Genomic DNA, 397,609 nt, shown 5'->3' on the forward strand with positions numbered 1-397,609 from the left:
ATGGTCAGCAGCAGCTTGTAGCCGCGCGCCGCGGCGACGAAGGCGAGGCCGATGCCGGTGTTGCCCGAGGTCGGCTCGACGATGGTCATCCCCGGCTTGAGCTTTCCGCTGGCCTCGGCATCCCAGATCATGCTGGCGCCGATCCGGCATTTCACCGAGTAACCGGGGTTGCGCCCTTCGATCTTGGCCAGGATGGTGACGCCGCGCGGGGCGATGCGGTTGATCTGGACCAGCGGCGTATTGCCGATGGATTGCGCGTTGTCTGCGTAGATGCGGCTCATGGTGGGGGTCCTTGTCGCCGAGGGTGAGAAGAGTAAACACCCAGCCTATTCCCAGGCCGGGCACTCGTCCAGTCGCAGAAAAGCCCTCTGCCACGCTCTGCGGCACTGTTTTCGGGGCATTGGGTAGCCCCCATGATCAGTCGAACCCTGGCTGTGCATTCAGTGACTGAATATCCGGCCTGCGTTCACAGCCGGCCGGCTGGCGCGTTATAGTCGCAGTTCCCCCAGAATTTTCCCTGCCCGGGCGCGTACCCGGCCGACACCGTTCGAGGATTTCCCGATGAAGTTCGAAGGTACCCAGTCCTACGTCGCCACCGACGACCTCAAACTGGCGGTCAACGCCGCCATCACCCTGCAGCGCCCGCTGCTGGTGAAAGGCGAGCCGGGCACCGGCAAGACCATGCTGGCCGAGCAACTGGCCGAATCCTTCGGCGCCAGGCTGATCACCTGGCACATCAAGTCGACCACCAAGGCGCACCAGGGTCTCTACGAATACGATGCGGTGAGCCGCCTGCGCGACTCGCAGCTGGGCGTGGACAAGGTCCACGACGTGCGCAACTACATCAAGAAGGGCAAGCTCTGGGAGGCCTTCGAGGCCGACGAGCGCGTGATCCTGCTGATCGACGAGATCGACAAGGCCGACATCGAGTTCCCCAACGACCTGTTGCAGGAACTCGACAAGATGGAGTTCTTCGTTTACGAGACCAACGAGACCATCAAGGCCAGGCAGCGCCCGATCATCATCATCACCTCGAACAACGAGAAGGAACTGCCGGACGCCTTCCTGCGCCGCTGCTTCTTCCACTACATCGCCTTCCCGGACCGCGAGACCCTGCAGCAGATCGTCGATGTGCACTATCCGAAGATCAGCGCGTCGCTGGTCAGCGAGGCGCTGGACATCTTCTTCGACGTGCGCAAGGTACCGGGCCTGAAGAAGAAGCCGTCGACCTCCGAGCTGGTCGACTGGCTGAAGCTGCTGATGGCCGACGAGATCGGCGAAGCCGTGCTGCGCGAACGCGACCCGACCAAGGCCATCCCGCCGCTGGCCGGCGCGCTGGTGAAGAACGAGCAGGACGTGCAGTTGCTTGAACGCCTGGCCTTCATGAGCCGCCGCGCTTCGCGCTGATTCCAGGGTATCCCCTGTAGGAGCGGGCCATGCCCGCGAACCTTGCGAACTCACACAGAGCTTCGCGGGCATGGCCCGCTCCTACGGGGACATGTGCTTCATGAGAGGACGCAGCCATGCTGCTCAACCTGTTCAACGAAATGCGCGCGGCCAAGGTACCGGTGTCGGTGCGCGAGCTGCTCGATCTGATGGACGCGCTGAAGCACCGCGTGGTGTTCGCCGACATGGACGAGTTCTATTACCTCGCCCGCACCATCATGGTGAAGGACGAGCGCCACTTCGATAAGTTCGACCGTGCCTTCGCCGCCTACTTCAAGGGTCTGGAGAAGCTCGACGACCATCTCAAGGCCCTGATCCCCGAGGAATGGCTGCGCAAGGAGTTCGAGCGCATGCTGACCGACGAGGAAAAGGCGCAGATCAAGTCCCTCGGCGGCCTGGACAAGCTGATCGAGGCGTTCAAGAAGCGCCTCGAAGAGCAGAAGGAGCGCCACGCCGGCGGCAGCAAGTGGATCGGTACCGGCGGCACCAGCCCGTTCGGCTCCGGTGGCTTCAACCCGGAAGGCATCCGCGTCGGTGATGCCGGCAAGCGCCAGGGCCGGGCGGTGAAGGTCTGGGACCAGCGCGAGTACAAGAACCTCGACGACCAGGTCGAACTGGGCACGCGCAATATCAAGATCGCCCTGCGCCGCCTGCGCAAGTTCGCCCGCGAAGGCGCGGCGGAAGAGCTGGATATCGACGGCACCATCGACCACACCGCCAAGGACGCCGGCCTGCTCAACATCCAGATGCGCCCGGAACGGCGCAACACCGTGAAGCTCCTGCTGCTGCTGGATATCGGCGGCTCCATGGACGCCCACGTGAAGGTCTGCGAGGAACTGTTCTCGGCGTGCAAGACCGAGTTCAAACATATCGAGTACTACTACTTCCACAACTTCATCTACGAATCGGTGTGGAAGAACAACCTGCGCCGCACCAGCGAACGCACCGCCACCTTCGACCTGCTGCACAAGTACGGGCCGGACTGGAAGATCGTCTTCGTCGGCGACGCGACCATGGCGCCCTACGAGATCACCCAGGCCGGCGGCAGCGTCGAGCACTGGAACGAGGAAGCCGGCTACGTCTGGATGCAGCGCTTCATGGAGAAGTACAAGAAGCTCATCTGGATCAACCCGTATCCGAAAGATTCGTGGAACTACACGACATCTACCGGGATCGTGCGGGAACTGATCAAGGATCAGATGTATCCGCTGACGCTGTCCGGGCTGGAAGAGGGCATGCGCTTCCTCTCCCGCGGCTGAAGCCGGCTGGTTCCGATCGACGCCCCCGAGGGTATTCCCCGGGGGCGTTTTCGTTTCTGGCCGTACCCGGGGCACGGGTCTAGGCTCAAGCATTCCAACTGGGGGTGTTTTCCTGCAGGAGGACTACCATGCGCAAGTCGACTCTCACCCTCGCCGTACCTGCGGCCCTGCTGGCGCTGACCTGCAGTTTCGCCAGCCAGGCCGACATGACCTTCTTCATCACCAGCCATGGCCCGGGCAAGGGCGCCGATCTTGGCGGCCTGGCCGGCGCCGACAAGTTCTGCCAGGAACTAGGCGCTTCCGGCGGCGCGGGCAAGCACACCTGGCGCGCCTATCTCAGTGCCAGCGCTGCCGACGGAGCCGCCGCGGTGAACGCCCGTGACCGCATCGGCAATGGGCCATGGCAGAACGCCAAGGGCGTGGTCATCGCCAAGGATCTCGCGCAGTTGCACGGCGAGAACAACCTGAACAAGCAGACCGCGCTGGATGAGCACGGGCAGGAGATCAAGGGCCGCGGCGATACGCCGAACATGCATGACATGCTCACCGGCTCGCAGCCCGACGGCACGGCGTTCACCGATGACGCCGACCATACCTGCGGCAACTGGACCAACAGCGGCGAAGGCGTCGCCCAGGTCGGCCACCACGACCGCATTGGCCTGCGCGACGATGCGCCGGCCAAGTCGTGGAACTCCTCGCACCCCTCGCGCGGCTGCAGCAGCGAGGCGCTCGCCGCCACCGGCGGGGCGGGGCTGTTCTACTGCTTCGCGACGGACTGACCGACGAACCGGGCAGGCTGGTTCCGGCCGGCCTGCCTGAGGTCAATGGTTCCCGGATCGGCGTCGATTAGCCTTGCAGGTGCTACTGGACCACTACAGGGCACCGATCATGGCCAAGAAGTTTCCCCTGCAACCGAAGCATCCCGAGCGTATCTGCTGGGGTTGCGACCGATACTGCCCGGCGAACTCTCTGGCCTGCGGCAACGGCGCCGACCGCACCATGCACCCGAGCGAAACCCTCGGCGAGGACTGGTACGAGATGGGCGACTGGGGGCTGGAACCGGTGGAGCTGCCGGGAGCGGAGAACCCGCCCCGCTGACTACAGCTTGTAGCCGATCTGCCGCAGCAGGCCCTTGCGCCAGTTGATGTCGTCGTCGCCCTCGATCCCCTTCGGACTGAATCCATCCACCACGCCGAGGATGCCGCGCCCCTGGTCCGTCTCCGCGACCAGCACTTCGGTGGGGTTGGCGGTGGCGCAATAGATGCGGCACACCTCGGGCACCATCTTCAGGGTGTTGAGGACGTTCAGCGGGTAGAAGCCGTCGCCGAGGAAGACGATGAAGGAATGGCCCGCGCCGATGGCCTGGGCATTCTTCTGCGCCAGTTCGATCATCGCGCTGTCGGTCCCGGACCAGCGCACCAGGCATTTCCCCGACGCTTCGCAGAAGGCCAGGCCGAACCTGATGCCGGGCACGGCACCGACCAGGGCTTCGTGGATGTCCTCGACCGTCTTGATGAAGTGCGTCTGGCCGAGGATGAAGTTGGTGTCTTCCGGCTTATTGATCTTGATCGTGGTGAGTAGCATCGCCTTTCCTCCATCCGCCGCCTGAAAAGCATAGCCACTGCTTTTAGGCAGCCGCCTGGATTGCCGGTCACGGGGCTGTCGATGTCGGAATTCCGTTGGCACCGATGGGCGCCGGGCGGGGATAATCACCGGCATTCATTTTGCGGGCGCGTCTGGCGCTCGCCTTCACTGCCGAGTCTTGCCATGGAAGCGACAATCCATTCCCTGCCAGCGATACCGTCGAGGTGCCCATGAGCGCGCCACGCAAGGGGGCCGACGGCTTCGTCCTGCAACTGATGCTGGTGCTCTGCGTGATCTGGGGGCTGCAGCAGGTGGCGATCAAGATGGCGGCGGCGGACATCGTGCCGATCATGCAGGCGGTCGGTCGCTCGGCCATCGCCGCTGTGCTGGTCGGCCTGCTGATGTGCTGGCGCGGCGGCTGGGAAGGGCTGCGGCAGGGCACGCTGCCGGCCGGACTGGCCGCGGGCGTGCTGTTCGCCCTGGAGTTCCTGTTCATCGCCTGGGGGCTGGAATACACCACGGCCTCGCACATGGCGGTGTTCCTCTATACCGCACCGATCTTCTCCGCCCTCGGCCTGCATTTTCTGCTGCCCAGTGAGCGCCTGCGTCCGCTGCAGTGGCTGGGTATCGGCGTCTGCTTCGCCGGCATCGTCGTGGCCTTCGGCGGCGCCATGGACTTCGCCGGCATGGACCGTCACATGCTGCTCGGCGATGCCCTCGGTGTGCTCGGCGGCATGGCCTGGGGCTTCACCACCGTCGTCGTGCGCACTACCCGGCTGTCGGAAGCGCCGCCGACGCTGACGCTGTTCTACCAGCTGTTCGTCGCTGCGATCCTGCTGTTGCTGGTGGCGCTGGCAACGGGGGAGGTCGAAAAGGTGAACCTGACGCCAAGGGGCGTCTCCAGCGTGCTGTTCCAGGGCGTGATGGTGTCGTTCATCAGCTACTTCGCCTGGTTCTGGCTGTTGCGCCGCTACCTGGCGTCCAACCTGGCGGTGTTCTCCTTCATGACCCCATTGTTCGGCGTTACCTTCGGCGTCTTGTTACTCGACGAGCCGCTGAGCCTGAACTTCATCGCCGGAGCAGTGCTGGTTCTGCTGGGGATAACCCTGGTCAGCAGCGAGCAATGGGTACTCCGTCTGATTCGCGGCAAGGTGGGGCGGGCTTGATTCAGGTCAGCCGGCCGGGGCTGGGGAGCACGTAAGCTTTGTTGCAAGGAATGAGTGGCACGGGCGGAGAGTGGGACGCCGGGCTATTCTTTCCGAGGGTGGCCCCTTTCTTAAGAAAGGGGCCACCCACTTCCTCTCCTCCAAAGGGGGTCAACCATGAAACTCTGGCTGCAAGTTCTGGCGTGGAAAATCGGAGTCACGCTCGGTCTGATCGAGCCTCCGCGGTTGCAACCCATCCCAATCCCCACCGAAGAGCAGCGCCGCCGCTGCTGATATCTAGCTGTACCAACGTCGACTTCCTGCCTGCTATATGCGGGCAGGTTGCGTTTTGGGCAGCTGATTTTTCGCGGGCATGGTGTGGTCTCTACGGGCTGCAATGCCCACCGTAGGTTGGCGCTGAGCAACGCGAAGCCCAACATCGCCATCGTTGGGCTCTGGCACAGCCGCGTAGTTATGCAGCACCGTAGGATGGGTTGAGCGAAGCGATACCCATGCAGCCATGGCGCGTAAAGGTTCAGCCGTGCGCCTTCAACCACTCGTCGATCATTTCCCGCAACCGCTCCCCTGAGAAACTCGGAAAGTGCCCGCCATGCACGGTGCGCACCGGCAGCTCGCGCAGGCGTTCCAGGCTCTTCGCGTAATCGTCCAGATTCGAGTGATAGGCATCTTCCACCAGCGGGCCGTCGTAGACGATGTCGCCGGAGAATAGCGTCTGCGTCGCCGCTTCCCACAGGCTGATGCCGCCCGGCGAGTGACCGGGGGTGTGCAGCACCTGCAGCACGCGGTCGCCGAGGTCGAGCACGTCACCTTCGTCGATGGTACGGGTCGCCGGGGCGGCCTTCACGGCGTATTCCGCGTAGCACAGCGGACAATCCGGATGGGCATCGAACATGTCGTCGCCGATGCACAGGTCGGCCAGGGTGCTCCGGTTGTCGGGAGCGGCGAGGATTTCCGCTTCGGCGGGATGCACCAGGCGCTCGGAAAATTCGTGGTGGCCGGCGATATGGTCGAAATGGGTATGGCTGGCGACCGCCAGCAGCGGGCGCTCGGTGAGCCAGGGCAGTTGCTCGCGCAGGCTGACCAGGCCGGAGCCGCTGTCGATCAGCATGTCACGGTCACGGCCCTGGATATGCCACATGTTGCAGCGGTAGAAGGGGCGGATGTACGGCTCGTGGATCAGGCTGACGCCGTCGTAGCAGTGGCGGATCTCGAACCAGCGGTCGCGGGTGACGATTTTCATTGACCCCTCCTCATGCCCGTAGGTTGGCGCTGAACGCAGTGAAGCCCAACATCTGCCGAGCTGTGGCACCGTTGGGCTTCGCAAGCTCAGCGCCAACCTACGTTTGGATCATGGCGCGAACGGCGCCGTTTCCATCACTTCGACGATCAGCGGCCGGTCGCTTGGCGCGTTGCGCAGCAGCTCCTGCAGGTGCGTGTAGTCGCGGGCGCGCTCGGCGGCGCAGCCGAAACCGCGGGCGATGGCGAGGAAGTCCGGGGTGTAGATATCCACACCCAGCGGGGTGATGTCGCGGCGCTGCATGTAGCGCTTGATCTCACCATAGCCGTGGTTGTTCCACAGCAGCACGACGATGCCGACCTTCGCCTCCACCGCGCTGGCCAGTTCGGTCATGGTGAACTGCAGGCCGCCGTCGCCCATCAGGCTGATCACCGGGCGCGACGGATCGCCGAGCCTGGCGCCGATGGCTGCCGGCAGGCCGTAGCCGAGGGTGCCGTAGCCGGTGGAAGCGTTGAACCAGCGGCGCGCGCCGTCCAGTTCGACCAGATGGTTGCCGCTGTACACGGTCTGCGTGGAGTCGCCGACGAAGCGGGCATCCGGCAGTGCTTCGAGGATGCAGTCGAACAGCGCGCGGTAGTGCGCCCAGCCGCTGAAATCCTCCGCCAGTTGCGCGCGCACCTTGGCCGCGCGCTGTGCGCCGGGACTGTCCACACGGGCTTCGGCGGCCGGCAGTTCGGCCAGCAGCACGCGCATGGCGAGGCGGGCGTCGCTGTGGATGGCGATGCTCGGTACGAAGTTGCGTACCAGTTGCTGCGGATCGATGTCGATTCGGATCAGTTCGCCGCCGATGCGGAAGTTGCCGTCGAATACCACGTCGTAATCGGTCTCGCCCAGTTCGGTGCCGATGGCCAGCACCACGTCGGCTTCCTCGGCCAGTTCACGCACCGGCACCAGCGACTGGTTGCTGCCGATCAGCAGCGGATGCTCCGGCTGCAGCAGGCCCTTGGCGTTGATGGTCAGCGCGGTCGGTGCGTCCAGCGCGGCGGCCAGGGCACGGGCTTCGGCCTGGGCTTCGACGCAGCCACCGCCGAGCAGCAGCAGCGGTTTTTTCGCGGCACGCAGCCTGGTCGCCGCTTCGCGCAGTTGCGCCAGTGCAGGGGCCGGACGTGGCAGGTGCACGCGCGGCTGGATCTTCAGGTGGTCGGCCGGCGCGGTGATGATGTCCAGCGGCAGTTCGATGTGCACCGGGCGCGGGCGTTCGCTGTCGAACACGGCGAAGGCGCGGGCCAGCACGGCCGGCAACTGTTCCACGCTCATCAGCGTGTGGCTGAAGGCGGTGACTCCGGCGGTCATCGCGCGCTGGTTGGGCAGTTCGTGCAGGTAGCCATTGCCGTGGCCGAGGCGCGAGCGCTCGTTGACGCTGGAGATCACCAGCATCGGGATCGAGTCGGCGTAGGCCTGGCCCATGGCGGTGAGGATGTTGGTCATCCCCGGGCCGGTGATGATGAAGCACACGCCCGGCTTGCCGGTGACGCGCGCATAGCCGTCGGCCATGAAGCCGGCGCCCTGTTCGTGGCGCGGGGTGATGTGGCGGATGCCGCTGTGCGGCAGGCCGCGATAGAGCTCGACGGTGTGCACGCCGGGGATGCCGAACACGGTGTCGACGCCCCAGGCTTCGAGTTGCTTGACGAGGAATTCGCCGCAGGTGGTCATGGCAGTTCCTTGAAATTCGCTATGAATGAAAAGGGCGCGAAGAACCTGTCTCCGCGCCCCCTTTTACCGATGCAGCGATCAGACTGCGCTGGCGACCGCCACCGGGCGGCGCGACAGCAGGCTGACCACGACGAAGCTGACTAGGCCGACGGCCAGGCTGTAGTAGATCGGCGTGTTGGCGTCGAAACCGTCCTTGAGCATGAACACCAGCGCGGTGATGAAGCCCAGAGTCATGCTGGTGATGGCGCCGGCGGTGGTGGCGCGTTTCCAGTAGATGGCGCCGATCAGCGGAATCAGCATGCCGCCTACCAGCAGGTTGTAGGCCAGAGTCAGGGCGCTGATCACGTCGTTCACCACCAGGGCGATGGCCAGTACCAGCACACCGGTGAGGGCGGTGAACAGGCGGCTGGTGCCCAGGCTGGATTCCCTGCCGCCACGCAGGCGCGGCAGAAGGTCTTCGGTGATTGTGGTGGACGCGGCGAGCAGGCCGGCGCTGGCGGTGGACATCATCGCGGCCAGGGCGGCGGCGATCACCAGGCCGCGGATGCCGTCCGGCAGCGAAGCCTGGACGATGGCGGCGAAGGCGTTGTTGACGTTGTCCAGTTCCGGCAGCAGCACCTTGGCGCACATGCCGATCAGCGCGCCGACCAGCCCGTAGATCACGCAGTAGATGCCGGCGACGGTGCCGGCGTACTTGGCCACGCCCTCGCTGCGGGCGGTGAACACGCGCTGCCAGATGTCCTGGCCGATCAGGATGCCGAAGAAGTAGATCAGGAAGTAGGTGATGATGGTGTCGTAGCCGATGGTGCTGAACTTGAACGCGGCTTCCGGCAGCTTGGCGACCAGTTCGTCCCAGCCGCCGACGCGGTACAGGCAGATCGGCAGCAGCAGGAACATCAGGCCGACGGTCTTGATGATGAACTGCACGATATCGGTCAGGGTCAGCGACCACATGCCGCCAATGGTCGAGTAGATCACCACGACGCCGCCGCCGAGCAGCACGGCAGCCCAGAACGGCATGCCGAACAGCACCTGCATGACGGTGCCGATGGCGAGGGTGGAAACCACGCCGATCATCAGCGCGTAGGCGAACATGATCACCGCGCTGGCCTGGCGGGCCATCGGGTTGTAGCGACGCTCCAGCACCTGGGTGACGGTGAAGATGCGCAGCTTCAGCAGCGGCTTGGCAAGGAACAGGTTGAGCACGACGATGCCCGCGCCCAGCGCGGCGCACAGCCAGAAGCCGGAGATGCCGTGGACGTAGCCGAGGCGCACGGTACCCACGGTGGAGGCGCCGCCGAGCACGGTGGCGGCCATGGTGCCCATGTAGAACGACGGGCCGAGGTTGCGGCCGGCTACCAGGAATTCCTCATGGCTCTTGGCGCGGCGCATGCCGTACCAGCCCAGCAGAAGCATGCCGGCGGCATAAATCAGAACGACGAATATATCCAAGGCCATGATCGGCTCCTCACACGCTGATTGTAATTGTTGCCGCCCCGGGACCGCGGGCGGTGGGCCATCGGACCGGCGGCGGCCGCTCCGATGAAGGTGCTACGGGTATTCGGATTGCCGGCGCGCATCGATGGATGCGCGCCTGGACGGCTCAGCGGCGCTGAACGCCGGGCAGCACGCAGAGCATTTCGTAGAGCAGGTTGGCGCCGAGCAGCGAGGTGTTGCCGGTGGTGTCGTAGGGCGGGGAGACTTCGACGAGGTCGCAGCCGATCAGGTCGAGGCCCTGGCAGCCGCGGATGATTTCCATCGCCTGGATGGTGGTCAGGCCGCCGATTTCCGGGGTGCCGGTGCCGGGCGCCCAGGCCGGGTCGATGCCGTCGATGTCGAAGGACAGGTAGACCGGGCCGCCGCCGACCTTCTCGCGGACTTCGGCCATCAGCGGTTCCAGCGACTTGTGCCAGCACTCTTCGGCCTGCACCACGCGGAAGCCCTGCTTGCGGCTCCAGTTGAAGTCCTCGGCGGTGTAGCCCTGGGCGCGCAGGCCGATCTGCACCACACGGTCGCAGTCCAGCAGACCTTCTTCCACTGCGCGGCGGAAGGTGGTGCCGTGGGCGATCTTCTCGCCGAACATGTGGTCGTTGACGTCCGCATGGGCGTCGATGTGGACCAGGCCGACCTTGCCGTGCTTCTTGTGGATGGCGCGCAGGATCGGCAGGGTGATGGTGTGGTCGCCGCCGAGGGTGATCGGGACGATGCCGTGATCGAGGATCTTGTCGTAGGCCTCCTCGATGATGCGCACGGCTTCCAGCAGGTTGAAGGTGTTGATCGCCACGTCGCCGATGTCGGCCACGTTCAGCGAGTCGAACGGCGCGGCGCCGGTGGCCATGTTGTACGGACGGATCATCACCGATTCGGCGCGGATTTCACGCGGGCCGAAGCGGGTGCCGGAACGCAGGGAGGTGCCGATGTCGAGCGGCACGCCGACGAAGGCGGCATCCAGCTCGTTGAGTTCTTCGGGGGACTGGATGTGCGGCAGGCGCATCATGGTGGCGATGCCGCCGAATCGCGGCATTTCGTTTCCGCCCAGGGGTTGATGGAGCTTCTTGTCCATGGGGAGGCCTCACGCAGGTAATCTTTTTATCGGGATAGCGTTTCGCTACTGAGGCCGGATTTTCTTCAGGGTGGGTAGCGGGAAGAATCGCTGGCTACAAATAATCAGTTCAGAGTTTTCTAAACTAATCGCCATGGCTACACTGCGCGCCCCGTCCAGGGTGTAGGTTGGGCAGGGGCGTAGGTTGGCGCTGAGCGCAGCGAAGCCCAACGTGCCAGCGCCGTTGGGCTTCGCAGGCTCAGCACCAACCTACATGTTCAATTCACCGGGAGACTTCATGAGCGCCAGCGCACTGCCCGATCTGAAACTCCTGCGCATCTTCGCCTGTATCGTGCGCAACCAGGGTTTCGCCGCCGCGCAGCAGGAGCTCAACCTGTCCACCTCGGCGATCAGCACCTACATGAGCCAGCTGGAAAGCCAGCTCGGCATCGTCCTTTGCCATCGTGGGCGCGGCGGTTTCAGCCTGACCAGCAAGGGCGAGCTGTTCCACCAGGAAACCCTGCGCATCCTCGAAGAGCTGGAAGGCTTCGAGCGCTATGCCGCGACGCTCAAGGGCGAACTGCGCGGCACGCTCAACCTCGGCGTACTCGATTCCACGGTGAGCGATCCGGCGCTGCCGCTGGCCGACGTAATCGGAGTCTTCAGCAGCCTGCACCCGGCGGTGCACCTGCACCTGCAGGTCCAGAGCCCCTACGAACTGCAGCTGGCGGTGCTGGACAACCGCCTGGACCTGGCCATCGGTTCGTTCTTCAATCGCATGAACGGCCTGGTCTACCAGCCGCTGTACCGCGAGCAGCACTGGCTGTACTGCAGCGACCGCCATCCGCTGTTCGAAGGGCGCAGGACTCCCGCCGAAGTGATCACCCAGCAGCGCATGGTCGGGCGCGGCTACTGGAGCCAGGCGGAGCTGGCGCGTCACGGCTTCAAGCACAGCGCGGCGACGGTGGAAAGCATGGAGGCGCAGCTGATCCTGATCCTTTCCGGCGGCTACATCGGCTATCTGCCGGAGCACTACGCGCATCCGTGGGTCGATCAGGGCCGTCTGCGTGCGTTGTTGCCGGCGACCTTCGGCTACCAGGCGCCGTTCTCGCTGATCCTCCGCCGCGGCCGCTCGCGGGAGCCGCTGATCCAGAACTTCCGCGACCTGCTGCGCACGCAGCCGGAGAAGGCATGAGCGCCCGGCCACGCTGTCCGCGTTGCGAGCGACCCGTCGCGCATTGCCTGTGCGCGCTGATCCCGAGCCTGGACAGCCGCACGCGGGTGCTGATCCTGCAGCACCCGAGCGAGGTCGGCCATGCGCTGAATACCGCGCGGTTGGCGGTGCTGGGGCTGGAGAATGCCGAGCTGCTGGTCGGCGAACGCTTCGAGTCGCAGGACTGGCAACGCCCGGGTTGCCGACCGTGTTTGCTGTTCCCTGGCGAACGGGCACAGAGCCTGGCCGAACTGGCGGAACGCAGCGTCGCCGAGCCATGCCTGCTGATCGTCCCCGACGGCACCTGGCGCAAGGCGCGCAAGCTGCTGCATGTGAATCCCGAACTGGCGGCGCTGCCACGGGTGGTGCTGCCGGAAGGCCTTGGTTCGCGCTACCGCCTGCGCAAGGCACCGGCCGAGGGTGCGCTATCGACCATCGAGGCGGTGGTGCATGCGCTGAATGCGCTGGAGGCGCCGGCGAATTTCGATGCGCTGCTACGGCCGTTCGAGGCGCTGATCGACGGGCAGATCGCGGCGATGGGGGAAGAGACCTATCGGCGCAATCATGGCGATGGCCCGTAGGAGCAACTGTCTTGCATCCTACCTACGTGGCTGGGCCAGAACTCGCGTAGGTTGGTGCTGAACGCAGTGAAGCCCAACGATGGCGATGTTGGGCTTCGCGTTGCTCAGCGCCAACCTACGGGGAGACCATGGTCGCGTGGTGGCAGCTTCAATGCAGCGACTGGCGAACGACGGTGATCTCCGCCAGGCGCTGGCTCAGGCGCAGTTGTTCGGCGTTGTCGTCGCTGAGCAGCAGGGCGCGTTCGAGGTCGTAGCGTTCGGCCTGCGGGCAGTCGAGCAGGTGGTAGAGTTCGGCGCGGGCAATGTGGTCGCTGGCCGTCGCTTCGCCGAGTTCGAGCACGCGCTGGGCATCCTTCAGGCCGGCCAGCGGCTCGCCGGCGGCGAGGTGCAGCTGGCGCAGGTTGCGCGACAGGCGCTGGAGCATTTCCCTCGGAGTGGCGGTGCGCAGATGACTGGCCTGCAGTTCGACCTGCGGTCCGGCGTGGCGCAGCAGCAGGTCGCGGCAGTCGCGTGCGTAAAGGCGGCGGCCGGTGACCGGGTCGAGCTGGTGGTCGGCGCCGGGAACGCGCAGCAGGAAATGTCCGGGGAAGTTCACCCCGGCCAGGGAAATATCCAGCTGTCGTGCCAGTTCGAGGGCGATCAGGGCCAGCGACAGCGGTTGCCCGCGGTGGCGCAGCAATACCTGTGGCAGCAGGGCGATGCGCGGTTGCGGCGGGTAGTCGTCCTCGGCGAAGCCCAGCCCGCTCATGCGGCGCAGCAGCCATTGCGCACGTTCCACGTCGCTGTTGCCTTCCGGCAGGTCGATCCGCACCTGTCGCAGCAGGCTGTCGAGGGCCGGCCGAACCTGCGCGGGCGGCATCTGCGGCTCGTGTTCGGCGGCTATCCACAACGCGGCCTCGAACAGGGCGGGCGGCTCCTGGGCGAGGCAGGCAAGGCAGGCTTGGCGCGGATCCATGGCGTTCTCCGGCTGACACTCCGGTTTTAACCATAGCGCCGGTGTTCGTCCAGCATCTTGCAGCGTCGGCCCGACTGGTCGTCGGCGCCGATAGCGCTGGAGGACTGTCTGCCTATACTGAGGGAGCCGGCCAATCGGCTCCGCAGCACCACGGGAGCGCCGCCATGTTCGACATGATGGAAGCCAGCCGTCTCGAGTCATTGCACGTCGCCCAGGACCCGGCAACCGGGCTCAAGGCCATCATCGCCATTCACAGTTCCCGCCTCGGCCCAGCGCTGGGCGGGTGCCGCTACCTGCCTTATCCGAACGAGGAAGCTGCCCTGCAGGACGCCATCCGCCTCGCCCAGGGCATGAGCTACAAGGCCGCGCTGGCGGGGCTGCGCCAGGGCGGCGGCAAGTCGGTGATCATCCGCTCGCCGCATGTGGATAACCGCGGCGCCCTGTTCGAGGCGTTCGGCCGCGTCATCGAGTCGCTGAAGGGGGCCTATGTCACCGCGGTGGACAGCGGCACGTCGAGCGCCGACATGGACTGCATCGCCCAGTACACCCAGCACGTCACCAGCACCACCAGCGGCGGCGATCCGTCGCCGCACACGGCTCTCGGTGTGTTCTCCGGAATCCGCGCGACCGCCCTGGCGCGGCTCGGCGGCGACGACCTGGAGGGACTGCGCGTGGCGATCCAGGGGCTCGGGCACGTCGGCTACGCGCTGGCCGAACATCTGGCGGCGGCGGGAGCGGAACTGCTGGTCAGCGACCTGGACGAAGGCAAGGTACAACTCGCGGTGGAGCAACTGGGGGCGCATCCGGTGGCCAACGAGGCGCTGCTCACCACGCCGTGCGACATCCTCGCGCCCTGCGGGCTCGGCGGCGTGCTGACTTCGGAAGTGGTCAGCCACCTGCGCTGTTCGGCGGTGGCCGGGGCGGCGAACAACCAGTTGGCGCGACCGGAAGTGGCCGACGAGCTGGAAGCGCGCGGCATCCTCTATGCACCGGACTACGTGATCAACTCCGGCGGGCTGATCTATGTCGCCCTGCAACACCAGGGCGAGAGCTTGCCGACCATCACCGGCCACCTGTCGCAGATCGCCACCCGGCTGACGGAGGTCTATGCCCACGCCCAGGCCGAGCACAGTTCGCCGGCACGCGTCGCCGACATGATCGCCGAGCGCATCCTCTATAGTTAAAGCAAGAAGAGCCCGGCATTCCGGGCCCTCGCAAGGATCACCACGGCACGCGCCCGAACCGGCGCCCGCCGCGGCACCGGCAGCGGGCAACCCCCGCACGCCGGAGCCCCGCCGCCACAAGCGGAGGGAGTGCAACCAGCGTGTCTATCCGGCGCGCGGAGGAGGGATGTCATGCCGCACAGCAAGCTCGACCTGCCATTCACCCGCTACCTCGATCCCGACGGCAGCCTGATCGGCGAACTGCCCGCCTGGGCCGACGACTCCAACCTGCTGACCCGCCTGTACCGGCAAATGGTGCTGACCCGCCTGTTCGACCAGAAGGCAGTGGCCATGCAACGCACCGGCCGCATCGGCACCTATCCATCGACTCTCGGCCAGGAAGCCATCGGCATCGCCGTCGGCAGCCTGATGCGCGCCGAGGACGTGCTGGTGCCCTATTACCGGGACATCGGCGCACAGTTCCTGCGTGGCGTGCGCATGGAGGAAATCCTCCTCTACTGGGGCGGCGACGAGCGCGGCAGCGCCTTCGTCGATCCGGGCTGCGCCGAGGACCTGCCGATCTGCGTGCCGATCGCCACCCAGGCCCTGCATGCCTGCGGCGTCGCCACGGCGTTCAGGATTCGCGGCGAGCATCGCGTCGCGGTGACCACCTGCGGCGACGGCGCCACCAGCAAGGGCGACTTCCTCGAAGCGCTGAATGTCGCCGGCGCCTGGCAGTTGCCGGTGGTCTTCGTGGTCAACAACAACCAGTGGGCGATCTCGGTGCCGCGGCGCATCCAGTGCGGCGCGCCGACCCTGGCGCAGAAGGCGGTCGGCGCCGGCCTCCACGGCGAGCAGGTGGACGGCAACGACGTGCTGGCGGTGTACGACCGCATGCAGTGGGCGCTGGAGCGGGCGCGGCAGGGCAAGGGGCCGGTGCTGCTGGAGTGCATCACCTACCGCCTGTGCGACCACACCACGGCGGACGACGCCAGCCGCTACCGTTCGGCGGAAGAGGTCAGCCAGGCCTGGCGTGAGGAGCCGGTCAAGCGCCTGCAAGCCTTCCTCGCCGCCCACGGCGTGTGGAACGAGCAGCACGAGCAGGCGCTGATCGCCGAATGCCAGCAGCGCGTGCAGCAGGCGGTGGACAACTTCGAGGCGCTGGAGGCGCAGGCGCCGGACGCGCTGTTCGAGCATGTCTACGCGAAGTGGCCGGCGGCGCTGGATGACCAGCGCGAGATGATCGCCGAGCGGATCGCCCGGCGCCAGGCCGCCAGCGCCGCGCCTGCGGCGAAGCCGGAAGAACCGCGGCTGCGCCTGGTCAGCGGGCAGAAGGGAGGACTGCACCATGCCTGAGAACAACGGCAAGGCCAGCCTGCTGGAAGCGGTCAATCTGGCGCTGCACCGGGCGATGAGCGAAGACGAGAACGTGGTGGTGCTCGGCGAGGACGTCGGCGTCAACGGCGGCGTGTTCCGCGCCACCCTCGGCCTGCGCGACCGCTTCGGCTTCAAGCGGGTGCTCGACACGCCGCTGGCGGAAAACATGATAGCCGGCCTGAGCATCGGCATGGCCGCCCAGGGCCTGAAGCCGGTGATGGAAATCCAGTTCATGGGCTTCATCTACGCGGCCATGGAGCAACTGGTGTCCCACGCCAGCCGCATGCGCAACCGCACACGCGGCCGCCTGGGCTGCCCGTTGGTGCTGCGCACGCCGATGGGCGCCGGCATCCGCGCGCCGGAGCACCACAGCGAGGCCACCGAGGCGATGCTGGCGCATATCCCCGGCGTGCGGGTGATCGCCGCGTCGTCCCCGGCGCGGGCCTATGGCCTGCTGCTGGCGGCCATCGACGATCCGGACCCGGTGATCTTCCTCGAACCGACCCGCCTGTACCGGGTCAATCCGCAGCCGCTGGTCGACGACGGCAAGCGCCTGCCGCTGGATACCTGCTTCACCCTGCGCGAAGGCTCCGACATCACGCTGATCAGTTGGGGCGCCAGCGTGCACGAGACGCTGCAGGCGGCCAGCGCCCTGGCCGAGCGCGGCATCGGCGCCGAGGTGATCGACGTCGCCAGCCTCAAGCCGCTGGACCTCGACACCCTGGAAGCCTCGGTACGCAAGACCGGCCGCTGCGTGATCGTCCACGAAGCGCCGAAGAGCTGCGCGCTGGGCGCGGAGATCGCCGCGAGCCTCTACGAGCGCGCGCTGCTCGACCTGCAGGCGCCGATCCAGCGGGTCAGCGCGCCGGACATCCCGCCGCCGCTGTACCGCCTGGAACTGCTGTACATGCCGGGCGTGGAGGACATCCTGGCCGCCTGCGAGGTGGCGTTGAGCTATGCGTGAGGGGAATCCTCATGTAGGAGCGAGCTCTGCTCGCGAACGCCGGCAACTCAAAAGCTTCGCGAGCAGAGCTCGCTCCTACAGACATCGCAATCAGCCGGTAACGGAGATCGACGATGAAATATTTCAAGCTGCCCGACCTTGGCGAGGGCTTGCAGGAAGCAGAAATCAGCCAGTGGCACGTCAAGGCCGGCGAGCGGGTCAAGGCCGACCAGTTGCTGGTTTCGGTGGAGACCGCCAAGGCGCTGGTGGATATCCCGGCGCCCTATGACGGCGTGCTGGTGAAGCTGTTCGGCGCGGAGGGCGACATCCTGCATGTCGGCGAACCGCTGGTGGCCTACGAAGGCGAGGCGAGCGATGCCGGTACTGTGGTGGGGCGGCTGGAGGGCGGCGGCGAGAGCGTGCAGGCCGACCAGTTCTTCATCGGCGCGGCGCCTTCCACCCGCGAGCACCTGGCGCCACGGGCGACCCCGGCGGTGCGCCAGTTGGCCCGGCAATTGGGCGTAGAGCTGGCCGGGCTGAGCGGCAGCGGTGCGGCCGGCCTGATCACTCGCGCTGATGTCGAGGCCGCCGCGCAGAGCGCTCGCGACAGTTTCGGCGGCGAGCGCCTGCGCGGGGTACGGCGCAGCATGGCGATCAACATGGCGCGCTCGCATGCCGAGGTGGTGCCGGTGACCATCCACGGCGACGCCGACCTGCATCGCTGGGGTTCCGCGCGCGATCCGCTGATCCGCCTGGCCCAGGCCATCGCCGTCGCCTGCGAGGTGGAGCCGCTGCTCAACAGCTGGTTCGACGGCGCCTCGCTGTCGATCCGCCAGCATGCACAGCTCGACCTCGGTATCGCCGTGGATACCCCTGACGGCCTGTTCGTGCCGGTCCTGCGCAATGTCGGCGGGCGCAGCGCGGAAGACCTGAAGGGCGGCATGGCGCGGCTGCGTGCCGATGTGCAGTCGCGCTCCATCCCGCCGCAGGAAATGCTCGGTGCGACCCTCACGCTATCGAACTTCGGCACCCTGTTCGGCCGCTACGCCAGCCCCATCGTGGTGCCGCCGCAGGTGGCGATCATCGGCGCCGGCGGCATCCGCGAGGAGCCGGTGGCGTGGGAAGGGCAGGTGGCGATCCATCCGATCCTGCCCCTGTCGCTGAGCTTCGATCACCGCGCGGTGACCGGCGGCGAGGCGGCGCGTTTCCTCAGGGCGCTGGTGCAGGCACTGGAGGCGCCGGAGGCGTAGGCCGGCATCACTCGCTTTCGGGTTTCTCGTCGTTGTCGGTGGGCGGCGTTTCGTCCCAGAGCCTGAAACGACACACCGTACCGCCGCGCAGCATGCATTCGCGGTGTTCGACGTTGCGCCCGGCGAGACTGCCGATCAGCGCCAGGTCCAGTTCGCAGATTTCCGGATGGGCGCTGGCCAGGTGATGGAAGATGCAGTTGTACGCGACGATTTCCGTTTCGCCGGAGGAGTGCGCAATGATCTGCGCTTCGTAGCCGGCCTGCTGCATGTGGCTGGCGATGCGTTGTTCGTCCACCTTCTGCTGTTCCATGCTGGCGGCCAGTTTGCGCCCGAGGTCGCGCATGATCTTCACCAGCCGTTCATGGCCGATCAGCTCGGCGACCTCGCCGATCAACAGGTCGGCGAGCAACTGATACTGCTTGGGAAACAGCTCGCGACCGAGTGCCGAGAGCTGGTGCAGCTGCTGCGGACGCCGGCCGGTGGGACGGGTGGCGGCGCGCTCGACCAGACCGTCGCGCTCCAGTGCTGCAAGATGCTGGCGCACGGCGGTACGGGTCACGCCCAGATGCTCGGCGAGTTCGTCGATGCTCATGCCATCCGGGCGATACAGCAATGCGGAGAGCAAATCCTGCTGGGTACGTCCTAGCCCGAGAAACATCGTTTACCTCGCTGCGGTGGATTTCGGTTGCGCTGACCGTAGGTGCAACTGTCTTGCACCCTACGTAACTATATGGCTGGGTGGCTGGGCCAGAAGCCGCGTAGGTTGGTGCTGAACGCAGTGAAGCCCAACGATGGCGATGTTGGGCTTCGCGTTGCTCAGCGCCAACCTACGGTGGGCGTTGCAACCCGTAGGAGCGGGCCATGCCCGCGATAGACCTTGTCGCGCGCATGGCGCGCTCCTACAGGACAACGGTATCGCATCTCCGGCAGATACTGAGCGAAGGCTCAGAACTTGTCCGGAAACTGCTTGACTAGCGCTCCGGCCAGCGCGTCGGCGATCATCAGGATGTGTTCGCGCATGGCATGCCAGGTTTTCGCTTCGCCAGCGTAGTCCTTGGCCGCAAGCTGGTCGATCTGGCTCACGTGGTGCCCGCCGTGGGCGGTGAGCAGGTTCACCAGGGTGTCGTTCGGCAGGTAGGGATTGGCGCCCGAGAGGAAGCTGGCGATTTCCTTGGCGTTGCTCACCAGGTCATTGGTCGCGGCTTTCTTCTTCGCATCGTTCTTCGCTACCGCGGCGTCGCTGTAGGCCTTGATCGCTCCCCAGTGACCGGCGAGCAGCTTGAGCAACTGGTCGGCCGCCGGCTGGCCATATAGCGGGGCCAGGCTGTTGGCGATGCTGGTGGCGTTGGCGACCACTTCCCTGGCGGCAGTATCGGCCTGCGCCTTGTCTCCCAACTGGTTGGCCACGGCGTAGTTGCGTACCCAGAAGATGTGCTCCACCCACAGGTCGCGCAGGGCGAGGCGGGTGGTCAGTGCGGCGCCTTGCGCCTCGGGGGTGGCGGCGTATGCCGTCTGGCTGACGGCGGGTTGAGCGCAGAGTGCTATCAGCAGCAGGGCCAGAGTGCGGATGATCATGTTGGAACCCTCTCGTAGTGGTTGCCCCCAGGATTTCCCCCTGAAAAGCAATTTAAGCATAAAAAAATGCCTAAATTGCCGTTAGAGAAAATCCCGGATGAGCGGTACAGAGGGGAGGGCGGGCGAACGTTTCGCGATTTTTTGTAGGCAGTTTCCAGATACCGCGTAGGGCGTTTCTCTTTTGTGCTCAGGGTGCTTCGAGGCTCTTCAGGCCTTGTCGAGTGGGCCGACAGGTGGGGACTCAAGTCCTGAATAGGAGTCACGCCATGTTCAACCATTCGCTGAAACTGAAGATCGTCTTCGCCACGTCGCTCCTGCTGTTGCTCATCCTGGTCAACGCCTTGTGCGGCACCCTGGGGATGCATTCCTTGAACGAAAGCCTCAATGGCGCGGTCAGGGGAGCTGCGCGGGAAGCGCTACAGGTCAAGACGACGCTGGGGAACATTTCGCATCTGATCATCCTGGAAAAGACGCTGATGCTGGCTAACAGCGAAGAGGTGCTACATGGCCGAACCGCTGCGCTGCTCAAGGCGCAAGATGTGGCCCGGGCGGATCTGATCGCATTGTTGAAGATGCTTGACGGGCAATCCGTGATGACGGAGGTCGATCGGCAGTTCAAGCAGCTACTCGATGGCCAGAGCCAGATCATCCAATTGGTGCAGCAGGGTTCGCTGGACCACGCTCGACCGATTTCCAATACCGCCAATCGTGAGGCATACGAGCAGTTGCAGGCACTGTTGGGCAAGGTTGCCGACCAGGTCCAGGCGCAGATTGAGAATGTGGCCGACGAGACCGACAAGGACTATGAGTTCTGGCGCAACACCCTCTTTGCCATGGTTAGCATCAGCGTCTTGCTGGGCGGGACGTTGACGCTGCTGCTGGCGCTGGACTTCAGCCGTTCCACCTCGCGAATTACCGCTGCCGCGCGACGCATCGCGGGGGGCGATCTGACCGTGCGGCTGGACCTGCGGCGCAAGGACGAAATGGGCACCATCGGCAATGCGCTGGATGAAATAGCCGGGCGAATGTCGGATACCGTTCGCACCATCGCCAGTGCCAGCGATCAGTTGGCAGCCGCGGCGGAAGAGACCACACACGTGGTGGACGAAACGGCGCGGAATGTCCGGCTGCAGTGCGAGTCGACGGAGCAGGCGGCCGTGGCGGTCACGGAAATGGCCAGCACCTCGGAGAGTGTCGCGATGAACGCCAACCAGGCGTCCCAGGCCGCCGCGCTTGCGGCCGAGAGCAGCCAGCAAGGTCGAACGAAGGTGGCCGAGACGTCGGATTCGCTGGAGCAGCTCAATCGGGAAATCGAGGGTGCTGCCGGCGCGGTGGATAGTCTCGCGAAAGGCTCGCTGCAGATCATCGCGGTGCTCGATGTCATTCGCGACATCGCCGGCCAGACCAACCTCCTGGCGCTCAATGCCGCCATCGAGGCCGCTCGGGCCGGGGAGCAGGGCAGGGGATTCGCTGTGGTTGCCGACGAGGTGCGCGCGCTCGCCCATCGTACCGGGCAGTCCACCGAGGAAATCCAGCGCATGGTCGGGGAGATCCAGAGCTATTCCGAACAGGCGATCGAGGTCATGAACCGCAGTGCCATGTTCTCGCGCGAATCGCTTGTCCGCGTCGGCGAGGCCAGGGCCTGCATCGAACAGATCGAAGCCAATATCGGCGAGATCAACGACATGAATGCCATGATTGCCACCGCTACCGAACAGCAGACCGCCACGGCTCAGGAGATCGATAGCAATCTGTCATCCATCAGCTGCATTTCCTCCCAGACTTCGGCAGCGTCTGGGCAGACGTCCATCGCCAGCGGCGAGGTAGCCCGCCTAGCCGTCGAGCTGAACAACCAGATGAGCTACTTCAAGGTGTCCTGACGGAGTTGATGACTTGTGTCCTGTTGTGGCGGCGATTTCGTTCGCGAGTGAAGTCGCCCCCACAGCGCCTCGCCGCTTGCCGGTGAAACCGAACGGATGTGGCACCGTTTCCTTGAGGATTCCTGTCCCGGATGTCGGTCAGGATGCCGGCGAGGCGGCAAGACAGACGGCGCAGCGTCGGGCGCTGGCCGTCATGGGGGAGAGGTCATTCAACTGGCTTCGGACAGGATTCGCGCAGCTTCCAGTCGATCCAGGAAGGTCTGGGCTTCTGCCTCGGGTAGTACTTTCGAATTGATCCCCAGATTGATCAGCTCTTCGGTAATGCTGCAGTGCAGTTCAAGGGCATGAGGGGATCTGGATATGGAATCGATCTTCAGGTTCAGGGTGGCTACCAGTCGTTCTTTGATCGCGCCGGCCAGAGCGTCGATCCGCTGCTGAAGTGCATCGGTCTGCATCTCAAACTCCTAAAGTAGGGGGAGTCCGCAGCTTATGAAGAAACCTGATGAAATAGTGTGGGAATGCTCCCTGTGTTTCGTGGGAAGTTTCTTTTTCGTAATTAGGTAAAGGTCGGGCTGGGCGAAGAAGTACCCGATGTCACCGCGTTGCAAACGGCGATGTCGGGTCTGACGCGCAGAGATGCAGGGGATACGCCAGGGTTGGCCGGTTGCCTGCCAGGAGTGCCCTGCCGAATGTGATGGCTACGGCAGGGCTTTTTACAGTTCCTGGCCTGGGCGACTTCATTGGTCGGTCGACGAGACTTCTCCCGAATCGGGGTCGCCTACGGGTTTGGTCAAGAGTCTGCAGGCTCTTTTGCAAGTTCGGATAGAACTGCCGGGTTGTTCTTGAATGCCGCTGCAAATATGGAGCGATTCTTCGCCATGAATATGCTGGCATCTTCCGCAACCTTCTCGGACAGCTCCGGTACATTCTTCAAGAGCGTGTCTGTCAGTGCCTCAGCAAGCTCAAGCATCTGGTCATGAGCATCAGCGAGTTTGCGGTCCACAAAAATTGTCTCCAAGTCCCGAGTACTGCGATACAAGATTTCGATAGCCATCGTTTTTCTCGTTATAGAAATGATGTTGGATGATGCGCCTGCCGCACTCGCCGCCATGAAGGTCAACCCAGGGCCCAAGGGCGATGGAAGTGCAATTGCCTGGCCGGGCACCCTGAGTTCCCTGGCAACCAGGTATCCCACGGTTTTCCAGCATCTCCGGAGATGCCTTGCTCGTTCGGAACTCCTTGGCTTTATAGGCAAGAGATTGAGCGGCAGAGATTTTTGCGAGCTCAAGTTGGCACTACCTCGTATGCCTTCTCATCAGGTTGAGTAGGAGGACACTGTTTGTTTATACAGTAAAAGCATACGGGATCGGAGACGAACTGAAAAGCCCCGTGCCAGCATGCTGGCCATCATGGCGTTCGCTCCGCTTCGGGGCAGGCTGCTGCACGACGGTGCGCGGGAACCGCCCGGCCACGGCCCCGGGGGCTGTCGAAAGAGGAGGGAAGGTCAGGAGGCCTTGCGCAGGCCGGTGCGGCCACGGGTCATGTCGGCCAGCAGTTTCGGGGCGCTGTCGTCCTGTTCGATGGCGATGCCGAAGCGGATGCTCTGGATGAAGCGCTGCAGTTGTTCCGGGTCCTGCAGCTGGCCGTTGCGGATCAGGCGCTTGGCGGCGACGCCGGCATCGGTGGAAAGGGTCAGGACGATGCTGCCATCCAGCCGTTCGAGGCTGAAGTTGACTCGATACTGAGGCTGGAACGCCTTGGTGAGGACCTGGAACGGACTTTCCATTTTCATACCTGCCTGATTGATGGCTGCCTCTTCATGGACCCGAGGCCGGCAAAAAAATTCGGGGCATATTGCCGCAGCCGCTGGAAGTCGTTACTGCCTGAAATCAATGGCGTGTAACTTGCTCGCTTCGTGCCAACTATCGTGCAACACAAGGAGAACCGACGAATGAAACTGAATTGGGCCGAACGCCTGCGCCAGCAGATGCATGGATGCGCGGAGTCGCTGGGCAACCTGCTGGTGGAGGGCTTCCACTACCTGGCCCTGTTCGCCATCGGCGCGACGGTGTTCTGGTCGGCGGTGGCCGCGTTCGTCGGCATGATTTCCCAGGGGCACGCGAAGATCGACGACATCCTGCTGCTGTTCATCTACCTCGAACTGGGCGCGATGGTCGGCATCTACTTCAAGACCAACCACATGCCGGTGCGCTTCCTGATCTATGTGGCGATGACCGCGCTGACTCGCCTGATGATCGCCGACATCCAGCACAACCACGTGCCGGACGACGGCATCATCCTGGTCTCGGTGGCGCTGCTGCTGCTCGCCGTGGCGATCCTGGTGGTGCGCTACGCCTCGTCGCGCTTCCCATCGCCGACCGGTGCGAAGGCCGGTTCCGGCGAGCGCGACCTGATCGGCGAGGACGAACGCTGATCGCCATGGCCTGAGGCAGAGGCCGCGTCGACCGCCCCTGCCCGGGCCCACTGCCGTACCGGCCGTGCTATGGCCGGTATGCGCGCAGGAACAACGTCACCACTTCCCGCACATGCTGCTCGCTTTCCTCCGCGCTGGGCCGCTCGACGCAGCCGATCAGCAGGCGGAAATGCACGCAACCCTGCACCAGCATGAGGAAATGCTCGGCGGCATGGCGGGCATTGTCGAATTGCAGGGTGCCGTTGCGCTGCGCCTGGATGAACAGTCGTTCCATCTGGTCCAGCACCCGTTGCGGGCCGGCATCGAAGAACAGTTTCGACAGCTGTGGATTCTGCCCACCCTGGGCGACCATCAGCCGGCTCAGGGCGATGGCTTCCGGACTGTTGATCAGCCGGTTGAAGCCGCGCGCCAGGTTGAGCAGCAGGCTTTCCAGCGGCGCGTCCGCCGGCTGTTCGGCGAACAGCTCGGGCATCTGCTCGGCGCACTTGGCCTGTACGGCCTCGCGGAACAGCGTTTCCTTGTCGGTGAAATGGCTATAGACCGTGAGCTTAGACACTCCAGCCTCGGCGGCGATGGCTTCCATGCTGCTGCCGTCGTAGCCCTTGCTGACGAACAGCACCTTGGCCGCCTCGAGGATGGCCTGGCGCTTGGCCGGGTCCTTGGGGCGGCCCGGGCCGTTCGAACTGATCGGTTGGGACATAATTTTTACAATTCAAATACTGGACTGGTGAGTACTGTATTTTTACTATACCGAGGAGTATAAAAATTCCAACTCGCTTTTGCGAAAGGTCATCATCATGTTCCGCCATGTCCTGCCGGTCGCTCTCCCTCTTGCCTTCATCCTATCCCTGACAGCCTGCGGCAACGGCGAGCAGGCCAAGCCGACCGCTCGTCCGGCCATGGTCGTGCAGCCCGTTCCTGCGGGGGATATCACCGAGGCCTATCCTGGCGAGGTGCGTGCCCGCCATGAACCGGAACTGGCTTTCCGCATCGGCGGCAAGGTCAGCAAGCGCCTGGTCGAGATGGGCGAACGGGTGAAGAAGGACCAGCCGCTGGCCGAGCTCGACCCGCAGGATGTGCGCCTGCAACTGGAAGCCATCCGCGCCCAGGTCGCTGCGGCCGAGGCCAACCTGCAGACCGTGCGCTCCGAATACACCCGCTACCGCACCCTGCTGGATCGCGGGCTGGTCAGCCGCTCGCAGTTCGACAATGTCGAGAACATCTACCGTGCCGGCGAGGCGCGGATGAAGCAGGTTCGCGCCGAATATGACGTGGCGCGCAACCAGACCGGCTATGCCGTGCTGCGCGCACCACAGGACGGGGTGATTTCCGCCCGCCGCGTCGAAGTGGGGCAGGTGGTCGCCGCCGGACAGACGGTATTCACCATCGCCGCCGATGGCGATCGCGAGGTTTCCATCAGCTTCCCCGAACATGCCATCGAGCGCTTCCGCATTGGCGAGAAGGTCAGCGTCGAACTCTGGTCGCAGCAGGGCAGGCGCTTCAGCGGGCATATCCGCGAACTGGCGCCGGCGGCCGACCCGCAGTCGCGCACCTTCGCCGCGCGGGTCGCCTTCGACGACGCCAAGGTGCCGGCCGAACTGGGCCAGAGCGCCCGCGTGTATATCCAGGCCAACGGCGTGGTGCCGCTGTCCGTGCCGCTCAGTGCGCTCACCGCCGAGGGCGGCAAGGCGTACGTCTGGGTGGTCGATCCGGCCACCTCCACCCTGAAGCGCCGCCCGGTGCGCGTCGGGCCGTACGCCGAGGATCGCGTGCCGGTACTGGAAGGTCTGGCCGCGGACGAGTGGGTGGTGGCGGCAGGCGTGCAGGTGCTGCGTGAAGGTCAGGAGGTACGGCCGGTCGACCGGGAAAACCGGTCGGTGAAGCTGGTGGCGAAGGAGTGACGCCCGATGCAATTCAACCTTTCCGCCTGGGCACTGAAGAACCGTCAGATCGTCCTCTACTTCATGCTCCTGCTGGGCATCGTCGGCACGCTTTCCTATAGCAAGCTGGGGCAGAGCGAAGACCCGCCGTTCACCTTCAAGGCCATGGTGATCCGCACCATCTGGCCGGGCGCCACCGCCGAGGAAGTCTCCCGCCAGGTCACCGAGCGCATCGAGAAGAAGCTGATGGAGACCGGCGACTTCGACCGCATCCAGTCCTTCTCGCGGCCGGGCGAGTCGCAGGTGATCTTCGTCGCCCGCGAAGACTTGCGTTCAAAGGACGTTCCCGAGCTCTGGTACCAGATCCGCAAGAAGATCGGCGATATCCGCTTCACCCTGCCGCAGGGCGTGGTAGGGCCGTTCTTCAACGACGAGTTCGGCACCACCTTCGGCAACATCTATGCGCTGACCGGCAAGGGTTTCGACTACGCGGTGCTGAAGGACTACGCCGACCGCCTGCAACTGCAGTTGCAGCGCATCAAGGACGTCGGCAAGGTCGAGCTGCTCGGCCTGCAGGACGAGAAGATCTGGATCGACCTGTCCAATACCAAGCTGGCCACCCTCGGCGTGCCGCTGGCCGCGGTGCAGCAGGCGCTGGAGGAGCAGAATGCGGTCACCGCCACCGGCTTCTTCGAGACCGACAGCGACCGTGTGCAGCTGCGGGTTTCCGGTCGATTCGACACCGTCGACGACATCCGCCGGTTCCCCATCCGCGTCGGCGACCGCACCTTCCGCATCGGCGACGTGGCCGACGTGCACCGTGGCTTCAACGACCCGCCGGCGCCGCGCATGCGTTTCATGAGCGAGGACGCCATCGGTATCGCCGTGGCGATGAAGTCGGGCGGCGACATTCTCGTTCTCGGCGAGGCGCTGGACAGCGAGTTCCGGCGCCTGCAGGAGACCCTGCCGGCCGGCATGGAGCTGCGCAAGGTGTCCGACCAGCCTGCCGCCGTGCGTGAAAGCGTGGGCGATTTCGTCCGGGTGCTGGCCGAGGCGCTGATCATCGTGCTGCTGGTCAGCTTCTTCTCCCTCGGCCTGCGCACCGGCCTGGTGGTGGCGCTGTCGATCCCGCTGGTGCTGGCGATGACCTTCACCTGCATGTACTACTTCGGCATCGGCCTGCACAAGATTTCCCTTGGCGCCCTGGTGCTGGCGCTGGGCCTGCTGGTGGACGACGCGATCATCGCGGTGGAGATGATGGCGGTGAAGATGGAGCAGGGCTACGACCGCCTCAAGGCCGCCAGTTTCGCCTGGACCAGCACGGCGTTCCCCATGCTCACCGGCACGCTGGTGACGGCCGCCGGCTTCCTGCCGATCGCCACCGCGCAGTCCGGAACCGGCGAATACACCCGCTCGCTGTTCCAGGTGGTGACCATCGCCCTGGTGGTGTCGTGGATCGCCGCCGTGGTCTTCGTGCCCTATCTCGGCGACAAGCTGCTGCCGGACCTGGCCAAGCGCCATGCGGAGAAGCACGGCGGCAGCGACAAGGGCCACGATCCCTATTCGACGCCGTTCTACCAGCGCTTCCGGCGTCTGGTGGAGTGGTGCGTGCGCTACCGCAAGACGGTGATCACCCTGACCCTGCTGGCGTTCGTCGGCTCGGTGCTGCTGTTCCGCATGGTGCCGCAGCAGTTCTTCCCGCCGTCGGCGCGCCTGGAACTGCTGGTCGACCTCAAGCTGGCCGAGGGCGATTCGCTGAAGGCCACCACCGAGCAGGCCCAGCGCCTGGAGAAGCTGCTTGCCGGGCATCCGGGCATCGACAACTACGTGGCCTACGTCGGCACCGGTTCGCCGCGCTTCTACCTGCCGCTGGATCAGCAACTGCCGGCCGCCAGCTTCGCCCAGTTCGTGGTGCTGGCGAAGGACCTGAAGACCCGCGAGGAAGTGCGCAAGTGGCTGATCGAACGCCTGGCCGAGGACTTCCCGGCCGTGCGCACCCGTGTCACCCGCCTGGAGAACGGCCCGCCGGTGGGCTATCCGGTGCAGTTCCGCGTCTCCGGTGAGCACATCATGGAAGTCCGCGCCCTGGCGCGCCGGGTCGCCGAGAAGATGCGCGAGAACCCCCACGTGGTGAACGTGCATCTCGACTGGGAGGAACCGAGCAAGGCGATCTTCCTCGACATCGACCAGGACCGCGCCCGCGCGCTCGGCGTCAGCACCGCGGATATCGCGCAGTTCCTCCGTGGCAGCCTGACCGGCGCCACCGTCAGCTACTACCGCGAGGACAACGAGCTGATCGAAATCCTCCTGCGCGCCAGCGCGAGCGAGCGGCATGACCTGTCGCAACTGCCGACCCTGGCAGTGCCGACCAAGAACGGCCGCAGCGTGGCGCTGTCGCAGGTGGCGACGCTGGAATACGGCTTCGAGGAAGGCATCATCTGGCGGCGCAACCGCCTGCCGACGGTGATCGTGCGCGCGGATATCTACGACGAGACCCTGCCGGCCACCGTGGTCAAGCAGATCTCCCCGACCCTCGACCCGATCCGCAGCGAACTGCCCTCCGGCTATCTGCTGCAGATAGGCGGCACGGTGGAAGACTCGGCCAAGGGACAGAACTCGGTGAACGCCGGCATCCCGTTGTTCATCGTGGTCGTGCTGACCCTGCTGATGCTGCAACTGCGCAGCTTCTCGCGGGTGGCGATGGTGTTCCTCACCGCGCCGCTGGGGCTGATCGGCGTGACGCTGTTCCTGCTGATCTTCCAGAAACCCTTCGGCTTCGTCGCCATGCTCGGCACCATCGCCCTGGCCGGGATGATCATGCGCAACTCGGTGATCCTGGTGGACCAGATCGAGCAGGACATCGCCCACGGCCTGGACCGCTGGCACGCCATCATCGAGGCCACCGTACGGCGCTTCCGCCCCATCGTGCTGACCGCGCTGGCCGCGGTGCTGGCGATGATCCCGCTATCGCGCAGCGTGTTCTTCGGACCGATGGCGGTGGCGATCATGGGCGGCCTGATCGTCGCCACGGTGCTCACGCTGATGTTCCTGCCGGCGCTGTATGCGGCATGGTTCAGGGTGAAGAAAGAGGCCTGAGGTGGCATGGATGTAGGTTGGGCTGAGCTTGCGAAGCCCAACATTCGGCAGACCGGATAGCCGCCGGTCTGCGCGTCCCTACCCAACTTATGGGGGCGCCTGCCGAGCGTAGCTGACTGTCAGGATTTCCCAGATGTGCCCATCCGGCTCGTTCCAATAAACGATTCGTCCGCCATGCTGGGTATTGATCTGCATGTCCATCGGCCCGTGCGGGGCGCTTCGATAAGGGATGCCGTGGGCCTGGAGGCGCTGCAGGATACCGTCGAACTCATCTTCGCTGACCCGGAAGCAATAGTGCATGACAGGGAAGGGGCCGTCGGCCTGATCGAAATCGATGGTCAGGCTGTCGCTGACATAGACGGGGCTGAAAGGGCCTATGCCGGACTCGGCCCAAGGGACGCCGAGGATCGAGGCCAGCCGTTCGGCCGCCACCTTGCGGTCGTGGGACGGGATGATCAGGTGGTCGAGGTGGATGGTCATGGCTATGCTCCGCAAATGGCAGCATATCCAGTTTGGCACTGCATAGAGAGATGGGTTTCCCGGCGTATGCCAAGTAATTGAAAAGATAGTCAAACTCGCGTGGCGTTCCTGCAACGGAAGCTCTATCTGGCTCGCTGTGTCGCCTCTTGGAAGGTTATTTCTTTTGACAATCTTCGTTGATTCTTTGGCCCAGTTTTTCTCGCCATTTCTTTTTTAGTTTTTGTTGTGGAAGAATTTGGATCACCTGATTTGCACTGGTATCCAGTGCTACTCCCATAATTTCGCCCATATTTCTACAGGAAGAGTGTGGTGGGGACTCTATTATGAGTAGAACCACACGATCATCGGCTGACCATCCGATTGCCGCATAATTCGCCAGTTCAGGAGGATCGCATTTCTGGAATGAATTCAGATAAGGTTGGATCACATCGTTGATGGATAAATTTATTAGTTTTCCTTTCGCGTATTTTACATAGATTTCTGTGCTCCACGTGCCGACCAGACCTCCCTCACTGGAGTTTATTGCGAAGCCATTGCCTGCATTGTTCCATATCGTTTGGGCTAAAGGTGGACTGTATGTAATTGGAGTTGTGCTGCTATCTCCATTGCTTTGTGATATGGCTATACCGTTCTGGCTAGGCTCTATTGAAATGCTATTGTCTTTGCTATGTATAGTTCTGCTTGTTCCATCTTGGCGGTATAACGCGGTTTCTGTTGAACTCCATACTCCTTTGCAATGCAATTCTTCTGCGGTTGTCTGCGTTGCAATGAGTGTCAGAATTATCAAAAGTCTGATTCGGATCTTGAGCATTACCGATAGTCCTTTTTCTCGTGTTCCTAGCCATCCGACGTGTCGGATGGCTAGCGGAACCTTCCGTGGCGAGTAATGGGAAATTAAAAATATAGGTCAAACAGATTTCGAAGCATGCTTTTCTCGCCTCGGTAAAATTCCGTATAGCCACAACGGGCGCAGGCTATAAAAGAAAATTTCTCTGTTTCAATTTCGAAGACACTGGACATGAGTCCACCGGCGTTGCGTGTTTCACCTACCTGGTATTTGTCATGATTGCATTTCTGGCACCGGTATTCCTTTCCTTGTACGGTAAGCATCTTGTGGCGATGCGCTTCTACTTCTACCGCGCTCGCATTGCTCGGGCATCCACATTTGATGCAGGAGCTGGAGTCGGCATCATTTGGTTCATCACAGGCTAGACAGGTCCATCTGTACGCGGTCATGTATTCATCTACCTGAAATTTTTGTTGCTGTCTGTGGATATATGACTTTCACTGACAATCCGTCCTTGTATGAAAAGTACTCTGTGCAAATTTTATCCTCCTCGCTTATGGTTCGTTTTTCGATATCGCTGGCCGCTAGAAAGTCGGCGAAAGATGTGTGGCCATCCTGCTGACAGTCCATTTCTTTCCATGTGTACCCTTTGTTCCAGCTATCTATGGATCGGGTTGCTAGATAGAGTACAACTGGAAGCGTAACTGAGAGGGCCAAACAAGCTATTGCTCGCACATCATGCCCTCTTCTATGGCCTGCAGTAACTCATCTCGCGAAGTGCGAATTTCGTTTTCGGAGTGGCATACTTTGTTAACGCTCACGTCTGATACATACAAAAGCTCTCGCTTTCTCAGTTCAGTAAAAGAGTCTCGGCAACGAATAATCGAATTCTCCACATCCATTTTCTTCAAGTCTTGAATGATGGTTTTTCCTCGAGCCAACAGTTGACAATCCCGATCTTCTGCACCGCCAGCATCTAGGTGCAGTGATAATAAATCAATTAGCGCACTGGTCGCGGCGTCACTTCTATTTACACCCAGGGAGTCGATTGAGATTTCAAGTGCTGACTGCCCTCCTCTACAACCAAATAAACACTTCTCGCGCTCCTGTCGAACCCTCAGGCTTAGGCTATGTACAAATTCGATCATAATAACTTGTGTCACAAAGTATGCTTGTTGCGCTTCGACTGTAGATGTTGTGGATTTTGCTGCCTCAGACGAAAGACAAATTCCTATAAGAAGATATATGCCAAAAAGAGATTTTATTTTCATGGTTTAACTATTAGGGTGTTTCCCTGCTTGGCTTCGATTGTTTAATTTTTGAATGTCAATAGCTGTACCGGAAAAAGAGAAAGATTTATTTTTGCTGACCTAGTTTCGGTCGACCCTAACCCCTTCTCTAGATTCGAACTCCTGTAACTCGTTCAATCTCATCCAAGGAGCCCATTACTTGTCAATTGGCTGCACTGAACCGCCTCACGAGAACTAGCTCTTCAGGAGGGATCGCATGTTTCACGAACTCGACGTAACCACAGCGGCGCATTTCTTATGTAGAACTCAGCGCTTCGAAACTCGGGTCGGGGCAAGCCAGTTTTCCCCAGAAGATGTACCAACTCGCATTGCGTAACTCGACCATGGATAGTCCGTGTTTGAAAATCGCCTTGTTCGGCGAACACAACCTAATAGTGGGATCACGCTGCGCGATATGATGCGAATAGATCCTGGGCATGAGAATTTCCTCCTTGAAGCCAGCACCTGAGTATCCTTGCTAAAAATTTAAAGTGTAGAAAATAAAACTATCCCCTTTTTCTCCATGTCCCCTTTCCCCAAAAGCTACATGATTGTTTCAGACCATCCTTAGAGTGCATTCGCGCCCTTTCTCACGTTTCAAAACTAAATAAATCGTTTGTTTCACTAGCGTTTCGGTTGTTCTTGGCTAGTGAGCTTTCTCATTAGATCGGCTGACTCCAAAAAATAGAAAAATATAGCGGGTCTTCCATCTTCATTGATTACTTCAAACTTCTCGTAGCCGGAGCCATGTTCAAATTCTGTCTTGTAGATAAGGGTGGTTTTGCTTGGCGAGTCCATGGAGTGAGAGAGTATTGTTTTCTCTTTTCTGCTATTTATTACTTTTCCCAAATTTGTCCTTATGGATTTTAATAAATTCTCTACATCGGTTCTTTTTGTGTTTGTCCTTGTTGCTTTTGCTGAACTTTCATAGATGGCTATAAATTCCTCTGAGTTTAAGCGGGTGTGGAACTCTATTATTGCAGCCTCTGCTTCTACAGTATTCGGGATTCGCGAACAGCTTGAAATGAGCAGGAGGAGTACAAGTGCTGGTTTATATGAGTTTCTGCTTAATTTCATTGTTCATCATTTCAGGACTTTGGCTGGTTTTTTGTTCTGGAGTCGTATGTGTGTTGCTTTTTAAGTATGAGCTTGCGGGTGTAATTGTGCTTGCTGTGTTTCAATTGCAGTCGGTGCTATCTTTGCGGCCTCGGATGGCAAGCAAATACCTAAGAGGAAATAAAGTCCAAGTAAGAATTTGGCTTTCACAGTTGTGCTATTAAATACGACAGGCTTCGGGATCGATTAGACGATGCTGTATGAAGTCTGCATGTTTCTCTTGGATTATTAAGCATTGCCTTATCTCCCATAGTATCTGAGGTATGCTACGGTCGACTTGAACTTTGCAGGGATAATCTTGGAAAATAGAGTTATTATCTTGTTGCTATAGATGCATATGACTATTGCGGATAGAAAGTTTAAAATTGACACCGATAAGAAAATTTCCCACTTACCTATAGGGAATGAGATTTGGTGGTTGAAGTGGTATGTCTTTATGAAGTTATGTCCATAGAATAGTGCTGCAAGCACCATTGATGCAATTTTTGATGCTTTTGTTACGGTGACTAACCCTTTCTCGCTTAGTATTCGTGTAAATATTGTTAATATTCCTAATAAAATAGTTAATTCAATTGTTCTCCTGAGGATGTATGAGTCATTTATTTTGAGTGCGGCTATTAATAATGAGAACGGGATTGCGATCAGATGCGACGCTAAGAAGGTCATTCCAACTGTAATGGTGCTTGTTATCAGGAATCTTGAGATGAAATGCATTTTACGGTCTCAGTTGGGTTTCATAACATTCGCAATTATCTGGGAGGTCATAAGGTCCGGCAGATTCAACAAGAGAACATTTTTCTTGAATCATATCCCCCATTTTATCGGTGTTTTTCCCCCAATTAGTGCATTGAATAGCCCAGTTGTCGTGCGGTCCAAAATTGATTTCGTAATGAGGCGCACCCGGAGCGCCGCAAACCATTCTTGAACAGTAGGTTAAGTCTGGTTGAAATGAGTTAAGAATATTGTCAATCAGCGTCCTGGTGTCTTCGAGTATCGTATTCTTCTTTAGAAAGGTCTGGGGTTTCGGGTTTATTTCTTTTCCTGGCTTGATTTTTGGAGTCCATCCAGGTCTGAGGCCTAAATGATCAATATTTTCTAGAAGCGAACTATTTACATAGGCATAGGTATTGGTTCCACCGCTTATCTTTATGGGGTTCTGACTGATATATCGTCCAAACTCCGGAAAGTAATAACGATGCTGGTTGTAACAAAGCCCACTTTTCTCATCGTGATACTGCCCCTGGAAGCGCAGGGGCTGGTCGGTTGTGCCTTGTTCATTGCACACGGCGGCCCAATCGTCGGGTTCGGCGCTCCAGAGGGTGTGGCCATTGCTATCGGTGAGGCGCAATGGGGTGCCTAGGTGGTCGGTGTGGAAGATGGCGAGCGTCGCTTCGCCACTCTTCAACGTTTCCGGCAGGGCGAGGCCCTGGCCGAGCAACAGGCGTTTGACTGCCAGCAGCTCCGGCGCTTCGTCGCTATTGGTGGCCTGCTCCAGGCGGAGTAGCGGGACGAAGGTGCCGGGTAGGTAGACCAGGGTACGTTTGCGTTGGTCATCGTCCTTCAGGGGCAGGCGGTCGCCATCCCAGCCGTAGCGATGGTGCTGTTCGCTGCCGTCGACATGGTGGATCGTCTTGCCAATACGGCGGGAGAGGGCGTCATAGCTGTAGCTCGCCTCCAGGAGCGGCTGGCCGTTCCGGCTGCGCTGCAGCAGCACCAGGCGTTGTGCGGCGTCGTAATGCAGGTCGAGTTGGGTGCCGTCCGGGCGGTTGAGCTGGATGAGGTTGCCGATAGCGTCGTAGCGGTAGCGATGGCCGTCGTGGTGATCGAAGCGGTAGCAACTGTCGAGGGCTTCCTCGCCCTGGAAGCCGAGCACCTGCAGCGCACTCGCGGTGCCATCGATCAGCAGGTGGAACTGTGCCTGGTTAGCCGGTTGGAACATGCCTGTCGCCCTGAAACATCCGTTGTAGAGCGGCGGACTTTAGGGGGAAGGGCGAGGTTGCGCAGTGGTAGGCGTGCACCTTGGGAGGTTTCTACGGATTACGCGGATTTTTCGTAGGAACGTTCTTGCTAACCCCTTTGCGCGGCGGCTATCAGCTTCGGACGCTGGGGCAAGCCTTTCGGGAGCCTGCAGGGGGAATAGATGTGGATCGGGTAGGCAATGTTGGGCTTCGCAAGCTCAGCCCAACCTACGAAAAGCATTCCGCAGTAAAAACAAAGCCCCGCTGATTCGGCGGGGCTTTCCATCTCGTGCGCTGCAACGCCTACAGGTCGAAATCGTAGTCGCTCAGCTGCTTCTGCAGGCGGCGCTCTTCGAGGTAGTTGTCGATGATGCGACGCTTGGTCAGGTTGGTCCTGGCGACTTCCGCAGCGTCTTCGGCGTCATCGTCGGCATCGTCCTCCACCACGGTTACTTCGTCTTCCAGCTCAAGGTCTTCTTTAGCGGTTGCCATAGCAGTCACTCCAACTTATGGGGTGTTCTTGGCGCCCTTATATCGACAAAGTGCGGGGTGGTAAAAAAGATTTTTTCAATGGATGAGGACAATTCCTACGGTAGGAATCAATCGTCCGAAGTCTTGTGCTTGTACTCGCACAGGTCCTCGATCCGGCAACTGCCGCATTGCGGTTTGCGCGCCTTGCACACGTAGCGGCCATGCAGGATCAGCCAGTGGTGGGCGTCCAGCAGGTATTCACGGGGCACGAACTTCACCAGCTTCTTCTCCACTTCCAGCACGTTCTTGCCGGGAGCGATGCCGGTGCGGTTGGAGACGCGGAAGATGTGCGTGTCCACCGCCATGGTCGGCTGGCGGAAGGCGGTGTTCAGGACCACGTTGGCGGTCTTGCGGCCGACGCCGGGCAGGGCTTCGAGATCCTCGCGGTTGTCCGGGACTTCGCCGCCGTGCTTCTCGACCAGGATGCGGCAGGTCTCGATGACGTTCTTCGCCTTGCTGTTGTACAGGCCGATGGTCTTGATGTACTCGGACAGCCCTTCCACCCCCAGCGCATGGATGGCGGCGGGGGTATTGGCCACCGGGAACAGTTTCGCCGTGGCCTTGTTCACGCCGACGTCGGTGGCCTGGGCGGAGAGGATCACCGCGATCAGCAACTCGAACGGCGAGGCGTATTCCAGCTCGGTGGTGGGGTTGGGATCATCCTCGTGCAGGCGACGGAAAATCTCCGCGCGCTTGGCGGCATTCATTCAATCACTCCAGTGACGCGGACGCGCTGGCGCTGGGTGGCGGGTTCGCTGCCCGCCTGCGCCCTGGCGCGTTCCGCCAGGCTTTCATCGATACGGTTCTTCAGGGCGATCAGCAGGCCCAGCACGAGGAACGCGCCGGGCGGCAGGATGGCCAGCAGGAAGCCCTGGTAATCCGCGAACAACTGGACCTTCCAGCCCGCTGCGGCGGGGCCGAACAGCAACTGCATGTCGGCCAGCAGGGTGCCGTGGCCGAGCACTTCGCGCAGGGTGCCGAGGGCCAGCAGCACCAGTGCGAATCCCAGTCCCATCATAAGCCCGTCGAACGCCGAGCGGGCCACGCTGTGCTTGGCGGCGAAGGCTTCGGCGCGGCCGAGGATCACGCAGTTGGTGGTGATCAGCGGGATGAAGATGCCGAGGATCTGGTACAGCTCGTAGGTCCAGGCCTGCATCAGCAGTTCGATGCAGGTGGTCAGCGCGGCGATGATCATGACGAACGCCGGCAGCCGCACGGCCTCGGTCACCGAGCCGCGGATCAGCGCCACGGCGGCGTTCGAGCAGGCCAGCACGAGCATGGTGGCGAGGCCCAGGCCGAGGGCGTTGACCATCGAGTTGCTGGTGCCGAGCAGCGGGCACAGGCCGAGCAGCTGGACCAGTCCGGGATTGTTCTTCCACAGCCCCTGCAGGGCGATCTCGCGGTATTCACTCATGCTCGGTCACCTCGGCCGGCGGAGCCAGCAGCTCGGCCTTGTGCTGATCGAAGTACTGCAGCGCCTTGTGCGTCGCCCTGACCACCGCGCGCGGGGTGATGGTGGCGCCGGCGAACTGGTCGAACTGGCCGCCGTCCTTCTTCACCTGCCAGCCGGATTCGCCGGGATTGGCCAGCGAGCGCTGGTCGAAACCATGCAGCCAGTCGCTCTTGCCCAGCTCGATCTTGTCGCCGAGGCCCGGGGTTTCCTTGTGCGCGACCACCCGCACGCCGAGCAGGCGGCCCTCGGCGCTGACCCCGACCAGCAGCTGGATCGCGCCGCTGTAGCCGTCCGGCGCGGTGGCCTGGAGGACCACCGCGGTCGGCTTGCCCTGCAGGGTGGCGACGAAGGCCGGGGCGGGCCGGTCCTTGCCGAGCAGCTTGGGGTCGAACTGGCTGACCTGGGTGTCCAGCGGATGATTGTCGTAGCTGCCGGCCGGCAACAGCTGCAGTATCGCGCGGCCACGGGCTTCGCGCTGGGAGGCCTTGATGCGTTCCTTGGTGAACTGGTGGACCGTCGCCACCAGCCCGACGGTGACCACGGCGAACAGGCCGAGCACCAGGGCGTTCTTCAGGATCGAGCGCTGCATCGGCATCGATCATTCCCCCAGCTTGAAGCCGCGTTGCGGCTTCTTGTGCCCGTAGGTGCGCGGGCGGGTGTAGTAGTCGATGGTCGGCGCGGCGAGATTCATCAGCAGCACGGCAAAGGCAAGGCCATCCGGATAGCCGCCCCAGGCACGGATGATGTAGGTGATCACGCCGACGCCGATGCCGAAGACCAGCCGTCCGCGATTGCTGGTGGCGCCGGAAACCGGGTCGGTGACGATGAAGAAGGCGCCGAGCATGGTCGCCCCGGAGAACAGGTGCAGCAGCGGCGAGCCGTGGGAGTCCGAGCCGGAGCCGCCCCAGAACAGCAGGTTCATGACGAACAGCGCGCCGAGCATGCCGACCGGCGCATGCCAGGTGAACAGCTTGCGCCAGAGGAGGAACAGGCCGCCGACGAGGAACGCCAGGTTGACCAGTTCCACGCCGCGCCCGCCGACCGAGCCGAAGGCCGCGCTCTGCGCCATCAGTTCGTCCATGGTCAGGCTCTTGTTGGTGCGGATGGTGTCGAGCACCGTGGCGCCGACCCAGGCATCCGGCTGCTGCGAGGCGAAGCCGAAGATCTGGCCGAGCCCCTCGACGATGCCGAGGCTGGCGTCCGGGCTGGGCCAGCGGGTCATCTCCAGCGGGAAGGACACCAGCACCACCACATAGCCGAGCATCGCCGGGTTGAACGGGTTCTGCCCGAGCCCGCCATAGAGGTGCTTGCCGAACACCAGGGCGAAGCCGGTGGCGATCAGCGTCAGCCACCAGGGGGCGTAGGGCGGCAGGGCGAGGGCGAGCAGCACGGCGGTGACCAGCGCGCTGCCATCCTTGAGGAAGAAGCCCAGCGGGCGGCCGCGCAGCTTCAGCATCGCCGCTTCGCAACCGAGGGCGATGGCGCTGCACCAGAGCAGGTTGAACAGCGTGCCGACGCCGTACAGGGCCGTCAGCACCAAGACGCCGGGTGCGCAGGCGGCCAGCACCTGCAGCATGACCCTCTGCGTGCGATTGCCGGCAGTGACGTGGGGCGAGGTGATGCGGGGCAGTTTCATCGCTTACTCCGCCGGGGGATTCGCCAGCGCACGCTCGGCGGCTTCGAGCCGGGCGCGGGCGCTGTCCAGTTGTTCCTGCGGTGCGCCTTCGCGCTCCAGTTTCTTCAGGTCGGCGCGGGCGTAGGCCAGTTCGGTCTTCGCCGCGCGGGTGGCCGCATCCACCGGACGCTTCTCGATGCGCACCAGATCCGGCGCCGGCTTGCCGCTGGTGTCCTCGGCCGCGTGCAGGGTTTGTTCGGCGTCCGCCAGTTCCTGACGCAGATGGGCGAGGGTGGCCTCATCGGCGCCGGCCTGTTGGGCTTTCTTCAACTCCGCACGCTTGCCGGCGAGGGCGATCTTCGCGGCCTTCAGCGCCTTTTCACCGTCGCTCGGGGCAGGCGCGGCGGGTGGCGGAGCCTGCAATTCGGCCTGCAGGCGATCGAGGCGGTCCACTTCGGCGCGCAATTGCTGCAGGGTGGCCTGCTGTTCTTCGGTTGGATTTTCGCCGAAGGCCTTCTCGGATTTCTTCAACTGCGCGCGGGCCATGGCGCCATCGATCTTCGCCTTCTTCAGCGCGGCATCGTTGGCGACCGGAACTGCCGCAGGGGCGGGAGCTGGCGCGCTGGTCGCTTCGGCTGCTGCAAGGGCTGCCTTGGCCGCTTCGGCAGCGGCACGCAGGTCGGCGACCTGGGCCTGCAATTCCGGGGTGTCGTGGGTGGCGAGCTGCTTTTCGGCCTTCTTCAGCGCGACCTGGGCCATGCTTGCTTCGATCTTCAGGCGCTTCAGGTCGTCCGGTGCATTGCCCACCGCCTTCTCGGCCTTGACTCGCTCGATGATCGATTGCGCTGGTTCGACTGCTGTGTCCTGGGTTTCGCGGGCACGTGCGGCCTTTTCCTGGCGTGCCAGGCGCTCGGCAGCCTTGCGCTCTTCCTCGCGGCGCAGGCGATCCTGGCGTTGTTCGAAGCGCAGGCGCGAGTGCTCGGCCTTCTGCTGCTTGAGCTGCAGCTCGCGGATATCCGCCTTGGCCGCGCGGTAGTACTGCACCAGCGGAATGCTCGACGGGCAGACATAGGCGCAGGCGCCGCATTCGATGCAGTCGAACAGGTTGTGCGCGTGCAGTTGCTCGTGGTCGTTGCCCAGGGCGAAGAAGTGCAACTGCTGCGGAAGCAGGCTGGCCGGGCAGACCAGCGCGCAGTCGCCGCAACGGATGCATGGCATGGCTGGCGGCGGCGCCGGCAGTTCGTCGCGGGTCGGGGCGAGCAGGCAGTTGCCGGTCTTGATCAGCGGTACGTCGAGGGACGGCAGGGCGATGCCCATCAGCGAGCCGCCGAAGATCAGGCGATCCAGCTTGCCCCGATCCAGCCCGGCGAAGTCCAGCAGTTCGCCGACCGGCGTGCCGATCAGCGCTTCGACGTTCATCGGCCGGGCCAGGGCGGCGCCGGTCAGGGTGGTGATCCGCGAGATCAGCGGCCGGCCGCGCAGCACGGCATCGGCCACGGCTACCGCGGTGCCGACGTTCACGCAGAGGGTGCCGATATCCGCCGGCAGGCCGCCGCTTGGCACTTCGCGGCCGGTGAGGATCTGGATCAACTGGCGCTCGCCGCCGGAGGGATATTTGGTCGGCACCGCGCGCAACTGGAACGGCCGCTCGCCGATGGCCGCCTGCAGCGCGGCGATGGCTTCCGGCTTGTCGTCCTCGACGCAGATCAGCACCTGTTCCGGCTGCAGGATGTGCACGAGGATTTCGATACCCTGCACCAGCTCCGCCGCGCGTTCGCGCATCAGCATGTCGTCGGCGCTGATGTAGGGCTCGCATTCGACGCCGTTGACGATCAGCGTGTGGATATCGTCCTGGGCGCGCGCGGCCAGCTTGGCGGCGGTGGGGAAGCCGGCGCCACCGAGCCCGGCGATGCCCGCCTGGCGGATGCGTTCGAGCAGCGCCGGTGCGTTTTCGTTGCGGAAGTCTTCGCAGGGTTGCAACGGCGCCCATTCCTCGCGGCCGTCGCTGTCGATGACGATGGCTGGCGCAGGCAATCCGGATGCGTGGGGAAAGGGCTGCTCGCCAATGGCCACCACCGTACCGGAGGTCGGCGCATGCAGCGCCGTGCTGATGGCGCTGCCGGGCGTGGCGATCATCTGGCCCTTGAGCACGTGCTCGCCGACTTCCACGCAGGCGATGGCCGGGCTGCCGGCATGCTGGGCCAGCGGCAGGATCAGGCGTTTCGGCAGCGGCGCAGCGGCAATCGGGCTGCCGGTGGACTGGCGCTTGTTGGTCGGCGGATGGATGCCGCCGGGAAAGTCCCAGACCTGCGCGTTCATGCGGCGCGCTCCTGGTCGGTGGCGATCAGCCGTGCGGCCGGCAGCGGCCATTTCCACTCGCGCACGCCGGGCAGCAGGTCGCGCATCTCGATGCAGTCCACCGGGCAGGGCTCGACGCACAGGTCGCAACCGGTGCACTCGGCGGCGATCACCGTGTGCATCTGCCGCGCCGCGCCGACGATGGCGTCCACCGGGCAGGCCTGGATGCACTTGGTGCAGCCGATGCACTCGGCTTCGCGGATGTAGGCCACCCGCGGCGGCGTTTCGGCGGCGGCGTCCAGCGGTTCCACCGGCAGGTCGAGCAGGTCGGCGATGGCCTGGATGGTCGCCGCGCCGCCGGGCGGGCACTTGTTGATCTTGTCGCCGCTGGCGATGGCCTCGGCGTAGGGCTTGCAGCCGGGGTAGCCGCACTGGCCGCACTGGGTCTGTGGCAGCAGGGTGTTGACCTGTTCGGCGATGGGGTCGCCTTCCACATGGAAGCGTATCGCGGCGTAGCCGAGCAGGGCGCCGCAGGCAATGCAGAGCGCCAGCAGCACGCCGACCGCGATCAGCACCGTGGTCATAACTTGATCAGCCCGGTGAAGCCCATGAACGCCAGCGACATCAGTCCTGCGGTGATCATGCCGATGGCCGCGCCCTGGAACGGCTTGGGCACGTCGGCGATGGCGATGCGTTCGCGCATGGCGGCGAACAGCACCAGCACCAGCGAGAAGCCCAGCCCGGCGCCGAAGCCCTGGGCGGTGGACTGGATGAAGCCGTATTCGGCCTTGTTGGCGTTGATCAGCGCCACGCCGAGGACGATGCAGTTGGTGGTGATCAGCGGCAGGAAGATGCCCAGCACGCGGTAGAGCAGCGGGCTGCTCTTCTTCACCAGCATCTCGGTGAACTGCACCACCACGGCGATCACCAGGATGAAACCGATGGTGCGCAGGAACTCCAGGTCCAGCGGCTTCAGCACATAGCGCTGCAGCAGGTAGCTGCACATCGCCGCCAGCGTCAGGACGAAGGTGGTGGCCAGCGACAGGCCGATGGCGGTCTCGATCTTCCGCGAAACGCCCATGAACGGGCACAGGCCGAGGAACTGCACCAGCACGAAGTTGTTGACCAGGATGGCGCTGACCAGGATGAGGGCGAGTTCGGTCATCTGACGAGGGCCATGGAAAAGGGGCGCATATTATCGGGAAGGCTATTAAGTGGCTCAAGCCAAGGGTAGCCCTGAAACGACGACGCCGGCATGGAAGCCGGCGTCGTGGCAGCGCGGGGCGCGGATCAGCTGACGCGCTGACCCGGCTTGGCGCCGCTGTCCGGGCTCAGCAGGTAGATTTCCGAACCGCCCGGGCCGGCGGCCAGGACCATGCCTTCGGACAGGCCGAACTTCATCTTGCGCGGCGCCAGGTTGGCGACGTAGAGGGTCAGGCGGCCTTCCAGCTTGCTCGGGTCCGGGTAGGCGCTCTTGATGCCGGAGAACACATTGCGCTTCGCGTCGCCGATATCCAGCGTCAGGCGCAGCAGCTTGTCGGCGCCCTCGACGAACTCGGCCTTCTCGATCAGCGCGATGCGCAGGTCGACGGCGGCGAAGGCGTCGAAGTTGATTTCGGCGGCGATGGGGTTCTTCACCAGCTCGCCGTTGCCGGTCGGCTGGGCCGCGCTGGCGGCGAGGTCTTCTTTCGAGGCTTCGATCATGGCTTCGATTTTCGCGGGTTCGATACGGGTCATCAGGGGGGTGAACGGGTTCAACTGGTGGTTGGCCAGCAGTTGCTCGTGGTCGCTCCACTTCAGCGGGGCGACGTTGAGGAAGACTTCGGCGGCCTCGGCCAGCTTCGGCAGCACCGGCTTGAGGAAAATCACCAACTGGCGGAACAGGTTCACGCCCAGGGCGCAGATGGCCTGAACCTCGTCCTGCTTGCCTTCCTGCTTGTTCAGCGCCCACGGCGCCTTGTCGGCGATCCAGGCGTTGGCTTGGTCGGCCAGGGCCATGATTTCGCGCATGGCGCGGCCGAAGTCGCGGGCTTCATAGGCGGCGGCGATGCTTGGCGCGGCGGCCTTGAAGGCTTCCACCAGCTCCGGTGCCGGGTTGGCCTCGACCAGCACGCCGGCGTTGCCCTTGTGGATGAAGCCGGCGCAACGGCTGGCGATGTTGACCACCTTGCCGACCAGATCGGAGTTGACCTTCTGCACGAAGTCCTCGAGGTTCAGGTCGAGGTCGTCGACGCCGCGGCCGAGCTTGGAGGCGTAGTAGTAGCGCAGGTATTCCGGGTCCAGGTGGTCCAGGTAGGTGCGCGCCTTGACGAAGGTGCCGCGGGACTTGGACATCTTCTGGCCGTTGACGGTCAGGTAGCCGTGCACGTTCAGCGCGGTCGGCTTGCGGTAGCCGGCGCCTTCGAGCATGGCCGGCCAGAACAGCGCGTGGAAATTGACGATGTCCTTGCCGATGAAGTGGTACAGCTCGGCGTCGGAATCCTTGTTCCAGTAGGCGTCGAAGTCCAGCTCAGGACGGCGCGCGCAGAGGTTTCGGAAGCTCGCCATGTAGCCGATCGGCGCGTCCAGCCAGACGTAGAAGTACTTGCCGGGGGCGTCCGGGATTTCGAAGCCGAAGTAGGGCGCATCGCGGGAGATGTCCCACTCCTGCAAGCCGGAATCCAGCCATTCGGCGATCTTGTTCGCCACCGACTCCTGCAGGGCGCCGCTGCGGGTCCACTGCTTGAGCATGGCGTCGAAGTCGGGGAGCTTGAAGAAGTAGTGCAGCGATTCCTTCAGTACCGGCGTGGCGCCGGAGATCGCCGATTTCGGGTTCTTCAGCTCGGTGGGCGAGTAGGTCGCGCCGCAGGCTTCGCAGTTGTCGCCGTACTGGTCGTCGGTGCCGCATTTCGGGCAGGTGCCCTTGATGAAGCGGTCGGCGAGGAACATCTGCTTGTCCGGGTCGAAATACTGGGTCACCGGGCGGGTGGCGATGTGGCCGGCCTCGCGCAGTTTCACGTAGATCGAGCTGGACAGCTCGCGGTTCTCTTCCGAGTGGGTCGAGTAGTAGTTGTCGAAGTCCACCAGGAAGTCGGCGAAGTCGGCCATGTGCTCGGCGCGCACGGCGTCGATCAGCTGTTCCGAGGTGATGCCTTCGCGCTCGGCGCGCAGCATGATGGCCGAGCCGTGGGCGTCGTCCGCGCAGACGTAGGTCGCCTGGTTGCCACGCATCTTCTGGAAACGCACCCAGATGTCGGTCTGGACGTACTCCAGCATGTGACCGAGGTGGATCGAACCGTTGGCGTAGGGCAGGGCGCTGGTGACGAGAATCTTGCGGGCTTCGGACATGGTGATCAGGCCGTACGGGAAAATCGAGGGAAGTCGGCAACTATATAGGAAGCGGCAAGGTTCAAGCCACAAGCACCAGGCAAAAGCCTGACCAAACGTTGGTTGGTGCTGAGGAGGTAGGGCGGGTGAAACCCGCCAGAAATGCCGTCGTTGATCTGGCGGGTTTCACCCGCCCTACCGCATACGCTGCTGTTACTATATCCGTCTGTTTTGCTCAGCCTTTTCCTGGGAGACCCCATGAGCGTCATTACCCGTGCTTCGGTGGAAGCCGTTCTTCGCCAGATCATCGATCCCCACACCGGCCAGGACCTGCAAAGCGCCGGTTACCTGCGCGACCTGGACATCCAGGGTGGCCGGGTCAGCCTGAGTCTCGAACTCGGCTACGCTGCCGGGCTGTTCAAGGGCGGACTGGCGCAGACCGTGCAGATGGCCCTGGAAGCACTGGACGGCGTGGATTCGGCGCAGGTGCGCATCGACACCCACATCGCGCCGCACAAGGCGCAGGCCCAGGTGCCGGGCATGAGCAACGTCAAGAACATCATCGCCGTGGCTTCCGGCAAGGGCGGCGTGGGCAAGTCCACCACCGCCGCCAACCTGGCGCTGGCGCTGGCCCGCGAAGGTGCACGCGTCGGTATTCTCGATGCGGATATCTACGGCCCGAGCCAGGGCATCATGTTCGGCCTGCCGGAAGGCACGCGGCCGAAGGTGAAGGACCAGAAGTGGTTCGTGCCGATCGAGGCGCACGGCGTGCAGGTCATGTCGATGGCCTTCCTCACCGACGACAACACCCCGGTGGTATGGCGCGGGCCGATGGTCTCCGGCGCGCTGATCCAGCTGATCACCCAGACTGCCTGGGACGACCTCGACTACCTGGTGATCGACATGCCGCCGGGCACCGGCGACATCCAGCTGACCCTGGCGCAGAAGGTCCCGGTGGCCGGCGCGGTGATCGTCACCACCCCGCAGGACCTGGCACTGCTCGACGCCAGGAAGGGCGTGGAGATGTTCCGCAAGGTCAACATCCCGGTGCTCGGCGTGGTGGAGAACATGGCCGTGCACATCTGCTCCAACTGTGGCCATGCCGAGCACCTGTTCGGCGAAGGCGGCGGCGAGAAGCTGGCGGCGCAATACGGTGTCGAACTGCTCGCCTCGCTGCCGCTGTCCATGGCCATCCGCATGCAGGCCGATGGCGGCAAGCCGACCGTGATCGCCGACCCGGAAAGCCAACTGGCGATGATTTACCAGCAGATGGCCCGCTGCGTCGGCGCCCGTATCCCCCTCAGCGAACAGGCCGCGCCGGCGATGCCGAGCATTTCCATCAGCGACGACTGATGCGCTGAGGCAAAGTGCCGCCCGGCGCGGCACTTTGCCCTCGACCGACTCCCCCGGTAAGATTCGCCCTTCTTTTTTCACGAGCAACGGGACGCCCGCCATGACCATCAAATCGGACAAGTGGATTCGCCGCATGGCCTTGGAGCACGGCATGATCGAGCCGTTCGTCGAGCGCCAGGTGCGTGGTGCGGACGACAGCCGGGTGATCTCCTATGGCGTCTCCAGCTATGGCTACGACGTGCGTTGCGCCGCCGAATTCAAGGTCTTCACCAACATCCATTCGGCGGTGGTCGATCCGAAGAACTTCGATGAGAAGAGCTTCGTCGACATCCACAGCGACGTCTGCATCATCCCGCCGAACTCCTTCGCCCTGGCGCGCACCGTCGAGTACTTCCGCATCCCGCGCGACGTGCTGACCATCTGCCTGGGCAAGAGCACCTATGCGCGCTGCGGCATCATCGTCAACGTCACACCGCTGGAGCCGGAGTGGGAAGGCCACGTGACCCTGGAGTTCTCCAACACCACCAACCTGCCGGCGAAGATCTACGCCCACGAAGGCGTGGCGCAGATGCTGTTCCTGCAGTCCGACGAGGCTTGCGAGGTGTCGTACAAGGATCGCGGCGGCAAGTACCAGGGGCAGACCGGCGTGACGCTGCCGAAAGCCTGATACGTTGCTGACTCCAAAGAGAACCGGGCCGATGCCCGGTTTTCTTTTTCAGGTAGGTTGGTGCTGAGCGCAGCGAAGCCCAACAATGCGTGACCCCACCAGTTGTTGGGCTTCGCTGCGCTCAGCCCAACCTACGGGACGTTGGCGGGGCGTCTTCTATACTCAAGACCCCACCACTACCGCGGGAGACCAGTCATGCGTCGCCTCAGTCTGCTATTCGCCAGCCTGTTGCTCAGCACCCCGTTGTGGGCCATGCATTGTCCGGCGGACATGGCCAAGATCGACGAGATCCTCAAGACCAATCCACCCAGCGATCCCGCTGTCCTTTCCAAGGTGCAGGAACTGCGCGCCGAGGGCGAGCAGTTGCACAAGCAGGGGGATCACAGCGGATCGGTGAAGGCGCTGGGCGAAGCGCTGAATCTGCTCGGGGCCAAGTAGCTCCTGTCTTCCTGGCGTTCCCACGCTCGCGCGGGAACGCCTCGTCCCTTCAGCGAATCACTTCTGCGGTACCAGCGTCAGCCGCTTGCTGCCGTAGACCCGGTCGATGTTCTGCGACTGGAACGGGAAGCTGACGTAATTGCCCTTCAACCAGGCATCGATGCCGTCCGCGTAGTGCGGGCTGGCCGGGTTGCCGGACTGGCCGCTGCTGTTCAGGCCGATCATCGGTTCCGCCTGGCCGAAGTCGACGACGATGCGCATGGCCGGGATCAGCCAGGTATCGAAGTCCTGCCCCCAGTGGTAGGCCGACACGTTCAGCGTGCTGTGGTCGCCGCCGGCCGGGTAGGGGCCGCGATCCAGGTAGCCCTTGATCGCGTTCACCCCGGCGCGCTGGCTGGCGCCCAGGTACGGCGCCATCTTGCTGCTGTCGCTGGTCCACGCGTAGGTGTGCAGTTTGCCCCACTGCCAGGAACGGCGGTCGCTGCCGAGTTTCTGCTCGCAGAAGCTCAGCGCGGCGGCCAGGCTGCGGGCGAGGATGGCCGGCTTGTCCTCCTTCTGCGGGGTGCGGATGTCGTCCCAGAACGGGCTGTCTTCGCGGCCGAGCAGATGGTCGGCCTGCGCCGAGTAGGAAAGCTTGGCGGCGTCGACGAAGGCCTTCCAGCTCGCGCTGTCCTCCGGGCCGAGTTCGTCGAGGAAGGTCTGCCGGGTGCTCTCCTGCAGGAAGGCTTCGTAGAGCGCGGCGTCGGCCGAGGTGGCGGCCAGCTTGCCGTCGAATGCCATCAGCCGGTCGAGGGCCTCGCGGGCGCGGCCGCGCTGGTCGGCGGGCAGGGCGTCGATTGCCTGCTTCAGCGGCTGCGCCATGCCGGGCGCCTCGAACATCGCCTGCAGCTTGCCGGCGAACGGCGTGGTCTGGTCGTACTGCATGGCGATCATGCTGCGGTTGTCGTGGCTGCGGCTGGCATTGGCCAGCTGCGCGATGCGCTCGGCGCGCTCCGGGTAGTACCACGAGCTGGACAGCTGGGCGCCGTAGCCCGGCTGCACCGTGCGGTGGTTGGCGGTGCCGAGCCAGCCTTGCGCCGGGTCCTGGTCGGCCGGATGCAGGATCGGATCGGCATAGCCGTCCCAGTCGTAGCGGCTGTCCCAGCCGGGCGAGGGCAGCAGGCCGCGACCTTCCCGGCGGTTGGGGAAGCGTCCGGTGACCTGCCAGCCGATGTGCTTCTCGTCGGCGAACACGATGTTCAACGCCATGGCGCGTATCTCGCGGGTGGCGTCGAAGGCCTGCTCGACGCTCTTCGCCCGCGACAGGTCGAACAGCGCGTCGAGGGATTTGTCGGATTCCGCCTGGATGCTGCGGTAGGCCAGTCCGTAGCCGCTGGAGAGCGGTAGCGGCTGGAGATCGTGCTGGCGCTCGCCGAGGGCGCTGTTCAGCAGCGGGCCGTGGCGGGTTTCGTAGATGGTCTCGCGGACCGGGCTGCGGCCCTTGATGAAGAAGGTCTCGTTGCGCTCGATGGCCGGCTGCCACTTGCCGTCGGCGAGATAGTAGAGGCGGTTGCCCTGGCGCCGGACCTGTTCGAGGAAGAGGTCCTGGGTGTCGCCCATGACCATGGTCATGCCCCACGCCAGCTTGCCGTTGAAGCCGGCCACCACGCCGGGCACGCCGGCGATGGAAACGCCCGCGGCGGTGTATTTCGGCGAGCGGATGTGCACGTAGTTCCACACCGAGGGCATGGAAATCGGCAGGTGGGTGTCGTTGGCCAGCAGGCTCTTGCCGCTGCGGCTGCGCTGCGGCGCGATGGCCCAGTTGTTGGAGGCGGCGACGCCGAGCATCTGCAGCGTGGCGACCTGCTGCGCAGCTCCGTCGACGGCGGCCAGTCCGGGAATCTGCCCGCGGAGCTTCAGGCCCTTGAGCTTGTCGGCCTCGTCGAACGGCAGCGCCTCGTCGGGGTAGATCGGCAGCAGCCACGCAAGCTTGTCGGTGCCGACCTTCTGCGCCATCGCCAGCGCCGAGATTTCTTCCTGCAGGTTGACCGCCAGGCCGAAGTTGAGCAGCGCGAAGATCAGCGCCGAGTCCTCCGGCTTCCAGTATTCGGGGCGGTAGCCGGACTGGGCGAGGTCCATCGGCAGGTTGTCGCGGTTGCGATAGATGTACGCGTTGACCCCGCGCGCGTAGGTCTCGAAGAAGCGCTTCAGGCGTGGCGACGATCCGGCGTAGAGCACATTGGCGCTCTGTTTCAGGTTCACCGTACGCATGAAACGGTCGACCTCCAGCACGCCTGGGCCGAGCATTTCCGCCAGCCGCCCCTGGGCCATCAGGCGCAGGCCGACCATCTGGCTGAGACGGTCGCTGGCGTGCACGTAGCCTTCGGCGAACAGCGCGTCGTGGAAGGTGCTGGTCTCGATCAGCGGCATGCCCAGCGCGTTGCGGCGGATCGACACGTTGTCCGCCAGGCCCTTGATCGGCTGCACGCCCGTGGTCGGCGGCAGGCTGCCGGCGTAGCGGTCGCTCAGCCAGGTCTGGCAGCCGGTCAGGCTGACCGCGGCGCTCAAGGTGGCGGCGATGCCGAATCGGGAAAGCGGGCGGAAGGCGCGCGGGGCCATGGAACGATGCTCCTGCTCTGGGCTGGCGTGAAAAGGCGTTACGGTAGTGACGCGGCGATTGCCACGCAAGCCACGGATGCAGGGATTCCGAGGGGAGCGGGGCGCCCGGCGGCACCCCGGGATGAATCAGGGCTTCGGCGGGTTGATCGCATTCGCCAGATCGTAGGCGCGCACGGTGGCCGGGCGGGCCTTGATGCTCTCGAACCAGCGCTTGACGTTGAGGAAGTCGTCGAGGTCCTGGGATTGCCACTGGTAGGGCACGATCCACGGGTAGATCGCCATGTCGGCGATGCTGTAGTCGTCGCCGGCGACGAAGGCGCGGCCGGCCAGGCGCTTGTCGAGCACGCCATAGAGCCGCGCGGTTTCCTTGACGTAGCGGTCGATGGCGTAGGGAATCTTCTCCGGGGCGAAGCGGTTGAAGTGGTGGTTCTGCCCGGCCATCGGGCCAAGTCCGCCCATCTGCCAGAACAGCCACTGCAGCGTTTCCTCGCGGCCGCGCAGGTCCTTGGCGATGAACGTGCCGGTCTTCTCGGCGAGGTAGAGCAGGATGGCGCCGGACTCGAACAGCGCCATCGGCTCGCCGCCGTCCGCCGGGGCATTGTCGACGATGGCGGGAATCTTGTTGTTCGGCGAGATCTTCAGGTAGTCGGGGGCGAACTGCTCGTCCTTGCCAATGTTGATCGGGTGGACGCGGTAGGGCAGGCCGGCTTCTTCGAGGAAGAGGGTGATCTTGTGGCCGTTGGGGGTGGTCCAGTAGTAGAGGTCGATCATCGGATTGCTCCACGGGAAAGTGGGAAATCGACTCTAGCAGAAAGCAAAAGGCCTGCTGCTGCAGGCCTTTCGGGGAGAAGGGCGGGCGATCAGGCGCCGTGGCACTTCTTGAACTTGTTGCCGCTGCCGCAGGGGCAGGGATCGTTGCGACCCACGTCCTTCAGCGGATTGCGTACCGGCTCGTGGCTGTGGTTGCAGTTCGGGCCATGGACATGGCCGTGGTGGTGATCGTGGTCATGGTCGTGGTTGCAGTCGGGACCATGTACATGGGGTTCCTGGCTCATTGGAAACTCACTCGGGGATGTAATCGCCGGGGATTATCTCGCCATTGCGCGCAATGTGCACGCTGCGACCGAACAGCAGGCCGGTCATCACTTCGCCTTCCAGACGGTAGCGGATCGGCTTTTCCGGGGTTTCCAGCAGCTTGACGATGTACTTCATGTGCCGCCAGAGGTTGGTGGTGACCGGCACGTTGAAGGTTTCGTGGCCGTTGGCGGGTACGGTGAACCACGTACTGGACTCACCCTCGGCGAGCTGCACGTCGTTGAGTTTCACCTTGTAGCGCAGGCCGCGGACCGGGAGGCTGAAATCGTTGGGGTTGTCGATGCGGAAGCTGAGCAGGAATTGCTGTTCAAGGAGTTTGGCCTTCACCACGTCCACCTTGACCAGCTTGACGTCCGGGCTCTGGAAGTCGCCGAGCATCCAGCTGCAGCCGGAAAGCAGCCCGAAAATCCACACTAGGCTGATAATTCTTATGATTTGCGCCTGACTGTTCATGTCCATCCCCCAAGACGCCCAGTGTATCAACCACTTGCTCCACCGCAAGCGGTTGTTAGGTTACAGGAAGCTGCACCATACTGGCCCAATCTGTTCGGACGGTATGCATGAGGGATCACGATGAGCCGATTCGAAGTCGCGTTTTCCGGTCAGACGGTTCCGGGCATTCCGCTCGATACGGTCAAAAGTAACCTTGCCCGGTTGTTCCAGGCCGACGAGCAGCGCATCGCCCTGCTGTTCTCCGGGCGGCGGGTGGTGATCAAGAACAACCTGGACGCGGCGGGCGCGGAAAAGTACCGCACCGTCATGGAGCGCGCCGGGGCGCTGGTCGAGGTGGTCGACCTGGATGCTGCGATCGAGGAGATCGAACTCGCTCCGCCGCCGGCCGATCCGCAAGCGCCGCAGCCATTGAAGGTCGCCCCGCGCGACGAGTACATGGCGGCTTTCAGCGATGTCGAAGCGCCGGACTTTGGCCTGGCGCCGGTCGGTGCGGATCTGCAGGATGCGAAGGCGGAAGCGCAGGGGCCGCAGCTCGACCTCAGCGAATTCAGCGTCGCGCCGGTCGGCAGCGACATGGGCCAGGCCAAGGCTGCGCCTGCGGCACCGGTGCCGGATACCAGCCACCTGAAGCTGATGGAGTGACGTCACTCACTCTGCTGCGGGTCGTCCTTGTAGACGAACTTGGGCATTTCCCAGTGGAAACGGATTGCCAGCAGGCGGAACAGGAAGCCGGCGAACAGGGTGATCAGCAGCGACTGTTCGTTGGGCAGTTGCAGATGGATGCATAGCAGGTAGCACCAGGCGCTGGCGAACGACACGCTGGCGTACAGCTCGCGGCGGAAGATCAGCGGCACGTCGTTGCAGAAGATATCCCGCAGGATGCCGCCGAAGACTCCGGTGATCACCCCGCTGACCGCGGCGATCAGCAGGCTGTGCCCCATTTCCAGGCTGACCTGGCAGCCGATCAGGGTGAAGGCCACCAGGCCGACGGCGTCGAGCACCAGGAACAGCGAGCGCAGGTGACGCATCAGCGGGGCGATGAATACCGTGACGAGTGCCGCCACTGCGGTCAGGGCGAGGTATTCGGGATGGCGCACCCAGGTCAGCGGATAGTGGCCGAGCAGCATGTCGCGCATCGAGCCTCCGCCCAGGGCGGTCACGCAGGCCACCAGCACCACACCGAACAGATCCATGCTGCGCCGCCCGGCCGACAGGGCCCCGGTCATGGCTTCGGCAGTGATGGCGACGATATAGAGGACAGTGAGCAGCATGGTGGGGCTCCGCAGACGGGCGCCGAGGGATGCTTGTGGCGTCCGCGGCCCCGGGAAAAAGCGCGGATTCTAGCCGAGCCGGCCGTTGCACCCAAGTGGTGCGGATTCGACTGTCAGCCGATCCAGGGCCCGCAGCACTTCTTCAGCTTGCCACCGGCGCCGCATGGACATGGATCGTTGCGGCCGAGCTTCAGCGCCACGGTGGGATCGAGGAAGTACCAGCGGCCATCACGCTGGACGAAGCCGGAGCATTCACGATGCACATGCTCGCCCTGGCTGTCATGCCAGCGCGCGGTGAAGGTGACTCGCGCGTGCTCGGGCTGGCCGCCCAGCACCTCGTGGCCTTCCACTTCCAGGCCGAGCCAGGTGCTGTCCTGGCTCCAGCTGCGGATGGCGTCGAGGTCCAGCCCGGCCCGCTGCGCCGGCAGGGTGGTGTCGCGCAGGTAGTCGATCAGGCCGAGGACATAGGCGCTGTAGCGGGAGCGCATCAGCGCCTCGGCGGTCGGCGCCGGCTGGCCGGCATGCAGGCGGCCGCAACACTCGGGTAGCGGATTGCCGCTGCCGCAGGGGCAGGTTGGTTCGGTCATGGGATCACCACCAGTACTTTCCAAAATTCTCCGGGTTGGCCCAGAACTTGGCGTTCAGCCAGTCCGGGACCTGCTTGTATTCGTGCAGATCGTAGGTGAACAGCGTGAGGGTCTGCTGGTCGCGCTGGAAGCGTTCGCTCGCCTGCATGGCGAGGGCGAAGAAATCGGTTTCGCTGGTGCCGGCGGCGTTCAGGTCGACCAGCACGGCGACGCGGCTGCTGTTCAGGTTGCGGATGCCGCCCACCAGTTGCAGCGCGTCGCGGCGCGGCATGTGTTCCAGGCAATCGGCGAACAGCGCGAGGTCGTAGCGCTGTGCTGCCAGGTCCGCCGGCAGCGGGCCGGCCGGGGCCTCGGCCAGCAGGCAATCCGGGTGTGCCGCGCGGAAGGCCTCGACGGCGGGAATCCCGCTGGCGCCCACCAGCAGCAGGCGTTTCGGGGCGTAGCGGTCGAGCAGGGCGGCCAGGGCTTGTTGCGGTGTGCGGGTTGAAATCATGTCGTTCTTCGAAATACGTCATCGGATGCGCAGAGACTAGCGTGTGGCGTGCCCATGGCCTAGTGCTGGCGCATTTTCCAACGGCCGTCTTTACTCGGTAATGGTCGGTTCAGACCCGTTCAGAGGAGAAACTTTTATATGAGCATCACAAGGACCGCTTTACCCCTGTTGCTGGTAAGCAGTTTGCTCACCGGGTGCGCAGGGTTGCAGAAGTCCGACTGGCCGACCTGCGCGCTGGTCGGGGGTGTAGGCGGTGCCGGCCTCGGCGCCATTGAGAACAGCACCTGGGCTGGTTGGGGTGCGTTGATCGGTGGCGTTCTGGGCGCCTCGTACTGCTGGGTGCATGGTGCGGAAGAGCAAGTTGCGGCGGTCGAGCCGGCACCAGTGCCTGAACCAGCGCCTGTTCCGCCGAAAGAAGAGACTATCGTGGTGCGTGACCTGCACTTCGCCTTCGACTCGTCGAAGATCGACGCGCGGGACAAGGATCAGCTCGACACCATCGCCAATCGCCTGAAGGGCGAGGCCGCGAGTACCGAGCTGAACATCTCCGGGCATACCGACAGCGTGGGCAGCGATGCCTACAACCAGAAACTGTCCGAGCGGCGTGCCAACGCCGTCGCCAGCTACCTGGTCGATTCCGGTATTTCCGCCAGCAGCATCAAGTCGGTCACCGGATACGGCGAAACCCAGCCGGTCGCCGACAACTCGACCTCGGATGGCCGTGCGCAGAACCGTCGCGTGGAAATCCAGATCAAGCGTGAGTGATGCTGGACCTGTAGGGCACAACGGGGGCTTCGGCCCCCGTTGTCATTCCGCCACTAGCCTTGCCGGTCGGCTCCAGAGTATGTTCCGGTAAAAGAATAATTCGGGACTCTTCATGAAAGCACTGGTAGGTCTGGGCAAACTGGTTGCCCTGTTGTTCTGGCTGGCGGTGCTGGCCAATCTGGTTCATCCATTCGCACATCCTTTCGATACCCTGCTGAAGATCACTGGCGGCGTGGTGCTGGTAATCCACATCATCGAACTGCTGGCGTTCGGCAAGCGTCTGCAGGGTCGCCCGCATCCCTTGCTCGATCGCCTGCAGGTCCTGCTGTTTGGCGTGTTCCACATGCTGTCGCTGAAGGATGCAAAGGGAGGTTCGAATGCGTAAGGCGCTGGCCGGACTGGCCCTGCTGATGCCGCTGGCCTGCCTGGCCGCGGAGTCCATTCAGGTGGAAGCGAACACGGTGCTGCGTTTGCCGGCGAAGAGCGAGTCGCTGAGCCTCGACCGGGTCACCGTCGCGGAGCAGGGCGCATTGCTGATTCCGGCGCGGGTCAAGGTATTGCGCATCGAACACCTGCAGCTGGGCAAGAACGCCCGGCTTGGTGTGTTCCCCAATCAGGAACCGCTGCGCATCGAAGTGCTCGACGGCCAGCTCGCCGACGGCAGCGTGATCGCTGCCCAGGGCGCATCCGGCAGCTTCCAGAAACCGGCCAGTGCCGGGCGCAACCTGGTGCTGCATCTGCAGAACGTCGACGTGACCAATCTGCTGGTGGATGTGCGGGGCGGTGTCGGTGCGCCGGGTTTCGACGGCCTGGACGGTGCCGATGCGCGGGCTGGCGGCTGTTTGTGGGGCAGTTCGCAGGCCGCGGGCGACGGGCAGAACGGCGGCGATGGCCAGCCGGGAGCTGCCGGTGGCGTCGTGCGCCTGGAAGTGCCGCAGGGCTTCCCGGTGGAGCTGGTCAAGGTGCGGCTGGAAGGCGGTGTCGGCGGAGCGCCAGGCAAGCCGGGCAAGGGCGGGGCCAGAAGCGGGGAGCGCGGTTGCCTGATCTACAGTCAGTCCGGAGGCGTTGGTGGCCAACCCGGACAGCCCGGCGCCGCAGGTGCGGCGGGCACGGCTGGCAGGCTGGAAGTGCAGAACTTCTGACCTGCCAGCGCGGCAGGCTCACCAGTTCAGGCGAGCCGCACCGATCGCCACCACTGCCAAACCGATCAGCAGGTTGCCGCCGACGGTCTTGCGGATGCGGCCGAGCACCTCGCCGCCGGCAGGCCAGTCCTGGCCTTCCACGGCGCGGCGCAGTTCCGGCAGTTGCAACAGCTGTATGCGCAGGAACAGCGCCACCATCGCCACATAAAGGCCCATCATCACCTGCACGTGGCGCGGAGCTCCTGCAAAGCCGTTGAAGCTCAGGTGCAGCATGCCGACACCGGTGACCGGCAGCAGCACCACCGCGCCCCACACCCAGACGAAGAAGCGGCGGAACACCTCCAGCCACAGCTTCAGGCGCGCCGGCGGTTCCAGCGTGGCGACTGCGGCGGGACGCAGGATCATCCACGCGAAGAACATGCCGCCGACCCAGACCAGGGCGGCCAGCACGTGCAGGGCGTAAACGAAGGCGAAGGGTGTCATTGAGCGTTCTCCAGTGGCGGTTGGGGCGAAGCGCGATATGATAGCGACCCCTGATGAACTACTGAAAATTTATCCAGCTTCCGGATGTGTCCGCAGGACCGCTCCGGGGCCCGGGAACCCCATGCTCAGCAACGAACTCAAGGCCCAGATCCAGGGCGCCTATTCCCGCTTTCTAGAGGCCAAGGAGCTCAAGCCGCGTTACGGCCAGCGCCTGATGATCGCCGAAGTGGCGAAGGTCCTCGGCGTCATCCGCAGCGACGACGAAGGCCATCGCGAAGGCGAGCCCGCCGTGGTGGCGGTGGAGGCGGGGACCGGCACCGGCAAGACCGTGGCCTACAGCCTGGCCGCCATCGCCTGCGCCAAGTCCGCCGGCAAGCGGCTGGTGGTCGCCACCGCCACCGTCGCCCTGCAGGAGCAGATCGTCCACAAGGACCTGCCCGACCTGCTGCGCAACAGCGGGCTGTCCTTCAGCTTCGCTCTCGCCAAGGGTCGTGGCCGCTACCTGTGCCTGTCCAAGCTCGACCACCTGCTGCAGGAAGGCCAGGCGCAGAACGCCACCGCCCAGCTGTTCGAGGAAGAAGGCTTCCGCATCGACGTGGATGAGGCCTCCGGCAAGCTGTTCAACCAGATGATCGAACGCCTCGCCGGCAACCGCTGGGACGGCGACCGCGACAGCTGGCCGGAAGCCATCGACGACGCACACTGGGCGCAGCTGACCACCGACCACACCCAGTGCACCAACCGGCATTGCCCGAACTTCCAGCAGTGCGCCTTCTACAAGGCACGCGAAGGCATGACCAAGGTCGACGTGATCGTTACCAACCACGATCTGGTGCTGGCCGACCTCGCTCTCGGCGGCGGCGCCATCCTGCCCGACCCGCGCGACACCATCTATGTGTTCGACGAAGGCCACCACCTGCCGGACAAGGCCATCGGCCACTTCGCCCACTACACCCGGCTGCGCGCCACCGCCGACTGGCTGGAGCAAGTCGCCAAGAATCTCACCAAGCTGCTGGCGCAGAATCCGCTGCCTGGCGACCTCGGCCGCCTGATCGAACAGGTGCCGGAGCTCGCCCGCGAGATACGCACCCAGCAGCAGTTCATGTACACCGCCTGCGAGGAGATCGGCGATTTCCGCGCCGGCGAGGACATGGAAGGCCGCGACCGGCCCCGTCACCGCTTCCCCGGCGGGGTGATCCCGGAGCACATCCGCGAGATGGGCATCGAGCTGAAGAAGGGCTTCTCCCGCCTCACCGACCTGTTCACCCGCCTCACCGAGATCCTCAAGGACGCGATGGATGGCGAGGGCAGTGCCGGCGTCACCAGCTACCAGGCGGAGGAGTGGTATCCGCTGTTCGGCAGCCTGCAGGCACGGGCGCAGGGCAACTGGGAACTGTGGACCGCCTTCACCTGCGAGGACCCGCAGGACAGCCCGCCGATGGCGCGCTGGCTGACCCTGGCCGAGAGCGGCAGCTTCCACGACATCGAGGCCAACGCCAGCCCGATCCTGGCGGCGGAAACCCTGCGCCGCAACCTGTGGAACGTCGCCTACGGCGCCCTCGTGACCTCGGCCACGCTGACCGCGCTGGGCACCTTCGACCGCTACCGCATGCGCGCCGGCCTGCCGAAGAGCTCGGTGACCGCCGTCGTGCCGAGCCCGTTCCACCACGCCGAAGCCGGGTTGCTGCAGGTGCCCGACCTCAAGGCCGACCCGCGCGATGCGGCCGCGCATACCGCGGCGATCGTCCGCGATCTGCCGGCCCTGGTCGAAGGCGCCCGTGGTGCGCTGGTGCTGTTCGCCTCGCGGCGGCAGATGCAGGACGTGTTCGACGGTGTGGACCGCGACTGGCGCAAGCGCGTGCTGATCCAGGGCAACCTGTCCAAACAGGAGACGCTGAACAAGCACAAGTCGCGGGTCGATGACGGCGAGCCGAGCGTGCTGTTCGGCCTGGCCAGCTTCGCCGAGGGTGTGGACCTGCCGGGGGCCTACTGCGAGCACGTGGTGATCGCCAAGATTCCCTTCGCCGTGCCGGACGATCCGGTGGAAGCCGCGCTGGCGGAATGGATCGAGGCGCGCGGCGGCAATCCGTTCATGGAAATCGCCGTGCCGGATGCTTCACTGCGTCTGGTGCAGGCCTGCGGCCGATTGCTGCGTACCGAACAGGACCGCGGCACCATTACACTCCTTGACCGGCGCGTGGTGACCCAGCGCTACGGCAAGGCGATCCTCAACGCGCTGCCGCCGTTCCGCCGCGAGATCGCCTGATCGCGCAAGGAAACTTCGGGCGGACGCGCCGGTCGCACAATGCTCTCAGAGCCTGTTTACGATCTCGCGAGCTAGAGAAAAACAAGGCGAAAACAAGCGAAGATGCGGAGTTTACGATTGTAAATGAGCAGTCTGAGCTTGCTTTCAACGCAGTTTTTCCGACGCGCAGCAGATCGTAGACAGGTTCTCAACGAACGCCGGCCAGATGGGCCGGCAAGGTTCAAGGACCCGTTCGAATGATTTCTCCACGTTGGCATCTGTCGCTGCTGCTCAGCCTGACGCTGGCCAGCGCTCCCGGCTGGGCGGCCGGCGGCAACGAAACGCTGTTCAACTTCGTCAAGCCCATGGCCGTGGTCACGGTCGACACTGCCGGCGCCGACCTGCCCAGCACCACGGCCGAAGCCACTCCGGAAGGCGAGATCCTCCGTCGCGTGAATTTCAGCCCGGTGAAGCAGCCGACCCTGCGCCTGGCGCCGGCCAGCGGCAGCTGGGACTGGTCGCAGGCCGACAGCATGAGCCTGCGCATCCAGAACGCGATGGACTGGGCGCTGACCCTGGAGATCGATATCGAAGGCGTCGACGGCGCGCCCGGCCTGCATGCCACCGTGGCGCTGCCGGCCGGCCCGGCGCAGACCCTGCTGGTGCCGCTGCGACCGACCGCGCCGGAAATGTTCGGCATGCGCGCCGGCGTACCGATGCCGTTCAACCTCGGCGGCCAGCGCCTGCTGCTGGCGACGCGGGTCAGCGGCGAGCTGGAGCGGAGCAAGGTGGGCGCGGTGAAGATCTACCTGAGCGAGCCGAAGGCGGCCCAGGACATCCTCGTCGGCCGCTTCGGCACCCGTGCCGGCGGTGGCGAGCTGCAGAAGGCCTACAGCGGGATCATCGACGGCTTCGGCCAGGCCAGCCGTGGCGACTGGCCGGAAAAGGTCAAGAGCGCCGAACAGCTGGCCGCCGCCTGGAAGGCCGAGGGCGAGCAACTGCAGAAATGGCAGCGCGACCCGGCCCGCTACGACCGCTTCGGCGGCCTGCTCGGCGGCCCGGCTTTCGAGGCCAGCGGCTTCTTCCGCACCGAGAAGCGCAATGGCCGCTGGTGGCTGATTACCCCGGAAGGGCATCCGTTCTGGTCGCTCGGGGTCAACACGGTGAACGCCGAGACCAGCCAGACCTACGTCGAAGGCCGCGAGTACATGTTCGCCAGCCTGCCCAGGGACGGCGAGCCGCTGGCCGCCTTCTACGGCCAGAGCGACGACCGCAGGGGCGTCGGCGCGCAACAGGGGCGCCGCTTCGACCATGGCCGCTGGTACGACTTCTATGCGGCCAACCGCTTCCGCGCCAACGGCGGCCTGGACAGCGACGTGGCGGTCGAAGCCTGGCGCGAGCGCACCCTGCAGCGCCTGACCGGCTGGGGCTTCAACTCCCTCGGCAACTGGAGCGACCCGGCGTTCGCCACCGCCCAGCGCATGCCCTACAGCGTGCCGCTGTCGATCAGCGGCGACTATGCCACCGTCAGCACCGGCTACGACTGGTGGGGCGCGATGCCCGATCCGTTCGACCCGCGCTTCGCCATGGCCGCCGAGCGCGCCATCGCCATCGCCGCCCGCGATCATCGCGAGGACCCCTGGCTGCTCGGCTACTACGCCGACAACGAACTGGCCTGGGCCGGGCACGGCGACAGCCCGCAGGCGCGTTTCGCCCTGGCCTTCGGCGCGCTGAAACTGTCCACCGACAGCCCCGCCAAGCGCGCCTTCATCAAGCAACTGAAGGACAAGTACAAGGAGCACGAGGCGCTGACCCAGGCCTGGGGCGTTCCGCTCGCCGCCTGGGAAGACCTTGATGCTGCCGGTTACGAGGCACCGCAGCCGAACGAGGCGCACCCGGCAATCGCCGAGGACTACAGCGCCTTCCTGCGCCTGTACGCCGACCAGTACTTCAAGACACTGCGCGACTCGCTGAACTGGAACGCGCCGAACCACCTGCTGCTCGGCGCGCGCTTCGCCGTCAGCACGCCTGAGGCCCTGGCGTCCTGCGCGCAGTACTGCGACGTGCTGAGCTTCAACCTCTACGTGCCGAAGCCGCAGCTGGGCTACGACACCGACTACGTGCGCAGCCTGGACAAGCCGGTGCTGATCAGCGAATTCCACTTCGGCTCGCGCGATCGCGGTCCGTTCTGGGGCGGCGTCGCCGAGGTGTATAACGAGCAGCAGCGCGGCGAGAGCTACCAGCGCTTCCTCGCCGATGCCCTGAAGGACCCGCAGATCATCGGTGCGCACTGGTTCCAGTACCTCGACCAGCCGGCCAGCGGACGCCTGCTCGACGGCGAGAATGGCCATATCGGGCTGGTCGGCATCACCGACCTGCCGTTCGGCCGCTTCGTCGATGCGGTGCGCAAGGCCAACCTGCAGGTCGAGAAGGTTGTGCTGGAGGAGGCGAAGGCCGCGGCCGATGTCGCTCCCGAGGCTCCAACGAAAGACGCCGACAACCAGGACAATCAGCAAGACGATGCAAACGCGGCTGCCGTGCAATAGCGTCGCGTTCGACAGGAGTATCCAATGACCCCGCAAGGCCATTGCCACGAAGCCTTCACACCGGTTGCCGACGCCTTCGCACGGCTCTTCGACAATAACCAGGAGCGTGGCGCGGCGTTGTGCATCCAGGTCGGCGGCGAAGTGGTCGTCGATCTCTGGGCGGGCCGCGCAGGGCGGGAGGCGAGTCAGGAGTGGCAGGCCGACACCATTCTCAACCTGTTCTCCTGCACCAAGGCGTTCGCCAGCGTCGCGCTGCTGCAACTGGTCGGCGAGGGCAGGCTGGAGCTGGATGCACCGGTGGCGCGCTACTGGCCGGAGTTCGCCGCCGCCGGCAAACAGGGCATCACGGTGCGCCAGTTGCTCAGCCATCGCGCCGGGCTGCCGGCGTTGCACGGGATGCTCGCGCCCGAGGCGCTCTACGACTGGCAGACGATGACCGATGCATTGGCGGTGGAAGAGCCCTGGTGGGCCCCGGATAGCGCGCATGGCTATGCGCCGATCACCTTCGGCTGGCTGGTCGGTGAGCTGATTCGCCGGGTCGATGGCCGTGCTCCGGGTGACGCCATCGTGGCGCGGGTCGCCGAGCCGCTGGGACTGGATTTCCATATCGGCCTGGCCGACGAGGAGTTCCACCGTGTCGCGCATATCGCCCGTGGCAAGGGCATGCTGGGCGACGCCGCCGCCCAGCGCCTGTTCAGGGCGACCATCGGCGATGCCGCCGGCCTGCAGTCGCGTGCCTTCGGCAATCCGCCGTCGATCCTCACCAGTTCCAACAAGCCGGAATGGCGGCGCATGCAGCAGCCGGCGGCGAACGGCCACGGCAATGCGCGCTCGCTGGCCGGTTTCTACGCAGGTTTGTTGCAGGGCCGTCTGCTGGACGATGCCCTGCTGGCCGAGCTGACCCGCGAACACAGCATTGGCGAGGACCGCACGCTGCTGACCAGCACGCGCTTCGGCCTGGGCTGCATGCTCGACCAGCCCGACGTCGCCAACGCCACCTACGGCCTTGGCCCGCGCGCGTTCGGCCATCCGGGAGCGGGCGGCTCCATCGGCTTCGCCGATCCCGAGCGGCAGCTGGCCTTCGGCTTCGTCACCGCCACCCTCGGCCCCTACGTGCTGATGGACCCGCGAGCGCAGAAGCTCGCACGCATCGCCGGAGCGTGCATGTAGGTTGGTGCTGAGCGCAGCGAAGCCCAACATTGCCGGTCGTTGGGCTTCGCAAGCTCAGCGCCAACCTACGAAAGCGCCCCCGAGAAGCTCGCTGGAACTTTCCGTCGTCCTCCTTCCTCGAAGCTGTCCGCACCCGGAAAACGCGCCGTCCCGTCCGATGCCCGCTGTCCGCTCGTCAGTTCGCCAGTGAGTGGCGGCCAGCCGATACCACGCTTATCGAGTCATGCCCCTGCAGGAAGGTTTCGCTGGAGCATCGTGGAGGGCTGGTCCCGGCCATTCCCTGATCTATCCGTTCGATGGAGACCTTTCATGAACCTGCTCAAGATCGCGACCCTGTTCCTTTGCCTGGGCGTTGCCGGCTGCGGCTCCCTGCAGACTTCGGACGGCAGGCAGCCCGGCGACAAGGCGCAGAGTTCCAGCGCAAAGCGCTGGTGGCCGTTCGCCGAAAAGACGGAAGGACAGTCGTCGGTGACCGACTCGCAGAGCGGCATGGCCTGGCTCGACCAGCACGAAAAGCCGCTGCGTGAGGCGGTCGCCGGCAGCGATATCACCGTGGAGCGGCGCGACAACGCGCTGGTGCTGATCGTGCCGGTGGATTCCTCCTTCAATCCCAAGCGTCCCGAGATGCTGCTGCCGGCAGTGATCAACCCGATCGGTCGCGCGGCGAAGCTGGCGCAGGGCGATCCCCAGGGCGGCGTGCTGGTGGTCGGGCATACCGACAGCAGCGGCAGCAAGGCGGTGAACGACAAGCTCAGCATCGATCGCGCCCGCGCCGTGGCGTCGATCTTCCGTCTCAGCGGTATGGACGGGAATCGTCTGCGGCTGAAGGGCGTCGGTGCGGACCTGCCGCGGGCGGACAATTCCACCACCGCGGGCCGCGCCCTGAATCGCCGGGTCGAGGTGCTCTGGGCGTTGCGCGGCGTTCTGCCGACCCTGGCGCAGAGCGACGTTGTTCCATGACAAGCAGACGGGTGTGACACTGGTTAAGCTTAGAGCCTGTTTACGATCTGCTGCGCGTCGGCATAACTGCGTTGAAAACGGGCTCGGAAGCTACTTGTAGCTAACGCACTTTAGTGCGGCCCCGAAGGGGCGAGCGAAGCGAGTCATGCTCATTTACTGCGTGTAAACTCCGCTCCCTTGCCCGTTTTCGCCTTGTTCTGCTCTAGCTCGCGAGATCGTAAACAGGCTCTTAGGCACTTGTTCCGAAGGAGATGCCCGATGGCTCAGACCCTGGCCGATATGCGCCGCGAATACACCCGTGATGGACTCTGCGAATCCACTGCGCCAGCCGAACCGTTCAGCCTGTTCCACCAGTGGTTCGAGGATGCGGTGAAGACCGAGCAACTGCCGGTCGAACCGAACGCCATGACCCTGGCAACGGTGGACGAGCAGGGCCAGCCGCACTGCCGCATCCTGTTGCTCAAGGGGCTGGACGAGCGCGGTTTCACGTTCTTCAGCAATTACGACAGCGCCAAGGGGCAGCAACTGGCGGCCCGCCCGCTGGCGGCGATGACCTTCTTCTGGCCGGCGCTGGAGCGTCAGGTGCGGATCGAAGGGCGGGTAGAGAAAGTCTCGCCAGAGGAATCCGCCGCCTACTACCGCGTGCGCCCGCTGGGCAGCCGCCTGGGTGCCTGGGCATCGCCGCAGAGCCGGGTCATCGACGGACGCCAGGAACTGGAACGTCTGCTGGCGGAAACCGAAAAGCGCTTCGCCGATACGCCTCCCACCTGTCCCGACCACTGGGGCGGTTACCGCCTGCTGCCGAATCGCATCGAATTCTGGCAGGGGCGTCCCAGCCGCCTGCACGACCGCCTGAACTATCGACTGGAGAACGGGGTTTGGCTGCGCGAGCGGCTGGCGCCCTGAGTCATCCTCTGCTGCATGCGGCGGGCAGGAAATGCCCGCCGCTGCGTTTTTTCCCCGCCGGAATCGGCTGGCTTGCCAGCGAGCAGCCCGCGCCAATGGAGCTTTTCCGTGGCGTATGCTGGAAGTATCCACAGGGCCCGACTTGCACCCCGCGTGAGGTCGTCGAATGAAGATCGTCATCGCCCCCGATTCCTTCAAGGAAAGCCTTTCCGCACCGGAGGCCGCCACTGCCATTGCCAAAGGCTGGCGTCGTGCGATGCCGGCTGCCGAGATCGTCCTGCGGCCGCTGGCCGACGGTGGCGAGGGCACGGTGGATGCCGTGCTGGCGGCCAGGCCGGGCGATCGCCGCGAATGCCGGGTGCGCGGCCCGCTGGTGGGCCATCCGGTGACGGCGCACTGGGGACTGCTGGACGACGGCACGGCGGTGATCGAGATGGCCGCGGCCAGCGGCCTGCACTGGGTTTCCGAACGCAAGCGCGACGCCACCCGGACCACCAGCTACGGCACCGGCGAGCTGATCCGTGCGGCGCTGGAGGCCGGCGCACGCAAGATCATCCTCGGTCTCGGCGGCAGCGCCACCAACGACGCCGGGATGGGGATGCTGCAGGCGCTCGGGGTGCGCTTTCTCGATGTGGCCGGCAACGAACTGGGCGACGGCGGCGCGGTGCTGGCCGACCTCGCGGAAATCGACCTGAGCGGCATGGAGCCGCGGCTATTGCCGGTGGAGATCGAGGTCGCCGCGGACGTCGACAACCCGCTCTGCGGGCCGCGTGGCGCGTCGGCGGTATTCGGCCCGCAGAAGGGCGCCAGCGCTGCCCAGGTCGAACAGCTGGATGTCGCGCTGCAGCGCTTCGCCAAGGTGGCGGCGGCGACCCTCGGCGAGGATCACAGCCAGTTCCCCGGCGCAGGTGCGGCGGGAGGCCTGGGTTTCGCGGCGCGGGCGTTCCTCAAGGCGCGCTTCCGCCCGGGTATCGAGCTGGTTGCCGAGCTGTCGGGGCTGGACGAGGCGCTGCGGGGCGCCGATCTGGTGATCACCGGCGAAGGCCGGCTGGATGCGCAGAGCCTGCATGGCAAGACGCCGGTTGGCGTGGCGCGGATGGCGACGGCGGCCGGCGTGCCGGTGATCGCCCTGGCGGGCAGCCTGGGCGAGGGTTATGCACAGCTGCGTGACGCCGGCATCGCCGCGGCGTTCAGCCTGGCGCCCGGTCCGCTGAGCATCGCCCAGGCGTTTGCCCGGGCAGCCCAGGAGCTGGAGGCGCGGGCTGAGGAGCTGGCGCGCTTCTGGCTGGTCGCTCAGGCCGCGCGGTAATCCTTTGCCGCCTGCTCCAGCCAGACGGGCAGGTCGCGGCGGCGGACGCGTGCCTGCTTCGCTTCCTCCAGCCGCCGCAGCAGATACTCGCGCTTGGCCGGGTCATCGCCGGCCAGCGACAGCGCCAGGTCGCGGTCCATCCAGCGGCGGATGCGCCAGTAGATCCACCAGTGGAAATACAGGCCGGCGGCGGTGGTGACGATGATGATGAAGTAGTCCATGGTTTTTTCCTCAGGCGCAGGGGCACGCTAACCGATTCGCGACTCGCATTAAGCTGCCCTGGCGCAGGCATTTTCCTTTTCCATGAGCGAAAATGTTCAAAGCGAAGCTTGTGCGATGCCCGGCGTGACAGTCGGGCGTGCGGCGGAGTCTAATAGTGGAAGTATTTTCTGGAGGTTCCTCGTATGCGTAAACCCGCCCTGTTCGCCGTGACCTTCGTTGCACTGGCCATGACCCTTGGCGGTTGCCAGTCCAGCCTGACCGGCGACACCTACACCCGTGAGGAAGCACGGACCGTACAGAACGTCCGCATGGGCACCATCCAGGCGCTGCGTCCCGTGAAGATCGAAGGCACCAAGACCCCGATCGGCTCGGTTGCCGGCGCGGCCGTTGGCGGCATCGGCGGCAGCAGCATCGGTGGGGGCAAGGGCAGCTACGTTGCGGCGATCATCGGCGCCGTCGCCGGCGGCCTGATCGGTTCGGCCACCGAAGAGGGCCTGACCCGTACCCAGGGCGTCGAGATCACCGTTCGCGAAGACGACGGCAGCACCCGTGCCTATGTTCAGGAGGTCGACGAAGGTGCGGTGTTCCGTGTCGGCGAACGCGTACGCATCCTGACCGTCAATGGCACCAGTCGCGTATCGCACTGACCCCATCCCGCAGGCCGTCCTCCTTGGGCGGCCTCTTTCTTAGCGCGCGGCGGCCGGACACGGCTCCGCGCGCTATTGTTTCCGGATGTTTTATACCGGCGGCATACCCGGCGGGCATGATGCTTCCCCGGTGTGGTTCTTAGTAATAATTCATTCAATGACGATCATCCGATAGATAAGGATAATCGACGCCCCGATTTTCCGGGGGCGGTCCTGCCTGGCAGTGGCAGGTTACGGCCGAGGGATGAAAAAGGAGTAGGTCATGATTCTGGCGCTGATCGTTGCGCTGCCATTTCTGGGGATCCTTCTGCCGGTCCTGGCCGAGCGCCTGGGGCGCACCGCCTGTGCGGTCGCGGCGGCGCTGGTGCCGCTGGGCGGCCTGCTGCTGCTCTTCAGCCAGCGCGGGGTGCTGGCGGGGGAGACGCTGTTCGCCCGCCATGCCTGGCTGCCGGAACTTGGCTTCAACCTCAGCCTGCGCCTCGACGGCCTCGGCTTTCTCTTCGCCCTGCTGATCCTCGGCATCGGCCTGCTGATCATCCTCTACGCCCGCTACTACCTCTCCGATAAGGAGCCGATGGGGCGTTTCTTCGCCTTCCTGCTGCTGTTCATGGGCTCCATGCTCGGGGTGGTGCTGACGGAGAACCTGCTGCTGATGCTGGTGTTCTGGGAGCTGACCAGCCTGTCGTCGTTCCTCCTGATCGGTTTCTGGAACCATCGCTCGGACGCGCGCAAGGGCGCCCGCATGTCGCTGGCGGTCACCGGTGGCGGCGGCCTGGCGCTGTTCGCCGGCATCCTGCTGATCGGCCAGACCGTGGGCAGCTTCGAGCTGACCGATGTGCTCGCCGCACGCGATCTGCTGCAGGGCAGCGCGCTGTTCCCGGTGGCGCTGTGCCTGGTGCTGCTCGGCGTGTTCACCAAGTCCGCACAGTTCCCGTTCCACTTCTGGCTGCCCCACGCGATGGCGGCGCCGACGCCGGTTTCCGCGTACCTGCACTCGGCGACCATGGTCAAGGCCGGCGTGTTCCTGCTGGCGCGCCTGTATCCGCTGCTCTCCGGCAACGACCTGTGGTTCTACCTGGTCAGCCTGACCGGCCTCGCCACGCTGCTGATGGGCGCCTTCATGGCGCTGTTCCAGAACGACCTGAAGGGCCTGCTGGCCTACTCGACCATCAGCCACCTCGGCCTGATCACCCTGCTGTTCGGCCTCGACTCGCCGATGGCCAACGTCGCCGCGGTGTTCCACATCATCAACCACGCGACCTTCAAGGCTTCGCTGTTCATGGCCGCCGGGATCATCGACCACGAGACCGGCAGCCGCGACATTCGCCGCATCAACGGTCTGTGGAAATACATGCCACATACCGCCGTGCTGGCCATGGTGGCATCCGCGTCGATGGCCGGGGTGCCGCTGCTCAATGGTTTCCTCAGCAAGGAAATGTTCTTCGGCGAGACCCTGGCGCAGAACATGATGGGCAGCTTCAACTGGCTGATCCCGACGCTGGCGACCGTCGCCGCGCTGTTCTCGGTGAGCTATTCGGTGCGTTTCATCCACGACGTGTTCTTCAACGGCGAACCGGTCAACCTGCCCAGACAGCCTCACGAGCCGCCGCGCTACATGAAGGTGCCGGTGGAAATCCTGGTGTTCCTCTGCCTGCTGGTGGGCATGGTGCCGGGTCTCACCGTGGCGCCGCTGCTGTCCGCGGCCGCTTCCGCCAGCCTGAATGGCGAACTGCCGTCCTACAGCCTGGCGATCTGGCACGGCTTCAACCTGCCGTTGCTGATGAGCCTGGTCGCTCTGGTGGGTGGGGTGCTGCTGTATGTGCTGCGCAAGCCGCTGTTCGACTGGTATGCCGGCCTGCCGGCGATGGACGCCAAGCTGGTCTTCGAACAGCAGGTACAGCGCGTGGTGCGTGCGGCGCAATGGCTGACCCTGCGTCTGGAGAACGGCTCGCTGCAACGCTACGTGATGCTCCTGCTGCTGGCTTCGGCGGTGGTGGTGTTCGCCGGCATCGCGCCCTTGCCCCGGCTGTATGGCGAACGCCCGCTGAGCGAGCTGGACGGCATCACCGCGCTCGGTCTCGTCCTGCTGGCGCTGAGCGGGCCGCTGACCGCCTGGTTCCATCGCCAGCGCCTGGTCGCGCTGGTCATCCTCAGCGTCGCCGGCCTGCTGGTGGCGCTGGCCTTCGCCCGTTTCGCCGCGCCGGACCTGGCGCTGACCCAACTGGCGGTGGAAGTGGTGACCATGGTCCTGCTGATGCTGGCGCTGTTCTACCTGCCGACCCGCACGCCGAAGGAAACCAGCAGCCTGCGCAAGCTGCGCGACGTCGTCGTGGCGCTGTTCTGCGGGGTGATGGTGGCGCTGCTGGCCTACGCCGTGCTGACCCGCCCGTACGACACCATCGCCGGCTACTACCTGGACAACAGCATCGGCGGCGGGGGCGGGCACAACGTGGTGAACGTGATCCTGGTGGACTTCCGCGGCTTCGATACCCTCGGCGAGATCAGCGTGCTGGCCATCGCCGCGGTGGGCATCTTCGCCATGCTCGCCGGCCTGCGCCTGCCGCGCGCCGGGCAGGACAGCGAAGGGCGCGCCTGGAGCGCGGACCGCTTCCCGCCGATCCTCGCCGTGCTGTCGCGGCTGATGCTGCCGCTGGCGCTGCTGGTGGCGGTGTTCATCTTCCTGCGCGGGCACAACCTGCCGGGCGGCGGCTTCATCGCCGGCCTGATCACTGCGGTGGCGCTGATCATCCAGTACATCGCCTGCGGCAGCCGCTGGATGCGCACCCGCCTGCCACTGAACTACGGACGCATGGCTGGCATCGGCGTGATCGTCGCCGGGCTGGCCGGGCTGGGCAGCTGGGCCTTCGGCTATCCGTTCCTGACTTCGTCGTTCGGCCATTTCCACCTGCCGCTGGTGGGTGAGATCGAGCTGGCCACGGCGATGCTCTTCGACCTGGGCGTGTACCTGACGGTGGTCGGCGCGACCCTGCTGATCCTCTCCGGGCTCGGCGAACTGACGGCGCCGCCGGATGATGCGGCGCTGGCCAAGGAGGTGAATTGATGGAGGCACTGTTCGCCATCGCCCTCGGCATGCTCACCGCCAGCGGTGTGTACCTGCTGCTGCGGGCGCGCACCTTCCCGGTGGTGCTGGGGCTTACCCTGATTTCCTACGCGGTGAACCTGTTCCTCTTCGCCATGGGCCGCCTCGCCGGCGAACCGGCGGTGGTCGGCCAGGTCGCCAAGGCTGGTGATCCGATCCCGCAGGCGCTGGTGCTGACTGCCATCGTCATCGGCTTCGCCATGACCGCCTTCGTCATCGTCCTCGCCCTGCGCGGACTGGCCGAGACCGGCGACGACCACGTCGACGGCGACCGCGCCGACGCGGAGGGCGAGGAATGAATCACCTGCTGATCCTGCCGATCCTGCTGCCGCTGTTCAGCGGCTGCCTGCTGCTTGCCGCCTTCGGCGAGCGCCTGCAGCGCGGCGTCTCGTTGCTCGCCACCCTGGCCCTGCTGCCAGTGAGCGTGGCCCTGCTGCAGCAGGCAGCCGGCGGGCAGATCCAGTTCTACGCGCTGGGCAACTGGCAGCCGCCGTTCGGCATCATCCTCGTGCTCGACCGCCTGAGCGCGCTGATGCTGCTGGCCAATGGGCTGCTCGCGGCGTTCGCGCTGATCTACGCGGTGCGTGGCGACGATCGCCGCGGCAGGCATTTCCACGCGTTGTTCCAGTTCCAGTTGGCCGGCCTGAACGGCGCCTTCCTCACCGGCGACCTGTTCAACCTGTTCGTCTTCTTCGAGATCCTGCTGATCGCCTCCTACGGCCTGCTGCTGCACGGTGGCGGGGCAGGGCGGGTGCGCGCCGGGGTGCACTACGTGGTGCTCAACCTGGTCGGTTCGGCGTTCTTCCTGATCGCGGTGGGCGTGCTGTACGGCGTCACCGGCACGCTGAACATGGTCGACATGGCCCGCCACGTTGCCGCGCTGGGCGCCGAGCAGGCGCCGCTGGTGCGCGCCGCCGCGTTGCTGCTGCTGGTGGTGTTCGGCCTCAAGGCGGCGCTGCTGCCGCTGTACTTCTGGCTGCCGCGTTCCTACGCCGAGGCCAGCGCGCCGGTGGCGGCGCTGTTCGCGATCATGACCAAGGTCGGCATCTATTCGATCCTGCGCGTCTACACCCTGATATTCGGCGCCGAGGCCGGCGAGCTGGCCAATTTGGCGAGCGCCTGGCTGTGGCCGCTGGCCCTGCTCGGCATCGCCGTCGGCAGCCTGGGCGCCCTGGCGGCGACCACCCTGCAGGGGCTGCTGGCCTATCTGGTGGTGGTTTCCGCCGGCACCCTGCTGGCGGCGCTGGCGATGGGCAGCCAGGTGGCGCTGAGCGCAGCGCTGTACTACCTGCTGCACAGCACCTGGGTGGCGGGTGGACTGTTCCTCCTCGCCGATCTGCTTGCTCGCCAGCGCGGGGAGAAGGGCGGGCAACTGGTCCAGGGGCCGGCGCTGCTGCAGCCGCATGTGCTCGGAGGGCTGTTCTTCTTCGGCGCCATCGCGGTGGTCGGTCTGCCGCCGCTGTCCGGTTTCATGGGCAAGCTGCTGTTGCTGCGCGCCGCCAGCACGCCGGGGCAGACCTTGGCGCTGTGGAGCGTGCTGCTGGTCAGCGGGCTGGTCACCATCGTGGCGCTCAGCCGTGCGGGCAGCACGCTGTTCTGGCGCACCGGCCGCAGCATGCTGGATAGCGCCGAACGTGACGTGGTACGGCTGCTGGCGACCGTCGGGCTGCTGCTCACGGCGCTGCTGCTGATTCTTTTCGCCAGGCCGATGCTGGACTACGCCCAGGCGACCGCCACGCAATTGCTGGATGTCGAACTGTACCGGCAGGCGATTCTCGGAGGTGGCGCATGATCCGTCGCCTGCTGCCGCATTCGTTGCTCAGCGCCTGCCTGCTGCTGACCTGGCTGCTGCTGGTGAATGACTTCTCCCTCGGCCACTGGTTGCTCGGCGGGCTGCTCGGCCTGCTGCTGCCCTGGCTGTGCCGCGACCTGCTGCTGACGGCGCCGCGCATTCGCCGTCCGCTGCGCCTGCTGCGCTTCATCGGCCTGGTGCTGTACGACATCGTGGTCGCCAACCTGCAGGTCGCCCGGCTGGTGGTCGGGCCGACGCGGACGCTGCGTCCGGCCTTCGTGGAAATCCCGCTGGAGCTGACCGACGACCTGCCCATCACCATCCTTGCCAGCGTCATCACCCTGACGCCCGGCACGGTGTCCGCCGATCTCGCCGCCGACCGCCGCACGCTGCTGGTGCATGGCCTCGACGTGCCCGATCCGGCCGGCCTGGTCGCCGACATCAAGGCGCGCTACGAGGCGCCGCTGAAGGAGATTTTCCAATGATGCTCGGCTACGTGATTCCCACCTGCCTGGCGATGCTCGGGCTGGCGGTCGTGCTCACCGTCGCCCGGCTGATCCGCGGACCGGGCCTGCCGGACCGCATCCTGGCGCTGGACACGCTATCGGTGGAGGCCATCGCGCTGATCGTGCTGTTCGGAATCTGGAGCGGCTCGGGGCTGTACTTCGAGGCGGCGCTGCTGATCGCGGTGATGGGCTTCGTCAGCACGGTGGCGCTGTCCAAGTACCTGCTGCGGGGAGACATCATCGAATGAACGTGCAGTTCTGGATCGAGGCGCTGGTCAGCCTGCTGCTGCTGGCCGGCAGCCTGTTCACCCTGCTGGGCGCCATCGGCCTGTACCGACTGCCGGACTTCTACACCCGCCTGCACGCGCCGACCAAGGCGGCCACCCTGGGCGTCGGCGGGGTGCTGATCGCTTCGCTGGTGTACTTCAGCAGCCGTGGCGACAGCATCAGCCTGCATGAAGTGCTGATCACCGTGTTCCTCTTCATCACCGCGCCGGTGAGCGCGCACCTGCTGGCCAAGGCGGGGATGCAGCAGAAGCTGCCGCTGAAGAACGAAACCAGCGGCGAACCGTGGGAGTGACGGCGGGCGCTTTTCTGTAGGAGCGAGCTCTGCTCGCGAAGCTTTTGTGTTGCCGGTGTTCGCGAGCAGAGCTCGCTCCTACAAGACCAGGTCCGCGTTTCAGTCGGTGTAGAAGCGGGCGCAACAGTTTTTGCTGGTCGCTGTGTCTGTCGGCCGGTTCGGGCGGGCACCTATACTGCGTTGATTCCCGTCTTCTGGAGCGTTCCGTGCAGCATTCCCGGCCGTTCGCCCTCGCGTGCCTGGTGCTGGCCATGGCGCTGTGGGGCAGTTCCTTCGTCGCCCTGAAACTCGCCTTTCAGGAGTTCCCGCCCATGTGGGTGATCTTCGCCCGCATGGCCATCGGCAGCCTGATCTTCCTCGCCGCCTGGCGCTGGCGCGGGCGCATCGAATATCTCCCCGGCGACTGGAAATACCTGCTCGGCCTGGCGGTGTGCGAGCCGTGCCTGTACTTCATCTGCGAGTCGCTGGCGCTGCAGTACACCAGCGCGTCCCAGGCGGGCATGATCACCGCGCTGCTGCCGTTGCTGGTGGCGGTGGGGGCGTTCTTCCTGCTCAAGGAACGGATCGGCCGCAACACCTGGCTGGGCTTCCTGCTGGCGGTCATCGGCGCCCTGTGGCTGACCTTCGCCAGCGAGGCCGACATCCATGCGCCGCAGCCGCTGCTCGGCAACTTCCTGGAGTTCCTCGCGATGGTCTGCGCGACGGGCTATACCCTGTTGCTCAAGCACCTTTCCACGCGCTACTCGGCCTTCATCCTGACCGCCATGCAAGCCTTCATCGGCTCGATCTTCTTCCTGCCGCTGGCGGCGATCACCGCCGGCACGCCGCCTGTGCCCAGCGGGCAAGGGCTGTTCGCGCTGATCTATCTCGGCAGCGTGGTCACCGTCGGCGCCTATGGCCTGTACAACTTCGGCGTCAGCCGGCTGCCGGCCAGCCAGGCGTCGGGCTTCACCAACCTGATCCCGGTGTTCACCCTGATCTTCGCCGCGGCGTTCCTCGGCGAGCTGTTCAGCGGCCAGCAGGCCCTGGCCGCCGGCGTGGTGTTCGCCGGCGTGGCGCTCAGCCAGTGGCGCACCGCACCGACCACGCCGCCGGCCGGCGTGCTGGACTGATCGAATCCATTCCCTGCGAGGTATCGCCATGCTTAACGACGAACGCGTCTGGACTCGCGAGGCGATCCGCATCATCGACGCGGATTTCCAGCGCAGCGCCGACACCCACCTGATTCCCCTCGACCTACCCGGAATGCCGGGCGTCGACCTGTACTTCAAGGACGAGTCCAGCCACCCGACCGGCAGCCTCAAGCATCGCCTGGCGCGGTCGCTGTTCCTCTATGCGCTGTGCAACGGCTGGCTGAAACCGGGGGCGCCGGTGATCGAGGCTTCCAGCGGTTCGACGGCGATCTCCGAGGCGTACTTCGCCCGTCTGCTCGGGCTGCCGTTCATTGCGGTGATGCCGGCCAGCACTTCCAAGGAGAAGATCGCGCAGATCGCCTTCTATGGCGGCCAGAGCCACCTGGTCGACGATCCGACGCAGATCTACGCCGAGTCCGAGCGCCTGGCCCGCGAGAGCGGCGGCCACTTCATGGACCAGTTCACCTTCGCCGAGCGCGCCACCGACTGGCGGGCGAACAACAACATCGCCGAATCGATCTTCCAGCAGATGCGCCACGAGCGCTTCCCCGAGCCGTCCTGGCTGGTATCCAGCCCCGGCACCGGCGGCACCCTGGCCACGCTCGGCCGCTTCGCCCGTTATCGCCGCCATGAAACCCGCGTGCTGTGCGCCGACGCCGAGCGTTCGGTGTTCTTCGATGCCTACCGGACCGGCGACCGCAGCCTGACCCTGAGCTGCGGCTCGCGCATCGAGGGCATCGGCCGGCCGCGGGTGGAGGCTTCCTTCCTGCCGTCGGTGATCGACGCCATGGCCAAGGTGCCGGACGCCCTGTCGCTGGCGGCCATGCACTACCTCGCGAGAAGACTCGGCAGGCGTGTCGGCGGCTCCAGCGGCACCAACCTGATCGGCGCGCTGGTCGCCGGCCGGCAGATGGTGGCCAACGGCGAATCCGGCTCGGTGGTCGCGATCCTCTGCGACGGCGGCGAGCGCTATGCCGAGACCTACTACGACCGTTTCTGGCTGGTGCAGCAGGGGTTCGAGCTGGAGCCGCTGATCGAAGCGGTGCGCCAGTGTGCGGAAGAGGGCGCCGAGCTGCCCGGCATCGAACTGGCGGGCCTGCAGGGCGCCTGAGTTGCGGCTCAGTCGCCGCTGGCCGCACCCGGATAGGCACAGCCGCGCATGACCTGGCCTTGCAGGTGCAGCGTGGCGGAGAGATTGCTGAGGGTGCCGCTCATGTCGTTCACGCAATGCGCCGGGGCGACCCAGAGTTCCAGCTTCTCACCGTCGGCTTCGCTGGAGTAGCTGCTGCTGCCGTCGGGCAGACTCTCGACCACGTAGGGCAGCGCCAGTTGCGGTTGGCCCGGGCGCTGCACCAGCAGGCCCTGGCTGTTGACCATCACGCTCCAGCCCGGCTCGTTGCCGCCGGCGCGGACGATCAGGCGCTTGAAGTTCGGATCGTCGCAGCCGAAGCCCTCGCGCTGCAGGCGAAACAGCTTGTCGACTCCCAGCTTGCCATCGGTGCCGCTGGCGCTGCTGCCGCTGAAGGTGCCGCGCATATCGGCGAAGAGGACCTTGCCGCCGTCGCGGAACAGGTTGGCCGCTTCGCGGGCGATGCCGGTATTGCCGCTATCCTCGATACTGAACCGGCGCTGTTCGTTGCAGGGAGTGAACAGCAGCGTGTTGCCCTGGCGGGTGATCTCGCCCTGCTGGCGGGTGGCGCTCTGCAGGTCGGCGGACTTGGGCGTCCACACCTGGCAGGCGGCGAACAGCGGCAGGAGGCTGTAGAGGACGAAACGGCTTGGACGCATGGACGATCTCCCTGAAAGGGAGCCAAAGTTACCGAGCGGGCCGGCCTATCACAAGTGCCGGCACGGGAGAGTGGAATGATCAGATGCAAACGGGTTTACGCGCCGATGGAGGCGGACGACGGTCGCCGCGTGCTGGTCGACCGGCTGTGGCCACGGGGAGTCCGCAAGGAGGACCTGGCGGCGGAGTGGCTGAAGGATGTCGCGCCGTCCAACGAACTGCGCCAGCGCTTCCACCACGAGGCCGGTCTCTTCGGCGAGTTCCGCGAGGCCTATCGCAAGGAGCTGGCAGCGCATCCCGAACACTGGTGGGGGCTGCTGGACGTGGCGCGCAAGGGCAATCTCACGCTGCTCTACGGCGCGAAGGATGAGAAACACAACAACGCCCAGGTGCTTGCCGAGTTTCTCGAGGACGAACTGGAGCGCCTGCACCCCGGTAGTTCGCCGACGTGCTATGCGGGGGAGCTGGAGTAGGCGGGCGCCGATCGGCCGGAACCCGCCCCGGGCCTAGTGTTCCAGCCAGGCTTCGGCTTCGGCCTCGTGGTCCCGCTCGAACGACTTGATCTGCAGGCCGGGAATCAGCGCACCTTCGACCTCGCTGAGCTTCCTCACCCACTGCTTGTCGGCGACCACCGCCATGCGGTCGAAGCGCCGGACGAACCGGTACAGCTGCGGGATGCGCGACAGTTCGACGCCCATTGCGCCCAGCGTGGGAAGCTGGAAGTCACCGATCCGATAGAGCATCCGGCCATGTTCGATGCCTTCGGACTGCTTGCCCAGTTCATCGAGCGCGACTCGCATTTCGCTGCTGTCGAGTTTTCCTGCGAAGTTCACGTCTATGCGATTCTCGCCATTACGCATTACCTGGAACATAACGCCTCCTCCAACGGGGAGTGATTCCCGGCATATGCCGCCTCCTGCGACGGACGCTGCACATCCGCTGTGCGTCAACAACTAACTATAGAACCCTCGCCGCGACCGGGAAACACGCCGGAGTCCACGTAGGTTGGCGCTGAGCGCAGCGAAGCCCAACATCTGCCGGCCGCACCGTTGGGCTTCGCAAGCTCAGCGCCAACCTACGGGCAGCGCCAACGTTTTTTTACCAGATTCGGTAGACCTGCCCGGTCTGCGCGCCTTCGACGCTGCGTGCGTATCCGAGTGCGGCATCGGCCGCCGGCACCGGCTTGAAGCCGCGGAAATACGGTGCGTAGTCCGGCGACTCGACCAGCACGTTCGGGCTGACCGCGTTGATCCGCATGCCGCGTGGCAGCTCCAGCGCGGCGCTGCGGACGAAGCCTTCGAGGCCGGCGTTGACCATGCTTGCCGAGGCGCCGTAGCGGATCGGGTCTTCGCTGAGGATGCCGGTGGTCAGGGTGAAGGACGCGCCATCGTTGGCGAACTCGCGGCCGATCAGCACCAGGTTGACCTGGCCCATCAGCTTGTCCCGCAGGCCGACGGCGAATTCCTTCTCGCCCATCTCCGCCAGCGCGCCGAAATGCACACCGCCGGCCGCGCTGACCAGCGCATCGAAGCTGCCGACCTTCTCGAACAGTGCGCGAATCGAGGCGCTGTCGGTGATGTCCGCATGCAGGTCGCCGCTGTTGCGGCCGACGCGGACGATGTCGTGGCGCTGGCCCAGTTCGTTGGCCACTGCCTTGCCGAGGGTGCCGCTGGCGCCGATCAGGATGATTTTCATGGAAGCTCCGGGTGTCTGCGGGAGAGGTGGAACCAGTGTAGGAAGGTCGTGAGTTGTGATAATCCTTCCAATTGCCAACCTGTCGTTTTCATAGGGAAACAATCATGGGCGATCTGGAAGACCTCTCCGCCTTCGCCGTACTGCTGGACAGCGGCAGCTTCACCCGCGCCGCCGAGCGCCTGGGCTGCAGCAAGGGGCAGTTGTCCAAGCGCATTTCCTCGCTGGAGCAGGAACTGGGCGTGACCCTGCTGCACCGCACCACCCGGCGCCTGTCGCTGACCGCCGCGGGAGCGGCGCTGCTGCCCGAGGCGCAGGCGCTCAACGCCCAGGCCGCGCGGGCGCGCCAGGCGGTGGCGCGGCTGCAGGAGGAGGAGAGCGGCACGGTGCGGCTGAGCGTGCCGGTGTCGCTGGGCGAGACTTTCTTCGACGCCTGGCTGATGGAGTTTTCCCGCCAGCATCCGGCCATCCGCCTGGAGCTGGACCTGTCCAACGAACGCCGCGACCTGGTCGCCGAGGGTTTCGATCTGGCGATCCGCTCGGGCATCGGCGAGGACGAACGGCTGGTGGCGCGGCCGCTGTTCGCCTTGCAGGAAATCACCTGCGCCACCCCGGCCTATCTGGCGCAGCACGGAACGCCCACGGCGCCGGCGGATCTGGCCGCGCATTGCTGCCTGCAGAACACCCATTACCCGGCGCCGGATGTCTGGCTCTACCAGAAGCAGCACGAACTGTTCCGCGTACCGGTGAGCGGCGTGCTGGCGAGCAACCACTACACGCTGCTGAAAAAGGCCGCGCTGGCCGACGCGGGGATCGTCCGGCTGCCGTCGTACATGCTCCAGAGCGAACTGGCCGAGGGACGGTTGATATGGCTGCTACGCGAGTACCAGACGCGCAGCACGCCGGTTTTCCTCGTCCACCCCTACCAGGGCGGCCTGCCACGGCGTACGCAGTTGCTCGCCGATTACCTGCTCGGCTGGTTCGAACGCAGTCGCAAGCAACTGGTGGAGCTTGGCGGCTAGTCCAGCGCCGGCCGAGTTGAGCTTCGCTGCGTAGGTTGGCGCTGAACGCAGTGAAGCCCAACATCTGGTGGGCGCGGGATCGTTGGGCTTCGCAAGCTCAGCCGCAACCTACGGATCGGTGGCTCAACGACGATGGTGATTCCGTTACCGCATGGGTATCGCTGCGCTCAACCCATCCTACGAGGTGCTTACACTTGCGCGTCGGCCAGCGCGCTGTCCAGGCTTTCCAGCAGCAGATCGGCATGCTCCTGCTCGAATACCAGTAGCGGCCGGATCTTCAGGATGTTCTCCAATGGCCCGGCCGCGCTGATCAGCACCCCGCGCTCGCGCATGCCGTTGACTACCCGTCGGGTCTGCGAGGCGGCGGGTGACTTGCTCTGGCGGTCGGTAACCAGCTCGACGCCCAGGAACATGCCCGCGCCGCGCACGTCGCCGATCAGTTCATGGCGTTCGGCGAGTCGGCGGAAGCCGTCCCGCAGGTAGCTGCCCAGCTGTTCGGAGCGTTGCTGCAGCCTCTCCTGCTGGATGATGTCGAGCACTGCCTTGCCGGCCGCGCAGGACACCGGATTACCGCCGAAGGTATTGAAGTAGCGCACGCTGCGACCGAACTGTTCGATGACTTCGGCCCGAGCGACCACTCCCGCGATCGGCTGGCCGTTGCCCATGGGCTTGCCCAGAGTGACGATGTCCGGCTGCACGCCGTGGCGCTCGAATCCCCACATCCGTTCCCCGCAACGGGCGAAACCGCTCTGCACTTCGTCGGCGATGTACAGCAGCCCCTCCGCGCGGGCCACCGCCACGGCCTCGGCGAGGAAGCCGGCCGGGTCGGGGAGTACGCCATCGCTGGCGAATATGCCGTCCAGCAGCAGTGCGGCGGGCTTGATGCCGTTGGCGCGCAGGTCGGCGATGGCGGCGCGCACGTCCTCGGCGAGGATGGCAGCGACATTATCGGCACCCAGTCGATAGGCATCCGGCGCGCGCACGGTGCGCGCATGGGCGGGCAGGGTGATGCCGGCGCCGAGCGAGGGCGAGAGTTCGGAAATGTCGCCGGTGACGCCGTGGTAGGCGAAGCGGGTGATGATCACGCCTTCGCCCCCGGTGTAGTGGCGGGCGATGCGCAACGCCAGGTCGTTCGCCTCGCTGCCGGTGCAGGTGAACATGACGCGGTCCAGTTCAGCCGGGAAGGTAGCCAGCAACTGCTCGGCGTAGTCGAGGATGCCTTCCTGCAGATAGCGCGTATGGGTGTTCAGGCGACCCGCCTGGGCGCAGATGGCCTCGACCACCTGTGGATGGCAATGACCGACCGAGGCGACGTTGTTGTAGGCGTCCAGGTAGCGCCGTCCGGTTTCGTCGTATAGCCAGACGCCTTCGCCGCGCACCGTGTGCAGCGGGCGCTCGTAGAACAGCCGATAGGCAGGGCCGAGCAGGCGCTCGCGGCGCTCGATGAGCTGGCGTTCCTGTTCGCCCAGGCGTTGGGCATCGGCGTCGCTGAATCCGTTGATCATGCTCATGCGTCGGGTTCCTCCTGGCAGGCCCGGGCGATCTGCTCCCGGGCCTGGCTGCGGGGCATGCTGGCGAGCCCTTGCAGGCTCTGCCAGGCGTGATGGGTGTTGCGCAGAATGTAGTCGCGGTTTTCCGGATGCAGGCTGACGCGCCATGCGGTGATGCTCACGGTCATCACCAGGCGGGTGGCGATCAGGTCGGCGAGGATTTCCAGCTCGGCGTCCTGCAGGGGGTTGCGGCGATGGTACGCCGCGATGAACTCGCAGGCGCTGCCCAGGGGATCGCTCAGGCCGCCCATCTGGTAGGCCGCCGCCACCGCCAGGTCGTTGACCAGCGGCGCGCGCACCATGTCGCCGAAATCGAGGATGTTGAGCAGGAGTTCCGGATGCTGCGGATCGACGATGACATTGTGCGGGTTCAGGTCGTTGTGGATCACCTGCGCGCGCAGCGAAGGCAGGCGCGGCAGCGCGTGGCGTTCGAAGTTGTCGAGGAAGCGCGTAGCCAGGGCGCGCTGATCCGGCTGCTCGATATGGACCAGCAGACGGCGCAGGCGCGAGGCGTGTTTCATGTCCCATAGCAGCTCATGGCCGGAGGCGGGGTGCTCGAGGTCGGCCAGGGCGAGGTCCAGGCGAGCCAGCGCGTCGCCCAGGTTCTGCCGCAACGCGCGGCTGCGCTGGGGGACGCGGTGCAGCGGCAGCCCGTCGACGAAGGAAAACAGCCGCGCCAGCATGTGTTGTCCGTCCACCTCGACGTCGACCTGGTAGTTGCCGTCCTGTGCGGGATAGACACGCTGCACCGGCAGATCCGGGTCATTGCGCTGTATCTGCAGCAGTGCCTGGTTCTGGAAGTCCACGACCTGCGGGTCTTCCAGCGGATGCGAGAGTTTCAGCAGGCGGGTGGTGCCGTCGGCCTGGGTGATCTGGAAATTCAGGTCGCGCTCGCCGGCCAGTTTCTGCGCCGCGCCGTCGAAGGCGAAGCAGCGTGAGGCGATGGCGACGGCCTGCTCGATGCTGACCTGGGCCGGGGCGGCTTCGAGCAGGTGATCGTGGGCGGATACGGTGTTCAGGGACAAGGGTGATACTCCATCAGTTCATGCATGAAGCGGCCCGGCAGGCTTCGATGAGCCTCGTTCGGCGCGACGCCGGACGAGGCTCGCCGGATTACTTGCTCGCCCAGGCGTTGAAGCGCGTTTCCAGTTCTTCACCGTGGTCGATCCAGAACTCCGTGTCCATTGCCCGCGCGTTCTCCAGGTTCTTCGGCGCGGTGGGCAGGATCGGCTGGATCGCCGGGTCGATCAGATCGATTGTGTGCGTGTTGGTCGGACCGTAGGGAATCGCCTCGGCGAAGACCTTCTGGTGCTGCGGGTCGTTGGCCTTGGCGATGAACTGCTCGGCCAGCGCCTTGTTCTTGCTGCCCTTGACGATGGCCCAGTGGTCCAGGTCGTACAGGCTGCCGTCCCACTGCATGACGAACGGACGGCCTTCCTTCTGCGCGGTGGCCACGCGTCCGTTGTAGGCCGAGGTCATCACTACGTCACCGGCGGCGAGCCATTGCAGCGGCTGCGCACCGGCCTCCCACCACTGGATGTTCGGCTTGATTTGGTCGAGCTTGCGGAACGCGCGGTCTACGCCTTCCTTGGTGCCGAGGACCTTGTACAGGTCTTCCTGTTTTACACCGTCGGCGAGCAGCGCGAACTCCAGGGTGAACTTGGCGCCACGGCGCAGGCCGCGCTTGCCGGGGAAGCGCTGCACATCCCAGAAGTCGGCCCAGCCGGTGGGTGCGGCGGCCAGCTTGCTGGAGTCGTAGGCGAGCACAGTGGACCAGATGAAGATGCCGGCGCCGCATTCGGTTACGGCGGCGTCGAGGAAGTCCTCGCGCTTGCCGAGCTTCGACCAGTCCAGCGGCTCGAACAGGCCCTCGCTGCAACCGCGGATCAGCTCCGGCGACTCGACCTCGACCACGTCCCAACTGGTCTGCCCGGTATCGGCCATGACCTTGATCTTGGCCATCTCGCCGTTGTACTCGGCGGCCTGGACGGTCGCACCGGTCTGCTTGGCGAAGGGCTGGTAGAACGCTTTTTCCTGGGCGGTCTTGTTGTCGCCGCCAAACGAAACCACGGTGAGTTTTTCGGCGGCGTGAAGCTGGGCGGCGCTGCCGGCCAGCAGAATCAGTGCTGCGACTTTCTTGAACATGCGAGTGCTCCTGGGTGGGGCCATCCGGCCCGCGAAATAGGGGGCAGCTTCAAGAGAGGGGCGATATCGGCGCATTCACGGGGGCCGATTCGCTCCCGGTACGTTACGGCGACGAGCTCCAGGCCCTGGAATCCCGTCGCGAAAGCGCGTGTCGTTGCATGGTGTGGTCCTCCGTTTTCTTGTTGTTGTCACGGGTGGGACTTCATTAAAGCATCAATAAAAATATGATGCATCATGTTTTGTTTGAAAGGAATTTGAGCCATTATCCGCTCACTACGACTCAGCCGCTGCACGGGACGGAATCGACAATGAAGGGGCAGAAGACGTTATTGCTCACCGGCGCCAGCCGGGGTATCGGCCACGCGACAGTGAAGTATTTCAATGCCGCCGGTTGGCGGGTGTTCACCGCGTCGCGGCAGGACTGGGCCGCGGAATGTCCCTGGGCCGATGGCCTGGTGAACCATATCCATCTCGATCTGGAGGACATTGAGAGTGTCGAAAGCAGCCTGCCGCTGATCCGCGAGAAGCTTGGCGACGGGCGCCTGGACGCGCTGGTCAACAACGCCGGGATTTCGCCGAAGGGCGCGGAAGGGCAGCGCATGGGTGTGCTGGAAAGCGACTATGCGACCTGGCTCAAGGTGTTCAACGTCAACCTGTTCTCCACCGCACTGCTCGCCCGCGGCCTGTTCGACGAGCTGAAGGCGGCGCAGGGGACCATCATCAACGTCACCTCCATCGCCGGCTCACGTGTGCATCCGTTCGCCGGAGTGGCCTATGCCTCCTCGAAGGCTGCGCTGGCGGCGCTGACCCGGGAAATGGCCTATGACTTCGGCCGCCACGGTGTACGCGTCAACGCCATCGCGCCGGGGGAGATCGACACGGCGATCCTGTCCTCGGGCACCGAGCTGATCGTCGAGCGCGACATTCCCATGCACCGCCTGGGCAAGCCGGAAGAGGTCGCCGCGCTGATCCATTTCCTCTGTACCAGCAGCGCGTCGTATGTGAACGGGGCGGAAATCCATGTGAACGGCGGGCAGCACGTCTGACCCGCTGGAATTCGTGTCCGCCAGCGACGATCATTTGTCCCTGAACTGTCCTACAGCGCCAGTCGCTTCGCCCGAACCATCACGAGACGCGCATGAACTACCCGATCGAAGGCCTCAACCATTCCTACCTGGGCAGCAGCGTCTATGCCTTGCTGCGCGAGGCGCTGATCACCGGTCGTTTCAAGCCGGACGACAGGTTGCGTATCCGTGACCTGGCGCAGCAACTGGGCACCAGCGTAACGCCGGTGCGCGATGCGATCCTGCAGTTGGCCAAGGAGCAGGCGCTGGAGCTGCGCACGCCGCGCGACATACGCGTGCCGCTGCTGACCAGCGAGCAGTACCTGGAAATTCGCAGTATCCGCGTTGCCCTCGAAGGTCTCGCCGCCGAGACTGCCGCGGCGAAGGTCAGCGCCGAGCAGCTGGCGATGCTGGAAACGAACATCCGCGACAATCTCGCAGCGATCCATGCCGAGGACCTGGTTTCCGCGCTCAAGCTGAACCAGGCCTTCCACTTCGCCCTTGCCGACATCGCCGGGATGCCGCTGCTACGAGCCTTCCTCGACAGCCTGTGGATGCGCACCGGGCCGCTGATCGCCCAGGCCTACGGCGATTTCAACGAGCGCATGGCCGTCGAGCACCACTGGGAAGTCCTGCGCGCGCTACAGAAGGGGGATGGCGCCGCGGCGCGCGAGGCGATCCACATCGATCTGCTGGATGGCAGCGAGAAGATGCTGGAGTTCATCGCCCAGAATGAAAGCGACGCCCAACTGGCCGGCTGATCGCCGGCTGTAGGAGGGGGCCAGGCCCCCGAACCGTCTTCGCGCCATGGCTGGTCGCGGGCCTGGCCCCTACGAGTTGCAATGCTCACCGTAGGTTGGCGCTGAGCAACGCGAAACCCAACATCGCCATCGTTGGGCTTCACTGCGTTCAGCACCAACCTACGCGGGTTCTGGCCCAGACACCCAGCCATATAGTTACGCAGGATGCAAGACAGTTGCTCCTACGGTTCGCTCGTGCAGAACGTAGGGTGGAAAACGGCGAAGCCTTTTCCACCATCAAGCGCAGTGCGACGGGGCGGTGGACAAGCTTCGCGTTGTCCACCCTACAAAAAGCACCCTCGGTCGCAAGACAGTTGCTCCTACAGGGTATGCCGCAACCCGCGGCGTGCGTATTCATTCCGCGCATGAAAAACGGCCCCGAAGGGCCGTTTTTCGTAGCGTCGAAGGATCAACCGCCGAGGTAGGCGTCGCGCACCTTCGGGTTCACCAGCAGGTTGGCGCCGCTGTCCTGCATGACGATCCGGCCGTTCTCCAGCACATAGCCACGGTCAGCGAGCTTCAGTGCCTGGTTGGCGTTCTGCTCGACCAGGAAGATGGTCACGCCTTCCTGGCGCAGCTGCTCGATGATGTCGAAGATCTGCTGGATGATGATCGGCGCCAGGCCCAGCGATGGCTCGTCGAGCAGCAGCAACTTGGGCTTGCTCATCAGGGCGCGGCCGATGGCGAGCATCTGCTGCTCGCCGCCGGACATGGTGCCGCCGCGCTGGCTGAAGCGCTCCTTCAGGCGCGGGAACAGGTCCAGGACCTTGTCCATCTGCGCCTGATAGTCGCCCTTGCTGGTGAAGAAACCGCCCATCGCCAGGTTCTCTTCCACAGTCAGGCGAGCGAACACGCGGCGGCCTTCCGGCACGACGGCGATGCTCTTGCGCATGATGTCGGAAGATTCCTGGCCGACCAGTTCCTCGCCCAGGTACTTGATGCTGCCGGAGGCCGCGCGCGGCGAGCCGCACAGGGTCATCAGCAGGGTCGACTTGCCGGCGCCGTTGGCGCCGATCAGGGTGACGATCTCGCCTTTTTCCACTTCCAGGCTGACGTCGTGCAGCGCCTGGATCTTGCCGTAGAAGGTGGAGACCTTTTCGAACTTCAGCATGCCTCAGGCCTCCCCCAGATAGGCTTTGATCACGTCCGGGTTGCCGCGGATTTCTTCCGGGGTGCCGTCGGCCAGGGGAGTGCCCTGGTTGATCACGTAGATGTGGTCGGAAATGCTCATCACCAGCTTCATGTCGTGCTCGATCAGCAGCACGGTGACGCCGTGTTCGGCGCGCAGCATGGCGATCAGCGCCTTGAGGTCCTCGGTCTCGCGCGGGTTGAGGCCGGCGGCCGGTTCGTCGAGCATGAGGATCTGCGGGCGGGTCATCATGCAGCGGGCGATTTCCAGGCGGCGCTGCTGGCCGTAGGCGAGGGTGCCGGCCGGGCGGTTGGCGACTTCCTTGAGGTTCACCACTTCCAGCCAGTGCGCCGCGTAGTCCAGCGCTTCGGCCTCGGCGCGGCGGAACGCCGGGGTCTTCAGCAGGCCGGCGAAGAAGTTGGTGTTGATGTGCCGGTGCTGGGCTACCAGCAGGTTCTCCACCGCGGTCATTTCCTTGAACAGGCGGACGTTCTGGAAGGTCCGCACCACACCCTTGTGGGCGATCTTGTGCCCGGGCAGGCCATGCACCGCTTCGCCGCGCAGGAGGATCTGGCCGCCGGTGGGCTGGTAGAAACCGGTCAGGCAGTTGAACACGGTGGTCTTGCCGGCGCCGTTCGGGCCGATCATCGAGACCACCTGCTTTTCCTGGACCTTGAGGTTCACCCCGTTGACGGCCAGCAGGCCGCCGAAGCGCATGGTCAGGCCGCTTACATCGAGAATGGTCTGGCTCATTTGCGCAACTCCAGATGCGGGCGCTGCATGGGCAGCAGGCCCTGCGGACGCCAGATCATCATCAGCACCATGAGGGCGCCGAACATCAACATGCGGTATTCGCTGAATTCACGCATCAGCTCGGGCAGCAGGATCATCACCACGGCGGCGAGGATCACCCCGAGCTGCGAGCCCATGCCACCCAGCACGACGATGGCGAGGATGATCGCCGACTCGATGAAGGTGAACGACTCCGGCGTCACCAGGCCCTGGCGCGCGGCGAAGAAGCTGCCGGCGAAACCGGCGAAGCAGGCGCCGAGGGTGAAGGCGGAGAGCTTGATGATCGTCGGATTCAGGCCGAGCGCGCGGCAGGCGATCTCGTCCTCGCGCAGGGCTTCCCAGGCGCGGCCGATCGGCATGCGCAGCAGGCGGTTGATCACGAACAGCGCCAGCAGGGCGAGGAGCAGGGCGACCAGGTAGAGGAAGATCACCTTGTAGTTCGAGTTGTAGGCGATGCCGAGGAACTCGTGGAAGGTCTGCATCCCTTCCGGCGCGCGACGCTCGAAGGTCAGGCCGAACAGGGTCGGCTTGTCGATGTTGCTGATGCCGTTGGGGCCGCCGGTCAGCCAGGTCATGTTGCGCAGCAGGATGCGGATGATCTCGCCGAAGCCGAGGGTGACGATCGCCAGGTAGTCGCCGCGCAGACGCAACACCGGGAAGCCGAGGATGAAGCCGAAGAACGCCGCCATCAGGCCGGCGATCGGCAGGCACACCCAGAAGCCCAGCCCGTAGTAGTGCGAGAGCAGCGCATAGCTGTACGCACCGACGGCGTAGAAGCCCACGTAACCCAGGTCGAGCAGGCCCGCCAGGCCGACCACGATGTTCAGGCCGAGGCCGAGCAGTACGTAGATCAGGATCAGCGTGGCGATGTCCACCGCACCGCGCGAACCGAAGAACGGCCAGGCCAGGGCGACCAGGATCAGCACGAAGATGATGCGGCGCTGCACCGAGGAGTGGGTCAGGCGTTCGGCCAGCTTGCTGTGCGGCCTCGACAGCGCCTGCTTGACGCTGGAACCGAAGGCGAAGTGATGGCGCACCAGTTGCCAGACGAACATGCCCACGGCGCACGCGGCGATGATCCACAGGGTCATCGGTTTGGCGCCATGCACCTGCAGGCCGATGCCTACGACGCTGAGCTTCAGGCCCAGCACGGGATACGCCACGGCCAGCACCAGGAGGGCGCTGAAGAAGGCGGTCTTGATTTGCTTGCTCATACCTTTTCCACCTCCGGACGGCCGAGGAGACCGGTGGGCCGGAACAGCAGGACCAGGACAAGCAGGCTGAACGCCACCACGTCCTTGTATTGGTCACCGAACACGTCGGCGCCGAAGGCTTCGGCGACGCCGAGCACCAGGCCGCCGAGCATGGCGCCGGGGATGCTGCCGATACCGCCGAGCACCGCTGCGGTGAATGCCTTGATGCCGGCGAGGAAGCCGATATGCGGGTTGATCACGCCGTACTGCATGCCCAGCAGCACCGCGGCCACGGCGGCCAGGGTGGCGCCGATGACGAAGGTCAGGGCGATGATGTTGTTGGTGTTGATGCCCAGCAGGTTGGCCATCTTCAGGTCTTCCGCGCAGGCACGGCAGGCGCGGCCCAGGCGGGAGCGGGAGATGAACATGCTGAGGCCGTACATGGTCAGCAGGGTGACGATGAAGATCAGCACCTGCATGTACGAGATGGTCACGCCGGTCATTGCATCGGGACCGATGATGAGGTTGCCCGGCAGCGGGTTGGGGATGGCCTTGTCCTTGGAGTCCTGGGCCAATAGCACTTCGTTCTGCAGGAAGATCGACATGCCGATCGCCGAGATCAGCGGGATCAGCCGGTTGCTTCCGCGCAGCGGTCGGTAGGCTATCCGTTCGATGCTGTAGCCGTACGCACTGGTGACGATGATGCTCGCGGCGAAGGCGCAGACGATGACGATCGGCAGACTGACGATCCCCATCATGGCCAGGCCGGTGATCACGATGAAGGCTACGTACGAGCCAATCATGTATACCTCGCCATGGGCGAAGTTGATCATGCCGATGATGCCGTAGACCATGGTGTAGCCGATGGCGATCAGGGCATAGGTGCTGCCAACGGTGAGCCCGTTAACCAGCTGTTGCAGGTAGTGGTAGAGATCAGGCATTACCTAACTCCTCGGGCGTCGCGTGAAGCGGCGCTTGTGGCGCGACGGACCCCCGGAAAACTCGGATAAACAAAGCCCACTGCATGCTGGCAGTGGGCTTTGGGTGTCGACGACGCGGCTTACTTGGCTTCGGTCTTGGTGCCGTCCTTGTGCCACTGGTAGACCACGAAGTTGAAGTTCTTCAGGTCGCCCTTCTCATCGAAGGCCAGGTCACCGGTCGGAGTCGAGAAGGTATTGCTGCGCAGCGCTTCGGCGACTTTCTCGGTGTCGTCGCTGCCGGCTTTCTTGATGCCATCGGCGATGACCTGCACGGCGGCGTAGGCCGGGAACACGAACGGACCGCTCGGGTCTTCGTTCTTCGCCTTGAAGGCGTCGACCAGCGGCTGGTTCTTCGGATCCTGGTCGAAGGACTTCGGCAGGGTCACGTAGAGACCTTCGGAGGCCCCGCCGGCGATGGCGGAGAGTTCCTTGTTGCCGACGCCTTCCGGACCCATGAAGCCGACCTTCAGGCCTTTCTCGGCAGCCTGACGCAGGATCAGGCCCAGTTCCGGGTGGTAGCCGCCGTAGTAGACGAAGTCCACGCCGGACTGCTTCAGCTTGGCGATCATCGCGGAGAAGTCCTTGTCGCCGGCGTTGATGCCTTCGAACAGCGGGACCTTGATGCCGGAGTCTTCCAGGGTCTTCTTCACAGCGGTGGCGATGCCTTCGCCGTACTGCTGCTTGTCATGGATGACGGCGACGGACTTCGGCTTGACGTGCTCGGCGATGAACTTGCCGGCGGTCGGGCCCTGCAGGCTGTCCAGGCCGATGGTGCGGAATATCAGCTTGTAGCCGCGGGAGGTGATGTCCGGGCTGGTGGAAGCCGCGGTGATCATCAGGATGCCTTCGTCCTCGTAGATGTCGGACGCCGGCTGGGTGGAGCTGGAGCAGAGGTGGCCAACGACGAATTTGACGCCATCGTTGACGATCTTGTTGGCAACGGCCACGGCCTGCTTCGGATCGCAGGCGTCGTCGTAGACCACGCCTTCAAGCTGCTTGCCGTCTACGCCGCCAGCCTTGTTGATCTGCTCGATGGCCATTTTCGCGCCAATGAATTGCATCTCCCCGTACTGGGCGACCGCGCCGGTCACCGGGCCGGCAAGTGCGATCTTGATGGTGTCTGCAGCCATCGAGTAGCTGGCAACGCCGGCGAGAGCCATGGCGGTGAGCAGCTGGGAAAGACGCTGAGTACCCTTCTTCATAATGCTCCACTCTTCTTGTGATTCGTTTTTGTAGTCCTTAGTGCACGGAGGCTGTAGGACTGAGTCAAGTTCTCAGAAAAGCCCACCGGCAACTGTACCGGTACAGTGTAGAGTGCCGCTTTGCCGCTTGAAAAGCGGGTGGCGGCGGGCTTGCCGAGGGCATGTCGCATGATTGCAATAAACGTATAGAAAAACGGCGCTGCCCTTTCCAGCACCATCGGATCGTTGTGGGCGACAACGTCGCCTGAGCCTTGCCCAAAGCACGAGCGGCGTTATGATTGCGCCGCTCTATAGCCTGGTGAGACCCATGACTGAACAAACTAGCACCCTATATGCCAAGTTGCTCGGCGAAACCGCGATGATTAGCTGGCAGGAACTGCAACCATTCTTTGCTCGCGGTGCACTGCTGCGCGTGGCGATGGAGCTGGATCTGGTGGAAGTGGCGGAGGCCGTGGCCGAGGACAACGGCGCGAAGGTCGCGCAATGGCTGGCCGGGGGTGGCCTGGCGAAAGTCGACGAGAAGCAGGCGGAAGATTATCTGGCCCGTGACCCGCAGCTCTGGGCGGTGGTGGTGGCGCCCTGGGTGCTGGTGCAGGAGCGCGCGGAAAAGCCGGCGCTGCACTGATCCGGCAGCCCCTCCGTTTTGCCAAACGCGGTCTAGACTGTGGAGATTCACCACTGGGAGATAGACCACATGTTTGAACCTGGACACATGCATTTGCAATCCATTCCCGGTCTGGGGCAGGGGGAAGCGGATGTGCATCTGCGCTATGAGGTGCGCCACGATCCTGAGAAGGGCACTGCCTTCATGCACTTCACCATGGAAGGCGAGATTGGCGGCAACCAGTTCAAGGAGGAATGGGACATGGCGCGCGATACCGCCTTCAACTTCGCCAGCGATGCCACCCACATCGCCCAGAAGCATGGCCTGAACCCGCGCTTCGGTCCGATCATGCGCAACCACAAGGACTACGACGCGATGTTCGAGGACATCCAGGCGAAGCTGAACATCAAGCCTGGCGAGCCGGTCGACCTGGACAAGGTGATTCGCGGCGAGTGAATCCTGCAATGAAAGAGCCCGGGCCAGCGCCCGGGCTCTTTCATTTCCGCCAACCTACGCAACACCCGCCGGATTGGGCACCGTTGGGCTTCGCAAGCTCAGCACCAACCTACGCCACGCCCACCCGTAGGTTGGCGCTGAACGTAGTGAAGCCCAACATCCACCGTCGGGCGGCTCAACTGGTCACCCACCGCTGTCTTGCCCAGGCACTCAGGCTATCCACCGCCAGCACCAGCACCAGCATCGCCAGGATCACCGTCGACGCCTGGGCCTGCTGGAACAGGCTGAGGCTGAAATACAGCATCTGCCCGAGCCCCCCGGCGCCGACGAAGCCGAGCACGCTGGCCATGCGGATATTGTTCTCCCAGCGATACAGCGTGTAGGCCACCAGTTGCGGCCAGACCCCTGGCAGGGTCCCGTAGGCGAAGGCCGCGACCCGGCCGCCGCCGGCCAGGCGCACCGCCTCGGCGGGCTCGGTGGGGGTGTTTTCCAGCGCTTCGGCGAACAGCCGGCCGAGCACGCCGCCAGTGTGCAGCGCCAGGGCCAGGGTGCCGGCATTCGGCCCGAGCCCGGCGGCCAGCACCATCAGCGCACCCCACACCAGCTCCGGCACCGCGCGCAGGGCATTCAGCAGGAAGCGCGCCGCACCCTGCGCAAGACGGCCGAAGCGGCCGGCAGCGGGCAGGGCGAAGAGGATGCCGATCAGCGCCGCCAGCAGCGTGCCCAGCGCCGACATCGCCAGGGTTTCCAGCGCGCCGTGGCCGATGGCCCGCAGGTGTGTGGCGGAAAGGTCCGGCGGGAAGAAGTCGCGGGCATACTGCAGCATCTGGGCGAGGCCGGTCGCGCTGAACAACCCGCCGGTATCCACCTCCAGATACGCGAAGGAAATCCCGACCGCGAGCAGGATCGCCAGCAGCCAGCCGAGGCTGTGCAGCACACCTTTCATTCCAGCCTCCCGCGCAGGAAGCGGCTGAGCATGTCGGCGACCAGCACCAGCAGGAGGAAGGTCAGCAGGATGCTGGAAACCTCGCCGCCGGCGAACATGCGCAGCGACAGGTCGATCTGCTGGCCGAGCCCGCCGGCGCCGACGAAGCCCATCACCACCGAGGCGCGAATCGCGCATTCCCAGCGGTAGACGGTGTAGGAGATCAGTTCCGCCGCCGCCGATGGCAGCACGCCGTAGGCGAACGCCTGCAGCCGCGAACTGCCGGAGAGCAGCAGCGCGCGGGTCGGGCGTGGATCGACCGATTCGAATATTTCCGCGTAGACCTTGCCGAGCATGCCGCTGTAGGTGATGGCGATGGCCATCACCCCCGCGGTCGGGCCGAGGCCGACGGCGCGCACGAAAAGCAGCGCCCAGACGATCTCCGGAATGCTGCGCAGGATGATCAGCACCCCACGCACCGGCCAGCGCAGGGCGCGCGCCCACCATGCCGGCAGGCCGCCGCGGGGCAGGGCGGAGATGGACAGGGCGCGGGTCGCCAGCAGGGCGGCGGGGAAGGCCAGCAGCCAGGCCAGCGCCATGCCGGCGGTGGCGATGGCCAGGGTTTCCAGGGTGGCGCGGCCGAGCAGGGCGAGGAACTCGCTGTCATGGGCCAGCGGCCAGAAGCCGGAGAGGAAATTGGCCATGGTCGTGGCGTTGTCGCCGCTGAACAGGCCGGGGATGTCCAGTTCGCTCAGGCGTATGCCGGGCCACAGCAGGACCAGCGCCAGCAGCGTGAGCAGCAGGCGCGGCAGCGCGGCGGGGTCGTGGGCGCGTTCGTTCAGCATCGCGGAATCTGCACGACGACGGGACCGGTCGGCGCGACGGAAGCATCGTCCATGCCCAACTGATCGTTGGCGTAGAGCGCGTCGAGGTCTGCGCGGCTGACCTTGTGCGTCGGCAGGTCGAACACCACCCGGCCGTCGCGCACGCCGACGATGCGCGGGAAGTGCGCCAGCGCGAGTTCCACCGCATGCAGGCTGGCCAGCAGGGTGACGCCCCGGCTTTCCGCTTCGCGGGTGAGCACGTCGAGCGTGTGTCCGGCGAGCACCGGGTCCATGGCCGACACCGGTTCGTCGGCGAGCAGGATTTCCGGCTGCTGGTACAGGGCGCGGGCGATGCCGACGCGCTGCAACTGGCCGCCGGAAAGCTGGTCGCAGCGTTCGAACAGCTTGTCGGCGAGGTCCAGGCGTTTCAGCGCGGTGCGGGCGCCGGCGATATCGACCGGATAGACCAGGCTGGCCAGGCTCTTCCACAGCGGCCACTGGCCGAGACGCCCGGCCAGCACGGCGGTCACCACCCGCTGCCGGGGCGGCAGGGGCGGTGCCTGGTGGATCAGGCCGATGCGCGCGCGCAGGCGCTGGCGGGCGCCGCTGCCAAGCGACCACGGCTGGCTGCCGAGCAGCTCATAGGTGCCGGCGGTGGGCATCAGGTTGGTGGCGAGGATGCGCAGCAGGGTGGTCTTGCCGGCACCGGACGGGCCGATGATGGCGACGTGCTCGCCGGTTTCGACGCGCAGGTCGATCCCGGCGAGCGAGCGCTGGCCGTTGGCGTGGACATGCTCCACGCCGGTCAGACGCAGGGTCACTTCAACAGGCCGGCGGCACGCGCGGACTCTTCGATGCCCTTGTAGTTCTCCGGCGTGGTCTCGATGAAGCGGCTGGCCGCCTGCAGGTCGAGGATTTCCTTGTCACGCGGGTTGGCCGGATCGAGGGCGAGGAAGGCCTGTTTGATCTTCTCCGCCACGGCCGGATCGAGGTTGCCGCGCACGGTCCAGTTGTAGTCGTAGTAGGTCGGCGTGGTGGCGAACACCTTGACCTTGTCCAGGTCGACCTTGCCGCTGTCCACCAGCTTCTGCCAGACCGAGGCGTTCAGCACCCCGGCATCGACCTTGCCGGCCTGCACCCAGGCCACCGTGGCGTCGTGGGCGCCGGAATAGGCCACGCGGGAGAAGTACTGCTCGGGCACGATGCCGTCCTTCTGCATGAAGTAGCGCGGCATCAGGCTGCCGGAGGTGGAGGACACGGAACCGAAGGCGAAGGTCTTGCCCTTGAGGTCCTGCAGCGATTTCACGTTCGGGTCGGCGGTGATGAATTTGCTGGTGAACTGCTGGTCCTGCTCGCGCTGCACCAGGGGAATGGCGTTGCCGGTCTTCAGGCGCGCCTGGACGAAGGTGAAGCCGCCCAGCCAGGCCATGTCCAGGCGGTCAGCCGCCAGGGCTTCGACCACCCCGGCATAGTCCGCCACCGGAACGAATTTCACCGGGATGCCGAGTTTCTCCTGGAGATACGCGCCCAGGGGCTTGAACTTGCGCAGCAGTTCGGTCGGGGCTTCATCGGGGATGGCCGAGACCTTGAGTTCCTTCAGTTCTTCGGCGTGGGTGAGTACTGCGGACAAAGACAGTGCAAAGCCGGCGGCGAGCGCCAGGGTACGTTTCAGCATGAGAGTTCTCCGGGTCAAAAGCGGAAAAAACCAATCCGAGTATAGGCAGCTCGCCAGCATTGGCTGGCAGATGGCTTCCGAGGCGGAGCGGGTCGGCGTCCGCCGCTGGGACGGCTAAGATGGCGTTTTTCAGCCGGTCATTTTCTCGGAGTGTGCTTCATGTCGTCTACCTTGCCTTCGATTTCGTTTGCCGGCCTCGGCCTGATGGGCGTACCGATGAGCCGGCGTCTGCTGGCGGCCGGCTATCCCCTGCGGGTCTGGAACCGTTCTGCGGCGAAGTGCGAATTGCTTGCCGCGAAGGGCGCACAAGCCGTCGAACGTCCCGCTGAACTCTGCGACGGGGTAGAGGTAGTGATGCTTTGCCTGGCCGATACCGCCGCGGTACGCGAAGTGGTGTTCGGTCCCGGTGGGATCGTCGAGGGCGCGCGTGCCGGCCAGTTGCTGGTGGACTTCTCCAGCCTGGAGCCGTCGGCTACCCGCGAGATGGCGGCGGAGCTGGAAGCGCGCACGGGGATGCGCTGGATCGATGCGCCGGTATCCGGCGGCACGCCGGGCGCGGAAGCGGGCAGCCTGGCGATCATGGCCGGCGGCCGGGCAGAGGACATCGAGCGGGTGCGGCCGATCCTCGCCCATCTCGGCCAGCGCCTGACGCGCATGGGCGATGTCGGCGCCGGCCAGGTGACCAAGGTGTGCAACCAGATGATCGTCGCCTGCAACGCCCTGGTGATCGCCGAGGTGGTGGCCCTGGCGGAGAAGGCCGGGGTCGATGCCAGCCTGATCGCGCCGGCGCTGGCCGGCGGTTTCGCCGATTCCAAACCGTTGCAGATCCTCGCTCCGCAGATGGCCGAAAGCCGTTTCGAGCCGGTGAAGTGGCATGTGCGCACGCTGCTGAAGGATCTGGATACCGCCGTGAAGCTGTCACGCGAGGAGGGTTCCTCGACGCCCATGAGCGGCCTCGCCGCGCAACTGATGCGCCTGCATGGCAGCCAGGGCAATCTCGAATGCGACCCGGCCACCCTGGTCGAACAGTATCGTGAGGTGAAGCCATGAAGATCTGCGCCAACCTGTCCCTGCTGTTCACCGATCTGCCGCTGCTGGAGCGCATCCGGGCCGCGGCGGACGCCGGTTTCGAAGGTGTCGAGATCCAGTTCCCCTACGAGGTGGCGGCGCAGGATTTTCGTGCGGCGTTGCAGTCCGCCGGCATGCCGCTGGTGCTGATCAACCTGCCGGCGGGCGACTTCATGACGGGTGGCGCCGGACTTGCCGCAGTGCCGTCGCGTGCCGCGGAGTTCGACTCCGCGCTGCGCCAGGCGCTGGACTACGCGCAGGTGGTGCAGCCACAGCGGGTGAATGTGCTGGCCGGCCGACTGGCCGAGGGCGTCAGCCGCGAGCAGGCGCTGGACACGCTGGTCGAGCGGCTGCAGAAAACGACCAGCGCATTCGCCGGGCTGGGCATCGGTGTGCTGCTGGAGGCGATCAACCTGCACGACATGCCGGGCTTCCTGCTGAATACACCGGGGCATCTGCTGCAGATACTGGAACGCGTCGGGCAGCGGAACCTGGAGGCGCAACTCGACCTCTATCACATGGCGCGCATGGGCCTCGATCCGGCGGAGTGCGTGCGGCAACTGGCGGGGCGGATCGGCCACGTGCAGTTCGCCGACGTTCCCGGGCGCGGCGAGCCGGGTTCCGGCGAACTGGATTTCCAGCCGGCGCTGCGGGCGTTGGCGGATACCGGCTACGACGGCTGGCTGGGGGCGGAATACCGGCCCACCGGGCGCACCGAAAACAGCCTTGGCTGGCTGGCCGGGTGGAAGCAGTGAGGCGGCTGCTGCGTGTGCGCGTGGATTTCACGCTTTCTTGACCGCCGGGTCGCTAGAGTCGCGCCGCCTGCCATGGCGGCAGGCTTCGTTCGTGTAGTACCGAGGAGTGCCATCGATGGTTGAGGGCAGGAAACGCCGCTTACCGCAAATCAGCTCGACACGCCTGGTGCTGGGGTTCTCCCTGGCGCTGGTGCTGTTCTACAACCTGGCCACCTGGAAGGCGCTCGACGGGCTGGTGCCCTTGCAGGGGCTGTACGGCACGGCGTTCTTCGCCTCCTTCGGCCTGTTCCTCTGGGCCGCGTTCAGCCTGCTGCTGACCCTGGTTTCCTTCCGTCTCACGCTGAAGCCGGCGCTCAGCGTGGTCGCCCTGTGCTCGGCGGCGGCAGCCTACTTCATGAACACCTACGGCATCGCCATCGATACGGTGATGGTGCAGAACGTCTTCGAGACCAATCCCGGCGAGGCGACCGCGCTGTTCAGCGGCAGGCTGCTGGTCTACCTGCTGCTGCTCGGCGTGCTGCCGGCGGCGCTGGTCTGGTTCCTGCCGGTGGTCTACCGGCCGTTCTTCCGCGGCCTGCTGGAAAAGGTGCTGGTGATCCTCGGCTGCCTGCTGGTGGTGGCGGTGTCGGCGGGCTGCTTCTATTCGACCTATGCGCCGATCTTCCGCGAGGAAGACAAGCTGACCCACTTCATCAACCCGACCAACTACATCTATGCCATCGGCAAGTTCGCCAAGCAGAGCATGGGCATCCGGGAAAACCTGGTGGTGCAGCCTATCGGTCAGGATGCGGTGATGAACCTCAAGGCTCAGCAGCGCAACCGCAAGTCGCTGATGATCCTGGTGGTGGGGGAGACGGCGCGGGCCGATCACTTCTCCCTCAACGGCTATCCGCGCGAGACCAATCCGCAGCTGAAGCAGCTCGATATCCTCAACTTCGCCCGCGTGCACTCATGCGGCACGTCCACGGCGGTGTCGGTGCCGTGCATGTTCTCCATGTTCCCGCGCGAGGACTACAGCGACCGCAAGGGCAAGACCTACGAGGGCCTGCTCGATGTGCTGCAGCGCGCCGGTGTGCAGGTGCTCTGGCTGGACAACAACAGCGACTGCAAGGGCACCTGCCTGCGCGTGCCCAATCGCGATATCCCGAAGACCCAGCCCGGTCCCTTCTGCGACGGCCGGCGCTGCCTGGACGAGGCGCTGCTGCAGGATCTGCAGGCCTACATCGATGGTCTGGACGGCCATGCCCTGATCGTCCTGCATGCCGACGGCAGCCACGGGCCGGAATACTACGAGCGCTATCCCAAGGCAATGGAGCGCTTCACGCCGGTATGCCGCACCAACCAGCTGGGCAGCTGCAGTCGCGAGGAACTGGTGAACGTCTACGACAACACCATCCTCTACACCGACCATTTCCTCGCCCGGGTGATCGAGCTGCTGCAACGCAACCAGGATCGGCTCGATACCTCGATGCTGTACGTGTCCGACCACGGCGAGTCGCTCGGCGAAAACGGCCTGTTCCTGCACGCCGCGCCTTACTCCATCGCTCCGGAGGCGCAGACCCATGTGCCGATGGTGATGTGGTTCGGCACGCGCACCCTGGCGGACCAGGGGATCGACCGCGGCTGCCTGCAAGGCCAGGCGGAAGCGGCCGAGCTCAGCCACGACAACCTGTTCCACTCGCTGCTCGGGCTGTTCCAGGTGCGCACCGGCGTGTATCAGCCGGGGCTGGATATCTTCCACTCCTGCCGCCCGCAGATGTCTGCAGGACAGTAGGTTGGCGCTGAGCGCAGCGAAGCCCAACGGTGCCAATGCCGGACCGATGTTGGGCTTCGCTGCGCTCAGCGCCAACCTACAAAAAAGGCCATGCGGGGGAGCCCGCATGGCCTTTTGGCTTGCCGAGAGAGTTGCTACTGGTCGCCGCGCACCAGCAGGACCGGACGGTTGCTCACGCGGATCAGGCCTTCCGCCACGCTGCCCAGCATCAGCCGGCGCACACCGCGGCGGCCGTGGGTGCCCATGACGATCACATCGCACTTGGACTCATCGGCCTCGATCTCGATGCGCTCGGCGATCTCTTCGCTGGCGCGTTCCTGGCAGACGCGCTCGAACTTGACCTGGATATTGTGCCCGGCGACCTTTTCCCGTGCCTTGGCCAGCGTATCGTCGGCCGCCTTCAGCGCCGCTTCGCGCAGCGGCTCGGGGTTGTAGTAGACGGCATAGTCGGGCAGATGCCGCAGCGGGCTGTCGACGATGGTGATGACGCGTAACTCACCGCCGCTCAGCTCGGCGAGCTTCACGGCCTCTGCCAATGCGCGGTCGGATACCGGGCTGCCATCCACTGCTACCAGAATGCGCTCATACATGATCTTGTCCCCTCGGTATGTAATTTGTGTAGGAAAACTCTAGCTCGCTCTGTGCGAAAGACATTGCGCAAAATCAACGGCGGGGGATTGCGGGTGTGGAAATGCAAGAAGCCGCGGCGGTTGCCCGTCGCGGCTTCTTGCATGTCGGCAGTGCGGATCGGACTCAGCCGGCGACCAGCACGCGAATCGCTTCCAGGCGCAGCGAAGCCTTGTCCAGCAGGGCCAGGCTGTCGTCGCGCTGCTTGCGCAGGGCCTCCAGCTCGCTGTCGCGCACGCTCGGGTTGACCTCCTTGAGCGCGGTCAGGCGGGCCAGTTCCTCGTCGAGGGTGGCGAGCAACTGGTGGCGGGCCTTTTCCACGCGCTCGGCATGGCGTGGCGCAACCTTGCTTTCGGCGATGGCGAACTGCTTGGCCAGCACGTCGCGCTGGGCCTGCACGAACTTGTTGGCGCTGGCGCGCGGCACGCTTTCCAACTGGTCGTTGAGGGTTTCGAAGGAAACCTTCGCGCCCAGGTCATTGCCGTTGGCATCGAGCAGGCAGCGCAGCGCCACCGGCGGCAGGAAGCGGCCCAGCTGCAGCGAACGCGGGGCCACCGCCTCGCTGACGAAGAGCATTTCCAGCAGCACGGTGCCGGGCTTGAGCGCGCGGTTCTTGATCAGCGCCACCGAGGTGTTGCCCAGCGAGCCGGACAGCACCAGGTCCATGCCGCCCTGCACCATGGGGTGCTCCCAGGTGAGGAACTGCATGTCCTCGCGGGCCAGGGCCTGGTTGCGGTCGTAGGTGATGGTCACGCCTTCGTCGCTGCCCAGCGGGAAGCTGGCGTCGAGCATCTTCTCGCTCGGCTTGAGGATCAGCGCGTTCTCCGAGTGATCCTCGCTGTCGATGCCGTAGGTGTTGAACAGCTTCTCCATGTACAGCGGCAGGGCGAACTGGTCGTCCTGCTCCTCGATCGCCTCGACCAGCGCCTCGCCCTCGCCGGCGCCGCCGGAATTCAGCTCCAGCAGGCGGTCGCGGCCGCTGTGCATCTCGGCTTCGAGCGCCTCGCGGGCCGCGCGACCTTCGTCGAGCAGCGCCTGCCATTCCTTGTCGTCGCCACCTTCCAGCATATCCAGCAGGCGCGAGCCGAACCGGTGCTGCATGGCGTTGCCGGTCGGGCAGGTGTTGAGGAAGGAGTTGAGCGCATGGTGATACCACTGGAACAGACGTTCCTGCGGACTGGTTTCCAGGTGCGGCACGTGGATCTGGATGGTGTGGCGCTGGCCGATCCGGTCGAGACGGCCAATGCGCTGTTCGAGCTGGTCCGGGTGAGCAGGCAGGTCGAACAGCACCAGATGGTGGGCGAACTGGAAGTTGCGACCTTCGCTGCCGATTTCCGAGCAGATCAGCACCTGGGCGCCGAATTCCTCGTCGGCGAAATACGCGGCGGCGCGGTCGCGTTCGAGAATGCTCATGCCCTCGTGGAACACCGTGGCCGGGATGCCGGAGCGCAGGCGCAGGGCGTCTTCCAGGTCCAGCGCGGTTTCCGCGTGGGCGCAGATCACCAGCACCTTGTACTGCTTGAGCATCTTCAGGGTGTCGATCAGCCATTCCACGCGCGGGTCGAAGCGCCACCAGCGGGTGTTCTCGTCAGCGTCATCGAGCTGGGCCTGGAAGCTGACTTCCGGGTACAGGTCGGGGTGCTCGCCGATCGGCAGCTCCATGTATTCCACCGGGTTCGGCAGCGGATAGCTGTGCAGCTGGCGCTCCGGGAAACCCTGCACGGCAGCGCGGGTGTTGCGGAACAGCACGCGGCCGGTGCCGTGGCGGTCGAGCAGTTCGCGGATCAGGCGCGCCCGCGCCTCTTCGTCGCCACCCTCGACGGCGCTCAGCAGATCGTCGCCCTCGGCGCCGAGGAAGCCGTGGATCGCCGAGCGTGCGGCAGCCGACAGCCGGCCGTGGTCGATCAGCTCCTGCACCGCCTCGGCGACCGGACGATACTGGCTGCTCTCGTTGCGGAAGGCTTCCAGATCGTGGAAACGATCCGGGTCCAGCAGGCGCAGGCGGGCGAAGTGGCTGTCCAGACCGAGCTGCTCCGGCGTCGCGGTGAGCAGCAGGACGCCCGGGATCACCTGGGACAGTTGCTCGACCAGTTGGTACTCGCGGCTGGCCTGTTCCGGATGCCAGACCAGATGGTGCGCCTCGTCCACCACCAGCAGGTCCCAGCCGGCGGCGAACGCCGCATCCTGGGCACGCTCGTCTTCCCTCAGCCATTCCAGTGCGACCAGGGCCAGTTGGCTGTCTTCGAAGGGGTTGCTGGCGTCGCTTTCGACGAAGCGCTCGCGGTCGAACAGGGCGACCTCGAGATTGAAGCGGCGGCGCATTTCCACCAGCCACTGGTGCTGGAGGTTTTCCGGAACCAGGATCAGCACCCGGCTGGCGCGTCCGGAGAGCAACTGGCGATGGATCACCAGACCGGCCTCGATGGTCTTGCCCAGGCCTACTTCGTCGGCGAGCAGGACGCGCGGCGCGATGCGGTCGGCCACTTCGCGGGCGATATGCAACTGGTGGGCGATCGGCTGGGCGCGGGCGCCGGCCAGGCCCCAGAGCGACGACTGGAGCAGGCGGGTACGGTGTTCCAGGGTGTTGTAGCGCAGGCGGAACCACGACATCGGGTCGATCTGGCCGGCGAACAGACGGTCGCTCGCCAGACGGAACTGGATGAAGTTGGACAGTTGGGTTTCCGGCAGCACACGCGGTTCGTTCTGCGCAGTGATGCCGCTGTAGACCAGCAGGCCGTCGACTTCCTCGACTTCCCGCACGGTCATCTTCCAGCCTTCGAAGTGCGTCACCTCGTCGCCCGGAGCGAAGCGTACGCGGGTCAGCGGCGCGTTGCGCTCGGCGTACTGGCGAGTATCTCCGGTCGCCGGATAGAGCACCGTGAGCAGCCGGCCATCGAGCGCCAGGATGGTACCCAGCCCCAGTTCCGCTTCACTGTCGCTGATCCAGCGTTGACCCGGTTGATACTGCGCCATGGACACCTCCCAAAAAAAGCGGGCTATGGTAACGGAACACGCGGGATTCAGCGATGGCCGTCCGGTGGGAGAAGCATCCGAATATCGACATGGACCTGTCGACGGCCAACATGACGGAGAGTTGCGCCCGCACTTTCCGGACGAGCCGGGAAACTCGTCGAAAATGTAGAGAAGTGTAGCGAGCCGGATTCAAGTCGCGGACCTGGCTGCCGACAGCCTGACCAGAGGACGAACAGGACTACTCATGTTGCCGCCCATCCCCCATGGCCTGCCAGCGCAGCAGGAGTCGCCCAAGCCGCGCCCGGAGGTCGCTCCGGTCACCGCGGCGCAGCCTGACGCCGGCGTGGGGCTGAAACGTCGTCCCCAGGAGCGGACGGCGGAGGAGGGCTATCAGGGACGCCGGCATCCCCCGGCGCCGCCTGGAGCAGCGGAGGAAGAGTCCGCCGATGGCCAATCGGATGTTCCCGAGCTGGAAGCGGCGCCACGCAAGGGCGTATGGGTGGATATCGAGATCTGATGCCCGTGGCCGGACGACGCTGCATACTGGCCAGGACTGCCCCATGAGCGTGCTGCCATGTTGTTCGACGATGCCCCCATCGTTCTGCCCGATGCCGAACTCCGCCTGATCCCGTGCTGGTGCCCGCCTGCCACGGCGGCGGAGTGGTTCGAGCGGCTGGTGGCGGAAACGCCCTGGGAGCAACCCAGCGTCCACCTGCATGGGCGCGACTATCCCGTACCGCGGCTGGTTGCCTGGTACGGCGACCCGCAGGCCACCTATCGCTATTCCGGGCTGGTGCACGAGCCATTGCCGTGGACCCGGCTGTTGAGCGAAATTCGGCAGCGGGTGGTGGAAACGGTCGGCCGGCCGCTCAACGGCGTGCTGCTCAACTATTACCGGGACGGCCAGGACTCCATGGGCTGGCACAGCGACGACGAGCCCGAACTGGGGCGCAACCCGCTGGTGGCTTCGCTCAACCTGGGTGGTACCCGGCGCTTCGACCTGCGCCGCAAGGGGCACTCGGCAATCGACTACTCGGTGGAACTGGAAGCGGGCTCCCTGCTAGTCATGTCGGGCACAACGCAGCATTATTGGCAACATCAGGTAGCGAAGACCCGCCGCGAGGTCGCGCCCCGTTTGAATCTGACTTTCCGTCTGGTGCATTCCCCCTCATGAGCAACGACGACAATCTGATCGACCTGAACGCCGAACGCGACAAGCGTGTCCACGACGTGCATGAAAAGCGCCTGCAGGAAGTGCGCAAGGCCTTCGAAAAGGTTCTGCCGCTGGGCAAGCCGGGCAAGAAAGGCAAAGGCAAGCCCAAGAAGCGCTGATTCCGGCTGGTTCCATTCTCTCCAACGCTGCGGAAAGCCTGATTCCGCGGCGTCTCGCCGCATCTCACCATTCGCATTCTTGACCTGCGTCAGTGCTCTGCCGGGCTCTGACCCGGGCACTGGCGTAAGTTGATGCAGATCAATAGTGCTCGGCCAGCCGCCGGTAATCTGAGCCCATCTCCCAAGCAGCAGATAACAGAGAGGGCCAACACCATGTTCATCGACGAAGTGGTACTCGCAGGTGTTATCACAGTTGGCCTGATGATCGTTTTCTGCGGAGGGGTCGGATATTTCATCTGGAAGGATTCCCACCGCCATTGATCGGTGATTCTTCCGGATACACAGGGCACGCAAGGCACTTAGGGCGACTTTAGGTCGCCCGTTTTTTTGTGCGCGAAAAAAATCTGGATGACAAATAGTTAGGTGGCTAATAATGCGGGCAGATACGGCGCTGCTCGGCCATTCTTGAATCTTCCGGATTTCTTCGAGACGTTGCGTGCGACAATCGCTCAAGGCATTCCTCGCGCCGGACCCGCTGGCGCTCAAGTTCGCGATCAAGACGCTGCTGGCCGGTGGCCTGGCGCTGTGGTGCGCGCTTCGTTTCGATCTCGAACAGCCGCAATGGGCCTTGATGACGGTGTTCATCGTTTCCCAGCCGCTGTCCGGCATGGTGATCGCCAAGGGCATCTTCCGTCTGCTCGGCACCCTGGTCGGGACCGCGATGTCGGTGGTGATGATCGCCTTGTTCGCGCAGACGCCCTGGCTGTTCCTGCTGGTCATTTCGCTGTGGCTGGGACTTTGTACCGCGGCCTCCACCACCCTGCGCAACCATGTTTCCTACGCCTTCGTGCTGGCCGGTTATACCGCGGCGATCATCGGCCTGCCGTCGATCTTCCAGCCGCTCACCGTGTTCGACCAGGCGGTGGCCCGCTGCACGGAAATCTGCCTGGGTATCCTTTGCGCCTCGGTAATCAGCGCGACGCTCTGGCCACGCCGGGTCGAGGCGAATCTCGACAAGCAGGCGCGCGCTACCTGGCTGGCCGGAATGCAGGCGGCGCGCGGCGAGGTCGCCGAAGAGGCGCGCCAGCCGAAGAGCCTGCTGGCCGCGCTGGGCAAGATCGTCGAAGTGGATGTGCAGCGCGATCACGCCTGGTTCGAGGGTTTTCGCGGGAGACAGCGGGCGCGGGCGCTGCGCGTGCTGTCGCGGGATCTGCTCAGCCTGCTGCGTACCGCCAGGGGCGTTGCTCGCCAGCGCAACCTGCTGGACAGCGAGGATCGGCAGCGCCTGCAGCCATGGATTGATGAGCTTCTCGCCTGCTTCGACGGCGAGCCCGATGCGGCGGCCATGGAGGCTGTGCGTGAGCGGCTTGGCGAGGTGGCTCGCGATCCCGATCTGTCGAATGACCTGCGCTACAGCCTGGCACGCTGCAGCGTGCTGCTGCGCAAGGCGGTCGATGCCGAGCGAAGCATGCGTTCGGTGGCCAGCGGAGAGCTGGATGCCAGTGCCCCGGGGAACCTGTCCTGGCATCGCGACTGGCTGATGGCGTTGTTCAGCGGGGCGCGCAGCGCCCTGGCGTTTCTCTGCATGGCGGCATTCTGGATGGCCACCGCCTGGCCTGGTGCGATCAGCGGGATGCTGCTGGCCGCAGTAATCTGCAGCCTGTTCGCCGGCCGCGACAATCCCTCCGCCATCGGTCTTTCCTTCCTGCGCGGCATCCTTTATGCGATCCCTGCCGCAGTGGTTGTCACCCAGTGGCTACTGCCGCAATGGAGCGGTTTCCCGCTGCTTTGCCTGGCCCTCGGCGTGCCGTTGTTCTTCGCCGCGCTGGGAATGGCGACGCCCATTCTGGCCGGGACCACGACGTCCTTCGCGATCCACTTCATCACCCTGGTCGCGCCGCGCAACCAGATGCACTACGACCTCGCCGTGCTGCTCAACTCGGCGCAGGGCGTGCTGATTGGCGTCGGCAGCGCCGTGGTGCTGTTCCGCCTGCTGACATTGTCGCCGAACTGGCTGAACCGTCGGCTGATCGCGGCGACCTGCGTCGATCTCGGCCGGCTGACCCGGCGGCCGCTGGCGCAGGCGGAGAACTGGTTCGGCGGGCGCATGGCCGACCGCCTGATCCGCCTGGCGCGGCACTACACCTTGCTGCCGGAGCAGGGACAGCAGCGCTGGCAGGACGGCCTGCTGGCGCTCGACCTGGGCAATGAGCTGATCCATCTGCGCGCCTGCCTGGGCAACGCGCGTGGCACCCTGCGCAAGGCGCGCGAACGTTTCCTGGGCGAACTCGGCGATATTCTCGAAGCGGGGCCGGGCGCGGGGCGCGAAGGGCGCCTGGAAACACTCTGCCTGTCGCTGGAGGATACGTTGGGCAAGGACAAGTCCGGAGAAAGCGAAGCCAATCGACTGGCCCGGGCGGCGCTGGTGCAATTGCGGCATACCTGGCGCCAGTGGTGCCGGCCGGAGGAAAAGCATGGAGTTGCATGAATGGAGCTGGGGTGGCGTCTACCTGAGCCCGCTGTTCGTCTACGCGCTCATGGCGCTTGGTTTGACGGCGGCGGTGCGCATGCTGATGCAGGTGACCCCGCTGGGACGCTGGATCTGGAACGAGGCGCTGTTCGATTGCGCGCTGTTCCTGCTGATTCTTTGTGCAATCACCTGGAGCCTCGCTGGAGGCGGTTGATAAAGGAGAGTTCTGCATGCGCGGATTCCTTCGCGTAACCCTCACGCTGGTCGTGGTCGCCGCTGCCGTACTGGCCGGGTTCTGGCTGTGGCATTACTACATGCTTTCGCCGTGGACCCGCGACGCCCGGGTGCGTGCCGACGTGGTGGTGATTGCCCCCGACGTGTCCGGCTGGGTTACCGACCTGCGCGTGCAGGACAACCAGCAGATCAAGGCCGGCGACCTGCTGATGAGCATCGACCGCGAGCGCTACCAGGCCAATCTGGAACAGGCCAAGGCTCTGGCCGATACCCGTTATCAGCAGCTCCGCCTGCGCCAGAGCGAGGCTTCGCGGCGCAGCCGCCTGGATACGGCGGCGATCAGCGCCGAAGACAAGGAAGGCGCGCAGCTCAGGGCAGGGATCGCCAACGGCGAATACCAGGAGGCGCTGGCCCAGGTGAAGCTGGCCGAACTCAACCTGCGCCGCAGCGAACTCCGTGCGCCGCGTGACGGCCAGGTGACCAACCTGCGTCTGGCCCAAGGCAACTATGTGCAGACCGGCCAGCCGGTGATGGCCCTGGTCGACCAGAAGTCCTTCTACGTGACCGCCTATTTCGAGGAGACCAAGCTGCCGGGCATCCGCGTCGGCCAGTCGGCGAAGGTGCTGCTGATGAGCGGGGAGACCGAAATCGACGGCAAGGTGGAAAGCATCAGCAGCGGCATCACCGACCGCAATGCGGTGCCGGACAGCCAGTTGCTGGCGAATGTCGAGCCGACGTTCAACTGGGTGCGTCTGGCGCAGCGGATTCCGGTGCGGATCAAGCTGGAGAAGGTGCCCGAAGGCGTGCACCTGAGCGCCGGGATGACGGCCAGCGTCGTCGTGCGGGAGAAGTGAAGGGCGTTGCCCCTCTTCCGTTGCGGAAGAGGGGCAGGAGGCCGGTCAGCCGACGGTGATCGGCGGCAGGGCCGGCAGTTCGATATCCAGTTTCTGCTTCGGCGCCAGTACTTCGGCTTCGCCGTTCACCACTTGCTCGCCGTTCTGGTTGAGCACGCGGGTGGCTACCTTGACGCGGTTCTTCGGCAGTTTTTCCAGCACTTCCAGTTCCACGGTCAGGCTGTCGCCGAGTTTCACCGGGCGGGTGAAGCTCAGGCTCTGGCCGAGGTAGATGGTGCCCGGGCCGGGCAGGGTGGTGGCGATTGCCGCGCTGATCAGTGCGCCGCTGAGCATGCCGTGGGCGATGCGTTCCTTGAACAGGGTGCCGGCGGCGTATTCGGCGTCCAGGTGCACCGGGTTGCGGTCGCCGGAGACTTCGGCGAACAGCTGGATGTCGCGCTCGGTGACATCGCGCTGGAAGGTGGCCTTCTGGCCGACTTCGAGTTCTTCGTAAGTGACGTTCTGAACCTGGGTCATGGGATTTCCTCGTTCGTGTGTCGATGACTGACCTTGTCCAGCCAGCCGATCAGGTTGCGGGTGACCTCGTCGCGATTGGTCTCGTTGAACAGTTCGTGACGGGCGTCGGGATAAATCTGCAGTTGGACGTCGCGTACGCCGGCCCGGGTCAGCGCGTCGGCCAGCTTTCTCAGGCGCTTGCCCTGGCTGACCGGATCGCGTTCGCCGCCGATTATCAGCATTGGCAGGCTGCTTTCGATACGCGCCAGACGACTGACCGGCGTCAGCTCGGCCAGACCGCCGAGCAGGTCCAGCCATAGCTGGTTGCTGCAGCGGAAACCGCAGAGCGGGTCGGCGACGTACTTGTCGACCTCCTGCGGATCGCGGCTCAGCCAGTCGAAGGCCGTGCGGTTGGGGCGGAATGTCTTGTTGAACGAGCCGAAGGACAGAAGCTCTATCAGCGCGCTGCGCCCCAGCGGCCCCTGCCGCCAGCGCTCGAAGCGGGCGATCGGCAGAACGCTGCGGTACAGGGCGACCGGCTGGTAGTTCGACCCGGAGAGTACCGCCCCCTGCACGCTGGCGCTGTGTTCGGCCAGGTAGGCGGTGCCGATGTAGCTGCCCATGCTGTGGCCGAGCAGGACGATGGGCAGGCGCGGATGCTGCTGGCGAATGTGCCGGTTGAGGGTGGCCAGGTCGCCGACCACCTTACCCCAGCCGCCGCTGTCGGCGTAGTGGCCGAGTTCGCCGTTCTCCGCCGTGCGTCCGTGGCCGCGCTGGTCGATGGCGTACAGGTGGTAGCCGGCGGCGTTCAGGGCCTGGCCCAGCCGCTCGTAGCGGCCACCGTGCTCGGCCATGCCATGGGAGAGCATCACCGCGCCTCTGGCGGGCTGTTCCGTGGCCCAGTGGCGGGTGTACAGCGGTGTCTCGTCACTGGCGGGCAGCCAGTAGGCGGCGTGTGGCATCTGCGCAGTCCTTGTGCCGGCAGGGCGAAGGTCGCGGCATTCTAGCAGCGCGTTCCCGTGGCCAGTATCCCGGGTGAATGCGTTGCTGCTGATGCGTAATTCACCACATCTATGACCGGGAGATGGAATTTGCGCCTCGCGGGGGAGCTGCTAAGTTCCCTCGGATGGCCGCGTGCGCGGATCAGACATACTCAGGTAAGAGGATAAGAATAAATGCAGCCTGACTTCTGGAATGACAAACGTCCCGCCGGTGTTCCCAACGAGATCGACCTGAAGACCTACAAGTCGGTGGTCGAGGTCTTCGAGCGCTCCTGCAAGAAATTCGCCGACCGCCCGGCCTTCAGCAATCTGGGCGTGACGCTCAGCTATGCCGAGCTGGATCGTCTTTCCGCCGCCTTCGCCGCCTATCTGCAGCGCAACACCGATCTCAAGCCGGGCGATCGCATCGCCGTGCAGATGCCGAACATCCTGCAATACCCGATCGCCGTGTTCGGCGCGTTGCGGGCCGGGCTGGTGGTGGTCAATACCAACCCGCTGTACACCGCGCGCGAGATGCGCCACCAGTTCAAGGACTCGGGCGCGCGGGCGCTGGTCTACGTCAACCTGTTCGGCAAGCTGGTGCAGGAGGTGCTGCCCGACACCGGCATCGAGTACCTGATCGAGGCGCGCATGGGCGACCTGCTGCCGCCGCTCAAGGGGCTGCTGGTCAACGCCGTGGTCAAGCATGTGAAGAAGATGGTGCCGGACTACAGCCTGCCCGCCGCCGTGCGATTCACCGAAGCCCTGCGCCTGGGGCGGGGCCACGCGCTGCAGCCGGTCAAGGTCGGGCTGGGCGATCTCGCCGTGCTGCAATACACCGGCGGCACCACGGGAGTGGCGAAGGGGGCGATGCTCACCCACGGCAACCTGGTCGCCAACATGCAGCAGGTCAACGCCTGCCTGTCGCAGTTGGCGGCGGACGGCCGGCCGCTGCTGAAGGAAGGCCAGGAAGTGATGATCGCGCCGCTGCCGCTGTACCACATCTATGCCTTCACCGCGAACTGCATGTGCATGATGGTCAACGGCAACCACAACGTACTGATCACCAATCCGCGCGATATCGCCGGCTTCGTCAAGGAGCTGAAGAACTGGCGCTTCTCCGCGCTGCTCGGCCTGAACACGCTGTTCGTCGCGTTGATGGAGCATCCCGAGTTCAAGAACCTGGACTTCTCCAATCTCAAGGTCACCAACTCCGGCGGCACCGCGCTGGTATCCGCGACGGCGGAGCGCTGGAAGGCCATGACCGGCTGTTCGGTGGTGGAAGGCTACGGCCTGACCGAAACCTCGCCAGTGGTCACCGCGAATCCCTATGGCGACCTGGTCCGGCTGGGCTCGGTAGGCATTCCGGTGCCGGGGACTGCGCTGAAGGTGATCGACGCCGATGGTCGCGAGCTCGGTCTCGGCGAGCGTGGGGAGCTGTGCGTGAAAGGTCCGCAGGTGATGAAGGGTTACTGGAATCGTCCGGAAGCCACCGCCGAAACCCTGGATGCCGAGGGCTGGCTGAAGACCGGCGACATCGCCGTCATCGACCCGGATGGTTTCGTCCGTATCGTCGACCGCAAGAAGGACCTGATCATCGTGTCCGGTTTCAACGTCTATCCCAACGAGATCGAGGACGTCGTCATGGCTCACCCGAAGGTGGCCAACTGTGCGGCGGTCGGCGTTCCGGACGAGAAGTCCGGCGAGGCGGTCAAGCTGTTCGTGGTGCCGCGCGAGGGCGGGCTGACGGTCGACGAACTGAAGGCCTACTGCCGGGAAAACTTCACCGGCTACAAGGTGCCCCGGCAGATCGTGCTCAAGGATGCGCTGCCGATGACGCCGGTGGGTAAGATCCTGCGCCGTGAGCTGCGCGAAACCGTCTGAGAGCCTGTTTACGATCTGCTGCGCGTCGGCATAACTGCGTTGAAAACGGGCTCGGGGTGCTCATTTACTGCGTGTAAACTCCGCCCCCTCGCCCGTTTTCGCCTTGTTCTGCTCTAGCTCGCGAGATCGTCAACAGGCTCTGAGGGCTGGCCCGCGGGCTAGCATGGAAATGTGACCGAAGGTGTTGTCTTCGGTCATTTTTTTGACCGGGGAGGGCTGGTTTGGTGCTGGTCGGTACTAGGCAAAGCTGATAATCTCGGCCCGCTTTTCGTTTCCCGCCACGGAAAAAAGCGCTAAAAACACAACAAACAACCGCCCAGAGCGGTGTAGATCAGCTGTTGCTCAGGAGTGGGCTTCCATGACCGAAAATTTCTGGAAGGACAAATATCCGGCCGGTATCGCCGCCGAGATCAATGCTGACCAGTACCCGAATATCCTCGCGGTGCTGAAGGAGTCCTGCCAGCGCTTTGCCAACAAGCCTGCTTTCAGCAACCTCGGCAAGACGCTTACCTACGGCGACATCTACCGGCTTTCCGGTGACTTCGCCGCCTACCTGCAGCAGAACACCGACCTGCAACCCGGCGACCGCATCGCCGTGCAGTTGCCCAACGTGCTGCAGTACCCGGTAGTGGTGTTCGGCGCCATGCGCGCCGGCCTCATCGTGGTCAACACCAACCCGCTGTACACCGCGCGGGAGATGGAGCACCAGTTCAACGACTCCGGCGCCAAGGCGCTGGTGTGCCTGGCCAACATGGCACACCTGGCCGAGGAAGTGCTGCCGAAGACCGGCATCCGCCACGTACTGGTCACCGAAGTGGGCGACATGCTGCCGCCGCTCAAGCGCTTCGTGGTCAACGCGGTGGTCAAGTACGTCAAGAAGATGGTTCCGCCGTTCAGCCTGCCGCAGGCGGTCAAGCTGAACGACGCGCTGGCCAAGGGCCGCGGCAAGATCGTCCGCGAAGCTACGCCGAAGAGCGACGACGTCGCCGTGCTGCAGTACACCGGCGGCACCACCGGCGTGGCCAAGGGCGCGATGCTGACCCACCGCAACCTGATCGCCAACATGCTGCAGTGCAAGGCGCTGATGGGCGCCAACCTCGGCGAAGGCTGCGAGATCCTCATCGCGCCGCTGCCGCTGTACCACATCTACGCCTTCACCTTCCATTGCATGGCGATGATGCTGACCGGCAACCACAACGTCTTGGTCACCAACCCGCGCGACCTGTCGGCGATGGTCAAGGAGCTGGCCGAGTGGAAGTTCAGCGGCTTCGTCGGCCTGAACACCCTGTTCGTCGGCCTGTGCAACAACGAAGGGTTCCGCAAGCTGGACTTCTCCGCGCTGAAGCTGACCCTCTCCGGCGGCATGGCGCTGCAGCAGGCCGCCGCCGAGCGCTGGAAGGAAGTCACCGGCTGCCCGATCAGCGAAGGCTACGGCATGACCGAAACCAGCCCGGTGGTGTCGGTGAACCCGTTCCAGAACATCCAGATCGGCACCATCGGCATCCCGGTACCGTCCACCCTGTGCAAGGTCATCGACGATAACGGCAACGACCTGCCGTTCGGCGAGCGCGGCGAACTGTGCGTCAAGGGCCCGCAGGTGATGAAGGGCTACTGGCAGCGCGAGGACGCCACCGCGGAAATCCTCGACAAGGATGGCTGGCTGAAGACCGGCGACATCGCGATCATCCAGGACGATGGCTACATGCGCATCGTCGACCGCAAGAAGGACATGATCCTGGTGTCCGGCTTCAACGTGTACCCGAACGAACTGGAAGACGTGGCGGCGACCCTGCCGGGCGTGCTGCAGGTCGCGGCCATCGGCATTCCGGACGAGAAATCCGGCGAGTCGATCAAGCTGTTCGTCGTCTCCAAGCCGGGCGTCACCCTCACCAAGGAACAGGTGATGAAGCACATGCACGACAACCTGACCGGCTACAAGCGCCCGAAGGCCGTCGAGTTCCGCGACACCCTGCCGACCACCAACGTCGGCAAGATCCTCCGTCGCGAGCTGCGTGACGAGGAGCTGAAGAAGGTCGCGCAGAAGTAACGTCTGCCGTCTTGAAAAGCCCCGCCCCGGCGGGGCTTTTCATTTGCGGCTGCAAGGCGGGATCGACCGTTCCGCCGCTACCCGCCTACCATATAGGGCATCCTCCAAGCGGCCCTATTGCCATGACTATCCCAACTTCTGACGACATCGCCCGCGCCGAGGCGCTGACCCGTTACCTGCACGAACACATCCCGCTGACCGTGGCGATGGACATCCGCGCCCAGCCGAGCCCGCCCGGTCACCTGCGTCTCAGCGCCCCGCACGCGCCGAACCGCAATCCGCACAACACGGTATTCGGCGGCAGCCTGGCGACCCTGGCCATCGCCGCCGGCTGGACCCTGCTGTTCGACGCCCTGCGCCGCGAGGAGCTGCATGCCGCGCTGGTGATCCAGCATTACGAATGCGACTACCGCGCCCCGGCCGCCGCCGAGTTCGTCGCCGAGGCGGTGCTGCCGGCGGAGTGGCCGGCGTTCGTCGAGCAACTGCGCACGCGCAAGCGCGCCCGCCTGAAACTGCCGGTCAGCCTGACCTGCGAGGGCCGCGAGGTGCTGACCGCCAGCGCGATGTACGCGGCGCGCATGGAAGGCTGATCCGGGCCACGCACCCTGGCCAAATCTGCGACAATCGCCGCCTTTTCGTTTTGCCAGACCTGACGCCCGATGACCGACATCGCCTCCCTGCTGAAGAACCTCGATCACGCCCTGATCCGTGACCGCCACCGCCTGCGCCGCCAGTTCCACGAGTTGCAGAAGCAGGCGCAGCCGGACCAGGCAAAGGTGGCGCAATGGCTGGAGCGCTTCCAGGCCTCCTGCGCCAGGGTCGAGGCGCGGCGCGGCAGCGTGCCGGCGATGCGCTACGACGACAGCCTGCCGATCGCCGCCAAGCGCGACGAGATCAAGGCGGCGCTGGAAAAGCATCAGGTGGTGGTGATCGCCGGCGAAACCGGTTCGGGCAAGACCACCCAGTTGCCGAAGATCTGCCTCGAACTCGGGCGCGGCACCCACGGCATGATCGGCCATACCCAGCCGCGCCGCCTGGCTGCGCGCAGCGTGGCGACGCGGGTCGCCGAGGAAATCGGCACGCCGCTGGGCGCGCTGGTCGGCTATCAGGTGCGCTTCGAGGACCAGAGCGACGAGAACACCCTGATCAAGCTGATGACCGACGGCATCCTGCTCGCCGAGACCCAGCACGACCGCTATCTGGAACGCTACGACACGATCATCGTCGACGAGGCCCACGAGCGCAGCCTGAACATCGACTTCCTCCTCGGCTTCCTCAAGACCCTGCTGCCGCGCCGGCCCGATCTCAAGCTGATCATCACCTCGGCGACCATCGACCTGGAGCGCTTCTCCAGGCACTTCAGCGACGCGCCCATCGTCGAGGTTTCCGGCCGCACCTATCCGGTGGATACCTGGTACCGGCCGTTGGCGGCGGAAGTGGACGAGGACGGCGAGGCGCTGTTCGACGACCTCTCGGTGGACGAGGGCATCCTCCGCGCGCTGGACGAGATCGCCGCCCACGAGCGCGAAATCGGCAAGCGCCCCGGCGACGTGCTGGTGTTCCTCCCCGGCGAGCGCGAGATCCGCGATGCCGCCGACATGCTGCGCAAGGCCAACCTGCGCCATACCGAGGTGCTGCCGCTGTATGCGCGGCTGACCCCGGCGGAGCAGCAGAAAATCTTCCAGCCCATGCCCGGGCGCAAGATCGTGCTCGCCACCAACGTCGCCGAGACCTCGCTGACCGTGCCCGGCATTCGCTACGTGATCGACAGCGGTACGGCGCGGATCAGCCGCTACAGCTACCGCGCCAAGGTCCAGCGCCTGCCCATCGAGGCGGTGTCCCAGGCCAGCGCCAACCAGCGCAAGGGCCGCTGCGGGCGGGTCGAACCGGGCATCTGCGTGCGGCTGTATAGCGAAGAGGATTTCCTCTCGCGGCCGGCGTTCACCGATCCGGAAATCCTCCGCACCAACCTCGCCGCGGTGATCCTGCAGATGCTGCATCTGCGCCTTGGCGATATCGAGGCGTTTCCCTTCATCGAACCGCCGGAAGGCAAGGCGATCAAGGACGGCTTCACCCTGCTGCAGGAACTCTCGGCGGTGAACCGCGAGGGCCAGCTAACTCCGCTGGGCCGCCAACTGGCGCGGCTGCCGATCGATCCGCGTCTGGGCCGCATGCTGCTGGAAGGCGCGCAGCAGGGCAGCCTCGGCGAAGTGCTCACCGTCGCCAGCGCACTGTCCGTGCAGGACCCGCGCGAACGCCCGATCGAGCGCCAGCAGGCCGCCGACCAGGCGCATGCACAGTGGAAGGACCCGGATTCCGACTTCGCCGCGCTGATCAACCTCTGGCGCGGCTTCGAGGAACAGCGCCAGGCGCTGGGTTCCAACGCGCTGCGCAGCTGGTGCCGGAAGAACTTCCTCAATTACTTGCGCCTACGCGAGTGGAGAGATGCGCATCGCCAACTGATGCTGATCTGTCGTGAGCTGAAGCTGTTCTCCGAAGCTCCGAACCGTAGGAGCCAGCTTGCTGGCGATCAGCGCCCCCACCAAGAGCATCGCCAGCAAGCTGGCTCCAACAAAAAGCAGGCCGGTGAGCAGCCGGTGCGCGATATCGACTATGCCGCCGTGCACAAGGCGATCCTCTCCGGCCTGCTCAGCCAGATCGGCCAGAAGGCGGAGGAGGGCGATTACCTCGGCGCGCGGCAGCGGCGTTTCTGGATTCACCCGTCCAGCGTGATCGGTCGCAAGAAGCCGCAATGGATCATGGCCGCCGAGCTGGTCGAGACCACCAAGCTGTTCGCCCGCATGGTCGCGAAGATCGAGCCGGGCTGGCTTGAGCCGCTGGCCGGGCATCTGGTGAAGAAGAACCACCTGGAGCCGCACTGGGAGAAAAAGCGCGGGCAGGTCGTCGCCTACGAACAGGTCACCCTCTATGGCCTGATCATCGTCGGTCGCCGCGCGGTGCATTACGGCCCCATCGATCCGCCGGTCTCGCGTGAGCTGTTCATCCGCGAAGGCTTGGTACGCGGCGAGATCAACAGCCGCGCCAAATGCCTGAGCGCCAATCGCCAGTTGCTGGAGAAACTCGACGAACTGGAAGCCAAGGCACGTCGGCGTGACATCCTCGCCGACGAGGAAACCCTGTTCGCCTACTACGACGCGCGGCTGCCGGCGGATATCTACCAGACCGCCAGCTTCGAGAAGTGGTACGAGCGCGAGCGGACGAAGAATCCCGACCTGCTGATCATGCGCGAGGAAGACGTGCTCGCCCGCGATGCCAGCGAGGTCACCGCCGGCCTTTATCCGGATCGCCTGCAACTGGGCGAGCTGCAGTTGCCGCTGTCCTATCACTTCGAACCCGGCCATCCACGCGATGGTGTGACCCTGCGTGTACCAGCGCCGCTATTGCCGCAACTGCCGCCCGAACGCCTGGAATGGCTGGTGCCCGGCCTGCTGGAAGCCAAGTGCGTGGCGCTGGTGCGCAACCTGCCCAAGGCGATCCGCAAGAACTTCGTGCCGGTGCCGGATTTCGTTCGCGCGGCGCTGGGCAAGATGGTTTTCGCCGAAGGCGCGCTGCCCGAAGCGCTTGGCCGCGAGCTGCAGCGCATGACCGGCAGCCGAGTGCCGGAAGAAGCCTGGACGGAGGCCGTCGGGCAGGTGGAAAGCCATCTGCGCATGAACCTGGAAGTGGTGGATGCGCGCGGCAAATTCCTTGGCGAAGGTCGCGATCTCACCGAGCTGACCGCACGTTTCGCCGAAGCCAGCCAGGCTGCCCTGGCGCTTCCGCAGTCGGACAAGGCGCAGAAGCCGGTGGAAGCCAAGGGCTTCGCCGAAGTGGCGGAAAAGGCTCAGCAGAAGGTCGCGGGGTTGTCGATGACGGTCTATCCGGCGCTGGTGGAGGAGGGTGGTGCGGTCAAGGAACATCGTTTCCCGACTCACGCCGAAGCTGAGTTCCAGCACCGTCGCGCGTTGCAGCGCCTGCTTCTGCAGCAACTCGCCGAGCCGGCCAAGTTCCTGCGCGGCAAGCTGCCGGGGCAGACCGAGATGGGCCTGCTCTACCGCGATCTCGGCCGTGTAGAAGCGCTGGTGGAAGACATCCTGCTGGCGAGCCTCGACAGCTGCATTCTCGAAGGTGAGGCCAGCCTGCCGCGCGACGGCGCCGGGCTCGCCTCGCTGGCGGAGAAGAAACGCGGCGCCTGGGCCGATCACGCCGAACGCCTGGCACGACTGGTGCTGGAAAGCCTGAAGCTGTGGCACGGTCTGCAGAAGCGCTTCAAGGGCAAGGTCGACCTCGCCATGACCGTGCCGCTCAACGATGTGAAGGGACAGTTGGCCAATCTGGTCTACCCCGGCTTCGTCCGCGATACGCCTCTGGAATGGCTGAAGGAATATCCGCGCTATCTCAAGGCCGTGGAACAGCGCCTGGACAAGGTTGGCAGCCAGGTCCAGCGCGACCGCGTGTGGAGCGGCGAGATGGCCGGCTACTGGGAGCAGTACAAGGCGCGTCTGGCCAAGCACGCGCAGGAAGGCAAGCGCGATCCGAACCTGCAGCTGTATCGCTGGATGCTGGAGGAATACCGCGTCTCGCTGTTCGCCCAGCAGCTCGGCACGAAGATGCCGGTGTCGGACAAGCGCCTGAACAAGCAGTGGAGCCAGGTCGAACCGTAGGTTGGCGCTGAGCGCAGCGAAGCCCAACATCTGTCGGAAGTGGCACCGTTGGGCCTCGCAAGCTCAGCGCCAACCTACGTTCTTTCCCCTCACCCCAGCCCTCTCCCGGAGGGAGAGGGGGCCGCACGGAGTTGCCGGCAGGTGTGGAGTTCGCCTGATGCCGATCAGTCCCCTCTCCCTCCGGGAGAGGGTTAGGGTGAGGGAAAGCCCAGGCTCCCAGGCATGGCGCACCCGTAGCCCAAGCAGGTATCGTTCGCCCTTCGATCCCATCGGTAATGGAGAACCCCATGAGCCTGCAAGGCACCTACGATCCGCAGAACATCTTCGCCATGATCATTCGCGGCGAGGCTCCCTGCTACAAGCTGTACGAGGACGACGACGTACTGGCCTTCCTCGACCTGTTCCCGCAGTCTTTCGGCCACACCCTGGTGATCCCGAAGAAGGCGCAGGCGCGCAATCTGCTGGAGATCGATGCGGACAGCCTGTGCAAGATGACGCTCGCCGTGCAGAAACTGACCAAAGTGCTGGTGGACGAACTGCAGCCGGACGGTGTGCAGGTGGCGCAGTTCAACGGTGCGCCGGCCGGGCAGACGGTGTTCCACATCCATATGCACATCATTCCGCGCTTTGCCGGCCAGGGGCTGGGCATCCACGCCGCGCAGAAGGCCGATCCCGCCGAGCTGGAGAAGCTGCAGGCACGGCTGGTGCAGCGCATTCGCGGTTGACGGCTGGGGCGGGTCACGCCCCGGGCGCATTCACTTGATGTCGCCGCAGAAGATGTCGTAGTCGCCATCCGCCGGGCTGGTGCGCAGGACGATGGAGTAGCCGCCGGAGCGCAGGGTAGCGAACGGGGCGGGGACCATCTTGTACAGCGACCAGCCGTCGGCGCGCGAGCGGCGGTGGGTGACTACCGTATCGTTGAGCTCGTAGGCCGGCTTCGCCCCCGGATTCGCGCAGGTTCCCGGATAGATGAAGGTGTACAGCCGCAGCGGGCGGGTGGTCCCCTGTGGCACTCCGCTGACGAACACCGTGATGTAGGTCTTGTCGTCCACCGGGGAAAGGGTTGCCTGGGCGATCCTGCCGGCGTTGCGCTGGGTGGCTTGCAGGTCGATGTTGATCGACTCGCCGCCCCCCGTCGAAGCGCAAGCGTAAAGCGCCGCCAACACCGGCGGCGCCATCAATAGTCTCATCTTCATTGCCGCTCTCCTGCCGTCCGCAGGCCGTACTTCACTATAGGAGCGTGCATCGCACCCGGACGGCGAAGCGACGGTTGGCGCGGGTTTCAGTCGAGGTGGCGGATGTCGAAGCCGATGCGGTTGTCGCTGAGGATGCGGAATCTGCCGGTTTCCCCGGCGGCCACGGTGACGGCCAGTTCGCGCTTCAGGTAGCCCTTGCTGCACAGTCCCTCGCCCTGCTCGTCGATGCCGATTCCCACCACGTGGGTGCCCGGCGGCACGTTGAAGCTGGCTTCCTCGCTGACGGCGATTCGCGCGGCGACCTGGCGGTCGATGGAAAAGCTCACGTAGCAGCCGGCGCCGAGAAAGCCGGAGTCGCGCTCCACCGTCAGTTGCGAGCTACCTGTGGCCGACTCCTGGTAGGCCAGCAGGCGTTTGCCTGGCACCGGCCGGACCTCGTCGCTCGGTATGGAAGCGCAGCCGGCCAGGGCCAGCAGGGGAATGATGGCAAGGATCGATCGCATGAGGCTCTCCATGAATGACTCAGCGAAGGCTAGCCCAGGCGCGCCGTTCTGGCTAAGCCTCCGGCGCCGGCCTGTGCACGGCGATGCCGAGCATGACCAGGGCGATGCCCAGCAGGTCCTGCAGGCTGGGGATCTGCGCCAGCATGAGGGCGGCGATGATGGTCGCGCTCGCTGGCAAGATCGCCAGGCACAGGGCGAAGCTCGCCCGTGGCAGGCGCGACATGGCGAGCTGGTCGGAACTGTAGGGGATCACCGATGAGCAGACGCCCACGCCAATGCCTGCCAGCACCAGCTGCAGCGTGCCGAAGGCTTGCAGCGCCTGGGCGAAGCCGATCGGCATGAGCACCACGAAGGCGATTGCCATCGCCGCGCCCAGGCGTTCGACGCCACCGCTTGCTCCGCCCGCGGCCGCCTTGTGGCCGAGCAGGATGTAGCCGACGAACAGCGCGCCATTCAGCAGCGCCCAGAACAGTCCGAGCGGATCGGTCGACCACTTCACGTCGATCAGGATGAACACCCCAAACAGGGTCACGAGCAGCGCCAGCAGGTTGCGTCCGGTGCGCATGCCGTACAGCGCCACGGCGATGGTGCCGGCGAACTCGATGGCGGCCACCAGGCTCATCGGCAGGCGTTCGAGGGCGAGATAGAAGGCGGTGTTCATCACCGCCAGGCAGGCGCCGAGCCCGAGCAGCAGGAGTCTGGTTTTGCCGTCGGCATTGCGGATCGTCCGCCATGGCCGGGTGAATGGCGCGAACACCAGGGCCGCCGAGGCGATGCGGAACCAGGCGACGCCCAGCACGCCCACCGCGGGGAACAGCAGGACGGCGAACGACGGGCCAAGGTAGTGAAACACCGCGCTGACGCCGAACCAGACGTGCGGCGGGACGGCTTCGGCGGTCTTGTCCAGGGTCTGTTGGGCGTGTGGCATGGCAGCTCCTCCTTTCCGCTTATCTTGAAAGGAGAGGGTGCTGCTTTGAATGCTTCTTCGAAGGTCTAGAGTGATTGTTGCCTGCTGATATGAAGGAGTCCTGCATGAAACGCCTTCGACATGAAAATGGCGGAGTCGACGCCATCGATATGCAGTTGCTGGAGGCCCTGGTCGCCGATGCGCGCACCAGCATCGCCGAGCTTGCCCGGACGGTCGGCCTGTCCGCGCCGAGCGTGGCGGAGCGGGTGCGCAGGCTGGAGGAGGCGGGGGTGATCGAAGGCTATTCGGTGAGGATCAACCCCCGGGCGCTCGGCCTGCCGCTGGCCGCCTGGCTGCGCATCCGGCCGATCCCCGGACAGTTGCACAAGGTGGCGGAAATCCTGCGCGGCCTGGCGGAGATCGTCGAATGCGACCGCATCACCGGCGAGGACTGCTTCATCGCGCGTGCTCACGTGGCTTCGGTCGAGGAGCTGGAGCGGCTGATCGACCAGATCATTCCCTACGCCATGACCAACACCTCGATCATCCAGTCCTCGCCGGTGCAGCGGCGGATGCCGCCGATCAGGTTGCCGGGGCGATGAGAAAAAGGAGGGCGTGAGTTTCATCCCGACATCTTCCGCAGTGTGCTTGAGTAGATGACTGGACAGTCCGTAACCGTTCATCCATGGCGACCTGTCGGTCGCATATCGACCATGAATCCAGTTCAACAAAATTCATGTCTCATTGCTTTATTACGGCGTTTTTTCGCTGCAATTTGCCGCATAATCCGTGGCTGCCTGCGGCAATGGAACGCGCCTGTCCGGCAGCGCCGCCGGGCGGTGGATGCTGCCGCCGGCAACGCGGGCTGCCACACTGCAGCGGCGTTTTCACTGCCCTCAGCGGCAAGAATATTTCCGGCTCCCGCGCCTGGCGGGCGCCCGCAAGCCTGAACCGATTGACTGAGAAGAGGATTGACCGTGCATAAAGTCGTGATCAGCGGAACCGGTCTGTATACCCCGCCATTCAGCATCTCCAACGATGAGCTGGTGGAATCCTTCAATACCTACGTCCGCCAGTACAACGAGCAGCACGCCGAAGCCATCGCCAAGGGCCAGCAGGAAGCGCTGGCCGAATCGAGCACAGCCTTCATCGAGAAGGCTTCCGGCATCAAGAGCCGTTTCGTGGTGGACAAGGCCGGTATCCTCGATCCGCAACGCATGACTCCGCGCATTCCCGAGCGCAGCAACGACGACTGGGGCATCCTCTGCGAGATGGCCGTCGCCGCGGCGAAGGAAGCGCTGCAACGTGCCGGCCGCACCCCGGCGGATATCGACGGCGTGATCGTCGCCTGTTCCAACCTGCAGCGCGCCTACCCGGCGATCGCCATCGAAGTGCAGGCGGCGCTGGGCATCCAGGGCTTCGGCTACGACATGAACGTGGCCTGTTCCTCCGCCACCTTCGGCCTGCAGGCGGCAAGCAACGCCGTGCAGCTCGGCCAGGCCCGCGCGGTGCTGCTGGTCAACCCGGAGATCTGCTCCGGCCACCTGAACTTCCGCGACCGCGACAGCCACTTCATTTTCGGCGACGCGGCCACCGCGGTGATCGTCGAGCGCGCCGACCAGGCGACTTCGAAGCATCAGTTCGAAATCCTCGGCATCAAGCTGCTGACCCAGTTCTCCAACAACATTCGCAACAACTTCGGCTTCCTCAACCGCGCGGCGGAAGAGGGCATCGGCACCCGCGACAAGCTGTTCGTGCAGGAAGGCCGCAAGGTGTTCAAGGAGGTCTGCCCGATGGTGGCCGATCTGATCGGCGAGCACCTGGCGCAGAACGATATCCCGGTGAGCGACGTGAAGCGCTTCTGGCTGCACCAGGCCAACCTCAACATGAACCTGCTGATCGCCCGCAAGCTGCTCGGCCGCGATGCCGAGCCGCAAGAGGCGCCGGTGATCCTCGATACCTACGCCAACACCAGTTCGGCCGGCTCGGTGATCGCCTTCCACAAGCACCAGGACGATCTCGCCAGCGGCGCCATCGGCGTGCTCAGTTCGTTCGGCGCGGGCTACTCGATCGGCAGCGTGATCCTGCGCAAGCTCTGATTCGCCAGCGTTGCCGCAAGCCGCAGTTCCCCTCGGGGGCTGCGGCTTTTTCATGGGCGCTTTCCAGCGTCGCAGGGCGGATGCAACCCGCCATGGCGCCTCCGGGCTGGCGGGTTGCACCCGCCCTACCTGCTTTTGATCGACGCTTTCCGGGGCGTTTGCTTAGCTCATTTCGTGATCAAAAGTTCCCGGGTAATAAAAGTTTTATTTGGTTGAAACCTTTCTGACATAACCCCTCGCCAACATTCCCGGCAGCACAAACGGGCCGCCAGACGGCTGCGCGAGACCTTGGGGGCCGCGCGATAGCCAGGCACTCGGTGTGTCCAAAACCATTGAGGGGAATCTGATGAACCGCAAGCACTTCGCCGGCTTTACCGCCACCGCTCTGGCGCAAGCCGTGCTGGGTACCACCTTCGTCCTGCCGTCCCTGGCGCAGGCTGACTTCTTCAAGGACAGCAAGGCCAGCGTCGAGCTGCGCAACTACTACTACAACCGCGACTTCCGCCAGGCCAGCGACCCGACGCCGAGCCAGGCCAAGCAGGAAGAATGGTCCCAGGGCTTCATTCTCAAGTACGAATCCGGCTTCACCGACGGCTTTGTCGGCGTCGGCGTGGATGCGCTGGCCGGCCTGGGCCTGAAGCTCGACTCCAGCCCCGACCGCAGCGGCACCGGCCTGCTGCAGCGCGACCGCGAGACCGGCCGCGCCCAGGACAGCTTCGGCGACTTCGGCCTCACCGGCAAACTGCGCATCTCCAAGAGCGTGCTGAAGGTCGGCACCCTGGCGCCGAAGCTGCCGGTCATCGTCTCCAACGATTCCCGCACCCTGCCGCAGACCTTCGCCGGCGGTTCGCTGAACTCGCTGGAAATCAGCGGCCTGACCATCGACGCCGGTCACCTGACCCAGGTGAACCAGCGCGACTCCCAGGACTACGAGGACATGACTGTCGCCAGCGGTGGCAAGCGCAACATCCGCTTCACCGGCGGCACCACCTCGGACCAGTTCGACTACGCCGGCCTCGGCTACAAGTGGAACGACAACCTCACCACCAGCTACCACTACGGCAAGCTGGAAGACTTCTACGCGCAGCACTACCTGAACCTGGTCCACACACTGCCGATCGCCGACAAGCAGTCGCTGAAGTCCGACGTGCGTTATGCGCGCTCCACCGACGAAGGCACCAGCAACGTCGACAACAACGCGTTCAACGCCATGTTCACCTACAGCCTCGGCTACCACGCACTCGGCGTTGGCTACCAGAAGATGAGCGGCGACACCGGTTTCGCCTTCATCAACGGCACCGACCCGTTCCTGGTGAACTACATCCAGATCGGCGACTTCGCCAACAAGGACGAGAAGTCCTGGCAGCTTCGTTACGACTACAACTTCGCCGGCCTCGGCATTCCCGGCCTGACCTTCATGACCCGTTACGTCAACGGCGACAACGTCGACCAGCTGACCAATAACCAGGAAGGCAAGGAATGGGAGCGCGACACCGACATCGCCTACGTGTTCCAGGAAGGCCCGCTGAAGAACCTCGGCGTGAAGTGGCGTAACGCGACCATGCGTTCCAACTTCGGCAACGATATCGACGAGAACCGCCTGATCGTCAGCTACACCATGCCGCTCTGGTAATCGTCACTGCGGGATTGCTTCTGGTTCGAGCCTTCATGCCGCCGCCTGATTCAGGTCGGCGGCTTTTTTTCGGTTCTTCGTTCCGCCCTACGACTGGCGTGCTTCGGCTGAGGAAGCGTCTGTAGGAGCGCCCCATGGGCGCGAATCGCGGGCATGGCAGCAATGCCCGCCGTAGGTTGGCGCTGAGCAACGCGAAGCCCAATATCGCCATCGTTGGGCTTCACTGCGTTCAGCACCAACCTACTTCATGTGGCCGTCACCCGTGGACGACCTGCCCGCTGAACACCAGCGTCGCCCGGCAGCGCCGGCAGAAGTAGCGGCGCCCCCTGGCGACCAGGTTGTGGCGCTGGGTGGAGAAGGGGAAGTCGGCGCCTTCCACGCAATGGCAGCGGTAGATGTAGCGGGTGACCTTGCGTCGCCGCACTTCGTAGGTATGGCAGCGATCCGGCGGCAGCTCGTAGATGCCGCGCATGATCAGTTGCCACTCTTCGCCGTGGGGGCGGATGCGCGGGCCGAACATCTGGTGGGCGATCAGGTGGGCGACTTCGTGGGCCACAGTCTGCCGGAGGAAATGCTCGCGGTTCTCGCGGTACAGCTGCGGGTTGAAGCGCAGCAGGTTCTCCTGCAGGTGCGCGACCCCGGCCTTCTGCCCACGCAGCCGGAAGTTCACCTCCGGGCGGGGGAAACGGCATTTGAAGAAGCTTTCCGCCTGCTGGTAGCAGGCTTCGACGCGGGCGTGGAGTTGTTCGGGCATGTAGAGGTCTCCGGCAGCGGCAGATTATGCCGGAGATAGAGCCGCGCTGGCCTTGTCCACTCGTCCGCCGCTGCGGCGCAAAAAAGAAACCGGGCGCATGGCCCGGTTCTTCAAAGGAGAGTGGAACTCAGGTGTATTCCGGCCCGACGCCGCTGCCCCAGAGGATCACCGACAGGGCGATCATCGCCACCAGCACCACCAGGCCCACGGCCAGTACGGAGCTGGAGAACAGGAAGCCTTCATCCTTGGGAATGTTCATGAAGGTCGGGATGCCGACGTAGAGCAGGTACACGGTGTAGCAGATGGCCGCGGTGCCGACGACCATCCCCAGCCACATATGCGGATAGAGTGCCGCGAGGCCGCCGATGAACAGCGGGGTGGCGGTATAGGCGGCGAACACCACGCATTGGGTCATGCTTGGCGAAGCATCGTAGGTGCGCGCCATCCAGTGGATGAACGCGCCCATCACGGCAACGCCGGCGAGCATCGCCAGGTAAGTCATGATGGTTAATTGCAGCGCACTGCCATGTGTCAACTTGACTGGACCTCCGCTGCCGAGAACCCAGCCGACCTGAGTGGTACCGATATAAGCGCAAATGACCGGAATAGCAGCAAGAATCAGGACGTGGGTCAGGTACATGTGACTGATGCTTTCCTCTTCGCCACGTATTTCCTGCCATTCCTGATCGGGATGGGTGAAGAGCCCCCACACATGATGGATCATCTCAGCAACCTCCTCGTTCTTATACAGGCCGCCCCCCAGCGAAGCGCCGGGGACGCGTAGCCAGCGTCACCCGGTGCTCGGCCGACCTATGCGACCTTATGACGCAGTATAGGGGCGGCCAGAGCCCGCGTCGTCCGCGGGATTAGAGCGAATCGGAGTTTCACGGACGGTTGTAATAGCGCTGCAGAATTTCCATCGCCTTGTTGATGGATTGCAGGCGCGTGGTGCTGCCGCCGCGGTCGGGATGGTGCTGGCTGACCAACTGGCGATAGCGCAGCTTGATCAGCGCATAGTCCAGCGGGCCGTCCTCCAGCTCGAACAGCGCCAGCGCGGCGGCCTTCTCCTCGTTGCCCTGCATGCGCGTCCAGAAGCTTTCCAGCAGCTTCTCCACGTCCCGTTCGCTGGTCTCGCGCAGATGGCGTTCATCCAGATAGTAGTCGCGCAGCGAATCCTGCTCGCCCAGCGCCTGGACGCCCGCCTGGTAGGGGGAGAGGCGGATGCGCAGCGGGCCGATCTCCAGGTGCGCGCTGCCCTCGGCCCAGAGACGGTCGCGCAATCGATACAAGGCGTTGAACACCAGGAAATGGGTGCGGAAAAGCACCAATTTATCGCTCAGCGAAAGGTGCGGAATATGCGTGGAATGACGTGCTTTCAGCTGCTGGATCAACTGGTATTCGGACAGGCCATCCGGCGCTTCGCACAGCAGCACATGCAACTGCTCGGCGAGGTCGCGGTGGTGATCGAGATCTGGAGTCATGTCCTGAGCCTAGCATTCCGTCGTCGACGGGGGCTGGGGTGCGCGCGCCTTTGTGCGTAAAATAGCCAGCTTTTCGTCTTTCCCCCGGATTCCAGAGCACCATGGGCACCCTTTCGGTCAACCAGAACAAACTGCAGAAACGCCTGCGCCGCCAGGCTGGCGAGGCCATCGCCGACTTCAACATGATCGAGGATGGCGACAAGGTCATGGTCTGCCTGTCCGGCGGGAAGGACAGCTACACCATGCTGGACATCCTGCTGTATCTGCAGAAGGTGGCGCCGATCAGCTTCGAGATCGTCGCGGTGAACATGGACCAGAAGCAGCCGGGCTTCCCCGAGCACGTGTTGCCGCAGTACCTGGAATCCATCGGCGTGCAGTACCACATCATCGAGAAGGACACCTACTCGGTGGTGAAGGAGAAGATCCCGGAAGGCAAGACCACCTGCTCGCTGTGCTCGCGCCTGCGCCGCGGCACGCTGTACACCTACGCCGACGAGATCGGCGCGACCAAGATGGCGCTCGGTCACCATCGCGACGACATCCTGGAAACCTTCTTCCTTAATATGTTCTACGGCGGCACCCTCAAGGCCATGCCGCCGAAGCTGCTCTCCGACGACGGCCGCAACGTGGTGATCCGCCCGCTGGCCTACTGCAGCGAGAAGGACATCGAGGCCTATTCGGTGCTCAAGGAATTCCCGATCATCCCGTGCAACCTTTGCGGCTCGCAGGAAAACCTGCAGCGCCAGGTGGTCAAGGAGATGCTCCAGGAGTGGGAGCGCAAGTCGCCCGGCCGCACCGAGATCATGTTCCGCGCCCTGCAGAACGTGGTGCCGTCGCAGCTCGCCGACCGCAACCTGTTCGACTTCGCCAGCCTGCGCGTCGACGACAGCGCCACGCCGCGTTTCCTCGACGTGATGAGCCTCTGACTCCGGTGTCTTCGTAGGATGGGTTGAGCTTGCGATACCCATCGCCGCCTTCAAGGAACGAACCATGCGCGACTACCAATGGCTCCACGAATACTGCCTGAACCGTTTCGGCTCGGTGGGGGCGCTGGAAGCGCGTCTGCCTCAGCCAAAGAGCGCCGACGAACTGCTGGCGGTCAGTGATGATCGCTATCTGTCCCTGCTCAGCCTGCGCATCTTCCGCGCCGGCCTCAAGCACAGCCTGGTGGACGCCAAGTGGCCGGCGTTCGAGGAAGTGTTCTTCGGTTTCGATCCGGAAAAGGTCGTGCTGATGGGCGGCGAACGGCTGGAGAACCTGATGCAGGACACCCGGCTGATCCGCCACCTGGGCAAGCTCAAGAGCGTGCCGCGCAACGCCCAGATGGTTCTCGACTTCGCCCGCGAGTACGGCAGCTTCGGCAAGCTGCTGGCGGACTGGCCTGTGACCGATATCGTCGGCCTGTGGAAACTGCTGGCCAAGCGCGGCAACCAGATGGGCGGGCTGTCCGCGCCGCGCTTCCTGCGCATGGCCGGCAAGGACACATTCATCCCCACCGACGACATGGTCGCCGCGCTGAAGGCACAGGAAATCATCGACAAGGCGCCGACCAGCCAGAAGGACCTTGCCGCCGTGCAGGCAGCCTTCAATCAATGGCACGCAGAAAGCGGTCGACCGCTGTGCCAGCTTTCGGTGATGCTGGCGCATACGGTCAATCACTGAAGCGGAGGCGACCATGGATTCGGCGATCGAGTGCACTGCGGCAGCGCTGCAAAAGGCCGAGCGAATCCTGGTGATCACTGGCGCCGGCCTTTCCGCCGATTCCGGCATGCCGACCTACCGTGGCCTGGGCGGGCTGTACAACGGCCTGACGGAAGAAGGGCTGCCGATCGAGTCGGCGTTGTCCGGGCCGATGCTGCAGCGCAATCCCGGGCTGTGCTGGAAATATCTCGCCCAGCTGGGCAAGGCCTGCCTGGGCGCCGCGCCGAATGCGGGACACGAGGCGATCGCCGAACTGCAGCGGCGCAAGCCGGAATGCTGGGTGCTGACGCAGAACATCGATGGCTTCCATCGCCGGGCCGGTTCGCCGCCCGAGCGCCTGATCGAGATCCACGGCGTGCTCGCGCCGCTGTACTGCCAGTCCTGCGGTATGGAGAGTCCGGAGCTGGAGGAGCATCTGCAGCGCCCGTTGCCGCCGTGTTGCGCGGCTTGCGGCGGGGTGCTGCGTCCGCCGGTGGTGCTGTTTGAGGAAATGCTGCCGGAAGAGGCGATCGATGCGCTCTATGCCCAGGTGCGCAAGGGGTTCGATGCGGTCCTGCTGGTCGGAACGACCGCCAGTTTCCCCTACATCATCGAGCCCGTGCTGCGCGCCAGGGCCGGTGGCGGCTTCACCGCCGAGGTGAATCCGGGCGCTACCGATCTCAGCAATATCGTCGATGCGCGCATGCAGGGAAGCGCCTTGGATGTTTTGCCGCACCTCCTGAGTCACATTTCCCGATAAAAAACTTGCATTGGGTCCATCGAGCCGGCAAATTAGCGCGCTAACGGAAACTAATGAGTCACGGTCGTGCCCATGCTTAAGCGCTTCGCACCCCTCGTGCCCATGAGTTTCGTCCTGTTGCTGGCCGCTTGCGCCAGCCATTCGCCGGAGTCGCAGACAGAGCTGGTCACCTCGGTACCCGCTACCCGAGCTGCGATTCAGATTGACCAAGACAAGGCAACACTGGCGAACGTCGAGCAGGACGAGGGGGCAGGAAATAACAACGGAGATTCGTCAGGGCGAGTCTCGAGCATTCTGGATCGCGCCTTCGAGCTGATCGGTACTCCGTACCGCTTCGGTGGCGGCTCCGAGAAAACCGGTTTCGATTGCAGCGGCTTCGTCGGCTACCTGTTCCGTGAAGAAGCTGGAATCAAGCTGCCGCGTTCCACGCGCGAGATGATCAACATGGACGTCCCGCTGGTCTCCAAGGAAGACCTGCAACCGGGCGACCTGATCTTCTTCAACAATCGTGGTCGCGGTCGTGTCAGCCATGCCGGCATCTATATCGGCGATGGCCAGTTCATCCACTCCGCCAGCCGCCGTGGCGGTGGGGTTCGCGTGGACAGCCTGGATGAGAGCTACTGGCGCCTGAGCTATCTTGAAGCCAAGCGTGTTCTCGAACCCGGTTACCAGGCAAGTCACACTGTGAAGCGCTAGACTTAAAGTTTTACTTTAAGTATTGCCTTCAACTCATTGTGAGAGCAAAGTAATGGCATCCTGTAGGGATGCCATTACCATGCATGTTCCTCAGCGCATCATCCTTCTCGCCATCCTCGCTTCGCTTGCCGCCTGTGCTGGCCGTACGCCTCCGCCCGCGCCGCCGGTGGTCAATGCGCCTTCCAGCAACACCTTCTATTCCCCGGCTGCCGACGACATCCTCATCCGCGCCATCGGTCTGGTGGGCACGCCCTATCGCTGGGGTGGCAATACGCCCGAAGGCGGTTTCGATTGCAGCGGGCTGATCGGCTACGTCTACCGGGATGCAACAGGCCTGCTGTTGCCACGCTCGACGCGCGAAATGATCGGCATGCGGGCACCGAGCATTTCCCGTAATGCCCTGCAGAGCGGCGATGTGGTGTTTTTCGCCACTCAGGGTGGACGAAACGTGAGCCATGCCGGTATCTATGTCGGCGAAGGGCGCTTCGTGCATGCGCCCAGGACGGGCGGGACCGTGCGCCTGGACAGCCTCGACAACGCCTATTGGCAGAAAGCCTTCCTCGATGCCAAGCGCGTGCTGGCCGGACAGAGTGTCGCCTTCCATCCCTGAGTGACGGGAGGAGCCATGACGACCCGCACGCTGAATCTCGACGACGCGCTGTACCAGTACATGCTCGATGTGTCCCTGCGCGACTCGCCGCTCAAGGCCCGTCTGCGCGCCGAGACCGCACTGCTGCCGACGGCACGCTGGCAGGTCGCTGCCGAGCAGGGGCAATTCCTCGCCCTGCTGGTGAAGCTGATCGGCGCCCGGCGCATCCTGGAAATCGGCACCTTCACCGGCTACAGCGCCCTGTGCATGGCTGAGGCGCTGCCCGTGGACGGCAGCATCCTCTGCTGCGACCTGCCTGGCGACTACAACGCCACCGCGCGCTCCTACTGGCGCGAAGCGGGCGTCGAGTCGCGCATCGAACTACGCCTCGGACCAGCCCTGGAAACCCTTGCAGAATTGGATAAGCCAGGAAGCTTCGACCTGGTCTTCATCGATGCCGACAAGGCCAACTACCCGACCTACCTGGAACATGCCCTGCGCCTGCTGCGAGTCGGCGGGCTGGCGGTGTTCGACAATGTGCTGTGGAGCGGCCGGGTGCTTGAGGCGAATCCGGAGAGCGAGGACACACGCGCCATCCAGCGACTGAATCGTGCGCTGAAGGTGGACGAGCGGGTGGATTATTCGCTGCTGCCGCTTGGCGATGGGATGAGCCTGTGTCGAAAGCGTTGAATGACATTCCCGGGGAACTGGTCGAACGGTTGCGTGATTGCCGCCGTCTGGTGATCTTCACCGGCGCCGGCGTTTCCGCCGAAAGCGGCATCCCGACTTTCCGCGATGCCCAGACTGGGCTCTGGGCGAAATACAGCCCGGAGCAACTGGCCAGCCCCGAAGGCTTCCGCCAGGAGCCGCAGACCGTCTGGGACTGGTACGCCTGGCGCCGCGAGCGTTGCCTGGCGGTCCAGCCCAATCCTGCACATCGCGCCATAGCGGAACTGCAGCGGCGCCTGCCGCATGCGACGCTGATCACGCAGAACGTCGATGGCCTGCATCAGCGTGCGGGCAGTGCTTCCGCTCTCGAATTGCACGGCAATATCCACCGCCTGAAATGCTTCCGCTGCGGCGAGAATTCCGGTGCCTGGCCGGACGATTGCTCCGCACCACCACTCCACAGCTGTGGAGGTCTGCTGCGGCCGGCCGTGGTGTGGTTCGGCGAGAATCTCGATCATGAGGTTCTGGAAGCTGCCTGGCGGGCAGCGGAGGAGGCCGACCTGTTCTTCAGCATCGGTACCTCCAGCCTGGTCTACCCGGCGGCCGACCTGCCATTCCTGGCGCAACGCAATGGCTGCTACGTGGTCGAAGTCAACCCGCAACCGACGCCTCTCAGCGCCCACGCCAACCTCTGCCTGAACGGCGCGGCGGGAGTGGTCATGCCGGCTGTTGTCGCGGCTCTCGGCTAGTTGCCCGCGCCAGGGGCATTGGCTACATTCAAGGCGTTTCGGGCCGATAGCTCAGCTGGGAGAGCGCCGCGTTCGCAATGCGGAGGTCGGGAGTTCGATCCTCCTTCGGTCCACCAGAGCACCAGCAGTCAGAAGCCCTGGAGCACAATGTGGCTCCAGGGCTTCCTTGTTCTTATGGTCAGGCGAAGTGCCACGACGTGGAGGCGGAATGGCTGATCGCGACACCCTTGCAGCGTGCAGGCGGAAAACGCTCGTCTGATCGCGCTGCTGGAGTCCCACGGCATCGAGTGGCGCTTGCCAGTTGGACCTGTCGAGCCGTCCCGGGCGGCGGAGTTGTCATCGCTGTCCACCGATACCAAGGTCGCGCTGTTTCGCCGCCTGTTTTGTGGTCGCACAGATGTCTACCCAGTCCGCTGGGAAAGCAAGACGACAGGAAGGTCAGGTTATGCGCCAGCTTGCGCCAATGAGTGGCGTACCGGCGTTTGCGAAAAGCCGAGAATCAAATGCTCGGATTGCGGCCATCGTTCGCTTATGCCGGTCACTGACTCGGTGATCTATGACCATCTTGCCGGCAGGCATGTAGTGGGGGTGTATCCGTTGCTGGAGGACGATACCTGCTATTTCCTGGCGGTGGACTTCGACGAGGTGGAGTGGCGGGAAGATGTCCGCGCATTCATGTGCTCTTGCAAGGAGCTGGGCGTGCCGGCGGCGCTGGAAATTTCCCGCTCAGGTAAAGGTGCGCATGTATGGATATTCTTTGCCTCCAGGGTACCGGCACGCGATGCTCGCCGTTTGGGAACAGCCATCATCAGCCATACCTGCTGTCGCACTCGGCAATTGAAGCTCACGTCGTATGACTGAATGTTCCCCAATCAGGACACGATGCCCAAGGGCGGATTTGGCAACCTGATCGCCTTGCCGTTGCAGAAACGGTCCCGCGAGAACGGCTGCTGCGTGTTCGTCGACCTGGACTTGCATCCCTATGCGGATCAATGGGGCTTTCTCGCATCCATCCAGCCAATGGCATCGATCGATATCGAGCCAGCGATTCTTCGCGCGGTGGGTGCTGTCCATCCTCTGGACGTTACTTTCATCGACGATGAGGACTTGGCAATACCATGGAAGCGTGACGCGACACAGCCGAAGACGCTGACCGGTAATCTGCCGGAATCGTTGAGCATAACGCTGGCCAATCTCATTTATTTCGAGAAGGCGAAATTACCGCAAATGCTGGCTAATCGCCTGATCCGACTTGCTGCTTTCCAGAACCCCGAATTCTATAAGACTCAGGCGATGCGGATGTCCGTTTGGGATAAACCGCGCGTTATTGGTTGTGCAGAGAACTATCCACAGCACATTGCATTACCTCGCAGCTGTTTCGACGCGGTACAGGAGTTGCTGGCAGAAAACGGCATTCGCTGCGAGTTGAATGACGAGCGCTATTCCGGAGAGTCCATTGAGGTCGATTTTGCTGGAACTTTGCGTCTTGACCAGGAAGCGGCGGTATCGGCAATGCTTTATCACGACACCGGTGTATTGTGCGCGCCAACAGCTTTCGGCAAGACCGTAATAGCCGCCGCAGTAATCGCGCGGCGTGGGGTCAATACCCTGGTGCTGGTGCATCGCACCGAGTTGCTCAAGCAATGGCAGGGACGGCTGCAATCCTTTCTTGGTGTGGGCAAAGGCGTCATTGGCACTATTGGTGGGGGCAAGTCAAAGCCCACTGGAGTGATTGATATCGCTGTGATGCAGTCCCTGTCCCGACAGGGTGAGGTGAACCCGCTGGTTGAGAACTATGGGCAGGTCATCGTCGACGAGTGTCACCATGTGGGAGCGGTTTCATTCGACGCTATCCTCAAGCGGGCCAAGGCGAAGTTCGTGCTGGGGCTTACTGCAACGCCTATTCGTCGCGACGGCCAGCAGCCGATCATCTTCATGCAGTGCGGGCCGATCCGGCACACGGCCAACAAGCCGGCCAGTACGCAACACGACTTGGAGGTGCTGCCGCGATCATTCCATTCGCGCATCGACCTGCTGCCGGAGGCTGGAATACAGGATGTGTTCCGGCATCTAGCCAACGATCAGCTCCGGACACAGGCCATCGTTGACGAGATCAAGGCGGCCTTCGATCAAGGTCGAAAAGTGCTTGTGCTGACTGAGCGCACCGATCATCTCGATGCAATTTCCTCAGCTCTGGATGGACATGATCCTGTCCCGTTCGTGTTGCATGGCCGGATGTCGAGAAAGCAGCGAACAGTTCTCATGACTGAACTTGACGCCCTTCCGCCAGACGTACCACGCATTCTGCTGGCGACCGGAAAGCTTGTGGGCGAAGGTTTCGATCATCCCCCGTTGGACACCTTGATACTGGCTATGCCCGTATCCTGGAAAGGTACCTTGCAACAGTATGCTGGCCGTTTGCACCGGGAACATGCCAGCAAGACGGATGTGCGGATCGTTGACTTCGTCGATGTCGGTCACCCGGCATTGCTCCGTATGTGGGACAAGCGCAAGCGTGGATACCGGGCCATGGGGTATCGATTGGCGGCGGATGTTGTCAGCCCAGATCAGGGAAAGGTGATTTCCGTTGCTGGTGGGCTTTAAAAGGTCTAAATTCGGTCGTGGTTTTGAATTTGGAGCTCTGCCATGCGTTATTCATCTCAGGTCAAGCCTATCAGCTACCTCAAAGCGAATGCAGCCGAGGTCCTTTCCCGGATCGCCGAACAACGAGAGCCCTTGATCATCACTCAGAACGGTGAAGCGAAGGCGGTGTTGCAGGATGTCGCTTCGTTCGAAGAGACCCAGGAAGCCTTGGCACTGCTGAAAATTCTGGCGCTCGGGCAGCAGGAAGTGGCCGATGGCAAGGTAAAACCGGTTGCCGATGTCGTGTCCCGCTTGCGTGCCAAGCGAGACTCGGCCTGATGGTTGGTGCATCCGCTCGCTTCGAGGTCTTGCTCACCGAGGGTGCCGAACGGGATCTGGAGTCTATCCACGACTACATCGCGGAATTCGATTGCGTTGCCAATGCCAACTACGTGCTGGATCAACTGGTGGACGTTGTGGAAAGCCTGTCGCGATTTCCAGAGCGCGGGAGTTATCCGAAAGAGTTGGCTGCGTTGGGTATCAAGGAGTACCGCCAGGCATCGTTCAAGCCCTATCGGGTGATTTATCGGGTCACTGGAGGCCAAGTCATCATTTACCTGATTTCCGATGGCCGGAGAGATATGCAGTCAGTGCTGGCACGGAGACTGTTGGGAGCATAGGCTCGTTGCTTGCTTCGTCATGCATCAGTGGAGAAAGGGCACGCATTGCGTGCCCTTTTTCGTTAGCGCGGCTATCAGGCCACATCCACCAAAATCACCTCACTGTCCTCCACCGCTGTAACGCGAACCACCGCTTCCTCGGCAATCGCCGCTCCATCGCGAGCTTCGAGCGTGACGCCGTTGACTTCGACCTTGCCGGTCGCCGGTACCAGGTAGGCGCGGCGGTCGAGGCCGAGGGGGTATTCGGCGGTCTGGCCGGCCTTCAGGGTGGCGGCTACCAGGCGGCCGTGGGCGCGGATGCGCAGGGCGTCGGTGTCGCTTTCATGGCCGCTGGCCAGGGTGACGAAGCGGCCGGCGCGATCGCCCTTGGGGAAGGGTTTGGCGCCCCAGGATGGCGTGCCGCCGCGCTCCGAGGGGATGATCCAGATCTGGAAGATCCGCGTGACGTCCTTCTCCAGGTTGTACTCGGAGTGCACGATGCCGCTGCCGGCGCTCATCACCTGCACATCGCCGGCCTCGGTGCGGCCCTTGTTGCCCAGGCTGTCCTGGTGGGTGATCGCGCCCTGGCGGACGTAGGTGATGATTTCCATCTCGCGGTGCGGGTGCGGCGGGAAGCCGGTGCCGGGGGCGATTTCGTCATCGTTCCAGACGCGCAGGTCGCCCCAGCTTTCGCGGTTGGGGTCGTAGTACTCGGCGAAGGAGAAGTGGTGCCTGGCATTCAGCCAGCCGTGGTTGGCGCCGCCGAGTTGGTTGAAGGGTCTGCGTTCGATCATCGCTCAATCCTCGTGGGGCGCAGGGTGGAGAAGGGTCACCTTGCGCGGTTGACGGAGAGGATGGTCGCTTACGAGTGATCGATAAAAAAGCGCAAAAAACTACCTGAATCTATCTGTTCTATAGATCGATGTCAGGCTTCCGGTTTCCCTTCACCGATGAACTTGCGCAGGAACTGCCGGGTGCGTTCCTCGCGTGGCTGGGTGAACAGGGCCTTGGCGTCGCCCTGTTCGACGATCACGCCCTTGTCGATGAAGATCGCCCGGTTCGCCACGTCGCGGGCGAAGCTCATCTCGTGGGTGACGATGACCATGGTGCGGTTTTCCTGTGCCAGGCTGCGGATGGTCGCCAGCACCTCGCCGACCAGTTCCGGGTCGAGGGCGGAAGTCGGTTCGTCGAAGAGGATCACATCAGGCTGCATCGCCAGCGCGCGGGCGATGGCCACGCGCTGCTGCTGGCCGCCGGAAAGCCGCTTGGGGTAGGCGTCTTCCTTGCCGGCCAGGCCGACCTTGGCGAGCAGTTGGCGGGCGCGCTGCTCGGCGCTGGCGCGGGGTTCCTTCTTGACGATCACCGGGCCTTCGATGACGTTCTCCAGCGCTGTGCGATGGGGGAACAGGTTGAAGTTCTGGAACACGAAACCGACATGCTGGCGCAACTGGCGGATCAGTTTCTGCTGGGGACTGAGCGGCCGCGAGCCGTCGATCTCGATCCCGCCGACGCGGATGGTGCCGCCGCTGGGCGTTTCCAGCAGGTTCAGGCAGCGCAGCAGGGTGGTCTTGCCGGAGCCGCTCGGGCCGATGATCGCCACCACCTCGCCCGGCTCCACATCCAGGTCGATGCCCTTGAGCACCTCCTGGCCGTGGAACGTCTTGGTCAGGTTGCGCACGGTGATCATGTCTCATGCTCCCGGTCGTGGCGGTTGACCCGATCCTCCAGGCGGTTCTGCAGGTGCGCGAGGACGCTGGCGAGCACCCAGTAGATCAGCGCGGCGGCCAGGTACATGGTGAACACTTCGAAGGTGCGCGCGGTGATCAGCTGCGCTTGGCGGAACAGCTCGGGCACCTGGATGGTGGCGGCCAGCGCGGTGTCCTTGACCAGCGAGATGAAGCTGTTGCCCAGCGGCGGCAGGGCGGTGCGCGCGGCCTGCGGGAGGATCGCGCGACGCAGGGTCTGCGCGCGGGTCATGCCGATGCTGGCGGCGGCCTCCCACTGCCCGCGGTCGATGGAGCCGATGGCGGCGCGGAGGATCTCGCAGACGTACGCCGCCATGTTCAGCGAGAAGCCGATCAGCGCGGCGGGAAGCGGGTCCAGTTCGATGCCCAGCTGCGGCAGGCCGTAATAGATCATGAACAGCTGCACCAGCAGCGGTGTGCCGCGGAAGAACGAAACGTAGATCCGCGATATCCAGCGCAACACGGCGAAGCCGTAGAGACGCATCAGCGCCAGCAGGAAGCCGAGCAGCAGCCCGAAGAACATGCCGCCTATGCTGAGGACCACCGTGAAGACCGCGCCCTTGAGCAGGAAGGGCGCGGAATCCAGCGCAAGCTGCAGGCTTGCGTCGATCATTGGGTCACGTCAGCCTTGAACCACTTTTCCGACAGTGCCTTCAGGCTGCCGTCGGCGCGCAGCTTGTCGATGGCCTGGTTGATCGCCGCGAGCAGTTCCGGGTTGCCCTTGCGCAGAGCCACTCCGGCTTCCTGGCGGGCGAACGGAGCACCGGCCACGGCCAGGGTCTCGCCGGTCTTGCCGACCAGTTCGAAGGCGGCGAGGCGGTCGATGAGGATGGTGTCCAGGCGACCCGTGCGCAGGTCCTGGTACTTGGTCGGGTCGTCCTCGTAGGTGCGCACGTCGGCCTGCGGGACGTTTTCCTTCAGCCACTGTTCGTAGTTGGTGCCGAGGCCGACGCCGACCTTCTTGCCGGCGAGGTCTTCGGGCTTGGCGAACTTGCCTTCGTCGCCCTTGCGGCTCAGCGCCTGGATGCCGGAAATGGTGTAGGGCTGGGAGAAGTCGTACTTTTTCTTGCGCTCCTCGGAGATGGTCACCTGGTTGATCACCACGTCGAGGCGCTTGGACTCCAGGGCTGCGAGGATGCCATCCCACTTGGTCGGCTGGAACTTGGCCTTCACCCCGAGCTGCTTGGCCAGTAGTTCGGAGAACTCCACCTCGAAGCCGGCCAGCTTGCCGTTCTCGTCCTGGAAGCTGAAGGGCGGGTAGGTGCCTTCGAGGCCGATCCTGATCTCGCCCTTGTCCTTGATCTGCTTCAGCAGATCGTCGGCGGCGAAGGCATGGCCGAACAGGCCGCTGCCAAGGGCGAGGGTCAGGCTGGCAAGGACGAAACGGCGTCGTAGTGTGGAGAAGGACATGGGGTTCCCCTGTTTCTGGTGTTTCAAGCAGGTTAGTTCAAGCTGCGCCGACTATATGGGCTGATTCCATATGCAATAAAATAATAAAAAATTTTATGAATATGCCGTACCGGATTTTTCTTATTCCGCTCCGGCGGGATGGTAGGCGAACAGGGCCGGCGCGCCGCCGGTATGCAGGAACAGCAGCGGACCGTCTTCGGCGAAGCGCTGACGGACGATTCCGTCGAGCAGGCCGGCCATTGCCTTGCCGGTGTAGACCGGATCGAGCAGCAGGCCTTCCTGGCTCGCCAGCAGGCGTACGGCGTCCAGCGTGCCGCTGTTCGGCTCGCCATAGCGCGGGCCGAAATAGTCGTCCCATAGCTCGATGGCGAAGGAAGCGGGCAAGGCATGGCCGAGCAGCTCCGCGGTGCGTTGCGCCAGTCCTTCCACCTTGGGCCGCTGCGCTTCCTCGGTGCGGGACACGGTGACGCCGACGATGCGCATCCCGGGCAGCGCCTCGGCCAGTGCCACGGCAAGGCCGGCGTGGGTGCCGGCGCTGCCGGAGGCCAGCACCACGGCGGCGAAGCGCTGGCCGCTGGCGCGCACCTGTTCCGCCAGTTCCAGCCCGGCGCGCACGTAGCCGAGGGCGCCCAGCGCGTTCGAGCCGCCAATGGGCACCAGGTAGGGTTTACGGCCTGCGCTGCGCAGGCGTTCGCCGGTGGCTTGCAACAGCTCATCGGCATTGTCGAGGTTGTCGACCGGTTCGACCTGGGCGCCAAACAGATCGAGCAGCAGCCGGTTGCCATTGCCCAGGTAGTTGGCGTCGGTGGTGCCGATGGGGTTTTCCAGCAGGGCGACGCAGCCCAGCCCCAGGCGCGCGGCGACGGCGGCGGTCTGGCGCACATGGTTTGACTGGATGGCACCGGCGGTGACCAGCGTATCGGCGCCGGCGCGCAATGCATCGGCCGCGAGGAATTCCAGCTTGCGCACCTTGTTGCCGCCGAGGGCAAAGGGTGTGGTGTCGTCGCGTTTCACCCAGATGTCGCGGCCGAGCCGGCTGGACAGGCGCTGCAGTTTTTCCAGCGGAGTAGGACTCCCGGCCAGTTGAAGACGGGGGAAGCGGGTGAGCGATTCACGCAGCGAGCTCATTGTCAGGGCCTCGGGCAGGACGGTGGGCTATTCACCATAGAGCCAGTAGCGGGCGCCGACAACGCCATCCCGGTGGCTGTGAAGCAATGTGCGGACAGGCCGGCGGGAACACGCTACGCTCGCCCGATCATTCATGCGTGCCGGGGGACAGTTCATGAGGGAAGTCGAAATCCAGGGGATGGCCAGGCCAGCGGGCGGACTGCTGAAAGGTTTGCTGGTGGCTGGTGCGCTGTTCTTCCTGGGCGCCGCTCCGGCGTATGCCGACCGGGCGATTCCCTCCGGAATGCTGGTGGGTGTGGTGGACAGCGCCATGTACCCGCAGATCACCCTGAGGAAACCGCAGCCGCCACTGCTGACGCGCGTGGCCACCCTCGGCCTGTACAAGAAGACCGTCACCTACCAGGTAGCGCCGTCGGTACGCATCCGCGACGAGGACAACCGCTTCATGGTCTACGGCATGCTGCCGAAGGTGACCGGCAAGGTCGTCGGTCTGAAGAGCGGCGTCGGCGGCCAGGTCAGCCAGGTCTGGGTGCTGACCGGGGAGGAGGCTGTCGAATACGTCCGGCGGCCGGATACGCACTTCCCGAAATGAGCGGGATGCGCGGCGTATCGGGTATGATGTGCGCCGTTTCATATTCAACGATCCGGTCGCTCCCATGACATCCTCCGAACAGCCTCCCCGCGACGACAGCGCGGAAACCGCCACCGAGCAGCCCAAGCTCTCCCTCGCCGAACTGGCCAAGGCCGCACTCGCGGCGCAGAAGCAGGGCAACGGTGCCTACCAGCCGCACAAGACTCACGACAAGGCCCAGTATCGGCCGCCGGCTCCGCGCGGCTCGCGTCGGTCGATGGGCAAGCGCTGAGTTCTGCGCCAGTCATCTGAGCCGGTAAAAAGAAACAGGCCCATGGATTCCGTCCATGGGCCTGTTTCTTTTCCGGCCGTCGTTGCGGATCGATGAATTTGCCTGGGGGCATGCTGCTGATCTAATGTAGCTGAAGTGGCTACGATCGAAGCTGAAAAGGCTACGTCATGAGTGTTCTCGATACGCTGTTCGGCACCCAGCGCCAGAGGGTTCTGAGTCGCCTGTTGCTGCATCCCGACGAAAGACTGCATGTCCGTGAACTGGCAAGGCTGACTGGCACCCATGCCGGTTCCCTGCACCGCGAACTCGCCCGGCTGGCTGACGCCGGCCTTCTGCTGCGCGCGCGGCAGGGCAACCAGGTGCTGTATCAGGCGAACAGGAGCTGCCCGGTATTCGAGGAACTGGCCGGCCTGTTTCGCAAGACTGCCGGGGTCGTGGATATCCTGCGAATGGCGCTGCAACCCTTGGCGGAGCAGATAGCGTTCGCCTTTGTCTTCGGCTCCGTTGCGCGAGGGGAGGAGAGCGCCAACAGCGACGTAGACGTGCTGCTGATCGGCGAAAACCTGGATTTCGCCCAGGTGGTGCAAGCGCTGTATCCCAGTCAGGAAGCACTGGGCCGCGAAGTGAATCCGGTGGTGTACGCGCCGTTGGAGTTCAAGCGCAAGCTGAGCGAAGGGGATTCCTTCCTTGGCGATGTGATGGCAAGACCACGGCTTTTCATACAGGGAGTTGAAGATGACTTTGGAAAATTTGCTGGCTCTGCATAGGTTGTTGCAGGTCACGCCGGACAAGGGCGCCGTAGGCAAGTTGCTCAGCGCTGCCCGGCGCAACCTGGCGGACGCCCGGCTGGAGGCGGTAAGTGCCGACACACGCTTCGATGCCGCCTACCGGACGATCATGCAGTGCGCCATGCTTGGCCTGTTGGCGAATGGTTACCGTACCTCGACCAGTCAGCCGGGACATCACCAGACTGCGATCCAGGCCTTGCCGAAAAGCATGGGTATGGCGACTGACCGAGTCGTCGTGCTCGACGTACTGCGCCGCAAGCGCAATCTGTCCGACTACGATGGCGAGCCTGTAGCGGACGCGCTCCTGAAAACCTGCATCGACGAGGCGGAAAAGCTGCTGGAACACACCGATACCTGGCTGCGCCGCCAACATCCCGAATTGCTGGACTGAGTCCATCGACAAACAAAAAGGGGCAACCATCCGGTTGCCCCTTTTTGCGTTATGCCGTTCGAACTCAGTTCGACGCCGGCTTCTTCTGCTGTTCCAGCTCCATCATGGCCTTTTTCACTTTCAGGCTCTGGTAGTTGATGCCAGCCACGTTCAGGCTGACGCCTTCCTGGAACGGGTACTGCGACAGGGTGGCGAGGAAGCCCTTGACCTTGGCCTGGATCGGCACCAGCAGCCAGGCCTGGTCGGCGGCCCAGCGGCGGGCCATGTCCGATTCCTGGCGGGCGGTCTGGAACGGGTCGGCCTTCAGGTTGGTCAGTACCGGCACGTTGGCCACCTTGCGTACGGCGCTGCCGAAGTCGCCGTCCATGGTGGCGAAGGCCAGGCGCCAGTCCTTCCAGCGGATCGCGTCGAGGTCGCCGCCCATGCTGAAGTAGATGTACTCCTCACGCGGGCTGTCTTTCGCTTCGCCCTTGAAGAACGGCAGGAAGTTGTAGCCGTCCAGGTGTACGCGCCACTGCTTGCCGTTGGCCGTGGTGCCCTTGGCCATCTCGGCGACCAGGTTCGGGTTGCCGGCGGCGGCTGCCAGGGTCGGCATCCAGTCGTTGTGCGCAATCAGGTTGTTGTAGCGGCTGCCCGGCTTGATTACGCCCGGCCACTTGACCAGCAGCGGTACGCGGTGGCCGCCTTCGTTGGAAGTGCCTTTCTCGCCGTTGAACGGCGAGGTGCCGCCGTCCGGCCAGCTGAACTTCTGCGCGCCGTTGTCGGTGGTGTAGACAATGATGGTGTTGTCGGCGATGCCGAGGTCGTCCAGCTTCTTCAGCAGCTTGCCGACGTGGTCGTCATGCTCGAGCATGCCGTCCGGGTACAGGCCGATGCCGCTCTTGCCGTCGTATTCCTTCTTCAGGTGGGTCCAGATGTGCATGCGGGTGCTGTTGAACCAGACGAAGAAGGGCTTGTCGGCCTTGTGCGCCTTGTCGATGAAGTTCTCGGTGGCCTGCACCAGCTCGTCATCGATGGTTTCCATGCGCTTGCGGGTCAGCGGACCGGTGTCCTCGATGCGGCCGTCGGCGTAGGAGTGGATCACCCCGCGCGGACCGTATTTCTTCCGGAACTCCGGATCTTTCGGGTAGTAGTAGGTCTCGGGCTCTTCCTCGGCGTTCATGTGGTAGAGGTTGCCGAAGAACTCGTCGAAGCCGTGGTTGGTCGGCAGGTGCTTGTCGCGGTCGCCGAGGTGGTTCTTGCCGAACTGGCCGGTGGTGTAGCCCTGCTGCTTCATCACGTCGCCCAGGGTCGGCGCCCAGTCCGGGATGCCGTGCTCGGAGCCGGGCATGCCGACGGTCAGCAGACCGGTGCGGAAGGGGTGTTCGCCGAGGATGAAGGCGGAGCGGCCGGCGGTGCAGGACTGTTCGCCGTAGGCGTGGGTGAACAGCGCACCCTCGCGGGCGATGCGGTCGATGTTCGGGGTTTCGTAACCCATCATGCCCTGGTTGTAGGCACTGACGTTGAACATGCCGATGTCGTCGCCGAAGATCACCAGGATGTTCGGTTTGTCTGCTGCCAGGGCGCTCGCGGCGCTCCCCAGCATGGATGCCGCCAGGGTCAATCCGGACAGCCATTTCCCTGCGCGGGTCATGTGCTTTGCTCCATTGTTGTGTTTATTGGTGAACACGCTGCTCGGTTTTTAACCGATCTGATGGCGAGGCTACTGGCGCGTCCTTTCCGGATCGACCACCCGTGTCGGGTAGTGGGGAATCCGCCGGGACGAGGCCCCCAGGCAGCCGTGCGGAACCACGCCGTTTTCGCGGCGATGAAGGAAATGTCCGGTTACTTTTTGCCGAGGTTGCACCGGACGGGCCGACTCAGAGTGCCGGCTTCCGCGCCTGGCCCTGCTGGATCGTCCAGTCCACCACCTGCGCGGCAAGCTGGTCGCCGGCCTTGCCGAAGGCCTCGACCACCTGCGGCACCTGGCTGCCGTCGACGGGCTGGGTCACCGAGAAGCTGCGCACCGCGACGATCCGCTGGGTCGCCGCCTGCACCAGGCGGGCGTCGAGGCGGATGACGATCTCCGGCTTGCCGCCCCGGTATTCGCTCTGGAAGGCGCGCAGGTCGCCGGCCAGCTCCAGGTCGGCCTGCAGGTTGTAGTCGTCGCTGCTCAGCTCCTTGACCCTGCCATCGGCGAGGAAGGCGTCGACCAGGCGATCGCGCAGCAACACCGGCGCCGGATTGCTCCAGCGCGCATCCTGGTAGCTGCTGAGCAGGTTGCCCTCGGGGACCACGGCGATGCGCGGGCGGTCGAGGGCGAGGCTGGCCTTGGGCGTGATCACCCGCAGCGACCAGTCCACCGCCGATGCGCGGCTGGCGCTGGCCGGTGTGGCGGGCAGGCGGTAGACGTCCGGGTTTTCCGCCTCGGGCAGGATCGAGCAGGCGGCGAGCAGGCTGAATACCGCGCAGCATCCCATCAGGCGCAGGCTCTGTTTCATGGCTGGAACTCCTTGGTGCGCTCGCGACCGAGCAGGAAATTCGCCGGATTGTCTTCCAGGCGGCGGGTCACCCTGCGCAGGTTTTCAAGGGTGGCGCGCAGTTCGCGGACGGCCGGGCCGACGTCACTGAGTCCGCTCATGCCGCCGTTGAGCGCGTCGTAGTTGGTGTCGAGCAGGCGGTCGATCTTCTCGCTGCTGCGCTGCAGGGCGGCGAGGGTCTGCTGGGTTTCGCGCAGGATGTCCGGTCCCTGGCTGCTGAGCATCTGGTTGGCATTGGCCAGCAACTGGCTGGCGTTGGCGAGGGTTTCGCGCGCCTGCTGGCTGGCGGCGGCCATCTCCTGCACGGTCTTGCGCAGGTCGCCGCGCTGTTCGGCGATCACCGAGGTGGCCTGGTCGATATGGTCGAGGGTGCGGCTGATACGGTTGACGTTTTCCTGGGAGAACATCTGGATTGCATTGGCGACCAGCGTGTTGATGTTGGTGGCAATGTCTTCGCTGTTGGCAATGAACCGCGCCAGGGGCGAGGGAGTGGTCTGGATAATCGGAATCCTGCCGTCCTTGCCTTCCAGCGGCGGGCTTTCCGGCGTGCCGCTGCTGAGCTGGATGATCGAGATGCCGGTGAGACCGGTGAGCGCCAGCTTGGCGCGGGTGTCCTGGCGGATCGGCGTATCGCCGGACACCCGGATGCGCGCACGGACCTTGCGCGGGTCCTTCGGATCGAGGCGCAGGCTGATCACGTCGCCGACCTTGATCCCGCTGTACTGCACGGTGCTGCCCTGCGACAGGCCGGTCACCGCCTCGGTGAAGATCACGTCGTAGAGCTTGTACTCCTGGTCGCTGCTGGTCTTCGCCAGCCACAGGCCGAACAGCAGGCCGGCGGCGGCGATCAGGACGGTGAACAGGCCGATCAGCACATGATGGGCACGGGTTTCCATATCAGTTTCCCTCCCGCAGGCGGTCTGCGGCTTGCTGGGCGGCGCGGCCGCGCGGGCCGTGGAAATACTCCTGCACCCAGGCATCGTCGGTGGCGGCGACCACATCCAGGCGGTCGGCGATCAGTACGCGTTTCTGCGACAGCACGGCGACGCGGTCGCAGATGGTGTAGAGGGTGTCGAGGTCGTGGGTGACCAGGAACACGGTAAGGCCGAAGGCGTCGCGCAGGGTCAGGATCAACTGGTCGAAGGCGGCGGCGCCGATCGGGTCGAGACCGGCGGTGGGCTCGTCGAGGAACAGGATGTCCGGATCGAGCGCCAGCGAGCGGGCCAGCGCGGCGCGCTTGACCATGCCCCCGGAGAGCTCCGAGGGGTACTTGGCGCCGGCATCCGGCGGCAGGCCGGACAGGGATATCTTCAGCTTGGCCACGTGTTCCGCGTGTTCGCGGCTGAGGCCGGCGTGCTCGATCAGCGGCAGGCAGATGTTCTCGCTGACGGTCAGCGAGGAGAACAGCGCGCCGTTCTGGAAGAGCACGCCGAAGCGTCGTTCCATCAGCGAGCGTTTTTCCGGCGGCAACTCCAGCAGATTCTCATCGAACACATGGACCTGTCCTTCGCTGGGCCGGCGCAGGCCGATGATGCTGCGCAGCAGGACCGACTTGCCGGTGCCGGAGCCGCCGACCACGCCGAGGATTTCGCCGCGCATCACATCGAGGTCGAGATGCTCGTGCACCGCGTGGCTGCCGAACCGGTTGGCCAGGTCGCGCACCTGAATGATCGCTTCGCTCACCAGCCGATCTCCATGAAGAACAGGGCGAACACCGCATCCAGCAGGATCACCATGAAGATCGACTGCACCACGCTGGACGTGGTGTGCTCGCCCACCGACTGCGCGCTGCCGCTGACGCGGAAGCCTTCCAGGCAGCCGATCACCGCGACGATGAAGGCGAACACCGGCGCCTTGATCATGCCGACCAGGAAATGATGCACGGCGATGTCGTCGCGCAGCATGTTGAGAAACACGGTGCTGGAGATGTCCAGCGACACCGCGCAGACCACGGCGCCGCCGACGATGCCGCAGACCATGGCGATGAAGGTCAGCATCGGCAGGGTCAGCAGCAGGGCGAACACCCGCGGCAGCACCAGCAGCTCGATGGGGTCGAGGCCGAGGGCGCGGATGGCGTCGATTTCCTGGTTCGACTTCATCGAGCCGATCTGCGCGGTGAAGGCGCTGGCGGTGCGCCCGGCGAGCAGGATGGCGGTGAGCAGCACGCCGAATTCGCGGAGGAAGGAGAAGCCGACCAGGTCGACGGTATAGATGGCCGCGCCGAACTGCTGCAGCACCGTGGCGCCGAGGAAGGCCACCACCGCGCCGACCATGAAGGTCAGCAGGGCGACGATGGGCACGGCGTCGAGGCCGGTCTGCTCCATGTGCGCCGCCAGCGAGGTGACGCGCCAGCGTCGTGGCCGCAGCAGGACGTGGAACATGGTTTCCAGCGTCAGGCCGATGAAGCCGAGCAGGCCGATGGCATGCCCGCGCACCACCAGCATGGATTTGCCGATGCGTTCCAGCACATCGACGATGGCATTGCCCGGTTTCGGCAGGCGCTCGTCCATGCGGCATTGACGCTGCGCTCCACCGACCGCGCGGAGCAGGTTGCGGCGCTCGGGCGGCAGGTCGGCGGCGAGGCTGTCTAGGCGGTCGAGGCCGTCGCTGCCGAGGATGTCGGCGAGCAGGCCGGCGCCAGCGGTATCCAGCGCGCCGAGGGCGCTGAAGTCGTAGGCCGCGGCAGGGCGACCGGACGCGCCCCACCCCTCGACCTGGCGGACCAGGTCTGCGTAGTGGGGGAGGGTCCAGTCGCCGCTAACCCGCAGCAGGGGGGATGGGGCCGAAGCATCCAGCTGGAGCTGCCCGGCCTGGGCGGAGTTCGTCATGCGATGAAGTCTAGCGGAGTTGCCCGCCCGCTCCACAGTCGCCAATGGTTGCAGTTAGTGACCGTGGCGATGGAGCGTAGGTTGGGCTGAGGTACGAAGCCCAACGGCATGGCTGTCGGCAATTGTTGGGCCAGGCACCATTGTTGGGCTTCGTACCTCAGCCCAACCTACGTTCGTACAATTGGCCTTCGCTCCTACCGCTCCCGCAGCGCCTCCCACCTGGCCTTCAGCACCGGCTTGAGCAGGTAGTCCAGCACGCTCTTCTCGCCGGTGATGATGTCCACCGTGGCGACCATGCCGGGGATTATCAGCAGCGGCTTGGCATCCGTGCCGAGGTGGTTCTTCTCGGTGCGAACCTGGATCAGGTAGAAGCTGTTGCCCTTGTCGTCGCTGATGGTGTCGGCGCTGATCACTTCCAGCTTGGCCTTCAGTCCGCCGTAGATGGTGTAGTCGTAGGCGCTGAACTTCACCGTGGCCGGCTGGCCGGGGTGGAGGAAGGCGATGTCCTGCGGGCGGACTTTGGCTTCCACCAGCAGGTTGTCCTCCAGCGGGACGATTTCCACCATGTCGCTGCCCGGCTGCACCACGCCGCCGATGGTGTTGACCTTGAGCTGCTTGACGATGCCGCGCATCGGCGCGACCACCGTGGTGCGGCTGACCTTGTCGTCGATGGCGCGGCTGGTGGCGGTCAGCTTGTTCAGTTCGGTGCGTACCTGGTTGAGTTCCTTCAGCGCTTCGGTGCGGAAGCCCAGGCGCGATTCCTCGATCTTCCGCTCGATCTCCTTCACCCCCGCCTCGGCGCGGGGAATCGCCAGGGTGGTGGCGCTCAGTTCGCCGTTGATTTCCACCGCGCTGCGGCGCAGGCGCAGCAATTCGACCGGGGACACCGCGCCGCTCTTCACCAGCGGTTCGGACATGCGCAGCTCCTGCTGCACCAGGCCCAGGCTGGAGCGGTACTGCTGCTGCTTGGCGCGGAATTCCTGGAGTTCCTGGGTCTTCTGCCGCAGCTGTTCCTGGAGGATCTTGACCTCGCTTTCCTGGCGCTGCTGGCGCGACTGGTAGAGCGCCAGCTGGTCTTCCACCACCTGCGGTTCGTCCCTGGCGAGATCGGCGGGGAATTTCGGTGCGCGATCGTCGATCTCGGCGTTGAGCCGTTCGACGCGGGCGATCAGCGAGTTGCGGTCGGCCTCGGTCTCGCCCTTGTTCGAGGCGAAGCGGGTGTCGTCCAGGCGCAGCAGGGTCTGGCCCTTGTCCACCACCTGGCCTTCGCGGACGAAGATTTCCGCGACGATGCCGCCCTCCAGGTTCTGGATGGTCTGCACCTTGCTCGACGGGATGGCCTTGCCTTCGCCCTTGGTGACTTCCTCGATCTCGGCGAACTTCGCCCACACCAGCGCGACGACGAACAGCGCCAGCACCGTCCACAGGGTCAGGCGGGCGAACAGCGGCGAGTCTTCCAGCACGGTGCCGGCGACTTCCGGCATGAACTCGGTGTCGCGGCCCTTGTCGCCGCCGAGGTAGTTGCGAATGGAATTGTCCTGGTCCATGGCCATCACCCCGCTGCCTGGCCGACCTGGCCGTTGCGCAATGCCTCGATCACCGCATCCTTCGGTCCGTCGGCGACGATGTGCCCGCCATCCAGCACCACCAGCCGGTCGACCAGGCTGAGCATGGAGGTGCGGTGGGTGACCAGTAGCAGGGTCTTGTCCCGGCAGTGGTCATGCAGTTTGTGGCGCAGGACCTCCTCGCTGCTGTGGTCCATCGCGCTGGTCGGTTCGTCGAGCAGCAGGATCGGCGGATCGAGCAGCAGCGCGCGGGCCATCAGCACGGCCTGGCGCTGGCCGCCGGAAAGCAGTTGGCCGCGCTCGCCGAGCGGGCGGTCGAAGCCCAGCGGGTGCTGGCGGGCCAGTTCGACGACGCCGGTCATCTCCGCCACTTCGAGCATCCGCGCATCGCTGACGTAGCGCGCGCCGAGGGTGATGTTGTCGCGCAGGCTGCCGGCCAGCAGCGGCAGGTCGTGGGTGACGTAGCCGATCTGCTGGCGCAGGTCGGCGACGTCGATCTGCCGCAGGTCGAGGCCGTCGAGGAGGATCTGCCCTTCGTCCGGGTGATAGAAGCCCATCAGCAGGCGGCCGAGGGTGCTCTTGCCGGAGCCGCTGCGGCCGATGATGCCGATCTTCTCGCCGGGCGCCACGCGCAGGCTCACATTGGCCAGCGCCGGAATGGCCTGGTCCGGGTAGCGGAATTCCACCTGGCGGATTTCCACCGCACCGTGCAGGCGGGTGTGCTCCAGCGGACGCTGACGCGGCTGGCGTTCCTGCGGCAGGGTCATCAGCGCGTCGGTGCTCTTCATGGTCAGGCGCGCCTGCTGGTAACGGGTGATCAGCCCGGCGATCTGCCCGAGCGGCGCCAGCACGCGGCTGTTGAGCATGTAGCAGGCGACCAGCGCGCCGACGCTGAGGTTGCCGTCGAGGATGGCGTAGACCCCGGCGACGATCATCGCCATGCCGGCGAACTGCTGCATGAACAGGGTGCCGTTGGTGGCCAGCGCGGAGAGGAAGCGCGCGTGGTTGTCCAGGCGGGTGAGGGCGCCGTGGGTGGCTTCCCAGCGATACTGGCGCTCGCTTTCGGCGCCGCAGGCCTTGAGGGTTTCCAGGCCGCCGAGGGTTTCGATCAGCAATGCCTGGCGTTCGGCGCCGAGGGTCAGGCTCTTCTGCACGGTGTCGCGCAGGCGCTGCTGGATGACGAAGGCGAACAGCATGGTGATCGGGAAGGCCAGCAGCGGGATCGCCACCAGCCAGCCGGCGAGCAGGCCGATCACCGCGATCATCAGCAAGGCGAAGGGCAGGTCGATCAGGCTGGTCAGGGTCAGCGCGGTGAGGAATTCGCGCAGGCCCTGGAAGTCGTGGATGCTCTGGGCGAAGCCGCCGACCGTGGCCGGGCGCGCCTTCATCGACATGCCGGTGATGCGTTCGAAGAGGGTCGCGGAAAGCACCACGTCGGTCTTCTTGCCGGCCATGTCCAGCAGGTGCGAGCGCAGCACGCGCAGCAGCAGCTCGAACAGGCTGCCGAGCAGCAGGCCGATGGCGAGTACCCAGAGGGTGGCGAGGGCCTGGTTGGGCACCACGCGATCGTAGGTCTGCATGACGAACAGCGGCACCAGCATGCCCAGCAGGTTGATCATCAGGCTGGCGACCAGCGCGTCGGTGTACAGCCAGCGCGACAGCTTGAGGGTGTCGCGGAACCACGCCTCGACCCGCGGCAGCAGCGGCTGGCGGGCGGCTTCCAGTTCATGCCGTGGGCGGGCGAACAGCGCCTGGCCGCTGTACTGTTCGGCCAGTTCGTCGACTTCGACCCATTGTTCGCCGCCGTCGGTCTCGCAGGGCAGGATCAGCGCCGTGCCGTCCTCGCCCCATTGCCGCAGCACGGCGCTGCGGCCATGGTGCAGCAGCAGGAGCACCGGCAGGTTGAGCGTGGGGATGCTTTTCAGCTCGCGGCGCAGCAGGCGTCCCTGCAGACCGGCGCGGGCCGCCGCACGTGGCAGCAGGTCGGCGGTGAGGCGCTGCTGCGGCAGCGGCAGTCCGGCGCTGAGGCTGGCGTGGCTGACCGTGCAGCCGTGCAGGCGGCAGAGGATCAGCAGGCCGTCGAGCAGCGGGTCGTCATGGTTCAGGCGCGGATCGCCGGCGGCAGGTCCGCCTCGTTCCTGGAAAATCACCGTCACGGTACTGCTCCCGGGGCCATGTGGCCCTCCAGCGGGTCCTGCTATTTATTGGCTTGCCACATGTGCGGGGCTGACCTGTAGGAGCCAGCTTGCTGGCGAACGGAATTGCCGGCACGAACGTATTCGCCGGAGGAATTCGGATCGCCAGCAAGCTGGCTCCTACAGATTCGGTGCTTCGCGATATCCATCTCAGCGCATGTCCGGCAGATGGGCGTCGGTCTTCACTTCCGACAGCGCTATGCCGCCCTGCGGTGCGGCCACTCCCTGCGAGCGCAGCAGCGAGCCCATGCTGGCGAGCACCCGGTAGCGGGAGAACTCTTCGGTGTAGCGCACCTCGGTGTAGCGGCGATTGGCGGTGAACAGTTCGTTCTCGCTGTCCAGCAGGTCGAGCAGCGTGCGCTGGCCGAGGGTGAACTGCTGCTGGTAGGCCTCGCGCACCTTGCGCGTGTAGTCGGCGTATTCGCGCGCCGGACCGGTCTGCTTCTGGGAGTTCTCCATGGCGTCCCAGGCCAGCGCGAGGTTCTCGTTGAGCAGGCGCAGGGCGTTGTTGCGTACATCCTTGGATTCGTTGAGCTGGTGCGAGGAGGCGTTCAGGCGGGACTTGTCGCGCAAGCCGTTGAACAGGTTGTAGCGCATCACCACTTGCGCCTGCCAGCTGTTGTCATGGCCTTCCTGGCCAGCGACATTGTTGTTCGCTGCTTGCGCCAGCTCCAGGTCGAAACGCGGGTAGTAGGGCGCCTTGGCGGCCTGGTACTGCTTCTCGGCGGCATCCACGTCGGCCTGGGCGGATTTCAGCAGCGGGTTGTTGTTGATCACTTCCTGACGGGCCTGGGGCAGGTCGCCGGGCAGCAGCGCCTTCACCGTGGACGGCGCTTCCAGTTCGTCCGGGGTCTTGCCCACCGCACTGAAGAAGTTGGCCTCGGCGTCCGCCAGGTTGACTTCCTCGGTGTACAGGTTGTTCTGTGCCAGGGCCAGGCGGGCGATGGCCTGGTCGTTGTCGGCGGCGCTGCCGACGCCGCGCTCGCTGCGCATGCGGATCTGGTCGCCGATACGCTGGTGCGCCTGCAGGTTGTTCTTCGCCAGGGCGACCATTTCGCGGCGCTTGAGCACTTCGAGGTAGACCTCGACGGTGCGCAGCGCGGTGGTTTCCGAGGTGCCGAGCACGCGGTAGGCCCTGGAGTTGACGTTGGCTTCGTTGCGCGCCACCTCGTTGGGGGTGCCGAAGCCGTCGAACAGCATTTGTCTCAGGCGGATTTCCGCATCGCTGCGGGTCAGGGTTTCCTTGTTGTGGTTGCCCTGTGCGCGGGTATCCGGATTGTCGGAATTTTCCCGGCCGTAGCCGAGCAGAAGATCGACGGTAGGAAGATAACCGCCCCGGGCGATTTTCAGTTCCTCATCCGCAGTCAGGCGACTGTTGATGCTCTGGCTGATCTCCGGGTGGTACTGCAGGGTGCTTTGAATGGCCTCGGTCAGGGTCATGGCATGACCATTGATACCGGAGACCGCCAGAATTATGCCGCTCCATAGGGCTGTACTGCTAGCGCGCATGACCTTCTCCTGCTTTCCTTGTTTTCTGAAGAGCCAATTTATTGGCTTTTCACGATCATCGTTCTGGAAATGCTTGTAAGCTGAGAGGTAAGTTCAATTTTCTTACATGGCTAAGAAGGAATTCTTACAAGGATTATGCGGAAAAAGTCTTATGAAGCTGCCGGGAATGGGACCATTGTTAGTTCCAGCGGGCCCGGATTTTTCCCGGATGTGGGCCGGATACCCGTTTTTGATGTAGCCATGTACGTTTTTCACGGCTTAGGGCGGGGAAATTCTGGTGGGACTGATTTTGCGGGGTAGTCGCGACAATAAATTGTCGTACGGATTACATAGACATAGAGATTGAGCGCTACCGGTCCCACCAGTTTTCTTTCCTTCGCGTCACCGCTGTTTTCGTGACATGGCCGATTCGAACCCTCGCAAGGCGCAAGCCGGTGCGGGGCAGAACGCGGAGGAAGGACACATGGCTACGTTATTGGGTGTCGTCGGCAAGGTGGAGGGCGAAGTCTTCGCGCTGGCGGCCGACGGATCGCGCCGTCCGCTGAGCGCGGGCGACAAGCTTTATGTCGGCGAGCAACTGGTCACCGGCGCCCACGGCGCGGTGGCCGTGAAAGTCGCGGGAGGCGGTGAAATCGTCCTCGGGCGCGACAGCTCGCTGCCCCTTACCAGCCAGTTGCAGGCGGCGTCTCATCCGTCGCATGGCGGCGAGCAGGTCGCCCAGGCACCGGCGACGCCGAGCCAGCAGGACATCACCGACGTCAAGGCCCTGCAGGCCGCCATCGCCGCCGGCGTGGACCCGACCCAGCACGCCGAAGCCACGGCCGCCGGCCCGGCAGCGTCTGCCGGTGGCAAGGCCGGCGGCGGCCATTCGTTCGTCTTGCTTACCGAAGTCGGCGGCGCCCTGTCGCCGGAAATCGGCTTCCCCACCGGGCCGGCCGGCAGCGGTCCGCTGTTCTTCCTCGGCGATGCGGTGGGGCAGGCTGAACAGCCGGTCGAGGCGCAACCGCCAGTCGAACCGCCGGTCGTGGTTCCGCCGACCGAGCCGCCACCGCCGCCGCCTCCTCCAGTGGATGGGAAGCCCACTGCCGGGCTGTCCAGCACGCTGGTCGCCGAGTCGAACCTGCCGGGCGGATTGCCGGGCGGCGACGCACAGGTGCAGCGCCTGGCCCTGTCGGCAGAAGGCACCAGTGTCAGCGGCAGCCTGGACTACGACTTCGGCCCCGATGGCGCCGGCAGCTTCAGCTGGAACACCGCCGGCCTGCCGCAACTGAGCTCCGGCGGCGTCGAGCTGACGTATTCGCTGAGCGACGATGGCCGGACTCTCACCGCAATGGCCGGCGACACGGCGGTATTCACCCTCACGCTGACCGACCTGGACAGCGGCAGCTTCGAGCTGACCCTGCTGCAGCCGCTGGATCACCCGCTGCAGGGCGTCGAAGACATCCTGCAGTTCGAGGTCGGCTACACCATCACCGACGGCAACGGCACCTCCGCCAGCGGCGGGCTGGACGTCAGCATCGTCGACGATGTGCCGCAGGGCAGCCTGTCGGTCAGCGATACCGAGATCCCCCTGCTGCAGACCCACGACGCCGCCACCCTGGGCGCCGGGCACGACAGCGCCAGTGCCGACTTCTCCTTCGCCTTCCAGGTCGATGCGCAGTACGGCGCGGATGGCGGCGGCGATACGTCGATGAGCTATTCCCTGACGCTGGCCGGCGCCCAGGGCGATGACAGCGGCCTGACCAGCGACGGCGCGGCGATCCGCCTGTTCGACGTCGATGGCGTGATCGTTGGTTCCACCGCGGCCAGCGCGGCGGAAATCACCACGGCAAATACGGTGTTCTCGCTGGCGGTGGATACGGCCAGCGGCATGGTCACCCTCAACCAGTACCGCAATATCGATCATCCGGGGCCGGGCTCCAGCCAAGGCTATGCGAACCAGAATCTTGAGCTGGGCGCCGACCTGGTGCACCTGCAGGGTTCGCTGGTGGTCACCGATGGCGACGGCGACAGCGTGACCGACAGCCGCTCCCTCGACCTCGGCGGGCGGATCAGCTTCAGCGACGATGGGCCGTGCATCGATACCAGCGGCAAGCACCTCAACCTCACCGTCGATGAAAGCAACCTGTACGCCAATGCCACGGCGAACGTCGCCGCGCTGTTCAACGGCAGCTACGGCGCAGATGGCGCCGGCAGCACCACCTATCGCCTGACCACCACGGACGGCAAGGACAGCGGTCTGGTGGATGTCGCCAGCGGGCAGAAGGTCTTCCTCTATCAGACCGCCAATGGCGTGGAAGGCCGCGTCGGCGGCAGCGGTGGGGACGTAGCCTTCAGCCTGACTCTGAATGGCGGCCAGATCACTTTGGACCAGCGCCTGGCGCTGAAGCACCCGAACGCCAGCAACCCGAACGATCCGGTGAGCCTGGGTAACGACAAGATCGACCTGATCGCCACCATCACCGACGGCGATGGCGACAAGGCCTCGGCCAAGCTCGATCTCGGCGGCAAGCTGACCTTCCTCGACGATGGCCCGTGCATCACCCTCAAGGCGGGCTTCCATGAAAGCCTGACGGTGGACGAAAGCAACCTGAACCATGACGCCACCGGCCATTTCGCCGGCGCGTTCGATGTTTCCACCGGTGCCGACGGCGGCAGCACCAGCTATAGCCTGTCGGTGAGCAACGGCGCGAGCAGCGGCCTGACCACCACGTCCGGCCAGTCGATCGTGCTGTACCAGGTCAGCGCGACGGTGGTCGAGGGGCGCGTGGGCGGCACCGGCGGGCCGGCGGCCTTCAGCCTCACGCTGAATGCGTCCACCGGCGAACTGAAGCTGGACCAGAAGGTCGCCCTGAAGCATCCCGATGGCAGTGATCCGAACGATGCGCTGAGCATCGGCTCCGGCAAGATCAGCCTGGTCGGCACCGTTACCGATGGCGACGGCGACAAGGCTTCGGCCAGCCTCGATCTCGGCGGCAAGCTGGTCTTCCGCGACGACGGCCCGACCGCCAACGACGACACGCCGCGCTGCCTGGTGCCGCAGGCGCCGCCGAAGGTGAACCTGACCGTGGTGCTGGACGTGTCCGGCAGCATGCAGGGCAGCAAGCTGGTCAACGCCAAGGCCGCGCTGATCAACATGCTGCATGAATATGCGCTGATGGGGATCGCCATCCACGTATCGCTGGTCACCTTCTCCAGCTCGGCCAGCGACAAGGGCGATTTCAACTTCAGCGGTACCGGCGACACCGGCTATGCGAACCTGGTCAGCGCCATCAACGGACTCAACGCCAGCGGCACGACCAACTACGAAGCCGCCCTGAACCTGGCCAAATCCAACGTGCTCAGCGACTTCGGCGCGCCGGGCGCGGACCCGTCGGCTATCAACAAGGTGTACTTCATCTCCGACGGCGAGCCGAATACCGGCAACACCTCGGCGGCGTTCACCAACTGGAAGAACTTCCTGGCCAATCCCGATGGCGACGGCAATGCCGCGACCAACGCCGTGGAAGCCCGAGCCGTCGGTGTCGGCACCTCGATCACCGATGCCGACCTGGTGAACATCGACAGCCACGGAACGCCGATCATCGTGGTCAATCCGACCGATCTCAGCGCGACGCTGCAAAGCCTGGTGACGCTGGATTCGGTGAGCGGCAACCTGCTGGCCAACGACACCCCGGTCAGCGCCGACGGCACCGTGCGCATCACCCAGGTGGAGATTGACGGCGAAGCGTTCAAGGTGGATGCCGACGGCAACCTCACCAACAGCAACCCGAATGCCTCGACCGCCACTGCGACCTACAGCAACGGCCTGCTGACCATCCAGACCGAGCACGGCACCCTGACGCTCTATCTGAAGGACGGCGGCGGCCATCTGGCGGGCGACTACACCTATGCCTCGAAGGCCAACCTGAGCTACCCGGAAAGCGGCAAGATCAGCGAGGTGTTCAAGTACACCATCGTCGATGGCGACGGCGACACCGCCTCGGCCAACCTGAACATCTGCCTGCAGTACGGCCAGCCGATGCTGGTGGTGGGCAGCAACGCCAGCGATGTCGACGGTTCCAGCGTGCCGCACGTGGTGGCCAGTCCGCTCGATACGATTCCCGGCGGACCGATCTCCGGCAGCAACGGCAACGATGTGCTGGTCGGCGACAAGGGTGGGGCGACCGTCTATACCCAGCCCGGCAAGAACTACAACATCGCCCTGATCATCGATACCTCCGGCAGCATGAGCGACAACTCCGGTACCCAGGGGCTGAGCCGCATGGCGCTGGCCAAGCAGGCGCTGGTCAACCTGCTCAACCAGATCAAGGGCCACGACGGGACCATCAACGTCAGCCTGATCTCGTTCGACGACAGCGCCCATGTCATCAAGCTGAACGGCCTGAATGCCGGCAACGTCAACGATCTGATCAGGGACATCAACCGCCTGGAAGCGGACGGCGCGACCAACTACGAAGACGCCTTCAAGGAAGCCAGCAAGTGGTTCGCCAAGCAGGTCAACGACGGCGCCAACGCCGCCCATGACTTCATCAACCTGGCGTTCTTCCTCACCGACGGCAACCCGACGGTCTACAACGGCAACAACTCCAGCGGCAGCACCACCAACTACAACGACGTCTACCAGGCCCTGGTGGCCGGCAAGGACATGCTGGAGGGCGGGCACGAGCTGAGCGGCGCCGACCAGGTGGCGGTGAATGCCATCGGCATCGGCAACGGGGTGAACGCCGACGTGCTGCAGTACTTCGACAACACCAGCGTCACGGCCCATGGGGTCGCGTTGAGCCTGCCGGGCGGCACCGTCACCGACCAGGTCGGCGAGCCGAAGATGATCAACACCGCCGCGGAACTGCAGGCGGCGCTGCAGAAGGGCTTCAGCGAGACCACGCTGCAGGATGTCGGCAACGACCATCTGGTCGGCGGGGCCGGCAACGACGTCATCTTCGGCGACGTGATCAATACCGATCACCTGAGCTGGAGCGGCTCCGGGCATGGCGCCGGCGAGCACGACGGCCAGGGCTACCAGGGACTGATCGACTACCTCACGTCCACCAACGGCAACGTCGCGCCGAGCCTCAACCAGGTGCGCAACTACATCATCGACCACGCCGGGGAACTCAACCACGCCGGGGATGTTCGCGGCGGCGACGATATTCTCGACGGCGGCAGCGGCAACGATCTGCTGTTCGGCCAGGGCGGCAGGGACATCCTGCTCGGCGGCGATGGCGACGACCTGTTGTTCGGCGGCATGGGCGACGATGTGCTGACCGGCGGTGGCGGGGCGGACCAGTTCTTCTGGCTCAAGGGCGAGACCGGCCACGATGTGGTGACGGACTTCCGCATTGGCGAAGGCGACGTGCTGAACCTCGCCGACCTGCTGCAGGGCGAGACCGGCACGGCGGCATCGCTGTCGCACTACCTGAGCTTCTCGGTCAATGCCGGCACCACCACCATCGGGGTCAACCCGACCGGTGTCAGCGGCGGTACGACCACCCAGAGCATCGAGCTGTCCAATGTCGACCTGTCCGCGCACTACCTCGGGCAGGCCGGCAACGGCGTACTCTCGGCAGGCGACACCATGTCGGTGCTGAACGGCCTGCTCGGCGACCATGCGGTCAAGGTGGATACCGTCTAGCCGGCCCGTTGCTGCGTTACGAACCGCCGCCTTCGGGTGGCGGTTTCGCTTGTGTCGCGGCATACGCGGAATGAATGGTCGTCGTCTGGTGGAATATGGCGGGCTTATCCTCGACCTTCGGTAGCGTCTCTCCAATCGAAAACAATCAACGAGGTGTCCCATGCGTGAAGTGGTGATAGTCGACAGCGTTCGTACCGGCCTGGCCAAGTCCTTCCGCGGCAAATTCAACCTGACCCGTCCGGACGACATGGTCGCCCACTGCATCGACGCCCTGCTGGCGCGCAACGACCTGGACCCGCTGCTGGTGGACGACTGCATCGTTGGCGCCGGCTCCAACGAGGGCGCCCAGGGCCACAACATCGGCCGTAACGCGGCGGTGCTGTCCAAACTGGGCATCCACGTCGCCGGCATGACCCTGAACCGCTTCTGCTCCTCGGGCCTGCAATCCATCGCCATCGCCGCCAACCAGATCGCCTCCGGCTGCAGCGACGTGATCGTCGCCGGTGGTGTCGAGTCCATCACCCTGACCATGAAGCGGCAGAACATGGACAACTTCTTCAACCCGCGCCTGCAACTGGAAGCGCCGGGCATCTACTACCCGATGGGGCAGACCGCCGAGATCGTCGCCCGCCGCTACAACATCACCCGCGAGGCCCAGGACCTCTACGCCCTGCAGAGCCAGCAACGCACCGCGCGCGCCCAGGCCGCAGGCCTGTTCGCCGACGAGATCGTGCCGATGGCGGTGAAATACGAAGTGGAAGACAAGGCCACCGGTGAGAAGAAAGTGCTGGAAGGCGTGGTCGACCACGACGACTGCAACCGCCCGGACACCACCCTGGAAGGCCTGAACTCGCTGAAGCCGGTCTTCGCCGAAGACGGTTCGGTCACCGCCGGCAACGCCTCGCAACTGTCCGACGGCGCCTCGATGACACTGGTGATGAGCCTGGAAAAGGCGCTGGAACTGGGCCTCAAGCCGAAGGCGTTCTTCCGCGGCTTCACCGTCGCCGGCTGCGAACCGGACGAGATGGGCATCGGCCCGGTGTTCTCGGTGCCGAAACTGCTCAAGGCCAGGGGCCTGAAAGTCGATGACATCGACCTCTGGGAACTCAACGAAGCCTTCGCTTCGCAGTGCCTGTACGCCCGTGACCACCTGGGCATCGACAACGAGAAGTACAACGTCAACGGCGGTTCGATCTCCATCGGCCACCCCTTCGGCATGACCGGCTCCCGCCAGGTCGGCCACCTGGTGCGCGAACTGCAGCGGCGCAAGCTGCGCTACGGCATCGTCACCATGTGCGTCGGCGGCGGCATGGGCGCGACCGGGCTGTTCGAAGCGGCGAACTGAGGAGCGGCACCCAACCTGCGGGGCCACATGCGTGGGCAACGCTCGTAGGTTGGCGCTGAGCAACGCGAAGCCCAACATCGCCATCGTTGGGCTTCACTGCGTTCAGCACCAACCTACGCGGGTTCTGGCCCAGCCATGCAGATTCCTGTAGGAGCGAGGGGGACGCCCAGTCCGATGCTCGCGAACATCGGCCCCGCAAAAGCTTCGCGAGCAGAGCTCGCTCCTACAGGTGTGTGCCGCCCTGTAGGAGCGGGCCATGCCCGCGAAACTTATCCCCGTCCCGGCAGCATCCGCACCAGGGTGTTGTCGCGGGTGACGAAGTGGTGGAACAGCGCTGCCGCGGCGTGCAGGCCGATCAGCCAGTAGCCGAGGACGGCGACGGTTTCGTGCAGTTCCTTGATTTCCCCGGCCAGGTCGGGGTTCTTGCCGATCAGCGCCGGCAGTTCCATGCCCCAGAACGGGATCGGCTTGCCGGCGGCGCTGAGGATCAGCCAGCCGGCGAAGGGCAGGCCGATCATCAGGATATACAGCGCCAGATGCATCAGCTTGGCCAAGGCGCTCTGCCAACTGGGCATGGCCGGCTCGATGCGCGGTGTCGGGCTGATCATGCGGGCGATCAGGCGTACCCAGACCAGGGCGAAGACGGTCAGGCCAAGCATGAAATGCCAGTGCTTGAGCAATTCGCGGGTTTCGCTGCCCTTGGGGAAGTTGCCTTTCAGCTCGATGGTGGCGTAGACGCCGGCGATCAGCACCAGCATCAGCCAGTGCATGGCAATGGAAAGACCGCCATAGCGGTTCGCAGTATTCGTCTGGCTCATCACGGTTCCTCTGAGGCTAAGAATGGTCCGCTCTAGGTGGCGGATATGGCCGATCATGTCGGCTCAGGATTAAGCGAGCCTGAACTCCGACCCCTTCGCTGAAGTGGCGGTTCGCCATACCCGACCGCCGGTAGATTGCCATCAGCGGCGGCTAGCCCTCGCTGGCCGGCACCTGGCGGGCGCGGATGGCATTCACCAGGCGCTTGGCCAGCGCCGGATAATCCTCGTCGAAGTGGTGCCCGCCGGGCAGTTGCAGGTTCTCGCCGACGGACTGCGGCTGGGTGCAGCCGCTCTCGTCCTTTTCCTCGATGCCGTACACACAGAGCACCTTCGGACCCGGCAGATGGGCCATCTCCGGACCGGTGGCGGCTTCGCTGCCAGCCTTGCCGAGCCAGCCTTCCACTTCGATCTCGAAGCTGCCGCTGCGGGCAAAGGCGATCAGCAGCAGGGCGTCGACCTCCTTCTGCTCTGCGCTCGGCAGGCGGTTGTAGATCGCTGGCAGCACGTCGGCGCCGAACGAATAGCCGGCCAGCACGAAGCGCTTGGCGCCCCATTTTTCGCGGTAGTGGCGCATCAGCATGGCGAGGTCGGCGGCGCTCTGATCGGGCGTCTTGTGTTCCCAGTAGTAGCGCAGCGTATCGACGCCCACCACCGGATAGCCGAGCTTGGCCATCTGCTCCGCCACCGCGCGGTCCAGGTCGCGCCAGCCGCCGTCGCCGGAGTAGAACAGGGTGACGGTTTCCGACGGCTTGGCGGCGGGCACCTCGACCACCGGGAAGTCGTCGCCGCTGCCCTGCAGCAGGTGGCGCAACTGGTTGTCCAGCACCTTCGGCAGCGGTGTGTCGTAGTCGGCGATCACCGTCTCGGCGTTCTTCAGGCCACGGGCGAAGCGCGCGCTGGCGTCGTCCGGGTTGTCGTTCCAGGCGGCGATCCACTGGCCGTGGGCGGCGTTCTGCGGCAGCGACGTGGCGGCGCAGTCCGGCTTGTCGAGGGCGAAGCCGACCGACAGCGCGGCGGCCTTGTCGTCGCTCTGTCCGGCCAGCCAGCGCCAGGCATAGGCGGCGCCGGCGTCGATGCCGGCGACCAGGGTGGCGGGGCCGTCGAGCAGCTCCAGCCCGGCCTGGGTGCGCTGCTGCTGCACCGCGCAGTCCTTGTTCGGGAACACCAGTTGCACCACCCGGGCACCGCTGTCGTGGGCGAGGGCGAGCAGTTGCGCGTCGTCCAGCTTCTGTTCCTGCGGCACCGCCAGCAGTACCCGCGCGTTCGGCTGCTTGCCGGGGATGGCGACGGTCGCCGGGCTGCCGTCGGGCAGCGTGCGCTGTTCCAGCCGGGCCTGCGAAGCGGGGCGGCTCCACAGCAGCAGGCCGATGGCGACGACGATTGCGATCAGTACGATGAGAAAATGACGCCAGCGACGTTTCAGCATTTCAGCGTTTCACCAGTCCAGTCAGGCCGCCGGCGATCAGGGCGGCGGTATCGGCCAGGGCCACCAGCGGATCGAGTCCGGCGGGCACGGCCATGTAGCGGGGTTCCCAGTCGGGCTGGAACTTGTCCTTGAAGCGGCGCAACCCCTGGAAATTGTAGAACTGCTCGCCGCGGTGGAAGACCAGCGCGCCGAGGCGCTGGGTCAGCGGCGCACCGCGTCGCGGCTGCAGGCCGGCGAGCGGCACCATGCCGAGGCTGAAGCGCGCGTGGCCCTGCGCCTTGTAATGCAGGATCAGGCCGAGCATGAGGAACTCCATGGTCATCTTCGGCGCCTCCGGATGCGCGCGCATCAGGTCGAGGCTGGCCAGTTCGCTGCCCTGCGTCTCCAGCAGGTTGACGAAGGCGACCGCGCGGCCCTGGTGACGGACGATGGCGATGCGGAAATGGCGCAGGTATTCCGGGGTGAAGCGGCCGAGGGAGAAGCCCTTCTCGCGCACGTTCTTGCCGCCCAGCCAGGCGTCGGAGATCGCCTTCAGCTCTTCCAGCGGCGCCTGCCCCGGTTCATGGAACTCGATGGCCAGGCCGTCGCGCTGGCTGCGGTTCCAGGTGTAGCGCAGGTCCTTCATGTCCTTGCCCTTGCTCTCCAGGTCGAAGCGGCGCAGGTCGACCCGCGCCTCCTCGCCGAGCTTGAGGGCGGTCAGGCCGATGTCCATGTAGAACGGCAGGTTCTCCGCGCGTACCTGGTAGAACACCGGGCGCGCGTGGTGCTGGTCGCAGAGGTCGCGGAACTGCCAGATCAGCTCGGCGCGGGCCTGCGCCGGGCCGATCGGGTCGAACAGCGCCACCAGGCTGCGGCCGCGGCGGGCGTACATGAGGAAGGCGTCGTCGCCGGGATGGAACAGCAGCGCCTTGTCGCCGGACAGCGCCAACCCGCCGTCCGGCTGGTCGGACTGGCTGAGGATGCGCGCGGCGCGCTGCAGTTCGGCTTCGTCCGGCTCGTGGATGGTCGGCGGCTCGGCGCGCAGCAGCCAGGTCAGTGCCACGGCGGCGAGCAGCAGGCAACTGCCGAGGGTGGCGCGCAGGCCGCGCGGGGCGTCGGCGTCGAGGGCGAACTGCCACCAGAGTTCGTGGCTGTAAGGCACGTCCTGATAGGCGAACAGCAGCAGCCAGACGGACGCGCCGATCACGCAGACGGCGGCGGCCAGGTAGAGCGGCGAGAAGGGCAGTTCCAGCAGCCGGCTGCGGCGGTAGAAGGCGTTGCGGAACACCACCAGCAGGAGCGCGGTGATCGACAGGATCGACGCTTCTTCCCAGTCGAAGCCCTTGAGCAGCGACAGCGCCGCGCCGCTGAGCAGCAGCGCCAGGGTCAGCGCCCAGGCCGCCGACAGGCGCCGGCGCAGGCCGTGGGCGAGCAGCAGGCAGAGCACGCCGATCAGGCTGGCGGCGAAGTGCGAGGCGTCGATCAGCCGGTGCGGCACCAGGAAACCGAGTTCTTCCAGGCGGGTATCCACGGTCGGCGTGGCGCCGGAGAACAGCAGGACGATGCCGGAGATGAACACGAACAGCGCCAGTACTGGCGCTGCCAGGCCGGAGGCGACCCGCAGCGCCTGGCTGGTCGCCAGCGCGCGGCGGGCCTCCAGTACGAGCAGCAACAGGCAGGCGACGATCAGTGGCAGCACCACGTAGATCAGCCGGTAGAGCAGCAGTGCGGCGGCCAGCGGCGCGGCGCCCAACTGGTTGGCGAAGGCGGCCAGCAGCACCGCCTCGAACACCCCGACGCCGCCGGGTACGTGGCTCAGCACGCCAGCGGCGAGGGCGATCAGGTAGACCAGCAGGAAGGCTCCGAAGGGCGGCGCCTCGGGCAGCAGGAGATAAAGCACGGTCGCGGCCGCTGCCACGTCCAGCGCGGTGATCAGCAGTTGCAGCAGCGACAGGCGCAGCCCGGGCAGCCGAATGGTGCGGCGGGCGACGCGCACCAGATGGCTGTCCGGCGAGGGCTGCTCCGGCAGCCGGCGACGCTCGATGCCGATCACCAGCAGGCCGCAGAACAGCAGCACGCCGACTGCCAGCACGGCCACCAGCCACTGCGGCAGGTGCAGCGCCTGGGCGGCGGAGCCGAGGTCGCTGAGCGCGGCCAGCGCGGCCAGCGGCGGCAGTGCACAGCCCAGCGAGAGGCTGGCGAACAGGGTCATCCGCGCCACTTCGCCGGCGCTCACACCGTTGCGTGCATACAGGCGATAACGCACCGAGCCGCCGGAGAGGATCGACAGGCCCACCGCATTGCCGATGGCGAAGGCGGTGAAGCCGCCGGTCAGCAGCAGCGGCGTCGGCAGTTTCACCCCGGCGAAGCGGCTGGCGGACCATTCATAGCCGAGCAGGATGATGAAGCCGATCACCGCCGCCCCCAGCGCGCCGAGGAGCGCCGAGGTCGGCACGGCGAGCACGGCGTCGTGCAGGGAATCCGGATCGATCTCGCGCAGCAGGTGATAGCAGGCGACCAGCGCCAGGGCGAAGAGCAGGAGGGTGAAGGCCAGGGTGATGGGCTGGCGGTACGCGCTGAACTTCTCCAGCAGGCGCTGCATGGAGGAGTGCGGGGCAGTGGCTGGAGCTTCTGGAGCGGAAGAGTTGGCGCGCATTTGGCACCTCATGGAATGTGCGCGACAGATTAGGGGCGCTGCTGCGAATTCCAAGCCCCCCGCAGCAGTATTTTTAGCTGGGAAAGTCGTTGTCGGCGCTTCGTGGCTTTTTTCGCCACAACGAAAAAAGCCACTCGATTGAGTGGCTTTTCCGAATTGGTTGCGGGAGCTGGATTTGAACCAACGACCTTCGGGTTATGAGCCCGACGAGCTACCAGACTGCTCCATCCCGCGACGCCAATTCTACGCGGATGAAGGTCGTTGTCAATCGATTTCTTCTTTTTAATCAAGAATTTAAATCGAGCCCAAACGAAAAAGGCCACTCCGAAGAGTGGCCTTTTCATGAAACTGGTTGCGGGAGCTGGATTTGAACCAACGACCTTCGGGTTATGAGCCCGACGAGCTACCAGACTGCTCCATCCCGCGCCGGCCATTCTACTCAGGAGCGACCCCCTGTCAATCGAAAGTTTGGAAAAAGTGTTTTTTCTTCAGATATTTAGCTGTGCAGAAGGCGATTGCGACGGATTCGCTTTCGCTGGCAACTCACCCGGCCGCAGCGGCCGGCGCGCTCTGGAGTATGATGCAACGCTCCATGCGCCTTCCCACCCCGGCGCGCCCTGACCGCCTGCCGCCATGTCCCAGCGAAAGATCATCCACATTGACCGTGATCGTCGTTCTTTGAGGGTTTTTCGCGTTCGCCTCGTCCGCGCGGGCCGCGCTGCGCGCGGCTTTAGCGTTCGCTGACGTTCGCTGGCGTGCTGTTCCAGCCCTGTAAAAAGCGGGTATTTAAGCGGGGAATATTTCCCTGATAGGTGATACCCGCTATGTCCCTAACCGATATCCAGATCCGACAGGCGAAGCCGGGCGATAAGCCCCGCAAGCTCAGTGATGCGCGAGGACTATTCATAGAAATCCGTCCGACTGGAGCGAAATACTGGCGGTACCGGTACAAAATCGACGGAAAGGAGAATGTGTTTGCCTTGGGCGAGTATCCCGAGATGGGGCTTGCTGAGGCAAGGGCCGAGCGTGACAAGGCCCGAGCGCTGGTCAAGCAAGGCAGGCACCCGGCGCACGTACGCCGCACCGACCTTCGGCACCGCTACTACGGGCCCGGCCATCAACCTGCTGCGTATCGAGGAGAACCTGTCTGCCGCCTGGCAGCGGCTTGCTGGGACCTACGTGGAAAACCTGCCCTGGCTGGATTGCACAGAGCGTTATGACCGGCCGCATACTTTCTTCTACATGGACCCGCCGTACTGGCAGACCGAAGGGTACGGGGTCGCTTTCGCATTCGAGCAGTACGAGCAGATGGACGACTTCATGCGGCGTTACAAGGGTAGGGTGATGGTCAGCATCAACGACCATCCCGATATCCGCCGCGTGTTCGACGGCTTTCACATCGAATGCCTGGATATTCGCTATAGCAACACCAACCAGCGCCAGGGTAAGGCGGAGGTCACTGGCGAGCTGGTGATCATGAACTGGGAAGCGGGGGCGTTTGGCGGGTTGTTTTGACTTTCGGTGGGGGATGATCAGTAGGCAGCTGGGAACAGTTGCCTACTGATCTTCAAAGTTACTGCCGGCTTGGCGGGTCGTAGCTTTTTTTCACCCACTCAACATGTGCCGGTTCCGGTGGAGGCGGTGGTGGCGGTGGAGGCTCGTTGTTCTGAGGTGAGCTCTTCGGATCAGTCATTGTGTAAGCTCCATTGCAATGTGCAGCACCGCGGTTATAGCAAGCATGCAGGCGCTTATCACTATTTCTGTGTAGGCGTGTTGCAAGGCGACTGACTTCTGGTCGATGGCTTCGGATAGTGCCGATAGGGTCGCGCGATAGCACTTGAAAATGTACTGGTTCTGGTGATCCTCACCGACGACCTTCAGCCAATCGGCAGTCGCAGGACTCTTGGGCATCGTGGGTATGTCACCCACCTTCAGCGACAGCAGTGCATGCCCCCAAGCACAACAGATCGTGAATGAACCGAGGAGGAAAGTGATCAATGCCAGCCAAAGGGCAGGGTGGTTGGGGTGGAAGATCGCTCCGGAATTCATGCCCGCTACGGCAGTGAGCGCGGCTATGACCGCCGTGATGAATGTCAGGAGCTTCGCGCTCTTGTTTTCGAGATGATCGAAGCGGGTCTTTTCTTCGTTGTACCGCTCTTTGAGGTATTCGTTCGTTGCCTTCATCTCGATGACCCGCGCAGCCAGGGTGGCCCATTTAATGAGGCTGGTAACGTCTCTGCAAGATCATATCTGCTGTATTAGGTACGCCCCTTTGTGGGCCGAACTGTTGACCTCGACGCTGACCTGGAACCATTCGAAGGCTTCGGCTGGTTCGCTCTGCTGAAGCATCAGCTGTTCGGCACGCCCCTTCGGGGCGCTCGAGTCCAGCCATTCCGCGACAAGATCCGGCGGCGTCCTCGATGTCCGCGCCCGCGCGGCGGGATCGGCTGCTCAAGGCGTGCGACGTCAGCGACGAGCGGGGCGTCGACCGGCGAAGGACCGAGCACCTCAATACCCAAGACATCAAGACCGCCCGGGACCTCGCTCAGGCCGACGCCTGGACGCTCCGAAAGGCAGCAGCCGAATATGGGCTTATCCTTGGTCTCTAAGTGTTCTAAGCCGGGCGCTCAACTCTGCCTCTAACTGCTGAGTGCCTTGCTCGTTATCGTGATAGCGAATATGTCGGAGGTGGGCAATGTCGAATGGGATATCAGCCGCGCTTTGGGTAATGATCACGACTTCTTTCCCCAGGGTATGCGCTATGCCCATTTCATAGAACACGTTTGGGTTCTTTCCGGTGCAATCACATACAACGATTGCGGCTTGGTCGATGAGCGCTACCACGTCTTGGATAATTGCAGGGTGATCCCAGCGATTGTCTGCCCGGTCGCTGCGCATGCCATTGGCTGTCGCGGCGCGTTGTATCGCTCCCCAAACTGCATCGAATCCAGCAAAAGGCATCATCGCCGAAAGCAGGTCGGGATTTACGCTCTGGGGTGAATCAAGCTGAAACACGCTCGGCTGCCGGGATGGCCGGCGCCATTCAGTCATTAATGCTCGGAATAGGTCGGCGTCTTTGATGGCCCAATGACTATGTTCAAAAGGTCCGAAACCCCTTCTGGGAAGGTCAATGCCAAGCGCGGGAGCAAGCGCTAGCAGGTCTGCGTGTGGAATAGGCGGGACATCAGGGTCATAACGATATTCAATAATTGCGTTATGACCTTGAACACGGACATTGGTTATCTCTCCAATGCGCGCGAACTGGCCTGCGCCATCGCGATAGGTTTCTTCGGCGAAAAGGGCAGGAAGTCTCTTGAGACGCTCAAAGTTCGGTCGCGTGCCGTCTTGAAATTCTTGCTCTTGCTCGGAGGTAATGTAGATGCGACCGAGGGGGACATTATCTCGCCGGCCGTTCCAGCCTCCGGCCATGACTAACAAGTTGAACATCGGCTCCGATCCTGACCAGTGATGTTCGCGCTATTTAACTGGTACGCACTGATTGAGCGCAACTGGAGGGCGCGATTTCTGTTCGGATTGCTGAGATACAATGGTATCTGCGCTTGGTAGGCGCTACCGTTGATCGGTTTTTTGTGGTGCGGGTGCGCTTGCTTGGGCGCCCTGGCCCAGTAAACGAAAAAGCGGGTATGGTGTCGGGTAATAGTAGACGTTCTTTCTGTGTTTTTTGTTATTTTTCATATACTTATGAAGAAAAGAAAGATCATCCACATAGATTGCGACTGCTTCTACGCCGCCATCGAGATGCGCGACGATCCGGGGCTGGTCGGCAAGCCGCTGGCTGTCGGCGGTTCGCCGGACAAGCGCGGGGTGGTCGCCACCTGCAACTACGAGGCGCGCGTCTACGGCCTGCATTCGGCGATGCCGATGCGCACGGCGGTCAAGCTGTGTCCGGACCTGACCATCGTGCGGCCGCGCATGGATGTCTATAAAGGAGTGTCGCGGGAAATCCACGCGATCTTCCGCGACTACACCGAGCAGATCGAGCCGCTGTCGCTGGACGAGGCCTATCTCGACGTTTCCGACAGCCCGCATTTCTCCGGCAGCGCCACGCGCATCGCCCAGGACATCCGCCGGCGGGTCTGGGAGTCGCTGCATATCACCGTGTCGGCCGGGGTGGCGCCGAACAAGTTCCTCGCCAAGATCGCCAGCGACTGGCGCAAGCCCAACGGCCTGTTCGTCATCACGCCGGACGAGGTGGAGGATTTCGTCGCCGCGCTGCCGGTGAAGAAGCTGTACGGCGTCGGCAAGGTGACGGCGGAGAAGCTCGCCCGGCTCGGCATCAATACCTGCCTCGATCTGCGCGACTGGTCGCGCATCGCCCTGGCCAGGGAGTTCGGCAGTTTCGGCGAGCGGCTGTGGAGCCTGGCGCGGGGCATCGACGAGCGCCCGGTGGAAGTGGACAGCCGGCGGCAGTCGATCAGCGTGGAAAACACCTTCGAGCACGATCTGCCGGATCTCGCCGCCTGCCAGGACGAACTGCCCAGCCTGCTGGGCGAGCTGGACCGGCGCATGTGCCGGCTGGACAGCAGCTATCGCCCCGGCAAGCCGTTCATCAAGCTGAAGTTCCACGACTTCACCCAGACCACCCTGGAGCAGGCCGGCGCCGCCCGCGACCTGGACAGCTACCGGCTGTTGCTGAACCAGGCCTTCCAGCGCGGCAACAAGCCGGTGCGGCTGATCGGCGTCGGCGTACGGCTGATCGACCTGCGCGGCGGTCACGAACAGCTCAGCCTGTTCTGAATCCCTCTCTTTATTAACGCCGGGGCCGGGCGTGGAAAACGCCGTCGCCACGGTGGACAATGCACCCGCGCTATTCAGGCGATGGGTATCGCTGCGCTAGACCCATCCTACTTACCTTGCAGGAACCAGCCGAAGGACCCGTCATGCGCATCCACGTCACCTTCACCGATCGTGTCGGCATCACCCAGGAAGTCCTGGCATTGCTTGGTGCGCGCAATCTCAATCTCGACGCGGTGGAGATGATCCCGCCGAACGTCTACATCGACGCGCCGACCCTTAGCCAGGCGGTGCTCGACGAACTGTACGACGCGCTGCTGCGGGTGAAGGGCGTACAGGCGGTGGAGCTGGTGGACATCCTGCCGGGCCAGCGCCGGCGCCTGCAGCTCGATGCGCTGCTCGCGGCCATGAGCGACCCGGTACTGGCGGTGGACGGACAGGGCCAGGTGCTGCTGGCCAATCCGCGCCTGATCGAACTGCATGGCCGCGAGCCGTCCGGCGAACCGCTGTCGAACCTGTTCGACGATCCCGGGCTGGCGCAGAGGCTGATCAGAAAGGGCTTCCGCCTGCCGATGTGTGAGGTCAGCTTCAAGGGCCAGGCGCTGCTGCTGGATGCCACGCCGATCCACGGTGGCGCCGACCTGGCCGGTGGCCTGCTGACCCTCTATCCGCCGAGCCGGATCGGCGAACGCCTGTCCTCGCTGCATCGCGACCACGTCGACGGCCTGCAGGGGCTGATCGGCCGCTCGCAACCGCTGGCGCAGCTCAAGGCGCGCCTGCACAAGGTCGCCGGGCTGGATGCGCCGGTGCTGATCCAGGGCGAGACCGGTACCGGCAAGGAACTGGTGGCGCGCGCCTGCCACGCCTTGAGTGCCCGCCACGACGCGCCGTTCCTCGCGCTGAACTGCGCGGCGCTGCCGGAAAGTCTCGCCGAGAGCGAACTGTTCGGCTACGCCGCCGGCGCCTTTACCGGCGCCCAGCGTGGCGGCAAGCCGGGCCTGCTGGAACTGGCCGATCGCGGCACGGTATTCCTCGACGAAGTGGCGGAGATGTCGCCGTACCTGCAGGCCAAGCTGCTGCGCTTCCTCAGCGACGGCTGCTTCCGCCGCATCGGTGGCGACCGCGAGCTGCGTGTCGATGTGCGGGTGCTCTGCGCCACCCACCGCAACCTGGAGCGGATGGTCAACGAGGGCGGTTTCCGCGAGGACCTCTATTACCGCCTCAACGTGCTCAGCCTGCCGGTGCCGCCGCTGCGCGAGCGCGGCCAGGACATCCTGCTGCTGGCCGAGCATTTCCTCCGCCAGGCCTGCACGCAGATCCAGCGCCCGCTGTGCCGGCTCGCCCCGGCGACCCATCCGCTGCTGCTCGGCAATCGCTGGTCGGGCAATGTCCGCCAGTTGCAGAACGTGCTCTTCCGCGCCGCGGCGATCTGCGAGGACGAGCTGATCGACTGCGATGACCTGGAACTGGCGGGCACGGAACTGAACACCCAGCAGGACGAACCCGGGGAAATCACCAGCCTCGAAGAAGCGGTGCAGGACTTCGAGAAGTCGCTGCTGCAACGGCTGTATGCCTCCTATCCCTCCACCCGGCAACTGGCCGCCCGCCTGCGCACCTCGCACACCGCCATCGGCCAGCGGTTGCGCAAGTACGGCATCGGCTCCGGACGCTGATCCAACCGTAGGTTGGCCACGTAGGTTGGCGCTGAGCTTGCGAAGCCCAACGGTGCCAGGGCTCGGCAGTTGTTGGGCTTCACTGCGTTCAGCGCCAACCTACGGGTGTCCGGCATTGGAGTGAAATCGTTCCATTGGAGCGAATTCGCTCCATGGCGTGCAGGGCCGCATATTGCATGGTTGCGACCTTTATTTGTCCGAAAACGACTGGAGCGATTTCGTTCCGTTAGTTTCTGCTCCGGTATTTTTATAAACTCATAACTATTTGATTTTGAAAGTATTTATTGAGTTGGCATCGGCCTTGCTCTCGTGTCCCGCCTGTCGAGCCGTTTTCGCGGTCGCTGTTGATAACAAGAGGAAGACTCATGAGCACTCTGCGCTTTACCCAAGACCATGAATGGCTGCGCCTGGAAGCGTCCGGCGAAGTGACCGTCGGCGTCACCGTCTATGCGCAGGACGCCCTCGGCGACGTGGTCTTCGTCCAACTGCCGGAACCCGGCCGGTACGCACAGGGCGACGAGGTGTCGGTGCTGGAGTCGGTGAAGGCCGCCAGCAGCATCCTCATGCCGCTCGCCGGCGAGGTCGTCGAAGTCAACCAGGTGCTGGTCGACACTCCCGAACTGGTCAACCAGTCGCCCATGCAGGACGGCTGGTTCTTCCGCATCCGCCCGGAAAATCCCGAAGCCCTCGGCGACCTGATGGACCAGGCCGCCTACGACAGCTTCCTCTCCAACAACGCCTGATTCCGGGGGACACCATGAGCAACGCACATCTGCCACTGGGCACCGAAAACGAATTCATCGCCCGCCACATCGGCCCGCGCGACGCCGACATCGCCACCATGCTGGCGCTGACCGGGCATGACTCGCTGGACTCGCTGACCGCCAGCGTCATCCCCGAGAGCATCAAGGGCACCAGCGTGCTCGACCTGCCGGCAGGGCAGGGCGAGGCCGACGCGCTGGCCGCGATCAAGGCCATCGCCGCGAAGAACCAGCAGTTCCGCAATCACATCGGCCAGGGTTACTACCCCTGCCACACGCCGGCGCCGATCCTGCGCAACCTGCTGGAAAATCCGGCCTGGTACACCGCCTACACCCCGTACCAGCCGGAGATTTCCCAGGGCCGTCTGGAATCCCTGCTGAACTTCCAGACCCTGATCGGCGACCTCACCGGCATGCAGATCGCCAACGCCTCGCTGCTCGACGAGGCCACCGCCGCCGCCGAGGCCATGACCTTCTGCAAGCGCCTGTCGAAGAACAAGGCGCCGGCCTTCTTCGTCTCCCGGCATTGCCACCCGCAGACCCTCGACGTGCTGCGCACCCGTGCCGAGCCGCTGGGCATCGAGGTGGTGATCGGCGACGAAGCCGCGCTGGAAGACTTCTCCGGCTACTTCGGCGTACTCCTGCAGTACCCGGCCAGCACCGGCGAGATCGGCGACTACCGCGCGCTGGTGCAGCGCGCCCATGCTGCCGGCGCCCTGGTGGCGGTGGCCGCCGACCTGCTGGCGCTGACCCTGCTCACCCCGCCCGGCGAGTTCGGTGCCGACGTGGTGCTCGGCAGCGCCCAGCGTTTCGGCGTGCCGCTCGGCTTCGGCGGCCCGCACGCGGCCTTCTTCGCCACCCGCGATGCCTTCAAGCGCGACATGCCGGGCCGTCTGGTCGGCATCTCCATCGACCGCCACGGCAAGCCGGCCCTGCGCCTGGCCATGCAGACCCGTGAGCAGCACATCCGCCGCGAGAAGGCCACCAGCAACATCTGCACCGCCCAGGTGCTGCTCGCCAACATCGCCAGCATGTACGCGATCTACCACGGCCCGCGCGGCCTGAGCGGCATCGCCCGGCGCGTGCACCGCCTGACCTCGATCCTCGCCCAGGGTCTGAAGCAACTGGGGCACACGGTCGAGCAGCAGCACTTCTTCGATACCCTGAGTGTCGTCACCGCCAACCCGGTGGACGAAATCCATGCCGCCGCGAACGCCCGCAGCATCAACCTGCGCGTGCTGGACGAGCTGCGCGTCGGCCTGTCGCTGGACGAAACCTGCGACCAGGCCAGCGTCGAGGCGCTGTGGGCGGTATTCGCCGGCCCGGGCCGCAGCCTGCCGGACTTCGCCGCGCTGGCCGCCGCGACCGGCGACTGCCTGCCGCCGGAGCTGCTGCGCGAGACGCCGTTCCTGCAGCACCAGGTATTCAACCGCTATCACTCGGAAACCGAGCTGATGCGCTACCTGCGCAAGCTGGCGGACAAGGACCTGGCGCTGGACCGCAGCATGATCCCGCTGGGCTCCTGCACCATGAAGCTGAACGCCGCCAGCGAGATGATCCCGATCACCTGGCCGGAATTCGGCAGCCTGCATCCGTTCGCCCCGGCCGAGCAGGCCCAGGGCTACCTGGAGCTGACCGGCGAACTGGAAGCCATGCTCTGCGCCGCCACCGGCTATGACTCGGTATCCCTGCAGCCGAACGCCGGCTCCCAGGGCGAGTACGCCGGCCTGCTGGCGATCCGCGGTTACCACGCCAGCCGTGGCGAGTCGCAGCGCGATATCTGCCTGATTCCGTCGTCCGCCCACGGCACCAACCCGGCGACCGCGCAGATGGCCGGCATGCGCGTGGTGGTGGTGACCTGCGATGCCCGCGGCAACGTCGATGTCGACGACCTGCGCCGCAAGGCCGAGGAGCACCGCGAACGCCTCGCTGCGCTGATGATCACCTATCCGTCCACCCACGGCGTGTTCGAGGAACGGATCCGCGAGATCTGCGCGATCACCCACGACAACGGCGGCCAGGTCTACATCGACGGCGCCAACATGAACGCCATGGTCGGCCTCTGCGCGCCGGGCAGGTTCGGCGGCGATGTCTCGCACCTGAATCTGCACAAGACCTTCTGCATCCCCCACGGCGGCGGCGGTCCGGGTGTCGGCCCGATCGGCGTGAAATCCCACCTGGCGCCGTTCCTGCCCGGCCACGGGCACATGCAGCGCAAGGCCGGCGCGGTCAGCGCGGCGCCGTTCGGCAGCGCCAGCATCCTGCCGATCACCTGGATGTACATCCGCATGATGGGCGGCGAAGGCCTCAAGCGCGCCTCGCAACTGGCGATCCTCAGCGCCAACTACATCGCCCGTCGCCTGGAGGAGCACTACCCGGTGCTCTACACCGGCGAGAACGGCCTGGTCGCCCACGAGTGCATCCTCGACCTGCGTCCGCTCAAGGACAGCAGCGGCATCAGCGTCGACGACGTCGCCAAGCGCCTGATCGACTACGGTTTCCATGCGCCGACCATGTCCTTCCCGGTGGCCGGCACGCTGATGGTGGAGCCCACCGAGAGTGAGTCGAAGGAAGAGCTGGACCGCTTCTGCGACGCCATGATCGCCATCCGCGAGGAAATCCGCGCGGCGGAAAACGGCGAGCTGGACCGCGACGACAACCCGCTGAAGAACGCCCCGCACACCGCGGCGGAGCTGGTCGGCGAGTGGACTCATCCCTACAGCCGCGAGCTGGCGGTGTACCCGACCGCGAGCCTGATCGACGGCAAGTACTGGCCGCCGGTGGGCCGCGTGGACAACGTCTACGGCGACCGCAACCTGGCCTGCGCCTGCGCGCCGATGTCGGCCTACCAGGAGGCCTGACGGCCTCCGTCACGGCTGGCTTTGGCAGGAGCCGGCCCGCTGGCGGAGCAGCGCTTCGCCAGCGGGCCGCAGTGCTTGACTGACACCTGTTCCCTTGCGAAGAAAGGGTTCAACCAGATTGGAGATTCCCATGACCAGCGAGACCCTCGCCAAGACCCCGCTGCACGCCCTGCACCTCGAACTCGGGGCGCGCATGGTGCCCTTCGCCGGCTACGACATGCCGGTGCAATACCCGCTCGGCGTGCTCAAGGAGCACCAGCACACCCGCGCGGCGGCCGGCCTGTTCGACGTCTCGCACATGGGCCAGATCATCCTGCGCGGGCCGGATGCGGCGCGCGCCCTGGAAAGCCTGGTGCCGGTGGATATCGTCGACCTGCCGCCGGGCCTGCAGCGCTATGCCATGTTCACCGACGCCAATGGCGGCATCCTCGACGACCTGATGGTCACCAACCTCGGTGACGACACCCTGTTCCTGGTGGTCAACGCCGCCTGCAAGGAACAGGACCTGGCCCACCTGCGCCAGCATATCGGCGACCGCTGCGCCATCGACTGCCTGTTCGAATCCCGCGCCCTGCTTGCCCTGCAGGGGCCGAAGGCGGTGGACGTGCTGGCGCGCCTGGCGCCGGAAGTGGCGAAGCTGACCTTCATGCAGTTCGCCCGCGTGAACCTGCTGGGCAGCGACTGCTTCGTCAGCCGCTCCGGCTATACCGGCGAGGACGGTTTCGAAATCTCGGTGCCGGTCGAACAGGCCGAAACCCTGGCGCGCGCCCTGCTGGCCGAGCCGGAAGTCGAAGCCATCGGCCTTGGCGCCCGCGACTCGCTGCGCCTGGAAGCCGGCCTGTGCCTGTACGGCCACGACATGAGCACGGCGACCACGCCGGTCGAAGCCAGCCTGCTCTGGGCCATCTCCAAGGCCCGCCGCGCCGACGGCAGCCGGGCCGGCGGTTTTCCCGGCGCCGAGCGGATCTTCGCCCAGCAGCGGGACGGCGTCGCCAGCAAGCGCGTCGGCCTGCTGCCGCAGGAACGCACGCCGGTGCGCGAGGGCGCGGAAATCGTCGATGCCGACGGCAAGGTCATCGGCCAGGTATGCAGCGGCGGCTTCGGCCCAACCCTGGGCGCGCCGCTGGCGATGGGCTACGTGCAGGCCAGCCACGTGCCGGTGGGCAGCGAAGTGTGGGCGGTGGTACGCGGCAAGCGCGTGCCGATGAAGGTGGCGAAGACGCCGTTCGTCGAGCAGCGCTACTACCGCGGCTGAGCGCAGGAGCCTTGCCTCTTCGTAGGTTGGGCTGAGGTACGAAGCCCAACGATCCTGTCCCGGTGCGTGCTGACGTTGGGCTTCGCTGCGCTCAGCGCCAACCTACGGTGTGTTGCCGGCCGGGACTGTCACTTGTCTTCCGGCCACAGGCGGATCGCCTTGCCGTTCGCCGGCCAGAGGTACAGCTGGCCCTGTTCGCTGAAGTCCCAGCGCCGGACTTCGCCGAGCGCGGCGAGGAAGCGCTGTTCCTGTTCCATCAGCGCCGGGGCGCACATCTTGCGGGTGCTGCCGGCCTGGCCGAAGGTCAGGTTCTCGCCGTCCAGGGTGTAGCCGGCGAACCAGTGGTTGCAGCCGGCGTTGCCGTAGGCGCGGCCCTTGCCGTCGAGGGTCAGGGTCAGGTGGCTGTAGTCCATCAGCGGGCGCTCGCCGATCCATTCGACGCGGTAGGTCTTCTCGGTTTCCAGCTTTTCATGGCTGGCGCAGCCGGCGATGAGCGTCGCCGCGGCGGTGACGGCGATCAGGGCTTTCATGCGTTCTCCTTGGCCTTGCAGTCCGGGCAGTAGTGTTTTCCCTGGGCCTGTTTCCAGCCCAGTTCGGCGATGCGCGCTTCGGCAGCCGGCTGTTGCGCGGGCTTGCCGAGGCTGGCGTCGACGGCGAATTCGAAGTCCAGCTGGGCGCCGCAACCGTCGCAGTTGACCTGCCACTGGTGGATGGCCAGTTCCTTGAAGACCGGTCCTTTCGCCACCGCCGTCCACTGTCCCGGCGGATTGATCAGGTGACGGACCTTCTCCACCTCCAGGGTCATGCTCAGGCTGCGGCTGCCCTTGAGGCTGACCAGCAGGGTATCGCCGATCTGGATCGAGCCGCCGGTGCCGGTGACCTGGTAGCGGCCGGGCAGCAGCGCGCGGCATTCGCTGAGGGTGTGTTGCGGGTTGAGCAGGGTGTAGCGGAAGTCGTGCTGGGCCATGGTTCCTCCAGAAAGCGCGCGAAATGCTAGCACGCCATCAGCCGTTCACCTGATTCACCGGCGCGCCTTTGCGCCAGGCGGCGATGTTGTTCAGGGTGGTTTCGGCGATGGCGGCCAGGGCTTCGTTGGTGAGGAAGGCCTGGTGCGCGGTGATGATCACGTTGGGGAAGGTCAGCAGGCGGGCCAGCACGTCGTCCTGCAGCGGCAGGTCGGAACGGTCGGCGAAGAAGATGTCGGCCTCTTCCTCATAGACGTCCAGGCCGAGGTAGCCGAGCTGGCCGCTCTTCAGCGCCTCGATCAGCGCCGGGGTGTCGACCAGCGCGCCGCGGCTGCTGTTGATCAGCATCGAGCCGCGCTTCATGCGCTGCAGGCTGTTGGCGTTGACCAGGTGGCGGGTGGCGTCGTTGAGCGGGCAGTGCAGGCTGATGATGTCCGACTCGCCGAGCAGCCGGTCGAGGTCGACGAACTGCCCGCCGATGGCCTCGACTTCCGGATTCGGGTAGGGATCGTAGGCCAGCACGCGGCAGCCGAAGCCGGCCATGATGCGGGCGAACACCACGCCGATCTGCCCGGTGCCGATCACGCCGACGGTCTTGCCGAACAGGTCGAAGCCGGTCAGGCCGTGCAGCGAGAAGTCGCCTTCGCGGGTGCGGTTGTAGGCGCGGTGCAGGTGGCGGCAGAGCGCCAGGACCAGGCCGACGGCGTGTTCGGCGACGGCGTAGGGCGAATAGGCCGGCACCCGCACCACGGCCAGCCCGAGCGCCCTGGCGGCGGCCAGGTCGACGTGGTTGTAGCCGGCCGAGCGCAGGGCGATCAGGCGCGTGCCGCCGGCGGCGAGCTGTTCCAGCACCGGCCGCGAGAGATCGTCGTTGACGAAGGCGCAGACCACTTCGAAGCCCATCGCCAGGGCCGCCGTGTCGAGGCGCAGCGGCGCCTGCTGGAAATGCAGCTCGAAGCCGTGCTGCGGATTGGCGGCGAGGAAGCTCTCGCGGTCGTGGTTCTGGCTGCTGAACAGGATGATGCGCATGGATCGCTGGCCTCAGTGCGTGTCGTGGGGCTGGCTGGGCGTCAGGCCGGCCTGGCTTTCCGCCGTGCGCGCCAGTTCGGCGATGGCCTGGTCGAGCGCGTCCAGCGCAGCCGGTAGTTCGGGATCGTTCTGCTTGAGCAGGGTTTCGCAGCGGTGGCAGGCCGCGCGCAGTTGCGGCACGCCGCAGTAGCGGGTGGCGCCGTGCAGGCGGTGGATGCGTTCGAGCAGGGTGGCGCGGTCGCCGCGCTCGCGGGCCAGGCGGATGGCCTGGCGGTCGGCGCCCAGCGAGGCGAGCAGCATCGCCAGCATGTCGGCGGCCAGGTCGACCTTGCCGGCGGCCAGGCGCAGGCCTTCTTCCGGGTCGAGCACGCGCAGTTCGCTGGACGGTGTGCTGCGTGGCGCCTCCGCGCGCGGGCTGCCGAGGGGCAGGCCGGCCCACTTGAGCACCACCTGCGAGAGCTGGCGTTCGTCGATCGGCTTGGTCAGGTAGTCGTCCATCCCGCCCTGCAGCAGCGCGCGCTTCTCGCTGGCGAGGGCGTGGGCGGTGAGGGCGATGATCGGCACCGGCGCGACTTCCCGCTCGGCTTCCCACTGGCGGATCGCGAGGGTGGCCTGGCGGCCGTCCATGCCGGGCATCTGCACGTCCATGAAGACCAGGTCGTAGCGCTCGCGCTGCACCGCCTCGACCGCCTCCATGCCGCTGCTGACGGCGGTGACCTGGGCGCCGAGGTCGCCGAGCAGGGTCTGCACCAGCATGAGATTGGCCGGGTTGTCGTCGACGCAGAGCAGGTGCGGGGCATTGCGCGCCACGCTGCCGACCGGTTTTTCCTTGCGCACCGGGTGCAGGTGCAGCAGGTCGTTCAGCGCCTGCTGCAGCTTGCGCGAGCAGGCCGGCTTGCTCTGCACCTGGTTTTCCGGCAGCACGGCGTTGTACTGCGCCTGCTCGATGGTCGGGCACAGCACCAGGCTCTTGCAGCCCTGGGTTTCGAACTGGCGGATGGCCTGGCGCAGCATCTCCGGCGGATGGGTCGTGGCACACACGCCGAGCACGGCCAGGGTGATCGTGTTCTCGTCGTCCGGCGCGTCGAGCGCCGCCTGCACGCCTTGCAGGTCGTCGAACTCGCTGACCTGCAGGCCGCAGTCTTCCAGCTGGTGGTGCAGGGCGTTGCGGGTCAGTTCGTGGGGTTCGTAGAGGGCCACGCGATGGCCGCTGGCCAGCGGCAGCAGGATGTCGTCGGTATCGTGGCGGGCCTTTGGCAGGCTGAGGCTGATCCAGAATTCGGAGCCTTCGCCGGAGTTGCTTTCCACGCCGATCTCGCCGCCCATGTGCTCGATCAGGCGCTTGGATATCACCAGCCCGAGCCCGGTACCGCCGGCCTGCCGCGACAGCGAGTTGTCGGCCTGGGTGAAGGCCTGGAACAGCGCGCGCACGTCGGCGTTGCTCAGGCCGATCCCGGTGTCCTTGACGCTGATGCGCAGCTGCGCGCGCTCGTCGTCTTCGTCCTCGACCATGGCGCGCACGGAGATGCTGCCTTCGTGGGTGAACTTGATGGCGTTGCTCACCAGGTTGGTCAGCACCTGCTTCAGGCGCTGCGGGTCGCCGATCAGGTGCAGCGGGGTGTCGCGGTAGATCAGGCCGACCAGTTCCAGGTGCTTCTCGTGGGCGGACGGGGCGAGGATGGTCAGGGTGTCCTGGATCAGCTCGCGCAGGTTGAACGGGATGTTCTCGAGGATCAGCTTGCCGGCCTCGATCTTCGAGAAGTCGAGGATCTCGTTGATGATTCCGAGCAGGCTGTCGGCGGACTTCTGGATGGTCCCCAGATAGTCGCGCTGGCGCCGGGTCAGTTCGCTTTTCTGCAGCAGGTTGGTGAAGCCGATGATGCCGTTGAGCGGGGTGCGGATCTCGTGGCTCATGTTGGCGAGGAACTCGGACTTGATCCGGCTCGCCTCCAGGGCCTCCTTGCGCGCCAGGTCCAGCTCGATGTTCTGGATCTCGATGGTCTCCAGGTTCTGCCGCACGTCCTCGGTGGCCTGGTCGATGTTGTGCTGCATTTCCTCCTGCGCGCTGTGCAGCGCAGCGGCCATGCGGTTGATGCCGGCGGCGAGCTCGTCCAGCTCATGGCTGCCGAGGGGCGGCAGGCGGGTTTCCAGGCGGCCTTCCTTGAGCTGCGCGACGCCCTGGGCGATCTCCCGCAGCGGGGCGCTGATCGCCCGGCTCAGGCGCAGGGCGAGGAGGGCGGTGACCACCAGGCCGGTAGTGATCAGCAGCAGGCTGGCGAACAGGCTGCGATAGCCGCGCAGCAGGGTGCCGTGGTGCGACAGCTCCAGCTCCACCCAGCCGAGCAACTGCTCGTCGTCGTGGGACGGATCGCCGGAATAGCTGCGGTGATGGCCGAGCACCGGCAGCAGGAAATGCGTGGTGTCCAGGCTGCTGGCCATGCTCATGTGGCTGCCGTTGCCGCTCGGCAGCGGCGTGAGGATGCTCGGGCCGGCATGCGCCAGGCGCACCCGCTCCGGGCTGAGGAAGGTCACCGCGCGGACGTCCTGCTGGTCCAGCGCCTCGTTGGCGATGTGCTGCAGCACGGAGCGGTTGCCCTGCGCCAGGGCGGAGGCGGACAACGGCGCCAGTTGCTCGGCGATCAGTTGGCCACGCTCGATCAGCTGGGCGCGCAGGTCGGACAGTTGCACCCAGGTGAAATAACCGCCGAGCACCATCGCCAGCAGGCAGGCGGGCAGCAGGGTGAGCAGGAGGACTCGCCCCTTGATGCCGAGATCCTTTAACACGCGTGTCCTCCGGGACTGTCGTTTTTGCGCAGTGTAGCGGTTTGCCGGGGCGGAAGCTGCGCCACTGGCCGGCTGTCCAGTCGGCTTGCCGTCACTATGACCATCGGGAATAATTACTTAGATTGCTAATTAATCTCAATTGCCAATGAATGCGCTTACTGACTCATCACGGCATCTGCTGATCGTCGAGGACGACCCGGTGCTCGGTTCGCACCTGTCCGATCACCTGCAGGGGCGCGGTTTCGCCGTGGACTGGTGCCGCGATGGCGCGGAGGCGATCGACTGTGCCCGTTCCGGGACCTTCGACCTGATCCTCATGGACATCATGCTGCCCGGCCGCAGCGGGCTGGACATCCTGCGCCAGTTGCGCCGCGAGCAGCGGGTGCCGGTGATCCTGATGTCGGCGCTGGGTGCGGAGCAGGATCGCATCGCCGGCTTTTCCCAGGGCGCCGACGATTACCTGCCCAAGCCGTTCAGCCTGGCGGAACTTGGCGTGCGCATGGAGGCCATCCTGCGCCGGGTTGCGCTGGAGCGCGGCAGCCCGCTGCCCATGGAGGATGACGCCAGCCTGTACTTCGATACGGGCGCCTGCGACGTCAGCCTGGATGGCTGCCGGGCCGGCCTGACCGCCTCCGAGTACCGTCTGCTGGAAACCTTTCTCGGCAGCGTCGGGGAAACCCTGAGCAAGGCCTTCCTTTATCAGCATGTGCTGAAGCGCGGCTACACCGCTCACGACCGCAGCCTGGACATGCATGTCAGCCACCTGCGCCGCAAGCTGCAGGCCATCGGCTACGTTCGCCACCAGCTGCGCACGGTGTGGGGCAAGGGCTACGTGCTGTCCCGCGAGGAAGCCTGAATTGCCCGGACGTCATTCGCTGTTCTGGAAGATGGCGGTCGCCCTGGTCGCACTGTGCCTGCTGGTGATCTGGCTGTCCTGGACCTGGGGCCGGCAGGTCGAGCGGGAAAACTACTTCCTCTCCCAGGAGGCCCGCGACGTGCTCGGCGGCTATGCCCGGGAAGCCGAACAGGTCCTGCGGCGCGGTGGCGACGAGGGCGTCGATGAGTGGCTGGGGCAGATGCGCAGTCGCGAGGATGGCTGGATTGCAGTGGTCGATGGCCGCCTGCAGGCCGTCGGCAGCCAGCAGTTGAGCGCCGAGGAAGTGACCCGCCTGACCTTCCTGCGCGGCCTGCACTGGCCGATGAGTGCACGCTCCAGGGGGCGTCCGTATATCGGTATCCCGTTCCCCGAACACCCTACCGACGGACGCCTGGTGATCCAGTTGCCGGAACGCTTCATGCCCGGGGGCTTTTCCCCGCTTCTGCGCTTCCTCACCCATGGCGTGGTGCCGGGCGGGCTGGCCATGCTGCTGTGCGTGCTGCTCTACCAGCAACTGATCCATCCCCTGTCGCGCCTGCGCGAGCACGCCAATGCCTTGCGCGGCGATGACCTCGGTTCCGGCATCGCCCGCGAAGTCAGCCAGCGGCGCGACGAGCTGGGCGAGCTGGGCAGCGCCTTCGACCACATGGCCGGGCGCCTGCGCGGCCATATCGCGTTCCAGCGCCAGTTGCTGCGCGACCTGTCCCATGAGTTGCGCACGCCGCTCAGCCGGCTGCGGGTGGCGACGGAAAGCGAGCTGCCGGACGACGTCCTGCGCCAGCGCGTAGAGCGCGACGTGGAGGTCATGCAGCGGCTGGTGGAGAACACCCTGGAGCTGGCCTGGATGGATACCGAGCGGCCTGTGCTGCCGATGGAGCCCATCGACGTGGCCTCGCTGTGGGAGATGCTGGTGGAGGACGCCTGCTTCGAAACCGGCTGGCCGGCGGCGCGCTTCCGCCATGAACTGCCGGCCGACTGCGTGGTGCACGGCCATCTCAACAGCCTGGCGAAGGCCCTGGAAAATCTCCTGCGCAACGCCATCCGCCATTCGCCGGAAGACGGCAGCATCCTGCTCGCCGGCCGGGCGGAGGGCTCGCAGTGGCATCTCTGGCTGCAGGACCAGGGCGAGGGCGTGGCGTCGGAGGATCTGAAGCGTATCTTCCTGCCCTTCACCCGCCTGAATGCCGCCCGCTCCGGCGAAGGCTTCGGGCTCGGCCTGAGCATCGCCCGCAGCGCCGTGCGCCTGCAGAGTGGCCAACTCTGGGCGGAATGCGGCAATCCCGGGCTGCGCGTACATCTGCGTCTGCCCCGGGCGTCGGCGGTTTGAGGTACTGACAGGTTTTGTTCGGAACTTTCCTTATAGAGAGTTCCGGTTTGCCGTTATCATAGATGGCCTTTCCCACCGTCGTTCCGCAACCGAGTACGTTCATGACCGTGCAGTACCCGACCATCGCCGACTGCGTCGGCAATACCCCGCTGGTGCGCCTGCAGCGCATGCCGGGGGAAACTTCCAATACCCTGCTGGTGAAGCTCGAAGGCAACAATCCGGCGGGTTCGGTGAAGGACCGTCCGGCACTCTCGATGATCAATCGCGCCGAGCTGCGCGGCGATATCCGTCCCGGCGACACGCTGATCGAGGCGACCTCCGGCAACACCGGCATCGCCCTGGCGATGGCGGCGGCGATCAAGGGCTACCGGATGATCCTGATCATGCCGGACAACTCCACCGCCGAGCGCAAGGCAGCGATGACCGCCTACGGCGCCGAACTGATCCTGGTGAGCAAGGAGCAGGGCATGGAAGGCGCCCGCGACCTGGCCGACCAGATGCAGCGCGAAGGCAAGGGCAAGGTCCTCGACCAGTTCGCCAACGGCGACAACCCGGAAGCCCACTACTACAGCACCGGGCCGGAGCTGTGGCAGCAGACCGACGGGACGATTACCCATTTCATCAGCTCCATGGGCACCACCGGCACCATCATGGGCGTGTCGCGCTACCTCAAGGAGCAGAACCCGGCGATCCAGATCGTCGGCCTGCAGCCCACCGAAGGCTCGGCTATTCCGGGCATTCGCCGCTGGCCGCAGGAATACCTGCCGAAGATCTACGACGCAGCCCGCGTCGACCGTGTGATCGACATGCCGCAGGGCGAGGCCGAGGACGCGATGCGTCGCCTGGCCCGCGAGGAAGGCATCTTCTGCGGCGTCTCGTCCGGCGGAGCGGTGGCGGCGATGCTGCAGCTGTCGCGCGAAGTGGAAAACGCCGTGATGGTCGCGGTGATCACCGACCGCGGCGACCGCTACCTGTCTTCCGGCCTGTTCGACCAGCGCTGATCCGACATGGCCAAGAACAGAGGCGGCCTGCGCTTCCAGCCCAGCGGCGGAGCACGCGGGCCGGCGGTGCCGGTAGGCAAGAAGCAGCGCCTGCAGATCGAGCGCCTGGCCCATGACGGCCGAGGCATCGCCCACGCCGAAGGACGCACCTGGTTCGTCGCCGGCGCGCTGCCGGGCGAAGCGGTGGAGGCGCGCGTGCTGTCGGCGCGCAGCCAGGTGGTGGAAGCGCGCAGCGAGCGCATCGTCACGGCCTCCGAACTGCGTCGCGCGGCGCCCTGCAGCGTCGCCGAGCAATGCGGCGGCTGCAGCCTGCAGCATCTTCCACATGCCGAACAGCTGGCGCTGAAACAGCGTACCCTGGCCGAGCAGTTGCAGCGTTTCTCCGGCCTGGAGCCGCAGGAATGGGCGGCGCCGCTGGTCGGGCCGGAGTTCGGCTACCGCCGTCGTGCGCGTATCGCGGTGCGCTGGGATGCCAAGGCGCGGCGGCTGGATGTCGGCTTCCGCGCGGCGGCCAGCCAGGCCATCGTCGGCTTCGACGACTGCCTGGTGCTGGTGCCGGAGCTGCAGGGCCTCGCCCGTGAACTGCCGGAGCTGCTGCGCGGTTTCGCCAGGCCGCAGGTGCTCGGGCATGTCGAACTGTTCCATGGCACATCCACGGCATTGCTGCTGCGGCACATCGAGCCGCTGGCGGAGTCCGATCGTCAGCGCCTGCTGGAGTTCTGTTCGGCACGGGATGTGCAGCTCTGGCTCCACGGCGACGGCGAACCGGCGCCAATGAGTGGCGAGTCCGGCCTCGGTTATCGGCTCGGCGACTGGAACCTGACGCTGGAATATCGTCCCGGCGACTTCGTCCAGGTGAACGCGCCGGTGAATGTCGCGATGATCCGCCAGGCTCTTGACTGGCTGGCCCCCAAAGCCGGCGAACGGGTGCTAGACCTGTTCTGTGGACTGGGCAATTTCGCCCTGCCGCTGGCGCGCCAGGTGCGCGAAGTGGTCGGTGTGGAGGGCGTGACGTCGATGGTCGAGCGCGCCACGGCGAATGCCGCCGCCAATGGCCTGGGCAATACGAATTTCCACCAGGCGGATCTGTCGAAGCCGCTTGGCGAGGCGCCCTGGTTCCGCAAGGGGGCAAACGATTTCACTGCCGTACTGCTCGATCCGCCGCGAGACGGGGCGTTCGAAGTGGTGCGGGGAATGGCCGCGTTGGGTGCCGAGCGGGTCCTCTATGTGTCCTGCAATCCGGCAACCCTGGCGCGCGATGCTGGCGAACTGGCCCGACAGGGCTATCGTCTGAAGCGCGCCGGAATCCTCGACATGTTCCCGCAGACGGCGCATGTCGAGGCGATGGCTTTGTTCGAGGCGAGCTAGGAAGCTTGCGCAATCCGACCGGCCCGTGAAGAAAGGCTGGCGCTGTGAGCGGTGTCCGAGGGGACACTGTGGGGAAGGGTAGACACGATGGTACAGGTGAGAGCGCACCAGCCGGTCAATACCGACGGCAGCATCAATCTGGAGGCCTGGCTGGATCATGTCCAGAACCTGGTCCCGATGCTGGACCGCAAGGTCCTGCTGGAGGCGTGCGAATTCGCCCGCGAGGCCGAGCAGAAGGCCAGCAGCGGGACCGAGAACTCCTGGGCTGAGGGCACTTCCAGCTTCCAGACCGGGCTGGAGATCGCGGAAATCCTCGCGGACCTCAAGCTCGACCAGGAATCCCTGGTGGCCGCGGTGATCTACCGCGGCGTGCGCGAGGGCAAGGTCAAGCTCGAAACCGTCCAGCAGCGCTTCGGTCCGGTGGTGGCCAAGCTGGTCGAGGGCGTGCTGCGCATGGCGGCGATCAGCGCCAGCCTCAATCCGCGGCACTCCATGGTGCTCGGCACCCAGGCGCAGGTGGAGAACCTGCGCAAGATGCTGGTGGCGATGGTCGATGACGTGCGCGTCGCGCTGATCAAGCTGGCCGAGCGCACCTGCGCCATCCGCGCGGTGAAGAACGCCGACGAGGAGAAGCGCCACCGCGTCGCCCGCGAGGTCTTCGACATCTACGCGCCGCTCGCCCACCGTCTCGGCATCGGCCATATCAAGTGGGAGCTGGAGGACCTGTCCTTCCGCTACCTGGAACCTGTGCAGTACAAGCAGATCGCCAAGCTGCTGCACGAACGCCGTCTCGACCGCGAACAGTACATCGCCACGGTGATGGCGCAGCTGAAGGACGCGCTGGCGGCCACCGGCATCAAGGCCGACCTCAGCGGCCGCGCCAAGCACATCTATTCGATCTGGCGGAAGATGCAGCGCAAGGGGCTGGACTTCAGCCAGATCTACGACGTCCGCGCGGTGCGCGTGCTGGTCCCGGAAATGCGCGACTGCTACACCGCGCTGGGCATCGTGCACACCCTCTGGCGGCACATTCCCAAGGAATTCGACGACTACATCGCCAACCCCAAGGAAAACGGCTACCGCTCGCTGCACACCGCGGTGATCGGCCCGGAGGGCAAGGTGCTGGAGGTGCAGATCCGCACCCATTCCATGCACGAGGAAGCCGAGCTCGGCGTGTGCGCCCACTGGCGGTACAAGGGCACCGACGTCAAGGCCAGCTCCAACCACTACGAAGAGAAGATCGCCTGGCTGCGCCAGGTGCTCGAATGGCACGAGGAACTCGGCGATATCGGCGGCCTGGCCGAGCAGTTGCGGGTCGATATCGAGCCTGACCGGGTCTACGTGTTCACTCCGGACGGCCACGCCATCGACCTGCCGAAGGGCGCCACGCCGCTGGACTTCGCCTACCGCGTGCACACCGAGGTCGGCCACAACTGCCGCGGCGCGAAGATCAACGGCCGCATCGTGCCGCTGAACTACAACCTGCAGACCGGCGAGCAGGTCGAGATCATCACCGGCAAGCACAGCGGGCCGAGCCGCGACTGGCTCAACTCCAACCTTGGCTATGTGAACACCTCGCGGGCGCGGGCGAAGATCGTCCACTGGTTCAAGCTGCAGGCGCGCGACCAGAACGTCGCCGCCGGCAAGGCGCTGCTCGAACGCGAGCTCGGCCGCCTGGCGTTGCCGCCGGTGGACTTCGACAAGCTGGCGGAGAAGGCCAACTACAAGGTCGCCGAGGACATGTTCGCCGCCCTCGGCGCCGGCGACCTGCGCCTGGCGCACCTGGTCAACTACGCCCAGCAACTGGTCGAGCCGGAGCGCGCCAGCGAGCAGCTCGAACTGATTCCGCGCAAGCCGAGCCGGATCGGCCACGGCAAGCGCGGCGATATCCAGATCCAGGGTGTGGGCAACCTGCTGACGCAGATGGCCGGCTGCTGCCAGCCGCTGCCGGGCGATCCGATCGTCGGCTACATCACCCTCGGCCGTGGCGTCACCATCCACCGCCAGGATTGCGCGACCGCCCTGCAGCTCGCCGGGCGCGAACCGGAACGGATCATCCAGGTGAGCTGGGGCCCGGTCCCGGTGCAGACCTATCCGGTGGATATCGTCATCCGCGCCTACGACCGTTCCGGCCTGCTGCGCGACGTCTCGCAGATCCTGCTCAACGAGCGGATCAACGTGCTGGCGGTGAATACCCGCTCGGACAAGGAAGACAACACCGCCGTCATGCGCCTGACCATCGAGATTCCGGGGCTGGATGCACTGGGCCGTCTGCTCGGACGGATCTCCCAGCTGCCCAACATCATCGAGGCGCGGCGCGATCGTGGCGCGGGTGGCAAGGATGTATAAGCTCGACGACCTGCTGCACCTGATGGCGCGCCTGCGCGACCCGAAGCATGGCTGCCCGTGGGATCTGAAGCAGGACTACGCGAGCATCGTCCCCTACACCCTGGAAGAAGCCTACGAAGTCGCCGACGCCATCGAGCGCGGCGACTTCGCGCACCTGCGCGAGGAACTCGGCGACCTGTTGTTCCAGGTCGTCTACTATTCGCAACTGGCCCGCGAAGAGAAGCGCTTCGGTTTCAACGAGGTGGTCGACGGCATCACCCACAAGCTGGTGCGCCGGCATCCCCACGTGTTCCCCGACGGCGACCTGTACGGCGCGCCGGACATGGGCAAGCTGGAGGAAGCGGCGGTCAGGCAGCGCTGGGAAGAGCTGAAGGCCGAGGAACGCGCGGCCAAGGCCGCCGGGCCGGTGCAGTTGTCCCTGCTCGACGACGTGCCGGTGGCGCTGCCGGCGTTGTCGCGTGCGGCCAAGCTGCAGAAGCGCGCGGCCCAGGTCGGCTTCGACTGGCCGGAAGCCCTGCCGGTGGTGGACAAGCTGCGCGAAGAGCTGGACGAAGTACTGGAGGCCATGGCCGACGGCGACGCGGCGGCCCAGGCGGAGGAGGTGGGCGACCTGCTGTTCGTGGTGGTCAACCTCGCCCGTCACCTCAAGGTCGACCCGGAAACCGCCCTGCGCGCGGCCAACACCAAGTTCGAGCGCCGCTTCCGCTACATCGAGGACGTCCTGCGCGACGCCGGCCGCAAGCCGGAAGAGTGCACCCTGGAAGAACTGGACGCGATCTGGAGCGAAGCCAAGCGCGAAGAGGAAAACCCGTCGGGTTGCTGACGTCGGCGTCGCGAGCGCTTTCCGTAGGAGCGAGCTCTGCTCGCGAACGCCGGCAACACAAGATCTTCGCGAGCAGAGCTCGCTCCTACAAATATGTAGCACCGTCATCCCGTAGGATGGGTCGAGCGCAGCGATACCCATCGCCTTTCCGGCATCAACCGAATATCCACCGATACAGCCCCTCCAGCACAACCACCGCCAGCACCGGCCGCAGCACGCGGTAGGTCTTCGATTGGCGGCAGGCTACTTGCACATCGCGCGCAGAGACCGGAGGATTGTAGCCCTTCAGCGAATTCCGCCGCTGAACCTCAGAGCTTGTGCGAAAATCGCCCGTCTTATGCGGGGCTGTCAGAGAGTCGTTACCGAATGAGCATGTCATTGCGCGATCAGTTGCTGAAAGCCGGCCTGGTCAACGAGAAGCAGGCCAAGCAGGCCAGCAAGCAGAAACAGAAGCAGCAACGTCTTGAGCACAAGGGCCAGGTCGAGAAGGACGACAGTCAGCGCCAGGCCGCCTTGCAGGCGCAGGCAGAGAAGCTGGCGCGCGACCAGGAACTGAACCGCCAGCAGCAGGAAAAGGCCGAGAAGAAGGCCAAGGCTGCGCAGATCAAGCAATTGATCGAGGGTACCCGCCTGCCGAGGCTGGAGACCGACGATTACTACAACTTCGTCGATGCGAAGAAGGTCAAGCGCGTCCCGGTCAACGACATGATCCGCGACAAGCTCAGCCGTGGCAGCCTGGCGATCGTCAGCTACGACGGCCGCTACGAGATCGTGCCGCGCGATGCCGCGCTGCGGATCCAGGAGCGTGACGAGCGGCGCGTGGTACTGCTCAACGTGCCGAGCGGCGAGCCCGACGAGGACGATCCCTACAAGGATTACGTCGTCCCCGACGACCTCATGTGGTGAGTCGCGGGTAACGCCCGACGCGCCCGAAACGCGCGCCCGCCGTCAACGCATGCAGGCGAGCCAGCCGGAACTCCCGGCTGGCGCCTGCCACTCGTACTTCCAGATATTCCTCCGCCGTCCCCTCCATCGCTCAGCAGCCCTGCAACGGGATGATGGCGTATCCCTGCGCGCGGAATGCCTCTTCCACCGGCGGCGAGGCGGACTCGCTGTGGCAGAAGTCGCAGCGGCTCTGCTGCACGTCCTGCGCCTGGATGCCCTGCGCTTCCAGCCAGTCCATCGCGTAGGCCGGGGCCCGGCTGCCGTCGTCGCCGCGCACCAGCACGTCGAAGTGCAGGTAGCGGCCATCGCGGGTGCGCACGTGGGTGTCATAGACCTTCACCTGCATGACCGGGCTCCTTACTTCAGGTCGGCGATGGCGGCGCCGAAGTTCAGGTGCAGGACCTGGCCGTCGATGACCAGCGCCGGTACCGATTTCACGCCGGCCTTCTCGGCCTCGGCGATGCGTGGCGCCTGTTCGCCGAGATGGACCACTTCCACCCGGGTCTTGCCGGTATCCAGCAGCGGCAGCAGGGCGCGCTCGGCCTCGACGCAGACAGGGCAGCCGGCGTGGTAATAGATGGCTTGGCTCATGATGTTCTCCTCGTGTATTAGGTATCGATTCGATACTTTTTCAGCGTAAGAGTGGGTGGGGCTTCTGTCAAACTGGTTTTTAATCGATACTATCTATCGGGAGGATCAGGAATGAGCGGAACGACCCTTTACGATTATCTGGAACGGCTGGCCAGCCTGATGCGCGTGTGGGCACGCGAGCAGCCGCTGACCGCCGACCTGCAGCCGATCCAGATCAGCGCGCTGAACTATCTGGCGCGCTGCAATCGCTACTCGAACACGCCGCTGGGGGTGACGGAGTTCCTCGGCCTGACCAAGGGCACCGTGTCGCAGTCGCTGAAGGCGCTGGAAGCCAAGGGCCTGATCGAGAAGAAACCGGACCCGAGCGACCGCCGCAGCGTGCATCTGGAGCTGACCGGCGAAGGACGGGCGTTGATCGATGCGCTGGTCCCGCCGGCTTTTCTGCTGCAGGCGGCCGAGGCGCTGGGAGAGCGGGGAGCGCAGCTGGAGGAACTGCTCGGCGCGTTGCTGGTGACCATCCAGCGTCAGCAGGATGTGCCGGGATTCGGCCTGTGCGGTAGTTGCCGCTTCCATCAGCAGCGGGAGGAGGGGCGGTTCTGCGGGCTGACCGGCGAACCGTTGAGCCGGCCCGAGGCGGAGCTGATCTGCCGCGAACACCAGGCGGCGTGACAGACGTACGCGTAGGTTGGTGCTGAGCAGATGTAGGTTGGGCTGAGCCCGCGAAGCCCAACGGTGCCACGCCCGACAGATGTTGGGCTTCGCTACGCTCAGCGCCAACCTACGGGCACGAATGAAAAAGCCGGGAAATATCCCGGCTTCTTCATTCTCGGTTTACCGCTCAGGAATCCTTCGCTCCGCTGACGGTCTTGCCGCCTACGGTGCCGTCCTTGAGCATGATCTGGTATTCCTTGCCGTCGGTTTCCTGCTGATACAGGCGGACCAGCAGGTAATCCCAGTCCTTGGCGAACCAGAGCACGGTCTTGCGATTGCTCTTGGTCGGGTCGCGCACACGCTCGACCTTGATCGCGGTGATCAGGCCGGCCTGGGTGCGCACCTTCTCTTCGCCGAGTACGCGGAAGTCGTAGGTATCGACATCGGTACCTTCGATCACCTGGTAGCTCATGCTCTTCTTGCCAGTCGCCACGTCATGCTGCAGGACGATCTGGTAGGTGGACTTGTCCAACTGGCCGCGGTTCAGCGGCTGGCGCACCTGGTCGCCGCGGTCGCTGCCGAGTACCTGCTTCTGGCTCCAGTCGAAGTCCAGTTCGGTCTGCCTGTTCTTGCCCAGACCCTCGCGCGCCCAGTGGTAGCTCAGTGGCAGGTAGGTGTCGTTCTCGACCTTGAAGGTACTGCTCTCGCTCAGACTGGCGAGCATCATGGATGCCTTGAAGTCGAGCTCCCAGCGTCCGCCGTCGCCTTGTTTCAGGCTGCGGGAGGCGCTGCCGCTGATTGGCATCTGCTTCCAGTCGGCGGTATAGCTGGCCTCGAACGGCTTCAGCTCGAAGGCTTGCACCGGCAGGGTCAGAGCGGCCAACAGGAACAGCAGGGCTTTACGCATCACTTATCTCCTGAGGTACGAATCGAATATCCGGAGGCGGGAAGTGCCTCCCCGTCCAGCATGGCGCCCTGCTCGCCAAGGCGCAACCGTCCGTCGGCGAACCAGCGCATGGCCAGAGGGTAGATCCGATGTTCCTGGACGTGAACGCGCTCGGCCAGTGTGTCCGGGGTGTCGTTCGGCTCTACCGGTATCGCTGCCTGTACGACCAGAGGGCCGCCATCGAGTTCCTCGGTGACGAAGTGCACGCTGCAGCCATGTTCGGCGTCGCCGGCTTCCAGCGCGCGCTGGTGGGTGTGCAGGCCCTTGTACTTCGGCAACAGGGACGGGTGGATGTTCAGCAGACGCCCCTGGTAGTGGCGGACGAAGCCTGGCGTGAGGATGCGCATGAAGCCGGCCAGCAGCACCAGGTCGGCGTCGAAGCCGTCGATGGCCTGGATCAGCGCGGCATCGAAGCTTTCGCGGTCGGCGTACGCCTTGTGATCGAGGAAGCGCGTCTCGATGCCGGCGTTGCGTGCCCGCTCCAGGCCATAGGCATCCGCGCGGTTGGAGATCACCGCGCGGATGGTGGCCGGCGTTTCAGCGCCGGCGAGGCTGTCGATCAGGGCTTGCAGGTTGCTGCCGGAACCGGAGATCAGCACCACTACATTGCAAGGATGGGTCATCAGTGCGCTTTCAGGTTGTTCAGGACCACGCGCTCGGCGTCGGCGGCGCAGCTGTCGATGCGGCCGATGACCCACGGCTGCTCGCCGGCCTCACGCAGGGCGTTCAGTGCGGCATCGACCTGATCCTGGGCGACGCAGATGACCATGCCGACACCGCAGTTGAGCACGCGGTGCATCTCGGTCTCGTCGACGTTGCCTTTTTCCTGCAGCCAGTCGAAGACCGCCGGGCGCTTCCAGCTGGCGACATCGATCACCGCCTGGGCGTTGTCCGGCAGGACGCGCGGGATGTTGTCGAGCAGACCGCCGCCGGTGATGTGGGCCATGGCCTTGACCGCGCCGGTCTTCTCGATCAGCTGCAGCAGCGGCTTGACGTAGATGCGGGTCGGCGCCATCAGCAGATCGGCCAGCGGCTTGCCGTCGAGCTGGGTGTTCTCGATGTCGGCACCGGATACTTCGATGATCTTGCGGATCAGCGAGTAGCCGTTGGAGTGCGGGCCGGAGGAAGGCAGGGCGAGCAGGGCGTCGCCGGCCTGGACCCTGGAGCCGTCGATGATCTCGGACTTCTCCACCACGCCGACGCAGAAGCCGGCCAGGTCGTAGTCTTCGCCTTCGTACATGCCCGGCATCTCGGCGGTCTCGCCACCGACCAGGGAGCAACCAGCCAGTTCGCAGCCGGCGCCGATACCGGTGACCACGGTGGCGGCCACGTCGACGTTGAGCTTGCCGGTGGCGTAGTAGTCGAGGAAGAACAGCGGCTCGGCGCCGCAGACGACCAGGTCGTTGACGCACATGGCGACCAGATCCTGGCCGATGCTGTCGTGCTTGTTCAGGTTCAGCGCCAGGCGCAGCTTGGTGCCGACGCCGTCGGTGCCGGATACCAGCACCGGCTGCTTGTAGCCGGCCGGGATTTCGCAGAGGGCGCCGAAGCCACCCAGGCCGCCCATCACTTCGGGACGTGCGGTGCGCTTGGCGACGCCTTTGATGCGTTCGACCAGGGCTTCGCCGGCGTCGATGTCCACACCAGCGTCCTTGTAGCTCAACGAGGGTTGCTTGCTGCTCATAAATCCAGGCCTATAGGGGATGATTCGTGTAACGGCCGGCCATGCGCGGAGCGACGTGCCGTCGCAGGCTGCAGCCGGTAGCGGAAGGCGCGAGATTTTATCAGGCTTGCCCGCCAGCGGCCATCTCGCGCTGTTGCCGCTGGCTGGACGGCTGTTTAAGGTATAGGCCTTGTTGGCGGCTCCATGGAGCCGTTTCCGTTTCGCCAGTCGAGAACCCCTCATGCGACATATCGCCCGTCTGTTGGTCCTGTGCCTGTCGTTGCTCAGCCTGCCGTCGTTCGCCGAATCGGTGGCGAACCTTTACCAGGTCCACGAGCCGGTCGCCTCGCAGCAGCCGGATGAGCGCAACGCCGGCCTGACCCGCGCCCTGCAGACCCTGGTGCTGCGCCTGACCGGCGATCAGAAGGCGCTGCAGCATCCGGCGCTGGCCAGCTACTTCCAGGACCCGCAGCAACTGATCAGCCAGTACGGCTTCGAGGACGGCCCGCCGATGGCGCTGGTGGTGGATTTCGATCCGAACGCGACCAATGCCGCCCTGCGCCGTGCAGGTCTGCCCGTGTGGGGCGCCAGCCGGCCGACCGTGCTGGCCTGGTGGTTGAACCAGAGCAGCGCCGGCAACAGCCTGGTGGGCGACAATCAGGAATCCGCCACGCCGCTCAATCGTGCCGCGCAACGCCGTGGTGTGCCGCTGCGCCTGCCACTGGCCGATCTCGGCGAGCAGGCATTGACTCCGGAAAGCCTGGCCGCGCCCGACGCGCTGCGTGGCGCCTCGGAGCGTTACGGCGCCGATGCGATCCTCGCGGTGGATGCCAAGCAGGACGATGCCGGGAAATGGCAGGCGCAGTGGCGCCTGTGGATGGGCGACAGCAGCGAGCAGGGCCAGGCGCAGGGCGACGACGCCAATGCCCTGGCCGATTCGGTGATGCAGGCGGTCAGCGGCCGGCTGGCCTCGCGCTTCGTGGCGGCACCGGGTGCGGCGACGGCCATGACCCTGCAGGTGGACGGCGCCAATCTGGCGCGTTACGCCGAGCTGCAGCGCCTGCTCGAACCGCTGGGTGCCAGGCTGGTGCAGGTGCAGGGCAACAGCCTCGAATATCGCCTGAGCGCCAGCCCCGACCAGCTGCGTGCGCAACTGGAACTGGCGCACCTGCAGGAAATGCCGGCCGAAGAGCCCCAGCCCGCAGCCGATCCCAATGCGCAACCGGCACCCAATCCGGCGGTGCCGAGCAGCAGCGTACTGCGCTATCGCTGGCCGTGATGCGGTGCCTGTAGGCGGGCGGGCGGCGGCCTTTTTGGCGTGCGAGCCCGCTCCAGAGCGCTTTCGATCATTCCAGACGCACGATTCTGCTGCGCCATATGCATGATTTCTATAAACTTTCAGTTCTGGATGGTTCCTGAAAGCGAACTCGACGAAACGCCCGGCTTGGCATGATACCTATGCAGCTTCCTCTCAGCGTACGTTTGCGCGATGACGCGACGTTCGCCAACTACTACCCCGGTGCCAATGCCGCGGCGCTGGGCTATGTCGAGCGTTTGTGCGAACCCGAGGCCGGCTGGACGGAGAGTCTGATCTATCTCTGGGGCGCCGAGGGCGTCGGCCGCAGTCACCTGCTGCAGGCAGCCTGCCTGCGTCTGCAGCAGTTCGGCGAGCCGTCGGTGTACCTGCCGATGGCGGATCTGGTGCAGTACGGTCCGGAGCTGTTCGACGATCTCGAACAATGCGAACTGGTCTGCCTGGACGATCTGGAAGCGCTGGCCGGCAACCGGAAGTGGGAAGAGGCGCTGTTCCACCTGTTCAACCGCCTGCGCGACTCCGGGCGGAAGATCCTGCTGTCGGCCTCGGTGGCGCCCCGCGAACTGCCGGTGAAACTGCCGGACCTGAAGTCCCGCCTGACCCTGTCGCTGATCTTCCAGCTGCATGCGCTGACCGACGAGGAAAAGCTGCGTGCGCTGCAATTGCGCGCTTCGCGCCGCGGCCTGCACCTGACCGACGAGGTCGGGCGCTTCATCCTTACCCGCGGCGCGCGCAGCATGACCTTCCTCTTCGATCTGCTGGACGAGCTGGACAAGGCTTCGCTGCAGGCTCAGCGCAAGCTGACGATTCCCTTCCTCAAGGAAACCCTCGGCTGGTAGCCGGGACGCTCCGGCAAACCGCCCGGCGCGTCCGGCAAGACTGGCGTTACCTCTAGCGCAGCATCTGCATCGCCGCTTCCATGGATGCGGAAAGGTCTTCGTCCGCCTTCAGGTCGGCCTTGGGATCGAGGCCCAGCTTGGCGAAGGACGGGATGTTGGACCAGTCCATGGCGGCCAATGGGTGCGGGCTGCCCAGATGGCTCTGCAGGGTGGCGACCTGGACGATGTCCACGTAGTCGACCCGGGACGAGTCGCGGCTGAAGTCCAGGTGCTGGCCGGGAACCACCGCGAGCGGCGTCGGGAAGTCCCAGGTCCTGAGGATGCGCTCGCCGATCAGCGGATGAATGCGCTCGATCACATGGTTGAGGCTGATGGAGTCGGCCAGCAGTTCGCTGTTCTCTTCGGCGAAAGTGAGGATCGGCAGCACGCCGATCTGGTGCACCAGGCCGGCCAGGGTCGCCTGGTCCGGCATCAGGCGCGTGTAGTGGCGGCACAATGCATGGCAGATACCGGCGATTTCGGTGCTTTTGTTCCACACTTCGCGCATCTTGCGATCGACCACGTCGGAGGTCGCCTGGAACATCTGCTCCATCGCCAGGCCGGTCGCCAGGTTGCTGGTGTAGTTGATGCCCAGGCGGCTGACCGCGGTCTGCAGGTCGGTGATTTCCTTGTTGGCGCGCAGCAGCGGGCTGTTCACCACCTTGATGAGCCGCGCGGCGAGCGCAGCGTCGTTGCCGATCACGCGGCTCAGCGCCTGGATGCTGATATCCGGGTCTTCCGCCGCCTCGCGCACCCGCAGCGCCACTTCGGGCAGGGTGGGCAGCACCAGTTCGTCGTTGTCGATGGCGCGCAGCAGTTCTTCTTGTACTTTTTCGGCAAGCTTGCTCATGTTCGATCCTTGTCGGGCGCCGAGCCGGTGCTTGGCGCCTGGTGTCGTCAGCGCTGGATTTCGCGGTCGCTGTCGAGGGTGTAGGGCAGGTCCAGCCGTTGCAGCGGGCGGCTGTCCGCTTCGCCGAGGCGGACGCGGTTGTCGGCGGCCGCGTCATCCTGCAGCACGGCGAGCAGCTCGATCCCCGTTTCCGCGCGGGCAGCGAGGACGACCTCGCCCACGCTGCTGCCATGCACCGGCGAGAACAGCTCGTCGCCGGGGGCGGGGAGTTCGCCGCCGTCCAGTGCCAGGCGGTACAGGCGGCGCTTCAGGCGTCCCAGGTACTGCATGCGTGCGACGATTTCCTGGCCGGTGTAGCAGCCCTTCTTGAAGCTGACGCCGCCGACTGCCTGCAGGTTGATCATCTGCGGGATGAACTGCTCGCGGGTCGAGCCGAACACCTGGCCGACGCCTGCGCGGATCTGCGCCAGCAGCCAGTCGTTGAGGCTGCCTTCGGGGAGTGCGGCGGCCAGTCGCTCGCTCAGCCCGGCAGCCTGTCCGGCCGGCGCCCACAACTCGGCGCGGCCGTCGCCCAGGCGGATGGCCAGCAGGTCGCCGGCACGCGCCACGCTTTCCGCGGCTGGCGGCAGCGTCAGGTCGAGCGAGCCGAGCAGGTCATCGCCCTGGCTCAGGCCGAAGCGCACCCATGCGGCGCTTTCGTCGCCCAGGGTGGCCTTGGAGAACACGGCGTACTTCTTCAGGTCGGCCAACTGCGCTTCGAGCAGTTCGGCAGCCATGGCCAGCAGGTAGCCGTCGCCCTGGCTGACGATGCGGAAGCTGGAGAGCAGTCGGCCCTTGACGTTGCAGCGGCCGCCAAGGCTGGCGGTGGTGTCGTTCAGGTAGTTCAGGTTGCAGGTCAGTTGTCCCTGAAGGAATTTGCCGGCGTCTACGCCGCGTACGGCGAGGAGACCTTCGTGGTTCAGAGTGGTGAAGAACGCGGAGTCGGCCATTGCGTATCGCTGGAAGAATAAAGGAAGGGCTCCATCATAGAGTCCGGGCCGATGCTTGTCAGCGGGTGTCGGGAGGCGGGGGCATGCGTATAATGGCGCGCGTTTCGTGGATGCCCGGCGTTCGCGGAAACCGATGTGACTCCGAGGATCCCGCAGATGACCGATGAAACCGAACTGAAACGACTCTTCTGGCACAGCCGTCGCGGCATGCTGGAGCTGGACGTGCTGCTGGTGCCGTTCGTGCAAGAGGCCTATCCGCACCTCGATGCCGAAGACCAGGCGCGCTTCCGCAAGCTGCTGGAATGCGAAGACCAGGACATGTTCGGCTGGTTCATGCAGCGCGGCGAGCCGGAAGATGCCGATCTGCGCCGCATCGTCCGCATGATCCTGGATCGTGTCCAGCCGCATTGAGCCCTTCGAATGCCGCTGGCGTGCCTCCCGGCACCTGCTGGCGGCCTACTTGAGCGTCCTGGCGCTGGCGGTGTTCTCCCTGCTGCTGGCCGCCATTCCCGCTGTCTGGCAGGTCCTGGGCCTGCTGCTCTGTTCCCTGCATGCGCTATGGGTGCTGCCGCGCCGCATATTGCTGCGCTCGCCTGTGTCTTATGGTGCCTTGCGCCACGCGGCGGACGGCTGGCAGCTATGGAATGAGCGGGCGGGATGGCAGCGGGTGCAATTGCGCCCGGACAGCCTGGCGTTGCCGCAGTTGATCGTGCTGCGTTTTCGCCGGCCGGGGTGCCTGTTCAGCGAGGGATTCTGTCTGCCCGCCGACAGCCTGGCGCCGGAAATCCACCGGCGCCTGCGTGTACGGCTGCGCTTCAGTCGCGATAGATGGGCGGAGCCAGGATAGTGTCCTTGGCTTCCGGCAACTGGTTCGGGTAGTCCAGCGTGTAGTGCAGGCCGCGGCTCTCGTGGCGCTGCATGGCGGAGCGGATGATCAGTTCGGCGACCAGCGCCAAGTTGCGCAATTCGATCAGGTCGCGGCTGACCTTGTAGTTGCTGTAGAACTCGTCGATCTCGCTGAGCAGCAGGCGCACGCGGTGCAGGGCCCGTTGCAGGCGCTTGTTGGTGCGCACGATGCCTACGTAGTCCCACATGAATCGCCGCAGTTCGTCCCAGTTGTGCGCGATGATCACGTCCTCGTCCGAGTCGGTCACCTGGCTGGCGTCCCAGCTCGGCAGTGAGCTGGACAGGGGGGTGTTCGGCAGTTTTTCGAGAATGTCGGCGGCCGCCGAGCGGGCATAGACGAAGCATTCCAGCAGCGAGTTGCTGGCCAGGCGGTTGGCGCCGTGCAGGCCGGTGAAGGTGGTCTCGCCGATGGCGTAGAGGTTGGGGACGTCGGTGTGCCCGTGCTGGTCGACCACCACGCCGCCGCAGGTGTAGTGCGCCGCCGGCACCACGGGGATCGGCTCGCGGGTGATGTCGATGCCGAAGTCCAGGCAGCGCTCATAAACAGTGGGGAAGTGCGCCTTGATGAAGTCCGCCGGCTTGTGGCTGATGTCCAGGTAGACGCAGTCGATGCCCAGCCGCTTCATTTCATGGTCGATGGCGCGCGCGACGATATCGCGTGGCGCCAGTTCGGCGCGCTCGTCGAAGCGCGGCATGAAGCGCTCGCCGTTCGGCAGGCGCAGCAGGGCGCCTTCGCCGCGCAGCGCTTCGGTCATCAGGAAGCTCTTGGCCTGCGGGTGGTACAGGCAGGTCGGGTGGAACTGGTTGAACTCCAGGTTGCCGACCCGGCAGCCGGCGCGCCAGGCCATGGCGATGCCGTCGCCGGAATTGCCGTCCGGGTTGCTGGTATAGAGGTAGACCTTGCTGGCGCCGCCACAGGCAAGAACGGTGAAGCGGGCGGAGAAGGTGTCCACCTCGCCGCTGTCACGATCCAGGACATAGGCGCCCAGGCAGCGCTTGCCCTTGATGCCGAGCTTGCGTTCGGTGATCAGGTCGACCGCCACCTTCTGCGACAGCAGTTCGATGTTCGGGCACTGGCGGGCCTTTTCCAGCAGGGTGTTGAAGATCGCGGCGCCGGTCGCGTCGGCGGCATGGATGATGCGCCGGTGGCTGTGGCCGCCCTCGCGGGTCAGGTGGAACTCGAAACCGCCGTCTTCGCTCGGCTCGTGGTCATGGGTGAAGGGCACGCCCTGTTCGATCAGCCATTCGATGGCCTCGCGGCTATGCTCGACGGTGAAGCGCACGGCGTCTTCGCGGCAAAGGCCGCCGCCGGCATCGAGGGTGTCCTGCACGTGCGATTCGACGGTGTCGCTGTCGTCCAGTACGGCGGCAACGCCGCCCTGTGCCCAGAAAGTGGAACCCTGGGACAGTTCGCCCTTGCTCAGCACGGCGATGCGCAGGTGCGCCGGCAGCGTCAGGGCGAGGCTGAGGCCCGCGGCCCCGCTGCCGATCACAAGAACATCGTGTTGAAAGTGCTGGCTCATGCCCGGATTCCAGAAAATGGCGCCCTAGTATATAGAACGGGCGGTCGGCACAATAGCGCGGTCCCGCGCTGGCCTTGTGCCGTCTTCCGTTCCACGCATGCTGGAATTACCGGAACTTTTTTAGTCGCTCTGGTTCCAATCATGGATGCCTGACGTCGTTTCCGTGCGTGCCAGAATAGTGTACGGAAGTGGTCGGGCATTTTGCCTGATACGGTTGAATTTGGCGGGTTGCGGACTGATCTACTGATCCGTCGCCGCGATTGAAAAAAAACTGTGCGGCATAGCTTGGAGGGGAGAACTTTTGCAAAAGGTCCGAGTCTATCTTGGCAGGACGATTCACCAGGGTGCTCGAAGCTCTTCCGGGTTCGTTGAGGAGCTTTCATGCTGACCCAGGAACAGGATCAACAACTGGTTGAACGGGTGCAACGCGGAGACAAGCGGGCCTTCGATCTGCTGGTGTTGAAATATCAGCACAAGATTCTGGGGTTGATCGTGCGTTTCGTGCATGACGCCCAGGAGGCCCAGGATGTCGCGCAGGAAGCGTTCATCAAGGCGTATCGCGCCTTGGGCAACTTCCGCGGCGACAGTGCTTTCTATACGTGGTTGTATCGAATTGCCATCAATACCGCGAAGAACCATCTGGTCGCTCGCGGGCGACGGCCGCCGGACAGTGATGTGACCGCCGAGGATGCGGAGTTCTTCGAAGGGGATCATGCCCTGAAGGACATCGAGTCGCCGGAGAGAGCCATGTTGCGGGATGAGATCGAGGAAACAGTCCATCGAACCATCCAGCAGTTGCCCGAGGATCTGCGCACGGCCCTGACCCTGCGCGAGTTCGAAGGCTTGAGTTACGAGGATATTGCCACCGTGATGCAATGCCCGGTGGGTACGGTTCGCTCACGGATATTCCGTGCGCGGGAAGCAATCGACAAGGCTTTGCAGCCTTTGTTGCATGATGAAAGTTGATACAGCGGCAAGAGCCAAGAGAGGTACCGCTATGAGTCGTGAAGCCCTGCAGGAGTCGCTATCCGCCGTCATGGACAATGAGGCGGATGAGCTCGAGCTGCGACGCGTGCTCGCTGCCTGCGGCGAGGACGTCGAATTGCGTGCCACCTGGTCCCGCTACCAGCTGGCCCGGTCGGCCATGCATCGCGAAACGGTCCTGCCGAAGATGGATATCGCTGCGTCGGTTTCCGCAGCGCTGGCCAGCGAATCGGCGCCGGTCGTGCAGAAGAGCACTCCCTGGAAGAACATCGGTCGCCTGGCGGTCGCCGCATCGGTGACGCTGGCCGTACTGGCGGGTGTTCGTCTATACCATCAGGATGATGGCGTTGCGTCCGGCCTCGCTCAGCAAGGCGCCACTCCGCAGGTGACCGTACCTCAGGTACAGGGGCCGGCGGTACTGGCCAGCTACGATGAAACCGAGGGTGCGCCGCAGGTCATCACCAATGCCCCGGCCGGCCAAAGCTGGCATGAGCAGCGTCTTCCGGGTTATCTCCGCCAGCACGCCCAGCAGTCCCAGGGTGGCGCGGCTGACAGTGCCCTGCCGTACGCGCGAGCCGCGAGCCTGGAAAGCCGCTGAATGCAATCTTGAGGAGCGCTATGCGCGGCACATCCCTGTTGTTTCTTCTCGGCGGCCTGTTGGCGATACCCGCACAGGCTGCCGACGCGCTGGACTGGATCAAGCGGCTCGCTGAAGTGGATCGCCAGCAGAGTTACCAGGGAACCTTCATATACGAGCGCAATGGCGTTTTCTCCACTCATGAAGTCTGGCACCGGGTCCAAAATGACGGCGCGGTGCTGGAGCGTCTGCTGCAGCTGGACGGACCGCGCCAGGAAGTCATCCGCAAGAACGATACCGCGCAATGCCTGGGCGGCGGCCTGGCCGAGCAGTTCGCCGATGGCCAGCTATGGCCTTCTCGCAAGTTCAATGCGGATGAGCTGAAGTCCTGGTATGACCTGCGCGTGGCGGGCGAGTCGCGTATTGCCGACCGGCCTGTCGTGGTGCTGTCGGTGAAGCCGCGCGATCAGCATCGTTATGGTTTCGAGTTGTATCTCGACAAGGAAACCGCTCTGCCGCTCAAGTCGCTGCTGCTGAACGAGAAGGGGCAGTTGCTGGAGCGCCTGCAGTTCACCCGGATGGATGTGTCCCGGCCCGAGGATGCGCAATTCCAGCCTTCCGGCAACTGCAAGGCGGTGCGCGAAAGCACGCTGGAAACGGTGCAGGCGAACTGGCATTCGGAGTGGGTGCCGCCGGGCTTCTCTCTCGATCACTCCTACAAGTGGCATAGTCCGGTGTCGGATGAGCAGGTGCTGTGCCTGTCGTTCGATGACGGCCTGGCGCGCTTCTCCGTATTCCTCGAGCCGCTGCGTGGTTCGCGCGTCGATGAGATTCGTACGCAACTGGGGCCAACCTCCGTGGTTTCCAAGCATCTCGCCACCGATGACGGCGGGATGATGGTCACGGTGGTCGGGGAGATTCCCAGCGGTACGGCCGAGCGAGTCGCCCTGTCCATGCGTCCCCAGGGAGGCGCCCCCAAGTGATCGAAGAGCGGGGGCGCGTTGTGGCTCTCGAGAAAGGTGCGGTCTGGGTCGAAACGGTTCGCCAGAGCACCTGCTCCGGATGTTCGATGAATGCCGGCTGCGGCCAGGGGCTGCTCGGCATGCTCGGAATCGGTGCCCGGCGCGGCCGGGTGCGTGCGTTGACCGGCCTGCAACTGTCGGTCGGCGATAGCGTGGTCTTCGGTATTCGTGAGGACCTCCTGCTCAAGAGTGCCCTCCAGTTCTATCTGCTTCCCCTGCTCGGATTGTTCGCGGCGGCCCTATTGACGTCGCAATGCGGGCTAAGTGAACCTTTGGTCGTTCTGGCCGGGATTGCTGGCTTTTTGGCATCCTGGTCATTCGTGCGCCGCCATTCCCGGCGCCACTCGGATGATCCGGCGCTGCAGCCGGTAGTGCTGCGAGCGCTGATCGCGGAGACCTGATGGTCTCATCCACGTCAACTCTTCCCTTCGCATAACGGGAGCAGTAGTCCATGCACACCCTGAAACGCAGTATGGCTGCGCTGATGGCCATGGTTGCCATGAGCCTGACAGCCGTCGCTCGCGCAGAATTGCCGGATTTTACCCCTCTGGTCGAAAAGGCCTCGCCGGCGGTCGTGAACATCAGCACCACGCAGAAAGTGTCGGATCAGTCGATGGGGGGAGGGCAGCTGTCGATTCCCGACCTCGAAGGCCTGCCGCCGATGTTCCGCGATTTCCTCGAGCGCAGTATTCCCCGCGACCAGCGCGGCGCTCCCCGTGGCCGCCAGCGTGAGGCTCAGTCGCTGGGCTCTGGTTTCATCATCTCCGACGATGGCTACGTGCTGACCAACAATCACGTGGTGGCCGACTCCGACGAAATCCTCGTGCGTCTTTCCGATCGCAGCGAGCACAAGGCCAAGCTGGTCGGTGCCGATCCGCGCAGCGACGTGGCGCTGCTGAAGATCGAGGCGAAGAACCTGCCGACCCTGAAACTCGGCGACTCCAACAAGCTCAAGGTTGGCGAATGGGTGCTGGCCATCGGCTCGCCCTTCGGCTTCGACCACTCGGTGACGGCCGGTATCGTCAGCGCCAAGGGTCGCAGCCTGCCGAACGAGAACTATGTACCGTTCATCCAGACCGACGTGGCGATCAACCCCGGCAACTCCGGCGGCCCGCTGCTCAACCTGGATGGCGAGGTGATCGGTATCAACTCGCAGATCTTCACCCGTTCCGGCGGCTTCATGGGCCTGTCCTTCGCCATTCCGATCGATGTGGCGATGAACGTGGCCGACCAGCTGAAGAAAGAGGGCAAGGTCAATCGCGGCTGGCTGGGCGTGGTGATCCAGGAGGTCAACAAGGACCTGGCTGAATCCTTCGGCCTGGACAAGCCGTCCGGCGCACTGGTCGCTCAACTGGTGGACGGTGGCCCGGCGGCCAAGGGTGGCCTGCAGGTCGGCGACGTGATCCTCAGTCTGAACGGCCAGAGCATCAACGAATCGGCGGACCTGCCGCATCTGGTGGGTAACATGAAACCGGGCGACAAGGCTTCCATGGAAGTGATCCGCGACGGCTCGCGCAAGACTCTGAGCATGGCCGTTGGCAGCCTGCCGGACGAAGACGCCGAAGTTGCCGCCATCGAGGGGCAGGGTGCGGAGCGCAGCAGCAATCGCATGGGCGTGACGGTCGCCGACCTGACCGCCGAGCAGCGCAAATCCCTCGACATCACCGGTGGTGTAGTGATCAAGGACGTCCAGGATGGTCCGGCGGCGATGATCGGCCTGCGTCCTGGCGACGTGATCACCCACCTGAACAATCGCGCGATCGACTCCGCCAAGACCTTCACCGAGGTCGCCAAGGCGCTGCCGAAGGACCGTTCGGTGTCCATGCGCGTACTGCGTCAGGGGCGCGCCAGCTTCATCACCTTCAAACTGCCCGGCTAACACGGCAGTTGGCGCAAAAGGGCGGTTTCGACCGCCCTTTCTCGTTTCCGCCCGGCCGGTCTCAGGCGTGGCGGCACGTAGCGGATTCAGGTAAACTCCCCGGCTATTTTTCGGCGGATCACCGCCTTCAGCCTTCCGAGCGTGCCAATCCGTGAGTGACCTGAGTCATATCCGCAATTTCTCCATCATCGCCCATATCGACCATGGCAAGTCGACCCTGGCCGACCGCTTCATCCAGATGTGCGGTGGTCTTTCCGACCGCGAGATGGAAGCGCAGGTCCTCGACTCCATGGATCTTGAGCGTGAGCGTGGGATCACCATCAAGGCGCACAGTGTCACCCTGCATTACAAGGCGAAGGACGGCAAAACCTATCAGTTGAACTTCATCGATACCCCCGGCCACGTCGACTTCACCTACGAAGTCAGCCGTTCCCTGGCCGCCTGCGAAGGCGCGCTGCTGGTGGTGGATGCGGGGCAGGGCGTCGAGGCGCAATCCGTGGCCAACTGCTACACCGCCATCGAGCAGGGCCTGGAAGTGATGCCGGTGCTGAACAAGATGGACCTGCCGCAGGCCGATCCGGACAAGGTGAAGGACGAGATCGAGAGCATCATCGGCATCGACGCCACCGATGCCGTAGCGTGCAGCGCGAAGAGCGGCATGGGCGTGGACGAGGTGCTGGAGCGCCTGGTGGCCACCATTCCGTCGCCGGAAGGCGAGATCGACGCGCCGCTGCAGGCGCTGATCATCGACTCCTGGTTCGACAACTACCTGGGCGTGGTCTCGCTGGTGCGGGTCAAGCACGGCCGGGTGAAGAAGGGCGACAAGATCCTGGTGAAATCCACCGGCAAGATCCACCAGGTGGACAGCGTCGGCGTATTCACTCCGAAGCACACCGAGATGGCTGATCTCAAGGCCGGCGAAGTGGGTTTCATCATCGCTGGCATCAAGGACATCCACGGCGCGCCGGTGGGCGACACCCTGACCCTCAGCAGCACTCCCGACGTGGATGTGCTGCCGGGCTTCAAGCGCGTCAAGCCGCAGGTCTATGCCGGCCTGTTCCCGGTCAGCTCCGATGACTTCGAGGACTTCCGCGAAGCCCTGCAGAAGCTCACGCTGAACGACTCCTCGCTGCAGTTCGAGCCGGAAAGCTCCGAGGCGCTGGGCTTCGGCTTCCGTTGCGGCTTCCTCGGCATGCTGCACATGGAGATCATCCAGGAGCGCCTGGAGCGCGAGTACGACCTGGACCTGATCACCACCGCGCCGACCGTGGTCTTCGAGATCGTGCAGAAGAACGGCGAGATCATCTACGTCGACAACCCGTCGAAACTGCCGGACCTGTCGTCGATCGACGAGATGCGCGAACCGATCTGCCGGGCCACCATCCTCGTGCCCCAGGAACACCTGGGCAACGTCATCACGCTGTGCATCGAGAAGCGCGGCGTGCAGCGTGACATGCACTTCCTCAGCGGCCAGGTCCAGGTGATCTACGACCTGCCGATGAACGAAGTGGTGCTGGACTTCTTCGATCGCCTGAAGTCCACCAGCCGTGGCTATGCCTCGCTGGATTACAGCTTCGACCGCTTCGAGCCGGCCAACCTGGTCCGCCTCGACGTGCTGATCAACGGCGAGAAAGTGGATGCCCTCGCCCTGATCGTCCACCGCGACAACGCCCCCTACAAAGGGCGTGCACTGGTGGAGAAGATGAAGGAACTGATCCCGCGGCAGATGTTCGACGTCGCGATTCAGGCAGCCATCGGCGGGCAGATCATCGCTCGTTCGACGGTCAAGGCACTCAGGAAGAACGTGCTGGCCAAGTGCTACGGCGGTGACGTGAGCCGTAAGCGCAAGCTGCTGGAGAAGCAGAAGGCCGGTAAGAAAAGGATGAAGCAGGTCGGCAGCGTGGAAATTCCGCAGGAAGCCTTCCTCGCTGTGCTCAAAGTGGACAGTTAGAACCTATGACGCTGAATTTTCCGCTGTTGCTGGTGATCGCCGTAGCCGTGTGCGGCGCTCTCGCCCTGGTCGATCTCGTGCTGTTCGCGCCGCGCCGTCGGGCGGCCATTTCCGCCTATCAGGGCTCGGTTGGCGAGCCCGATCCGGAAGTGCTGGACAAGCTGAACAAGGAGCCCGTGCTCGTCGAGTATGGCAAGTCGTTCTTCCCGGTACTGTTCATCGTGCTGGTGCTGCGTTCGTTCCTGGTCGAGCCGTTCCAGATCCCGTCCGGCTCGATGAAGCCCACGCTGGAAGTCGGCGACTTCATCCTGGTCAACAAGTTCGCCTACGGCATTCGCCTGCCGGTGCTGGACACCAAGGTGATCCCGGTCGGCGATCCGCAACGCGGCGACGTGATGGTGTTCCGCTACCCGAGCGAGCCGAACATCAATTACATCAAGCGCGTAGTCGGCGTTCCGGGCGACAAGGTCCGCTATACCAGCGACAAGCGCCTGTACATCAATGGCCAGCCGGTTGCTGAGCAACTGCTGGGCGAAGAGCCGGGCACCCTGGGCAGCGTCACGCTGTACAAGGAGAAGCTGGGCGCCGCCGAGCACATGATCCGCAAGGAAATGACCCGCTACCGTATCGATCCGGGCAAGGAGTGGGCGGTTCCGGCTGGTCACTACTTCATGATGGGCGACAACCGCGACAACTCCAACGACAGCCGCTACTGGAACGATCCGAAGATCCCGAAAGAGCTGCTTGGCATGGTCCCGGACCGCAACATCGTCGGCAAGGCTTTCGCGGTATGGATGAGCTGGGCCGATCCGAAGATGCAAAACCTGCCAAACTTCTCGCGAGTCGGCGTGATTCACTGATTTGTGAGTTCGTTCGGTACCGGATGCTGCGTACGGTGCTAGAACCGAACGGGGCTGCACGCCGAGAGCGGGCAGCCCCGTTTGCACTGGAGGCCCGTCGGCGACGGGCTGAAGAAATCATCGACATGAGGTCGCTATGAAGTACGCACGTTCGCAGAAGGGAATGTCTCTGCTGGGTTGGCTGGTGGTTCTCGCCATTGTGGCGTTCCTCGCCAGTACCGCGTTCAAGATCATCCCGCACTATCTGGACTACTACTCCATCGAGAAGGCGATCACTTCCGTGGAGACCGACAAGGCCGCTGAGGTGCGCAGCGTTCCCGAGTTCTACTCTTATGTGGGCAAGGCGCTGCAGATCAACAACATCCGCGACCTGAACCTCCAGGAGGCGCTGGATGTGAAGCAGCAGGACAACGAGTTCCACGCCCATCTGAAGTACGAAAAACGCGAGCCACTGATCGAGAATGTCGATCTGGTGGTCCACTTTGACAAAGAATTCCGTGTACGAATGCCGTGAGTAATACCCTGGATAGACTTGAGCGCAAGCTCGGCTACACGTTCAAGGATCAGGACCTGATGGTCCTGGCCCTGACCCATCGCAGCTACGCCGGGCGCAACAACGAGCGCCTGGAGTTTCTCGGCGATGCCATTCTCAATTTCATCATCGGCGAAGCGCTGTTCGTCCACTTCCCCCAGGCGCGCGAAGGCCAGCTGTCACGGTTGCGTGCGCGGCTGGTCAAGGGCGAGACCCTGGCCCTGCTGGCGCGCGGTTTCGAACTGGGCGAATACCTGCGACTGGGTTCGGGGGAGCTGAAGAGCGGCGGTTTCCGCCGCGAATCGATCCTCGCCGATGCCATGGAGGCGCTGATCGGCGCCATCTACCTGGATACCGGCATGGACTCGGCCCGCGAGCGCATCCTTGCCTGGCTCGGCCCGCAGCTGAACGAGCTGACACCGGTGGACACCAACAAGGACCCGAAGACCCGCCTGCAGGAGTACCTGCAGTCGCGCGCCTGCGAGCTGCCGCGCTACGACGTGGTGGATATCCAGGGCGAACCGCATTGCCGGACGTTCTACGTCGAATGCGAAGTCGCCCTGCTGAATGACAAGACCCATGGGCATGGCGGTAGTCGCCGTATCGCCGAGCAGGTGGCCGCCGCGGCCGCGCTGGTGGCCCTGGGCGTGGAGAATGCCCATGAGTGAAAACGCCGAAACCAATGACGTCAGCCGCTGCGGCTACGTCGCCATCGTGGGCCGCCCGAACGTGGGCAAGTCGACCTTGCTGAACCACATCCTCGGACAGAAGCTGGCGATCACCTCGCGCAAGCCGCAGACCACGCGCCACACCCTGCTCGGGATCAAGACCGAGGGGGCGATCCAGGCGGTGTACGTCGATACTCCCGGTCTGCACAAGGACAACGACAAGGCGCTCAACCGCTACATGAACCGCTCCGCCAGCGCCGCGCTGAAGGATGTCGACGTGGTGATCTTCGTCGTCGACCGCACGCGCTGGACCGACGAGGACCAGATGGTTCTCGACCGCGTTCGCCATGTGGACTGCCCGGTACTGATCGCGGTGAACAAGGTCGATCGTCTGGAAGAGAAGGGCGATCTGCTGCCGCACCTGCAATGGCTCGCCGAACAGCTGCCGAACGCCGAAGTGGTGCCGATCTCCGCCCAGCACGGGCAGAACCTCGAGATCCTCGAAGGGCTGGTCGCCGAGCGCCTGCCGGAAAGCGAACATTTCTTCCCGGAAGACCAGATCACCGACCGCAGCAGCCGCTTCCTCGCCGCCGAACTGGTGCGCGAGAAGATCATGCGCCAGCTCGGTGCCGAACTGCCGTACCAGATCACCGTGGAAATCGAAGAGTTCAAGCAGGAAGGCCGCATCCTGCATATCCACGCGCTGATCCTGGTGGAGCGCGACGGGCAGAAGAAAATCATCATCGGCGAGAAGGGCGAGCGCATCAAAAGCATCGGCCAGAACGCACGCAAGGACATGGAAGTGCTGTTCGACTCCAAGGTCATGCTCAACCTCTGGGTCAAGGTGAAGGGCGGCTGGTCCGACGACGAGCGCGCGCTGCGTTCGCTCGGCTACGGCGACCTCTGATCCGCATGCCGGCCCGCCGCCATGCTGGCGGGCCCGGCGTCCTCCGCGCCTTGCCTGGCGCATCCTTCGGGTCCGACGCATGAGCTTCGCCCCTGTTCCCCGTCCAGCTTTCGTCCTGCACAGCCGTCCGTACAAGGAAACCAGCGCGCTGGTGGACTTCCTTACGCCGGAGGGTCGCTTGCGCGCCGTATTGCGCGGGGCGCGGGGCAAGGCCGGGGCGGTCGCGCGACCGTTCATCCCGCTGGAGGCGGAGTTTCGCGGGCGCAGCGAGCTGAAGACCGTCGGTCGCCTGGAAGCTGCCGGAATTCCCAACCTGCTGGCGGCCGATGCGCTGTTCAGCGGCCTGTACCTGAATGAGCTGCTGATCCGCCTGCTGCCTGCCGAAGACCCGCATCCCGAACTTTTCGAACACTACCGCGCGACCCTGCCGCTGCTGGCCGCCGGTCGCCCTCTGGAGCCGTTGCTGCGTGCATTCGAATGGCGGTTGCTGGACGAGTTGGGCTATGGTTTTTCCCTGGATACGGATATCGTCGGCCAGTCCGTGGCGCCGGACGGACTGTATCGCCTGCTGCCGGACGCCGGACTCGAACCGGTGGCCGACCTGCAGCCGGGCATCTTCCATGGCGCCGACCTGCTGGCGATGTCCCAGGCGGACTGGAGCGCCCCCGGGGCCCTGGCTGCGGCCAAGCGCCTGATGCGCCAGGCGCTCGCTCCTCATCTTGGCGGCCGACCGCTGGTCAGCCGCGAGCTCTTCATGAATCGCAAGGAACCCACTCGTGACTGAAGCCAACCGAATTCTGCTCGGCGTCAACATCGACCACGTAGCCACCCTGCGCCAGGCGCGCGGCACGCGCTATCCCGATCCGGTGAAGGCGGCCCTGGACGCCGAGGAAGCCGGCGCCGACGGCATCACCGTGCACCTGCGTGAAGATCGCCGGCATATCCAGGAACGCGACGTACGAGTCCTCCAGGAAGTCCTGCAGACGCGGATGAACTTCGAAATGGGCGTGACCGAGGAAATGCTCGCCTTCGCCGAGAGCATCCGTCCCGCCCACGTCTGCCTGGTGCCGGAGCGCCGCGAGGAACTGACCACCGAAGGCGGGCTGGACGTCGCCGGCCAGGAAAAACGCATCCACGAGGCGGTGCAGCGCCTGAGCGCGATCGGCTGCGAGGTTTCCCTGTTCATCGATACCGACGAACGCCAGATCGAGGCTTCGGCCCGGGTCGGCGCGCCCGCCATCGAGCTGCACACCGGTCGCTACGCCGATGCCCATACCCCGGCGGAAGTCGCCCTGGAACTGGCGCGCATTCGCGATGGCGTCGAGTTCGGCCTGGCCCGTGGCCTGATCATCAATGCCGGCCATGGCCTGCACTACCACAACGTCGAGGCGGTGGCGGCGATCCCCGGGGTGAACGAGCTGAACATCGGCCACGCGCTGATCGCCCATGCCGTATTCGTCGGCCTCAAGCAGGCGGTGGCGGAGATGAAGGCGCTGATGATCGCGGCGGCCCACCGCCGTTGATCTGAGCGTAGGTTGGTGCTGAACGCAGTGAAGCCCAACATCGATGGCGTTGGGCTTCGCAAGCTCAGCGCCAACCTACGGTGTCTCAGCAGCAGCGAGTAGGGTGGAAATCGCGAAGCATTTCCACCGTGCCCACCGTGATTGCGCTGCATTTGGTGGATAAGCTGCGCGTTATCCACCCTACGCATACCGGTAGCCTTGTCAGGGCTTGCGCGCTACCAGCGTGGCGCGCAGCGGCGCGGGCAGGCCTTCGATGGTGCGGCTGCAGTCGTTCGGATCGAGGAAGTCCGGCAGCGACTGATAGCGCATCCAGTCGGTGGCGCGTTGTTCCTCCACCGTGGTCCGGCTGATATCCACGCAGCGCACGTCGGCGAAACCGGCGCGGCGCAGCCATAGCTCCAGAGCGGGCACCGAGGGCAGGAACCAGACGTTGCGCATCTGCGCATAGCGGTCTTCCGGCACCAGCACGGTGTTGACGTCGCCTTCCACCACCAGCGTTTCCAGCATCACCTCGCCGCCCCGGCGCAGGCAGTCCTTCAGCGCCAGCAGATGGTCGATCGGCGAGCGGCGGTGGTAGAGCACGCCCATGGAAAACACCGTGTCGAAGCCTTCCAGCTTCTCCGGAAGCTCTTCCAGCGTCAGCGGCAGGTGCCAGGCCGGCAGGTCGGGCAGGTAGCGCTTCATGGCGAGGAACTGGCAGAAGAACAGCCAGTTCGGATCGACACCGACCACGCTGCGCGCGCCGGCGCCGAGCATGCGCCACTGGTAGTAGCCGTTACCGCAGCCGACATCCAGCACGCGTTTGCCGGCCAGGTCGATATGCGGCGCGACGCGTTGCCATTTCCAGTCCGAGCGCCATTCGGTATCGATATGCACGCCGAACACGTCGAACGGCCCCTTGCGCCAGGGGATCAGCCCCTGCAGCGCGGTCTTCAGCTGCTCGCGGGTCGCTTCGTCGCATTCGCCTTCCAGGGCGAAGTAGCGCTCCAGTTCGGCGGCGGCGGGAGCCAGTTGCGGCAGGCGGTCCACGGCCGCCAGCCAGCGTTCGAGGTCGCCATGGCCGTCCTCGACCTTGGCTTGCAGTTGCGCGGCGAGGGACTCGCTCCAGGCTTGCAGGGGCGTGCCGGCCAGCTCGCGCTGCAGGCTGGCGAGGGCGAAACGTTCGATCATGGCAGGGCGATCATCGAGGAGAAGTTGAGACACTGGAACCACAGCACCACCTTGGAGAAGCCGGCGGCGAGCAGGCGCTCGCGGTGGGTCTCGAAGGTATCCGGGCGCATGACGTTCTCGATGGCGGTGCGCTTCTGGGCGATTTCCAGGTCGCTGTAGCCGTTGGCGCGCTTGAAGTCGATATGCAGGTCGGTGAGCAGGGCATGTTCTTCGGGATCGGCGAAGCAGAGCTTTTCCGAGAGGACCAGTGCGCCGCCCGGCAGCAGGCTCTGGCGAATCCGCCGCAGCAGGTCGAGCCGCTGCTCCGGGGCGATGAACTGCAGGGTGAAGTTCATCGCCACCAGCGAGCAGGGCTGGAAGTCGAGTTCGAGGATGTCGGCTTCCTGCAGCTCCACCGGCAGCAGTTCCTGGTACATCGAGTCCTGGGCGAGCATGTATTCGCGGCAGCGCTGGATCATCGCGCTGGAATTATCGACGCCGATTACCCGGCACCTTTCGGTCTTCACATGGCGGCGCAGGGCCTGGGTCACCGCACCGAGGGAGCAGCCGAGGTCGTAGAGCACGCTGTCCGGCTGGGCGAAGCGGGCGCCGAGCAGGCCGATGTTCTCGACGATGGTCGGATAGCCCGGAGCGGAGCGCTTGATCATGTCCGGGAAAACGCGCACCACGTCCTCGTTGAAGGTGAAGTCGGGGATGTGCGGCTGCGGCTGGGAAAAGATGCGGTCTGGCTCGCTCACGCGATGTGGCCTCGGTACGGTGGAGCAGGCGTTGGGCGGGACGAGCAGGCTGGCGCGAAAACATGACGCCCCCCGTCGACCCGCAGGGGCGGGGCATTGTAGCCGACGTGCGGGGCCGACCCAACCTCCAGGCGACGGGCTACTTCAGCTGGTCGGAGAAGAACTCTCCCGCACCCTGCAGCGGACCGAGCGGATTCTTCTTGTCCTCGACCTTGCGGATGTTCGGCTCGCCGTTGCTGACCTTGTGCACCACCACATCGTCGATCAGTACGAATACCGAGCGGAACGACCAGCCCTGAACCTCACGCCGCTTGCGGAAGTTGAAGATGTCCGCCCAGAAGCTGCCGACGCGCTGGCTGTCGGTCTTGCTGAAGTCGAAGGCATAGCCTATGCAGCGGTCCTTGGCCTGCAGGCATTGCACCAGCCCGTCGGGCAGGTAATCGATCGGAATGTTCGGCTGCACGAAAAGCAGGCGCACGTCGATGAACGAAAGCATCTTGGCGTTGCCCTGGGCCAGGGGGTCGAAGCCGAGGGCGTAAAGTTGGGAGCGAGTGGTACTGCCAGGACTTACCTGCTTGAAGCGATTCTCCGCGTCCTGATAGTCGAGAAAGGGCGACTGCACCTCGGCGCGCTCGCTCGGCAGGAGGCTGCCGCAGGCCGAAATCGTCATGTAGGCGACTAGCAACAACGTAACACGAACTACTGCACGCATGAGCCGCCTCCATTCGATTGTTCAGTATTTCATATAGTCGATGGCAGGGCGGCTTGCAGGACTTTTCTGTAAGCCGCCTGGGGGCGTAACGGAATCTTCACGCCTTGCCGGGCACCGGTCGTCCGCAAGGTCGAGTCGGGGTATCGCCAGGGGCCACGGGGCGCTTGCGTTTGCGCTGGATTCAGCGGGCGCTGATCGGACAGTCGAAGACTTGCGCCGGTGGAACTTCCTTTTCCCAGGGGCGCTGATAGGCGAGCTGCAGATGCCCTTCGCCCTGCTGCACGACCCGGAAACGCCAGGTGGACTGGCCCGCGGAACCGATCAACCCGGAGTCTTCCGGATTGCTGTACACCTCCGGGCCGAGGCTGCGCAGCACGGAACTGGCGCCGTCGCGCATCTCCCAGCGGAAGCCGGTGGTGGGATTGCTCGGCAGCATGAGCACCAGTTCCTGGCCTTGCACGAGCCTGAGCGGCTTGCAGTCGTGCGCATCCTCCAGGCTCACCACTGGCGAGGGTTGTCCGGCGCAGCCGGCAAGCAGCAATGCGGAGAGGGGCAAGAGCTGGCGAAATGGCGACATGACGAATCCTGGTGGCTGGGACAGGCGGCCAGAATAACCTGCAAGCCGCCTCTCTAAAACCAGGTGCCTGCCGTTCCCTGTCCCGTTGCGGAAGCGGGAACGGCAGGTGGCACTAGGCCGGGAACAGCACCTTCGCCACATCGGAGAAGCGCCGGGCGAAGTGCACGGTCAGGTCTTCCTTGAGGTAGTCCGGCAGCTCCTCGAAGTCGCCGCGGTTGGGTTCCGGCAGGATCAGCTCGAAGATCTTCTGCCGCCGCGCTGCGATCACCTTCTCGCGTACCCCGCCGATTGGCAGTACCTGCCCGGTCAGGGTCAGCTCGCCAGTCATCGCCACGCCCTTCTTCGGCGCCTGGTTGCGCGCCAGGGAGAGCAGGGCGCTGGCCATGGTGACGCCGGCGCTGGGGCCGTCCTTCGGCGTGGCGCCTTCCGGTACGTGCAGGTGGACGAAGGCCTGGTCGAAGAAGGTCGGATCGCCACCGTACTTCTTCAGGTGCGAGCTGACGTAGCTGTAGGCGATTTCCGCCGATTCCTTCATCACCTCGCCGAGCTGGCCGGTGAGCTTGAAACCGCGATTCAGCGTATGGATGCGCGTCGCCTCGATCGGCAGGGTGGCGCCGCCCATGCTGGTCCAGGCCAGGCCGGTGATTACGCCGACGCCGCTGAGCACCTGTTCGGTGCGGAATACCGGCATGCCCAGGTAGCCTTCCAGATCCTTGGCGCCAATCTTCAGATTCATCTCCGGATCTTCCAGCAGTTTCACCACCGACTTGCGCACCAGTTTGCCGAGCTGCTTCTCCAACTGACGTACGCCGGCCTCGCGGGCGTAACCCTCGATCACCGCTTTCAGCGCGGCATCGTTGATCGACAGGCGCTGCTTCGGCACGCCGGCCTTTTCCAGCTGCTTCGGCCACAGGTGGCGCTTGGCGATGGCCAGCTTCTCTTCGGCGATGTAGCCGGACAGGCGGATCACCTCCATGCGGTCGAGCAGCGGGCCGGGGATCGCGTCCAGGGTGTTGGCGGTGCAGACGAACAGCACCTTGGACAGGTCCAGGCGCAGGTCCAGGTAGTGGTCGAGGAACTCGACGTTCTGCTCCGGATCGAGGGTTTCCAGCAGCGCCGACGCCGGGTCGCCCTGGTAGCTGCTGCCGAGCTTGTCGATCTCGTCGAGCATGATCACCGGGTTCATCACTTCCACGTCCTTCAGCGCCTGCACCAGCTTGCCGGGCAGGGCGCCGATGTAGGTGCGGCGGTGGCCCTTGATCTCCGCCTCGTCGCGCATGCCGCCGACGCTGAAGCGGTAGAACGGCCGGCCGAGACTTTCGGCGATGGACTTGCCGATGCTGGTCTTGCCCACCCCGGGCGGGCCGACCAGCAGCACGATGGAGCCGGCGATCTCGCCCTTGAAGGCGCCCACGGCGAGGAATTCGAGAATGCGGTCCTTCACGTCATCCAGGCCGGCGTGATGCTTGTCCAGCACCTTGCGCGCGTGCTTGAGGTCGAGCTTGTCCTTGCCCAGCACGCCCCACGGCACCGATGTGGCCCAGTCCAGGTAATTGCGGGTGACGGCGTATTCCGGTGAGCCGGTTTCCAGTATCGACAGCTTGTTCAGCTCCTCGTCGATACGCTTCCGCGCCTGCTCCGGCAAGGTCTTGCCTTCCAGGCGGGCGCGGAACTCGTCGGCGTCGGCGCTCTTGTCGTCCTTGGTGATGCCCAGTTCCTGCTGGATGATCTTCAGCTGTTCCTGGAGGAAGAATTCGCGCTGGCGTTCGCCGATCTTGCGATTGACCTCGGCGGACAGCTCCTTCTGCAGGCGCGCGACCTCGACTTCCTTGCGCAGCAGCGGCAGCACCCGCTCCATGCGTTTGAGGATCGGCACGCAATCCAGCACTTCCTGCAGCTCCGAGCCGGGCGCGGTGGTCAGCGCGGCGGCGAAGTCGGTCAGCGGCGACGGATCGTTGGGATTGAAGCGATTCAGGTAGTTCTTCAGCTCTTCGCTGTACAGCGGGTTGAGCGGCAGCAGTTCCTTGATCGCATTGATCAGCGCCATGCCGTAGGCCTTGACCTCGTCGCTGCTGTCGATGGCGGTGTGCGGGTAATCCACCTCGACCAGGAACGGCGGCCGGTGGCGCTTCAGCCAGCTGCGGATGCGCACCCGCGCGAGGCCCTGGGCGACGAACTGCAGCGTGCCGCCTTCGCGGCTGGCATGGTGCACGCGCACCAGCGTGCCGTGTTCGGGCAGGCTGGAGGGATCGAAGTGGCGCGGATCGTCCGGCGGGTTGTCCATGAAGAACAGCGCCAGGCAGTGATGGTCGGTCTTGGCCACCAGTTCCAGGGTTTCCGCCCACGGTTCTTCATTGACGATCACCGGCAGGACCTGTGCCGGGAAGAACGGACGGTTGTGGATCGGGATGACATAGACCGTGCTGGGCAGGCTCTGCCCCGGCAGAGCCAGGCCGGTGTTGCTGACTTCTTCGGCGCTGTGGATATCGTGAATCTCGTCTTGGTCGCTCATGAGGCACCTGACTGATTGAACCTGAAAGTCTAGATGGGGAAGGCGGCGGCGGGTTTCAATCCCTGCAGGTGGCTCATCGGTATCGGCATGCTTCCGGGCCTGGGACGCCTGTCCCAGGGCTCCGTGGATGCTGGGCAGGGCGGTTGAAGTCGGGTAAAGTGCGCAAAATTTGAACAGCCCTGCCGCCAATGTTCGACACTCGCCTTGCCCACCTGCCGGACCAGTCGCATACCCATGCCCACGACCACCACCAGTTGGTGATGTCGCTGGCCGGGCGCGCCGAGTTCGAGGTGGACGGGCGAGGCGGAGAGGTGTGCCGCATGCGCGCCTGCCTGGTGCCGGGCGATGCCGGGCATGCCTTCGTCGGGGTCGGCGACAACCGCATGCTGATCATCGACCTCGACGAGGGCGGAACCGGCGCCGAGGACCGCGACCTGCTCGCGCGCCTGTTCGAGGCGCCGCGCTACCCGACGCTGGATGCCGATTTCCAGAACCTGCTCAGCTACGCCGGCGCCGAGATCGCCCGCTACGGCAACGATCCGCTGCTGGCGCGCGCCCTCGGCGGCGTGCTGATCCGTGCCCTGCACCTGCGCCTGTTCGGCGAGCAGATGCCGTTGCCCAGCGGCCCGCTGGACATGGAGCGCATCGATGCGCACATTCTCGACAACCTGGCGCGGCGCATCACCGTCGCCGAGCTGGCCCAGGTGGCCTGCCTCAGCCCCAGCCATTTCCACGCGCAGTTCAAGGACTCGGTCGGCCTCACGCCGCACCAGTACCTGCTCAAGCTGCGCCTGGACAGCGCCGCGCGCCTGCTGCGCGAAAGCGACCTGCCGCTGGTGCGGGTCGCCGGCGAGTGCGGCTTCTCCAGCCAGAGCGCGCTGACCACGGCGATGCGCCGTTATCTCGGCCTGACGCCCAAGTCGTTGCGGCGAGGGTAGCGGCCTTCGCCGCTCCGTAGGGCGGGTGCAACCCGCCATTGCGGATGTGTGGCGGGTTTCACCCGCCCTACGTTGCCGGTTGACCCGGCATTTCCTCAAAACGCCACCTTCACCCCCGCCTCGATGCTGCGTCCCGCCGCCGGCACGCTGTCGCGCAGGATCGAGCTGGCGTAGCGCACGGTCTGGTCGGTCAGGTTGTCACCCTTGACGAAAGCCAGCCAGTCGCTGTCGCCAAGCGCGAAGCGGTAGCCCAGGCTGGCGCCGAGGGTGGTGTAGCTGTCGGTGGGCAGTTCCTCGTCCGGCACGCGGTGCTGCGAGGCGGCGTGTTCCACCTCAAGTCGCGCCTGCCATTGCTGCAGTTCCCAGATCAGCGCGCTGTTCAGGCGCAGCGGGGCGATGCGCGGCAGGGGCTCGCCGCTGTCCCTGTTCTTCGCCCGGGTGTAGTCGCCGGAGAGCTCCAGGTCGAAGTTGCCATACGGACTCTGCAGCAGGTGGATGCGGTCCTGCGCTTCCACCCCATAGAACTCCGCTCGCACCCCGCTGTAGAGGAATTCCGGCAGCGCATCCTCGCTGTCGGCATCCACCACTTCGCCTTCCTCGTCGCGGTAGCGGCCGCTGGCGAGCAGGCCGATGTAGTTGGAGAAGCGGCTGTAGAACAGGCCGACGCTGCCTTTATGCACGCCATTATCGAAGCGCAGGGCGAGGTCGCTGGAGACCGCCTTTTCCTTGTCCGCATCGGCATCGCCCACTTCGAAGGTGCCGGTCGCCGCGTGCGGGCCGTTGGCGTACAGCTCGTAGAAGGTCGGTGCGCGCTCGGTGTAGCTGAGGGTGGCGGCCAGCGACCAGACTGGCGTCAGCCGGTACACCGCGCCGCTGGACAGGCTGCCGGCGGTGAAGCTGCGCGAGCGGTCGTTCTCGGCGAAACGTTCGTTGCCCTTGGCGTCCGGATCGATCTGGCTGTGCTCCAGACGGCCGCCGAAACTCAGGTCCAGACGGTCGGTGGCTTTCCATTCCTCCAGAACGAAGAGTGCCGAGCTGTCGGTTTCGGTATGCGGCACGAAGGCTTCCTCGCCGAGGGCGGAGAAGCGGCTGTTGCCGATCTGCGCGCCGATCACGCCCTCCAGCGGGCCGAGCGGGCGATGGCGGGCTTCGACGCGGCCTTCGTAGCCGTCGTTCTTGAAGGTGGTGCCGGTCTCGCCGCCTTCGAGTTCCTTGTGCTGGTACTCGGTGTAGGCCGCATCGAACTTCAGCGAGGTGAAGAGGCCGTCCAGATCGCGGATTTCCGAGGCGAAGGCGTAGCGGTCCTGATGCATCTTCAGGCGCACGTCGTCCTCGGCGGGTGAGCCGTAGTTGCTGTCGTAGCCGCTGTAGGAAAGCCCGGCGTAGCCGTGATCCCAGTGGTAGCTGCCACCAACGGCGCCGTTGTCCTGGCGGCCGTCGCTGTTGGCCACGCGGTGCTTGCGGGTATCTCCGTCTATTTCCCGCTGACGGGCGGAGTGGGCGTAGCCAGGGATACGCAGGTCGTTGAATTCGCGGGAGCCGGCGTCCAGGTGCAGGGCGAAACGGCCGTCGCCGGCCTCCAGCGCACCCGCGGCGGCGCGAGTGGTGTCGGCGCCGCCGTAGCGCAGTTCGCCGCGACCATGCAGGCCATCCACCGCTTCGCTGGGGATGCGGTTGTCGAAACTGTTGACCACGCCGCCGATGGCGTTGCCGCCGTAGAGCAGGGCGGCCGGGCCACGGACTACCTCGATGCGCTCCACGGCGTTCGGATCTTCCGGCACGGCGTGGTCATAGGACAGCGATGAGGCATCCAGCGCGCCGACGCCATTGCGCAGCACGCGGATGCGGTCGCCATCCATGCCGCGGATGATCGGCCGGCTGGCGCCGGGGCCGAACCAGGTCGAGGACACGCCCGGCAAGCCGTTGAGGGTTTCGCCCAGGCTGCCCTGCTGGCGCAGCGTCAGCTCGTCGCCCTGCAGGACGCTGCTGGGAGCGGCCGGAGAGTCGCTGCCCAGCGGATTGCCGGTGATGACCTGCGGCGCCAGTTCGCTCGGCCTGTCGTCGGCGGCGAAGGCCGGCAGGCTGCCGAGCAGCACCAGGGCCAGCGGCGTGAGGGCCCACTGTGGGCGGTGGAGAAGGGGTGAAGGCATGGACAGCTCCTTGATTTCTGGCAGGCAAGACTTCCCCGTCCCGCGGAAAACGCAGGTTTGAAAAATGGGCGAGACGGGGCGGCCGACAGAGGTGAAAACCTGTCGGCTGGATAGTGTTGGCTATTTGTCGTTATAACATAACATATCTTTTCGTTAGAAAAAGCCCATCGCTTAGATTCGGATCAGCAATTCGCTGCCGGAGAGGAAATGCCCACTCCAGAGTTTTTCGCAAAAACTCCGGAGCCTTGAGCAAGAAACGGCAGGCCGCCTCCCACTAGATTCCGCCATCCGGTTTTTCCGCCGGAGGCTGGCCGTGCCATCGAACCGGGCTGGACCCGGTTGGCGCCGCGGGCTGTACTGACAATTCCTACAAGGCAAACCATGGCTCCAAGAGAGGAGGGCGTGATGTTCACAGCCAGTCACGTCTTGAAAGGCGAATTCCTTACCCGGACCGCCGCCGAGTTCTTCCCCGCGATCAGCGCCAACTACGCGGTCGACGAGGAAGCCTACCTGGGTGAGCTGCTGCAGCTCGCCGATCCTGGTCCCGATGGCATCGAGGCTATCCGCCGCGACGCCCGCGCACTGATCGAAACCGTGCGCGCCCGGGACAACGCCGTCGATACCCTCGACGCGCTCCTGCGCCAGTACAGCCTCGATACCCACGAAGGCCTGATGCTGATGTGCCTGGCCGAAGCCCTGCTGCGCGTGCCCGACGCCGCGACCGCCGACGCGCTGATCCGCGACAAGCTGTCCGCCGCCGACTGGCAGCGCCACCTCGGCCAGAGCGACAACGTGCTGGTCAACTTCGCCGCCTGGGGCCTGGTGATGACCGGCAAGGTGGTCACCCTGGACAGCCGCACCGACGCCCGACCGTCCAGCGTTATCGGCAAGCTGGTGCAGCGCTCCGGCGAGCCGGTGATCCGCGCCGCGATGAACCAGGCGATGAAGCTGATGGGCAAGCAGTTCGTCCTCGGCCGCACCATTTCCGAAGCCCTGAAGAACGGCCGTCCGTGCCGCGAGCAGGGTTACACCTACTCCTTCGACATGCTTGGCGAGGCCGCGCTGACTGTCGCCGACGCCGAGAAGTACATGGCCGACTACCGCAAGGCCATCGACACCGTCGGCGCCGAGCCGCAGGTCGGCCCGGGTCCGCGTCCGTCGATCTCGATCAAGCTCTCCGCGCTGCACCCGCGCTACGAAGTCGCCCAGCGCGAGCGCGTGCTGACCGAACTGTTCGCCAGCGTCCGCGACCTGGCCGTGCGCGCCCGCAATCTGAACGTCGGCATCACCATCGACGCCGAGGAAGCCGACCGCCTGGAACTCTCCCTCGAACTGTTCGAGAAGCTGCTGCGCGACCCGGCCATCGCCGGCTGGGGCGAGTTCGGCCTGGTAATCCAGGCGTACTCCAAGCGCTGCCTGCCGGTGCTGGTCTGGCTGACCCTGCTCGGCAAGGAGCTCGGCGCGCGCATCCCGCTGCGTCTGGTGAAGGGCGCCTACTGGGACAGCGAGATCAAGCAGTGCCAGGTCCAGGGTCTGGACGGCTACCCGGTCTACACCCGCAAGGAAGGCACCGACACCTCCTACCTGGCCTGCGCCCGCTACCTGCTCAGCGAGCACACCCGTGGCGTGATCTACCCGCAGTTCGCCAGCCATAACGCCCACACCGTGACCAGCATCCTGGCGATGGGTGCCGCGGCCAAGGCCGAATCGGGTGAAGAGCGCGAGTTCGAGTTCCAGCGCCTGCACGGCATGGGCGACGCGCTGTACGACACGGTGATCGAGAAGTACCGCAAGAACGTGCGCATCTACGCCCCGGTCGGCGCCCACAAGGACCTGCTGCCGTACCTGGTGCGCCGCCTGCTGGAAAACGGCGCCAACTCCTCCTTCGTGCACAAGCTGGTCGACCCGCGCGTGCCGGTGGACACCCTGATCCAGCACCCGGTCACCCAGCTGCGCCAGTTCAAGACCTTCGGCAACGACCGCATTCCCCTCCCGCAGGCGATCTTCGGCGCCGGGCGGAAAAACTCCCAGGGCATCAACATGAATATCCAGAATCAGTGGAACGAGCTGGAGCTCGCCTACAAGCCATTCCTGTCCCACAAGTGGCAGGCCGCGCCGGTCGTCAACGGCGAGCGCCTCGCCGGCCCGGCCCGGGAAGTGCGTTGCCCGTTCGACCTGGAGAAGGTCGTCGGCAGCGTGCAGTACGCCACCGCCGAGCAGGCCGCCAAGGCCCTCGACGCCCTGCAGGCCGCCTGGCCGCGTTGGAGCGCCACGCCGGTCGAAGAGCGCGCGGCGATCTTCGAGCGCCTGGCCGACCTGCTGGAAGCCAATCGCGGCGAGCTGATGGCCCTGTGCACCCTGGAAGCCGGCAAGTCGCTGCAGGACGGCATCGACGAAATCCGTGAAGCCGTGGACTTCTGCCGCTACTACGCGCAGCAGGCGCGCCAGCGTCTGGTCCGCATCGAGCTGCCGGGCCCGACCGGCGAGCGCAACGAGCTGTTCTACGAAGGCCGCGGAATCTTCGCCTGCGTCAGCCCGTGGAACTTCCCGCTGGCGATCTTCCTCGGCCAGATCAGCGCCGCCCTGGTTGCCGGCAACACCGTGCTGGCCAAGCCGGCCGAGCAGACCAGCCTGATCGCCGCGCGCACCGTCGAGCTGATGTTCGAAGCCGGCCTGCCGACCGACGCCATCGCCCTGCTGCCGGGCGACGGCGCCACCCTCGGCGGTGTGTTCTGCCGTGACGCCCGCGTCGCCGGCGTGGCCTTCACCGGCTCCACCGACACCGCGCGCATCATCAATCGCCAACTGGCGGAGAAACCCGGCGCAATTGCTGCGTTGATCGCCGAAACCGGCGGCCAGAACGCGATGATCGTCGATTCCACCGCATTACCTGAACAGGTGATCAAGGATGCTGTACAATCCGCGTTCACCAGCGCCGGCCAGCGCTGCTCCGCACTGCGCGTGATGTATGTCCAGCAGGACATCGCCGAACGCGTGATCGAGCTGCTCAAGGGCGCCATGGCCGAGTTGAAGGTCGGCCCAACCGACATTCGCGTCAGCGATGTCGGCCCGGTGATCGACGCCGAGGCCAAGGCTGGCCTGGAACAGCACGTCGGCGCGCTCAAGGCCGCCGGCAAACTGATCGCCGAGACCAAGCTGCCCGCTAGCCTGAACGGCCATTTCGTCGCCCCGGTCGCGTTCGAGATCGGCGGCATCGACGAGCTGAAGAAGGAAAACTTCGGTCCGATCCTGCACGTGGTGCGCTACGCCGCCGAAGACCTGGAGAAGGTCGTCGCCGCGATCAACGCCACCGGCTATGGCCTGACCATGGGCGTGCACAGCCGCAACGAGGAGACCGCTCGTCGCATCGAGCACCTGGCGCGGGTCGGCAACCTCTACGTCAACCGCAACCAGATCGGTGCGGTGGTCGGCGTACAACCGTTCGGCGGGCATGGACTGTCCGGCACCGGGCCGAAGGCCGGTGGACCGAACTACCTGCTGCGTTTCGTCAGCGAACGCACCACTTCGGTGAATACCACCGCGGTGGGTGGCAACGCTTCTCTGCTGTCCCTCGCGGACGCCGAGTAAGACCGACAACCGGGCGCCCCGCGCCCGGTTCGTTTTTTCCGATCCGGACCTGATCGTGCACAGGTCCGGCCAGATATCCGCCACCGGGGTGAGACGGGGCGGGAAGGACAGCCGATTCGCCACAAGCGGCGGAAAGGTCTGACGTGAAGTGCCCGGTTGTTTGACCTCGAATGGGGTCTCGTGCATTTCCGGCTTGCGAGAGCAAGCGCCACCGGGGCAGCGCCATCCGCGCGGCCTTGTCAGTCAAGGGCCCGGAGTACCCTGCGGGTCTGGATAAAAACAAGCTTTAGGGGAGCCCCCATGAGCGTCAACACGCCAACACTGATCACCTTCGTGATCTACATCGCACTGATGGTCCTGATCGGCCTCTACGCCTATCGTTCCACCAACAACTTCTCCGACTACATCCTCGGTGGGCGTAGCCTCGGCAGCTTCGTCACCGCGCTGTCCGCCGGCGCCTCCGACATGAGCGGCTGGCTGCTGATGGGCCTGCCGGGTGCCGTATACCTCTCCGGCCTGTCGGAAAGCTGGATCGCCATCGGCCTGATCGTCGGTGCCTACCTCAACTGGCTGTTCGTCGCCGGCCGCCTGCGCGTGCATACCGAGCACAACGGCAACGCCCTGACGCTCCCCGACTATTTCACCAACCGTTTCGAGGACAACAGCCGTGTGCTGCGCATCCTCTCGGCGGTGGTGATCCTGGTGTTCTTCACCATCTACTGTGCATCCGGCATTGTCGCTGGCGCCCGCCTGTTCGAGAGCACCTTTGGCATGTCCTACGAGACTGCCCTCTGGGCCGGTGCCGCCGCCACCATCGTCTACACCTTCGTCGGCGGCTTCCTGGCGGTGAGCTGGACCGATACCGTGCAGGCCTCGCTGATGATCTTCGCGCTGATCCTCACTCCGATCATCGTGCTGTTCGCCGCCGGTGGGGTGGAGCCGACCTTCGCCGCCATCGAGCTGAAGGACGCGGCCAATCTCGACATGCTCAAGGGTGCTTCCTTCGTTGGCGTGATTTCGCTGATGGCCTGGGGCCTGGGCTACTTCGGCCAGCCGCACATCCTGGCGCGCTTCATGGCTGCCGATTCGGTGAAGTCGATCCCGGCCGCCCGCCGCATCTCCATGACCTGGATGATCCTCTGCCTCGGCGGCGCCGTGGCCGTAGGCTTCTTCGGCATTGCGTACTTCTCCGCGCATCCGGAGCTGGGCGGCGCCGTGGCCGAGAACCATGAACGCGTGTTCATCGAACTGGCCAAGCTGCTGTTCAACCCGTGGATCGCCGGCGTGCTGCTGTCCGCCATCCTCGCGGCGGTGATGAGCACCCTGAGCTGCCAGTTGCTGGTCTGCTCCTCGGCGCTGACCGAAGACTTCTACAAGGCCTTCCTGCGCAAGAACGCCAGCCAGCTCGAACTGGTCTGGGTCGGTCGTGTCATGGTGCTGCTGGTGGCCCTGATTTCCATCGCCCTGGCCGCCAACCCGGATAACCGTGTGCTGGGCCTGGTGTCCTACGCCTGGGCAGGCTTCGGTGCCGCCTTCGGTCCGGTGGTCATCTTCTCCCTGCTGTGGAAGCGCATGACCCGTAACGGCGCCCTGGCCGGCATGCTGCTTGGCGCTGTGACCGTGGTGGTGTGGAAGAACTTCATCGGTCTCGGCCTGTACGAGATCATCCCGGGCTTCCTGTTCGCCTGTGTCGGCATCGTGGTGTTCAGCCTGCTCGACAAGGAGCCGAGCGCATCGATGAAGAAGCGCTTCGACGAGGCTGAGGCGGAGTACGCCGAGGCTCACCTGCCGGCTTCGGCTGTTCCTGCCGTCCGCTGATCGTCGCCTGATGAAAAACCGGTGCCCGCCTCTGGCGAGCACCGGTTTTTTCGTTTCAGGGCGCTGTCTGTTGGGGTAAGGTGCCGCGCTGCATTCATCCGGACGAGAACCCCATGAGCGATCAGCCGAAGAACCCCCTGCATGGCGTCACCCTGGAAGCCATCCTCAATCGGCTGGTTGCCGAATACGGCTGGGATGGACTGGCCAAGCGCATCGATATCCGCTGCTTCAAGAGCGATCCGAGCATCAAGTCCAGCCTGACCTTCCTGCGCAAGACACCCTGGGCGCGGGAAAAGGTGGAAGGGCTCTACGTGAAGCTGATGCGGAGCAAACCGTAGGTTGGCGCTGAGCTTGCGAAGCCCAACGATGCACGGTGTTGGGCCGAGCATCGTTGGGCTTCACTGCGTTCAGCGCCAACCTACGAGGGCAGCCCAACATCGGCAGCGTTGGGCTCACTTCCAGCTGACCCGCTGGGTTTCCAGCGGCGCCTGGCACCCGGTGCTGATTCCCGGTTCGAGATAGGTCTGCAGCATCGGCGCCATGCCCTTGAGCACCTGCACCGGTAGCGCCGAGGTGAACTTGAACTTGTCCGCGGCGCTGCCGGCCACGTAGGCGGTGAGGGTGCCGAAGTGGCGCGGGCCGATGTAGAAGACGAAGGTCGCCGTGCGGTTCATCGCCTTCGAACTCTTCACCCAGCCGCTGCGGGTCACGCTCTCGATGCGGTTGTCGCCGGTGCCGGTCTTGCCGCCCATCACCAGGGTGCTGCCGTCGTGCAGGCGGAAACTGCCCTGCAGGCGCCGCGCGGTGCCGCCTTCGACCACTTGCGAAAGGGCGCTGCGCAGGGCCCTGGCGACTTCCGGGGTCATCACCTGGCGCCCGGTGCCGGCTTCCGGCCCGAGGCTGGTCTCGTAAGGCGTGTTGGCGGCGAAGTGCAGGCCGTCGATGCGCAGGGTCGGCAGGCGCACGCCGTCGTTGAGGATGATCCCCATCAGTTCCGCCAGTGCGGCCGGCCGGTCGCCGGAGCTGCCCAGGGCGGTGGCGAGCGACGGCACCAGGTGGTCGAACGGATAGCCGAATTGCTTCCACTGCTGGTGCAGGTCAAGGAAGGCCTCGACCTCCAGCATGATGCGGATGCGCTTGTCGCGGGCGTACTTGTGCCGCGACTTGTACAGCCAGCGATAGACCTGCTTGCGCTCGGCGGTGCTGGCCGCCACGGCGTCGGCGAAGGTGGCCTTCGGCTGGTTCTGCAGGTAGCCGAGCAGCCACAGTTCCAGCGGGTGCACGCGGGCGATGTAGCCCTGGTCGTTCAGATCGTAGGCGCCTGGGCCGTAACGGGTGTAGAGGTCGGCGATGCGTTTGTCGGTGACCTTCTCGCCGGCGTACTTGGCCTGCTTCAGGCGCGTCTGGATGAACTCGGAGAAGGTCGCCAGGTCCGCCTGCGGCTGCAGGTAGCGGTGGATCGCCGCCAGCCGTACCGGCCAGGTACGCAGGCCGTCGAGGAAGGTTTCCAGGCGTTCGTCGGTGTTCTTGCCGCGGTATTTCTGCCAGAAGCGCAGCAGGTAGACCTGGCTTTCCTTGTCGACGAAGCGGTCGAGGTATTCCTGGCGCCGCGGGTCCTTGTCGTCCGCCAGCACGGATACCTTGCTGCCCGGATTGCTGTAGATGTCGTGGCGGATCAGGTCGCGCAGCAGGCGCACGAAGGGCAGGTTGATCGACTCGCGCAGGGCGTCCTGGATGGTCGGGATGCGCCCGTTGTCTTCCTTGCGGAAGTTGCTGAAGGTGTGGATGCCGCCACCGGTGAAGAAGCTTTCGTAGGGGCTTGCCGAATACTTCCGTTGCAGCGCGGCTTCGAGCATCGGCGGCAGGCTGCGGTCCTTGTGGGTCATCAGGTAGTCGATGGCCCATTTGTTGATGAAGTCCAGCGGCACGACCTGGATGCTCTTCAGCTCTTCGTTGGACAGGTGCGCATAGTCGCGATGCAGCGTGGCAACGGTTTCCAGGTAGCTGGCCAGCACGCGCAGCTTGGCGGTGGAGCCGAGCTCCAGCTTGCTGCCTTCGTTGATGTCGAACGGCTGATTGGTGTTGTCGGTCTGTACCCGTACGCGGTTGCCGCTGGGGGTGCGTTCGAACAGGGTGAAGCTGTAGCGCACGTCCTGGGTCTTGTCCTCGGACAGCAGGCGCTCGCCGAACAGGCCGACTTCCGCGGCGAAGGTCGGGTCGGCAAGTTTTTTCAGATAGGCGCTGACCTGTTCCTGCAGTTCGTGCTGCAGGGTGGTGGTGAACGTCATGTCGAAGCGGTCGAGGTCATACAGCGGCACGTTGAGCATGCCGGCCAGGCGGGTGCGCGCCAGGGTCACGCCCTTGTTGGCCTCCAGCGGCTGCACGGTCGGCTCGCTGAGCGGGTCGCGGAAGCGCAACTGGGCTTCGAGCGCCGCGTCGCGCAGCGGAACGCTGATGACGTTGGACTGGGCCAGCAGGCGCAGGTAGCTGTCGGTCAGCTCGGCGAGGGATTCGCGTCCGCGTGCCAGGTAATAGGACGGGCGACGGTGGGCGATCATCAGCGAAACCACCTGGCGCAGCGCCTGGCCCTGTTCGTCGAGGTTGACGCCGCTGGCGGGCGGGGCGCTCAGCAACTGGTTGACCCGCTGGAAGTCGCTGCCGTACCAGATCCACAGGCCGTCGGGCAGGCCGCTGACCTCGCCGTAGCCGGCCTGCGCGGAGAGCGGCACCGAGTTGAGGTAGGTGAGCACGATATTCTTGCGTGCCTCGATGTTTTCCGCGCCGCCCATGTAGCTGCGCACGCTGGCCGAGGCCATCTGGCGCAGCTTGTCGGTGATCGAGTTGGTCCGGCCGTCCGCCGAATGGCGGTACTTCTCGATCTGCGTCGCCAGGGTGCTGCCGCCGGGCGCGTGCCCGCCGAAGCCGACCATCTTGCCGACCTGGGCCACGGAGGCCTGGGTGAAGCGGCTCCAGTCGATGGCCGGGTTGTGGTACGGGGTATGCGTGTCCAGCAGGTTGCGGTTCTCGATGAACAGCAGGCTTTGCACGATCAGCGGGGAGATGCTGTCGAAGCTGCTGTAGAGCCGCTGCGGATAGCGGAAGTTGTAGATCGGCAGGCCGCGGCAGTCGTAGACGTCCACGCCGGCCTGGGCTTTTTCCGGGTAGGGCGGGAACATCCCGTACCCGCTGTACTGCATCAGCGGCTCGGAGAAGCGCACCTGGCTCAGGGTCACGTAATTGCGCTGGTGCAGGCGTTCGAGGAAGGTCGGCAACTGCAGGTAGCCCAGGCGGCGGTCGTAGGGCCCCTGCTGCGGGTAGACCACCTGGCTGGTCGGGCCTTGCGCGAGTTCCCAGGTCAGGCTGCGGGCGTAGTTCGACAACTCGCGTGCCTGCAGCTTCGAGGTGCGTGCCTCGTAAAGCAGCGCCGCCCCGATCGCTGCCAGCAATGGCAGCAGGAACAGGAACAGGACAAGGAACCGGTGATGGTGAGTGCGAGTTTTTTTCGGAGTAGATCCGGGCTCCGGGCCGCCCGGCTGGCCTGCAGGATTCTGCGTACCGGAATGCGACGACCTGTTCATATTCTTACTACCTGCCCATGCTTGAAAAAGCCTGAGTAAGTGGGGTTTCCCCCACATGCAACGACACCGTCCGGGTGCCGGGAAGGCCCGTCCCCACTAGCCTTCCTACTTCCTAGAGTAGTTGGCGGATGAAAATCTGCTTGTGCCTTCGCGTTTGATTTCCGGATGCTCTGAAGGTGCCCACCCTGAAGGCCTTTTGCCATGCGTTTTGCCCTGTTCACACTTCTGACCGCTCTGGCGTGCGGTGTTCACGCTGGCCCGATGCCATATTTTCTCTGGCAGAGCCGCCTGGATGGCGGACTGGTTTGCCGACAGACGTCACCCGGCGAGGGCTGGAACAGGATCGGCGGTCCGTTCCGCGATGCCGGATGCCGCCAGCCGGCGACCGGGACAGCGGTACCCAAGGGGCTGGCGCTGCCGAAACCCCAGGCATAGTGGGGCGAATCCAGCCGACAGGTGGCAGGATTCGCCCGCTGGCCGGCCGAGCGGTTCTGGACCGCTCCCTCGGCTCGATCCTGCTCGCTCTCGGCCTGCGCCTGGCGCTCAGCGAACGTGCCTGACGAATGGTCTACATCTTTGGTCGCATAGCTGACTGTCCCGGGCATGACGCTCCGGGGAGACTTGTGTAAGCTCCGCCCCCGACCTCAGCGTGGTAACTCCCGCGATGCCCACGTCCGCTCCACAAGAGCGGGCAGCCTCTTGCGGTGTGCCGTCATGGAATCCCCGACGAACTCCAGCTCCGTGCCTCGGCGCGGTGGCGGAGCTTTTTCGTTTTCCCTATCCCGACGGCACGTACGAGTCCATTGCTGACACCCCAAAAACAAAACTGAGGTTGTTCTTATGTCGTCCAATGATCTTTCACGGGATCTGAACGAGCGGCACATCCGTCTCATGGCTCTCGGCGCGTGCATCGGCGTCGGCCTGTTCCTCGGCTCGGCCAAGGCCATCCAGATGGCCGGTCCGGCCATCATGCTCTCCTACATCATCGGCGGTCTCGCCATCCTGGTAATCATGCGCGCCCTCGGCGAGATGGCCGTGCACAACCCGGTGGCCGGTTCCTTCAGCCGCTACGCCCAGGACTACCTCGGCCCGCTGGCCGGCTACCTGACCGGCTGGAACTACTGGTTCCTCTGGCTGGTGACCTGCGTTGCGGAAATTACCGCCGTGGCCATCTACATGGGCATCTGGTTCCCCGACGTGCCGCGCTGGATCTGGGCGCTGGCCGCGCTGGCGAGCATGGGTGCGATCAACCTGATCACCGTGCGCGCCTTCGGCGAGTTCGAGTTCTGGTTCGCCCTGATCAAGATCGTCACCATCGTCGCGATGGTCGTGGTCGGCCTCGGCATGATCGTCTTCGGCTTCGGCAACGACGGCATCGCCACCGGCATCGGCAACCTGTGGAGCAACGGCGGCTTCATGCCGCATGGCATCAGCGGCGTGCTGATGTCGCTGCAGATGGTGATGTTCGCCTACCTCGGCGTGGAAATGATCGGCCTCACCGCCGGCGAAGCGAAGAACCCGCAGAAGACCATCCCGGGCGCGATCAACTCGGTGTTCTGGCGCATCCTGCTGTTCTACGTCGGCGCGCTGTTCGTGATCATGTCGATCTACCCGTGGAACGAGATCGGCACCCAGGGCAGCCCGTTCGTGATGACCTTCGAGCGCATGGGCATCAAGACCGCCGCCGGCATCATCAACTTCGTGGTGATCACCGCTGCGCTGTCGTCCTGCAACGGCGGCATCTTCAGCACCGGCCGCATGCTCTACAGCCTCGCCCAGCACGGCCAGGCGCCGAAAGCCTTCGCCAAGACCTCGAAGGGCGGCGTACCGCGCAATGCGCTGATCCTGTCCATCGTCGCGCTGCTCGGCGGCGTGGCGCTGAACTACATGGTGCCGGAAAAGGTATTCACCTGGGTGACCTCCATCGCCACCTTCGGCGCGATCTGGACCTGGGCCATGATCCTGCTCGCCCAGCTGAAGTTCCGCCGCGGCCTGAGCCAGGCCGAAGTCGGCAAGCTGCAGTACAGGATGTGGCTGTACCCGCTGAGCTCCTACCTGGCCATGGCCTTCCTGGTCCTGGTGGTGGCGCTGATGGCGTACTTCGAGGAGACCCGCATCGCCCTGTACATCGGCCCGGCGTTCCTGGTGCTGCTGGTGGTGCTGTACTACGCGCTGAACCTCGCTCCGAAGAACGAGCAGGTCGGTGCACTGAGCCGTTCCGCCTGATTCGGAACCGCCATGAAAAAGGGCCTCGCATGAGGCCCTTTTTCTTTTGCGCGTAGGTTGGGCTGAGGTACGAAGCCCAACGATTTTGCCCCGGTGCGTGTTGGCGTTGGGCTTCGCTGCGCTCAGCGCCAACCTACGTCCCGGTCATCCGCCAGGCCCTTTTTTCTTTTGCGCGTAGGTTGGGCTGAGGTACGAAGCCCAACGATTTTGCCCCGGTGCGTGTTGGCGTTGGGCTTCGCTGCGCTCAGCGCCAACCTACGGGTAATCCGCCTGTCAGTCCCCCAGCGTCCTGCGGCAATGGATCAGCGCGTCGCGGATCAGCGCATTCACCAGCGCGGGGGAGACGCCCAGGCGTTCGGCGATGTCCTTCTGCTTCATGCCGTGCACGCGGCACATCTCGAAAGCGTAGCGGGTCCGTTCGGGCAGTTCGGCGAGGGCGTCGGCGATGCGATCCAGTTCCTGGCGGTCGGCGACCTGTTGCTCGGGGGCTGCCGGATCGACGAGGCCGATGGCGGCGCTGTCGTCTTCGTCGCCGATCAGCCGCTGTTCCCGCGAGCGGCGGCGGGAATGGTCGATCGCGAGATTGCGCACCACGCCGACGAGATAGGAAGCGTGGCACTTGATGGTGCTGGAAAGGGAACCGGAGTCGAGTTTCAGGTAGGCGTCGTGGACGATGTCTTCGGCGTGGCTGCGGCAGCCGGTGATGCGCGTGGCGAGGCCGATGAGGAAGCTGCGCTTCTCGGAGAAGACCTCAAGCAAGGGGGCATTGCCCTCGGCCGTACCTGGCGTTCGCATGAGGCACCTGTAGTCGTTTGCTGCTTCGGCTGTGCTCGCGAATCTATGTCAATCGAGAATCATTTTCAACAGATTTGCGTGGCCAGTTACCGCTTTCCCGAATGAAAAAAGCACGCGCCGCGGCAGTGAACCGTGGCGCGTGCTTTCTATCGCAACATCACCAGTTGTAGGTGACGGTCCCGTACACGGTGCGCTGCTGGCCGTACTGGCAGCCCATGTTGCTGAAGCAGCCCGCTACGTATTCCTCGTCGAACAGGTTGGTGGCATTCAGCGCCACTTCCACGCCCTGCAGCGAGGAATCGATGCGGCCGAGCTGGTAGCTGACCAGCGCGTCGATCACGCTGTAGCTGTCCACCTTGAAGCTGTTCGCCGAGTCGCCGTAGGTGCTGCCGACGTAACGCGCGCCGCCGCCGATGCGCAGGCCTTCGAGTGTGCCGCCCTGGACGATGTAGTCGGCCCACAGCGATGCCATGTGCTCCGGCACGCGGAACGGCGTGTTGCCCTCGGTGCCCAGGTTGGATTCGGTGACCTCGACGTCGTTCCAGGTGTAGCTGCCGAGCAGGTTCAGGCCCTGGGTGACTTCCACCTTGGCTTCCAGCTCGATGCCCTTGGAGCGCACTTCGCCTTCCTGGCGCACTTCGCCGAAGGGCAGGAACTCGGTGAGGTTTTCCCGGGTGAGGTCGAACGCGGCGATGGTGAACAGCGCGTTGTAGTCGTTCGGCTCGTACTTCAGGCCGATCTCGTACTGCTTGCCGATGGTCGGCTCCAGCTGGGAGCCATCCGGAGTCCGGCCGATGGTCGGCAGGAACGACTCGCTGTAGCTCGCGTAGGGCGCCAGGCCGTTCTCGAACACGTAGACGACGCCGGCGCGCCCGGTGAACTTCTCGTCCTTCTGCGTCTGCGGGAAGCGGTCGTCGCGCTGGTCGCTGGTCCAGTCGTAGCGGCCGCCGAGGACGAAGACCCAGTTGTCGATCTTCATCTGGTCCTGCAGGTAGACGCCGGTCATGCTGAGCTTCTGCTCGTAATCGGAGCCGAAGGCGGGCACGAAGGTCTGCGGCTGGCCATAGACCGGCTGGAACACGTCGAACACGTCGAACACGTCGAGGGACAGGTCCACCTGTTGCTGCTGGTCGAACTTGCCGTTGTTGTAGTCGAAACCGGCGAGCGCCGTGTGGTTGACGGCGCCGGTGGCGAAGTCGGCCTGGGCCTGGCCGACGACGCTGGTGCTCGGCAGGGCCAGCGCGGAGTCGTCGCCGCTGCCCAGGGTGACGCTGTTGCCGTCGACCTGGTAGCTGATCGGCGTGCCTTCGAGCAGGCGGCGCAAGGCTTCCTCGGGCTCCATCCGCCCGCTGACGCCGCGGCTCCTGATGCCCCGGACGGTGTCCTGGCCGTAGACGATCTGCAGGTTGGCCTGCTCGCCGAGGGCGGTCAGGGCGGACGCCAGGCTCTGCGCCGGAATGTTCAGTTGCACGGGCTCGGCCTGGCCAGGCATCGCCGCGGTGAGTGCGAGCCCGAGCGCGGCGGCGGTCACGCAGCGGCGCAGACGTTGCCTGGATAGGTCCGGAATCCTGTCGATCATGTTGCTCCCCGTATGGTCCCTAGGTGCCGAATGGTGGCGGCTTGATGGTGTTTCCTGAAGGACGAACGGGGATCGGATTTCTTCAGAGGATTATTGAAGAAGCCCTTCGCGGGTGATTCACGGGGTAGTGCTGGAGATCAGGATGGCGCCATCGCGCTGCTGCAGGTGCACGGGCAGGATGCGCGGCAGGGCGACGACCAGACGTTCGAGGCTGGAGGTGTCGTAGATGCCGCCGATGCGCAGTTCCGCCGCGCTGTCGTCGGCCAGACGCAGGGGTTGCGGCAGGTAGCGGTTGAGCAGGGGCAGGGCGTCGCGCAGGCTGATGTCGTCGAGGATCAGCTTGCCGCCGCGCCAGGAAGTCACGCTGGCGATATCCGCCTGGCCGACCTGCAGTTGCGTGCCGGCCACGAGCACCGCCTGCATGCCGGGGGTGAGCTGGACCGTCTGGTCGATGCTGTTCGATGGCGGCGGCGAGACCAGCACCGAGCCCTCGCTGACCGTCACCGCAGTGCGCTCCGGCGTCGTCCAGATGTTGAACTGGGTGCCGGTGACCCTCACGCCGCCGTTGTCGGTGCGGACCACGAAGGGATACTGGGCGTTGTGGTAGACCGAGAAGAACGCTTCGCCGCCCTTCAGCAGCACGCTGCGGCGGTCGACGTATTCCAGATAGAGCATCGGCGTGCGCAGGTTCAGCTCCACTCGGCTATGGTCGGGCAGGATCACCTCGCGGCGCTCCGGCTGGGCGGCGTAGTAGCGCGCATTGGCCGGCAGCAGGCCGGCCCACCAGCCCACCGCCCACAGACCGCCGACCACCAGCAGCAGGCAGGCCGCCCGTGCCAGCTGGTAACCCGTGCCATGCGTTTTGCGCTTCGGCGCGCGTAGCGGCAGGCTGGGCGGCAGCTGCGCGCTGAGCTGCCATATCTTGCACATTGCCTTGTACTCGGCGGCATGCGCCGGATCGGCTTCGTACCAGCGCTGGAACTCCCGTCGTTCCTCGTCGGAACAATCCGCTTCGTGCAGGCGCAGGCACCAGTGCGAGGCAGCCTCGCTCAATGCGGAATCGGTACGGGAACGATCGTTCATCGGGTTCTTCGTGGCGTCTGGGGGAGAGTGCTTCGGCGGGTAGAGCGTCAGCCTGCAACAGCAATCTCCGCCCCGGCAGTCTATTGATCTTGACAGGTTCTTGCCAGATCACCTCTTGATCGCGTCTGTCTGGCCGCCTGACGACGAGCGGCGCATGCCGGCGTCTATGCTGTTGGACATATTTTCCTTGCCGTTCCGGAGGTCGCCATGCCAGCCCCTGACAGTCACCCGCGCGCCACTGTCATCCCCTGCCTGCGCTACCGCGACGCGCCGGCGGCCATCGAGTGGCTGTGTTCGACCTTCGGTTTCCAGCGCCATCTGGTGGTGGCCGACGAGCAGGGCGGCATCGCCCACGCGCAGCTCGCCCTGGCCGACGGCAGCGGCATGCTGATGCTCGGCTCGCTGCGCGACAACGCCTACGGCCGCGCGATGCGCCAGCCGGACGACGTGGGCGGCTGCACGCAGAGCATCTATATGGTGGTTGCGGATGCCGAAGCGCTGTATCGCCAGGCGCTGGCCGGCGGCGCGCAGATCGTCATCGATATCAAGGACGAGGACTACGGCGGCCAGGGCTTCACCTGCCGCGACCTCGAAGGGCATGTCTGGAGTTTCGGGACCTATGATCCCTGGCACTGAGCAGATCGAAGGAGTTGGCAATGAATGAAGTGGTTTTCGCCGATGGCGCCCGCGTACCGGCCATCGGCCAGGGCACCTGGCGGATGGGCGAGGACAGCCTGGCGCGCAAGCGCGAGGTGGCCGCCCTGCGCGAAGGCATCGAACGCGGGCTGACGCTGATCGACACGGCGGAAATGTACGGCGAAGGCGGCGCCGAGGACGTGGTGGGCGACGCCATCGACGGCCTGCGCGACAACGTCTTCCTGGTCAGCAAGGTCTACCCGCACAACGCCAGCCGCCTGGGCATCCCGGCGGCCTGCGAGCGCAGCCTGCGGCGCCTGGGCACCGACTATCTGGACCTCTATCTGCTGCACTGGCGCGGCCAGTATCCGCTGGAGGAGACCGTCGACGCCTTCGAACGCCTGCGCGAGGAGGGCAAGATTCGCCGCTGGGGAGTTTCCAACTTCGACCTGGACGACATGTCGGAGCTGAATCAGTCGGCCTGCGCCACCAACCAGGTGCAGTACAGCCTGGAAGAGCGCGGCGTCGAGTGGGACATGCTGCCCTGGTGCCAGCAGCAGCGCATGCCGCTGATGGCCTACTGTCCGATCGGCCAGGGCGGCGCGTTGTTGCGCAACCGGGTGCTGCGCGAAGTCGCCGAACGCCACGGCGCCACGCCGGCCCGCGTGGCGCTGGCCTGGCTGATCCGCCAGCCCGGGGTGATCGCCATTCCCAAGGCGGTGGACGGCCTGCACATCCGCGACAACGCCGCCGCGCTGGAACTGCGCCTGGATGCCGACGATCTCGCGCGACTCGATCAGGCGTTCCCGCCGCCGTCGCGCAAACGGCATCTGGCGGTGGTTTGATGGTGGTCTGAGTGCACCGTGCGTCGCACCTTCCAGGGCCTCGAATGGCGCGGTGCTAGCCTTTCCTCTGCGTCAACCGGGAGGGCAGGAACAGATGATCGATCAAACAGCCGACATCGCCGCGATCACGCGGGTCGTCGAGCACTATGTCGACGGCATGGTGTTCGCCGACGAGTCCCTTCTGCGCGAGGCCTTCCACCCGTCGTGCAAGATCATCGGGCACTACCATCGCGAACTGGAATGGCTGTCGCTGGACGAGTTCATCGGTGCGATCAAGGCGGAAGGCCCGGCGGAAGAGGGCACCGCACCGTTCTGGGAGATCAGGACGCTGGACATCACCGGCGACTCCGCGGTGGCCAAGGTGGTCGACGACTACCTCGGCATGCGCTTCACCGACTACCTGTCGCTGCTGAAGATCGACCAGCAGTGGGTGATCATCAACAAGCTTTATTACCTGCATGTGTGATCCGGCGGGGGATGCAGGAGCAACTGTCTTGCATCCTATGTAACTACGTGGCTGGGCCGGAACCCGCGTAGGTTGGTGCTGAACGCAGTGAAGCCCAACGATGGCAATGTTGGGCTTCGCGTTGCTCAGCGCCAACCTACGGTGGGCATTGCAGCCCGCCCTCGAAATCGGCGGCAAGCCGACTCAACAGGCAATCACATTCACCGCCAGCCCGCCCTTCGAGGTCTCCTTGTACTTGTCCATCATGTCGCGGCCGGTGTCGCGCAGGGTGTCGATGGCCTTGTCCAGCGACACCAGGTGCTGGCCGTCGCCGCGCAGGGCCAGTTGTGCGGCGTTGATCGCCTTCAGCGAGGCCATGGCGTTGCGCTCGATGCACGGCACCTGCACCAGCCCGGCGACCGGATCGCAGGTCAGCCCGAGGTTGTGCTCCAGGCCGATCTCGGCGGCGTTCTCCACCTGTTCCAGGGTGCCGCCGAGAATTTCCGCCAGTCCGCCGGCGGCCATCGCGCAGGCCGAGCCCACTTCGCCCTGGCAGCCGACCTCGGCGCCGGAGATCGATGCGTTGAGCTTGCACAGGATGCCGATGGCGGCGGCCGTCAGCAGGTAGCGCTCGACGTCGTCGGCGCTGGCCCGGGGTTCGAAGCGCATGTAGTAGTGCAGCACCGCCGGGACGATGCCGGCGGCGCCGTTGGTGGGAGCGGTGACCACCCGGCCGCCGGCGGCGTTTTCCTCGTTCACCGCCAGCGCCCACAGATCCACCCAGTCCATGGCGCCGAGGGTGCTGGCGATCAGGTTGCCGCTGCCGGCCTCGTTCAGCCGGCGAAAGAGCATTGGCGCGCGGCGGCGCACCTTCAGCCCGCCGGGCAGCGTGCCTTCGGTCTCCAGGCCGCGCTGCACGCAGGCCTGCATCTCGTCCCAGACATGCGCCAGACCAGCGCGGATTTCCGTATCGCTGCGCAGGGCGCGTTCGTTGGCCCACATGAGGTCGCTGATCCGCGTGAAACCGTGAGCGTGGCACAGGCGCAGCAGTTCCTCGGCGCTGTGGAAGGGGTAGGGCATGGGGTTGTCGGGCAGGGCGCGCTCGGTGTTGAAGTCCGCCTCGTCGACCACGAAACCGCCGCCCACCGAATAGCAGACGCGCTCGGCCAGCAGTTGCCCGTCGTCGTCCAGGGCGAGCAGGCGCATGCCGTTGGGATGCGCGGGCAGGCTGCTGTCGTGGAACACCAGGTCGCGGGACGGGGTGAAGTCGATGACGTGCTCACCGTCCAGGGCCAGGCTGTGCTCGGCGAAGATGGCATCCACCAGCGGCGCCAGGGCGGCCGGATCGGCGTCCGCCGGGTCGATGCCGAGCAGGCCGATCAGGCAGGCGCGGTCGGTGGCGTGGCCCTTGCCGGTGGCGCTGAGGGAGCCGTAGAGGTTCACCTCGACCCGCGCCACCTGCCGCAACTGGCCGACGTCGCGCAGGTGATCGACGAACTCGCGGGTGGCGCGCATCGGCCCCACGGTATGCGAACTGGACGGCCCGACGCCGGGCTTGAACATGTCGAAGACGCTGAGGGTCATGGCTGCAATCCTCCTGCCTCTCCAAGCATGGACCCTGACGCGGCGACGCGCTCGTCCGCTTGCCGACAGGCGGCGGGAATGAAAAACGCCCTCTGCCGTTTCCGGAAGAGGGCGTCGTCGGCTCAGCGCGTCGAACTCAGGCGAGAGCCCGTTGCGCACTCGGCTGGCCGACTGGCTCCTGCCTGCTGGCCGCAGCGATCTCCTCACGCAGTTCCTCGGCGTCGGCCTTCTCGGCGGTGGACAGGTCGCTGGCTCTGAAACCGGTGAGTTTGAGCAGGGCCAGGGTGCAGACCAGGGAAACCACCGCGTACATCGCCGAGGCGATGGCCACGCCGACGATGCTGCCGGTGCTGTTGAGAATCCACTGGGCGAGGACCGGCGTACCGCCGCCGACCAGCAGCGAGCAGAGCTGGTAGGCCAGCGACAGGCCGGTATAGCGCACGCGGGCCGGGAAGGCGCGGGCGAGGATGCCGCCCACCGCGCCGTAGAACATCGCGTGCGGCACGGTGGCCAGGCACATGCCGACGGCGGCGATCCAGTAGATCTGGGTTTCCACCGCGAAGAACATCGCCGGCATCAGGATGAACTCCGGCAGCACCATCAGGCAGACCGCCTTGCGCATGTCGATGCGCGAGGTGAGCAGCGCGCCGATGGGCTGGCTGATGAACTGCACCACCAGGGCGATGACGATGATGCTGAGGAAGGTGCCCTGGCTGTAGCCCAGCGTCTTGGTCGCCCAGGACAGGGCGAAGGTGCTCTTGAAGTAGGTGACGTGGATGATCGGCAGCACGCCGGCGCCCAGCAGGACGATCAGCCAGTGCTTGCGCAGCACCTCCGCGATCGGCAGCTTCACGGTCTTCTTCTGCTGCAGCAGGCGCTTCATGTCTTCCGACTCTTCCAGCCGCAGGCGGATGACCATGCCGACGATGACCAGGGCCGCCGAGAGCAGGAAGGGAATGCGCCAGCCCCAGAGGATGAAGTCGGAGGCCGGCAGGCTGCTGAGGCCGAAGAACACCAGGGTCGCCAGCAGGTTGCCGGTGGGCGAACCCTGCTGGGCGAAGGCGGCGTAGAGGATGCTCTTGCCCTTGGGCGCGCTTTCGCTGGCGATCAGGATGGCGCCACCCCATTCGCCGCCCACCGCGATGCCCTGGATGACGCGCAGCACCACCAGGGCGATCGGCGCCCATATGCCGATTTCGCTGTAGACCGGCAGCACGCCGATGCAGGTGGTGGCGATGCCCATCATGATCAGGGTGATCACCAGGGTGTTCTTGCGGCCGATCTTGTCGCCGAGGTGGCCGAAGATGATGCCGCCGATCGGGCGGGCGATGAAGCCGGACCAGAGCGTGACGAAGGACAGCAGGGTGGCTACGCCCGGGTCCATGTCGCTCGGGAAGAACACCTTGCCGAATACCAGCGCGGCGGCCAGGCCGTAGATATAGAAGTCATACCACTCGATGGTGGTGCCGATGAAGGAGGCGATACCGGCCTTGCGGGCCTTCTTGTGGAGGGTGGAGTCGTCCGGGGTCGTTGTGCTCTGCATGGGGCATGTCCTGATTATTTTTGTTTTCCGCAGGCACGCAGGCCCTTGCCGTGTTGTTCGGGAACGGCTGGGGAAGCGAAAACGATAGGTTTCGCCGTCTTGCGTGCGTCGGTTTTGGCCCGGGGTGAGCGGAGTCTATGCGGCACCTGGCGGAATAAATAATCTTTTAATCTTATTGTTCGATAATCGATTTCATATGCACGGGCCGCGCGGGGCCTACGGAGTGGCCAGGCAGGTTTTCATCGCCGCGAGGAAGCTTTCCGCCGCCTGCGGCGCGTCATTGGCGGAGAGAATCGCGTGCAGTTCGGAGAGCGCGCCGGGCTGCTCGATCTCCAGGCAGCTCACCTGGTTGTTCCAGGCCAGGCACAGGCTCTTCGGCAGCAGGGCGACGCCCATGCCGAGGCTGACCATGGTGGCGATGGTCTGCCAGAGCCGCGCCTCGTGGCGGATGTGCGGGCTGAAGCCGGCATCCACGCAGCGGGCGATGATCAGGTCGTGGTAGTGCGGCGACACGTTGCGCGGGAAGAGGATGAAATCCTCGTCCCTGAGCTCGGCGAGGTCGATCCGCGAGCGGCCGGCCAGCGGGTGCTGCAGCGGCAGGCAGCAGAGGAACGGGTCGGCGATCAGGCATTCGGAGACGATCTCCGGCGGCAGCTTGCTCCAGTGCACGAAGCCGATGTCGATTCGCCCGCGCTGCAGCGCCAGGGCCTGTTCCGAGGTGTTCATTTCCATCAGCACCACTTCCATGTTCGGGTGCTCTTCTTCGAAGCGCGTCACCGCCTTCGGCAGGCCGCGATAGAGCATGGAGTTGACGAACCCCACGCGCAGCTGGCCGACCGTGCCCTTGGCCGACAGCTGCGTCAGGCGCTTCACCTGTTCGGCCTGCAGCAGCAGGTTGCGCGCCTCCTCCAGCAGGACCTGGCCGGCGTTGGTCAGCTTCACCGACTTGTTGTTGCGTACCAGCAACTGGATGCCCAACTGATCCTCCAGCTTCTTGATATCGAAGCTCAGCGCCGGCTGGGAAATGAACAGGCGCGCCGCCGCGCGGCCGAAATGCAGCTCTTCGGCGACGGCGATGAAGTAGCGGAGTTGCTTGAGATCCATGAGGGCGCACGCATTTCTACGATTTGTTTTTCTTATCGTAGGGGATTTTTATTGTATTGGATACTTATCGAAACCTTCCCCTAGTCTCGGCGTAAAACAAGTAGGAGCTACGCCATGACGTCCATGTCCGAAGTACTTCCCGAAGACGCCCTGAACATTCCTGACAGCCGCGGGATGAACCTGTATTCCTGCGATCCGGGGCTGCGCCAGTTGCTCGATGCCTACCTGCAGCCCGATGTGCTCGCCCAGTGGCTGCCGGTTCTCCAGCAGCTCGGCGCGCGGGTGGGGGACGAACTGGACATGCTGGCGCTGTCGGCGGACAAGAACCCGCCGGTGCTGGCGGCCCGCACCCGTCGTGGCGAGGATGTGCAGAGCATCCACAAGCACCCGGACTTCGTCGCGCTGGAGCGCGTGGCCTACTCCGAACTCGGCCTGGCCTCCATGAGCCATCGTCCGGACGGCCCGCCGCCGCTGGTGAAGTACGCGCTCACCTATCTGTTCGTGCAGGCCGAATTCGGCCTCTGCTGCCCGGTCAGCATGACCGACTCGCTGACCCGCACCCTGCGCAAGTACGGCTCGCCGGAACTGGTCGAGCGCTACCTGCCGTCGCTGGCCTCGCGTGACTTCGACAACCTCTACCAGGGCGCGATGTTCATGACCGAACAGGCCGCCGGCTCCGACGTCGCGCGCACCCAGACCCGCGCGCGGCTGGAAGACGGCGAGTGGAAGCTGTACGGCGACAAGTGGTTCTGTTCCAACCCGGACGCCGACCTGGCGATGGTCCTGGCCCGCCCCGAAGGTGCGCCGGAAGGCATGAAGGGCGTCACCCTGTTCCTGCTGCCGAAGATCCGCCCGGACGGCTCGCGCAACGCCTATCGCATCCTGCGCCTGAAGGACAAGCTGGGCAGCCGTTCCATGGCCAGCGGCGAAATCTGCCTGGAAGGCGCCACCGCCTACCTGATCGGCGAGATCGGCCGCGGCTTCCAGCAGATGGCGGACATGGTCAACATGTCGCGCCTGTCCAACGGTGTGCGCGCCGCCGGCCTGATGCGCCGTGGGCTGAACGAGGCGCTGTTCATCGCCCGGCACCGCCGCGCCTTCGGCAAGCACCTGATCGACATGCCGCTGATGCAGAAACAGTTGCTGAAGATGATGCTGCCCGCCGAGCAGGCGCGTTCCATGTTCATGCAGATCGCCACGCTGCTGCCGCGTGCCGACGGCGGCGATGCCAGGGCGCAGAAATGCGTGCGCATCCTCACCCCGCTGATCAAGTTCCGCGCCTGCCGCGACGCCCGCCGGGTGACCGGCGATGCCATGGAGGTGCGCGGCGGCGTCGGCTACATCGAAGAGTGGAGCGACCCGCGCCTGGTGCGCGACGCCCACCTCGGCTCGATCTGGGAAGGCACCAGCAACATCGTGGCGCTGGACATCGCCCGCGCGGTCACCCGCGAACAGGCCCTGGAGCCCTTGCACCAGTACCTGCGCGAGCTGATCGACGGCAGCGGGTTGCCGGAGAGCAGCCGCACGCTCTTCGAGTTGGCCCTGGAACGCACCGTCAACTGCATGCGCGACGTGGCCGAGCAGCGCCGGGACGAGCAGGTCCGCCAGGCGGGCAGCGCGCTCTATCACATCTGCACGGCGATCTTCATGGCATGGGAAGCCGGCCATCAGGCGCCTGACTATCGCCGTCTGGCGCTGGCCCACCTGCTCCTCGAACACAAGCTGCTGCCGCGCGATCCGCTGCGCCTGGCGGACTGGGCGGGCAAGGCGGAACTGCTGGCCCGGGTGGTCGGCGAAGCGAGCCTGTCGCAGGCCGAGGCCATGCAGTTGCTGCCGGCCTGACCGCTCTCCACCAATAACAATCAGAGAGTTGCCATGAACAACGAAACCGGCGCCCTGCGTGGCCTGAAAGTCATCGATCTCAGTCGGGTCCTGGGCGGCCCGTACTGCACCCAGGCGCTGGCCGACCACGGCGCCGAAGTGATCAAGCTGGAACCCCTCGGCGGCGACGAGACCCGTGGCTGGGGGCCGCCCTTCGAAGGCGACACGGCGTCCTACTTCATCGGCGTCAACCGCAACAAGAAGGGCATCGCCGTCGACCTGTCGAAGCCGCAAGGCATCGAGGTGCTGCTGCAACTGCTGGAAGGCGCCGACGTGCTGATCGAGAACTTCAAGCCCGGCACCCTGGCGCGCTGGGGCATCGACTACCAGGAAGTGCTGAGCAAGCGCTTCCCGCGCCTGATCCACTGCGCGGTTTCCGGTTTCGGCGCCGACGGTCCGCTCGGCGGGCTGCCCGGCTACGACGCGGCGATCCAGGCGATGGGTGGACTGATGAGCGTGAACGGCGAGGCCCAGGGCGAGGCGCTGCGCATCGGCCTGCCGATCGTCGACATGGTCACCGGGCTGAATGCGGTGGTCGGCATCCTGCTGGCGCTGAACGAGCGCCAGCTCAGCGGACGCGGGCAGTCCATCGACATCGCCCTGTACGACTGCGGCATTTCCCTGCTGCATCCGCACATGCCCAACTACTTCGCCTCCGGCCGCACGCCGCAGCGCACCGGCAACGCGCATCCCAACATCGCCCCGTACGACAGCTACCGTACCGGCACCGAGCCGATCTTCCTCGCGGTCGGCAACGACCGTCAGTTCGCCCGGCTGTGCGAATACCTGGGCGCCGGCGAGCTGCTGGAGGACCCGCGCTTCGCCGACAACGGCAAGCGCTCGGTCAACCGCCAGGCGTTGAAGCAGGCGCTGGAGAGCCATCTGGCGGCGCACGACGGCCGCGAGCTGGCCGAGCGGCTGATCCGCCTCGGCGTGCCCTGCGGCGCCATCGCCACGGTGGATCGCGTGGTCGAGCACCCGCACACCCGCCATCGCGGGCTGCTGGTGGAGATGGGCGACTACCGCGGCATCGCCTCGCCGGTGAAGCTGTCGCGCACCCCCGCCAGCTATCGCAGCCCGCCGCCGGGTCTGGGCGAAAGCACCCGCGAGGTGCTCGAAGAACTCGGCCTTGCCCCCGAGGTGATCGAGACCCTGTTCCAGCGCGGCATCGTGCGCGGCTGAAACACGCCTCCTGTCGACGCGGCCGGGCATCGCCGGCCGCTGCCGACTTCCCGAATCGAATAGCCGGAGATCGTCATGAGCTCTTGCCAGGGGGCCGTGCGCCCCGAATCCACTGTGCTGCTGGAACGACCGGAGGAGGGCGTGGCCCTGCTGCGGCTGAATCGTCCGGCAGCGCTGAACGCCCTGAACATGGCCCTGCGCGAGGAACTGGCCGCGCACTTCCTGCGGTTGAACGACTGCGCCGAGACCCGCGTGATCGTCGTCACCGGCAGCGACACGGTATTCGCCGCCGGGGCGGACCTCGGCGAGATGGCCGAGGCTGGCGCGCTGGAGATCTACCAGCGCCACGTCGAGCGCTACTGGCAGGCGATTTCCCGCTGCGCCAAGCCGGTCATCGCCGCCGTCAACGGCTACGCCCTGGGCGGCGGCTGCGAACTGGCGATGCACTGCGACCTGATCGTCGCCGGCGCCTCCGCGCGTTTCGCCCAGCCGGAGATCAAGGTCGGCGTCATGCCTGGAGCCGGCGGCACCCAGTGCCTGTTGCGCGCGGTCGGCAAGTACCAGGCGATGCGCATGCTGCTGACCGGCTGCATGGTGCGCGCCGAAGAAGCATTGGCGATGGGACTGGTCAGCGAAGTGGTGGCCGATGAGCAGGCTCTGCCCCGGGCGCTGGAGCTGGCCCGCGGCATCGCCGGCATGCCGCCGCTGGCGCTGGCGCAGATCAAGGAGGTGGTCCTGGCTGGCATGGACATGCCGCTGGACCACGCCCTGGCGCTGGAGCGCAAGGCCTTCCAGCTGCTGTTCGATTCGAAGGACCAGAAGGAAGGCATGCGCGCCTTCCTCGACAAGCGCAAGCCGGAGTACCGCGGAGAATGAGCACTCAACCGATCACCTGCGTCGGCATCGTCGGCACCGGCGCCATGGGGCAGGGCATCGCCCAGATCGCGGCGCAGGCCGGGCTGCGCGCCTGCCTGTTCGACGTCCGTCCCGGCGCGGCGCAGCGAGCCCGCGACGGCATCGCGGCGATCCTCGCCAGACTGGTGGAAAAGGGCCGGCTGACGGCCGAGGCCGCCGAGCGGGCAGCCGGCAACCTGCATGTGCTGGAAAGCCTGGAGTCGCTGCGCGACTGCCAGGTGGTGGTCGAGGCCATCGTCGAGAACCTGGAGGCCAAGCAGGCGCTGTTCCGCCAGTTGGAAGAGGTACTGGACGCCGACACCATCCTGGCGAGCAACACCTCGTCGCTGTCGATCACCGCGATTGCCTCGGCCTGCCGCCATCCCGGCCGCGTCGCCGGCCTGCACTTCTTCAATCCCGTGCCGCTGATGCGTCTGGTCGAGGTGATCGACGGTCTCGCCACCCACGCCGAGGTCGGCGAGCGCCTGCACGAGCTGGTCGGGGCCATGGGGCACCAGCCGGTGCGCGCCAGCGACACCCCCGGATTCATCGTCAACCACGCCGGACGCGCCTTCGGCACCGAGGCGCTGCGCATCCTCGGCGAGGGCGTGGCCAGTGCGGCGGCCATCGATGGCGTGCTGCGCGAAAGCGCCGGCTTTCGCATGGGGCCGTTCGAATTGCTCGACCTGATTGGCCTGGATGTCAGCCTGCCGGTGATGGAGTCGGTCTACCGGCAGTTCTACGAGGAGCCGCGCTACCGGCCGCATCCGCTGCTGCGGCAGATGCTTGCGGCCGGGCATCTGGGACGCAAGAGCGGCCAGGGCTTCTATCGCTACGGCGAGGAAGCTGCGGCGCCGCGCGATGCATCCTGCGCCGTGCCGGTCTGCGAAACGCTGCCGCCGGTGTGGCTGGGCACCGACGACCAGATCGGCCGTATCCGCCTGCTGGCATTGCTGGAGCGCCTGGGCGCCGAGGTGGAGTCCGGCGAGCGTCCGTCCGGCGACGCGCTGTGCCTGCTGGCGCCGCTCGGCGACGACGCCACCCATGCCGCGCAACGCTTCGCCGTCGATCCGGAGCGCGTGGTGGCGGTCGATACCCTGGCCGACCTCGAACGGCACCGCTGCCTGATGCTCAACCCGCTGACCCGCGCGGACATGCAGCACGCCGCCCATGCGCTGTTCGCCCGCGATGGCGCCGGGGTGACGGTGATTCGCGACAGCACGGGCTTCATCGTCCAGCGCACGCTGGCCTCGATCGTCAACCTGGCCTGCGACATCGCCCAGCAGGGGATCGCCTCGGTGGCCGACATCGACCTGGCGGTGCGCCTCGGCCTCGGTTATCCCCATGGCCCGCTGGAGTGGGGCGACCGGCTGGGTGCCGGGCGCCTGCTGCGCATCCTCGAACGCATCCACGCGCTCACCGGCGACCCGCGCTACCGCCCGAGCCCCTGGCTGCGCCGCCGCGCCAGCCTGGGCATGTCCCTGAGCCAGCCGGAAAACCCGTTGCCGGCCTGACCATCCGCCTTTCCCTGCGAGAACTTCATCATGCTCGATGCCTATATCTACGCCGGCCTGCGCACGCCGTTCGGCCGCCACGCCGGAGCCCTGTCCCGGGTGCGTCCGGACGATCTGGTCGGCGCGCTGCTGGCGCGGGTCGTGGAAACCTCCGGCTTCGCCGCCGACGACCTGGAAGACGTCATCCTCGGCTGCACCAACCAGGCCGGCGAGGACAGCCGCAATCTGGCGCGCAACGCCCTGCTCGCCGCCGGCCTGCCGTGGCGGGTGCCGGGGCAGACGGTCAACCGCCTGTGCGCCAGCGGCCTGTCGGCGGTGATCGACGCGGCGCGCGCAATCACCTGCGGCGAGGGTCGCTTGTACCTGGCCGGCGGCGCCGAAAGCATGTCGCGCGCGCCATTCGTCATGGGCAAGGCGGACAGCGCCTTCAGCCGGGCAGTGAACGTGTTCGACACCACCATCGGCGCGCGCTTCGCCAATCCGCGTCTGGTCGAGCGCTACGGCAACGACAGCATGCCGGAGACCGGCGACAACGTGGCGCGCGAGTTCGGCATCGCCCGGGAGGACGCGGATCGCTTCGCCGCCGCTTCCCAGGCGCGCTACCAGGCGGCGCTGCGGAACAGTTTCTTCGCCGGCGAGATCATGCCCGTCGAGGTGCCGTCCGGACGCAGGGGCGAGATGCAGGTCGTCGAGCACGACGAGCATCCACGCCCGCAATCGGACCTGGCGGCGTTGTCCCGCCTGCCGGCGCTGTTCCCCGGCGGCGTGGTCACCGCCGGCAACGCCTCGGGCATCAACGACGGCGCGGCGGTGCTGCTGCTTGGTAACCGCGAGATCGGCGAGCGCCACGGAGTACGGCCTCTGGCGCGAATCCTGGCCTCCGCCAGCGTCGGCGTGGAGCCGCGCATCATGGGCATCGGCCCGCACCGGGCGATCCAGGTCGCGCTGCAGCGCGCCGGCCTCGGCCTGGACGAGGTCGATCTGATCGAGATCAACGAGGCATTCGCCTCGCAGGTCCTGTCCTGCCTGAAGGCCCTCGATCTGGACTTCGACGACCCGCGCGTCAACCCCAATGGCGGCGCCATCGCCCTCGGCCATCCGCTGGGCGCTTCCGGCGCGCGGCTGGCGCTGACCGCCGCCCGCGCATTGCAGCAACGCAACCAGCGTTACGCCGTGGTCAGCCTGTGTGTCGGCGTCGGCCAGGGCGTGGCAATGGTGATCGAGCGCTGCTGATTCCCCCTGAATGGGGTGCTATGGCGCCCCTTTAACCGTTCGGAGAACGCATGAACAAGAACAACAAAGGAACTGTTTTCCTGCTCACCACCCTGGCCGCCTGCAGTGGCCCGGCGCTGGCAGAGGGCTTCCTGGAGGACGGCAAGGCCAGCCTGGCCATGCGCAACTTCTATATGAACCGCGACTTCCGCGACGGCGCCGGCCGCTCGAAGAGCGAGGAGTGGGCCCAGGGCTTTCTCCTCGACTACCGCTCGGGCTACACCGCCGGCACGGTCGGTGTCGGCCTGGACGTCCTGGGCAAGCTGGGCATCAAGCTCGATTCGAGTCCCGACCGCAACGGCACCGGGCTGCTCCCGGTGCAGGCCGACGGGCGCGCGGCGGACGACTACTCGCGGCTCGACCCGACGGCCAAGCTGCGCATCTCCCGCACGGAGCTGAAGCTCGGCGCGCTGGTGCCCAAGCTGCCCACCGTGCAGCCCAACTACGGTCGCCTGTTCCCGCAGGTGTTCCAGGGCGGCCTGCTGACTTCCGGCGAGGTGAGCGGCTTGACCCTCAACCTGGGGCGGCTGGACGAGGTCAGCCAGCGCAACGAGGCGGGCACCAGCGACCTGGCGCTGTTCAACCGCAACGGACGCTTCGCCGGGGCGGCGAAGGCGGACCATTTCTACCTGGGCGGCCTGGACTACCAGTTCGCTCCGGGCTGGACCGGCAGTTATCACTACGGCGAGCTGGAGGATGTCTACGACCAGCACTTCCTCGGCCTGAAGAGCCAGACGCCCATCGCCGCGGACAGCCTGGAAACCGACCTGCGCCTGGCGATCAGCAAGGACGCCGGCGACGGGCGTGGCGGCAGGATCGACAACCGCTCCTTCAGCGGCCTGGTCACCTACCGCCTGCACAACGGCCATGCCTTCGGCCTGGGCTACCAGCGCATGCACGGCGACAGCGCATTTCCCTACCTGGACGGGACCGATCCATACCTGATCAACTTCGGCCAGTACGGCGATTTCGCCGAGGCCGGGGAAAGCTCCTGGCAGGCGCGCTACGACTACGATTTCGCCCCGCTGGGCCTGCCCGGCCTGAGCTTCATGACCCGCTACTTCAGCGGCCGCGACGCGGAGCCGACCGGAGGCAGCGGCAGCCGCGAATGGGAGCGCGACACCGACATCAAGTACGTGCTGCAGAGCGGCGCCCTGAAGGGCCTGGGCCTGACCTGGCGCAACGCGACCTACCGCTCCGAGTTCAGCCGCGATGTCGATGAGAACCGGCTGTACCTGAGCTACAGCATTCCGTTGTTCTGAGTGGATGGGATGCGGCGCTGGCCGGGCGTCCGGTCCGAGGGTGTCTTTTGTAGGGTGGACAACGCGAAGCTTGTCCACCGCCCCGTCGTACTGCGCTTGATGATGGAAAAGGCTTCGCCGTTTTCCACCCTACGCCTGGCCGAGCCCCGGGCGTAGGGCGGGTGCAACCCGCCAATCAACTCGAGCGAAGGCAATGGCGGGTTTCACCCGCCCTACGGTTAACTGATGGTGCGACGTGGCTGGGCCAGAACCCGCGTAGGTTGGTGCTGAACGCAGTGAAGCCCAACGATGGCGATGTTGGGCTTCGCGTTGCTCAGCGCCAACCTACAAATGCTGCAATGCCAACCGGCAGCACTGTAAAACCCCCTCTCCCTCCGGGAGAGGGCTGGGGTGAGGGAATCGCAACGCAGGATCATCGGTAGGAGCGCATCACACCGCAGGAGTTGCGTGGGCGCGATGCCTTACCCCTTAGCCGCACTAACCCCTTCCAGCGTGGCGAACGAGGTGTCCTTCGCCGTCAGCAGGAAGTCGCGCATGAACGGCGCATCCAGCATGTCCGCGCGAATCCCCGCGTAGAGCGTGGCGTACAGGCCTTTCTCGCCCAGCCGCCGGGCCGTCACGTAGCCGCGTGAGCTGTACTCGTGCAGCGCCCAGTTGGGCAGGCAGCACACGCCGCGGCCGGAGGCCACCAGTTGCATCATCATCACCGTCAGTTCCGAGGTGCGTACCTGTGCCGGTTCGACGTCGGCCGGGTCGAGGAAGCGGGTGAAGATGTCCAGACGGTCGCGTTCCACCGGGTAGGTGATCAGCGTCTGGCTGGCCAGGTCTTCCGGCACGATGTAGGGCTTGGTGGCCAGGGCGTGGTGGTTGTCCACCGCCAGCAGCGCCTCGTAGGTGAACAGCGGCACGTAGGTGATGCCGGCGATCTCGATGGGATCGGAAGTCACCACCAGGTCGAGGTCGCCGCGCGCCAGGGCCGGCAGCGGGGCGAAGGAGAAGCCCGAGGCGAGGTCCAGCTCGACTTCCGGCCAGGCGTCGCGGAACTGGTCGATGGTCGGCATCAGCCACTGGAAGCAGCTGTGGCATTCGATTGCCATGTGCAGGCGCCCGGCGGTGCCGCCGGCCAGCCGCGCCAGGTCACGCTCGGCGCCGCGCAGTTGCGGCAGCACGGAATCCGCCAGTTGCAGCAGGCGCAGTCCGGCGCTGGTGAAGCGCACCGGCTTGGTCTTGCGGATGAACAGGGATAGCCCCAGGCGATCCTCCAGTTCCTTGAACTGGTGGGAGAGGGCGGATTGGGTGAGGTGCAGGCGCTCGGCCGCCTCTACCAGACTGTCGGCCTCGCGCAGTGCATGCAGGGTTTTCAGATGACGCAGTTCGAGCATGATGGCCGACCTCAATATGAGTAAAACTTGATTGCAACGCGAATAGATTGAGTTTGTCTCATGACGACCCGGCTGTCGACAATGTGCGGCATCAACCCACATTGGAGATTTCCGCCATGGCTCTGGCTCATTCCCTTGGCTTCCCGCGCATCGGCCGCGACCGCGAACTGAAGAAGGCCCAGGAAGCCTTCTGGAAAGGCGAGCTCGACGAAGCCGGCCTGCGCGCCGTCGGTCGCGAACTGCGTGCGTCGCACTGGCAGGTGCAGAAGGACGCCGGCATCGACCTGCTGCCGGTTGGCGATTTCGCCTGGTACGACCAGGTGCTGACCCATTCGCTGACCTTCGGCGTGATCCCCGAACGCTTCCGCCCGCACGATGGTGGCAAGCCGACTTTGCAGACCCTGTTCGCCATGGCCCGTGGCGCTGTGGCGACGGATCGCAGCGATAGCTGCTGTGGCGGTGCCCACGCCCAGGAAATGACCAAGTGGTTCGATACCAACTATCACTACCTGGTCCCGGAGTTCAGCGCCGGCCAGGAGTTCAAGCTGAGCTGGGAACAGCTCTTCGAGGAAGTCGAGGAAGCCAAGGCGCTGGGTCACGCGGTGAAGCCGGTGGTGATCGGCCCGCTGACCTACCTCTGGCTGGGCAAGGTGAAAGGCGCCGAGTTCGACAAGCTGGACCTGCTGGAACGCCTGCTGCCGCTCTACGGTGAAATCTTCCAGCGCCTCGCCGCGCAGGACGTGGAGTGGGTGCAGATCGACGAGCCGATCCTTGTCCTCGACCTGCCGCAGGACTGGAAGAACGCCTTCGAGCGCGCCTACAACCTGCTGCAGCGCGAGCCGCTGAAAAAGCTGATCGCCACCTATTTCGGCGGTCTGGAAGACAACCTCGGCCTGGCCGCCGGCCTGCCGCTGGACGGCCTGCACATCGACCTGGTGCGGGCGCCGGAGCAGTACCCGACCATTCTCGACCGACTGCCGGCCTATAAAGTGCTGTCCCTCGGCCTGGTCAACGGCCGCAACGTCTGGCGCTGCGATCTGGAGAAGGCGCTGGCCGTGCTGCAGCATGCCCATGAGCGGCTGGGCGAGCGCCTCTGGGTGGCGCCGTCCTGCTCGCTACTGCACAGCCCGGTGGACCTGGCCCGCGAAGACAGGCTGGATGCCGAGCTGAAAAGCTGGCTGGCCTTCGCCGTGCAGAAGTGCGCGGAAGTGGCCGTTCTCGCCCGCGCGCTGAACGAACCGGAAGCGCCGGAAGTCCTCGCCGCACTGGCCGACAGCCGCGCCGTGCAGGCCAGCCGCGCCGCCTCGCCACGCATCCACAAGCCGCAGGTGCAGGCGCGCCTGGCCGCCATCCGTGCGCAGGACAGCCAGCGTCCGTCGCCGTTCGACGTGCGTATAAATAAGCAGCGCGCGCATCTCGATCTGCCGCTGTTCCCGACCACCACCATCGGCTCCTTCCCGCAGACCCCGGCGATCCGCCTGGCGCGCCAGGCATTCAGGCAGGGCAAGCTGTCCCAGGCCGAGTACGCCGAAGCCATGCACAGCGAAATCCGCCATGCCGTGGAAGTGCAGGAAAGCCTGGGCCTGGACGTGCTGGTGCACGGCGAGGCCGAGCGCAACGACATGGTCGAGTATTTCGCCGAACAGCTCGACGGCTACGCCTTCACCCGCTTTGGCTGGGTGCAGAGCTACGGTTCGCGTTGCGTGAAGCCGGCGGTGATCTACGGCGACCTGAGCCGCCCGAAAGCCATGACCGTGGAGTGGATCAGGTACGCCCAGAGCCTCACCGGCAAGGTGATGAAGGGCATGCTGACCGGACCGGTGACCATGCTGATGTGGTCCTTCCCGCGCGAGGACGTTAGCCGCGAGGTGCAGGCGCGCCAACTGGCGCTGGCGATCCGCGACGAAGTGGTCGACCTGGAAGCCGCCGGCATCCGCATCGTGCAGATCGACGAAGCGGCCTTCCGCGAGGGTCTGCCGCTGCGCCGCGAGCAGTGGGGCCGCTATCTCGACTGGGCTACCGAGGCGTTCCGCCTGTGCGCCTCCGGCGTGCGCGATGAAACGCAGATCCACACCCACATGTGCTACAGCGAGTTCAACGACGTGATCGAGTCCATCGCCGCGATGGATGCCGACGTGATCACCATCGAGACGTCGCGTTCGGACATGGAGCTGCTGGATGCCTTCGAGGCCTTCGCCTATCCGAACGAGATCGGCCCGGGCGTCTACGACATCCACTCGCCGCGCGTGCCGGGCGCCGAGGAGATGGTCAAGCTGCTGCGCAAGGCCGCCCGCCGGGTGCCCGCCGAGCGCCTGTGGGTCAACCCCGACTGCGGCCTGAAGACCCGCGGCTGGCCGGAGACCGAGGCGGCGCTGGTGAACATGGTCGCCGCCGCCCGCCAATTACGCCGCGAGTTCGCCTGACTCGGAGCGAGTAGCCGTAGGTTGGCGCTGAGCGCAGCGAAGCCCAACGGTGCCAATGCCGGACCGATGTTGGGCTTCGCAAGCTCAGCGCCAACCTGCGAAACCCAGCATGGAGTCTCCTGCAGGAGCGACCGCTCGCGCGTTTTACCAGCTCAGATAGAACATCCCCTTCGCCAGCAGCACGATGGCGAGCACATGGCAGAACACGCTGATATGGATGAAGTGCGAGCGGCGTGCGGTCATGCCTCCGCTGGCGAACAGCAGCATGGCGGTGACGAAGTGGCCGAGCACGCTGACGGCGAGCAGTATCTTCAGCGCCAGCAGCGTGCCGAACGACGATTCCAGCGGGGCGGCCAGCAGTTGCAGGTAGCGCTCCCAGGCCATGCCGATGCCGGCGCCGAACAGCACCAGGATCACCCACGGCATCAGCCGCCGGGCGCGCTGGCCGATGGCTCGTTCCACGGCGCGCATGGCGTCTTCCGGTACATGCTTGCGCACGCTTTCGAGGATCAGCACTTCGAAGAACACCGTGCCAACGAACATCAGCGCGGCGAGCAGGTGCAGGGTGAGCAGGATCGGATAGCCCATGGATGAGATCGCTCCCGGATCGGTCAGGTCTTTGCCGAATCATGGTAGCTGGCGCGGCCATCGCCCAATGACCGGAATCATGCGACGGCGAGACGACCGCTCGGCGCCTTTCATCAAACTGTCACCGTTGTGTGGCAGAGCGAACGACGGAAATTCATCAGAATCGCGCCTTACTGGGGTTTTGCATTCTGGAAATTCACATGCGTGCGCTTCTGCTGGCGGCGGTGCTGTTCTTCGGCCTGCCGTGGCCTGCCTTTGCCGGTGACCGCTGCGATACGCAAGTCCCGACGGAAACCATCGACCTGGACGACGTACGCCTGGCCTACCAGAGCGTCGGCCGTGAGCAGGACCCCGCGCTGCTGCTGATCATGGGCCTGGGCGGACAGCTGATCCACTGGCCCGACGAGGTGGTCCGGGCGCTCTGCCAGCAGGGACTGCGGGTGATCCGCTACGACAACCGCGATGTCGGCCTGTCCGCCTGGCGCGTGCCCGTGCCGACCGCCAGCCTCACCTACGAGGTCGTCCGCTACCGCCTCGGCCTGCCGGTCAAGGCGCCCTACAGCCTGACCGACATGGCCGGCGATGCCCTGCATCTGCTGGACGCCCTGCATATCCGCCGCGCCCACGTGCTCGGCGCGAGCATGGGCGGGATGATCGCCCAGCATGTCGCCGACCTGGCGCCGCAGCGGGTGATCAGCCTGACCCTGGTGATGACCAGTTCCGGCGCGGAAGGATTGCCGGCGCCCAGCGAGGAACTGCTGCGCCTGCTCGCCCGGCGCGAGGCGGGTAGCCGCGAGCAGGCCATCGAGCAGCAGGTCGATCTGCTCGCCGCCCTCGGCAGCCCGGAGGTACCGGCGGACCGCGCGCAACTGCTGACGGAGGCTGCGCGCTCCTACGATCGCGCCTTCAATCCGGAAGGCGTGCAGCGCCAGTTGCTGGCGATCCTCGCCGAACCCAGCCGGGTGGAGCTGCTCAACCGCCTCGACCTGCCGACGCTGGTCATCCACGGCACTGCCGATCCGTTGCTGCCGGTGATGCATGGCGTGCATGTCGCGGCGCATATCCGCGGCGCGCAGCTGAAGCTGATTCCGGGCATGGCGCACAGCTTCCAGGAGCCGTTCAAGGCGCCGCTGCTGGCAGTGCTGCTGCCCTATCTGCGGGCGCACCAGCCGGACGGACACGTGGCGCAGCTCTAGGGTTTCCTGCACCCGGCAAAACCGCTATGTTCCACGCCCCGTTTCCGGTGCCGTGGTCATGCCTTACCTGCTTATCGTTACCGTCCTCTGGGCGATTTCCTTCAGCCTGATCGGCGAATACCTCGCCGGCCAGGTGGACAGCTATTTCGCCGTGCTCACCCGCGTGGTGCTGGCGCTGCTGGTGTTCCTGCCGCTGACGCGCTGGAGCGGGGTGGCGCCGCGTTTCGTCGGCGGGGTGATGCTGGTCGGCGCGCTGCAGTTCGGCATCACCTATGTCTGCCTGTACGAGAGCTTCCGCGTGCTGACGGTGCCGGAGGTGCTGCTGTTCACCGTGCTTACGCCGCTGCACGTGGCGCTGATCGACGATGCGCTGAACCGCCGCTTCAACCCGTGGGCGTTGCTGGCTGCGGCGGTGGCGGTATTCGGCGCGGCGATCATTCGCTATGACGGCGTCAGCGGCGAATTCTTCCTCGGCTTCCTGCTGCTGCAACTGGCCAACGCCACCTTCGCCGCCGGCCAGGTCATGTACAAGCATCTGGTCGCGCGCTATCCCTCGGACATCCCGCAATACCGCCGCTTCGGCTACTTCTTCATCGGTGCATTGGTGATTGCCCTGCCGGGTTGGTGGTTGCTGGGCAATCCGCAGAAGCTGCCGACCACCGACGTGCAGTGGGGCGTGCTGCTGTTCATGGGCTTGCTGGCCACCGCACTCGGGCAATACTGGTGGAACAAGGGCGGCACCCTGGTGGATGGCGGGACGCTGGCAGTGATGAACAATCTGCACATTCCGGTCGGCCTGCTGATCAACCTGCTGATCTGGAACGAGGATGAGGACCTGCTGCGCCTGACGCTGGGCGGAGCGGTGATCGTCGCCTCGCTGGGGATCAATCGCCTGGGCATCAAGCGGCCGCTCACCGAGGCGCGCGCATGAATATTTCCGGACGCGGCGTCGCGCTCTCGGTCGCCGCCTCGCTGCTGTTCGTCACCCTGCCGGGCTATATCCGCTTTCTCGCGCCGCTGGACAGCATCCTGATCATCGCCCACCGGGTGATCTGGTCGATTCCCATGGTCCTGCTGCTGGTGCTGTTCACCCGCCAGGGCGAGGTGCTGCGCTCGGCCGGTCGACGCCTGTTGCGCGAGCGCTGGCTGCTGCTGTGCTTCCCGATCTCGGCGGCGATGATGCTGGTGCAATGGGGCGTATTCATCTGGGCGCCGATGGTCGGGCGCACGCTGGAATTGTCCCTCGGCTACTTCCTCCTGCCGCTGACCATGGTGCTCTGCGGCCGGCTGTTCTATGGCGAGCGGCTGACCTCGCTGCAGGCCATCGCCGTGGCGTTCGCGGTGATCGGCGTGCTCCACGAACTGTGGCTGACGCGCGCCTTCTCCTGGTTCACCCTGATCACCGCGCTGGGCTATCCGCCGTATTTCATGCTGCGCCGCAAGATGGGCGTGGACGCGCTGTCGGGGTTCATCTTCGAGATGCTGATCCTGCTGCCGTTCGCCCTGTTGACGCTCTGGTATCGCGGCGATGGCCAGGTATTCGCCGACGCGCCGCGGCTCTGGCTACTGCTGCCGGTGATGGGGCTGATCAGTGCGCTGGCGTTCGGCGCGATGATGGCGTCCAGCCGGCTGCTGCCGATGGGGCTGTTCGGGATTCTCAGCTACCTGGAACCGGCGCTGCTGTTCGCCATCGCCGTGCTGTTCCTCGGCGAGAGCTTCGAGGCCGCGCAGCTCTGGACCTACGGGCCGATCTGGGTGGCGGTGCTGCTGACTGGCTGGGACAGCGCGCGGATGCTGCGCCGACAGGCGCGTCGCGGGATGCAATAAAGGAAGGGGATTTGCGAAAGAGGGTGGATAACCGTTGCGGTCATCCACCTCTATATCCGGCGGGTCGGGCGTTCGGCACGATCCGCCAGGTGCGGGGCGATCACTCGTAGCGACGGGCGGAGGGCAGGTCGGCCTTGGCCAGGGTTTCCGGCAGGACGCGCTTGCCAGCGATGTAATGGCGCTTCCAGTAGCTGCCATTCAGATCGGATACGCGGACGTTCTTGCCACGGCGCGGTGCGTGGATGAACTTGTCGTCGCCGACGTAGATGCCGACGTGGTCGACGCTGCGGCTGCGAATGCGGAAGAACACCAGGTCGCCCGGCTGCAGATCGCTGCGATTGATCTTCGGGTTGCCCTTCTGGCCGTAGATCGCCCGCGCGGTACGCGGCAGGTCCACTTCATCCACATCGCGGAAGACATAGTTGACCAGCCCGCTGCAGTCGAAGCCACGCTTCGGCGACATGCCGCCCCAGCGATAGGGGATGCCGATCTGCTTGTAGGCGCGCTGGGTAATCTGGTGCGCGTCGGACTTGGCATCCCCGATCGACTGCTGCGACGTCATGGTCAGCAGCTTGCGACCCTGAACCGGAACGCGCAGGTCTACCGGCGCAGGTTCATAGGAATGAGTGACTTTGTAAGAGGCGGAAGCCTCGTTCCCCGTGCCAGCCAAAACGGCCGCAAAGCCTATGGAGAGGCATGTCAAAATGGTACTGCGCATTCGGCATGTCTACTTTGAGGTTGATGTAATCCAGGCTCCGCTGGATCGCCGTTGCTCTTCGGCGGGCGATGGTTTCCTTGGGTCCGTGTTTTAGAGTTCGCGCATCAGACCATATTTCATGGCTGTTTTTTGACCGTTCGTCGTCTCTTGCGACGTGCATGTGACCTGGGGAGCGGCTGATGGCACGTCTTCGAACGGGATGCGGAGTTGATCGTTTTATAGCCAGAACCCCTATGGGATGAGGGTTTCAGCACGAATAGGAATGTCGGGATTCAGGTTCGGAATGCCTCGGCAAGAGGCAGGATGTCGCAGGTCTGTTCCCGACGAAATGCACACCGGCGTCGCCGAGTCAGATGACCTGAGTCAGCGGCCGAGGTAGTCGAAGAGCGCTGGCAGAACCTTGTCGCGGAGCAAGGGTGCGAGCGAGTCGGACCTTTCTTCGTCACTTTCCAGCCAGGCAAGTTCCTCAAGTTCCGTCGCCGGTTGCACCGGACGACGGCGGCGGCGGGCAATGCCGGCGTGCGAATAAATCCTGCGCCGAAACGCGCCAGACGTTAGGCTATGCAGCTATTTGATCCTTCCGTGATACCGAGGTCTGCCTTGTTCGCCCAATTCGCCCTCCATGAACGCCTGCTCAAGGCGCTGGATTCGCTGTCCTTCACCGAGCCGACCGCCGTCCAGGCCGCCGCCATTCCGAAGGCTCTGGAAGGGCGCGACCTGCGGGTGACGGCGCAGACCGGCAGCGGCAAGACCGCCGCCTTCGTCCTGCCGCTGCTGCACCGCCTGCTTGCCGAAGAGAAGCCGAAGAGCGGCGCACGCGCGCTGATCCTGCTGCCGACCCGCGAGCTGGCGCAGCAGACATTGAAGGAAGTCGAGCGCTTCGCCCAGTTCACCTTTATCAAGGGCTGCCTGATCACTGGCGGCGAGGACTTCAAGGTGCAGGGCGCGCGTCTGCGCAAGAATCCGGAAATCATCATCGGCACGCCGGGCCGCCTGAGCGAACAGTTCAACGCCGGCAACCTGCCGCTGGGTGACGTCGAGGTGCTGGTGCTCGACGAAGCCGACCGCATGCTCGACATGGGCTTCGCCGAGGACGTGCTGAAGCTTGCCGGGGAGTGCCCGCAAGCGCGCCAGACCCTGCTGTTCTCCGCCACCGCCGGCAGCGGCCTGCACGAGATGGTCGAGAAGGTGCTGCGCGAGCCGCAGGTGCTGCAGCTGAACCGCGTCAGCGAACTGAACGAAGACGTGCGCCAGCAGATCATCCTGGCCGACCACGTAGCGCACAAGGAGCAACTGGTGCACTGGCTGCTCGGCAACGAGCCGTACGAGAAGGCCATTGTCTTCACCAATACCCGCGCCCAGGCCGACCGCCTGACCGGTCGATTGATCGCCAACGGGCACAAGGTCTTCGTCCTGCACGGCGAAAAGGACCAGAAGGAACGCAAGCTGGCCATCGACCGCCTGAAGCAGGGCGCGGTGAAGATCCTGGTCGCCACCGACGTCGCCGCGCGCGGTCTGGACGTCGAGGGCCTGGACCTGGTGATCAACTTCGACATGCCGCGCAGCGGCGACGAATACGTACACCGCATCGGTCGTACCGGTCGCGCCGGTGCCTCTGGCGTGGCGATCTCGCTGATCTGCCACGGCGACTGGAACCTGATGTCGAGCATCGAGCGCTACCTCAAGCTGCGCTTCGAAAATCGCGCCATCCAGGGCCTGAAGGCCAATTACCATGGGCCGAAGAAGCTCAAGGCATCCGGCAAGGCCGCCGGCACCAAGAAGAAAAAGACCGATGGGAAGAAGACCGGTGCCAAGCCGGCAGCCAAGCGCAAGCCGGCTGCACGGCCGAAAGCCGCGCCGTCCTCCGTGGTCAGCCAGGACGGCATGGCGCCGCTCAAGCGCAAGAAGCCAGCTGCCGAATAATCCCTCCATCCGGGGCGCGCTTCCTTATCCGGACGTGCGCCTTGTTCCTCCGCTGGCGTGCCCTTAGGATCGGACCTTTCTTTCGTTCGAACCAAGGAGCCAGCCATGTCCATCATCGACCTTCGCAGCGACACCGTGACCCTGCCCAGCGCCGGGATGCGCGAGGCCATGGCGCGTGCCGAGCTGGGCGACGATGTCTACGGCGAAGACCCCACGGTCAACCGACTGGAAGCCACACTGGCCGAGCGCCTCGGTTTCGAAGCCGCCCTGTTCGTGCCCACCGGCACCATGAGCAACCTGCTCGGCCTGATGGCCCACTGCGAGCGCGGCGACGAGTACATCGTCGGCCAGCAGGCTCATACCTATAAATACGAGGGCGGCGGCGCGGCCGTGCTCGGCTCGATCCAGCCGCAGCCTATCGACGGCGAGGCCGACGGTTCCCTGGACCTCGGCAAGGTCGAGGCGGCGATCAAGCAGGACGACTTCCACTTCGCCCGTACCCGCCTGCTGGCGCTGGAAAACACCATGCAGGGCAAGGTCCTGCCGCTGGAATACCTCGCCGCCGCCCGCGAGCTGACCCGCCGTCGCGGACTGGCGCTGCATCTGGACGGCGCGCGGTTGTACAACGCGGCGGTGAAGCAGGGCGTGGATGCGCGGGAAATCACCCGGCATTTCGATTCGGTTTCGGTGTGCCTGTCCAAGGGCCTCGGCGCGCCGGTGGGTTCGGTGCTCTGCGGCAGCCGCGAGCTGATCGGCAAGGCGCGCCGCCTGCGCAAGATGGTCGGCGGCGGCATGCGCCAGGCCGGTGGACTGGCGGCGGCGGGGCTGTATGCGATCGAGCATCAGGTCGAGCGTCTGGCCGAGGACCATGCCAATGCCGAGCGGCTTGGCGCCGAACTGGCCGGACTGGGTTACCGGGTCGAGCCGGTGCAGACCAACATGATCTACGTCGACATCGGCGCGCAGGCTGCGGCGCTGCGCGATTTCCTCGCCGGGCAGGGCATCCGCGTCAGCGCGGCGCCGCGTCTGCGCCTGGTGACCCATCTTGATGTGAAATCGGCGGATATCCCGCGTATCGTCGAGGCTTTTGCCGCCTTTCGTCGAGTTTGACGGCAATCGATTGACATTCGGCGGTAACAATAACGCAAAGACACTACAACCTTGACGCGAGGCCGATATAATGCGGCCCTTTGCCGGCGATTCGTGGCCGCCAATTATTCCGTGGAAGAACCTATGAAAAGCGCTGAAATCCGTGAAGCCTTCCTCCGCTTCTTCGAAGAGAAGGGGCATACCCGCGTTGCCTCCAGTTCGCTGATTCCGGCGAACGACCCGACCCTGCTGTTCACCAACGCCGGCATGAACCAGTTCAAGGACTGCTTCCTGGGCCTGGAAAAGCGCGCCTACACCCGCGCCACCACCAGCCAGAAGTGCGTACGCGCCGGCGGCAAGCACAACGACCTGGAAAACGTCGGCTACACCGCGCGTCACCACACCTTCTTCGAAATGCTGGGCAACTTCAGCTTCGGCGACTATTTCAAGCGCGACGCCATCCACTACGCCTGGGAATTCCTCACTTCCGAGAAGTGGCTGAACCTGCCCAAGGAAAAACTCTGGGTCACCGTCTACGCCAGCGATGACGAGGCCTACGACATCTGGACCCAGGAAGTCGGCGTGCCGGCCGAGCGCATGGTGCGCATCGGCGACAACAAGGGCGCCCCGTACGCTTCCGACAACTTCTGGGCGATGGGCGACACCGGCCCGTGCGGCCCGTGCACCGAGATCTTCTTCGACCACGGCGTGGACATCTGGGGCGGCCCGCCCGGCTCGCCGGAAGAAGACGGCGACCGCTACATCGAGATCTGGAACAACGTGTTCATGCAATTCAACCGCACCGCGGACGGCGTCATGCACCCGCTGCCGGCGCCGAGCGTGGACACCGGCATGGGCCTGGAACGCATCAGCGCGGTCCTGCAGCACGTGCACTCGAACTACGAGATCGACCTGTTCCAGAACCTGCTGCAGGCCGCCGCCGACGCCATCGGCTGCGCCAATGACGACGCGCCTTCGCTGAAGGTCGTCGCCGACCACATCCGTTCCTGCAGCTTCCTGATCGCCGACGGCGTGCTGCCGTCCAACGAAGGCCGCGGCTATGTGCTGCGCCGCATCATTCGTCGCGCCTGCCGCCACGGCAACAAGCTGGGCGCCAAGGGCAGCTTCTTCCACAGAATCGTCGCCGCGCTGGTCGCCGAGATGGGCGAGGCCTTCCCCGAGCTGAAACAGCAGCAGGCGCACATCGAGCGCGTGCTGAAGACCGAGGAAGAGCAGTTCGCCAAGACCCTGGAGCAGGGCCTGAAGATCCTCGAACAGGATCTGGTCGGCCTGAAGGGCAAGGTCATCCCCGGCGAAACCGTGTTCAAGCTGTACGACACCTATGGCTTCCCCTACGACCTGACCGGCGACATCGCCCGCGAGCGCGGCCTGACCCTCGACGAGTCCGGCTTCGAGCGCGAGATGGCGGCCCAGCGTGAGCGCGCCCGTTCCGCCAGCGCCTTCGGCATGGACTACAACGCCCTGGTCAAGGTCGACAGCGAAACCCGCTTCCTCGGTTACGAAGGCACTTCCGGCAGCGGCAAGGTCATCGCCCTGTTCGCCGACGGCCAGGCCGTCGACACCCTGAAGGAAGGCGAGGAGGGCGTGGTCGTCCTCGACCAGACTCCGTTCTACGCCGAATCCGGCGGCCAGGTCGGCGATTGCGGTTTCCTTGAAGGCGCCGGCGTGCGTTTCGACGTGCGCGACACCACCAAGGTCGGCGGCGCGCACCTGCACCACGGCGTCATCGCCAAGGGCAGCCTGAGCGTCGGCGTGTCCATCAAGGCCGAGGTCGATGCCTCGGTGCGCCAGGCCACCGCGCTCAACCACTCGGCCACCCACCTGCTGCACGCCGCGCTGCGCCAGGTCCTGGGCGATCACGTACAGCAGAAGGGCTCGCTGGTCGACAGCCAGCGCCTGCGCTTCGACTTCAGCCACTTCGAGGCGATCAAGCCGGAGCAACTGAAGGCCCTGGAAGACATCGTCAACGCGGAAATCCGCAAGAACAGCGAAGTCGAGACCGAGGAAACCGATATCGACACTGCCAAGCAGAAGGGCGCCATGGCGCTGTTCGGCGAGAAGTACGGTGACCAGGTGCGCGTGCTGAGCATGGGCGGCGACTTCTCCGTCGAGCTCTGCGGCGGCACCCACGTATCGCGTACCGGCGACATCGGCCTGCTCAAGATCACCAGCGAAGGCGGCGTGGCCGCTGGCGTGCGCCGTATCGAAGCGGTCACCGGCAGCGCGGCGCTGGCCTACCTGAACGGCGCCGAGGAGCAGCTCAAGGAAGCGGCCAGCCTGGTCAAGGGCAGCCGCGACAACCTGGTCGACAAGCTGACCGGCCTGATCGAGCGCAACCGCCAGCTGGAAAAGGAGCTGGAGCAGCTCAAGGCCAAGGCCGCCAGCGCGGCCGGCGACGACCTGGCGAACGCGGCCATCGAGGTCAAGGGCGCGAAGGTACTGTCGGCGCGTCTCGACTGCCTGGACGGCAAGGCGCTGCTGGCGCTGGTCGACCAGTTGAAGAACAAGCTTGGCCGCGCGGTGATCCTGCTCGGCGGCGTGACGGATGAGAAAGTCGTGCTGGTTGCCGGCGTGACCCAGGACCTGACCGCCCAGCTGAAGGCCGGCGACCTGATGAAACAGGCCGCGGCGGCAGTCGGCGGCAAGGGCGGCGGTCGTCCGGACATGGCCCAGGGCGGCGGCACCGAGGCCGGCAAGCTGGACGAAGCGCTGGCACTGGCGAAAAGCTTCGCCGAACAGGGGCTGTAAGGCACAGAATCCGGGGCCCGCAGCGCGTCCGGCGGGCCTTGGCAGCATGCGGCGAATGCATGTTAAATGGGCGCCCTTGAGGAATCAGGCGGTTTTGAAATGGCTTTGATCGTACAGAAGTTTGGGGGGACCTCCGTCGGCACTGTCGAGCGTATCGAGCAGGTAGCCGAGAAGGTGAAGAAATTCCGCGAGAACGGCGACGATATCGTCGTGGTGGTTTCCGCCATGAGCGGCGAAACCAACCGCCTGATCGGTCTGGCCAAGCAGGTCATGGACCAGCCCGTTCCGCGCGAGCTGGATGTCATGGTCTCCACCGGCGAGCAGGTCACTATCGCGCTGCTGAGCATGTCCCTGCTCAAGCGTGGCGTGCCGGCGGTTTCCTACACCGGCAACCAGGTGCGCATCCTCACCGACAGCTCGCACACCAAGGCGCGCATCCTGAGCATCGACGACGCCAATATCCGCGCCGACCTCAAGGCCGGTCGCGTAGTGGTGGTCGCCGGTTTCCAGGGCGTCGACGAACACGGCAACATCACCACCCTCGGCCGTGGCGGTTCCGACACCACCGGCGTAGCCCTGGCCGCGGCGCTGAAGGCCGACGAGTGCCAGATCTACACTGATGTTGATGGTGTCTACACCACCGACCCGCGCGTAGTGCCGCAGGCTCGCCGACTGGACAAGATCACCTTCGAAGAGATGCTGGAAATGGCCAGCCTCGGTTCCAAGGTGCTGCAGATCCGCTCGGTGGAGTTCGCCGGCAAGTACAACGTTCCGCTGCGCGTGCTGCACAGCTTCCAGGAGGGTCCGGGCACCCTCATTACCCTTGATGAAGAGGAATCCATGGAACAGCCGATCATCTCCGGCATCGCCTTCAACCGCGACGAGGCCAAGCTGACCATCCGTGGCGTACCGGATACCCCCGGCGTGGCCTTCAAGATTCTCGGTCCGATCAGCGCCGCCAACATCGAAGTCGACATGATCGTGCAGAACGTCTCGCACGATAACACCACCGACTTCACCTTCACCGTTCATCGCAACGACTACCTGAACGCGCTGGAGATCCTCAAGCAGACCTGCGCCAACATCGGCGCCCGCGAAGCGACCGGCGACACCAACATCACCAAGGTCTCCATCGTCGGCGTCGGCATGCGCTCCCATGCGGGTGTCGCCAGCCGCATGTTCGAGGCGCTGGCCAAGGAATCCATCAATATCCAGATGATCTCCACCTCGGAAATCAAGATTTCCGTGGTCATCGAGGAGAAGTATCTGGAGCTGGCCGTACGCGCCCTGCACACCGCGTTCGAGCTTGATGCCCCCGCCCGCCAAGGCGAGTAAGGGCTGAAAAACCGAAAGGCGCGGCTTGACCGCGCCTTTCGTCGTTTTTGACTTCCAGGTCGGAACTTTCATTCCGACGGGACTGGTCAATACTTGGTTGAAGGGTTCGCCCACTTGATGTTCTCGGACCTGCCACCATTTCTTTTTTGCAGACTGCTTATCCGAAATACGTAAGGAGAAAGGAATGCTGATTTTGACTCGCCGGGTCGGAGAGACCCTGATGGTTGGTGACGACGTCACCGTGACGGTCCTGGGCGTCAAGGGGAATCAGGTGCGCATCGGTGTGAATGCACCGAAGGAAGTTGCCGTGCACCGGGAGGAGATCTACCAGCGCATTCAGAAAGAGAAGGATCAGGAACCAAATCATTAATTTTTCTGATTTTTTTCTTTGCAAACGGGGAAAAACGTAGTTATCATGCGCCCCGTGTTGCGGAGAGGTGGCCGAGTGGCCGAAGGCGCTCCCCTGCTAAGGGAGTACACCTCAAAAGGGTGTCGGGGGTTCGAATCCCCCCCTCTCCGCCATTAGCAACTAGCGCGTAGAGCAACCGTCCAGAGACGTAAGTTTCTGAAATGATTGAAAAAATCAGGTTGACAGCGAAAGCGATACGAACTAGAATTTGCGCCCTCATCAGCGCACTCATAGCTCAGCTGGATAGAGTACTCGGCTACGAACCGAGCGGTCGGAGGTTCGAATCCTCCTGAGTGCGCCATTATCGAGACGTAACGCGAAAGCGGGGCGTCAGCGGAAAGAAGGCGAAATCCTTCGAAAACCGCGACCAGGCGGTGGAACTGGTTAAACAGCACCAACCCAGCGCACTCATAGCTCAGCTGGATAGAGTACTCGGCTACGAACCGAGCGGTCGGAGGTTCGAATCCTCCTGAGTGCGCCATATCGAAAGGGCCTGCAGAAATGCAGGCCCTTTTTCTTTGTCCGCAATTTCTCCTGCGGCAAGGGGTTCATCTGGCGTTCATATGCGACATCTAGGATTTCTCCGTAGTCTTTGTTAAAACCGAAACGACTATCAGGAGAAAAGCCAATGGACGACTACCAGGAAGAACTGCTCGAACTGCACGCGACGGAGATAGACCAGCCGGAGCCGGCGGACGACGCCACCGAAATGTGATCAGGCGCGCTGCCGCTGGGTGCGGCGGAACTCGCCGGGGGTCAACCCGCTCCAGCGCTTGAAGGCGCGCTGGAAGGCTTCCGCCGAGGCGAAGCCGAGCAGATAGGCGATCTCGCCGAAGGCCAGGTCGGTGTCGCGGATGTAGATCATCGCCAGGTCGCGGCGCGTTTCGTTGAGGATGCTGCGGAACTGCGTGCCTTCTTCGGCGAGCTTGCGCCGCAATGTCCAGGTCGGCATTTTCAGGCGTGCCGCCACTTCCTCCAGGTCCGGTTCGCGACCGTTGAGCATCGGACCGAGAATCTGGCTGACGCGCTCGTGAAGGCTGCGTGTGCGGGTCAGCTGCTCCAGTTCCCTGTCACAGATCTCCAGCAACTGCCGCCAGGTGCTCGGGCAATGTTCGCGATTGCCCAGGGCCAGGCTGGCCAGGTCCAGGCGCAGCTGGTTGGTTTCGGCGCCGAACTCCACCGGGCAGCCGAAGAACTCCTCGTAGCGCGCCGCGTAGGCGGGGGCGGGATATTCGATTTCGACCTTCACCACGCGCAGCGGCTGGCCTGCGATGCTGCTCAACTGGCTGACCCAGCTGGCCAGCACGGAATCCACCACGAAACGGTTGAAGGCGTTGTACGGGCTGATCGAATAGAAGCGCAACCAGGCGCCGCCGGCATCCTCCACGAACTGCGACTGACCGCGGTAGTTCTGTGCGTAGAGCTGTTCGAAATGGATCAGCGCACGCGCGGCGGCGCGCACGTTGGGCGCCTGGGTGGCGGTCACGCCTGCCAGGCCGAACTGGTTGGGACGGCTGAGTTGCCCCATGCGCAGCCCCAGGGCCGGATCGCCGCTGAGCTGGATGGCCGTGTGGCCGAGGCGCATGTAGCGCGGGATGGACAGGCGCCCGTGGGGTTCGGCGAGGCGTGCGTTGTCCAGCCCGTACTGTTCGAGCAGCGCTTGCGCGGGAATGCCATGTGTCTCCAGCGCAGCGGCCAGGCTGTGCACGAAGCCCACCGAAATGTCGCCGAGGCGTATGCCGGGCCGGCTCATGGAGCTACAGCCAGATATTGATCAGGCGGGCGCCACGGCCGTCCTCGGCGAGCTGGGGCCCCGCCGGCGTGGCGACCAGGCTGCGCCCATGGCTGCCGAGATCCCACAGTTGGCCGCGGAGGAACACCGCGATGCCGGCGTGCGCGCCGCTTTCACCGAGCCGGCTGGCCAGTGCCGGGCTGTCCCAGGTGTCGTCGCTTGCGGGATGCTTCCAGCGTCCGTTGTTGCCCATCGAAGCCGGCACCGCGATGATCTCGGGCTTGCCGGCGGCCAGTGCGGCATAGCTCGCCGGACGCCAGCTGTCGGCGCAGATCAGCACGCCCAGGCGGCCCGCCGGGGTCGGCAGCACCTGCAGGTCGTCGAGGTCACCGGCGCGGGTGAAGCCTTTCTCGGCATCGCTGGGGAAGACCTTGCGCTGCGGCCTGCCGATCGGCAGACCGTTGCTGCCGAACACCACGCTGATGCTGTACAGCCGGCCGTTGCCGGTCTGCAGCTGGCCTTCGTTGATCCGCGGGCTGGGCAGGATGATCGAGCCGGCGACCACGGTTACGCCGAACTCCCGCGCCAGGCCGCCGAACAGCGTCTGGTAGTCGTGCGCCATATCCACCGACTTCATGCGCAGCAGAGCGTCGGCCAGGCGGTCGTCGCCTTTCGCGCCGAGCCAGCCGCGCGCCAGCTTGAGCGGATTGCTCACGGCCATCCACTCCATCGCCTCGTTCAGCCGCGTGGCGCGGTACACCTCGGGCTTCTCGCCGGTAGCTACCAGCCAGGTGCCGATGTGCTCGGGGAACACCACGACGGTGCGCTCGTTGAGCAGCCCTTCGTTGCGGGCCTTTTCCAGATAGGCGGCGAACTTCAGGCGCAGGCGTTCCACACTCTGATAGTCCTGGGGGAACAGCTCCGGCTGGATGCCGAGCAGATTGCCGTGCTCGGCCGGGGTGCCGAGGTTCAGCGCGACCTCGCTGCGCAGGTCGGACAGGTAGTGGTTGACCGGGCGGCGTTCGGCCCAGCCGGCGTAGGCGGCGAACAGGACGATGAGAACAAGGAAGATCAGCTTGCGCATGCGGGGCTCCGGGCGTAGCGCTCAGAGTAGGGGAGTGCTGGCGGAATGCCAAGGTTCGCTGTCATTTTCGATCAGTAAGTTGTTACTTTTGATCATTGAGCGGATCGAGGCCGCTGCTTAGAGTCTGGTCCATACCGACCGCGTCCCGTGCCGATAGTGCCGAGGCCGCGGCACAACCGTGACTCGCCGGAGGCTCCATGACCGCCTATCCCAATCTGCTCGCTCCTCTCGACCTGGGCTTCACCACCCTGCGCAACCGCACCCTGATGGGCTCCATGCACACCGGCCTGGAAGAAAAGCCGAACGGCTTCGAGCGCATGGCGGCCTATTTCGCTGAGCGCGCCCGTGGTGGTGTCGGCCTGATGGTCACCGGCGGCATCGCGCCGAACGAGGAGGGTGGTGTCTACGCCGGCGCGGCCAAGCTGAGCACGCCGGAAGAGGCCGAGAAGCACAGCATCGTCACCCAGGCGGTGCACGAGGCGGGCGGCAAGATCTGCATGCAGATCCTCCACGCCGGCCGCTATGCCTACAGTCCGAAGCAGGTTGCGCCCAGCGCCATCCAGGCGCCGATCAACCCGTTCAAGCCGAAGGAGCTGGACGAGGACGGCATCGAGAAGCAGATCCAGGATTTCGTCAACTGCGCCAGCCTGGCGAAGGCAGCCGGTTACGACGGCGTCGAGATCATGGGTTCGGAAGGCTACTTCATCAACCAGTTCCTCGTTGCCCACACCAACCAGCGCACCGACCGCTGGGGCGGCAGCTACGAGAACCGCATGCGCCTGCCGGTGGAAATCGTCCGCCGCGTGCGCGAGGCCGTGGGGCGCGACTTCATCATCATCTATCGCCTGTCGATGCTCGACCTGATCGAGGGCGGCAGCGACTGGGACGAGATCGTCCTGCTGGCCAAGGCCATCGAGAAGGCAGGTGCGACCATCATCAACACCGGCATCGGCTGGCACGAGGCGCGCATCCCGACCATCGCCACCAAGGTGCCGCGCGCGGCCTTCACCAAGGTCACCGCCAAGCTGCGCGGCGAGATCGGCATCCCGCTGGTCACCACCAACCGCATCAATACTCCGGAAGTGGCCGAGCAGGTGCTGGCCGAGGGCGATGCCGACATGGTTTCCATGGCGCGGCCATTCCTCGCCGACCCGGAGTTCGTCAACAAGGCCGCCGAGGGCCGGGCCGACGAAATCAACACCTGCATCGGCTGCAACCAGGCCTGCCTCGACCACACCTTCGGCGGCAAGCTGACCAGTTGCCTGGTCAACCCGCGCGCCTGCCATGAGACCGAACTGAACTACATCCCCACCGCCCAGGTGAAGAAGATCGCCGTGGTCGGCGCCGGTCCCGCCGGCCTGGCCGCCGCCACCGTGGCCGCCGAGCGCGGGCACAGCGTGACCCTGTTCGACGCGGCCGGCGAGATCGGCGGACAGTTCAACGTAGCCAAGCGCGTGCCGGGCAAGGAGGAGTTCTACGAGACCCTGCGCTACTTCAAGCGCAAGCTGGAAACCACCGGCGTCGACGTGCGCCTGAACACCCGCGTCTCCGTGGACGACCTGGCCAGGGGCGGCTACGACGAAATCCTTCTCGCCACCGGCATCGTTCCGCGCACTCCGGCCATTCCGGGCATCGAGCATCCGAAGGTGATCAGCTACCTGGACGCGATCCTCCAGCGCAAGCCGGTCGGCCAGGCGGTGGCGGTGATCGGTGCCGGCGGCATCGGCTTCGATGTCTCCGAGTTCGTCACCCACCAGGGCGAGTCCAGCAGCCTGGATCGCGAGGTGTTCTGGAAGGAGTGGGGCATCGATACCGCACTGGAAGCACGCGGCGGTGTCGCCGGCATCGAGGCGAAACCGCATGCGCCGGCACGCCAGGTGTTCCTCCTGCAGCGCAAGAAAACCAAGGTCGGCGACGGCCTCGGCAAGACCACCGGCTGGATTCACCGTACCGGGCTGAAGAACAAGCAGGTGCAGATGATCAGCAGCGTCGAGTACCTGAAGGTCGACGACGCCGGCCTGCATGTCAGCATCGCCGGCGGCGAGGCGAAGGTGCTGCCGGTCGACACGGTGATCGTCTGCGCCGGCCAGGAACCGCTGCGCGAGCTGCACGACGGCCTGCAGGCCGCCGGGCAGAAGGTCCAGCTGATCGGCGGGGCGGATGTAGCCGCCGAACTGGATGCCAAGCGCGCCATCAACCAGGGCTCGCGAGTGGCCGCCGAACTCTGATCCCCGCCGCCACGACAGCCCCGGAGTCATTGCCCCGGGGCTGTCGAACGCAAGAAAAAGCGACCGCGTCACACTTTCATCCCGCCTGGACGCCATTGCGCGCGCGGCCTCAGGGCGACTGCCAACCCAGTCACATAGCCTGCGGCATTTATTCCCTAGACTCCTTGCAAAGGATTCGCGCCTGCCTGTTCGGCGCCACTTCCGGGTCTTCCTCCCGTGCCGCCCCAGAGGTCATACCATGAGGATGCAGAAGAAGCCTCAGATGGTGGAAGCCGTGGTCTTCTTCAACGACCGCGGCATCTGCAAGGAAATGCTCTACCCGGAATTCGAGGCATTGCTCGACAACATCGTGCAGATGCCCGAGTACGCGGACCAGCAGATGAGCCTCGCCTACCTGCTGATCAACCCACGTCTGATGGTCCGGGCGGTGGTGCTGTTCTACCTGGACTTCGACGAGACCGGCCAGGTCGACCCCGGCTGGAACCTGCCGCTGCGCCAGCTCGCCGATCGCGCCGGGCGTGGCCCGGACATGGGCGCCGGGCCGATCCGTCTTGCCTGCGCCAGCCAGTGCCCGGTGCCCTGGCACCAGATGCACCTGTGGGATCCCATCCTGACGCCCGGCAACAATCACCTGGTGATGATCCGCGAAGTGATCAAGCGCAACCATCTCGGCCTGCTGGTGGACGAGGAGCCGGCCGTCGTCGAGCCCGAGCGCCTGCATATGGCGGCCGAGCACCAGTGGTACGCGCCGGTGGAGGAACCGCACGACGAGGCGGAAAAGATCGCCCGGGAGATGCTCCAGGAGCACCAGCAGAAGTCCGCTGAAATGCTCACCCAGCACGAGATGCGCATCGCCACACTCAGCCAGCAGCATGAGCGGGAACTCAGCCAGCATCGGCTGGACGCCGAGGAGCAGCTCAAGGCGCTGCGCCGCGAGCTGACTGCCCTGCGCGAATGCCTGCAGCGCGAGGAACAGGCCGGTACCAGCCTGCGCCAGGAGCTGGCCGAGTGCCGGCTGCAGCGCGACGAGCTGGTCGCACGCCTGGGCACGGTCGAGCAGGAGGGGCGGGCGGAGGTCGCTGCCCTGCGCGCGGGCCTGCAGGCGGAGGCGCAGGCGAAAGTGGCCGGCATGCTGGCGCAATGCAAGGAGCAGCTCGCCATTCGCGATGCGGAGCTGAGTTATCGCAACGAGCTGGAGCGGCATCTTCGTCTGGAAAACGACGCATTGCGTGCCGGCAAGGATGGCGACGAGATGGCGGTGCTGGAGCAGCTCTCCGGCCTGGGCGTCATCTTCGTCGCCTATCATCCGGGCGCCGGGCACCTGACCATCCCGCTGCAGGAGCTGACGCGCTATCGGCAGAACCCGATGGCCTACGCGGCGAGCAAATGCCTGGTGTCCGAGGAACGTTATCGCGACTGGCTGGCCCATTATCAGCAGCCCACCTGCGACGGCCGCCTGTCCAACGGCGAGCGCTGTGCGATCCCGGTGGACCGGGTGGATACACCCAGCCGCTTCGTCGAGGGTGACAACAACTGCTGCAGCCGGCATAAAGGCAGGGGTCTGCAACCCGGCCTGAACTGACAGCATTGCTCCTTCCCGACTGGCAACCCATCCCGCCTCTGCAACATGTGCGACTCGACTGGCTGGACGCGGCCGGCGTCGAGCTTGCATTGCTGCGTCTGGACCTGGTCGACGAACAGGTTTCCGGCAACAAGTGGTTCAAGCTGGCGCCGTACCTGCGCCAGGCGGCCGACCTCGGGCTGCGCGGGCTGATCAGCCTCGGCGGCGCCCATTCCAATCATCTGCATGCGCTGGCCGCGGCGGGGGCGCGCTTCGGCTTCGAAACAGCGGGACTGCTGCGTGGGCTGGAGCAGGACACGCCGACCGTACGCGACCTGCGCGATTTCGGCATGGATCTGCACTGGCTCGGCTACGCCGGCTACCGCGAGCGCCATGCGCCGGGCTTCTGGGCGCCCTGGCGGGAGCGCTATCCGCACCTGTTGCCGGTGGACGAGGGCGGCGGCGGACTGCCCGGTGCGCAGGGTTGTGCCGGGTTGGTCGGGCAACTGCGCGCGCAACTGCCAGCGCTTGGCTGGGCTGATTATCACCAACTGTGGGTAGCGGCAGGCAGCGGCACCACGCTGGCGGGACTGGTGAGCGGCGAGGATGGCGCACACGAAGTGGTCGGCGCCATGGCCGTGCCGCCCGGGCATGGGGTGGAGGGGCAGGTTCCGCGTCTGCTGCAGGCTGCCGGCAGAGCGGATGAAGGCTATCGCCTGATCGATGCCAGTCGCGGCGGTTTCGCCCGACTGGATGCGCGGCTGGCGCGCTTCATGGCGGAGTTCCAGAAGGCCACAGGCGTGCCGTTGGAGCCGCTGTATACCGGCAAGCTGCTGCTCGCCTTGCACGACGAGGTGCAGGCCGGCAGGGCCCCACGGGGCAGCCGGATCGTCGCCGTGCACAGTGGCGGCCTGCAGGGCCTTCGGGCGTTGCAGGAGCGGCTGGATAAGCTGAGTAGGTCGGTTCCACTTCTGTAGGATGGGTTGAGCGCAGCGATACCCATGCTGTCCCGACGCATTCATGGGTATCGCTGCGCTCAACCCATCCTACGCGGTGTTTCTAGCGTCACCGGGAGTAGCTGGAAGGCTCGTCCGGCCAGCGGTCGCTCACCAGGAACAGCCGCTCGCACTCCTGCCAGTCGCCATCGCGCAGGGTGAGTCGCGCCAGCATCTGCGGGAAACCGTCCTCGGGAAGCTGTTCCAGCCATTGTTCGAACTGTGCTTCGTCCCAACTCTGTTCCGGGCTGATCCGGGCGGGGGAGAGCCATTGCGCGCGGGGCAGCATCTGCCAGCGTCCGCTGGACTGCCGGCGATAGAGATCCCAGTCGCGGCGGTGCAGCCAGCGTCCGCGCAGATGGCGTGGATCGGCGCCGGCGGGCGGTGGGCAGTCCTGTGGCCAGGGATAGAACAGATAGCCGCCCAGCCACAACGAGGCCTGGACGGGACTGTCGGTGAACGCCTGGACCACGGCGCTGCCTTCCGCTGTCGACGACAGCGGCACCTGATGGTCGTAGAGATGCTGCAACTTGCGCGTCAACTGGTCCTCGGCGCCGGGGCCGAGCCAGTCCTCCGGACCGTCGCGGGCGGGACCGAGATAGAGCTTGATGGCCAGTTCGAGGTGATGCGGCCCGTCGTCGTCCTCCACCAGCAGGTCCAGCTCGCCGAGGGTGTGGCCGTTGTTGCGCACCGGCAGGTTGGCCGCCAGCAGGCGGATGTCCGGGGCCTGCTCCAGGGCGAACTGCCAGAGGCGCTCGTAGTAGCGGCCGAGCCGTTGCCGCGGTTCGGCATCCAGCCAGGCAGCCAGTTCGCCGGGCTGTCGATCCTGTTCCTGCAGCCAGTCCGCCAGTTGGTTCGGTTCGCTATGCCAGCGGCTGGCGGCCAGCGGGTGGCGCTGGCGGCGCGCGGTGGCGGCCAGCAGGGGCGGCGATAGCAGCGTCCAGGCCAGGTCGCGAACCTGTGGCTGGCGCAGTTCCGCGAGCAGATCGGTGAACAGCGTGGAAATCTTCGTCATCTGTGTAGCCTAGCCCTCATGGCGGGCGCGGCGCATCCATCGGGCCGGCGGTTTGCCGCTGTTTGCGCCTTTCGCCCATAATTCCGCTCATTCCCGCCCCTCGACGCTGTTCAGGAGTCCCATGGATCCCTTTCGCAATATCGGCATCATCGGCCGCCTCGGTAGCACGCAGGTGCTGGAAACCATCCGCCGGCTGAAGCGCTTCCTGATCGAGCGACACCAGCATGTGATCCTCGAAGACACCATCGCCGAAGTGTTGCCCGGCCACGGCCTGCAGACCTGCTCGCGCAAGCTGATGGGCGAGATCTGCGACCTGGTGATCGTGGTCGGCGGCGACGGCAGCATGCTCGGCGCGGCGCGCGCGCTGGCGCAGCACAAGGTGCCGGTGCTGGGCATCAACCGCGGCAGCCTGGGCTTCCTCACCGATATCCGTCCGGACGAACTGGAAGTGAAGGTCACGGAGGTGCTGGAAGGCCAGTACATCGCCGAATCCCGCTTCCTGCTGGATGTCCAGGTGCGCCGCCACGGCGACTCCATCGGCCAGGGCGACGCGCTGAACGACGTGGTGCTGCACCCCGGCAAGTCGACGCGGATGATCGAATTCGAGCTGCACATCGACGGCCAGTTCGTCTGCAGCCAGAAGGCCGACGGCCTGATCGTCTCCACCCCGACCGGCTCCACCGCCTACGCGCTGTCCGCCGGCGGGCCGATCATGCATCCGAAGCTGGATGCCATCGTCATCGTGCCGATGTATCCGCACACGCTGTCCAGCCGGCCGATCGTGGTCGATGGCGACAGCGAGCTGAAGATCGTGGTGTCGCCGAACATGCAGATCTACCCGCAGGTGTCCTGCGACGGGCAGAACCACTTCACCTGCGCGCCCGGCGATACCGTCACGGTGAGCAAGAAGCCGCACAAGCTGCGCCTGATCCACCCGGTCGACCACAACTACTACGAGGTCTGCCGGACCAAGCTGGGGTGGGGAAGCCGCCTCGGGGGGAGCGAGTGAGCGAACTCGATCCTGCGCGCGGCTACGACCTGATCGGCGACGTCCACGGCTGCGCCCACACCCTCGACCGGCTGCTGGAAACCCTCGGTTACCGTCAGCAGGGCGGGGTATGGCGGCATCCACGCCGGCAGGCACTGTTCCTTGGCGATATCGTCGACCGTGGGCCGCGCATCCGCGAGGCGCTGCACCGGGTGCACGACATGGTCGCCGCGGGCGAGGCGCTGTGCATCATGGGCAACCACGAGTTCAACGCGCTCGGCTGGGCCACTCCGGCGGCGCCGGGCAGCGGTCGCACCTACGTTCGCGAACACACGCCGCGGCATGCCCGGCTGATTCGCGAGACCCTGGAGCAGTTCGAGGGGCATCCGGCGGACTGGCGCGACTTCCTCGGCTGGTTCCAGTCGATGCCGCTGTTCATCGACGCCGGGCACTTCCGCATGGTGCATGCCTGCTGGGACAACGGCCTGATCGAGACGCTGCGCCGGCAGTTCCCCGATGGGAAGATCGACGAGGCATTCCTCCAGGCCTCCGCCGATCCTGGCAGCTTCGCCCATCAGTCCTGCAACCGCCTGCTGCGCGGCACCGACATGCGCCTGCCGAAGGGCATCACCCTGACCAGCAGCGACGGCTACACCCGCGCGTTCTTCCGCACCAAGTTCTGGGAAGAGGACCGCGAGCCGGAAACCTACGGCGACATCGTCTTCCAGCCCGATGCGCTGCCCGACGAGGTGGCCGCCGAACCCCTCACTCGCGAACAGAAGTCCAGCCTGCTGAGTTATGGCGCCGACGAGCCGCTGCTGTTCGTCGGCCACTACTGGTGCAAGGGCACGCCGGCGCCGATCCGGCCGAACCTGGCCTGCCTGGACTACAGCGCGGTGATGTACGGCAAGCTGGTCGCGTATCGGCTGGACGGCGAACGCCGTCTCGATCGCGGTAAATTCGTATGGGTGGATGTGAAGCGCCCGGGGGCCGACGAGTGAGTGCAGTAGAAGTGATGCGATTGCCGCTGGCGGTGGACCTGGGCGGGTTCGTCAGCCTGCTGCGCCGCCTGAACGTGCCGTTCCGGGTCAGCGAGGAGTCCGGCGAGCAGGTGCTCTGGGTGCCCAGCCCGCAACTGGCCGAGGAAGTGCGCACGCTCTACCAGCGCTTTCCCGAAGGCGATCCTGATTTCGCCCTGGCGACCGAGCCGGTAAGGCGCTCCCCGGGGTTCGTCGGCCAGCTTCGTGCCAGTTGGATGACCGCCGCGGTGTTGCTGGTGACGCTGGTCGTCGCCGCGGTCACGCTGCTTGGCAACAACCTGGCGACCTTGCACTGGCTGACCTTCCAGGAGTTCCAGGTGGAGGGCGACTACGCCGTCTTCACGCCGCTGATGGAAAGCCTGGCAGCGGGGCAGTGGTGGCGCCTGTTCACGCCGATGCTGATCCACTTCGGCTGGCTGCACCTGGCGATGAATGGCATGTGGTACTGGGAGCTCGGCCGGCGCATCGAATACCGCCAGGGCGGGCCGATGCTGCTGGTGCTGTCGCTGGGCTTCGGCCTGGTGTCGAACGTGGTGCAGTTCTCCGTCAGCGGGGCGAGCCTGTTCGGCGGCCTGTCCGGCGTGCTCTACGGCCTGCTCGGGCACTGCTGGATCTTCCAGCTGCTGGCGCCGACCCCGGCCTTCCGCCTGCCCAGGGGCGTGGTGGCGATGATGCTGATCTGGCTGCTGATCTGCCTGTCCGGGGTGATCGACCTGCTGGGCTTCGGCTCCATCGCCAATGGCGCGCATATCGGCGGACTGGTCGCCGGTTGCGCTACCGGCCTGATCGGCGGATTGCTCGCGCGGCGCGGTTGAGGTTGATGATGGTGGGATGGTGCTTCTCGTAGGTTGGTGCTGAACGCAGTGAAGCCCAACTGAATGGTGCCATGCCCGACAGATGTTGGGCTTCGCTTCGCTCAGCGCCAACCTACAGGGGATTGACCAACGTCCGTGCGCTGCGGGGCCGGGGTCGGTAGAATGCCGGTTTTGCCCAATTTGCAGGAGTCGGCCAATGTCGTCCTTCGCCGAGATGATCGAGAACATCACCCCCGAGATCTACCAGAACCTCAAGCTGGCGGTGGAGATCGGCAAGTGGCCGGACGGCCGCAAGCTGACCCAGGAGCAGAAGGAGCTCAGCCTGCAGGCGGTGATCGCCTGGGAGATGGCCAACCTGCCGGAAGAAGAACGCACCGGCTACATGGGCCCGCAGGAATGCGAGTCGCATGCCGACCCGATCCCGAATCTCCTGTTCAAGTCCGACGCGCTGCACTGATGAGCGAACTCGGACGTGGCGCGCTCAGCAAGATGTCGGCGCGCCTTGAAACACCCGTTCAATACGCCTTCCGCCTCGGCGACGAGGAAGTTGCGGTCAACCCGCTGATCGGCAAGACCGTGCGCCTGGAATACCTCGGCGCGATCTTCTGCACCCACTGCGGCCGCAAGACGAAGAAGAGCTTCAGCCAGGGCTACTGCTATCCCTGCTTCACCAAGCTGGCTCAATGCGACAGCTGCATCGTCAGCCCGGAGAAGTGCCATTTCGAGCAGGGCACCTGCCGCGAGCCGGAGTGGGGCGAGCGCTTCTGCATGACCGATCACGTGGTCTACCTGGCCAACTCTTCCGGCGTGAAGGTCGGTATCACCCGCGCCACCCAGGTGCCGACCCGCTGGATCGACCAGGGCGCGCGCCAGGCGCTGCCGATCATGCGCGTGGCCACGCGGCAGCAGTCCGGCTTCGTCGAGGACCTGCTGCGCACTCAGGTGGCCGACCGTACCAACTGGCGCGCGCTGCTCAAGGGCGATGCCGAACCGCTGGACCTGGTTGCCATCCGCGAGCAGCTTTTCGACCAGTGTGCCGATGGCCTGCGCGAGCTGCAGCAGCGCTTCGGCCTGCAGGCGATCCAGCCGGTCACCGATCTGCAACCGGTCGAGATCCAGTATCCGGTCGAGGCCTATCTGGCCAAGATCACCAGCTTCGATCTGGACAAGACGCCGGTAGTGGAGGGTACCCTGCAAGGTATCAAGGGCCAGTACCTGATCTTCGATACCGGCGTCATCAATATCCGCAAGTACACCGCTTACCAGCTGGCGGTGAGTGCTTAACTGAGTCCGGGGCGGCGCAATCCGTCCGTCCCGGTTCGAGCATTTCCCAAGGGGCCACAAGCCATGCGTACCGAGCAACCGAAAGTCATTTACCTCAAGGATTATCAGGCGCCCGAGTACCTGATCGACGAGACCAACCTGACCTTCGAACTGTACGAGGACCACACCCTGGTCCACGCGCAGCTGGTCATGCGGCGCAACCCGGAGCGCGGCGAAGGCCTGCCGCCGCTGGTGCTCGACGGCCAGCAACTGGAACTGCAGTGGGTGGCCCTGGACGATCGCGTGCTGGACGAAGGCGAGTACCAGCTCGACGAGAATCACCTGACCCTGCAGCCGACCGCGAAGAACTTCACCGTCGACAGCACCGTGCGCATCCACCCGGAAACCAATACCGCGCTGGAAGGCCTGTACAAGTCCGGCAAGATGTTCTGCACCCAGTGCGAGGCCGAAGGCTTCCGCAAGATCACCTACTACCTCGACCGCCCGGACGTGATGAGCAGCTTCACCACCACGCTCTCCGCCGAGCAGCACAAGTACCCGGTCCTGCTCTCCAACGGCAACCCGGTGGCCAGCGGCCAGGAAGAGGGCGGTCGGCACTGGGCGACCTGGCAGGACCCGTTCAAGAAGCCGGCCTATCTGTTCGCCCTGGTTGCGGGCGACCTCTGGGCGGTGGAAGACAGCTTCACCACCATGAGCCAGCGCGAAGTCGCCCTGCGCATCTATGTCGAGCCGGAAAACATCGACAAGTGCCAGCACGCCATGGACAGCCTGAAGAAGTCCATGCGCTGGGACGAAGAGGTCTACGGCCGCGAATACGACCTGGACATCTTCATGATCGTCGCGGTCAACGACTTCAACATGGGCGCCATGGAGAACAAGGGGCTCAACATCTTCAACTCCAGCTGCGTGCTGGCCAAGGCGGAAACCGCCACCGACGCCGCCCACCAGCGCGTCGAAGGGGTAGTCGCCCACGAGTACTTCCACAACTGGTCGGGCAACCGCGTGACCTGCCGCGACTGGTTCCAGCTGTCGCTGAAGGAAGGCTTTACCGTCTTCCGCGACTCCGAATTCTCCGCCGACATGAACTCGCGCACGGTCAAGCGTGTCGAGGACGTGGCCTTCCTGCGCACCAACCAGTTCGCCGAGGACGCCGGCCCGATGGCGCACCCGGTGCGTCCGGATTCGTTCATCGAGATTTCCAACTTCTATACCCTGACCGTCTACGAGAAGGGCTCGGAAGTGGTGCGGATGATCCACACGCTGGTCGGCGTCGATGGCTTCCGCAAGGGCACCGACCTGTACTTCGAGCGTCATGACGGCCAGGCGGTGACCTGCGACGACTTCGTCAAGGCCATGGAAGACGCCAACGGCATCGACCTGACGCAGTTCAAGCGCTGGTACACCCAGTCCGGCACCCCGCGCCTGGCGGTGGAGGAGAGCTACGACGCCGCAGCGCGCAGCTACACCCTGAGCTTCCGCCAGAGCTGCCCGGCGACTCCCGGCCAGCCGAGCAAGCAGCCCTTCGTCATCCCGCTGGAAATGGGCCTGCTCGGCAGCGCCGGCCAGCCGCTGCCGCTGCGCCTGCAGGGCGAGGATGCGGCGGTTGGTGACAACCGCGTGCTGGCGATCACCGAGCTGGAGCAGTCCTTCACCTTCGTCGACCTCGAGGAGAAACCGCTGCCGTCGCTGCTGCGCGGCTTCTCCGCGCCGATCAAGCTGAGCTTCCCGTACAGCCGCGACCAGCTGATGTTCCTCATGCAGCACGACAGCGACGGCTTCAATCGCTGGGAGGCCGGCCAGCAGCTCAGCGTGCAGGTGCTGCAGGAACTGATCGGCCAGCACCAGCGCGGCGAGGCGCTGAAGCTCGATCAGCGTCTGGTCGAAGCGTTCCGCACCCTGCTGCTGGACTCGTCGCTGGACCAGGCGATGGTCGCCGAGATGCTCTCGCTGCCGAGCGAGGCCTATCTCACCGAGATCAGCGACGAGGCCGACGTCGAGGCGATCCACGCCGCCCGCGAGTTCGCCCGCAAGCAACTGGCGGACGCCCTGCACGAGCCGCTGTGGCAGCGCTACCAGGACAACCGCGTCGCTTCCCGGGAGACCCCGTACGTTGCCGAGGCGACGCACATCGCCCGCCGCAGCCTGCAGAACATCGCCCTGTCGTACCTGATGCTCAGTGGCCGCGCGCAGGTGCTGGAGGCCTGCCAGGAGCAGTACCAGTCCTGTGACAACATGACCGAACGCCTGACCGCGCTGGCGGTGCTGGTCAATTCGCCGTTCGAGGAAGAGAAGGCCAAGGCGCTGGCGATGTTCGCCGACTACTTCAAGGACGATCCGCTGGTGATGGACCAGTGGTTCAGCGTCCAGGCCGGCTGCACCCTGCCGGGCGGGCTGGAGCGCGTGCAGGCGCTGATGGAGCACCCGGCGTTCACCCTGAAGAACCCGAACAAGATCCGCGCGCTGATCGGTGCCTTCGCCAACCAGAACCTGGTCAACTTCCACCGTGCGGACGGTGCCGGCTATCGCTTCCTCGCCGACCAGGTGATCACCCTCAATGCGCGCAACCCGCAGATCGCCTCGCGCCTGCTGGCGCCGCTGACCCGCTGGCGCAAATACGCACCGGCGCGCCAGGCTCTGATGCGTGGCGAGCTGGAACGCATCCTCGCTTCCGGCGAACTGTCCAGCGACGTCTACGAGGTGGTCAGCAAGAGCCTCGCCTGAGGTCCGGGCCGATTCGGGATGGCGCTGACCATCCCGCATTCATCGAGGTGTTACCGGCATGCGCCGGTAACACCTTTTTTGTTTCCGTAACCCTCCAGAGCCCGGTAACACTGGCTTCCAGGCCGCCAGCGTGGCTGTCGGAATGGCCGGTTCGTTCTTCCGGGCACACTTTCAGGTAGGACTAATCATCCCTTCGGACGAGGCCCGTCTGCCTTAACAAAAGATAACGTGGTGTTAATTGTCAGCCTGGCAAAAGGCTGGCTATATAGCGACCAACTAACACCGCCCCAATAAGAACAAAGAGGTAAAGGCTATGCGTGAGCCCATGTGGCGCACCCTGAGTGAACAGCCTGCGCTCCACTCGCCCTCCCGCTCGCCGCTACGTAAATCAGTTGCGTTGCTTGGCGCTCTTTCCTGTCTGCTGCTTGCCGCTTCCCCGGTGCATGCCAACGAGCCAGCTCCGGCCGCGGACAGCATCTACTCGATCATGTCGGCGAAAGCCAAGCGAAGCCTCCTCGTGAGCGTCGCCCATGCCGGCAAGCGCCTGGTGGCCGTAGGCGACCACGGGCATATCCTTTACTCCGACGACGACGGCAAGAGCTGGACCCAGGCCAAGGTGCCGACCCGCCAGCTGCTGACCTCGGTCTTCTTCGTCAACGACAAGAAAGGCTGGGCCGTCGGCCATGACGCGCAGATCCTCGCCAGCGAGGACGGTGGCGCGACCTGGACCCGTCAGTTCCAGGACCTCAACCGCGAATCGCCGCTGCTCGACATCTGGTTCCAGGACGAAAACCACGGCCTGGCCGTCGGCGCCTATGGCGCGCTGATGGAAACCCGCGACGGCGGCAAGAACTGGGAAGACGTCAGCGACCGCCTGGACAACGAAGACCAGCTGCACCTGAATTCCATCGCTGCGGTGAAGGATTCCGGCCTGATGATCGTCGGCGAGACCGGCAGCATCTTCCGCTCGGCCGACTTCGGCGAGACCTGGGAAAAGGTCGAAAGCCCCTATGAAGGCTCCCTGTTCGGCGTGGTCGCTACCCGCCAGCCGGGCACCGTTCTGGTGTACGGCCTGCGTGGCCACCTGTTCCGCTCCACCGACTTCGGCGGCCAATGGCATCAGGTGCCGCTGCCGGCCGGCGACGGCGAACTCGAGTTCGGCCTTTCCGAAGGCACCCTGCTGGACAACGGCACCGTAGTGATCGTTGGTCACGGCGGCAGCGTTCTGGAGAGCAAAGACGACGGACAGAGCTTTACTGTCTATAACCGTCCCGATCGCCTCTCGCTGGCCGGTGTCAGTGGCGCCAGCAATGGCGGGCTGATCCTCGTCGGTCAGGGTGGCATCCACGTGGCTTCGGCGACCGGCGCCGAGCCCACAGAACAACAATAAGCCGGGGAATCGGTATGAACGCTGTGAATACACATCACCAGGATAAGGCTACCTTCCTCGAGCGCCTGATCTTCAACAATCGTCCAGTCGTCATCTTCCTCTGCCTGTTGGCGACCGTCTTCCTGTTCTACCAGGCCATCCAGGTGCGCCCGGCAACCAGCTTCGAGAAGATGATCCCGCTCAAGCACCCGTTCATCCAGAACATGCTTGCGCACAGCAACGACCTGGCCAACCTCGGCAACACCGTGCGCATCTCGGTGGAAGCGGTGAATGGCGACATCTTCACCAAGGAGTACATGGATACGCTGAGGCAGATCCATGACGAAGTCTTCTACATCCCGGGTGTCGACCGTGCCGGCCTGAAGTCCCTGTGGAGCCCGAGCGTACGCTGGACCGAGGTGACCGAGGACGGCTTCGCCGGTGGCGAAGTGATCCCGCAGACCTACGACGGTTCCGCGCGTGCCCTTGACGACCTGCGCAACAACATCCTCAAGTCCGGTCAGATCGGCCGCCTGGTAGCGAACAACTTCCGCTCCAGCATCGTCGACGTACCGCTGCTGGAGGTCTACCCGGACGCCAAGGACCAGAGCAAGCTGCTGCACCTGGACTACCGCGATTTCTCCCATGAGCTGGAAGAGAAGATCCGCGACAAGTACCAGTTGCAGAACCCGAACGTGAAGATCCACATCATCGGCTTCGCCAAGAAGGTCGGCGACCTGATCGATGGCCTGATCATGGTTATCGGCTTCTTCGGCATCTGCCTGGCGATTACCCTGGTCCTGCTGTACTGGTTCACCAAGTGCATCCGCAGCACCATCGCCGTACTGTCCACCACCCTGGTGGCGGTGATGTGGCAGCTCGGCCTGCTGCACAGCATCGGCTTCGGTCTCGACCCGTACTCGATGCTTGTACCGTTCCTGATCTTCGCCATCGGTATCTCCCACGGCGTACAGAAGATCAACGGTATCGCCCTGCATTCCAGTGACGCCGAAACCCCGCTGCTGGCTGCGCGCCGTACCTTCCGCCAGCTGTTCCTGCCGGGCATGATCGCCATCCTGGCGGATGCCGTCGGCTTCATCACCCTGCTGGTCATCGACATCGGCGTGATCCGCGAACTGGCCATCGGCGCCTCCATCGGCGTGGCGGTGATCGTGTTCACCAACCTGATCCTGCTGCCGGTGGCTATCTCCTACCTCGGCATCAGCAAGCGCGCGATCCAGCGCAGCAAGGAAGACGCGGTGCGCGAGCATCCGTTCTGGCGCCTGCTGGCCAACTTCGCCAGCCCGGTCGTCGCTCCGATCTCCATCGTCATCGCACTGATCATGTTCGGCCTGGGCATGTGGCAGGGGCATCACCTGAAGATCGGTGACCTCGACCAGGGCGCGCCGGAACTGCGTCCGGACTCCCGCTACAACCTCGACAACGACTTCATCATCAAGAACTTCTCGACCAGTTCCGACGTACTGGTGGTGATGGTGAAAACCGAAGCGGAAGGCTGCTCGGCCTACGGCACCCTGTCGGCCATCGACGAGCTGGCGTGGAAGCTGCAGAACACCGAGGGCGTACAGTCCGCCATCTCCATGGTCACCGTCTCCAAGCAGGCGATCAAAGGGATGAACGAGGGCAACCTGAAGTGGGAAACCCTGTCGCGTAACAAGGACGTGCTGAACAGTTCGATCAGCCGTGCCGAAGGCATGTACAACAGCAACTGCTCGCTGGCTCCCCTGCTGGTCTACCTCAACGACCACAAGGCCGAGACTCTCGACCGCGCGGTGCATGTGGTGCAGGAGTTCGCCCAGGAGAACAACAAGGAAGGCCTGGAGTTCAAGCTGGCCGCGGGTAACGCCGGTATCGAAGCCGCTACCAACGAGGTCATCAAGCAGTCCGAGCTGATCATCCTGGTGCTGGTGTACATCTGCGTGGCGATCATGTGCATGATCACCTTCCGCTCCTTCGCCGCGACCCTGTGCATCGTGCTGCCGCTGATCCTCACCTCCGTGCTGGGTAACGCCCTGATGGCGCTGCTGGGCATCGGCGTGAAGGTGGCGACCCTGCCGGTGATCGCACTCGGCGTGGGTATCGGTGTGGACTACGGTATCTACATCTACACCCGCCTGGAGTCGTTCCTGCGCATGGGCCTGCCGCTGCAGGAAGCCTACTACCAGACGCTGAAGTCCACCGGCAAGGCAGTACTGTTCACCGGCCTGTGCCTGGCGATCGGTGTGGCCACCTGGATCTTCTCGGCGATCAAGTTCCAGGCGGACATGGGCCTGATGCTGACCTTCATGCTCCTCTGGAACATGTTCGGCGCCATCTGGCTGCTGCCGGCCCTGGCCCGCTTCCTGATCAACCCGGAGAAGCTGGCGACCAAGAAGGCATCGATCTTCGCCCACTGATACCGGTAGGCGAAATGAAGAAAACCGCGGCTCAGGCCGCGGTTTTTCTTTTTATGGGGTGTGGGATTGGCGGGGAGGGGGCCAAGAGGGCAGGCGCTATACATGACACCTGCATTTGGAGCAACGAAGCGACAAGGCTGGCTCGGTCAATGCTGGCCAGGTTAATGAGCGACGCAGTGGATACGATCAGGACGGCAGGCTGACAAGTTGCCAGCGATGGGCAGCGAGAGAGGTGAAAAGCGAAGTTTGCTGCGTAATTGCGCCTGTTTGGTCAGCCAATTGCATTGGTGCTGACCACTGTTCATATCCGGCTTGAGCAATATTGGCCGGAATATGCCGTTGGCTACCGGCCAGAAGCTGCCGCTGGGTGCAATGATGGCAAATTCATAGCTACACTCTGGTCTGGCTTAATTCAGGTGTCAGGTCTCATGAAATTAGAGTGGTTCGACCCCACAGATGATCCAATTGACCCTTGTCAGATTGACGGAGCTGAGTCGCTGTTAGGCGTTCGCTTTCCTGCGTCGTATCGAAGTGTCCTTGTCATTCACCACAATTCATACGGCGACGCGGACATTGGAAACCCTGACAGCACCCGTGGGGCCTGTATTGGGCACTGGCTCTCGTTGAAACCTTGGGACAGTGAGTCTATATGGTCATCGCTCGCCACGTGGTCTGAACACCAGTTGCCACATAGCATTATTCCTTTCGGGAGCGATGGCGGAGGAAACTACATTTGCTTCGACTATCGTTCTAATTCAGAGCCAACTGTAGTTTTTTGGTATCACGAGCTTTCTGGAACTGACGGGGTAGTTCCAATTGCCCAAACATTCGATGATTTTGTCAGGCTTCTGCGCTCACCACCTGAAACTTAACTGCCTCAGACTGAAGCCGCTTCGCCGTTGGGCTTTATTCCAGCCTTTGAGCGTTTGAAAAGGGTCGATCTCTGCCAGTCACGACAGGCTGAGGTCGACCAAAAACGGAAGTTCAGTGGAAAAGGGGACAAATTTATTTTCACTGCTCTAATCCAGTCCCAAGAGCCAGCCTTGGAGAGAAAAATAAATCTGTCCACTTTTTTCGTTGAGCGCCTATTGGAGTAAGCGTATGAGAAAAATTTTAAGAATATTTATGCACTTGCTTGGCTTGGCGGCAATAAGCACGGTTGCAATAGAGCCTTCTGAAGTGAAAGCAATGTCAGGTATCGACGAGCAAGTATCAAAGAAGGCAGCTCTTGCTGTTGCACAGTTGAATGAGAGAGCCAAGGGTAAGCTAGATTACTCTGAGGCAAGCATCCAAGTCATCGAGGAATTGGCGTCTGAAGCTGCTCAATACAGCAGTCAGTTGGATTCAAGCACCATAGAGTCTCTGACTCAATTGCTTGGTAGTTACATTCTAGAGGTTGCGCATAGGCAGTATGGAGGCTCTTACTTGTGGTATGAGCCGCAAAATGCTCCGCTTCTCGCTGTTGGTGAGCCAAAGTTTAGCGTTGCAATCGTACCTTTTGAAAAAGTCAGAGGAAGAATATCGGGAGATTCCGCAGACAATCTCGTCTTCTTCTATCAGGGTTTCTCAGAGCGCGTTCGCTCGGCAAAAGGCGATACAGTATCTCTATATAAATGATGATTCTGCATGGCTGCCCGGAGAGGAAAGGGGGACAGATTTATTTTCACTGCTCTAATCCAGCCCCAAGAGCTAGCCTTGGAGAGAGAAATAAATCTGTCCCCTTTTTTGGTCCAAGCGATGCTGATTTTGTAACTGCAGTCCCTGATGCAGCCTAGTTGCTTTGCCGTCAGATCTCTTGAAAAACATCTGCTGATAGGGTGAGCGATGCGATATGGAAAACTCTGGGCAATGGCCCTTGTGGGATGTCTACTCATGACAAATGGGTGTGCGGAAACCATGGTGGGCGGCAAAACTGTGCGTGAGGTGTTTGCCGACGAGCGCGCAGCAGCCCTAGTCGACGCGGCGAGCCGCGGTGACTTTGCGCGAGCCGACGCGCAGATCAAAGCGGGTGCGGACGTCAACGACGTCGGAGACGAGGGGCTCACTCCCTTGTTGTGGGTGATGGGAACGACGCGGGATGTGCGCAAGATCGAATATCTACTAAAGGCCGGCGCCAACCCGAATTACATCGTCAAGCCCGGTGGAGAGTCTGCAATGTATTTTGCGGCCGGCGGTGATAGGCCGGATATCTTGGAGTTGTTGCTGCGATATAAAGGCGATCCGAATCTAACCGGGCCTAGAGGTAATCTAATGTTGGTTAGTGCAGTCGGGCAGTTGCGGGACAAAAATGTCGATCTTTTGTTGAAATATGGCGCGGATATTAATCTCCCCGACAAACACAATAAGACAGTAGCGAACTACGCGGCGATATTCGGTCGATTTGATCTGTTGGCACGATTCTTAGATTTAGGCCTTAACTACGATCTGCAAGGAGTTGCAAGAAGCGTCGCCATCCGACAAGTACCTGCCGATTCCGAGCAGCAACGCTGGAAAGACAAGGTTATCGAAATGCTCAAGGTGCGCGGTGTAATCGTTTCTGCATTCGTCCCAAACAGGACAGGGGATTACTTAAGCGAGTAACTTGGCGGCAGATTGACTCCACCCCAATGCTGCGCAGAGGCCAAATGTCCGCTATAGCGCGCACTGATCAAGTCACACCCAATCGGTGATCAACGCCAATACCAATTGCTGTGCAAGAGAGGGAGCAGTTCATGCCTCCTCTCTCCGGTAGAGAGACATGCTGGAAAAACTCTAAATCAACGCGGATACAACGGCGGCAAGCTGCCGTTCTCTTCCGCCTTGCCATTGGCCGTGGCGATGGTCGGCAGTGCGCCGATGGCTCGCCACAGGTCTTCGCCTTGCCAGGAATGGCCGGTTTCGCTGTATAGCGCGCCATTCAGGCCGTCGAGGGCGTCGGACAGGGGGACGAAGCGGGCGGCCATGTCGGCCAGGGTTTCCGGCTGGTGGCGTGCCCAGGCGTCCAGGGTCTGGCGGGTGGCGTGGGGGTCGTTGGACAGGCAGGCGCGGCGCAGGTCGTCGAGCAGTGTGCGGCTGCTCGGGGCGTTCGCCGCGGCGCGGGCTACTGCCGGCAGCCGGCGGGCGCGCCACCAGAGGCCGAAGCCGAGCAGGGTGGTCAGGCCGAGCACGCCGGTTGCCAGTTGCCAGGGCCACAGACGTTGCTCGCCTGGGAGAACGCTGACCGGCGCAATTTCCTCGTGGGTTTCCAGTTGCGGATTGCGCGCCACGTCCAGGGTTCGTCCGGGCAGGCTGGTGCGTTCGACGCGGTTGTCGCGGGTGTTCCACCAGACCACTTCGACGGGCGGCAGGTAGACCTGGCCGGCGCGGTCGGGCACCAGCGCCTCGCGTTCCTCGCGACTGCCGATCACGGCCTGGTCGGTGTTCTGGTCGGCCAGTTGCGGCAGGTCGGGGTAGTGGCGCAGTTCTTCCGGGAGTGCCTGCGGCAGGGGAGGCAGTTGTGCGCTGGACAGTCCCTCGACGCGCAGCATGATATTGCGCGTCAGCGATTCCCCGGCCCGGGCCTGTTCCGGTTGCGGACTCCAGGTTTCGCTCAGGCTCACCGAGCGGGCTGGCAACCATGGCGCGTCCGCGGGGTAGGTCGCCGGTTTCGGCTGGACCAGCAGCGGGATGCTCGGCGAGGTCACGCGGATCTGCCTGCCCACCGGCGGGCCGAACGGCTGGTAGGGCTCGTTGCCGTCCTGGGATACCTGGGTGGCGCTGAAGGTCTGCCCCGGAATGTTCAGGATGCCGCTCTGCTGCGGGAAGATGGCGTAGCGCGTTTCGATCACGCCGTGGCGCACGCCGTTGATTTCCTTCTCGTAGGTGCGCGACTGGCCGAGCTGTTCGACCCGGGCGTCGGCGATCTGCAGCGGGCTCAGGCTGCTGTCGTCGTACAGCGAAACCGAGTGATAGATGCGCAGGGTGAGGATCACCTGCGCCTGCACATAGATTTCCTGCTGGTCGATGCTGGCATCGATGAACACCGGCGACAGCTTGCGTTTGCTGTCGGTCTGCTCGGCTTTCAGTACCTGCAGGCTGATCGGCGCCGTGGCGCCGCCGTTCAGGTGGAGCGGCGGGATGACCACGATGCCGCTCTGTTTCGGCTGCAGGGTGATGATCCAGCGGGTGGTGGCGCGGGCCTTGCCGCCGAGGGTGGTGAGGCGGTTGACCTGGCGCGTGCCGAGCACCGCGAAGTCCTGTTCGAGCGGCGAGATGTCCGGTTTGCCGAATACCGTGGGGTCGTCCGACTCCAGGGTGAGGTCGATGCTTTCTCCCTCGGCGAGGCGCGAGCGGTCGACGCTGGCGGTGAACGCCGCCTGTGCCGGGACGCTGGCCAGCATGAGCAGGACCGGGAGTATCGACCGTTTCATCATTGCGGATTTTCCTGGCGCTGCTGCTGTTGGTACCAGAACTTGCGACGCAGCAGTTCGGATGGATTATCGGGTATCTGCCGCAGCCATTGTTCGAGAGCCTGGCGGCGCTCGTCGCTGAGCTGGCCGGCAGGTGTCGCTGCGGTCTGGCCGTCGCTCGGCTGTGCTTCGACAGTCTGGCTGGCGGAAGGTTTGTTCGCGCTGGCCTGCGCCATGTTCTGCGCGGCCGGGGAGGGGCGGCTGTCCTGTTCCTGCGCCTGCTGGTCCGTCGCCTGCATTTCGCCGGGCATGGCCGGCCGGGTTTCGCCGCTGTCGCCGGTCTGCTGGGCGTCCGGCCTTGCCTGGGCATTTTCGCCGCTGTCGCCCGATTCTTCGCGCTGGCGCAGGAGGTCCTGCAGCAGTGCCTTGTTCTTCAGCGCCGGCTGCAGTTCGGGCGCCTGTTCCAGGGCCAGGTCGTAGGCGTCGATGGCGGCTTCCAGTTCACCCGACCGGGCCAGGGCGTTGCCGCGATTGTAGTGGTCGGCGGGCTGGTCGCCCTGGGCGAAGGCCTGCGCCGCGGCGGCATAGGCGCCGGCCCGGTAGAGGGCCAGGCCGCGCCAGCGGAAGTCCTCGAAATGGCTGGCGGCTTCCCTGGGCCGGTCCGCGTCGAGCAGGCGCTGGCCCTGCTGGTCCGCGCGCAGCCAGAGGTCGGCGAAGTCGAAGGCGTTGGCCGGCTGCGGCGAACTCCACAGCACGGGCAGCAATGCCAGGCTGAACAGCCAGCCGCGGCGGCCGGCGCAGGCGGCGAGCAACAGCAGCGGGAGCAGCAGCCAGTAGCCCTGGTCGGCCCAGCGTTGCAGGAGCAGCATGGTGTCTTCGCCACTCTGCACGCCGCTGGCGCGATCCAGCAGGCCAAGGGCGCGCAGGTCGCCGATGCCGGGCACCAGGCGCTGGTAGCCGGCGTCCAGCGCGCTGGCGAAACGTCGCAGCCCCGCATCGTCGAGACGCGGCACGACGATGCGGCCCTGTTCATCCTTCAGATAGCTGCCGTCCTCTTCGGCTATCGGTGCGCCGCCTGCGGTGCCGACGGCGAGCAGCGAGAGACGCTGGCCGTCGCCTTCCATTTCCGCGCGGATACCCTGGCGCTCGGCTTCGTCCAGGCTGCTGGCCATCAGCAGCAGCCGGCCATGTCCCTGGGCGCCCTGTTCGAGCAGTTGCAGGGCCTGGCGCACGGCGAGGTCGGCGCGCTGGCCGGGCTCGGGCATGATCGACGGCTTGATGGCTTCCAGCAGGTTGCGCGCGGTGGCCAGGTCGTTGGACAGCGGCACCAGGGTATGCGCGCTGCCGGCGTAGACGACGATGGCCGTCTGCGCGTCGCTGCGTGCCTGCAGCAGGTCGAGCAGCTTGCGCCGAACCCGTTCCAGGCGGTTGGGGGCGAGGTCGGTGGCGAGCATTTCCGGCGTCAGCTCGACGATTACCACCAGCGGATCGTTGCGCTGCATGGCCGGTTGCTCGATGCGTTGCCAGCTCGGCCCGAGCAGGGCGAGCACCGCCAGCAGCCAGGCGAGGCCGAGATACAACCATGGGCTGCGGTCGGGGCGTTTCTTGCTGCCGCTGAGCAGCCAGGGATGGAAGGCCTGGGGCAGCAGCAGTTGCCAGCGGCCGGCGCGGCGCCGGCGGTGCAGGAGTTTCCACACCAGCCAGGCGAACAGCGGCAGAGCCAGCAGCCACCACGGCCGCAGCAGATGGGGCAGGAGCTCGCTCATGGACGCCTCCGCGGCAGGCGCGGCGACCAGCGCCAGTCTTCCGGCGGCCACAGTTCGCACACCACCAGCAGCACGCTGAGCAGCAGCGCGCCGGCCAGCGGCCAGGCGTACAGGGCCAGGGCCGGGCGGGCCTGGGTGGGTTTCTGCGCGACCGGTTCGAGCCGGTCGAGGCTGGCGGAGATGCCGCGCAGTTCTTCGCCGTTGCGTGCGCGGAAATATTCCGCACCAGTGGTTTCGGCGATTGCCCGGAGCGTAGTCTCGTCGAGGTCGAGCCCGGGATTGAGGCCGAGGATGCCGGCGACGCTGCCTTGCTGGGGATCGGCGCCGATGCCGATGGTGTAGACCTTGACCTGCTCTTCCGCCGCCAGCCGCGCGGCGGTGAGCGGGGCGATGGCGCCGCCGGTGTTGGCGCCGTCGGTGATCAGCACCAGTACGCGGCTGTCCGCCGGGCGCTGGCGCAGGCGCTTGACGGCGAGGCCGATGGCGTCGCCGATGGCGGTGTCCTTGCCGGCGATGCCGATCAGCGCTTCGTCGAGCCAGACGCGCACGGTATGCCGGTCGAAGGTCAGCGGCGCCTGCAGGTAGGCATTGCTGCCGAACAGGATCAGTCCGACGCGGTCGCCGTTGCGTTCCTCGATGAAGTCGCCGAAGAGCTTCTTCACCAGTTCCAGGCGGCTGATGGTGCCGTCGTCCCAGTTCATGTCGGCGTAGTCCATGGACCCGGACACATCCACGGCGATCATCAGGTCGCGGCCGCTGGCGGGAATCGGCAGCGGCTCGCCGACCCATTGCGGGCGCGCCGTGGCGGTCAGCAGCAGGAGCCAGAGCAGGGCGAACGGCGCCTGCTGGCGCCAGGCCGGCAGGCGCGCGCGGGCGCGGCGGCCGGCGAGTCCTTCGAGTTCGTCGAGGAAGCTGACCTTCAGCGCCGCCTCGCCGCTGTCGGCCGTCGGCAGCACCAGGCGCAGCAGCCAGGGCAGCGGGGCGAGCAGGAAGATCCACGGCCAGGCGAATTCAAACATGCTTGCGTACCCAGGTTTCCACCGCGCCGGTCAGGCCGTCGATGGCCTTGTCGTCCAGCTTGCATTCGCCGCGGTAGCCGCCTTCCACCAGGATCATCCAGCGGGTCAGGCCGGCGGCCGGGCAGCGGTTGTCCAGATAGGCCAGCCAGGCGCGGCCGCTCAGGGTGTGGCTGCGTTCGTTCGGCCAGCGCGCGCGGCACAGGCGCTTGAGCAGGCCGTTGAGCGCCTGCAGCCAGGGACCGGCCGGTGCGCCGTCATAGGGTTTCGGCAGCCGCGCGAGTTCTTCGAGGGCGGCGCTGCGCAGTGGATCGAGAGGGGCCTCGGCGACCTGCTGCCTTCTGCGCGGCAGCTTGTCGCGAAACCGCCAGAGCAGCCAGACCAGCAGCGGCAGCAGGGCGGCGAGCGCCCACCAGCCGGGCGCCGGCGGCCACCAGGGAACTGCGGCGGGCTGGATCAGGGGCTCAAGTTGGTCGAGCGGGTTCATGGACGGTAACCGGGCTGATGCTGCGCCAGCAGGTCGCGCAACTGGTCCACCAGTTCTTCCTGGGTGGTCAGCGGCAGCAGTGGTACGCCGAGGCGCTGGGCCAGGCGCTGCCAGCGCTCGCGGCGCGCTTCGCCAAGGGCGCGATAGGCCAGGCGCTGCTCGTCGATGTGGGTGTCCAGTTCCAGGTGCGCCGGGCCTTCGGCAAAGCGCAGCAGGCCGGCGGCAGGCAGCGCCTGGTCGAGCGGATCGGACAGCGGCAGGAGGATCAGGTCGGTGTGGCGGGCGAGCAGCGCCAGTTGCTGCTCGACGGTATCACTCAGCGCCCGCTCGTCGCAGAGGATCAGCACCAGGCTGCCTGGCCGCAGCACCTCGCGGACGCGCCGCAGGGCGGTGCCGAAACCATCGCCATGGCCGTTCTGTGCGGTCCCGGCAAGGAGTCCGTGATTGGCCCGGACGATCAGGTTGAGCAGTTGCAGCAGGCTCTTCTTGCTGCGCCGCGGCTTGATTTCGTGGCACTCGCTGTCGCTGAACACCAGCCCGCCGATGCGGTCGTTGTGCGCCAGCGCCGACCAGCCGATGAACGCCGCGGCCTGCGCGGCCAGCACCGACTTGAACAGCAGTCCGGAGCCGAAGAACAACCTCTGGCTCTGTTCGACGAGGATGAACACCGGCCGCTCGCGTTCCTCGTGGAACAGCTTGGTGTGTGGTTCGAGGGTGCGCGCGGTGACGCGCCAGTCGATGTTGCGCACGTCGTCGCCGGCCTGGTAGATGCGCACCTGGTCGAAGTCCACGCCGCGCCCGCGCAGACGCGAGTGGTGCAGGCCGATCAGCGGGCTGCGTCGCGCCGGAGTGGAGAACAGCTGCACTTCGCGCACGCGGTGACGCATCTCGATCAGTTCGGCGAGAGTGATGCAGACGCCGGCGGGCGCGGGCTGGGTATGCATGCTGGGGCGGCCGCTCAACGGGCCGCGGCGACGGCGCGCGGCATCACGCCACCGCCACCACGTCGAGGATGCGCTGGACCACGCGATCTTGGTCGATGCCCGCCGCTTCCGCCTCGAAGGTGAGGATCAGGCGGTGGCGCAGCACGTCGAACAGCATCGCCTGGATGTCTTCCGGGCTGACGAAGTCGCGGCCGGCCAGCCAGGCGTGCGCACGCGCGCAGCGGTCGAGGGCGATGGAGCCGCGCGGGCTGGCGCCGTAGGAAATCCACTCGGCCAGTTCCGGGTCGTACTTGGCCGGGGTGCGGGTGGCCATGATCAGTTGCACCAGGTATTCCTCCACCGCGTCGGCCATATAAAGGCCGAGGATTTCATGGCGGGCGGCGAAGATCGCTTCCTGGGTCACGCGGCGCTCCGGCTTGGTTTCGCCGTGGATCGCCTCGCCGCGCGCCTGCTGTAGGATGCGCCGTTCCACCGAGGCTTCCGGGTAGCCGATCTTCACGTGCATGAGGAAGCGGTCGAGCTGGGCTTCCGGCAGCGGATAGGTGCCTTCCTGCTCGATGGGGTTCTGCGTCGCCATCACCAGGAACAGCGGAGGCAGGTTGTAGGTGCTGCGGCCGACGCTGACCTGCCGCTCGGCCATGGCTTCGAGCAGCGCGGACTGCACCTTGGCCGGTGCGCGGTTGATCTCGTCGGCCAGCACCAGGTGGTGGAAGATCGGCCCCTGCTGGAAGACGAAGGTGCCGTTTTCCGGGCGGTAGATCTCGGTGCCGGTGATGTCCGCCGGGAGCAGGTCGGGGGTGAACTGGATGCGGTGGAACTCGGCCTCCAGGCCTTCCGCCAGGTCCTTGATGGCCTTGGTCTTGGCCAGCCCGGGCGCGCCTTCCACCAGCAGGTGGCCGTCGGCGAGGAGGGCGATGAGCAGGCGCTCGATGAGCTTTTCCTGGCCGAGAATCTGGCTTGAGAGATATTGTCGCAGCGCGAGAAGCGACTCACGATGGGGCATCGAGGGATTTCCTGGGCAGGGAATACGGGCCGGGACCAGCCTGATCGGGGCATCTACTTTACTGCATTGGCGGGGCCTCTTGCATGGCCGTGGCGCCGAGCCCTGGTCGTCGGTATGGCTGGCGGGTTGCACCCGCCCTACGTCGGCACGGCGGAAATACCGCGCACGCTCGTACGCCCGTTCCATGTCCGGCATCGCGTTGAACGAATATGTCGCAGGCTCGTACGTGTCGCCGTCGTGACTGTGGCTACTCTCTTGCGCGGTGGTGACCGTGCGGTCGCCGCCGCGAGTGCCGCACTGCCGTTCGCCCTGCGGCCTCGCCAGCACGGATAAGCGATCTACGCTGAATTCGAATACGACGAGCCAAGCGGAGTACCAACATGGCGTTCTTCACCGCGGCCAGCAAAGCCGACTTCCAGCAACAACTGCAAGCGGCCCTGGCGCAGCATGTGAGCGAGAAAGGGTTGCCACAAGTCGCCCTGTTCGCCGAGCAATTCTTCGGCCTGATTTCCCTCGACGAACTGACCCAGCGCCGGCTGTCCGACCTGGTCGGCTGCACGCTGTCGTCCTGGCGCATGCTGGAACGCTTCGACCCCAGCCAGCCGGAGGTCCAGGTATACAACCCGGACTACGAGAAGCATGGCTGGCAGTCCACCCACACCGCCGTGCAGGTACTGCACCCCGACCAGCCGTTCCTGGTCGATTCCGTGCGCATGGAGCTGATCCGCCGCGGCTACAGCATCCACACCCTGCAGACCACCGTGATCAGCGTACGGCGCAATGCCAAGGGCGACTTGCTCGAACTGCTGCCCAAGGGCACCCAGGGCAAGGACGTGCGCCATGAGTCGCTGATGTACCTGGAGATCGACCGCTGCTCCCACGTCGGCGAGCTGAAGACCATCGCCAAGTCGCTGCTGGAAATGCTCGGCGAGGTGCGCCTGGCGGTCGCCGACTTCCCCGCCATGCAGGCCAAGGCCGCGGAGCTGGTGGCCGGGCTCGGCAAGTCCAAGCTCAAGGGCCGTACTGAGGAGTTGGCGGAAGTCCGCACGTTCCTCGAATGGCTGCTGGACAACCATTTCACCTTCCTCGGCTACGAGGAATTCACCGTGCAGGAAGAGGCCGATGGCGGCCAGATGGTCTATGACGAGGGTTCGTTCCTCGGCCTGACCAAGCTGCTGCGCTCCGGCCTGAAGAAGGACGAGCTGCATATCGAGGACTACGCCGTCGCCTACCTGCGCGAGCCGGTGCTGCTGTCCTTCGCCAAGGCTTCGCAGCCGAGCCGGGTGCACCGGCCGGCCTATCCGGACTACGTGTCGATCCGCGAGATCGACGGCAAGGGCAAGGTCGTCCGCGAGTGCCGCTTCATGGGTCTCTACACCTCGGCGGTATACGCCGAGAGCGTGTTCGATATCCCCTTCGTGCGCGGCAAGGTCGCCGATGTGCTGCAGCGTTCCGGCTTCGACAGCAAGGCGCACCTGGGCAAGGAACTGGTGCAGATCCTCGAAGTGCTGCCACGCGACGACCTGTTCCAGACGCCGGTCGAAGAGCTGTTCAACACCACCATGTCGATCATGCAGATCCAGGAGCGCAACAAGATCCGCGTGTTCCTGCGCAAGGACCCGTACGGCCGCTTCTGCTACTGCCTGGCCTATGTGCCGCGCGACATCTATTCCACCGAAACGCGCCTGAAGATCGAGCAGGTCCTGCGCGACCGGCTGAAAGCGAGCGACTGCGAGTTCTGGACCTTCTTCTCCGAATCGGTGCTGGCGCGGGTGCAGTTCATCCTGCGGGTCGATCCGAAGAACCGCATCGACGTGGATGCCGCCCAGCTCGAACGCGAGTGCATCCAGGCGTGCCGCTCCTGGCAGGACGACTACGCCGCCCTGGTGGTGGAGAACTTCGGCGAGGGGCAGGGCAACAACATCCTCGAAGACTTCCCGAAAGGCTTCCCGGCGGGTTACCGCGAGCGCTTCGCCCCGCATTTCGCGGTGGTCGACCTGCAGCACCTGCTCAGCCTGTCCGACACCCGCCCGCTGGTGATGAGCTTCTACCAGCCGCTGGCCCAGGGCGAGCAGCAACTGCACTGCAAGCTGTACCACGCCGATGCGCCGCTGGCGCTGTCCGACGTCCTGCCGATCCTGGAGAACCTCGGCCTGCGCGTGCTCGGCGAGTTCCCCTATCACCTGCGCCACTCCAACGGCCGCGAATACTGGATTCATGACTTCGCCTTCACCTACGCCGAAGGCATCGATGTTGATATCCAGCAACTCAATGAAATCCTGCAGGACGCCTTCGTCCACATCGTCAGCGGCGATGCGGAGAACGACGCCTTCAACCGCCTGGTGCTGACTGCCGGCCTGCCGTGGCGCGATGTCGCCCTGCTGCGCGCCTATGCGCGCTACCTGAAGCAGATCCGCCTGGGCTTCGACCTCGGCTACATCGCCAGCGCACTGAACGCCCATGTGGACATCGCCCGCGAACTGGTGCGGCTGTTCAAGACGCGCTTCTACCTGGCGCGCAAGCTGGTCGGCGAGGACCTGGAAGAGAAGCAGCAGAAGCTGGAGCAGGCGATCCTCAGCGCCCTCGACGACGTCCAGGTGCTCAACGAAGACCGTATCCTGCGGCGCTACCTCGACCTGATCAAGGCGACCCTGCGCACCAACTTCTACCAGACCGACGCCAACGGCCAGAACAAGAGCTACTTCAGCTTCAAGTTCAATCCGAAGACGATCCCGGAGCTGCCCAAGCCGGTGCCGAAGTACGAAATCTTCGTCTACTGCCCGCGTGTCGAGGGCGTGCACCTGCGCGGCGGCAAGGTTGCGCGCGGCGGCCTGCGCTGGTCGGACCGCGAGGAAGACTACCGCACCGAAGTGCTCGGCCTGGTCAAGGCGCAGCAGGTGAAGAACGCGGTGATCGTGCCGGTCGGCGCCAAGGGCGGCTTCATCCCACGCCGCCTGCCGGTGGGCGGAACCCGCGACGAGATCCAGGCGGAAGCCATCGCCTGCTACCGCATCTTCATTTCCGGCCTGCTCGACATCACCGACAACCTCAAGGAAGGCGAAGTGGTGCCGCCGGCCAACGTGGTGCGCCACGATGAGGACGACCCCTATCTGGTGGTGGCGGCCGACAAGGGCACTGCGACCTTCTCCGACATCGCCAACGGCATCGCCGCCGAGTACGGCTTCTGGCTCGGCGACGCGTTCGCCTCCGGCGGTTCCGCCGGCTACGACCACAAGGGCATGGGCATTACCGCGCGCGGTGGCTGGGTGTCGGTGCAGCGGCACTTCCGCGAGCGCGGCATCGACGTGCAGAAGGACAGCGTCACGGTGATCGGCATTGGCGACATGGCCGGCGACGTGTTCGGCAACGGCCTGCTGATGTCGGACAAGCTGCAGATGGTGGCGGCGTTCAACCACATGCACATCTTCCTCGACCCGAATCCGGACCCGGCAGCGAGCTTCGCCGAGCGCCAGCGGCTGTTCAACCTGCCGCGTTCGTCCTGGGCCGACTACGACGCCAAGCTGATCTCCGCCGGCGGAGGCATCTTCCCGCGCGCGGCCAAGAGCATCACCCTGAGCCCGGAAGTACGCGAGCGCTTCGACATCGAGGCGGAGAAACTGACCCCCACCGAGCTGATCAACGCCCTGCTCAAGGCGCCGGTCGACCTGCTGTGGAACGGCGGTATCGGCACCTACGTGAAGTCGAGCAAGGAAAGCCACGCCGACGTCGGCGACAAGGCCAACGACGGCCTGCGCGTGGACGGCCGCGAGCTGCGGGTGAAGGTGGTGGGCGAGGGCGGTAACCTCGGCATGACCCAGCTGGCGCGGGTCGAGTTCGGCCTCAACGGCGGCGCCTGCAACACCGACTTCATCGACAACGCCGGCGGCGTGGACTGCTCGGACCATGAGGTCAACATCAAGATCCTGCTCAACGAGGTGGTGGCCGCTGGCGACATGACCAGCAAGCAGCGCAACAAGCTGCTGGCGGAAATGACCGAGCAGGTTTCCGGCCTGGTGCTGGGCAACAACTACAAGCAGACCCAGGCACTGTCCCTGGCCGAGCGCCGCGCCCGCGAGCGCATCGCCGAGTACAAGCGCCTGATGAACGACCTGGAAAGCCGCGGCAAGCTGGATCGCCCGCTGGAATTCCTGCCGACCGACGACGTGCTCGCCGAGCGCATCGCCGTCGGCCAGGGCCTGACCCGTTCCGAACTGGCGGTGCTGATCTCCTACAGCAAGATCGACCTCAAGGAACAACTGCTGAAGTCGCTGGTGCCGGATGACGACTACCTCACCCGCGACATGGAAACCGCCTTCCCGCAGACCCTGGTGGAGCGCTTCGGCCCGGCCATGCGCAGGCACCGCCTGAAGCGCGAGATCGTCAGCACGCAGATCGCCAACGATCTGGTGAACCACGTGGGCATCACCTTCGTGCAGCGGCTGAAGGAATCCACCGGCATGAGCCCGGCCAACGTCGCCGGCGCCTATGTGATCGTCCGCGACATCTTCCACCTGCCGCACTGGTTCCGGCAGATCGAGGCGCTCGACTACCAGGTGCCGGCGGAAGTGCAGCTGACCCTGATGGACGAACTGATGCGCCTGGGTCGCCGCGCCACCCGCTGGTTCCTCCGCACCCGCCGCAACGAACTGGACGCGGCCCGTGACGTGGCGCACTTCGGCCCACGCATCGCCGCCCTCGGCCTGAAGCTCAACGAGCTGCTCGAAGGCCCGGTCGCCGAGCTGTGGCAGGCGCGCTACCAGGGCTATGTGGACGCCGGCGTGCCGGAACTGCTGGCACGCATGGTGGCGGGCACCAGCCATCTGTACACCCTGCTGCCGATCGTCGAGGCCGCGGACCTCACCGGCCTCGACCCGGCCGAAGTGGCGCGCGCCTACTTCGCCGTGGGCAGCCAGCTGGAACTGACCTGGTACCTGCAGCAGATCAGCAACCTGACGGTGGAAAACAACTGGCAGGCGCTGGCCCGCGAAGCCTTCCGCGACGACCTCGACTGGCAGCAGCGCGCCATCACCGTCTCGGTACTGCAGATGCAGGGCGCCCCGGCGGACATCGGCGAACGCGTCGAGTTGTGGATCGAGCAGCACCGCTCGCTGGTCGAGCGCTGGCGCACCATGCTCGTCGAGCTGCGCGCATCGGTGAGCACCGACTATGCGATGTACGCGGTAGCCAACCGTGAACTGCTCGACCTGGCGCAGAGCAGCCAGCATGGGGTGGGCGTTCCCTGACGGCAGGTTCTTGAATGCTCTTCAGCCCCGCCTTGTGCGGGGCTTTTTTTCGCCGTCCGTGTCTCTCCTTCATCCGTAGGGCGGGTGAAACCCGCCATGATGCCTCCGAACTGGCGGGTTGCACCCGCCCTACCTGCTACGGTGTGGCGCGTGCCGTTGGCGCTGAGCAACGCGGGTTCTGGCTCAGCCACGTAGTTACGTAGCATCCTACGTGTGGTGCCAACGCGGCCGCGTCGATTATCTGACAAGCCTGCAGGTTTGCTTCTGGCGGGGGAGGGCAGGTCATTTTTCTGCCTCTGGTTGGGGCAGAGTGCGGCCGGTTGAATGGGATGATCATCACAGAACTGACAATTTGGAATTAATCACTTCGGGCCTTTCCGAACGGCTTTTTCGGAGAGATTCACACAAGAATATTTACAACTTTCCATTGATCTAGAGCCTTCCGGCGGGCTTCGGGGTGTTTCCTGATCGCAGGCTTGTTCTCATCTTTCAAGGACTTATGAGGAGGTTTGGTTTCTCCTCCGAGGAGTCATTTCGGAAAGAAATATTAGTGGCATCAATGGCGTCATTATTATGACTTTTTAGGGTGTCTTACTGGCTTTACAGTCAGTAGTTTGACAACTCTGTGCCAGAGTCGTTTTATCTACCCCATAACTCCGAAGGAAATAGCTGTAGGAAGAGGAGAGCCCGCCCCGTCGTTTCGATGACAGGCAAGGGGCAGAGGTGGGGATAGAACTGACCAAGGGATGCGGCGGGTCCTGGCACCCGTCGATCGAAAAAACTCTATGCGCTCGATCGGACTCTGGTGGCCGGCCTGGCTCGCCGGCCTGGCTATTGCTCTGCTTTCGTCCGCCACTGCGGCCAGCCAACCCGCCAGTGTGGCCTTCTGGTACGCCGAGAAACCACCGCTGGCGGAACTGGCCCAGTTCGACTGGGTGGTGCTTGAAGCCGAGCACGCTTCCGCCAAGGATGTGGCTTACCTGAAGGCCCAGGGCAGCACGCCGTTCGCCTACCTGTCGATTGGCGAGTTCGACGGCGATGCCACAGCCATCGCCCGGCAGGGGCTGAGTGCCGCCGCGAGCGATGTGCGCAACGATGCGTGGGACAGCCAGGTCATGGATCTCGCCGCTCCCGCCTGGCGCCAGCGGGTCTTCGAGCGCGCCGCGCAACTGCGCGGGCAGGGCTATGCGGGCCTGTTCCTCGACACCCTCGACAGCTTCAACCTGCAGGATGCGGAACGGCATCAGGCGCAGCGCAAGGCGCTGGAGACCCTGCTGGCGGACCTGCATCGACGCGAGCCGGGCCTGAAGCTGTTCTTCAACCGTGGTTTCGAGGTTCTGCCGGACCTGCCCGGCGTGGCTGCGGCGGTGGCGGTCGAGTCCATTCATGCCGGCTGGGATGCGGCGAACAGGCAATACCGCAAGGTGCAGCAGGACGAGCGCGACTGGCTGAAGCCGCACCTGGATCGCCTGCGCGCCGCGGGCACGCCCATCGTTGCCATCGAATACCTGCCGCCGGAGCGCCGGGAAGAGGCGAGGGCGCTGGCCAGGCAACTGCGCGAGGAAGGCTACATCCCTTATGTGACGACCCCGGACCTGGATTCGCTGGGCGTCGGCAACGTGGAAGTACAGCCCCGGCGCATCGCCATGATCTACAACCCGGACGAAGGCGACCTGACCTTCAACACCGGCCACATCCGCCTGGGCGGACTGCTCGAATACCTCGGTTACCGGGTCGATTACCTGCCCACCAATCAGCCGCTGCCGACACGCCCCATGAGCGGCCTCTACGCCGGGGTGATCACCTGGATGACCAGCGGCCCGCCGGCCAACAACGGCGCGTTCGACGACTGGCTCGCCGCGCGCCTGGACGAGCATGTACCGGTCGTCTTCATGGCCGATCTGCCGGTGCGCAGCGACAGCCTGCTGCAGCGCCTCGGCCTGCGCCGGCTGGCGAAGCCGCTGAAGGGCGACGTGCAGGTGGAACAACAGGACAAGCATCTGCTCGGCAGCTTCGAGGCACCGCTGGTATTGCGCACGCGCAGTCTCCCGCCGCTGGCCGTGATCGATCCGCAGCAGGTCACTCCGGCGCTGACGCTCAAGGGCGCCGGCGGGCTCTACGTGCCGGTCGCGCGCGCGCAGTGGGGTGGTTTCGCGATGACGCCCTATGTCCTCGAAGTGGTCGGCGAGCGCGATCGCTGGATCATCGATCCGTTCGCCTTCGTCCGCGACACGCTGCGTCTGCCGCCGTTGCCCCGGCCGGATGCGACCACCGAGAACGGCCGGCGCATCGCTACCGTGCACATCGACGGCGACGGTTTCGTCTCGCGCGCGGAGGTGACGGGCAGCCCCTATGCCGGGCAGCAGGTGCTCGACGATTTCATCGAACCCTACCCGTTCCTCACGTCGGTATCGGTGATCGAGGGCGAAATCGGGCCCAAGGGGATGTACCCGTATCTGACGCGGGAGCTGGAGCCGATCGCACGGAAGATCTTTGCCAATCCCAAGGTCGAGGTCGCGACCCACACCTTCAGCCATCCATTCTTCTGGCAGCCGCAGAAGGCCGAACAGCGGGAAGGATTCGAGGCCGAATACGGCTACAAGATGGCGATCCCGGGCTACGACAAGGTCGACTTCGTCCGCGAGGTCGTCGGCTCGCGCGACTACATCAACAAGCGCCTGACCACCCCGGCCAAGCCGGTGAAGATGATCTTCTGGTCCGGCGATGCACTGCCGGATGCCGACACCCTGAAGCTGGCCTATGACAGCGGGCTGATCAACGTGAATGGCGGCCAGACCATCCTGACCAAGGCCTTCCCGTCGCTGACCGGGCTTTACCCGCTGATCCGCCCGACCGCCGGCGGCGTGCAGTACTACGCGCCGATCATCAACGAAAACCTCTACACCAACCTCTGGCAGGGGCCCTACTACGGCTTCCGCGGGGTGCTGGACACCTTCGATCTGACCGAGAAGCCCCGCCGCCTGCGCGGCCTGCACCTGTACTACCACTTCTACTCCGGCACCAAGCAGGCATCGATCCAGGTCATGCGGCAGATCTATGCCGCCATGCAGGAAGTCCAGCCGATGTCGATGTGGATGAGCGATTACGTCCCGCGCCTGGAGGGCCTGCATCGCGCCAGCCTGGCGCGCCGCGCCGACGGCGCCTGGCAGCTGCGCGGAATGGCCGGCCTGCGCACCCTGCGCCTGGACCCGGAACTGGGCTGGCCGGACCTGGCCCGCTCCACAGGGGTGGCCGGCGTGCGCGACCTGCCCCAGGGACGTTATGTCCATCTCAGCAGGGATGAAGCCGTGCTCGCCCTGCGTACCAGCCGTGATCCGCGGCCGGCGCTGGAGGAAGCCAACCAGCCGCTGAGCCGCTGGGCCTACCAGGATGGGCGACGGGTCAGCTTCGCCTTCGACGGCAACCTGCCGCTGCGCTTCAGCGTGCGCGCGGCCGCGTCCTGTCGGGTGACCGTATCCGGCAAGACCTACACGGGGCGGGCAGGGAATGGCCTGTGGAGTTTCGAGTTGCCGATGGGGCGGGTAGCCGATGGTCAGCTTGTCTGCAATTGAACCGCGCGCGAAGACACGCCTGCTGAGTCCCTGGGCGATCCTGGGGATCGCCGTGGGAGTGCTGGCCCTGCTGGCGCTGATCTTCAACAGCGAAGAGGCCTTTTTCCCGAAGGATGGCGACGCGCCGGACGCGGTTTCGATCAACTATGCCGAGCTCCTGCTCCGTCTCCATCCGGGTGACGACACCCTGCGCCTGCGCCTGATCGACCAGTTGATCGTGCTTGGCGAATATGAGCGCGCTCGCGGACACCTGGCGTTGCTGAAAGGGCATGGCAGCGCTGTCGCGCCTTTCTACGGCTTCGAACTGGACCTGCTGAAGGCACAGGCCAATCCGGCCGGGCTGGATGCGAGCGAGCAGGGGGCCCTGGTCGGGCGGCTGCGGCTGATCGACCGTGCCGCACTCGACAACGCGCAACTCGAGCGGCTGGCTACCTCGGCCCTCCAGTTGGGGGCGCCGGATCAGGCGGCGGCAGCCTATGAGGAACTGGCCGGGCGGGATGCGGAAAAACGCCGGCACTGGCTTGCCAGGGCAGCCCACTGGCATCTCGCCGCGAACCAGCCGGAACGCGCCGCCCAGCTCTATCAGCAGATCGCCGCGCAGACGGACGACCCGGTTCGGCGCAACGAATACCTGCATCGGGCCTTCTCCAGCCTGCTGGCGGGCGACCGCTCGGAGCAGGCGGTCGAGCTGCTGGCCGAGCACCTGGAGCAGTTGGGCGAGGACCCCACCTCGCAGGTCTGGCTGGATGAGGGCGTACGTGCGGCCCAGGGCAGCCAGCGTTTCGACCTGGCGGAACGCTTCGTCCAGCGCTGGCGCGCTTTGCACCCGAGCGATCCGTGGGCCGTGGACGCGGACTTCCAGTTGAGCATGGCTTCCGGGGCGACCGAACGGGCCTGGCAGGTAGGCCAGGAACTGCTCGAACTGCGTCCCGACGATTCGAAACTGCTGGCCAGCATGGCGCGTCTGGGCGAGTGGACCGGCCATCCGCAGCAGGCGCTGCAGTACTGGGTCCGGGCGTTCCGCCAGGGCCAGGCGCAGGACGTGCATGCGCATGCTTGGCGCCTCGCCGCGCAGCTGTTCGACTTCGATACGGTGCTCGCCCTGCTTGCGCCGATGTCCAGCCAGCGGCAGCTCAGCGACGAGGAACTCGACGCCGTGATCTACAGCCACGAGACGCGCGGCACGCCCGAGGCGGGCGAAACCTGGCTGCGCGACTACCTGTCGCGCTACCCGCGGCAGCGCCTGGGCTGGCAGCGTCTGCACCAAGTGCTCGGGCGCATGCAGAAGCTGCCGGAGGCAAGCCGGGTGTGGGCGGACATGGCCCGGCGTTTCCCGTTGAGCCTGGACGAGCGGCTGGAGTGGGCGGAGCTCCAACTGAGCCTGTTCGACCCGCAGTCCGCCTGGGACGTGCTCGCAGGTGTGGACGACCGTTCGGTGACCCGGCCGGCCTTCTGGCAGTTGCGCGCGGAGATCGCCTGGATGCTGGAGCGCGATGACGATGCGCGCCGGACCTACGAGCGCATGCTGGCCCTGGGTATCCCGCTGTCCAGGAGCGAAGAGGAACAACTGGTCAGCCTCTACGAGGGAGCCGAGCCGCACCAGGCCCTGGCGGTGCTGGTCGACAGTCTGCAGCGCCGGCCCGATCTCCAGCGCCTGGCCTCGGCCCTGGAGCTGGCGCAGGACCTGCGCGACTGGCAGACGCTGCGCAGCCTGCTGGCGCAAGGCGCGGAGCTGCAGGGAGCCGCCGACATGCCGGCGTACCAGTTGGCGCAGGCCCGCCTTGCCGAAGAGGACGGCGAGGCCGCGAAGGCCGAAGGCATCTATCTCCAGGCCCTGCAACGATTCCCCGGGGAAAGTCGGATTCGCGAGCGCCTGCTCTGGTTCTATATCGACCAGGGACGCCGCGATGCGCTGCCGCCGCTGTTGCAGGGCTGGCGCGCCCAGGCGCAGAACGAGAGAGAACTGTGGCTGCCGTTCGCCAGCGCCAGCCTGATGCTCAACCGCAATGCCGAGGCCCTGGTCTGGTTCCAACGCTACCTGAAGGCCTACCCCGACGACTGGTTGGTGCAGGCCGCCTATGCCGATGCGCTCGATGCCTCCGGTTATCAGGATCGCGCTCTGCGTCTGCGCCGCATCCTGTTGCGCCAGGCCGACCGCGAGCGGATCAGCGCCACGCCGGACAGTTTCGCCAGTTACCTGCATCTGGTTTCGGTCAGCCAGGGGCCGTTGATGGCCCAGGGTCTGGCCCGGCAGGCCTGGAATGGCGAGCCGGCGATGCTGCAGATCTGGTTCGACCAGTTCCTCGAGCGTCTCAGTGCCGGCAACCAGGAAACGCTGAGGGACGACTGGCTGGCCTGGGGACGTGCCCGCGGGCTGAAGATCGACGACTCCGAAGCGATCCAGCAGGCTCTGCGCAACGACAACCGCGTCGCCCTCGAACGCCTGCTGGCGTCCAGCGGTATGGACCCGGCCCAGCGGGTCGAAGCCCTGCAGCGTCTCGGCCATGGCGACCAGGCCCTGCGGGAGAGCCTCGCCGCGGTGGGCGGCGGGCAGCCGACGGCGATTCAGGAACAGTTGCTGCGGCAAAGCGTGGAACAGCTGGAAAGTATGCCGCAGGGCCTGCAACTGGGCTGGCACAAGAAGGACTTCGGCGGGCTCGACTTCAAGGGGCCGACGTTGCAGGTGGCAGGCAACCTGGGGAGCGACTGGTATTCCGGTCTCGAACTGGGGCAGGGCCGTTACAACAGCGATGACCTGGACGATTCCGTGCTGGGCACGGAGCGCAACGCACAATTGCTGCTGCGCCGGCAACTGGCCGACGGTGCCTTCGACGTCATCTTCGACGGCAGTTGGCGCGACGACGAGGACCGCTACGGCCTCGGCCTGGCGCGTAGCTGGAAGCTCGACTCGCGCAACGAGCTGCTGGCCGGGGCGGACTGGCACCGGGAAACCGACGAGACCGGCCTGCTGCGCGCGCTGGGCATGCGCGACGACATCTGGCTGGGTGGCCGCCACGGCCTGAGCGCACGCGATGAGCTGGGCTGGCGCCTCGCATACAACCGCTATTCCACCCGCGAGGGCGACGATCTCGGCCGGGGCGAGGCGATCAACCTGGAGTGGGCGCACACCCTGTTCTTCGATGGGCCGGCCTGGCAGGTGCGCGCCGGCGTCGATTACCAGCACAACCGGCTCGACGACATGCCCGAGGACCTGCTGGTGTCCCACGGCGGCGCGCTGTTGCTGGATGGCGCCGATACCCACGACCTGCTGCAGGACCGCTACGGACAGGTCTATTTCGGCAGCACCTGGCGGCGCGGTTTCCCCGGGGCGCTGAACCGTACGAGGCCGTACTTCACCTGGGTCGTGGATACCATGGCCGGCTGGCAATGGACGGAAAGCGAATTCAACTACGGAATCGACGTCGGCATCGGCGTGGAAGTGCTTGGCGACGACGAACTGGCATTCACCCTCGGTTACCAGTCCGCTCCACAAGGCAGTGGCGGCGATGGCGGGGGAGTGATCGGCGTGACCTACAGCACCCGCTTCGGGCGCTGAACAGGGAATTCAACAGGAGGAATCAACCATGCAATCCATCCGCTGCCTGACTTTCGCAGCCATCGCCCTGGTCATGGCGGGCTGTTCCAGCTTCACCAGCGAGCGTGGTTCGGCACTGCCGCGCGATGCCGAATGGGGGCTGTTGCCGGTGCTCAACTACTCCCAGGCGCCGCAGGCCGGCGAGCGTGTCGAGCAGATACTGCTCAGCGTACTGGCCGAGGATGGCGTGCGCCCGTGGGTCTACCCGGAGCTGTCGCAGAGCGATCCGCTGCTGCTCGACGACCGCGTGCGGCAGAACCAGGCGCTGGACTGGGCGCGCCAGCAGAAGCTCGCCTACGTGGTGACCGGCAGTGTCGAGGAATGGCAGTACAAGAACGGCCTGGACGGCGAGCCGGCGGTAGGGGTGAGCCTGCAGGTGCTGGAGACCTCCAGCGGCAAGCTGCTCTGGAGTCGCAGCGGCGCGCGCGCCGGATGGTCGCGGGAAACCCTGGCGGGCACCGCGCAGACCGTCCTGCGTGATCTGGTCCGCGACCTGCGCTTCGAGTGACGGCCATGCAGTCCGTCTACAGGCATTACATCCTGACCCCAAGCGCGGGTGGCGTCGCCTGGCTGGAGACGCTGGTGTTCACCTTTCTCGCCGTGGCCCTGGGCTGGTGGTACACGCCCGAGGACCCGCTGCTGGTCAAGGCGCCGTTTCCCTGGGTGATCCTGGCGCCCCTGCTGATCAGCATGCGCTATGGCTTCGTCCGCGGCCTGAGCAGCGCCGCGCTGCTGGTGGCGACGCTGCTGGTACTGCGCGCCAGCGGCTTGTCGACCTATGCCCAGCTGCCTGCCTCGTTCATCGTCGGGGTGCTGCTCTGCGCCATGCTGGTGGGCGAGTTCCGCGACCTCTGGGGGCGCCGGCTGGAGCGTCTGGACCTGGCCAACAACTACCGCCAGCTGCGCCTCGACGAATTCACCCGCGCCCACCACGTCCTGCGCATTTCCCACGACCGCCTGGAGCAGCGCATCGCCGGCAACGATCAGAGTCTGCGCAGCTCGCTGCTTGGCCTGCGCCAGAAGCTGCGCAGCCTGCCCCATGAGGACGATGCCCTCGCCAGCCTGGCGGAGAGCGTGCTTTCGCTGCTGGCGCCCTATGGTTCCCTGCGCATCGCCGGGCTCTACCGGGTGCACGACAATCGCCGGGTCGATCCGCGAGCGCTGGCCAGTATCGGCGACATGGGCCCGCTGGATGTCGAGGACCTGCTGGTAGGCCTGTGCCTGGAGCGCGGCGAACTGGTCAGCATCCGTCAGGAACTGCTCGATCAGGACGAGCAGCACCGCCACTCGCGCCTGCAGGTGTGCATACCGCTGGTGGATACCGAAGGGGGCATCCTGGCCATTCTCGCGGTGCAGCAGATGCCGTTCTTCATGTTCCACGAGCGCAATTTCAGCCTGCTGGCGATCCTCGCCGGGCATATCGCCGACATGCTGATGAGCGACCCGCAGGCGCTGCAACTCGAAGATACGGATGCGCAGCGCTTCAGCCAGTACCTCAAGCGTTCGCTGCTGGATGCCCGTGAGCATGACCTGCCGGCCTGCCTGTTCGCCTTCGAGCTGACCGATGCGCAGCACGGCGGGGAGCTGCAGCGACTGCTGGAAAGCAGCCAGCGTGGCCTCGACGTGCAGATCAGGGTGCGCAACGAGCGCGGCAACCGCGTGGTGCTGGTGCTGCTGCCGTTGACCTCGGAAGACAGTGCGCAGGGCTATCTGCGACGCCTGCACGATCTGTTTGCCGAGCGCTTCGGCAAATCCCGGTCGATGGAGGACCTGGGCGTCCGGACCTGGCAGTACGACCTGGCAGGGGGCGGCGAACGCGAAGCCCTGCGCAACTTCCTTTTCAACGGGTGCGGCCTGAATGATCAGCAAGTGGCTATTTAGCACGGCCCTGCTGTGCGAACTGGGCAGTTGGTTCTGTGTCACCGGCGATCTGCCGATCCTGCAGGCGGCCCTCCTGTATGCCTTCGCCCATGGCATCGGCAGCCTGCTGCTGGCCTACGGGGTGTGGTTGCTGCTGCCGGCGCGCTATCGCCGTCCGCTGCCGTGGAGCCTGTTGTTCATCTTCAGCCTGTCGTTCTTCGTGCCGTTGCTGGGATTCATCGGAGTAGCAGCTGCGGTATTCCCGGCTCTGTACCGGCCGCGCAGGCAGGCCGAGCAGCCCTGGCAGGCCATCGGCGTGCCGGAGCTGCCGTACCGTCCCCGCGAGCAGCGGCCCGAGCTGATGTTCAGCGACGGCGGCCTGGAGGATGTACTGCGCCATGCGCCCAACCCGGATCAGCGGCTGACGGCGATCTTCGCCACCCGGCGGATGCCCGGCAAGAGCGCCATCCCGATCCTCAAGCTGGCCTTGCGCGACCCAGCCGACGATGTGCGGCTGCTCGCCTACTCGATGCTCGACCAGCGGGAAAGCCACATCAACCAGCGTATCGAATCCTTCCTCAAGCGCCTGTCCTCGACCCCGCCGGAGCGCCATGCGTCCCTGCACGGCGCGCTGGCGCGCTGGTACTGGGAGCTGGCCTACATCGGCCTGGCCCAGGGCAGCGTTCTCGAACATGTTCTCGAACAGGCGCGGGAGCATGTGGTCAAGGCCCTGAAAAGCTCTTCCAGCGGCGAGATGTACCTGTTGGCGGGGCGGATCGTCATGGAGCAGGGACACCTCGAACTGGCCGCCGGTTTTCTGCGGCGGGCCCAGGCAGCCGGCGTGGTGGAAGACCAACTGGCTCCCTATCGCGCCGAGATCGCTTTCCGGCAACGTCATTACCGCGAGATTCCCGGGCTGCTTTGCAGCATGCCGGAGGGCATGTTGAGGCGCCCGCCGTTCGCGGCGTTGGTGAGGTACTGGTTATGAGTGAACAGCTGATCGCAAAACTCCGGGTGGCGCCCGCCATCGAGCTTCATCCGAGGACTCCGGCAGCCTTCGTGCGGCGACCGGGAGGGAAGCTGCCGGAGCGCGAGCAGGGTGTCGTGCCACCGGAGCCGGTCGCCGATGTCTGCCTGCTGCTGGAAGGTACCTGGCCCTATGTGCGGGGCGGCGTGTCGAGCTGGGTCAACCAGTTGATCCTCGGCCTGCCGGAGCTGACGTTCAGCGTGTTCTTCATCGGTGGGCAGCGCGCCGCCTACGGCAAGCGCCACTACGCGATACCGGACAACGTGGTGCATATCGAGGAACATTTCCTGGAGAGCGGTTGGACCGCGACCACCCGCGAGCCGCGCAAGGCCGGCCGCGACGTCGCCCAGGCGATGCGCGACGTGCACCACTTCCTGCACCACCCGGACGAGCCGGGCGTGGAGGAGGGCGAACGGGTGCTGGAGATCCTCGCCCGGGGCTGCATCGGCCGCGAGGCATTCCTGCACAGCCGGGCGAGCTGGGCGGCGATCACCGATGGCTATGCGCAGCACTGCAGCGATCCGTCCTTCATCAACTATTTCTGGACCATGCGCTCGATGCAGGCGCCGATCTTCATGCTGACCGAGGCGGCGCGGCGGATGCCGCGTGCGCGCATGCTGCATTCGATCTCCACCGGCTATGCCGGGCTGCTCGGCAGTGTGCTGCAGCGTCTCTGGGGCTGCAGCCTGCTGCTCAGCGAACACGGCATCTATACCAAGGAGCGCAAGATCGACCTGGCCCAGGCTGGCTGGATCGCGGAAAACCCGGACGAGAAACTGAGCACCGGCCTGGATGCCGAGATGAGCTATATCCGCCGCCTGTGGATTCGCTTCTTCGAGCGCATCGGCCTGCTGACCTATCATTCCGCCGATTCGATCATCGCGCTCTACGAGGGCAACCGCCGTCGCCAGATCCTCGATGGCGCCGATGCGGCACGCACCCGGGTGGTTCCCAATGGCATCGCCCTGGAAGCCTGGAACGGCGCTCTGGAGCGGCGGCCGGCGGGTATTCCGCCAGTGGTCGGGCTGGTCGGCCGGGTGGTGCCGATCAAGGATGTGAAGACCTTCATTCGCGCCATGCGCGGGGTGGTCAACAGCATGCCGGAGGCGGAAGGCTGGATCGTCGGCCCGGAGGAGGAAGACCCGGACTACGTCAGCGAATGCCGCAGCCTGATCGTCAGCCTCGGCCTGCAGGAAAAGGTCAGGTTCCTCGGCTTCCGCCAGATGAGCGAGCTGCTGCCGCAACTGGGCCTGATGGTGCTGACCTCGATCAGCGAGGCGCAGCCGCTGGTGATTCTCGAAGCCTGGGCCGCCGGCACGCCGGTGGTGAGCAGCGACGTCGGCTCCTGCCGCGAGCTGGTCGAGGGCATCGGTGCCGAAGACCGGGCATTGGGACTGGCGGGCGAGGTGGTGGCGATTGCCGACCCGCAGGCCACCACGCGCGCGATCCTCGGCCTGCTGCGCGACCCGCAGCGCTGGCGTGCGGCGCAGGCGGCCGGCCAGCAGCGGTTGCGCCGCTTCTACACCGAGGAGCTGATGCTCACGCGCTACCAGCAGCTATATCGTGAAGCCATGGAGACTGCATAGATGGCCGGAATCGGCTTCGAACTGCGCAAGATTCTGTCCCGCGACTCCTACTCCGCGACCCTGCGCGCCTACCTGTACGCCGGGCTGATCAGCTCCGGCCCCTGGGTCCTGTCGATCGTCAGCGTGATGCTGATCGGCATCCTGAGCATCGGTGTGGCGGGGCCGGACTTCCTCATCCGGCAGTTCCTCATCACGGTGACCTATCTGATGGCCTGCTCGCTGATCTTCACCGGCGGCCTGCAGCTGTTCTTCACCCGCTTCATCTCCGACCGCCTGTTCGAGAAGCAGCGTCAGCTGATCATGCCCAACCTGGTGGGCATCCTGCTGCTGGTGACTATCGCCTCGGGAACGCTCGCCATCGTCCTGCTCGGCACGCTGTTCGACGAGCCGTTCGCCTACCGCCTGCTGGTGATGGCGAACTTCGTGGTGCTGTGCGATCTCTGGCTGGTGATCATCTTCCTGTCGGGCATGAAGGCCTACCGGCGCATCCTCGGGGTGATGTTCGTCGGCTATCTGCTGATGGTGGTGTCCGCCTGGCTGCTGCGCTTCCTGCAACTGGAGGGACTGCTGCTGGGGCTGCTGATCGGCCACTCCAGCCTGCTGTTCGTCTTCCTCCACGACATCCTGCGCGAGTATCCGGCCGAGCGCATGGTGGCCTTCGATTTCCTCGACCGCCGCAAGGTGTTCGTCAGCCTGCTGCTGACCGGGCTCTGCTACAACCTGGGAATCTGGATCGACAAGTTCATTTTCTGGTTCAACCCGGTGACCTCGGATGCGGTGATAGGGCCACTGCGCGCATCGATCCTCTACGACCTGCCGATCTTCCTCGCCTACCTGTCGATCATTCCGGGCATGGCGGTATTCCTGGTGCGCATCGAGACCGATTTCGCCGAATGGTACGAGCGCGTCTTCGCGGCGATCCGCGGCGGCGAGACGTTGCAGCACATCGGCATGCTGAAGGAGCAGATGATTCTCTCCATCCGCCAGGCGCTGCTGGAAATCTGCAAGGTGCAGGGGCTGACCGTGGTCCTGCTGGTGCTGCTGGCGGCGGACCTGCTGGAGTGGCTGGGAATCTCCCGCCACTATCTGCCGCTGTTCTATGTCGACGTGATCGGCGTGAGCATCCAGGTGGTGTTCATGGCGCTGCTCAACGTGTTCTTCTACCTGGACAAGCGCACCATCGTGCTGCAGTTGTGCGTGCTTTTCGTACTGCTCAACGGTGGGTTGACGCTGTTCAGCCAGATGCTCGGGCCGAGCTGGTTCGGCTATGGTTTCACCCTGTCGCTGCTGGTCTGCGTGCTGCTGGGGCTGTACCGGTTGAACGTGGCGCTGGATGATCTGGAATATGAGACGTTCATGCTCAAGCGTTAGATGCCGGAGCCTTGGCCGGAAGGTTCGCTCAGTGCTCGCCTGTACTTCGCATAGTTCTCGCGCGAGATGCTGCTGGCGCCGAGCAGTTCGACGGCGAAGGACTTGATCTCGGATTTGCTGTAGACGCGCTCGGGCTGGACTTCGTGGCTGGAACAACCCGCCAGGAACAGCGGTGTGGCGAGGACAAGAGCGGCGAGTGTTCGGTTCATCTGTGGGCACCCGGAGACGGTCTAGTGGGACGGACTCAGGCTAGCAACGGCCCGAAGCACGCGGAAATCATCCCGGTCGATAGTGGATATCGCTCGGGAGGACATCCGACCTGCCCTCGGCGACCAAGGTTCCCTGGCTGCAGCACTCTCCAGCGATTCGAGCTATCCTTCGCGCCCTCGTCATCGCCTCGGAATACCTTCAATGAAAGACCAGATTGCCGAACTTATCTCCCTGATCAGCACGGGTTGCATGGGTGAAGAGGAAATAAGCCGGATCGCCGATGAGGCCGCCCAGGCCTATGCCGATCCCGAGGCGTTCCTGAAGGCCAATCCGGACGTGAACTATGACGATTCTTTCCCCATTCCGCTGGGCGAATGGGTGGTGGTCGGCAGCCTGCCGGATATCGTGCTGTTCCAGGCGGACAGCTACGCCGAGCTGTTCCAGAACATCGTCGCGTCGTTCGACAAGGGCGTGTCGTTCGTGCTCAAGCCCAAGCAACTTGAGAAGACCGAGCCGCTCACCGCGCTCAATCGCATCCAGGTGCAACTGAGCGCCCTGTATCCGGAGAAGGGCGGTTATGTGCTGCTGGACTTCAGCGAGCCGCTGGACGACGAACTGCAGGCGGTGCTGGTCTACCGCGGCGACCTGCAGCGGGTGATGGAGCTGTGCGTGGAGATCGGCATTCCCGCCGCGCCGGCCCTGGAGGCGCTGCAGCAGGCGTCGCAGGAATAGCCTTCAGCTGCCGCGAGTGCTGGATTCACTGGCGCGCAGGTAGCTCACCAGGTCGCTGGCGCCGATGGCCCGCAGCCCCAGGCCGAACGCATGGGCTTGCGGGTGATCCTTGGGCAGCAGCAGGCTTTCCGGCGTTTCCGTGTTGAACAGGCCGAGGCGCGCGTAGGGTAGGCCGGTGTCCAGCAGCAGTTCCATGAACGCCGGATCGCTCCACGCTTGGGACGGCATGGCCAGCAGGTGGTAGCGCCGGTCGAGATCGTTCAGGGCGGCAGAGTTCAGGCGGTAGCGGCGGATGGTTACCGGGAGGCAGATCTCCAGGCCGCGTCGGCGGGCGTAGACCACCGCGCTGGCGAACTCGCCGGGATGATTCTCGTTGATGCGGAACAGGCGCTCGCCATGCCAGCTGGCCTGGCGCAGATGCAGCCTTTCGTTGCGTTCGAAGCCAGGCACGGCGGTGCCGAGCACGCGGGTGAAATCCTTGTAGCTGATGATGCGCAGCTTGCGGCAGGCATCGCTGGCGGCCAGCGCTTCCAGGTCGGGCAGGCTGCTGCTGCCCATCGGGCCGCGGCTGCAGAGGCCGTCGATGCGACGGATGTCCAGCGTGGGCAGGCTTTCCTGCTGCCATTCCACCAGACAGGTCAGCATCGCGTGGGCACGCGCCTTGTCCTCCTGCACCGGCCCGGAGAGCGCGCCGCGCGGCAGGTCGATCAGGCGAAACAGCGGCGGACCGGATTGCCAGCCGATGCCAGCCGCTGCCGCCACGGGCTTGGTGAATACCAGCGACAGGGCTTGTGTGCGCTCGGCGATGTCGTGGGTGTCTCCCGGCCTCAGGCCCAGGCGCTGGGCGAGGGTGGCGAGACGACGAGTCACGCTGAGTTGGCTCATGGCTGGCGGAAGTCTCCTGGCGGGGGTACGACAAAACTCACTAAGCATAGGAAAGAGGCTTTCCGCTGTCGCGGGTAATTTGCCGCAGGCCTCCGGCGTGTTCGCTTTTGCTGCGCGACTCGACCGGCAAGTTGCCGCAGCTGAAAAACGCCGACACGAATGACCGCGGCCGCCCGACAGACGGCCGCCTGTACCGGGGCGAGCGGGCCAGACTGGAGCATTCGGGTGGAATGCGTGGAGGGCAGGGCGATGAGCGCATCGAGGAGCTTCATCGGTCGGATGGCCGGGGTTCTGCTGGTTGCCGGCCTGGCATTGGCCTCGGGGTTGACCGGCGCCGCCGAGGAGCGGGCCGAGGCGGTGAAGATCGGCATCATCGGCACCGGCAATATCGGCTCCGCCCTGGCCCGGCTCTGGGTCGATGCCGGGCATGAGGTGCTGCTTTCGTCGCGTCACCCGGAGAGCCTGCAGTCCCTGGCCGCCGAGCTGGGGCCACGGGCGCGTACCGGCACGCCACGCGAGGCGGCGGCCTTCGGCAAGGTGATCCTGCTCGCCGTGCCCTACGGCGCGACTCCGCAGATCGGCCGCGACTATGCCGCCGAGATGGCCGGCAAGGTGGTGCTGGATGCCGGCAATCCCATTCCCACCCGCGACGGTCCTATGGCCGAGGAAGCGCGACAGCAGGGAGCAGGGCTCGCGTCCAGGGGTTTCCTGCCCGGAGTGCGCCTGGTGCGTGCCTTCAATGCGATCTCCGCCGGCAATATCCGCAGCCAGGCCCATCGCAGCGGGGAGAAGCTCGGCATCCCGCTGGCCGGTGACGATCCGCAGGCGCTGGAAGTGGCCAGCGGCCTGGTGCGCGACGCCGGCTTCGACCCGGTGATCGTCGGCCCGCTCAGCAGCGCCAAGCGTTTCGATTACGGCACCGGTATCTCGGCGAAGGCACTGACCGCCCGGGGGCTGCGCGAAGAGCTCGGGTTGCCGCAGCCCTGAGCGGTTCGCTGTGCGTTTGATGAGGCGGCGTGGCGATGGACGTTCTGCCGCCTCGCCCGAGGCCGGAGCGGCCGGCTATAATGACGCCCCCTTTTAGCCGACCGATGCCCGACCATGTATAGCCTGGCCCGCGAGCTCCTGTTCAAGCTGTCCCCGGAAACCTCCCACGAACTGTCCATCGACCTGATCGGTGCCGGTGGCCGTCTCGGCCTGAACCGCCTGTTCAACAAGGCGCCGGCCAGCCTGCCGGTGACGGTGATGGGGCTGGATTTCCCCAACCCGGTCGGCCTGGCCGCAGGGCTGGACAAGAACGGCGACGCCATCGACGGCTTCGCCCAGTTGGGCTTTGGTTTCGTCGAGATCGGCACCGTCACGCCGCGTCCGCAACCGGGCAATCCGAAGCCGCGGCTGTTCCGTCTGCCCGAGGCGACGGCGATCATCAACCGCATGGGCTTCAACAATCATGGCGTCGACCATCTGGTCGCGCGGGTCAAGGCGGCGAAGTACAAGGGCATCCTGGGCATCAATATCGGCAAGAATTTCGATACGCCGGTCGAGCGCGCGGTGGACGACTACCTGATCTGCCTGGACAAGGTCTATGCGCACGCCAGCTACGTCACGGTGAACGTCAGCTCGCCGAACACTCCCGGCCTGCGCAGCCTGCAGTTCGGCGACTCGCTGCGGCAACTGCTGGAGGCCCTGCGCCAGCGCCAGGAGGATCTGGCCGAGCAGTATGGCCGACGGGTTCCGCTGGCGATCAAGATCGCTCCGGACATGAGCGACGAGGAAACCGCGCTGGTGGCCGCCGCGCTGGTCGAGGCGGGCATGGATGCGGTGATCGCCACCAACACCACGCTGGGGCGGGAAGGGGTCGAGGGGTTGCCGTTCGGTGACGAGGCCGGTGGTCTTTCCGGTGCGCCGGTGCGCGAGAAGAGCACGCATATCGTCAAGGTGCTGGCCGGTGAGCTGGGTGGCCGCCTGCCGATCATCGCCGCGGGCGGAATCACCGAGGGCGTCCATGCGGCCGAGAAGATCGCCGCGGGCGCGAGCCTGGTGCAGATCTACTCCGGCTTCATCTATAAAGGGCCGGCGCTGATCCGCGAGGCGGTGGATGCGATTGCCGCAGCGAAGAAATAGCCTGTAATAAAAAGGGCTCCTTTCGGAGCCCTGGGGCTTGCGCCCTGCCGCCCGGATGGGGCGGCCTGGGTAAAGTCGGTGTGATCCTGGATCAGGCGTTTGCGTGTTGAATCTGATTCAGACGTTGCACCCCAGCGGTGCCGGTAAGGCCATCCCAGTTGTCGCCACGACCTTCACGCCAGCCGTTCAGCCAGGATTGTCGTGTGGTGGGATGGGTAAAAGGACAAAGATCACGGGATTTCCCGCTGACGCCGTATTGATAACCGCGCAAAAAAGCTCTTTCCAACGGATCACGCTTAAGTCTTCTCATCGGGTGTTGCCCTCACTGTTGACTGTTATGTCCCGTTGGCCCCCCTTGGAGGCCTGGCGGAAAGCACCGCCAATGGGGTTCATTGCCGGCGTGACGAACCCCATCCGCCATCATTGCGATGACGGGTTAAGCTGAGTTCTAACCAATGCGCATGACGCTGTGAACAACCAATTTGTAATAAAGACTTAACTCTTCTGGGCTGAAAGCCTCAGTTATTTCTGGAAATCGAAGTGCCATTACGGCTAAACCCGCCTGGGGCGGGAGTTTGTAGTGGATGTGGAGTGAGCGGGAACTCAAATGAGATTTCCTCTCATCCCGACGAGTGGGGCGAGAAGTGCGGCTCACGGTCGCAGACCGGCAAGGCCGTTGCCCCTGAAAATGATCAACAGCGTTCCGTTTCCCTGCTGTGAAGCGGAATTGGCTGATATGGCGCCCGATTCGGCGCCGTCTGAAGAGGGCTGCGGCCCGGGAAAGCTTGCATGGCGGAAATCTACGAACTGTTCCTTACCTGTCCCAAGGGACTCGATGGCCTGTTGCTGGAGGAGGCCCAGGCGCTCGGCCTGCAGCAGGCGCGGGCGCAGGTTTCCGCGGTGCGCGGCGAGGGCGATCTGGAAACGGCATATCGCCTGTGCCTGTGGTCGCGCCTGGCCAACCGGGTGCTGATGGTGCTCGCGCGGTTCCCGGTGGCGGACGCCGAGGAACTCTACATGGGCGTGCGCAATGTCCCGTGGAGCGATCACCTGGACGCGGGCGGCAGCCTGGCAGTGGAGTTCAGCGGGCGCGGCTCGGGTATCGACAACACCCACTTCGGCGCCCTGAAGGTCAAGGATGCCATCGTCGATAGCCTGCGTGCCGAGTTCGGCCACCGGCCGACCGTGGACAAGGTCAACCCGGATATCCGCGTGCATCTGCACCTCGATCGCGGCCAGGCGGTGCTGTCCCTCGATCTGTCCGGACACAGCCTGCATCAGCGCGGCTACCGCCTGCAGCAGGGCGCCGCGCCGCTGAAGGAAAACCTTGCCGCGGCAATCCTGATTCGCGCCGGCTGGCCGAAGATCGCCGCGGAAGGCGGCGCTCTGTCCGACCCGATGTGCGGTGTCGGGACCTTCCTGGTCGAGGCTGCGCTGATGGCTGCCGACATCGCGCCGAACCTCAAGCGCGAGCGCTGGGGGTTCAGCCAGTGGCTGGGGCATATCCCGGTGCTGTGGAAGAAGCTGCTGGAGGACGCGGAGCAGCGGGCGGCTGCCGGACTGGCGAAGACGCCGCTGTGGATTCGCGGTTACGAGGCCGATCCCCGGCTGATCCAGCCGGCGCGCAACAATATCGAGCGGGCCGGTCTCGGCGAGTGGGTGAAGGTGTATCAGGGCGAGCTGGCCACTTTCGAGCCGCGCCCGGACAAGGGCCAGCGCGGCCTGGTGATCTGCAACCCGCCCTATGGCGAGCGTCTCGGTGACGAGGCGAGCCTGCTCTATCTCTACCAGAACCTTGGCGAGCGCCTGCGCCAGAGCTGCCTGGGCTGGAGCGCCGGCGTATTCACCGGCGCCCCGGAGCTGGGCAAGCGCATGGGCATCCGCAGCCACAAGCAATACGCCTTCTGGAACGGTGCGCTGCCCTGCAAACTGCTGATGCTGGATATCGATCCGCGTCAGTTCGTCACCGGCGAGCGTGGCGAATCGCGCGACGGACGCGAGCCGGCGGCAGCAGCGGCCGAGCCGGCGCGGCTCAGCGAGGGCGGGCAGATGTTCGCCAACCGCCTGCAGAAGAACCTCAAGCAACTGGGCAAGTGGGCGCGCCGGGAAAAGGTTGAATGCTATCGCCTGTATGACGCCGACATGCCGGAATACGCGCTGGCCGTGGATATCTATCGCGACTGGGCGCATGTCCAGGAATATGCCGCGCCGAAATCCATCGATCCGGCCAAGGCCCAGGCCCGTCTGCTCGATGCGCTGGCGGCCTTGCCGCAGGCACTGGACATTCCGCCGGAGCGCATCGTGGTCAAGCGCCGCGAGCGACAGGTCGGCAAGAAGCAGTACGAACGGCAGAACACCGAAGGCCGCTTCATGGAGGTCCAGGAAGGCGGGGTGAAGCTGCTGGTCAACCTGGCCGACTACCTCGATACCGGCCTGTTCCTCGACCATCGTCCGATGCGCATGCGTATCCAGCGCGAGGCGGAGGGCAAGCGTTTCCTCAACCTGTTCTGCTACACCGCCACCGCGACCGTGCATGCGGCCAGGGGTGGTGCGCGCAGCACCACCAGCGTGGACCTGTCGCGGACCTACCTCGACTGGGGCCGGCGCAATCTCTCGTTGAACGGCTTCTCCGACAAGCAGCGCCTGGTGCAGAGCAACGTCATGGAATGGCTGCGCGAGGATCGTGGCGAATACGACCTGATCTTCATCGACCCGCCGACCTTCTCCAACTCCAAGCGCATGGAAGGGGTGTTCGATGTGCAGCGCGACCACGTCGAACTGATCGACCTGGCCATGGCACGGCTGGCGAAGGGTGGTGTTCTGTACTTCTCGAACAACTTCCGCAAGTTCGAGATGGATGAAGGGGTGATGGCGCGCTACCAGGTCGAGGACATCAGCGCCCAGACGCTGGACCCCGACTTCGCGCGCAACGCCAGGATTCACAAAGCCTGGCGCATCACCGTGCGCGGAGCATGAGCTGGGGAAGGACCGCCGCGCCGTTGCAGCGCGGCGGCCTGGTGATCAGCGTGCCGCGCTGCGCTTGGTGGTGCTGTAGAGGTCCAGCAGCACCTGGTCGAGAATCGACGATGCGCCCCACGGCCGGTTGCTGTTGAGGATCGCCACTACCACCCAGTTGTTGCCGGTGGCATCGCGGCTGAAGCCGGCCAGGGCGCGAACGGTGTTCAGCGTGCCGGTCTTCACATGCGCTTCGCCCGCCATCGGCGTGCTGCGCAGGCGTTTGCGCATGGTGCCGTCCATCGCCACGATCGGCAGTGAGGAAACGAACTCCGCCGAATAGGGGCTGTGCCAGGCAGCCTGCAGCATGGCCGCCATCTCGCGGGCGCTGACGCGCTCGTCACGCGAGAGGCCCGAGCCGTTCTCCATCACCAGGTGCGAGGCGATGATGCCCTTGCGCGCCAGCCACTGGCGGATCGCCCGCTGTGCCGCCTGGCCGTCGTTGGCGTCCGCGCTGGTACGGTTTTGCGCGCCAATGGACAGGAACAGCTGCCGCGCCATGGTGTTGTTGCTGTACTTGTTGATGTCGCGAATGATCTCGACGACGTCCGGGGAGAACGCCCGCGCCACCAGCGTGGCGCTCTTCGGCACGTTGCCCTGGCGGTCCTTGCCGAGGATGCTGCCGCCGAGCTCCTGCCAGATGCCACGCACGGCGCCAGCCGTGTAGGTCGGATGGTCGAGCAGCGACATGTAGGTCTGCGCGCTGCAGCCCTGGGGGATCTGCCCGGTCGCCACCAGGTTGGCACCGTCGAATTGCGTCACGGGGTTGAAGCGCAGTTTCGGCCACGAGGGGCAGGTGGCCGGGGCGGTCACCTTGATCTGGTTCTCGATCCGCACGTTGGCCAGTGGCGGGTCCATCAGGACCGTGGCCTTGCCGGCATCGCTGCGTACCACCAGGCGAACGCTCTTCAGGTTGACCAGCAGCGAATCCGGGCCGACCAGGAACGGCTTGTTGTCGTCGCCGCCATCGTCATTGAATACCGGCAACTGCGGGGCGTTGAAATAGCCGCGGTCGAGCACCAGGTCGCCAGTGACTTTCTGCACGCCATTGGCGCGCAGGTCGCGCATCAGCAGCCAGAGCCTTTCCAGGTTCAGCTTGGGGTCGCCGCCTCCCTTGAGGTACAGGTTGCCGTTGAGCACGCCATTCTTCAGTTGGCCATCGGTATAGAACTCGGTCTTCCACTGGTAGGTCGGACCGAGCATTTCCAGTGCGGCGTAGGTCGTGAACAGCTTCATGGTCGACGCCGGGTTCACCGAAACGTCGGAGTTGAAGTAGGTCGGGTTGCCGGGACCATCGAGCGGAATCAGCACCAGCGACAGTGCATCGTTGGTCAGCTTGCTGGCCTTGAGGGCCTTCTCGACCCTGACCGGCAGGGTCGTATTGATCTGGGCCAGCGCTGGTACGGTGAAGGGCAACAGCGTGGCAAGGGCTATGGCGCGCAATGACTTGAACATTTTTGAGAGTGACATTCCAGGCAAGGCAGTGACAGGTAAGAAAGGGCAGGACGTTGGAATATTTACGTGCTGGTCTGGACCTGCCGGCGCATTATGCCGCAAGCCGAACGGTGATGCGCCTGCATTCTGGGCAATCGTCGGCTGTCGCCAGGAATGCGACGGACTACCGGCCGGCCTGTCGCTCGCCTGAAGCGACGACGCCCGTCGACTACACTGCGGAGGCTGGCAACCAGTCCCCTGGAGAAGGAGCCTCATCCCATGGCCACCAATCGTTCCCGTCGCCTGCGCAAGAAGCTCTGCGTCGACGAATTCCAGGAGTTGGGCTTCGAACTGAGCTTCCAGTTCAAGGAAGGACTCGCCGACGGTGCGACGGAGGAATTCCTCCAGCGTTTCGAAGCTGCGGTGCTGGCGCCGAACGAACTGAGTTACGCAGGTTGCGACGAGTTCGGCTTCATCTGTCTGGCTCGACGTGGTTCGGTCAGCGAAGAGCAGCGGGCGCTGGTCGATGGCTGGCTGAAACAACAGTCGGAACTGGAGAAGTTCACCATCAGCCCGTTGATGGATGCCTGGTATCCCGATCAGCCGATTCATTCTCCGGCCTGATCGCCGGGAATAGTTCGGCGGCGTCCCTGTCTGTATTGCGGCCGGCTCTGCCTTGCAGAGTTGTTGGCTGATTACTTTGCAATTAATTCTTACGAAAATTTCTTCGTGTCCAGCTTTCGGAATATCGATCGATCCTGGGTCGATAGGGGTATTAATTAACTCCTGATCCGAAGTCCGGGGTTGTTGTTTTCAATTGGATTAATCTGAAATCCATGGATTCATGGAACTCTGCCGAATGGGAAAAAGTTGTAAGGGATATTCGTTGGTGGCAGCGGAATATTTCTCCGGGCTGGATGTTTCTTGTGGCAGGGGATTAGGACTTCCGCATGGATGCGTGTCCATGCTTCGGAGTCGTGTAGGGGGTGGATTTTTATCACGTAGGATTTTTCTTAAGACTAGTAAATTGAGAGGGATAGACCTCGACAGAATCCATCCGGGAGATATCTTGCGTGCAATCGCATTCGTGTGAATGCAGGTTGTTTTTTCCGGAGGAGTACTGTGAGCAAGATTCTTATCGTAGATGATCACCCCGTCATACGCATGGCGATGCGTGTATTGCTGGAAAAGGAGAACCACGCGATTGTCGGCGAGACAGACAACGGCGTCGACGCCCTGTCCCTGGCCAAAGAGCTGATTCCGGAACTTGTCATTCTCGATATCGGAATTCCGAAACTCGATGGACTGGAAGTCATCAGCCGTCTTTCGGCCTTCGACCTGCCGATGAAAGTTCTCGTCCTGACCGGACAGAGTGCCTCATTGTTTGCCATGCGTTGCATGCAGGCCGGCGCTTCGGGATTCGTTTGCAAACAGGGCGGATTGGCGGAGTTGATGAGTGCGGTCAATGCAGTGATCGCCGGATACAACTACTTCCCCAGTACTGCAATTCGTCCCAGCCGCAGGAATGGCGGTCATATGGACGATCAGGAACTCATCCAGAGACTTTCCGACCGGGAAATGGCAGTTCTTCAATACCTGGCCAATGGCTATTCCAACAAGGAAATATCCGATCAGATGTTCATCAGCAACAAGACGGTCAGTACCTACAAGACCCGCCTGCTGCTGAAACTCAATGCCCATTCGCTGGTCGATCTGATCGAATTCGCCAAGCGCAACGCGCTGGTTTGAGGTCGGCGATGACTGGTCGCTTCGTACGTGCCTTCCTTACGGTTTTCCTGGCCGCTCTTCTGTTGCCCTGTTCGTGTCTCGCACAGGCGGACAATCAGTCGTGGTCTCCCCTGAACCTGTTGGCAAGGCCGGCGAGCGATCGCTTCGTTCCCAATCTGTCGGAGTCCGATTGGCAGTGGCTGAGAAGCAAGCAAAAGCTGGTGGTCGGGGTCACCGATCCGGATTATCCGCCGCTCGATATCACCGCCGGCCAGGGCTCCCTGGAGGGGGTTACCGCGGACTTCCTGGGCATTCTGGGAAGCGCGTTGAACCTGCAGATAGAGGTTCGGCGCTATCCCGACCGGGCCAGCGCTGTCGAGGCCTTGCGTGATGGCCAGATAGATCTGCTGAGCCGCTCGACCAGCTATGAAGCCGAATTTTCCGGCATCGTCCTGTCCGAGCCGTATTTCGCCAACCAGCCTGTCGTTGTCGGACCGCAAGGGAGCCGGGTGAGCGGCGTCGAACAGTTATCCGGCAAGCGTATTGCGATTGTCGGGGACTACTTCTCCAGCCGGGAGGTCGCCAGCTATTACCCGCAGTCGGAGATCGTGAATTTCAACTCCCTCCGGCGCGCGCTGGAAGCGGTTTCCTTGGGTCAGGTCGATTTTTACGTCGGCGATGCCTTCAGCGCCCAGTACCTGATCAGCCAGGGCTATCTGGTCGATCTGAAGATGCTGAACTTCGCGAAGTTCAATTGCGTGGGTTTCAGTTTCGCGCTGAGCGCATCCAGCGAGAACCTGCTGCCCATTCTCAACAAGGTCCTGGACAGTATTCCCGCGCAGGCCCGGCTGGGCATTCAGCGTCGCTGGAGTTCGGGCGCGCCTTATCCGATCCTCGATCAGGAACTGGTCCTGACCGCACAGGAGCAACGCTGGCTCAAGCGGCACCCGCGGCCGGTGCTGACCGTGGATCAGGCGCTCGCGCCGTTGACCTTTTTCGACTCCCAGCAGAATTTCCATGGAATCGTCGCGGACCTGCTGGAGCTCATCTGGGCCAGAACCGGCCTGCAGTTCGAGATTCAACCCTCCGCCTCGATCCCCGAGATGCAGCAGCGGGTACAGCAGGGGCAGGCAAACGCGATCGCCGCCCTGACGCCCAGTCCCGAGCGGGAGGAGCTGCTGGACTTCACCCGTCCGTATCTGAGCACTTCCTTCGTTCTCGTTGCCAGCAAGGCCAATAACCGGATCGGCGGGCTGGCAGACCTGAAGCACAAGCAGGTTGCCCTGCCGCGGGGCTCGGCGGTGGCCTCGTACATCAAGGAGGAATTTCCGGATGTGCGGGTGGTGGAGGTCGAGAACGCTGCCGATGCTTTTCCGCTGGTCAGCGAAGGCAAGGTCGACGCAGCGATACATCTGATGGCCTCGGCCAACTTCCTGATCTCGCGCTACTACCGGAACCTGCGCATCGTCGCGACGCTGGATCGCGAGCCGGGACATTTCTCCTTCGCGGTATCGCACGCGGATCCCGAGTTGCTGAGCATCCTGAACAAGGCATTGCTGGCGATTTCTCCCGATGACATGGCCAACATCGTCAGCCGCTGGTCCACCAGCGTGGAGTCATCCGACAGCGTCTGGGAGGGATACAGGACGCAGCTCTACCAGATGCTGCTGGTCGGCCTGCTGGTACTGGCCCTGGTGCTGCTGTGGAACTGGCGGTTGCAGCTCAAGGTGCGCCGGCGGAACCGCGCCGAAAAGGATCTGAACTACAGGCTCGGGTTCAAGCGGGCTCTGGTCGACGGCATTCCCCACCCCGTCGTCGTTAGGGATCGGGAGGGGCGGGTGCTGACCTGCAACCGAAGCTACCTCGATTTCACCAGGCAGACTCGCGAGCAGGTCTATGGGTCGTATCTTGCCGATGCCACCTGGATGAACCCGCAGCAGGCCGAGGAGCTGCACAGGGAATACCTCAGGGTAATGGACGCAGGTCGGCCACATGCCGCCGACCGTGTTCTCGAGATGCATGGCCAGCGCATGGAGGTCTATCACTGGGCCACGCCTTACCGCAGCGCCACCGGTGCGGTGATTGGTCTGGTGTGCGGGTGGATCGATGTGACCGAGCGCGAGCGCCTGCGTCATCAACTGCAGATCGCCAAGGATCAGGCCGAGGAGGCCAGTCGTACCAAGAGCACTTTCCTCGCGACCATGAGCCATGAGATTCGCACGCCGATGAACGCTGTACTCGGCATGCTGGAGCTTGCCCTGACGAGCAGTGGCTGTGGGGGCTGCCGTGAGGGGCAGCATATCGAGGTGGCGTACGAGTCGGCCAAGTCGCTGCTGCTGCTGATCGGCGACATCCTCGATGTGGCGAAGATCGAGTCCGGCCGTCTGACGTTGATGCCTGAGCGCGCCAAGCTGCGCGAACTGGTCGAGTCGGTCGCCCGGGTCTTCGATGGCCTGGCCAGGCAGAAGGGTTTGCAGCTCAGGCTGGAGATGGATGCTGTCGCGGCCTGCGATGTGCTTATCGACCCGTTGCGCCTCAAGCAGATTCTCTCGAACCTGGTAAGCAACGCCATCAAGTTCACCGACACGGGTTTCGTCAGCATCCGGGTCGGCGCCGATCCATTGGTCGACGATCGCATCGCCCTGGACCTGTCCGTCGAGGACAGCGGGATCGGTATCGCCGAACAGGACCAGGCCCAGATGTTCGAACCGTTCTGCCAGGTGCAGCAGAGCAGCCGCGCATCACGCGGCGGCACGGGGCTCGGGCTGACAATCTGCCGCAAGCTCGCGGAAATGATGGGAGGGACAGTCCGCCTGGAAAGCCGGCCGGGCATTGGGACCAAGGTGAGCGTGAGGCTGGTGCTGCATACGCTGGAACCGCTTCAGGACGAGGCGGTTGCCGGCGGCGTGGCGGAGCACGAACCGCAGGTTTCTCTCAGGATTCTGGCGGTGGACGATCACCCAGCCAACCGCATTCTGCTCATTCAGCAACTGGAGTACCTGGGGCATCAGGTGGTCGTTGCCAACGATGGCGCCATGGCCCTGCAGGTGTGGCACCCGGGTGATTTCGATCTGATCATTACCGACTGCAACATGCCGGTGCTCAGTGGTTACGGTCTGGCCGCCAAGGTTCGCGAAATCGAGCGGGAAATGGATGTCCGGCCATGCATGATCTTCGGCTTCACGGCCAATGCCCAGCCCGATGAAATCGAGCGTTGCCGCAATGCCGGCATGGACGATTGCCTGTTCAAGCCGACCGGGCTGGAAAGCTTGCGGTCGCGGCTGAATCAAGTGCCACGAATAGTCGATTCCGACGATTTGCCAGATGCTCCCATGCCGGCCGGGGATGCTTTCGATCTACTCCTGTTGAAGGAAATGAGCGGCGGCGACTCCGCCATGGTCGGGCGGCTGCTGGAGGAGTTGATCGCCAGCAATCGGGCGGACTCCCAGCGTCTGGAACCGCTGCTGGAGGAAGGGGACCTGCAGCAGTTGGCGGAGCTTGCACATCGCATCAAGGGCGCCGCCCGGCTGGTCCAGGCGGAGTCGCTGTGCAGTCGCTGCGTGGAGCTGGAAGATGCGTGTCGGGATGGCGCGGACGAAAGCCTGCTGCGCAGCAGGGTAATGCAGCTTCAGCAGGCGCTGGACGGCCTGCAGAGCCAGCTGCAGGCCCAGTTGGGAACGGCCCAGGGATGCAGCGATTGCGCATCCGCTTGCGATGAGAACAAGCCGTGCGGAAGGCCGGGCCGGCCTGCCTGGATCTGAAGGTCAGATCGGGCTGGAGCGCCCGGTCATTTCCCTGGCCATTTCCGTGGCATAGCTGTCGGTCATGCCGGCGATGAAATCGATCACTCTCAGGAACGCCTTGTACAGGGGCCAGTGCGGATCGGGGGCATTGTGTCCCAACAGGTCGAGGATGCGCTGGCTCTTGAACGACGGGGTACGCCCGTCGTATTGCTCGAGTGCCGCTCCGCAGAATGAGTTGAGGAGAATTTCCAGGGTCGTGTAGGCGCCGATTTCATGCAGCGTCTTGCGCTTGTCCTGGAAGATCTTCTCCCTGGCCATGGCTTTCGCGCGCAGCACGCAGAGCTTCGCCGGGCCATGCATATGCTCCACCAGGTCGCCTGGAAGACAGCCGGCGAGAAGTGCTTCCTTCTGTTCGACGAAGGCCCGGGCTGCCGCATTGGTGAGGTGCTCGATGGCTTTGCCGCGCAGGATCGCCAGTTTGCGCCGGCGGGAGTCCTGCGGGCCGAGCTGGCGATAGGTTTCCGGCAGGTCGTCGCCCACCAGTCCCAACAGCAGGGCCTCGACCTCGTCGTAGGCGAGCAGCTCCATCTCCAGCCCGTCTTCCAGGTCGATCAGGCCGTAGCAGATGTCATCCGCCGCCTCCATCAGGTAGACCAGCGGATGCCGTGCCCAGCGCTCCTCTTCGATCTGCGGCATGCCGAGCTTGTGGGTGATCTGTTCGAGCAGCGGCAGCTCGCTGCGGTAGCAACCGAACTTGTGTTTCTTGTAGCCCAGCGAATCGGCATGCCGGGCCGTCCACGGGTACTTGAGGTAGGTGCCGAGGGTGGCGTAGGTCAGGCGAGTGCCGCCGTCGAACTGGTGGTATTCCAGTTGGGTGAGCACGCGGAAACCCTGGGCGTTGCCTTCGAAGTGCAGGAAGTCGGCCCGTTCGTCATCGCTCATGTCGTCCAGCCAGCCGCGCATGGAGGCCTGCTGGAACCAGTGGCGGATGGCGTCCTCGCCGGAGTGGCCGAACGGCGGGTTGCCGATGTCGTGGGCCAGGCAGGCGGACTGGACGATCACGCCGAGGTCGCTGGGGTCGCACCATTCCGGCAGCTCGTCGCGGAGCATCTCGCCGACCCGCATGCCCAGCGAACGGCCGACGCAGCCGACTTCGAGGGAGTGAGTCAGGCGCGTGTGGATATGGTCGTTGCTGGAGACCGGATGGACCTGCGTCTTGCGCCCCAGCCGGCGGAAGGCACCGGAGAAAATGATGCGGTCATGGTCCTTGTGGAACGCGCTGCGGCCCAGTTCGGCGCTGCTGTGCACCGGTTTGCCGAGGCGTTCGCGGGGGAGCAGGGTATGCCAGTCCATTCGATCATCCATCCATTCACGACGAATACGAGGCTAGCCGCTCGCCCAGGCAATCTCAACGCTCACAGGCCCTCGGCATCGATATCGATCAGCAGCAGGCGGCGCCCCTGGTCGATGAACATCCCCGCAGTCATGCAGTGCTGGTTGCTGGTGGCGTCCCGATAGGTGCCGGAGAGCATCAGCCGCTGCTCGTCGCCGCCTTCGGCCAGCAGCTGATAGAAATACGGCCGCCATGACCAGTTGTGCCCGAGGTAGCGGCGATCCTCCTTCCAGAACAGCCCCTTCCATTCGAGGTTCGGCGAGGTCTGTGTGCCGTGGCGGTCGCATTGATAGATGCGCAGCACCCGTGGGCAGAACTCCGGGTCGGGCAGGCTGCTGAGAATGGCGCCGCTTTCCGCCCAGGGACGCAGGCGGGCCATGAAGTCGGCCAACTGCTGGCGCAGCTCCAGAAGATTCGAGCGCTCCTTGAGCTTGCGCTGCACGTAGCGATCGCGCAGCTGCGCAAACAATTCCCGGTAGGTATCGCTGGCGGGAAAGTCGAGAGCAGGGCGGCCGAACAGGAAACCCTGCACGTAGCGGGCGCCGCACTCCAGGGCGAAGTCCAGTTCCTCCGCGGTCTCGATGCCTTCGGCGATGATCCAGCAGCCGGTCTTTTCCGCCATCTGCGCCAGCGCCCTGACCACCTCGCCACTGGGCCCGCCGCGGGCGGCCTGCTGGAACAGGCGCATGTCGAGCTTGAGGATGTCCGGTTGCAGGGCCAGCACCCGGTCGAGCTGCGAGTAGCCGGCACCGAAGTCGTCGATGGCGATCCGTGCGCCGGCCTCACGGTAGCGCGCCACCACTTCCGGCAGGCGCTGATAACCGCCGCCCAGCTCGGTGATCTCGAAGACCACGCGCTGCGGGGCGACTCCCTGCTGCTGCAATTGCTTCAGGCTCGGCAGCGGCTGGTTGGGGCGCAGGCGGCTGATCCAGCGCGGCGAGATGTTCAGGCTGAGGAACCAATCCCCGGGCGCCTCGTGAATTCGGGCCAGGGCGTCGTCGCGGATCTGCCGGTCCAGTTGGCGCAGGGTCGGCGGCCGCATCTTCGGATCGAAGAACAGCGGTCCGACCGAAAGCAGTTCGCCATCGGGCTGGCGCAACCGGCCGAGCGCCTCGACGCCGGCGATCAGGCCGGTGGCGGTGTCGATGAAGGGCTGGAAGCAGGCGATTGGTTGCCCATCTATCAAGGGACACATCCTTAGTTGCACGGCTGGGAAAGTGCGGGTGCACCTGCCTGACGCTGCAAGAATGCGGCCACCCGACAGCTCAGAGATGCGTGCCGGGCGGTGGCGGTGCGTCCTCGGTGCCGCTCGTTGTGCTCAGCTTGAAGAGCAGCGGGGCCAGCGCGATTGCCAGGCGCAGCAGCCGGCTCCATTTCCGATTGCGGCCGGCGAGCAGTGCCAGCAGGACGGCGCCGCCGGTGCCCGCCCACAGCGGGACATTGCCGCGCAGTTGCTGCCGCACGCTCTGCCCAAGATTCCGTGCCTGCCGCAGCGGCCGCAGCACCTGCTGGCTTTCATGCACCAGTTGCTGCCGCTGCAGTTCCAGGCGCAGGCGGATGATGGTCTTGCGCAGCTCGTGCCGGGGCTGGCGGGTGACGGGTTGTGGTCGTTCGCTCATGGCAGCAGCCGCTCCCTGTCGCGGGCGAGTTCCTCAAGGGTGGCGCTGAACGGCGAGCTTTCATCGTCGCTCATCGCACGCAGGCGCCAGATGCAGAAGAGGCAGCCGAGCCCGTGGAACAGGCAGAGGCCGATGGCTGCCTGCAGGCGGTAGGTATCCCAGAAGACCACCATGACCAGCGCCGACAGGCCCACCAGCAGAAGCATGGCGAAGACCAGGCAGAAGCCCGCCAGCAGCAGGAGTTTCAGCAGGTGGCCTTTCTGTTCCTGCAGTTCGACGCCGAACAGCTCGACGTGGCCCTCCAGCAGGCCGAGGAATGCGGCAGCGAGGCGCCGCAGGGAGGGGCGGTTGGCCGAACTGTCCGGGCCGGCATCCTTTCCGTCGGTCATGGATCAGCGCCGGCTCACCAGCAAACCGAGCAGGAAGCCGATTCCCGCTGCGATCCCCACCGCCTGCAAGGGGTTCTCCCGCACATAGGTTTCGGTGGCATCGACGGCGGCCTGTCCCTGATCGCGTACCGACGATCGGGTCACGTCCAGGGCCTCGCGGGCGCGTTTCAGGCTGGAGTGAAGCTGTTCGCGCAACTGGTCGGCTTCCGCACCCGCCAGGTTGGCGGAGCTGTGCAGGAGTTTTTCCGTATCGCTGACCAGGGCCTGGAATTCGGCGAGAAGTTCATCCTTGGCGGCTTCCACAGCAGGCTTGTGCGGCATGTCGTGCTCCTTGGCTTGACGGGGGTTACTGGTTTCGAGCCCCGTCTTCAGGGGAAGTTTCCACTTTTTTCGGCGCCGTGGCTGCCGGCGCGTCCCGTGTGGTCGTAAGCAGATAAGTGAAGACCAGCCTTGGCGAATGCGCCTCATGGTATGCGGCTTGCAATCCGCTGGTGCATTGGGAAGTGAGCGCGCCCGCATACGGGGCGCTCCGGAATATACGGATATTGCTGAAAACCTCCATCAATCAACGGAAAAAACTGGAGAAAAACCAAATCGATGGAACATCCGGCAGGCAGCCAGGCGGCTGAACGAAGCCGGAGTTCCGGTCATACCGGGTCGGCATTGCGTCATTGTGGTGCGGATTCTGGTGGTGGCGAGCTGTTTTGGTGCTTTCTGGACCACTTTGGAGCTGCCGATATTCATGGATAACCTGAATAGTGCCGTGGAAACGCTGATCCACGGCTCCAATACCCTTTTCATCCTCATCGGCGCGGTCATGGTGCTCGCCATGCACGCCGGATTCGCCTTTCTCGAAGTCGGCACTGTCCGTCTGAAGAACCAGGTCAATGCGCTGTCGAAGATCCTCTCCGACTTCGCCATTTCCGCGCTGGCCTACTTCTTCATCGGCTACTGGATCTCCTATGGGGTGACCTTCCTGCAGCCGGCTGCGGAGCTGACCAGCGAGAACGGCTATGCGCTGGTGAAGTTCTTCTTCCTGCTGACCTTCGCGGCGGCCATCCCGGCGATCATCTCCGGCGGTATTGCCGAGCGGGCCCGGTTCTGCCCGCAGCTGTGCGCGACCGCTCTGATCGTCGCCTTCGTCTATCCGTTCTTCGAGGGGCTCGCCTGGAACGGCAATTTCGGCGTGCAGGACTGGCTGAAGGCGGAGTTCGGCGCGAGCTTCCACGACTTCGCCGGTTCGGTGGTGGTGCATGCCTTCGGCGGCTGGCTGGCTCTGGCGGCGGTGCTGCTGCTCGGTTCGCGCAACGGCCGCTATCGCGAAGGGCGCCTGGTGGCCTTTGCGCCGTCGAACATCCCGCTGCTCGCGCTCGGTTCGTGGATTCTCATCGTCGGCTGGTTCGGCTTCAACGTGATGAGTGCGCAGACCCTGAGCGGCGCCAGCGGACTGGTGGCGGTCAACTCGCTGCTGGCGATGGTCGGCGGCACGGTCGCTGCCCTGGTGGTGGGGCGCAATGACCCGGGCTTCCTGCACAACGGCCCGCTGGCCGGCCTGGTGGCGGTCTGTGCCGGTTCCGACCTGATGCATCCGGTCGGCGCCCTGGCGACCGGTCTGGTGGCCGGCGCGCTGTTCGTCTGGACCTTCACCGCCGCACAGGTCAAATGGAAGATCGACGACGTGCTCGGCGTGTGGCCGCTGCACGGCCTCTGCGGCGTGTGGGGCGGCATCGCCTGCGGAATCTTCGGCCAGGAAGCGCTGGGTGGCCTGGGCGGTGTGAGCATGGTCAGCCAACTGATTGGCACCGCGCTGGGCGTGTTGATCGCCTTCGCCGGCGGCGTGCTGGTGTACGGCCTGGTCAAGGCGCTGGTGGGCATTCGCCTGAGCCAGGAGCAGGAGTACTACGGCGCGGACCTGTCGATCCACAAGATCGGCGCGGTCAACCAGGAATAAGCGCGCTCCGGAAATGAAAAAGCCCGGCCATTGCGGCCGGGCTTTCGTTCATCTGCCGTATTACCAGAGCGGCATTACGTAGCTGACGATTAGACGGTTCTCGTCGAGATCATTGGCGAAGTTGGAGCGCACGCTCGCATTACGCCATTTCAGCCCGAGGTTCTTCAGCGGGCCTTCCTGGAACACGTAGGCGATGTCGGTGTTGCGTTCCCATTCCTTGCCTTCCTGGTTATTGGTCAACTGGTCGACGTTGTCGCCGTTGACGTAGCGGGTCATGAAGGTCAGGCCGGGAATGCCGACGCTGGCGAAGTTGAAGTCGTAGCGCGCCTGCCAGGATTTCTCGTCCTTGTTGGCGAAGTCGCTGATCTGGATGTAGTTCACCAGGAACGGGTCGGTGCCGTTGATGTAGGCGAAACCGGTATCGCCGCTCATCTTCTGGTAGCCGAGGCCGAAGGCGTGGCCGCCCAGGCTGTAGGTGAACATGGCGTTCAGCGCATCGTTGTCGACGTTGCTGCTGCCGTCATCCGAGGAGTGCCCGTAGCGCAGGTCGGACTTCAGCGACTGCTTGTCGGCGATCGGCCACACGTGCACCAGGTTCAGGTAGTGCTGCGAGTAGAAGTCCTCCAGCTTGCCGTAGTGGTAGCTGGTGGTGAGGTTGTCGGTCCACTTGTAGCCGAGGCCGGCGAAATCGAACTTGTCCGAGGTGGTGCCAGCGTCGAAGCGGATGTTGCGCTTGGCGCCGCTGGTGATGGTCATGTCCTCGTAGTCCTGGGAATCGCGCTGGTTCACCTGGGTCAGGCGGCCGGCGTCGAAGGTCAGGTTGTCGATTTCCATCGAGTTCAGCGAGCCGCCGCTGAAGGTCTGCGGCAGCAGACGGGTGTCGTTGGCCTGCACCACCGGCAGTTTCGGCAGCAGGGTGCCGCCTTTCAGCACGCTCTTGGAGACGCGCACCTTGGCGGTCGCACCGAGGTCGCCATAGCTGTCCTGCGCGCGGCCGGTCTCGCGGTCGCGTTGCAGCAGACCGGAGCCGCTGCGGTCGGGGCTGGAGTCGAGCTTCAGGCCGAGATCGGCCAGCGCATCGATGCCGAAGCCGACGACGCCTTCGGTGAAGCCGGACTCGTACTTGAGGATGAAACCCTGCGCCCATTCTTCCTGCTTGTTCTGGGCGGGCGCAGGATCGTTGGCCTGGCGGAAATCACGGTTGAAATAGAAGTTGCGCAACTCGACGCTGGCCTTGCTGTCCTTGATGAACTCGGCATGGGCAATGGTCGGAAGGGTAAGGCTGGAACCCAGCGTGGCCAGGGCCACGGCGCGGGCGATCGGGGTCTTGCTCATTGTTATTGTCTCCTCGAGCGCTTTGGGCAGACCGGTGACGCCCGATTCATCGTGGGAAGGGCATGCCGGTCCGTTACAACCTGATTAATAAATCATTACAAAGAACTTAAGGCTCTTAGACCTTAGTCGTTGACTTGAAAGCTGGCTAATGCATGTGCGGAACATCCTGGTGGAGGATCGCAAGGTCGCGCGGGGCGGGGCGTTGGAGCGAGTTTCAAGGCGGTCGCCAGCTCGCGCATAATTGTCTGCGCGCCACGGTGCGCGGATTGCCAGGCACGATGGCCGGCGAATTCACGAGGAGGAAGAAATGGGTCCGGAATGCCAGCTGTTCGGCACACTTGGTTGCCACCTGTGCGAAGTGGCGGAAGCACTGCTGATGCCTTTCGTCGAGCATGGCCTGCTCGTCGAGCTGGTGGATATCGCCGATCGCGAGGAGTGGGTGGAGCGCTACGGACTGAGCATTCCGGTGCTGCGCCGTTGCGATACCGGTGCGGAACTGAACTGGCCGTTCGACGCGGAGCAGGTGGCGGATTTCCTCAGCCGCTGAGCTGGGCGGCGAGCGTTCGTCTCGCCCCGTCCTGTTTCCGCGGGGCACAAATCGCAGGCAATAAAAAACCCGCCGTTTAGGCGGGTTTTTCGGGATTTGGTCGGAGCGACTGGATTCGAACCAGCGACCTTCTCGTCCCGAACGAGACGCGCTACCAAGCTGCGCTACGCTCCGTTTGATGGCGCGCATTCTACCGAAAAAGTTTTGATGCACAAGGGGTTAGCGAAAATTTTTTTCGCGGGCGGGTTTTCCGGGGGGAGAAAAACGAACGCCCCGCAGGCTGGCGATATCCTGCGGGGCGTCGATCAGGGATGGAGGAATCAGAGTTCCTTGACGGACCGAACCTGGTCCTTGTTCACGCGAACGCGCTTGCCATCCAGTTGCTCGAATACATAGAAGCCGGACTCGCTGTCGTATTCGGGCGAATCGACTGCCTGGATTTCACGGCCATCGTTCAGGGTGATGACGCTCGGGCTGGAGCAGCCTGCGAGGGCTCCCAGGCCGAGGGCAAGCAGAAGGGCCGGTAGCATCCGTTTGTTCATGGGTAGTCTCCTGTGGATAAAGCAGGCACATAGATACCCAACTGGGACCGAAGTTCCGCATGACGAGTTCCGGAGTTTTTCCGCAGCCTCTCTAGATTGGCCTTTCCAGCAGTTCCGGTGTGTTCAGGTTGGCCAGTCGCGGGTCGTCGACCGCACACGGCACCGCCTGCACGCCGAGCGGCAGCAGCACGTGGCGCGGGCTGCGCTCGCCGCGTTGCCAGGCCGCTTCGACCTGCGGGGCGATGGCGCGGGGCAGCAGGCAGAACAGTGGCTCCCATTGCTCGCCGACGCGGATCATCTGGACCTGCTCCGGCGCCACGACGGAGGACTGGCGCAGGCTTTCCAGCAAGGCCATATCCAGCCGCGGCGCATCGCAGGGCAGCACCAGCAGCCAGGGGTGGCGAGCCACGGCGAGACCGGCGCGGATGCCGGCCAGCGGGCCGGGGAAGTCGCTGGTGTCGTCGCTGACCAGGCGGTCGGCGAGATCGGCATAGCGTTCGGCGTTGCGGTTGCAGGAAATGATCAGGTCGTCGGTCAGCGGGCGGACCAGATCATGCAGATAACTGATCAGAGGGCGCCCCCGCCACTCCAGCAATCCCTTGTCCTGGCCGCCCATGCGCTGGCCGCGACCGCCGGCGAGAATCAGCACTGAACAGGGGGGCAGGGTGGTGTCGGGCATGGCGGGGTCTCCGGGTTGGGCCTGTGATATAACACCTCGCATCCAAACCTCACAAGCAAGGGTCTTCTCCCATGAGCCACAAGGCCGAGCAGGCATTCGTCCCGCTGAACATCGCCGTTCTCACCGTCAGCGATACCCGCACCCAGGAAACCGACACGTCCGGCCAACTGTTCGTCGACCGCCTGCAGGCCGCCGGCCACAATCTTGCCGCGCGGGTGCTACTGAAGGACGACCTGTACCGCATCCGCGCCCAGGTCGCCGCCTGGATCGCCGAAGACGACGTGCAGGTGGTGCTGATCACCGGCGGCACCGGCTTCACCGGCCGCGACAGCACGCCGGAGGCGGTCGCCTGCCTGCTGGACAAGCAGGTGGACGGCTTCGGCGAACTGTTCCGGCAGATTTCCGTGGCCGACATCGGCACCTCCACCGTGCAGTCGCGCGCGCTGGCCGGCCTCTCCAACGGCACCCTGGTCTGCTGCCTGCCGGGCTCGACCAATGCCTGCCGCACCGCCTGGGACGGCATCCTCGCCGAGCAGCTGGACGCCCGTCACCGGCCGTGCAACTTCGTCCCGCACCTGAAGCAGGCGCCGCTGTGCGAGAGCCGCGGATGAGCGGTTGCGACAAACCCGGGCTGTTGCCGGTCGAGGAGGCGCTGGCGCGCCTGCTTGCCCTGGCGGAACAGGCGCCGATCACCGATTGCGAAAACGTCGGCCTGAACGACGCCGATGGCCGCGTGCTGGCCGAGCCGCTGGTCTCCACGCTCGACCTGCCGCCATGGCCGAACAGCGCCATGGACGGCTACGCGCTGCGCCATGCCGACTGGCAGGGCGAGGCGCTGGCAGTGAGCCAGAAGATCTTCGCCGGCCAGGCGCCGGCGCCGCTGCAGCCGGGCACTTGCGCGCGGATCTTCACCGGTGCGCCGTTGCCCGAAGGCGCGGACACCGTGGAGATGCAGGAAAACGCCGAAGTGCTCGCCGATGGCCGCGTGTCGTTCCGCGAGCCGCTGAAGGCCGGCCAGCATGTGCGCCCGCAAGGCCAGGAAACCCGCACGGGCGAGCAGGTGCTGGATGCGGGGACGGTTCTCGGGCCGATCAGCATCGGTCTGGCGGCGACCCTCGGCCAGGCCGAGCTGCGCGTGCGCCGTCGTCCGCGCGTGGCCGTGCTGTCGACCGGCGACGAACTGGTCGAGCCGGGCACCGCGCTGGGCGCCGGGCAGATCTACAACAGCAACCGCTATTTGCTGAAAAGCTGGCTGACCCGTCTCGGCTGCGAGGTGGTGGATGCCGGCATCCTGCCCGACGACCTGGCGCGTACCCGCGAGAAACTTGGTGCGCTGTCAGAGGTGGACCTGATCCTCTCCACCGGCGGTGTGTCGGTGGGCGAGGCGGACTTCCTCGGCATGGCCCTGCGCGAAGCCGGCGAGTTGGCGCTGTGGAAGCTGGCGATCAAGCCGGGCAAGCCGCTGACTGTCGGCCACTACCAGGGCGTGCCGGTGATCGGCCTGCCGGGCAACCCGGCCTCCAGCCTGGTGACCTTCGCCCTGCTGGCACGGCCCTATCTGCTGCGCCGCCTCGGCGTGCAGGACGTCGAGCCGCTGGGCTTCAGCGTGCCGGCCGGTTTCACCTGGAGCAAACCGGGCAATCGCCGCGAATACCTGCGCGGGCGTCTGGAGAATGGCCGGGCGGTGCCTTCTTCCAACCAGAGTTCCGGCGTGCTGCGCAGCGCCGCCTGGGCAGAAGGGTTAGTGGAGGTGCGCGAAGGAACGACCCTTGCCGAAGGCGATATGGTGACGTTCATTCCGTTCACTGAAGTGCTGATGTAGGTTGGGCTGAGGTACGAAGCCCAACGATGCAGCGCTCGACTGATGTTGGGCTTCACTGCGTTCAGCACCAACCTACGCGCTAACCGCTAGCTTCTTTCGTTCCTGGCGGAATTCCCCCGGCGTCATTCCCGTCCAGCCCTTGAAACTGCGGTGGAACGAGCGCGGCTCGCCGAAGCCGAGGTATTGGGCGATGTCCTGGATCGGCAGCTCGCTGTGCAATAGATAGTGGCTGGCGAGTTCCTGGCGCAGTTCGTCGAGAATCTGCTGGTAGCTGCTGCCGGCCTGCTGCAGGTGGCGCTGCAGTGTGCGCAGGGTCATGCCGAAATGCTCGGCGACGCGTTCCTTGCGCGGCAGTCCATCCTTGAGCAACTGGCGCAGGGCGTTCTTCACCCGCTGCGGCAGCGGTTCGTCGTCATCCAGCCCGGCCAGCAGCGCCATGGCGTGTTCTTCCAGGGTGCGCAGCAGCCCGGCGTCGGCCTGGCGCAATGGGTGGGCGAGCAGTTCCTGCGGGACCAGTAGCGCGTTGCACGGCTGGCCGAAACGTACCGGACAGCCGAACTCGCGCTCGTGCTCGGCCAGTTCGATTGCCGCCGGCTGCGCGTGCTCGAACCAGACCTCCTGCGGCGAGGCATCGCTGTCGGCGATCCAGCGTGCATAGCGCAGCCAGGAGGCGAGCACGTTCTCCACCATGTGCCGGCGGACTTCCCCGGGCTGGTGGCGGCAGGTCCAGATCAGCCGCACATGGCCGTCGCCCGGCTCCAGCCGCGTCACGCCCATGTCTCCCACCAGCTTCTCGTACGGCATGATGCGTGCCATCGCCTCGCCGAGGCTGGCGCAATTCATGGTGATGTAGCCGAGCACGCTCCACGAGCCAGGCTGGACGAAGCGCGCCGAATGCAGGCCGAACAGCGGGTCGCCGGAGTGTTCGGCGAAGTGCGCGAGCAGGCGTTCGTGGGTTTCGCCGGGCAGGCGCCGGCGGTTGTCGTCGAGCAACTGGCGGCTCAGGCCGGCGGCCTGTAGCGTGGCGTCGAGGTCCATGCCGAGTTGTTCGGCATGGCGCAGGTACTTCTGCAGGGCGGGAACCGAAGTCTGGCCGAGGTTGTGCATTCTTGTTGTGTCTCGATCGGCGAGTGGGGCTGTCCCGATCCGACAGTGACAGTCCCGGGCGGCTGGCTAGTATAGGCAGCCAGTGCAGGGCATCGGAACAGGAGCGGGGCATGCGACGCTGGAACGGTTGGGGCGACGAAGGAACGTACATGGAGTTGCCGGACACCAGCCGCGCATTCCTCGCCGAACTGGTCGGCCCCGGCAATCCGCTGGCCGATGCCAGCCTCGACAGCGTGCTGGCGAAAGTGCCGGCCTCGCGCCTGCCCGGGCATCCGCTGATCGTCCGCGAGCCGCGCGACCGCGTGCTGCATGCCCGCGGCCAGAGCCTGCCGGACTGGCTGGCGATGCGCGAAGGCGAGTTCGGCGTGTTCCCCGATGGCGTGGCCTATCCGCAGACCGCCGGGCAGATTCGCGAACTGCTGCGTTTCGCCGAGGAGCAGGATTGCCTGCTGATCCCCTATGGCGGCGGCACCTCGGTGGCCGGGCACATCAATCCGCCGGCCGCCGACAAACCGGTGCTGACCGTCTCCCTCGAACACATGAGCCGCCTGCTGGAACTGGACGAAGAAAGCCTGATCGCCACCTTCGGTCCCGGCGCCAATGGTCCGCAGGTGGAAAGCCAGTTGCGCGCCCGTGGCTATACCCTCGGGCACTTCCCGCAGTCCTGGGAACTGTCGACCCTTGGCGGCTGGGTCGCCAGCCGTTCCAGCGGCCAGCAGTCGCTGCGCTACGGTCGCATCGAGCAGCTGTTCGCCGGCGGCACCCTGGAAACATTCGCCGGCAGCCTGGAAATCCCCACCTTCCCTGCATCCTCCGCCGGCCCGGACCTGCGCGAGATGGTGCTCGGCTCCGAGGGGCGCTTCGGCATCATTTCCACGGTCAAGGTGCGGGTCAGCCGCCTCGCCGACGACGAGCGCTTCTATGCGGTGTTCCTGCCCGGTTGGGAGCAGGCGCTGCAAGCGATCCGCGAACTGGCCCAGTCCCGCGTGCAGCTGTCCATGCTGCGCCTGTCGAACGCCATCGAAACCACCACGCAACTGGCGCTGGCCGGTCATCCCGGGCAGATCGCCTGGCTGGAGCGCTATCTGAAGTGGCGCGGCGCGGGGGAGGGCAAGTGCATGCTGACCTTCGGCGTCACCGGCTCGCGGGCGCAGAATGCCGCGTCGCTGAAGCTGGCCAGGCGGTTGCTGAAGGATTTCGGCGGCGTGTTCACCGGCACCCTGCTGGGGCGCAAGTGGGCCGACGGGCGCTTCCGTTTCCCCTACCTGCGCGAGAGCCTGTGGCAGGCCGGCTACGTGGTGGACACTCTGGAAACCGCCACCGACTGGTCGAACGTCGGCAACCTGCTCGGCCGGATCGAGACGAGCCTGCGCGACGGGCTGGCGGCGGAGGGCGAGCGGGTGCACGTGTTCACTCACCTGTCGCACGTCTACGGCGAAGGTTCGAGCATCTATACCACCTATGTATTCCGCCCGGCGGCGAGCTACGCGGCGACCCTGGAACGCTGGCGCCGGCTCAAGCATGCCGCCAGCCAGACGATTGCCGAGAACCGCGGCACCATCAGCCACCAGCACGGCGTGGGCAAGGACCATGCGCCCTGGCTGGCGGCGGAGAAGGGCCCGCTGGGCATGGCGGCGCTGAAGGCCATGGCCGCGCATTTCGATCCCGCCGGCCGGCTCAACCCCGGCACCCTGCTGCAGGACTGACCCATGCCCGCCTGGAACGCAGCCTGGCGCGAACAGGCACTGCCGGAACTGGCCGCGCGCGAGTGGGACGTGATCGTGGTCGGCGGCGGCATCAGCGGCGCCGGGATTCTCCTCGAAGCCGCGCGGCGCGGCTGGCGCTGCCTGCTGATCGAGCAGCGCGACTTCGCCTGGGGCACCTCCAGCCGCTCGTCGAAGATGATCCACGGCGGCCTGCGCTACATCGCCAAGGGCCAGTTCGGCCTGACCCGCGACTCGGTGCGCGAACGCCAACGCCTGCTGGCCGAGGCGCCGGGGCTGGTCGAGCCGCTGAGCTTCATCATGCCCCACTATCGCGGCGAGTTTCCCGGCCCGCGGGTGTTCGGCGGCCTGCTGACGCTGTACGACGCCCTGGCCGGCCGGCGCGACCACCGCTTCTATCCGCGCCAGCAACTGCGCTACCTGGCACCGGGTCTGAAGGACGACGGCCTGCTCGGCGGCAGCCGCTTCGCCGATGCGCTGACCGACGATGCCCGGCTGGTGCTGCGCGTACTGGACGAGGCGCGCGCCGATGGCGGCGAGGCGCTCAACGGGCTGCGGGTGGTCGAGCTGACGCGGGAGAACGGCAAGGTCTGTGGCCTGTTGGCCGAGGACCGGGAAAGCGGCCGGCGCTTCGGTTTTCGCGCTGGCGCCGTCGCCCTGGCCACCGGCGCCTGGGCCGAATCGCTGCGCCAGGCCGGAGGCGGCGAGCGCATCCGTCCGCTGCGTGGCAGCCATCTTCTGCTGCCGGCCTGGCGGCTGCCGGTGGCCCATGCCTTCAGCTTCATGCACGCCGAGGACCGCCGGCCGGTGTTTGTCTTCCCCTGGGAGGGCGCCACGGTGGTCGGCACCACCGATCTCGATCACGACAACGGCCTCGACGACGACGCGCGCATCAGCCAGCGCGAATTCGACTACCTGCTGGCGGCCTGCGCCCAACAGTTCCCCATGGCGCGGATCGGCGCGCAGGACGTGCTGTCCACCTGGGCCGGCGTGCGGCCGGTGGTCAGCAACGGCGGCGCGGCGAAGAAGCCGTCCGACGAGAAGCGCGAGCACATGCTGTGGAGCGAACCCGGCTGCGTGACCCTGGCCGGCGGCAAGCTGACCACTTTCCGTCTGCTCGCCCTGGAGGTGCTGCATGCTTGCGCGCCGATGCTGGGACGGAGCGTGGACGAGTGCGACGATCACCTGTTCCACGCACAGCCCGAAGTGGAGCTGCCCGGCCTGAGCCAACCGCAGCAGCGGCGCCTCGCCGGCCGCCATGGTCGCGCCTTGCCCGAACTGGCCCGGCTGCTGGGCGAACTGGGCAGCGAGCGGATCGGCGCCACCGACTACCTGTGGGCCGAACTGGCCTGGGCGGCGGAGGGCGAGCTGGTGCTGCACCTGGACGACCTGCTGCTGCGCCGCACGCGCCTGGGCCTGTTGCTGCCGAACGGTGCGGCGGGCGAACTGCCGGCGATCCGCGCCCTGTGCCAGCCGCGACTGGGTTGGGACGATGCGCGCTGGGAGCGGGAAGAGATGGAATACCTGGCACTGTGGCGGCGCTGCTATAGCCTGCCGGGGATGGATTGATGGGTATCGCAGGCTCAACCCATCCTACATGGCGCTCCTCGTAGGATGGGTTGAGCGCAGCGATACCCATCGACAGGACAGACAACGATAAGGATCGCACCTTGAGCGAAACGAGCTACCTGCTGGCCATCGACAACGGCACCCAGAGCGTGCGCGCGTTGCTGTTCGACCTGCAGGGCAATCTGCTCGGCAAGGGCCGCGTCGAGTTGGAGGCGTACTACTCGACGAACCCCGGCTGGGCCGAGCAGGACCCCGAGTACTACTGGCAGAAGCTCGGCGAAGCCTGCCAGGCGCTGTGGGCGCAGGTGGATATCGACCGCAGCCTGATCCGCGGCGTTTCGCTGACCACCCAGCGCGCCACGGTGATCCATGTCGACGAGGCGGGGCGGCCGCTGCGTCCGGCGATCGTCTGGCTCGATCAGCGCCGCGCCGAACTGCGGGGGCGTATCGAAGGGCCGTGGGGTTGGCTGTTCAGGCTGGCCGGCGTGCAGGGCGCGGTCGATTACTTCCGCAGCCAGGCCGAGGTCAACTGGGTCGCCCAGCAGCAACCGGAAATCCACCGGCGCACGCACAAGGTGCTGTTGCTGTCCGGCTTTCTCAGCCAGCGCCTGTGCGGGCGTTTCGTCGATTCGGTGGCCTGCAGCGTCGCCTACCTGCCGTTCGACTACAAACGCCTGCGCTGGGCATCGCCGCGCGACTGGAAGTGGCAGGCGGTGAATGTCCGCCGCGAGCAGTTGCCGGAGCTGTCCAAGCCCGGCGAGCGGCTCGGCCACATCAGCGCCGAGGCCAGCCGGCATACCGGCATTCCCGAGGGGCTGCCGCTGATCGCCGCCGGCGCCGACAAGGCCTGCGAAGTGCTTGGCGCGGGCGCCATCGAGCCCAACGTGGCCTGCCTGTCCTATGGCACCACGGCGACCATCAACACCACCCGCAGCCGCTACCTGGAAACCATCCCGATGATCCCGCCGTATCCGGCGGCGATTCCCGACCGCTTCAATACCGAAGTGATGATCTACCGGGGCTTCTGGATGGTCAGCTGGTTCAAGCGCGAGTTCGGCCTGCGCGAGATGCAGCGGGCCGCCGAGCTGGGCGTCGAGCCGGAACAGCTGTTCGACGAACTGGTGAACTCGGTGCCGCCCGGCTCCATGGGCCTGATGTTGCAGCCTTACTGGACACCCGGCATCCGCGAGCCGGGGCTGGAGGCCAAGGGCGCGATCATCGGTTTCGGCGACGTGCACACCCGCGCGCATATCTACCGGGCCATCCTCGAAGGGCTGGCCTACGCCCTGCGCCAGGGCAAGGAGCGCATCGAGAAGCGCTCCGGCACCCGCATCGAGCGGCTGATCGTGGCCGGCGGCGGCTCGCAGAGCGATGCGGCGATGCAACTGACCGCCGATATCTTCGGCTTGCCGGCGGAGCGGCCGCATGTCTACGAGGCATCCGGGCTGGGCGCGGCCATCGACTGCGCGGTGGGCCTCGGGTTGCACCCGGACTTCCCGACGGCAATCGCGGCGATGACCCGCACGGGGCAGGTCTTCCACCCGCGCCCCGAGGCGCAGCGCACCTACGAGCGGCTATATCGTGAGGTCTACCTGCGCATGTATCGCCAGTTGAAGCCGTTGTACCGCAGCATCCGCGAGATCACCGGCTACCCTGCCTGACAGGCGTTGGAAGCTTTCCTGCGCCGGAGACGGTCCAATCAGAACGGACTCCGCAAAGAAGAGGGCGGACAATGGCGGAACGCAAGGCGATGCTGATTCTGCATGGCAAGCAGGCGGCCAACGACCTGGTGCGTGCAGCCGTGCAGGCGAAGCGCGAGCAGGGCTGGGAGCTGGCGGTACGGGTGACCTGGGAAGGCGGCGATGCTGCGCGGCTGGTCGGCGAGGCGCTTGCCGCCGGTTACCCGACGCTGATCGCCGGCGGCGGCGACGGCACCGCCCGCGAGGTAGCCGAAGCCATGGCGCAATCCGGCTCTTCCGCCAGCCTGGCCGTGCTGCCGCTCGGTACTGCCAACGACTTCGCCCGTTCCGCCGGCGTGCCGCTGGAGCCCGACGCGGCACTGGCGCTGCTCGACCGCCCGGCGCGGCCGATCGACCTCGGCGAGATGGACGGTCATCTGTTCCTCAATATGGCCACCGGAGGCTTCGGCTCGCGGGTCACAGCGAACACGCCGGAGGAACTGAAAAAGGCCCTCGGCGGCGTGGCCTATCTGCTCACCGGCCTGACCCGTTTTACCGAGGTGCATGCCGCTAGCGGCCACTTCCGTGGACCGGGTTTCGAATGGGAAGGCGAATTCCTCGCCCTCGGCATTGGCAACGGGCGCCAGGCCGGCGGCGGACATGTGCTCTGTCCGCAGGCGCTGGCGGATGACGGCCTGCTCGACGTGAGCATCCTGCCGACGCCGACGGACATGCTCGGCGCGCTGGGAACGCTGCTTGGCACCAGCCTGGGCAGCGACGAACTGTTCGTTCGCGCCCGCCTGCCCTGGATCGAACTGGACGCCCACGAAGGCCTGGACGTGAACCTCGACGGCGAGCCGTTCGAACTGCGCCGGATGCGCTTCGCGGTGCGGCCGGCGGCGCTGCGTCTGCACCTGCTGGAGGATTCGCCGCTGCTGGGGCCGGGTTGCGACGTGGTGGAGCGCGCCGTATAAGGTCGCTTTGGCCCGCAAGAAAGGACGCCGCCGCAATGATCAGTCTCAGTGCGCTCTACCGCTATCCACTCAAGTCCGGCAAGTTCGAACCCTTGCAGGACATCCGCCTGGATGCCCTGGGCCTGGAGGGCGACCGCCGCTGGATGGTGGTGGAGGAGAGCAATGGTCGCTTCCTCACCCAACGCCTGCTGCCGCAACTGGGGCGCATCGAGGCCCGCTGGCAGGATGGTGGGCGGGCGCTGAGCCTGCGCGCGCCGGGCATGCCGGACCTGCTGGTGCCTGTGCCGGGCATGGACGAGCAGCTGCGCGGCGTGACCATCTGGCGCGACAGCCTGCAGGTGCCGGATGCCGGCGATGCGGCGGCGAAATGGGTCAGCGAGTTCCTTGGCCGGCCCTGCCGGCTGGTGCAGATTCCCGAACAGCGCGCGCGCCAGGTAGATACCGCCTATGCCGAACCGGGCGAGCGGGTGCATTTCGCCGATGGCTTCCCGCTGCTGCTGATCGGCCAGGCCTCGCTCGACGGCCTCTCCGCGCGTGTCGGCCGGCCGCTGGAAATGCTGCGCTTCCGCCCGAACCTGGTGGTCAGCGGCAGCGAGCCCTTCGCCGAGGACGGCTGGAAACGCATCCGCATCGGTACGCTGGAATTCCGCGTGGCCAAGCCCTGCTCGCGCTGCATCCTCACCACCATCGACCCGTACACCGGCGAACGCTCCGCCGACCGCGAACCGCTGGCCACCCTGAAGAGCTACCGCGAGAAGGACGGCGAGATGCTCTTCGGGCAGAACCTGATTGCCGAAGGTGTGGGCGAGTTGCGTGTAGGGATGCCGGTGGAAATTCTGGAATAACCGGGGATTGACCGGGTATGTAGGAGCGCCCCATGGGCGCGAATCGCGGGCATGGCCCGCTCCTACGGTTCGCTCATGCAGAACGTAGGGTGGAAAACGGCGAAACGGATGGCCGCCCCGCCTTTCCACCATCAGGCGCAGTGTGACGGGGTGGTGGACAAGCTTCGCGTTGTCCACCCTACAAAAAGCACCTTCGGTGGCAAGACAGTTGTTCCTACAGGTAGCCCATCAGCTCACAGCTCATCGAAGAACCGCTCGTGCCAGTCCACCAGCGGCTGCGGGGCGTTGAGTTTCTGTCCGTAGATTACCGCGTAGGACAGCACGTTCTGCACGTACTGGCGGGTTTCGTCGAACGGGATGGTTTCGACCCAGACGTCGAACGCCAGGTGCTTGGTGTTGCGCAGCCATTGCCGCACGCGGCCGGGGCCGGCGTTGTAGGCGGCGGTGGCGAGCACGCGGTTGCCGTTGAACTGGGCGTGGATCTGGCTGAGGTAGGCCGTGCCGAGCTGGATGTTGAGGTCCGGCGCTACCAGTTGCTGCGTCGAGGCCAGCGGGATGCCGAACTTGCGCGAGGTTTCCTTGGCGGTGGCAGGCATCAGCTGCATCAGGCCGGTGGCGCCGACGCCGGAGCGCGCATCGGTCATGAACGCGCTTTCCTGGCGGGTGATGGCGAACACCCAGCTCGAATGCAGGCCGCGTACGCCTGCCTCGCGCACCAGGCTGGAGCGATGGGCCATCGGGAAGCGGATATCGAGGTCGTCCCAGTACTTCGCCTGGCTGATCGAGCGGATCGCCGGGAAGTACCAGTTCATGTCGTAGGCCAGCTTGGCCTGCGCCAGCAGTTCGTCCTGACTGAACACACGGGCGGCGTGGTACCACTCGCGGCGGGCGTTGATCACTTCGCCACGGGCATAGAACTCCAGCGCGCGGCGGGTGCTGGCGGCGTTGCGCACGCGCTGCGCTACCCGCGGGTCGGGCGCGACGGGGCGGTTGTTCAACTGGTAGGGCGTGTTCAGCCGGTCGGCGGCGAGGAAGCCGTAGAAATCGCGTTCAAGGGAAACCGGCTGGTACAGGCTGGCAGCGGTCTTGTTCTGCGGCTCCGCCAGTTGCAGGGCGCGGGCCTGCCAGTAGCGCCAGCGGTTGGTCTCGGCGAGGTCCTTGGGCAACTGGCGGGTGAGCTGGTAGGCCTCTTCCCAGCGGCCGAGGCGCAGCAGCAGGCGCAGGCGCCATTCGGTGACGGTGTTGTCACGCAGCTGCGGGTCGTACTTGGTCATCAGCGGCAGGGCGCGCGGGTCGAATTTCTTCGCCAGGCTCAGGCCGATTTCCCGGGCGATGGCGACTTTCTCATCACTGGAGAACGGCAGCCGTCCGCCGTAGTAGTCGAGCAGTTCCAGCGCCTTCTCCGGGTCCTGCCGGGCCAGCCGGCGCAGGCCGAGGCCGACCACGTCGGCGGTGGCGTGGTCGCGCTGGGTGAAGCGCGAGATCTGGCTGAGCTGTGCGGGGTTCTGTGCGACCTTGACCATCAGCTCGCCCTGGCTGCCGAGGGTCGGCAGGCGCCGTGACAGGGTGGTGGCCAGCCCGTAGTTGCGTTCCTGGGCGGCGAGCTTGAGGCGCTTCCAGATGCGCTCCTCGGTCAACTGGCCGTCCGCCTGCCAGTAGCTGAACAGCGTGTCGCAGGCGTCCGGCTGCGACTTGCCGACCAGCCACAGGCGCTCGGCGGTGGCGTGGCCTTCGGTCTTCTGTCCGTGGGTGAGCTGGTACTGGCCGTACAGGCAGTCCAGTTCGGTGAAATTCATCTTCGGGTCGTAGTGGTTGACGAAGGTTTTCCAGTCGCCGCGTTCCGCCGTCCAGCGCAGCCAGCGTAGCTTCATCCAGTTGATCTGCGGCAGGTCGCCGTGTTCGGTGAGGAAGCGTTCGATCTCCTGGTCGCTGGCGTACTTCAGGCGGCTGGTCAGTTCGTCGTACGCCAGGTAGGGCTCCAGCGGATAATCGGCGAGTGCCGACCGGTAGCGCATGTACGGACCGCTGTCGCCGCGGCCGAGGGCTTTCTTCGCCTCGTCGTACATCAGGCGCTGCTGGGTAAGGGAGGCGGCGTGGGCCGGTTCGACGGCCGCCAGGCTGAATATCACACAGGAAAGCAGGGAGAGCAGACGACCGCGCATGGTACTTCCGGACTGATGAACTTCGGGGACGCCGGAACGCCAGCGTCGACTTCGATAAGCTTAGCCTGTTGCGCGAGAGCGGAGGAAGCTTCCGAGGGCCGGAGCGGCGCTCTGACTTTTAGCGAGTTTCCCTTAAACTGCGCGCCCTGTTTCCGGAGATCGCCCATGACCCTGCTGAAGTTCACCGATGTGTCCCTTGCCTTTGGCACCACGCCGCTGCTGGACAAGGTGTCCTGGCAGATCGCCAGGGGAGAGCGGGTCTGCATCATCGGCCGCAACGGTACCGGCAAGTCGAGCATGCTCAAGCTGGTCAAGGGCGAGCAGATGGCCGACGACGGCGACATCTGGCGGGCGCCGTCGCTGAAGATCGGCGAATTGCCGCAAGAGCTGCCGCGCGCCGACGACCGTACTGTCTATGACGTGGTTGCCGAAGGCCTCGCCGAGGTCGGCGAACTGCTGGCCCGCTACCACCACCTGAGCCTGCATATCGAAGGCGAGGACGACCTGACGCAGCTCTCCCGCGTCCAGCAGGAACTGGAAGCGCGCGACGGCTGGCGCCTGCAGCAACTGGTGGAAAGCACCCTGAGCCGCCTGCAATTGCCGGCGGACAAGACCCTCGCCGAACTTTCCGGTGGCTGGCGCCGCCGCGTGCTGCTGGCCCAGGCGCTGGTGGCCGAGCCGGACCTGCTGCTGCTCGACGAACCGACCAACCACCTGGATATCGGCGCCATCGCCTGGCTGGAGGAAGCGCTGTCGTCCTTCCCCGGCGCGGTGCTGTTCATCACCCACGACCGCGCCTTCCTGCAGGCCGTGGCCACGCGCATCCTCGAACTGGATCGTGGTCACCTGATCGACTGGAACGGCGACTACGCCAGTTTCCTGGTGCACAAGGAGCAGCAACTGGCGGCGGAAGAGGCGGCCAACGCGCTGTTCGACAAGCGCCTGGCGCAGGAGGAAGTGTGGATTCGCCAGGGCATCAAGGCCCGCCGTACCCGTAACGAAGGCCGCGTGCGTGCGCTGAAGGCGATGCGCTTCGAACGCGCCGAGCGCCGCGAGCGGCAGGGCAAGGCGAGCTTCCAGCTGGAAGGGGCGGAGAAGTCCGGCAAGCAGGTGATCGTCGCCGAGAAGGTCGGCTTCGCTCATCCGGGCGGCGAACCGTTGATCCGCGATTTCTCCCTGGTCCTGCAGCGCGGCGACCGTATCGGTCTGCTCGGCGCCAACGGCACCGGCAAGACCACGCTGCTCAAACTGCTGCTCGGCGATCTGCAGCCGACCTCCGGCACGATCAAGGCCGGCACCAAGCTGGAAGTGGCCTATTTCGACCAGTTGCGCCTGCAGCTGGAGCCGGAAAAGACCGTCATCGACAACATTTCCGAGGGCCGCGAGTTCATCACCATCGACGGCCAGAACCGCCACATCCTCAGCTATCTCGGCGACTTCCTGTTCACCCCGCAGCGTGCGCGCACGCCGGTGAAGGCGCTGTCCGGCGGCGAGCGGGCGCGTCTGCTGCTGGCCAAGCTGTTCAGCAAGCCGGCCAACCTGCTGATACTCGACGAACCGACCAACGACCTCGATGTGGAAACCCTGGAACTGCTGGAGGAAGTGCTGCTCGGCTTCCAGGGCACCGTGCTGATGGTCAGCCACGACCGGGCCTTCCTCGACAACGTGGTGACCAGCACCCTGGTGTTCGAGGGCGAGGGCCGCGTGCGCGAGTTCGTCGGTGGCTACCAGGACTGGCTGCGCCAAGGCGGTTCGCCGCGCCTGCTGGGCGTGGGCGAGCTGAAGGAGCCGACGGAGAAGGCCGAACCGGTCGAGCCGGTCGCCCAGCCGGCCAGCGCCGCGCCGGAAGCGTCGGCGGCGAAGAAGAAGCTCAGCTACAAGCTGCAGCGCGAACTCGACGCCATTCCGGGGCAGATCGACGCCCTGGAAGCAGAACTGGCGGCGCTGCAGGCGGAAACCGCATCGCCGACCTTCTACCAGCGTCCGCAGGAAGAAACCCGCATCGCCCTGGAGCGGCTGACGTCGCTGCAGCAGGAACTCGACCGCCTGATCGAGCGCTGGGCCGAGCTCGAAGAATAGTGACCGGCCAACCCGCGGCAGGCCGGGGTTCGGCCTGCCGCGCGGTCGTCACTCGTGTTTCTGCAGGCGTACGGCCAGCACGTCGCAAGGCGCGCCATGCAGGACGTCGTTGGCGGTCGAGCCCAGCAGCAGGGCAAGACCATGGCGACCGTGACTGCCGACGATGATCAGGTCGCAACCCTGGTCGTGGGCCAGGCGGTGGATTTCCTGGCGCGGCTGGCCGTAGACCAGGTGGCATTGCGCAGTGGTGATCTGCGGGTAGCTGACGGTGAACTGGTGCAGACGCTCCTTGGCCTGGTCGAACTGCTGCTGCTGGAGCATCGACAGGTCCATCGGCACATCGCCACCGAAGGCCATGGCCATGGGCTCGACGACATGCACTGCCGACAGTTTGGCTTCCGCACTGGCGGCCAGCGCGACGGCGCGTTTCATCACCGGGTCGCATTCCTCGGTGAGGTCGACGGCGACCAGAATGTGTTGGTAGAGCATGAGACGTCTCCTCCAGGGGACTGATTGAATACAAGTATGGCCTTGCTGGCCGCAGATGGCCTGCCGGGCCGGAGAACTGTTGTCATGAACACATGGTTATTGATCCTGCTCATCGGCCTGATGCTCAGTCCGCTGGCCTGGTTGATGCCGTCCCGCGGCCAGCGCGGGCAGATGGCATTGCGCCTGGAAGCGCGCCGCCTGGGTCTGGCCATGCAGCTCTCGCGCCAGGAGTGGCCGCACTGGATGGAGCGCGAGCCGCCGACCTCCTGCGCGCAGTATCACCGCGGGCGCAGCAAGGGCAGGGCGGATACCTGGCGTTATTGGCAGACTGCGCCCGGGCAATGGCTGGATCGCTGGCGCGAGGCGAGTGTGGGCGAGGAATTGGCGGCCGAGCTGGCGACCCTGCCGAAGGATGTGTACATGGTCGAGGCGACTCCCCAGTACATTGCGCTGTACTGGGGCGAGCGGGGCGACAATGGCGATCTGCAACGGATCGCGGAGTTCCTGCGTCGGCATGCCTGAGGGCTTCCTGCTGTCGATGGCGCTCAGCTCTGGCTGGCGGCGTAGAGGGCGGAGGCGGTTTCGAGATTCTCGATGATCCGGTCGGAATACTTGTACACCAGCAGGGGCAGGCTGCCCTTGTCGCGCAGGGTTTTCTCCAGATAGCGCCAGGTGATGTCGACGCTGCGCAGCGCTTCGCCGATCGTCGGGGTGGTCTGCCCGGCCTGCTGCAGGCGGACCAGGTTGATCGCGAAACGGTTGGCCAGGTCCTCCAGCGCGCGCTCCTCGCCGCCGGACGGGATGGCGCCCACCGTCGCGTTGCGCTGCACATAGTCGGCGGCGATGGTCTGCATCAGCAGGCTCTGTTCGCGGCTCTGCTGGGTCAGCGGCGGGACCCGGGTGCCGCTTTCCTGCTGAATCCTTTCGTACAGCTGTGCGGCGGTTTCCAGCAGTTCACGATTGTGTGCGGCCAGAGCGGCGGCCGGTTCGAGGTTGATGAAGCCGCTCTTGCTGAGCTTCCCGCTGAGGTTTTCCAGCTCCTGGGCATAGCCTTGCCATTGGCTGTCGAGCTGCGCCTTCAATCGTGACGACTGCTCGCCGGGCATTTCCCCGATGCGCGCCAGGCTGTCGGCGGCACTCTGCCGGGATGTCTCGATCCGGCCGACATAGCGCTGGTCGCCCTCCATCGCATTGAGCATATAGAAGTTGCCCAGGCTGCCCTGCGCGGCCAGGCGCATGCGATGCAGGTTCAGCAGATCGCTGGCGGTATCGGCGGCGGCCAGCGTCGAAAGGACGGCGAGGATCAGCGAGGTCAACAGGCGAGCAAGCGAGCGGCTGGTCATGATCCATCTCCGTGGGCTCTCGGGGGGCCTCTTGTCGTTCCTGGCAGGGACTCTAGCCGGCCGAAGGGGCTCATGCCAGCCGTCGGGGCAGCCTGTTCGCCGGCCTCTGGCGTGACATTAGCGGACTGAATAATGACTGGCCAGTCCGCTGAATATGGCTGTCCAGAGGCCTTCCTGAGCGCCACAACGATTGACAAGGTGCGGCTTTTCCGTGAAGGTGTGCGCACCCGAATCAAACGGGCGTATGAATCGAGCGTTTGTCCTATCGGAATGCTCGGAATACGACCCGGCTATCGCGTCGGAGGGTATGCCAGAGGCTTTGGGACTATGCTCGGCGTTTGCCAGCAGGCCCGATGCACGGCGTCCGATGTGTACGTTCAAGCTTCCCCAGCGTGGAGATCAGTTGATGATTTACCAAGGTAAAGCCATCACGGTTAAGGCTCTTGAGAGCGGCGTAGTCGAGCTGAATTTCGACCTCAAGGGCGAGTCCGTCAACAAGTTCAACCGGCTCACCCTGAACGAACTGCGTGAAGCAGTGGATACCATCAAGTCCGATGCGTCCGTGAAGGGCGTGGTTGTGACCAGCGCCAAGGACGTGTTCATCGTCGGCGCCGACATCACCGAATTCCTCGAAAACTTCAAGCTGCCGGACGAAGAGCTGCTGGCTCTCAGTCTCGAAGCCAACAGGATCTTCAGCGATTTCGAAGACCTCGCCGTTCCCACTGTCGCTGCGATCAACGGCATCGCTCTCGGTGGCGGCCTGGAAATGGCCCTGTCCGCCGATTTCCGCGTAATGAGCGCGGCCGCTGTGGTCGGCCTGCCGGAAGTCAAGCTGGGCATCTACCCGGGCTTCGGCGGCACCGTGCGCCTGCCGCGCCTGATCGGCTGCGACAACGCCATCGAGTGGATCGCCTCCGGCAAGGAAAACAAGGCTGAGGAAGCCCTGAAAGTGGGCGCCGTTGACGCCGTGGTCGCTCCGGAGAAAATCCGCGCAGCCGCTCTCGACCTGCTCCAGCGCGCCATCGCCGGCGAGCTGGATCACAACGCCCGCCGTCAGCCGAAGCTGGAAAAGCTGAAGCTGAACGCCATCGAGCAGATGCTGGCCTTCGAAACCGCCAAGGGCTTCGTTGCCGGCCAGGCCGGTCCGAACTACCCGGCCCCGGTGGAAGCGATCAAGTCCATCCAGAAAGCCGCCAACTTCACCCGCGACAAGGCGCTGGAAGTCGAGGCGCAGGGCTTCGTCAAGCTGGCCAAGACTTCGGTCGCGGCGAGCCTGATCGGCCTGTTCCTGAATGACCAGGCGCTCAAGCACAAGTCCAAGTCCTACGACGAAGCCGCCAGGGACGTGAAACTCGCGGCCGTGCTCGGCGCCGGCATCATGGGTGGCGGCATCGCCTACCAGTCCGCCGTCAAGGGCACGCCGATCCTGATGAAGGACATCCGCGAGGAAGCCATCCAGCTCGGCCTGAACGAGGCCTCCAAGCTGCTCGGCAATCGCGTCGAGAAGGGCCGTCTGACTCCGGCGAAGATGGCCGAGGCGCTGAATGCCATCCGTCCGACCCTGTCCTACGGCGATTTCGGCAACGTCGACATCGTGGTCGAAGCCGTGGTCGAGAACCCGAAAGTGAAACAGGCCGTGCTTGCTGAAGTGGAAGGCCAGGTGAAAGAGGACGCGATCCTCGCTTCCAACACCTCGACCATCTCCATCAGCCTGCTGGCCAAGGCGCTGAAGCGCCCGGAAAACTTCGTCGGCATGCACTTCTTCAACCCGGTGCACATGATGCCGCTGGTCGAAGTGATCCGTGGCGAGAAGTCCAGCGAAGTGGCGGTCGCCACCACCGTCGCCTACGCCAAGAAGATGGGCAAGAGCCCGATCGTGGTAAACGACTGCCCCGGCTTCCTGGTCAACCGCGTGCTGTTCCCGTACTTCGGCGGCTTCGCCAAGCTGCTGGGCTTCGGCGTGGACTTCGTGCGCATCGACAAGATCATGGAGAAGTTCGGCTGGCCCATGGGCCCGGCCTACCTGTCCGACGTGGTCGGCATCGACACCGGCCACCACGGCCGTGACGTGATGGCCGAGGGCTTCCCGGATCGCATGGCCGTCGAAGGCAAGACTGCCGTCGACGTCATGTACGAGGCCAACCGCCTGGGGCAGAAGAACGGCAAGGGCTTCTACGCCTACGAAACCGACAAGCGTGGCAAGCCGAAGAAGGTCGTCGACCCGCAGGCCTACGAGATCCTCAAGCCGATCGTGGTGGAGCAGCGTGAAGTGACCGACGAGGACATCGTCAACTTCATGATGATCCCGCTGTGCCTGGAAACCGTACGCTGCCTGGAAGACGGCATCGTCGAGAGCGCTGCCGAGGCCGACATGGGCCTGATCTACGGCATCGGCTTCCCACCCTTCCGTGGCGGCGCGCTGCGCTACATCGACGCCATCGGCGTGGCCGAGTTCGTGGCACTGGCCGACAAGTACGCCGACCTGGGCCCGCTGTACCAGCCGACCGCGAAACTGCGCGAAATGGCTGCGAACGGCCAGAAATTCTTCGGTTGAGTGCGGAACGAATAGAGCGAGAGTGAATTTATGAGCCTGAATCCGAGAGACGCAGTCATTGTCGACTTCGGCCGCACCCCGATGGGCCGTTCCAAGGGCGGCATGCACCGCAACACCCGCGCCGAGACCATGTCCGCGCACCTGATCAGCAAAGTGCTGGAGCGCAGCTCCAAGGTCGACCCGGCGGAAGTCGAGGACGTGATCTGGGGCTGCGTGAACCAGACCCTGGAGCAGGGCTGGAACATCGCGCGCATGGCGTCGCTGATGACCCAGATCCCGCACACCAGCGCCGGCCAGACCGTCAGCCGCCTGTGCGGTTCGTCCATGAGCGCCCTGCACACCGCCGTGCAGGCGATCCAGACCGGCAACGGCGATGTCTTCGTCGTCGGCGGCGTGGAGCACATGGGTCACGTCGGCATGATGCACGGCGTCGATCCGAACCCGCACCTGTCGCTGTATGCGGCCAAGGCCTCGGGCATGATGGGCCTGACCGCCGAGATGCTCGGCAAGATGCACGGCATCACCCGCGAAGCCCAGGACCAGTTCGGCTACCGTTCGCACCAGATGGCGTGGAAGGCTACCCAGGAAGGCAAGTTCAAGGACGAGATCATCCCGATGGAAGGGTATGACGAGAACGGCTTCCTCAAGGTGTTCGACTTCGACGAGACCATCCGTCCGGAGACCACCCTGGAAAGCCTGGCCGAGCTGAAACCTGCGTTCAACCCGAAAGGCGGCACCGTGACTGCGGGTACCTCCTCGCAGATCACCGACGGCGCTTCCTGCATGATCGTGATGTCCGCCCAGCGCGCCCAGGACCTCGGCATCCAGCCGATGGCCGTGGTTCGTGCCATGGCCGTGGCGGGTGTCGATCCGGCGATCATGGGCTACGGCCCGGTGCCGTCCACCAAGAAGGCGCTCAAGCGCGCCGGTCTGACCATCGACGACATCGATTTCGTCGAGCTCAACGAAGCCTTCGCAGCCCAGGCCCTGCCGGTGCTGAAGGACCTCAAGCTGCTCGACAAGATGAACGAGAAGGTCAACCTGCACGGCGGCGCCATCGCCCTCGGCCACCCGTTCGGCTGCTCCGGTGCGCGCATCTCCGGCACCCTGCTGAACGTGATGAAGCAGAACGGCGGTACCCTGGGCCTATCCACCATGTGCGTGGGTCTCGGCCAGGGCATCACTACCGTCTTCGAGCGCATCTAGACAACCCTGTCTAAGCTCTCGATGCGGACCAGCCGGGGCCTTGTGCCCCGGCTTTTTCTTTACTGTCCGCTTAGCCTGTGCGAATCGGATGATCCAGAGCGCCGGGATTGCCCGGCATGTATACACCCGGCAGAATCGCCGCTTTTTTGGCAGCGGAGGCGGAACATGGAGTTGCAGACGGGACTCTATCGACACTACAAGGGGCAGCACTATCGGGTCGTCGGCGTGGCGAAACACTCCGAAACCGAGGAAACCCTGGTGATCTACCAGGCGCTGTACGGCGAATTCGGCCTCTGGGCGCGTCCCTTGCGCATGTTCATCGAGGCTGTGGAAGTGGACGGTGAGCTGGTTCCACGCTTTGCTCTGGTAAGCACGGAAGAAGACCCGCTGGGATTGACCAGGGTCGTCTCCGGGGAAGACCAAGCTTGACCTCGGTGCGAACGCCACTATATATAGCGGCGCCTTCCTCCTTTTAATTTCATCTATTCGACGCAGGAATCTTCCGATCCATGGGTAAATCGCTGGTCATCGTGGAATCACCGGCCAAGGCCAAGACCATCAACAAGTACCTGGGCAGCCAGTACGTGGTGAAGTCGAGCATCGGCCATATTCGCGACCTGCCCACCAGCGGTTCGTCGGCTAGCAAGGAGCCTGCAGCCAAGGGCCGCAAGAGCACGGCGGAAGCGCCCGCGCTGTCGCCCAAGGAGAAAGCCAAGCGCCAGCTCTTCACCCGCATGGGCGTCGACCCGGAGCATGGCTGGAAAGCCAAGTACGAGATCCTGCCCGGCAAGGAAAAGGTCATCGACGAACTGCGTCGCCTGGCCAAGGATGCCGACACCATCTATCTCGCAACCGACTTGGACCGCGAGGGGGAGGCGATCGCCTGGCACCTGCGTGAGGCCATCGGCGGCGATGACGAGCGCTACAAGCGCGTGGTGTTCAACGAAATCACCAAGAAGGCGATCCAGGAAGCCTTCTCCAGGCCCGGCGAGCTCGACATCAACCGGGTGAATGCGCAGCAGGCCCGACGCTTCCTCGACCGCGTGGTCGGCTACATGGTTTCCCCGCTGCTCTGGCAGAAGATCGCCCGCGGCCTGTCCGCCGGCCGGGTGCAGTCGGTGGCGGTGAAGCTGGTGGTCGAGCGCGAGAAGGAAATCCGCGCCTTCGTTCCGGAAGAGTACTGGGAAGTGCACGCCGATCTCGGCACGCCGAAGGGCGAAAAAACGCGCTTCGAAGTCGTCCGCGAGAAGGGCGAGGCGTTCAAGCCGCTCAACGAAGCCCAGGCCATGGCCGCCCTGGAGAAGCTCAAGGCGTCCGCCTACAGCGTCGCCAAGCGCGAGGACAAGCCGACTTCCAGCAAGCCCTCGGCCCCCTTCATCACTTCGACCCTGCAGCAGGCGGCGAGCAATCGTCTCGGCTTCGGTGTGAAGAAGACCATGATGATGGCGCAGCGTCTCTACGAGGCCGGCTACATCACCTATATGCGTACCGACTCGACCAACCTGTCGGCCGACGCCATCGACATGGTGCGCGGTTTCATCGACAGCGAGTTCGGCAAGAAATACCTGCCGGCCAAACCGAATTTCTATTCGAGCAAGGAAGGCGCCCAGGAAGCGCACGAGGCGATCCGCCCGTCCGACGTCAATCTCAAGCCGACCCAGCTGTCGGGCATGGAACGCGATGCCGAGCGCCTGTACGACCTGATCTGGCGCCAGTTCGTCGCCTGCCAGATGCCGCCGGCGGAATACCTGTCCACCACCGTCAGCGTGGCTGCTGGCGATTTCGAGCTGCGCGCCAAGGGCCGCATCCTCAAGTTCGACGGCTACACCAGGGTCCTGCCTCAGCAGAGCAAGCCGGGTGAAGACGACGTGCTGCCGGTCATGAACCAGGGCGACGCACTCAAGCTGATCAAGCTCGACCCCAGCCAGCACTTCACCAAGCCGCCGGCACGCTATTCCGAAGCCAGCCTGGTCAAGGAACTGGAAAAGCGCGGTATCGGCCGTCCGTCCACCTATGCGGCGATCATCTCGACCATCCAGGAGCGCGGCTACGTCACCACCCACAACCGGCGCTTCTATGCCGAGAAGATGGGCGACATCGTCACCGAGCGCCTCGACGAGAGCTTCTCCAACCTGATGAACTACGGCTTCACCGCCGCCATGGAAGAGCATCTGGATGATGTGGCCCAGGGCGAGCGCGACTGGAAACACCTGCTCGACGAGTTCTACGGCGACTTCAAGAAGAAGCTGGAACTGGCCGAAGGCAGCGACGCCGGAATGCGCGCGAATCAGCCGACCCTGACCGACATCCCGTGTCGCGAGTGCGGCCGGCCGATGATGATCCGTACCGCGTCCACCGGCGTGTTCCTCGGTTGCTCCGGCTATGCGCTGCCGCCGAAGGAGCGTTGCAAGGCGACCATCAACCTGATCCCTGGCGACGAGATCGCCGCAGACGACGAGGGTGAGTCGGAATCCCGCGTGCTGCGCAACAAGCACCGCTGCCCGATCTGCAGCACGGCGATGGATGCCTATCTGCTGGACGAAAAGCGCAAGCTGCACATCTGCGGCAACAACCCGGATTGCGCCGGCTACGAGATCGAGGAAGGCCAGTACCGCATCAAGGGCTATGAAGGTCCGAGCCTGGAGTGCGACAAGTGCGGCAGCGAGATGCAGCTGAAGACCGGCCGTTTCGGCAAGTTCTTCGGTTGCACCAACCCGACCTGCAAGAACACCCGCAAGCTGCTGAAGAACGGCGAGCCGGCGCCGCCGAAGATGGACGCCATCCGCATGCCCGAGCTGAAGTGCGAGAAGGTCGACGACATCTATGTGCTGCGCGACGGCGCCTCGGGCATGTTCCTCGCCGCCAGCCAGTTCCCGAAGAACCGCGAAACTCGTGCTCCGCTGGTTGGCGAACTACTGCCGCACAAGGATGAGCTGGATCCGAAGTACCACTTCCTGCTTTCCGCCCCGCAGAAGGACCCGGATGGCCGCCCGGCGGTGATCCGCTTCAGCCGCAAGACCAAGGAGCAGTACGTGCAATCCGAGGTCGACGGCAAGCCCACTGGCTGGCGTGCGTTCTACGACGGCGGCAAGTGGAAGGTCGAAGACAAGCGCTGACGCATGGCGCGCCCCGGCCATCGGGGCGCGCTTATACTGCCGAGAGAAATCCTACGAGGGCGTTGTGATGGCGCAGGAACTCTATACCCGTACCAACCAGAAGCTGTACTTCGCCGGCCTCGCCCTGGAGTCCTGGCGCAAGGCCGAGGCGGCGCGCCCAATGAATGCCCAGGCACTGGTCCAGGCGGAGCGTGAAGCGGCGCTGTTCCACCTGTATGGCGCGGTGCTGGGCATCGCCCATGAGATCGCCGGCTACTATCGCCTGCCGCAGGCGGGAGCGCCGCGTGTCGAACTGCTGCTCAACCAGGACGTGCTGGCGGCCGCGCCCAGCCCGGAACTGGCTGAACTGGTAGAGCTGGCCCAGCAGCCGGAAACCTGGCTAGGTCAGTTGCTGGCGGCTTACGGCGCGCTGTTCGTCCCTCCGAGCGAGCCGAAGAAAGCCAAGGCCGACCCCACCCAGCCGCTCATCCAGGCTGTCAGCCTGGACGAGGAAGGCCCCGAGCCGCTCGGCCATGTCGAAATGGAAGAATGGCGCAAGTCGCTGAAAGAAATGGTTTTGCGCTTCCGGTCTAGCCTGACCGAGCTCTGATGGCTGGTAGAGGCCCCGATTCGGCAATCCCACCTGGAACGAGGTGCTAGGGTCGCAGGGGAGGGGCTGTTACAATGGACGTTCTGCTTTGGAGAACGTAAGCCATGCCAACCTCATTTCTGGAAATCGTGGAACTGCCTGACGGGCGTATCGTGCTACGCCGTGCGGATGACGAAGAGGCATTGGTAACGCTGGAGTTCTCCGCCGACGCCAAGGGCTTCCTGCATGGGCAGCACATCGAGATCGCCAAGGCGATGTTCAACGTCGGTGTGCAAATGGCCGGACGCCTTGCCGAAGGTTTCGACGCCGAGCCGGAAGGCGCTCCCCGCGTCCTGCACTGATCCCTTCCTACCCCAAGCGGATATTCAGGCTTTGCGCCTGGCCCGCTACAGCCGCGCGTGACAGCTGCAGGCGTGCCGTACTGCCAGCGTTCTGCAGCCAGCTCACTACCGTGTGGCTGCGTCCAAGACGCAAGGCCTCGCAACTCAGCCGCAGGGCACTTTCCTGGTCCCTGGCCTGCAGCAGCAGGATGCGTTCGCGATTCAATCCCGCCTTGCGCAACCATTCGTGAGTCAGCGCCGTTGGCGGCGCAATCAGCGTCAACCAGCGCGGGTCCGTACCGTCGCTCAGCTCCCGCAGGATGGGGGCAAGCAGGGCCATGCACGGCCCGGGCAGGCCGCGCAGCGATAGTTCGCTGAAGGCCTGTTCCCGCTCCGGCTCCGGCGATTCGCTCGGCAGGGCGTCGCTGGTTGTCCAGAAACCTTCCTGGAACAGGGGGAGTTGCGGCAGATACAGCGGCTGTGGGTACTGCATGGCGACTCCTGTTGTCGGTCAGCGGCGGATGACGCCGACGCTGAGACCCTCGATGACCAGATCCTGTTCCTTAAGATCGACCTCGATGGGTTCGAACTCAGGATTCTCGGCAATCAGCCAGACCTTGCTGCCCTCGCGCTTGAAACGCTTCACTGTGACGTCTTCGCCCAGGCGGGCCACGACGATCTGCCCGTTGCGCGCCTCGCGAGTGACGTGTACGGCAAGCAGGTCGCCATCGAGGATGCCGACGTCCTTCATGCTCATGCCGCGTACACGCAGCAGGTAATCGGCGCGCGGGTTGAAGAATTCCGGATTGATCCGGCAGGCATCCTCGACATTCTGCTCGGCAAGGATCGGCGCACCCGCCGCAACGCGGCCGATGATGGACAGTTCGCCTTCGTTCGCTGCGTTGGGCTCGAAGCCCGGGATGCGGATGCCGCGCGATGCGCCCGGGGTCATCTCGATCGCTCCCTTGCGGGCAAGGGCCTTGAGGTGTTCCTCGGCGGCGTTGGGCGACTTGAAGCCAAGCTCCTGGGCGATTTCCGCGCGGGTCGGCGGGTAACCGTTGTCTTCCAGGCAACGCTTGATGAATGCGAGGATTTCGGTCTGGCGCGGCGTCAGCTTCAGCATGTCCCATCTCTGTTTTTTTATACAGTTGCTGGGATTATATACAGTGATCGGCTGCTGGCAACGTGGAATTTTCATTACCCGCGTCGGGTGTGTAACCCGGCGGCGGCAAAAAGCGTCTTGCTACTTGTGCTTTCGCTGATCATTGTTCATTCATCGCATGCATGATTGTCTGTCGGCAATTTCCTGGTGCTTGCTTGACAATACGTCGCCGTGAAACGTATGTTTCAAACAAGTGTTTGTTAGGCAGAGTAGCCATGGCCCAGTCAGAAACCGTCGAACGCATCCTGGACGCTGCGGAACAGTTGTTCGCGGAAAAGGGCTTCGCTGAAACGTCGCTACGACTGATCACCAGCAAGGCCGGGGTGAACCTGGCTGCGGTGAACTATCACTTCGGTTCGAAGAAGGCGCTGATCCAGGCGGTCTTCTCGCGCTTCCTCGGGCCGTTCTGCGCCAGCCTGGAAAAGGAACTGGATCGCCGCCAGAGCAAGCCTGACGCGCCTCGCGCAACCCTGGAAGAGCTGCTGGAGCTGCTGGCAACGCAGATCATGGCAGTCACTCCACGCAGCGGCAACGACCTGTCGATCTTCATGCGTCTGCTCGGCCTGGCGTTCAACCAGAGCCAGGGGCACCTGCGCAAGTACCTCGAAGAGGTCTACGGCAAGGTGTTCCGACGCTATATGGCGCAGGTTGTCCAGGCCGCGCCTGGCCTGCCGCCGCTCGAAGTGTTCTGGCGTGTGCACTTCATGCTTGGCGCGGTCGCTTTCAGCATGTCCGGGATCAAGGCGTTGCGGGCGATCGCGGAGGCCGAGTACGGGGTCAACACGTCCATCGAGCAGGTCATGCACCTGCTGGTGCCGTTCCTGGCCGGCGGAATGCGCGCCGAGAGCGGCGTGACCGATGCATCGCTGGCCAGCGCGCAATTGAAGCCGCGCAGCAAGGCCGCCGCCAAGGCCTGACAGTTCCAGGCTGGATTCGGGCCGGCGGCCGCGCTGGGCGGGCAAGGTCCGATCGGCTAAGCTAGCCGCCCATGGCCGATCTCGATTTCCTGCATATTTCCCTTTCCGATCAAATGCTTTACGGCTTCGCCGAAGGGCAGCTCGTCCTGCGGATGGCGGTTTCCACGGCGGCCAATGGCGCCGGTGAGCTGAACGGCTCGGGATGTACGCCGCGCGGCCTGCACCAGGTGCGGGCGAAGATCGGCGAAGGTCTGCCCGGTGCGGCGGTGTTGCGTGGTCGGCGCTGGACCGGGGAGGTCTGGACGCCGGAGCTGCACCAGTCTCATCCGGGGCGAGACTGGATTCTCACCCGCATCCTCTGGCTGAGCGGCTGCGAGCCGGGACGCAATCGTCTCGGGGCGGTCGATACCTTCCGCCGCTACATCTATCTGCACGGCACCCCGGATTGCGAGCCGATGGGCGTTCCCGGTTCGCACGGCTGCGTGCGCCTGCGCAACAGCGATCTGCTGGAACTCTTTCCCCGCGTGCCTCTCCATTGCCCTGTTCGAATCGAAGAAGCGGCCTGCCCCGAGTGGCGAGAGGCCGCGATCACCTAAGGAATGCATATGCAAGGTTCTCTGATGCTCGACATCGGCGGCACCTGGCTGACCGCCGAGGACCGCCAGATCCTGCGCCAGCCCGAGGTGGGCGGCCTGATCATCTTCGCCCGCAACATCGAGCATCCGCGCCAGGTGCGCGAGCTCTGCGCGGCCATTCGCGCGGTGCGCCCGGACCTGCTGCTCGCGGTGGACCAGGAAGGGGGCAGGGTGCAGCGCCTGCGCCAGGGCTTCGTGCGTCTGCCGGCGATGCGCGCCATTGCCGACAACCCCAATGCCGAGCGCCTGGCCGAACAATGCGGCTGGCTGATGGCGACCGAAGTGCTGGCGGTCGGGCTGGACCTGAGTTTCGCGCCTGTGCTCGACCTCGATCACCAGCGCAGCGCGGTGGTCGGCAGCCGTGCCTTCGAGGGCGATCCGCAGCGCGCCGCGCAACTGGCCGGCGCCTTCATCCGCGGCATGCATGCGGCGGGAATGGCAGCGACCGGCAAGCATTTCCCCGGGCATGGCTGGGCCGAGGCGGATTCCCATGTGGCGATTCCCGAGGACGAACGCAGCCTGGAGCAGATTCGCGCCAGCGACCTGGTTCCGTTTCAGCAACTGGCCGGCCAGCTCGATGCGCTGATGCCGGCGCACGTCATCTATCCCAAGGTCGACGCGAACCCGGCGGGCTTCTCACGGCGCTGGCTGCAGGAGATCCTGCGTGGCGAACTGGGTTTCGACGGCGTGATCTTCAGCGACGACCTGTCCATGGCCGGCGCCCACGTCGTCGGCGATGCCGCCAGCCGCATCGAGGCGGCGCTGTCGGCCGGCTGTGACATGGGGCTGGTGTGTAACGACCGCGACGCTGCCGAACTGGCGCTGGGCGCACTGCAGCGCCTAAAGACCAACGCTTCGCCGCGCCTGGCGCGGATGCGCGCCAAAGCCTGGCCCGGCAGTGAATACAAGCAACTGCCGCGCTGGCAGCAGGCCATGGGCGAGTTGCGCGCGGCCCAACTGATCGACTGACGACCGGCTGCGCGTCGGCATGACTGCGTTGGAAACAGGCTCGGAATACTCATTTACAGCTGTAAACTCCGTTTCCTCGCCTGTTTCCGCCTTGTCCTGCTCTAGCTCGCTCGGTCGTAGACTTTTTTTCTTGAGGATTTGCCATGACTGTCTACGCCATCATCGGCGGAACCGGCCTGACCCAGCTGGAAGGCCTGACCCTGAAAGACTCCCTGCCGCTGGACACTCCCTACGGCGCCCCGTCCGCGTCCATCCAGTGCGGCGACTATGCCGGGCGCGAGGTGCTGTTCCTCGCCCGCCACGGCCACCCGCATCGCTTCCCGCCGCACCAGGTGAATTACCGTGCCAATCTCTGGGCTCTGAAGCAGGCCGGTGCCGAAGCGGTGCTGGCGGTGAACGCCGTGGGCGGCATCCATGCGGCGATGGGCAGCGGCCACCTCTGCGTGCCGCACCAGATCATCGACTACACCTGGGGCCGCGAACACACCTACTTCGAAGGCGATATCGACCACGTCACCCATATCGACTTCAGCCATCCCTACGACGAAACCCTGCGCCAGCGCCTGATCGGCGCGCTCTGTGAGTTGGGGCTGCCGCACAGCAGCCACGGCGTGTACGCCGCGACCCAGGGGCCGCGCCTGGAGACCGTTGCGGAGATTGCCCGCCTGGAGCGCGACGGCTGCGACATCGTCGGCATGACCGGCATGCCCGAGGCAGCGCTGGCGCGCGAGCTGGAGCTGCCCTATGCCTGCCTGTCGCTGGTGGTCAACCCGGCGGCCGGCAAGTCCAGCGGCATCATCACCATGGAAGAGATCGAGCAGGCGCTGCACGAGGGCATCGGCAAGGTGCGCGACGTGCTGGCGCGTGTACTCGCTGGCTGAAGATCGCCGACGTCGAAGGCCGGGGCCGGCCTTCGACGAATTCCAGGCTCAGCCCACCTGCGCCGAGCCGCTCAGCTGTTCCTCTTCGCTCGGCTTCGGCGCCGACGACAGCAGCGCCATGATCAGCGCCGCCAGATAGGGCAGCGACTGCACCAGCAGCATGGTGACCCAGAAAATCAGGTCGCGGCTGGGCACGCCCTGCACCAGCACGATGCCCAGCGCCGCTCCCCACAGCAGCAGCATGATGAAGACTTCCTCGCGGGCCTCCGCCAGCGCCACCAGGATGCCGTGGTTGGAGGCCATCTTCGGCGTGCGGAAGAACGGGATGGTCTTGGTGAACGTGCCGTAGAGCACCGCCTTGGCGATTGTGTGCGACAGCGCCAGGCCCGCGACGGCAGCCTGGAACGAGCGCACCAGGCCGACGCCGACGGCGTGCCGGTAGAGGAACATGATCTTGCCGAACTTGAAGAAGAACAGCGCCAGGGGCGGGATGGCGAAGATCAGCAAGGGCGGATCGACCCGCTGCGGGACGATGATCATCGCCGCCGACCAGAGCAGCGCGCCGATGGTGAAGAAGATGTTCATGCCATCGGCAATCCACGGCAGCCAGCCGGCGATGAAGTGGTAGCGCTGGCCGGCCGTGAGCTTCGAATCCTTGCCGCGGAACAGGCTGCGCGCGTGCCCCTTCATGATCTGGATGGCGCCGTAGGCCCAGCGGAAGCGTTGTTTCTTGTAGTCGATGAAGGTGTCCGGCATCAGCCCGCGGCCGTAGCTCTGGTGCGAATAGGCGGCCGAGTAGCCCTTCTCGAACACGCGCAGGCCCAGCTCGGCGTCCTCGCAGATGGTCCAGTCGGCCCACTGCAGCTCGTCCATCACCGAACGGCGGATCATGGTCATGGTGCCGTGCTGGATGATCGCGTCGCGGTCGTTGCGGGTGACCATGCCGATATGGAAGAAGCCCTTGTACTCGGCGTAGCAGAGCTTCTTGAAGGCGCTTTCCTCGCCGTCGCGGTAGTCCTGCGGCGACTGCACCACGGCGATCTTCGGATCGGCGAAGTGCGGCACCATGTGCTTGAGCCAGTTGCGGTCGACGCAGTAGTCGGAGTCGATCACCGCGATGACCTCGGCGTCCGGAGCGGTGTGCGGCAGGATGTAGTTCAGCGCCCCGCCCTTGAAGCCCGCCAGCGGCGCGACGTGGAAGAAGCGGAAGCGCGGACCGAGCTGCTCGCAGTAGGCCTGCACCGGCTCCCAGACGGCCGGGTCGCGGGTGTTGTTGTCGATGATGATGACTTCGTAGTCCGGGTAATCGAGGTTGGCCAGGGCGTCGAGGGTCTGTTTGACCATCTCCGGCGGCTCGTTGTAGCAGGGCACGTGGACCGACACCTTGGGCCGGTAGTGGCTGTCTTCCAGCACCGGCTGGAACGGCCGGCGCCGCGCGCGCACCCAGACCGTCTCGGCCAGTTCGTGGGCCTCGGTGAGCAGGACGATGAACACGCCGAGGGCGCCGACGCCAAGCAGTCCGCCTACAGTCAGGCTGAACCAGGTACTGTACTGCTGGCTGTAGTCGTAGCCGATCCACACCAGCACCGAGCCGCCGACGAAGGCGACGAAGGTCAGGAAGGTGCGACCGCGCTGGCGCAGGGCGCTGCTGTCGATCAGCAGCAGGGTGAGGGCGAGGAGTGCCAGCACCGCCGAGGCGACGGCCAGCACGCGCCATTGCGGGATGGCCACCACCGGCCCTTCGAAGTTGAACTTCGGCTGCCGCGTGGCGTTGTACACGCCCCAGTAGGCGCCCACCGAGCCTTCCTCGGTGGCCTTCCACGGCTGGTCGAAGGCTTCGATGACGAAGTAGTTGTAGCCCTTGGCGTTCAGCTCATGCAGCAGGGTGCGCAGGTAGATGGCCTGGTCCGCCTGGGTGGCCTCCGCGCCGCCACGCATGCGGCCGTTGCTCGGCCAGCCGACTTCGGAGAGCAGCAGCGGCTTCTTCGGGAACTGCTTGCGCAGGTCCTTGGCGCGTTCGAGGACGAACTCGCCGGAGTCCGCCATCGGGATGAACTCCCAGTAGGGCAGCACGTGCGCGGCGATGAAGTCGACGTGCCGGGCCAGCTCCGGATGCTCCTGCCAGATATGCCATTGCTCGGAGGAACTCACCGGCACCTTCACCGCGGCACGTACCCGGTCCAGGTACTGGATCAGCCGCTCCGGGGTGACCTCGCGGCGGAACAGCGCCTCGTTGCCGACCGTCACCCGCACCACGCTGCGCGAGCCGTTGGCCAGCTCGATGGCCTTGGCGATCTCCCGCTCGTTGCGCTCCTCGTCCTTGCTGATCCAGATACCGAGGGTCACGCGCAGGCCGAATTCCTCGGCCAGCCGCGGGATGTCGGCCAGCGTGCCTTCCACCGAATAGGTGCGGATGCTCTCGGTGCGCTTGCTGACCAGCTCCAGGTCCTTGCGGATCTCCTCGGCGCTTGGGTACTGGTTCTTCTGCGGGCTCTGGTTCAGGCGGAACGGCGAGAAGGAGAAACCGGAAATCTGCTCCGGCCAGTCGGGGGCGCTGACCGGGCGGTTGATCAGGGCCCAGAAACCGGTGAAGAGCGCCGCCAGGGCGACTATCACCACCAGGTTGAGACCGAGTTTGCGTGCTGGCATAGGGGGATCGGGTTCCGCAGGGTGGAACGGGGCGGGGACCGGCGGGGCGCCGGCCGGCGCGAATCCTACTCCGCACCCCGATGACTGTATAGGCCTCGTCCGGCCGCTGGAGCGGGGCCTGGGGCGAGGCGATCGCAACGACTTAGAATGGTGGAAACGGGCGGAGTTTCGCCTGCCAGGCATCAACTTTAGCTGCATGACGGCGAGGCGCGGCGGCTTCCTATAGAATGCCGGCCGGTTTTCTGGAGGGTTCGATGATGGAGTTGGACGAACAGCGTTTCGGCGGCATCGCCCGCCTGTACGGGCGGACCGGCCTGGAACGCCTGGCGGCCAGCCATGTGGCGGTGGTCGGTATCGGCGGCGTGGGGTCCTGGGCGGCCGAGGCGCTGGCGCGCAGCGGGGTGGGCGAGATATCCCTGTTCGATCTCGACGACGTCTGCGTGACCAACACCAACCGGCAGATCCATGCCCTCGACGGCGCGGTCGGCAAGCCCAAGGTCGAGGTCATGGCCGAGCGCATCCTCGCGATCAATCCGGCCTGCCGGGTGCATGCGGTGTCGGACTTCGTCACGCGCGAAACCATGGCGGACTACATCACCACGGACCTCGACGGTGTGATCGACTGCATCGACAGCGTGGCGGCGAAGGCGGCGCTGATCGCCTGGTGCAAGCGCCGCAAGATCCTGATCATCACCACCGGCGGCGCGGGCGGGCAGGTCGACCCGACGCAGATCCAGGTGACCGACCTGAACAAGACCTTCAACGACCCGCTGGCAGCCAAGGTGCGCTCGACCCTGCGCCGCGACTACAACTTCTCGCGCACCCCGGGCCGCCACTACAGCGTGCCCTGCGTGTTCTCCACCGAACAGCTGCGCTATCCGAAGCCGGACGGCACGGTGTGCCAGGCGAAGGGTTTCGTCGGCGAAGGGGTGAAGCTGGACTGCGCCGGTGGTTTCGGCGCGGTGATGATGGTTACCGCAACCTTCGGCATGGCTGCGGCGGCGCGGGCGGTGGACAAGCTGGTGGCTGGAGCGCGGCGGCCGTCGGAGCGTCGCGTAGGTCCAGCGTAGGAGCATGCCATGCGTGCGATGTTTTTCGCGGGCATGGCCCGCTCCTACGGGTTGCAATACCTACCGTAGGTTGGTGCTGAGCAACGCGAAGCCCAACGTCGCCATTGTTGGGCTTCACTGCGTTCAGTCCGGTAGGGTGGAAAACCGCGAAGCGTTTTCCACGCGGTCATCAGGACGGTGGGCAGGCAAGGCGTTGTCCACTCCACCTCCAGGGCGGGAGTAGGGCGGGTGAAACCCGCCGCATCGTGGGTTTGCAAAGAAGTGGCGGGTTGCACCCGCCCTACGCAGTCAATTCCCGCATCCGCTTGAGCACGGAATTCAGCCCGTTGCTGCGCGAAGGGGACAGCTGGCGTCCCAGCCCGAGCTGGTTGAACCAGTCGGGCAGGTCGATCTCCGCCAGTTCTTCGCCGTGCAGCCCGTCGACGCGCGCCAGGAGTACCGCCAGCAGGCCGCGCAGCAGGCGGGCGTCGCTGGTGGCGCGGAAGTGCCAGTGGCCGTCGCGTTGTTCCGCCAGCAGCCAGACCAGGCTTTCGCAGCCGTGCACGCGGTTCCCGTCGTTGCGCTCGTCGTCGCTCAGCGGCTCCAGCCGTTCGCCCCATTGCATCAGCAGGCGCGCGCGCTGCTCCCAGCCGGATTCGCTGGAGAACGCCTGCAGCGCCATTTCCGCGGCGGCCGGCAGGCTCATCGCAGCAGCTCCAGGGCGCGATCCAGCGCGGTGAAGAAGCGTTCGAGGTCGCTGGAGTCGTTGTACAGCCCGAGGGAGGCCCGTACGGCGCCGCTGATGCCGAGGGTCTTCAGCAGCGGCATGGCGCAGTGGTGGCCGGCGCGCACGGCGACGCCCTGTTCGGTGAGCAGGTGGGCGAGGTCGGCGCTGTGCACGCCTTCCACGGTGAAACTGGCCAGGGCGGCCTTCGGTTCGCCGAGGATGCGCACACCGTCGCGGGCCTCCAGGCCGGCGAGCAGGCTGGTGTGGAGGATATCTTCGTGGGCGGCGGTTTCAGCGCTATCCAGGCCCTCCAGCCAGTCGAGGCTGGCACCCAGACCGATCACTGCTCCGATGGCCGGCGTGCCGGCCTCGAAGCCCATCGGCGCGCCGTGGAACTCCGCCGACTGGTAGTCGGCCAGACGCACCATCTCGCCGCCGAACTGCCAGTGTTGCAGCAGTTCGAGCGCCTGCGGCCGGCCCCAGAGCACGCCGAGGCCGTCCGGCCCGTAGAGCTTGTGGCTGGAGAAGACGTAGAAGTCGCAGCCCAGCGCCGACAGGTTGTGCCGGCCGTGGACCACGCCCTGGGCGCCATCCACCACAGTCAGTGCGCCCTGCGCACGGGCCAGTGCGAGCAACTCTGGTAGCGGCTGCCAGGTGCCGAGGACGTTGGACAGCTGGCTGATCGCGAGCAGGCGGGTGCGCGGCCCGATCAGTCGGTTGGCGGCGTCGAGATCGACGATGCCGCGGCTGTCCAGCGGCAGCACTACCAGCTCCAGGCCGCGGCGCTGCGCCAGGCGCTGCCAGGGCAGCAAGTTGGCGTGGTGTTCGAGGGCGCTGATGACGATCTGGTCGCCGGCCCTGAACTGCGCTTCCAGGCCATAGGCTAGCAGGTTGATCGCCTCGGTGGCGCCGTGGGTGAAGACGATCTGCGCCGGGCTGCCGCCGTTCAGCCAGTGGGCCAGCTTGCTGCGGGTCGCCTCGAAGGCGCGTGTGGCGCGCTCGCCGGGCAGGTGCTGGGCGCGATGCACGTTGGCCGCGCCGCTGCTGTAGTAGCTGGCGAGGGCGTCGATCAGGGCCTGCGGCTTCTGCGCCGTGGCGGCGCTGTCGAGGTAGGTCTGGCCTTCGGCATCGAAAGCGGCGAGGGCGGGGAAGGCGGAGCGCCAGGGCGAGGGAATGGACATGGGCATGCGGCCGACAGGAAATGGAAAACGGGGGCCGTAGCCCCCGCTTTACAGCTTAGAACCAGTCCACCGAGGTGCATTGAGCAACCGACGATGGACCGCGCTGGCTCAGTTGTTCGCGTGCAGCGCTTCGTTCAGTTCGACGGCGGTCTTGTTGGTCTTGCACTCGACCGCGCCGGTCTGCGAGTTGCGGCGGAACAGCAGGTCCGGTTGGCCAGCCAGATCGCGGCCCTTGACCACCTTCACCAGGTTGTTCTGGTCGTCGAGCACGGCGATCTTGGTGCCGGCGGTGACGTACAGGCCGGCCTCGACGATGTTGCGGTCGCCCAGCGGGATGCCGATGCCGGCGTTGGCGCCGATCAGGCAGCCTTCGCCGACGCTGATGACGATGTTGCCGCCGCCGGACAGGGTGCCCATGGTCGAGCAGCCGCCGCCGAGGTCGGAGCCCTTGCCGACGAAGACGCCAGCGGAGACGCGGCCTTCGATCATGCCCGGGCCGGCGGTGCCGGCGTTGAAGTTGACGAAGCCCTCGTGCATCACGGTGGTGCCTTCACCGATGTAGGCGCCCAGGCGCACACGGGCGGTATCGGCGATTCGCACGCCGGCCGGCACCACGTAGTCGGTCATTTTCGGGAACTTGTCCACCGAGAAGACTTCCAGCAGTTGGCCTTTCAGGCGCGCTTCCAGCTGCAGCTCGGCCAGTTCGGCGAGGTCGACGGCGCCGTGGTTGGTCCAGGCGACATTCGGCAGCAGGGGGAAGATGCCGGCGAGGTTCTGACCGTGCGGCTTGACCAGGCGGTGGGAGAGCAGGTGCAGCTTGAGGTAGGCCTCGGGAGTGGAGGTCAGTGCGGCGTCTTCGGCGAGCAGGGTGGCGACCAGCGGCTTCTGGCTTTCCGCCAGGCGGTTGAGCAGGGCGGCCTGGGCGGCATCGATGCTTTTCAGCGCGTCGGCCAACTGGTAGGCCTGCTGGGTGCTGAAGGTGATCGCCTGGTTGCCGCCTTCATAGCCGAGCAGCGGGGTGATGGTGGCGACCAGTTCGGCGGCCGGGTTCAGCAGCGGCTGCGCGTAGAAGACTTCCAGCCAGGCGCCCTGGCGGTTCTGGGTGCCGACGCCGAAGGCCAGGCTGTACAGGGATTTGGACATGTGGGTTCCTCGAATAAGTGAAAAGGTCAGGCCGGACGGCGGCCGGGCCCGGCAACGCTGGCGCGCGTGAGGCCGAAGCGGGCGGGGACGAATAGTGCCCAGGCGATGCTCACGGGATTTCCTCAGCCCATCGCCACGGCGTAGGCGTCGGGCTTGAAGCCGACCAGGGTGCGGTCGCCCATGTCGAGCACCGGACGCTTGATCATCGACGGCTGGGCGAGCATCAGGTCGATGGCCTTGCTCTCGTCAAGATCGGTCTTCTGTGCGTCGTCGAGCTTGCGGAAGGTGGTGCCGGCGCGGTTCAGCACGGTTTCCCAGCCATGCTCGCGGCACCACTGCTGCAGGTGCTCGCGGTCGATGCCGCTGGCCTTGTAGTCATGGAACGCATATTCGACGCCATGTTCTTCCAGCCAACTGCGGGCTTTCTTCATGGTGTCGCAGGCTTTTATCCCGTAGATCGTGTAAGTCATTGTCTTCCCGGAGGTTCTGGGTTCAGCGGAAGGCTTTCCAATGTGTACCGGATTGGCAGTCGGCGGATTATGCCACGTCGCGCCGGCCGACGATGCGCCAATCCCCGTCGTGGGCCCGGTTGCAGGATGCTTCTGTCGGTTCGCAGTCCTGCCCCGGATTTCGCGCAATTACAACTCGCTGAAATCAAAGAGAAATATTGTTGTCCTAGAGTGCCTGCAATTTTTCAGGAGAGTCCCGACGTGTACCGCAGAACGAGAAACCTTCGCAAGACGCTGGATTCGGTGGCCGCCAGCAACGAGGCTGCGGCGATCGAGGCGATGCGGGCGGTGGATCAGCTCAAGGATGAACTGTTGCGGCAGAGGCTGCTCAAGGCGATCCATGAGCTCAACCAGGGGGCGGCTGAGCTGCGGATGGTCCGTGATGAGCTGCCTGGACAGGCGATCAGGCTGGCCTGATCGCCCGGCAGGGCGGGTGCAACCCGCCATGGCGCCGCTGGGCTGGCGGGTTGCACCCGCCCTACGTGTTGAGCGTCAGAGTGCCTGGATGAAGCGGCGGATGCGTTCCGCCGCCTCGACGCACTCGGCCAGCGGTGCGACCAGGGCCATGCGTACGCGGTTGGCGCCCGGGTTCTCGCCGTTCACTTCGCGCGACAGGTAGGAGCCCGGCACCACGGTGACGTGCTGGCGGGCGAACAGCTCGCGGGTGAACTCGGTGTCGGAGATCGGCGTCTTCGGCCACAGGTAGAAGCTGCCATCCGGGCGCTGCACATCGAGCACGCCGCCGAGGATTTCCAGCACCGCGTCGAACTTCTCGCGATACAGGGCACGGTTGGCGCGCACGTGGATCTCGTCGTTCCACGCCGCCACGCTGGCCAGTTGAGTCTGCACGGGCATGGCGCAGCCATGGTAGGTGCGGTAGAGGAGGAATTTCTTCAGCACCTCGGCATCGCCGGCAACGAAGCCGGAGCGCAGGCCCGGCAGGTTGGAACGCTTGGACAGGCTGTGGAACACCACGCAGCGCTTGAAGTCCGAGCGGCCCAGCTCGGCGCATGCGGTGAGCAGGCCGGCCGGCGGGTTCTGCTCGTCGAAGTACAGCTCGCTGTAGCACTCGTCTGCGGCGATCACGAAATCATGCTCGTCGGCCAGGGCGATCAGCTTCTTCAGGGTTTCCAGCGGCACCAGCGCGCCGGTGGGGTTGCCCGGCGAGCAGAGGAAGAGAATCTGGCAGCGTGCCCAGACATCCGCCGGAACGGCGTCGAAGTCCGGGTTGAAGCCGTTCTCTTCGCGGCACGGCAGGTAGTGCGGCTGCGCGCCGGCGAGCAGGGCTGCGCCCTCGTAGATCTGGTAGAACGGATTGGGGCTGACCACCAGGCCGTCCGCATCGCGCTCGACCACCGCCTGGGTGAAGGAGAACAGCGCCTCACGGGTGCCGTTCACCGGCAGCACGTGGCGCGCGGCGTCCAGCCAGCCGGCCGGGACCTTGAAGCGGTTTTCGCACCATTTGGCGATGGCTTCGCGCAGTGCCGGGATGCCCTGGGTGGTGGGGTAGACGGCAAGCTGGTCGAGGTTGGCGGCCAGCGCCTCGGCGACGAAGGCCGGCGAACGGTGCTTGGGCTCGCCGATGGACAGCGCGATCGGCTTCAGCTCCTCCGGCGGTTGGGCACCGGCCAGCAGGGCACGGAGCTTTTCGAAGGGGTAGGGCTGGAGCAGGTCGAGGGCGTGGTTCATGCGGTGGCTCTCTCAGATGCTGATGCGTACTGGCACGGTCTCCTGACCGTTGGCCTGTGACAGTTGTTCGACCAGCGCGGTCTGCAGGCGCTGGCACAGTTCCGGGTCGGAAAGCGGCTGGTGCTGGGCGTCGGTGAGGAAGAACACGTCTTCCACGCGCTCGCCGAGGGTGGCGATCTTGGCGTTCTGCACCGACAGGTCGAAGTCGAGGAAGATCCCGCCGATGCGCGCCAGCAGTCCCGGCCGGTCGGGGGCGATCAGTTCCAGCACGCTGACCTGGCGCGTCGCGTCGGTGGAGATGGTCACCTGCGGCGCGAAGGCGAAATGCTTGAGCTGGCGCGGCACGCGGCGCTGGATGATGGTCGGGTAGTCGTCCGGGTTCTTCAGCGCGTCGACCAGGCCCTGGCGGATTTCCGCGATCCGTTGGGGATCGTCGCCGATCGAGCCGCCATCGGCATCGAGCACTATGTAGGTGTCGAGGGTGAACTGGCTGGTCGAGGTGATGATCCGCGCGTCCTGGATGCTCAGGTTGAGCTGGTCCATCGCCGCCACGGTCACGGCGAAGAAGTCGTGCTGGTCGGCGGCATAGATGAAGATCTGCGTGCCGCCCTCGAATTCGCGCTGGGTGGTTTCCTTGATCAGCACCAGCGGGCTGCCGTCGTGGGGGTGCTGGAGGATCGCCTCGGTGTGCCAGGCCACGTCGCTGGCGGTATGGCGCAGGAAGTAGTCGTCGCCGAGCTGGTTCCACAGTTGCTCGGCGTCGTCCTGGTCGATGCCGTTGCGCACCAGGATGTCGATGGCGGCGCTCTGTGTCTGGCGGATCTGCTCCTCACGGTCCACCGGGTTTTCCAGGCCGCGGCGCAGGGCGCGCTTGGTCTCGGTGTAGAGCTGGCGCAGCAGGCTGGCGCGCCAGGAGTTCCACAGGCTCGGGTTGGTGGCGTTGATATCGGCCACGGTGAGCACGTAGAGGTAGTCCAGGCGGGTCTGGTCGCCGGCCAGTTGGGCGAAGTCGAAGATCACCTGCGGGTCGGAGAGGTCCTTGCGTTGCGCGGTGGTGGACATGACCAGGTGGTTCTTCACCAGCCAGCCGATCAGGTGGGTATCCCACTGCGGCAGCTTGTGCAGCTGGCAGAAGCGCTCGGCGTCGTCCGCGCCCAGTTCGGAATGGTCGCCGCCGCGGCCCTTGGCGATGTCGTGGTAGAGACCGGCGAGGTAGATCAGCTCCGGCTTGGGCAGGCGCTCCATGATCTTGCTGGCCAGCGGGTATTTCTCGGCCATGTCCGGGCGCCGCAGCTTGCGCAGGTGCTTGATCAGGTTGAGGGTGTGCGCGTCCACCGTATAGATGTGGAACAGGTCGTGCTGCATCTGCCCGACGATCTGGCCGAACTCCGGCAGGTACAGGCCGAGGATGCCGTAGCGGTTCATCCGCCGCAGGTTGCGGTGGATGCCTTCCTTGCACTTGAACAGCTCGATGAACAGGCTGGTGTTGCGGATATCGTGGCGGAAGTCGTCGTCGATCAGGTGGCGGCTGTCGCGCAGCAGGCGGATGGTGTCGGTGCGTACGCCCTTGATCATCGGGTTCTGCGCCAGCAGTACGAAGATTTCCATGAGCGCGAACGGTGTGCGCTTGAACACGTTCGGGTGGGTGACTTCGAGATAGCCGTCGCGCAGCTGGAAGCGGGTGTTCAGCGGCTGGATCTGGCCACCCTCGCCGGCGCGCAGGATCACTTCTTCGAAGTGCTGCATGATCAGGTCGTTCAGCTCGGAGATCGCCATCACCGCGCGGTAGTACTTCTGCATGAACAGCTCGACCGCCAGCTTGGCGTTGTTGCCTTCGTAGCCGAGCAGGCTGGCGATGCGCCGCTGGTGGTCGAACAGCAGGCGGTCCTCTGCGCGTCCGGCGAGCATGTGCAGGGCGTAGCGGACTTTCCAGAGGAACTCCTGGCAGGACGCCAGGGCGCTGCATTCGCTTTCCACCAGGAAGCCTTCCTTGACCAGCGCGTGCAGGTTGAGGCTGCCGAAATGCCGGCGGGCGACCCAGAGCAGGGTCTGCAGGTCGCGCAGGCCGCCGGGAGAACCCTTGATGTTGGGCTCCAGGTTGTACTCGGTGTCGTTGTACTTGGCGTGACGGTGGATCTGTTCCTTGCGCTTGGCCAGGTAGAACTGCCCGCTCGGCCACATGTGCTTGGTGCTGGTGGTTTCGAGCATGCGCTGGCGCAGGCTGTCCGGGCCGGAGATGGTCCGGCATTCCATCAGGTTGGTGACCACCGTGAGGTCGGCCTGCGCCTCTTCCGCACACTGGTTGACCGAGCGCACGCTCTGGCCGACTTCCAGGCCGATGTCCCAGAGCAGGGTGAGGAAGCCTTCGATCGGGTCGCGGAAAGTCTCCTGGTCCTCGCTGTCGAGCAGGACCAGGATGTCGATGTCGGAATGCGGGTGCAGTTCGCCGCGGCCGTAGCCGCCGACGGCGACCAGGGCGATGTCGGCGTCGTCGCCCCAGTCGAAGCGCTGCCAGGCCTGCTGCAGGATCTGGTCGACGAACCAGGCGCGGTCCTCGATCAGGCGGCGGATGTCGCGACCGCCGAGGAAGCGGGCGTTGAGCACCTCATCGGCCTGGCGAATGGCCTTCTTGAAGGCAGCGATGGGGCTGGACTTGAGGGCCAGTTCCGCCTGGAACTGCCCACGGTCGAACAATTCGGGATCCACCTGGGGCATGGCGGCCTTCCTGTTAGCTGGGGGGAGGAGGGCAGGGGCAAGCTGCGTTCCCGGAGAGATATCCGGGCGCAGCGCCGGGCCGGGCTTTCTACGTTCTACCCAGCCTTCGGCGAGATTGCAAACGAGCGGTGTGCGCCCCGGTCAGGCCGGGGTGCGCGGGAAGCTCTCGTCGTTGCGCAGGGTGAGGATCTCGTAGCCGTCGGCGGTGACCAGAACGGTGTGTTCCCACTGCGCGGACAGCTTGCGGTCCTTGGTGATGGCGGTCCAGCCATCGCCCAGCAGGCGGGTTTCCGGGCGGCCCTGGTTGATCATCGGCTCGATGGTGAAGGTCATGCCTTCCTTCAGTTCCATGCCGGTGCCGGCGCGGCCGTAGTGCAGCACCTGCGGTTCCTCGTGGAAGACCTTGCCGATGCCGTGCCCGCAATATTCGCGAACGACGGAGAAACCGTTCTTTTCCGCATGTTTCTGGATCACTTCGCCGATATCGCCGAGGCGCGCGCCCGGGCGTACCAGGGAAATGCCCTTGTACATGCACTCCTGGGTGATCTGGCAGAGGCGGTCGGCCCATTCCGGCGCCTTGCCGACCAGGAACATCTTGCTGGTGTCACCGTGGTAGCCGTCCTTGATCACCGTGACGTCGATATTGATGATGTCGCCATCCTTCAACGGCTTGTCGTTGGGGATGCCGTGGCAGACGACGTGGTTGATCGAGGTGCAGATCGACTTCGGGAAACCCTTGTAGTTCAGCGGCGCGGGAATGGCCTTCTGCACGTCGACGATGTAGTCGTGGCAGATGCGGTCCAGTTCGTCGGTGGTGACGCCGGGTTTGACGTGTTCGCCGATCATTTCCAGCACTTCGGCGGCCAGGCGGCCGGCGATGCGCATTTTCTCGATATCTTCAGGCGTCTTGATGGTGACGGTCATGGGAGCTCTCGGACGCAGGCGGAAAAGCCATCATCTTAACAGCTTCGGACGGCAAGCCATAAGTCGCAGGAGTGCGGCTTGCGCTCTGCCGCTTGTAGCCTGAGGCGGCTTTCTGTGGTATAAAGCGCCCCGCTTCGAAGGCAGTGCCCTTTCGAGGCGTAAACCCACACATGCATCGACACGGTGGCCTGGGTGCCTTCTGACAAGATCAGAGGGTTGGTCATTGGGATGCGTGGAGGCCCAACCCGACTTATCGAGGAACTACCATGTCCCAAGTCAACATGCGCGATATGCTGAAGGCCGGTGTGCACTTCGGCCACCAGACCCGTTACTGGAACCCGAAAATGGGCAAGTTCATTTTTGGCGCGCGTAACAAGATTCACATCATCAACCTGGAAAAAACCCTGCCGATGTTCAACGAGGCCCTGACCTTCGTTGAGCGCCTGGCCCAGGGCAAGAACAAGATCCTGTTCGTCGGCACCAAGCGTTCCGCCGGCAAGATCGTTCGCGAAGAAGCTGCTCGTTGCGGCATGCCGTACGTCGATCACCGTTGGCTGGGCGGCATGCTCACCAACTACAAGACCATCCGTCAGTCGATCAAGCGCCTGCGCGAGCTGGAAACCCAGTCCCAGGACGGCACCTTCGCCAAGCTGACCAAGAAAGAAGCCCTGATGCGCACCCGTGATCTGGAAAAACTGGATCGCAGCCTGGGTGGTATCAAGGACATGGGCGGCCTGCCGGACGCTCTGTTCGTGATCGACGTCGACCACGAGCGCATCGCCATCACCGAAGCCAACAAGCTGGGCATCCCGGTCATCGGCATCGTCGATACCAACAGCAGCCCGGAAGGCGTCGACTACGTCATCCCGGGTAACGACGACGCCATTCGCGCCGTTCAGCTGTACCTCGGCTCGATGGCAGAAGCCGTTCTGCGTGGTCGTCAGAACGCTCAAGGCGGTGCTGACGAGTTCGTCGAAGAAGCGCCGGCCGAATCCGCCGAAGGCTGATTCCGGGACGTCCAGACGTCCGACGGTGCGCAGGAAGGGGGCTAGGCCCCCTTTTTGCCACCCTTGATTCCGCCCGGTCAGCCGGGCGATCTGGTTTTGAGAGCAACTCAAGAGGATTGCGAAATGGCAGAGATTACTGCAGCACTGGTCAAAGAACTGCGCGAGCGCACCGGCCAGGGCATGATGGAGTGCAAGAAGGCGCTGGTAGCCGCCGGTGGTGACATCGAGAAGGCTATCGACGACATGCGCGCTTCCGGCGCCATCAAGGCCGCCAAGAAAGCCGGCAACATTGCCGCTGAAGGCGCCATCGCCGTCAAAGTGGCTGCCGACAACAAGGTTGCCACCATCATCGAAGTCAACTCGCAGACCGACTTCCTGGCTCTGCAGGACGACTTCAAGGCTTTCGTTGCCGACAGCCTGGAAAAAGCCGTCGCCCAGAACCTGACCGACGCTGCTCCGCTGATCGCCGAGCAGGAGTCCGCTCGTGAGGCCCTGGTCGCCAAGTGCGGCGAAAACGTCAACATCCGTCGTCTGGCTCGCGCCGAAGGCGACGTGGTTGGCGCCTACCTGCACGGCCACCGCATCGGCGTTCTGGTGACCCTCAAGGGTGGCAGCACCGAGCTGGCCCGTGACATCGCCATGCACGTCGCCGCCAGCAACCCGGCTGTCCTGAGCCCGGCCGATGTTTCCGACGAGCTGATCGCCAAGGAAAAGGAAATCTTCCTGCAGCTGAACGCCGACAAGATCGCCGGCAAGCCGGAAAACATCGTCGAGAACATGGTCAAGGGCCGTATCTCCAAGTTCCTCGCCGAAGCCAGCCTGGTCGAGCAGGCATTCGTCAAGGATCCGGAAGTCAAGGTCGGTGACCTGGCCAAGAAAGCCGGCGCTGAGATCGTTTCCTTCATCCGCTTCGAAGTGGGCGAAGGCATCGAGAAAGCCGAAGCTGACTTCGCTGCAGAAGTTGCTGCTCAAGTAGCCGCTTCCAAGCAGTAAGACAGTCTCCGACTGTCGCCCCGCAAGAGGCTGCCCGCTCACGCGCGCGGCCTCTTCGTCAAACTGGGGAAGCCAAATGGGGCGGCTTCCACGGCGCGGGCCCGCACGGCGGGTCCCCGGCGCCGCAAGCATGGCTGGTCCATGCTTCCAAGATCGGCGCCGGAGTTGGCGCCAAGCATTCAAAATCGCCGCAGGAGAAAAAGGTCATGGCTCAGCAGTTGGGCGCTCGTCAACCTCGCTATAAACGCATTCTTCTAAAATTGAGCGGCGAAGCCCTGATGGGGTCGGAAGAGTTCGGCATCGATCCCAAGGTGCTGGATCGGATGGCGCTGGAGATCGGCCAACTGGTCGGTATCGGCGTCCAGGTCGGCCTGGTCATCGGTGGTGGCAACCTGTTCCGCGGTTCGGCGCTGTCCGCTGCCGGCATGGACCGGGTAACGGGCGACCACATGGGTATGCTCGCGACCGTGATGAACGCCCTGGCCATGCGCGATGCGCTGGATCGCTCGAACATCACCGCAATCGTGATGTCTGCAATTACCATGGTCGGCGTCACCGACCACTACGACCGGCGCAAGGCGATGCGCCACCTGTCCAGTGGCGAAGTGGTCATCTTCTCCGCCGGAACCGGCAACCCGTTCTTCACCACCGATTCGGCTGCCTGCCTGCGGGCGATCGAGATCGACGCCGATGTGGTTCTCAAGGCGACCAAGGTGGATGGCGTGTACACTGCCGATCCTTTCAAGGACCCGAACGCAGAGAAGTTCGACCGCCTTACCTATGACGAAGTGCTGGATCGCAAGCTGGGCGTGATGGACCTGACGGCCATCTGCCTGTGCCGCGACCAGAAGATGCCGCTGCGGGTGTTCAACATGAACAAGCCGGGTGCGCTGCTGAATATTGTTGTTGGTGGTGCCGAAGGCACCCTGATCGAGGAGGATTGAGATGATCAACGAGATCAAGAAGGAAGCCCAGGAACGCATGGGCAAGACCCTGGAAGCGCTGGGGCATGCTTTCGCCAAGATTCGTACCGGCCGTGCTCACCCGAGCATCCTGGATAGCGTGATGGTTTCCTACTACGGCGCCGATACCCCGCTGCGCCAGGTGGCCAACGTGACCGTCGAGGACTCCCGTACCCTGGCCCTGAGCGTGTTCGACAAGAGCATGATCCAGGCTGTGGAAAAGGCCATCATGACCTCCGACCTGGGTCTGAACCCGGCAACCGCGGGCACCACCATTCGCGTGCCGATGCCGGCCCTGACCGAGGAAACCCGCAAGGGCTTCACCAAGCAGGCCCGCGCCGAAGCCGAGCAGGCTCGTGTATCCGTGCGCAACATCCGTCGCGATGCGCTGGCGCAACTGAAGGATCTGCAGAAGGAAAAGGAAATCAGCGAGGACGACGAGCGTCGTGCCGGCGACGAGATCCAGAAGCTGACCGACAAGTTCGTTGCCGAGATCGAAAAGGCTCTGGAAGCCAAGGAAGCGGATCTGATGGCCGTCTGACGGCCGGGCTTTCCCCATGGATAAAACCAAGCAAGCGATGCCTGTAGCTGTGCCGCGGCACGTAGCGATCATCATGGACGGCAACAACCGCTGGGCGAAGAAGCGCCTGATGCCGGGCGTTGCCGGGCACAAGGCCGGGGTCAGCGCCGTTCGCGCGGTGATCAAGACCTGTGTCGAGGCTGGCGTCGAGGTGCTGACGATTTTCGCGTTTTCCAGCGAAAACTGGCAGCGCCCTGCCGACGAAGTCGGCGCGCTGATGGAGCTGTTCCTCATGGCGTTGCGCCGTGAGGTGCGCAAACTCAGCGAAAACGGTATTCGCCTGCGCATCATCGGCGATCGCAGCCGCTTCCATCCGGATCTGCAGGCTGCGATGGTCGAGGCCGAAAGTCTCACCGCAGGCGGTACCCGCTTCCTTCTCCAGGTGGCGGCGAACTATGGCGGTCAATGGGACATCACCCAGGCCGCCCAGCAACTGGCGCGCGAGGTGCAGGCTGGTCGTCTGACGCCGGAGGAAATCACTCCGGAGCGCCTGCAGAGCTGTCTGGTCACTGGCGATATGCCGATGCCCGATCTGTGCATTCGCACCGGTGGCGAGCACCGCATCAGCAACTTCCTGCTCTGGCAGTTGGCTTACTCCGAGTTGTATTTCTCCGATCTCTACTGGCCCGACTTCAAGCGTGCTGCAATGCGCGAAGCTCTGGCCGACTACGCCTCACGCCAACGTCGCTTCGGCAAGACCAGCGAACAGGTCGAGGCCGAGGCGCGTTCGACATGCTGAAACAACGGGTCCTGACCGCGCTGGTACTGTTGCCTGTCGCGCTGGCTGGTTTCTTCCTGCTGGATGGCGCAGCGTTTTCGTTGTTCATCGGTCTGGTGGTAACGCTGGGGGCGTGGGAGTGGGCGCGTCTGGCCGGCTATGGCCGGCAGGGCGAGCGTTGGGCCTACGCCGCACTGGTGGCCGTGCTGATGCTGGTCTGCTCCCTGTTGCCGCAACTGGCCGGCGCCATCCTGCTGGTTGCGTTGCTCTGGTGGCTGCTGGCGACGGTGATGGTGCTGACCTATCCGGACAGCAGCTACTTCTGGGGCGGCCGCTGGCGGCGCCTGCTGATCGGCCTGCTGATCCTGCTGCCGGCCTGGCAGGGGCTGGTTCTGCTCAAGCAGTGGCCGCTGGCCAATGGCCTGATCATCGCGGTCATGGTGCTGGTCTGGGCCGCCGACATAGGCGCCTATTTCTCCGGAAAGGCCTTCGGCAAGCGCAAGCTGGCCCCCAGGGTCAGTCCGGGCAAGAGCTGGGAAGGCTTCTACGGCGGTCTTGCGCTCAGCCTGCTGATCACCTTCGGTGTCGGTTTGTACCGTGACTGGAGCGCCCGTGAACTGGTCCTTGCGCTGATCGGTGCGGCTCTGGTGGTGGCGCTTTCGGTGGTCGGCGATCTGACTGAAAGCATGTTCAAGCGCCAGGCTGGCCTCAAGGACAGCAGCAGCCTGCTGCCCGGCCATGGTGGCGTGCTGGATCGTATCGACAGCCTGACGGCGGCCATTCCGGTGTTTACTGTGTTGCTCTGGGCCGCTGGCTGGGGGGCGCCGTGAGTAGCGTGCAGCGAATCTGTGTGCTGGGGGCGACCGGTTCGATCGGACTCAGCACCCTGGACGTGATTGCCCGTCATCCGGAGCGTTACCGGGTATTCGCCCTGAGCGGTTATTCGCGTCTGGCCGAGCTCGAGGCCCTGTGCCTGCAGCATCGGCCGCGTTTCGCCGTGGTTCCGGATGCCGGGCAGGCGCGTCATCTGCAGGGCGGCCTGATCGGTGCCGGCCTGGATACCCGTGTGCTGGTGGGTGAGCAGGGGCTTTGCGAGGTGGCCGGACATCCCGATGTGGATGTGGTGATGGCTGCCATTGTCGGCGCGGCCGGACTCAAGCCTACGTTGGCGGCGGTCGAGGCCGGCAAGCGCGTGCTGCTGGCGAACAAGGAGGCGCTGGTCATGTCCGGCGCCCTGTTCATGCATGCCGTCAAGGCGAGCGGGGCGGTGCTGTTGCCCATCGACAGCGAACACAATGCGATCTTCCAGTGCCTGCCGACGGACTATTCCCGTGGTCTGGCTGCAGTAGGGGTGCGTCGCATCCTGCTGACCGCTTCCGGCGGCCCGTTCCGCCAGACGCCGCTGGAGCAACTGGAGCAGGTTTCCCCCGAGCAGGCCTGTGCTCATCCCAACTGGTCGATGGGGCGGAAGATTTCGGTGGATTCCGCCAGCATGATGAACAAGGGGCTCGAGCTGATCGAGGCCTGCTGGTTGTTCGATGCGCGTCCGGCGCAGATCGAGGTGGTGATCCATCCGCAGAGCGTGATCCATTCGCTGGTCGACTATGTGGATGGTTCGGTCCTGGCGCAGCTCGGCAATCCCGACATGCGTACGCCTATCGCTCATGCACTGTCCTGGCCGGAGCGAATCGATTCGGGCGTTTCCGCGCTCGATCTGTTCAGTGTCGCCCGTCTCGACTTCCAGGCGCCCGACGAACAGCGTTTCCCCTGTCTGCGTCTGGCTCGTGCGGCGGCCGAAGCGGGTGGCAGCGTTCCGGCCATGCTCAATGCGGCCAACGAAGTGGCTGTCGCGGCGTTTCTCGAACGGCGGATTCGCTTCACCGAGATCGCGGTTATCATCGAGGATGTACTGAACCGTGAGTCCGCCACTGCGGTCGAAACTCTCGATGCCGTGCTGGCTGCCGACCAGCGGGCGCGAACCTCCGCACTGGAGTGGTTGCGCCGGCACGGGCGTTGATTCCTGGAGAAAGCGATGAGTGCGCTATATATGGTCGTCGGGCTGCTGGTTGCCCTTGGCGTCCTGGTCACCTTCCACGAGTTCGGCCACTTCTGGGTGGCGCGCCGTTGCGGCGTGAAAGTGCTGCGCTTCTCCGTGGGCTTCGGCACACCCCTGCTGCGCTGGTATGACAAGCACGGCACCGAATTCGTCGTGGCTGCCATCCCTCTGGGCGGTTACGTGAAGATGCTCGACGAGCGGGAGGGCGACGTATCGCCGCAACTGCTCGATCAGGCCTTCAACCGCAAGAGCGTGCGCCAGCGCATCGCCATCGTCTCGGCCGGCCCGATCGCCAACTTCCTGCTTGCCATCCTGTTCTTCTGGATTCTGGCGATGCTCGGCAGCCAGCAGATCCGGCCGGTGATCGGCTCCGTGGTGCCGGAAAGCCCCGCCGCAGTGGCAGGTCTCGCTGCCGGCCAGGAACTGGTGTCGGTTGACGGCGAGGCGGTCGACGGTTGGGGCGGGGTCAACCTGCAACTGGTTCGCCGCCTTGGCGAGAGCGGCGAGATCAGCGTCGGCGTGGTCGAGTCCGGTTCCACCCTCCCGGTTGTACACCGTCTGCAGATCAGTTCCTGGCTGAAGAATGCCGACAATCCCGATCCCATAGGTGGGCTGGGGATCCAGCCCTGGCGTCCGGCTGTACCGCCGGTGATCTCCCAACTGGATGACAAGGGGCCGGCCAAGGCTGCCGGTCTGGCTGTCGGCGATCTGCTGGTGAGCGTGGATGGCCAGCCTGTGGACGACTGGCAGCAGGTGGTCGATAAGGTCCGGGCACGTCCTGCGGAAAAACTGGCGCTGGGAGTGCGACGTGACGGAAATGAGCGCCAGATCATTCTGACTCTCGCCGTGAAAGGGGAGGGCAAGGAGCGTACGGGCTATCTCGGCGCCGGTGTCGCCGGGGGCGAGTGGCCGGCGGAAATGCTTCGTGAAGTGAGCTACGGTCCGGTCGCCGCGATAGGCCAGGCACTTCAGCGTACTTGGTCGATGAGTCTGCTAACTCTCGATTCTCTAAAGAAAATGGTGCTTGGCCAGCTCTCGGTAAAAAACTTGAGTGGGCCGATAACCATTGCTAAAGTGGCGGGCGCTTCGGCCCAGTCCGGCGTGGGGGAGTTCCTGCATTTCCTCGCCTACCTGAGCATTAGTTTGGGGGTGCTCAACCTGCTGCCGATCCCGGTCCTTGATGGGGGACACCTGCTGTTTTACATGGTCGAATGGGCACGTGGCCGTCCACTTTCGGAGCGTATCCAGGCCTGGGGGATGCAGATCGGTATCAGTCTGGTCATAGGGGTCATGTTGCTGGCCCTGGTCAACGATTTGAGCCGACTGTAGGTCTCCGTTGAGTTTCGGATCTGCCGCCTTATGCGGCAGATTCTTTATTTGCCAAATGGAATTAAAAGGACTCCATGAAACGCTATCTGCTACCCGCGGCCATTTCCGCGATGATGATCGCCCAGGTTCACGCCGAGTCCTTCACAGTCTCCGATATCCGGGTCAATGGCCTGCAGCGTGTTTCCGCTGGTAGCGTATTCGCCGCCCTTCCCTTGAACGTGGGCGACCAGGTTGACGACCGTCGGCTGGTCGACGCGACCCGTTCCCTGTTCAAGACCGGCTTCTTCCAGGACATCCAGTTGGGGCGCGACGGCAATGTCCTCGTCGTCAACGTGGTCGAGCGTCCGTCGATCTCCAGCATCGAGCTCGAAGGCAACAAGGCGATCACCAAGGACGACCTGATGAAGGGCCTCAAGCAGTCGGGCCTGGCTGAAGGCGAGATCTTCCAGCGCGCCACCCTCGAAGGCGTGCGCAACGAGCTGCAGCGCCAGTATGTTGCCCAGGGGCGTTATTCGGCCACGATCGAAACCGAAGTGATCCCGCAGCCGCGCAACCGCGTCGCCCTGAAGATCAACATCAACGAGGGTACGGTGGCGGCCATCGCCCACGTCAACGTGGTCGGCAACACGGTCTTCTCCGAAGAAGATCTCACCGATCTGTTCGAGCTGAAGACCACCAACTGGCTGTCCTTCTTCAAGAACGACGACAAGTATTCCCGCGAGAAACTGTCCGGCGACCTGGAGCGCCTGCGCTCGTACTACCTGGACCGTGGCTATATCAACATGGATATCGCCTCGACCCAGGTTTCCATCACCCCGGACAAGAAGCACGTCTATATCACCGTCAACGTCAACGAAGGCGAGAAGTACACCATTCGTGACGTCAAGCTCAGCGGCGACCTGAAGGTGCCGGAAGAGGAAGTCCAGAAACTCCTGCTGGTGAAGAAAGGGCAGGTGTTCTCGCGCAAGGTGATGACCACCACTTCCGACCTGATCACCCGCCGCCTGGGTAACGAGGGTTACACCTTCGCCAACGTCAACGGTGTGCCGGAAGCGCATGACGACGACAAGACCGTGACCGTGACCTACGTGGTCGATCCGGGCAAGCGCGCCTACGTCAACCGCATCAACTTCCGCGGCAACACCAAGACCGAGGACGAAGTGCTGCGTCGCGAGATGCGCCAGATGGAAGGTGGCTGGGCCTCGACCTATCTGATCGACCAGTCCAAGCGTCGCCTGGAGCGTCTCGGTTACTTCAAGACGGTCAACGTCGAGACTCCTGCAGTTCCCGGCACCGATGACCAGGTGGACGTGAACTACAGCGTGGAAGAGCAGCCGTCCGGCTCGATCACTGCCAGCGTCGGCTTCGCCCAGAGCGCGGGCCTGATCCTCGGTGGTTCGATCAGCCAGAACAACTTCCTGGGCACCGGTAACAAGGTCAGCATCGGCCTGACCCGAAGCGACTACCAGAGCCGCTACAACTTCGGCTTCGTCGACCCCTACTGGACCGTCGACGGCGTGAGCCTCGGCTACAACGTCTTCTATCGCGACACCGACTACGACAAGCTCGACGTCGATGTTTCCAGCTACTCGGTGAACAGCCTGGGCGCGGGCGTCAGCATCGGTTACCCGATCAGCGAAACCTCCCGCCTGACCTACGGCCTGACCGCGCAGCGCGACGAGATCGATACCGGCTCCTACACCGTCGATGAGATCTTCGATTTCATCGAGAAGGAAGGCAACAGTTTCACCAACTTCAAGGCATCCGTCGGCTGGTCCGAATCGACCCTGAACAAGGGTGTGCTGGCCAACCGTGGTCATTCGCAGAGCCTGGTGCTGGAATCCACCATTCCGGGCAGCGACCTGGCCTTCTACAAGCTCGACTACCGTGGCCAGCTCTTCGCTCCGCTGTCGGACAGCTACACCCTGCGCTTCCACACCGAGCTGGGTTATGGCGACGGCTACGGTTCCACCGAGCGCCTGCCGTTCTATGAGAACTACTTCGCCGGCGGTGTGAACTCGGTACGCGGTTTCAAGGACAGCTCCCTCGGTCCGCGCAGTACGCCGAGCAGGGTGACCCAGCCGCTCGACCCGAGCTTCCCGGAAGGTCCGGACGCCCAGGGCCGCTTCACCGATCCGGACCAGGACCCGCAACCCTTCGGTGGTAACATCCTGATCACCGGTGGTGCGGAACTGCTGTTCCCGATGCCGTTCGTCAAGGACCAGAGCCAGTTGCGTACCGTGCTGTTCTGGGATGTGGGTAACGTATTCGATTCCGAGTGCCCGCTTTCCACCACGCAGGGTTGCGATGGCGTGAAGATGAGCGAGCTGGCCAGTTCCGTCGGTGTCGGCCTGACCTGGATCACCGCCCTCGGCCCGCTGAGTTTCAGCCTGGGTGCGCCGATCAAGAAGCCGGACAATGCCGAAACCCAGATATTCCAGTTCTCCCTGGGCCAGACTTTCTGATTGTTAGTTGACCGTTTCGTTGTAAATACAACCCAGTTTCTGCAGGAGTACATCGTGCGCAAGTTGACCCAGTTCGTTCTGATCACCGCCGCCCTGATGGCGGGCCCGGCTTTCGCCGACGTGAAAATCGCCGTGCTCAACTATCAGATGGCGCTTCTCGAGTCGGATGCCGCCAAGCAATATGCAGTCGACGCCGAGAAGAAGTTCGGCCCGCAACTGAACAAGCTGAAAACCCTGGAACGTGACGCCAAGGCCCTGCAGGACAAGCTGGTCAGCGGCGGCAGCAAGATGTCCCAGGCCGAGCGCGAAAAGGCCGAGCTGGACTTCAAGCAGAAGGCACGCGACTTCCAGTTCCAGTCCAAGGAGCTGAACGAGTCCAAGGCTGCTGCGGACCGCGAGATGCTGAAGAAGCTGAAGCCGAAGCTTGACCAGGCCGTAGAGGAAACCATCAAGAAGGGTGGTTTCGACCTGGTGCTCGAACGCGGTGCAGTGGTCGATGTGAAGCCGCAGTACGACATCACCCGCCAAGTCATCGAGCGCATGAATCAGTTGCGCTGATGATGACTGCAGCATCCTTTGCCCTGGCCGATCTGGCCGCGCAGCTCAATGCCGAGCTGCGCGGCGACTCGTCCCTGGTGATTCGTGGCCTGGCCACTCTGCAGGACGCTGGACCGGACCAGTTGAGCTTCCTGGCCAACCCGCAATACCGCAAATTCCTCGCGGACAGCCGTGCGGGCGCGGTATTGCTGACGGCCGCGGATGCCGAAGGCTATGCCGGCAATGCGCTGGTGGTGGCCAACCCCTATCTGGCTTATGCCAGCCTGTCGCACCAGTTCGATCCCAAGCCCGGGGCTCCGGCCGGTATCCATCCGACTGCGGTAGTGGATGGAAGCGCCAGTATCGACCCCAGCGCCAGTATCGGCCCCTACGCGGTGGTCGAAGCGGGAGCCCGCGTTGGTGCCGGTGTGACGCTCGGCGCGCATTGCTTCGTCGGCGCGCGCAGCATCATCGGCGATGGCGGCTGGCTGGCTCCGCGGGTCACGCTGTATCACGACGTGCGCATCGGCAAACGGGTGACGATCCAGTCCGGTGCCGTGATCGGCGGCGAAGGTTTCGGTTTCGCCAACGAGAAGGGTGTCTGGCAGAAGATCGCGCAGATCGGTGGCGTCACCATCGGCGACGATGTCGAGATCGGCGCCAACACCACCATCGACCGCGGCGCGCTGTCGGACACCCTGATCGGTGACGGCGTCAAGCTCGACAACCAGATCATGATCGCGCACAACGTGCAGATCGGCGACCATACGGCCATGGCCGGATGCTGCGGCATCTCCGGCAGCGCCAAGATCGGCAAGCACTGCATGCTGGCCGGCGGTGTCGGGCTGGTCGGGCACATCGAAATCTGCGACAACGTCTTCGTCACTGGAATGACCATGGTTACCCGTTCGATCACCGAACCGGGTGCCTATTCCTCCGGAACGGCCATGCAGCCGGCGGCCGAATGGAAGAAGAGCGCTGCACGTATTCGCCAGCTGGATGACATGGCTCGTCGTCTGCAACAGCTGGAAAAACGTCTGGCTGCCGTGACCCCGGACGCAGACACTCCATCAGATGCGTAATTGACGCATTTTTTGGCGTTTCCTTTTTCTGAACAGGCTCCCCTGAACATGATGGACATCAACGAGATTCGCGAATACCTGCCTCATCGCTACCCTTTCCTGCTGGTGGATCGGGTGGTGGAGCTGGATATCGAGGGCAAGCGCATTCGCGCCTACAAGAATGTCAGCATCAATGAGCCGTTCTTCAATGGCCATTTCCCGCAGCACCCGATCATGCCGGGCGTGCTGATCATCGAAGCGATGGCGCAGGCTGCCGGCATCCTCGGCTTCAAGATGCTCGACGTGAAGCCGGCCGACGGTACCCTCTACTATTTCGTCGGCTCCGATAACCTGCGCTTCCGCCAGCCGGTTCTGCCGGGCGACCAACTGAACCTGCATGCCCAGTTCGTCAGCGTCAAACGTGGCATCTGGAAGTTCGATTGCCGTGCCACCGTCGATGACAAGCCAGTATGCTCGGCTGAAATCATCTGTGCGGAACGCAAGCTATGAGTTTGATCGATCCTCGCGCCATCATCGACCCGCGTGCAACGCTGGCTGACGACGTAGAAGTGGGCCCCTGGTCCATCGTCGGGCCGGATGTGGAGATCGGCGAAGGTACGGTAATCGGCCCGCACGTAGTGCTCAAGGGCCCGACCAGGATCGGCAAGCACAACCGCATTTTCCAGTTCTCCAGCGTCGGCGAGGACACTCCCGACCTGAAGTACAAGGGCGAGCCGACCCGGCTGGTCATCGGCGATCACAACGTGATCCGCGAAGGGGTGACCATTCACCGCGGGACCGTACAGGATCGTTCCGAAACCACCATCGGCGACCACAATCTGCTGATGGCCTATGTGCATATCGGTCACGACAGCGTGATCGGCAACCACTGCATCCTGGTCAACAACACCGCGTTGGCTGGCCATGTGCATGTGGATGACTGGGCGATCCTCTCCGGCTATACGCTGGTCCATCAGTTCTGCCGGATCGGCGCGCACAGCTTCTCCGGCATGGGCAGCGCGATCGGCAAGGACGTTCCAGCCTATGTCACCGTCTTCGGCAACCCGGCCGAAGCACGCAGCATGAACTTCGAGGGGCTGCGCCGTCGCGGTTTCAGCGCGGAAGCCATCCAGGCGCTGCGCCGGGCTTACAAGGTGGTCTACCGCCAGGGCCTGACCGTCGAAGAGGCGCTGGCCGAGCTTGCCGAAGTCTCCGCCCAGTTCCCTGAGGTCGCGGTATTCCGCGATTCCATCCAGAGCGCCACCCGCGGCATCACCCGCTGATCATGGTCGCACCGCTCTGCATTGCCCTGGTCGCCGGCGAGGCGTCCGGGGACATCCTCGGTGCCGGCCTGATGCAGGCGCTCAAGGCGCGGCATCCCGATATCCGCTTCATCGGTGTTGGCGGCCCGCGGATGCAGGCGGAAGGGCTCGACTCCTATTTCCCCATGGAACGCCTGGCGGTGATGGGACTGGTCGAGGTTCTCGGCCGTCTGCCGGAGTTGCTGCGCCGGCGCAAGGAACTGATCCGTACTCTGATCGACGCGCGTCCCGATGTATTCATCGGTATCGATGCGCCGGACTTCAACCTCGGCGTCGAGCTGAAGCTGCGCCGCGCCGGCATCCGTACCGTGCATTACGTCAGTCCATCGGTCTGGGCCTGGCGGCAGAAACGTGTGCTGAAGATTCGCGATGCCTGCGACCTGATGCTGACCCTGTTCCCCTTCGAAGCACGCTTCTACGAAGAGCACGCCGTACCGGTGCGTTTCGTCGGCCATCCGCTGGCCAATACCATCCCGCTGGAGGCTGATCGGCCTGCCGCGCGCCACCAGCTGGGCCTGCCGCTGGATGCCCCGGTGGTCGCCCTGATGCCGGGCAGCCGCGGCGGGGAAGTGGGCAAGCTGGGCGCGCTGTTCCTCGACAGCGCAGAGCATCTGCTGCGACAGCGTCCGCAGCTGCGGTTCGTCCTGCCCTGCGCCAGTCCCGAGCGGCGTACGCAGGTCGAGCAGATGCTTGCAGGGCGCGAATTGCCGCTGCAATTGCTCGATGGCGCTTCCCACGAGGCTCTCGCTGCCTGCGATGCGGTACTGATCGCTTCCGGCACCGCGACCCTCGAAGCGCTGCTCTACAAGCGGCCGATGGTGGTTGCCTACAAGTTGGCGCCGCTGACCTATCGCATTCTCAGCCGCCTGGTGAAAAGTCCGTACTTCTCCCTGCCCAACCTGCTGGCGGGACGTGCGCTGGTGCCGGAGCTGATCCAGGACGCGGCGACCCCTGAAGCTCTGGCGCAGACGCTGTTGCCGGTGCTGGACGATGGCCGGGTGCAGACCGATTCCTTCGATGCCATTCACCGGACTCTGCGCCAGAACGCCTCGGAGCAGGCGGCGGATGCTGTCCTCGATCTACTGGAGCAGCGCTGATGCAGATGGGCCTGGATTTCACCCTGGTCGAAGAACTGGTGGCCGGAGTCGACGAAGTCGGCCGCGGCCCGTTGTGCGGACCGGTGGTCACCGCGGCGGTGATCCTCGACCCGGCGCGGCCGATCCGGGGGCTGAACGACTCCAAGAAGCTTTCCGAGGCGCGCCGTGAGGCGCTGTTCGAGGAGATTCGCGAAAAGGCCCTGGCCTGGTGCATCGCCCGCGCCGAGGTCGAGGAGATCGATCGCCTGAATATCCTGCACGCCACCATGCTGGCGATGCAGAGGGCTGTCGAAGGATTGTCCGTCACTCCGCGCCTGGCCCTGATCGACGGCAATCGCTGCCCGAAACTGAAGGTGCCCAGCGCACCGGTGGTCAAGGGCGACAGCCAGGTGCCGGCGATCGCCGCTGCGTCGATCCTGGCCAAGGTCAGCCGCGACCGGGAAATGGCGGAAATGGAACTGCTCTATCCCGGCTACGGTATCGCCGGGCACAAGGGCTATCCGACGCCGGTCCACCTGGAAGCCTTGAAGCGCCTGGGGCCGACTCCGATTCACCGGCGCTCCTTCGCCCCGGTGCGCGAACTGCTGGAGTCTCCCGGCGGGTTTTTCTGAACCAGCGCACACAGCGTCCGCATGGTCGCCCTGGCATAACTTCCAGTCGCCTGGCCTGAGGCGCGCAGCTCCCGCGTGCTTCAGAGTCGCGCCCTTTCCGCTGGCTACACTCCAGCGATAGCCGGCAGCGACCAACTGGTCGTCATCTGCAGATGCCGCAGTAGGCGGCGACAGGGAGATATCGAATGCAAGACGCAGCCACGCTGATCGTCGACCTTCTCAATGGACTGATCTGGGGAAAGATCCTGATCTGGCTGCTGGTTGGTTGCGGTCTTTACTTCACCGTCCGTCTCGGGCTGATCCAGTTCCTCCACTTTGGCCATACCTTCAGCGTGCTGAAGGGCAGCCGCAATGCCGACGAATCCGGCATTTCCTCGTTCCAGGCACTCTGCACCTCGCTGGCGGCACGGGTCGGCACCGGCAATGTGGCCGGCGTCGCCGTGGCCATCACCCTTGGCGGGCCGGGTGCGGTGTTCTGGATGTGGATGATCGCCCTGGTGGGGATGGCCACCGGCTTCGTCGAAGCGACCCTGGCGCAGTTGTTCAAGATACGTGACGAGAACGGCCAGTTCCGCGGCGGGCCAGCCTATTACATGGAGAAGGGGCTCGGCGCGCGCTGGATGGGCGTGCTGTTCTCGCTGTTCCTGATCCTCGCCTTCGGCTTCGTGTTCAACTCGGTGCAGGCCAATACCATTACCGGCGCCATGCAGGGCGCGTTCGGTGTGCAGACCTGGCTGAGCGGCATCGCCCTGGTGATCCTCACCGCACTGATCATCTTCGGTGGCCTGCGTTCGATTGCGCGCTTCTCCGAGCTGGCGGTGCCGTTCATGGCGGTGGCCTACCTGCTGATGGCCATCGGCATCATCCTCATCAATCTCGATGAGTTGCCGGGCGTGCTGTCGCTGATCGTGCAGAGTGCCTTCGGTCTGCACGAGGCTGCGGCTGGCGGCATTGGTGCGGCGATCCTCAATGGCTTCAAGCGCGGCCTGTTCTCCAACGAGGCGGGCATGGGCTCGGCGCCCAACGCGGCGGCATCGGCCTCGCCCTATCCGCCGCACCCGGCGTCGCAGGGGTATGTGCAGATGGCCGGGGTGTTCATCGATACGCTGCTGATCTGCACCGCTTCCGCGGCCATCATCCTGCTCGCCGGCCAGCAGTCCGGCGCGGGCATCATGCTGGTGCAGAACGCGCTGACCAGCCAGGTTGGCGACTGGGGCAAGTACTTCCTCGCGGTGATCATCCTGTTCTTCGCGTTCACGTCGATCGTCGCCAATTACTTCTATGCGGAGAACTGCCTGGTGTTCCTCGAACACAACCACGCGGCCGGATTGCTGGTGTTCCGCCTGTCGGTACTGGCGATGGTGATGTTCGGCTCGGTGGCCTCGCTGCCGTTCGTCTGGAACCTCGCCGACGTTTCCATGGGGCTGATGGCGATCACCAATCTGGTCGCGATCCTGCTGCTGTCCAACCTGGCCTTCAAGCTGGCGCGCGACTACAACGCCCAGCGCAAGGCTGGAAAGCTGCCGACCTTCGACGCCGCCGACTATCCGGAAGTGCAGCAGCGCCTGGAGCCGGGCATCTGGGATTCGCGTCGATAGCGGCATCCGTGTGGCCTGGCGGTCGCACCTGTAGCTTTGCGGACAGGCCCGGTACAATCCCGGGCCTTGTCGTTTCCGCGCTCTACAAAGGACCACCATGACCGCATCCTTCGTCCATCTGCGTCTGCACACCGAATTCTCCCTGGTCGATGGTCTGGTGCGGGTCAAGCCGCTGATCAAGGCCGTGGCGGGGGCGGGGATGCCGGCGGTGGCGGTCACCGACCAGAGCAACATGTGCTCGCTGGTCAAGTTCTACAAGACGGCCATGGGCGGCGGGGTCAAGCCGATCTGCGGCGCGGACATCTGGCTGGCCAACCGTGACGACGATGGCGCGCTCAGCCGCCTGTCGCTGCTGGCGATGAACGCCAAGGGCTACCGCAATCTCACCGAACTGATCTCCCGTGGCTGGCAGGATGGCCAGCGCAACGGTGAGATCATCATCGAGCGCGATTGGGTGAAGCAGGCCGCCGAAGGCCTGATCGCGCTATCCGCGGCCAAGGAAGGGGAGATCGGCCGCGCCCTGCTCGATGGCGAGCAAGCGCTGGCCGACTCGCTGCTGGCCGAGTGGATGGAAGTGTTCCCGGATCGCTTCTACCTGGAAGTGCAGCGCACCAGCCGGGTCAACGACGAAGAGCACGTGCATGCCGCCGTGGCGCTGGCCGAGCGCAGCGGAGCGCCGCTGGTGGCCACCAACGACGTGCGCTTCATCAAGCAGGAAGACTTCGAAGCCCACGAGACTCGCGTGTGCATCGGCGAAGGCCGCGCCCTGGACGACCCGCGCCGCTCGCACAACTACTCCGACCAGCAGTACCTGAAGTCGCCGGTGGAAATGGCCGAGCTGTTCAGCGACCTGCCGGAGGCGCTGGAAAATACCGTCGAGATCGCCAAGCGCTGCAACATCGAGGTACAGCTGGGCAAGTATTTCCTGCCCAACTTCCCGATTCCCTTCGAAGGCATGGACATCAACGACTACCTGCGCCATGTCTCCTACGAAGGCCTGGAGGAGCGCCTGGCGGTGCTCTGGCCCAAGGAGACCACGCCGAACTACGAAGAGAAGCGGCAGATTTACATCGACCGCCTGGAGTTCGAGCTGGGCACCATCATCCAGATGGGCTTCCCCGGCTACTTCCTGATCGTGATGGACTTCATCAAGTGGGCCAAGAACAACGGCGTGCCGGTGGGCCCCGGCCGGGGCTCGGGCGCCGGCTCGCTGGTGGCCTACGTGCTGAAGATCACCGACCTCGACCCGCTGGCCTACGACCTGCTGTTCGAACGATTCCTCAACCCCGAGCGGATTTCCATGCCCGACTTCGACGTCGACTTCTGCATGGAGGGCCGCGACCGGGTCATCGACTATGTGGCCGGTGCCTACGGGCGCAACGCGGTGAGCCAGATCATCACCTTCGGCTCCATGGCCGCGAAGGCAGTGGTGCGCGACGTGGCGCGGGTGCAGGGCAAGTCCTACGGCCTGGCCGACAAGCTGTCGAAGATGATTCCCTTCGAGGTCGGCATGACCCTCGAAAAAGCCTTCGAGCAGGAGGAAATGCTCCGCGACTTCCTCAAGAGCGATGAGGAAGCCCAGGAAATCTGGGACATGGCCCTCAAGCTGGAAGGCGTCACCCGTGGTACCGGCAAGCACGCCGGTGGTGTGGTGATCGCGCCGACCAAGCTCACCGACTTCGCGCCGATCGCCTGTGACGAAGAGGGCGCCGGCCTGGTGACCCAGTTCGACAAGGACGACGTGGAGGCCGCCGGCCTGGTGAAGTTCGACTTCCTCGGCCTGCGTACCCTGACCATCATCAAGTGGGCGATGGAGATCATCCATCGCATCCAGCGCAAGGCCGGCGACGAGAACCTGGTCGATATCGACCGCATCCCGCTGGACGACAAGAAAACCTACGACCTGCTGCAGAAGGCCGAGACCACAGCGGTATTCCAGCTCGAATCGCGCGGCATGAAGGAGCTGATCAAGAAGCTCAAGCCGGACTGCCTGGAAGACCTCATCGCACTGGTGGCGCTGTTCCGTCCCGGTCCGCTGCAGTCGGGCATGGTGGACGACTTCATCAACCGCAAGCACGGTCGCGCGGAAGTTTCCTATCCGCACCCGGACTACCAGTACGCCGGCCTGGAGCCGGTGCTCAAGCCCACCTACGGCATCATCCTGTACCAGGAACAGGTGATGCAGATCGCCCAGGTGATGGCCGGCTATACCCTCGGCGGCGCGGACATGCTGCGCCGCGCCATGGGCAAGAAGAAGCCCGAGGAGATGGCCAAGCAGCGCGGCGGCTTCATCGAAGGTTGCGCCAACAACGGCATCGACAAGGACCTCGCGGGCAACATCTTCGATCTGGTGGAGAAGTTCGCCGGCTACGGCTTCAACAAGTCCCACTCGGCCGCCTACGGCCTGGTTTCCTACCAGACCGCCTGGCTGAAAACCCACTGGGCCGCACCCTTCATGGCCGCGGTACTCACCGCGGATATGCAGAACACCGACAAGGTGGTGACGCTGATCGAAGAGTGCCGGCACATGAAGCTGCGCATCCTCGCCCCGGACGTGAACAACTCCGAGTTCCGCTTCACCGTCGACGACGACGGCCAGATCGTCTACGGCCTGGGCGCGATCAAGGGCGTTGGCGAAGGTCCGGTGGAAGCCATCACCGAATGCCGCGCCGAGGGCGGGCCGTTCAAGACCCTGTTCGACTTCTGCGACCGCGTCGACCTCAAGCGCATCAACAAGCGCACCCTGGATGCGCTGATCCGCTCCGGCGCGCTGGACCGCCTGGGACCGTACTTCCACGAGGAGGTCAAGGCCTACCATGCCAACGTCGACCGCAACCGCGCGGTGCTGCTGGCGGCCATGGAAGAGGCGATCCAGGCTGCCGAGCAGACCGCGCGCAGCCACGACAGCGGACACATGGACCTGTTCGGCGGTGTGTTCGCCGAGCCCGAGGCCGATGTCTACGCCAACCATCGCAAGGCCAAGGAGCTGAACCTCAAGGAACGCCTGAAGGGCGAGAAGGATACCCTCGGCCTTTACCTAACCGGTCATCCGATCGACGAGTACGAAAGCGAGGTGCGGCGTTTTGCCCGCCAGCGCATCGTCGAGCTGAAGCCGGCGCGCGATACCCAGACCGTGGCCGGGCTGATCGTCAATCTGCGGGTGATGAAGAACAAGCGCGGCGACAAGATGGGCTTCGTCACCCTCGACGACCGTTCCGGGCGCATCGAGGCGTCGCTGTTCGCCGAAGCCTTCGCCGCCAACCAGTCGCTGCTGCAGACCGATGCGCTGGTGGTGATCGAGGGCGAGGTCAGCCAGGACGACTTCTCCGGCGGCCTGCGCCTGCGCGCCAAGCGTGTGATGGGGCTGGAAGAGGCGCGCACCGCGCTGGCCGAGAGCCTGCGGGTGAAGGTGCAGGCCGATGCCCTCAAGGGTGACCGGTTGCGCTGGTTGGCCGACCTGTGCGGCCGTCATCGCGGAAATTGCCCGGTGACCGTCGACTACACCGGCAATGAGGCACGCGCCTTGCTTCAATTTGGTGACGCCTGGAACATCGATCCTGCTGATGCCTTGATTCAGGCACTGCGTGACCAGTTCGGGCGAGACAACGTCTTCCTCAACTACCGCTAGCGCGAGACAGGCGAATACCGCTCTCGCGCCAGCCTCGACCCTGAGCGCCCGATACCGTAAGGTGGGGCGCCCTTGGGCTGTTAAGAAACCTAGGTTCTATACGAAAACTGCCTTTTGCTCGGCGAATTTTCGTACAGAACCTAGCGCAGTACTTTTTAATGGCCTGCGACACGGACCAGGCCCAGCCGCCATCAGTTCACGACGGATAGCCCATGAACCCGAATTTCCTCGATTTCGAACAGCCGATCGCCGACCTGCAAGCCAAGATCGAAGAGCTGCGTCTGGTCGGCAACGACAACGCTCTGAACATCACCGATGAAATCTCCCGTCTGGAAGAGAAGAGCAAGGCGCTGACCGAGAACATCTTCGGTAACCTTTCCAGCTGGCAGGTCGCCCAGCTCGCCCGCCATCCCCGCCGTCCCTATACCCTGGACTACATCAGCCACCTGTTCACCGATTTCGAAGAGCTGCATGGCGATCGCCACTTCTCCGACGATCCGGCGATCGTCGGTGGTGTCGCCCGCTTCGACGACCAGCCGGTGATGGTGGTCGGCCACCAGAAAGGCCGCGAAGTGCGCGAGAAGGTGCGCCGCAACTTCGGCATGCCGCGCCCCGAGGGCTATCGCAAGGCCTGTCGCCTGATGGAAATGGCCGAACGCTTCAAGATGCCGATCCTCACCTTCATCGACACCCCCGGCGCCTATCCGGGCATCGATGCCGAGGAGCGCGGCCAGAGCGAGGCGATCGCCTGGAACCTGCGCGTGATGGCGCGTCTGAAGACCCCGATCATCTCCACCGTGATCGGCGAGGGCGGTTCCGGCGGTGCGCTGGCTATCGGCGTCTGCGACAACCTGAACATGCTGCAGTACTCCACCTACGCGGTGATTTCGCCGGAAGGCTGCGCCTCGATTCTCTGGCGCACCAACGAGAAGGCGCCGGAAGCGGCCGAGGCCATGGGCATCACTGCCGAGCGGCTGAAGGACATCGGCATCGTCGATACCGTCATCCAGGAGCCGCTGGGCAGCGCCCACCGCGATCCGGCTGCAATGTCCGAAAACATCCGCAGCGCGCTGCGCACCCAACTCGCCTCGCTGAAGAAGCTCAGCGCCGACGAGCTGCTGGCTCGCCGTTATCAGCGCCTGATGAGCTACGGTCTGGCCTGATAGCGCCAGGCTTCAGGCCCTGGGTTGAACCGCCCGGGGGCTGCAGCCTGCAACCGCCGCCATGTCCCTCGAAGCCCGTCTGCTCGAATCCCTCGCTCCCTGGCGCAACGCGCCGGCCTGGTGCGTAGGCTTCTCCGGCGGGCTCGATTCCACGGTGCTTCTGCACCTGCTGGTGTGCCTCGCCCGACGCGAGACGCTGCCGCCTCTCTCCGCAATACATATCCATCATGGCCTGCAGGCCGTCGCAGATGACTGGCCCGAGCATTGCCGGCGATTCTGCGAGTCCCTTGGCATTCCATTGCAGATCGAGCGAGTCGAGGTCGTCGGCGGTCCCAGCGTCGAACGGGCAGCCCGCGAAGCCCGCTTTGCGGCCATGGCGCGACATCTGGCCGCCGGCGAATGCCTGCTTACCGGTCAGCATCGTGACGACCAGGCGGAAACCGTGCTGTTCCGCCTGTTCCGCGGCGCCGGAGTGCGCGGGTTGGCGGGTATTCCGCCGGTGCGGGCGCTGGGCGATGGCCTGCTGCTGCGGCCGATGCTCGCGTTCTCCCGGGCGGAGCTGGAGAGCTATGCCAGGGCGCAGGGCTTGAGCTGGGTGGAAGACCCCTCCAATCGTGACACTGAATTCGATCGCAATTATCTGCGGCAGGTCGTCCTGCCCGGGATTGCCGCGCGTTGGCCGGGTGCCGTCGCCAATGTGGTGCGCAGTGCCGCTCATCTGGCCGAGGCGGAAGGGCTGCTGGCCGAGTTGGCAGACCTCGACCTGGTGGCGGCCGACAGGTCTGCTGATCATGGGGGCTGGGGCCTGCCGTCGCTGCAACTGGAGCCGTTGCGCCAGTTGAGCGAGCCACGGCAGCGCAACGCCTTGCGTCGCTGGCTGGCCTCGTGGACGAAGATGCCCGACAGCGCTCACTGGGCGGGTTGGATTGCCTTGCGCGATGCGGCCGGGGATGCGGAGCCGGTGTGGCGTCTCTCCGGTGGCGAACTGCGCCGGGCAGAGGGGCGGCTCTGGTGGCTTTCCGGTGCATGGTTGCAGGCGCCAGCCGTGCCGCCTGACTGGTCTGATCCGCAAGTACCGCTGCCTCTTCCGGAAAATGGCCAGCTGCGTTTGCTTGGGAATCCACCGGCAGGGCTGCTCCGCGTGCGCTATCGGAGTGGGGGAGAAGTACTGGATCTGCCCGGAAGAGGGCGTCGCGATCTCAAGCGCCTGTTGAACGAGGCCGGGGTTCCGGCCTTCCTCCGCGGTCGTTTGCCGCTGCTGTTCCGAGCCGACGAATTGATCGCGGTGGCCAATCTGCCGGGGTTGCGCGCGGGGGAGGGCGAGTCCTGGTCGTTGGTCTGGGAGCCCCCGACGAATGACTCGGGTTTGAGCTGATACGGGCTTTCCGGTAGACTACGCTCCCGTCTTGTACTGCTCCCGTCGATTCCTCCGGAATTCAGCGGGAGTTCGCTATTGATCACGACCCAGTCGTGAACCCGGGCTCAGGCCCGATCTTCTTCCCCGGCGGCCGAGCCGCCTAAACGCTGACATTCAGGGCTTTTCATGACGCGCTACATCTTCGTCACGGGTGGTGTTGTTTCTTCATTGGGGAAAGGCATCGCCTCGGCTTCCTTGGCTGCCATTCTGGAAGCGCGTGGCTTGAAGATCACGATGCTCAAGCTGGACCCCTACATCAACGTCGATCCGGGCACCATGAGTCCGTTCCAGCACGGTGAGGTGTTCGTCACCCACGACGGTGCCGAGACCGACCTCGACCTGGGCCACTACGAGCGCTTCGTGCGCACCACCGTGACCCAGAACAACAACTTCACCACCGGCCGCGTCTACATGGACGTGCTGCGCAAGGAGCGTCGCGGTGACTACCTCGGCGCCACCGTGCAGGTGATCCCGCACATCACCGACGAGATCAAGCGTCGCATCATCAAGGGCGCCGGCGATGCCGACGTGGCCCTGGTGGAGATCGGCGGCACCGTCGGCGACATCGAGTCGCAACCGTTCCTCGAAGCGATCCGCCAGTTGCGCGTGGAAGTCGGTGCCAAGCGCGCCATGCTGATGCACCTGACCCTGGTGCCGTACATCGCCACCGCCGGCGAGACCAAGACCAAGCCGACCCAGCACTCCGTCAAGGAACTGCGCTCCATTGGCCTGCAGCCGGACATCCTGATCTGCCGCTCCGATCACCCGGTCGACGTATCCTCGCGTCGCAAGATCGCGCTGTTCACCAACGTGGAAGAGCGCGCGGTCATCTCGCTGGAAGACGTCGACACCATCTATCGCATTCCGTCGGTGCTGCACGCCCAGGGCGTGGACGACATCGTCGTCGAGCGCTTCGGCCTGGAATGCCGTCCTGCCGACCTGTCCGAGTGGGACCGCGTGGTCGACGCCAAGCTCAACCCCGAGCGTGAAGTCACCATCGCCATGGTCGGCAAGTACATGGAACTGCTCGACGCCTACAAGTCGCTGATCGAGGCCATGACCCACGCCGGCATCCAGAGCCGCACCAAGGTCAACCTGCGTTACATCGACTCGGAAGACATCGAGCAGCAGGGCACCGCGCTGCTCGACGGCGCCGACGCCATCCTGGTCCCGGGCGGCTTCGGCCTGCGCGGCGTGGAAGGCAAGATCACCGCCGTGCAGTATGCCCGCGAGAAGAAGATCCCCTACCTGGGAATCTGCCTCGGCATGCAGGTCGCGGTCATCGAGTACGCCCGCAACGTGCTGGGCTGGAAAGACGCCAACTCCACCGAGTTCGACAAGTCCAGCGGCCATCCGGTCGTCGGCCTGATCACCGAGTGGCAGGACGCCACCGGCGAGACCGAAGTACGTACCGAGTCCTCCGATCTCGGCGGCACCATGCGCCTGGGCGCCCAGGATTGCCAGCTGGTTCCGGGCACCCTGGTCCACGACTGCTATGGCAAGGACGTGATCGTCGAGCGCCACCGTCACCGCTACGAAGTGAACAACAACCTGCTGCCCCAGCTGCAGGAAGCCGGCCTGAAGATTTCCGGCCGCTCCGGCGACGGCGCGCTGGTGGAAGTGGTCGAGGCTCCGGATCATCCTTGGTTCGTCGCCTGCCAGTTCCACCCGGAATTCACCTCCACCCCGCGTGACGGTCATCCGCTGTTCAGCGGCTTCGTCAACGCGGCGCTGAAAGCTGCCGGGAAGGCCTGATCATGGCGCAGAAGATCATCCGCGTCGGCGATATCCAGATCGGCAACGATCTGCCGTTCGTGCTGTTCGGCGGCATGAACGTGCTGGAGTCGCGCGATCTGGCCATGCAGGTCTGCGAGGAATACGTGCGGGTCACCGAGAAGCTCGGCATTCCCTACGTGTTCAAGGCCAGCTTCGACAAGGCCAACCGCTCGTCGATCACCTCGTTCCGTGGTCCCGGTATGGAAGAAGGGCTGAAGATCTTCGAAGAGATCAAGAAGACCTTCAACGTGCCGGTCATCACCGACGTCCACGAGCCGTTCCAGGCCGCCCCGGTGGCCGAGGTCTGCGACATCATCCAGTTGCCGGCCTTCCTCTCGCGGCAGACCGACCTGGTCGTGGCAATGGCCAGGACCAACGCGGTGATCAACATCAAGAAAGCCCAGTTCCTCGCCCCGCAGGAGATGAAGCACATCCTGCGCAAGTGCGAGGAAGCCGGTAACGAGCAGCTGATCCTCTGCGAGCGTGGTTCCTCCTTCGGTTACAACAACCTGGTGGTGGACATGCTCGGCTTCGGCATCATGAAGCAGTTCGAGTACCCGGTATTCTTCGACGTGACCCATGCCCTGCAGATGCCGGGCGGTCGCGCCGATTCCGCCGGCGGCCGCCGCGCCCAGGTCACCGACCTGGCCAAGGCCGGCCTCAGCCAGGGTCTCGCGGGCCTGTTCCTCGAAGCCCACCCGGACCCGGAAAACGCCAAATGCGACGGCCCATGCGCCTTGCGCCTGAACAAGCTCGAAGCCTTCCTGTCCCAGCTCAAGCAGCTGGACGACCTGGTGAAGAGTTTCCCCGCAATCGAGACTGCCTGATTTTCTAGCTCGCCCCGTTTAACAAACCTTGGAGTGCATACAAGAATGGCAAAGATCGTCGACATCAAGGGCCGTGAGGTCCTGGACTCCCGCGGCAACCCGACCGTTGAGGCGGACGTGATCCTGGACAGCGGCATCGTTGGCAGCGCCTGCGCGCCGTCCGGTGCCTCCACTGGCTCCCGCGAAGCCCTCGAGCTGCGCGATGGCGACAAGAGCCGTTACCTGGGCAAGGGCGTGCTGAAGGCCGTGGCCAACATCAATGGTCCGATCCGTGACCTGCTGCTGGGCAAGGACGCGGCTGACCAGAAGGCCCTGGACCGCGCGATGATCGAACTCGACGGTACCGAGAACAAGGGCAAGCTGGGCGCCAACGCCATCCTCGCCGTGTCCCTGGCTGCCGCCAAGGCTGCCGCCCAGGCCAAGGGCGTACCGCTCTATGCGCACATCGCCGACCTGAACGGCACTCCCGGCCAGTACTCCATGCCGGTTCCGATGATGAACATCATCAACGGCGGCGAGCATGCCGATAACAACGTCGACATCCAGGAGTTCATGGTCCAGCCGGTCGGCGCCAAGACCTTCGCCGACGCGCTGCGCATGGGCGCCGAGATCTTCCACCACCTGAAAGCCGTGCTGAAGGCCCGTGGCCTGAACACCGCCGTGGGTGACGAAGGTGGCTTCGCACCGAACCTGGCTTCCAACGAAGACGCCCTGGCTGCCATCGCCGAAGCCGTCGCCAATGCTGGCTACAAGCTGGGTGAGGACGTGACTCTGGCCCTGGACTGCGCTTCCTCCGAGTTCTTCAAGGACGGCAAGTACGACCTCGAAGGCGAAGGCAAGGTGTTCAGCGCCGAAGGTTTCGCCGACTACCTGGCCGGCCTGACCCAGCGCTACCCGATCATCTCCATCGAAGACGGCATGGACGAGTCCGACTGGGCTGGCTGGAAAGGCCTGACCGAGAAGATCGGCGCCAAGGTGCAACTGGTCGGCGACGACCTGTTCGTGACCAACACCAAGATCCTCAAGGAAGGCATCGAGAAGAGCATCGCCAACTCGATCCTGATCAAGTTCAACCAGATCGGTTCGCTGACCGAGACCCTGGAAGCTATCCAGATGGCCAAGGCCGCTGGTTACACCGCGGTGATCTCGCACCGTTCCGGTGAAACCGAGGACTCGACCATCGCCGACCTGGCCGTTGGTACCGCTGCCGGCCAGATCAAGACCGGTTCGCTGTGCCGTTCCGACCGCGTTTCCAAGTACAACCAGCTGCTGCGCATCGAAGAGCAGCTGGGCGCCAAGGCGCCGTACCGCGGTCGCGCGGAATTCCGCGGCTAAGGCTAGTCTGGTACGGTGAAGGGGTGGCAGGAGCCACCCCTTTTCTTCATGAGGAGTCCACGCTTGAGGTTACGCAGTCCCTACTGGCTGTTCGTCGTGCTGATCCTGGCACTGGCCGGTCTGCAGTATCGTCTGTGGATTGGTGACGGCAGTCTGGCGCAGGTGCGCGAACTGCAGCGGCAGATCGCCGATCAGCAGGGCGAGAACGAGCGTCTGCTCGAGCGCAACCGCATCCTCGAAGCCGAAGTGGCTGAATTGAAGAAAGGCACCGAAACGGTCGAGGAACGTGCCCGCCACGAACTCGGCATGCTCAAGGACAAGGAAACCCTGTTCCAGCTGGCCCAATGAAATTCCGCGACATTTCCCTTCCTGCCTTCTGGGCAGTGATTCCGGCCGCTGGCATCGGCTCGCGCATGCGTGCCGATCGCCCCAAGCAATATCTTGACCTCGCCGGTCGCAGCATCCTCGAACGTACCCTCGATTGTTTCCTCGGCCATCCGTGCCTGAAAGGGCTGATCGTCTGCCTGGCGCCGGACGACCCCTGGTGGCCGACACTCGCGTGCGCCAGCGATCCGCGCATCGTCCGCGTCGACGGCGGCAGCGAACGTGCCGATTCGGTACTCAACGGTCTGTTGCGGCTGAATGAAATGGGTGCCGCGAGCGAGGACTGGGTGCTGGTCCACGATGCCGCGCGCCCCAATCTTTCCCGCGGCGACCTCGACCATCTGCTCAATGAGCTGGATGGCGATCCGGTCGGTGGCCTGCTGGCCGTACCCGCGCGGGATACCCTGAAACGCGCCGATCGCAATGGCCGGGTCAGCGAAACCATCGACCGCAGCGTCGTCTGGCTGGCCTACACCCCGCAGATGTTCCGCCTCGGCGCACTGCACCGGGCGCTGGCCGATGCGCTGGTGGCGGGAGTGGCGATCACCGACGAAGCCTCCGCGATGGAATGGGCCGGCCAGGCGCCGCGCCTGATCGAAGGGCGGGCGGACAATCTCAAGGTCACCACGCCGGAAGACCTGCAGCGTCTGCAGCGCACCTTTTCCCGTTGAATAGACTATGACGACGAAAAGCCGGCCATCAGGTCGGCTTTTGTGTTTCTGGGGAGCTGGGCGGTGATAGGAGCAACTGTCTTCGCATCGTCGCGAGGTGCCCTTGGGCGTAGGGTGGACAACGCTCCGCTTGTCCACCGCCCCGAAGGTGGAAATGCTTCGCGATTTCCACCCTACGCTCTTGCCATACCTGTAGGAGATTCTATGTCAATGGGGCTTCGCCTCCTGGGGGTGATAAGCCGTCTGCGTCTGCATCAGGGCAAAGGCTATCCGGGCTAATTTGCGGGCCAAAATGGTCAGGGCCTCGGTCTTCTTCAA

349 protein-coding genes, 7 tRNA genes and 5 pseudogenes (1 of these 361 only partly in view) are annotated in these 397,609 nt (G+C 64.9%); 213 read left to right on the forward strand and 148 right to left on the reverse strand.

What is annotated here, in order from left to right:
* On the reverse strand, window positions 1-281 hold the beginning of the coding sequence (gene cysK / locus JFY56_RS13805; RefSeq protein ID WP_208314337.1) for a cysteine synthase A. 694 nt of this gene lie to the left of the window's left edge; only the first 281 of its 975 coding nucleotides appear in the window; its start codon is at window positions 279-281; the stop codon falls past the left edge of the window.
* A 280-nt stretch (window positions 282-561) separates the two neighbouring features.
* On the opposite strand from cysK, the gene JFY56_RS13810 reads away from it, so the two are divergent.
* The 4 genes from JFY56_RS13810 (at window position 562) to JFY56_RS13825 (ending at window position 3,803) form a co-directional block, all read left to right on the forward strand.
* Complete coding sequence (locus tag JFY56_RS13810; protein ID WP_208314338.1) at window positions 562-1,407, forward strand: AAA family ATPase; 846 nt, start codon at window positions 562-564, stop codon at window positions 1,405-1,407.
* Between the two features lie 116 nt (window positions 1,408-1,523).
* The gene (locus JFY56_RS13815; RefSeq protein WP_208314339.1) at window positions 1,524-2,705 is read left to right on the forward strand and encodes a vWA domain-containing protein; all 1,182 of its coding nucleotides are present in this window, start codon (window positions 1,524-1,526) and stop codon (window positions 2,703-2,705) included.
* A 128-nt stretch (window positions 2,706-2,833) separates the two neighbouring features.
* Window positions 2,834-3,484: a hypothetical protein gene (locus tag JFY56_RS13820; RefSeq protein ID WP_208314341.1), complete on the forward strand. Its 651-nt coding sequence runs from the start codon at window positions 2,834-2,836 to the stop codon at window positions 3,482-3,484.
* A gap of 109 nt (window positions 3,485-3,593) precedes the next feature.
* A complete protein-coding gene (locus JFY56_RS13825) occupies window positions 3,594-3,803 on the forward strand; it encodes a DUF3079 domain-containing protein (protein WP_208314343.1) in 210 nt (69 codons plus the stop codon).
* Here JFY56_RS13825 and JFY56_RS13830 read toward each other — a convergent pair whose 3' ends face one another.
* Window positions 3,804-4,289: an adenosine-specific kinase gene (locus tag JFY56_RS13830; protein ID WP_208314344.1), complete on the reverse strand. Its 486-nt coding sequence runs from the start codon at window positions 4,287-4,289 to the stop codon at window positions 3,804-3,806.
* Window positions 4,290-4,519: 230 nt separating this feature from the next.
* Here JFY56_RS13830 and JFY56_RS13835 point away from each other — a divergent pair, with 230 nt between their 5' ends.
* Window positions 4,520-5,455, forward strand: a complete 936-nt coding sequence (locus tag JFY56_RS13835; RefSeq protein WP_208314346.1) for a DMT family transporter — start codon at window positions 4,520-4,522, stop codon at window positions 5,453-5,455.
* A gap of 156 nt (window positions 5,456-5,611) precedes the next feature.
* Entirely contained in the window at window positions 5,612-5,728 is a 117-nt protein-coding gene (locus JFY56_RS24620; protein WP_328824877.1) for a PA1414 family protein, read from the forward strand.
* A 241-nt stretch (window positions 5,729-5,969) separates the two neighbouring features.
* Here the strand turns inward: JFY56_RS24620 and JFY56_RS13840 are convergent, their stop codons facing one another.
* The 4 genes from JFY56_RS13840 to speB all read right to left on the reverse strand — a co-directional run bounded on the left by JFY56_RS13840 (window position 5,970) and on the right by speB (window position 10,968).
* Window positions 5,970-6,695 carry an MBL fold metallo-hydrolase gene (locus JFY56_RS13840; protein ID WP_208314347.1) on the reverse strand — a complete coding sequence of 242 codons (726 nt, stop codon included), beginning with the start codon at window positions 6,693-6,695 and terminating at the stop codon, window positions 5,970-5,972.
* Between the two features lie 108 nt (window positions 6,696-6,803).
* The gene (locus JFY56_RS13845) at window positions 6,804-8,405 is read right to left on the reverse strand and encodes a 5-guanidino-2-oxopentanoate decarboxylase (protein WP_208314348.1); all 1,602 of its coding nucleotides are present in this window, start codon (window positions 8,403-8,405) and stop codon (window positions 6,804-6,806) included.
* Between the two features lie 78 nt (window positions 8,406-8,483).
* Window positions 8,484-9,863 carry a sodium:solute symporter gene (locus JFY56_RS13850; protein ID WP_208314349.1) on the reverse strand — a complete coding sequence of 460 codons (1,380 nt, stop codon included), beginning with the start codon at window positions 9,861-9,863 and terminating at the stop codon, window positions 8,484-8,486.
* Between the two features lie 145 nt (window positions 9,864-10,008).
* A complete protein-coding gene (gene speB, locus JFY56_RS13855; RefSeq protein ID WP_208314350.1) occupies window positions 10,009-10,968 on the reverse strand; it encodes an agmatinase in 960 nt (319 codons plus the stop codon).
* Window positions 10,969-11,245: 277 nt separating this feature from the next.
* Between speB and JFY56_RS13860 the strand changes: the two genes are divergently transcribed.
* Entirely contained in the window at window positions 11,246-12,142 is an 897-nt protein-coding gene (locus JFY56_RS13860) for a LysR family transcriptional regulator (RefSeq protein WP_208314351.1), read from the forward strand.
* Window positions 12,139-12,741, forward strand: coding sequence for a tRNA-uridine aminocarboxypropyltransferase (locus tag JFY56_RS13865; RefSeq protein ID WP_208314352.1), 603 nt, complete (start codon window positions 12,139-12,141; stop codon window positions 12,739-12,741). Before JFY56_RS13860 ends, JFY56_RS13865 begins: the two co-directional genes overlap by 4 nt.
* 148 nt (window positions 12,742-12,889) lie before the next feature.
* Here JFY56_RS13865 and JFY56_RS13870 read toward each other — a convergent pair whose 3' ends face one another.
* On the reverse strand, window positions 12,890-13,696 hold the full coding sequence (locus tag JFY56_RS13870) for a SirB1 family protein (RefSeq protein WP_208314353.1): 807 nt from the start codon (window positions 13,694-13,696) through the stop codon (window positions 12,890-12,892).
* Window positions 13,697-13,860: 164 nt separating this feature from the next.
* On the opposite strand from JFY56_RS13870, the gene JFY56_RS13875 reads away from it, so the two are divergent.
* The 4 genes from JFY56_RS13875 to JFY56_RS13890 all read left to right on the forward strand — a co-directional run bounded on the left by JFY56_RS13875 (window position 13,861) and on the right by JFY56_RS13890 (window position 18,429).
* Complete coding sequence (locus JFY56_RS13875) at window positions 13,861-14,880, forward strand: Leu/Phe/Val dehydrogenase (RefSeq protein ID WP_208314354.1); 1,020 nt, start codon at window positions 13,861-13,863, stop codon at window positions 14,878-14,880.
* Between the two features lie 171 nt (window positions 14,881-15,051).
* Complete coding sequence (pdhA, locus tag JFY56_RS13880; protein WP_208314356.1) at window positions 15,052-16,215, forward strand: pyruvate dehydrogenase (acetyl-transferring) E1 component subunit alpha; 1,164 nt, start codon at window positions 15,052-15,054, stop codon at window positions 16,213-16,215.
* Window positions 16,208-17,200 (forward strand): alpha-ketoacid dehydrogenase subunit beta, encoded by a 993-nt coding sequence (locus tag JFY56_RS13885; protein WP_208314358.1) that lies wholly within the window; start codon window positions 16,208-16,210, stop codon window positions 17,198-17,200. Before pdhA ends, JFY56_RS13885 begins: the two co-directional genes overlap by 8 nt.
* A 113-nt stretch (window positions 17,201-17,313) precedes the next feature.
* The gene (locus tag JFY56_RS13890) at window positions 17,314-18,429 is read left to right on the forward strand and encodes a dihydrolipoamide acetyltransferase family protein (RefSeq protein ID WP_208314360.1); all 1,116 of its coding nucleotides are present in this window, start codon (window positions 17,314-17,316) and stop codon (window positions 18,427-18,429) included.
* 7 nt (window positions 18,430-18,436) lie between these two features.
* Here the strand turns inward: JFY56_RS13890 and JFY56_RS13895 are convergent, their stop codons facing one another.
* Both JFY56_RS13895 and JFY56_RS13900 read right to left on the reverse strand, forming a co-directional pair.
* Window positions 18,437-19,087, reverse strand: a complete 651-nt coding sequence (locus JFY56_RS13895) for a helix-turn-helix transcriptional regulator (protein WP_208314362.1) — start codon at window positions 19,085-19,087, stop codon at window positions 18,437-18,439.
* A gap of 287 nt (window positions 19,088-19,374) precedes the next feature.
* The gene (locus JFY56_RS13900; RefSeq protein ID WP_208314364.1) at window positions 19,375-20,004 is read right to left on the reverse strand and encodes a hypothetical protein; all 630 of its coding nucleotides are present in this window, start codon (window positions 20,002-20,004) and stop codon (window positions 19,375-19,377) included.
* 266 nt (window positions 20,005-20,270) lie between these two features.
* Between JFY56_RS13900 and JFY56_RS24810 the strand changes: the two are divergent.
* Both JFY56_RS24810 and JFY56_RS24815 read left to right on the forward strand, forming a co-directional pair.
* Window positions 20,271-21,020: pseudogene (locus JFY56_RS24810) on the forward strand (HAMP domain-containing protein); the annotation flags it as partial.
* A 156-nt stretch (window positions 21,021-21,176) separates the two neighbouring features.
* Window positions 21,177-21,884, forward strand: coding sequence for a methyl-accepting chemotaxis protein (locus tag JFY56_RS24815; RefSeq protein WP_456239177.1), 708 nt, complete (start codon window positions 21,177-21,179; stop codon window positions 21,882-21,884).
* Between the two features lie 209 nt (window positions 21,885-22,093).
* Here JFY56_RS24815 and JFY56_RS13910 read toward each other — a convergent pair whose 3' ends face one another.
* The 3 genes from JFY56_RS13910 to JFY56_RS13920 all read right to left on the reverse strand — a co-directional run bounded on the left by JFY56_RS13910 (window position 22,094) and on the right by JFY56_RS13920 (window position 23,676).
* The gene (locus JFY56_RS13910) at window positions 22,094-22,339 is read right to left on the reverse strand and encodes a hypothetical protein (RefSeq protein WP_208314367.1); all 246 of its coding nucleotides are present in this window, start codon (window positions 22,337-22,339) and stop codon (window positions 22,094-22,096) included.
* Window positions 22,340-22,674: 335 nt separating this feature from the next.
* Window positions 22,675-22,938: a YebG family protein gene (locus tag JFY56_RS13915; RefSeq protein ID WP_208314370.1), complete on the reverse strand. Its 264-nt coding sequence runs from the start codon at window positions 22,936-22,938 to the stop codon at window positions 22,675-22,677.
* A 450-nt stretch (window positions 22,939-23,388) separates the two neighbouring features.
* Window positions 23,389-23,676 carry a DUF3509 domain-containing protein gene (locus JFY56_RS13920; protein WP_236032693.1) on the reverse strand — a complete coding sequence of 96 codons (288 nt, stop codon included), beginning with the start codon at window positions 23,674-23,676 and terminating at the stop codon, window positions 23,389-23,391.
* Window positions 23,677-23,835: 159 nt separating this feature from the next.
* Here JFY56_RS13920 and JFY56_RS13925 point away from each other — a divergent pair, with 159 nt between their 5' ends.
* Window positions 23,836-24,318, forward strand: a complete 483-nt coding sequence (locus JFY56_RS13925; protein ID WP_208314373.1) for a phosphate-starvation-inducible protein PsiE — start codon at window positions 23,836-23,838, stop codon at window positions 24,316-24,318.
* A gap of 67 nt (window positions 24,319-24,385) precedes the next feature.
* Here the strand turns inward: JFY56_RS13925 and JFY56_RS13930 are convergent, their stop codons facing one another.
* A complete protein-coding gene (locus JFY56_RS13930; RefSeq protein ID WP_208314374.1) occupies window positions 24,386-25,018 on the reverse strand; it encodes a TetR/AcrR family transcriptional regulator in 633 nt (210 codons plus the stop codon).
* A gap of 97 nt (window positions 25,019-25,115) precedes the next feature.
* Here JFY56_RS13930 and JFY56_RS13935 point away from each other — a divergent pair, with 97 nt between their 5' ends.
* Window positions 25,116-26,219 carry an efflux RND transporter periplasmic adaptor subunit gene (locus tag JFY56_RS13935; RefSeq protein WP_208314376.1) on the forward strand — a complete coding sequence of 368 codons (1,104 nt, stop codon included), beginning with the start codon at window positions 25,116-25,118 and terminating at the stop codon, window positions 26,217-26,219.
* A 6-nt stretch (window positions 26,220-26,225) separates the two neighbouring features.
* Complete coding sequence (locus tag JFY56_RS13940; protein ID WP_208314378.1) at window positions 26,226-29,294, forward strand: efflux RND transporter permease subunit; 3,069 nt, start codon at window positions 26,226-26,228, stop codon at window positions 29,292-29,294.
* Between the two features lie 87 nt (window positions 29,295-29,381).
* Here the strand turns inward: JFY56_RS13940 and JFY56_RS13945 are convergent, their stop codons facing one another.
* The 15 genes from JFY56_RS13945 to metG form a co-directional block, all read right to left on the reverse strand.
* Complete coding sequence (locus tag JFY56_RS13945; protein WP_208314380.1) at window positions 29,382-29,774, reverse strand: VOC family protein; 393 nt, start codon at window positions 29,772-29,774, stop codon at window positions 29,382-29,384.
* Between the two features lie 154 nt (window positions 29,775-29,928).
* A complete protein-coding gene (locus tag JFY56_RS13950) occupies window positions 29,929-30,585 on the reverse strand; it encodes a hypothetical protein (RefSeq protein WP_208314382.1) in 657 nt (218 codons plus the stop codon).
* 83 nt (window positions 30,586-30,668) lie between these two features.
* Window positions 30,669-31,010 (reverse strand): zinc ribbon domain-containing protein, encoded by a 342-nt coding sequence (locus JFY56_RS24730; RefSeq protein ID WP_208314384.1) that lies wholly within the window; start codon window positions 31,008-31,010, stop codon window positions 30,669-30,671.
* 273 nt (window positions 31,011-31,283) lie between these two features.
* Window positions 31,284-31,832: an Imm57 family immunity protein gene (locus JFY56_RS13960; protein WP_208314386.1), complete on the reverse strand. Its 549-nt coding sequence runs from the start codon at window positions 31,830-31,832 to the stop codon at window positions 31,284-31,286.
* A gap of 642 nt (window positions 31,833-32,474) precedes the next feature.
* On the reverse strand, window positions 32,475-32,927 hold the full coding sequence (locus JFY56_RS13965; protein WP_208314388.1) for a hypothetical protein: 453 nt from the start codon (window positions 32,925-32,927) through the stop codon (window positions 32,475-32,477).
* Window positions 32,928-33,681: 754 nt separating this feature from the next.
* Window positions 33,682-34,905: an RHS repeat-associated core domain-containing protein gene (locus JFY56_RS13970; RefSeq protein WP_208314391.1), complete on the reverse strand. Its 1,224-nt coding sequence runs from the start codon at window positions 34,903-34,905 to the stop codon at window positions 33,682-33,684.
* A 322-nt stretch (window positions 34,906-35,227) separates the two neighbouring features.
* Complete coding sequence (locus JFY56_RS13975; RefSeq protein ID WP_208314393.1) at window positions 35,228-35,416, reverse strand: PA3496 family putative envelope integrity protein; 189 nt, start codon at window positions 35,414-35,416, stop codon at window positions 35,228-35,230.
* 107 nt (window positions 35,417-35,523) lie between these two features.
* Entirely contained in the window at window positions 35,524-36,162 is a 639-nt protein-coding gene (gene nth / locus JFY56_RS13980) for an endonuclease III (protein ID WP_208314395.1), read from the reverse strand.
* Window positions 36,159-36,869, reverse strand: coding sequence for an electron transport complex subunit E (locus tag JFY56_RS13985; protein WP_208314396.1), 711 nt, complete (start codon window positions 36,867-36,869; stop codon window positions 36,159-36,161). The genes nth and JFY56_RS13985 overlap by 4 nt, the downstream gene beginning before the upstream one ends.
* Window positions 36,862-37,497, reverse strand: a complete 636-nt coding sequence (gene rsxG, locus JFY56_RS13990; protein WP_208314397.1) for an electron transport complex subunit RsxG — start codon at window positions 37,495-37,497, stop codon at window positions 36,862-36,864. The genes JFY56_RS13985 and rsxG overlap by 8 nt, the downstream gene beginning before the upstream one ends.
* A 9-nt stretch (window positions 37,498-37,506) precedes the next feature.
* Complete coding sequence (locus JFY56_RS13995; RefSeq protein ID WP_208314398.1) at window positions 37,507-38,544, reverse strand: RnfABCDGE type electron transport complex subunit D; 1,038 nt, start codon at window positions 38,542-38,544, stop codon at window positions 37,507-37,509.
* 3 nt (window positions 38,545-38,547) lie between these two features.
* Window positions 38,548-40,842, reverse strand: coding sequence for an electron transport complex subunit RsxC (gene rsxC / locus JFY56_RS14000; RefSeq protein ID WP_208314399.1), 2,295 nt, complete (start codon window positions 40,840-40,842; stop codon window positions 38,548-38,550).
* Window positions 40,839-41,405, reverse strand: coding sequence for an electron transport complex subunit RsxB (gene rsxB / locus JFY56_RS14005; RefSeq protein ID WP_208314400.1), 567 nt, complete (start codon window positions 41,403-41,405; stop codon window positions 40,839-40,841). The genes rsxC and rsxB overlap by 4 nt, the downstream gene beginning before the upstream one ends.
* Complete coding sequence (gene rsxA / locus JFY56_RS14010) at window positions 41,402-41,986, reverse strand: electron transport complex subunit RsxA (protein ID WP_208314401.1); 585 nt, start codon at window positions 41,984-41,986, stop codon at window positions 41,402-41,404. Before rsxA ends, rsxB begins: the two co-directional genes overlap by 4 nt.
* 125 nt (window positions 41,987-42,111) lie before the next feature.
* Entirely contained in the window at window positions 42,112-44,148 is a 2,037-nt protein-coding gene (gene metG, locus JFY56_RS14015) for a methionine--tRNA ligase (protein WP_208314409.1), read from the reverse strand.
* A 237-nt stretch (window positions 44,149-44,385) separates the two neighbouring features.
* Here metG and apbC point away from each other — a divergent pair, with 237 nt between their 5' ends.
* The 3 genes from apbC (at window position 44,386) to JFY56_RS14030 (ending at window position 46,585) form a co-directional block, all read left to right on the forward strand.
* Window positions 44,386-45,480 (forward strand): iron-sulfur cluster carrier protein ApbC, encoded by a 1,095-nt coding sequence (apbC, locus tag JFY56_RS14020; RefSeq protein ID WP_208314411.1) that lies wholly within the window; start codon window positions 44,386-44,388, stop codon window positions 45,478-45,480.
* A gap of 100 nt (window positions 45,481-45,580) precedes the next feature.
* Window positions 45,581-46,147, forward strand: a complete 567-nt coding sequence (dcd, locus tag JFY56_RS14025; RefSeq protein WP_208314413.1) for a dCTP deaminase — start codon at window positions 45,581-45,583, stop codon at window positions 46,145-46,147.
* A gap of 195 nt (window positions 46,148-46,342) precedes the next feature.
* On the forward strand, window positions 46,343-46,585 hold the full coding sequence (locus JFY56_RS14030) for a hypothetical protein (protein WP_208314415.1): 243 nt from the start codon (window positions 46,343-46,345) through the stop codon (window positions 46,583-46,585).
* 57 nt (window positions 46,586-46,642) lie between these two features.
* On the opposite strand, the gene JFY56_RS14035 is transcribed toward JFY56_RS14030, so the two are convergent.
* From JFY56_RS14035 to JFY56_RS14050, 4 genes are all read right to left on the reverse strand, one after another.
* A complete protein-coding gene (locus JFY56_RS14035; RefSeq protein WP_208314417.1) occupies window positions 46,643-49,183 on the reverse strand; it encodes a penicillin acylase family protein in 2,541 nt (846 codons plus the stop codon).
* A 126-nt stretch (window positions 49,184-49,309) separates the two neighbouring features.
* Window positions 49,310-49,954, reverse strand: a complete 645-nt coding sequence (locus JFY56_RS14040; protein ID WP_208314419.1) for a glutathione S-transferase N-terminal domain-containing protein — start codon at window positions 49,952-49,954, stop codon at window positions 49,310-49,312.
* An 89-nt stretch (window positions 49,955-50,043) separates the two neighbouring features.
* Window positions 50,044-50,238 (reverse strand): SEC-C metal-binding domain-containing protein, encoded by a 195-nt coding sequence (locus tag JFY56_RS14045; RefSeq protein WP_208314421.1) that lies wholly within the window; start codon window positions 50,236-50,238, stop codon window positions 50,044-50,046.
* Window positions 50,239-50,245: 7 nt separating this feature from the next.
* Entirely contained in the window at window positions 50,246-50,731 is a 486-nt protein-coding gene (locus JFY56_RS14050; RefSeq protein WP_208314747.1) for an LEA type 2 family protein, read from the reverse strand.
* Window positions 50,732-50,851: 120 nt separating this feature from the next.
* Between JFY56_RS14050 and JFY56_RS14055 the strand changes: the two genes are divergently transcribed.
* Window positions 50,852-51,373 carry a hypothetical protein gene (locus JFY56_RS14055; RefSeq protein ID WP_208314422.1) on the forward strand — a complete coding sequence of 174 codons (522 nt, stop codon included), beginning with the start codon at window positions 50,852-50,854 and terminating at the stop codon, window positions 51,371-51,373.
* 2 nt (window positions 51,374-51,375) lie between these two features.
* Here the strand turns inward: JFY56_RS14055 and JFY56_RS14060 are convergent, their stop codons facing one another.
* The 3 genes from JFY56_RS14060 to JFY56_RS14070 form a co-directional block, all read right to left on the reverse strand.
* Window positions 51,376-52,002 carry a trimeric intracellular cation channel family protein gene (locus JFY56_RS14060; protein ID WP_208314425.1) on the reverse strand — a complete coding sequence of 209 codons (627 nt, stop codon included), beginning with the start codon at window positions 52,000-52,002 and terminating at the stop codon, window positions 51,376-51,378.
* 113 nt (window positions 52,003-52,115) lie between these two features.
* Window positions 52,116-52,589 (reverse strand): YchJ family protein, encoded by a 474-nt coding sequence (locus tag JFY56_RS14065; RefSeq protein WP_208314427.1) that lies wholly within the window; start codon window positions 52,587-52,589, stop codon window positions 52,116-52,118.
* 4 nt (window positions 52,590-52,593) lie between these two features.
* A complete protein-coding gene (locus JFY56_RS14070) occupies window positions 52,594-53,082 on the reverse strand; it encodes a DUF6231 family protein (RefSeq protein WP_208314429.1) in 489 nt (162 codons plus the stop codon).
* 138 nt (window positions 53,083-53,220) lie between these two features.
* Here JFY56_RS14070 and JFY56_RS14075 point away from each other — a divergent pair, with 138 nt between their 5' ends.
* The 3 genes from JFY56_RS14075 to JFY56_RS14085 all read left to right on the forward strand — a co-directional run bounded on the left by JFY56_RS14075 (window position 53,221) and on the right by JFY56_RS14085 (window position 54,989).
* Window positions 53,221-53,847, forward strand: coding sequence for an OmpA family protein (locus JFY56_RS14075; RefSeq protein WP_208314431.1), 627 nt, complete (start codon window positions 53,221-53,223; stop codon window positions 53,845-53,847).
* Window positions 53,848-53,959: 112 nt separating this feature from the next.
* The gene (locus tag JFY56_RS14080; RefSeq protein ID WP_208314433.1) at window positions 53,960-54,232 is read left to right on the forward strand and encodes a DUF1145 domain-containing protein; all 273 of its coding nucleotides are present in this window, start codon (window positions 53,960-53,962) and stop codon (window positions 54,230-54,232) included.
* Window positions 54,225-54,989 (forward strand): collagen-like protein, encoded by a 765-nt coding sequence (locus tag JFY56_RS14085; RefSeq protein ID WP_208314435.1) that lies wholly within the window; start codon window positions 54,225-54,227, stop codon window positions 54,987-54,989. Before JFY56_RS14080 ends, JFY56_RS14085 begins: the two co-directional genes overlap by 8 nt.
* 18 nt (window positions 54,990-55,007) lie before the next feature.
* On the opposite strand, the gene JFY56_RS14090 is transcribed toward JFY56_RS14085, so the two are convergent.
* On the reverse strand, window positions 55,008-55,472 hold the full coding sequence (locus JFY56_RS14090; protein WP_208314437.1) for a CopD family protein: 465 nt from the start codon (window positions 55,470-55,472) through the stop codon (window positions 55,008-55,010).
* A 121-nt stretch (window positions 55,473-55,593) separates the two neighbouring features.
* Here JFY56_RS14090 and dinG point away from each other — a divergent pair, with 121 nt between their 5' ends.
* The 6 genes from dinG to JFY56_RS14120 all read left to right on the forward strand — a co-directional run bounded on the left by dinG (window position 55,594) and on the right by JFY56_RS14120 (window position 64,608).
* Window positions 55,594-57,738 carry an ATP-dependent DNA helicase DinG gene (gene dinG, locus JFY56_RS14095; RefSeq protein WP_208314439.1) on the forward strand — a complete coding sequence of 715 codons (2,145 nt, stop codon included), beginning with the start codon at window positions 55,594-55,596 and terminating at the stop codon, window positions 57,736-57,738.
* A gap of 236 nt (window positions 57,739-57,974) precedes the next feature.
* On the forward strand, window positions 57,975-60,263 hold the full coding sequence (locus tag JFY56_RS14100) for a beta-galactosidase (RefSeq protein WP_208314441.1): 2,289 nt from the start codon (window positions 57,975-57,977) through the stop codon (window positions 60,261-60,263).
* 24 nt (window positions 60,264-60,287) lie between these two features.
* Entirely contained in the window at window positions 60,288-61,433 is a 1,146-nt protein-coding gene (locus JFY56_RS14105) for a serine hydrolase domain-containing protein (RefSeq protein WP_208314443.1), read from the forward strand.
* Window positions 61,434-61,742: 309 nt separating this feature from the next.
* On the forward strand, window positions 61,743-62,393 hold the full coding sequence (locus JFY56_RS14110; protein WP_208314445.1) for an OmpA family protein: 651 nt from the start codon (window positions 61,743-61,745) through the stop codon (window positions 62,391-62,393).
* Between the two features lie 258 nt (window positions 62,394-62,651).
* Window positions 62,652-63,299 (forward strand): pyridoxamine 5'-phosphate oxidase, encoded by a 648-nt coding sequence (gene pdxH / locus JFY56_RS14115; RefSeq protein WP_208314447.1) that lies wholly within the window; start codon window positions 62,652-62,654, stop codon window positions 63,297-63,299.
* A 166-nt stretch (window positions 63,300-63,465) separates the two neighbouring features.
* Window positions 63,466-64,608, forward strand: coding sequence for a glycerate kinase (locus tag JFY56_RS14120; RefSeq protein WP_208314449.1), 1,143 nt, complete (start codon window positions 63,466-63,468; stop codon window positions 64,606-64,608).
* Here the strand turns inward: JFY56_RS14120 and JFY56_RS14125 are convergent.
* The gene (locus JFY56_RS14125) at window positions 64,593-64,829 is read right to left on the reverse strand and encodes a hypothetical protein (protein ID WP_208314452.1); all 237 of its coding nucleotides are present in this window, start codon (window positions 64,827-64,829) and stop codon (window positions 64,593-64,595) included. The two genes, JFY56_RS14120 and JFY56_RS14125, sit on opposite strands and share 16 nt — an antisense overlap.
* A 183-nt stretch (window positions 64,830-65,012) precedes the next feature.
* Here JFY56_RS14125 and JFY56_RS14130 point away from each other — a divergent pair, with 183 nt between their 5' ends.
* From JFY56_RS14130 to JFY56_RS14170, 9 genes are all read left to right on the forward strand, one after another.
* Complete coding sequence (locus JFY56_RS14130) at window positions 65,013-65,477, forward strand: outer membrane lipoprotein (RefSeq protein WP_208314454.1); 465 nt, start codon at window positions 65,013-65,015, stop codon at window positions 65,475-65,477.
* Window positions 65,478-65,739: 262 nt separating this feature from the next.
* A complete protein-coding gene (locus tag JFY56_RS14135) occupies window positions 65,740-68,538 on the forward strand; it encodes a monovalent cation/H+ antiporter subunit A (protein WP_208314456.1) in 2,799 nt (932 codons plus the stop codon).
* Window positions 68,538-68,876, forward strand: coding sequence for a Na+/H+ antiporter subunit C (locus JFY56_RS14140; protein WP_208314458.1), 339 nt, complete (start codon window positions 68,538-68,540; stop codon window positions 68,874-68,876). Before JFY56_RS14135 ends, JFY56_RS14140 begins: the two co-directional genes overlap by 1 nt.
* Entirely contained in the window at window positions 68,873-70,369 is a 1,497-nt protein-coding gene (locus tag JFY56_RS14145; protein ID WP_208314460.1) for a monovalent cation/H+ antiporter subunit D, read from the forward strand. Before JFY56_RS14140 ends, JFY56_RS14145 begins: the two co-directional genes overlap by 4 nt.
* Window positions 70,366-70,854, forward strand: a complete 489-nt coding sequence (locus tag JFY56_RS14150; RefSeq protein ID WP_208314462.1) for a Na+/H+ antiporter subunit E — start codon at window positions 70,366-70,368, stop codon at window positions 70,852-70,854. The genes JFY56_RS14145 and JFY56_RS14150 overlap by 4 nt, the downstream gene beginning before the upstream one ends.
* The gene (locus JFY56_RS14155) at window positions 70,854-71,123 is read left to right on the forward strand and encodes a K+/H+ antiporter subunit F (RefSeq protein ID WP_208314748.1); all 270 of its coding nucleotides are present in this window, start codon (window positions 70,854-70,856) and stop codon (window positions 71,121-71,123) included. Before JFY56_RS14150 ends, JFY56_RS14155 begins: the two co-directional genes overlap by 1 nt.
* 2 nt (window positions 71,124-71,125) lie before the next feature.
* The gene (locus JFY56_RS14160; RefSeq protein WP_208314749.1) at window positions 71,126-71,455 is read left to right on the forward strand and encodes a Na+/H+ antiporter subunit G; all 330 of its coding nucleotides are present in this window, start codon (window positions 71,126-71,128) and stop codon (window positions 71,453-71,455) included.
* 206 nt (window positions 71,456-71,661) lie between these two features.
* Window positions 71,662-72,567 (forward strand): DMT family transporter, encoded by a 906-nt coding sequence (locus tag JFY56_RS14165; RefSeq protein WP_208314464.1) that lies wholly within the window; start codon window positions 71,662-71,664, stop codon window positions 72,565-72,567.
* Between the two features lie 28 nt (window positions 72,568-72,595).
* Entirely contained in the window at window positions 72,596-73,699 is a 1,104-nt protein-coding gene (locus tag JFY56_RS14170; RefSeq protein ID WP_208314465.1) for a PLP-dependent cysteine synthase family protein, read from the forward strand.
* 8 nt (window positions 73,700-73,707) lie between these two features.
* Here JFY56_RS14170 and JFY56_RS14175 read toward each other — a convergent pair whose 3' ends face one another.
* Window positions 73,708-74,376 carry a COG3650 family protein gene (locus JFY56_RS14175; RefSeq protein WP_208314467.1) on the reverse strand — a complete coding sequence of 223 codons (669 nt, stop codon included), beginning with the start codon at window positions 74,374-74,376 and terminating at the stop codon, window positions 73,708-73,710.
* A gap of 75 nt (window positions 74,377-74,451) precedes the next feature.
* Here JFY56_RS14175 and JFY56_RS14180 point away from each other — a divergent pair, with 75 nt between their 5' ends.
* On the forward strand, window positions 74,452-74,847 hold the full coding sequence (locus tag JFY56_RS14180; RefSeq protein WP_208314468.1) for a DUF488 domain-containing protein: 396 nt from the start codon (window positions 74,452-74,454) through the stop codon (window positions 74,845-74,847).
* Between the two features lie 33 nt (window positions 74,848-74,880).
* Here JFY56_RS14180 and JFY56_RS14185 read toward each other — a convergent pair whose 3' ends face one another.
* Both JFY56_RS14185 and JFY56_RS14190 read right to left on the reverse strand, forming a co-directional pair.
* Window positions 74,881-75,246 carry a SpoIIAA family protein gene (locus JFY56_RS14185; protein ID WP_208314470.1) on the reverse strand — a complete coding sequence of 122 codons (366 nt, stop codon included), beginning with the start codon at window positions 75,244-75,246 and terminating at the stop codon, window positions 74,881-74,883.
* 226 nt (window positions 75,247-75,472) lie between these two features.
* A complete protein-coding gene (locus tag JFY56_RS14190; RefSeq protein WP_208314472.1) occupies window positions 75,473-76,069 on the reverse strand; it encodes a short chain dehydrogenase in 597 nt (198 codons plus the stop codon).
* A gap of 104 nt (window positions 76,070-76,173) precedes the next feature.
* Between JFY56_RS14190 and JFY56_RS14195 the strand changes: the two genes are divergently transcribed.
* Window positions 76,174-77,088, forward strand: coding sequence for a LysR family transcriptional regulator (locus JFY56_RS14195; RefSeq protein ID WP_208314473.1), 915 nt, complete (start codon window positions 76,174-76,176; stop codon window positions 77,086-77,088).
* A gap of 188 nt (window positions 77,089-77,276) precedes the next feature.
* Here JFY56_RS14195 and JFY56_RS14200 read toward each other — a convergent pair whose 3' ends face one another.
* From JFY56_RS14200 to JFY56_RS14210, 3 genes are all read right to left on the reverse strand, one after another.
* Window positions 77,277-78,599, reverse strand: coding sequence for an aspartate aminotransferase family protein (locus tag JFY56_RS14200; protein ID WP_208314474.1), 1,323 nt, complete (start codon window positions 78,597-78,599; stop codon window positions 77,277-77,279).
* Window positions 78,596-79,663 (reverse strand): phosphotransferase, encoded by a 1,068-nt coding sequence (locus JFY56_RS14205; RefSeq protein ID WP_208314475.1) that lies wholly within the window; start codon window positions 79,661-79,663, stop codon window positions 78,596-78,598. Before JFY56_RS14205 ends, JFY56_RS14200 begins: the two co-directional genes overlap by 4 nt.
* Before the next feature lie 88 nt (window positions 79,664-79,751).
* The gene (locus tag JFY56_RS14210; RefSeq protein WP_208314477.1) at window positions 79,752-80,783 is read right to left on the reverse strand and encodes an ABC transporter substrate-binding protein; all 1,032 of its coding nucleotides are present in this window, start codon (window positions 80,781-80,783) and stop codon (window positions 79,752-79,754) included.
* Between the two features lie 308 nt (window positions 80,784-81,091).
* Between JFY56_RS14210 and JFY56_RS14215 the strand changes: the two genes are divergently transcribed.
* A complete protein-coding gene (locus JFY56_RS14215; protein WP_208314479.1) occupies window positions 81,092-81,829 on the forward strand; it encodes an SDR family NAD(P)-dependent oxidoreductase in 738 nt (245 codons plus the stop codon).
* A gap of 92 nt (window positions 81,830-81,921) precedes the next feature.
* Window positions 81,922-82,608 carry a GntR family transcriptional regulator gene (locus JFY56_RS14220; RefSeq protein ID WP_208314481.1) on the forward strand — a complete coding sequence of 229 codons (687 nt, stop codon included), beginning with the start codon at window positions 81,922-81,924 and terminating at the stop codon, window positions 82,606-82,608.
* Window positions 82,609-83,056: 448 nt separating this feature from the next.
* Here the strand turns inward: JFY56_RS14220 and JFY56_RS14225 are convergent, their stop codons facing one another.
* The 5 genes from JFY56_RS14225 to JFY56_RS14245 all read right to left on the reverse strand — a co-directional run bounded on the left by JFY56_RS14225 (window position 83,057) and on the right by JFY56_RS14245 (window position 87,943).
* Window positions 83,057-83,758: an ABC transporter ATP-binding protein gene (locus tag JFY56_RS14225; RefSeq protein ID WP_208314482.1), complete on the reverse strand. Its 702-nt coding sequence runs from the start codon at window positions 83,756-83,758 to the stop codon at window positions 83,057-83,059.
* Between the two features lie 3 nt (window positions 83,759-83,761).
* On the reverse strand, window positions 83,762-84,529 hold the full coding sequence (livG, locus tag JFY56_RS14230; RefSeq protein WP_208314484.1) for a high-affinity branched-chain amino acid ABC transporter ATP-binding protein LivG: 768 nt from the start codon (window positions 84,527-84,529) through the stop codon (window positions 83,762-83,764).
* A complete protein-coding gene (locus tag JFY56_RS14235; protein WP_208314486.1) occupies window positions 84,526-85,782 on the reverse strand; it encodes a high-affinity branched-chain amino acid ABC transporter permease LivM in 1,257 nt (418 codons plus the stop codon). Before JFY56_RS14235 ends, livG begins: the two co-directional genes overlap by 4 nt.
* Window positions 85,779-86,702, reverse strand: coding sequence for a high-affinity branched-chain amino acid ABC transporter permease LivH (livH, locus tag JFY56_RS14240; RefSeq protein ID WP_208314488.1), 924 nt, complete (start codon window positions 86,700-86,702; stop codon window positions 85,779-85,781). Before livH ends, JFY56_RS14235 begins: the two co-directional genes overlap by 4 nt.
* A 119-nt stretch (window positions 86,703-86,821) precedes the next feature.
* Window positions 86,822-87,943: a branched-chain amino acid ABC transporter substrate-binding protein gene (locus JFY56_RS14245; RefSeq protein ID WP_208314491.1), complete on the reverse strand. Its 1,122-nt coding sequence runs from the start codon at window positions 87,941-87,943 to the stop codon at window positions 86,822-86,824.
* 307 nt (window positions 87,944-88,250) lie between these two features.
* On the opposite strand from JFY56_RS14245, the gene JFY56_RS14250 reads away from it, so the two are divergent.
* Complete coding sequence (locus tag JFY56_RS14250) at window positions 88,251-88,568, forward strand: DUF2288 domain-containing protein (protein ID WP_208314493.1); 318 nt, start codon at window positions 88,251-88,253, stop codon at window positions 88,566-88,568.
* Between the two features lie 69 nt (window positions 88,569-88,637).
* Window positions 88,638-89,003 (forward strand): DUF5064 family protein, encoded by a 366-nt coding sequence (locus JFY56_RS14255; protein ID WP_208314495.1) that lies wholly within the window; start codon window positions 88,638-88,640, stop codon window positions 89,001-89,003.
* A 175-nt stretch (window positions 89,004-89,178) separates the two neighbouring features.
* Here the strand turns inward: JFY56_RS14255 and phnE are convergent, their stop codons facing one another.
* Genes phnE through JFY56_RS14275 form a run of 4 tightly spaced genes read right to left on the reverse strand, consistent with a single transcriptional unit; the run spans window position 89,179 to window position 92,427 of the window.
* Window positions 89,179-89,949 carry a phosphonate ABC transporter, permease protein PhnE gene (phnE, locus tag JFY56_RS14260; RefSeq protein ID WP_208314496.1) on the reverse strand — a complete coding sequence of 257 codons (771 nt, stop codon included), beginning with the start codon at window positions 89,947-89,949 and terminating at the stop codon, window positions 89,179-89,181.
* Entirely contained in the window at window positions 89,946-90,773 is an 828-nt protein-coding gene (locus tag JFY56_RS14265) for a PhnE/PtxC family ABC transporter permease (RefSeq protein WP_208314498.1), read from the reverse strand. Before JFY56_RS14265 ends, phnE begins: the two co-directional genes overlap by 4 nt.
* Window positions 90,767-91,573 (reverse strand): phosphonate ABC transporter ATP-binding protein, encoded by an 807-nt coding sequence (locus JFY56_RS14270; RefSeq protein WP_208314500.1) that lies wholly within the window; start codon window positions 91,571-91,573, stop codon window positions 90,767-90,769. The genes JFY56_RS14265 and JFY56_RS14270 overlap by 7 nt, the downstream gene beginning before the upstream one ends.
* A complete protein-coding gene (locus JFY56_RS14275; protein ID WP_208314501.1) occupies window positions 91,570-92,427 on the reverse strand; it encodes a putative selenate ABC transporter substrate-binding protein in 858 nt (285 codons plus the stop codon). Before JFY56_RS14275 ends, JFY56_RS14270 begins: the two co-directional genes overlap by 4 nt.
* Before the next feature lie 159 nt (window positions 92,428-92,586).
* Between JFY56_RS14275 and JFY56_RS14280 the strand changes: the two genes are divergently transcribed.
* The 3 genes from JFY56_RS14280 to JFY56_RS14290 all read left to right on the forward strand — a co-directional run bounded on the left by JFY56_RS14280 (window position 92,587) and on the right by JFY56_RS14290 (window position 96,024).
* On the forward strand, window positions 92,587-93,477 hold the full coding sequence (locus JFY56_RS14280; RefSeq protein WP_208314503.1) for an NAD(P)-dependent oxidoreductase: 891 nt from the start codon (window positions 92,587-92,589) through the stop codon (window positions 93,475-93,477).
* Window positions 93,474-94,250, forward strand: a complete 777-nt coding sequence (locus JFY56_RS14285; RefSeq protein WP_208314505.1) for a hydroxypyruvate isomerase family protein — start codon at window positions 93,474-93,476, stop codon at window positions 94,248-94,250. The genes JFY56_RS14280 and JFY56_RS14285 overlap by 4 nt, the downstream gene beginning before the upstream one ends.
* 115 nt (window positions 94,251-94,365) lie before the next feature.
* Window positions 94,366-96,024, forward strand: coding sequence for a phosphoethanolamine transferase (locus tag JFY56_RS14290; RefSeq protein ID WP_208314506.1), 1,659 nt, complete (start codon window positions 94,366-94,368; stop codon window positions 96,022-96,024).
* A gap of 134 nt (window positions 96,025-96,158) precedes the next feature.
* On the opposite strand, the gene JFY56_RS14295 is transcribed toward JFY56_RS14290, so the two are convergent.
* Both JFY56_RS14295 and rapA read right to left on the reverse strand, forming a co-directional pair.
* Window positions 96,159-96,614 (reverse strand): universal stress protein, encoded by a 456-nt coding sequence (locus JFY56_RS14295; RefSeq protein WP_208314507.1) that lies wholly within the window; start codon window positions 96,612-96,614, stop codon window positions 96,159-96,161.
* A gap of 163 nt (window positions 96,615-96,777) precedes the next feature.
* The gene (gene rapA, locus JFY56_RS14300; RefSeq protein WP_408004409.1) at window positions 96,778-99,630 is read right to left on the reverse strand and encodes an RNA polymerase-associated protein RapA; all 2,853 of its coding nucleotides are present in this window, start codon (window positions 99,628-99,630) and stop codon (window positions 96,778-96,780) included.
* 238 nt (window positions 99,631-99,868) lie between these two features.
* On the opposite strand from rapA, the gene JFY56_RS14305 reads away from it, so the two are divergent.
* The 7 genes from JFY56_RS14305 (at window position 99,869) to JFY56_RS14330 (ending at window position 104,514) form a co-directional block, all read left to right on the forward strand.
* Window positions 99,869-100,141: an aspartate-semialdehyde dehydrogenase gene (locus JFY56_RS14305; protein ID WP_208314509.1), complete on the forward strand. Its 273-nt coding sequence runs from the start codon at window positions 99,869-99,871 to the stop codon at window positions 100,139-100,141.
* Window positions 100,142-100,198: 57 nt separating this feature from the next.
* The gene (locus JFY56_RS14310; RefSeq protein WP_208314510.1) at window positions 100,199-100,798 is read left to right on the forward strand and encodes an alpha-ketoglutarate-dependent dioxygenase AlkB family protein; all 600 of its coding nucleotides are present in this window, start codon (window positions 100,199-100,201) and stop codon (window positions 100,796-100,798) included.
* Window positions 100,795-100,956 (forward strand): hypothetical protein, encoded by a 162-nt coding sequence (locus JFY56_RS14315; RefSeq protein WP_208314512.1) that lies wholly within the window; start codon window positions 100,795-100,797, stop codon window positions 100,954-100,956. The genes JFY56_RS14310 and JFY56_RS14315 overlap by 4 nt, the downstream gene beginning before the upstream one ends.
* Window positions 100,957-101,169: 213 nt before the next feature.
* Window positions 101,170-101,277, forward strand: a complete 108-nt coding sequence (gene ccoM, locus JFY56_RS24625; RefSeq protein WP_281246559.1) for a cytochrome c oxidase subunit CcoM — start codon at window positions 101,170-101,172, stop codon at window positions 101,275-101,277.
* 175 nt (window positions 101,278-101,452) lie between these two features.
* Window positions 101,453-103,444 (forward strand): FUSC family protein, encoded by a 1,992-nt coding sequence (locus JFY56_RS14320; protein ID WP_208314513.1) that lies wholly within the window; start codon window positions 101,453-101,455, stop codon window positions 103,442-103,444.
* Entirely contained in the window at window positions 103,431-103,640 is a 210-nt protein-coding gene (locus JFY56_RS14325; protein ID WP_208314514.1) for a DUF1656 domain-containing protein, read from the forward strand. Before JFY56_RS14320 ends, JFY56_RS14325 begins: the two co-directional genes overlap by 14 nt.
* A gap of 16 nt (window positions 103,641-103,656) precedes the next feature.
* Window positions 103,657-104,514: an efflux RND transporter periplasmic adaptor subunit gene (locus JFY56_RS14330; RefSeq protein ID WP_208314515.1), complete on the forward strand. Its 858-nt coding sequence runs from the start codon at window positions 103,657-103,659 to the stop codon at window positions 104,512-104,514.
* 45 nt (window positions 104,515-104,559) lie between these two features.
* Here the strand turns inward: JFY56_RS14330 and JFY56_RS14335 are convergent, their stop codons facing one another.
* Window positions 104,560-105,030, reverse strand: a complete 471-nt coding sequence (locus tag JFY56_RS14335; RefSeq protein ID WP_208314516.1) for a MaoC family dehydratase — start codon at window positions 105,028-105,030, stop codon at window positions 104,560-104,562.
* On the reverse strand, window positions 105,027-105,971 hold the full coding sequence (locus JFY56_RS14340) for an alpha/beta hydrolase (RefSeq protein WP_208314517.1): 945 nt from the start codon (window positions 105,969-105,971) through the stop codon (window positions 105,027-105,029). Before JFY56_RS14340 ends, JFY56_RS14335 begins: the two co-directional genes overlap by 4 nt.
* 213 nt (window positions 105,972-106,184) lie before the next feature.
* On the opposite strand from JFY56_RS14340, the gene fadD2 reads away from it, so the two are divergent.
* The 5 genes from fadD2 (at window position 106,185) to JFY56_RS14365 (ending at window position 115,309) form a co-directional block, all read left to right on the forward strand.
* The gene (gene fadD2 / locus JFY56_RS14345; RefSeq protein WP_208314518.1) at window positions 106,185-107,873 is read left to right on the forward strand and encodes a long-chain-fatty-acid--CoA ligase FadD2; all 1,689 of its coding nucleotides are present in this window, start codon (window positions 106,185-106,187) and stop codon (window positions 107,871-107,873) included.
* A 358-nt stretch (window positions 107,874-108,231) separates the two neighbouring features.
* Window positions 108,232-109,920 carry a long-chain-fatty-acid--CoA ligase FadD1 gene (gene fadD1, locus JFY56_RS14350; RefSeq protein WP_208314519.1) on the forward strand — a complete coding sequence of 563 codons (1,689 nt, stop codon included), beginning with the start codon at window positions 108,232-108,234 and terminating at the stop codon, window positions 109,918-109,920.
* Between the two features lie 122 nt (window positions 109,921-110,042).
* Window positions 110,043-110,510 (forward strand): YiiD C-terminal domain-containing protein, encoded by a 468-nt coding sequence (locus JFY56_RS14355; RefSeq protein WP_208314520.1) that lies wholly within the window; start codon window positions 110,043-110,045, stop codon window positions 110,508-110,510.
* Between the two features lie 69 nt (window positions 110,511-110,579).
* On the forward strand, window positions 110,580-114,584 hold the full coding sequence (gene hrpA / locus JFY56_RS14360; RefSeq protein ID WP_208314521.1) for an ATP-dependent RNA helicase HrpA: 4,005 nt from the start codon (window positions 110,580-110,582) through the stop codon (window positions 114,582-114,584).
* Window positions 114,585-114,871: 287 nt separating this feature from the next.
* Window positions 114,872-115,309: an HIT family protein gene (locus JFY56_RS14365; RefSeq protein ID WP_208314522.1), complete on the forward strand. Its 438-nt coding sequence runs from the start codon at window positions 114,872-114,874 to the stop codon at window positions 115,307-115,309.
* Window positions 115,310-115,339: 30 nt separating this feature from the next.
* Here the strand turns inward: JFY56_RS14365 and JFY56_RS14370 are convergent, their stop codons facing one another.
* From JFY56_RS14370 to JFY56_RS14380, 3 genes are all read right to left on the reverse strand, one after another.
* Window positions 115,340-115,780: a hypothetical protein gene (locus tag JFY56_RS14370; protein WP_208314523.1), complete on the reverse strand. Its 441-nt coding sequence runs from the start codon at window positions 115,778-115,780 to the stop codon at window positions 115,340-115,342.
* An 86-nt stretch (window positions 115,781-115,866) separates the two neighbouring features.
* The gene (locus tag JFY56_RS14375) at window positions 115,867-116,283 is read right to left on the reverse strand and encodes a 3-isopropylmalate dehydratase (protein WP_208314524.1); all 417 of its coding nucleotides are present in this window, start codon (window positions 116,281-116,283) and stop codon (window positions 115,867-115,869) included.
* A 52-nt stretch (window positions 116,284-116,335) separates the two neighbouring features.
* Window positions 116,336-117,211, reverse strand: coding sequence for an EamA family transporter (locus JFY56_RS14380; RefSeq protein ID WP_208314525.1), 876 nt, complete (start codon window positions 117,209-117,211; stop codon window positions 116,336-116,338).
* Between the two features lie 104 nt (window positions 117,212-117,315).
* Between JFY56_RS14380 and JFY56_RS14385 the strand changes: the two genes are divergently transcribed.
* The 3 genes from JFY56_RS14385 to JFY56_RS14395 all read left to right on the forward strand — a co-directional run bounded on the left by JFY56_RS14385 (window position 117,316) and on the right by JFY56_RS14395 (window position 120,922).
* The gene (locus JFY56_RS14385) at window positions 117,316-117,792 is read left to right on the forward strand and encodes an Lrp/AsnC family transcriptional regulator (RefSeq protein ID WP_208314526.1); all 477 of its coding nucleotides are present in this window, start codon (window positions 117,316-117,318) and stop codon (window positions 117,790-117,792) included.
* A gap of 375 nt (window positions 117,793-118,167) precedes the next feature.
* Complete coding sequence (locus JFY56_RS14390; protein ID WP_208314527.1) at window positions 118,168-119,289, forward strand: beta-ketoacyl-ACP synthase III; 1,122 nt, start codon at window positions 118,168-118,170, stop codon at window positions 119,287-119,289.
* 346 nt (window positions 119,290-119,635) lie between these two features.
* Entirely contained in the window at window positions 119,636-120,922 is a 1,287-nt protein-coding gene (locus JFY56_RS14395; protein WP_208314528.1) for an OprD family porin, read from the forward strand.
* Between the two features lie 256 nt (window positions 120,923-121,178).
* Here the strand turns inward: JFY56_RS14395 and JFY56_RS14400 are convergent, their stop codons facing one another.
* The 3 genes from JFY56_RS14400 to JFY56_RS14410 all read right to left on the reverse strand — a co-directional run bounded on the left by JFY56_RS14400 (window position 121,179) and on the right by JFY56_RS14410 (window position 123,157).
* Window positions 121,179-121,676, reverse strand: coding sequence for a SprT family zinc-dependent metalloprotease (locus JFY56_RS14400; protein ID WP_208314529.1), 498 nt, complete (start codon window positions 121,674-121,676; stop codon window positions 121,179-121,181).
* 127 nt (window positions 121,677-121,803) lie between these two features.
* On the reverse strand, window positions 121,804-122,400 hold the full coding sequence (locus tag JFY56_RS14405; RefSeq protein ID WP_208314530.1) for a Yip1 family protein: 597 nt from the start codon (window positions 122,398-122,400) through the stop codon (window positions 121,804-121,806).
* Window positions 122,401-122,560: 160 nt separating this feature from the next.
* Window positions 122,561-123,157 (reverse strand): DNA-J related domain-containing protein, encoded by a 597-nt coding sequence (locus tag JFY56_RS14410; RefSeq protein WP_208314531.1) that lies wholly within the window; start codon window positions 123,155-123,157, stop codon window positions 122,561-122,563.
* A 101-nt stretch (window positions 123,158-123,258) separates the two neighbouring features.
* Between JFY56_RS14410 and ttcA the strand changes: the two genes are divergently transcribed.
* The 11 genes and pseudogenes from ttcA to JFY56_RS14465 all read left to right on the forward strand — a co-directional run bounded on the left by ttcA (window position 123,259) and on the right by JFY56_RS14465 (window position 131,563).
* Window positions 123,259-124,083, forward strand: coding sequence for a tRNA 2-thiocytidine(32) synthetase TtcA (gene ttcA / locus JFY56_RS14415; protein WP_208314532.1), 825 nt, complete (start codon window positions 123,259-123,261; stop codon window positions 124,081-124,083).
* 64 nt (window positions 124,084-124,147) lie between these two features.
* The gene (locus JFY56_RS14420) at window positions 124,148-124,819 is read left to right on the forward strand and encodes a DNA-3-methyladenine glycosylase I (RefSeq protein WP_208314533.1); all 672 of its coding nucleotides are present in this window, start codon (window positions 124,148-124,150) and stop codon (window positions 124,817-124,819) included.
* A gap of 13 nt (window positions 124,820-124,832) precedes the next feature.
* Window positions 124,833-125,597, forward strand: a complete 765-nt coding sequence (locus tag JFY56_RS14425) for an NAD-dependent deacylase (RefSeq protein WP_208314534.1) — start codon at window positions 124,833-124,835, stop codon at window positions 125,595-125,597.
* 66 nt (window positions 125,598-125,663) lie between these two features.
* The gene (locus JFY56_RS14430) at window positions 125,664-126,293 is read left to right on the forward strand and encodes a C40 family peptidase (protein WP_208314535.1); all 630 of its coding nucleotides are present in this window, start codon (window positions 125,664-125,666) and stop codon (window positions 126,291-126,293) included.
* Window positions 126,294-126,372: 79 nt separating this feature from the next.
* Window positions 126,373-126,903, forward strand: coding sequence for a C40 family peptidase (locus JFY56_RS14435; protein WP_208314536.1), 531 nt, complete (start codon window positions 126,373-126,375; stop codon window positions 126,901-126,903).
* 15 nt (window positions 126,904-126,918) lie between these two features.
* Window positions 126,919-127,572 carry an O-methyltransferase gene (locus JFY56_RS14440; RefSeq protein WP_208314537.1) on the forward strand — a complete coding sequence of 218 codons (654 nt, stop codon included), beginning with the start codon at window positions 126,919-126,921 and terminating at the stop codon, window positions 127,570-127,572.
* A complete protein-coding gene (locus JFY56_RS14445; protein ID WP_328824880.1) occupies window positions 127,557-128,300 on the forward strand; it encodes an SIR2 family NAD-dependent protein deacylase in 744 nt (247 codons plus the stop codon). Before JFY56_RS14440 ends, JFY56_RS14445 begins: the two co-directional genes overlap by 16 nt.
* Before the next feature lie 40 nt (window positions 128,301-128,340).
* Window positions 128,341-128,416 (forward strand) — tRNA-Ala (locus tag JFY56_RS14450).
* Between the two features lie 118 nt (window positions 128,417-128,534).
* Window positions 128,535-130,904 (forward strand): annotated as a pseudogene (locus tag JFY56_RS14455) (TOTE conflict system archaeo-eukaryotic primase domain-containing protein).
* A gap of 42 nt (window positions 130,905-130,946) precedes the next feature.
* Window positions 130,947-131,222: a type II toxin-antitoxin system Phd/YefM family antitoxin gene (locus JFY56_RS14460; protein WP_208314538.1), complete on the forward strand. Its 276-nt coding sequence runs from the start codon at window positions 130,947-130,949 to the stop codon at window positions 131,220-131,222.
* Window positions 131,222-131,563, forward strand: a complete 342-nt coding sequence (locus JFY56_RS14465) for a type II toxin-antitoxin system RelE/ParE family toxin (protein ID WP_208314539.1) — start codon at window positions 131,222-131,224, stop codon at window positions 131,561-131,563. Before JFY56_RS14460 ends, JFY56_RS14465 begins: the two co-directional genes overlap by 1 nt.
* A gap of 74 nt (window positions 131,564-131,637) precedes the next feature.
* On the opposite strand, the gene JFY56_RS14470 is transcribed toward JFY56_RS14465, so the two are convergent.
* The 5 genes from JFY56_RS14470 to JFY56_RS14490 form a co-directional block, all read right to left on the reverse strand.
* Window positions 131,638-132,336, reverse strand: a complete 699-nt coding sequence (locus tag JFY56_RS14470; RefSeq protein ID WP_208314540.1) for a pirin family protein — start codon at window positions 132,334-132,336, stop codon at window positions 131,638-131,640.
* A 131-nt stretch (window positions 132,337-132,467) separates the two neighbouring features.
* Complete coding sequence (gene tcyN, locus JFY56_RS14475) at window positions 132,468-133,229, reverse strand: L-cystine ABC transporter ATP-binding protein TcyN (protein ID WP_208314541.1); 762 nt, start codon at window positions 133,227-133,229, stop codon at window positions 132,468-132,470.
* Window positions 133,226-133,900: a cystine ABC transporter permease gene (gene tcyL / locus JFY56_RS14480; protein WP_236032701.1), complete on the reverse strand. Its 675-nt coding sequence runs from the start codon at window positions 133,898-133,900 to the stop codon at window positions 133,226-133,228. The genes tcyN and tcyL overlap by 4 nt, the downstream gene beginning before the upstream one ends.
* Window positions 133,897-134,697, reverse strand: coding sequence for a cystine ABC transporter substrate-binding protein (gene tcyJ, locus JFY56_RS14485; RefSeq protein ID WP_208314542.1), 801 nt, complete (start codon window positions 134,695-134,697; stop codon window positions 133,897-133,899). The genes tcyL and tcyJ overlap by 4 nt, the downstream gene beginning before the upstream one ends.
* A gap of 120 nt (window positions 134,698-134,817) precedes the next feature.
* Window positions 134,818-135,825 carry a D-cysteine desulfhydrase gene (locus JFY56_RS14490; protein ID WP_208314543.1) on the reverse strand — a complete coding sequence of 336 codons (1,008 nt, stop codon included), beginning with the start codon at window positions 135,823-135,825 and terminating at the stop codon, window positions 134,818-134,820.
* A 283-nt stretch (window positions 135,826-136,108) separates the two neighbouring features.
* Here JFY56_RS14490 and JFY56_RS14495 point away from each other — a divergent pair, with 283 nt between their 5' ends.
* From JFY56_RS14495 to JFY56_RS14510, 4 genes are all read left to right on the forward strand, one after another.
* The gene (locus JFY56_RS14495) at window positions 136,109-136,417 is read left to right on the forward strand and encodes a hypothetical protein (RefSeq protein WP_208314752.1); all 309 of its coding nucleotides are present in this window, start codon (window positions 136,109-136,111) and stop codon (window positions 136,415-136,417) included.
* Between the two features lie 64 nt (window positions 136,418-136,481).
* Window positions 136,482-136,688 carry a hypothetical protein gene (locus JFY56_RS14500; RefSeq protein ID WP_208314544.1) on the forward strand — a complete coding sequence of 69 codons (207 nt, stop codon included), beginning with the start codon at window positions 136,482-136,484 and terminating at the stop codon, window positions 136,686-136,688.
* Window positions 136,689-136,855: 167 nt separating this feature from the next.
* Window positions 136,856-137,455 (forward strand): nucleotidyltransferase domain-containing protein, encoded by a 600-nt coding sequence (locus JFY56_RS14505; RefSeq protein ID WP_208314545.1) that lies wholly within the window; start codon window positions 136,856-136,858, stop codon window positions 137,453-137,455.
* On the forward strand, window positions 137,424-137,867 hold the full coding sequence (locus tag JFY56_RS14510) for a DNA-binding protein (RefSeq protein WP_208314546.1): 444 nt from the start codon (window positions 137,424-137,426) through the stop codon (window positions 137,865-137,867). The genes JFY56_RS14505 and JFY56_RS14510 overlap by 32 nt, the downstream gene beginning before the upstream one ends.
* A 64-nt stretch (window positions 137,868-137,931) precedes the next feature.
* On the opposite strand, the gene JFY56_RS14515 is transcribed toward JFY56_RS14510, so the two are convergent.
* The 8 genes from JFY56_RS14515 to JFY56_RS14550 form a co-directional block, all read right to left on the reverse strand.
* Window positions 137,932-139,500: an arylsulfatase gene (locus tag JFY56_RS14515; RefSeq protein ID WP_208314547.1), complete on the reverse strand. Its 1,569-nt coding sequence runs from the start codon at window positions 139,498-139,500 to the stop codon at window positions 137,932-137,934.
* 226 nt (window positions 139,501-139,726) lie between these two features.
* Window positions 139,727-140,347 carry an ABC-type transport auxiliary lipoprotein family protein gene (locus JFY56_RS14520; protein ID WP_208314548.1) on the reverse strand — a complete coding sequence of 207 codons (621 nt, stop codon included), beginning with the start codon at window positions 140,345-140,347 and terminating at the stop codon, window positions 139,727-139,729.
* Window positions 140,344-141,282 (reverse strand): MlaD family protein, encoded by a 939-nt coding sequence (locus JFY56_RS14525; protein ID WP_208314549.1) that lies wholly within the window; start codon window positions 141,280-141,282, stop codon window positions 140,344-140,346. Before JFY56_RS14525 ends, JFY56_RS14520 begins: the two co-directional genes overlap by 4 nt.
* 1 nt (window position 141,283) lies before the next feature.
* Entirely contained in the window at window positions 141,284-142,072 is a 789-nt protein-coding gene (locus tag JFY56_RS14530; protein WP_208314753.1) for an ABC transporter ATP-binding protein, read from the reverse strand.
* Window positions 142,066-143,214, reverse strand: coding sequence for an MlaE family ABC transporter permease (locus JFY56_RS14535; protein WP_208314550.1), 1,149 nt, complete (start codon window positions 143,212-143,214; stop codon window positions 142,066-142,068). Before JFY56_RS14535 ends, JFY56_RS14530 begins: the two co-directional genes overlap by 7 nt.
* A 194-nt stretch (window positions 143,215-143,408) precedes the next feature.
* Window positions 143,409-144,761 (reverse strand): HlyD family type I secretion periplasmic adaptor subunit, encoded by a 1,353-nt coding sequence (locus tag JFY56_RS14540; protein WP_408004410.1) that lies wholly within the window; start codon window positions 144,759-144,761, stop codon window positions 143,409-143,411.
* Between the two features lie 5 nt (window positions 144,762-144,766).
* Entirely contained in the window at window positions 144,767-146,929 is a 2,163-nt protein-coding gene (locus JFY56_RS14545; protein ID WP_208314754.1) for a type I secretion system permease/ATPase, read from the reverse strand.
* 195 nt (window positions 146,930-147,124) lie between these two features.
* Window positions 147,125-148,483 (reverse strand): TolC family outer membrane protein, encoded by a 1,359-nt coding sequence (locus JFY56_RS14550; protein ID WP_208314552.1) that lies wholly within the window; start codon window positions 148,481-148,483, stop codon window positions 147,125-147,127.
* A gap of 463 nt (window positions 148,484-148,946) precedes the next feature.
* On the opposite strand from JFY56_RS14550, the gene JFY56_RS14555 reads away from it, so the two are divergent.
* Window positions 148,947-154,118, forward strand: a complete 5,172-nt coding sequence (locus JFY56_RS14555) for a retention module-containing protein (RefSeq protein WP_208314553.1) — start codon at window positions 148,947-148,949, stop codon at window positions 154,116-154,118.
* A 160-nt stretch (window positions 154,119-154,278) separates the two neighbouring features.
* Window positions 154,279-155,463: a thiolase family protein gene (locus tag JFY56_RS14560; RefSeq protein WP_208314554.1), complete on the forward strand. Its 1,185-nt coding sequence runs from the start codon at window positions 154,279-154,281 to the stop codon at window positions 155,461-155,463.
* A 269-nt stretch (window positions 155,464-155,732) separates the two neighbouring features.
* Here the strand turns inward: JFY56_RS14560 and JFY56_RS14565 are convergent, their stop codons facing one another.
* From JFY56_RS14565 to JFY56_RS14585, 5 genes are all read right to left on the reverse strand, one after another.
* Window positions 155,733-156,281, reverse strand: a complete 549-nt coding sequence (locus JFY56_RS14565; RefSeq protein WP_208314555.1) for a cytochrome b — start codon at window positions 156,279-156,281, stop codon at window positions 155,733-155,735.
* Window positions 156,282-156,432: 151 nt separating this feature from the next.
* Window positions 156,433-157,707, reverse strand: a complete 1,275-nt coding sequence (locus JFY56_RS14570; RefSeq protein WP_208314556.1) for a virulence factor family protein — start codon at window positions 157,705-157,707, stop codon at window positions 156,433-156,435.
* Between the two features lies 1 nt (window position 157,708).
* Window positions 157,709-160,342 (reverse strand): bifunctional lysylphosphatidylglycerol flippase/synthetase MprF, encoded by a 2,634-nt coding sequence (mprF, locus tag JFY56_RS14575; protein ID WP_208314557.1) that lies wholly within the window; start codon window positions 160,340-160,342, stop codon window positions 157,709-157,711.
* A gap of 157 nt (window positions 160,343-160,499) precedes the next feature.
* Window positions 160,500-160,576 (reverse strand) — tRNA-Met (locus tag JFY56_RS14580).
* Window positions 160,577-160,691: 115 nt separating this feature from the next.
* Window positions 160,692-160,768, reverse strand: a tRNA-Met gene (locus JFY56_RS14585).
* Window positions 160,769-161,166: 398 nt separating this feature from the next.
* Here JFY56_RS14585 and JFY56_RS14590 point away from each other — a divergent pair.
* Both JFY56_RS14590 and JFY56_RS14595 read left to right on the forward strand, forming a co-directional pair.
* Window positions 161,167-161,367: pseudogene (locus JFY56_RS14590) on the forward strand (Arm DNA-binding domain-containing protein); the annotation flags it as partial.
* A 61-nt stretch (window positions 161,368-161,428) separates the two neighbouring features.
* Window positions 161,429-161,857 (forward strand): annotated as a pseudogene (locus JFY56_RS14595) (DNA adenine methylase); the annotation flags it as partial.
* Between the two features lie 174 nt (window positions 161,858-162,031).
* Here the strand turns inward: JFY56_RS14595 and JFY56_RS14600 are convergent.
* Both JFY56_RS14600 and JFY56_RS14605 read right to left on the reverse strand, forming a co-directional pair.
* The gene (locus tag JFY56_RS14600; protein ID WP_208314558.1) at window positions 162,032-162,526 is read right to left on the reverse strand and encodes a hypothetical protein; all 495 of its coding nucleotides are present in this window, start codon (window positions 162,524-162,526) and stop codon (window positions 162,032-162,034) included.
* 408 nt (window positions 162,527-162,934) lie between these two features.
* Entirely contained in the window at window positions 162,935-163,789 is an 855-nt protein-coding gene (locus JFY56_RS14605; RefSeq protein ID WP_208314559.1) for a hypothetical protein, read from the reverse strand.
* Window positions 163,790-164,044: 255 nt separating this feature from the next.
* Between JFY56_RS14605 and dinB the strand changes: the two genes are divergently transcribed.
* From dinB to gcvT, 5 genes are all read left to right on the forward strand, one after another.
* Complete coding sequence (gene dinB / locus JFY56_RS14610) at window positions 164,045-165,100, forward strand: DNA polymerase IV (RefSeq protein ID WP_208314560.1); 1,056 nt, start codon at window positions 164,045-164,047, stop codon at window positions 165,098-165,100.
* A gap of 143 nt (window positions 165,101-165,243) precedes the next feature.
* A complete protein-coding gene (locus tag JFY56_RS14615; RefSeq protein ID WP_208314561.1) occupies window positions 165,244-166,770 on the forward strand; it encodes a sigma-54-dependent transcriptional regulator in 1,527 nt (508 codons plus the stop codon).
* A 365-nt stretch (window positions 166,771-167,135) separates the two neighbouring features.
* Window positions 167,136-167,513, forward strand: coding sequence for a glycine cleavage system protein GcvH (gcvH, locus tag JFY56_RS14620; RefSeq protein ID WP_208314562.1), 378 nt, complete (start codon window positions 167,136-167,138; stop codon window positions 167,511-167,513).
* 14 nt (window positions 167,514-167,527) lie between these two features.
* Entirely contained in the window at window positions 167,528-170,392 is a 2,865-nt protein-coding gene (gene gcvP, locus JFY56_RS14625) for an aminomethyl-transferring glycine dehydrogenase (RefSeq protein ID WP_208314563.1), read from the forward strand.
* Between the two features lie 130 nt (window positions 170,393-170,522).
* Window positions 170,523-171,647, forward strand: a complete 1,125-nt coding sequence (gene gcvT, locus JFY56_RS14630; protein WP_208314564.1) for a glycine cleavage system aminomethyltransferase GcvT — start codon at window positions 170,523-170,525, stop codon at window positions 171,645-171,647.
* Window positions 171,648-171,775: 128 nt separating this feature from the next.
* Here the strand turns inward: gcvT and JFY56_RS14635 are convergent, their stop codons facing one another.
* From JFY56_RS14635 to JFY56_RS14650, 4 genes are read right to left on the reverse strand one after another with little or no spacing between them, the layout of a single operon-like run.
* Entirely contained in the window at window positions 171,776-172,177 is a 402-nt protein-coding gene (locus tag JFY56_RS14635) for an META domain-containing protein (RefSeq protein WP_208314565.1), read from the reverse strand.
* Entirely contained in the window at window positions 172,174-172,614 is a 441-nt protein-coding gene (locus JFY56_RS14640) for a hypothetical protein (RefSeq protein WP_208314566.1), read from the reverse strand. The genes JFY56_RS14635 and JFY56_RS14640 overlap by 4 nt, the downstream gene beginning before the upstream one ends.
* A gap of 37 nt (window positions 172,615-172,651) precedes the next feature.
* Complete coding sequence (locus JFY56_RS14645; protein ID WP_208314567.1) at window positions 172,652-173,641, reverse strand: 2-hydroxyacid dehydrogenase; 990 nt, start codon at window positions 173,639-173,641, stop codon at window positions 172,652-172,654.
* A 12-nt stretch (window positions 173,642-173,653) separates the two neighbouring features.
* Window positions 173,654-176,425 (reverse strand): response regulator, encoded by a 2,772-nt coding sequence (locus JFY56_RS14650; RefSeq protein ID WP_208314568.1) that lies wholly within the window; start codon window positions 176,423-176,425, stop codon window positions 173,654-173,656.
* A 145-nt stretch (window positions 176,426-176,570) separates the two neighbouring features.
* Between JFY56_RS14650 and JFY56_RS14655 the strand changes: the two genes are divergently transcribed.
* The 7 genes from JFY56_RS14655 to JFY56_RS14685 all read left to right on the forward strand — a co-directional run bounded on the left by JFY56_RS14655 (window position 176,571) and on the right by JFY56_RS14685 (window position 185,076).
* Window positions 176,571-177,281 (forward strand): response regulator transcription factor, encoded by a 711-nt coding sequence (locus JFY56_RS14655; protein ID WP_208314569.1) that lies wholly within the window; start codon window positions 176,571-176,573, stop codon window positions 177,279-177,281.
* A gap of 1 nt (window position 177,282) precedes the next feature.
* A complete protein-coding gene (locus JFY56_RS14660) occupies window positions 177,283-178,629 on the forward strand; it encodes a HAMP domain-containing sensor histidine kinase (protein ID WP_236032705.1) in 1,347 nt (448 codons plus the stop codon).
* 101 nt (window positions 178,630-178,730) lie between these two features.
* Complete coding sequence (gene cysM, locus JFY56_RS14665; protein WP_208314571.1) at window positions 178,731-179,630, forward strand: cysteine synthase CysM; 900 nt, start codon at window positions 178,731-178,733, stop codon at window positions 179,628-179,630.
* A 6-nt stretch (window positions 179,631-179,636) separates the two neighbouring features.
* On the forward strand, window positions 179,637-180,998 hold the full coding sequence (gene rlmD, locus JFY56_RS14670) for a 23S rRNA (uracil(1939)-C(5))-methyltransferase RlmD (protein WP_208314572.1): 1,362 nt from the start codon (window positions 179,637-179,639) through the stop codon (window positions 180,996-180,998).
* An 87-nt stretch (window positions 180,999-181,085) separates the two neighbouring features.
* Entirely contained in the window at window positions 181,086-183,347 is a 2,262-nt protein-coding gene (gene relA / locus JFY56_RS14675) for a GTP diphosphokinase (protein ID WP_208314573.1), read from the forward strand.
* Window positions 183,340-184,170 (forward strand): nucleoside triphosphate pyrophosphohydrolase, encoded by an 831-nt coding sequence (gene mazG, locus JFY56_RS14680; RefSeq protein ID WP_208314574.1) that lies wholly within the window; start codon window positions 183,340-183,342, stop codon window positions 184,168-184,170. Before relA ends, mazG begins: the two co-directional genes overlap by 8 nt.
* A gap of 366 nt (window positions 184,171-184,536) precedes the next feature.
* A complete protein-coding gene (locus tag JFY56_RS14685) occupies window positions 184,537-185,076 on the forward strand; it encodes a DUF2058 domain-containing protein (RefSeq protein ID WP_208314575.1) in 540 nt (179 codons plus the stop codon).
* Window positions 185,077-185,206: 130 nt separating this feature from the next.
* On the opposite strand, the gene JFY56_RS14690 is transcribed toward JFY56_RS14685, so the two are convergent.
* Together JFY56_RS14690 and JFY56_RS14695 are read right to left on the reverse strand one after the other, a co-directional pair.
* The gene (locus JFY56_RS14690; protein ID WP_208314576.1) at window positions 185,207-185,461 is read right to left on the reverse strand and encodes a DUF2024 family protein; all 255 of its coding nucleotides are present in this window, start codon (window positions 185,459-185,461) and stop codon (window positions 185,207-185,209) included.
* 11 nt (window positions 185,462-185,472) lie between these two features.
* On the reverse strand, window positions 185,473-185,706 hold the full coding sequence (locus tag JFY56_RS14695; RefSeq protein WP_208314577.1) for a glutaredoxin family protein: 234 nt from the start codon (window positions 185,704-185,706) through the stop codon (window positions 185,473-185,475).
* Between the two features lie 111 nt (window positions 185,707-185,817).
* Between JFY56_RS14695 and JFY56_RS14700 the strand changes: the two genes are divergently transcribed.
* Entirely contained in the window at window positions 185,818-186,375 is a 558-nt protein-coding gene (locus JFY56_RS14700) for a MarR family winged helix-turn-helix transcriptional regulator (protein WP_208314578.1), read from the forward strand.
* Between the two features lie 169 nt (window positions 186,376-186,544).
* Here the strand turns inward: JFY56_RS14700 and JFY56_RS14705 are convergent, their stop codons facing one another.
* The 3 genes from JFY56_RS14705 to purM are packed head-to-tail and all read right to left on the reverse strand — an operon-like array spanning window position 186,545 to window position 188,987.
* A complete protein-coding gene (locus JFY56_RS14705) occupies window positions 186,545-187,264 on the reverse strand; it encodes a DUF3108 domain-containing protein (protein ID WP_208314579.1) in 720 nt (239 codons plus the stop codon).
* Complete coding sequence (gene purN / locus JFY56_RS14710) at window positions 187,264-187,926, reverse strand: phosphoribosylglycinamide formyltransferase (RefSeq protein WP_208314580.1); 663 nt, start codon at window positions 187,924-187,926, stop codon at window positions 187,264-187,266. Before purN ends, JFY56_RS14705 begins: the two co-directional genes overlap by 1 nt.
* Window positions 187,926-188,987, reverse strand: a complete 1,062-nt coding sequence (gene purM / locus JFY56_RS14715) for a phosphoribosylformylglycinamidine cyclo-ligase (RefSeq protein WP_208314581.1) — start codon at window positions 188,985-188,987, stop codon at window positions 187,926-187,928. The genes purN and purM overlap by 1 nt, the downstream gene beginning before the upstream one ends.
* A 220-nt stretch (window positions 188,988-189,207) precedes the next feature.
* On the opposite strand from purM, the gene JFY56_RS14720 reads away from it, so the two are divergent.
* The gene (locus tag JFY56_RS14720) at window positions 189,208-190,245 is read left to right on the forward strand and encodes a DUF2066 domain-containing protein (RefSeq protein WP_208314582.1); all 1,038 of its coding nucleotides are present in this window, start codon (window positions 189,208-189,210) and stop codon (window positions 190,243-190,245) included.
* 170 nt (window positions 190,246-190,415) lie between these two features.
* Window positions 190,416-191,120: a DnaA regulatory inactivator Hda gene (gene hda, locus JFY56_RS14725; RefSeq protein ID WP_208314583.1), complete on the forward strand. Its 705-nt coding sequence runs from the start codon at window positions 190,416-190,418 to the stop codon at window positions 191,118-191,120.
* 52 nt (window positions 191,121-191,172) lie between these two features.
* Here the strand turns inward: hda and JFY56_RS14730 are convergent, their stop codons facing one another.
* Together JFY56_RS14730 and ygfZ are read right to left on the reverse strand one after the other, a co-directional pair.
* Complete coding sequence (locus tag JFY56_RS14730; RefSeq protein WP_208314584.1) at window positions 191,173-192,009, reverse strand: HDOD domain-containing protein; 837 nt, start codon at window positions 192,007-192,009, stop codon at window positions 191,173-191,175.
* 47 nt (window positions 192,010-192,056) lie between these two features.
* Window positions 192,057-192,998 (reverse strand): CAF17-like 4Fe-4S cluster assembly/insertion protein YgfZ, encoded by a 942-nt coding sequence (ygfZ, locus tag JFY56_RS14735; protein ID WP_208314585.1) that lies wholly within the window; start codon window positions 192,996-192,998, stop codon window positions 192,057-192,059.
* A gap of 156 nt (window positions 192,999-193,154) precedes the next feature.
* Between ygfZ and JFY56_RS14740 the strand changes: the two genes are divergently transcribed.
* Complete coding sequence (locus JFY56_RS14740; protein WP_208314586.1) at window positions 193,155-193,409, forward strand: FAD assembly factor SdhE; 255 nt, start codon at window positions 193,155-193,157, stop codon at window positions 193,407-193,409.
* Window positions 193,393-193,845: a protein YgfX gene (locus JFY56_RS14745; RefSeq protein WP_208314587.1), complete on the forward strand. Its 453-nt coding sequence runs from the start codon at window positions 193,393-193,395 to the stop codon at window positions 193,843-193,845. The genes JFY56_RS14740 and JFY56_RS14745 overlap by 17 nt, the downstream gene beginning before the upstream one ends.
* Here the strand turns inward: JFY56_RS14745 and nadB are convergent.
* Window positions 193,814-195,427: an L-aspartate oxidase gene (gene nadB, locus JFY56_RS14750; RefSeq protein WP_208314588.1), complete on the reverse strand. Its 1,614-nt coding sequence runs from the start codon at window positions 195,425-195,427 to the stop codon at window positions 193,814-193,816. The two genes, JFY56_RS14745 and nadB, sit on opposite strands and share 32 nt — an antisense overlap.
* A gap of 381 nt (window positions 195,428-195,808) precedes the next feature.
* Here nadB and rpoE point away from each other — a divergent pair, with 381 nt between their 5' ends.
* From rpoE to pdxJ, 12 genes are all read left to right on the forward strand, one after another.
* Window positions 195,809-196,393 carry an RNA polymerase sigma factor RpoE gene (gene rpoE, locus JFY56_RS14755; protein WP_208314589.1) on the forward strand — a complete coding sequence of 195 codons (585 nt, stop codon included), beginning with the start codon at window positions 195,809-195,811 and terminating at the stop codon, window positions 196,391-196,393.
* 31 nt (window positions 196,394-196,424) lie between these two features.
* Entirely contained in the window at window positions 196,425-197,009 is a 585-nt protein-coding gene (locus tag JFY56_RS14760) for a sigma-E factor negative regulatory protein (protein ID WP_208314590.1), read from the forward strand.
* Window positions 197,010-197,029: 20 nt separating this feature from the next.
* Window positions 197,030-197,971, forward strand: coding sequence for a MucB/RseB C-terminal domain-containing protein (locus JFY56_RS14765; protein ID WP_208314591.1), 942 nt, complete (start codon window positions 197,030-197,032; stop codon window positions 197,969-197,971).
* Window positions 197,968-198,411 (forward strand): SoxR reducing system RseC family protein, encoded by a 444-nt coding sequence (locus JFY56_RS14770; RefSeq protein ID WP_208314592.1) that lies wholly within the window; start codon window positions 197,968-197,970, stop codon window positions 198,409-198,411. Before JFY56_RS14765 ends, JFY56_RS14770 begins: the two co-directional genes overlap by 4 nt.
* A 50-nt stretch (window positions 198,412-198,461) precedes the next feature.
* The gene (locus JFY56_RS14775; protein ID WP_208314593.1) at window positions 198,462-199,889 is read left to right on the forward strand and encodes a DegQ family serine endoprotease; all 1,428 of its coding nucleotides are present in this window, start codon (window positions 198,462-198,464) and stop codon (window positions 199,887-199,889) included.
* A gap of 151 nt (window positions 199,890-200,040) precedes the next feature.
* Complete coding sequence (lepA, locus tag JFY56_RS14780; RefSeq protein ID WP_208314594.1) at window positions 200,041-201,840, forward strand: translation elongation factor 4; 1,800 nt, start codon at window positions 200,041-200,043, stop codon at window positions 201,838-201,840.
* Between the two features lie 5 nt (window positions 201,841-201,845).
* Entirely contained in the window at window positions 201,846-202,700 is an 855-nt protein-coding gene (gene lepB, locus JFY56_RS14785) for a signal peptidase I (RefSeq protein WP_208314595.1), read from the forward strand.
* Between the two features lie 136 nt (window positions 202,701-202,836).
* Complete coding sequence (locus JFY56_RS14790) at window positions 202,837-203,214, forward strand: DUF4845 domain-containing protein (protein ID WP_208314596.1); 378 nt, start codon at window positions 202,837-202,839, stop codon at window positions 203,212-203,214.
* On the forward strand, window positions 203,211-203,900 hold the full coding sequence (rnc, locus tag JFY56_RS14795) for a ribonuclease III (protein WP_208314597.1): 690 nt from the start codon (window positions 203,211-203,213) through the stop codon (window positions 203,898-203,900). The genes JFY56_RS14790 and rnc overlap by 4 nt, the downstream gene beginning before the upstream one ends.
* Window positions 203,893-204,807 carry a GTPase Era gene (era, locus tag JFY56_RS14800; protein ID WP_208314598.1) on the forward strand — a complete coding sequence of 305 codons (915 nt, stop codon included), beginning with the start codon at window positions 203,893-203,895 and terminating at the stop codon, window positions 204,805-204,807. The genes rnc and era overlap by 8 nt, the downstream gene beginning before the upstream one ends.
* Before the next feature lie 79 nt (window positions 204,808-204,886).
* Window positions 204,887-205,591 carry a DNA repair protein RecO gene (recO, locus tag JFY56_RS14805; protein WP_208314599.1) on the forward strand — a complete coding sequence of 235 codons (705 nt, stop codon included), beginning with the start codon at window positions 204,887-204,889 and terminating at the stop codon, window positions 205,589-205,591.
* Window positions 205,584-206,330, forward strand: coding sequence for a pyridoxine 5'-phosphate synthase (gene pdxJ / locus JFY56_RS14810; RefSeq protein WP_208314600.1), 747 nt, complete (start codon window positions 205,584-205,586; stop codon window positions 206,328-206,330). The genes recO and pdxJ overlap by 8 nt, the downstream gene beginning before the upstream one ends.
* Window positions 206,331-206,531: 201 nt before the next feature.
* On the opposite strand, the gene cmoB is transcribed toward pdxJ, so the two are convergent.
* The 5 genes from cmoB to lon all read right to left on the reverse strand — a co-directional run bounded on the left by cmoB (window position 206,532) and on the right by lon (window position 212,038).
* A complete protein-coding gene (gene cmoB / locus JFY56_RS14815) occupies window positions 206,532-207,500 on the reverse strand; it encodes a tRNA 5-methoxyuridine(34)/uridine 5-oxyacetic acid(34) synthase CmoB (protein ID WP_208314601.1) in 969 nt (322 codons plus the stop codon).
* Window positions 207,497-208,237 carry a carboxy-S-adenosyl-L-methionine synthase CmoA gene (gene cmoA / locus JFY56_RS14820; RefSeq protein WP_208314602.1) on the reverse strand — a complete coding sequence of 247 codons (741 nt, stop codon included), beginning with the start codon at window positions 208,235-208,237 and terminating at the stop codon, window positions 207,497-207,499. The genes cmoB and cmoA overlap by 4 nt, the downstream gene beginning before the upstream one ends.
* A gap of 139 nt (window positions 208,238-208,376) precedes the next feature.
* Entirely contained in the window at window positions 208,377-208,949 is a 573-nt protein-coding gene (locus JFY56_RS14825; protein ID WP_208314603.1) for a hypothetical protein, read from the reverse strand.
* A 181-nt stretch (window positions 208,950-209,130) separates the two neighbouring features.
* Window positions 209,131-209,526: a protease inhibitor I42 family protein gene (locus tag JFY56_RS14830; protein ID WP_208314604.1), complete on the reverse strand. Its 396-nt coding sequence runs from the start codon at window positions 209,524-209,526 to the stop codon at window positions 209,131-209,133.
* Window positions 209,527-209,638: 112 nt separating this feature from the next.
* On the reverse strand, window positions 209,639-212,038 hold the full coding sequence (gene lon, locus JFY56_RS14835) for an endopeptidase La (protein ID WP_208314605.1): 2,400 nt from the start codon (window positions 212,036-212,038) through the stop codon (window positions 209,639-209,641).
* Window positions 212,039-212,226: 188 nt separating this feature from the next.
* Between lon and JFY56_RS14840 the strand changes: the two genes are divergently transcribed.
* The gene (locus tag JFY56_RS14840; RefSeq protein WP_208314606.1) at window positions 212,227-212,976 is read left to right on the forward strand and encodes an AraC family transcriptional regulator; all 750 of its coding nucleotides are present in this window, start codon (window positions 212,227-212,229) and stop codon (window positions 212,974-212,976) included.
* Between the two features lie 95 nt (window positions 212,977-213,071).
* Here JFY56_RS14840 and JFY56_RS14845 read toward each other — a convergent pair whose 3' ends face one another.
* Complete coding sequence (locus tag JFY56_RS14845) at window positions 213,072-215,126, reverse strand: TonB-dependent receptor (RefSeq protein WP_208314607.1); 2,055 nt, start codon at window positions 215,124-215,126, stop codon at window positions 213,072-213,074.
* A 405-nt stretch (window positions 215,127-215,531) separates the two neighbouring features.
* On the opposite strand from JFY56_RS14845, the gene putA reads away from it, so the two are divergent.
* The 3 genes from putA to JFY56_RS14860 all read left to right on the forward strand — a co-directional run bounded on the left by putA (window position 215,532) and on the right by JFY56_RS14860 (window position 220,870).
* Window positions 215,532-218,714 (forward strand): bifunctional proline dehydrogenase/L-glutamate gamma-semialdehyde dehydrogenase PutA, encoded by a 3,183-nt coding sequence (putA, locus tag JFY56_RS14850; RefSeq protein WP_208314608.1) that lies wholly within the window; start codon window positions 215,532-215,534, stop codon window positions 218,712-218,714.
* A 300-nt stretch (window positions 218,715-219,014) separates the two neighbouring features.
* Window positions 219,015-220,532: a sodium/proline symporter PutP gene (gene putP / locus JFY56_RS14855; protein ID WP_208314609.1), complete on the forward strand. Its 1,518-nt coding sequence runs from the start codon at window positions 219,015-219,017 to the stop codon at window positions 220,530-220,532.
* A 113-nt stretch (window positions 220,533-220,645) separates the two neighbouring features.
* The gene (locus JFY56_RS14860; RefSeq protein WP_208314610.1) at window positions 220,646-220,870 is read left to right on the forward strand and encodes a VF530 family protein; all 225 of its coding nucleotides are present in this window, start codon (window positions 220,646-220,648) and stop codon (window positions 220,868-220,870) included.
* A 114-nt stretch (window positions 220,871-220,984) separates the two neighbouring features.
* Here JFY56_RS14860 and JFY56_RS14865 read toward each other — a convergent pair whose 3' ends face one another.
* The gene (locus JFY56_RS14865; RefSeq protein ID WP_208314611.1) at window positions 220,985-224,110 is read right to left on the reverse strand and encodes a transglycosylase domain-containing protein; all 3,126 of its coding nucleotides are present in this window, start codon (window positions 224,108-224,110) and stop codon (window positions 220,985-220,987) included.
* Between the two features lie 840 nt (window positions 224,111-224,950).
* Between JFY56_RS14865 and JFY56_RS14870 the strand changes: the two genes are divergently transcribed.
* On the forward strand, window positions 224,951-226,336 hold the full coding sequence (locus JFY56_RS14870) for an amino acid permease (RefSeq protein WP_208314612.1): 1,386 nt from the start codon (window positions 224,951-224,953) through the stop codon (window positions 226,334-226,336).
* 273 nt (window positions 226,337-226,609) lie between these two features.
* Here the strand turns inward: JFY56_RS14870 and JFY56_RS14875 are convergent, their stop codons facing one another.
* The 3 genes from JFY56_RS14875 to JFY56_RS14885 form a co-directional block, all read right to left on the reverse strand.
* The gene (locus JFY56_RS14875; protein ID WP_208314613.1) at window positions 226,610-227,131 is read right to left on the reverse strand and encodes an RNA polymerase factor sigma-70; all 522 of its coding nucleotides are present in this window, start codon (window positions 227,129-227,131) and stop codon (window positions 226,610-226,612) included.
* Between the two features lie 157 nt (window positions 227,132-227,288).
* The gene (locus JFY56_RS14880) at window positions 227,289-228,710 is read right to left on the reverse strand and encodes a TonB-dependent siderophore receptor (protein WP_208314614.1); all 1,422 of its coding nucleotides are present in this window, start codon (window positions 228,708-228,710) and stop codon (window positions 227,289-227,291) included.
* A 117-nt stretch (window positions 228,711-228,827) separates the two neighbouring features.
* Window positions 228,828-229,793: a FecR family protein gene (locus tag JFY56_RS14885; protein ID WP_208314615.1), complete on the reverse strand. Its 966-nt coding sequence runs from the start codon at window positions 229,791-229,793 to the stop codon at window positions 228,828-228,830.
* Between the two features lie 207 nt (window positions 229,794-230,000).
* Between JFY56_RS14885 and JFY56_RS14890 the strand changes: the two genes are divergently transcribed.
* The 3 genes from JFY56_RS14890 (at window position 230,001) to JFY56_RS14900 (ending at window position 231,740) form a co-directional block, all read left to right on the forward strand.
* On the forward strand, window positions 230,001-230,429 hold the full coding sequence (locus JFY56_RS14890) for a VOC family protein (RefSeq protein ID WP_208314616.1): 429 nt from the start codon (window positions 230,001-230,003) through the stop codon (window positions 230,427-230,429).
* A gap of 20 nt (window positions 230,430-230,449) precedes the next feature.
* Window positions 230,450-231,274 carry an aldo/keto reductase gene (locus JFY56_RS14895; RefSeq protein WP_208314617.1) on the forward strand — a complete coding sequence of 275 codons (825 nt, stop codon included), beginning with the start codon at window positions 230,450-230,452 and terminating at the stop codon, window positions 231,272-231,274.
* Window positions 231,275-231,368: 94 nt separating this feature from the next.
* Window positions 231,369-231,740 carry a nuclear transport factor 2 family protein gene (locus JFY56_RS14900; protein WP_208314618.1) on the forward strand — a complete coding sequence of 124 codons (372 nt, stop codon included), beginning with the start codon at window positions 231,369-231,371 and terminating at the stop codon, window positions 231,738-231,740.
* A 183-nt stretch (window positions 231,741-231,923) separates the two neighbouring features.
* Here JFY56_RS14900 and JFY56_RS14905 read toward each other — a convergent pair whose 3' ends face one another.
* From JFY56_RS14905 to JFY56_RS14915, 3 genes are all read right to left on the reverse strand, one after another.
* Window positions 231,924-233,303: an L-serine ammonia-lyase gene (locus tag JFY56_RS14905; RefSeq protein ID WP_208314619.1), complete on the reverse strand. Its 1,380-nt coding sequence runs from the start codon at window positions 233,301-233,303 to the stop codon at window positions 231,924-231,926.
* Between the two features lie 136 nt (window positions 233,304-233,439).
* A complete protein-coding gene (locus JFY56_RS14910; RefSeq protein WP_208314620.1) occupies window positions 233,440-234,846 on the reverse strand; it encodes an MFS transporter in 1,407 nt (468 codons plus the stop codon).
* Between the two features lie 216 nt (window positions 234,847-235,062).
* Window positions 235,063-235,950, reverse strand: coding sequence for a LysR substrate-binding domain-containing protein (locus JFY56_RS14915; RefSeq protein WP_208314621.1), 888 nt, complete (start codon window positions 235,948-235,950; stop codon window positions 235,063-235,065).
* Window positions 235,951-236,064: 114 nt separating this feature from the next.
* On the opposite strand from JFY56_RS14915, the gene JFY56_RS14920 reads away from it, so the two are divergent.
* The 6 genes from JFY56_RS14920 (at window position 236,065) to JFY56_RS14945 (ending at window position 243,955) form a co-directional block, all read left to right on the forward strand.
* Window positions 236,065-237,792, forward strand: coding sequence for an acyl-CoA dehydrogenase family protein (locus JFY56_RS14920; protein ID WP_208314622.1), 1,728 nt, complete (start codon window positions 236,065-236,067; stop codon window positions 237,790-237,792).
* Between the two features lie 33 nt (window positions 237,793-237,825).
* On the forward strand, window positions 237,826-239,013 hold the full coding sequence (locus tag JFY56_RS14925) for a CaiB/BaiF CoA transferase family protein (RefSeq protein WP_208314623.1): 1,188 nt from the start codon (window positions 237,826-237,828) through the stop codon (window positions 239,011-239,013).
* 75 nt (window positions 239,014-239,088) lie between these two features.
* Complete coding sequence (locus JFY56_RS14930; RefSeq protein WP_208314624.1) at window positions 239,089-239,889, forward strand: enoyl-CoA hydratase; 801 nt, start codon at window positions 239,089-239,091, stop codon at window positions 239,887-239,889.
* The gene (locus tag JFY56_RS14935; protein WP_208314625.1) at window positions 239,886-241,421 is read left to right on the forward strand and encodes a 3-hydroxyacyl-CoA dehydrogenase; all 1,536 of its coding nucleotides are present in this window, start codon (window positions 239,886-239,888) and stop codon (window positions 241,419-241,421) included. The genes JFY56_RS14930 and JFY56_RS14935 overlap by 4 nt, the downstream gene beginning before the upstream one ends.
* A gap of 30 nt (window positions 241,422-241,451) precedes the next feature.
* Window positions 241,452-242,654 carry a 3-oxoadipyl-CoA thiolase gene (locus JFY56_RS14940; RefSeq protein WP_208314626.1) on the forward strand — a complete coding sequence of 401 codons (1,203 nt, stop codon included), beginning with the start codon at window positions 241,452-241,454 and terminating at the stop codon, window positions 242,652-242,654.
* 50 nt (window positions 242,655-242,704) lie between these two features.
* Window positions 242,705-243,955: an OprD family porin gene (locus tag JFY56_RS14945; protein ID WP_208314627.1), complete on the forward strand. Its 1,251-nt coding sequence runs from the start codon at window positions 242,705-242,707 to the stop codon at window positions 243,953-243,955.
* 461 nt (window positions 243,956-244,416) lie between these two features.
* Here JFY56_RS14945 and metR read toward each other — a convergent pair whose 3' ends face one another.
* Window positions 244,417-245,337, reverse strand: coding sequence for a transcriptional regulator MetR (metR, locus tag JFY56_RS14950; RefSeq protein ID WP_208314628.1), 921 nt, complete (start codon window positions 245,335-245,337; stop codon window positions 244,417-244,419).
* Window positions 245,338-245,453: 116 nt separating this feature from the next.
* Between metR and metE the strand changes: the two genes are divergently transcribed.
* Window positions 245,454-247,760, forward strand: coding sequence for a 5-methyltetrahydropteroyltriglutamate--homocysteine S-methyltransferase (metE, locus tag JFY56_RS14955; RefSeq protein WP_208314629.1), 2,307 nt, complete (start codon window positions 245,454-245,456; stop codon window positions 247,758-247,760).
* A 144-nt stretch (window positions 247,761-247,904) separates the two neighbouring features.
* Here metE and JFY56_RS14960 read toward each other — a convergent pair whose 3' ends face one another.
* Window positions 247,905-248,348 carry a CopD family copper resistance protein gene (locus JFY56_RS14960; protein ID WP_208314630.1) on the reverse strand — a complete coding sequence of 148 codons (444 nt, stop codon included), beginning with the start codon at window positions 248,346-248,348 and terminating at the stop codon, window positions 247,905-247,907.
* A gap of 200 nt (window positions 248,349-248,548) precedes the next feature.
* Here JFY56_RS14960 and JFY56_RS14965 point away from each other — a divergent pair, with 200 nt between their 5' ends.
* Genes JFY56_RS14965 through rarD form a run of 3 tightly spaced genes read left to right on the forward strand, consistent with a single transcriptional unit; the run spans window position 248,549 to window position 251,371 of the window.
* Window positions 248,549-249,544, forward strand: a complete 996-nt coding sequence (locus JFY56_RS14965) for an alpha/beta fold hydrolase (RefSeq protein WP_208314631.1) — start codon at window positions 248,549-248,551, stop codon at window positions 249,542-249,544.
* Window positions 249,545-249,602: 58 nt separating this feature from the next.
* Entirely contained in the window at window positions 249,603-250,475 is an 873-nt protein-coding gene (locus JFY56_RS14970) for a carboxylate/amino acid/amine transporter (protein ID WP_208314632.1), read from the forward strand.
* Window positions 250,472-251,371 carry an EamA family transporter RarD gene (gene rarD / locus JFY56_RS14975; RefSeq protein ID WP_208314633.1) on the forward strand — a complete coding sequence of 300 codons (900 nt, stop codon included), beginning with the start codon at window positions 250,472-250,474 and terminating at the stop codon, window positions 251,369-251,371. Before JFY56_RS14970 ends, rarD begins: the two co-directional genes overlap by 4 nt.
* Before the next feature lie 100 nt (window positions 251,372-251,471).
* On the opposite strand, the gene JFY56_RS14980 is transcribed toward rarD, so the two are convergent.
* Window positions 251,472-252,089 carry a C40 family peptidase gene (locus JFY56_RS14980; RefSeq protein WP_208314634.1) on the reverse strand — a complete coding sequence of 206 codons (618 nt, stop codon included), beginning with the start codon at window positions 252,087-252,089 and terminating at the stop codon, window positions 251,472-251,474.
* Window positions 252,090-252,452: 363 nt separating this feature from the next.
* Window positions 252,453-252,563 (reverse strand): annotated as a pseudogene (locus JFY56_RS24425) (NUDIX hydrolase); the annotation flags it as partial.
* 111 nt (window positions 252,564-252,674) lie between these two features.
* Between JFY56_RS24425 and JFY56_RS14985 the strand changes: the two are divergent.
* The 8 genes from JFY56_RS14985 to JFY56_RS15020 all read left to right on the forward strand — a co-directional run bounded on the left by JFY56_RS14985 (window position 252,675) and on the right by JFY56_RS15020 (window position 260,095).
* Window positions 252,675-254,012: a DEAD/DEAH box helicase gene (locus JFY56_RS14985; RefSeq protein ID WP_208314755.1), complete on the forward strand. Its 1,338-nt coding sequence runs from the start codon at window positions 252,675-252,677 to the stop codon at window positions 254,010-254,012.
* Between the two features lie 105 nt (window positions 254,013-254,117).
* Window positions 254,118-255,122 (forward strand): low-specificity L-threonine aldolase, encoded by a 1,005-nt coding sequence (gene ltaE, locus JFY56_RS14990; protein WP_208314635.1) that lies wholly within the window; start codon window positions 254,118-254,120, stop codon window positions 255,120-255,122.
* 123 nt (window positions 255,123-255,245) lie between these two features.
* Window positions 255,246-257,870, forward strand: coding sequence for an alanine--tRNA ligase (alaS, locus tag JFY56_RS14995; RefSeq protein ID WP_208314636.1), 2,625 nt, complete (start codon window positions 255,246-255,248; stop codon window positions 257,868-257,870).
* A 99-nt stretch (window positions 257,871-257,969) separates the two neighbouring features.
* Entirely contained in the window at window positions 257,970-259,205 is a 1,236-nt protein-coding gene (locus tag JFY56_RS15000) for an aspartate kinase (RefSeq protein ID WP_208314637.1), read from the forward strand.
* Between the two features lie 184 nt (window positions 259,206-259,389).
* Window positions 259,390-259,575: a carbon storage regulator CsrA gene (gene csrA, locus JFY56_RS15005; RefSeq protein ID WP_003085981.1), complete on the forward strand. Its 186-nt coding sequence runs from the start codon at window positions 259,390-259,392 to the stop codon at window positions 259,573-259,575.
* 61 nt (window positions 259,576-259,636) lie between these two features.
* Window positions 259,637-259,727, forward strand: a tRNA-Ser gene (locus tag JFY56_RS15010).
* Window positions 259,728-259,838: 111 nt separating this feature from the next.
* Window positions 259,839-259,915 (forward strand) — tRNA-Arg (locus tag JFY56_RS15015).
* Window positions 259,916-260,018: 103 nt separating this feature from the next.
* Window positions 260,019-260,095, forward strand: a tRNA-Arg gene (locus JFY56_RS15020).
* Window positions 260,096-260,329: 234 nt separating this feature from the next.
* On the opposite strand, the gene JFY56_RS15025 is transcribed toward JFY56_RS15020, so the two are convergent.
* Window positions 260,330-261,367, reverse strand: coding sequence for an AraC family transcriptional regulator (locus JFY56_RS15025; RefSeq protein ID WP_208314638.1), 1,038 nt, complete (start codon window positions 261,365-261,367; stop codon window positions 260,330-260,332).
* 4 nt (window positions 261,368-261,371) lie between these two features.
* Window positions 261,372-262,430 carry a carbon-nitrogen hydrolase family protein gene (locus tag JFY56_RS15030; protein WP_208314639.1) on the reverse strand — a complete coding sequence of 353 codons (1,059 nt, stop codon included), beginning with the start codon at window positions 262,428-262,430 and terminating at the stop codon, window positions 261,372-261,374.
* Window positions 262,431-262,627: 197 nt separating this feature from the next.
* On the opposite strand from JFY56_RS15030, the gene JFY56_RS15035 reads away from it, so the two are divergent.
* From JFY56_RS15035 to JFY56_RS15045, 3 genes are all read left to right on the forward strand, one after another.
* Window positions 262,628-264,658, forward strand: coding sequence for an NADPH-dependent 2,4-dienoyl-CoA reductase (locus tag JFY56_RS15035; protein WP_208314640.1), 2,031 nt, complete (start codon window positions 262,628-262,630; stop codon window positions 264,656-264,658).
* 238 nt (window positions 264,659-264,896) lie between these two features.
* A complete protein-coding gene (locus JFY56_RS15040) occupies window positions 264,897-266,240 on the forward strand; it encodes a GumC domain-containing protein (protein WP_208314641.1) in 1,344 nt (447 codons plus the stop codon).
* 38 nt (window positions 266,241-266,278) lie between these two features.
* Window positions 266,279-267,196: a 1-aminocyclopropane-1-carboxylate deaminase/D-cysteine desulfhydrase gene (locus tag JFY56_RS15045; RefSeq protein WP_208314756.1), complete on the forward strand. Its 918-nt coding sequence runs from the start codon at window positions 266,279-266,281 to the stop codon at window positions 267,194-267,196.
* An 88-nt stretch (window positions 267,197-267,284) separates the two neighbouring features.
* Here JFY56_RS15045 and JFY56_RS15050 read toward each other — a convergent pair whose 3' ends face one another.
* Complete coding sequence (locus JFY56_RS15050) at window positions 267,285-268,229, reverse strand: DUF1853 family protein (RefSeq protein WP_208314642.1); 945 nt, start codon at window positions 268,227-268,229, stop codon at window positions 267,285-267,287.
* 121 nt (window positions 268,230-268,350) lie between these two features.
* On the opposite strand from JFY56_RS15050, the gene JFY56_RS15055 reads away from it, so the two are divergent.
* The 11 genes from JFY56_RS15055 to JFY56_RS15105 all read left to right on the forward strand — a co-directional run bounded on the left by JFY56_RS15055 (window position 268,351) and on the right by JFY56_RS15105 (window position 281,443).
* Window positions 268,351-269,238 (forward strand): NAD(+) kinase, encoded by an 888-nt coding sequence (locus JFY56_RS15055; RefSeq protein ID WP_208314643.1) that lies wholly within the window; start codon window positions 268,351-268,353, stop codon window positions 269,236-269,238.
* Window positions 269,235-270,218 carry a metallophosphoesterase gene (locus JFY56_RS15060; protein WP_208314644.1) on the forward strand — a complete coding sequence of 328 codons (984 nt, stop codon included), beginning with the start codon at window positions 269,235-269,237 and terminating at the stop codon, window positions 270,216-270,218. Before JFY56_RS15055 ends, JFY56_RS15060 begins: the two co-directional genes overlap by 4 nt.
* Entirely contained in the window at window positions 270,215-271,072 is an 858-nt protein-coding gene (locus tag JFY56_RS15065) for a rhomboid family intramembrane serine protease (RefSeq protein ID WP_208314645.1), read from the forward strand. The genes JFY56_RS15060 and JFY56_RS15065 overlap by 4 nt, the downstream gene beginning before the upstream one ends.
* A 196-nt stretch (window positions 271,073-271,268) precedes the next feature.
* On the forward strand, window positions 271,269-271,529 hold the full coding sequence (locus tag JFY56_RS15070) for a YeaC family protein (RefSeq protein WP_208314646.1): 261 nt from the start codon (window positions 271,269-271,271) through the stop codon (window positions 271,527-271,529).
* Complete coding sequence (locus JFY56_RS15075) at window positions 271,529-272,356, forward strand: DUF2797 domain-containing protein (RefSeq protein WP_208314647.1); 828 nt, start codon at window positions 271,529-271,531, stop codon at window positions 272,354-272,356. Before JFY56_RS15070 ends, JFY56_RS15075 begins: the two co-directional genes overlap by 1 nt.
* A 63-nt stretch (window positions 272,357-272,419) precedes the next feature.
* Window positions 272,420-275,077, forward strand: a complete 2,658-nt coding sequence (gene pepN / locus JFY56_RS15080) for an aminopeptidase N (protein ID WP_208314648.1) — start codon at window positions 272,420-272,422, stop codon at window positions 275,075-275,077.
* Window positions 275,078-275,390: 313 nt separating this feature from the next.
* Window positions 275,391-276,467 (forward strand): YCF48-related protein, encoded by a 1,077-nt coding sequence (locus JFY56_RS15085; RefSeq protein ID WP_208314649.1) that lies wholly within the window; start codon window positions 275,391-275,393, stop codon window positions 276,465-276,467.
* A gap of 14 nt (window positions 276,468-276,481) precedes the next feature.
* Complete coding sequence (locus tag JFY56_RS15090; RefSeq protein WP_208314650.1) at window positions 276,482-278,863, forward strand: efflux RND transporter permease subunit; 2,382 nt, start codon at window positions 276,482-276,484, stop codon at window positions 278,861-278,863.
* A gap of 428 nt (window positions 278,864-279,291) precedes the next feature.
* Window positions 279,292-279,735, forward strand: a complete 444-nt coding sequence (locus JFY56_RS24735) for an SMI1/KNR4 family protein (protein ID WP_408004415.1) — start codon at window positions 279,292-279,294, stop codon at window positions 279,733-279,735.
* Window positions 279,736-279,964: 229 nt separating this feature from the next.
* Complete coding sequence (locus tag JFY56_RS15100; protein ID WP_208314652.1) at window positions 279,965-280,480, forward strand: hypothetical protein; 516 nt, start codon at window positions 279,965-279,967, stop codon at window positions 280,478-280,480.
* Between the two features lie 282 nt (window positions 280,481-280,762).
* Window positions 280,763-281,443 (forward strand): ankyrin repeat domain-containing protein, encoded by a 681-nt coding sequence (locus tag JFY56_RS15105; RefSeq protein WP_208314653.1) that lies wholly within the window; start codon window positions 280,763-280,765, stop codon window positions 281,441-281,443.
* A gap of 176 nt (window positions 281,444-281,619) precedes the next feature.
* On the opposite strand, the gene JFY56_RS15110 is transcribed toward JFY56_RS15105, so the two are convergent.
* Genes JFY56_RS15110 through JFY56_RS15135 form a run of 6 tightly spaced genes read right to left on the reverse strand, consistent with a single transcriptional unit; the run spans window position 281,620 to window position 288,446 of the window.
* A complete protein-coding gene (locus JFY56_RS15110) occupies window positions 281,620-283,251 on the reverse strand; it encodes a BatD family protein (protein WP_208314654.1) in 1,632 nt (543 codons plus the stop codon).
* On the reverse strand, window positions 283,251-284,996 hold the full coding sequence (locus tag JFY56_RS15115) for a VWA domain-containing protein (RefSeq protein WP_208314655.1): 1,746 nt from the start codon (window positions 284,994-284,996) through the stop codon (window positions 283,251-283,253). Before JFY56_RS15115 ends, JFY56_RS15110 begins: the two co-directional genes overlap by 1 nt.
* Complete coding sequence (locus JFY56_RS15120; RefSeq protein ID WP_208314656.1) at window positions 284,993-286,015, reverse strand: vWA domain-containing protein; 1,023 nt, start codon at window positions 286,013-286,015, stop codon at window positions 284,993-284,995. The genes JFY56_RS15115 and JFY56_RS15120 overlap by 4 nt, the downstream gene beginning before the upstream one ends.
* Window positions 286,008-286,499: a DUF4381 domain-containing protein gene (locus JFY56_RS15125; protein WP_208314657.1), complete on the reverse strand. Its 492-nt coding sequence runs from the start codon at window positions 286,497-286,499 to the stop codon at window positions 286,008-286,010. The genes JFY56_RS15120 and JFY56_RS15125 overlap by 8 nt, the downstream gene beginning before the upstream one ends.
* On the reverse strand, window positions 286,496-287,443 hold the full coding sequence (locus tag JFY56_RS15130; protein ID WP_208314658.1) for a DUF58 domain-containing protein: 948 nt from the start codon (window positions 287,441-287,443) through the stop codon (window positions 286,496-286,498). The genes JFY56_RS15125 and JFY56_RS15130 overlap by 4 nt, the downstream gene beginning before the upstream one ends.
* A gap of 43 nt (window positions 287,444-287,486) precedes the next feature.
* Window positions 287,487-288,446 (reverse strand): AAA family ATPase, encoded by a 960-nt coding sequence (locus JFY56_RS15135; RefSeq protein ID WP_208314659.1) that lies wholly within the window; start codon window positions 288,444-288,446, stop codon window positions 287,487-287,489.
* A gap of 380 nt (window positions 288,447-288,826) precedes the next feature.
* On the opposite strand from JFY56_RS15135, the gene JFY56_RS15140 reads away from it, so the two are divergent.
* The 8 genes from JFY56_RS15140 (at window position 288,827) to pelG (ending at window position 306,700) form a co-directional block, all read left to right on the forward strand.
* Entirely contained in the window at window positions 288,827-293,689 is a 4,863-nt protein-coding gene (locus JFY56_RS15140; RefSeq protein WP_208314660.1) for an NAD-glutamate dehydrogenase, read from the forward strand.
* Window positions 293,690-294,474: 785 nt separating this feature from the next.
* Window positions 294,475-297,261: a bifunctional glycoside hydrolase 114/ polysaccharide deacetylase family protein gene (locus tag JFY56_RS15145; RefSeq protein WP_408004413.1), complete on the forward strand. Its 2,787-nt coding sequence runs from the start codon at window positions 294,475-294,477 to the stop codon at window positions 297,259-297,261.
* Entirely contained in the window at window positions 297,239-300,817 is a 3,579-nt protein-coding gene (locus JFY56_RS15150; RefSeq protein ID WP_208314662.1) for a tetratricopeptide repeat protein, read from the forward strand. Before JFY56_RS15145 ends, JFY56_RS15150 begins: the two co-directional genes overlap by 23 nt.
* A 28-nt stretch (window positions 300,818-300,845) precedes the next feature.
* Window positions 300,846-301,364, forward strand: a complete 519-nt coding sequence (locus tag JFY56_RS15155) for a penicillin-binding protein activator LpoB (protein ID WP_208314663.1) — start codon at window positions 300,846-300,848, stop codon at window positions 301,362-301,364.
* Window positions 301,365-301,369: 5 nt separating this feature from the next.
* Window positions 301,370-302,737, forward strand: a complete 1,368-nt coding sequence (locus tag JFY56_RS15160; RefSeq protein ID WP_208314664.1) for a PelD GGDEF domain-containing protein — start codon at window positions 301,370-301,372, stop codon at window positions 302,735-302,737.
* Window positions 302,715-303,704, forward strand: coding sequence for a HEAT repeat domain-containing protein (locus JFY56_RS15165; RefSeq protein ID WP_208314665.1), 990 nt, complete (start codon window positions 302,715-302,717; stop codon window positions 303,702-303,704). The genes JFY56_RS15160 and JFY56_RS15165 overlap by 23 nt, the downstream gene beginning before the upstream one ends.
* Window positions 303,701-305,329, forward strand: coding sequence for a GT4 family glycosyltransferase PelF (pelF, locus tag JFY56_RS15170; RefSeq protein WP_208314666.1), 1,629 nt, complete (start codon window positions 303,701-303,703; stop codon window positions 305,327-305,329). Before JFY56_RS15165 ends, pelF begins: the two co-directional genes overlap by 4 nt.
* Window positions 305,330-306,700 carry an exopolysaccharide Pel transporter PelG gene (pelG, locus tag JFY56_RS15175; RefSeq protein ID WP_208314667.1) on the forward strand — a complete coding sequence of 457 codons (1,371 nt, stop codon included), beginning with the start codon at window positions 305,330-305,332 and terminating at the stop codon, window positions 306,698-306,700. It begins immediately after the preceding gene.
* Here pelG and JFY56_RS15180 read toward each other — a convergent pair.
* Complete coding sequence (locus tag JFY56_RS15180) at window positions 306,697-306,909, reverse strand: hypothetical protein (protein WP_208314668.1); 213 nt, start codon at window positions 306,907-306,909, stop codon at window positions 306,697-306,699. The two genes, pelG and JFY56_RS15180, sit on opposite strands and share 4 nt — an antisense overlap.
* A 202-nt stretch (window positions 306,910-307,111) precedes the next feature.
* Between JFY56_RS15180 and JFY56_RS15185 the strand changes: the two genes are divergently transcribed.
* Window positions 307,112-307,642: a hypothetical protein gene (locus JFY56_RS15185; RefSeq protein ID WP_208314669.1), complete on the forward strand. Its 531-nt coding sequence runs from the start codon at window positions 307,112-307,114 to the stop codon at window positions 307,640-307,642.
* Between the two features lie 3 nt (window positions 307,643-307,645).
* Here JFY56_RS15185 and JFY56_RS15190 read toward each other — a convergent pair whose 3' ends face one another.
* Entirely contained in the window at window positions 307,646-308,527 is an 882-nt protein-coding gene (locus JFY56_RS15190) for a DUF6685 family protein (protein ID WP_208314670.1), read from the reverse strand.
* Between the two features lie 249 nt (window positions 308,528-308,776).
* On the opposite strand from JFY56_RS15190, the gene JFY56_RS15195 reads away from it, so the two are divergent.
* Both JFY56_RS15195 and JFY56_RS15200 read left to right on the forward strand, forming a co-directional pair.
* Complete coding sequence (locus JFY56_RS15195) at window positions 308,777-309,514, forward strand: NADPH-dependent F420 reductase (protein WP_236032712.1); 738 nt, start codon at window positions 308,777-308,779, stop codon at window positions 309,512-309,514.
* A gap of 114 nt (window positions 309,515-309,628) precedes the next feature.
* The gene (locus JFY56_RS15200; protein ID WP_208314671.1) at window positions 309,629-310,651 is read left to right on the forward strand and encodes a quinone-dependent dihydroorotate dehydrogenase; all 1,023 of its coding nucleotides are present in this window, start codon (window positions 309,629-309,631) and stop codon (window positions 310,649-310,651) included.
* Between the two features lie 91 nt (window positions 310,652-310,742).
* Here JFY56_RS15200 and rmf read toward each other — a convergent pair whose 3' ends face one another.
* Window positions 310,743-310,961: a ribosome modulation factor gene (gene rmf, locus JFY56_RS15205; RefSeq protein WP_208314672.1), complete on the reverse strand. Its 219-nt coding sequence runs from the start codon at window positions 310,959-310,961 to the stop codon at window positions 310,743-310,745.
* A 479-nt stretch (window positions 310,962-311,440) separates the two neighbouring features.
* On the opposite strand from rmf, the gene rlmKL reads away from it, so the two are divergent.
* Window positions 311,441-313,627, forward strand: a complete 2,187-nt coding sequence (rlmKL, locus tag JFY56_RS15210) for a bifunctional 23S rRNA (guanine(2069)-N(7))-methyltransferase RlmK/23S rRNA (guanine(2445)-N(2))-methyltransferase RlmL (RefSeq protein WP_208314673.1) — start codon at window positions 311,441-311,443, stop codon at window positions 313,625-313,627.
* A gap of 45 nt (window positions 313,628-313,672) precedes the next feature.
* Here the strand turns inward: rlmKL and dacB are convergent, their stop codons facing one another.
* Window positions 313,673-315,121 carry a D-alanyl-D-alanine carboxypeptidase/D-alanyl-D-alanine endopeptidase gene (dacB, locus tag JFY56_RS15215; protein ID WP_208314674.1) on the reverse strand — a complete coding sequence of 483 codons (1,449 nt, stop codon included), beginning with the start codon at window positions 315,119-315,121 and terminating at the stop codon, window positions 313,673-313,675.
* A gap of 258 nt (window positions 315,122-315,379) precedes the next feature.
* Here dacB and JFY56_RS15220 point away from each other — a divergent pair, with 258 nt between their 5' ends.
* The 3 genes from JFY56_RS15220 (at window position 315,380) to JFY56_RS15230 (ending at window position 320,589) form a co-directional block, all read left to right on the forward strand.
* Window positions 315,380-315,724 carry a YggL 50S ribosome-binding family protein gene (locus tag JFY56_RS15220; RefSeq protein ID WP_208314675.1) on the forward strand — a complete coding sequence of 115 codons (345 nt, stop codon included), beginning with the start codon at window positions 315,380-315,382 and terminating at the stop codon, window positions 315,722-315,724.
* Between the two features lie 498 nt (window positions 315,725-316,222).
* The gene (locus tag JFY56_RS15225) at window positions 316,223-316,849 is read left to right on the forward strand and encodes a response regulator (protein WP_208314676.1); all 627 of its coding nucleotides are present in this window, start codon (window positions 316,223-316,225) and stop codon (window positions 316,847-316,849) included.
* An 8-nt stretch (window positions 316,850-316,857) separates the two neighbouring features.
* Window positions 316,858-320,589 carry a transporter substrate-binding domain-containing protein gene (locus JFY56_RS15230; protein WP_208314677.1) on the forward strand — a complete coding sequence of 1,244 codons (3,732 nt, stop codon included), beginning with the start codon at window positions 316,858-316,860 and terminating at the stop codon, window positions 320,587-320,589.
* Between the two features lie 3 nt (window positions 320,590-320,592).
* Here the strand turns inward: JFY56_RS15230 and JFY56_RS15235 are convergent, their stop codons facing one another.
* From JFY56_RS15235 to JFY56_RS15260, 6 genes are all read right to left on the reverse strand, one after another.
* Complete coding sequence (locus tag JFY56_RS15235) at window positions 320,593-321,924, reverse strand: deoxyguanosinetriphosphate triphosphohydrolase (protein ID WP_208314678.1); 1,332 nt, start codon at window positions 321,922-321,924, stop codon at window positions 320,593-320,595.
* A 62-nt stretch (window positions 321,925-321,986) separates the two neighbouring features.
* Entirely contained in the window at window positions 321,987-323,150 is a 1,164-nt protein-coding gene (locus JFY56_RS15240) for an EAL domain-containing protein (RefSeq protein ID WP_208314679.1), read from the reverse strand.
* A gap of 79 nt (window positions 323,151-323,229) precedes the next feature.
* The gene (locus tag JFY56_RS15245; RefSeq protein ID WP_208314680.1) at window positions 323,230-323,583 is read right to left on the reverse strand and encodes a hypothetical protein; all 354 of its coding nucleotides are present in this window, start codon (window positions 323,581-323,583) and stop codon (window positions 323,230-323,232) included.
* Window positions 323,580-323,972, reverse strand: coding sequence for a phage holin family protein (locus JFY56_RS15250; protein ID WP_208314681.1), 393 nt, complete (start codon window positions 323,970-323,972; stop codon window positions 323,580-323,582). Before JFY56_RS15250 ends, JFY56_RS15245 begins: the two co-directional genes overlap by 4 nt.
* A gap of 3 nt (window positions 323,973-323,975) precedes the next feature.
* Window positions 323,976-324,293: a DUF883 family protein gene (locus JFY56_RS15255; RefSeq protein ID WP_208314682.1), complete on the reverse strand. Its 318-nt coding sequence runs from the start codon at window positions 324,291-324,293 to the stop codon at window positions 323,976-323,978.
* 240 nt (window positions 324,294-324,533) lie between these two features.
* Window positions 324,534-324,716 (reverse strand): hypothetical protein, encoded by a 183-nt coding sequence (locus tag JFY56_RS15260; RefSeq protein WP_208314683.1) that lies wholly within the window; start codon window positions 324,714-324,716, stop codon window positions 324,534-324,536.
* On the opposite strand from JFY56_RS15260, the gene JFY56_RS15265 reads away from it, so the two are divergent.
* Window positions 324,715-325,923 (forward strand): ammonium transporter, encoded by a 1,209-nt coding sequence (locus tag JFY56_RS15265; protein WP_208314684.1) that lies wholly within the window; start codon window positions 324,715-324,717, stop codon window positions 325,921-325,923. The two genes, JFY56_RS15260 and JFY56_RS15265, sit on opposite strands and share 2 nt — an antisense overlap.
* A gap of 60 nt (window positions 325,924-325,983) precedes the next feature.
* Here JFY56_RS15265 and JFY56_RS15270 read toward each other — a convergent pair whose 3' ends face one another.
* On the reverse strand, window positions 325,984-327,258 hold the full coding sequence (locus JFY56_RS15270; protein ID WP_208314685.1) for an OprD family porin: 1,275 nt from the start codon (window positions 327,256-327,258) through the stop codon (window positions 325,984-325,986).
* A 307-nt stretch (window positions 327,259-327,565) separates the two neighbouring features.
* Between JFY56_RS15270 and JFY56_RS15275 the strand changes: the two genes are divergently transcribed.
* Complete coding sequence (locus JFY56_RS15275; protein ID WP_208314686.1) at window positions 327,566-327,805, forward strand: glutaredoxin family protein; 240 nt, start codon at window positions 327,566-327,568, stop codon at window positions 327,803-327,805.
* Between the two features lie 97 nt (window positions 327,806-327,902).
* On the opposite strand, the gene JFY56_RS15280 is transcribed toward JFY56_RS15275, so the two are convergent.
* The 3 genes from JFY56_RS15280 to mobA all read right to left on the reverse strand — a co-directional run bounded on the left by JFY56_RS15280 (window position 327,903) and on the right by mobA (window position 329,026).
* Window positions 327,903-327,979: transfer RNA gene (locus JFY56_RS15280), tRNA-Pro, on the reverse strand.
* Between the two features lie 146 nt (window positions 327,980-328,125).
* The gene (locus tag JFY56_RS15285; RefSeq protein ID WP_208314687.1) at window positions 328,126-328,347 is read right to left on the reverse strand and encodes a YgdI/YgdR family lipoprotein; all 222 of its coding nucleotides are present in this window, start codon (window positions 328,345-328,347) and stop codon (window positions 328,126-328,128) included.
* Window positions 328,348-328,438: 91 nt separating this feature from the next.
* Complete coding sequence (mobA, locus tag JFY56_RS15290) at window positions 328,439-329,026, reverse strand: molybdenum cofactor guanylyltransferase MobA (RefSeq protein ID WP_208314688.1); 588 nt, start codon at window positions 329,024-329,026, stop codon at window positions 328,439-328,441.
* Window positions 329,027-329,097: 71 nt separating this feature from the next.
* Between mobA and moaB the strand changes: the two genes are divergently transcribed.
* On the forward strand, window positions 329,098-329,637 hold the full coding sequence (gene moaB, locus JFY56_RS15295) for a molybdenum cofactor biosynthesis protein B (protein WP_208314689.1): 540 nt from the start codon (window positions 329,098-329,100) through the stop codon (window positions 329,635-329,637).
* Window positions 329,634-330,848, forward strand: coding sequence for a molybdopterin molybdotransferase MoeA (locus JFY56_RS15300; RefSeq protein ID WP_208314690.1), 1,215 nt, complete (start codon window positions 329,634-329,636; stop codon window positions 330,846-330,848). Before moaB ends, JFY56_RS15300 begins: the two co-directional genes overlap by 4 nt.
* A gap of 72 nt (window positions 330,849-330,920) precedes the next feature.
* Here JFY56_RS15300 and gliR read toward each other — a convergent pair whose 3' ends face one another.
* Complete coding sequence (gene gliR, locus JFY56_RS15305; RefSeq protein ID WP_208314691.1) at window positions 330,921-331,955, reverse strand: AraC family transcriptional regulator GliR; 1,035 nt, start codon at window positions 331,953-331,955, stop codon at window positions 330,921-330,923.
* Window positions 331,956-332,065: 110 nt separating this feature from the next.
* On the opposite strand from gliR, the gene JFY56_RS15310 reads away from it, so the two are divergent.
* From JFY56_RS15310 to JFY56_RS15330, 5 genes are all read left to right on the forward strand, one after another.
* Entirely contained in the window at window positions 332,066-333,661 is a 1,596-nt protein-coding gene (locus tag JFY56_RS15310) for an FAD-binding oxidoreductase (RefSeq protein WP_208314692.1), read from the forward strand.
* 3 nt (window positions 333,662-333,664) lie between these two features.
* A complete protein-coding gene (locus JFY56_RS15315; RefSeq protein ID WP_208314693.1) occupies window positions 333,665-335,248 on the forward strand; it encodes a glycerol-3-phosphate dehydrogenase/oxidase in 1,584 nt (527 codons plus the stop codon).
* Window positions 335,249-335,349: 101 nt separating this feature from the next.
* Window positions 335,350-336,909, forward strand: a complete 1,560-nt coding sequence (locus tag JFY56_RS15320) for an FGGY-family carbohydrate kinase (protein WP_208314694.1) — start codon at window positions 335,350-335,352, stop codon at window positions 336,907-336,909.
* A gap of 71 nt (window positions 336,910-336,980) precedes the next feature.
* Window positions 336,981-337,901: a lipid kinase YegS gene (gene yegS, locus JFY56_RS15325; protein WP_208314695.1), complete on the forward strand. Its 921-nt coding sequence runs from the start codon at window positions 336,981-336,983 to the stop codon at window positions 337,899-337,901.
* Between the two features lie 35 nt (window positions 337,902-337,936).
* A complete protein-coding gene (locus tag JFY56_RS15330) occupies window positions 337,937-338,746 on the forward strand; it encodes an MOSC domain-containing protein (protein WP_208314696.1) in 810 nt (269 codons plus the stop codon).
* Between the two features lie 233 nt (window positions 338,747-338,979).
* Here the strand turns inward: JFY56_RS15330 and JFY56_RS15335 are convergent, their stop codons facing one another.
* Window positions 338,980-340,908: a transglycosylase SLT domain-containing protein gene (locus tag JFY56_RS15335; RefSeq protein WP_208314697.1), complete on the reverse strand. Its 1,929-nt coding sequence runs from the start codon at window positions 340,906-340,908 to the stop codon at window positions 338,980-338,982.
* A gap of 165 nt (window positions 340,909-341,073) precedes the next feature.
* Here JFY56_RS15335 and JFY56_RS15340 point away from each other — a divergent pair, with 165 nt between their 5' ends.
* Window positions 341,074-342,987 carry an ATP-binding cassette domain-containing protein gene (locus JFY56_RS15340; protein ID WP_208314698.1) on the forward strand — a complete coding sequence of 638 codons (1,914 nt, stop codon included), beginning with the start codon at window positions 341,074-341,076 and terminating at the stop codon, window positions 342,985-342,987.
* Between the two features lie 48 nt (window positions 342,988-343,035).
* On the opposite strand, the gene JFY56_RS15345 is transcribed toward JFY56_RS15340, so the two are convergent.
* Entirely contained in the window at window positions 343,036-343,476 is a 441-nt protein-coding gene (locus JFY56_RS15345) for a universal stress protein (protein ID WP_208314699.1), read from the reverse strand.
* Between the two features lie 84 nt (window positions 343,477-343,560).
* On the opposite strand from JFY56_RS15345, the gene JFY56_RS15350 reads away from it, so the two are divergent.
* The gene (locus tag JFY56_RS15350) at window positions 343,561-343,998 is read left to right on the forward strand and encodes a hypothetical protein (RefSeq protein ID WP_208314700.1); all 438 of its coding nucleotides are present in this window, start codon (window positions 343,561-343,563) and stop codon (window positions 343,996-343,998) included.
* 23 nt (window positions 343,999-344,021) lie between these two features.
* Here JFY56_RS15350 and JFY56_RS15355 read toward each other — a convergent pair whose 3' ends face one another.
* Window positions 344,022-344,819, reverse strand: a complete 798-nt coding sequence (locus tag JFY56_RS15355) for a hypothetical protein (protein ID WP_208314701.1) — start codon at window positions 344,817-344,819, stop codon at window positions 344,022-344,024.
* Between the two features lie 406 nt (window positions 344,820-345,225).
* On the opposite strand from JFY56_RS15355, the gene fadB reads away from it, so the two are divergent.
* The 6 genes from fadB (at window position 345,226) to JFY56_RS15385 (ending at window position 352,625) form a co-directional block, all read left to right on the forward strand.
* Entirely contained in the window at window positions 345,226-347,373 is a 2,148-nt protein-coding gene (gene fadB, locus JFY56_RS15360; RefSeq protein ID WP_208314702.1) for a fatty acid oxidation complex subunit alpha FadB, read from the forward strand.
* Window positions 347,374-347,403: 30 nt separating this feature from the next.
* Window positions 347,404-348,579, forward strand: coding sequence for an acetyl-CoA C-acyltransferase FadA (gene fadA, locus JFY56_RS15365; RefSeq protein ID WP_208314703.1), 1,176 nt, complete (start codon window positions 347,404-347,406; stop codon window positions 348,577-348,579).
* 165 nt (window positions 348,580-348,744) lie between these two features.
* Complete coding sequence (locus JFY56_RS15370) at window positions 348,745-349,008, forward strand: DUF1653 domain-containing protein (RefSeq protein WP_208314704.1); 264 nt, start codon at window positions 348,745-348,747, stop codon at window positions 349,006-349,008.
* Between the two features lie 80 nt (window positions 349,009-349,088).
* Window positions 349,089-351,695, forward strand: coding sequence for a type I DNA topoisomerase (gene topA / locus JFY56_RS15375; protein ID WP_208314705.1), 2,607 nt, complete (start codon window positions 349,089-349,091; stop codon window positions 351,693-351,695).
* A gap of 67 nt (window positions 351,696-351,762) precedes the next feature.
* Window positions 351,763-352,284 carry a DUF6586 family protein gene (locus JFY56_RS15380; RefSeq protein ID WP_208314706.1) on the forward strand — a complete coding sequence of 174 codons (522 nt, stop codon included), beginning with the start codon at window positions 351,763-351,765 and terminating at the stop codon, window positions 352,282-352,284.
* A 104-nt stretch (window positions 352,285-352,388) separates the two neighbouring features.
* Entirely contained in the window at window positions 352,389-352,625 is a 237-nt protein-coding gene (locus JFY56_RS15385; protein WP_208314707.1) for a hypothetical protein, read from the forward strand.
* Between the two features lie 7 nt (window positions 352,626-352,632).
* Here JFY56_RS15385 and sulA read toward each other — a convergent pair whose 3' ends face one another.
* Window positions 352,633-353,097, reverse strand: coding sequence for an SOS-induced cell division inhibitor SulA (sulA, locus tag JFY56_RS15390; protein WP_208314708.1), 465 nt, complete (start codon window positions 353,095-353,097; stop codon window positions 352,633-352,635).
* 18 nt (window positions 353,098-353,115) lie between these two features.
* Window positions 353,116-353,727, reverse strand: a complete 612-nt coding sequence (gene lexA, locus JFY56_RS15395; protein ID WP_208314709.1) for a transcriptional repressor LexA — start codon at window positions 353,725-353,727, stop codon at window positions 353,116-353,118.
* 254 nt (window positions 353,728-353,981) lie between these two features.
* Here lexA and JFY56_RS15400 point away from each other — a divergent pair, with 254 nt between their 5' ends.
* From JFY56_RS15400 to JFY56_RS15415, 4 genes are all read left to right on the forward strand, one after another.
* On the forward strand, window positions 353,982-354,683 hold the full coding sequence (locus JFY56_RS15400) for a TetR/AcrR family transcriptional regulator (protein WP_208314710.1): 702 nt from the start codon (window positions 353,982-353,984) through the stop codon (window positions 354,681-354,683).
* 71 nt (window positions 354,684-354,754) lie between these two features.
* Window positions 354,755-355,279: a L,D-transpeptidase gene (locus JFY56_RS15405; protein WP_208314711.1), complete on the forward strand. Its 525-nt coding sequence runs from the start codon at window positions 354,755-354,757 to the stop codon at window positions 355,277-355,279.
* Between the two features lie 9 nt (window positions 355,280-355,288).
* Complete coding sequence (gene nagZ, locus JFY56_RS15410; RefSeq protein WP_208314712.1) at window positions 355,289-356,287, forward strand: beta-N-acetylhexosaminidase; 999 nt, start codon at window positions 355,289-355,291, stop codon at window positions 356,285-356,287.
* A 143-nt stretch (window positions 356,288-356,430) separates the two neighbouring features.
* Complete coding sequence (locus tag JFY56_RS15415) at window positions 356,431-357,168, forward strand: S-methyl-5'-thioinosine phosphorylase (protein WP_208314713.1); 738 nt, start codon at window positions 356,431-356,433, stop codon at window positions 357,166-357,168.
* Window positions 357,169-357,216: 48 nt separating this feature from the next.
* On the opposite strand, the gene JFY56_RS15420 is transcribed toward JFY56_RS15415, so the two are convergent.
* Window positions 357,217-359,817, reverse strand: a complete 2,601-nt coding sequence (locus tag JFY56_RS15420) for a glycosyltransferase (RefSeq protein ID WP_208314714.1) — start codon at window positions 359,815-359,817, stop codon at window positions 357,217-357,219.
* Window positions 359,818-360,074: 257 nt separating this feature from the next.
* On the opposite strand from JFY56_RS15420, the gene tcdA reads away from it, so the two are divergent.
* Window positions 360,075-360,887 carry a tRNA cyclic N6-threonylcarbamoyladenosine(37) synthase TcdA gene (tcdA, locus tag JFY56_RS15425; protein ID WP_208314758.1) on the forward strand — a complete coding sequence of 271 codons (813 nt, stop codon included), beginning with the start codon at window positions 360,075-360,077 and terminating at the stop codon, window positions 360,885-360,887.
* Between the two features lie 280 nt (window positions 360,888-361,167).
* On the opposite strand, the gene JFY56_RS15430 is transcribed toward tcdA, so the two are convergent.
* The 4 genes from JFY56_RS15430 to JFY56_RS15445 all read right to left on the reverse strand — a co-directional run bounded on the left by JFY56_RS15430 (window position 361,168) and on the right by JFY56_RS15445 (window position 364,387).
* Window positions 361,168-361,572: a SufE family protein gene (locus tag JFY56_RS15430; protein WP_208314715.1), complete on the reverse strand. Its 405-nt coding sequence runs from the start codon at window positions 361,570-361,572 to the stop codon at window positions 361,168-361,170.
* Entirely contained in the window at window positions 361,569-362,774 is a 1,206-nt protein-coding gene (locus JFY56_RS15435; protein ID WP_208314716.1) for an aminotransferase class V-fold PLP-dependent enzyme, read from the reverse strand. Before JFY56_RS15435 ends, JFY56_RS15430 begins: the two co-directional genes overlap by 4 nt.
* Window positions 362,775-362,882: 108 nt before the next feature.
* Window positions 362,883-363,917, reverse strand: coding sequence for a 2,3,4,5-tetrahydropyridine-2,6-dicarboxylate N-succinyltransferase (dapD, locus tag JFY56_RS15440; RefSeq protein ID WP_208314717.1), 1,035 nt, complete (start codon window positions 363,915-363,917; stop codon window positions 362,883-362,885).
* Window positions 363,918-364,039: 122 nt separating this feature from the next.
* Complete coding sequence (locus JFY56_RS15445) at window positions 364,040-364,387, reverse strand: ArsC family reductase (protein WP_208314718.1); 348 nt, start codon at window positions 364,385-364,387, stop codon at window positions 364,040-364,042.
* Window positions 364,388-364,627: 240 nt separating this feature from the next.
* Here JFY56_RS15445 and JFY56_RS15450 point away from each other — a divergent pair, with 240 nt between their 5' ends.
* Window positions 364,628-364,843 (forward strand): hypothetical protein, encoded by a 216-nt coding sequence (locus JFY56_RS15450; protein ID WP_208314759.1) that lies wholly within the window; start codon window positions 364,628-364,630, stop codon window positions 364,841-364,843.
* Window positions 364,844-364,918: 75 nt separating this feature from the next.
* Here the strand turns inward: JFY56_RS15450 and dapC are convergent, their stop codons facing one another.
* The 3 genes from dapC to map all read right to left on the reverse strand — a co-directional run bounded on the left by dapC (window position 364,919) and on the right by map (window position 369,754).
* Entirely contained in the window at window positions 364,919-366,115 is a 1,197-nt protein-coding gene (gene dapC / locus JFY56_RS15455) for a succinyldiaminopimelate transaminase (protein ID WP_208314719.1), read from the reverse strand.
* A 12-nt stretch (window positions 366,116-366,127) separates the two neighbouring features.
* A complete protein-coding gene (locus tag JFY56_RS15460) occupies window positions 366,128-368,830 on the reverse strand; it encodes a [protein-PII] uridylyltransferase (RefSeq protein WP_208314720.1) in 2,703 nt (900 codons plus the stop codon).
* 141 nt (window positions 368,831-368,971) lie between these two features.
* Entirely contained in the window at window positions 368,972-369,754 is a 783-nt protein-coding gene (map, locus tag JFY56_RS15465; protein WP_208314721.1) for a type I methionyl aminopeptidase, read from the reverse strand.
* 266 nt (window positions 369,755-370,020) lie between these two features.
* Between map and rpsB the strand changes: the two genes are divergently transcribed.
* The 24 genes from rpsB (at window position 370,021) to ispD (ending at window position 397,291) form a co-directional block, all read left to right on the forward strand.
* On the forward strand, window positions 370,021-370,761 hold the full coding sequence (gene rpsB, locus JFY56_RS15470) for a 30S ribosomal protein S2 (RefSeq protein ID WP_208314722.1): 741 nt from the start codon (window positions 370,021-370,023) through the stop codon (window positions 370,759-370,761).
* Window positions 370,762-370,884: 123 nt separating this feature from the next.
* Window positions 370,885-371,754: a translation elongation factor Ts gene (gene tsf, locus JFY56_RS15475; protein ID WP_208314723.1), complete on the forward strand. Its 870-nt coding sequence runs from the start codon at window positions 370,885-370,887 to the stop codon at window positions 371,752-371,754.
* 206 nt (window positions 371,755-371,960) lie between these two features.
* Window positions 371,961-372,698, forward strand: coding sequence for a UMP kinase (pyrH, locus tag JFY56_RS15480; RefSeq protein WP_208314724.1), 738 nt, complete (start codon window positions 371,961-371,963; stop codon window positions 372,696-372,698).
* 1 nt (window position 372,699) lies between these two features.
* Window positions 372,700-373,257: a ribosome recycling factor gene (gene frr, locus JFY56_RS15485; RefSeq protein WP_208314725.1), complete on the forward strand. Its 558-nt coding sequence runs from the start codon at window positions 372,700-372,702 to the stop codon at window positions 373,255-373,257.
* Between the two features lie 16 nt (window positions 373,258-373,273).
* Window positions 373,274-374,035, forward strand: coding sequence for a polyprenyl diphosphate synthase (gene uppS, locus JFY56_RS15490; RefSeq protein WP_208314726.1), 762 nt, complete (start codon window positions 373,274-373,276; stop codon window positions 374,033-374,035).
* Window positions 374,029-374,844 carry a phosphatidate cytidylyltransferase gene (locus JFY56_RS15495; RefSeq protein ID WP_208314727.1) on the forward strand — a complete coding sequence of 272 codons (816 nt, stop codon included), beginning with the start codon at window positions 374,029-374,031 and terminating at the stop codon, window positions 374,842-374,844. The genes uppS and JFY56_RS15495 overlap by 7 nt, the downstream gene beginning before the upstream one ends.
* The gene (ispC, locus tag JFY56_RS15500) at window positions 374,841-376,031 is read left to right on the forward strand and encodes a 1-deoxy-D-xylulose-5-phosphate reductoisomerase (protein ID WP_208314728.1); all 1,191 of its coding nucleotides are present in this window, start codon (window positions 374,841-374,843) and stop codon (window positions 376,029-376,031) included. The genes JFY56_RS15495 and ispC overlap by 4 nt, the downstream gene beginning before the upstream one ends.
* 15 nt (window positions 376,032-376,046) lie before the next feature.
* Window positions 376,047-377,399, forward strand: a complete 1,353-nt coding sequence (rseP, locus tag JFY56_RS15505; protein WP_208314729.1) for an RIP metalloprotease RseP — start codon at window positions 376,047-376,049, stop codon at window positions 377,397-377,399.
* 74 nt (window positions 377,400-377,473) lie between these two features.
* Entirely contained in the window at window positions 377,474-379,864 is a 2,391-nt protein-coding gene (bamA, locus tag JFY56_RS15510) for an outer membrane protein assembly factor BamA (protein ID WP_208314730.1), read from the forward strand.
* 54 nt (window positions 379,865-379,918) lie between these two features.
* Window positions 379,919-380,422: an OmpH family outer membrane protein gene (locus JFY56_RS15515; RefSeq protein ID WP_208314731.1), complete on the forward strand. Its 504-nt coding sequence runs from the start codon at window positions 379,919-379,921 to the stop codon at window positions 380,420-380,422.
* Window positions 380,422-381,483, forward strand: a complete 1,062-nt coding sequence (lpxD, locus tag JFY56_RS15520; RefSeq protein ID WP_208314732.1) for a UDP-3-O-(3-hydroxymyristoyl)glucosamine N-acyltransferase — start codon at window positions 380,422-380,424, stop codon at window positions 381,481-381,483. The genes JFY56_RS15515 and lpxD overlap by 1 nt, the downstream gene beginning before the upstream one ends.
* Before the next feature lie 48 nt (window positions 381,484-381,531).
* On the forward strand, window positions 381,532-381,972 hold the full coding sequence (gene fabZ / locus JFY56_RS15525) for a 3-hydroxyacyl-ACP dehydratase FabZ (protein ID WP_208314733.1): 441 nt from the start codon (window positions 381,532-381,534) through the stop codon (window positions 381,970-381,972).
* On the forward strand, window positions 381,969-382,745 hold the full coding sequence (gene lpxA, locus JFY56_RS15530) for an acyl-ACP--UDP-N-acetylglucosamine O-acyltransferase (protein WP_208314734.1): 777 nt from the start codon (window positions 381,969-381,971) through the stop codon (window positions 382,743-382,745). The genes fabZ and lpxA overlap by 4 nt, the downstream gene beginning before the upstream one ends.
* Before the next feature lie 2 nt (window positions 382,746-382,747).
* On the forward strand, window positions 382,748-383,881 hold the full coding sequence (gene lpxB / locus JFY56_RS15535; protein WP_208314735.1) for a lipid-A-disaccharide synthase: 1,134 nt from the start codon (window positions 382,748-382,750) through the stop codon (window positions 383,879-383,881).
* The gene (gene rnhB, locus JFY56_RS15540) at window positions 383,881-384,492 is read left to right on the forward strand and encodes a ribonuclease HII (protein WP_208314736.1); all 612 of its coding nucleotides are present in this window, start codon (window positions 383,881-383,883) and stop codon (window positions 384,490-384,492) included. The genes lpxB and rnhB overlap by 1 nt, the downstream gene beginning before the upstream one ends.
* 185 nt (window positions 384,493-384,677) lie before the next feature.
* Window positions 384,678-386,090, forward strand: coding sequence for an alanine/glycine:cation symporter family protein (locus JFY56_RS15545; protein WP_208314737.1), 1,413 nt, complete (start codon window positions 384,678-384,680; stop codon window positions 386,088-386,090).
* A gap of 97 nt (window positions 386,091-386,187) precedes the next feature.
* The gene (gene dnaE, locus JFY56_RS15550; RefSeq protein WP_208314738.1) at window positions 386,188-389,718 is read left to right on the forward strand and encodes a DNA polymerase III subunit alpha; all 3,531 of its coding nucleotides are present in this window, start codon (window positions 386,188-386,190) and stop codon (window positions 389,716-389,718) included.
* Window positions 389,719-389,930: 212 nt separating this feature from the next.
* Entirely contained in the window at window positions 389,931-390,881 is a 951-nt protein-coding gene (locus JFY56_RS15555) for an acetyl-CoA carboxylase carboxyltransferase subunit alpha (RefSeq protein WP_208314739.1), read from the forward strand.
* 61 nt (window positions 390,882-390,942) lie between these two features.
* On the forward strand, window positions 390,943-392,256 hold the full coding sequence (tilS, locus tag JFY56_RS15560; RefSeq protein ID WP_208314740.1) for a tRNA lysidine(34) synthetase TilS: 1,314 nt from the start codon (window positions 390,943-390,945) through the stop codon (window positions 392,254-392,256).
* A gap of 168 nt (window positions 392,257-392,424) precedes the next feature.
* Entirely contained in the window at window positions 392,425-394,053 is a 1,629-nt protein-coding gene (locus JFY56_RS15565) for a CTP synthase (protein ID WP_208314741.1), read from the forward strand.
* A gap of 2 nt (window positions 394,054-394,055) precedes the next feature.
* Window positions 394,056-394,901 carry a 3-deoxy-8-phosphooctulonate synthase gene (gene kdsA / locus JFY56_RS15570; RefSeq protein ID WP_208314742.1) on the forward strand — a complete coding sequence of 282 codons (846 nt, stop codon included), beginning with the start codon at window positions 394,056-394,058 and terminating at the stop codon, window positions 394,899-394,901.
* Between the two features lie 45 nt (window positions 394,902-394,946).
* Window positions 394,947-396,236, forward strand: coding sequence for a phosphopyruvate hydratase (gene eno / locus JFY56_RS15575; protein WP_208314743.1), 1,290 nt, complete (start codon window positions 394,947-394,949; stop codon window positions 396,234-396,236).
* Between the two features lie 63 nt (window positions 396,237-396,299).
* Complete coding sequence (locus JFY56_RS15580) at window positions 396,300-396,584, forward strand: septum formation initiator family protein (RefSeq protein ID WP_208314744.1); 285 nt, start codon at window positions 396,300-396,302, stop codon at window positions 396,582-396,584.
* Window positions 396,581-397,291 carry a 2-C-methyl-D-erythritol 4-phosphate cytidylyltransferase gene (gene ispD, locus JFY56_RS15585; RefSeq protein WP_208314745.1) on the forward strand — a complete coding sequence of 237 codons (711 nt, stop codon included), beginning with the start codon at window positions 396,581-396,583 and terminating at the stop codon, window positions 397,289-397,291. The genes JFY56_RS15580 and ispD overlap by 4 nt, the downstream gene beginning before the upstream one ends.
* Window positions 397,292-397,609: the final 318 nt, after the last annotated feature.

Origin of the sequence: Pseudomonas schmalbachii, from assembly GCF_017589465.1 — a bacterium.
Classification (GTDB): Bacteria; Pseudomonadota; Gammaproteobacteria; order Pseudomonadales; family Pseudomonadaceae; genus Pseudomonas; species Pseudomonas schmalbachii.

Excerpts from the sequence above, each read along its gene's own strand:
- JFY56_RS13810 (WP_208314338.1), top strand. The coding sequence starts at position 562 with ATGAAGTTCGAAGGTACCCAGTCCTACGTCGCCACCGACGACCTCAAA.
- JFY56_RS13815 (WP_208314339.1), top strand. The coding sequence starts at position 1,524 with ATGCTGCTCAACCTGTTCAACGAAATGCGCGCGGCCAAGGTACCGGTG.
- JFY56_RS13820 (WP_208314341.1), top strand. The coding sequence starts at position 2,834 with ATGCGCAAGTCGACTCTCACCCTCGCCGTACCTGCGGCCCTGCTGGCG.
- JFY56_RS13825 (WP_208314343.1), top strand. The coding sequence starts at position 3,594 with ATGGCCAAGAAGTTTCCCCTGCAACCGAAGCATCCCGAGCGTATCTGC.
- JFY56_RS13830 (WP_208314344.1), bottom strand. The coding sequence starts at position 4,289 with ATGCTACTCACCACGATCAAGATCAATAAGCCGGAAGACACCAACTTC.
- JFY56_RS13835 (WP_208314346.1), top strand. The coding sequence starts at position 4,520 with ATGAGCGCGCCACGCAAGGGGGCCGACGGCTTCGTCCTGCAACTGATG.
- JFY56_RS24620 (WP_328824877.1), top strand. The coding sequence starts at position 5,612 with ATGAAACTCTGGCTGCAAGTTCTGGCGTGGAAAATCGGAGTCACGCTC.
- JFY56_RS13840 (WP_208314347.1), bottom strand. The coding sequence starts at position 6,695 with ATGAAAATCGTCACCCGCGACCGCTGGTTCGAGATCCGCCACTGCTAC.
- JFY56_RS13845 (WP_208314348.1), bottom strand. The coding sequence starts at position 8,405 with ATGACCACCTGCGGCGAATTCCTCGTCAAGCAACTCGAAGCCTGGGGC.
- JFY56_RS13850 (WP_208314349.1), bottom strand. The coding sequence starts at position 9,863 with ATGGCCTTGGATATATTCGTCGTTCTGATTTATGCCGCCGGCATGCTT.
- speB (WP_208314350.1), bottom strand. The coding sequence starts at position 10,968 with ATGGACAAGAAGCTCCATCAACCCCTGGGCGGAAACGAAATGCCGCGA.
- JFY56_RS13860 (WP_208314351.1), top strand. The coding sequence starts at position 11,246 with ATGAGCGCCAGCGCACTGCCCGATCTGAAACTCCTGCGCATCTTCGCC.
- JFY56_RS13865 (WP_208314352.1), top strand. The coding sequence starts at position 12,139 with ATGAGCGCCCGGCCACGCTGTCCGCGTTGCGAGCGACCCGTCGCGCAT.
- JFY56_RS13870 (WP_208314353.1), bottom strand. The coding sequence starts at position 13,696 with ATGGATCCGCGCCAAGCCTGCCTTGCCTGCCTCGCCCAGGAGCCGCCC.
- JFY56_RS13875 (WP_208314354.1), top strand. The coding sequence starts at position 13,861 with ATGTTCGACATGATGGAAGCCAGCCGTCTCGAGTCATTGCACGTCGCC.
- pdhA (WP_208314356.1), top strand. The coding sequence starts at position 15,052 with ATGCCGCACAGCAAGCTCGACCTGCCATTCACCCGCTACCTCGATCCC.
- JFY56_RS13885 (WP_208314358.1), top strand. The coding sequence starts at position 16,208 with ATGCCTGAGAACAACGGCAAGGCCAGCCTGCTGGAAGCGGTCAATCTG.
- JFY56_RS13890 (WP_208314360.1), top strand. The coding sequence starts at position 17,314 with ATGAAATATTTCAAGCTGCCCGACCTTGGCGAGGGCTTGCAGGAAGCA.
- JFY56_RS13895 (WP_208314362.1), bottom strand. The coding sequence starts at position 19,087 with ATGTTTCTCGGGCTAGGACGTACCCAGCAGGATTTGCTCTCCGCATTG.
- JFY56_RS13900 (WP_208314364.1), bottom strand. The coding sequence starts at position 20,004 with ATGATCATCCGCACTCTGGCCCTGCTGCTGATAGCACTCTGCGCTCAA.
- JFY56_RS24815 (WP_456239177.1), top strand. The coding sequence starts at position 21,177 with ATGGCCAGCACCTCGGAGAGTGTCGCGATGAACGCCAACCAGGCGTCC.
- JFY56_RS13910 (WP_208314367.1), bottom strand. The coding sequence starts at position 22,339 with ATGCAGACCGATGCACTTCAGCAGCGGATCGACGCTCTGGCCGGCGCG.
- JFY56_RS13915 (WP_208314370.1), bottom strand. The coding sequence starts at position 22,938 with ATGGCTATCGAAATCTTGTATCGCAGTACTCGGGACTTGGAGACAATT.
- JFY56_RS13920 (WP_236032693.1), bottom strand. The coding sequence starts at position 23,676 with ATGAAAATGGAAAGTCCGTTCCAGGTCCTCACCAAGGCGTTCCAGCCT.
- JFY56_RS13925 (WP_208314373.1), top strand. The coding sequence starts at position 23,836 with ATGAAACTGAATTGGGCCGAACGCCTGCGCCAGCAGATGCATGGATGC.
- JFY56_RS13930 (WP_208314374.1), bottom strand. The coding sequence starts at position 25,018 with ATGTCCCAACCGATCAGTTCGAACGGCCCGGGCCGCCCCAAGGACCCG.
- JFY56_RS13935 (WP_208314376.1), top strand. The coding sequence starts at position 25,116 with ATGTTCCGCCATGTCCTGCCGGTCGCTCTCCCTCTTGCCTTCATCCTA.
- JFY56_RS13940 (WP_208314378.1), top strand. The coding sequence starts at position 26,226 with ATGCAATTCAACCTTTCCGCCTGGGCACTGAAGAACCGTCAGATCGTC.
- JFY56_RS13945 (WP_208314380.1), bottom strand. The coding sequence starts at position 29,774 with ATGACCATCCACCTCGACCACCTGATCATCCCGTCCCACGACCGCAAG.
- JFY56_RS13950 (WP_208314382.1), bottom strand. The coding sequence starts at position 30,585 with ATGCTCAAGATCCGAATCAGACTTTTGATAATTCTGACACTCATTGCA.
- JFY56_RS24730 (WP_208314384.1), bottom strand. The coding sequence starts at position 31,010 with ATGACCGCGTACAGATGGACCTGTCTAGCCTGTGATGAACCAAATGAT.
- JFY56_RS13960 (WP_208314386.1), bottom strand. The coding sequence starts at position 31,832 with ATGAAAATAAAATCTCTTTTTGGCATATATCTTCTTATAGGAATTTGT.
- JFY56_RS13965 (WP_208314388.1), bottom strand. The coding sequence starts at position 32,927 with ATGAAATTAAGCAGAAACTCATATAAACCAGCACTTGTACTCCTCCTG.
- JFY56_RS13970 (WP_208314391.1), bottom strand. The coding sequence starts at position 34,905 with ATGTTCCAACCGGCTAACCAGGCACAGTTCCACCTGCTGATCGATGGC.
- JFY56_RS13975 (WP_208314393.1), bottom strand. The coding sequence starts at position 35,416 with ATGGCAACCGCTAAAGAAGACCTTGAGCTGGAAGACGAAGTAACCGTG.
- nth (WP_208314395.1), bottom strand. The coding sequence starts at position 36,162 with ATGAATGCCGCCAAGCGCGCGGAGATTTTCCGTCGCCTGCACGAGGAT.
- JFY56_RS13985 (WP_208314396.1), bottom strand. The coding sequence starts at position 36,869 with ATGAGTGAATACCGCGAGATCGCCCTGCAGGGGCTGTGGAAGAACAAT.
- rsxG (WP_208314397.1), bottom strand. The coding sequence starts at position 37,497 with ATGCAGCGCTCGATCCTGAAGAACGCCCTGGTGCTCGGCCTGTTCGCC.
- JFY56_RS13995 (WP_208314398.1), bottom strand. The coding sequence starts at position 38,544 with ATGAAACTGCCCCGCATCACCTCGCCCCACGTCACTGCCGGCAATCGC.
- rsxC (WP_208314399.1), bottom strand. The coding sequence starts at position 40,842 with ATGAACGCGCAGGTCTGGGACTTTCCCGGCGGCATCCATCCGCCGACC.
- rsxB (WP_208314400.1), bottom strand. The coding sequence starts at position 41,405 with ATGACCACGGTGCTGATCGCGGTCGGCGTGCTGCTGGCGCTCTGCATT.
- rsxA (WP_208314401.1), bottom strand. The coding sequence starts at position 41,986 with ATGACCGAACTCGCCCTCATCCTGGTCAGCGCCATCCTGGTCAACAAC.
- metG (WP_208314409.1), bottom strand. The coding sequence starts at position 44,148 with ATGTCCGAAGCCCGCAAGATTCTCGTCACCAGCGCCCTGCCCTACGCC.
- apbC (WP_208314411.1), top strand. The coding sequence starts at position 44,386 with ATGAGCGTCATTACCCGTGCTTCGGTGGAAGCCGTTCTTCGCCAGATC.
- dcd (WP_208314413.1), top strand. The coding sequence starts at position 45,581 with ATGACCATCAAATCGGACAAGTGGATTCGCCGCATGGCCTTGGAGCAC.
- JFY56_RS14030 (WP_208314415.1), top strand. The coding sequence starts at position 46,343 with ATGCGTCGCCTCAGTCTGCTATTCGCCAGCCTGTTGCTCAGCACCCCG.
- JFY56_RS14035 (WP_208314417.1), bottom strand. The coding sequence starts at position 49,183 with ATGGCCCCGCGCGCCTTCCGCCCGCTTTCCCGATTCGGCATCGCCGCC.
- JFY56_RS14040 (WP_208314419.1), bottom strand. The coding sequence starts at position 49,954 with ATGATCGACCTCTACTACTGGACCACCCCCAACGGCCACAAGATCACC.
- JFY56_RS14045 (WP_208314421.1), bottom strand. The coding sequence starts at position 50,238 with ATGAGCCAGGAACCCCATGTACATGGTCCCGACTGCAACCACGACCAT.
- JFY56_RS14050 (WP_208314747.1), bottom strand. The coding sequence starts at position 50,731 with ATGAACAGTCAGGCGCAAATCATAAGAATTATCAGCCTAGTGTGGATT.
- JFY56_RS14055 (WP_208314422.1), top strand. The coding sequence starts at position 50,852 with ATGAGCCGATTCGAAGTCGCGTTTTCCGGTCAGACGGTTCCGGGCATT.
- JFY56_RS14060 (WP_208314425.1), bottom strand. The coding sequence starts at position 52,002 with ATGCTGCTCACTGTCCTCTATATCGTCGCCATCACTGCCGAAGCCATG.
- JFY56_RS14065 (WP_208314427.1), bottom strand. The coding sequence starts at position 52,589 with ATGACCGAACCAACCTGCCCCTGCGGCAGCGGCAATCCGCTACCCGAG.
- JFY56_RS14070 (WP_208314429.1), bottom strand. The coding sequence starts at position 53,082 with ATGATTTCAACCCGCACACCGCAACAAGCCCTGGCCGCCCTGCTCGAC.
- JFY56_RS14075 (WP_208314431.1), top strand. The coding sequence starts at position 53,221 with ATGAGCATCACAAGGACCGCTTTACCCCTGTTGCTGGTAAGCAGTTTG.
- JFY56_RS14080 (WP_208314433.1), top strand. The coding sequence starts at position 53,960 with ATGAAAGCACTGGTAGGTCTGGGCAAACTGGTTGCCCTGTTGTTCTGG.
- JFY56_RS14085 (WP_208314435.1), top strand. The coding sequence starts at position 54,225 with ATGCGTAAGGCGCTGGCCGGACTGGCCCTGCTGATGCCGCTGGCCTGC.
- JFY56_RS14090 (WP_208314437.1), bottom strand. The coding sequence starts at position 55,472 with ATGACACCCTTCGCCTTCGTTTACGCCCTGCACGTGCTGGCCGCCCTG.
- dinG (WP_208314439.1), top strand. The coding sequence starts at position 55,594 with ATGCTCAGCAACGAACTCAAGGCCCAGATCCAGGGCGCCTATTCCCGC.
- JFY56_RS14100 (WP_208314441.1), top strand. The coding sequence starts at position 57,975 with ATGATTTCTCCACGTTGGCATCTGTCGCTGCTGCTCAGCCTGACGCTG.
- JFY56_RS14105 (WP_208314443.1), top strand. The coding sequence starts at position 60,288 with ATGACCCCGCAAGGCCATTGCCACGAAGCCTTCACACCGGTTGCCGAC.
- JFY56_RS14110 (WP_208314445.1), top strand. The coding sequence starts at position 61,743 with ATGAACCTGCTCAAGATCGCGACCCTGTTCCTTTGCCTGGGCGTTGCC.
- pdxH (WP_208314447.1), top strand. The coding sequence starts at position 62,652 with ATGGCTCAGACCCTGGCCGATATGCGCCGCGAATACACCCGTGATGGA.
- JFY56_RS14120 (WP_208314449.1), top strand. The coding sequence starts at position 63,466 with ATGAAGATCGTCATCGCCCCCGATTCCTTCAAGGAAAGCCTTTCCGCA.
- JFY56_RS14125 (WP_208314452.1), bottom strand. The coding sequence starts at position 64,829 with ATGGACTACTTCATCATCATCGTCACCACCGCCGCCGGCCTGTATTTC.
- JFY56_RS14130 (WP_208314454.1), top strand. The coding sequence starts at position 65,013 with ATGCGTAAACCCGCCCTGTTCGCCGTGACCTTCGTTGCACTGGCCATG.
- JFY56_RS14135 (WP_208314456.1), top strand. The coding sequence starts at position 65,740 with ATGATTCTGGCGCTGATCGTTGCGCTGCCATTTCTGGGGATCCTTCTG.
- JFY56_RS14140 (WP_208314458.1), top strand. The coding sequence starts at position 68,538 with ATGGAGGCACTGTTCGCCATCGCCCTCGGCATGCTCACCGCCAGCGGT.
- JFY56_RS14145 (WP_208314460.1), top strand. The coding sequence starts at position 68,873 with ATGAATCACCTGCTGATCCTGCCGATCCTGCTGCCGCTGTTCAGCGGC.
- JFY56_RS14150 (WP_208314462.1), top strand. The coding sequence starts at position 70,366 with ATGATCCGTCGCCTGCTGCCGCATTCGTTGCTCAGCGCCTGCCTGCTG.
- JFY56_RS14155 (WP_208314748.1), top strand. The coding sequence starts at position 70,854 with ATGCTCGGCTACGTGATTCCCACCTGCCTGGCGATGCTCGGGCTGGCG.
- JFY56_RS14170 (WP_208314465.1), top strand. The coding sequence starts at position 72,596 with ATGCTTAACGACGAACGCGTCTGGACTCGCGAGGCGATCCGCATCATC.
- JFY56_RS14175 (WP_208314467.1), bottom strand. The coding sequence starts at position 74,376 with ATGCGTCCAAGCCGTTTCGTCCTCTACAGCCTCCTGCCGCTGTTCGCC.
- JFY56_RS14180 (WP_208314468.1), top strand. The coding sequence starts at position 74,452 with ATGATCAGATGCAAACGGGTTTACGCGCCGATGGAGGCGGACGACGGT.
- JFY56_RS14185 (WP_208314470.1), bottom strand. The coding sequence starts at position 75,246 with ATGTTCCAGGTAATGCGTAATGGCGAGAATCGCATAGACGTGAACTTC.
- JFY56_RS14190 (WP_208314472.1), bottom strand. The coding sequence starts at position 76,069 with ATGAAAATCATCCTGATCGGCGCCAGCGGCACCCTCGGCAAGGCAGTG.
- JFY56_RS14195 (WP_208314473.1), top strand. The coding sequence starts at position 76,174 with ATGGGCGATCTGGAAGACCTCTCCGCCTTCGCCGTACTGCTGGACAGC.
- JFY56_RS14200 (WP_208314474.1), bottom strand. The coding sequence starts at position 78,599 with ATGAGCATGATCAACGGATTCAGCGACGCCGATGCCCAACGCCTGGGC.
- JFY56_RS14210 (WP_208314477.1), bottom strand. The coding sequence starts at position 80,783 with ATGTTCAAGAAAGTCGCAGCACTGATTCTGCTGGCCGGCAGCGCCGCC.
- JFY56_RS14215 (WP_208314479.1), top strand. The coding sequence starts at position 81,092 with ATGAAGGGGCAGAAGACGTTATTGCTCACCGGCGCCAGCCGGGGTATC.
- JFY56_RS14220 (WP_208314481.1), top strand. The coding sequence starts at position 81,922 with ATGAACTACCCGATCGAAGGCCTCAACCATTCCTACCTGGGCAGCAGC.
- JFY56_RS14225 (WP_208314482.1), bottom strand. The coding sequence starts at position 83,758 with ATGCTGAAGTTCGAAAAGGTCTCCACCTTCTACGGCAAGATCCAGGCG.
- livG (WP_208314484.1), bottom strand. The coding sequence starts at position 84,529 with ATGAGCCAGACCATTCTCGATGTAAGCGGCCTGACCATGCGCTTCGGC.
- JFY56_RS14235 (WP_208314486.1), bottom strand. The coding sequence starts at position 85,782 with ATGAGCAAGCAAATCAAGACCGCCTTCTTCAGCGCCCTCCTGGTGCTG.
- livH (WP_208314488.1), bottom strand. The coding sequence starts at position 86,702 with ATGCCTGATCTCTACCACTACCTGCAACAGCTGGTTAACGGGCTCACC.
- JFY56_RS14245 (WP_208314491.1), bottom strand. The coding sequence starts at position 87,943 with ATGAAGAAGGGTACTCAGCGTCTTTCCCAGCTGCTCACCGCCATGGCT.
- JFY56_RS14250 (WP_208314493.1), top strand. The coding sequence starts at position 88,251 with ATGACTGAACAAACTAGCACCCTATATGCCAAGTTGCTCGGCGAAACC.
- JFY56_RS14255 (WP_208314495.1), top strand. The coding sequence starts at position 88,638 with ATGTTTGAACCTGGACACATGCATTTGCAATCCATTCCCGGTCTGGGG.
- phnE (WP_208314496.1), bottom strand. The coding sequence starts at position 89,949 with ATGAAAGGTGTGCTGCACAGCCTCGGCTGGCTGCTGGCGATCCTGCTC.
- JFY56_RS14265 (WP_208314498.1), bottom strand. The coding sequence starts at position 90,773 with ATGCTGAACGAACGCGCCCACGACCCCGCCGCGCTGCCGCGCCTGCTG.
- JFY56_RS14275 (WP_208314501.1), bottom strand. The coding sequence starts at position 92,427 with ATGCTGAAACGTACCCTGGCGCTCGCCGCCGGCTTTGCACTGTCTTTG.
- JFY56_RS14280 (WP_208314503.1), top strand. The coding sequence starts at position 92,587 with ATGTCGTCTACCTTGCCTTCGATTTCGTTTGCCGGCCTCGGCCTGATG.
- JFY56_RS14285 (WP_208314505.1), top strand. The coding sequence starts at position 93,474 with ATGAAGATCTGCGCCAACCTGTCCCTGCTGTTCACCGATCTGCCGCTG.
- JFY56_RS14290 (WP_208314506.1), top strand. The coding sequence starts at position 94,366 with ATGGTTGAGGGCAGGAAACGCCGCTTACCGCAAATCAGCTCGACACGC.
- JFY56_RS14295 (WP_208314507.1), bottom strand. The coding sequence starts at position 96,614 with ATGTATGAGCGCATTCTGGTAGCAGTGGATGGCAGCCCGGTATCCGAC.
- JFY56_RS14305 (WP_208314509.1), top strand. The coding sequence starts at position 99,869 with ATGTTGCCGCCCATCCCCCATGGCCTGCCAGCGCAGCAGGAGTCGCCC.
- JFY56_RS14310 (WP_208314510.1), top strand. The coding sequence starts at position 100,199 with ATGTTGTTCGACGATGCCCCCATCGTTCTGCCCGATGCCGAACTCCGC.
- JFY56_RS14315 (WP_208314512.1), top strand. The coding sequence starts at position 100,795 with ATGAGCAACGACGACAATCTGATCGACCTGAACGCCGAACGCGACAAG.
- ccoM (WP_281246559.1), top strand. The coding sequence starts at position 101,170 with ATGTTCATCGACGAAGTGGTACTCGCAGGTGTTATCACAGTTGGCCTG.
- JFY56_RS14325 (WP_208314514.1), top strand. The coding sequence starts at position 103,431 with ATGGAGTTGCATGAATGGAGCTGGGGTGGCGTCTACCTGAGCCCGCTG.
- JFY56_RS14330 (WP_208314515.1), top strand. The coding sequence starts at position 103,657 with ATGCGCGGATTCCTTCGCGTAACCCTCACGCTGGTCGTGGTCGCCGCT.
- JFY56_RS14335 (WP_208314516.1), bottom strand. The coding sequence starts at position 105,030 with ATGACCCAGGTTCAGAACGTCACTTACGAAGAACTCGAAGTCGGCCAG.
- JFY56_RS14340 (WP_208314517.1), bottom strand. The coding sequence starts at position 105,971 with ATGCCACACGCCGCCTACTGGCTGCCCGCCAGTGACGAGACACCGCTG.
- fadD2 (WP_208314518.1), top strand. The coding sequence starts at position 106,185 with ATGCAGCCTGACTTCTGGAATGACAAACGTCCCGCCGGTGTTCCCAAC.
- fadD1 (WP_208314519.1), top strand. The coding sequence starts at position 108,232 with ATGACCGAAAATTTCTGGAAGGACAAATATCCGGCCGGTATCGCCGCC.
- JFY56_RS14355 (WP_208314520.1), top strand. The coding sequence starts at position 110,043 with ATGACTATCCCAACTTCTGACGACATCGCCCGCGCCGAGGCGCTGACC.
- hrpA (WP_208314521.1), top strand. The coding sequence starts at position 110,580 with ATGACCGACATCGCCTCCCTGCTGAAGAACCTCGATCACGCCCTGATC.
- JFY56_RS14365 (WP_208314522.1), top strand. The coding sequence starts at position 114,872 with ATGAGCCTGCAAGGCACCTACGATCCGCAGAACATCTTCGCCATGATC.
- JFY56_RS14370 (WP_208314523.1), bottom strand. The coding sequence starts at position 115,780 with ATGAAGATGAGACTATTGATGGCGCCGCCGGTGTTGGCGGCGCTTTAC.
- JFY56_RS14375 (WP_208314524.1), bottom strand. The coding sequence starts at position 116,283 with ATGCGATCGATCCTTGCCATCATTCCCCTGCTGGCCCTGGCCGGCTGC.
- JFY56_RS14380 (WP_208314525.1), bottom strand. The coding sequence starts at position 117,211 with ATGCCACACGCCCAACAGACCCTGGACAAGACCGCCGAAGCCGTCCCG.
- JFY56_RS14385 (WP_208314526.1), top strand. The coding sequence starts at position 117,316 with ATGAAACGCCTTCGACATGAAAATGGCGGAGTCGACGCCATCGATATG.
- JFY56_RS14395 (WP_208314528.1), top strand. The coding sequence starts at position 119,636 with ATGAACCGCAAGCACTTCGCCGGCTTTACCGCCACCGCTCTGGCGCAA.
- JFY56_RS14400 (WP_208314529.1), bottom strand. The coding sequence starts at position 121,676 with ATGCCCGAACAACTCCACGCCCGCGTCGAAGCCTGCTACCAGCAGGCG.
- JFY56_RS14405 (WP_208314530.1), bottom strand. The coding sequence starts at position 122,400 with ATGATCCATCATGTGTGGGGGCTCTTCACCCATCCCGATCAGGAATGG.
- JFY56_RS14410 (WP_208314531.1), bottom strand. The coding sequence starts at position 123,157 with ATGACTCCAGATCTCGATCACCACCGCGACCTCGCCGAGCAGTTGCAT.
- ttcA (WP_208314532.1), top strand. The coding sequence starts at position 123,259 with ATGGGCACCCTTTCGGTCAACCAGAACAAACTGCAGAAACGCCTGCGC.
- JFY56_RS14420 (WP_208314533.1), top strand. The coding sequence starts at position 124,148 with ATGCGCGACTACCAATGGCTCCACGAATACTGCCTGAACCGTTTCGGC.
- JFY56_RS14425 (WP_208314534.1), top strand. The coding sequence starts at position 124,833 with ATGGATTCGGCGATCGAGTGCACTGCGGCAGCGCTGCAAAAGGCCGAG.
- JFY56_RS14435 (WP_208314536.1), top strand. The coding sequence starts at position 126,373 with ATGCATGTTCCTCAGCGCATCATCCTTCTCGCCATCCTCGCTTCGCTT.
- JFY56_RS14440 (WP_208314537.1), top strand. The coding sequence starts at position 126,919 with ATGACGACCCGCACGCTGAATCTCGACGACGCGCTGTACCAGTACATG.
- JFY56_RS14460 (WP_208314538.1), top strand. The coding sequence starts at position 130,947 with ATGCGTTATTCATCTCAGGTCAAGCCTATCAGCTACCTCAAAGCGAAT.
- JFY56_RS14465 (WP_208314539.1), top strand. The coding sequence starts at position 131,222 with ATGGTTGGTGCATCCGCTCGCTTCGAGGTCTTGCTCACCGAGGGTGCC.
- JFY56_RS14470 (WP_208314540.1), bottom strand. The coding sequence starts at position 132,336 with ATGATCGAACGCAGACCCTTCAACCAACTCGGCGGCGCCAACCACGGC.
- tcyN (WP_208314541.1), bottom strand. The coding sequence starts at position 133,229 with ATGATCACCGTGCGCAACCTGACCAAGACGTTCCACGGCCAGGAGGTG.
- tcyL (WP_236032701.1), bottom strand. The coding sequence starts at position 133,900 with ATGATCGACGCAAGCCTGCAGCTTGCGCTGGATTCCGCGCCCTTCCTG.
- tcyJ (WP_208314542.1), bottom strand. The coding sequence starts at position 134,697 with ATGTCCTTCTCCACACTACGACGCCGTTTCGTCCTTGCCAGCCTGACC.
- JFY56_RS14490 (WP_208314543.1), bottom strand. The coding sequence starts at position 135,825 with ATGAGCTCGCTGCGTGAATCGCTCACCCGCTTCCCCCGTCTTCAACTG.
- JFY56_RS14495 (WP_208314752.1), top strand. The coding sequence starts at position 136,109 with ATGCTGGTGGGTGTGGTGGACAGCGCCATGTACCCGCAGATCACCCTG.
- JFY56_RS14500 (WP_208314544.1), top strand. The coding sequence starts at position 136,482 with ATGACATCCTCCGAACAGCCTCCCCGCGACGACAGCGCGGAAACCGCC.
- JFY56_RS14505 (WP_208314545.1), top strand. The coding sequence starts at position 136,856 with ATGAGTGTTCTCGATACGCTGTTCGGCACCCAGCGCCAGAGGGTTCTG.
- JFY56_RS14510 (WP_208314546.1), top strand. The coding sequence starts at position 137,424 with ATGACTTTGGAAAATTTGCTGGCTCTGCATAGGTTGTTGCAGGTCACG.
- JFY56_RS14515 (WP_208314547.1), bottom strand. The coding sequence starts at position 139,500 with ATGACCCGCGCAGGGAAATGGCTGTCCGGATTGACCCTGGCGGCATCC.
- JFY56_RS14520 (WP_208314548.1), bottom strand. The coding sequence starts at position 140,347 with ATGAAACAGAGCCTGCGCCTGATGGGATGCTGCGCGGTATTCAGCCTG.
- JFY56_RS14525 (WP_208314549.1), bottom strand. The coding sequence starts at position 141,282 with ATGGAAACCCGTGCCCATCATGTGCTGATCGGCCTGTTCACCGTCCTG.
- JFY56_RS14535 (WP_208314550.1), bottom strand. The coding sequence starts at position 143,214 with ATGACGAACTCCGCCCAGGCCGGGCAGCTCCAGCTGGATGCTTCGGCC.
- JFY56_RS14540 (WP_408004410.1), bottom strand. The coding sequence starts at position 144,761 with ATGGACCAGGACAATTCCATTCGCAACTACCTCGGCGGCGACAAGGGC.
- JFY56_RS14550 (WP_208314552.1), bottom strand. The coding sequence starts at position 148,483 with ATGCGCGCTAGCAGTACAGCCCTATGGAGCGGCATAATTCTGGCGGTC.
- JFY56_RS14555 (WP_208314553.1), top strand. The coding sequence starts at position 148,947 with ATGGCTACGTTATTGGGTGTCGTCGGCAAGGTGGAGGGCGAAGTCTTC.
- JFY56_RS14560 (WP_208314554.1), top strand. The coding sequence starts at position 154,279 with ATGCGTGAAGTGGTGATAGTCGACAGCGTTCGTACCGGCCTGGCCAAG.
- JFY56_RS14565 (WP_208314555.1), bottom strand. The coding sequence starts at position 156,281 with ATGAGCCAGACGAATACTGCGAACCGCTATGGCGGTCTTTCCATTGCC.
- JFY56_RS14570 (WP_208314556.1), bottom strand. The coding sequence starts at position 157,707 with ATGCTGAAACGTCGCTGGCGTCATTTTCTCATCGTACTGATCGCAATC.
- mprF (WP_208314557.1), bottom strand. The coding sequence starts at position 160,342 with ATGCGCGCCAACTCTTCCGCTCCAGAAGCTCCAGCCACTGCCCCGCAC.
- JFY56_RS14600 (WP_208314558.1), bottom strand. The coding sequence starts at position 162,526 with ATGAAGGCAACGAACGAATACCTCAAAGAGCGGTACAACGAAGAAAAG.
- JFY56_RS14605 (WP_208314559.1), bottom strand. The coding sequence starts at position 163,789 with ATGTTCAACTTGTTAGTCATGGCCGGAGGCTGGAACGGCCGGCGAGAT.
- dinB (WP_208314560.1), top strand. The coding sequence starts at position 164,045 with ATGAAGAAAAGAAAGATCATCCACATAGATTGCGACTGCTTCTACGCC.
- JFY56_RS14615 (WP_208314561.1), top strand. The coding sequence starts at position 165,244 with ATGCGCATCCACGTCACCTTCACCGATCGTGTCGGCATCACCCAGGAA.
- gcvH (WP_208314562.1), top strand. The coding sequence starts at position 167,136 with ATGAGCACTCTGCGCTTTACCCAAGACCATGAATGGCTGCGCCTGGAA.
- gcvP (WP_208314563.1), top strand. The coding sequence starts at position 167,528 with ATGAGCAACGCACATCTGCCACTGGGCACCGAAAACGAATTCATCGCC.
- gcvT (WP_208314564.1), top strand. The coding sequence starts at position 170,523 with ATGACCAGCGAGACCCTCGCCAAGACCCCGCTGCACGCCCTGCACCTC.
- JFY56_RS14635 (WP_208314565.1), bottom strand. The coding sequence starts at position 172,177 with ATGAAAGCCCTGATCGCCGTCACCGCCGCGGCGACGCTCATCGCCGGC.
- JFY56_RS14640 (WP_208314566.1), bottom strand. The coding sequence starts at position 172,614 with ATGGCCCAGCACGACTTCCGCTACACCCTGCTCAACCCGCAACACACC.
- JFY56_RS14645 (WP_208314567.1), bottom strand. The coding sequence starts at position 173,641 with ATGCGCATCATCCTGTTCAGCAGCCAGAACCACGACCGCGAGAGCTTC.
- JFY56_RS14655 (WP_208314569.1), top strand. The coding sequence starts at position 176,571 with ATGAATGCGCTTACTGACTCATCACGGCATCTGCTGATCGTCGAGGAC.
- cysM (WP_208314571.1), top strand. The coding sequence starts at position 178,731 with ATGACCGTGCAGTACCCGACCATCGCCGACTGCGTCGGCAATACCCCG.
- rlmD (WP_208314572.1), top strand. The coding sequence starts at position 179,637 with ATGGCCAAGAACAGAGGCGGCCTGCGCTTCCAGCCCAGCGGCGGAGCA.
- relA (WP_208314573.1), top strand. The coding sequence starts at position 181,086 with ATGGTACAGGTGAGAGCGCACCAGCCGGTCAATACCGACGGCAGCATC.
- mazG (WP_208314574.1), top strand. The coding sequence starts at position 183,340 with ATGTATAAGCTCGACGACCTGCTGCACCTGATGGCGCGCCTGCGCGAC.
- JFY56_RS14685 (WP_208314575.1), top strand. The coding sequence starts at position 184,537 with ATGAGCATGTCATTGCGCGATCAGTTGCTGAAAGCCGGCCTGGTCAAC.
- JFY56_RS14690 (WP_208314576.1), bottom strand. The coding sequence starts at position 185,461 with ATGCAGGTGAAGGTCTATGACACCCACGTGCGCACCCGCGATGGCCGC.
- JFY56_RS14695 (WP_208314577.1), bottom strand. The coding sequence starts at position 185,706 with ATGAGCCAAGCCATCTATTACCACGCCGGCTGCCCTGTCTGCGTCGAG.
- JFY56_RS14700 (WP_208314578.1), top strand. The coding sequence starts at position 185,818 with ATGAGCGGAACGACCCTTTACGATTATCTGGAACGGCTGGCCAGCCTG.
- JFY56_RS14705 (WP_208314579.1), bottom strand. The coding sequence starts at position 187,264 with ATGCGTAAAGCCCTGCTGTTCCTGTTGGCCGCTCTGACCCTGCCGGTG.
- purN (WP_208314580.1), bottom strand. The coding sequence starts at position 187,926 with ATGACCCATCCTTGCAATGTAGTGGTGCTGATCTCCGGTTCCGGCAGC.
- purM (WP_208314581.1), bottom strand. The coding sequence starts at position 188,987 with ATGAGCAGCAAGCAACCCTCGTTGAGCTACAAGGACGCTGGTGTGGAC.
- JFY56_RS14720 (WP_208314582.1), top strand. The coding sequence starts at position 189,208 with ATGCGACATATCGCCCGTCTGTTGGTCCTGTGCCTGTCGTTGCTCAGC.
- hda (WP_208314583.1), top strand. The coding sequence starts at position 190,416 with ATGATACCTATGCAGCTTCCTCTCAGCGTACGTTTGCGCGATGACGCG.
- JFY56_RS14730 (WP_208314584.1), bottom strand. The coding sequence starts at position 192,009 with ATGAGCAAGCTTGCCGAAAAAGTACAAGAAGAACTGCTGCGCGCCATC.
- ygfZ (WP_208314585.1), bottom strand. The coding sequence starts at position 192,998 with ATGGCCGACTCCGCGTTCTTCACCACTCTGAACCACGAAGGTCTCCTC.
- JFY56_RS14740 (WP_208314586.1), top strand. The coding sequence starts at position 193,155 with ATGACCGATGAAACCGAACTGAAACGACTCTTCTGGCACAGCCGTCGC.
- nadB (WP_208314588.1), bottom strand. The coding sequence starts at position 195,427 with ATGAGCCAGCACTTTCAACACGATGTTCTTGTGATCGGCAGCGGGGCC.
- rpoE (WP_208314589.1), top strand. The coding sequence starts at position 195,809 with ATGCTGACCCAGGAACAGGATCAACAACTGGTTGAACGGGTGCAACGC.
- JFY56_RS14760 (WP_208314590.1), top strand. The coding sequence starts at position 196,425 with ATGAGTCGTGAAGCCCTGCAGGAGTCGCTATCCGCCGTCATGGACAAT.
- JFY56_RS14765 (WP_208314591.1), top strand. The coding sequence starts at position 197,030 with ATGCGCGGCACATCCCTGTTGTTTCTTCTCGGCGGCCTGTTGGCGATA.
- JFY56_RS14775 (WP_208314593.1), top strand. The coding sequence starts at position 198,462 with ATGCACACCCTGAAACGCAGTATGGCTGCGCTGATGGCCATGGTTGCC.
- lepB (WP_208314595.1), top strand. The coding sequence starts at position 201,846 with ATGACGCTGAATTTTCCGCTGTTGCTGGTGATCGCCGTAGCCGTGTGC.
- JFY56_RS14790 (WP_208314596.1), top strand. The coding sequence starts at position 202,837 with ATGAAGTACGCACGTTCGCAGAAGGGAATGTCTCTGCTGGGTTGGCTG.
- era (WP_208314598.1), top strand. The coding sequence starts at position 203,893 with ATGAGTGAAAACGCCGAAACCAATGACGTCAGCCGCTGCGGCTACGTC.
- recO (WP_208314599.1), top strand. The coding sequence starts at position 204,887 with ATGAGCTTCGCCCCTGTTCCCCGTCCAGCTTTCGTCCTGCACAGCCGT.
- cmoB (WP_208314601.1), bottom strand. The coding sequence starts at position 207,500 with ATGATCGAACGTTTCGCCCTCGCCAGCCTGCAGCGCGAGCTGGCCGGC.
- JFY56_RS14825 (WP_208314603.1), bottom strand. The coding sequence starts at position 208,949 with ATGCGTGCAGTAGTTCGTGTTACGTTGTTGCTAGTCGCCTACATGACG.
- JFY56_RS14830 (WP_208314604.1), bottom strand. The coding sequence starts at position 209,526 with ATGTCGCCATTTCGCCAGCTCTTGCCCCTCTCCGCATTGCTGCTTGCC.
- lon (WP_208314605.1), bottom strand. The coding sequence starts at position 212,038 with ATGAGCGACCAAGACGAGATTCACGATATCCACAGCGCCGAAGAAGTC.
- JFY56_RS14840 (WP_208314606.1), top strand. The coding sequence starts at position 212,227 with ATGTTCGACACTCGCCTTGCCCACCTGCCGGACCAGTCGCATACCCAT.
- JFY56_RS14845 (WP_208314607.1), bottom strand. The coding sequence starts at position 215,126 with ATGCCTTCACCCCTTCTCCACCGCCCACAGTGGGCCCTCACGCCGCTG.
- putA (WP_208314608.1), top strand. The coding sequence starts at position 215,532 with ATGTTCACAGCCAGTCACGTCTTGAAAGGCGAATTCCTTACCCGGACC.
- putP (WP_208314609.1), top strand. The coding sequence starts at position 219,015 with ATGAGCGTCAACACGCCAACACTGATCACCTTCGTGATCTACATCGCA.
- JFY56_RS14860 (WP_208314610.1), top strand. The coding sequence starts at position 220,646 with ATGAGCGATCAGCCGAAGAACCCCCTGCATGGCGTCACCCTGGAAGCC.
- JFY56_RS14865 (WP_208314611.1), bottom strand. The coding sequence starts at position 224,110 with ATGAACAGGTCGTCGCATTCCGGTACGCAGAATCCTGCAGGCCAGCCG.
- JFY56_RS14870 (WP_208314612.1), top strand. The coding sequence starts at position 224,951 with ATGTCGTCCAATGATCTTTCACGGGATCTGAACGAGCGGCACATCCGT.
- JFY56_RS14875 (WP_208314613.1), bottom strand. The coding sequence starts at position 227,131 with ATGCGAACGCCAGGTACGGCCGAGGGCAATGCCCCCTTGCTTGAGGTC.
- JFY56_RS14880 (WP_208314614.1), bottom strand. The coding sequence starts at position 228,710 with ATGATCGACAGGATTCCGGACCTATCCAGGCAACGTCTGCGCCGCTGC.
- JFY56_RS14885 (WP_208314615.1), bottom strand. The coding sequence starts at position 229,793 with ATGAACGATCGTTCCCGTACCGATTCCGCATTGAGCGAGGCTGCCTCG.
- JFY56_RS14890 (WP_208314616.1), top strand. The coding sequence starts at position 230,001 with ATGCCAGCCCCTGACAGTCACCCGCGCGCCACTGTCATCCCCTGCCTG.
- JFY56_RS14895 (WP_208314617.1), top strand. The coding sequence starts at position 230,450 with ATGAATGAAGTGGTTTTCGCCGATGGCGCCCGCGTACCGGCCATCGGC.
- JFY56_RS14900 (WP_208314618.1), top strand. The coding sequence starts at position 231,369 with ATGATCGATCAAACAGCCGACATCGCCGCGATCACGCGGGTCGTCGAG.
- JFY56_RS14905 (WP_208314619.1), bottom strand. The coding sequence starts at position 233,303 with ATGACCCTCAGCGTCTTCGACATGTTCAAGCCCGGCGTCGGGCCGTCC.
- JFY56_RS14910 (WP_208314620.1), bottom strand. The coding sequence starts at position 234,846 with ATGCAGAGCACAACGACCCCGGACGACTCCACCCTCCACAAGAAGGCC.
- JFY56_RS14915 (WP_208314621.1), bottom strand. The coding sequence starts at position 235,950 with ATGGATCTCAAGCAACTCCGCTACTTCATCGCCGTCGCCGAAGAGCTG.
- JFY56_RS14920 (WP_208314622.1), top strand. The coding sequence starts at position 236,065 with ATGACGTCCATGTCCGAAGTACTTCCCGAAGACGCCCTGAACATTCCT.
- JFY56_RS14925 (WP_208314623.1), top strand. The coding sequence starts at position 237,826 with ATGAACAACGAAACCGGCGCCCTGCGTGGCCTGAAAGTCATCGATCTC.
- JFY56_RS14930 (WP_208314624.1), top strand. The coding sequence starts at position 239,089 with ATGAGCTCTTGCCAGGGGGCCGTGCGCCCCGAATCCACTGTGCTGCTG.
- JFY56_RS14935 (WP_208314625.1), top strand. The coding sequence starts at position 239,886 with ATGAGCACTCAACCGATCACCTGCGTCGGCATCGTCGGCACCGGCGCC.
- JFY56_RS14940 (WP_208314626.1), top strand. The coding sequence starts at position 241,452 with ATGCTCGATGCCTATATCTACGCCGGCCTGCGCACGCCGTTCGGCCGC.
- JFY56_RS14945 (WP_208314627.1), top strand. The coding sequence starts at position 242,705 with ATGAACAAGAACAACAAAGGAACTGTTTTCCTGCTCACCACCCTGGCC.
- metR (WP_208314628.1), bottom strand. The coding sequence starts at position 245,337 with ATGCTCGAACTGCGTCATCTGAAAACCCTGCATGCACTGCGCGAGGCC.
- metE (WP_208314629.1), top strand. The coding sequence starts at position 245,454 with ATGGCTCTGGCTCATTCCCTTGGCTTCCCGCGCATCGGCCGCGACCGC.
- JFY56_RS14960 (WP_208314630.1), bottom strand. The coding sequence starts at position 248,348 with ATGGGCTATCCGATCCTGCTCACCCTGCACCTGCTCGCCGCGCTGATG.
- JFY56_RS14965 (WP_208314631.1), top strand. The coding sequence starts at position 248,549 with ATGCGTGCGCTTCTGCTGGCGGCGGTGCTGTTCTTCGGCCTGCCGTGG.
- JFY56_RS14970 (WP_208314632.1), top strand. The coding sequence starts at position 249,603 with ATGCCTTACCTGCTTATCGTTACCGTCCTCTGGGCGATTTCCTTCAGC.
- rarD (WP_208314633.1), top strand. The coding sequence starts at position 250,472 with ATGAATATTTCCGGACGCGGCGTCGCGCTCTCGGTCGCCGCCTCGCTG.
- JFY56_RS14980 (WP_208314634.1), bottom strand. The coding sequence starts at position 252,089 with ATGCGCAGTACCATTTTGACATGCCTCTCCATAGGCTTTGCGGCCGTT.
- ltaE (WP_208314635.1), top strand. The coding sequence starts at position 254,118 with ATGTCCATCATCGACCTTCGCAGCGACACCGTGACCCTGCCCAGCGCC.
- alaS (WP_208314636.1), top strand. The coding sequence starts at position 255,246 with ATGAAAAGCGCTGAAATCCGTGAAGCCTTCCTCCGCTTCTTCGAAGAG.
- JFY56_RS15000 (WP_208314637.1), top strand. The coding sequence starts at position 257,970 with ATGGCTTTGATCGTACAGAAGTTTGGGGGGACCTCCGTCGGCACTGTC.
- csrA (WP_003085981.1), top strand. The coding sequence starts at position 259,390 with ATGCTGATTTTGACTCGCCGGGTCGGAGAGACCCTGATGGTTGGTGAC.
- JFY56_RS15025 (WP_208314638.1), bottom strand. The coding sequence starts at position 261,367 with ATGAGCCGGCCCGGCATACGCCTCGGCGACATTTCGGTGGGCTTCGTG.
- JFY56_RS15030 (WP_208314639.1), bottom strand. The coding sequence starts at position 262,430 with ATGCGCAAGCTGATCTTCCTTGTTCTCATCGTCCTGTTCGCCGCCTAC.
- JFY56_RS15035 (WP_208314640.1), top strand. The coding sequence starts at position 262,628 with ATGACCGCCTATCCCAATCTGCTCGCTCCTCTCGACCTGGGCTTCACC.
- JFY56_RS15040 (WP_208314641.1), top strand. The coding sequence starts at position 264,897 with ATGAGGATGCAGAAGAAGCCTCAGATGGTGGAAGCCGTGGTCTTCTTC.
- JFY56_RS15050 (WP_208314642.1), bottom strand. The coding sequence starts at position 268,229 with ATGACGAAGATTTCCACGCTGTTCACCGATCTGCTCGCGGAACTGCGC.
- JFY56_RS15055 (WP_208314643.1), top strand. The coding sequence starts at position 268,351 with ATGGATCCCTTTCGCAATATCGGCATCATCGGCCGCCTCGGTAGCACG.
- JFY56_RS15070 (WP_208314646.1), top strand. The coding sequence starts at position 271,269 with ATGTCGTCCTTCGCCGAGATGATCGAGAACATCACCCCCGAGATCTAC.
- JFY56_RS15075 (WP_208314647.1), top strand. The coding sequence starts at position 271,529 with ATGAGCGAACTCGGACGTGGCGCGCTCAGCAAGATGTCGGCGCGCCTT.
- pepN (WP_208314648.1), top strand. The coding sequence starts at position 272,420 with ATGCGTACCGAGCAACCGAAAGTCATTTACCTCAAGGATTATCAGGCG.
- JFY56_RS15085 (WP_208314649.1), top strand. The coding sequence starts at position 275,391 with ATGCGTGAGCCCATGTGGCGCACCCTGAGTGAACAGCCTGCGCTCCAC.
- JFY56_RS15090 (WP_208314650.1), top strand. The coding sequence starts at position 276,482 with ATGAACGCTGTGAATACACATCACCAGGATAAGGCTACCTTCCTCGAG.
- JFY56_RS24735 (WP_408004415.1), top strand. The coding sequence starts at position 279,292 with ATGAAATTAGAGTGGTTCGACCCCACAGATGATCCAATTGACCCTTGT.
- JFY56_RS15100 (WP_208314652.1), top strand. The coding sequence starts at position 279,965 with ATGAGAAAAATTTTAAGAATATTTATGCACTTGCTTGGCTTGGCGGCA.
- JFY56_RS15110 (WP_208314654.1), bottom strand. The coding sequence starts at position 283,251 with ATGAAACGGTCGATACTCCCGGTCCTGCTCATGCTGGCCAGCGTCCCG.
- JFY56_RS15115 (WP_208314655.1), bottom strand. The coding sequence starts at position 284,996 with ATGAGCGAGCTCCTGCCCCATCTGCTGCGGCCGTGGTGGCTGCTGGCT.
- JFY56_RS15120 (WP_208314656.1), bottom strand. The coding sequence starts at position 286,015 with ATGTTTGAATTCGCCTGGCCGTGGATCTTCCTGCTCGCCCCGCTGCCC.
- JFY56_RS15125 (WP_208314657.1), bottom strand. The coding sequence starts at position 286,499 with ATGAACCCGCTCGACCAACTTGAGCCCCTGATCCAGCCCGCCGCAGTT.
- JFY56_RS15130 (WP_208314658.1), bottom strand. The coding sequence starts at position 287,443 with ATGCATACCCAGCCCGCGCCCGCCGGCGTCTGCATCACTCTCGCCGAA.
- JFY56_RS15135 (WP_208314659.1), bottom strand. The coding sequence starts at position 288,446 with ATGCCCCATCGTGAGTCGCTTCTCGCGCTGCGACAATATCTCTCAAGC.
- JFY56_RS15140 (WP_208314660.1), top strand. The coding sequence starts at position 288,827 with ATGGCGTTCTTCACCGCGGCCAGCAAAGCCGACTTCCAGCAACAACTG.
- JFY56_RS15145 (WP_408004413.1), top strand. The coding sequence starts at position 294,475 with ATGCGCTCGATCGGACTCTGGTGGCCGGCCTGGCTCGCCGGCCTGGCT.
- JFY56_RS15150 (WP_208314662.1), top strand. The coding sequence starts at position 297,239 with ATGGTCAGCTTGTCTGCAATTGAACCGCGCGCGAAGACACGCCTGCTG.
- JFY56_RS15155 (WP_208314663.1), top strand. The coding sequence starts at position 300,846 with ATGCAATCCATCCGCTGCCTGACTTTCGCAGCCATCGCCCTGGTCATG.
- JFY56_RS15160 (WP_208314664.1), top strand. The coding sequence starts at position 301,370 with ATGCAGTCCGTCTACAGGCATTACATCCTGACCCCAAGCGCGGGTGGC.
- JFY56_RS15165 (WP_208314665.1), top strand. The coding sequence starts at position 302,715 with ATGATCAGCAAGTGGCTATTTAGCACGGCCCTGCTGTGCGAACTGGGC.
- pelF (WP_208314666.1), top strand. The coding sequence starts at position 303,701 with ATGAGTGAACAGCTGATCGCAAAACTCCGGGTGGCGCCCGCCATCGAG.
- pelG (WP_208314667.1), top strand. The coding sequence starts at position 305,330 with ATGGCCGGAATCGGCTTCGAACTGCGCAAGATTCTGTCCCGCGACTCC.
- JFY56_RS15180 (WP_208314668.1), bottom strand. The coding sequence starts at position 306,909 with ATGAACCGAACACTCGCCGCTCTTGTCCTCGCCACACCGCTGTTCCTG.
- JFY56_RS15185 (WP_208314669.1), top strand. The coding sequence starts at position 307,112 with ATGAAAGACCAGATTGCCGAACTTATCTCCCTGATCAGCACGGGTTGC.
- JFY56_RS15190 (WP_208314670.1), bottom strand. The coding sequence starts at position 308,527 with ATGAGCCAACTCAGCGTGACTCGTCGTCTCGCCACCCTCGCCCAGCGC.
- JFY56_RS15195 (WP_236032712.1), top strand. The coding sequence starts at position 308,777 with ATGAGCGCATCGAGGAGCTTCATCGGTCGGATGGCCGGGGTTCTGCTG.
- JFY56_RS15200 (WP_208314671.1), top strand. The coding sequence starts at position 309,629 with ATGTATAGCCTGGCCCGCGAGCTCCTGTTCAAGCTGTCCCCGGAAACC.
- rmf (WP_208314672.1), bottom strand. The coding sequence starts at position 310,961 with ATGAGAAGACTTAAGCGTGATCCGTTGGAAAGAGCTTTTTTGCGCGGT.
- rlmKL (WP_208314673.1), top strand. The coding sequence starts at position 311,441 with ATGGCGGAAATCTACGAACTGTTCCTTACCTGTCCCAAGGGACTCGAT.
- dacB (WP_208314674.1), bottom strand. The coding sequence starts at position 315,121 with ATGTTCAAGTCATTGCGCGCCATAGCCCTTGCCACGCTGTTGCCCTTC.
- JFY56_RS15220 (WP_208314675.1), top strand. The coding sequence starts at position 315,380 with ATGGCCACCAATCGTTCCCGTCGCCTGCGCAAGAAGCTCTGCGTCGAC.
- JFY56_RS15230 (WP_208314677.1), top strand. The coding sequence starts at position 316,858 with ATGACTGGTCGCTTCGTACGTGCCTTCCTTACGGTTTTCCTGGCCGCT.
- JFY56_RS15235 (WP_208314678.1), bottom strand. The coding sequence starts at position 321,924 with ATGGACTGGCATACCCTGCTCCCCCGCGAACGCCTCGGCAAACCGGTG.
- JFY56_RS15245 (WP_208314680.1), bottom strand. The coding sequence starts at position 323,583 with ATGAGCGAACGACCACAACCCGTCACCCGCCAGCCCCGGCACGAGCTG.
- JFY56_RS15250 (WP_208314681.1), bottom strand. The coding sequence starts at position 323,972 with ATGACCGACGGAAAGGATGCCGGCCCGGACAGTTCGGCCAACCGCCCC.
- JFY56_RS15255 (WP_208314682.1), bottom strand. The coding sequence starts at position 324,293 with ATGCCGCACAAGCCTGCTGTGGAAGCCGCCAAGGATGAACTTCTCGCC.
- JFY56_RS15265 (WP_208314684.1), top strand. The coding sequence starts at position 324,715 with ATGGATAACCTGAATAGTGCCGTGGAAACGCTGATCCACGGCTCCAAT.
- JFY56_RS15260 (WP_208314683.1), bottom strand. The coding sequence starts at position 324,716 with ATGAATATCGGCAGCTCCAAAGTGGTCCAGAAAGCACCAAAACAGCTC.
- JFY56_RS15270 (WP_208314685.1), bottom strand. The coding sequence starts at position 327,258 with ATGAGCAAGACCCCGATCGCCCGCGCCGTGGCCCTGGCCACGCTGGGT.
- JFY56_RS15275 (WP_208314686.1), top strand. The coding sequence starts at position 327,566 with ATGGGTCCGGAATGCCAGCTGTTCGGCACACTTGGTTGCCACCTGTGC.
- JFY56_RS15285 (WP_208314687.1), bottom strand. The coding sequence starts at position 328,347 with ATGAACAAACGGATGCTACCGGCCCTTCTGCTTGCCCTCGGCCTGGGA.
- mobA (WP_208314688.1), bottom strand. The coding sequence starts at position 329,026 with ATGCCCGACACCACCCTGCCCCCCTGTTCAGTGCTGATTCTCGCCGGC.
- moaB (WP_208314689.1), top strand. The coding sequence starts at position 329,098 with ATGAGCCACAAGGCCGAGCAGGCATTCGTCCCGCTGAACATCGCCGTT.
- JFY56_RS15300 (WP_208314690.1), top strand. The coding sequence starts at position 329,634 with ATGAGCGGTTGCGACAAACCCGGGCTGTTGCCGGTCGAGGAGGCGCTG.
- gliR (WP_208314691.1), bottom strand. The coding sequence starts at position 331,955 with ATGCACAACCTCGGCCAGACTTCGGTTCCCGCCCTGCAGAAGTACCTG.
- JFY56_RS15310 (WP_208314692.1), top strand. The coding sequence starts at position 332,066 with ATGCGACGCTGGAACGGTTGGGGCGACGAAGGAACGTACATGGAGTTG.
- JFY56_RS15315 (WP_208314693.1), top strand. The coding sequence starts at position 333,665 with ATGCCCGCCTGGAACGCAGCCTGGCGCGAACAGGCACTGCCGGAACTG.
- yegS (WP_208314695.1), top strand. The coding sequence starts at position 336,981 with ATGGCGGAACGCAAGGCGATGCTGATTCTGCATGGCAAGCAGGCGGCC.
- JFY56_RS15330 (WP_208314696.1), top strand. The coding sequence starts at position 337,937 with ATGATCAGTCTCAGTGCGCTCTACCGCTATCCACTCAAGTCCGGCAAG.
- JFY56_RS15335 (WP_208314697.1), bottom strand. The coding sequence starts at position 340,908 with ATGCGCGGTCGTCTGCTCTCCCTGCTTTCCTGTGTGATATTCAGCCTG.
- JFY56_RS15340 (WP_208314698.1), top strand. The coding sequence starts at position 341,074 with ATGACCCTGCTGAAGTTCACCGATGTGTCCCTTGCCTTTGGCACCACG.
- JFY56_RS15345 (WP_208314699.1), bottom strand. The coding sequence starts at position 343,476 with ATGCTCTACCAACACATTCTGGTCGCCGTCGACCTCACCGAGGAATGC.
- JFY56_RS15350 (WP_208314700.1), top strand. The coding sequence starts at position 343,561 with ATGAACACATGGTTATTGATCCTGCTCATCGGCCTGATGCTCAGTCCG.
- JFY56_RS15355 (WP_208314701.1), bottom strand. The coding sequence starts at position 344,819 with ATGACCAGCCGCTCGCTTGCTCGCCTGTTGACCTCGCTGATCCTCGCC.
- fadB (WP_208314702.1), top strand. The coding sequence starts at position 345,226 with ATGATTTACCAAGGTAAAGCCATCACGGTTAAGGCTCTTGAGAGCGGC.
- fadA (WP_208314703.1), top strand. The coding sequence starts at position 347,404 with ATGAGCCTGAATCCGAGAGACGCAGTCATTGTCGACTTCGGCCGCACC.
- JFY56_RS15370 (WP_208314704.1), top strand. The coding sequence starts at position 348,745 with ATGGAGTTGCAGACGGGACTCTATCGACACTACAAGGGGCAGCACTAT.
- topA (WP_208314705.1), top strand. The coding sequence starts at position 349,089 with ATGGGTAAATCGCTGGTCATCGTGGAATCACCGGCCAAGGCCAAGACC.
- JFY56_RS15380 (WP_208314706.1), top strand. The coding sequence starts at position 351,763 with ATGGCGCAGGAACTCTATACCCGTACCAACCAGAAGCTGTACTTCGCC.
- JFY56_RS15385 (WP_208314707.1), top strand. The coding sequence starts at position 352,389 with ATGCCAACCTCATTTCTGGAAATCGTGGAACTGCCTGACGGGCGTATC.
- sulA (WP_208314708.1), bottom strand. The coding sequence starts at position 353,097 with ATGCAGTACCCACAGCCGCTGTATCTGCCGCAACTCCCCCTGTTCCAG.
- lexA (WP_208314709.1), bottom strand. The coding sequence starts at position 353,727 with ATGCTGAAGCTGACGCCGCGCCAGACCGAAATCCTCGCATTCATCAAG.
- JFY56_RS15400 (WP_208314710.1), top strand. The coding sequence starts at position 353,982 with ATGGCCCAGTCAGAAACCGTCGAACGCATCCTGGACGCTGCGGAACAG.
- JFY56_RS15405 (WP_208314711.1), top strand. The coding sequence starts at position 354,755 with ATGGCCGATCTCGATTTCCTGCATATTTCCCTTTCCGATCAAATGCTT.
- nagZ (WP_208314712.1), top strand. The coding sequence starts at position 355,289 with ATGCAAGGTTCTCTGATGCTCGACATCGGCGGCACCTGGCTGACCGCC.
- JFY56_RS15415 (WP_208314713.1), top strand. The coding sequence starts at position 356,431 with ATGACTGTCTACGCCATCATCGGCGGAACCGGCCTGACCCAGCTGGAA.
- JFY56_RS15420 (WP_208314714.1), bottom strand. The coding sequence starts at position 359,817 with ATGCCAGCACGCAAACTCGGTCTCAACCTGGTGGTGATAGTCGCCCTG.
- tcdA (WP_208314758.1), top strand. The coding sequence starts at position 360,075 with ATGGAGTTGGACGAACAGCGTTTCGGCGGCATCGCCCGCCTGTACGGG.
- JFY56_RS15430 (WP_208314715.1), bottom strand. The coding sequence starts at position 361,572 with ATGAGCCTGCCGGCCGCCGCGGAAATGGCGCTGCAGGCGTTCTCCAGC.
- JFY56_RS15435 (WP_208314716.1), bottom strand. The coding sequence starts at position 362,774 with ATGTCCATTCCCTCGCCCTGGCGCTCCGCCTTCCCCGCCCTCGCCGCT.
- dapD (WP_208314717.1), bottom strand. The coding sequence starts at position 363,917 with ATGTCCAAATCCCTGTACAGCCTGGCCTTCGGCGTCGGCACCCAGAAC.
- JFY56_RS15445 (WP_208314718.1), bottom strand. The coding sequence starts at position 364,387 with ATGACTTACACGATCTACGGGATAAAAGCCTGCGACACCATGAAGAAA.
- dapC (WP_208314719.1), bottom strand. The coding sequence starts at position 366,115 with ATGAACCACGCCCTCGACCTGCTCCAGCCCTACCCCTTCGAAAAGCTC.
- JFY56_RS15460 (WP_208314720.1), bottom strand. The coding sequence starts at position 368,830 with ATGCCCCAGGTGGATCCCGAATTGTTCGACCGTGGGCAGTTCCAGGCG.
- map (WP_208314721.1), bottom strand. The coding sequence starts at position 369,754 with ATGACCGTCACCATCAAGACGCCTGAAGATATCGAGAAAATGCGCATC.
- rpsB (WP_208314722.1), top strand. The coding sequence starts at position 370,021 with ATGTCCCAAGTCAACATGCGCGATATGCTGAAGGCCGGTGTGCACTTC.
- tsf (WP_208314723.1), top strand. The coding sequence starts at position 370,885 with ATGGCAGAGATTACTGCAGCACTGGTCAAAGAACTGCGCGAGCGCACC.
- pyrH (WP_208314724.1), top strand. The coding sequence starts at position 371,961 with ATGGCTCAGCAGTTGGGCGCTCGTCAACCTCGCTATAAACGCATTCTT.
- frr (WP_208314725.1), top strand. The coding sequence starts at position 372,700 with ATGATCAACGAGATCAAGAAGGAAGCCCAGGAACGCATGGGCAAGACC.
- uppS (WP_208314726.1), top strand. The coding sequence starts at position 373,274 with ATGGATAAAACCAAGCAAGCGATGCCTGTAGCTGTGCCGCGGCACGTA.
- JFY56_RS15495 (WP_208314727.1), top strand. The coding sequence starts at position 374,029 with ATGCTGAAACAACGGGTCCTGACCGCGCTGGTACTGTTGCCTGTCGCG.
- rseP (WP_208314729.1), top strand. The coding sequence starts at position 376,047 with ATGAGTGCGCTATATATGGTCGTCGGGCTGCTGGTTGCCCTTGGCGTC.
- bamA (WP_208314730.1), top strand. The coding sequence starts at position 377,474 with ATGAAACGCTATCTGCTACCCGCGGCCATTTCCGCGATGATGATCGCC.
- lpxD (WP_208314732.1), top strand. The coding sequence starts at position 380,422 with ATGATGACTGCAGCATCCTTTGCCCTGGCCGATCTGGCCGCGCAGCTC.
- fabZ (WP_208314733.1), top strand. The coding sequence starts at position 381,532 with ATGATGGACATCAACGAGATTCGCGAATACCTGCCTCATCGCTACCCT.
- lpxA (WP_208314734.1), top strand. The coding sequence starts at position 381,969 with ATGAGTTTGATCGATCCTCGCGCCATCATCGACCCGCGTGCAACGCTG.
- lpxB (WP_208314735.1), top strand. The coding sequence starts at position 382,748 with ATGGTCGCACCGCTCTGCATTGCCCTGGTCGCCGGCGAGGCGTCCGGG.
- rnhB (WP_208314736.1), top strand. The coding sequence starts at position 383,881 with ATGCAGATGGGCCTGGATTTCACCCTGGTCGAAGAACTGGTGGCCGGA.
- JFY56_RS15545 (WP_208314737.1), top strand. The coding sequence starts at position 384,678 with ATGCAAGACGCAGCCACGCTGATCGTCGACCTTCTCAATGGACTGATC.
- dnaE (WP_208314738.1), top strand. The coding sequence starts at position 386,188 with ATGACCGCATCCTTCGTCCATCTGCGTCTGCACACCGAATTCTCCCTG.
- JFY56_RS15555 (WP_208314739.1), top strand. The coding sequence starts at position 389,931 with ATGAACCCGAATTTCCTCGATTTCGAACAGCCGATCGCCGACCTGCAA.
- tilS (WP_208314740.1), top strand. The coding sequence starts at position 390,943 with ATGTCCCTCGAAGCCCGTCTGCTCGAATCCCTCGCTCCCTGGCGCAAC.
- JFY56_RS15565 (WP_208314741.1), top strand. The coding sequence starts at position 392,425 with ATGACGCGCTACATCTTCGTCACGGGTGGTGTTGTTTCTTCATTGGGG.
- kdsA (WP_208314742.1), top strand. The coding sequence starts at position 394,056 with ATGGCGCAGAAGATCATCCGCGTCGGCGATATCCAGATCGGCAACGAT.
- eno (WP_208314743.1), top strand. The coding sequence starts at position 394,947 with ATGGCAAAGATCGTCGACATCAAGGGCCGTGAGGTCCTGGACTCCCGC.
- ispD (WP_208314745.1), top strand. The coding sequence starts at position 396,581 with ATGAAATTCCGCGACATTTCCCTTCCTGCCTTCTGGGCAGTGATTCCG.